Below are 405,788 nucleotides of genomic sequence, written 5' to 3'. Positions count from 1 at the left end.
CGACCCCGATCCAGCCCAGAGGCTCGCAGATCAGGAAAAGGACCACAGTCACAGCCGCGAAGATCGCAACGAATTTGCGCCCCTCGCGGTGCATCGGCTTGATAAAGGTAGAAAGCATGGAGACGGACATGATGGCCCTTTCTTGTGTTTTTCCGACAGCTAGGAAAATCCGGGCGAATTTGCAAACCGTATCATGCAACCTATCACACGGGGGCCGGATCGCCCAGTCTCCGATCCGGCGAACGAGCAGAGCCCTGAACGGCCAAGAACAGCGCCACCGCGTCGTTGCGCGCCCTACACCGCTTTCGGTCGCGGCGACGGGGCATCCGGAGGCACAGTTACAGACACAGGGCGCGCATATCCGTTTCCTGCTGCGGAGATGTATCGGCACGACGCTGCGCCTGCACGATCAGGCCTTCGATAGGTGCCCCCCGATCCATCCGCAACCAGTCGGTGGTGATCGCCGCCTCGAAACCTGCCAGATCCAGCAACTCCGCCAGATGATGGCGCGAATGTGCGTAGCGGCGCGACGGGCGCAGAATATAGGCCTCGGGGCCGTCATGCAGCTCAACCGTAAAGGCAAACCGCCCGCCCGGACGAATCGCGGCCGACACCCAGCCGATAATCTGTTCCAGCGCCCCGATATAGGCAAAGACATCGGCGGCGGTGATCAGATCCCAGCGGCTCTCTTCGGGCATAAGGGCGGACAGGTCGCGCTTTTCGAGCGCGTGGTAACAGGCCTTGGCCCCGGCCTCGCGCAGCATTTCGGAGGAAATATCCCAGCCTTCGAGCCAGCCGCTTTTCGCAGCCAGTTCACGCCCCATCAGCCCTGTGCCACATCCCAGATCCAGCACCCGCTCGTACTGGCCTTGCAGGTCGCGGGCCAAAAGGGCGGGCGCGCGATAGTCGAGCTTGCTCAGCAGCGACTCCTCGAAGCCGGAGGCATATTGATCGAACAATGCCTCGACAAAGGCTGTCGGCATGGCATCGGAAAGCGAACGCGGATGCAGCAGATCCAGCCTGAGGCTTGCCCCAAGACGGTCTTCCGGATCCAGCTCCAGCACCCTCTCGAAAGCGGCCTCGGCCAGATCAAGGCCCGCATCGGCGCGGATTTCCCCCAGACGGAACCAGCCTGCAGCCCAGCGGGGCGCCCGTTCCAGCGCCTGCTGGTAAAGCTCTGCGGCGGCGGCCGGATCGGACGGCAGGTAGGATTCGGCATAATCTGCGCGGCGATCGGCCAGAAGATCGCCCGACGTCATTACAAGCGGTATCATGTCGGAAAAATCGCTCTATAGACGGAGTCACAGCTCCGCAATCGCGCTTTATGCCAGCCAGGATATAAGTCAATATGGTTCGGCAAGCCACAGATCATATCCGCGCGAGAGCGGTTATTTGCGCCGCACCAGATAGGCCAGAACCCCGTCGCGCTCTTCCGCCGAGATCATCTCGTGACCGGTCTGTGCGCAGAAATGCGGCACATCGACCCAAGAGGCACGATCGGTCGCCTCCAACAGCGCCACCGCCCCCGAAGGCAACCCTTCAAGCACCTTGCGCAAGCGCAGAACCGGCAAGGGGCACAACAAGCCCTTGGCATCTATCCATGTGGTATCGTCTTTCATGGGCGGCACAATGCGCAAGCTTGGCCCCCTTGTCCACTCGGAAGAGAACAGGCGAGGACAAAACATCATCCGCGCCGCATACCGCGCGAAAACGGGAAGTGACCCGCGCCGATTTCTATAGTATGGCCAAACCATGTTAGATGCACAGCTTGTCCTCGATGCCGCCTTCCTCCCTGCCCTGCTGATTGCGGTGCTCGCCGGAATATTGTCTTTCCTCAGCCCCTGCGTATTGCCGATCGTCCCCCCCTATCTGGCCTTCATGGGCGGGGTCTCGGTGTCGGACATGCAGGGCGGCACCTCGAAAGCACGTGGCAAGGTGGTGCTGGCGGCGGTCTTCTTCGTGCTCGGGCTGTCTACTGTGTTCTTGCTGATGGGGATTTCCGCCTCGGCGCTCGGACGCGCGCTTGGCCCCTATCAGGACTGGCTCACAAAAGCGGCTGCGGTGATCATCATGATCTTCGGCGCCCATTTCATCGGTATCTTCCGGATCGGCTTCATGGACCGCGAGGCGCGCTTCAATACCGGCGATACCGGCGGATCGGCTTTGGGGGCCTATGTGCTGGGGCTGGCCTTCGCCTTCGGCTGGACCCCCTGCCTCGGCCCGATCCTCGGAGCCATCCTCAGCGTTGCCGCCTCGGGCAATGATATCGGGCGCGGCGTCGGACTTCTGGCAGCCTATGCCATAGGCCTTGGCATTCCCTTCCTGCTGGTGGCCGCCTTTTTCCCGAGCCTGCAAGGCGTCATGCGCTGGATGAAGCGCCACATGGGCCGGATCGAAAAAATCTCGGGCCTGTTGCTATGGACGGTCGGGCTGATGATGCTGACCGGACAGTTCACCGATTTCAGCTACTGGCTTCTGGACACTTTCCCCGGCCTCGCGGCGATCGGCTGAAAGAACAAGGCGCGGCCCTCCGCGCATTTTTTGATGGCCCAGCCCTTTTCTGCGCCACGGATTCTGCCCAAGACCACCAAAAGCCTTGGAATTCATGGGGTATTTAAATACCTAAATTGCAAACCATTGTAATGCATGCATTTTATCAAGATAAAGAGGCTTGATTTTGATTTGAAGATCGTGGAAAAGCCCCCAATCTGAATTCACAACCCGTCAAGGGACGATCTTATGAACACCTATACCGCAAAACCGGCGGAGATCGAAAAGAAGTGGATCCTGATCGACGCTGAAGGCGTCGTTCTGGGCCGTCTTGCTTCGATCGTCGCAATGCGTCTGCGTGGCAAGCACAAAGCCACCTTCACGCCGCACATGGACATGGGCGACAATGTCATCATCATCAACGCCGACAAGGTGCAGATGACTGGCAAGAAGCGCGATGACAAAACCTACTACTGGCACACGAACCACCCGGGCGGGATCAAATCGCGCACCGCGCGTCAGATCCTCGAGGGCAACCACCCCGAGCGCGTCGTGATCAAAGCCGTAGAGCGTATGATCTCGCGTAACCGTCTGGGCCGCGCCCAGATGTCGAACCTGCGCGTCTATGCCGGTGCCGAGCACCCGCATGAAGCACAGTCGCCCGAAGTTCTCGACGTCAAGTCGCTGAACAAAAAGAACACCCGGAGCTAATCATGGCTGAAGAACTCAAATCCCTCGACGATCTGAAGTCGGCCGTATCGGGCGTTGAAGCTGCTGGCGAAACCACCGTTTCGATCAACCGCGAGCCCGTCCGTGACGCACAAGGCCGCTCCTACGCGACCGGCAAGCGTAAAGACGCAGTTGCCCGCGTGTGGGTCAAGCCGGGCACCGGCAAGATCACCGTGAACGGCAAAGAGATGAAGGCTTACTTCGCTCGCCCCGTTCTGCAGCTGATCGTGAACCAGCCCTTCGGTGTTGCTGGCGTTGAAGGCGAATTCGACGTTTACGCGACCGTTGTTGGCGGTGGTCTGTCGGGCCAAGCAGGTGCCGTGAAGCACGGTATCTCGAAAGCTCTGCAAGTCTACGAACCGGCACTGCGTCCGGCTCTGAAAGCTGCCGGCTTCCTGACCCGCGACTCGCGTGTTGTTGAACGTAAGAAATTCGGTAAGCGCAAAGCACGCCGTTCGTTCCAGTTCTCGAAGCGCTAATCTTCGCGAATATCCAATTCCGGAAAGGGCCTGCCATCGTGCGGGCCCTTTTCTATTGCGACACTCCCACCGCGAGAAACTGCCCGATTTATCGCCTTTAGCGGCATTGCCGATACTTTCTCACAACCGGGTAAGCCCTTGTTAACCATTCGTTGACGAAAAACAGATTGTGTTTTCCACAAGGCACCGTCTATTGTTGTTTTTATGTTGGTGTTCTGTCACGTCACGTGATCCCACCCACGGATTTCGCTGAATTCCGGCCGGTAAGGTCCGCGCGTCACTCGCGCGACCCCGTCCAGGATCAACCGATTGGCCGCAAGGCCGCACGCCACGCCGGGCAACCCCCTCAGGGAAGAACGGCATCAGTTTGGGCGCGGACCACAAGTCCTACCCCGCCTTTAGGATGAAACGCGATGACGCGACCGGATGGACCAAGGAAGATGTCGGGCAGGCTCTACGCCGCCGCCTTCCCTCTGGCGACGTGCGCTCTCGCCACAGAAACAGACCACAAAGCACAGTCGCCTGGCCTTGCCACGGCGCGCCGTTCTTTGCGGGAAAGCAGGATAAATGGCAAAGAAAATGCTCATCGATGCCACACACGCGGAAGAAACCCGCGTGGTGGTTGTGGACGGGAATAAAGTCGAAGAGTTCGATTTTGAGACGATAAACAAGCGCCAGCTTGCCGGAAATATCTATCTGGCAAAAGTGACGCGGGTCGAGCCTTCGCTACAGGCCGCCTTTGTGGATTACGGTGGAAACCGTCACGGGTTCTTGGCTTTCGCCGAGATCCACCCTGATTATTACCAGATCCCCACGGCAGATCGCGAAGCGCTTCTGGCGGAAGAGCGCGCCCTTGCGCAATCCGACGAGGACGAAGAAGAAAAACCGGCGCGCACGCGTCGTCGTCGCCGTTCGTCGCGCAGCGATGCTGCTGAAACGCAGCCTGCACAGGCCGAGGCGACCGCAGCAGACGAGACCCTGCGTTCGGAAGATATTCCCGGCATGGGCGTGGCCGATCCGTCAGAGGACAACCTCCATATCGAGGATCACGACACCCCCCAATCCGACGACGCCCCCCATGATGCGGCCGACGAGCAGGAAGACGACCACGGCTCGGAAAGCGATCATGACGATGACGACATCGAATCCGTCGCCGAAGAGGATGTGAGCGAAGAGATCCGCCGCCCGCGCAAGCCCCGCGCGCGCCGCTTCAAGATCCAAGAGGTCATCAAAGTCCGCCAGATCATGCTGGTGCAGGTGGTGAAGGAAGAGCGCGGCAACAAGGGGGCGGCACTGACCACCTATCTGTCGCTTGCTGGCCGCTACTGCGTGCTGATGCCCAATACCGCCCGCGGTGGTGGCATCTCGCGCAAGATCACCAATGCCGCCGACCGCAAGAAGCTGAAGGATATCGCCTCGGAACTCTCCGTTCCGCAGGGCGCGGGTCTGATCATCCGCACGGCAGGCTCGCAACGCACCAAGACCGAGATCCGCCGCGATTACGAATATCTTATCCGTATGTGGCAGCAGATCCGCGAACTGACCATGAAGTCGGTCGCCCCCGCCCCCATCTATGAGGAAGGCGATCTGATCAAACGCTCGATCCGCGACCTCTACTCGAAGGATATCGACGAGGTGCTGGTTGAAGGCGAGCGCGGCTATCGTGCGGCCAAAGACTTCATGCGGATGATCATGCCGTCCCATGCAAAGAACGTGCAGCATTATGCCGAGGCGCTGCCGCTTTTCGCGCGCTATCAGGTCGAGGGCTATCTGGCCTCGATGTTCAACCCCGTGGTGCAGCTGAAATCCGGAGGCTATCTGGTGATCGGCGTGACCGAGGCACTGGTGGCAATCGACGTGAACTCGGGCCGTGCGACCAAAGAGGGCTCCATCGAGGAGACCGCGCTGAAAACCAACCTCGAGGCCGCCGACGAGGTGGCCCGTCAGGTACGCCTGCGCGACCTTGCTGGCCTCATCGTCATCGACTTCATCGATATGGACGAGCGCAAGAACAACACCGCCGTTGAGAAACGGATGAAGGACAAGCTCAAGACCGACCGTGCCCGCATTCAGGTCGGCCGCATCTCGGGCTTCGGTCTGATGGAAATGTCGCGCCAGCGTCTGCGTCCGGGGATGATCGAATCCACTACGCAGCCCTGCCCGCATTGCCACGGCACCGGCCTCATCCGCTCGGATGACAGCATGGCGCTGCAGGTCCTGCGTGCGATCGAGGAAGAAGCCACCCGCAAGCGCGCCCGCGAGGTTCTGGTGCGCGTGCCTGTTGCCGTGGCCAACTTCCTGATCAACCAGAAGCGCGAACATATCGCCCTGATCGAGTCGCGCTACGGGCTTTCTGTCCGTATCGAGGCCGATCCGACGCTGGTCTCGCCCGATTACGTGATCGAGAAATTCAAAACCGCAACCCGTGTGGTGCCCGAAGCGGTGTCGAATGTGGTTCATGCCAGTGCAGAGTTCATGAGCGAGCTTGAAGAGCTGGATGCGGCTTTGGATGCGGAGATCGTCGAGGAAGACGAAGACGAGGCGCCCGAGGCTGCCACGGAAACGTCGACCGATGAAGGCCCGAAGAAGAAGAAGCGCCGCCGTCGTCGCCGTCGGAAATCGGGTGCGGATCAGCTCAATGATGAGGCTGAGACCGAATCTGACGAAGAGGACAGCGCCCCTGCGGCTGAGGCAGAGCCGGACGTCGCCGCAGAAGACGCCGAAGGCGAGGCCACGGCACCGGAAGCTGCAGAAGAGGCCCCCAAGCCCAAACGCAGCCGGTCGCGGTCGCGCCGCAAGCCCAAAGCCGAGGCTGAGGCTGAGGCTGAGGCTGAGGCTGAGACCAACGCCGAAGCGGGTGACAATGCGGCAGACACCACTGCCGAAGCAGAAACTGCGCCCGAGGCCACCGCGGAAGCAGAAGATACGCCCAAGCCCAAGCGCAGCCGGTCCCGCGCGCGTCGTTCGAAAAAGGACGAGACGCTCGCTGTCGAGGCTGAGGTTGAGGCTGTTGCAGCTCCGGCTTCCGGGACTGTTGCAGACACGGCCCCCGCCGCGGAGGCGGTAGCCTCTGTTCCGGAAGCCGATGCAGGTCTGGCAGAAATCGCCTCCCCTGCGGCACCGGTTGCCGAAGCCCCCGCCGCAGAGGCAGCGGTTGCAGAGGCAGCGGTTGGCGAGGTCATCACGGCACAGGCACCGGTCGCAGAACGCGCGAAGGAAAGCACAGCCGAACCCGAAGCCGCGCAGGCGGAAGCGGATAACGCGCCCAAACGCCGGGGCTGGTGGAACGTCGGCAACTAAGCCCCCAAAGGCTGCCAAAGGGCCTGAAGCATCCCTGCTTCAGGCCCTTTTTCTATGGCAGTCAGTGCGCCATGCCGGCCAGCAACGGTCCAGAATGCGGGGCTGCGACAGCCCCCTCGGCGGCATTGCAGACCGCCGTCGCAAAAACCTATTTGACGGCCCCGAGCCCGCGATCCTCTGCCGCCCCATCAAGCATATGCGTCATCTCTTCCACGCGCTCGAACCGTCCTTCGGGATCGCGCGTTGCAAACAGATAGACCTCCTGCACCACCTGATGCCCGTCGCGCTTGGTGGCGGAGACGATATGGCGGTCGGCATAGTTCAGGCCATCACTCACCTCGTCCAGAACCTCGATTTCCGCCGAGGCGACAAGCTCGCGAAGCTTCTGGACATGGAGACGGAATCCCTCCCGATCGTCCCAGACCCCATTGGTGCGCTGGCGATAGTTAGGGCTGAAATGACGGTCCAGCACTGCGTCAAGCGGCAGGTCCTGACGGTTCAGAAGATCGTCCAAAGCCGTTTTGATATCTGTCATTTTTCCTCGCACGGTAAACCCCTTCAGAGATTTGCGGGCAAACCGCCCCCCGTCAAGATGGGGAGGCGGAGGCGGAAAAACAATGCCGCAGGGCACGGCACAGATTGGCCGCCCCGCCAAAGGCCTGCGCTCAGAGATAATCCTGACGGGCCAGACCGTATTTGGCCATTTTCTCGTTCAGGGTCCGGCGCGGCAGACAGAGTTCTTCCATCACGCTGGCAATCGAGCCTTTATGGCGGCGCATGGTATTGTCGATCAGCATCTTCTCGAAATTCTCGACATATTCCTTGAGCGGCTTGCCCTCGGTGGTGATCGCCGGAATAGTGCTGTCATTGTCATCCGTCATCAACAGCGAGGCAATCGAACCCGAGCCGCGACGCGCCTGCAAAACGGCCCGCTCGGCAACATTGATCAACTGGCGCACATTGCCCGGCCAAGGGGCCTGGAGCAGCTGTGCGGCCTCTTGCGCGGTCAATTCGGGGGTGTCACAGCCATATTCATCCGCAAACTGCTCGGCCATCCGCGCGAAGATCGTCAGCACATCCTCGCCACGGTTGCGCAGGGGCGGCAGGGTGATTTTCAGGGCCGCCAGCCGGAAATAGAGATCGGGGCGCAGCACATCTTCCAGCGTCGTTCCCTCACCATGCTGGTTGCAAATCGCCACGATCCGCGTCTCCGCAGGCACGCCCTGCTCGGAGATGAAGGTCAGCAGACGGGCCTGCAAGGATTGCGAGAGCGCCTCGATATCCTCAAGGCAGAGCGTGCCGCCCCGCGCTTTCTCCACCAGCGGCAGACCGCTTTCGACAGGGCCGAACAGCTTGGTCGCCAGATCCTCCTCGGAATAGGCCGCGCAAGAAACGGTCACCATCGCCTTGCCCGCCCGCGAGCCCGTCGCATGCAGAGCATGGGCCACCAGCGTCTTGCCGGTGCCGGTCTCGCCATCGATCAGCACATGGCCATCGGCCTGACTGAGGTCGAGAATATCCTCGCGCAACCGCTCCATCGGTTCGGACGTGCCGATCAACTTGCCCATCATCTGTTCGCCATTGGCCAGATCCTTGCGGATCGCACGGTTTTCCAATGTCTGACGGCGGGCTTGGGTCGCGCGTTTGGCCAGTTCGTTCATCCGGTCGGGGTCGAAGGGCTTTTCAAGGAAATCCATCGCCCCCAGACGCATCGCTTCCACCGCCATCGGCACATCGCCATGACCGGTGATCATGATAACCGGCAAGCCACTATCAATGCCCATCAGCCGTTTGAGAAATTCCATCCCGTCCATGCCGGGCATGCGGATATCGGAAATCACGACACCGGGCCAATCGGCACCGATCTCTTTCAGCGCCGCCTCGGCACAATCGTAAGTTTCCGTGTCAAAGCCCGACAGGGCAAGCCATTGGCTGACGGATTGACGCATGTCTTCTTCATCATCGACAATTGCAATCTTCATCATTCGCGACATTTCGTTCTCCGTGGCGCGTTACGTCAAGCACGCTCTTCATCTGTTTTTGTTTCGTCCGACAGCAAGGGCAGACGCAGTTCGAACACCGCCCCGCCTGCTTCGGCATTTCGGGCCGTCAACCGGCCCCCGAGGTCACTGGCGATCGAGGAAGAAATCGCCAAACCCAATCCGGTTCCCTCTCCGGGCTTTTTTGTTGTCCAGAAGGGTTCGAATAGTTTTTCAAGATCCGCGATGCCCGGCCCGTTATCACGCACCGAAAGCACCGCCTGCGCCCCGTCCGAGAGCAGGATGTCGATCTGCGGCTCGGTCGTGGCTTTGGTGGCATCAAGCGCATTGCGCAAAAGGTTGATAATCACCTGTTCCAGCCGGATGCGATCGGCCATCACCATGACCGGATTACGCGGCAGGCTCCGCACGATCTGCACCGTGCGCGATTTCAACTGCGGCTCCATCATCGACAGCGCCGAAGACACCGCATCGCGCAGGTCCACAGGCTCGAAAGCGGTGCCCCCCTTACGCGCATAGGATTTCAGCTGGCGGGTGATCGCGCCCATCCGGTCGATCAGATCGTCGATCCGCTGGAAGCTCGTCAGGGCCTCGTCGCCGCGCTTGCGTTGCAGCAACAGACGCGCACCAGCCAGATAGGTCTTCATCGCGGCCAGAGGCTGGTTCAATTCATGGCTGACCGAGGCCGACATCTCGCCCAAAGCCGCCAGTTTCGAACTTTGCGCCAGCGTCTGCTCGGCCACGGCCAGCTCTTTCTGGGCCTTCTCGCGCTCGGCAATCTCACGGGTCAGGCGGGTGTTCAAGGCGCGCAGCTCTTTTGATTCCTGCCGCAATGCCACCGATTGCATCCGCGCCCTGCGCGACAGCCAGTAGAAGGCCAGCGCAAGAAAAATCGCAAAGCCCATGATCTCCAGTGCCAAGACGGCATTCACCCGCTCGCGCACGGAATCATAGGAGGTGAAGGCGGTCATCTTCCAGCCACGGAAAGGAATGCGGGTTTCGGTCTGCATCACACCGGCACCGCCGAGATAGGCATCGGGCGGCTCGTTGGCCAGATCGGCCGTCGCCTGAAGGGCCCGCTGGATCGCGGTCGGCGCATCCCGTGCGGCCAGCGCCTCGGCCATTGTCAGCCCGCGCCAGCGCGGCTCGGTGGTCAGGATGATCTTGCCTTCGCTATTGGTCACCGCCACGGCATCGGAAATCCCCGCCCAGGCCCGTTCGAATTTCGCCAGATCGGCCTCGACCACGATCACCCCCAAGGGGGTGCCGCCACTACTGAGCAGCCGTGAATAGTTGAACTCTGTGCCCGGCCCTTCCATCGCATCGGTGGTGAAGACCGTATCGCGCGACCGCTGGGCCTCCACGAAAAACGGCGCGGAGGCATAGCTGGTGCCGATCAGGTTGCGATTGGTCGCCGCGACCACGCGGCCCGACAGGTCCAGCAAACGGATCGACGCTGCGGACACATCATCGCGGGCCGAAATAAGCGCGGCCGATGTCTCGGAGAAATCACCGCTGGACAGAGATCGCGTCAGGGCCGGATCGCGGGCCAGCAGGAGCGGCACGATCGACATCCGCTGCAATTCCGAAATCAGGTTGCCCGTGTACAGCGCCAGACGCAATTCCGTGCGCACACGGGTGGTTTCGGTAAATCGCTGGGTCAGCCACGCATTGGTAAACCACATCGCGCCAGCGGCAAGGCACAGGATGCCAAAAACCGCCAGACGCACAAGAATGCGCCCGCGTCGGGTCCGATCGCGGGGCACAGTCTTTGTCTCGATGGTCAAGGTATGCGACATGCGCCAAATCTAGGCGAAGGCCTCAGGCGCAACAAGTCTCAAAGCTTCAGGCCGAGACAAGCCCGTCCAGCAAGGAGCGGAAAAGCGCCGCCCCGTCCGTACCGCCATGATTTGCATCCACCGCGCGCTCGGGGTGGGGCATCATGCCCAGAACCCGACGGTTTTCCGACAGGACACCGGCGATATCATCCACCGAACCATTGGGGTTGTCGCCATAGCGGAAGGCCACACGGTCCTCGCCCTGCAGCGCCTTCAACCCTTCGGCATCAATCTGGTAATTGCCATCGTGGTGGGCAATCGGGATCAGGATCTCCTGGCCTTTGGAATAGCCTGCGGTGAACACGCTGTCTTGGGTGGCAACGGTCAGCGGCACCGGCTTCGAGATATATTTCAGCCCGCCATTGCGCATCAGCGCCCCCGGCAGAAGGCGCATCTCGGTCAGCACCTGAAAGCCGTTGCAGACCCCGATCACGTAACCGCCCTTATGCGCGAATTCGACCAGCGCGCGCCCGATGGGCGACTGGGCCGCAATCGCGCCACAGCGCAGGTAATCGCCATAGGAGAAGCCGCCGGGCACGCCCACGACATCCACCCCTGCCGGCAATTCGGTTTCTTTGTGCCAAACACGAACAACCTCGGCTCCGGCTTTCTCGAAACCGACGATCAGATCGCGGTCACAATTCGATCCGGGAAAGGTGATGACGGCTGCCTTCATGGCGACGCTCCTGTCTTACAGCTGCGCTAGAGTTGCAAAGGGGGGACGCGCCGCGCCCTCCCCGACTGTCTTCTCAGACGATTTCGACCGTGTATTTCTCGATCACGGTATTGGCCAGAAGCTTCTCGCACATGGACTGCACTTCGGCTTCTGCGGCAGCCTTGTCGGCGGCCTTCAGGTCAAGCTCGATCACTTTGCCTTGGCGCACGCCTTCCACGCCGGCAAAACCAAGCGCACCAAGCGCGTGGCGAACGGCCTCACCCTGCGGGTCCAGAACCCCATCCTTCAGCATCACGTGAACGCGGGCTTTCATCGGTGTCATCCTCTGCAAGTCTTAGGGCAGCGTGCTGCCTTTGGTCATCGGAGACCGGCATGCCGGTCCCCATTCAGTCTGTGTCGGTCCCACCAATCAGATGCAGACCGCGGTGTGGTCAATTAATCAGCGTGGGCTTGGAGCCATTGCCCTGCTCGGGCAGCACGCCCAGACGACGGGCGACTTCGCTATAGGCATCGGTCAGGCTGCCCAGATCGCGGCGGAACACATCCTTATCAAGATGCGCGCCGGTTTTGACATCCCACAGGCGGCAGCTGTCGGGGCTGATCTCGTCGGCCACGATCAGACGCATGAAATCGCCTTCCCAGATACGACCGATCTCGATCTTGAAGTCGATCAGCTTGATGCCGACCCCAAAGAAGATGCCCGACAGGAAGTCATTCACCCGCAGCGCCAGCGCCACGATATCGTCGAGATCCTGCTGATTGGCCCAGCCGAACGCCACGATATATTCTTCCGGCACCAGCGGGTCGCCAAGCGCGTCGTTCTTGTAGCTATATTCCACGATCGGGCGCGGCAGCGGCGTGCCTTCTTCCAGACCCAGACGCTTGGCAATCGAACCGGCGGCAAAATTGCGCACGATCACTTCCAGCGGCACAACCTCGACCTGACGGATCAGTTGCTCGCGCATATTGAGGCGGCGGATGAAGTGGTTCGGGATGCCGACATTGGTCAGACCGTTCATGAAGAACTCCGACAGGCGGTTGTTCAGAACCCCTTTCCCGTCGATCACGTCCTTCTTCTGAGCGTTAAAGGCCGTCGCATCATCCTTGAAATACTGGACCAGTGTTCCCGGTTCCGGGCCTTCGAACAGGATCTTCGCTTTGCCTTCGTAAATCTTTTTGCGCCGGGGTGCCATGTGCTCTCCACTCGGATAATGACCCGGACGCGCCCCATGCGCGCCAATCGGACATGCGGGCAAACCTATGCCCTTTCTCGCCCCTATAGGCCAAGCCCTCTTTCGCCGCAAGCCTGCAACGCAAACCAAAGGTTCCGCACTTGGCATTTCCGGCGCTTTGTGACGCGCGACGCGCAAAAACAGCACAACCCGTAGCAGTGTGTTATGAACGTTAAGCTCGTGTAAGGGCCTTCGCCCTAGTCTCGCTCTCGCGAAACGGAGGACGAGTGATGCGTCATTACGGAAAAATTGCCGGACAACAGGCATCAGAAGCAAAAGCATGGCTGGACAGGACCGTTTTGGATGCCCGAAGCCATGACATCGCGCTGCCCGCCCCTGATCTCTCCGATCCGTCCTATGCCGAACGCCATCCGGAGGCGATGATCATGGCCGAAACCGCACGTCTTCTAGAGGCGGATGGCCCCGCCGAGGCATTGGCGGATCCGGCAGAGATTCCGGCCAAGACGCAGTCTCTGGCATGGGGCAAAGCGGTGCGGCGGCAACTGGCCGCGATTGTGATGCTGGCGGCTTTTGCATGGGTTCTGCGCGACCGTGTAACCGGGCTCGATTATACGGCGATTCTCTCCTCGCTCACGCAGGTCTCCGCCTTGCAATGGATGGGCGCGATGCTTGCGACATGTCTCTCCTTTGCGGCACTGGCCAATTATGACGCGCTGATCCACAAGATCATGGAGACCGGCCAGCACGACCAGCAGGCCAGACGCGCAGGCTGGGTATCGATCGCGATCTCGCAGACCGTGGGCTTCGGTCTGATTTCCGGCGCACTTGTGCGCTGGCGGATGCTGCCCGGCTTCTCGATGATCGAAGCCTCTAAGATGACGGCCATGGTCGCTGCGACCTTTCTGGCAGGCTGGGCGGTCGTCACGGCGATCGTGGTCATCATCACGCCCGTGCAGCTGCCGGGCCTGCCCGTTTTTGCCCTACAGGGTTTTGCCCTTCTGGGGCTGTTTCTGGGTGGCGGTGTGGCCGCACTTGCGCTGTGGAACCCTGTCGTCAAGATCGGAAAATGGCAGCCGCGCCTGCCCAGCCTGCCGATCATGGGGCGGATTCTGTGGCTGACCGTCCTCGACACCGCTTTTGCCGCGCTTGCGCTCTGGGTTTTATTGCCCGCTGAAACCGTGCACCCGCTGGTGGCGCTATATCCGGCCTTTCTGCTGGCATTGGGTGCGGGCTTCATTTCCGGCACGCCGGGCGGGGTCGGGCCGTTCGAGGTGACGCTTCTGATGCTGCTGCCCGGAGCCGAGCAGGCCCCGCTTCTGGCCGCTATCGTGGCGTGGCGCGTTGTGTATTACGGTGCGCCCGCAGCCTTGGCCCTCGGCATGCTGGCACTTGGCGCGCCGGTAAGGCATCTGCCGCCGCGCGGGCGCCTGGTGCCTGCCGCCCGTGAATTCACCCCCCGCATCGCCGCTCTGGCAGCGCAAAGCCCCCATGCCGAATTCGGCATTCTCCGTCAGGGCGAACATTTCGTTCTGCTGGGCGAGAACATGCGCTCGGGCTGGATGATCGGCCAGACACAGCAGGCCTTGGTGGGGCTGCGCGATCCGGTCGGGACGCACTCCCTGCCGGAAATGTTGCGCAGCCTCAGGATCGAGGCCCGCGATCAGGGACGATTGGCCTGCCTTTACAAGATCAATGCGCGCACGGCACTAGAGGCCCGCAGGGCGGGCTGGGCGGTGACGCCTGTCGCGCAGGAATGCTGGCTGCGTCCAGACCGGTTTTCCCTTGATGGTCCCGCCCTATCGGGCCTGAGGCGCAAGTTGCGCAAAGCCAAAAAAGCGGGGGTGGAATGCCTTCACTGTATTGACGAGATGCCGCTCGCGCAGATGACGGAGGTCGCGGCAGAATGGGCCCTCGCCCGCGGCGGCGAAAGGGGCTTTTCCATGGGGCGCTTTGACGCCGGATATGTCAGCGGCCATGAGGTCATTCTGGCCTGGCATGCAGGGCGATTGGTGGGGTTTGCCAGTTTCCATAGCAACAGCCACGAATGGGCTCTGGACCTGATGCGCACAACCGATGACGCGCCGGATGGCACCATGCACCAACTGATCGTCACAGCGATAGAGGCGGCACGGGCGGAAAACTGCCCGCGCCTGTCTCTCGCCGCGCTCCCTCCCCGCCCGGATCAGATCGAAGGACCTGCGGCGATGATCTGGCGGCGCGCGGAAAAAGGACGGGGAGCCGTCGGGTTGCGCCAGTTCAAAATGGGGTTTGCCCCCCAGTTGAGCACACTTTATATTGCCGCCCCCTCGCGATCGGCCCTTGCCCTTGCGGCGGCCGATATCGCGCGGATCATCCGCAAGCCACCGCCCCTGCCGCAGACATCTATCCACAGGGAGTGAATTGAACTCGGCGCCCTTGCGTGGCAAGTGGAGCACGCAGCGCGGGTCCCTGATGGCCTCCGGCTGCCCTGCGCATCTGACGGACGAGTGGTACCATGACCAAGCGATTACAGCAGCTCCTTGCAGAGAACGATACTCTGCTCGCGGATGCTGCAACCGGCACGACCCTGTTCAATATGGGGCTGCCCGCCGGCCATCCCGCCGAGCTATGGTCTGTGGAACATCCGGAGCATGTCACGGCCCTTCATCAGGAGGCGCTGGAAAATGGCGCGCAGATCCTGTGCACCAACAGCTATGGCGGCAATCGCTGCCAGCTTGAACGTTTCGGACGTGGCGCACAGGCCCCGCTGCTGGCCACCGCAGCGGCCCGACTGGCGCGCAAGATTGCCGATCAGGCCCCCGACCCTGTGATCGTGGCAGGGTCCATCGGACCGACGGGCGAGATTTTTGCCCCGATGGGGACGATGACCCGCCAACGCGCCGTCGAGATCTATACGGAGCAGGCGCGCGCCTTGCGCGAAGGTGGGGTCGATCTGCTATGGTTTGAAACGCTTTCCTCCCTCGAGGAGGTCCATGTTGCAGAAATCGTCGCACGCGACTGCGCGATGGAATGGTGCATCAGCATGAATTTCGACACTGCCGGACGTAGCATGATGGGGGTCAGCCCCACCGAGTTCACCCGCAAGCTGGACAAGCTGGCATATAAACCCGTGGCCGCCGGAGCGAATTGCGGCATGGGGGCATCGGATCTTTTGCGCAGCATTCTGGAAATGGCCGCCAGCGGAACGGATATCCCGCTGATTGCGAAGTCGAATGCCGGCGTCCCCCATTTCCATCATGGGGAGCTGCACTATACCGGCACGCCAGAGTTAATGGCCGAATATGCCTTGATGGCGCGGGATTGCGGCGCACGGATCATCGGCGGTTGCTGCGGCACTCAGGGCGCACATCTGGCAGCCATGCGCGACGCCCTTGCCCGCACGCCGAAATCCTCACGTCCAACGCTGGATCAGATCGCGCAGGCTCTGGGCCGGTTTTCGAACGGCGCATAACGGCGCCGCGATCTGCGGACCTGAGGCTGACCGCTTCCGGCAGAGGCCCGCAGCATACGGCTCCCCAAGCCCCCCAGAGCCCAAACTCACCGTCAGGCCGATTCTGTCACACTTTTGAAACGCCGCCGGACTGCACAAGCACTAGGCGTTTCACGGGCCAAATCACTGCATATTGCAATTTTGTGATATTTTTAGATCTTATCATGGCGCGACCCATCTTTTCCTTAACCTTTTGCCGTCCCATATTGGAAAGGTAAGGAGAAACCGATGCCGTTACCAACCTTCCTCTTGCTCATCCTGGCCGTGCTTGTCGCAGCCGGAGCAACCTTGTGGTTCGCCATTTCGGCAGGGATCCCCGCCCCCGCCGTCGCATTGGTTTTGCTGGGCTGCGTCGGAGTGGCGCGGCTGATGGAGCGGATCGAGTAATCCGCTCCTCCCCCCTTTGATCACAGGGCAACGCCCTGACGACCTGCGAGATCGGTCACGAACTGCCATGCCACGCGCCCCGAACGTGACCCGCGTGTGGCCTGCCACTCGATTGCTTCCGCCCAAAGCGCCTCATCCGAAATCGTAAGACCGTAACGGTCGCAATAGGCGCGGATCATCTTGAGATAATCGTCCTGCGAACAGGGATGGAAGCCCAGCCACAGACCGAACCGGTCGGACAGGGACACTTTCTCTTCCACCGCCTCGCCCGGATTGATCGCGGTAGAGCGCTCGTTCTCGATCATATCGCGCGGCATCAGATGGCGGCGGTTCGAGGTTGCGTAAAGAATGACATTTGACGGGCGCCCTTCGATCCCGCCATCCAGAATGGCCTTCAGAGATTTGTAATGCCGGTCATCGTGATCGAAGGACAGATCATCACAAAACAGGATGAAGCGGATTTCGGGAGCCGCGCGCAGATGCGCCAGCAGACGCCCGACAGAAGGCAGATCGTCGCGCGACAGCTCCACCAGTTTAAGCGGCAAGCCCTGTTTGACGGCCTGCGCATGGGCCGCCTTCACCAGAGACGACTTGCCCATACCGCGCGAACCCCAAAGCAGGGCGTTATTGGCCGCCGCCCCGCGCGCGAATTGCAACGTGTTCGTCAGCAGGATATCGCGGGACCGGTCGATGCCCTGCAGCAGATCGAAATCCACCCCATTGACCTCGGCCACCGGATCCAGCCGGTCAGGAGACGTGCGCCACGCGAAAGCGGTCGCGGCGGCAAAGTCGGGGGCAGGCATCGGCGCAGGCGACATGCGTTCAAGCGCCTCCGCGATGCGGGTCAGGGCGTCTTGCCCGCCTTGCGGAGTCACGCTTGACAGATAGTCCAGAATGCGCCCCTCCTCGGCATCTTGCAGCGGGCGCTGGCCATCAAGAAACTGGACCAGAATATCCTCGCGCAGCCCCGTCGCCGTGCCCAGATCCTGATTGGTCAGGTTACGGCGCGCCAATTCGTATTTCAGGTCATTGCGGTGCATGGGATCGTCCTTCGAAAATGAACCCCGGACATGGCAAGCATCTCCGGGGCGATAAATCTGTCAGTGCAAAGTTCAGGAGGATTTGTTCTCGGGGTCCTCGTCGTCCTCGTCATCCTCTTCGACCCATGTCCCCTCCGCCCGCATCCGCGCTTCGCGGTTACGCTCGATCCGGCGCACAAGGAAGATCGACACCTCGTAAAGACCGTAGACGACCGTGAACAGGATCACCTGCGAAATGACATCAGGCGGGGTCGCGATAGCTGCCACGATCAGGATGGCCACAACCGCATATTTGCGCACGCTGCCCAGACCAGCCGCAGAGACCAGCCCCGCCTTGCCCATCAGGGACAGCAAAACCGGCAACTGGAAACAGATCCCGAAGGCCATCACGAATTTCACGGTCAGCGACAGGTATTCCTGCACCGAGCCCTGAAAACCGATAGCGGCCATATCATTGGCCGCGGCCCCGTCGGGAGTAAATCCGCCCTGCTGGAAGCCGAGAAAGAAATTGAACGCAAGCGGCAGGATCACGTAATAGGCAAAAGCCGCGCCGGCAAAGAACATGATCGGCGAGGCGATCAGGAACGGCAGAAACGCGTTTTTCTCAGAGCGATAGAGCCCCGGTGCCACGAAACGCCACATCTGGTAGGCGATAATCGGGAAAGACAGGGCAAACCCGCCCATGAACGAGATCGTCACCGCGACGAAGAAGCCTTCCTGCAGCTTGATCAGATAGAGCCCGCAATGCTGGCCGCGATCCGCCAGAGCATGGCAGATCGGATGGGTCAGGAAGTTGAAGATCGGGTTCCAGACGGCATAGCAGGCCACCATCGCCACAACGAAAGCGGCCAGCGAATACAGGATACGCGTGCGCAATTCGGCAAGGTGTTCGATCAGCGGCGCTGCGCTGTCTTCAATATCGTTCTCGGCGCTCATGGCGTCTCTTTTCTTTCCGCGCCCCGATCCTGCGCCGCAACCGGCGCATCGGTGGCCGGTACCTCGGCAGGGTGGCTCGGCGCTGCGATCTCGGGCTCGTCCGCAAGCTCGGACGGGTCGATTTGCGCCGCCAGATTGGGATCAGGCTCGGCCACGGGGGCCGTGGCCTGCTCTGCCGCTTGCGGGCTGGTGGCCGCTTTGGGCAGGCCGGGCTGCCATTTCTCGAACTTCTCGGTCGCGCGTTCCAGCGCATCCAAGCCCAGAGCCTTCTTGGACGTCAGCCCTTTCAGCTCTTTGGAGGTTTCGGCAAGACCGGCCTGATCTGCCGCATCCTCCATCGCCCGCGAGAACTCGCGGGCCATCGCCTTGGCCTTCCCTGTCAGACGCCCGAGGGTCCGGAACATGACAGGAAGATCCTTCGGCCCGACGACGATCAAGGCGACCACGCCGATAACCAGAAGTTCGCTCCAACCGATATCAAACATTCAGGGCCTCCAGCCGCTGTCTCGCAGCTCAGACCTTGTCTTTCTTGTCCTCGGGGGTCACATCACGCGCCTCGGTGCGTGAGGGGTCGTTGCTGGCATCCTCGATCTCGTTCGAGCTGTCCTTCACCCCTTTTTTGAAGGCCGTAATGCCCTTGCCGACTTCGCCCATCAAAGACGAGATCTTGCCGCGTCCAAACAGGACAAGAACCACAACAGCGATCAGAAGAAGGCCCGGAAGGCCGATATTGTTCAGCATAGTCTACTCCACACGCAGGGCCAGCCACCACAGGTCGGGGACAGGCCAATCGGACACCACGTTTATGGCCTCCGGTTCCTCAATCAAAGCCCCAATCGTTCCCGTTGACGTGAATTTTAAGCAACATGTGGAAATTCGCACGATTTATAAGCAGTGCCCGTGACATATCTTTGCCGGCATGCTACCGGCAAGGCAGTCTTCATGCCATAATTCTGGCATCCATCTTTTCCGGGGGTCTTATGGCTGTCGCCGACTATCTTACCGCTTTTGTCACGCTGTTTGTGGTTATTGACCCTATCGGCCTTGCACCGGTCTTTATGGCCCTTACCAGCGGCGTGCCCACCCAGAAGCGGCGCGGGATCGGTTTTCGCGCCGTGGCCATCGGGGCGGTGCTGCTGACGCTGTTCGGGCTGTTCGGGCAGAATATCCTTGACGGGATCGGCATCTCGATGCCCGCCTTCCGCATTGCGGGTGGGGTACTGCTGTTCCTGACCGCGCTCGACATGCTCTTCGAGCGGCGCACCAAGCGGCGGCAGGATCAGGGCGAGGAACATGCGCAAGACCCCGATCACGACGATCCGTCGGTCTTCCCGCTGGCAACCCCGCTGATTGCCGGACCGGGGGCGATGGCCTCGATGATCCTGCTGACAGGGCAAGGCGATGGCACAGCGCTGCATACGATCGCCATTCTGGGCGTCATGCTGGCGGTGCTGCTGTGCGTGATGGCCTCTTTCGCCATTGCCGCCCCTGTCGAGCGCCTGCTGGGGCGCACCGGCGTGATGGTGGTGACACGGCTGCTGGGGATGCTGCTGGCCGCGCTTGCGATCCAGTTCATGCTGGACGGGCTGCACAAAGCTGGCCTCAGCGGCATTCTCTAAGCGATTACAGGCACAAGCCCCCGACCAAAAGACCGGCGCCAGACTGAAGAAGGCACTGGCATTTCCGCCCTGTGCCCGCCATATATATCCGATGACCGGAGATGATATTGGCCAGCTTGTCTATCTTGTTCTGCTGCTGACAGTGGTTGGCGGCTATGTCATGTTCGATTTCAGGCACAATCTCTCGCGCAGGCTGCAGCAGCTTGCGATCTGGGCGCTGATCTTTCTGGGCGTCCTCGCCGCTGTCGGGCTGTGGGCCGACATCCGCAGCACCGTCCTGCCCAGCCAGAAAGTCGTCGCCGAAAACCGCATCGAGGTCCCCAAAGCGCCGGACGGGCATTTCTACCTGACCGCGAAGGTCAATGGCAAACCGATCCGCTTTATCGTCGATACCGGCGCCACGACCATCGCCCTCAGCCGCGAGGATGCCCGAAAGGCGGGCATCAACACCAGCGATATGGCCTTTATCGGGCGGGCGAGCACGGCCAATGGCATGATTCGCACCGCCCCCGTCCGGCTTGCCACAATGGATCTGGGCCCGATCCACGACACCAACGTCCCCGCAAGTATCAACGCCGCCGAGATGGACGGCTCGCTGCTGGGGATGACCTATCTCAGCAAATTCGCCCGTATCGAACTGAGTGCGGACAAACTTATTCTTGAGCGCTGAACTAAGGATTTGCGATCAAACGAATTTGACGTTAATTTGCATCGTATTATCTAATTAAAAAGTTTCTGGTAACGAACGCAGTATGCGATTGCGTTTATGATACCTATGAAAGAAGGATCGCGCCTTATGGTCTCGGTTTTAGATACAGAAAAAGTAGAGAATGGCGCCAAACTGTCCCCCGAGGAAATGACCGGAAGGGCACAAGAGGCAGCAGGGCTGCTGAAAGCCCTGTCCCATGAGGGACGGCTGATGATCCTGTGCCACCTGACCGAGGGCGAACGCTCGGTGAGCGATCTGGAAAACCTGCTGGGCGCGCGTCAGGCTGCGGTAAGCCAGCAACTGGCGCGACTGCGTCAGGATGGCCTTGTCGAAACCCGTCGGGACGGGAAAACCATCTTTTATTCGATCCGTGACGAACGTGTGAAACGCCTTCTGACCACGATGTACGAGCTCTTCTGCGCCTGAAGTTGCGCCCTACGCGCCACGTTTGTGCAATTCGCTGTTTTGCCGACCTTTCCCCGAGACTCAAATCGGGATAAAGCCAGAGGCGCAATCACAGCGAGTTAGAGGACCGTCATGCACGACATTCGCGCGATCCGTGAAAATCCCGAAACCTTCGATGCTGCTCTGGCACGCCGCGGGCTGGAGCCGATGTCGGCGCAGATCCTCTCGATCGACGAGGCCCGCCGCAAGGCCATCCAGACCGCCGAGGAAGCCAAGGCCGAACAGAATGCCGCCTCCAAGCAGGTCGGCGCAGCCAAGGCCGCAGGCAATGACGCCGAATTCGAGCGTCTGCGCGCGCTGGTTGCGGACAAGAAAGCCGAAGTGGCGGCCATGCAGACCGAGGCTGGCGCCAAGGATGCGGAGCTGCGCGATCTGCTGATGACCATCCCCAATATCGTGCTCGACGAGGTGCCGCAGGGCGCGGACGAGGACGACAATGTGGAAATCCGCAAATGGGGCGACGTTCCGAGCTATGGCTTTGCGCCGAAAGAACATTACGAGCTGTCCGGCGTGGGCGCGAATATGGATTTCGAAGTGGCGGCCAAGCTGTCCGGCTCGCGCTTTGTGGCGCTGCGTGGCGGTGTGGCCCGTGTCCACCGTGCATTGGCGCAATACATGCTGGATCTGCATGTCGATACGCATGGGCTGGTCGAGAATATCACGCCCGTTCTGGTGCGTGACGAAGCGATGCTGGGCACCGGCCAGCTGCCGAAATTCTCGGAAGACAGCTATCAGACGACCAATGGCTGGTGGCTGATCCCCACCGCCGAGGTGACGCTTACCAATTTCGCCAGCGGCGAAGTCTGGGACGAAGCCACCCTGCCCCGCCGCTATGTCGCCCATACCAACTGCTTCCGTTCGGAGGCAGGCTCTGCGGGTAAGGACACCTCGGGCATGCTGCGCCAGCACCAGTTCGAGAAGGTCGAGATGGTCACCATATGCCATCCCGAAAAAGCCATCGAAGAGCATGAGCGCATGGTGACCTGCGCCGAAGCCGTGCTGGAAGGTCTGGGCCTGCCCTATCGCCGGATCATCCTATGCACCGGCGATATCGGCTTTGGCGCGCAGAAAACCTATGATCTCGAAGTCTGGCTACCGGGGCAGAACACCTATCGCGAGATCTCTTCCGTCTCCACCTGTGGCCAGTTTCAGGCCCGCCGCATGAACGGGCGCTTCAAGCCCGCCGATGGTGGCAAGCCCGAATTCCTTGCCACGCTGAACGGTTCGGGTCTGGCCGTGGGGCGCTGCCTGATCGCCGTTCTGGAAAACGGCCAGCAGGAAGATGGCTCGGTGGTTCTGCCCGAGGCTCTGCACCCCTATCTGGGCGGCAAGACCAAACTGGTAGAGGGCGCCCTCGTCTGAGGCATTCCGCCAAGGCTGCCTTTTAAGGATGGCCGCTATAGGACGCTCCTATGACCTGTGTCATGGGAGCGTTTTTCATTATATATTAAGGTTACGCCACCCGATGGAACGGAGAACCGATCATGACCCGTCTTCTGCAAGATCCGGAACACCTCGCCCGCGAGATCTGTGACATGGATGACGTCTCGATTGCGGCCTATGTCTCGCAGCTCTGCTACGAGCGCAAGCTGACCAAGATCGTGCATGCCCTCAACGAGGCCGAAAGCGCGCCCTCCGGCACAGCCAAGGCGGCGCTGGATCATCTGGGATTTATTTGATCCCGAAGGGAACTTTCGGAACTCTGGCGCGTTCCTGCTGGAAACAACTGCAGGACAGTCCGCAATGTTCCGCCAAACCTTCCGCATGAAAGCCATTCTGCTTTTCGTCGCGACACTGGCTTTCGTTCTCTCGCCGCTCTGGTCTCCCTCGTTCAAAGGGTATGATCCCAGCATGTTCCCCAACCCCGTGGACAAACCCGCCGTGCAACCGGCGGGATGGGCATTCTCGATATGGTCGCTGATCTATCTGTGGCTGGTGATCCACGCGGCGTGGGGACTGTTCAAACGCGCCGAGGTCTCCGGCTGGGACCAACCGCGCTGGCCGCTTTTTCTGTCGCTGGCCCTTGGCGCAAGCTGGCTTGTGGTTGCCACATCGCAGCCTTGGCTTGCCACGCTGCAAATCTGGATCATGTGGGCAGCCGCTGTCTGGGCAATGGCGCGCGCGCCTCGCACGCTTGAGCCCGCGCTGCTGTCCTGGCCGATCTCGCTTTACGCAGGCTGGCTGACCGCTGCCTCTGCCGTAGGGACGGGCGTGGTGCTGATCGGCTATAATATCGGCTCCGAAACGGTGGTCACCCTTCTGATGCTGTCACTGGTGGCGGCGATCAGCCTGACACTGATTTTATGGCTGCGCCCGCCACGTGGTTATGCCCTTGGCGTGATCTGGGCCTTGATCGGGGTGATCGCGGCAAACTGGGGCCATGACGTTATCATGCTGCCAGCCTGCATCTACGCGCTGGCCCTGCTGGTCCTGACCTTCTGGCAGCCGCGCAGCCCGCGACATGGCTATTCCCATTAACCGCCCTATCGGCGAGAGGTCAAAAAGAAACCCCGGCACACAGGCCGGGGTTTTTGTTAGTCGTCTTTGCTTTTGTCTTTGGTCTTGCGACGTTCGGCAGCAGCGGATTTGAACGCGGCCTGTTTCTTGGCATCCACGTGTTTTTTAAGACGCGAAGGGATGGATTTCTTCTTGTCCTTATAGGGGTTGGCCTTGCCCTGATCGCGGAAATAGATCCGGATCGGCGTGCCCCCCATATCAAAGCTCTCACGCAGCCCGTTCACCAGATAGCGGCCATAGGCTTCGGGGATCTTGTCGGTATGGGTGGCCTTCACCACAAATCCTGGCGGGCGCGTCTTGGCCTGCGTCATATAGCGCAGCTTGATCCGGCGGCCACCGGGGGCGGGCGGCGGGTGCGCCTCGGTCATGGCCGAGAGCCAGTTGTTCAGTTTCGCGGTGGTCACACGGCGGTTCCAGACCTCATGCGCCTTCAGGATCGCGGCATGGAGGCGGTCAAGCCCCTTGCCGGTTTTCGCCGAAACGGTCACCAGCGGCGCGCCTTTGAGCTGCGGCAGAAGGCGCTCGAAGGCCTCACGCAATTCCAGAAGCTTCGCGGGCTTATCGTCTTCGAGGTCCCATTTATTGGCCGCCACAACCACGGCACGGCCCTCGGTTTCCGCGAAATCGGCAATCCGTAGATCCTGCGTTTCAAACGGGATATTCACATCCAAGAGAACCACCACGACCTCGGCAAAGCGCACGGCGCGCAGACCATCGGCCACGGAAAGCTTTTCCAGCTTTTCGTTCACGCGGGCCTTCTTGCGCATACCGGCAGTGTCCCAGATGCGCATGGGCGTGCCCATATAGTCGGTCTTCACCGAGATCGCATCGCGGGTGATGCCTGCCTCGGGGCCGGTCAGCAGGCGGTCCTCATTGAGGATCTTGTTGATCAGCGTCGACTTCCCCGCATTCGGACGACCGATCACCGCAAGCTGCAGCGGTTTGGCCGCCGAGGGCGGGATATAGGCGGGGATGTCATCTTCGGACAGCTCATCCTCGATCACCACATCGGTCTCGGGGATGGCGGCCACATTCTTGGCGGCGAAGTCATCGGCCAGCGGGCGCAGCACATGGTAAAGGTCATCCATGCCCTCGCCATGTTCGGCCGAAATCCGCAGCGGCTCGCCCAGACCGAGGCTCCAGGCCTCCAGGGCGCCTGCCTCACCGGCATTGCCTTCGGCCTTATTGGCGGCCAGAATCACATTGGCATTCTTGCGGCGCAGGATATCGGCGAAAATCTCGTCGGCAGGGGTCACACCGACACGGGCATCCACCACGAAGAGACAGATATCGGCCTCTTCCACCGCGCGCTCGGTCAGGCGGCGCATACGGCCCTGAAGGCTGTCATCCTCGGCCAGCTCCAGACCGGCGCTATCGATCACGATAAAGCGCAGATCGCCAAGGCGCGCGTCGCCCTCGCGCAGGTCGCGGGTCACACCGGGCGTGTCATCGACAAGCGCCAGACGCTTGCCGACCAGACGGTTGAACAGGGTCGACTTGCCGACATTAGGGCGACCAACGATCGCGAGGGTAAAGCTCATAAGGCCCTCCTTGGGCGGCGCAGCCCCGTACGGGATGCGCGGATTCGAACGCGTCTCCTACACGGGACGCGGGCGCGGGTCAAATACTGTTAAAAGAAAACCGGGCAAAAGCCCGGCTTCCTTCGATCAAACCCCTCAGCGATAGGCCAGAAGCTTGCCATCGCGCGAAACGACATAAAGCGTGCCGCCTGCCACCACAGGGGCCGAAGCCGCACCGCCGGGCAGATCGACCGCTGCCAGAAGCTTGCCCGAGGCCGGATCGAACACCCGCAGACGGTTGTCGGACGAGGCGACAAACAGCTTGTTGCCGGCCAGAACCGGCCCGTAATGCGCATAGATCGCCTGTTGTTTCTTCGGCTTTTCCTTGACGTAATAGGGCATATCCACGGCATAGATCTCGGCACCAGTGGCGGCATCAAGACGGGTCAGCTTGGCTTCATCCGAAATCAGGAAGACCGAACCGCCCGCCACGACCAGCGGCGAGGTCGCCCCTGTTTTGGCCACCCATTTCTGCTTGCCCGATGCCAGATCGAAGGCGGCAGACCGGCCTGCCGAGGTGCCTGCATAGACGACATCGCCCACGATGACGGGATCGCCCGTCAGATCAACGATGCTCCCGAAGGCACGGCCCAGACGGCGGCCCGGAACGCGGGCCTGCCACATGTCGAAACCGCCTTTGGGCAGCGTGGCCATCAGATCCCCCGAGGGGAAGGGGAAGACAGCCGTATTGCCCCCCACCGCAGGGGCCGAGACCCCCGTCATGGCCGAGGGCGAGGCCCCGCCTTGCATCTGCCATTCCACTTTGCCATCTGCCGGACGGATCGCCCATGCCGAACCGTCACGCGCAACGACATAGACCAGACCATCCGCCACGGTCGGCGCGCCACCGATCGAGACGCCGAAATCCTGACGCCAGCGCACATTGCCGGACGCTGTATCCACCGCCACCAGCTCGCCATAGCCCGTGGTCACAAACAGCGTATTGCCCGAAGCGGCCAGACCACCGCCCGAAGCCGAGCCGGGGGTTTCATTGGCCGGCACCAGATTGGCGCGCCACAATGTCTGCCCCGAGGTCGAGGTGGCGGTGACATCGGTATGGCTGTCGAGCGTAAAGATCCGCCCTCCCGACACGACCGGATCCGAAGTAATGCGGTATTTGCGGGCATCCCCCTGCCCGATCCCTGCCTGCCAGACCAGCGTCGTCCCCTGCCCGATGGCCGCATTCGGCGCGTGGTGGGTCGGGCCGCCGGCACGTTGGGGCCAGTCGGCATTGGCGGTCACAGCGGGCAGGCTGAGCGCCGTCGAGGTGACAGGAGCCACCTCGGTTGCGGTATCGGAGAGCACATCGCGCGGATCAAGCCGATCGCCCTGAAGGACAACTTCCTTTTCGCAGGCGGAAACCGCCAGCATCATGCCAAGGGCCGCCATTTTGTGAACAAGCTTCACCGCGCTACTCCTGCCGTCAATGTTACTTCGGAAATACGCGGGCAGCCTGCCCGCGCAAGGGCTCAGCCCTGTTTCATCTCGCCACCAAGGGCCACAATAAGCTGCGTCAGGCGTTGCTGCACCCCCGAGGTCAGATCAGCCTCCTGCAGCATGGATTGCGCCTGGCTGATGGCCTCATCTGTTTTGCCATCTGCCACCAGCACCAGAATCTGCTGTTCCTGTGCCAGTTCGGAATAGGGCGCTCCGGGCTTGGCCAGATCGGCCAGCATGGCATCGCGTTCGGACGCTGGCATCTGCGCCCCTTGCGCAAGGATCAGTTTCAGACGCGCCAGATCGTGCAAGCTGGGCGGCAGGGCCTGATTATCGGCGGCGGCCTGAAAATGGGTCACGGCCTGATCGGTCTTGCCGTCCTCCAATGCGGTGGCCCCTGCCACCAGATCCAGCACACCGGCCCGCGCCCCTTCGGCCGGAACACCTTTCAGCGCCGCCAGCGGATCTTCGGCTTTCATCGCCGCCATCACCCCGTCGCCAAAGCTTTGCGCCGCAGCATCACGCTGCTGGGTCTGGTATTCGTTCCATGCCGCCCCGCCCACAATGGCAAGCACCGCCAGAACGCCCACCCATCCCCAGCGTTTGAACACGCGGTAAAGACGGTCGCGACGCACCTCTTCGGTGACTTCGTCGATGAAACTGTCGGTCTCGCTCACGGGCCGCACTCCTTCGTCTTGCCAGCGGGTCGCAGAAGAATCCCGCCTGTCGGGCGAAGCTTGCCCGACCTGTTCCGGCCTTTCTTATACGCAAGCCTCCCCATCCGGCAAGGGCAGGCGGGCACAGGGCTAGCTTTGAGCCCCGTCTTCACGTTCAATTTCTGCCGATTGGCGCGCCCACATACGGGCATAGCGCCCGCCCTTGGCCAAAAGCGCCTCGTGGCGCCCCCGTTCGACGATCTCGCCCGCCTCCATCACGACAATCTGATCCGCATCGACAATGGTCGAGAGGCGGTGCGCGATGGTGATCACCGTGCGCCCCTGCCCCGCCTCGGCCAGCGAGGCCTGAATATCGCGCTCGGTCTGGGTATCCAGCGCCGAAGTCGCCTCGTCCAGCAGCAGGATTGGCGGGTTTTTCAGAATGGTGCGGGCAATCCCCACGCGCTGCTTCTCGCCGCCCGAAAGCTTCAGCCCGCGCTCGCCCACCTGCGTGTCATAGCCCTCGGGAAGGCTTTCGATGAAGTCGTGGATACGGGCGGCTTTCGCGGCGGCGATCACCTCGTCGCGCGTGGCCTGCGGGCGGGCATAGGCGATATTATAGCCCACACTGTCGTTAAACAGCACCGTATCCTGCGGCACGACACCGATCGCCGCATGCAGCGAGGATTGCGTCACATCGCGCAGATCCTGCCCGTCAATCTCGACCCCGCCCCCCGTCACATCATAAAAACGGAACATCAACCGGCCGATGGTCGATTTCCCCGACCCCGAGGGCCCGACCAAAGCCACCGTCTGGCCCGGCGCCACATCAAGGCTGATGCCCTTCAGGATCGGGCGTTCGGGCATATAGTGGAACCGCACATCGCGGAAGGTCACATGCCCGCCCGTCACCTGCAAGGGCGTCGCATCGGGTTTATCCTGCACCTCGGGGCGCTGCTCCAGCAGGTCATGCATCTCGCCCATATCGGTCAGACCCTGCCGGATATTACGATAGACCGAGCCAAGGAAATTCAGCGGCGTGGTGATCTGGATCATATAGGCCTGCACCATGACAAAATCGCCCACGCTCAGCGCCCCGCGCATGGTCTCCATTGCCGCCATCACCATCACCGCACACAGTCCGGACGAGATGATCAGCGCCTGCCCTGCATTCAGAAAGGCCAGCGAGCGATCGGTGCGGATCGCGGCCTTCGCATAATCCGCCATAGAGGCATCGTATCGCGACATCTCCCACGCATCGGCATTGAAATATTTGACCGTCTCGTAATTGAGCAAACTGTCGATCGCCTTCTGGTTGGCCTCCTGATCGGCCTTGTTCATCCGCTGGCGCACCCGCACCCGCCATTCGGTCACTTTCAGCGTGAAGACCACATAGGCCATGATCGTCACCAGCAGCACCAGCGCATAGCGCCAGTCGAAAGCGACGGCGAAAATCACCAGCACGAAGAGCATCTCGATGACCATCGGCAGAATGTTGAACAGCAGGAATGACAGGAAGACCTCGCTGGCCTTCACCCCCCGTTCGATAATCCGCGTGATCGCGCCGGTCTTGCGCCCGATGTGGTATCGCAGCGACAACATATGCATATGCCGGAAAGTCTTGAGCGCGATATCCTTGGTCGCGCGCATCTGCACCGGCGCGAAAATCGCATTGCGCAATTCGCTCACGCCCGAAGACAGAAACCGTGCCACCCCATATGCCACGGTCAGCGCGACCGCCCCGAGCGGCAGCAGAAGCGCCGGATCGCGGGCATCGCCCGACAGCGTGTCGACGGCGAGCTTGTAAAGATAGGGCGTCAGCAGCGTGATGACCTTGGCCGTCACCAGCAGCAGCATCGCCCACACCACCCTGCGCCGAACCCAAGCGGCCTCGGCAGGCCACAGATAGGGCAGGATAAAGCGGATCAGCGTCCAGCCGCGCTTGCGGTCGGCCTTGGCGACATCGGAGGGCAAAGAGGTATCGGGCGGCATATCTGGCATCTTTCGGCTGGGCTGCCCGCCGCAACCTAATCAAACAGGACGTCTCTGCCAACCCGCGGTTATTGCGGCAGATTGAAGACCTGTCCGGGATAGATCAGATCGGGATTGCGGATCTGGTCGCGATTGGCCTCGAATACGCGGACATAGAGAAACCCGTCGCCATAGGCCGCATGCGCAATGGCCCAAAGCGTATTGCCCGGCTGCACGGTCAGGATCTTGGCCTCTGTCGCAGCGCCATTGCTTTCGGCCACCGCATCGGCAAGGACCTGCGGCGTCTCGCGCAGGAAGGGCGTTTCGGCCCGCGACACCACCTGACCATCCGCCGCCACCGCATCGACCCGCAGCTGGTAGGTGCCCGGCGCGATCTCGGGCAGATCAAGCTGCCACCCCGCCTCGTTGCGGCGCGCAGGCGCGGATAGGGCCACCTGACGGTTGTCCAGATAGACCACCAGCCGAGCGCCATCGGCCAAGCCCCGTCCGGCAATCACCACATCGCCTTTCGCGTCATAGGAAAGGGTGTCTATCGCCAGACGGTCCAGCGCCGGCCCGAGCACACGCGCGCCCTGCGCATCGGTGATGATCGGACGCGGGGCAGCGGCGGGCGGGGTATCGGGCGCGGTGGCCGCATCCGCCACCGCTTCCGAGGCGACCGGCACCGCCAGAAGCGGCGCGATCTGCAATGTCTCGGGGCTTTCGACAGCCGCCTGCCCTGCCCGCGCCACCCGCAAACGGACAGATTGCGGCACATCCGACGGCGTGACCTCGAACTGTGTGGCGAAACTGCCGGCGGCATCGGCCACCACTTCGGCCATAACGGCGCCATCCACCAGCACCGTCACATGCGCGTCGGGCGCGGCACGACCGGCCAGCGTCACGGCCCCGTCAGGCGTGACATGCAGATTGTCGAAGCGCCCGCGGTCGGGATCGACCTCTGGCGCGGGCGCTTGTGCGACAGAAAGACCGGCCCCGGCCCGCCCGGTGGCCGTTACAGCACTAGGGGCCGTCGCATCAGGGACCGTCGCAGACACGGGCGGCGCGGCATCCGGTGCCGTGTCTGGCGCGGGCGACGGATCGGGCAGATGGCGCATCCACCAAAGCCCCGCCCCCCCGACAAGGGCTGCCATTACGACCCCGAGGATCAGGTGTTTTCGTGATACCGTGCTCATTGCGTGCGAACTCCTTGGGACCCGCACCCCGCGCTCTTCCCTTGCGGGAGCCTAGCGGCGGGCGTATGACCATACAACAAGTTTATGCAAGGCAGGCCCCTGCAAACCCGCTGATATTCCGAGCAAAAAAGAAAGAGATTCCCATGACCCAGCCCCGCCCCTCCGTCTGCGTCTTCTGCGGTTCCCGTCTTGGTGCGCAACCAAGCTACGAACAGGCCGCGACCGAGACGGGCCGGATGCTGGCGCATCGTGGCTGGCGGCTGGTTTATGGCGCAGGCGATGTGGGGCTGATGGGGGCGGTTGCCCGCGCCACACAACAGGCACAGGGAGAGACCTTCGGCGTTATCCCCGAACACCTGTTCTCGCGCGAGGTCGGCAAGCGTGACCTGACCAGCTATATCGTCACCGAAACCATGCATGAGCGCAAAAAGGTGATGTTCATGAATTCGGATGCCATCGTCTTGCTACCGGGCGGGGCCGGTTCGCTTGACGAGATTTTCGAAGTTCTCACATGGCGTCAGATCGGCCTGCACAAAAAACCGATTTTCATCCTGAATACCGATGGATACTGGGAGCCTCTGCGCCGCCTGATCGAGCAGGTGATCATCGAGGGCTTTGCCGATCCCAGCCTTGGCACTTTCCTGACATGGGCCGACACGGTGCCCGCGCTTGAAGCCGCACTGGACGCCGCCTTCACCGCCTGACCCCCTGCCTGCCAAATCACGCGGAGGGCTGGGCCTTCCGCGCAGCGCCCCGAAACCCCGACAGCGAATAAAGCGCCAAGGCCAGCCAGATCACCGGCAGGACCATCATCTGCACCGGTTGCAAGGGGTCGGCCAGCAGCAGCACCGCCACGGTCAGCTGTAGCGTCGGGTTGAGATATTGTATCAACCCCAGCGTCGCCAGACGCAGGCGTTGGGCCGCGTAGGAAAACAGCATCAGCGGCACCGCTGTCAGGCAGGCCGAGAGCACCAGAAACAGCGTCTCTGTCGTATCGCGCCCGAAATGTCCGGCATGGGCAGGGCCGAACCAGCCCAGTTCCAGCCCGATCAGATACACCGCCGATATCGGAGCCAGCACCAGAACCTCGACAGTCACCGTGACCAGCGGTTCGGTTTTCAGCTGTTTCTTGATCAACCCGTACATCCCGAACGTCACTGCCAGAATCAGCGGAATAACCGGCGCATGGCCCTGTGCGATGCCCATATAGATCACCGCCACAGCGACCAGCCCAATGGCCACCACCTGCAGGCTGCCCAGCTTTTCACGCAGGACGACCACCCCCAGCATGACCGAAAGCAGCGGCGAGATATAATAGCCGAAGCTCGCCTCCACCGGATGCCCGTTATGGATCGCCCAGACATAGGTGAACCAGTTCGCCGTTACGCAAAGCGACGCCAGAGTGATGATGCCAAGCGACTTCGGCCGCAGCGCCACACGCAGCGCCGGCAGCTTGCCCTTTAGTGCCAGAATGATCATGAACAGCACCGCCGACCAGAGCGTCCTGTGGGCAAGCACCTCGATCACCGGCACACGGCGCAAGACCGCAAAGAACAGCCCCGACAATCCCCAGATCGTGCAGCAACTGATGATTGCAACAACACCCTTGCCTGCTTCGGTCATATCATTCCCGCCCTGTCAGATCACCTGACCCAAAGCGGCCAGACAGGCGGTGTGCGCCTCGACCGGCAGAAAAGCAAGCCTCTGCCGATGCCAGTGCCCCCTGCCCCAATGCACAATGCCGCCCCCGAAGGTGCGGCATCGGCAGAGACGTCCCCGCAGAGCGACAAAACGTCGGAGATAGCGGCCCGAGGTGCCGAGGCACGCGCCTTATCCGCCACCGCGCCTTGGCACCAAACGCAAAGCCTAGGCGGCCAGATCGGCGCAGAGCCAGCGTTCGATCTGGTCGCGCGGCGCATTGGTATAGGTTTTCGGAATTTCCGCCACCAGCTTATCGGTGACCTCCTTATGCAGCGCAGGCCGAAGCACCCCCAGCACCTTCGGGCTGGCCGCGATCACGAGACGCTTATAGGCGCCCCTATGGGCCAGCTTATAAAGCTGTTCGGCCAGATCCTCGGCGAAACGGTCCTTGGCCAGCTGGTGCCAGTCGGTCTCGTCAAAGGCCGATTTCTGCCCCGGCCCGTTATCGGCCATCCGGCCCGGACGGTCGGTGCCCTGCGCGCGGTCGGGCGGGTTCTCCTGCATGGCGACATGGCGCACTGTCAGATTGGGGTCTTTCGCATCGGTGATATTTTCCAGAAATAGCGCCTTCTCGCCATCCGCGATCACCACCCATGTGCCGGTATCCAGTTTCTTGGTATCGAGCTTGGCCATAGCTGCCTCCTTCTTTCCGTGAACAGTGGAAAGAAAACGCCCGCCCCGCAGGCCCGTTCCGACACGGGCGTTCACAGCCCGGTGGGGTAAACAAAAAAGGCGCCCCTCGGGGCGCCTTTCGTCAGGGATCGTGCTCGGGTCACAGACGCGAGGCGACATTTTCCCAGTTGACCAGCTTGTCGAGGAAGTTCGACAGGTAGGCCGGACGCTTGTTGCGGAAATCGATGTAGTAGGAGTGTTCCCACACGTCGCAGCCCAGCAGAGCGGTCTGACCAAAGCACAGCGGGTTCACGCCGTTTTCGGTTTTGGTCACCTTCAGCGCGCCATCGGTGTCTTTCACCAGCCACGCCCAGCCCGAACCGAACTGGCCCGCGCCTGCTGCGGCGAAATCTTCCTTGAACTTATCGACCGAACCGAAGGACTCGGTGATCGCTTTTTCCAGCTCGGTCGGCATGGTTTTGCCCGCCGGACCCATCATTTCCCAGAACTGGGTGTGGTTCCAGTGCTGCGAGGCATTGTTGAAGATGCCGTTTTGCGCCACTGCCGAAGCATTATAGGTGCCTTTGATGATCTCTTCGACCGATTTGCCTTCCCATTCGGTGCCAGCAATCAGCTTGTTGCCGGTGGTGACATAGGCGTTGTGGTGAAGGTCGTGGTGATATTCCAGCGTTTCCTTCGACATGCCCAGATCGGCAAGTGCGTCATGTGCATAAGGAAGATCGGGAAGTTCGAAAGCCATGGGTAAACCCCTTCTTGACGGATAGTGAATGTCTTCGCGCTCAATAGAAGCCCGCTAACGGCCGAGGTCAAGGGCCTGTTCTGTGCCCGCAACAGAAAATATGGCATTTCCCTCAACTATTTCAGCACCTTGCCCCAAGACCCACAGCCCCTGACAAAGCTGGTGCAGGGCTGCACAGGTTCTGTCCTTATTTGAGGCATTGCGACAGCCGCCCGCCGGATCTACCTTTCCGTCAAACGGGTGGTTGACCCGTGAATTGGAGATGAAAATGTCTAAGAAAATTGCCATTCTTGTGGGATCGCTGCGCAAAGGGTCCTTCAACCGTATGATCGCACAGACGCTTGTAGACGAAGCCCCCGAGGGCTACGAATTCGCCTTTGTCGAACTGGGCGATCTGCCGCTTTACAACCCCGATCTCGACGAGGGCGACGTTCCCAGCCAGTGGACCCGCCTGCGCGCCGATATCAAATCCGCCGATGCCGTAATGTTTGTCACCCCCGAATATAACCGCTCGGTGCCCGCCTCGATCAAGAACGCGCTCGATATCGGGTCGCGCCCCTATGGCCAGAGTGTCTGGGCCGGCAAACCGGCGCTTGTCGTTTCGGGCTCGATGGGCGGTATTGCGGGCTTTGGGGCCAACCACCATCTGCGCCAGTCGCTTGTCTTCCTTGATATGCCGGTGGTGCAGCAACCCGAGGCCTATATCGGGGCCATCCACACCCTGTTCGACGAAAACGGCAAGATGTCCAATGAGGGCACCCGCGAATTCATGGGCAAGATCATGGCAGCCTTCGACGCATGGATCAAAAAGCTGGCCTAAGCGCCGGTTCGAGATCATAGCAGACAGGAAAAGGGCACCCGTTCGGGTGCCCTTGGGCTATCGGACGATCTAACGCTCCGGTTTCATCATCCGCACAAGCAGGCCGTCTTTCAGCACATATTGGTGGAAAATGCCCATTGCAGCATGAATTCCCGCAAGGATCAGCAAGGCATTGGCCAGCAACGCATGGATATCCCCCGCCGCATCAAGGCCCAAAAACCACACAGCCATTCCCAGCAAGGGCACGACAAACAACAGAAGATAGAGCAGGCGATGCCCCCAAAGCCCCGCCATCTTGAAAAGCCCCTCGCCCGGCACATCGGGTGCCCCGCGGGTCTTGCGCAAAACAGCGCGCAGCAGGGTCAGTACCAGCACCGCCACCCCGACCCAGACATGGATCTGCGGGTTCAGCGGCAGCGGGCCGGTTGTGCCCTCAAGATGCTGATGGGCCGCCTTCCCCATGCCTTCGCTATAGAAATAGTTGAACACGACCAGAATGGCGACAGACCAGTGCAATAAAATCTGTAATGACGAATATCCCGATTTCTCTGACATAGACGTTCTATCCTTAGGTTGAAGTGCGGGTAAAACCCGATTGAAAATGCTCTATTCCCGTTCGCTTACACCTACCTGACAACATGATAGCCCAAAGACAGAAAAACGCGCCGAAAATTTTCCGACGCGTTTTCGTGTCTTACAGGCGGGGCAGATTAGAACAGCTCGCCCCCCGGCCGGGCGCTGACCTCCAGCAAGCCCATCACATAGGTCGCATAAGAGCGGAAGCAGACCAGCGACAGCTGCTCGTCACCCGACCACCAGACCGCCGCCGCCGTCTGGGCGGTGCGGGTACGGCGGACCTCGTCGCGGGCCATCGTGCCGAAATCGATGGGCGAGATCTTCATCACCACCTCGGCGGCACGCGCCCCCGTCACGGTGAAGATCGAGCGCGCCTCAGACACGTTCGCCACAAGGAAATGCTCGCCCTTCAGCGAGGTCTCCATCGCATGGGCCACCGAGACAGCATCGGCGTAGGGCACAAGGATCAACAGCTCGTCGGGGCTCATCCACAGCACCGATTTCGCGCCTTTCGAGATCACCTTACGCGGCTCGGGCAGCGACAGCCCCAGCCATTCCAACGCATCGGCCAGTGCTTTCGAGGTGAAATCGGCGCGCAGGGTGATCATCCCCTGCAGGCCGCCTTCCGCCACGGTGCAGAAACCGGACACCGTCTTGCCATTCAGCGCACTTACAGCGGTCATTGCCTCAGACATCCTGCTTTGCTCCTTCTTTGTCGAAGAACACCGGATCAACGATCCGACATTTCACGAGACCGGTTTCATTCTGGAACTCGATCTCTTCGCCCATCCGTTCCGGCCCGCGATGGACAAGCGCCATCGCAATACCCTTCTTGAGCGTCGGGGAATAATAGGTCGAGGTCACGCGGCCTTGGGTATTGCGCTGGCCCATATCGTTATTGCCGGGCGCGGGCGCATAGACGCCATCGGGCAGAACCGAGCCATCCACCGTTTCCAGACCGACCAGACGCCAGCGGTCGGGGCTTGCCATGGCCTTGCGCGAATGGGCGCGCTTGCCAAGGAAGTCTTCCTTCTTCTTGGAGATCGCCCAATGCAGACCCAGATCCTGCGGGATCACGGTGCCATCGGTCTCGTCGCCGATCATGATGAAGCCCTTCTCGGCCCGCATCACATGCAGCGCCTCGGTGCCATAGGGCATCACGCCGAATTCCTGACCCGCTTCATAGAGCTTCTCCCAAAGCGCCAGACCCATATTGGCAGGGGCCGCGATCTCATAGGACAACTCGCCCGAGAAGGAGATCCGGAAGATGCGCACCGGAATACCGGCCAGCTCGCCCTCTTTCCATTCCATGAAGGGCAGCACTTCTTTGGACACATCCATACCGCCGAGTTTTTCCAGAAGCTTGCGCGCTTTGGGGCCAACCACGGCGATCTGGGCGTAATTCTCGGTGACATTGGCGGTATAGACCTTCCAGTCCCACCACTCGCATTGCAGCCAGTCTTCCATCCAGTCGTGGATATGCGCGACACCGCCCGAGGTGGTATGCACAAGGAAGGTGTCCTCAGACAGACGCGCAACCACACCGTCATCCATCAGGAAGCCGTTTTCATTGCACATCAGGCCATAGCGGCATTTGCCGACCTTCAGCGTGGACATCATATTGGTATAGAGCATATCGAGGAATTTCCCCGCATCCGGCCCTTTGACCAAGATCTTGCCCAGCGTCGAGGCATCCAGCATCCCCACATTCTCGCGGGTGTTCAGGATTTCACGATTGACCGACTGGCGGTGCGTCTCGCCCGCTTTGGCATAGGTATAGGGGCGGCGCCACTGGCCGACGGGTTCCCAATGGGCGCCCATCTTCTCGTGCCAGTCCTGAATGGGCGTGCGGCGCAGCGGCTGGAACAGATCGCCACGCGCCTCAGCCGTGACCACACCGAAAGAGATCGGCGTATAGGGCGGGCGGAAGGTTGTGGTGCCAGTGGCGGGGATCGCCTGACCCAGCGCATCCGACAGAACGGCGAGGCCGTTGATATTGGAGAGTTTCCCCTGATCGGTGGCCATGCCGAGCGTGGTATAGCGCTTGGTATGTTCGACCGACTCGTAACCCTCGCGCGCGGCCAGTTGCACGTCGGACACCTTCACATCATTCTGGAAATCGAGGAAGGATTTGAAGCGCAGCGCATTCGGTGCACCTGCCGGCATCTGCCAGACGGCCATCATCGGGTCTTCGGGTTCGCATTGCATATCGACGCCCGCCTCGGTGCCGATATCGGCCAGCGACAGCTTGCCATTGGCCGCCCCCACCGGAACACAGAGTGCTGCACCATCATGCGACAGCGGCGGCGCATCAAGGTTCGGCACGAACATCGCGTTCGCCTCGTCCCAGTTCAGCTTGCCACCGACATGCGACCACAGGTGCACGACCGGAGACCAGCCGCCCGACATGGCGACACAGTCACAGGCGATGGTCTCGACGACCCCGCCCTCGCCGTTCTGGGCGCAGATCTCGACGCCCGTCACGGATTTCGACCCCAGTACCTTGGTGATGCCACGGCCTTCCAGCACGCGCACGCCGCGCGCCTTCATCTCGGCGGCCAGCGCACCCGTGGCGGCGGGGCGGGCGTCGATGATCGCGGGCACGGTCAGGCCCGCATCCAGCAGCACTTTGGCGGTGCGATAGGCATCGTCGTTATTGGTGACAATCACGGTGCGGTCACCGGGGCTGACGGCCCAATTCACCACATAGTCGCGCACGGCCGAGGCCAGCATCACGCCCGGAACATCGTTGCAGGCAAAAGACAGCGGACGTTCAATCGCGCCGGTCGCGGTGACCACGGTCCCCACGCGCATCCGCCACAGACGGTGGCGCGGCTTGCCCGAACCGGGTTCGCTGTCACCTGCGGTGTCATAGCCCAGCACATAGCCGTGGTTATAGAGACCCGAAATCATGAAGCGCGTACGCAGGGTGACGTTGTCCATCGCCTCCAGCTTGGCGATCGAGGCATCGACCCAAGCCTGCGGCTCCATGCCCTCGATCAAGCCGCCATCCACAGGCGCACGACCACCCCAAGCGGCGGTCTGCTCGACCAGCCAGACGCGCTTGCCCTCGCCCGCCGCTTTCAGAGCGGCTGCGATACCGGCCACGCCGCCGCCTGCAACCAGCACGTCGCAATAGGCGTAGATCTGCTCGTAACGGTCGACATCAGCCTCTTTCGGCGCATCGCCCAGACCCGCTGCACGGCGGATGATGGGTTCGTAAAGATGCTTCCATGCGGCTTTCGGCCCCATGAAGGTCTTATAGTAGAAACCCGCAGGGAAGAACTTATAGAGCTTGTCGTTGATGATCCCGACGTCATTCTCAAGGCTCGGCCAGTGGTTCTGGGTCTTCACCTCGGCCTGATCGAACAGCAGGGTCGTGGTGGTGCGCTGGTCGGGTTCGAACCGCGCATTGCGGCCAAGGCCCACAAGCGCGTTGGGCTCTTCCGCGCCCGAGCCAACAAGGCCGCGCGGGCGGTGATATTTGAACGACCGACCCAGCAGCGTCTGGCCATTGCCAAGGATTGCCGAAGCCAGCGTATCGCCCGCAAAGCCACGCATCGGACGGCCGTTGAAGGTGAAGGTCAGGGATTTCGCGCGGTCGATCAGGCGACCGCCTTTGGACAGACGGGTGCTCATTTGCTGTAACCTTCGAAGTCGGGGCGTTTGGCGCGGATGGCGTCGATCACATCTTGCGGCGGCTCTTTGGTCTGGGCCGAATAGGTGGCGAAGACCTCCAAGGTCACAGTGCAGCGCGCGGCCAGAAACCACTTGCCGCAGCCTGCGGAATGGCGCCAGCGCTCGAAATGCACGCCCTTGGGGTTTTTACGCGTGAAGAGGTAAGTCTCGAACTCGGCATCGCTGGACCCCGGCCCGAAGCGGGTCAGATGCGCCTCGCCGCCATAATGCAGTTCGGTTTCTTCGGCTTGGATGCCACAGCAGGGGCATTGAAGGATCAGCATAGGCGCGCTCCCTGAAGACGGGGGCGCGCTTGGGGGCTGCGCCCGTTAGTTGTTATTGTCACCCGGCAGATCGATCTGGATCTCGGGCTCATCCTTTTGCGGGACATCGCCGCCCGACCAGATATACCAGCCAAGACCCGCGACGATGACGATGAGCGCCCCGATGAGGAAGCTCTTGGTGTTGCCGCTACCGTTACCTTCGGACATGTGTCGTATTCCTTCTGAAGCATGTTCAGAGGCGTAACAGAGCCGTGAGCGGAAAGGTTCCGCCCGAATATGTGTTTTTCTGCCGTGGCGGGCAGATGCCCCGCCCTGACCGAAACCGCGCCCATCAGTGTGCCACCCCTGCGGCCACGGATTCATCGACGAACCGGCCTTCGGTGAAACGGTCAAGGCCGAAGCCCTTGGCCAACGGCCCCGGCTCGCCCTTGGCGATCAGCTCGGCCATCGCCCAACCCGACCCCGGAATGGCCTTGAAACCACCGGTGCCCCAGCCGCAGTTGACGAAGATATTCTTGACCGGCGTTTTCGACAGGATCGGTGAGTGGTCGCCCGTGATATCCACGATCCCGCCCCATTGGCGCAGCATCTTCAGGCGCGAGATGATCGGATAGGTCTCGACGAGCGAACGCACGGTTTCCTCGATCGTGTACCACGACCCGCGCTGGGAATAGTTGTTGGGGTGGTCGATACCGCCGCCCAGCACCAGTTCGCCCTTATCGGACTGGCTGATATAGCAGTGCACGAGGTTCGCCATCACGACAACATCGATACAGGGCTTGACGGGTTCGGACACCCAAGCCTGAAGCGCCACCGATTCCAGCGGCAGACGGAAGCCCGCCATATTGGCCACGGTGCCCGCATGCCCTGCGGTGACAATCGACAGCTTCTCGCAATCAATCGCGCCCTTGGTGGTGTCGATGCCACGCACCTCGCCGTTCTCGGTGCGGATGCCGGTGACTTCGCATTTCTGGATGATGTCCATGCCCATATTGGAACATGCGCGGGCCAGACCCCATGCCACCGCATCGTGACGCGCGGTGCCGCCGCGTTCTTGGTACAGCGCGCCCAGCACCGGATAGCGCGGCCCGTCGATATTGAGAATCGGCACGAGGCTCTTGACCTCTTCGCGGCCGATCCATTTGGTCTCGATGCCCTGTAGCTGGTTGGCATAGACGGTGCGCTTGTAGCCGCGCATCTCATGCTCGGATTGCGCCAGCATCAGAAGGCCGCGGGGAGAGAACATGATGTTATAGTTCAGGTCCTGGCTCAGGCCTTCGTAAAGCTGGAGCGCCTTATCGAAAATCCCTGCCGAAGGGTCCTGCAGGTAGTTTGAACGGATGATCGTGGTGTTACGGCCCGTATTGCCGCCGCCGAGCCAGCCTTTCTCGATGATCGCGACATCCTTGATGCCATGAACCTTGCCCAAGTAATAGGCGGTCGCCAGACCATGCCCGCCCGCGCCGATCACGATGACCTTGTATTTGCCCTTGGGCTCTGGGCTGCGCCAGGCTTTTTCCCATCCGGCGTGATAACGCATCGCCTCGCGCGCAACGGCAAAGATGGAATATTTCCGCATGCCCCGGCTCTCCTGTCCTGAAATCGTTCAACACGGGTCACCGCCCGCCTTCCCCTTTTTGATGGACCCGCAGGCCCGAGGAAAGCCTCCCAGTCGCGGCATTTTTCGTCTAAATGCGACACGCGTTTAAAATGACGCGTTTTCAGGGGGCATCTGTGCCATTCGCCGCGCGACTAGGACGTTATTGGGGGTCACTTTCGCGCCAAATTCAGGATAAAGCTTCCGTAGAGCACCGGTTTTGCCTAAGGGAAGACGGGCAAGGGGAAGTATAGATGCTGTTCTGGATTCTAATCGCCGTCATTTTGGTGCTTGTCGCGCTGATCTTTCTGCTCCCGCTGTGGCGTCAGCGCGACGAAGCGGATGAAAGCGACACCACCGAGCGCCATGATATGCAGGTCTATCGGGACCAGTTGGCCGAGGTCGACCGCGATCTGGCCCGCGGCATCCTTTCTCCTGACGAGGCCGAACGGGCGCGGATCGAAATCTCGCGCAAGCTGCTAGAGGCCGACCGTGCCGCACGGGCCGCATCAGCCCCGCCCCGCGCGCCCAAAGCGGCGCGACTGGCGATCAGCGTGGTGATTCTGGCCTGCCTTGGCGGCGCGGCGGGGCTGTATCTGGATCTGGGCGCGGATGGCTATGCGGACCAGCCGATCAATGCGCGGCTGGCCTTGGCGGATCAAAGCTATCTGGGCCGCCCGCATCAGGATCAGGCAGAGGCCGATTTCGCCAAAAAATACCGCAAGCCTCAGGTCGATGCGCAATTTTCCGCATTGATGGACAGGCTCCGCGATGCCGTGGCAGCCCGTCCCAATGATCCGGCAGGGCTGCGGCTTCTGGCGCGCAACGAAATCAATGTCGGCAATCTGCATGCCGGAGTGGCGGCACAGGAAAAACTGATTGCGGTTCTGGGGGACAAGGCGACCGCAGAGGATGCGGCCAGTCTGGGCGAATACCGGGTGATCGCGGCTGGCGGTCTGGTCACGCCCGAAGCCGAAGCCGCCTTTGGCAAGGCCGTAACGCTTGACAAATCCAACGGGCGCGCACGCTATTACATCGGCCTGATGATGGCCCAGAATGGCCGTCCCGACCGGACCTTCCGCATCTGGGATGCCCTTTTGCGCGACAGCACACGGCAGGATGACTGGGTGCAGCCGGTGCTGGACAATATGCCGACTGTTGCATGGCTTGCAGGTCAGCCCGATTACCAACCTCCGGAACTGGGCACGCTCGGTCCGAGCCTTGCGGACCTGATCGCAGCCGAGAAGCTGCCACAGGACCAGCGCGCCACCGCCCTGTCCGACAAGGTGAACGCCCTGCAGACCCAACTGGCCAATCGCGGCGGCAGCGCGGAAGACTGGGCCACGCTTCTGGCTGGCCTGCGGCTTCTGGACCAGTCCGAACAGGTGACGGCCATCCTCTCGGAGGCGCGCGGCGTCTTTGCCAAGGCCCCCGAGGCCCTGACCCTGCTGGATCAGGCCGCCGAGGGCAAATGGCCCTTTGATGTGGCGGCTGCGGGCCAGACGGGCCCCAGCGCGGAAGACGTCAGGAATGCACAGGATATGACGCCGGAAGACCGGCAGAAGATGATTCAGGGCATGGTCGACGGGCTGGTGGAACGGCTTGAGACCGAAGGCGGAGACGCGTCCGAATGGGACCGTGGCTTGCGGGCCCTGATGACCCTGAACCAGACCGACCGCGCGGCAGATCTTTACGCCAAGGCGCAGACCGCGCTGGCCGATGATCCCGCCGCACTTGCCCATATCACCGCTACCGCAAAACAGATCGGGCTTGCGCAATGATTTTTGAAGACATCACCGAATTTGCCGCCGCCCTGCCTCGTATGGGCTCGATCCTCGGGCTGGATCTGGGCACCAAAACCATCGGGGTGGCGGGGTCGGATATGCTGCGCTCGGTGGCCAGCCCGATCCTGACCATCAAGCGCACCAAATTCACCGCCGATGCCGAGGCTCTTTTCCGGATTGTGGCCGAACGCGAGACCTGCGCGATCATCCTCGGCCTGCCGATGAACATGGATGGTTCGGAGGGGCCGCGCGCCCAATCGACCCGCGCCTTTGCCCGCAATATCGCGCGGATGCAGAACCTCCCCATCGGCTTCTGGGACGAACGCCTGTCCACCGTCGCTGCAGAACGCGCCATGCTGGAGGCCGACCTGTCGCGCGCCAAACGCGCCGAGCGGATCGACAATGTGGCCGCGAGCTTCATTCTGCAGGGGGCGCTGGACCGTCTGGCCAATCTGACCCGCAGCACCTGATGGCCCGCATCAAAAGCCCCTGCCGCAATATCTGCACCTTCGATCCGGCCAGCCAGACCTGCCTCGACTGTCTGCGCTCACTCGACGAGATCGCGCGCTGGGGAACGATGTCGCATATGGAACGGCAGAAGATCCTCAAGGACCTGCCACGGCGGCGCAAGGCCGCGCCCCCCACCCCCGACGCCGCCGAGGCATAGACGCCTGCGGGCAACCGGACCTCAGGTGACCGGAAACACAAAGCAACGGTCGCGCCGGATCATCAGCCACATCGGCGTGCCCGCTTTCGGCAGGAACACATTGGGCACCGTCGCCTTCAATACCGAACCGTCATATTCCATCCGGAATTCCACAAGGCTCTCGCGCCCCATGAAGCGGGCGCGTTCGACAAGGGCGCGTGCGGCGGTGCCATCTTGCGGCGTTGGCAAAGGCCCCTGCCCTGCACGGTCGAAATCGATTTTCAGATGCTGCGGGCGGATCACGATATCCACCTCGGAGCCATCCGCGCGTCCCGGCGCCAGAAATTCCCCGAAGGGCGTGCGGGTCAGCGCGCCTTCGACACGTGCACGGATCACATTGATATCCGAGAAGAAACTGGCCGCCGCGCGATCCACAGGCGCGTTATACAGATTATAGGGCGCGCCCCCCTGAACAATACGCCCACCGCGCATCAGCAGGATCTCGTCGGCCATCCGCATGGCCTCTTGGGGTTCGTGTGTCACCAGCAGAACGGCGGTACCTTCCTCTTTCAGAAGCGCCAGCGTCTCGTCGCGGATATCGTCGCGCAGACGCTCATCCAGCCCCGAAAAAGGCTCGTCCATCAACAGGATACGCGGGCGCGGCGCCAATGCGCGGGCCAGAGCCACGCGCTGCTGTTCGCCGCCCGACAACTGGTGGGGAAAATCGTCGATATGATGGGCCAGATGCACACGGTCCAGCAATTCCTCGACCCGCTGGCGCTTGACCCGTGACGGCCCCGAAAGACCGAAGGCGACATTCTCTGCCACAGAAAGATGCGGGAAAAGCGCGAAATCCTGAAACATGAGGCCAATCGCGCGGCGCTCTGGCGGCACGCGGAACACGGTGTCGCAGATCAGGGTGCCATCCACCAGAATCCGGCCACGATCCTGCATCTCGACGCCCGCGATCATCCGCAATGTCGTGGACTTCCCGCAGCCGGACGGGCCAAGCAGACAGGTCACCTGCCCCGCGCGGATACTGAAGGACACATCCTCCACCGCCATACGCCCCTCGAAGCTGCGAAACAGCCCCTGAACTTCTAGGCGCGGCGGGATCTGGGCGGTGGGGCTCATGGCGGTCCTGTTCTCGGCGGGGCGGATGGAAAACGACTGCGCCGTCCTTAGAGAAAAACAGGCGTTTTGCCAATCATCACCTGCGGCGAAAAGGGCGCAATACGCGCCCCTTCCGTCTTGGGGATTACACCGAGATATTCGCGGCCCCACCATCCAGCATGATATTCTGCCCGACGATGAACCCCGCATGCTGCGAACACAGGAAGGCGCACATGGCCCCGAATTCGGTCGTTGTGCCATAGCGGCCCGCCGGAATGGTCTTGGCACGGCGGGCTTTGGCTTCCTCCATGCTGATGCCTTCCGCCTTGACCACATTGCTGTCCAAAGACACGGCGCGATCTGTCGCATGGATGCCGGGCAACATGTTGTTGATGGTCACACCGCTGCCTGCAACCTGCCGCGACGTGCCCGCCACAAAGCCCGTCAGCCCCGAACGGGCCGAGTTCGACAGGCCAAGCTGGGCAATCGGCGCACGGACGGATTGCGAGGTGATATTGACGACACGCCCCCAGCCGCGTTCCATCATCGCGGGCAGCACCGCCTGCATCATCGCAATCGGCGCCAGCATATTGGCATCAAGCGCCTTGATGAAATCATCGCGATTCCAGTCAGACCACAGCCCCGGAGGCGGCCCGCCCGCATTATTGACAAGAATGTCGATCCCCTCGCCTGCCGCCGCCATCACCTTGGCGCGGCCTTCCTCGGTGGTGATATCTGCGGCCACCGGCGTGACGCTGACACCGTAGGTCTTGGCGATCTCCTGTGCGGCCGCGTCCAGAACATCCGCCGAGCGCGCATTGAGGATCAGATCGACCCCTGCCTCGGCCAGTGCCTCGGCGCAGCCACGCCCCAGACCTTTAGATCCGGCACAAACAATGGCCCGTTTTCCGCGAATACCCAAATCCATGCGACCCTCCTAAATTTCAATCATCCCAACAGCTATCACTCTGCTCTTGGGTCGCAAGCCTAAGATTGACACAGTCATGCCTTTCTTAAGCCATCGTCAGGAAATATAGGTTAATACCAGATATTCACGCCACGATAGTCCTGTCCTCATGAGCCTAGCAACCTTGCAAACCACGCAGACTGTCCATGTTTTCGATGCCAACCTGTTCTGGGTCACCGCCGGTGCCAATCAGGGCGACGGGTTGGATCTGGCCGCCTTCTGCGTGCCCGGCGATGTCTATCAACTCGATCGCGACGCCCGCCCGCTGCGGCTGATGTTCGAGGTCGACGGGGACAGTCAGCGCATCGCGGAAGGGTCGGATATCGGGCAGAGCGGCCAACCGATCGAGGTGGTCTCGCGCCATGTGCTGATGGCCCCCGAAGGCGATAGCGTGGATATGCTGTTGCTGCGCAATAGTGCGGATGACACGCTGTTTGTGCTGCCGATGTCCCCGATCGCCGCGCGGGTCGATTATACCTTGCTCGAAGCGCATGAAGACCCCGGATCGGCACGACTGACCGACCTGATCTGCGTGGCCTTTACCACCGGCACCATGATCACCATTGCAGGCGGTGCGCAGCGTCCTATCGAAACCCTGCAACCGGGCGACCGTATCCTGACCCGCGATAACGGCCCGCAGCCGCTGCGCCTGATCACGAAATCCACCATGCGCGCCTTCGGCAGCTTCGCGCCGGTGGTGATTTCCAGTGGCACATTGGGCAATGAGGGCGACCTTGTGGTCAGCCCGCATCACCGGCTGTTCCTGTATCGGCGCGGCCCCGCCCGCATCGGCCATACGGCAGAGTTGCTGGTGCAGGCCAAGCATCTGGTTGATGACGAACATGTCTGGCGCCGCGAGGGCGGATATGTCGATTATTACGCGCTGATTTTCGACCGTCACGAAATCATCTATGCCGAGGGCATCCCCATCGAAAGCCTGATGGTGACGGAGGCAAGCCTGTCGCAAATGCCCGAACAGCTGACCGCCGAAATCCGTGCCCGCATGCCGGATCTGGCACATAAGCCGCATTTCGGCACCGAGGCAGGCCGCGAGATGCTGGAGCGTATCGGGCGCGACACGCTGTTCAGCAAGCGCCGCTGAGAGACGGGATCAATGGCGCCGGAGCGCCTTGATCAGCTGTGGCTTTGTCATGCCGGACCGCCCGTCGATCCCAATCTCCTGCGCATGACGATAGAGCGCGTGCTTGGTCCATTCCTCGTAACGGGGGGCCTTGCCGCCCTTTTCGGAGGGATGCAGATGGGGATTGGCATGGGCATTGGAAATGCGCGCCGCCTTCTCCTTCGACATCCCCTTGCTACGCAGGGTGTCGTAAAGGTCCGCGTCTTTCAAAGCGGGATTGTTCTGGCTGGCGGTTTTCCCGGGGGTCCGCCGATGCGGGGTTCGGTGACCAGACTGGGCCATGATGATGTCCTCCATTTGCGGCAAAACATCATGACCCGCCCTCCGGTTCCGTCTTAGCGTTCGCCGATCACCGCCAGATAGTAATCGCTCTGCACCCCGTTTTCGGTTGCGGTCATCGTGTCAGGCGAAGCCGCCAGACCGATGCCATCGTAATCATCCCCGACAAAGGTCCCCGTCGCCTGACCGTCCACCACCACGGTCTTGCCACCTCCCGTCACATTGCCCGAGACATCCGCGTCAATCTGCGCCGTTCCGGCCAGATCCGTGATGGTGCCGTTGGTGATATCCAGACGACCGCTGGCAGAAGACAGCTTGGTGGCACCATCCGCCGCCTCGGCATATCCGAACTGCTCGACATGTCCGCTCAGACTGTCATCACCGAAATCCGCCGTCAGCGTCGCTTTGCCGATGAACCCGTTTTCTTCCGCGTCATTCACCAGAACACCATAGCCGTTATAGGTCGCGCGGCCCGAGCTCGGCAGATTGTCGTAATCGGTCAGACCTTCGGTCTGCTCGAGCGCATCGAGGCGCTCAGCGGCCGCCGCTGCATTCAGCGCCATTGCCTGAGTGCCCGACGCGCCGGATCCGCCACCGCTGCCGCCACCGCAGCCGGCCACAAGACCAATCATACAAATCAATGCAAAACCATTCTTCACAGCAGAATCTCCAATAACGATCACGGGCACGTTACTGAAAATATGCAAGAGGTCAAAGACCTTTCGAACTCTGCGCTGCGAGGCGTTCCGGCAGGAGGGGACACGCTTCATAATTGCCATGTCGCACGGGCCATTGTATGAGGCGATCCATGAGCAACCGTCCCGAACTCCCGCCTGAAATCGCCCGCCGCCGGACCTTCGCGATCATTTCGCACCCCGACGCTGGCAAGACCACACTCACCGAAAAGTTCCTGCTTTTCGGCGGCGCCATCCAGATGGCCGGACAGGTCCGCGCCAAGGGCGAGGCACGCCGGACGCGCTCGGACTTCATGCAGATGGAAAAAGACCGCGGGATCTCGGTCTCGGCATCGGCAATGTCCTTCGATTACAAGACCTTCCGCTATAATCTGGTCGACACGCCCGGCCACTCGGATTTCTCGGAAGACACCTACCGGACGCTGACAGCGGTGGATGCGGCGATCATGGTGATCGACGGGGCGAAGGGTGTGGAAAGCCAGACCCAGAAGCTCTTCGAGGTCTGCCGGTTGCGCGACCTGCCCATTCTGACCTTCTGTAACAAGATGGACCGCGAATCCCGCGATGTCTTCGAGATCATCGACGAGATTCAGGAAAACCTTGCCATCGACGTCTCACCGGCTTCGTGGCCCATTGGCATCGGGCGCGATTTCCTTGGCGCCTATGACATGCTCAACGACCGGCTGGAACTGATGGACCGTGCCGACCGCAACAAGGTGGCGGAATCGATCAAGCTGGAGGGGCTCGATGACCCCAAACTTGAAGAGCATATTCCCGAAGACCTGCTGGCCAAGCTGCGCGAAGAGGTCGAGATGGCCCGCGAGCTTCTGCCCGCCTTCGACCGTCAGTCCTTCCTCGAGGGCCATATGACCCCCATCTGGTTCGGCTCGGCGATCAACAGCTTTGGGGTGAAGGAGCTGATGGACGGGATCGGCAATTACGGCCCCGAGCCGCAGCCCGCCAATGCCGCCGAACGCCAGATCGCGCCCGACGAAAAGAAAGTGCAGGGCTTTGTTTTCAAGGTGCAGGCCAATATGGACCCCAAGCACCGCGACCGCGTGGCCTTCGTGCGCCTGATTTCGGGCCATTTCGAACGCGGTATGAAGCTGATGCATGTGCGCTCGAAAAAGCCGATGGCGATCTCCAGCCCCGTGCTGTTCCTTGCCGCCGACCGGGAGCTGGCGGACGAGGCATGGGGCGGCGATATCATCGGTATCCCGAACCACGGCCAGTTGCGCATTGGGGATGCGCTGACCGAAGGCGAGATGCTGCATATCACCGGCATCCCGTCCTTCGCGCCGGAACTGCTGCAGGCGGTCCGCGCCACCGACCCGATGAAGGGCAAGCACCTTGAAAAGGCGCTGATGCAATTCGCCGAGGAAGGGGCTGCGAAAGTCTTCAAGCCGATGATCGGCTCGGGCTTTATCGTGGGCGTTGTGGGCGCGCTGCAATTCGAGGTTCTGGCCAGCCGAATCGAACTGGAATACGGCATTCCGGTGCGATTCGAGCCATCGCAATTCACTTCGGCCCGCTGGGTTCTGGGCAATGGCGACGCGAAAGAAAAGCTGATCAATGCCAACAAGCAACATATGGCGACCGATAATGACGGCGATCCCGTCTTCCTGACGCGCTTGCAATGGGACATCGACCGCGTGGTGCGCGACTATCCCGAGGTTACACTCTCGGCCACCAAGGAACTGATGCAGTGACCGGCCCGACCGTCCTGCCGCCGGACCTTCTGAGCCGGTTTCAGGACGATCCGGACTGCCCCGCAGGCCCCGTGACACTCGACGATCTGGCGGCGCACTGGCTGCGCGCGCCGCTGGATGGCCCCGTGACATGGGCGCAGGCCTGCGCCTATGTCATCACCGAAGTGCCTGATTGGGCATGGGAATTCATCACCTGCGCTTTGCCTCGCCTGTCCAGCCCGATGGAGGCGGTTCTCTTGGCCGCGGGCCCCGTGGAAGATCTCGTCAACAGCTCCGGTCTGATCATGATCGACCGGATCGAGGCCTTGGCCGAGAGCTCTGCACGGTTCCGATTCGTGCTGACCGGCATCGAATTCCCCCAGACCACCGACCCCGCATTGACCCCTGTTTACGAGCGGATCGCGCAGGCACGCGCAACGGCCATGCGGCGCGGCATTACAACCGGCGGCCCCCTTCCCCCATCAGACAACTCTGCTTAAAGTAAGCATAGTTATCAAAAAAATTTACAATTAGGGCTTGTAAAGTTAACTCTTTTCACGTCATGTTGACCGAGGGTAACCGCTCGCGGCCACTCCCTTCTGACATTTCGACTCCCCTTTTTGACGGAACCCACAAATGTTTAATATCAAAAACAAAATCGCGGCAGCGGCAGTTATGCTCACCGTCGCTGCAGGTTCGGCTTCTGCGACCACGCTCACCGTGGACGGGGGCTGGACGAGCTTCGAATTCGGCGAGACCGGCTCGAGCTTTAGTGATAGCTACGACTTCACCCTGAGCAGCTCTTCCTGGCTGCTGGTGACTGACGCTTACCAACCTGGGGATGTGTTCACGGTCACCCTGAACAATCTCTTCTCCATGATCACCAGCTCTGTCGATACCGAAGGTGCGTGGGAAGGCGATTACGACACCGCATGGCTGTCGGAAGACTTCTCCTCGCTGGGCGTCCTGCTGAACGCAGGCAGCTATTCGGTGACCGGTCTGGCATCGCTCTCGCCCTACGGGACCGGTGCGGGTGCTATCGGCCTGTTCAGCCAGCTTCCGGCAGATTTCGATGTTCCGGCAGTTCCGCTTCCGGCAACCGGCCTGCTGCTGGCCGGCGCCTTCGCGGGTGCCGCAGCCCTGCGCCGTCGCAAAAAAGCCTGATAGGCCAATCGGAAACGCCCGCCAGTATCCGGCGGGCGTTTTCATTTTCTCAAGGCCTCTCTCAAGGCCTCTTGCCCTGCGAAGAGCACGTGCAGCTTAGTTGACCGTCAGATCCAGCGAGATCTCGCAATCCAGAAGTTTCGAGATCGGACAATTCGCCTTTGCCGTTTCCGCCGCCTTGCGGATCGTCTCGGCCTCGCCGGATGCCGTCACCGTGCAACTGAGCGCGGAAGAGGTCACGCTAAAGCCGTCCCCGTCTTTCTCCATCGAGATTTTTGCCGTCGTATCAATGACCGCATCGGTAATGCCGGCCCCCGTCAACTGCCCCGACAAAGCCATCGAGAAACAGGCCGCATGGGCCGCGCCGATCAGCTCTTCGGGATTGGTGCCGGGCTTGTCTTCGAAGCGGGTATTGAAGCCATAGGGCTGGCCGTCCAGCGCCTTCGACTGGGTCGAGACGGTGCCCTTCCCCTCTTTGATGCTGCCGTCCCAATGGGCAGAGCCGCGTTTGACGATCATAGCTTTCTCCTTGCGTTATCCGGTATCGGTTTCCCGACCAACGCGGCGCTGCGCAAGCTGTTCCGAACTTTCCAACTAAAGGATCAGGATGGCGCGGAAATCATTGACATTGGTCAATGTCGGACCGGGCACCACCTGCTGCCCCAAACGCGCGAAGAAACCGTGACTGTCATGCTGCTCCAGCGCCTTGGAGGCGGACAGACCCAGACGATGCGCCAGCCCCGCAGTTTCCGGCCCGATCCATGCGCCTGCAACCTCGTCCGAGCCATCCACCCCATCCGTATCGCAAGCCAGCGCCCAGATGCGCGGTGCCCCCGCGAAGGTCTGGCAGGCGGCCAGCACATATTCCGCATTCGGCCCTCCTTTGGCCGCCGCCGCCGCCCCACGCTGCGTCACGGTGCATTCGCCCCCCGATAGCAGCAACAGAGGGCGCGAGCGCGCCTCTTTGGCCGCGATCTCCAAGGCAAGGCGCGCATGCGCAGCCGCCAGCTCACGGGCCTCTCCTTCCAGCGCCTCGCCCAGAATGCGTACCTCCATCCCCTGCTGGCGTGCCAGATCGGCGGCGGCCTCTAGCGATTGTGCGGGGGCGGCAATCACCTCGGTCCGCGCCCGCGACAGACGGGGATCTTGCGGCGGCACGACCCCCGTCGTCCCGTGCAGGACCGCAAGCACCGAGGCCGGAAGCTCCAGCCCGAACCGCTGCGCAATGGACAGCGCCTCTTCGGCACGGGTGGCATCGCCCACGGTCGGGCCAGAGGCGATAAAGGCCGGATCATCGCCGGGCACATCCGAAATCAGCAAAGCCCGAAGCTGCGCCGGATAGGCCGCCGCCGCCAGTTGCCCGCCCTTGACCGCGCTCAGATGTTTGCGCAGCACATTCATCCGGTCAATGCTCGCCCCCGATGCCAGCAACATGGCATTGACCGCCTGTTTCTCGGCCAAGGTGATGTCTCCTGCAGGCGCACACAAAAGCGCCGAGCCACCACCGGAGATCAGCGCGATCACCGTGTCCTGCGCCCCCAGCCCCGCAAGCAGCTCCAGCATCCGGCGCGTGGCCGTGACCCCCGCCTGATCGGGTACGGGATGGGCGGCCTCGACGATCTCGATCCCTTTGGTCGGGCGCCCGTAGCCATAGCGGGTGATCACCAGCCCCTCACATGGCCCCCAGACCGATTCTACCGCCTCCGCCATACGGGCAGAGGCTTTTCCCGCCCCGACAACCACCACCCGCCCCTCGGGCTTCGGGCCCAAGGCGCGCGGAATACAGATCATCGGATCGGCGGCCGCCACCGCCGTCTTGAAAAGGCGGACCAGAAAGGCGGCAGGATCGGGCAGAATAGGCTCTCGGGACAAGGGGGACCTCCGGTCTGGACTGGGGGCCGCAGACAGCCCCCAAGCAAGCACTTATTTCACAACAGTTATACGGCTATCGGTGTAAGGCGTAACAGGTGTTCGCGCGGTCATATACTCGGCCAGCACATCCGCCAGATCGGGCCCGTAATCATAGGCATTCTCGGCACCGGTCTGGAACATGGCATAGCCGTCGCCGCCCGCCCGCAGATAGTTGTTGGTGACCACGCCATAGCGCGCCTGCGGATCAAGCGGGACCCATGCCCCGTTCTGCGAGACCATCACATCGGAAATCCGCGCACCAACTGCTGCGCCGGGGGTCACCCGATAGGTCAGCCCCGCAACCTGCGCAAACCGGCCCGCCCCCTCTTCCATCTGGCTGGCCCCGTTTTCCAGTGCCGCAAGAATCACCGCCCCCTGTGTCTCGAAGGTCGAGAGCGTATTCTGGAACGGCAGGACCGTCAGCACATCGCCCATCGTCACATCCCCTGCAGGCAACGAGGCCCGCAGCCCGCCCCCGTTGGTCAGGGCAATATCGACGCCCTGATCCCTGACCCGCGCCAGCATGGCATCGGCCAGCAGGTCGCCCATCGGACACTCCTCGAAACGACAGATCTCGCGCGCGCCATCGATCGCTCCGTGCGCCTGCGCCACCACCTTGTTACGGATCTCGTCAAGGGGTTTGGCAAGCTCGGCAATACGGGCTTTGGCCGCCCCGTCTTCGGGCACCGAAGCATCCAGCAAAATCGGCTGCCCCTTGGCGGACAGCACAGTGCCCGCATCGTCAAAGGTCACCTCCAGATCACCCAGATATTTGCTATAGGCGAAGGCCTGCACGATCGCGGTCTTGCCGATCATCGTGGGATACGGCCCCTTGGCCCCCGCCATATTGCCCAATAGCGTATGGCTATGCCCCCCCACGATCACATCCACATCCGGCACGGCTTGCGCGATCTTCCGGTCGACCTCATAGCCCGAATGCGACAGCACGATGATCTTGTTGACGCCGCTGGCCTGCAATTTGGCCAGTTCGGCCTTCACGACCGGCACCGGATCAAGGAAGGTGATCGTCGGACCGGGGCTCGACAGTTCGGCATTGTCTTGCGGCGTCAGGCCGATAATGCCGATCTTCTCCCCTCCGACCTCCAGCACCGTCGAGCGCCTGACCACCCCAGACAGCTCCGGCGACCGCGTTAGGTCGGCATTGGCCATCAGCACCGGAAAATCGAGCCTGTCGATAAAGGCGCGCAATGTCTCGGGCCCGTCATCGAATTCGTGATTGCCCACCGTCATCGCCTGATACCCCAACAGGGTCATGAACTCAGCCGCCGCCCGCCCTTTGTAATAGGTGTAAAACAGCGAGCCCTGAAACTGGTCACCGGCATCCAGCAGGATCGAATGCGCCGCCTTGGCGCGGGCCTGCCGGACCGCCGTGACCAGCCGCGCCGAGCCACCAAAACACTGCCCCTCGGCATCCTCCTCGGCAGAGCAGGTCGCGTCATATTTGTTGATCGGTTCGAAGCGCGCATGGAAATCATTGGTATGCAGCACATTCAGCGTAAACTCGGCACGCGCCATATCCGCCGCAAAAAGCCCCGCCACCAGCGCAAGCCCTGCCAAGGGGGCGTTTGAAATTCGGGTTGTCATGAAATTCCTCCGCTCAGATGCGTCCCAGTGATCCAGAATTTGACCAGTCTGTCAAAACTCTGTGTGACAGCCCCTGCCCGCAAGACGGATTCTTTCGGTTTTTCCGAAAGAGATTGATTATTTCCGCGTCATTGGGCATGTGAACGCCATGCTGATTTACAAGATCTTTCGCCCCGCCGAATGGCAAGCGCTTCAGGCGCAGGGCACCACATCGGGCGCGCCGGTCGATCTGGCCGACGGGTTTATCCATTTTTCCACGGCAGAGCAGATGCGCGAAACCGCGGCAAAGCACTTCGCCGGTGCCGGTGATCTGGTGCTGGCCAGCGTCGACGCCGATGCGTTGGGTGCGGCGCTCAGATGGGAGATCTCGCGCGGCGGGGCGCTCTTCCCGCATCTCTACCGCGCGCTGGCTCTGCACGAGGTCCACGCCACCCATCCGCTTCCCCAAGGCCCCGAGGGCCATATCTTTCCGGAGACCCTGTGATGCCCCTGATCGAGTCCCTTGGCCTGCGCGCCCTGCATTACTTCAATCCGGAACGCGCGCATGGTCTGTCGATCCGCGCTCTGGCTGCTGGTCTGGTGCCGATGAAAGGCGTCTGGACAAGCCCGCGCATCGCCACCGAAATCGCCGGTCTTGCCCTGCCCAATCCGGTCGGACTGGCGGCAGGGTTCGACAAGAATGCCGAAGCGGTCGCCCCGCTGATGCGGGCGGGGTTCGGCTTTCTGGAAGTCGGGGCCGCCACGCCGCGCGCCCAGCCCGGAAACCCCAAACCACGCCTGTTCCGCCTGACCGAGGACCGTGCCGTCATCAACCGCTTCGGCTTCAATAACGAAGGCATGGAACCCATAGCCCACCGCCTTGCGGGACGGCCTGCCGGCATTCCGGTGGGGCTTAATCTGGGGGCCAATAAGGACAGCGTGGATCGCGCGGCGGATTTTGCCAAGGTGCTGGCCCATGCCGGACCGTGGCTTGATTTTGCCACCGTCAATGTCTCGTCGCCCAATACGGAAAAGCTGCGCGACCTACAGGGCCCCGAGGCATTGGGCGCGCTTCTGGCGGATGTGATCCGCACCCGTAACACATTGGCCCGCCCGATCCCGATCTTCCTCAAGATCGCGCCCGATCTGACCGATGACGAAATTATCGACATCGCGCAGGTGGCCCGCCACAGCGGTATCGACGCGATCATCGCCACCAACACAACCCTGTCGCGCGACGGGCTGCACAGTGCCCATGCCGCGGAAAAAGGCGGCATGTCCGGCGCGCCGCTTTTCGAGAAATCGACACGGGTTCTGGCCAAACTCTCCCGCGCGACCGAAGGCCAGCTGCCATTGATCGGCGTGGGCGGCATTTCCTCCGGTGCGCAGGCCTATCAGAAGATTCTCGCAGGGGCCTCGGCGGTGCAGCTCTATTCGGCGCTCGTCTATCACGGGTTGTCGCTGGCCGACCGCATCGCCCATGAACTGGACGCGCTTCTTGCGGAAAACGGCTATGCCCATATTTCCGATGCCGTTGGCAAAGGGCGCGATCAATGGCTTTGATCTTGTGGCACAATCCGCGCTGCTCGAAATCACGTGAAACATTGGCCCTGTTACAGGCGCGGGGGATCACCCCCGAGCTGCGGCTCTATCTGAACGACCCGCCCAGTCGGGCGGAACTAGAGGCGCTTGTGGACAAGCTCGACCAGCCCGCCCGCGCCCTGATCCGCTGGAAAGAGGCCAAGGACAGCCTCGATGCAACAGCCAGCGCCGAGGAAATCCTCGACCATCTGGCCCGGAATCCGAAGCTGATCGAGCGACCGATCCTGATCCATGACACCGCCGCCCGTATCGGGCGCCCGCCCGAACAGGTGCTGGAGATCCTCTGACGCACCGGTTGCCCTGACAGCCCTTTCAGACCTGCGGGCACCCATTGTTCGACCCGATCGAATGAAACGTCCAATACGTTCAGTTGGACTTACAAAGGCCCTGCCGCCATCTTCGGGACACCGGATCAAAAAGGTGTCCCATGATAGCTCCCGCCCCCCGAACGCATATTCCCGCCCTTCTGCGCCGCCGCGTTTTGACCCTTCGCACGGCGCTCCCCGGCCTTGCGCTTTGTGCCGCCCTTGCGGCACTGGCCTTTGCCGCCCATCACCTTGCGGGGATTTCGGCGCTCTCGCCGCTTATTCTGGCCATCCTGCTGGGCATGGCGTTGAATACCATGCACCCTCTGCCGCCCTGTTTCGCCCCGGGGATCGCCTTCAGCCTGCGCTATGTCCTGCGGGGCGGCATCGTACTTTTGGGCCTGCAACTGACATTCGGGCAGGTGCTCTCGGTCGGAGTGAGCGGTCTGGCCCTCATCCTCGTGACCCTGCTGGCCACCTTCGCCTTCACCCGCTGGCTGGGGCGGCGCATGGGGCTTCCGGCGGGGCTGACCGATCTGATCGCGGCAGGCAGCTCCATCTGCGGGGCCTCCGCCGTGATCGCCGCCAATACCGTGACGCGCGCCCGTGACGAGGATGTCGCCTATGCAATTGCCTGTGTGACGATCTTCGGTTCGGCCTCGATGGCGCTGATGCCGCTGGCGGCACCGCTGCTGTCGCTGGGGCCAAAAGCCTATGGCCTCTGGACGGGGGCCTCTATCCACGAAGTCGCGCAGGTGGTGGCTGCCGCGTTCCAGCAAGGAGATCAGGCGGGACATTTCGGCACCATCGCCAAACTCACCCGCGTGATGATGCTGGCCCCGATGGTGCTGCTTCTGGGCCTGTCCTCCCGCAACCGCCCGAAAAAGGGCGAAAGCCTTGGTCGTGCGCCCCTGCCATGGTTTGTCTTCGGCTTCATCGCGATGGTCGGGCTTGCATCGACAGGGCTGGTGCCCGCCCCTATGCGCGATACCAGCACGACCCTGACCCAGATCCTGCTGACTGTGGCTCTGGCGGCTATGGGCCTGTCCACCGACCTGCGCAAGCTTGTCGCGGCGGGCCTCCGCCCCGCTATTCTGGGGGCGGCGGCTTGGGTCTTCATCTCCGGCCTCAGCCTGCTATTGGTATGTCTGACGCAGTAACTCCGCGCAAAGGCGGCCCTGATGACCCTAGACCAGCTTCGTATCTTTCTGGCGGTGGCCGAGCGCGAACATGTCACCCGTGCCGCCGAAGCCCTGCATCTGACGCCCAGTGCGACAAGCGCCGCGATCTCGGCGCTCGAACAGCGCCACGGTGTCCGGCTGTTCGACCGGATCGGACGCCGGATCGTCCTGAGCGATGCGGGGCGCAGCTTCCGCACCGAGGCGCGCAAGCTGCTGGCGCAGGCCGAGCAGGCGGAACGGATGCTGGAAGATCTCGCCGGTCTGACCCGCGGACATTTGCGCATCGCGGCCAGTCAGACTGTCGCCAATTACTGGCTGCCCCCTGTTCTGGCGCTCTACCGGCAAAGCTATCCCGGCATCGAGTTGCAGCTGCGGATCGGCAATTCCGAAGAGGCCGCGCAAAAGGTGCATGAGCTGGAGGCCGATCTGGCGGTGATCGAAGACCACTGCCATGATGACCTTCTGGAGGTCCACCCGCTGGCCAGCGACCATATGAAACTGGTGCGCGCGGCCGGACTGGCCAGCCTGCCATTCGATCCAGCGACACAAAGCTGGGTGCTGCGCGAACCGGGGTCGGGAACCCGCGCGATCTTCGACCACTGGCTTGCCGCACAGGGACTGGCCGCAGGCGACCTGCCCCCTGTGCTGGAACTGCCCTCCAACGAAGCCGTGCGCGCGGCGGTCGAGGCCGGTGCAGGAGCTAGCATCCTTTCCGAACTGGTGGTCGCCCATTCGCTTGAAAGCGGACGGCTGAGCGTGCTGGAGGCGACCCTGCCGCAGCGCCCCTTCTCGCTGCTGCGCCACCGCGAACGTCCCTTTACCCGTGCCGAAGCCGCATTTCTGGCGCTTGCCAAAGCCGCAGGGGGCTAAAAATCCGCTTACTCGACATAAAAACTCGAGTTTTTCAGCATCTTCCTGCCCATTCACGGGATCTTCTGTTGCGCTTTGCCACAATCCCCGCACTTATCTGGAATTAGCACGATATCCGGAGCATTTGATGACAGATTCTCACCCCTCCCGCCGTCAGGTCCTTGCCTCCGCCCTCGGAACCGGCGCCTTCTTCCTGCTGCCGCAAATGGCGCGCGCCCAAGCCGACGAGATCGCGCATGGCATGCCTTTGGGTCAAGCGGAGCCGTTCTCGTTCGATATGCTGCGCGACATGGCACGCACGCTGGCCAACGGCCCCTATAATGCGATGAAAGTCGCCGATCCCGAGATCATCCAGCAGATCGATTACGACGCCCACGGCGCGATCAAATTCCGCAAGGATCACGCGCTTTGGGGCAATGGCGACGACTACCCCGTGCATTTCTTCTTTCCGGGCCGGTATTTCCCCGATCCGGTGCATATCTACGCCGTGAATGGCGGGATGGCGCGCGAGGTGCCGTTCTCGAAAAACTATTTCGATATTCCCGCCGACAGCCCCGCCCAGAACCTGCATGGGACCGAAGGCTTTGCAGGGTTTTCGGTGCAGGACCGCAAACATAATGCCGACTGGATGGCCTTTCTGGGGGCGTCTTACTGGCGGACTGCGGGCTATTCGGGCCAGTTCGGGCTGTCGGTACGCGGGCTGGCGCTGGATACGGCTGTGGCCGAAGGGCCGGAGGAATTTCCGCGCTTCACCCGCTTCTGGCTGGAAGAACCCGAAGATGGCAGCTTTGTCACCTATGCGCTTCTGGAAAGCCCGCGCGCGACCGGTGCCTATAAGATCGTTTCGCGTCTGGGCGGCGGCGTGGTGCAGGATGTCTCGGCAGATATCTTCCTGCGCGGCGATGTGAACCGGCTTGGCATCGCGCCGCTGACCTCGATGTACTGGTTTGGCAAGCATGACCGGCAGGTATCCCCCGACTGGCGCCCCGAGGTCCATGACAGCGACGGGCTGGAGATCCATACCGGCACCGGCGAAAAGATCTGGCGTCCGCTGAACAATCCGCCACGGGTGATGGCGAACAGCTTCCACTCGCCCAATGTCAAAGGCTTTGGCCTTGCGCAGCGCGAGCGTGACTTCAAGCAATATCAAGATGATGGCGTTTTCTATGAAAAACGCGCCACCGCCTGGATCGAGCCGAAAGAGGGCTGGGGCGAAGGGGCTGTGACCCTGATCGAGATCCCCACCGATGACGAAACGATGGACAATATCGTGGCCTTCTGGACCCCCTCCGACCCGTCGGCGACAGGCTCGGAATTCAGCGTGAACTATCGGCTGAGCTGGGTGAAGGATGTGCCGGTGCCGCGCCAGAAAGCGCAGTTTACCGCGATCCGTATCGGCACGGGCGGCATTCCGGGGCAGGACCGTCCGGCCAACACCGTGAAGATCGTTTGCGATCTCGACAGCACCGGCCTTCAGGGGCTGAGCCGTGCGGACGGGCTGGAGCCGGTTGTTACCGCCTCGGTGGGCACGACCTCTCTTACAAGCGCCTTCCCCGTTGTCGGGGCCGATTACTGGCGCGCGATCTTCGATCTGGATTTTTCGGCCGTGGCCACGGACAATAACGATCCGATCGATATTCGCATGTATCTGGACCATAAAGGCGATGCGATGAGCGAAACGCTGATCTTGCAGCTTTTCCCCTCGCAGCTGCGCGAGCTACTGGCCAGCCACGGCTAAGCACCGGACACCAAGGGAGGCCATTGGCCTCCCTTTTTTCGCTTTCCCATGCGCCAAAGCTGCCCGCTGGTTCTTTCCCTTGCGGGCTTGACCCGGAGCCGAGCGCAGAGCCTAGGCGCTTAGCCCGAGACAAACCGTCACCTTCGTCGGGCCCTGCGCGTCGGATAGATCGAAATCCGCCTGAAACGCGCGCGGGATATACTTTTGCCAGATGGGCTACCATCGCGCGATCAGGCTTTGGGGCTACGCCACGCGGCAGCCGATGGTCACCCGATAGGGGACGAGGTCCCCCGCTATAGTCGTGGTAGGCGCTATAAAGCGCGGCAACCTTCACAGGGTCTGCGTTCTGGACAATCTCCGAAAGGCCGATGACCTCGAAGGCCTCTGATGTCTGGACAGTCATATATTTGAAATTCTTGGGTGAAATACCGCAAGGAACACGACCGGTCAGGATTGGCAAGGAGAATTACGTCTCGTAAAGCTCTAGCGGCAGGCCATCGGGGTCTTGGAAAAAGGTGAAACGGGCGTTGGTCAGCGCATCCACGCGGATCGGCTCGACCTCCACCCCATGATACGCAAGCCTTGCGCACCACGCATCGATATCGCCCACCGCGAAGGCCAGATGCCGCAGCCCCTGCGCCTCGGGACGGGTCGGGCGCGTGGGGGCATTCGGGAAGGTGAAGAGTTCGATCTGCACCCCTCCCGCCATCTCCAGATCCAGTTTCCAGCTGTCGCGCGCCGCGCGATAGGTTTCCGCGATCACCTTCAGCCCGAGCACCTCTGTGTAAAAGTGCCTGGAGCTTTGGTAATCCGAAGCGATGATCGCCACATGATGCGGGCGCAGCGCCTGTGTCATGCCGCCTCTTTCTTGGCAAACATCCCGAGGACCGGCGAGATCACGAATGTCACGACAGGAATCAGCACGAAGCCGAACAGTACCCCGAAGATTCCGTCACAGAAGGCGGTAACCGCCCAGCCAAGCGCGGGCTTCCACGCCTCGCCCACCTTCGCCACGACCGCTTCGGACTGATGGTGGATCCAGTCATAGGGCGCCCCGAAGCCGAGTTCGGCCAGACCATGCAGGATGATATTGCCCCCCACCCAGATCATCGCAGCCGTGCCCACGATCATCAGGATCTTCATGAAAAGCGGCATGAAATGCACGATCGCGCGGCCAGAGGCGCGTGTGGCCGCAAGCCTGGCATTTTCCGCCAGCCACAGCCCCACATCATCGGCCTTCACGATAATCGCGACACCCCCATAGACCACCGCCGTGATCCCGATACCGACAATCGCCAGCGTCAGGGCCTCGATCCATAGCGCATCCCCTTCCGGCAAGGCGGAAAGCGCGATGGTCATGATCTCTGCCGAGAGGATGAAATCGGTTTTTACCGCACCTCTGACCTTTTTCTCCTCAAGCAGGGCCGCGTTCTCTTTGGCCTTGGGGGCCGCGTCTTCTGCCGGATGGGCGGCGGCGGGGTGCAGCACATGCCACACTTTCTCGGCCCCTTCGAAACACAGATAGGCCCCGCCCAGCATCAGAAGCGGCGTAATGGCCCAAGGCGCGAAGCTGGACAGCAGCAGCGCCAATGGCAGCAGGAAGACCAGCTTGTTGCGGATCGACCCCAGCGCGATCTTGCCCACAATGGGCAATTCACGGGCGGCGGCAAAACCATGCACATATTTGGGCGTGACCGCCGCATCATCAATCACCGCCCCCGCCGCTTTGGCCCCGGCCTTGGCTGCCTGCCCTGCCACATCATCGACCGAAGCCGCCGCGATCTTGGCGATTCCCGCCACATCATCCAAAAGCGCCAGAAGGCCGCTCATACCAATCTCCGTTCACAATTTTCGCATGTTTGCGCACGCGCGTGCGGGATATGCGTCCTGCAGGCTACTTGCTCCGTCTTGCAGGCGCAACGCACCATCCCCCGATTGCGGTTCCCCAAATGGCCGCTTGCCCTTGCAGCGCCCCGCGATATGCTCCACAACTCGGTCAGACACGCCCTGCGTCCGATTTCGATGACGGCTGCGGCGACCAAGAGAAAGGTGCCCGAAATGCTCGATATGAATGCAAAACCCACCGAAGAGATCGATGTCCGCGAGGTCTTCGGCATTGACAGTGATATGAAGGTCAAGGGATTTGCCGAGCGCACCGAACGCGTGCCGGAAATCGACCCGACCTACAAGTTCGACCGCGACACCACGCTGGCGATTCTGGCGGGGTTTGCCTATAACCGCCGGGTGATGATCCAGGGCTATCACGGCACCGGCAAATCCACCCATATCGAACAGATCGCCGCGCGCCTGAACTGGCCCTGTGTGCGGGTGAACCTCGACAGCCATGTCAGCCGGATCGACCTGATCGGGAAGGATGCGATCAAGCTGGTGGATGGCAAGCAGGTCACCGTCTTCCATGAAGGCATCCTGCCGTGGTCGCTGCGCAACCCCACCGCGATCATCTTCGACGAATATGACGCAGGCCGCGCCGATGTGATGTTCGTGATCCAGCGTGTGCTGGAAGCCGAGGGCAAGCTGACCCTTCTGGACCAGAACGAGGTGATCACCCCGAACCCCTATTTCCGCCTGTTTGCGACCGCGAACACCGTGGGTCTGGGCGATACCACCGGCCTCTATCACGGCACCCAGCAGATCAACCAGGGCCAGATGGACCGCTGGTCGCTGGTGGCCACGCTGAACTATCTCAGCCATGATGCCGAAGCCGCCATCGTGCTGGCGAAGAACCCCAACTACAATAACGAGGCAGGTCGCAAGGTCATCAGCCAGATGGTGCATGTGGCCGACCTGACGCGCACGGCCTTCATGAACGGCGATCTGTCCACCGTCATGAGCCCGCGGACCGTCATCGCATGGGCGCAGAATGCACGCATCTTCAACGATGTGGGCTATGCCTTCCGCCTGACCTTCCTCAACAAATGTGACGAGCTTGAACGTCAGACCGTGGCCGAGTTCTACCAGCGCCTGTTTGACGAGGAACTGCCCGAAAGCGCGGCCTCCATCGCGATGTGATCACGCGAGCCAGTCGAATAAAGTGAAGGCCGGGATGCGTTCCCGGCCTTTTCTTTACGATTTGGAAAGCAAAAACGGCGAGGCTGTGCCTATGATGCTAAGCCCCTCTCGCCTTGCCCTTCTTTTCTGCACAACCGGCCTTCTGATGGCCTGCGAGCCAAACTATTCGGCGCGCGATGCCTTGCTGGAATGCCGCACGCTCTATGCCGAGGCAAACCGGTTGACGGATGCCAATCTGGCCTCCGAAGCCCTGATGGGCTATCGTGGGCCGCATGTGCCCTCAATGACGGCCATATTGGTGCCGCAAAAGGCGCAGAAGCCACGCAAGGTCGAGGATTGCGATGACATCCTCATCCTTGACCGGCGCCTGCCGGAGTAAGGCCGCCGACCGAAGTAGGGCCGCCCCCCACAAAAACGGGCCCCCGAAAAACCGGAGGCCCCTTCCGGCCTACACAATAAAAGCGACAGACCTGCCGCCGCAAATTATGGCTCTGGAAAGCGCGCGAAGCTTACGCCTTGAGCGCGGGCTTTGTCAGATTGCCCCAGAACTCCATATCGCCCAGCAGCTCGTCCAGCGTGGGATCGATATGTTCGGGGAAGGCTTTCGGGTCGCGCTCGGTCATATTGGCAAAAAAATCCGCGCCCGCGATATGCACCGCCCCGCGCACCGGCACCATGCCGAAATTGATGGCGATCACCCGCAGGTGCTCGGCGGCGCGCATCGCCCCCGAGGGACCATAGCCCACAATCCCCAGCGGTTTGCGACGCCAGCCGGTATAAGCGTAATCGAACGCATTTTTCAGCACACCGGGGATCGAGTGGTTATATTCCGGCGTCACCACGATAAACCCGTCATAGCTTTTCAGCAGATCATTCCATTTGCCCTTGGCCCCTTCGGAGGGTTCGGCATAGGCGGGCGCCATCGCCTCTTCGAAATGCGGCAGGACATGATCGCGCAGATCGATCACATCGAATTTGAAAGCCGAACGGTTGGCGGTTTTGTCCATGAACCATTCCGTCACCACATCGGCAAAGCGGCCTTCGCGCGTGGTGCCGATGATAACGCCAATTTTAAGCGGTTCTGTCATGGGGGTCTCCTTCGCTTCTGCACAGGGCAACCGGTCTGCTGCCCGTTTGGCCTCAAGGTACAGTGCAGAAATGTGGCGACAACCCCCAGTTTGGTGCAAAGCTGCACGAAGCGTCTGCACAGCCCGCCTTGGCCCGTCTGGCGGGACAGCCGAACACGCGGATCCCCTCTTGCGAAGGCACGGGCGTGGTGCTTTATCTTGGGCATGAGCAAGCCCATCGATAACCCCGCCGATCCGTTTAAAAAAGCCCTCGCCGAGGCGACCAAAACTATGGCCGACCGGCCGGAGTTGACGGTCAGCTATACGGTCGATCCGTCCGGCTCGACAGGCGATACGATGCGCCTGCCGCAGGTCTCACGGCGGATGACGCGCGACGAGGTTCTGCTGGCGCGCGGCACCGCCGACCAGCTGGCGCTGCGTCTGCGCCACCATGATGCGGGCACCCACGGGCGGTATCGTCCCGCAGGCGATATGGCCGCCGCGCTTTATGAAGAAATGGAATATGCCCGTTGCGAGGCTCTGGGCGCGCGCGACATGCCGGGCACGCTGTCGAATATCGATGTGAAGATCGCCCATGAGGCCGCACGCAAGGGCTATGCCCAGATCCGCAATCAGGCCGAGGCCCCCCTGCCGGTGGCGGCGGGCTATATGATCCGCGAAATGGCCACGGGCCGCAAACTGCCCGAAGGGGCAGAGCATGTGCTCGACCTGTGGCGCCCGTTCATGGAACAGCAGGGCATCAATCTCGAGCGTCTGCAGGATGTGCTCTCCGACCAGACGGCATTCGCCAAATTCTCGCGGCAGTTGATCTCCGATCTGGGCTATGGCGACCAGCTGGGCGATGACCCCGATGACGAGATGGGCGATGACGGGGAGGATGCCGAAGAGGCCGCCCCAGAGAATGATCGCGGCGAGATGGAAGAGCAGGAGCAGCAGGAGCAGGAAGAGGCCGATGCCTCTCCCGAGCGCGCGCAGGAACAGACGCAGGACCAGCAGCAGGCCGCCACCTCGACCGAGGAACTGGCTGACCCTGCCGATGGCGACGAGGTCGAGATGCCCGACCCCGAGGCCGCGATGGAGCCGCCTCCGCCGCCTGCCGCCTCGGATGCGGACCCCAATTACACCGTCTTCCGCACGGAATTCGACGAAGAGATCATGGCCGAAGAACTGGCCGAAGTGGCTGAACTCGAACGCCTGCGCGCCTATCTTGACCAGCAGCTTGAACCGCTGAAGGGCGCCGTGTCGCGGCTGGCCAACAAGCTGCAGCGCCGGCTGCAGGCGCAGCAGAACCGCTCGTGGGAATTCGACCGCGAGGAAGGCATGCTGGATGCGGGCCGCTTAGCGCGGGTTGTGGCCAACCCCACCACGCCACTGTCCTTCAAGATCGAACATGACACCGAATTCCGCGATACGGTGGTGACGCTGCTTCTGGACAACTCGGGGTCGATGCGCGGGCGTCCGATCTCGATTGCGGCGATCTGTGCCGATGTTCTGGCGCGCACGCTGGAGCGCTGCAATGTGAAGGTCGAGATTCTGGGCTTTACCACCCGTGCGTGGAAGGGCGGCCAAAGCCGTGAGGAGTGGCTCAATGCGGGGCGTCCGCAGCAACCGGGCCGTCTGAACGACCTGCGCCATATCATCTACAAACGCGCCGATACGCCGTGGCGTCGTGCGCGGCCCAATCTGGGTCTGATGATGAAAGAGGGCCTGCTGAAGGAGAACATCGACGGCGAGGCGCTGGAATGGGCACACCGCCGGATCACCAAACGCTCGGAAGCGCGTAAGATCCTGATGGTGATTTCCGATGGCGCGCCTGTGGATGATTCCACTTTGTCGGTGAACCCCGCGAATTTCCTCGACAAGCACCTGCATGATGTGATCGCCATGATCGAGAAACGCCGTGCGGTCGAGTTGCTGGCCATCGGCATCGGCCATGATGTGACCAAATATTACAACCGCGCTGTGAAGATCTCGGATGCAGAGGAACTGGCGGGCGCCATGACCGAACAACTGGCGGGCCTCTTTGATGCCGACCCGCGCAAACGCGCCCGTGTGCTGGGAATGCGGAGAGCCGGCTGATGTTTCAGGATTTCTCGGTCAAGACGAACCCCGATACCGGCGAGCCCCGTCTGGCCGCCCTGCGCGAGGTTCTGGCCAAGCGCGGGCTGGCGGGCTTTATCGTGCCGCGCGCCGATATCCATCAGGGCGAATATGTGGCTGACCGCGATGCGCGGCTGGGCTGGCTGACGGGGTTTACCGGCTCGGCGGGCTTTTGCGTGGTGCTGCCGGAAGTGGCGGGGGTGTTCATCGACGGGCGCTACCGCGTGCAGGTGCGCTCCGAGGTGGATCTGGCAGCCTATACGCCGGTCAACTGGCCGCAGACGCAGGCGGGCCCCTGGATTGCCGAACATCTGACCGAGGGGCGGATCGGCTTTGACCCTTGGCTGCACACCCACAGCGAGATCGAGGCGATCCGAGCCGCGCTGGCCAAGACCGCTGTCACGCTGGTGCCCTGCGAGAACCCGATCGACGAGATCTGGACGGACCGCCCTGCCCCGCCGCTTGCCCCCGCCCGTCTGCATCCGCCGGAACTTGCGGGGGAAGAGTCGGCGTCGAAACGCGCCCGACTGGCGGCCGCTCTGGCCGGAGATAGTGCCGCCGTGCTGACCCAGCCGGATTCCATCTGCTGGCTTCTCAATATCCGTGGCGATGACATTGCCCGCAATCCGCTGGTGCAAAGCCTTGCCATTCTCCATGCCGATGGCTCGATCGATCTGTTCGCCGAGGGCGCTAAGTTTTCGCCCGACCTCTTGGCGGCTTTGGGGCCGGATGTGACCCTGTGCCCGCCCGATAGTTTTGGCGCAGGGCTTTGCGCGCTTTCGGGCTCGGTTCTGGTGGATCCGGCAAGCGCACCCTATGCGGTGGGTCCGATCCTGTCGGAGGCAGGTGCCACGCCACATTATGCGCCCGACCCCTGCGTGCTGCCCAAAGCGCGCAAGAATGCCGCCGAAGTGGAGGGCATGAAAGCGGCCCATCACCGCGATGCCTGCGCGATGGCCGAGTTTCTGGCTTGGCTGGATGCCGAGGCCCCGAAGGGCGAGCTGACCGAGATTTCGGTAGTGACCGCGCTTGAGGACTTTCGCCGCGCGACCAATGCGCTGACCGAGATCAGCTTTGACACGATCTGCGGCGCGGGCCCTGACGGGGCGATTGTCCATTACCGCGTCACCGAAAAGACCGACCGTCCCGTAAATGCGGGCGAATTGCTTTTGGTGGATTCGGGCGGGCAATATGTGGATGGCACCACCGATATCACCCGCACCATCGCGATTGGCCCCGTGCCCGAAGAGGCCCGCGCGCCCTATACCCGCGTGCTACAGGGGATGATCGCGCTGTCGATGGCGCAATGGCCCAAGGGCGTGGCTGGCAGCCATCTGGACGCGCTGGCGCGGATGCCGCTATGGCGGGCCGGTCAGGATTACGACCACGGCACGGGGCATGGCGTGGGGGCGGCGCTTTGTGTCCATGAGGGGCCGGTGCGGATTTCGCGCGCCTCGACCCTGCCGATTGAAGAAGGCATGATCCTGTCGAACGAGCCGGGCTACTACCGTGACGGCGCCTTCGGTATCCGCATCGAGAATCTGGTGCTGGCGGTTGCGGCGGACAAAGGCCCCGAGGCCGATCCCCAGCGCGAGATGCTGCATTTCGAGACGCTGACATGGGTGCCCATCGACACCCGTCCGGTGCTGGTTGAACTGCTCAGCCAAGCCGAACGCGACTGGCTGAACCATTACCACGCGACCTGTCTGGCCGAGATCGGGCCGCATGTCTCTGCCCCCACGGCTGAGTGGATGGAACAGGCCTGCGCGCCAATCTAGCCTGACACAGCGCGGCCCAAGGGCCGCGTTTTTCATGCCGCATGGGGTTAGAAACTCTGGAAACTCGAAAGCCCGAAAAACTCCAAGACCCCAAAAGCAAAAAGCCCCGCTAGGGGCTTTGCTCTCCATCCGGAGAATGGTGCGGTCGAGAAGACTCGAACTTCCACGGGAGTTACCCCACAGCGACCTCAACGCTGCGCGTCTACCAATTCCGCCACGACCGCACTGTCTCTGGCTTGGTGAGGGCTATCTAGCGGCTGTCTGCGAGCTTGAAAAGAGGAAAAATGCGTTTGCCGGATTTTTTCTTTGATCCCTGCGCGATGGGCCTTTTGCGCAAGGCGTTCTGCCCTTGCATCCAAGGCCCGAAAGCGCGACATCAGGGGAAATATCGGAGGATGCCATGGTCGAATGGATTCACGCAGATCAGCCCGTTCCTTATGAAGAGGCCCTTGCCTTCATGGAAGCGCGGGTCGCCGCGATTCATGCCGGTGAGGCAGAGGAAGCGATCTGGCTTCTTGAGCACCCGCCCCTTTATACGGCAGGCACATCCGCGCAGCGGAAAGATCTGGTGGACCCCGACCGCTTTCCGGTTTTCGAGGCAGGACGTGGCGGGCAATATACCTATCACGGGCCGGGCCAACGCATCGCCTATGTCATGCTGGACCTTAACAAACGCGGGCGCGACGTGCGCGGCTTTGTCAAGAAGCTGGAAGACTGGGTGATCTCGGCGCTGGCGGATTTCAACGTCAAGGGCGAGATTCGCGAAGGCCGGGTCGGCGTCTGGGTCGAGCGCCCCGACCGCCCGCGCGGCATCGACGGCGCGCTGGCCGAGGACAAGATCGCCGCCATCGGGGTCAAGCTGCGCAAATGGGTCAGCTTTCACGGCATCTCGATCAATGTCGAACCCGATCTGGAGCATTTCACCGGAATCGTGCCCTGCGGGATCAAGGATCACGGGGTGACCAGCCTTGTCGATCTGGGGCTGCCGGTGGAAATGGGCGATCTGGACGCCGCGCTCATGGCCCATTTCAACGAGATTTTCGACGAAAGTCCTGTGGAGCAGGACTAAAATCCCGTAACAGCCTTTTTACAGGCATGATACAGTCGCCCCAAGCGCATTTGGGCCTGCGGGAGGCAGGTCCGGATCGGTTCGGGAAAGAACCACCTGTTCGAACGAGGAAATAGCGATGAAGATTAGCCTGTTTGCCACACTCACCGCAGTCACCCTTGCCGCCCCTGCTTTCGCGCAGGATGCCGCCAAAGGCGAAAAAGAGTTCCGTGCCTGCAAAGCCTGCCACGCCATCGTGGCCCCCGACGGCACAGCCATCGTCAAGGGGGGCAAGGTCGGCCCCAACCTCTATGGCGTGATCGGACGTCAGGTGGGCAGCCTTGAAGGGTTCAAATACAAGGATTCGATCAAGGCCGTCGGCGCGACCGGCGCTGTCTGGACCAAGGAAGAGCTCGAAGCCTATATCACCGACCCCAATGCCTGGCTCGAAGAGAAAACCGGCGACAAGGCCGCGCGTTCGGGCATGACCTTCAAAGCCAAGAAAGGTCAGGGCGATATTGCCGCCTATCTGGAATCCGTGGCCAAATAAGCCCGCCACAGAGATGTCAGCCGATGAACATGCCCGCCAGCCTTTGGCGGGCATTTCCTTTGGCAGGGATTGATTGTATGCGGGGCGCGATCCGGCCCCGCACGGCCCAGAGGAGAGACGCCATGCCCCGACCCGATGCCAGCAGCCTGCCCGCGACAGATGGCCAGAAGGGCACGCAGACCGGCGGATCAAGCGACCACAAGACGATCGGTCTGCTCTATCTGGTGACTGCGGCTCTTGTCGGGCTGATTTCGGTGGTGGTGACCGTTTATATGCGGCTCGAGCTAATGGAACCGGGCGTGCAATATCTGTGCGCCGAGGGCGCGCGGCTCTGGCCGACGCAGGCCCCCTGTTCCGCCAATAGCGCGCTTTGGGATGTGCTGACCGCCTCGCATGGGGTGCTGATGATGTTCTTTGTCGCCATCCCGGGCCTTTTTGCCGGTTTCGGCTCCTATCTCTTGCCGCTGCATCTGCGCGCACCCGAACTGGCGTTTCCGCGCCTGAACCGCAGCGCCTACCAGCTATATGTTCTGGCCTGCATCATGGGCATCGGCGCGCTGTTTTCGGCCCATACCGTGCCGGTGGCCATTGCGGCGCTGTTCGTGATGGGGATCTCGACGATCCTGACCGCGATCAACATGATTACCAGCTTTCTCAATATGCGCGGCCCCGGCGTGACGCTGCATGACGCATCGCCTTTTGCATGGTCGATCCTTGTGACAGCCGCCCTCGTGCTGTGCACGCTGCCCGTGCTGGCCGGAGCGATAACCATGATGCTCGACCCGAGCTACCGGCATGCGATCCACGAGGATGACCCCGAATTCTACCGGCAGATCCTGTGGTTTTTCAGCCATCCCGAGATCTACATCATCATTCTACCGGGCTTCGGGATTATCTCGCAGATCATCTCCACCTTCTCGGGGCGCCCGCTTTACGCCCAGAAAGTCACGATTTATGCGATGCTGGCTATCGGCCTGCTCGGTTTTGCCACATGGGCGCATTACATGTTCACCCGTGGGCTGATGGCAGGCGAGGATAGCGGCTTCACACTGGCCGCCACCATTGTCGGCCTGCCAACACTGGTCATCCTGTTTTCATGGATCATGACACTGGCGCAGGCGCGCCCACATTGGCGGACCCCGCTTCTCTGGGCGCTTGGCTTCATCTTCCTCTTTGTCATGGGCGGACTGAGCGGGCTGCTGATCAGCGGTGCTCCGGTCGATATCAACCATGCGGGCACCTATTTCGTGGTCGCGCATTCGCATTATGTCATGAGCCTCGGGGCGATTTTCGCCCTTTTCGGCGGCCTCTATTTCTGGATCGGAAAAATGTCGGGCCGCAACTATCCGGAATGGGCCGGACAACTGCATTTCTGGCTGATGTTTCTGGGAACGAACCTGACATTCTTCCCGCAGCAAATCCTGGGCCAAGAGGGCATGCCCCGCCGCATTCTGGATTATCCGGACCAGTTCGCCCTGCTCAACCAGCTCTCGTCGATCGGGGCGTTCCTGTCGTTCTTTTCCTTCTTGCTGTTCCTGGGCATCATCCTGTGGACGGTTCTGGCAGGGCGGCGCGTCCCTGCTGCCATGCAGGAGGGCGTGCAGGAGGGCATGACCGCTGAATGGACGCTCCCCTCTCCGCCGCCGCCGCATAACTTCGAACGGCCGGTTTAAGAGCTGCTCCGGTTCGGCCCGACCGGCAGACATCTATATTGGCGTTCCACTTCCAATGCCGCCGAACGTGCCCAGCGGTCTGATGTGCCGTTCACGGTTGCCTCCAATGTCGCCGCATCCGATACGCCAGAATCCAGAACCGAAACCAGTGTTTTGGCGAATGTCGGCCCGTAAGAAGCCATCTTGTGCTCATAGGCCAGATGCGCCTTCTGCCCGCGCGATCTTGTATCGGCCTCGGTTGCGCCGCGCGCACAGGCATAGGTGAACGCACCGCCCGACTGGCTGGCAAAAGACAGGAACTCGCGCTCCGGCATTGCCTGTTTGACCTGCCCGAGCGACGTGTTACAGCCCGAAACGATCAGCCCTGCCAGACAGAGAATTCCGGTTTTCAGATGTCCAAAGCCGGTCATAGCACCCCATATCTTGTGATAAACAAAGACATGGATGTGGGCAGCGCGCGCGCCGAAGGCAAATCACGGCTTCGAAAGTCACCTTTCGCTTTGTGGATTTCCGCCCATTACGACGCTCTAGATATCGGACATCCCCCGCACCGAGACGGATTGCGCCATCTCTTCCAGCTCGCCCAATGTCAGTTGGTCATACATATCGCGTGAAATACCGCGCAGGTCATGAACCTGACGCTGACCACGCCGTGCCGCCAAGGCAGCCGATGCCGCGCGCGCATGCGAAACAGAGAGCTTTTCCATTCTTCACCCCTTTCGGATTCCGATTAAAGAATGCCAATGAAAGGATTAAAGATGCGTTCCCGCTCAACCGCAAGGATAGGCCATTTCTTGCCGGACACAGGTCGCCAGCGCATAAAAAATGGCGGCCAGGCCGCCATCTTTCGCTATGCCCTGTCACGTCTCAGATCGAAAGGCGATCTTTGACACGCGGACCGACAGAGGCGAAATCCATCTGGCCGGTATATTTTTCTTTCAGAACCGCCATCACACGGCCCATGTCGCGGATCGACTGCGCATCAATCGCGGCAATCGCGGCATCGATCGCCGCCTTGACCTCGTCATCGGTCAACTGGCGCGGCAGGAACGTTTCCAATATCTTGATCTCGGACAGTTCCTGCTCGGCCAGTTCCAGCCGCCCGCCCTCTTCATAGGCCCGCGCGCTTTCATGGCGTTGCTTCACCATCTTGCCGAGAATCTGCATGACATCGCTGTCGTTGATCTCATGTTCTTCATTGCTGCCCCGCATCGCAATTTCACGATCCTTGATGGCCGCATTCACCAGACGGAGCGTCGAAAGCCGCCCCTGATCCTTCTCGCGCATGGCCTCTTTCAAGGCTGCGTTGATTTTTGCGCGCATATCCACGGTGAAACCCCTCGTTAATGGAAGAGCATAGGATACTCCGTCTCCGGCCAAGGCACAACATCACTAAACCTCTGTATTTGTTGGAAATAATGTTTTCAATATCGGGCCTTGACCATTGCCGCCTACCCTCGTAGGTTCCGGCAGATTTTGCCCCGGGGAGTCGCGCCATGCCTGCAAGCCACCAGTCATCCGAAAAACCCACCGCGCTGATCGCGCTGGCGGACGGACAATTGTTCTACGGGAAAGGCTTCGGTGCCACCGGCGAGACCGTCGCGGAACTGGTGTTCAACACCGCCATGACCGGTTATCAAGAAATCATGACCGACCCTTCTTACGCCGGTCAGGTCGTCACCTTCACCTTCCCGCATGTCGGCAATGTGGGGGTGAACCCCGAAGATGACGAAACCCAAGATCCGGTTGCTGCCGGTATGGTCGTCAAATGGGACCCCACCGAGCCGTCAAGCTGGCGCGCCACCTCGAACCTTGTCGAATGGCTCGAAAAGCGCAACCGCATCGGCGTGGGCGGCATCGATACCCGCCGCCTGACCCGTGCGATTCGCCAGCTGGGCGCCCCGAATGTGGCGATTGCCCATAACCCGAACGGTGAATTCGACATTGAAGCGCTGATCAAAAAGGCCCGCGAGTGGTCCGGTCTGGTCGGTCTGGATCTGGCCAAGGATGTGACTTGTGCACAATCCTATCGCTGGAACGAAATGCGTTGGGCATGGCCCGACGGCTACAAGCCGCGCAGCGAAGAAGGCAAGAAAGTGGTTGCCATCGATTTCGGCGCCAAGCGCAATATCCTGCGCTGCCTCGCCTCGGCCGGGGCCGATGTAACGGTGCTTCCGGCGACGGCGACGGCAGAAGACGTTCTGGCGCTCAACCCCGATGGTGTCTTCCTGTCGAACGGACCGGGCGACCCTGCGGCGACCGGCAAATATGCCGTGCCGATGATTCAGGAAATCCTGAAAAAGGATCTGCCGGTATTCGGAATTTGCCTTGGTCACCAGATGCTTGCACTTGCTTTGGGTGCCAAGACCATCAAGATGAACCACGGCCATCACGGCGCGAACCACCCCGTGAAAGACCTGACCACCAACAAGGTCGAGATCACCTCGATGAACCACGGTTTCGCTGTGGACAGCCAGACGCTGCCTGCCGGCGTGAAGGAAACCCATGTGTCGCTGTTCGACGGGTCGAATTGCGGGATTGCAATGGAAGACCGTCCGGTCTTCTCCGTGCAATACCACCCCGAAGCCAGCCCGGGTCCGATGGACAGCTACTATCTGTTCGACCGCTTCATCGCCGCGATGAAATAATTCCCACAGAGTTATCCACAGCTTCTGGGGCGCCTTCTGGAAACAGAAAGCGCCCTTTTTATTTGTAGTTAACGATTGATTCAACTTTTGGGCGAAATCTTGTCACCAGTTTTAGCCTGGGGGCGAAATCATGGAGACGACCTTGCACGGCCAGAAGGCCGTCACTTCGGACAACCTGTCCGATCTCAGACTGTTGCGACCGGCCCAGAAGCGCCGCGTACCGCCGCCAAGGCGGGCACGGGTGGGCCGCGCGCCGCTGGGGCAGATCCTTGTCGATCTGGGCTATCTCAGCCCGGGCGACCTGCTGAAAGCCGTCTCGCTACGGGGGCGCGAGGATGCACGGCTTGGCGATATCCTGATCGCGCATGGCTGGATCACGGAGACCCAGCTGATGCACGCGCTTGCCCAGCAATGGGGCGCCAGCCCGATTGATCTGACGCGCGACTCACCAGATCCGCGCCTGATTGACGCGCTCGGGGCGGAATTCTGCTGCACCAAAGTCATCGCTCCGATACGGCGCGTCGGCGGGGTGACGCTTTTGGCCTGCGCCCATCCCGACCTCTTTGCCAGCATCCAGAAAGATCTGCCCAAGGAATACGGCCCCTATCGCATGGCCATCGCGACCGAACGCGCCATTACCGACAGTCTTCTGGCCCGCCGCAAGACACAGATGATTCGTCGGGCGGAATCCCGCGTTGCCTCCGAGATGAGCTGCCGCGAGCGCGATGAACGACGTGCGGCAACCTGGCTGTTCGGCGTGTTGTTTGCGGGCGCATTGGGGCTGACATTGATGCCTCTGGCTGTCTTCGCGCTGCTCTCGGGCTGGGCCATCCTGACCTTGGTTCTGACTTCCGCCCTGAAGCTCTGGGCAGGCATCACGCAGGCACGGAGCGCGCGCTACATGCCCCAGACCACGCCAGCTCCTGCCGCCCGCCTCCCAGTGATTTCCATCATGGTCCCGATGTTCCGCGAGCCCGATATTGCCGCGCGACTGGTGGCGCGCATGTCGCGGCTGCATTATCCGCGCGAGCTGCTCGATATGCTGCTTGTCGTCGAGGAAGACGATCATGTGACCCGCGATGCACTGGCCAAGGCCGATCTGCCGCGCTGGATGCGGGTTCTGCCCGTGCCCGACGGGCCCATCCGCACAAAACCCCGTGCGCTCAATTATGCGCTGAATTTCTGCCGTGGCAGCATCATCGGTGTCTATGATGCCGAAGATGCGCCCCATCCCGACCAGCTGCACATGATTGCGCGCCGCTTTGCCAAAGCGCCGCCGGAAGTCGTCTGCCTGCAGGGCATTCTCGATTATTACAACCCGCGCACGAACTGGCTGTCACGCTGTTTTACCATCGAATATGCGACATGGTTCCGCATGGTCCTGCCCGGTATTGCCAAGCTTGGCTTTGTGGTCCCCTTGGGCGGCACAACCCTGTTTTTCCGGCGCAAGGTGCTGGAAGAGCTTGGCTGCTGGGATGCGCATAATGTGACCGAGGATGCCGATCTCGGGGTGCGTCTGGCCCGCAAGGGATATCGCACCGAACTGGTGCCGACCGTCACGCAGGAAGAAGCGAATTGCCGCATGGTGCCGTGGGTCAAACAACGTTCGCGCTGGCTGAAGGGCTATGCGATCACCTGGGCCGTGCATATGCGCTCGCCCCGCAAGCTGATGGAAGATCTCGGGCCACGCAGGTTCTGGGCGTTTCAGGTGATGTTCTTCGGCTCGCTTTCGCAATACGTGCTGGCCCCGCTGCTATGGAGCTTCTGGCTGATGGTCTTCGGCTTGCCCCATCCCGTCCAGAGTCTGCTTTCGGACACCCAGATCACCCTGCTTGTGGCCGTTTTCGTCACCGCAGAGCTTCTCAATATCTGTCTTGCGGCGTGGGCGGTCCGCGGCGAAAGCCACCGGTTTCTGATCCCTTGGGTGCCTAGCATGCATCTGTATTTTCCGCTGGGAGCGATTGCAGGATGGAAAGCGATCTATGAACTGGTCCAGAAGCCCTTCTACTGGGACAAGACCACGCATGGGATCTTCGACCTGCACATCACCCTGCCCGCCAGCCAGACGGAACAGGTGCCGATTGCCGCCCCACCACGGCCCCAACGGGCGCCCTGGATCAGTTGATCACTGCGGCTGCCCGCCATGAGCACGCGCATCGCTTTTGAGGCGGGTCACGAAGGCCTCCGAGATATGTGCGCGCAACGCGGCCCCTGCCTCGTCCTCGTCACCTGCCGCAATCGCATCGACAATCCGCTGGTGTTCGGCAAGCGCGATCTCGCCACGGCCCTCCGCCGCAAGCGAGGTCGTCGCCAGCAGCGCCATCGACCGATGCACAAGATCCAGCTGTTGCACCAGATAGCGATTATGCGAGGCCAGATGGATCTGCCGGTGGAACCGCTTATTGGCGCGGCTGAGCGCGATCGGATCTCCGAGTTTCTGATGGTCTTCCTCGATCATCGCCTGCATCACGCGCACTTCCTCGGGGGCCGCATGCCGCGCCGCCAGCCGTGCCGCCAGCGCCTCGAGTTCGGCGCGCACGGTATAGAGTTCCGCCAACTGGTTATGGTCGAGCGACGCGACAATCAGCGAGCGTCCGTCACGCGCCAGCATGGATTGCGTCTCGAGGCGTTGCAGCGCCTCACGCACCGGCGTGCGCGACACCCCCAGCCTCTCGGCCAGTTCGGATTCAACAAGACGGTCACCGGGTTTATAGGTTCCGGCATCAATCGCTTCGAGGATCAGCGTATAGGCGTCTTTTTGCATGGTCCCTCTCGCCTGTCAGGCTCGCATTTTGCATCGGACGACCCTAGGAGCCAGCGCCGGATATGACAAGCGGAAGAAGTGCGACATTTACACCATTCCCCCGAACGCGCTATGGACCATAGTATGAGTACCCCGAACCGCCCCCCGCTTTCCGGCTTCGACCATGTGTCGGACTGGGTCTTCGACCTTGATAATACGCTCTATCCGCCCGAGGTGGCGCTGTTTTCACAGATCGAGGTGAAGATGGCAGATTACGTGATGCGCGAGCTGAAGGTGGATGCGACCCGCGCCCATCATCTGCGCAGCCACTACTGGAAGCTCTATGGCACGACTTTGGCGGGGCTGATGCATGAACATCAGATCGACCCGCTGCCCTTCCTGCATGAGGTGCATGATATCTCTTTCGATGCGCTGACGCCCGACCCCATGCTGGCGCAGGGGATCCGCGCGCTGCCGGGGCGCAAGATCGTCTACACCAATGGCTCCGCCCCCTACGCCGAACAGGTGCTGGCGGCGCGGGGGCTGTCGGGGCTGTTTGACGGGATCTACGGCATCGAACATGCCGATTTCCACCCAAAGCCGCGGGCCGAAGCCTTTGACATGGTCTTCCGCAAGGCAGGCATCCGCCCGCAGGAGGGCGCGATGTTCGAAGATGACGCCCGCAATCTGGAGGTGCCGCATAAATTGGGGATGCAGACCGTGCATGTCGCGCCTCTGGCGCTTGAGGCAGATCATATCGGCCATCATACCAATGACCTAAGCGGCTTTCTGGCGCAGCTGATCAAGGCCGGATGATCTGGCCTTCGCCGCCAGTCGCGCTATGATAGGGTCAAGACACAGCAAGGAAAGACCGCCGCCATGAGCATAGATCCGATCCAGACCGATATCCTGATCTCGGGCGGTGGCGTGGCGGGGCTGACGGCAGCGGCAGCCTTCGGCACGGCCGGTTTCAAGGTGATCTGCGTAGACCCTATGCCCCCCGTCACCGATGCGCAGGCCGAAGGGGCCGATATGCGCACCACGGCCTTCCTGCAGCCCTCGGTGAAGATCCTTGAGGCGGCGGGGCTGTGGCAACGGCTGGCGCCTTATGCGGCGGCCCTGCAGATCATGCGGATCGTCGATGCGGGCGGCGAAAAGCCCGTAGCGCGGCTGACCCGTGATTTCGATGCCTCCGATATTTCGGATCAGCCCTTCGGCTGGAACCTCCCCAACTGGCTGTTGCGGCGCGAGATGGTCGCCCGTCTGGCCGAGCTGCCCAATGTTGATTTCCGCGCGGGCGTGGCCACCACGGGGCTGGTGACGCGGCGGGCCGAGGCGCGGGTGACGCTGTCGGATGGCGCGCTTGTTCAGGCCAAGCTGGTGATCGGCGCCGACGGGCGCGACAGTTTCATCCGTCAGGCGGCGGGCATCGGGGCCAAGCTGCATCACTACGGCCAGAAGGCGCTGGCCTTTGCTGTCACCCATCCGGTCCCGCATGAGAATGTCTCGACCGAGGTCCACCGCACGGGCGGGCCTTTCACCCTCGTCCCCCTGCCCGACCGCGATGGGGCGCATTGTTCCGCTATCGTCTGGATGGAGCGCGGCGCCGAGGCCGACCGTCTGGCCGCGCTGGACAAGGAGGCCTTTGAAGCCGCCATGCTGGAACGCTCGACCGGCATCCTCGGGCCGCTGACGCTGGCCACCCGCCGCGCGGTCTGGCCGATGCGGGTACAGCATGCACAGGCTTTGAACGGCGAGCGGGTCGCGCTTATTGCCGAGGCCGCCCATGTGATCCCGCCGATTGGCGCGCAGGGGCTGAACATGAGCCTTGCCGATATCGGTTGCCTGCTGGAGCTTTCGCGCAAACATGCCGAGGATCTGGGATCGGCGCAGATGCTGACCGCCTATCACCGCGCCCGCTGGCCCGAGGTCCGTGCGCGGATTGCGGGGATCGATATGCTCAACCGTGTCTCGATGATCGCCCCGCGCCCGCTGCGCGATCTGCGGGCCGGCGCTTTGGGGGCGATCTACGGGCTGAAACCCGTGCGCCAGCTGATGATGCGCGCAGGTCTGGGGATGAAGTGATCAGGCAGGCTCGCGCAGAGCCAGCCCGCCTTCCTCTTCCAGAAAAGCCACGATCTCGGGCACGCCTTTGCCCGCTTTCAGCTGCGCCAGCACATAGGGCCGCGTGCCGCGCGCCTTGGCCGTATCGCTTTGCAGAAGGTCGGTATCCACTCCGACATAAGGCGCAAGATCGGTCTTATTGACCACCAGCAGATCCGAGCGCGTCACCCCCGGCCCCCGCTTGCGCGGGATGTCCTGCCCTGCCGCAGTATCGATGACATAGATCGTCAGATCGGCCAGCTCGGGGCTGAAGGTTGCCGCCAGATTATCGCCGCCCGATTCGATCAGCACCAGATCAAGGTCGGGGAAGGCCTTGTTCAGATCGGCAATCGCCGCCAGATTGATCGAGGCATCCTCGCGGATTGCGGTATGCGGGCAGCCACCGGTCTCGACACCCCGGATGCGGTCGGCAGGCAGCACCTGCGCCCGCATCAGAGCCTCGGCGTCCTCGCGGGTGTAGATGTCATTGGTCACCACCGCCATCGAGCACCGCCCCGCCAAAGCGCGGCACAGCTGTTCGGTCAGGGTCGTCTTGCCTACGCCAACGGGGCCGCCGATACCGACGCGCAAAGGTCCGTTTGCCATTTCTGTCTCCTTCTTGCGGGGCCGCTTGCCCCTATGTCTTGAAGATGCGCACATCCAGAGTTTCATGCAGCATCGCTCCCAGATCGGCACGAAAGGCCGCCGCTGCCAGGTCATCCAAACCCGCGTGGCTGGCTTTCGCGGCGATCTGCGAGATATCGGGATGCAGCCCCGCCAGCACCCTTTGCCCCTGCGCCTGCCCCAAAGGCACAAAGCGCACTGCACAGGACACAAGGTTTGACGCAAAGCTATGCAAAAACAGGGCGATAATCTCTTCGCGCGGCAGATCCATACCCCGCGCGGCCTGCGCCACCGCTACCGGCAGCGCGACCTCGGCGGGCTCATCCGTGCCATTCATCTGTGCCTGCGCTTTGGCGAAGGCCGTGCCCTGCTCGAGCGTTTCGCGCAGGCGCTCGGCACTGGCGGAAAGCGCACGGGCATGGGCATCCAGATCCTCCAGCGCATGGCCCTGAAGCCCGAGGCCAAGAAGAACCGCATCATTCCACCCTGCCCCGTGATGCAGGATATCGCGCAGCCATTGCGACAGCCCTGCCTCATCCGAGACCTCGCCCGTAGCTATCGCCTGTTCCAACCCGTGGCTATAGGCGAAGGCTCCGGTCGGGAAGGCCGGAGACATCCATTGCACCAAAGACAGAAGCGCCGCTGCCATCTGTTTACCCGTGCGAATGGTGGTGATGGTGGTGATGCCCATGATCATGGCTGTGCCCGTGATCATGCCCTTGGTCATGATCACGGTGGGCATGGGTGTGATCGGGCCCGTGGTCATGGCCCATCGTGCGGCCCATGCCATAGGCACCGCTCTCGGGGGCGAAGGGCGCATCCGCATGGGTGACGGTTGCGCCAAGTTGCTTGAGCATCGCCTCAAGCACATGGTCCTGACGGATCACCAGCCTGTCGGCCTCGATCTGGCAGGGCGTATGGCGGTTGCCGATATGCCATGCCAGCCGCGCCAGATCTCCGGTGATCACCAGCACGGGCTCTTCGGCACAGGTGACCTCGACCCGACGCCCATCGGACAGCACAAACGCCTCGCCGCCGCGCAGATTGGTGACCTCGGGCAGATCCACAAGGAAGCTTTCCCCCGACAGCATGGTCAACCGTTTGCGCCGCAGAAAGCGCCCTTCGTAATCCAGCGCGACCGCGCCATCGGCGGAATGCCACTGTCCAGCGGATTCAACTGCAGATGATACGATTTTTTCGCTCATAATGGCCTCATTGTTAGATATGTCTTTAACATTCTTGCGGAATATTCGCCCCGAGGATGCATAGGAGAAGAGGCATATGTCAGGTCTTACCCCCGCCGATGAACTTGCGCAGATCCGTTCGGAGATCATGCGGCTGCGCCAGCGAGAGGCAGAGTTGCGCGAAGCATGGCTGACCGAAGCCGAGATGCCGCGCATCGGCCAATGGCATAAGGTCGAGCTTGTCACCAGCCGCGAGCGAATTTTCGACCCGCGTCTTCTGCCCGACGACATCCGTAAGAACCCGTCCTATTCGCGCGAAAAGATCACCCGCACCATCCGCCTGCGCCGCAAGACACAGGCCGACGTGCTGGCGCATCTGCCCGAGATCGCCAAGATCGATGGCCCGCCGCCGCGCAAAACGCTGTTCCGCCGGATCAGAGCCAGTTGAGGGCCTGCGCCACATCCTCTCAGAACAGGAAGTAGCGCTGCGCAAGCGGCAGTTCGGTGGCGGGTTCACAGGTCAATAGCTCGCCATTCGCGCGCACCTCATAGGTTTCGGGATGCACCTCGATCTTGGGGCGCGCGGCGTTATGGATCATATCCGCCTTGCCGATGCCGCGCGTGCCTTTCACCGCCAGCACCTGTTTTTGCAGCCCCAGCTTGGCCGCGACCCCATCGGCCTCGGCCGCCTGAGAAACAAAGGTCACAGCCGAAGCCCCCAGCGCCCCGCCATAGGCGCCAAACATATTGCGGGTATAGAAGGGCTGCGCGGGGATCGAGCCATTCGGATCGCCCATCTGCGCCGAGATAATCATGCCCCCCATCAGCACCATCTCGGGCTTAGCGCCAAAGAAGGCAGGGTTCCAGAGTACCAGATCGGCGCGCTTACCCACCTCGACCGAGCCGATATGCTGCGAGATCCCGTGACAGATCGCCGGATTGATCGTGTATTTCGCAATGAAGCGTTTGACGCGGGCGTTGTCATTCTCGCCGGTTTCCTCGGCCAGACGGCCACGCTGTTTCTTCATCTTGTCGGCGGTCTGCCAGCAGCGGATGATGACCTCGCCCACGCGGCCCATCGCCTGACTGTCGGACGAGATGATCGACATAGCGCCCATGTCATGCAGGATGTCTTCGGCGGCGATGGTTTCCTTGCGGATGCGGCTTTCGGCAAAGGCCACATCCTCGGGCACCTTATTGTCAAGGTGGTGGCAGACCATCAGCATATCGAGATGCTCCTCCACCGTATTGCCGGTATAGGGGCGCGTCGGATTGGTGGAGGACGGGATCACGTTTTCCTCGCCCACCACACGCAGGATATCGGGCGCATGCCCGCCGCCCGCCCCCTCGGTATGGAAGGCGTGGATCGTGCGGCCATTGATCGCGGCCAAGGTGTTCTCGACAAAGCCCGATTCATTGAGCGTATCGGTATGGATCATCACCTGCACATCCATGTCCTCCGCCACCGAGAGGCAGCAGTCGATGGCGGCGGGCGTGGTACCCCAATCCTCATGCAGCTTCATAGCGCAGGCACCGGCATTGACCATTTCGACCAGCGCCTCGGGGCGCGAGGCATTGCCCTTGCCCGAAAGCGCGAGGTTCATCGGGAAGGCGTCAAAAGACTGCAGCATCCGCGAGACATGCCACGGACCGGGCGTGCAGGTGGTGGCCAGCGTGCCATGCGCGGGGCCGGTGCCGCCGCCCAGCATGGTGGTGATGCCCGAAGCCAGCGCATCTTCGATCTGCTGCGGGCAGATGAAATGGATATGCGCATCCATCCCGCCTGCAGTCAGGATCTTGCCCTCGCCCGCGATCACCTCGGTGCCCGGCCCGATGATGATATCCACATTCGGCTGGGTATCGGGGTTGCCCGCCTTGCCAATCGCATGGATCCGCCCGTCGCGCAAAGCCACATCGGCCTTATAGATGCCCGAATGATCGACGATCAGCGCATTGGTGATCACCGTATCGACCGCCCCGCCTGCACGGGTAATCTGGCTCTGGCCCATACCGTCGCGGATCACCTTACCACCACCGAATTTGACCTCTTCGCCATAGGTGGTCAGGTCACGTTCGACCTCGATGATCAGATCGGTATCGGCCAGACGCAGACGGTCGCCGGTGGTCGGGCCGAACATATCGGCATAGGTGGCGCGGGAAATCTTGGCGGGCATCTAAGCCTCCACTCACTGGTTTTCGTAGAGGCGGCGCAGATCCTCGCTGCGCCGCTGTGTTAGCTCGGTCTTGCACATAGCCACGACCATGGGCTCTAGGGAGCCACCCTCGAATTCGAGCCCCTGCGCCTTGCAGGCGGCATCACGATAGGCGATCCATGCCCGCTGTGCCTGCAAGAGCGCATCGGCCTGAGCTGCGCCCCGCGCCTTGGCACGGTCGCGGGTCGCAGCATATTCCGCGTTCAGAGCGGCATCGGCTTGCGCGAAATCAAGCGCCGCGCAGCCCGTCATATCGGCCTGCGTCTGCGGGTCCGCGCAGTCTTGCGCCCAGAGGGGTGCGCCCCACAAAAGCGCCACAACCACAGCCGCCCTCATTTTCGCCCCGGAACGGCAGGGCCGCGTTTGCCCAGCCGCTTGACATTGGCGCGAGTGCGCCGCGCCACAGGCCGCAGCGCCGCCCGCGCAACTGTTTCCGGCGGCTTGCCCGAGACCGCCGCCTGCGAGGCTTTAGTCCAGCTTTCCACAGCGGCCTTCTGTTTTTCCGCGACCATCCGCGTCATCTCAGAGGGCGCCATCGACCAGAAACCGGCCATTCCGGCGACACGCATGGCAATCACCATCTGCGCCTCGCCCATCATACGGGCATATTCAAACCATAAACGATAGGCCGTCACTGGCGACATGATATGCTCCCTCGGGGTTACAGCTTCCCCATGACCTTCTGGTTGAAGCCCCAGACCTCGCGGGTGCCGCGATAGGGCACAAGCGTGACCTCGCGCGACTGGCCCGGCTCGAAGCGCACGGCGGTGCCTGCGGCGATATCCAGACGATAGCCCCGCGCGGCCTCGCGGTCGAACTGCAGACCGGGATTGGTCTCGGCAAAATGGTAGTGGCTCCCGACCTGAATAGGCCGGTCTCCGGTATTGGCAACCAGAAGGGTGATCGGGGTCAGCCCTTCGTTCAGCGTGATCTCGCCTGCAGCGGGGAAGATTTCACCGGGGATCATGCGCTTACCCCGCAAAGGCCAAAGCAAGACCCGCCGCCGCCGTGGCAACGCCCATACCGCGCAGGGCGAAACGGTGAATCACACGGCCAAAGACCATGCCCGCGACATGCAGACCGGCAGTCGCCAGCGTGAAACCTGCGAAATAGGCCGCCATCCCATGGGCCGGACCTTCCGCCCCATGCGCCCAGCCATGCGCCATGCCGAAAAGCGCCACCATCGGCACCAAAGCCGCCACCGGCAGGCGCGCCGACAGCGCCACCACCGCGCCCAGCACGATGATCGAGGCAAGGATCAGCGGCTCGACCGAGAAGAACGGTACGCCATGTGCGCCCATCGCCGCACCGACCAACATTGCGCCCACAAAGCCCGCAGGCACCGCCCAAAGCGCGCGGCCACCCAGTTGCACGGCCATCAGGCCAACAGCCACCATCGCCAGAATATGGTCCGCGCCAGACAGCGGATGCGCCATACCGGCCATGACAGAGCCTGCCTCATGGCCCGGATGCGCCATAGCAACGCTGGGCAGCAAAGCGGCGGCAGCAATGGTTTTCTTGAGATGTTTCATGGGATGTCCTTGGTATCAGCGAATGGGGGGTATCAACGAATGGGGTGGTGGACGGTCACGAGTTTCGTGCCATCGGGGAAAGTGGCCTCGACCTGAATGGAATGGATCATCTCGGGGATGCCCTCCATACATTGTTCGCGGGTGATCACCTCGGCGCCGGTCTCCATCAGCTCGGCCACCGACCGGCCCGCCCGCGCGCCCTCGACCACGAAATCGGAGATGATCGCAATCGCCTCGGGGTGGTTGAGCTTCACACCGCGCTCCAGCCGCCCGCGCGCCACCATGGCGGCAAGGCTGACCATCAGCTTTTCCTTTTCCCTCGGGGTCAGGTTCATCTTATCCCTCTTCTTCAGATCTGCCAGACACGCGGCGCGGGCCTATTGCCCCGCAGGACCGCCATCGCCCGCAATAATTGTTTCCGAAGCGGCCAACCGTCCTTGGCGATGCACCGCATAATAACCTTACCGTCAAAGCCCGAAGCTGCCGCCTCGACCCCCTCTTCGTCAAGCACATCGCGCAGGCGGCCAAGCGCGTCCTCCGCCCCCTGACAGCACATCACCACGGTGGCAAAGGCACGGGCATCGCTCAGGATCGCGCCCCTTGGGCCCAGTTCGCGCGAGCCCATGGCGAAGGGTTCGATCATCACGGGCCGCCCCGCGCGGCGGATCTCGCGGCGGTCGCGCAGCGCGAGCGTTTCCACCGTCTCGCCCATCGCATGCCGCCCCAGCACCACGGCCTCCAGCATCAGACAGCCCGCATCAGGGGCCAGATCGATCACCGTGTGACGGTCGATATTGGACCGATCAAACAGGATTGTCTCCTGCGGCAGCCAGTCCAGCCAAGCGCCCGCGCCTACCTGATGCGCCACCCGCACAAGTGCCGCGCCCTGATCGGCGCGATAGGCGCGCTCGGCGGCCTGCGTGGTCGCCACGACCCGCCCGCCCTCGATCTCCAGCGCATAGGACAGCGTATCGCCCGAGGTCAGCCCGCCCGAGGTGTTCAGAAACACCACCTCCGGCACATCACCCACCCGCGGCAGTTGCGCCTTGGCCGAGCCACGCTGACGCAACCCTTTCAGCCGCCCCGCATGAAAGCGCACGGCAGCCTCGCCATGACTGCGCTGCATCTGCGGCAGGCCCTTCTGGTCAAACATACGCTCTCCTCTTTCCGCATAGATCCCCGCAAATATCGCGAAGGTCCATGCTGCCCCGAAGCCAAGGGCCTGATTTCACCTAGCATTACCAAGGATAGCCCAAAAAGTAACCAAAAGGCGTATATTTGACCATCACCCAAGCGGCCCAAGCCGCCGCTCTTCCGACAGCATCACATTCGCCTCGACATGCCCCACCGCCGGCAGGGTCATGATCCGCCGACGCAGGACGCGCTCGAAATCGGGGATGTCGCGGGCGGTCACCTGAAGGCGGTAGTCGAACTGCCCCAGAACGTGCTGGATCACTTGCACCTCGGGGATCGCCCCTGCCGCGCGCTCGAAATCCTCAAGGCTGACGCGGCCGCGGGTCGCCAGCTTGATCCCCAGAAAGACCGTCACCCCAAAGCCCACCGCCGCGCGGTCGATCACCACCCGCGTCCCCGCCAGCACGCCCGCCTCCTGCAACCGCTTCACCCGCCGCCACGCCGAGGGCTGCGACATCCCCAGCCGCCGCCCCAAAGCACCGGCATTCAACGTGCCATCCTCGGCCAAAGCCCGCAGGATCTGGCGATCCGTATCATCCAGCGCGATCATAGCGGCAGCTCCGTACTGTCCTTCACCTTGGAAATCAGCATCAGGGCGTCTGTCTCTTGAATATGCGGTAATGACAGGATCTGGCTGCGGTAGATCTGCTGGTAATGCGCCATATCGCGGGCAATCACATTCAACCGCACATCGGTCTGGCCCAGAAAAGTCTGGATCTCGATCACCTCGGGCACCTGCCGCGCCGCCTCCAGAAACTGGTCGAAGGACCGCGGGTTGGTCTTATCCAACGTGAAGCGTAAAGACACCTCCACCTCCCAGCCCAAAGCGCGCCAGTTGATAATCGCCTGCCGCCCCTGCAGCACCCCTTCGGCCTGCATCTTCTCGATCCGGCGCCAGCAGGTGGCCGTGGTCAGCCCCGCCCGCTCGGCCAGATCGGCATTGCTTTGCGAGGGATCGGCCATCAGATGGCGCAAAATCCTCCGGTCCACATCATCAATTTGCATGACTATTACACCATATGCATTATTTCCGAATTGGAATTTCATTATTATACATAATTCATGCAAAACGTCATGGGAATTCCGACCACAGCCTGTAAACTGCGCACCAAACGCAAGTGGAGGAAAGAACATGCGTGTATTCTATGATCGCGACTGCGATGTGAACCTGATCAAGGACCTCAAGGTTGCCATCCTCGGCTATGGCAGCCAAGGCCATGCCCACGCGCTGAACCTGCGCGATTCGGGCGCGAAAAACCTTGCCATCGCGCTGCGCGAAGGTTCGCCCTCGGCCAAGAAAGCCGAAGCCGAAGGCCTGAAAGTCATGGGCATCGCCGAAGCCGCCGCTTGGGCAGATGTCATCATGTTCGCCATGCCCGACGAGCTGCAGGCCGAAACCTACAAGAAATACGTCCATGACAACCTGCGCGAAGGTGCGGCAATCGCATTCGCACACGGCCTGAACGTGCATTTCGGCCTGATCGAGCCGAAAGCCGGCGTCGACGTCATCATGATGGCCCCCAAAGGCCCGGGCCACACCGTGCGTGGCGAATATGTCAAAGGCGGCGGCGTGCCCTGCCTCTTCGCCGTTGAAACCGACGCATCGGGCCGCGCGCAGGATATCGCGCTCTCCTATTGCTCGGCCATCGGTGGCGGCCGCTCGGGCATCATCGAGACCAACTTCCGTCAGGAATGCGAAACCGACCTCTTCGGCGAACAGGCCGTTCTGTGCGGTGGCGTGGTCGAACTGATCCGTTGCGGCTTCGAAACCCTCGTCGAAGCGGGCTACGAGCCGGAAATGGCCTATTTCGAGTGCCTGCACGAAATGAAACTGATCGTGGACCTGATCTATGAAGGCGGCATCGCCACCATGGATTACTCGATCTCGAACACCGCAGAATACGGCCAATACGTGTCCGGCCCGCGCGTTCTTCCCTACGAGGAAACCAAAGCCCGCATGAAAGCCGTCCTGTCGGACATCCAGACCGGCAAATTCGTCCGCGACTTCATGCTGGAAAACTCCGTCGGCCAACCGACGCTCAAAGCCTCGCGCCGTGCCAATGACGAGCACGAGATCGAGCGCGTCGGCGCGAAACTGCGCGAAATGATGCCCTGGATCGGCAAAGGCAAACTGGTCGACAAATCGCGCAACTAAGCGCCCGACCAGATCCAAGGAAAGGCACCCTTCGGGGTGCCTTTTTCATGACCGCCTCCAGCTGCCCCAAATATCCCGGGGTGAATTGGGGCAAAGCCCCAAGAGGGGCAGCGCCCCTGCCTGCCATCTCCTGCAAGCAAGCGCTTGCCCAGACCTGCCTCCCCGCCTATAAGGCCCTCATGACATTGCGTGACCACATCCTGCGAATTACCGGCCCGGCGCTCTGACGCGTCAGGGTAGCCGGGTGATGTGTACCGAATGACGGGCAGGCAAGCCGCCGCCCGACCGATCCCCTTCCAAGGATGTTCCCCCTATGTGTGCCGACACAACCGACAAATCCGTCGATTACCACGATACCGTCTTCCTGCCCGAAACCGACTTTCCGATGCGCGCAGGGCTGCCCATGCGCGAGCCCGAATGGCTCGACCGCTGGGCGAAAATCGGCATCTATGACCGCCTGCGCGACAAGGCCAAAGCGGGCAGCCGCACACCTTTCACGCTGCATGACGGCCCTCCCTATGCCAATGGCCACCTGCATATCGGTCACGCGCTGAACAAGGTCATCAAGGATATCATCACCCGTTCGCATCAGATGATGGGCCATGACGCCCGTTACGTGCCCGGCTGGGATTGCCACGGCCTGCCGATCGAATGGAAGATCGAGGAACAATACCGCAAGGCGGGCAAGGACAAGGACGAGGTGCCTGTCATCGATTTCCGTCAGGAATGCCGCAAATTCGCCGAAGGCTGGGTGAATATCCAGCGCGAGGAATTCAAGCGCCTCGGCGTCTATGGCAACTGGGACGACCCCTACCTGACCATGAACTTCCACGCCGAGCGCGTCATCGCGGAAGAGTTCATGACCTTCCTGATGAATGGCACGCTCTATCAGGGCTCGAAACCCGTGATGTGGTCGCCGGTCGAGAAAACCGCTCTGGCCGAGGCCGAGGTCGAATATCACGACCACACCAGCCATATGATCTGGGTCCGCTTCAAGCCCAAGGCCGATGTGCTGGAAGGTGCTTCGGTCGTGATCTGGACCACCACGCCCTGGACCATCCCGCAAAACCGCGCGGTGGCCTATGGTCCGTCGATGTCCTACGGGCTTTACCGCGTGGATATCCCCGCCGACAAATCGACCGCTGAGGCGGGCGAGTTGATCGTGCTGGCCGACAAGCTGGCCGATGACGTGATGAACTCCGCCAAGGTCGAGGGCTATTCGCGCATCCGCGATGTGGCGACGTCGGAATTTGAAGGCGTTGTTCTGAACCACCCCTATGCGGGTGTCGAAGGCGCCAATGGCGAATGGGATTATGATGTTCCCATGCTGCCGGGCGATCATGTGACCGATGATGCCGGTACGGGCTTTGTCCATACCGCGCCCTCGCACGGCGATGACGACTATCAGCTGGGCCTGAAATTTGGCCTCAAGATGACCTATAACATCGAGGCCGATGGGTCCTATCGCGCCGATCTGCCGATCTTTGCAGGCATGAAGATCGTGGCCGATGATGGCAAGGACGGCCCCGCCAATGTGGAAAACATCAAGCAACTGGCCTATGCCGGTGCGCTTCTGGCCAAAGGCAAACTGAAGCACAGCTATCCGCATAGCTGGCGTTCCAAAGCGCCGCTGATCTATCGCAATACGCCGCAATGGTTTGCCGCGATCGATGTGAAGATGGACGATGGCATGGGCACCTATGGCGATACCATCCGCGAGCGCGCGCTGAAATCCATCGAAGAGCTCGTGGCCTTCACCCCCGAGCGCGGCAAGAACCGCCTGCATTCGATGATCGAGACGCGCCCCGACTGGGTTCTGTCGCGCCAGCGCGCATGGGGCGTGCCGCTGACCTGCTTCACCAAGCGGGGCGCGAAACCCGATGCCGAGGATTTCCTGCTGCGCAATGCCGAAGTGAATGCCCGCATCACCGCAGCCTTCGAGGAAAAAGGCGCGGATGTCTGGTATGAGGAGGGCTTCAAGGCCCGCGTTCTGGACGGCATCGTGAACCCCGACGACTATAATCAGGTCTTCGACGTGCTCGACGTGTGGTTCGATAGCGGGTCCACCCATGCTTTCGTGCTGCGTGACCGCGCGGACGGCACTAAGGATGGCATCGCCGATGTCTATCTGGAAGGCACCGACCAGCACCGCGGCTGGTTCCATTCCTCGCTCCTGCAGGCTTCGGCCACCAAGGGCCGTGCGCCTTATCGCAATGTGGTGACCCACGGCTTCACGCTGGATGAGAAGGGCATGAAAATGTCCAAATCCATCGGCAATACCGTGGCCCCGCAAGAGGTGATCTCGGAATATGGCGCGGACATCCTGCGTCTGTGGGTGGCACAATCGGACTACACCGCAGACCAGCGGATCGGCCCGAAGATCCTGAAAGGCGTGGCCGATAGCTACCGCCGCTTGCGCAACACGCTGCGCTATATGCTGGGCGCACTGAAGGATTTCGACGAGAGCGAGCGTCTGGATGTCTCGGAAATGCCCGAACTCGAGCGCTTCATCCTACACCGTCTGGCGGAGCTGGACGCGGAAATCCAGGCCGATTACCGCGCCTTCAACTTCCAGTCCGTGTTCCAGAAGCTCTTCACCTTCTGCACGATCGAGCTCTCGGCCTTCCATTTCGACATCCGCAAGGATGCGCTTTACTGTGATCCGGCAGATAGCATCCGCCGCCGTGCCGCGCGTACGGTGATGGATATCCTGTTCCACCGCCTGACCACATGGCTGGCGCCGATCCTGCCCTTCACGATGGAAGACGTCTGGCTGTCGCGCTTTGATGGTGCCGAGGCCTCGGTCCACTTGGAGGACTTCCCCGAAACGCCCAATGCTTGGCATGACGAGGCTCTGGCCAAGAAGTGGGAAGCGATCCGCCGCGCCCGCCGTGCGGTAACGGCGGCTCTGGAAGTGCAGCGCCGCGACAAGGTGATCGGCGCCTCGCTAGAAGCCGCGCCGGTGGTTCATGTGGAAGATGCCGACCTGCTGGAGGTGCTGAAAACGGTGCCCTTCGAGGATCTCTGCATCACCTCCGCCCTGACGCTGACCGCCGATCCGGCCCCCGCCGAAGCCTTCCGCCTGCCCGATGTGACGGGCGTCGCTGTGGTCTTCGAGATGGCCGATGGCGAGAAATGCGAGCGCTGCTGGCGCATCCTGCCGGATGTCGGCACGCATAAGCACCCCCACACCTGCCAACGCTGCAACGATGCGCTCGGCTAACAACAAAGGGCGCCCCTCGGGGCGCCCTATTTCTTTGAGACGATTTCACAACAATGCTTAAACAGAAAAAGATCCGGTCGCTACCTGGGGCACTTTTTTCCATGACATTCGCACTGGTCGGCAGCGGTCTGTTCATCGCGACACCTTTCTTAACCTACGACAAAACGATTTATGCCTTATCGGCCCAAAACGCGTTTCGTAACCCTCCCCCAGTGGAAATGAACTTCGAGGACCTTTTCAACAGGCGAAACTCGCGCTTTACGGAATTCCGAACAGTTGGCGTTGTGTCGCTCAATGGGCAAATCGTGGATTCTCATGACCAAAAGGGAAGCTCGACCAAATTCATTCTGCCTTTATTGCGCTCCGCACGACCACACGATTATAATCGGGTTATCGCCATTTTGGCGTTTGATGACGAGGCACAATTCAAACACTGGGCGAGGTTTGACAACAGCTTCAAAAAAACCGATCATAAGGACGTCTATACATTTTTCCTCCAAGGAATTCAGATAGACGAGATGGCGTTGATTAAAGAAGCGCAGGCAACCTATCAGGCCGCCGGATATACGATCGATGAGCCGATAATCGAAGTCATCCCTTATATGGGTAGCCGCCATGACGTATTGGAGCGATATTCACAGCTCCCTTATAGCGATTACTTCAGGCTACTTATCTATGTAATCGGCAGCCTCACTCTCAGCGCGTTCTTTTTCAAAAAAGGCTTTGTTTCTTCGCTAGCCCCGCCAGAACCGCGGCAGAAACAGCACAAGCACCGAAAGTAGCTCGAGCCGCCCAAGGAACATCCCGAAGGACATCAGCCATTTCGCGGTTTCGGGGAAGTTGACGATCGACCCATTGGCCGAGACCTCCGGCCCCCAGCAGGGGCCGACATTGGCAATGGCAGTCCATGCCGCCGTGATCGCGGTGCGGGTTTCCAGCCCCGTCAGCGCCAAGGCCACGATCAGCAGGCCGAAGCTGAGAATGAAAAACGAGAAAAACGCCATGACCGAGTTCACCACATCTTCGGCCACCGGGTGCCCGTCATAGCGGATCAGCGTCACGCGGTGCGGGCTGTAGAGGCGGCGGACCTGCGCCTTGATCGACTCGATCAGGATCAGGTAGCGGAACACCTTGACCGAACAGCCCGTCGAGGCCGTGCAGCCCCCGATCAGCCCCACCACGATCAGGATCACGAAGGCCATATGCCCCCAAGCCGTGACATCCACCGAGGAATATCCGGTGCCGGTAAAGGTGGAGACCACGTTGAAGATGGTCTCGCGCAGGGTCGGCCAGAACGGATCCTCGCTCCGCATCATGCGATAGAAGACGATGGCAACGATCGCATAAAGATGCCAGCGCAGGAAAGCGCGCACCTGCGGATCGCGCCAGAGCGGCAGGGCATCCCCCTGCACAAGCTGGACGAAGCGGATAAAGGGCATGGCCGCCAGCAGCATGAAGACCGAGGCCACATATTCCGGGGCCCCCAGATAGGCGCCGAAGCTTTTGTCCTCGCTGGAAAAACCGCCGGTGGAGATGGTGGTCAGCGCATGCAGGATCGCGTCATAGAGGTTCATCCCCGACATCATGAAAGCCGCACAGCACAGGATCGAAAGCCCGAGATAGATACGGATCAGGGCGCGCGAGATCTCGCGGGCACGGGGCAGCACCTTTCCAAGCGTATCGAACCCTTCGGACCGGAAAAACTGCATCCCGCCCACTTTCATCACCGGCAGGAAGATCATGGCAACGATGATGATCCCCAGCCCCCCCAGCCATTGCAGGATGGCCCGCCAGAGATTGGCCGAATGCGGCAAGGCATCAAGCTTGGGGATCACGGTGGTGCCGGTGGTTGTCATGCCCGACATCGCCTCGAAATAGGCATCGGTGAACGACAGATGCGGCGCCCCGATGATAAAGGGCAGCGCCCCCATCGCAGGCAGGGCCAGCCAGACGCCGCTGGTCAGCACGAAACTCTGGCGCAGGGTCAGCACCGCGCCCAGACTGTCATGCGCCGCCATTGCCAGAAGTCCGCCGCTTGCCACGCAGATAAACGCGCTTTCGGCAAAGGCATACCAGTTGGGGTCCCCGCGATACAGGTCCAGTGCCGCCGGAATCAGCATGAAAATGCCCAGCGCGGTTATCAGAAGACCAATGATATAGCCCACCGGGCGGAAATCCGTCATGGGCCCTGCTTTGCCCGAAGCGGGGCATCTGTCAATAGCCTGCCGGATCGGTGTGCCGCGGCAGGTCGCGAACGCTGCAAAAATCGACGTCGCGGGGCCGTTCTGGCAAAATGCGAAGTTTTGGTAAAAAAAACTTTCCGGTTTTGCATATTTTCAAAGCATGAAGACTTGCGCTGCACTGCGGCATCGCTAGGCTTCGGCCTGGACGAGTAGGAGGAGAATGGCTCGATGTTCGAAAAGATCCTTGTTGCCAACCGAGGCGAGATTGCCATCCGCGTGATGCGCGCCGCCAATGAACTGGGTAAGAAGACCGTTGCGGTCTATGCCGAAGAAGACAAGCTGGGCCTGCACCGGTTCAAGGCCGACGAAGCCTATCAGATCGGCAAGGGGCTCAGCCCCGTCGGCGCCTATCTGGCGATTGACGAGATCATCCGCGTGGCCAAGCTCTCGGGTGCGGATGCGATCCATCCCGGTTACGGTCTGCTGTCGGAGAACCCCGATTTCGTGGAAGCCTGTGCCAAGAACGGCATCACCTTCATCGGCCCCAAGGCCGAAACGATGCGGGCTTTGGGCGACAAGGCCTCGGCGCGGCGTGTGGCGATCAAGGCCGATGTGCCGGTGATCCCCGCGACCGAAGTGCTGGGCGATGATTTCGACGCGATCAAGGCAGAGGCTGCCGAGATCGGCTATCCGCTGATGCTGAAGGCCTCTTGGGGTGGTGGCGGGCGCGGCATGCGTCCGATCAACGGCCCCGAGGAGCTGGTGGAGAAGGTCCGCGAAGGCCGCCGCGAGGCCGAGGCCGCCTTTGGTAATGGCGAGGGCTATCTGGAGAAGATGATCCTGCGTGCCCGCCACGTCGAGGTGCAGCTTCTGGGCGATACGCATGGCCATCTCTATCATCTTTACGAACGCGACTGCACCGTACAGCGCCGCAACCAGAAAGTCGTCGAGCGCGCCCCTGCCCCCTATCTTTCGCCAGAGCAGCGCGAAGAGGTCTGTGCACTGGCGCTGAAAATCGGTCAGGCTGTGGGCTATCAGAACGCAGGCACCGTTGAATTCCTGATGGATATGGACACCGAGAAGTTCTACTTCATCGAGGTCAATCCGCGCGTGCAGGTGGAACATACCGTCACCGAAGAGGTGACCGGCATCGACATCGTGCAAAGCCAGATCCGCATCGCGGAAGGCGCCACTCTGGCCGAAGCGACCGGTGTCGCCAGTCAGGCGGATGTGCACCTTCTGGGCCATGCGATGCAATGCCGCGTGACCACCGAAGATCCGCAGAACAACTTCATCCCCGATTATGGCCGCATTCAGGCCTATCGCTCGGCCACCGGCAACGGCATCCGTCTGGATGGCGGCACCGCCTATGCGGGCGGCGTGATCACCCGCTATTATGACAGCCTTCTGGTCAAGGTCACAGCCCGTGCGCCGACGCCGGAACAGGCGATCTCGCGCATGGACCGTGCGCTACGCGAATTCCGCGTGCGCGGGGTGTCGACCAATATCGATTTCGTCATCAACCTGCTCAAGCATCCGACCTTCCTGGATATGAGCTATACGACGAAATTCATCGATACCACGCCGGATCTATTCGACTTCAAGACCCGCGCGGACCGCGGCACGAAGATTCTGAACTACATCGCCGATATCACCGTGAACGGGCATCCGGAAACGACAGGTCGTGCCAAGCCTGCGGCCGATGCCAAACCGCCTGTCCTGCCCGATCTCGGCGGCACGGTGAAACCCGGCACGCGCAACCTGCTGGAAGAAAAAGGCCCGCAGGCCGTAGCTGACTGGATGAAGGCGCAGACGAAGCTGCTGCTGACCGACACCACCATGCGCGACGGCCACCAGTCGCTGCTGGCGACGCGGATGCGGTCGATCGATATGATCAAGGCCGCACCGGTCTATGCGGCCAATCTGGGCGATCTCTTCTCGGTCGAGTGCTGGGGCGGTGCGACCTTCGATGTGGCTTACCGCTTCTTGCAGGAATGCCCGTGGCAGCGCTTGCGCGACATCAGGGCTGCCATGCCCAATGTAATGACGCAGATGCTGCTGCGCGCCTCGAATGGTGTGGGCTATACCAACTACCCCGATAATGTGGTGCAGTTCTTCGTGAAACAGGCCGCGACCTCGGGCGTGGATGTGTTCCGCGTCTTCGATAGCCTCAACTGGGTCGAGAATATGCGCGTCGCGATGGATGCTGTGATCGAGGCGAATAAGGTCTGCGAAGGCACGATCTGCTATACCGGCGATCTTCTGGATCCGGCGCGGTCGAAATACGACCTGAAATACTATGTCGGCATGGCGAAAGAGCTTGAGGCCGCAGGCGCCCATGTTCTGGGGCTGAAGGATATGGCGGGGCTTCTGAAACCCACGCAGGCCGGAATGCTGGTGCGCGCCTTGAAGGAAGAGGTCGGCCTGCCGATCCATTTCCACACGCATGACACCTCGGGCGTGGCGGGGGCGACCATTCTGGCAGCCGCCGAAGCCGGTGTGGATGCGGTCGATGCGGCGATGGATGCGTTCTCGGGCGGTACCTCGCAACCCTGCCTTGGCTCGATCGTCGAGGCTCTGCGCCATACCCCGCGCGACACGGGGCTGGATATCGGAACCATCCGCCGCATGTCGAACTATTGGGAGGCCGTGCGCGGCCAGTATGCGGCCTTTGAATCGGGCATGCAGGCCCCTGCATCGGAGGTCTATCTGCATGAGATGCCCGGCGGGCAGTTCACCAACCTCAAGGCTCAGGCCCGCTCGCTTGGGCTGGAAGAGCGTTGGCACGAGGTGGCGCAGGCCTATGCCGATGCCAACCAGATCTTCGGCGATATCGTCAAAGTGACCCCTTCATCCAAGGTTGTGGGCGATATGGCGCTGATGATGGTGGCACAGGGGCTGACCAAGACCGATGTGCTCGACCCCAAACGCGAGATGTCCTTCCCCGATTCGGTGGTGGATATGCTGCGCGGCAATCTGGGCCAACCGCCCGGAGGCTGGCCGGAAGCGATCTCGAAGAAGGTGCTGAAAGACGAGCGCCCCTCGACCGAACGTCCCGGCCTGCACCTGCCTGCCGTTGATCTGGAAGAGACCCGTGCGAAACTTTCGGCGGAACTGGACGGGGCCGAGATCGATAACGAGGATCTCGCCGCCTATCTCATGTATCCGAAGGTCTTCACCGATTATGCCCGCCGCCACGAGACCTATGGTCCGGTGCGTGCGCTGCCCACGCCGGTGTTTTTCTACGGGATGGAACCTGCCGACGAGATTGCGGTGGAAATCGACCCCGGCAAGACGATGGAAATCCGCTACCAGACGGCCAGCGAGACCGACGAGAAGGGCGATGTGAAGGTCTTCTTCGAACTCAACGGCCAGCCGCGCGCCGTGCGCGTGCCCAATCGCAGCGTCAAGGCCGCAACGAAAGCGGCCCCCAAAGCGGATGCGGGCAACCCCAACCATATCGGTGCGCCGATGCCGGGGGTCGTGGCCTCGATCGCGGTCTCTGTCGGACAGACGGTCAGCCAAGGCGACCTGCTTCTGACCATCGAAGCGATGAAAATGGAGACGGGCCTCTCGGCGGATCGCGACGCGGTGGTGAAAGCGATCCACGTCACCCCCGGCGCGCAGATCGATGCGAAAGATCTTCTGATCGAGCTGGAATAACAAAAAAGGCGCCCACCAGATCCGGTGGGCGCCTTTTTCAGAAGCAGAAGGCTCAGAGCTTATCGAAGAAGCGGTTGACCTCGTGCTTGGCCTCGTCTTTCGTCTTGCCATATTTCTGCTGGATCAGGCCTTCCAGCTTTTCGCGATTGCCATTGGCTTCGGCGATTTCGTCATCAGTCAGCTTGCCCCATTGCGCCTTGACCGAGCCGGTGAGTTCTTTCCATTTGCCTTCGATCATATCGGTATTCATCGCATTTCCTCCATGCAAAGCGCGTCAAGCGCGGTTCATGGTGCTAACCCACAAGTTGCGCTTGGGTTCCGTCGCCGGTTTCACACCGGCTTTCCCAAATCCACTATTTTCCGAAACTCATCGGCAGGGATGACTCTGACCGCCCGCTGAACGGCCCCGCCCATTTTCGGACGACCATCAGGTCCCGCAAGCGCAGATTCCAGCGGCTTCCCTCCCAGCAAACGTGGCACTGGTCGGGAAAACATGCGCAAACTGTTCGCTTTAATATGCGCAATAAACCGATCCGCTTTTTCGGGATGTGAAACAATATCCCATATCTCCCCCAGCGCGAAATAACCTCTTTGGCCGGCAGATAACGGCTCGTAGTAAATAAAACCCTGCCCGACACCTTGCTTCATTGTTTTTAGATAAGTTTTTGGAAAGTCGTAGATTTCCTCAATCCGATCATCATACACAGAATTCGGTTTATGCAACAAAATCAAATTGGCCATTATCGGCTGCTCCCTTTCTTCAGACATAAGGCGAAACCAGCCAACCAATCCTACCTATCGTTTGCGTGCTCTGCGCAGCTTACAGTGCTCGGCTACGGAGTGAATGGGAAAGATTTTTTGCAATTCCGGATTTTTCCCCTTGCAGGTCCGCGCGCCATCCCTTAAATCGCCCCTCACCGAAACGGTGCGGGCGTAGCTCAGGGGTAGAGCATAACCTTGCCAAGGTTAGGGTCGGGCGTTCGAATCGCCTCGCCCGCTCCAATTCGGTAAAACCCAGCCTCGAAAGAGGTTTTGTCGTGAAGTGCGGGCGTAGCTCAGGGGTAGAGCATAACCTTGCCAAGGTTAGGGTCGGGCGTTCGAATCGCCTCGCCCGCTCCACGACAACACATGCTCGGTGCGGGCGTAGCTCAGGGGTAGAGCATAACCTTGCCAAGGTTAGGGTCGGGCGTTCGAATCGCCTCGCCCGCTCCAATCAAAAGGCCTCCCTCGCGGGAGGCTTTTTGTTTTTCCCCATATCGCCATCTTCACCCCAGATCCGGAATTGCACTTTGACACTGCCGACACCGCGATGTAATGATCGTTTCACATAATGGAATGATCATTACAGGACACCCCATGCCCGTTTTTCACCGCTATCTGCCACAGCCCACATTCAAAGCCATAGCCCTCTCCGGCCTCGGCGGCTTTGCAGCCATTGCCGCATTGGCTCTGGGCAGCAATGAAACCAGCCTTTTGCTGCTGATGGCCCCGTTCGGGGCAAGCTGCGTGCTACTTTTCGCCGCGCCATCGGCCCCGCTCTCGCAGCCGATGAACGTGATCGGCGGCCATCTCGTCGCCAGCCTGACCGGCCTGTGCCTGCGGCTGGCGCTGCCCGAAAGCTGGTGGGCGCTGGCGCTTGCAGTCGGGCTGGCCATCGCGCTTATGGTCGCCTTGCGGGTCACCCACCCGCCCGCAGGGGCCGACCCGCTGATCGTCTTTGCCACCGATCCGGGCTTCATGTTCCTGCTCACGCCAGTGTTGCTGGGGGCGGTCAGCCTTGTGGGGATTGCGATCGTCTTCCACAAACTGCAGGGCGTCGCCTACCCCACCCCCCTCCCGCAACGGAAGAGCTGAGCGATGCCCGACAAGCCAGACCTCATCCGCCAGCTTGCCGAACTGTTCCGGACCTATGGCTACGAGGGGGCCAGCATCGGCATCATTGTAGACAAGACCGGCGCGGGGCGCAGCTCGCTGTACCATTTCTTCCCTGGCGGCAAAGCGGATATGGCCCGTGCGGTTCTGGCCGATATCGACCAGTGGTTCGAGGCACATATCTTTACCCCGCTGCGGCATGACCCGCCGGAGACTGCGATTGCGCATATGTTCCATGCGGTGACGCGCTATTTCCATGACGGCCAGAGGATCTGCCTTGTGGGGGCTTTCGCGCTGGACCAGACCCGCGACCAGTTCGCCGCCCAAGTGCGGGGCTATTTCCGCGACTGGCAGGCGGCCCTTGCGCAATGTCTGGAACGCGGCGGCCTCTCCCCCGAAACAGCGCAGGCGCGCGCCATACAGATGCTGGCGGCGATACAGGGCGGCATCGTTCTGGCCCGCGCCACGGGCGACAATGCCGCATTTACCGCCGCAATCGCGCCTTTTACGCCGTGATCGGCGGCGCTCCCCTTGGCAAGGCCTGATCCCCCGCCCTATAAGGCCCTCAAGACAACAAGGGATAGGCCCATGCGCAAGGCGACCATCACCCGCAAGACCCATGAGACCGCGATCGAGGTCACCCTCGATCTGGACGGCACCGGTGTCTATGACAACCAGACCGGCGTTGGCTTCTTTGACCATATGCTGGACCAGCTCTCGCGGCACTCGCTGATCGATATGACGATCCGCGCAGAGGGCGATTACCATATCGACGATCACCACACGGTCGAGGATGTGGGCATTGCGCTGGGTCAGGCGCTGACACAGGCTTTGGGCAACAAGAAGGGCATCAACCGCTACGGCCATTTCGCGCTGGCGATGGATGATACACAGGTGCGAGCGGCGCTGGATCTTTCGGCGCGGCCCTATCTGGTATGGAACCTGCCCTTCCCGACCGACAAGATCGGCATGTTCGACACCGAGCTGGTGCGCGAGTTCTTCCAAGGCTTCTCGACGCATGGCGGGATCACCCTGCATGTCGATCTGGTGCATGGGATCAACAGCCACCATATTGCCGAGGCCGCCTTCAAGTCGGTAGCCCGCGCCCTGCGTATGGCGGTCGAGACCGACCCGCGCATGGCGACATCGCTGCCCTCGACCAAAGGGGCGCTGTGATGACCCTGACAGCACTTGTCGATTACGACAGCGGCAACCTGCATTCGGCGCAGAAAGCCTTCGAGCGAATGGCCCGCGAGACCAATGCCGGCACGATCGTGGTGACCTCGGACCCAGATGTGGTGGCCAAGGCCGACCGTATCGTACTGCCGGGCGATGGGGCTTTCCCTTCCTGCCGCGCGGCACTGGAGAATTTTACGGGGCTATACGAGGCAATCTCTGAGGGGGTCAGCGCTGGCAAGCCCTTCATGGGGATCTGCATCGGCATGCAGATGCTGGCGACCCGCGGGCTGGAATTCACCGAGACCCAAGGCTTTGGCTGGATTCCGGGCGAGGTGGTGAAGATCACCCCTGCGGATAGCGCGCTGAAGGTGCCGCATATGGGCTGGAACGATCTGGTGATCGACCATGCGCATCCGGTCTTCGAAGGCGTCAAGACGGGCGATCACGCCTATTTCGTCCATAGCTACCATTTCCGCGTGGCGGATCCGGCGCACCGGCTGGCCCATGTGGATTACGCAGGCGATGTGACCGCCATTGTGGGGCGCGACAATATCATCGGCACCCAGTTCCACCCCGAGAAATCTCAGGCCACCGGCCTGCGCATTATCGCCAATTTCCTCGGCTGGAAGCCGTAAGTACCGGAGACGATCATGATCCTTTATCCCGCCATCGACCTTAAAGACGGCCAATGCGTGCGCCTTCTGCATGGTGACATGGACAAGGCCACCGTCTTTGGTGATGACCCTGCCGCTCAAGCCGCGAAATTCGAGGCCGCTGGCTGCGAATGGGTGCATCTGGTGGACCTCAACGGGGCCTTCGCGGGCGAGCCGGTGAATGCCGCCGCCGTCGAGGCGATTCTGGCGCGTATCAAGGTGCCTGCCCAGCTGGGCGGAGGTATCCGCGATATGGCCACGATCGAGCGCTGGCTGGATAAGGGGCTGAGCCGTGTGATCCTTGGCACTGTCGCAGTGGAAAACCCAGACCTCGTACGCGAGGCGGCGAAGGCGTTTCCGGGCAAGGTTGCCGTGGGGATTGATGCCCGCAATGGCCGCGTGGCGACCAAGGGCTGGGCGGAAGAGACCGATGTGATGGTCACCGATCTGGCAAAATCTTTCGAGGATGCTGGCGTGGCGGCGATCATCTACACCGATATCATGCGTGATGGTGCGATGGGCGGCCCGAATATCGAGGCGACCGAGGCTTTGGCGCGGGCGGTGTCGATTCCGGTGATTGCTTCGGGTGGGGTGTCGTCTCTGCCCGATCTGGTGGCTTTGCGCGATACCGGCGTGATTGCCGGGGCGATCTCGGGGCGGGCGATCTATGATGGTGCGCTGGATCTGGGCGCGGCGCTGACCGCGCTGAAGGGCTAAGGGGCTCTGCCCCCTCTTGGGCCTTTCGGCCCAATTCACCCCCGGGATATTTCGGGCAGCTGGAAGCCCGGGGAGCGCGAAAGGAGCGCGAGATATGCTGAAGACGCGGATTATTCCCTGTTTGGACGTGGCGGATGGCCGTGTCGTGAAGGGTGTCAATTTCGTCAATCTGGTGGATGCGGGCGACCCTGTGGAGGCGGCCAAGGCCTATGATGCGGCGGGCGCGGACGAGCTGTGTTTTCTGGACATCCATGCGACCCATGAGAATCGTGGCACCATGTATGATCTGGTGCGCCGCACCGCCGAGCAGTGCTTTATGCCTTTGACCGTGGGGGGCGGCGTGCGCAGCCATGAGGATGTGCGCAAGCTGCTTCTGGCGGGGGCGGATAAGGTGTCGTTCAATTCGGCGGCGGTGAATGACCCTGATGTGATTGCGGCTTCGGCCGATCGTTTCGGCAGCCAATGCATCGTCTGTGCGATTGATGCCAAAACCGTCGAGCCCGGGCGTTGGGAGATTTTCACTCATGGCGGGCGTAAATCGACCGGGATTGATGCGGTGGAATTTGCGCGCACTGTGGCGGCGAAGGGCGCGGGGGAGATTCTGCTGACCTCGATGGATCGCGACGGGACACGGGCCGGTTTCAACCTGCCCCTAACGAAGGCGATTTCCGATGCGGTGGATGTGCCGGTGATTGCCTCGGGCGGTGTGGGGAACTTGGACCATCTGGTGGAAGGTGTGACCAAGGGGGGGGCGAGCGCGGTTCTGGCCGCGTCGATCTTCCATTTTGGCGATTATACGATTGGCGAGGCCAAAGAGCATATGGCGCGCGCCGGAATTCCGATGAGGCTGTCATGAATACACTAGAGAAACTTTACGAGACGGTTGCCTCGCGCAAAGGGGCGGACCCTGAAACGTCGTGGACGGCGAAGCTGTTTGCGAAAGGCCCCGAGAAATGCGCCGAGAAATTCGGGGAAGAGGCCGTTGAGGCGATCATCGAGGCCGTGAAGGGGGATTGCGGGCGTCTGACCTCGGAGGCGGCGGATGTGCTTTACCACCTGATGGTGATGCTGGCCGCACGGGATGTCACGCTTGATCAGGTGATGGCCGAGCTGGAACGCCGTGAGGGCATCTCGGGGATTGCCGAAAAAGCCGCACGCCCGAAGTAACACCCGCCAAACGGCGCTGTGATTTGCCCGCGTAGGGAACCGGATTAAGATTGTTACATGTTTAAATCGCTTCTTGCGGCCCTGTCCGCGCCTGACCCTGATCCGCTGAATACCGAAGATTGCGAGCTTGCGCTGGCCGCACTTCTGGTGCGTCTTGCGCGGGCCGATGAAACCTATAGCGAGGCCGAACGCGAGCGTATCCATCGCGTTCTGATCGGGCGCGGCCTTGATGCAAAGGCCGCCCTCGAATTGCGCCACGCGGCCGAAGACCTGGAAGCACAGGCCCCCGATACCGTGCGCTTTACCCGTGCCTTGAAAGACAAGGTGCCCTATGGCGACCGCTCGGCCATTCTGGAGGCATTGTGGGAAGTGGCGCTGGCCGATGGCGCGCGCGATGCCGATGAGGATGCACTGATCCGGCTGACCTCGAAGCTGCTGGGCATCACCGATGTGGATTCCGCCCTTGCCCGCCAGAGGGTCGAGAAACGCCATGACACCGGCTCTGCACTGCAGCGACCTATTGATTAAAAAATAGGCACGAAATCAACTTAGCCGTAAAATTCAACTAAATACCGTATCCGGGATTGCCTCTTATATGCTCTTTGCTGCAATTTGGTGCAAAGAAGCCGACTTAGAGAAGGTTCCCCGTGACAGTTGACCCCCGCTCAGCCCCGACGGATGCTGTTATTGAAATCCGCAATCTTTATAAGAGCTACGGGCAGCTCGAGGTGCTTCGCGGCGTTTCGATCGAGGCGAAGCGCGGTGAGGTCGTCTCGCTGATCGGCTCGTCCGGTTCCGGAAAATCCACCCTTTTACGCTGCTGCAACCTGCTGGAAGACAGTCAGGGCGGCGAGATCCTGTTCAAGGGCGAAAAGGTTCAGTGGCGCGGCGCGGGAATGAGCCGCCGTCCGGCAGATCGCAAGCAGGTCACGCGGCTGCGCACAAATCTGTCCATGGTGTTCCAGCAATTCAATCTATGGTCGCATATGACCATTCTGCAAAATGTCATGGAAGCGCCGGTGACCGTGCTGGGACGTGACCCGAAAGAGGTCGAGCCGCTGGCGCGCAACTATCTGGCGAAGGTGGGGATCGGGGACAAATGCGATGCATGGCCTGCCCAGCTTTCGGGAGGCCAGCAACAGCGGGCGGCCATCGCGCGGGCGCTGTGTATGCAGCCCGAAGCCCTGCTTCTGGACGAGCCGACCTCGGCGCTTGATCCCGAATTGCAGCAGGAGGTGGTCAAGGTCATCAAGGATCTTGCCAAAGAGCACCGCACGATGATCCTCGTGACCCATGACATGCGATTGGCGCGGGATGTCTCGGACCATGTCGTGTTTCTGCATCAGGGGAAACTTCTGGAAGAAGGTCCGCCCGAAGAGGTCTTCGGTGCGCCGAAATCCGAGCGCCTGCAGCAATTCCTGTCAGCCACCGCACCGGCCTGACACACCGTTCTTCATCCATAAAGACCACAAAAACCTACAGGGGAATCCGATGAAAAAACTTCTTTTGGCCGCGAGTGCCCTGACGCTTTGTGCCAGCGCGGCGCTGGCGCAGGATGTCGTGCGTATGGGGACCGAGGGCGCCTACCCTCCCTATAACTACATCGACGATAACGGTCAGGTCGCGGGCTTTGAACGCGAGCTGGGCGACGAGCTTTGCGCCCGTGCCGAACTGACCTGCGAATGGGTCACCAATGATTGGGATTCGATCATCCCGAACCTTCTGTCGGGCAATTACGACACGATCATGGCGGGTATGAATATCACCGAAGAACGTGCCAAGACGATCGACTTCACCGAAAACTACACCCCGCCTGCGGCCTCGAAATATCTGGCCCTTGACGAGACGACCGATCTGAAAGGTGCGATGGTGGCGGCGCAGGTCAACACCTTGCAATCGGAATATGTGGCCTCGGCGGGCCAGACCCTGATGGAATTCGCCACGCTGGACGATTCGGTTGCGGCCGTGCGCAATGGCGAGGCAGATGCGGTCTTTGCCGATTATGACGCGCTGAAACCCTTCGCCGAGCAGGGCGATCTGCATTGGGTCGGCAAGGATGTGCAACTGGGCGATGGCGTCGGCATGGGCTTGCGCAAATCGGATACCGCGCTGAAAGCCAAATTCAATACCGCCATTGAGTCGATGAAGAAAGACGGCACCCTGAACGAACTCATCGTCAAGTATTTTGGCGACGACGCACAAACCTATTAAGGACAGGCGGGCGGGCTTGTCCCGCCCCTTATTCCCCAGATGTTCGAAAGCTGCACAGACCCTTCAGCCCTCTCCGGCCTCGGCTGGCTCTTATGCTATCTGACCACCGGCAAGCACCTGCTTTTCTATGCCTCCTTCGGCACGGTTCTGGCGCTTTTGGTGATCACTGCCCCTATCGCTCTGGCTTTCGGCTTCGGCGGGGCCTTGGCGGCGCGTTCGCGGCTGTGGCCCTTGCGGGTTTTCGGCAAAGCCTATACCGCGATGGTTCGCGGCATTCCCGACATCATCTTTTTCCTGTTCGTCCCGATCGCTTTGGATCAGGGGCTGGAATATCTGCGCCACATCACGCTCTGCCCCGACTGGACAGAGCCGGTGCGCCAGAACATGAACTTCCTCGTCTGCCCCGCTGCAAAACTTCCGCCCAATTCCGCCCCCCAGATCGTCCATGAAATCTACGGGTTCATTCTGGCAGTTGTGGCATTTTCGGTGGTTTTCGGTGCTTTTGCGGCCAATGTGTTGTTCGGAGCGATGAATGCCGTGCCGCGCGCGCAGCTTGAAACCGCCGAAGCCTACGGGCTGACACAGCGCCAGATCACCCGACGCATCCTGATCCCGCAGATGTGGGTCTATGCCATGCCGGGGCTGTCGAATTTGTGGATGATCCTGATCAAGGCCACGCCGCTGCTGTTCCTGCTGGGGGTCGAGGATATCGTCTACTGGGCCCGCGAGCTAGGGGCCACCAAATCCGGCATCTATGATTTCCCGCATCCCGACTGGCGGATCTGGTACTTCCTTGCCCTGCTGGTGTTCTATCTGCTGATGACCAAAGTCTCGGAATGGGTCTTCGACCGGATCAATACGCGGCTCTCGCGCGGGCAGGCCACTCTGGCCGGAGAAAAGATGCGAAAGGCTTCGATATGAGCGATAGCTGCTTCCAGATCATCCATGATTACGGTCTGCGCTCGATCGGGCTTGGCGAAAGAATGCTGCCGCGCACCGATTTAACACTCTGCCACGAATTCACCCTGATCGGCTCGGGGATGCTGTGGAATATCTATTTTGGTGTGCTGGCTCTGGCTCTGGGCTTTCTGTTCGCCACCGCGCTGGCCGTTGGCAAGACCGCCGAACAGGCATGGATCCGCAAACCGGCAGACTGGTTTGTCTTCCTGTTCCGTGGTTCGCCGCTGTTCATCCAGTTCTTTCTGGCCTACGAACTGCTGACCTCGCTGCCCAAAAGCGGCATCGACGTACTGGGGATCACCATCGAGACCTCGTGGATCACCCGTGCTTGGGCCGGAGCGACCTTGGTGCTGTTTCTCAACACCTCGGCCTATGCCGCCGAGATCTTCTATGGTGCGCTGCGCTCCATTCCCAAGGGAGATCTGGAAGCTGCGGATGCCTATGGGTTCTCGGGGTGGAAGAAATTCCGCAAGATCACATGGCCGACCATGCTGCGTCTGGCTTGGCCGTCCTATACGAACGAAGCGATCTTCCTGTTCCACTCGACGGCGCTGGTCTTCTTTTCCGGCTTCCCCGCCTTCCGGCAACAGGGCGATGCGCTTTATTATGCCAGCTATCTGGCCGACAAGACGTTCAACCCCTTTGTCGCCTACCCGATTGCCGCGTTCTATTTTATCTGCCTGACGCTGACCGTGATCACGATTTTCGGGCTCATCAATCGCCGCCTGAACCGCCATATGCCGGGCGCAGTCGCGAAATTGAAGATTCGGCCCATACTTTTGCGCTAAGGCTCGGAAAAAACCACAATATATAAAACACTGCCGAGCATTGCCCTTCGCGATGTTCGGCAGTTTGCAAAACAAGCCTGCTTAGGGAAAAAACTTAACCTATATTTGCTTAAATTCGCGCCAGTCACCGCCGCGTGATGATTAATATATATGCATCTTTGTAATAAAATTTGTGGCCTCGGCAGAAGTTTGCACGAATATTTCCCCGATACAGTGGATCGTTGTTTAATATATTTGTGTAACAAGACCGTGCATGTTAGCCAAAACCGGTTATCGGTCCTTTGGACCTACAACAGGGGAAAAATTAACATGTCGATCAAGACTCTTCTTCGCGCAACCAGCGCAGCCGCTTTCTGTGCGCTTGCCAGCTTCGCGCCCGCCCACGCAAAAGACACGTTCATTCTGGCGCATGCCATGAACACCGAACACGTGTTCCACTCGCTCTCCGAGGAATTCATTGCCGACTTGGGCGATGACATCAATGTCGACTATCATCCCGCCGGTGATCTGGGCGACTGGACCTCGCTGTTCGAGCAAACCATGCAAGGCGTCGTGCCGATGAGCCTGACCTGGGGCGCATCCGAGTTCGATCAGCGCCTCGACCTCAGCTGGCTCGGCTATGTTGTGGACAACTGGGACGACGCGAAGCGCGTCTATGGCCCCGGCTCGGATATGCTTTCGGTCTATAACGACATCCTGCACGATATGGGCCTGCATGCCATCGGCCTGATCCCGACCGATTTCGGGTCTGTGGTCATCCGCAAGGGCGTCAAGGCGCGTCCGGTCAACTTCCCTGCCGATGCGGCAGGCGTGAAGATCCGCGTCCCCGGTGTCGCAATCGCAGTGGACCGCTTCTCCAATCTCGGGTTCTCGGCCGTGCCGATCCCGCTGGCCGAAGTCTACACCGCATTGCAGCTGGGCACCGTTGATGCCCGCGCCTTCTCGACCGCTGTCGAGACCTACAACATGCGCGACGTTCTGGATGCCAACATCCTGACCAACGACTATTTCGAAACCGCCTTCTGGCTGGTGAACGAAGACTGGTGGGATGGCCTGCCCGAAGACGAGCGTAACGAAATTCAGGCGGCTGCCGATAAGGTCATCGACCATGCATGGGTCGAAGCCAAAGCGAAAAGCGACGAATATATCCAGAAATCGGCAGATGCCGGTGTCGAGATTGTTCACCTGAACGACGAACAGATGGCCGCTGCCAAGAAGATCGTTTACGATACCGAATGGCCGGAAATGGAAAAAGTGGTTGGCCCCGAGATCATGGGCAAACTGCGTAAAGCTGCGGGCATCGAGTAATCTCTGCCTGTGTCGTCCCGGCGTTGTCTGACAACGCCGGGTTTCTTTTTCCTGATCCTCCGAAGGCTTTCATGACCCGTTCATCCAAGCAGCATCCGCGCGAACCGGTCGGCGCGGATTCCTATATCTATGTCGCTGAAATCGACCCGACCGAGATCCCCGATCAACTGACAGCCATTCCCGAATGGCAGCCCACAGGCTTCTACAAAGCCGTCCTGTCGGCAGAGAAAGTTCTGGCGGGGATTATCTTTACCGCCTTATTCGTGTTCGGCCTCGCTCTGGCCGGGCTGATGTTCGCGCAGGTTCTTCTGCGCTATGTCTTCCATTCGCCCTTCGTCGGCATTGAAGAGATCGCCCTTCTTTTCGGGGTGTGGACCTATTTTCTGGGCATGGCCTATGTGACCCGCAACGGCGAGCATATCCACGGCGGCATCCTGACGCTGGTGGTCAAGAACCCGCGCGCCATCCAGCTTGTGCGCATCGTGATGACGGTGCTTTCGCTGATCGCTGCGGCGGTTTTCGCCTATTACGCCATCCGCTATGCCATGTTCGAAATCGACAAGAACCGCATGAGCTCCTACATGCGCTGGCCGCGCTGGCTGTGGTCGTCGTCACTGATTTTCGGTTTCGGCGGCATGGTTCTCTATCTGGCCCTGCAATTCGTTAACCAGATCTGCGTCTTCCGCAATCCTGTCCTGTTGGCGGCGAGCCAGTCGAAAGGGTCCGAGCAATGACCATCTTCTTCCTCTCTATGGCGCTTGTCGTCATCCTGCTGCTGGCGGAAATGCCGATTGCGCTGGCCTTCGGGACGGGCGCGCTGATCTTCGGGCTGGCAAGCGGCTCGGATGTATCCTTCCTGCTGCCTTACGCCTATCAGACCACCTCCAGCTTCGCCCTTCTGGCGCTGCCGCTCTTTGTTCTGGCAGGGACGCTGATGGCCGAAGGCGGAATCTCCGAACGGCTTCTGAACTTCGTGAACTCGCTTGTCGGGCGCGTCAAAGGCGGCCTCGGGGCCGTGACCGTGATCACCTGCGCCTTGTTTGGCGCGATCTCGGGGTCGTCTTCGGCAGCCATTGCCGCGATCGGCCAGATCATGATCCCGCGCATGGTGCGCGAAGGCTACCCCGCAGGACATGCGACAGCCCTTGTGGCATGTTCTTCGGTGCTGGCGCTGATGATCCCGCCCTCGATCCCGATGATCGTTTTCGCGATCACCGGCGGCCTGTCGGTCGGGGCAGCCTTCCTGTCGACCCTCGTGCCCGGCCTGCTTCTGGCACTGATCTATGTCGTGCTGAACTTCGTCTTCTTGCGGAATGTCGACACGATCAAGGTCGAAGAAAAGCTCGACTTCCAGCAATCGGTACAGAATATCGGCCGTTCGGGCCTCAAGGCGTTCTGGGCCTTGCTGATGCCGGTTCTGATCCTTGGCGTGATCTATTCGGGGATCGCCACGCCGACCGAAGCTGCCGCCATCGCGCTGGTCTACGCCATTCCGGTGGGCTTCTTCATCTATAAGGGGCTGACGGTGCGCAGCTTCGCCACCTCCTTCGTGCGCTCGGCCATCACCACCGGATCCATCATCTCGGTGCTGTTCTTCCTGTTCATGATGAGCCGCGCGATGATCTTGCAGCAGATCCCGAAAGAAGTGGCCGAGGCCATGCTGTCGCTGTCGGACAACAAGATCGTCATCTTGCTGCTGATCAACGTCGTGCTGCTGTTCATCGGGATGATCGTGGATGACATCTCGGGCTCGGTTCTGGCCGCAATCATCTTCCTGCCGGTCATCAACCATCTGGGCGTGCACCCGATCCACTTTGCCGCCATCGTCGGCACCAATCTGGGTCTGGGCAACGTCTCGCCGCCCTGTGCGCCGATGCTTTATATGGCGGGGGGTGTCTCGAAACTGACGCTTGATAAATATATCAAACCGACGATGAAATTCCTGATCTTCGGGCACCTGCCGATGACCATGATCGTCACCTTCTGCCCCGATCTGTCGCTTTGGCTGCCGCGCCTGTTGATGGGCATCCAGTAAAACTGTCGCCGGATCCGACAAATGAAAACGCCCGAGGAATTCCTCGGGCGTTTTTTTCATGCAGCAGACAGATCAGAAGGTTGGCGGCGTACAGGCGCTGATCACCACACAACGTTCCGAGCCGATATTGCGGAAACGATGCGGCTTGGTGCTGGCAAATTTATACCCGTCCCCGACCTGCAGCACCTCGACCTCGCCATCGACTTCCAAAAGCAGCTCTCCCTCGACCACGAAGCCCGCTTCCTCGCCCTCATGCGTATAGGGCTCGCCCGTATCGGCGCCGGGCTCATAGGTCTCGTAAAGCATCAGCAGGGAGCTGCCCTGACTATAGCCCAATCGCCGCAGCGTGGCCGCACTGGACAGCGGGTTGATCCCCGCCCCGTCCACCTGCTCGGGGGTGATTTTTTCCAACTCGTTGTGGCGGAACACGAACTTGTCCACCACCGCCGCATCGCTCTCGAAGAATTCCGACAATGTCAGATCCAGCGCCTCAAGAATTTTCTTGAGGGACGAGATCGACGGACTGGTCTTATTGCCCTCGATCAACGAGATCATCCCATTGGTAATGCCCGACTTTGTCGCCATTTCCCGCTGTGACATCTTGCGCGCCTTACGAACCGCGCGCAATCTCGCACCCACATCAAATTCCATCGCCTGTCCCGTTTGTCTTTTCACTTCCGGCACATTTTCATAGCAGTGCTTTTGAATTTTGACGAGAAAATCGCGCAATTTCACGCATTTGCAGTGATTTTATTCGGTCAGTGCAAAAATATTAAGCAGCCACTGCAAGATCTATTGGTTTTTACAGGCCAAGTCGCGGCATTTCGATCTTCGGACAGCGATCAGCCACCACGGTTTTGCCCGCCTGTCGTGCCAGAGCTTCGGCCTCCTCGTTGCCGACGCCGATCTGCATCCAGACCACCTGCAGATGCGGCAGATGGGCCAAGGCGTCGCGGGTGATGTCCGGCATGGCCTCCGACCGGCGGAAGATATCCACCATATCCACCTCGATCTCCGGCGGGATCGCGGCAAGATCGGCATATACGGTTTCGCCCAAGGCCGTCTGCCCCGCAAGGCCGGGATTGACGGGGATCACCCGATAGCCTTTGGCCTGTAGAAAACGGGCCACCATATGCGACGGCCTGTCAGGATGCGCGGAATAGCCGACCAGGGCGATGGTCTTGGTGGTTGCGAATATCTCGCGCAGCTTGGCATCAGAAACCATCATATCCTCCGGTAACGCTCTGCCCCAGAAAAAAGCGCCCAGACCATAAGGCCGGGCGCGAGTGCGGAACGAGGGACAGTGTTCGAAGCGCAGTGGTTCCGATACTGCGCCTCCTGTCATTCAAGTTAGAAAGCATCCGGGCAATTAAAAGGCCACAATCTTGAAATCGCGCGCATGTGAACGACGGAAGCGCATTTTTCCTCGAATGTGGCGCTTGGGTCACGCCTTGGTGGCGCCGCGATTCTGGGCCGCATAAAGCGCCACGGCGGCCGCGTTCGACACGTTGAGCGACCCGAAATCTGCCGCGAAGGGGATTTTCACCAGATGATCGCACAGCTCGCGCGTGCGCTCGCGCAGCCCCGGCCCTTCGGCGCCCATCACCAGAGCAATCGGCAGATCGGGCGATTTTGCCAGACCTTCGGCCAAAGTCATCTCGGCCTCGCCCGCCAGACCATAGACAACATAGCCGATCTTCTGCAGCTCTTCGATGGCATCGCCCAGATTCTTCACCCGCAGATAGGGCTGGCGCTCCAGCGCCCCCGAGGCGGTTTTCGCCAGAGCCCCTGTCTCGGGGGCCGAATGGCGATGCGGTGCCACCACGGCACGCGCCCCGAATACCTCGGCAGAGCGCAAGATCGCCCCCACATTATGCGGGTCGGTGACACGGTCCAGCAGGACCACCACCGGCGATGCCTGCCCCGGCTCGCACAAATCCGTCACCTTACCCCAATCAAGCGGCTTCACTTCCAAAGCCGCCCCCTGATGGACCGAATCCTCGGCAATGGGCACATCTTTCGCAAAGCGGCGCACATCGACGATTTCCGGCTCCATACCGGATTGCGCGATCGCCTCGGCCAGTTTGTCAGCCGCATTCTTCGACAGGACAAGGCGCAGACGGGTGCGATCAGGGTTTACAAGCGCATCCCGCACCGCATGCAGGCCGAACAACCAGACGGTTTCGGCTGCCGCTGCGCGTTTGGAGCGTTCTTTATCGATAACCCAAGCCGGCTTTTTCATCGGATTCCCCTTATATACTTGATCTTCTTCCTGCGCATTTGCGCGACGATTGGCAAGCCCGAGAAAGAGTTGCAAGAAAAATGAAAAAAGGCGCTTGACGCTCCCGATCACTGTCCGTAAAAGCCCCCTCACAGCGTCGGGTGACGTGCTGCAAGGTGCGGCAGCGGACTGTAACTCCGCCGGGGAGACCCATGCCTGGTTCGATTCCAGGGTCACCCACCACTACCCTCTAAGGGTTTGGTGAGACGCTGTAAGCTCCTGAAAATCCGCGAAATATTCGAAAGACATTCTGGCATTATCCGTGCTAGTCTGACTCGTATTATAAATATTCCATAATTCCGGAGCGCCTTTGCATGTCGATGCCAAAGACCCAGAAAGACTTCATCGTATTCTGCGTCGCGCAGCAGGGGCGGCTGGAACATGAGGCCGTGATTTTCGTGCGCTCGTTCCGGGCCTGCAATCCCGATTTCAAGGGGCGGCTCATCGTGGCCGAGCCGACAGGCGCGCGCTGGTCGCAGCCAACGGCCATCTCTGCCGAAACCCGCGCCCTGCTGGAGGCCGAAGGCGCCGAGATCATCAGCTTCGAGAACCGGCATTTCGGCGAGAGCTACCCCTATGGCAACAAGATCGAGGCCCTGCTGGCACTCCCCCCAGAGCCCTTCCTTTTTTTCGACACCGATACCGTCTTTACGGGGCCGCTCAGCGATCTGGCGATCGATTTCGACTATCCCACGGCCTCCATGCGCCGCGAAGGCACATGGCCCGAGCCTCCGCTTTACGGGCCGGGCTATCATGACATCTGGAAGTGCCTCTATGACCGCTTCGAGATCCCCTTCGAGCCGACACTCGACCTCGGACAGCCGGAAGAATACTGGGAGCGGTTCCTCTATTTCAATGCGGGCTGGTTTCTGGGGGCGGATGCGCAGGAATTCGGCACGCGCTTTCTGCGCTATGCCCTGTCGATCCGCGACAATACCCCTGACGAGCTGGCCTGCCAGTCGCTTGACCCGTGGCTGGACCAGATTGCCCTGCCGCTTGTGATCGCCTCCTTGGGAGGTGGCCGCCCCGGACCGGAACTGGCGGGCCTCGACAGCCTGACATCCTGCCATTACCGCACGCTGCCTCTGCTCTATGCCCGCGAAAGCGATGCCGCGATCGCGATGGTCGAAGAGGTCTGCACACCGAACAAGGTGAAAAAAATCCTGAAAGCCTATGAACCGATCAAGAAGCTCGTGCTGCAAGGCAAGGGCAAGAAGATCCGCGCGCTCTTCGACCAGAACGACCTGCCCCGCCGCGAAAAAGTGATCCGTAACGCGATCAAGCGCGAGGGCCTGTGGCTGCGCTAAATCCTAGCGGGAAAAGTGCCGCGCGCCCTGCCAGACTTGGCTGCTCCAACCGGCAGCGCCTCGCCGATATGGCGATCAATTTCTTCGTTGTCAGTGGTTCGCCGCTTTTCTTGAAGGCCGTTCTCGGCTACCAGTAACAAAACACCAAAACGGTGCTTACAGGCACCGATGAGACGCACCGAGCTAGACCATGAAACCTCAATTCGCCCTGAATTTCTCGGCAGAGAATGTCAGTCTCCTTGAACGCCATCAATATGGCTGGTCAGAGCATGGTCAGGTATCGATTGGTGACGCCGAAACGCTGGAAAGCGAGATGTCGAAGCTGCGCGCCAAAGCGGTCCAGCTGGGCGGCCAGGGCTTCACCACCAAGCTTGCGATTCCCGCGACGCAGATCCTCTATACGGCGGTGCATGCGCCCGGCCCCACCATTGCCGAGCGCCGCCGCCAGATCGAAGCCGCGCTGATCGACATGACGCCTTATCCGGTCAGCGATCTGGTATTTGACTGGTCCGGCCCCGGAAAGACCGTGCATGTGGCCGTGATCGCCCGCGACACGCTGCGCGAGGCGGAGGATTTTGCCGAAACCCACGGGATGCGCCCCGTGTCTTTCGTCGCGATCCCCAAGGGCGAGGAATTTGTTGGCGAGCCGTGGTTCGGCATGACAACATTCGCACCGGACTATCTGGCACAGGGCGAACATGTGCAGCCCGATACCGATGCGATGGTCATCTGCACCCCCGAAGACGGGGCGGCCGCCTTTGCCGCCGCAGCCGCGCGCGCGGCACAGAATGACCAGCTTATGGCCGAACAGGCGGCCCGCGAAGCCGAAGAAGCGGCCTATACCCCTGCGGATATCCCCCCCGCACAAGACCCAGAGCCGCAACCGCCAGAGCCGGAGTTGCCCGCGCCGGAGCTGCCCACGCCAGATCTGCCAGAGCCGGACCTGCCCGCGCCCGAGCTTCCTCCGGCAGAGGACCTGCCCGCACCGGACTATCCGCCACAGGAGCTGCCACAGCCCGCGCCACCACAGCCCGAGCTGCCGGTTCCTCCAGCCGAACCGGAGAGCCCTGCCCCATCCGAATTCACCACGCCCGCCGCGCCGCAATGGCAAGACGCCCCCGAAGACAGCCCTCCTCCACCGTCGCTGGCAGAGGAGCTGGCCGAATATGGTCAGGAGCCGGTAGACGAGCCTTGGCAGGACCGTCAGTGGGACGATAGCGATTTCGGCACCGAATCCGGCCCCTATGCCGAGGACGAGGACGAGGACGGTTTCGCGCAGACGCCCTCGATGTCCGCACCCGCCGCACCGCAAAACCAGTGGCATCATAACGGCTCGGACCGCATCTCGATTCCGGAAAGCGACCTTGACCGCCTGCGGGCGGAATTCGGTGTGGATCGTCCGGAAGAGCTGCCGGGCAGCGAAGCCCCACTTTCCGCGCATATGTCCGAAGGCACGGCGGCAGGTGCAGGCCCGACCCGCAAGCTCTCAGGGGCGCGCCGTGATATGCCGGTCTCGGGACAGGCCGCCGGACCCGCCCTTTATGCCGAACGCGAAACGGCAGAGCCCCGCCATAGTGCAGCCGATCTTGTGGCGCAGTCAGAGCATCGCGACAGCCGCGCCGCAGGGCGCAAGGACAAACCGGCCCGCAAAGAGGGCGCGCTGCGCAAGCCCGTGGCCGATCCGGCGTTCGACACGCCCGCAGTGTCGCGCCGACCTCTGGCCGAGGATTCCCCGCCCCTCTCGGGGGCACGCGACGGGCGCGACAGGATCTCGATCACCGCGCGTGTCGGCACCACGCCCCCCTCCGCCGAGGACGAAACCGACGCGCCGACGCGCGATCTGGGTGACACCATCGGCGGCAAGCCCCGCTATCTGGGCCTTATCCTGACGGGTGCGTTGATCCTTGTTCTGGCCATTATCGCCATGCTGATGGGCGGAGAAGACACGACCGACCCCGCGCAGACCGATGTCAGCGCCACCGAACAGCAGGCGCTATCACCGACGGCGCTTGCGCAAGCCGGCTCGGAACAAACCTCCACAGCCGAAAACACGCCGGCGCAAGGCGTTCCGGCGGTACAGCCCCAAACGGCCCCGACCGGCACGGGGCAAGAGGCTGCCGCTCAGGCCATGACGGGGCATGTCGACACGCTCAGCACGCCGCCCAAACGCGACCCCGAGCCAACAGCCCCCGCTGCGCCGCCGCCCTATAACCAGCTTGCCCGCGTGCAGGCAGATGGCACGGTCACGCCGACCCCCGAAGGGGTGCTGATGCCCGGAAAATTCATGCTGGTGGCCGGCAAGCCGGACCGCCTGCCGCGCGCCCGTCCGGAGGATGTCAAATTCGCCTATAGCGAGGCGACCGGCAAACCGATGCCCTATCAGGCACCGGCTCTCAAAGGCAAAACACCGAAAGCCCGTCCCGCTGCGGTCGAGAAAGCCGCGCAAGCGGCGCAGGACAAACCGGCTCCCGCTGCTGCGCCCGAAGCCACCGCGGCGCCGGTTGCGGACACCAAGACCGCCCCCACGCCCCCCACGACCCCCGATGCGAAACCGCTTGCCAAGCCCGAGCAGGTAAAGGAGCAGACAAAGCCTGAGGCCGAGGCCTCGCAAGACGCCAAAGCTGCCGAAGAGGCCCCTGTCGAACAGGCGCGCGCAGTGGTCAATGATCCGCGCCTGTCCAGCGCCTCGCCGCTCAGGGCGCGCCCTGCGGCTGTGGCCGATGCCGCCAAGGCCGAGGCCGACCGTCGCGCCGCCGAAGAAAAAGCCGCGCAGGACGCGCAAGCTGCGATGGCATCGGCCACCGATCAGGCGGTCACCGTCTCGCGCCGACCGATGGGACGCCCGCAGAATTTCTCGAATGCTGTGCAATCCGCTTTGGCCGCCGCTATGGCCAACCGGCCTGCCGAAGCCGCCCCTGCGCCGAAAGCGCCCGCAGCTCCCAAGGCCGCCCCTAAACCCGCCCCCGTGCAGACCGCGCGCTCGGCCCCGACTGCGCCTGAAGCGGATGACGAGCCCGAGGCGAAAGCCGCGCCCAACATGCCCACGGCCGCCTCTGTCGCCAAAGCGGCAACGGATGATAATGCGATTCGTCTCAATCAGGTGAACCTGATCGGCGTCTATGGCAGCCAGAGCAACCGCCGTGCCCTGTTGCGGATGCCCAACGGGCGGTTTGTGAAAGTGCAGATCGGGGATCGCTTCGATGGCGGTCAGGTCACAGCCATTAATGACAAGTCGCTGACCTACCAGAAAGGCTCGAAAGCGTACCGGATCAACCTGATCGACGGCTGATCCTTGCCCATCGCTTGGGCGTGAGCAGGTATTGCGACGCATTACACGGAAAATCCAGTTTTTCCGGACCGCTATCTGGACTAGCCTTGCGAAAACCCTGCGGGACTTGCGCGCCGCACGGTGACGGGCGGTGCGTGGCACCCTGAATTGAAAGACGTGATCGGACTATGGAAGCTTTTCTGCTTCAGGCAACGCTCTATTTGCTGGCAATGATCATCGCCGTGCCGCTGGCCACCCGTGCCAAGCTTGGATCGGTGCTTGGCTATCTGATCGCGGGGCTGATGATCGGCCCCGTTCTCGGGCTCACCGGCTCGGAAATGGATGACCTGCAGCACTTCGCCGAATTCGGTGTGGTGATGATGCTGTTCCTGATCGGACTGGAACTGGAACCGCGCGCTCTTTGGGCCATGCGGGACAAGCTGGTCGGCCTTGGCGGTTTACAGGTGGTGATCACGCTTGTCGTGGTCACGCTGTTCGCGATGATCTTGGGACAGCCGCTCTCGATTGCGCTCGCGCTGGGGATGATTTTCTCGCTCAGTTCGACGGCGATCGTCTTGCAAACCCTGAACGAGCGCAAGCTGATGCAGACGCAGGGCGGACGATCGACATTTGCGGTGCTGTTGACGCAGGATATCGCGGTCATCCCGATGCTGGCCATCCTGCCCCTGCTGGCACAACCGGGTGCACGGGCGCTTGCCAAGGCCGAGGCGCAAGCCCATAACCCCGTCTCCACCTTCATCGCCACCCTACCCGGCTGGGGTGTGACGCTGTTGACGCTGGCTGCCGTGGGTTTTGTCGTGCTGGCGGGGCATTATCTTGTCCGCCCGATTTTCCGCTTTGTGCAAAGCACCCGCCTGCCGGAAATGAACACGGCCACTGCGCTTCTGATCGTGGTCGGCATCGCAACGCTGATGAATATGGTGGGGCTTTCCCCCGCTTTGGGGACCTTCCTTGCGGGGGTGGTTCTGGCCGATAGCGAATTCCGCCACGAGCTGGAAGCCTCGATCGAGCCGTTCAAGGGCTTGCTGATGGGGCTGTTCTTCATCACTGTCGGGGCCGGAATCAACTTTGCCGTCTTCCTCAGCGCCCCGCTACAGATTACCGGCATGGTGGTCGGCATTGTCGCCATCAAGATCGCAGTGCTTTACGGGCTGGCCCACCTGTTCAAAATGCAGGGGCGCGACCACTCGCTTTTCACGCTGGGTCTGGCGCAAGCGGGGGAATTCGGCTTTGTGCTGGTGTCTTTCGCTGTCGGACAGCGGATTTTCCCCACGGCGCTGGCCGAAAAAGTGCTGCTGGTCATCGCGCTGTCGATGCTGATCACGCCGCTACTGTTCATCCTGCAGGGCGTCCTTGCCTCGCGCCAGCGCGAAGAGACCCCGAAGCCCGACGAGATCGACGAGCAGCAGCCCATCATCATTGCGGGGATCGGGCGGTTTGGTCAGGTGGTGAACCAGCTTGTCACCATGTCGGGCTTCCGGACCACCATGCTGGATAATGACCTGAAGATGATCCAGCTGATGCGCGCTTTCGGCTACAAAGGCTATTTCGGCGACCCGACCCGCCCCGAGCTTCTGGCTGCCGCAGGGATCATGAAAGCGCAGGTGCTGGTGGCCGCCCTTGATGACAAGGATGCCGTGACCCGTCTGGTGACCTATGCGCGCAAGCTGCGGCCAGATCTGCATATCGTCGCCCGTGCCCGCGACCGTGTCCATGTCTACGAACTTTACAAGGCCGGTGCCAATGACATCGTCCGCGAGATGTATGACAGCTCGCTGCGGGTGGGCCGCTACGTGCTGGAAAATGTGGGACTGTCCGAATATGAGGCGGCCGAGCTGGAACGGATCTTCTTCAAGATGGATCGCGCGATGGTCCGCGAGCTGGCCGAGGTCTGGAAACCCGGTGTGCCGATCGAGCAGAACCTTGAATATATCGCGCGCACCAAAGAGCTGAATGCGGGTCTGCAGGCCGCGATCGCGCAGCGCTTTGCCATGCGGGGCGATACCGCCCCCCCGCCGCAGGTCGATACCGACCGTCCGGCAAGTGTCGGCGAACTGGATCAATCATAGCGCGGCCCGCGTATCGGCTGTGCCTGTTCGCCGCGCCTCTTAGGCACGCGCCTTGCACAAAGCGGGAGACATGCGGCCATGAGGTTTTGCCCGAGGATGCGTCATCGCATGGGGCCGCCAAAACAGCCGGAGCCCGAAAACCGGCCTACCCAAAAATAAAAGCGGGCCCCGAAGGACCCGCCCTGTTCTCATGACCGGTCGCCCGATCAGGCCGCAGCGCGGCTGTCGAGCACCTCGTCGACTTTCTTCGCGGCACCGGCCTCGTCGGTGCCCGAAACGGCTGCGATTTCGCGGGTCAGGCGCTCGAGAGCCGCTTCGTAAAGCTGACGCTCGGAATAGGATTGCTCGCGCTGGTCATCGGCACGGTGCAGGTCGCGCACGACTTCGGCGATGGACAGCAGATCACCCGAGTTGATCTTCTGTTCGTATTCCTGCGCCCGACGCGACCACATGGCACGTTTCACCTTGGCCTTGCCCTTGAGAGTGTTGAGCGCACGCGCCACCTCATCTGCAGATGCCAGACCGCGCAGACCTGCTTCGGTCGCTTTTGCGGTGGGAACGCGAAGGGTCATCTTGTCTTTTTCGAAGGAGATGACAAAAAGTTCAAGCTTCAGGCCGGCAATCTCTTGTTCCTCAATCGACATGATCTTGCCGACACCATGAGCGGGATACACAACGTAATCGTCAGGGCGGAATTCCGATTTTTTGGTCTTGGTCATTCAGTCGCTTCCTTGCAGCCAATCCGTTTGGCCCTTACAAACAGAGCAAAAGACACCCTCGGCTGCCGAAGCGCCGTTGAGGTGCCGTAGGTCTGTGAGATCACTGATACGGTGAGCAGTCCGTAGCAGGTAGGTCCGGATCTATTGTGCCAAGACCATACCATAAAATTGGGCCTCAGGAAAGCACGGCGTCACAGCCGCACAGCTCAAGATTAATAAAACCTTTAGTTAACCGGCACTCTGCAACAGCCCCGCCAACAGAAAAATGCCAAAGACGCGACAAGGCATCTTTGGCATTTTCAGGAATTCCTGAACAACTCTAAAGAGTTATTGATCGCCCTCACCCGGCGCTTCGCTGAAATATTTCTCCAGCTTGCCGGTTTCACCGTCATATTTCTCGTGATCGGGCATCGGATCTTTTTTCTGCGTCAGAACCGGCCAGAGTTCCGAATACTTACGGTTCATCTCGACCCAGTCTTCCATCCCCGGTTCCGTATCGGGGCGAATCGCATCTGCGGGGCATTCAGGCTCGCAAACGCCGCAGTCGATGCATTCGTCGGGGTGGATCACCAGCGTGTTCTCGCCCTCGTAGAAACAATCCACCGGGCACACCTCGACGCAATCCGTGTATTTGCAGTTGATGCAGTTGTCGGTAACGACATAGGTCATGGCACGAATCCGGTCATAATTGGATGTTGAGGCTTCGTAGCCTCAAGACGCCCGTGATGCAAGACAGCCGCGCAGCATAAGACGGGCCTTGCGCAAAAGCGACACGGATCAGACGGGCTGTTCTACATCATCGGGGTCGGGCGAAACGCCTGTTTCGTCAAGGTCGCGATACAAAAGACGCGCCTCCGGTGCCGGTCCGCGCCGCTCGCCGCAGGCAAGCACTTCCAGCACCTTCACCCCGCCCTGCATGGAAAGGGTCAGAATATCGCCCGGGCCGATGGACCGCCCGGGCTTGGTGATTTTCTGGCCATTGATCCGCAGCTTTCCACCCGACACAAGACTGACGGCAAGCGTGCGGGTTTTTACAAACCGTGCCTGCCACAGCCATTTGTCGATGCGGATCTGCGGACCCCCGGCCATCGGACCTATTTCTTGTCCTTGAGCTGGGCGAGGATCGCGAAGGGGCTATCGGGATCCATGGGCTTTTCTTTCTTCGGCGGACGCGCCTCGAATTTCTGGCCACCCTTGGGGCCGCCTTTGCCCTTATTGCCCGGCTTGCCACCGCGACGCTGTTCGCCGTCATTGCGGCGATTGCCCTCGGGACGGCGCTTTCCACCCTGATTGCCACGGCCCTGACCTTCGCCCGCCTCGCGACGCGGACCACGGTTGCGCGCACGCGGCACCCATTTGAAGGTGTAGAAGACCTCCATCTCGGGGCCTTCGGCAGCGGCTGCCTCGGCCTCTTCGGCCACAACGCTCTGCTCTTCGGGGATCGGGTTCGAGGCTTCGCCTTCAGCCTTCGGCGCGGGGACCGCGACAGGCTTGGCTTTCTCGCGCTCGCCCTTCTCGGCCTCATAGCCCAGACCCTGCATCAGATCGGCGAATTGCTCGAGCGTCATGCCGGTGATCGACAGCATATCGGGGTTGGCTTCAAAGCCCCCACGGCTGTCCTGGCTGCGCAGTAGATCGGCCAGACGTTCCAGCATGTCGATGCGGATCGCGCGGCTGCCTGCGGGGCGATAGCCCGCGCGGATATAGGCGGTACGGTCGACCGTTTCGACGTTCGGGATGGTCACCAGACCCGGCGGCGGGCTTTCGGGGAAGTCATCGAGACCGTCGTAAAGCGAGGCCAGAACCAGACGCAGACGGGTCGGCGCGGGCTTCAGCAGTTGGGTCTGGAAGATGGTATATTGGCCGAAGCGCACACCATGCTTGCGCAGAAGGCCGCGCGATTCCTGATCCAGATCCTTGACCTCATTGGCCACATCCTCGCGCGGGACGATGCCCATGCCTTCCACCAGACGGAAGGCAAAACCGCGTGCCAGCCCCGTCACGCCCTCATCGCGCGACATCGCCAGAAGCGGCTCGAAGAGGGCTGCAACCTTACGGTCGATGAAATGCTGCAAGCGGCGCGTGACCTTCTCGGCCACATCCGCGCCCGCCTCGTCATCGACGAAAGCCTGCACGGAGGGTTTGAGCGGATCATCGCCCTTCACCAGCTTGCCGACAGCCGTCGTGCCCCACATCAGACCACCCTGTTCGGTGAAGTCCATCTCTGTGTCGGGGGCATTATAGAACCGATCCGCCCGCAGGCTGAATTCGGGCTTGAGCGCCTCATAGGCCGCACGGGCCAGCATTTTCGCCTCGTCGGGGCTGGACGTACCGTCCTGCTGGAAGCGGAATCCATCCAGACGGCCAGCGAATTCGCCTTCAACCGTCACTTCACCCTTGTCGTTCACCTCGGCCACGAGGGTCTCCTTCTGCTTGAGCCGCCGCAACAACACACTCGTGCGCCGGTCCACAAATCGTTGGGTCAGCGCGCTATGCAACGCATCTGACAATCTGTCTTCTACAGCGCGAGTCTCCTCACGCCAATGCATTTCGTCTTCTACCCAGCCTTTGCGCTGAGCGACATAGGTCCATGTGCGGATAAACGCCAATCGGCGCGAAATGGCATCAATATCGCCATGCACCCGATCAATCCTCTCGACCTGACGCGCCAGCCAATCGCTAGGCACACCTTTTCCGGTCTGCAAGAACTCGAAAATCCGCGCCAGCAGGGTGGCATGTTCCATTTCAGAAATCGAGCGGAAATCCGGAATGCGGCACACATCCCACAACAGCCGCACATCTTTTGGGCTGGAAAGGCGGTCGATCACCTCGGGCATCGCGGTCAGCGCCTTCAGCGCACGCAGGTCATCGGCCTCGCGGCCCCGCGTCAGACGCTCGTGCTGGGGCTGCTGTTCCAGCGAGGCGATCAGCCGCTCGGTCGTGCCGAACTCCAGCTTGGAGTTACGCCATTGCAAACGGTCCAGCGGCGCGAAACGGTGGTTTTCCACCGCCTCGACAACGCCCTCCTCAAAGGGCCGCGCCTCGCCGGTCACGCCAAAGGTGCCATCGGTCTTGTAGCGCCCTGCCCTTCCTGCGATCTGGCCGATCTCATAGGGAAACAGCGACCGCATCCGGCGGCCATCGAATTTCACCGTCGAGGAAAAGGCCACATGGTCGATATCAAGGTTCAACCCCATGCCGATCGCATCGGTCGCCACCAGATAATCGACATCGCCATTTTGATACATGGCAACCTGCGCGTTACGGGTCCGTGGGCTGAGCGCCCCCATCACCACGGCACAGCCCCCCTTCTGACGGCGCAGAAGTTCAGCGATGGCATAGACGTTATCCACCGAGAATCCGACGATGGCCGAACGCGGCGGCATCCTCGAGGTCTTTTTTGACCCCGAATAACTCAGGTTGGAAAACCTCTCGCGGCGGGTGAATTGCACCCGATCCACCAGCGCAGCAATGGCGCCCTTCATGGTCTCGGAGCCCAGAAGCAGCGTCTCGTGCAGACCGCGCGCATTCAGCAGACGGTCGGTAAAGACATGGCCGCGCTCGGGGTCGCCACAAAGCTGGATCTCGTCCAGGGCCAGAAAATCCACGCCCATATTATCGGGCATCGCCTCGGTGGTGCAGACCCAATATTGCGTGCGCTCGGGGACGATGCGTTCCTCCCCCGTCACCAAAGCCACCACCGACGGCCCGCGCATCGCCACGATCCGGTCATAGACCTCGCGCGCCAGAAGACGCAGCGGCAGGCCGATCATGCCCGTCCGATGCCCCAGCATCCGTTCGATGGCGTAATGCGTTTTGCCGGTATTGGTCGGCCCAAGGACCGCTGTCACTCGTCCAGACATGGTTCCTTTCGTGCCCGTGGCAGGCTAGAGCGCCTTGCCACCAAGCTCCTTTTCAAGCCGGTCAATCGCGTCTTTCACATCCTCCTGATGCGGATTCAAGCCGAAAGACGCCTGATAGGCTTTCAGCGCGCGCTTATTGTCTCCGGTTTCCTCGAGGATCGTTCCGATGCCTGCCAACGCCACCCAATGGCGCGGCTCCAGACGCAGGGTCTGCGCCAGATCCGCAATCGCGGGGCCATAAAGCCCTGCCGAATAATAGGCCTGCGCCCGCGCATTCCACCCCGCCGCAAAGTCGGGATCATGATCGACAAGCGCCGTCAGATGCTCGATGGCGGCCTCGCTATCGCCTGCATCCAGCGCATCCTCCCCACGCTTGAGCAAAAGATCCATCGCTGCAGACCCCGAACGCGACCATGCCCTTTCGATATCCGATTGCGCCCGCGCCCATGCCGCATTGTCGGGATCGGCCAGCTCGCTGAAGGCACTATCCACCCCCGAATCGGCATGCGTGGCCGCAGACTCCGCCCATGCCTTTGCTAAACACAGGCTCATACACAGACAAACGGCACATAGCCGCCGAAAAGAAACGAAAAATTTGTCTGTCCATTGGATCGTGCTCATGGTGAAAGAGTACCTGAAACGAGTTCGAAATCGAGCCCCCTGATATCACTTTTCGGAGCACCCCATGAGCAAAGTTATCGCCGCCGCCGTCGAAGCCCTCGAAAAACGCCTGCCCGAAGGGTTTCCGCAGGTCGCGAAATTCGTGATCCATGATGAAGGCGCCATCATCGCGGACCCGCAAGGCGTGCGCGCAGGCGACGCCGAAACCCCCGCCGATGTCACGCTCAGTGCCTCGCGCGAGACCTTCGAGGGCATGCTGGGGGGCACCGTCAATCCGATGAGCGCCTATATGACCGGCAAGCTGAAACTGGACGGCCCGATGGGGCTGGCCATGCAGTTGGGGCAGGCGCTGGCCAAATGACCCCCGCCCCCTTTTATGCCGACATGGCGCGCGGACCCGATGGCGGTCAGGCGTTCTGGCTGCGCACGGCAGACGGGGTGCGCATCCGCATGGGTATCTGGCCCGCACCGCCCAGCGCCCGTGGCACCGTATTCCTTCTGCCGGGCCGCACCGAATATATCGAGAAATACGGCCCTGCCGCCGCCGATTTTGCCGCCCGCGGCTTTGCCACGCTGGCAATAGACTGGCGTGGGCAGGGGCTGGCCGACCGTGCGTTGGAAGACCGGATGAAAGGGCATGTCAGCCATTTCGACGCCTTCCAGAGCGACCTTGACGAAGTGATCGAGAACGCAGCCCTGCTCGGCTTGCCGCGCCCCTGGTTTGTGGTCGGCCATTCGATGGGCGGTGCCATCGCGCTGCGCCGGATCATGGATGGCAGCCCTTTTGCGGCCTGTGCCTTTTCCGCCCCGATGTTCGGCCTCAAACTGCCCCCGCCCCTGCATCTAATCCGCAAACCGCTTGCCAAGCTGATCCGGCAGATGCGCCTTACCGGCCTTTTCCCGCCCGGCATGGGGCCGGAATGCTATGTGCTCAAGACCCGTTTCGAGGATAACCTGCTGACCAAAGACCGCGAGATGTGGGCGTTTCTTGTCGATCACGTCACCCGCGTGCCCAAGCTGGCTCTTGGCGGGCCGACATTGGGCTGGGCCGCCGAGAGCGTACTGGAATGCGACCGTCTGGCGATGCGCCCTGCCCCCGATATGCATTGCTACTGCTCGGTGGGCACGGACGAGCGCATCATCGATGTCGCGGCGGTCGATTACCGCATGCGCGGCTGGCGCCGCGGCGTTCTGGACTGGATCGACGGGGCAGAGCACGAGGTCATGATGGACAGCGCCGCACGACGCAAACAGTTTTTTGACGGGTGCGTCGCCGCTTTCGAAAAGGCGCTCTGACCCTCAGATCTGGATCTCGGAGAACCCGTCGCGCAGCACATCCGACCATGCCTGCGACATCGCCATGAATTGCGGGTCCTGCGCCTCGATCCGCGTGGTCTCGCCCAGACATAGCGCACCTTTGCGGATAACAGCCAGATCCAGCGGCATCCCCACAGACAGATTGGACCGCAGGGTGGAATCCATCGACAGCAGCACGGCCTTTTTGGCATCGTCAAGCGAGGTCGACATGCGCACGACGCGGTCAAGGATCGGCTTGCCATATTTATGCTCGCCGATCTGTAGGAAGGGCGTGTCTTCGGTGGCCTCGATGAAATTGCCTTCGGGATAGACAAGGAACATCCGCATCGCACCATCCTGACGCTGCCCCGCCACAATCATCGAGGCCGAGGTCGAGACTTGCGACATCTCCATTTTGGCATTGATCGAACTGCGCACCCGCGCCAGCGTCGCACCGATGATCTCGGCCACTTTCAGCATCGTGGGAGCCAGCATGATCGACTGGTCCGCTGTCGCTTCGGGATCATCGATCGCCTCGCGCAACTGCGCGATGGTGGTCTGCGTGACCGACAGCGACCCCGCCGTCATCACGGTGATCACCCGCTCCCCCGGACGTTCGAAGGTGAACATCTTCTTGTAGGTCGAGATATTATCCAGTCCGGCATTGGTCCGCGTATCGGACAATAGCACCATTCCGGCATCCAGCAGCAGTCCGACACAATAGGTCATGATGATCCCCGGGCGATTCGTCAGCACTCATTACAGCGCCGATTTATTGCTGCACGCTTTCCAGAGCAACGGAAACATTCATGCGCTCTTCGCCAAGCCCCTGTGCAATGCCGCGAATGGGCGCGGCATCCTGCGCATCAAGGCCCGACCCGATACGGATATAGCGCGCATCGGGACAGCACCGGTTTGCCGGATCGAACCCGACCCAACCGTAATTGCGCACATGAAGCTCGGCCCAGGCGTGGCTGGCTTCCTCGCGCGCGGTGTCTCCCTCGCCAAAAAGATAGCCGGTGACATAGCGGGCGGGAATCCCCATCGAACGTGCCATAGTGATCAGCACATGGGCCTGATCCTGACAGACGCCCTTCTTATGGGCCAGCGCCTCGGCTGCGGTGGTGCGGGTCTCGGTTGCTCCGGCCTGATATTCCACCTCCTCGGCGGTCAGCACACAGAGCCGATGCGCCTGCTCCAACGGATCTTCCTCCCCTTTCACACCGCGCAGGGCGAGGCTCGACAAGGTGCCATCATCATGGGTCAGCGTGGTCTCGCGCAGATAGGCCAGAGGGTTGATCGTTTCGCGATGGCCGCGCAGGATACCGGCGGTATCATTCGTTTCGACCCGCCCGCGCACCGAAATGCGCAGCTGTTCCATCGGCCCGCGCACCGACCAGCCCTCGATGCGGTCGCCCGCGCCGTCGCGGAACGCACCGCCCAATATGCCGCCCTGCACCGAGACATCCCAGTCAATCACCCGCTGCCCGTCATGGCGCGAGGCAAAAAGCCTGAGCGATTGCACCGAGCTGCGCATCGGCGCGTCATAGTCGTATACCGTCACATGTTCGACCGTCAGTATCATCGCGCCTCGCCCGAAAGATAGGTTTCGAACACGGTCGAGGTCAGGCCCGAGACCTCCCCGATGAACCGCGTCAGAAATTCATGCAGCCCCTCGTCGAACACCTCCTCGACGGTGGCCTTCTGCAACTCGCCCAGAAGCGCGCGCGCCCGCATCTGCGGCAGGCCGGATTTGCGGTAATCGCGGGCAAGGCATTCCAGATGATAGGTGACTTTCTCGGTCGCCGTGATCAACGACCGCGGGCTTTGCGGATTGAGAATCAGGAAATGCGCGATTTTACGGGCCGAAAGCTCGCCCCCATAGGCAAAGTGGAAGGCCCGATGCGATTGCAGCGTGCGCAGCAGCGTATGCCACTGATAGCTGTCCAGCTCGGACCCCACAAAATCCAGCGAGGGCAGCAGCACATAATATTTCACATCCAGCAGCCGCGCCGTATTATCGGCCCGTTCCAGCGCGAAGCCGATATTGAGGAAATGATAGCCGTCATTATGCAAAAGCGTGGAATCTATGGCGCCACGCACCATCGTCGCCTGCCGCGAGACCCATTCGGTCAGATCGGTCAGCTCCAGTTCGGAACGCGGACGGCGTTCAAGCTGGCGCAGCTCCTGAAAGGCCATGTTCAGCACATCCCAGAGCTGGCCGGAGATCGCGGTTCTGACGATACGCGCGTTTTCCCGCGCCCGCTCGATGCAGGAAATCACCGAAGACGGGTTGTCGCGGTCAAAGAACAGATAGCTTTCGATATTGCGCTGCACGGGGTCGCCATATTTGGCATCGAAGCCCTTGGCCGTGCCCGACGCCTGCAACAGGCTTTCCCATTCGCTGCGATAGCCATCCCCATGCGCCTGCGGAATCATGGTGATGCGCGCGCCGACCTCAAGCAGCCGCGCCATAGTCTCGGCGCGTTCGATATAGCGCGCGATCCAGAACAGGTTTTCAGCGGTACGACTTAGCATGCCACCTCTCCTCTCGAAACGGGTGGCATTTCCAGTATAGCTGTCTCTCGGCATGGCCTTTCCCCCCTCATTCCGCCAGAACCCAAGTATCTTTAACGCCCCCGCCCTGCGAGGAATTCACCACCAGGGATCCTTCGGTCAACGCAACCCGCGTCAGACCGCCGGGCACAAGTTCGATTTTCTCGCCCACCAGACAATAGGGCCGCAGATCCACATGGCGCGGGGCCACCCCCTCGTTGACGAAGGTCGGCGTGGTCGACAGCGCCAGCGTCGGCTGGGCGATGTAATTATCGGGATCATCCTCGATCTTGCGGCGGAAGGCCTCGATCTGCTCTTTGGTCGATTTGGGGCCGACCAGCATGCCATAGCCCCCCGAGCCATGCACTTCCTTCACCACCAGCTCCGGCAGGTTCGCCAGCACATATTTCAGATCATCGGGCTTGGCGCATTGCCAAGTAGGCACGTTCTGCAAGATCGGCTCTTCGCCCAGATAGAAGCGGATCATCTCGGGGACAAAGGTATAGACGGCCTTGTCATCGGCCACACCCGCACCGGGCGCAGAACAGATACTGACCCCGCCCGAGCGGTAGCAATCCATCAGCCCCGGCACGCCCAGCATGGAATCGGGGCGGAAACACAGCGGGTCGAGGAAGGCGTCATCGATCCGGCGGTAGATCACATCGACCTTCTTCGGGCCTTCCGTCGTGCGCATCCAGACAAAGCCGCCCTCGCAGAAGAGATCCGGCCCTTCCACCAGTTCGACCCCCATCAGATCGGCAAGGAAGCTATGTTCATAATAGGCCGAGTTGAAATGGCCCGGCGTCAGGATCGCAATCGTCGGGTCCTTGTCGCATTTGGCTGGCGCGACCGAGGCCAGCGTCCGGCGTAGCGCCTCGGCATAGCCATCCACCGGCTCGATCCGGTTTTCATGGAACAGCTTGGGGAACATCCGCATCATGATCTCGCGGTTCTCCAGCATATAGCTGACACCGGAGGGCGTGCGGCAGTTATCCTCCAGCACGAAGAAATCCTCCGGCCCCGTGCGCACCAGATCGATGCCCACGATATGGCTGTAGATGCCCATCGCAGGCACAAACCCCATTACAGCCCGCTCGAACGCCTCGTTCTGGTAGACCAGCTTTGCAGGGATCTTGCCGGCCTGCACGATCTCCGCCTTGGTATAGACATCCTTTAGGAAGGCATTCAGCGCCCGCGCCCGCTGCTTGATCCCCGCTTCCAGCTTGCGCCATTCCTTCTGGGTGAACACGCGGGGGAACATGTCAAAGGGGATCAGCCTGTCAGGGTCCCCCCCTTCGCCATAAACGGCAAAGGTAATGCCGATACGACGGAACAGCTGCTCGGCCTCTGCCTGTTTCATCTGGCGCAATTCGGCGGGCATGGCATTGGTCCAGCCCTCCAGCCGCGCATAGGGCTCCCGCACCCGGCCACCATCATACATCTCGTTGAAATGCTGGGTCATTGTGCCTCGACTCCTTCGCCACTTAAGGAAAGCCTAGGCAAGGCATTTCGCGAACGGAAGCTGACCCGCGCCCTGCATGGTATCGAACCCGCAAAAAACGTATGAAATTTAGTCGCAGGATTATTTTTTAGGCAAAATATCCCTACAAATGGGCGCATCCTTTGCTGAACCCGCATCTTCTTCTCCCCGAGCCCGCCCGATGACCGGACGCTTTTTTTGATCATTATGACGATAATAATTTGTCCGGTTTTGCCGAATGGCAAGAATTCCCTGACAAAAATCGCTCGGGCTTGGCAAATTGGTCAAACCCCGCAAAAAACCGGCAGGGCGCGGCCCTGCAAAACCGCCGCCCCCTTCCCCTCGCCCGCCATGCATCCTATCTCTTGGGAGATACGGCAAAGAGGATATGATGACGCTTCATCTCAAAACCCCCGTCATGGATGCAAACGCAACCGCAGGCACCGGCAAGTTCGGCGCCCTGCCCGAATGGGACCTGAGCGACCTCTATCCGGCGCCCGACAGCCCCGAATATGCCGCCGATATGGCCAAGGTCGAAAAGGATTGTGCAAGCTTTGCCGCCGATTACGAAGGCAAGCTGGCCACGCTTTCGGGCGCGGAAATGGCCGAATGCATCCGCCGCTATGAGGAAATCGAGACCACGGCGGGCCGCATCATGTCCTACGTCGGTCTGCGCTATTACCAGAACACCGTCGACCCCGAGCGCGCCAAGATGATGTCGGATGCGCAAGACAAGATTACCGCTTTCACGACGCCTCTGGTATTCTTCAGCCTCGAATTCAACCGCATCGAGGATGACACCTATAAGGCGCAATTCGCCGATGCGGCGGCTGCCCGTTACAAGCCGGTCTTTGACCGCATGCGCGCGATGAAGCCCTATCAGCTATCGGATGAGCTGGAAAAATTCCTGCACGACCAGTCGGTTGTGGGGTCTGCTGCCTGGAACCGCCTGTTTGACGAAACCACCGCCGCGCTGGAGTTCACCGTCAATGGCGAGGTGCTGAACCTCGAATCCACCACCACCCTTCTGGCCGATCACGACCGCGCCACCCGCGAGGCCGCCGCCCGCGAGTTGGCCCGCGTCTTCGGTGCCAATATCAAGCTCTTTGCCCGTGTGCATAACACGCTGGCCAAAGAGAAAGAGATCGAGGACCGCTGGCGCAAGATGCCCTCGGCGCAGGCCGCGCGCCACCTGTCGAACCATGTCGAACCCGAGGTCGTCGAGGCGCTGCGCAATGCGGTTGTGGCGGCCTATCCAAAGCTTTCGCACCGCTATTACAAGCTGAAGGCCAAATGGATGGGCCTTGAAACGCTGCAGGTCTGGGACCGCAATGCGCCGCTGCCGATTGAAGCGCCGCGCGATGTGCAATGGTCCGAGGCGCGCGCGATTGTCGATGAGGCCTATGCCTCCTTCGATCCCCGCATGGCCGAGATCGCCAAGCCCTTCTTCGACCGTGGCTGGATCGATGCGGGGGTGAAACCGGGCAAGGCTCCGGGCGCCTTTGCGCATCCGACGGTGACCACGGTCCACCCCTATGTGATGCTGAATTACCTTGGCAAACCGCGTGATGTGATGACGCTGGCGCATGAGCTGGGTCATGGCGTGCACCAATGTCTGGCCGCAGGTCAGGGCGAGATGCTGGCCTCGACCCCGCTGACCTTGGCCGAGACGGCGTCGGTCTTCGGCGAGATGCTGACCTTCCGCAAGATGCTGGAAAAGGCCAAAACCCCTGCCGAGCGCAAGGTGCTTCTGGCGGGCAAGGTCGAGGATATGATCAACACGGTCGTGCGCCAGATCGCCTTCTATGACTTCGAGTGCAAGCTGCATGCAGCCCGCCGCGAGGGCGAGCTGACGCCGGATCAGATCAACGCGCTATGGATGTCGGTGCAGGGCGAATCCCTTGGTCCGGCGTTCGAATTCATGGACGGCTATGAGACCTTCTGGACCTACATCCCGCATTTCGTCCATTCGCCCTTCTACGTCTATGCCTATGCCTTCGGTGACGGGCTGGTGAATGCGCTTTACGCCACCTATGAGGGCGGGCTTGAGGGCTTCCAGGAGAAATATTTCGACATGCTCAAAGCGGGCGGCTCGAAACACCACAAAGAGCTCCTGGCCCCCTTCGGCCTTGACGCCTCGGACCCCGCCTTCTGGGACAAGGGCCTGTCGATGATCGCGGGCTTCATCGACGAACTCGAAGCGATGGAAGACTGAGCCTGACACAAAAGCCGCCCTTCGGGGCGGCTTTATCACTTCCGAAGCAGCGAGCGGGCGTCTCACAACCGGATGGTTGAGATGAGCCGCCCGTAATCGGCCTCTTTGGCATGGGTGGTGCGGCGGTAGGAATAGAAGAATTCCGGCTCGGCATAGGTGCAGCGGCCAATCCATTCGGCCTGCCCCACCCCTGCCGCGCGCAAGCGGTGCAGCCCGAAAGACGGCAGATCGAACATCGGGCGGCCATTGGGGCCACCGGCAAAAAAACGGCTATAGGCAGGATCTTCCATCAGGAAGGTCTCCATGAAATCCTCGCCCACCTCATAGGCTGCCTGAGAGATGCACGGCCCGATCACCGCACGGATATTGGCCCGCGCCGCCCCCAGACCTTCCATCGCGTCCAAAGTGGCCTCCAGCACGCCGTTCAACGCGCCCTTCCAGCCTGCATGGGCCGCGCCGATCACCCCTGCCTCGGGGTCGGCAAACAGCACCGGCTGGCAATCCGCGGTCAGGACCGACAGCACCAAGCCGGGCGTTCTGGTCACAAGCGCATCGGCTTCGGGCGCAGGGGCCGCAGCGTCCTCGACCACCGCTGCCACCGCCGAATGGACCTGACGCATCCCCGCAAGACGGGCGGGGGTCGCCTCCATCGCCTCGGCCACGCGCGCACGGTTGACCTCAACCGCCGAGGACAGATCGCTCGACGCCCCGCCGCAGTTCAAGCCCTGAAAGATCCCCGAAGACGCGCCGCCCTTTCGCGTGAAGAAACCGTGCCGGATCGGGCGCAACATCGGGGAAGTCAGGAGTTCAAGCGTGGTGGCCATCGTATCTGTCATCTTCTTCAGCTTCTATTGGATCGGAAACCGGCCCATACTCGGCAGAGGGGCCAACACGTAAAGAGCACAGGATCACCCCGACGGAGAAAGCCCCGGCGGCAATGGGGCGCCCTCGGGATAAAGCGCGAGGGCTTTGAATAGCTGACCCATTTCTTCGGGATGGGTCAAGCGGCGATGTGCGGCAATATGCGCCTCAAGCGCCGCGCCGCTCAACTTTTTGGCGAGCGCCTGCGCCCGCGCGGTGATGCCCAGCCGCTCCAGAAACAGCCCTTGCGGCGTCATCGCGCTCGCAGCCACACCTGCGGCACGCGCAGCGCAAGCAAGCGCCTCGAAATCCACATGGGCCGTCAGATCCGCCTCGCCGGGCGTGGCAAAAGGATCAACCGGCACATGCGCGCGCAGCGCCTGAAATGTATCGCCAAGGCTGCGCCAGTCCCCGTAATCGACAAAGAGCGCCATCCCGCCCCGCACCAGACGCTGCGCGACCGCCTCGACGACCGTGGCCGCTTGCGGGCAGATCTCGACGACATCTCCGGGGGCGGTTGCGGCAAAGCGCGGCTCGAGCCTCGCAAGCCGCGTGGCAGGCGAACGCCCTGCCCTGAGCTGGCCACCCTCGGCCCCCACCTGCGTTTCCGCCCAGCCGGTCTCGGTACGGGTGAACTGCCGGATGGGCAGCGCATCGATAAATTCATTGGCCACAAAAAACAGCGGCCTGTCCTGTGGAAGGGCGTCCACAGCATCGGCCCATGTCACCTCGTAACCTGCAAGGGTTTCAGCCTGTATTCCGCGCAGCGTGGCCGAGGCCTCCACCAGATGGATCCGCGCGGCATCGGCCATGTTCGGCACGCGGGCCACGACCCGCAGGATATCGGCCATTAAAGTGCCACGGCCCGGACCGGCTTCGGCAAGCAGGAAAGGTGCAGGGCAGCCCTGATCCATCCATGACTGGGCAAGACACAGCCCCACCATCTCGCCGAAAAGCTGGCTGATTTCGGGGGCGGTGATAAAATCCCCCGTCTGCCCGAACGGGTCGCGGGTGGCATAATATCCGGCCTCGGGGTCCAGCAGACAAAGCGCCATATAGCGGTCCAGCCGCATCGGGCCTTCGCTGCGGATTGCCGCAAGCAGACGGGAGGTCAGATCGCCGGTCACGCCGCCGTCCCGACCTTGGGCCGACGCAGGGCGCGCAGCACAAGCACGATACCGATGGCGATCATCGGCAGCGACAGAAGCTGGCCCATCGACAGGCCATATTGGCCGAATTGCACCACATAGCCCATCGGGTCGGTCGGCGTGACAAATTGCGGGTCGGCCTGACGGAAGAGTTCGACAAAGGCGCGCGAACAGCCATAACCGATCAGGAAGATCCCGCATGCGCCCCCCGGACGGCGCAAAAGCCCGCGCGAGACAAGTATCCACAGCAGGATGCCCAGCACGATCCCTTCCAGCCCGCCCTCATAGAGTTGCGACGGATGACGGGCGCACATACCGTCCACCTGCCCCGCAAGACCGAGGCAGGTCTGCGCCGCCTCGCCCGGAAAGATCACGCCCCAAGGCATATCGGTCGGATGGCCCCAAAGCTCGGGCTTGATGAAATTGGCAATGCGCCCCAGCAACAGCCCGATAGGCGCCACAAGCGCTGCGGCATCCCCGATGGACCAGACCGCAAGCCCATGCCGGCGGCAATACAGCCAGACCGCCACCACGACCCCCAGAAAACCACCATGAAAGGCCATACCGCCCTTCCAGACCATGAAGATCTCGAGCGGATGCGCGAGATACCAGCCGAAGTCGTAAAACAGCACAAAGCCCAGCCGACCGCCCAGAATGACGCCGACAATCACCCATGTCAGCAGATCCTCGACCTGCTTGGCAGGCATGGGTGCCTGCCCGCCCCAAAGGCGCGGGGCTTTCATCAGCGCCACAATGATCTGCCAGCCCGCCAGAAGCCCTGCGATATAGGCCAAGGCATACCAGCGGATCGGCAGGTTCAGCCCCGGGATCACAAAGGCATTCGGATCGATTTGCGGAAAATCAATCGCCAGTGGCAGCATCGGCTGTCTCCTTCGAAGGGCCGTCTCTATCGGGCCGGAAAATCGTCTTTTATCGGGGCGGAGAAAGCCCGTCCGAAGGAAAGAAGTCAAGGCAGGAGACTGGTCCGAGCCGAGCGGACACGGGCTTGTCAGCACGGGGCACGCATCATCGGCTGTCGCTCGGGCCTTGTCAGCGCAGGGCGAAGGCCTCATATAGACGTTAACTGCAAGCCAAAGCCCGAGGATCGGAAGCCGCTATGACCGCGCCCAACAAACTCTTTGACGAAATGTCCAAGCTGATGACCAATGCGATGGGTGTGGCGCAAGGTGCCCGCACCGAAGCCGAGACCGCGATGAAATCGTGGATGGATCGCTGGCTGGCCGAGCGGGACTTTGTGACCCGCGAGGAGTTCGACGCCGTGAAAGCGATGGCCGCCAAAGCGCGCGAAGAGAACGAGGCACTGAAGGCGCGTCTGGAGGCGCTGGAAAGCAAGGCCTGAGCGGGCTTTCGTTTTTGCGTGTGTGAAAGGGGGCTGTCTGCCCCCTTCTTCCATTCGGGCAGGCCCGTATGGAATTCATCCCCCGAGGATATTTTGGGCAGCTGGAAAGCAGGCGCGGGCCTTGATCAGCAGGTCTTTGACGCCCGCGCTCATGGGAAGGCGGCCCGCTTCGATGTCCTCAAAGGGGATCATGCGCGCGTCAGACGCGTCATCTGCGGCCTGTGGTTGCGGGGCATCGGCATGGCAGGCAATGGCCACGAGGTAGTAATGCCAGAGCGTCCCGCCCGCCGCATCCCTGGTCAGGAAGTCGCCAGAGTCGATGGTTGCGCCTGCGGTGGCCCGAACGCCGGTTTCCTCGGCCAGTTCGCGCAGGGCGGCTTGGGCCACGGTCTCGCCCCATTCGACCTTGCCGCCCGGAAAGCCCCAAAGCCCCGCATCCGGCGGATTCTTGCGTTTGACGAGAAGCGCATGGGTGTCGCTCAGGCAGACGGCCAGCACGCCGAGACGGGGCTGCGTCATGGCGCAAGCTTCGTGCGGGCGGTCAGGCGGCCATCGGGCGAAAACAGCAGCACCTGATTGTCGGTGGTGACGATAATGATCCGGTCGGCTTGTTGGGTGAGCGACAGTGCTTGCAGCCCGTCGGGCAGGGAAATCGCCTCTGGCAGGGTCAGCTTATTGCCGCTTGGCTGATTGAAGCGGATGACAAGCAGTGTCACGATGGTTAGAAGGCCCGCAATCATGGTGACGGCCAGAGCGGTCACCAGCCATTTGAGAAAGCGCAGCTCTGGCACGGGCGCGTCGGGATCGGAGATCGGATCGGACATGGAACAGCGTATCCTTCGCATCGAAATCGGGGAAGAGCCCCCTGCCGACCGCCTTGATAAGGCCTTGAGCGCGCTTGTGCCAGACGAAGAAAACCTGTCGCGGTCGCGGCTGGCGAAGCTGATTGCCGATGGGGCGGTCAGCCGCGAGGGCGTGGCCGTGACCGAGCAGAAGACCAAGGTGGCGGCGGGCGAGGTCTATGAAATCCTTGTGGAAGCCTCGCGCGAGGTGGAGACGGTGGCGCAGCAGATCGCGCTGGACATCCTGTGGGAAGATGACGACCTGATCGTGATCAACAAGCCTGCGGGTATGGTGGTGCACCCCGCCCCCGGCACACCCGACGGGACTTTGGTCAATGCGCTGCTGCATCACTTCGGCGGCAATCTGTCGGGCATCGGCGGCGAGAAGCGTCCGGGCATCGTGCACCGGATCGACAAGGAGACCTCGGGGCTGCTGGTCGTGGCAAAATCGGATGCGGCACATCACGGGCTGGCCAAGCAGTTCGAGAAACACACGGTACACCGTCACTATATGGCGGTGTGTCATGGGGTGCCTTCGGCGGCCGATCCGCGTCTGCGCGGCACCAAGGGGGTGAATTTCGAACAGGGCGGCGTGCTGAAGATCACCTCGCAGCTGGCGCGCCATAAGACCGACCGCCAGAAACAGGCGGTGTGCTTTGACGGCGGGCGTCATGCGGTGACGCGGGCGCGCACCGTGGAAGACCTGCAAGGAGTGGCGGCGCTGATCGACTGCTGGCTGGAAACGGGACGCACCCATCAGATCCGCGTGCATATGGCCCATGCCGGTCACGGGCTGATCGGCGATCCGGTCTATGGCGGGCGGCGCAAGCTGCCGAAATCGCTGGGCGAGGCGGCCATCGAGGCAGCGGCGCATTTCCCCCGTCAGGCGCTTCATGCGGCGACTTTGGGCTTTGTGCATCCGGTGACGGGCGAAGAACTGGAATTTTCCTCGCCCCTGCCTGCGGATATGGAAGAGCTGCTGGCGGCCTTGCGCGGAAATGTTTCAATCTGAACTGATTGGTTCACTTAACTGTCAACCGATGCGTCTTTTGCTTGCAAGCAGGAGACGCATGCTCTTTTCTGTGTCCAAGCCAAAGGGTCAATCTCGGACCTCTCGCCGCCCTTATGCGTTAAGGGGTTTGAAACGACATCTTGTAATGAAAGGCCCGTCTTCCCATATCGGGCCGCCACACACCAAAAGAAAGGGGTTCACATGTCGAGTTACACCAACCTTCCAGCCCCAAGTCCCGAACAGGGGCTGAACCGCTATCTTCAGGAAATCCGCAAGTTCCCGCTGCTGGAGCCGGAAGAGGAATATATGCTGGCCAAACGCTGGGTGGACCATCAGGACGCGAAATCCGCGCATAAGATGGTGACATCGCACCTGCGTCTGGCCGCCAAGATCGCCATGGGCTATCGCGGCTATGGTCTGCCGCAGGCCGAGGTGATCTCGGAGGCGAATGTCGGGCTGATGCAGGCCGTGAAACGCTTTGATCCCGAGAAAGGCTTCCGCCTTGCGACCTATGCGATGTGGTGGATCCGTGCGGCCATTCAGGAATATATCCTGCGGTCATGGTCGCTGGTGAAGCTGGGCACGACCTCGGCGCAGAAGAAGTTGTTTTTCAACCTGCGCAAGGCGAAATCGCGGATTGGTGCCTATGAGGATGGCGATATGCGGCCCGAGAATGTGGCCCAGATCGCGCATGACCTGAATGTGACCGAGGATGAGGTCATCTCGATGAACCGGCGTCTGTCGGGGTCGGATGCGTCCCTGAATGCGCAGGTGGGCGCGTCCGAGGACGGGGCCGCGCAATGGCAGGACTGGCTGGAAGACGAGGATGCCGATCAGGCCGAGGCCTATGCGGAATCCGACGAGCTGAATATGCGCCGCGAGATGCTGCTGGCCGCGATGGACACGCTCAATGATCGCGAGAAAGACATTCTGATGGAGCGCCGCCTGCGCGATGACCCCGTCACGCTTGAGGATCTTTCGTCGAAATATGATGTCTCGCGCGAACGTATCCGCCAGATCGAGGTGCGCGCTTTCGAGAAGCTGCAAAAGCGCATGCGCGAACTGGCGGCCGAAAAAGGGATAGAGGTGCCGGCCTGATCCGGCCCCGCCCATCAAAAACCGCGGCAGGGGAAACCCGCCGCGGTTTTTTGTTGCGCCTTTTTAAAGGGTCAGAGGTTTCAGCACCTCCGGCTCGATCACATCCACACCCGGCAGGCCTTTGACCATCTCTTCCGCCGATTGCTCCAGCAGCGGGAAGGTCTTGTAGTGGCAGGGGATCACCGTCTTGAAGTCGAAATACTTCTTGGCCGCCCAAGTGGCCGCTTTCATATCCATCGTGAAATGGCCACCGGCACAGAGAATGCCGATATCGGGAGCGTGATATTCGCCCATCCACGCCATATCGGCCATAATATCGGTATCGCCCGAGAAATAGATGCAATGGCCTTCACCCTTGATCATATAGCCCGATTCGGTGCCGGTATAGACGGGACCGTTCGGGCCATCATAGCTTGAGGAATGGGTGGCATTGACCATCGTCACCTTGGCACCCGCCAGATCAACCGTGCCGCCCTTGTTGAAGCCCAGCGTCTCGATCCCCTCGGCCTCGGCCCAGAAGCCTGCGATATCGGCGATGCAGACCACCGGAATGCCCAGCTCGCGCGCGATCGCCACCGTATCGGCGGAATGATCGCCATGACCGTGGCTGAGAAGGATATGCGTCGCCCCCGAGATCGCCTCGGCACGGTGGCCCTCGGGGAAGACCGGATTGCCCGACAGCCACGGGTCGATCAGCAGCACCGCGTCTTCGATTTCAAGCCGGAAACCGGAATGGCCAAGCCAGGTGAGTTTCATGAATAACGCTCCCGTCATTTTATAAAATCCGAAATTCCCTCCTGACTGTAGGTGTCTTGCCCGAAAAGGGAAGTCCCATGCCCGCTTCACCTTGAAAGCACGGGGGCTTGCGGCTAAACCCGAACCCAAATCCAGCGGAGAAACATATGTCCATCGACATCGACACCGCCCGCAAGGTGGCGCATCTGGCCCGCATCAAAGTGGCCGAAGACAATCTGCCCGAGCTGGCCTCGGATCTTTCCAATATGCTCAACCTCATGGAGCAGCTGACCGAAGTTGACGTCGAGGGCGTAGAGCCTATGACCTCGGTCAGCCCGCAGCGCCTCAAGCGCCGCGTCGACGAGGTGACCGATGGCAATTATCAGGACAAGATCCTCAAGAACGCCCCCGATGCCCGCGAGGGCTTCTTTGCCGTGCCGAAGGTGGTGGAATGACCCTAAATACGCTGAAAATCTCCGAAGCCCGTGACGCGCTGCGCAAGGGCGAGACGACGTCGGTCGAGCTGACCGAAAGCTGCCTGAAGGCGATTGAGGGCGCGGATGCGCTCAACGCTTGGTGCGCCAAGACCCCCGAGATGGCGCTGGACATGGCGAAAGCGGCGGATGCCCGCATCAAGGCAGGCGATGCGCCCGCGATGTGCGGCATCCCGCTGGGGATCAAGGATCTTTTCGCCGTGAAGGGCGTGCCCACGCAGGCAGGGTCGAACATCCTCAAGGGCTTCAAGCCCGAATATGAATCCACCGTCACCCAGAACCTCTGGGATGCGGGCGCGGTCATGCTGGGCAAGCTCTCGATGGATGAATTCGCGATGGGTTCGTCGAATGAGACCGCCTGCTACGGCCCCGCGATCAACCCGTGGAAGGTCGATGACAAAGCCCGCACGCCGGGCGGGTCTTCGGGCGGTTCGGCGGCGGCTGTTGCAGCCGACCTCTGTCTGGCGGCGACCGGCACCGATACCGGCGGCTCGATCCGTCAGCCTGCGGCCTTCACCGGCATCACCGGCATCAAGCCGACCTATGGGCGTTGCTCGCGCTGGGGTGTGGTGGCCTATGCCTCCTCGCTCGATCAGGCTGGCCCGATGACCAAGGACGTGCGCGATGCGGCGATCATGCTGCAGGCGATGTGCTCGCATGACCCGAAGGATTCGACCTCGACCGAGATCGCGGTGCCGGATTTCGAAGCGGCGCTGACCGGCGATATCCGTGGCAAGAAAATCGGCATCCCGAAGGAATACCGCCTCGACGGCATGCCCGAAGAGATCGCGGCCCTTTGGGACAACGGCATGGCGATGATGCGCGATGCAGGCGCCGAGATCGTGGATATCTCGCTGCCCCATACCAAATACGCCCTGCCCGCCTATTACGTGATCGCCCCTGCCGAGGCGTCGTCCAACCTCGCCCGCTATGACGGGGTGCGCTACGGCCACCGCGCGACTTTGGGTAAGGGCGATGGCATCGACGATATGTATGCCAAGACCCGCGCCGAAGGCTTCGGCCCCGAGGTGCAGCGCCGCATCATGATCGGCACCTATGTGCTGTCAGCGGGCTTCTATGACGCCTATTACAACCGCGCCCGTAAGGTCCGCGCCCTGATCAAACGCGACTTCGAGCAGGCATTTGCTGCTGGCATCGACGCCATTCTTGCCCCCGCGACGCCCTCTTCGGCCTTCGCCCTTGGCGAGATGAAGGATGCCGATCCGGTCAAGATGTATCTCAATGACGTGTTCACGGTCACCCTGAACCTTGCGGGCCTGCCCGGTGTCGCGGTACCCGTTGGCCTTGACAAACAAGGGCTTCCGCTGGGGCTGCAACTGATCGGGCGTCCGTGGGAAGAAGGCGAACTGCTGAACCACGCCCTTGTGCTTGAACGTGCGGCAGGCTTCAATGCCAAGCCGAACCAATGGTGGTAATGGAGTAAACACATGCGCGCGCCAGTTCTCGGACTTTCCCTGACCCTTTCGGTGCTGGCGCTGGCCGCCTGCCAACCCAGCGTGCCGAATTCGGCCGCTGGCGTCGGTGCGCCCGCAATCGCGGGCAACGAAAGCTATCGCGATTACATGGCGCAGCGCGAGGCGCAACTTCAGGGCGGCACAGCCGCCACCACCACTCCCGTCACCGGCGGGCAGCCGATGTCGGCGATGGGCGATGCGGCGACCCCCGCCAGCAACGATCCCAATGCGCAGCTCGGGGCCGATACGCTTGCGGCGCTGAATGCGACAGCGGCGCAATCCAGCCCGCAGGAAGTCACCGATTACGCACCGGCCTCCTCGCCCTATTCCAGCACGGCCACAGCGGCAGAGCGGGCCGAGGACACGTTCCAGACGCCAGCACCGGCCCAGAAGACCTCGGGCGACACCTATAGCGCGGGCTCTGGTGCCAGCGGCCCCAATCTGGCCGCCTATGCGCTTTCGGTCAGCAACCAGCCGGGGCAAGCGACCTATCCGCGTGGCGGGATCAAATTCACCTCGACCACCAAAGCCTGTGCGAAATATGTCTCGCCCGACCAGGCCCAGATCGCCTTTCTGGCCAATGGCGGCCCCGAGAAAGATCCGGGCAATCTTGACCCCGATGGCGACGGTTTCGCCTGTGGTTGGGACCCCCGCCCCTTCCAGAACGCTCGCAACTGATGGCGGCGGCTTTCCCCTCGCCCAATCACGGGGAACGGCGCAATGGGGCAGAGCCTGACCATGTGGTTCTGCATTTCACCGCGATGCAGGACATGGCCTCGGCCCGCGACCGCCTGTGCGATCCGGCAGCCGAGGTTTCGGCGCATTGGCTGATCGGCAATGACGGCACGGCGGTGCAACTGGTCGATGAGGCGCGCCGCGCATGGCATGCCGGTGTCGGGCAGTGGGGCGCATGTAACGACCTGAATTCACATTCCATCGGGATCGAGCTTGATAACCCGGGCGACAGGCCGTTTTCCAACCGGCAGATGGAGACGCTGGAAACGCTATTGCGGCGGATCCTCGACGATTGGCGGATCGCCCCGCAGAATGTGATCGCCCATTCCGACATGGCCCCGGCGCGTAAATTCGACCCCGGTCCGCGCTTCGACTGGGCGCGGCTTGCACGTCAGGGACTGGCTGTCCTGCCGCAGGCCCCGCTGCTGCCACGGGCACCGGACAAGGCGCAGTTTCTGATCCTCGCGCAGCTTTTCGGCTATACCTCGCCGGATCACGAGCATGTTCTGTCGGCCTTCCGGCTACGGTTCCGTCCCTTGCACACAGGCCCACTTGACCCGACCGACATGGCGCTGATCGCGGCACTTGCCCGTGATTACGGGCAAGACGGCGACCAATGGCGGGCATGTTAAGGGCCGCAGAAGCGGCCCTTTTTCGTTAGTCGCGCTGCGCTTCGAGGATCTGCAGGATCTCTTTCGCAGCCGTCGGGATATTGGTGCCCGGACCAAAAATAGCCTTCACACCGGCCTTTTTCAGGAAGTCATAATCCTGATGCGGGATCACGCCGCCGCAGATCACGATGATATCCTCTGCCCCTTTGGCTTTCAGCGCCTCGATCAACTGCGGCGCAAGGGTCTTGTGCCCTGCCGCCTGCGACGAGATGCCCACCACATGGACATCGTTATCCACCGCATCCTGCGCCGCCTCGTCCGGCGTCTGGAACAGCGGCCCCACATCGACATCGAAACCGATATCGGCAAAGGCGGTCGCGATCACCTTGGCACCACGGTCATGGCCGTCCTGCCCCATCTTGACCACCAGCATACGCGGGCGACGGCCTTCCGCTTCGGCAAAGGCCTCGACATCGCGCTGGATCTGGGCAAAGCCCTCATCGCCCTCATAGGCCGAGCCATAGACCCCTGCCAAAGTCTTCACCTCGGCGCGGTGACGCCCGAATTCCTTCTCCATCGCCATCGAGATCTCCCCTACTGAGGCCCGCGCGCGCGCCGCTTCAACGGCAGCTTCCAGCAGGTTTCCGCCCTCTTTCGCGCGGCGGCCCAATTCGGCCAGCGCAGCCTGACAGGCGTCCTCATCACGCTCGGCCCGCATTTTCTCAAGCCGTGCGATTTGCGACAGGCGCACCTTGACGTTGTCGATATCGAGAATGTCGATCGGCTCTTCCTCGGCGAGGCGGTATTTATTGACCCCGACAATCACGTCTTCCCCACGGTCGATCAGCGCCTGACGACGGGCGGCGGTTTCCTCGATCCGCAGCTTGGGCATGCCGGAGGCCACGGCCTTGGTCATGCCGCCCATTTCCTCGACCTCTTCGATCAGCTTCCACGCTTCCTCGATCAGGTTCGCGGTCAGGCTTTCGACATAATAGCTGCCCGCCAGCGGGTCGACGACATTGGTGATGCCGGTTTCTTCCTGCAAGATCAGCTGGGTATTACGTGCAATCCGTGCCGAGAAATCGGTGGGCAGGGCAATCGCCTCGTCCAGCGCGTTGGTGTGCAGCGACTGCGTGCCGCCCAAAGCCGCCGCCATCGCCTCATAGGCGGTGCGGATGACGTTGTTATAGGGGTCCTGCTCTTGCAGAGAAACGCCCGAGGTCTGGCAATGGGTGCGCAGCATGCTGGATTTGGGGTTCTTCGGCTCGAATTCGGCCATGATCCGCGACCAGAGCGTGCGGGCGGCGCGCAGTTTGGCGGCCTCCATGAAGAAATTCATGCCGATAGCGAAGAAGAACGACAGACGTCCGGCGAATTTATCCACATCCATACCGGCGGCAATCGCGGTGCGCACATATTCGCGCCCGTCCGCCAGCGTGTAGGCCAGCTCCTGCACGAGGTTCGCGCCCGCTTCCTGCATGTGATAGCCGGAGATCGAGATCGAGTTGAATTTCGGCATCTCGTTGGCGGTATATTCGATGATATCCGCGATGATCCGCATCGAGGGTTCGGGCGGATAGATATAGGTGTTCCGCACCATGAATTCTTTGAGAATATCGTTCTGGATGGTGCCCGACAGCACGGCGCGGTCATGGCCCTGCTCTTCCCCCACCACGATGAAATTCGCCAGAATCGGGATCACCGCGCCATTCATGGTCATCGAGACGGAGACCTTATCCAGCGGGATGCCGTCAAAGAGGATCTTCATATCCTCGACCGAATCGATGGCCACGCCCGCCTTACCGACATCGCCCACAACGCGGGGGTGGTCGCTGTCATAGCCACGGTGGGTCGCAAGATCGAAGGCCACCGAAATCCCCTGCTGACCCGCAGCCAGAGCGCGACGGTAAAACGCGTTCGATTCCTCGGCTGTCGAGAAACCCGCATATTGGCGGATCGTCCACGGACGGCCCGCATACATGGTCGCCTTCGGACCACGGGTATAGGGCGCGATCCCCGGCATGGAGCCAAGATGGTCCAGCCCTGCCGTGTCTTCCGCCGTGTAAAGCGGCTTGACCTTGATCCCTTCCAATGTCTCCCAGGTCAGGCTGTCTAACGGCTTGCCACGCAGTTCTTTCGTGGCAAGCTCAGCCCATGCCGCTTGCTTGTCGGCCTCGGTGTTGCTGGTCATCGACCCATCCTTCCTCCGTGAGAGGGATGGCCGAATATCCTCCCGGCGCAGCCCCTCCCGTTTCCATGATTGCCAGATCCCGGTGCCCTTGGCGCAGCCGTTCCAGCTCGTTTTGATAGCGCGCAGTCATCTGACCACGTTGAGCAACGCTAAAAGGCATATAACCGCGACCAAGCTGCCCCTGCACGGCAGCGGCGGCGTTGAAACGCGCAACCGGCACCGTCTGGCCCGGATACAGCGCCGCGCGCGGTGCCAGACGCCGCAGCAGAACCTCGTGCCGACCGGCCATAGCCTCGTGGGTCCAGACATGCGGACGCTTCCCGAAGGCCTGTTCGACGGCCTCGATCACACAAGGCCAGCCACGACCGCTTTGCGCCAGCATCCGCAACCGCTGCGGGTTGACCATTTCGCCGCCCCGCGCCCGTTCAACCGCCAGCATCGATGCCCACCACGCATCATAGCGCCGGATACCCATCGCCACGCCCGTCAGATGCGGCCCCAGCACCATTGCGACCCGTTCCAACCTGCCCCGCGCGTCAGGGTAGAGAATTCCGTGCTGAAGACAATGTGGAATAGAACCGATCAGATTTTCTTCGCTGATAATCAGGGTGTGGAAGCCCTGATCTTCCAACAGATCGATTTCCATCCGGATACGTGTCGCAGAGCGTCGTGCCGAAAGGATATCCTGCGCCGAAACCAGATCGGCGCGTTTGATCAGCCCCGCAAACAACCCCGCACGCGTGCGCTCCGGCCCCCAGAAAGCGATGCCCTGACGCGACAATATCTCGGAATTCGCCAGCATCCAGTTCTGAAACGATGTCGTGGCGGTGCGGTGCACCCCCAAATGTAGTATAACGTCCAAGAGAAAGCTCTTTCCGGAAAGCGCGTCTGGCATGATGCCATGACTCCACGCGAGGACCTGCCTCAACGTCGAATATGCGCCGCGATCTCTGGAAAACTGCTTAACAGGAGGAATTGAATTGTATTTTACCCAAAACTCGGGGCGCGCAGGGGCGCGCGAACAAACTGTTCCATCAAAAGCAACAATCCTCTCCCCCATCGGAGCCGCATTTTTATTTGCGATATCGGTCGGTTGCTGGGCCTCGGCAGGGCATACACAACCGCAGGGCGACCCCCCTGTTCCAGCGACTGAACCCGCCGAAGGCTTCGCGCCTTTGCCCGCAGATACAGCGAATTTGAATGATTTCGTCTGGAAAAAACGCCCGATCGTGGTTTTTGCCGAAAGCCCGGCCGATCCGTCCTTCGCGGACCAGATGGCCGCACTGGAAGAACGCTGGCCCGAACTGGCCGCCCGCGACGTGGTGGTGATCGCCGATACCGACCCCGCCACGCCAAGCGCCATCCGCCGCAAGCTGCGCCCATCGGGATTTTCGCTGGTGATCATTGCCAAGGACGGCACGGTGGCGCTGCGCAAACCGCTGCCCTGGAGCGGGCGTGAAATCATCCGCTCGATCGACAAGATGCCGCTGCGCCGCGAGGAACTCCGTCGCGGCGCAACCGTGCAGGGCAAAGCGCCCCGCACATTTGCCAAGTTATGATCGGCGCGGCCCGTCATGGGGTCATTCGAACTCCATGATGATGTCGTCCACCTTGAGCGACGCCCCGGCCTCGGCATTGATGGATTTCACAACGCCGCGACGCTCTGCCCGCAGGATGTTCTCCATCTTCATCGCCTCGACAGTGGCCAGCGCCTGCCCTTCCTGCACCTCGTCGCCTTCGGCCACGTTGATTTTCACCACCAGACCCGGCATCGGGCAGAGCAGGAATTTCGAGGTATCCGGCGGCAGCTTCTCGGGCATCAGCAGATGCAGCTCGTGTTGGCGCGGTGTTTGCACCAGCACTTTCAGATCCGCACCACGCAGGCGGATGCGATAGCCCATCGAGATCTTGCCGACCTTCAGCACCAGCGGCGCACCATCGATCAGCAGTTCCGCAAGCTGGTCGCCCGGTGTCCAGTCCGAGCTGACGCGATGCATCGTGCCATCGGAGAAGCTGACATCCGCGCCCGCCTTATCCGCCGAGATTTTCACCGGATAGGTCGTGCCCTGCAGGCTCACAACCCAGTCATCGCCCACCAGCCGCTCGTGATTGCCCAGCGTGCCGGAAATGCGCGTGCGCCGGATTTCGGCCACCCGCTCCATTGCCGCTACAGCCGCTGCCACACGCTTGAGCATCTCCGGCCCGAGCTCCACACCGTGGAACCCTTCGGGATATTCCTCGGCGATGAAAGCCGTTGTGATATTGCCCGAGGTAAAGCGCGCATGATCCATCACAGCCGCACAGAACGGCAGGTTATGGCCAATACCCTCGACCTCGAAACGGTCAAGCGCCACGCGCATTTCCTCGATGGCCGCGTCGCGGGTCTCTCCCCATGTGCAGAGCTTGGCGATCATCGGGTCATAGAACATGGAGATCTCGCCGCCCTCATAGACGCCGGTATCGTTGCGCACCACACCGCCGGAGGCGGTCGGGCCTTCGACCGGCGGACGATAGCGGGTCAGACGACCGATCGAGGGCAGGAAGTTGCGATAGGGGTCTTCGGCATAAAGACGGCTTTCCATCGCCCAGCCGTTGATCTTCACATCGTCCTGGGTGATCGACAGCGGCTCGCCATTGGCGATACGGATCATCTGCTCGACCAGATCGATGCCGGTGATCATCTCGGTCACGGGATGCTCCACCTGAAGACGGGTGTTCATCTCGAGGAAGTAGAAGTTCTTGTTGCCATCGACAATAAACTCCACCGTGCCAGCGCTGGTATAGCCCACCGCCTTGGCCAGAGCGACCGCCTGATCGCCCATCGCCTTACGGGTGGCCGCATCAAGGAAGGGCGAGGGGGCCTCTTCGATCACCTTCTGGTTCCGGCGCTGGATCGAGCATTCACGCTCGTTCAGCCAGACGCCGTTGCCATGGGCGTCACACAGAACCTGAATTTCGATATGGCGCGGCTGCGTCACGAATTTCTCGATGAAGATGCGGTCATCCCCGAAGGAATTGGCCGCCTCGTTTTTCGACGACTGGAAACCCTCGCGCGCCTCGGTGGCGTTCCATGCAATCCGCATGCCTTTGCCGCCGCCGCCCGCAGAGGCCTTGATCATCACCGGATAGCCGATCTCTTCCGAGATCTTGACCGCCTCATCCGCATCCTCGATCAGCCCCATATAGCCGGGCACGGTGTTCACACCGGCCTCTTGGGCGATCTTTTTCGAGGTGATCTTGTCCCCCATCGCCTCGATGGCTTTGACGGGCGGGCCGATAAAGGCCACACCTGCCGCCTCCAGCGCCTCTGCAAATTTCGCGTTTTCCGACAGGAACCCATAGCCCGGATGCACCGCTTCGGCACCGGTTTTGGCAATCGCCTCCATGATCTTGTCGATCACGATATAGGATTGGTTGGCAGGCGGCGGCCCGATATGCACCGTCTCATCGGCCATCTGCACATGCAGCGCCTGCGCATCGGCATCGGAATAGACGGCCACCGTCTGGATACCCATCTCGCGTGCGGTCTTCATGACGCGGCACGCGATTTCCCCACGGTTGGCAATCAGGATCTTCTTGAACATCGGCTTTCCTCCACTTCCGGTGGAAGCAAGCCCGCGGGCCAGAAGGCTCTAGCCGCGGCTTGCCCTCCCCCCCAATATGTTCATGTTAACGTCCGGAAAAGAAAACGCCACCAAGGCAGAGCGCCCCGATGACGTTTCAATCGGCATACCTTCGGGCAGGCAAAAAGCGCCTGCCTTGCAGATCTTAGTAGCTACGCGAGCAGACACCTGCATCGTCGCACAGCGCGCCTGCGCCTGCGCCAATCGCAGCACCTGCAAGAACGTTGTTGTCGGTTGCGTCGGCAACCAGCGCGCCTGCGCCCGCGCCAACCAATGCGCGACCGCCATCGGTGCTGAGGAAGTTACCATTGCCAGAGTTCTGGCAGCCAGCAAGGGCCGTCGCACCGAGAATCGCGATGAGAAGTGCGGATTTACGCATGAGATTTCTACTCCGTGAGTATTAGTGTTCCTTTGTGAACCTAATACAGCCAGCGGGGAAGAAAAGCGGATTCTTGCACAAGAACGCACGTAACGCATTGCCTCGGCAAGCGTTTGCCGATCCTGCCCGTCCGCAACTGCGGAAGGCGTGAACATGGCGGGGATCATATCCCCGGAAAGATCCGGCCCGGTAAAGGCACTGCGCATAGCGACAGCCCGGAGCCGGCAAGTTCCAACAGGGAGTTCCCTCGCGGGAGAGATGCCGGAGCACCCGAAGGCGGGCCGACAGAAATCAACCTGCGCGCGAAACGCGCGGCTTGCAACCCAATTCGCGGGGAAAACAGCAAAGCCTTGCCGATTTCTGTCAAGCCGCATCCGCATCAGTCCCAGTCGTCCTCGTCTTCTTGGTCCCAATCGAACGCGTCGGGATCGGCAAATACCTCGGGGAACGACGCCTCGGCACGGCGACGGTCGATTTTCAGAAGGGCGTCGTAGGATTCGGGATCGAACGGGTCTTCGGCGGCAACCACCTCACGCCCGAACAGCCAGCTCAGGCGACCGGCGTCCAGATTGCCCCGCTCAAAGGGCTCTTCGCCGAAATGGGTCCACAAAGCGGCCAGAAAGCCTTCATCCGCGCGGCGATCACCGGCGGCACGGTCCTTGAACCGTTCGCGGCGGATGATCTTGGTCGCGCCTTTCTTATTGGCGCGGCGGATGGTGAATTGGAAATCGGTGCTGGGCAAACGCCCGGGAAAACCGCGGTGTTTTAGCATGTGGCGCCTTTCTTCTCCGGAGCAATCCTCTCCGGTTTCGTGTTCGCAGCAGGGCAAGAGCGGGCTCGTGCCATGCTATGGGTCAGTGCCGGACGCAAATGCGCGGGCCTGTTCCTCATAAACACTATTGAAGGCGCTGTCCGTCCCCGTTTTCCGGCAAATGCCGAAAGCACCGGAAAAGGGGGGCAGGCAGGGGAAGGCCCCTGCCCGCCTGCAAGGTCAGAGCTTGCTGTGGTAGACCGGCTCCGTGGTGACGGGCTCTTGCATAACGGGCTGCGGCTCCGGCTTGGGGGCGCAGGCTGCCATGAAACCGACAAGACCGAGAGCGAGAATGAGTTTGGTCGACATGTTCTTCTCCTTTTCACGCCGAGGGAACGCATCCGCAACGGAGTGACGATGGCTGGGAAGGAGGCCGTGATATCAGACAGATAATCCTGTGCGATCAGCAGCCCCGAGCCGAAGCGGCCCGCGCAAAGCGTAGCAGATTCTATGCGCTTGCCCAGAGGCATCACAATCGCATCATCACTTTCCCGCCGATCAAGCATCAGAACATTTCTTCCACACAGTGAGGAGGCGAAATCGCATAGCCCGCGAAGAGCTGCGTTGCCTCGGGATCGCTATCACCAAAGGCAACAGGACGATCAGAAAGGGAGATGACGATCTGTTGGGGCTGGGGCCCGACAGACGACAGATGCGGCAGCGCAAACTGTTCGCAAAGCGCCTGCATATCCGTCAGAGCGACATCGGGATCTTCCCGCGCCAGATCCGGCGCGAGAAAGAAATGGCGAAGGGTCAGACCATCGGGGCCGCTGGCATCAGTCTGGCTTTGCAGCCATTCCACATGCGCCCCCGAAGGCACGGCGACAACCACGCCACGCGTGGCCCCGCCATCGGCCAGCGCGACAGGCCCGACACACAGCATCCCAAGACATACTGCAACAAGCCCGCCGCACCGGAACCGCATCATGCCCTCTTACAACGGAATATTGTCGTGTTTCTTCATGGGCATGCTGCGTTTTTTGGAACGTAGCGACGCGAAGGCACGGGCCACACGGCGGCGAGTAGACCGCGGCTGGATAACCTCGTCGATGAAGCCTTTCTCGGCGGCAACGAACGGATTGGCGAAACGGTCTTCGTAGTTCTTGACGCGATCGGCAATCTTCTCGGGCTCGCCCAGTTCCGAACGGTAAAGGATCTCGACCGCCCCTTTCGCTCCCATAACGGCAATCTCTGCCGTCGGCCAGGCGTAGTTGAAATCGCCCTTGAGGTGTTTCGAGCTCATCACGTCATAAGCCCCGCCATAGGCCTTACGGGTGATCACCGTCACCTTCGGCACGGTCGCTTCCCCATAAGCGAAGAGCAGCTTCGCGCCATGTTTGATCACGCCGTTATATTCCTGCGAGGTGCCCGGCAGGAAGCCCGGAACATCGACAAAGGTCAGGATCGGAATTTCGAAACAGTCACAGAAACGCACGAAACGCGCCGCCTTGCGCGAACTGTCGATGTCCAGACAGCCCGCCAGCACCATCGGCTGGTTCGCCACCACGCCCACGGTCTGACCTTCCAGACGGATGAAGCCGGTAATGATATTGCCCGCGTAATCCTTCTGGATCTCGTAGAAATCCCCCTCATCCGCGACCTTCAGGATCAGTTCCTTCATGTCATAGGGCATATTGGGGTTGGCAGGGATCAATGTGTCAAGGCTGTCTTCCACCCGCGCCACATCATCGAAGAAGGGCCGCACGGGCGCTTTCTCGCGGTTCGACAGCGGCAGGAAATCAACCAGACGGCGGACTTCGTAAAGCGCCTCGACATCATTCTCGAACGCCCCATCGGCCACCGAGGATTTCTTGGTATGGGTCAGCGCGCCGCCCAGTTCTTCGGCGGTCACCACCTCGTTGGTCACCGTCTTCACCACATCGGGGCCGGTCACGAACATATAAGAGCTGTCCTTCACCATGAAGATGAAGTCGGTCATGGCGGGGCTATAGACCGCGCCACCCGCACAGGGGCCCATGATCACGGAAATCTGCGGGATCACACCCGAGGCTTCGATATTGCGCTGGAACACATCGGCATAGCCCGCAAGCGAGGCGACCCCTTCCTGAATCCGCGCCCCGCCCGAGTCATTGAGCCCGATCACCGGCGCGCCATTCTGCATCGCCATATCCATGATCTTGCAGATCTTCTCGGCATGGGTTTCCGACAGCGAGCCGCCAAAAACGGTAAAGTCCTGGCTGAAAACATAGACCATACGGCCATTGATCGTGCCCCAGCCGGTGACAACGCCATCGCCATAAGGCTTGTCCGACTGCATGTCGAAATCCACACAGCGGTGGGTTTTGAACATGTCGAATTCTTCGAAGGACCCTTCGTCGAGCAAGAGTTCGATCCGCTCCCGCGCGGTCAGCTTGCCCTTTTTGTGCTGTGCTGCAATCCGCCGCTCTCCTCCGCCCATACGGGCCTGTGCGCGACGATCTTCAAGCTCTTGCAGGATATCTCTCATGTGGCTCCCCTCATCCTCGTGGTCACCTTATGCAGCCCCATCACGAGTTGGAAGCAAAAATCAGAAAATTTGCAAAATCTTGGCAAAAGGCATGTTGCGAATTGCAAACAATCTCATTTGACAACTTAAAACAACAAAAATCCTTGCAAACCACAGCCCCCTTGCCCGCGAAAACGCGTAGATGGTCCGTCGCCAGATCGGGCAAGACAATCCGCCCACGACCAAAGACTTAGCTCTGACGTCACGTCTCTTACTGCAAAGTTTCAATCCAGCGGCGAGTCGCCCCTTGGGGCACCGGCGAAATCTGGTTGCCGCGCTTGAAGGCCTCGCGCTCAAGCGGGATCGCATAGGTCTTCAGCACCAGCGTCTGGGTCAGATAGGCGCGGGTAAACGCCTCCCGCCCGCCCAGACGTTCATATTGGCCCACATGCACCAGCTCATGGGCCAGAACCCAAGGCGCTTCCTTGCGCAGGGCAATCCCGTAGCCAAAGGTAATCGCGAAGGCCCCCTGCGGATGATAGACCTTGGCAAAGGCTTTATCCTCGGGCGGGCGGAACGCCTGCGGCCATGCCAGAACGCGCACCTTTTCAGGATGCGCCACACCGGCACGGCGGGCAAAGCCCATTTCAACGGGGGTCAGCGGGCGCCCCGCAGCCAGAATATGCGCCTCGATCGGGTCCAGTTCACGCATCGCCACCGGCAACAACTGCGCCACCTCGGCCTGCACCTGCGCCGAAGGGTGTGCCACCGCGGCCAGATCCCCTTCGGTCAGCGCAGCCGGTGCACATCCTGCAAGCCCGAACAGCGCAGCAAAACCAAGTGTCTGCAACAAAACCACAATACGCATAAGGCCTCCGACAAAGCTTCTCTCAAATAAGGTCAAAAATGCCGCAAAGGCAATTGACCAAATACAGTTTGCATATGTATCAGCGGGGTTTGCAAAGGAGAGTAGATCATGGCGACTCCAAAACTCTATGCGGGTATCAAGCTGCGGGAGACGCGCACAAGGCTCGGCCTGACGCAAAAGCTCTTTGCCGACCGGCTTGGCGTGTCGCTGCCTTATCTCAACCAGATGGAAAACAACCATCGCCCCGTGTCGGCGCAGGTGGTGCTGGCACTGGCCACGGAATTCGGACTGGATGTGACCGAGCTTTCGGCAGGCGATGCCGAACGGCTGGTCTCGGACATGCGCGAGGCGCTGGCCGATCCGATCTTCTCCGATGCCGCCACGCCGCTGGCCGATATCCGGCTGGCAGCCTCCAATGCCCCTGCCCTTGCGCGCTCCTTCCTCGAACTGCACAGCGCCTATCGCCGGACCCATGAACGGCTGGCCTCGCTGAATGCCGCGCTTGGTCATGATGCCAACACCACCGTGCAGAGCCCTTGGGAAGAGGTGCGCGATTTCTTCCATTACTGTGACAATTACATTGATGCGGTAGACCGCGCAGCCGAACATTTCGCCTGCCCCGATGGACCGCGCGTCGATGCCATTCCACGGGCGATTTCGGCGCTGGAGGCGCGCGGGATCACCGTGCAATTTGCCGATATCACCAGCGTGCGCGAGAAAGACGGGCGGGTGATCACCATCGCCACCCATGCGAAGAAATCCACGCAGGCTTTCCAGCTGATGCATCAGGTCGCGCTGATCACCCAGAACGAACTGCTCGAGGCAACGCTGGATCTGGCCCGCTTCCAGTCCAGCACCGCCCGCGCCATCGCCAAGATCGGTCTGGCCAACTATTTCGCGGGGGCCGCCGTGATGCCCTACAAGCAGTTTCTGGATGCGGCACAGGATAACCGCCATGATCTGGAGATACTGGCAGAGCTGTTCGGCGCCTCGATCGAGCAGGTCGCCCACCGGCTATCAACGCTGCAACGCCCCGGCGCCAAGGGGCTGCCCTTCTTCTTCATGCGGATCGATCAGGCGGGCACCATCACCAAACGCCACTCGGCCACGCGGCTGCAATTCGCCCGTTTCGGCGGCTCCTGCCCGCTATGGATCGCGCATCAGGCCTTTGAAACCCCCACCCGCTTCCTGCGCCAGCTGGCCGAGACCCCCGACGGGGCGCGCTATCTTTGCGTGGCCAAGGATGTTTCGAAACAGGGGGGCAGCTTCCATGCGCCGGTGCGCCGTTATGCGCTCTGTCTGGGCTGCGAGGTCAGCCATGCCAAGGATCTTGTCTACGCCGATGATATGGAGCTGGGCAACCCCCGCGCCTACGAGCCCATCGGCATCTCCTGCCGCATCTGCGAGCGCCGTAACTGCCACCAGAGATCGGTGCCGCCGCTGGAGCGCAAACTGACCGTCGACCTCGACCGTCGCGGCCTGCTGCCCTATGACATCGCCTGACCGGCCATGCGAAAGCCTCCGGCAGGACGCCGGAGGCCAACAAACCTCGCACTGACTAAAAACCGAACCCCTGATACGGTCCAAGAAACCTCAGGCGGCATTGACCTCTTCGGCCAGCGCCCGCGCGATCTGGTCTTTCAACTGGGCCCGTTTCTTACGCAGATCCACCTCGGCCAGAGCCTCCATCGGCTGCAACCCTTCCATCGCGCGCAGGACCTGCTCGTTGACCTCTTCATAATCGTCCATGAGACGCGCGGCATGGGGGTCGCTTGCCTTCAGCTCCCGCAGCTGCACCCGATAGGCAGGAAACTCGACACTCAGGGTATGAAGATGTTCAGACATGTGCGACCTCCGTTCTGTTGGTATCTGCCCCGATACTAACAGCCCCGAACATGCACCGCTTTGATAAGGATCAAAGCGGACCTATTTCGCCCGCACCCATCCGGCGGAACGCGCCTCTGCCTCCGTGCAGAACCAGCGCTCCCCCTTTGCGGTATCGATCTTGGTCGCGGCATAGGACGCCATGCCCGGCACATGGTACAAATGGCCGTTTTTCGAAATATTTCCCTTGATCTTACAACGGCCTTGCGGGTCGTTCACATGGGCACGGTAATGCGCGGGTGTTTCCACCTGCCCCACCCAGATCCCGCGCTTGGCAATCATCGCGGATTTTTCCTGACTGACATAGGCCGTGGAATATTGCCGATAGGCAAGCGCATAGCCCTGCGCCACCATCTGCGCCCCCAGATCCACACCATGCGCCTCGCATCGGGCAATCAGACGGCCATAGCGGTCGGCCTGCGTTCCGGTGCAGGCCACCCGCCCTGTGGCCAGCTTGCGCATCTGGGCCGTCGCGTCCTGCCCACACGGCCAGCTTTGGCCGTTGTCACGCAGACAGGTCTGCTTGCTTTCAGGCGCGTCGATTCCATAAATCCGGATCTTGCGGCCTGCGACGTCCAGCGTGTCGCCATCCACCACCCGTGCCTTGCCATACAGGGTCTCGGCATGCACGGGCGCAGTCACCCCCAGCACAAGACACGCCAAAATAAGAACAGACCATAAACGAAACATGCCCCACATATCGCGGGGCATGGCTGATTTGTCCAGAGATATGGTGGTTACCGCCGCTCATTACCGGCGAATTAACGCTGAGACGTTTCCCAGTCAGGGTGGAACCACGGCGCGACATTCTCGGCAGGCAGACGGCGGCCAAGGATATGATCGGCAATCTTCTCGCCCACCATGATCGAGGGCCCGTTGAGGTTCCCATTGGTCACCCGCGGGAAGATCGAGCTATCGGCCACGCGCAGCCCCTCGACCCCGATCACGCGGCCATCGGGGTCAACCACCGCATGGATGTCATCGGCACGCCCCATCCGCGCGGTGCCACAGGGATGATAGGCGCTTTCCGCATGTTCGCGCACGAAATAATCCAGCGCCGCATCCGAAGTCACATCCGAACCGGGCTGGATCTCGCGCGCCACATGACGCGCCATCGAGGGCTGCTCGAAGATCTCGCGCGTCAGACGCAGGGTCTTGCGCCAATCCACCCAGTCCTGATCCTCGGTCATATAGTTGAACAGGATCTTCGGCTTGTCCTTGGCATCACCCGAGCGCAGCGAGACCCGCCCGCGCGAGGCTGCCCGCATCGGACCCACATGAACCTGGAACCCATGCCCCTCGGCCGAAGCCTTGCCATCATAGCGCACGGCCAGCGGCAGGAAATGGTACTGGATATCGGGGTAACGCACCCCCTTATCCGAACGGATAAAGCCGCAGGCCTCGAACTGGTTCGACGCGCCCAGACCGGTTTTGGTGAACAGCCACTGCGCCCCCACCCAAGCCTTCCCCCAAAGATTCCAGTATTTATAAAGCGTGATCGGCTCTTTCGCGGCATATTGGAAATAGACCTCAAGGTGGTCTTGCAGGTTGCCACCCACTCCGGGCCGATCCGCCAGAACCTCGATCCCATGCGCGCGCAGATGATCGGCAGGCCCCACGCCCGACAACATCAGGATCTTCGGCGTATTGATGGAACTTGCCGCAACAATCACCTCGGCCCGCGCCGCAATCACCTGCTTCTGCCCCGCCTTCTCGACCTCGACGCCAATCGCGCGCTTGCCCTCAAAGACAACCCGCAGCGCCAAAGCCTTCACCACGGCCAGACGGTCCCCGAAGGCCTTCTGACCGGGGCGCAGATAGGCATTGGCCACAGACCAGCGACGCCCCTTGTAAATGGTGGCCTCCATCGGGCCAAAGCCCTCCTGACGCTCGCCATTGTAATCGGCGGTATAGCCATAGCCCGCCTCTTGGCCAGCCTGCACAAAAGCGTCAAACAGCGGGTTCTTGCGCGGGCCACGGCTGACATGCAAAGGCCCCGACTGGCCGCGCCAATCCGCATCCGCGCCATCCTGCGCCCCGTGCCATGTCTCCTGTCGCTTGAAATAGGGCAGCACATCGGCATAGTTCCAGCCTTCCGCGCCCTGCTCGGCCCAATGCTCGTAATCGCCCGCATGGCCGCGCACATAGACCATCCCGTTGATCGAAGACGACCCCCCGATCACCTTGCCCCGCGGCGTCGCCAAAACACGCCCGCCCAGACCCGGCTCGGGCTCCGATTGGAAGCCCCAATCGTAAATCCCCATATTCATCGGATAGGACAGCGCCCCGGGCATCTGGATGAAGGGACCGGCATCCGACCCCCCATGCTCGATAATCACCACGCGCTTACCGGCCTCGGCCAGACGGTAGGCCAGCGCCGTACCACCCGATCCGGCGCCAATCACAACATAATCAGCTTCCACGCCCATTTTCCATTTGCTCCAAATATCCTCGGGGGGTGAAGGCGCCCTGGCGCCTGAGGGGGGCAGACAGCCCCCCTTGCCCGTGTGTCACCAAGGGCTGTCGACAGGGTTCAACCCGACATAGACACCTTTGACCTGCGTATAGGCCTCGATCGCATGACGCGAATTCTCGCGCCCGAAGCCCGAAGCCTTCACCGGACCGAAGGGCATCTCCACCGGCGTCAGGTTATAGGCGTTGATCCAGGTGGTGCCCGCCTCAAGCCCCGCCACCACACGATGGGCCCGCGCCAGATCACGGGTAAACACACCCGCCGCCAGACCGAATTGCGTGTCATTGGCGCGCGCCAAAACCTCTTCCTCGGTCTCGAAGTCTAGAACCGACATCACGGGGCCGAAGATCTCCTCGCGGGCGATGGTCATATCGTCCTTCACATCGGCAAAGACGGTCGGCTCGACGAATTGCCCGTCCAGAGCATTCCCGCCACAAACCAGACGCGCACCCTCGGCCTTGGCTTTCTCCAGATAGCCCGCCACCTGATCATATTGGCGCTTGGTGATCAGCGGTCCGAAATCGGTCGCCATATCCATCGGGTCGCCCATGCGGATCTTGGCCGTACGCTCGGCCAGCTCTGCCAGAAACTGCTCCTTGATCGACTTATGCACAAAGACGCGGGTCCCGTTCGAACAGATCTGCCCCGAGGAATAGAAATTCCCCAGCATCGCCGCCCCAACGGCATCCTTGATCGAGGCATCCTCGAAAACGATCAGCGGCGATTTCCCGCCCAGCTCCATCGTCACATGCTTCATATGCGGAGCCGCCGCCTCATAAACCTTGGCCCCCGTCGGCACCGACCCCGTCAGCGACACTTTGGCAATCCGCGGATCGGTGGCAAGCTGCGCGCCCACCGCGCCATAACCCTGCACGACGTTATAGACACCTGCGGGAACACCGGCTTCGATGAAGATCTCGGCCAGCTTCAGCGCACCAAGCGGCGTCACCTCGGAGGGTTTGAACACCATCGCATTACCGGTCGACAGCGCGGGCGCGGCCTTCCAGCAGGCGATCTGGCTGGGGTAGTTCCACGCGCCAATGCCGCCGCAAACGCCCAGAGGCTCACGCAGCGTATAGGCGAAATCCCCGCCCAACGGCATTGTCTCGCCGGTCAGCGTCGCCGCCAGACCCGCGAAATATTCCAGCGAATCCGCCCCCGACGGCCAATCCGCCACCAGCGTTTCCTGCAAGGGCTTGCCGGTATCCAGCGTCTCAAGGGCTGCCAGCTCGTCATTGCGTTCGCGGATGATCGCCACGGCACGGTTGAGGATGCGCCCACGCTCGGCAGGTGCCAGTGCCGCCCATTCCTTCTGTGCCCGCACCGCCGAGGAAATCGCCTTTTCCATCACCGCAGGCGTGGCCGCATGCAATTTCGCGATGGTCTCACCGGTATAGGCATAGGTGACCTCGATCATCTCGCCTGCGGTGTCTTCGATATAGTCGCCATCAACGAAATGGCTTGCTTTGGGTTGTGCCTTCACCGGTGGCCCTCCAACTCTCTATCCAGATATTCCATGATAATTCCGACCGCCCGCTTGGGGTCGGCAGGGCCATCAACCAGAGCGGCGCGGATATAGACGCCATCGATCAGCGCCCCCAGCCCCTCGGCCACAGCCAGCGCATGCGCCCCCACCAAGGGACGGAGCGCAAAAAGAAGATTCGACCGCAGCCGCCGCTGGTAAATCGACAACAGCCGCCGCGCATTCGCGTTTTTCTGAGCCAGAACGTAGAAATTCAGCCATGCCGAGATCGTCGCCTGCTGGAAACTGGCCTCGGCGAAGTTCCCACGCACGATGGCGCGCAGTCGCTCTTCGGGATCGGTCTTGCCGCGCAGCGCCCCGCGCACCTCCTGCCCGTAGGTCGCCAGAATATGCTGCATCGCCGCCAGAAAGATCTGGTCTTTTGACCCGAAGTAGTGATGCGCCAAAGCTGAGGACATGCCCGCCCGCTTGGCGATCTGCGCTACCGTCACCTCAAGCGAACGGGCCTCGCCGACACAGGCGATGGTCGCGTCGATTAACGCTGCTTTTCTAATCGGTTCGGCGCCAACTCTGGGCATTTGCTTTATTCCTGACTCAGAAATGACTTGCATTCCTTGGCTACAAGATAGTTTATTGACTCGTCAATCAAGAAAAAACATGGCAAAATTCTGGAGTACTGTATGACCTATCGTTCCTTTCTTCTCGCGGCTGCTGCCTCGATGACCCTTGCGGTTTCGGCACAGGCGAAAGGATGCAACGACGTGGTATTTTCCGATGTTGGCTGGACCGACATCACCGCGACAACCGCTGTAACGACGAAACTTCTCGAAATACTGGGCTACAAGACCGAAACGCGTGTTCTGTCCGTGCCCGTCACCTATTCTGCCCTTGCAAGTGGCGATGTTGATGTTTTCTTGGGCAACTGGATGCCCACGATGCAGGCCGATATCGCCCCCTATATCAAGGCTGGCACTGTGGACACGGTCCGCACGAATCTGACCGGTGCCAAATATACCCTGGCCACCAACGCCGCCGGAGCCGCCCTCGGAATCAAGGATTTCGCGGACATCGCCAAACATGCCAAAGAGCTGCGCCACCAGATCTATGGTATCGAGCCGGGCAATGACGGAAACAGGCTTATTGAAGACATGATTGACGCAAACGCGTTCAATCTTGCCGATTTTGACGTAGTCGAAAGCTCGGAACAAGGGATGCTGGCACAGGTTGGCCGTGCGGTCGACCGCGAGAAACCGATTGTCTTTCTGGGCTGGGCACCACATCCGATGAACACCAATTACGACCTGACCTACCTCTCCGGAGGGGATGACTGGTTCGGTCCGGATTTTGGCGGGGCCGAAGTGCGCACCAACACGACCGCAGGCTATGTCGATGCCTGCCCCAATGTTGGCAAGCTGCTGGAAAATCTCGAATTCTCGCTTGAGGCTGAAAACGAATTGATGGGGGCGATCCTGGATGATGGTCAAGACCCCGACAAGGCTGCCCAAGCTTGGCTGAAGGCGCATATTGCGGCCGTCTCTCCTTGGCTCGAAGGGGTAACCACCCGCGACGGCCAGAACGCATATGCGGCCTTTCAGGCGGCAATGAAGTGATAACAGAGAGCGGTAGAACCTCTGCCGCTCCGCCTCGCTCCGGATACCGGAGCGGGAACACAGGGAATGACGGAGTAAACGCATTATGGAATGGTTCCACAGGATCATAGCCTATTTTGTCGATGACGACGGAAAGATCCGCATAGGCGATGGTGCCGAGGCAACGGTCGACTGGCTGAAGACCCATGCCGCCGGTTTCTTCGACTGGCTGTCGATGGTTATGGAAACCCTGATTGACGCGGTATTGTGGCTGCTGCAGACCCCGCCACCGCTGGTATTGATCCTAATTTTTGTCGCCCTGACATGGGGCCTCCAGCGCAGCTGGAAGAAATGCCTGATTGTGGCGCTAGGGATGCTGTTCATCCTCAATCAGGATTATTGGGAAGACACCACCGAGACGCTGTCGCTTATTCTTGTAAGCTGTATCGTCTGTATGGGGATCGGGGTGCCGCTGGGGATTCTGGCCGCGCGCAAACGCTGGATCTATTCCGGTATGGAGCCGGTGCTGGACCTGATGCAGACGCTGCCGACCTTTGTCTATCTGATCCCCGCCGTGATCTTCTTCGGCCTCGGCATGGTTCCGGGCCTGATTGCCACGGTGATCTTCGCATTGCCCGCCTCGATCCGGCTGACCTATCTGGGGATCTCCTCGACCCCCACCGCGCTGACCGAAGCCGCCGAGGCTTTTGGGGCGACCTCTTTCCAGAAGCTGTGGAAGGTCGAGCTGCCCGCTGCCTTCCCGCAGATCATGGTTGGCCTGAACCAGACCATCATGCTGTCGCTGTCGATGGTGGTGATCGCGACCCTCGTGGGCGCAGGGGGCCTTGGCACGCCGGTGATGAACGGGCTCAACCGTATGAAACCCGATCTGGGCTTTGAATCGGGCTTTGTCATTGTGGCGCTGGCGACCGTGCTGCGCCTGATGCTCGAAGTGCGCAAGGAGAATTAAGATGGCCAAAACCGCAATCGAATTCGCCAATGTCTCCATCGTCTTCGGCGACGAGCCCCTTTCGGCCCTGCCCCATATGGATGCGGGCAAGACCCGTGCCGAGGTCAAGGAGGCCACCGGTCAGGTGCTGGGCGTTCATAACTGCTCGCTCAAGGTGGCCGAGGGCGAAATCCTTGTGCTGATGGGGCTTTCGGGCTCGGGCAAATCGACGCTCTTGCGCGCGGTCAACGCGCTCAACCCCGTCTGCCGTGGCTCGGTGCTGGTGAACACGCCCAAGGGCCGTGTCGATGTCAGCCATGCCAAAGGGGCAGAGCTGCTGAATGTGCGCCGCCACCAGATCGCGATGGTCTTCCAGCAATTCGGCCTGTTGCCGTGGCGCTCGGTGCGCGAGAATGTGGGGCTTGGTCTGGAACTGGGGGGCATGTCCAAAGCCGCACGCCGCGCCAAGGTCGAAGAGCAGCTTGAACTGGTAGGCCTTGCGCAATGGGCCGATGTGCGCGTGGGCGAGCTGTCGGGCGGCATGCAGCAGCGCGTGGGTCTGGCCCGCGCCTTTGCCACCGACGCGCCGATCCTGCTGATGGACGAGCCCTTCTCGGCGCTGGACCCGCTGATCCGCGCCAAGCTGCAGGACGAACTGCTAGAGCTGCAGGCCAAACTGAAGCGCACGATCATCTTCGTCAGCCACGATCTGGACGAGGCCTTCAAGCTGGGCAACCGCATCGCGCTGATGGAAGGCGGACGGATCGTTCAGGTGGGCACTGCCCGCGAGATCATCGCCAATCCGATCGACGAATATGTGCAGGACTTTGTCGCGCATATGAACCCGATGGGCGTGCTGACCGCTGAAGATCTGGCCGAAGATCCCGCCGACGCACCTCCTGCAAACGGGGCGGCAGGCGTTGCCGCAGCGCCGGTCCTGAATGCCCATACGCCGGTCAAGGAGGTCATGCATCTTTTGCGCACTCATCCGATGGTGGCGCTTGAGGATGGCCGCAAGATTACCCGTGAAGGTGTGATCGGCAAGCTGATCGACCCGCAGGGCTCGGCTGCCTGACCTGCCAGCCCTGCCAGAGGCCCCCAAAAACAGCTCCCGAAACGCGCGCCCTTGCGGCGCGCGTTGTCATATCTGCTTGGTGGCCCCGCTCAGGGGGGTGACACGGCGGCGCAATCGGGCCTCGCGCCAAGCCATATAGCTGACCGAAAGCACGATGATCCCGCCGCCCAAAAGGACATAGGGATCAATCGCCTCGCCAAAAACAAACCAGCCCGCAAGCGCCGCCCAGACAAGCTGTAGGAACACGACAGGCTGCGTCGCACTGACAGGTGCCGCCGCAAAGGCCCGCGTCATCGCATAATGGGCCGAGGTCGCCAGCACGGCAACCAGCCCCAGAAGCCCCACCTGCGTTCCTGATACCGGCTGCCATTGCGCCATCGCCAGCGGCGCCAGACAAAGCGCGACCACCAGCGTCAGCATCCCCACAATCTCGGTGGGCGCCGCCAGCCCCGTCAGCCGCTTGGCCAGAAGATAGGAGCCGCCAAACATCACCGCCGCCGCCAGTTGCGACCAGTGGCCGGGGGTGATCTCGCGCAGGCCCGGACGCAGGATGATCAGCGCCCCCAGAAGCGCCACGACAATCGCCATGATCCGCCGCCATGCCAGCCCCTCGCCCAGCAAAAGCGCCCCACCCAAAGTGACCACAATGGGATTGAGATAGCCGATGGCCGTCACATCCGCGATCGGAATGCGCGCCATCGCATAGAACCACAGCACCACCCCCGCCGCATTGAACGCCCCTCTCAGCCCGAAGAGCGCCCAGATTTTCGGGGCATAGCCACGCCGCCCGATCCGCACCAGCACCGGTGCCATGAACAAGATCCCCCAGGCGTAGCGGATGAACGATGCCTGTGCCGCAGGCAGGCCGGTTCCGAGATGGTGCACGATGACATTGACCAGTGCAAAGCACAGCGTCATTGCCAGCATCCACAGGATGGCACGCAAGGGCGCATGGCCCGATGCCGGCGCAAAGGCGGGGCCACAGGCCTGGCGGGCGGAGGGAGACGTCTTTTCCATGACCGGATCATTGGCAGGCCCCGTGCGGAAGGCAAGCACTCAGATGTATGCTTACATTTCCATCAGGGCCAAACGCCCTGCTACCGATAGCAGTAGACAGCCCACGCCAAAATCCAGAACCTGCCACGCGCGGGGATTGGCAAAAAGCGGCGCAATCAGCCGCGCCCCATAGGCCAGCGCGAAGAAAAACGCGAAAGAGGCCATCCCCGCCCCCAGCCCGAATTCCAGCCCCTGCGCCGGAAACTGCGCCGAGACCGCCCCCAGTAGCAGCACCGTATCAATCCAGACATGCGGATTGGCCCATGTCAGCACCACCATCACGGCCAGCACTTTACGCAAAGGCTCGGAGGTCGCGGTCGCAGGGTCCAGATGCGCCCCGCCCCGCCATGCCGCCCGAAAGGCGCGCAAAGCGTAATAGGTCAGAAACACCACCCCCAGCCAGCGCAGCATCTCCCCGAGCCATGGCACAGAGCCCGTCAGCGCGCCAAAGCCCGACACCCCCAGCGCAATCAGCACCGCATCCGAGACCGCACAGAAAAGCGCGACCGCAAAGACATGCTCGCGCCGCAGACCTTGGCGCAGAACATAGGCATTCTGCGCGCCAATCGCCACAATCAGACCAAGCCCGATCCGGAACCCTGCAAAAGCTGCCTCCATCTGCCTTCCTTTCGTTTTGCGCCCTATCGCATGGGGCGGGCTTCAGTCATACTGAAATGGACTAACCCAGATTAAGGCAGGCTAATGCTGGACTATCCCGCGCTACAGGCTCTGGCCGCTGTGATCGAGAGTGGAAGCTTTGAGGCAGCCGCCCATGCGCTGCGGGTCACGCCCTCGGCGGTGTCGCAGCGGATCAAGACGCTGGAAGACCGGATGGGCGCGGTTCTGGTGGTGCGCGGCCAGCCCTGTTCCGGCACCGCGCAGGGGCTGCGGCTGGCGCAGCATCTGGCACAGGTGCAACTGCTGGAACATAGCCTGAGGGCGCAAGGCGAGGCGCGGCTGCGGGTGGCGATCAATGCTGACAGTCTGGCGACTTGGGCGCTTCCGGCGCTGGCAGAGCTTGAGGCGCTGTTTGATCTGGTGATCGAGGATGAGACCCAATCCGAGGGCTGGCTGAAACGCGGCGAGGTCATGGGCGCGGTCACCACCAATGCCCAAGCCGTGGCGGGCTGTGACATCGTGGCTTTGGGCCGGATGCGCTACATCCCCTGCGCGACGCCCGATTTTATCGCTCGCCATTTCCCGCAAGGCGTCACGGCGCAGGCGCTGGCCGAGGCGCCCGCGCTGGTGTTTTCTCCCAAAGACGGGCTGCAGGCCGCTTGGGCGCGGCAGCACTATGGAGTGACCCGCCCGCTGAAGCGCCATCAGATAGGCGCGACCCATGACTTCCTGCGCGCGGGGCTTTTGGGAATGGGATGGGCGCTGCACCCCGAGATGCTGGCGCGGGACCATCTGGCCTCTGGCGGGCTGGTCGCGCTGGATGAAACTCAGGCCGAGGTGCCGCTGTACTGGCAATTCCTGCGCAACCTCAAAGAGCCGCTGGCGCCCTTGTCGCGCGCCTTACAGCAGGCGGCCAAAGCGCAGATGGTTTCGCTGGCCTAAGGCGCCTGCCCGCGTTAGGGAACGCCCATGAAGAAGGAGCCCGGGCAAAAGGAGAACGCCATGAGCTGGCAGATCACAGGTGGGCAGATCCTGCACGAGACCCTGAGCGACGGCACGCTGACGCTGGCCTCGGGCGTGATCGGCACGGGCACGGCGCGTCACCAGCTGGATGCGCGGGGCTTCTGGATCCTGCCGGGGATTGTGGATCTGCATGGCGATGCGTTTGAACGTCACTTGGCGCCGCGCCGTGGGATGGTCTCGGATCTGGGGGCCAATCTGGGCTTTGTCGAGGGCGAACTGGCGGCCTGTGGCATCACCACCGCTTGGCTGGCGCAATTCTGGTCATGGGAGGGCGGCATGCGCGGCCCCGAGTTTGCCACGCGACTGGCCCATGCGCTGAAGGCGACCGATCTGCGGCTGGATATGCGGATGCAGCTGCGGCTGGAAACCCATATGATCGATGATCTTAAGGCGGTAGTGGATCTGGCCAAAGAGACGGGACTGGACTATCTGCTGTTCAACGACCACCTGCCGCATAAGGCGCTTGAATCTGGCAAGAAACCGCCTCGACTGAACGGATCGGCGCTGAAGGCGGGGCGCTCGCCCGAGGCCCATCACGCGATGATGCAGGCGCTGAAGGCCCGTGATGCAGAGGTCGAGGGCTTTGTGCGCGCGGTGATGCAGGCCCTGCCCGATCTGCGTTTCGGCTCGCATGATGATGACGCGGGACTGCGGGCTCTTTGGGCTGCGCGTGGCGTGGGGATTGCGGAATTTCCGGTCTCGCGCGAGGCGGCCGTGGCGGCCCGCGCACAGGGCCATGCGGTGATCATGGGCGCGCCCAATGTGCTGCGAGGGGGGTCGCATAATCGCGGCTCGGTCTCGGCAGGCGATCTAGTGGCGGAAGGTCTGGTGGATGCTCTGGCCTCGGATTACCACTATCCGGCGATGATCGGCGCGGTCTTTGCGCTGGTGGATCGCGGGATCTGCGATCTAGCGCAGGCGTGGCGGCTGGTATCAGACGGGCCGGCGCAGGTCATGGGGCTGACGGATCGTGGAAGCCTTGAGGCAGGCAAACGCGGGGATCTGGTGATCCTCTGCCCCGAGCGGCGTCGCGTCATGGGCTGTTTCGCCGCTGGACGCCCGGTGTTTCTATCGGGCGAGCTGGCCGAGCGGCTGGGGTAAGAGGGGCGGGGAAAGCCCCCGCCCTACCCTTCAGGCTTTCAGATTCGGGATAATCTGTTTCTTGCGCGACATGATGCCGGGCAGAACGACCGTATCGCCCGAAACCGAGCAGTCGAAAGAGGCTTCGGCGATCTGCTTCACGGTGTCATTGGGCACCAAAAGCGTGGCCTCTTCGTTCAGAATGTCGATGATGAACAAAAGCACCTCATCGGCGCCATCTTCCTTGGCTACGGCGGGCATTGCGCCCATCAGCGCGTCCTTACGGTCCAGAAGAAGCTGCGGCGCGGTGGTTTCCAGAACCGAGACGCGCAGGCCCGTCGAACCCACGGTATATTCCTTGGAATCCATGCGCAGAAGTTCGGCATCCGAGAACTCCGAGACATCGGATTTCGCCTCGAACATCTTGGTCGCCAGATCATTGATCTCGATGCCCAGATCCGCGGCCAGCTTCTCGCAGACGGCTTTGTCGTGATCGGTGGTGGTGGGCGAGCGGAATTCCAGCGTATCCGACAGGATGCAGGCCAGCATCGCACCCTTGATCCCCGCAGGTGCCTTGGCCAGATCATCGCCGATCAGGTCATGCATGATGGTCGCGGTACAGGCCAGCGGACGGATGGTGATATCGATCGGGCCTTTGGTTTCCAGACCGCCGACCAGCTTGTGGTGGTCGATGATCGCGGTGATATCGGCAGCATTGATGCCCTCGGGCAGCTCGGCGGGGTTATTGGTGTCAACGATGACAACCTTCTCGCCCGCCTCTACGCCCGAAATGATCTCGGGCTTATCCAGACCGAAATGCTCAAGCACGAAGGCCGCTTCGGTATTGGGTTCGCCCAAGAGGCAGGGCTTGGCGTCGATGCCTTTGATCTCGTTGAGATACCACGCCCAGATGATGGGCGAGCCGGTCGAGTCGGTGTCGGGAGATTTATGGCCAAAAACCTTGGTGGTCATCGGATTCCTCGGATTTGAATGACTTTGGGCAATGTCTTAGACGCTGGATTAACACTTGTCACCTAGCAGCGATGGCTTATGGCACCTATCGGCAGGCGGCGCTAGAAGCCCAGCTTCCGCATTTGCGGCGAAACCTTCCAGCCATCGCGCTCCAGAAGTGCCAGCACCCCGTCCTCGCCCACCATATGCAGCGCACCGGCAGCAACCATGATCGGGCCTTTCGCAGCCGCCTCTTCGATCTCGGGCACCCATGTCCGATTGCGCCCGGCAATCAAAAGCGAATGGGTCAGCGCCAGTTGCCGCTCGACCTCTGCCGGTGGATCACCGCGCTCCAAGGCCTGCTGGCGTTCGAATTCCCAGATCAGCTGCACTTCGCCGCGCGCGTAAAGATCGGCCATCGTGGCCATCGTGGCATCACCATCCTCGGTGGCCGCCAAAGTCGATTGCAACATGGCAATGGCGTCTTCTTGCGACAGCCCGTCCATCACCCGAAACAGCGTATCATAAGGCTCAAGCGCCACAATCGGCACGTGCTGTCTGGTCGCTTCGGCGATCAGCCGCTTGTCCACCCCGCCTTGGCCCGCCTGCAATGCCTCGATCATACAGCGTGGCATCGCCAGTGTGATCATGACGAATGCCGGTTGCATCTTGGCCAGAAGTGGCCCCGGAATGCCGCGGTCTTTCCCCGCCTTGCGCAGGGCCTGCCAATCGGCTTCCGGCAGGATATCGGGCAGGGTCTTGTCTGTCATGAACATCAGATCGGTCCGCTCGGCCATAGCCTTCTGCAAGGCCGCCTCTTCGTCAGGCCCCGCCTCGACATAAAGCGCCTTCACCCGCCCGAATTCGGCCTGCACCTCCTGCAACAAGGCGATGTGACGCGAATCCGGCACGTGATTGGTGCCGATCAGCAAAATGGACTGCCGCCCCTTGGTGGCGCGCCACACAAGCCCCTGACCATGCGTCACGGCATGCGCCCGTTCCAGCATCGTGGCACGGACTTCACGGGGCAGCGCGTCAAAAAGATTTACGCCAGAACAGGCCGCATGTGACGCGACCGGCCCGAAGAGACTGCCCAGAAGCATGGCCGAGCGCAGGATTTTACGTAGCATCTTCAAACTCTTCCCCAGTTGCGACACCAGTGTATCGCAGCGCGCGGCCAATACCAGCCCGAAGATCGGCCATCCGGCCAGACAAGAGCCAACGCTCGGTTTTAAAGATTGACGCAAAAAATTCCGCGACGGGGTGTTGACATGTTCGGGGGGCAATGCCTAACTCCGGCATCGTTAGCACTCACCAACAGCGAGTGCTAAAAGCAACAACACAGATTTTGGGAGTGACCCAGATGGCATTCAAACCGCTTCATGACCGTGTTCTGGTCAAGCGCGTCGAGAGCGAAGAAAAGACCAAAGGCGGCCTGATCATCCCCGACAGCGCAAAAGAGAAGCCGGCAGAAGGCGAAATCGTTTCCGTGGGCGAAGGCGCACGTAAGGATTCGGGCGAGCTGATCGCACCCTCCGTCAAAGCAGGCGATCGCGTCCTGTTCGGCAAATGGTCGGGCACCGAGATCACGCTGGAAGGCGTTGAGTACCTGATCATGAAAGAATCCGACATCATGGGCATCATCGCGTAAGTCCAAGGACTTACCTGAACCCTGATTTCAAGAAATTCCAGTCAAGGAGCCAAAGAATATGGCAGCCAAGGACGTAAAATTCGGCACCGACGCACGCAATCGCATGCTCAAGGGTGTCAACATCCTCGCAGACGCAGTCAAAGTGACGCTGGGCCCGAAAGGCCGTAACGTCGTTCTCGACAAATCCTTCGGCGCACCGCGCATCACCAAAGACGGTGTTTCGGTCGCAAAAGAGATCGAACTCGAAGACAAGTTCGAGAACATGGGCGCGCAAATGGTGAAGGAAGTCGCTTCCCGCACCAATGACGAAGCAGGCGACGGCACCACCACCGCGACCGTTCTCGCACAAGCCATCGTTCGCGAAGGCATGAAAGCTGTCGCAGCGGGCATGAACCCGATGGACCTCAAGCGCGGCATCGACCAAGCGACCTCCAAGGTTGTCGAAGCAATCAAAGCCGCGTCGCGTCCGGTTGCGGATTCCGACGAGGTTGCACAGGTTGGCACCATCTCGGCCAATAACGAAGCCACCATCGGCCGCTTCATTGCAGACGCAATGCAGAAAGTCGGCAATGACGGCGTGATCACCGTCGAAGAAAACAAAGGTATGGAGACCGAGGTCGAAGTCGTCGAAGGTATGCAATTCGACCGCGGCTACCTGTCCCCCTACTTCGCGACCAATGGCGACAAAATGGTTGCCGAGCTGGAAGACTGCCTCATCCTGCTTCACGAGAAAAAACTCTCGTCGCTGCAGCCGATGGTCCCGCTGCTGGAGCAAGTCATCCAGTCGCAAAAACCGCTTCTCATCATCGCAGAAGACGTCGAAGGCGAAGCACTGGCGACCCTCGTGGTCAACAAGCTGCGCGGCGGCCTGAAAATTGCGGCTGTCAAAGCTCCGGGCTTCGGTGATCGCCGTAAGGCCATGCTGCAGGACATCGCGATCCTGACCGGCGGTCAGGTGATCTCGGAAGATCTGGGCATGAAGCTGGAAAGCGTCGGCATGGACATGCTGGGCACCGCGAAAAAAGTCACGATCACCAAAGACAACACCACCATCGTGGACGGTGCTGGCGACAAGGCGGAGATCGAGGCACGCGTTGGCCAGATCCGCACGCAAATCGAGGAAACCACCTCGGATTACGACCGCGAGAAGCTGCAAGAGCGTGTTGCGAAACTCGCAGGCGGTGTGGCAGTGATCCGCGTTGGCGGCCTGACCGAAGTCGAAGTGAAAGAGCGCAAAGACCGCGTTGATGACGCACTGAACGCAACCCGCGCCGCTGTCCAAGAGGGCATCGTTGTGGGGGGTGGTGTTGCTCTGATCCAAGGCGCGAAATCGCTTGAAGGCGTGACCGGCGCGAATGCCGATGTCGATGCGGGTATCGCAATCGTCCGTCGCGCACTGGAAGCTCCGCTGCGTCAGATCGCTGAGAACGCAGGTGTTGACGGCGCGGTTGTCGCTGGCAAGATCCGTGAATCGAGCGACCTCAAGTTCGGCTTCAACGCACAGACCGAAGAATATGGCGACATGTTCTCCTTCGGCGTTATCGATCCGGCAAAGGTCACCCGCACCGCGCTGGAAGACGCAGCCTCGATCGCAGGCCTGCTGATCACCACCGAAGCAATGGTTGCCGACAAGCCCGCAAAAGAAGGCGCAGGCGCGCCGGATATGGGCGGCATGGGCGGCATGGGTGGCATGGGCGGCATGATGTAATCATCCGCTTTCCATCCTTGGAAACGAAAAGGGTGCCTTCGGGCACCCTTTTTGCATTCATGCGATGCGGCGGGCCGCTTTTCCCCGAGGATGGGCGGCGCGCGCAATGAAGAGGCGAACAGACGTGGAACATTTCGCCCGAAACAGGCCTTTGTGCAACGTCTTCACAAATTCAGATAATTCGAAACGAAAATTCACAATCAGCGGTTGCTCGCCCATCATTCCTCTATTACGAATCGGTTAATAGGGAATTGTTTACCTTATAGAGTAACTGGTGGGCTCCGATGCAGGGTCTGATATGAATGCTGATTTCACCTCGGTATTGAACCGATCGAAACATCAAACGATCCGCGAAGCCGTCGTGGACACGCTCAAAGAGTCGTTGAGCGCGTTACGCGACTATCTTGGCATGGAAACCATCTTCGTGTCGGAAATTGAGGACGGGCGCTTGTGGTTTCTGACCGTTGATGAGGCCACCCCGTTTCTGAAGCCGCTGATCCCCGGTAATGGCCTGCCCCTCAACGACACGCTTTGCTATTGGGTCTGCAACGACATCCTGCCGCATATCATCCAGTCCCGCGATCCGATCATGGAGACCGTGCGCCATCTTCGCGACGACGAGAACTTCGATATCGGGATCCATGTCTCTTTTCCGATCCACATCCACCCGGGTCTGCCCTTCGGCACCATCTGCTGTTTCTCAAGAAAGGAACGCCCGCCGCTGACCGATGTAGAGCTGAGAATGTTCCGCACGATGGCCGAAATGATTTCCGCCAATCTGCGCTTGCATGCGAAGATCTCCGGACTTGACGAGCCGCTCTGCGAGGATCTGGCGCAAACCCTCCGCAAGCCTGCAATCAGCCCTGTCTTCCAGCCCATCAAACGGTTCGAGGACGGGCATATCATCGGCTATGAGGGGCTGTCGCGTTTTCAGGAAATGCCACAGCACAGCCCGCAAGACATGTTCGCTTTGGCGCAGAATTACGGCATGGGACCAAAGCTGGAGCTGAACGCCGCAAACTGCATCCTTGACGAGGCCGAGCGTCTGAACCTCACCAGCCTGATCAGCATCAACCATTCGCCGGACAGCCTTCTGGCCCCGTCACTGCAAAGCCGCTTCGAAGCCTATCTGGAAGGAAATGCCCAGCGTGCACTTGCTGTGGAGATTTCGGAACAAGCGGTCATTCAGGATTTCGCACGGCTTGGGCGGCGGTTGGATGCCTTACGGGCGCTCGGCGTCAAGATCGCGCTTGATGATGTCGGACAAGGCAATGCAGGGCTGGCCCATATCCTTGCGCTGAAACCCGATCTGATCAAGCTCGATCGTGTGATCGTCGCCGAGCTGGCCAATCGAAAGGAAAACCGCGCGATGGTCAGTGCGCTATTGCAGTTTTCGAAAGAGACCGGTTGCGAGCTGATTGCGGAAGGGATCGAGACCGAAGACGAGAAAGCGATCCTGATGGATCTTGGTGTGAAATACGGTCAGGGCTTCTATCTGGGACGCCCGGCCCCACTGCCCCGCCAGCATTAAGCACGACGCCTCAATAAACATCCCAGTCGTCATCATGACGCACAGGACCGATGGCAAGCCAGTCGGCGCGCACCCGTGCCACCTTGCTATCCCCCCATGTCCGGAACACGATCACAAAGCCTTCGGTGGTGATCATATCCGCCGAGATATCCATACGCGGATTATGCTGCTGATCGATATCCCACATCGAAAGCGTGACCTGAACTTTGGGAGGCATCGCATAGGCCTCGTCAAAATTCACCACGCGGCGCAATTCGCGCGGGCCGGTGCCCGTCCACATTTTGCCGCCATCCTGATAGTCCGAAAAAAGCACCAAGGTCCCTTGGCCGATGCCAACCTGTTGTGCGTCAATTTTCAGCATCAAGCCGCTCCATCCGTCTTTCAACCCGACCATATACCGATAAAGTAAAAAAAAGCCCCACAAATTTGTGGGGCTCTTTCTGTGATGTGTCCGGAATTAACCGAGCATATGTGCCCCGAGGGCTTCCATGTCGGCAAGCATCTTCGCGGTCATCTCGGCAACCGAAGGAGTTGCCTCCGCATGTGCCTTGCGCGCTTCGTCAACGAGTTGCGCGGCAATCTCTGCCGTGAACTCTGCCGCAGGAAGGGCACGCTCGGCCAGAACGGCAATACCGTCTTGCGAGATCTCGGCAAAGCCGCCAGTGACGGCATAGCTTTCTTCCCCCGCTTCAGACACGATCGTCAGCTTGCCGGGGCGCAGCGAGGTAATGACGGGCGCGTGGCCCGGCATGACCGTCATGTCGCCTTCGGCACCCGGAACGAGAACCTGCGTGGCTTGAACGGAAGCGAGCTTCCGTTCGGGGGCCACGAGATCGGCTTGCATCGTATTGGCCATGAGCCGCCTCCTTACGCGTTCGCCGCGAGTTTCTCGGCTTTGGCTTTCACTTCTTCGATGCCGCCAACCATGTAGAAGGCTGCTTCCGGCAGGTGGTCATATTCGCCAGCGACAACGGCCTTGAAGGACGAAATCGTGTCTTCCAGCGGAACCTGAACACCGTCCGAGCCGGTGAAGACTTTTGCCACGTCGAACGGCTGCGAGAGGAAGCGCTGGATCTTACGTGCGCGTTGCACGGTGATCTTATCTTCTTCCGACAGTTCGTCCATACCGAGGATCGCGATGATATCTTGCAGCGATTTGTAGCGTTGCAGGATGTTTTGCACGTCGCGCGCCACTTTATAGTGCTCTTCGCCGAGGATCTGCGGATCCATCATGCGCGAGGAGCTGTCGAGCGGGTCAACGGCGGGGTAGATCCCCAGTTCCGAGATCGCGCGCGACAGAACGGTGGTTGCGTCGAGGTGGGCGAAGGTGGTTGCCGGCGCGGGGTCGGTCAAGTCGTCCGCAGGAACGTAGACGGCCTGGATCGAGGTGATCGAGCCCTTCTTCGTCGAGGTGATGCGTTCCTGCATCGCGCCCATATCGGTGGCCAGCGTCGGCTGGTAGCCCACGGCCGAAGGGATACGACCCAGAAGGGCCGACACTTCCGAACCGGCTTGGGTGAAGCGGAAGATGTTGTCCACGAAGAACAGAACGTCCGAACCCGAGCTGTCGCGGAATTGCTCTGCGATGGTCAGACCGGTCAGGGCGATGCGCGAACGTGCCCCCGGAGGCTCGTTCATCTGGCCGTAGACCAGTGCCACTTTCGATTCCGACAGGTTATCGGGAACGATAACGCCGGATTCGATCATTTCGTGATAGAGGTCGTTCCCTTCACGGGTCCGCTCGCCAACACCTGCGAACACCGAGAAGCCCGAGTGCACTTTTGCGATGTTGTTGATCAGTTCCATGATCAGAACGGTTTTACCCACGCCTGCACCACCGAACAGACCGATCTTACCACCCTTTGCGTAGGGCGCGAGAAGGTCGATCACCTTGATGCCGGTCACAAGAACGGCGCTCTCGGTCGATTGCTCGGAGAATTCCGGAGCGGGCTGGTGGATCGCGCGGACTTCGTCTTTCGCGACTTCGCCTTTTTCATCAACCGGCTCGCCGATGACGTTCAGGATACGGCCGAGGGTCGGCGCGCCAACCGGCACCGAGATCGGTGCGCCGGTATCGGTCACGCCCGCGCCGCGGACCAGACCTTCGGTCGAGTCCATCGCGATGGTGCGAACGGTGCCCTGACCGAGGTGCTGTGCAACCTCCAGAACGAGGCGGTTGCCGTTGTTGGTGGTCTCGAGCGCATTGAGGATTTCGGGCAGGCCGTCTTCGAACTGAACGTCCACGACGGCGCCGATGACCTGCGTCACTTTGCCATGCTTTGCCATTGGTGTGTTTTCTCCGGTTCGGTCAGAGCGCCTCAGCGCCCGAAATAATTTCCGTAAGCTCGGTGGTGATTGCGGCCTGGCGGGAACGGTTGAATTCCACGGTCAGGTCGTCGATCATATCGCCGGCGTTGCGCGTTGCGTTGTCCATTGCGGACATCCGTGCGCCTTGCTCCGATGCAGCATTTTCCAGAAGCGCCGTGAAGATCTGCGTTGCCACACCACGCGGCAGCAGGTCATGCAGGATCGCTTCTTCGCTGGGCTCGTAGTCATAGACTGCCGAAGCGCCAGTTGCATCTTCCGGTGCGTCGAAGGTTGCGGGGATGATCTGATGCGCCGTCGGGATCTGGGCGATCACCGACTGGAAGCGCGAATAGAAGATCGTCGCAACATCGAACTCGCCTGCGTCAAAGCGGGCAAGCACGTTCTTCGCAATGGATTGCGCGTCGACATAACGCAGGTTCTTCACCCCCGACAGATCGACGTGATCGATGAACAGATCACCAAGCTCGCGGCGCATCGAATCGCGGCCTTTCTTGCCGACGGTGATGATTTTCACCGTCTTGCCTTCGGCCTTGAGCTTATGCGCTGCTTGCTTTGCCTTCTTGGCGATATTGACGTTGAAGCCGCCACACAGGCCGCGTTCCGCCGTCATCACCACCAGAAGATGCACCTGCTGCGAACCCGTCCCGGCCAGAAGCCGGGGCGCGCTATCAGAGCCGCCCACCGAGGCGGCCAGCGATGACATCACAGCGTTCATGCGCTCGGCGAAGGGCCGTGCGCTTTCGGCTGCTTCCTGGGCGCGGCGCAATTTTGCTGCCGCGACCATTTGCATCGCCTTCGTGATCTTACGAGTGTTCTTGACACTCGCGATCCGGTTTTTGAGGTCCTTAAGGCTGGGCATATCCCTATCCTTCCGGGCCGCTTACGCGAACGTCTTTGCGTATGCTTCGATGGCTGCTTTCAGCTTGTCAGCTGCTTCGCCCTTGATCTTGGGATCGTCGTTGGTGATCCAGTCAAGCACGTCTTTCTTGGACGAACGCAGGAAGGTCACCAGACCGGCTTCCCAGCGGGTCACATCCTTCACGTCGACCTTGTCGAGGAACCCGTGGGTCCCTGCGAAGATCACAGCAACGATCTCGGCATTGGTCAGCGGCGAATATTGCGGCTGTTTCATCAGCTCGGTCAGACGCGCACCACGGTTCAGAAGCTTCTGGGTCGCAGCGTCGAGGTCGGAACCGAACTGGGCGAAGGCGGCCATCTCGCGGTATTGCGCGAGTTCCAGCTTCACGGCACCAGCCACCGATTTCATCGAGTTGGTCTGAGCGGACGACCCCACACGCGACACCGACAGACCGGTGTTCACAGCAGGGCGGATGCCTTGGTAGAACAGGTCGGTTTCAAGGAAGATCTGGCCGTCGGTGATCGAGATCACGTTGGTCGGGATGTAGGCACCCACGTCACCCGCTTGGGTTTCGATCACCGGCAGAGCGGTCAGCGAACCAAGACCGAACTCTTCGTTCATCTTGGCCGAACGCTCCAGCAGGCGCGAGTGAAGATAGAACACGTCGCCCGGGAAGGCTTCACGCCCCGGCGGACGACGCAGCAGCAGCGACATCTGACGGTAGGCCACAGCCTGCTTGGTGAGGTCATCATAGATGATCAGCGCGTGCTTGCCGTTGTCGCGGTAGTATTCGGCCATTGCGGTTGCCGCATAGGGAGCCAGATACTGCATCGGCGCGGGGTCCGAAGCGGTTGCCGCGATCACGGTGGTGTAAGCCATCGCGCCCGCTTCTTCGAGCTTTTTCACCAGCTGGGCAACAGTCGAACGCTTCTGACCGATAGCCACATAGAAGCAGTGCAGCGCGTTTGCCGGATCTGCGTCATTGTAGACTTTCTGGTTCAGGATGGTGTCGAGCGCGATTGCGGTCTTACCGGTCTGACGGTCGCCGATGATAAGTTCACGCTGGCCACGGCCGATCGGGATCATCGCGTCAACGGATTTGATACCGGTTGCCATCGGCTCGTGAACCGATTTACGCGGGATGATGCCCGGCGCTTTGACATCGGCCACACGGCGCTCGGTCGCCTCGATCGGGCCTTTGCCGTCGAGCGGGTTGCCGAGGGCGTCCACAACGCGACCCAGAAGCGCGTCACCTGCAGGCACGTCAACGATGGCGTTGGTGCGCTTGACGGTGTCACCTTCCTTGATGTCACGGTCGGAGCCGAAGATAACGATACCGACATTGTCGGTTTCGAGGTTGAGCGCCATGCCACGGATGCCGCCCGGGAATTCGACCATCTCACCGGCTTGGACGTTGTCCAGACCATAAACGCGGGCAATGCCGTCGCCTACGGAAAGAACACGGCCGACTTCGGCGACCTGGGCATCCTGCCCGAAATTCTTGATCTGCTCCTTGAGGATCGCAGAGATCTCAGATGCCTGGATACCCATTATCCAACCTCTTTCATGCTATTCTGGAGGGAAGCGAGCTGCGAGCGGATCGAGGTATCGACCATGCGCGAGCCCAGCTTGACGATCATGCCACCGATGAGGGTCTCATCGACTGCAATGTTCAGCTTAACGGTTTTACCCGTCTTTGCCGCAAGGGCGTCGGCCAGTTTGGCTTGCTGCTCTTGGGACAGTTCGGTTGCAGAGGTCACATCTGCGGTGACCTCGCCTTTTGCTTCCGCGATCATCGCGCTCAGAGCGCGCAGCAATGCGGGCAGAATGAACAGGCGGCGCTTTTGTGCCATAAGACCCAGCGTGTGGATCATCGTCGCGCTCAGCCCCATCGACTTACCGATGGCCTCGATCGCGGCGTCCTGCTGGTCACGCGTATAGATCGGGCTGTTGATCAGGTCTTGCAGATCGGCGCTCTCAGCAAGCGCGGCCTCCAAGGCATCGACCTCAGCCTTCAGCGTATCAAGCTGACCGGAGTCTTTGGAAATCTCAAAAACCGCCGTTGCATAACGGTCGGCAATGCCTGCGGAAATTGAAGCTGGTTCGGACACGGCCACCCTTCCGATGTTAATCCTCCACCCGTAGCCCCCCGCCCCTAAACGGACCGGAAGGCAACAACCGGAGATCTCCTCAGGGCGCGCCCACGCTCGCCCTCGTTTCGGTAGCAGGATGTAACAGAGCCGCCCCCCACCCGCAACCTTCTTGCGCACTAAGCCGTGAACATAGCCGACAGATTTCGCCTGTTTTTTTGGCTGAGGGCGCTACCATTAACAAGTTCGGCCAAGTCAAGACGCCTATTCGTCATATTTTAATACCAAATACACAAATAGCGGGCCGAATCTGCGTCAATTTGCCCCAGCCCCTAGTGATCCGTCAGACGATGATGTGTAACATTGCCGCCGCGCCCGTGGTTGATCCGCCATGACGGCTCTGTCGCGGGCTTGGCTGCGCCTTCCAGAATGGAGAGCGGCCGCCGCACCCTTGCGCCCAAGCCCGGCTTGCGTGGCTGGGTGACCTGTTTGGACACCTCCAGCATCACGACCCCCGCCGCGAGCAGGCCGGAAATCTTCTGCCCGACCCCTTCCCACATCTGCGCCGAACGCAGCCAGAATCGCCGGTGCGATGGCGGGATATAAAGCGCCGCAGTGTGGCGTTCAGGGACAAACCCGTTGCGCCGCGCCAGATTATCAAGTTGCGACAAGGTATAGGGTTTTCCGAACCCGAACGGCGTTGTCTCGCGCGGGGCCCAAAGCCCCGCACGGTTGGGCACAATCAGCAGCGCCCGCCCTCCGGGCCCCATGACACGCCAGCATTCCTCCAACAGGTCATTGGCATTGTCGGACTGCTCGATGGCATGCATGACCACGAGACGGTCCACCAGACCGGTCTCCAGCGGCCATTGCAGTTCTTCGGTCAGCACCGAGACATTCGGCTCGCCTGCGGGCCACGGCATCACCCCCTGCGGCGCAGGCATCAGCGAAATCACCCGCCGCGCATTCTCCAGATAGGGACGCAGAAGCGGAGCGGTAAAGCCGAAGCCCGCAACCGTGCGCCCGGTAGCCCCTGCCCCGTCGGCAGGCCAGATCGCCAGCACCTGATCGCGCAGCGCCCGTTGTGCCACCCGTCCCAACTGGGTCCGGTAATAGAAATTTCGCAGATCAAGCACATCTACATGCATTGCAGCTTTTGTCCTATTCGGCTTAGCCTGCCCTAAACATAGTGAAGGTTCTCGAAAACGCCATGACCATCGAACTGTCGATCATCCCCTGCCGTAGCGACAATTACGCCTATATCGTCAAAGACGCGCCAACCGGTGCCGTGACGCTGGTCGATGCGCCCGAGGCCGCGCCGATCCTCGAAGCTCTCAAGGTTGCGGGGGTAAAACTGGATGGAATCCTGTTGACCCACCACCATGAGGATCACATCGCGGGCGTGGCTGAAATTCGCGCCCGCACCGGTGCCAAGGTCATCGGAGCGGCCGCCGATGCCCATCGCCTGCCGCCGCTGGATGTGGCGCTTGAACCGGGCAACCAGATCCAGATCGGATCGGACGCGGTGCAGGTGCTGGATGTGCCGGGCCATACCGTCGGGCATCTGGCCTATTATTTTCCGCAATCCGGCATGGTATTCACCGGAGACAGCCTGATGAGCTGGGGCTGCGGACGCCTGTTCGAAGGCTCGCCCGAGCAGATGCTGGCCAGCCTGCGCCGCCTCGCGGCCCTGCCCGATGGCATCATCGTCTGTTCGGGGCATGAATATACCGAAGCCAATGGACGCTTCGCCCTGCATCTCGAACCCGACAACCCCGCGCTGAAGTCCCGCATGCGCGAGACCCTGACCCGCCGCAATCGGGGCGAGCCAAGCGTGCCCTCGACCCTTGCGCTGGAAAAAGCCACCAACCCGTTCCTGCGCGCCGATGATCCGGATCTGAAGGCCGCCCTCGGACTTCCGTCAACGGCCTCCGCACTTGATGTCTTTACCAAGGCGCGGCAGGCCAAAGACCAGTTCTAAGCTTTTGCGGCGCCTTCGGGGGCCGCATCGGTATCGGTCTCGCGCGCGGCCTGCGCCTTGGCGCGCCGCAGACGCAACGCATCCGCAATGAAAAACCGTGCCAAGGTACCATAAAGCGGTTCGGGCGACACAAAGCGCGCGGTCCCGTAGCCGATCATCGACGCTGCCATGACCGGCACGATATTGCTATGGCTGCCCGTCATTTCGACGATAATCACGAAAGCCGTCATCGGGGATTGCACAACCCCCGCAAAATACCCCGCCATCCCGAGGATGGATGCAAGTCCGACATTTGTCCCCATAATCAAGGCAATAGAAGACCCAAGCCCGGCACCGACCGCGAGAGACGGTGCAAAAAGACCGCCCGGAATCCCCGAAACGGTGGCCGCGACGGTGGCAATCAGCTTGGCAAAGAAGAACGTCAGCGGCAGGGCTTCGCCCTCGATCGAGGCCCGCGCCTCGCCATAGCCAGTCCCGAAGGTCGAGCCCGCATAAACATAGCCGATCACCGCCGTGATAATCCCGCAGATCAACGCCTGCAGAAGCGAGCGGCGAAAGGCGTTGCCATTGGCTTTCCAGCGACGGATACGCCGCGTGATATTGATCACCAGACGCGAGAAGAGCGCGCCGAACAACCCGCCGGTCACGCCACAAACGAGCACCAGACCGAGATCGCGCGGCAATTCGCCAATCGAGTCAGAAATCCCGAAATAGGTATAGTTTCCCAGCAGACTGAGGGAGGCGATACCGGCGATGATCACCGCCGACAACACCACACCATTCGTACGCGACTGGTAGCTGCGGCTCATCTCTTCGATCGCGAACACGATGCCCGCCAGCGGCGTGTTGAACGCAGCCGCGATCCCGGCGGCCGACCCCGCCAAAATCAGACCGCGTGAATGGGCCATCCCGCCCAGACTGGCCGATTGCAACATGATGGCCGAACCGATCTGCACCGTTGGCCCCTCACGGCCAATGGACCCGCCCGAGAAGAGCCCCAGAATGGTCAATAGAATCTTCCCGAACACCATCTTCAACGACAAGAGCTTCGCGCGCTCTCCCGGTTCGGTAAGGGTCTGGGCGGCGATCGCCTGCGGAATGCCCGACCCGGACGTGCCCGGAAAAAGGGTCAGGGCCAGATAGGCACATAACAGAAACCCAAGCGGGGTGATGATCAGGGGCAACCAGTTCCGGCCCGCATCGACCGTAAGCCCGCGAAACAGCTCTTGGGCGTAATCGGCAGCGGTCGCAAAACCCACCGAAATCACACCAATCGCGATAGCCCCGAGCCAGAAAATCAAGCGCGATTTCCACAATCTGCGCGAGGACACCATAGCCCGTGACCGCCGCAACATTGCATTTCGAGAAATTTTATATCTGCGCATATTTTAAACCTTTGGGCTCCCCCGCCTCCCTAGTGCCGCAGCCTCTCCGGTTTCAAGTCTCAATCTCTTCGAAAAGCCGGTACGAATTGTCGCAATCAAGCTTATTTTTAGCTGACTTCCGGAAAAAGGAGAAACTCCGCCGGTTTTGCCGTTCCGTCAGAAAATCCGAATCTCGCAACCGCACGGCCCCGATCTTGCATCTGCCTATTTTTTTAGCACAACTTGTCGTAATTTTGTCGCAAATTTTCGACAGCGGATTGAAATCGCTGGCGCAAAAGGCCAGTTTGCAAGGCAAGCCACGTGAAAGATCTTTCTGGTTACCTTCTGTTTACTTTTCCAGCGGAGCCTGAAACTTAACTGGAATTTGCACCAAAGGTCTTGAACAGCGCGAATTTCCACCGAAGTTTAATACTATGAGGCCAGGTTGGTGATCGGGTCGCTTTGATACCGCCGCCAACATAGGAAAGGAGCACCACATGCCTTCGTTCTCGACCACTTTGGAACAAGCAATTCATGGTGCGCTGGCACTGGCCAACGCGCGCCGGCACGAACTGGCGACGCTTGAGCACCTGCTGCTGGCGCTGATCGACGAGCCCGACGCAAATCGCGTCATGCGGGCCTGCTCGGTCGATCTGGATGAACTTCGTCAAACCCTAACCGACTTCATCGATGATGACCTCTCGACCCTGATTACCGAGGTTGAAGGCTCCGAAGCGGTGCCCACGGCTGCTTTCCAGCGCGTGATCCAACGCGCGGCCATTCATGTGCAATCTTCGGGTCGCTCCGAGGTGACGGGGGCCAATGTGCTGGTCGCGATCTTCGCAGAGCGGGAATCCAATGCGGCCTTCTTCCTGCAAGAGCAGGAAATGACCCGCTATGATGCGGTGAACTTTATCGCGCATGGTGTCGCGAAAGATCCGGAATTCGGCGAAAACCGGTCTGTCACCGGTGCCGAGGAGGAAGAGACCAACAAGGCCGACACCACCAACCATCAGTCCGAGCGCGAGGGCAAGGAGTCGGCGCTGGCCAAATATTGCGTCGATCTCAACAAGAAATCCAAGAAAGGCGATATCGACCCGCTGATCGGGCGCCATGAAGAGGTGGAACGCTGCGTGCAGGTACTATGCCGCCGTCGCAAGAACAACCCGCTTCTGGTGGGCGATCCGGGCGTGGGGAAAACCGCAATCGCGGAAGGTCTTGCGCTGAAAATCACCCGTGGCGAGACGCCCGAGATCCTGAAAGGCTCGACGATCTATTCGCTCGACATGGGCGCGCTTCTGGCGGGCACCCGTTACCGTGGTGACTTCGAGGAACGTCTGAAAGCGGTTGTGAAAGAGCTTGAAGACCATCCCGATGCGATCCTGTTTATCGACGAGATCCACACCGTGATCGGTGCGGGGGCCACTTCGGGCGGCGCGATGGATGCCTCGAACCTGCTGAAACCGGCGCTGGCTGGCGGAAAGCTGCGCTGCATGGGGTCGACCACCTATAAGGAATTCCGTCAACATTTCGAGAAAGACCGCGCCCTGTCGCGGCGCTTCCAGAAGATCGATGTGAACGAGCCCTCGACCGCAGATGCCGTGAAAATCCTCATGGGTCTCAAGCCCTATTTCGAGGAGCATCACGACATCCGCTTCACCAATGATGCGATCAAGACTGCGGTAGAGCTGTCGGCGCGCTATATCCACGACCGTAAGCTGCCCGATAAGGCGATCGATGTGATCGACGAGGCAGGTGCCGCCCAGCATCTGCTACCCGACAGCAAGCGTCGCAAGACGATCACACCGAAAGAAATCGAGAATGTCGTGGCCAAGATTGCCCGCATCCCCCCGAAAAACGTCTCGAAAGACGATGCCGAGGTGCTGCGCGATCTGGAGAAAACGCTGAAACGCGTGGTCTTCGGTCAGGACAAGGCCATCGAAGTGCTGGCCGCCTCGATCAAGCTGGCCCGTGCCGGTCTGCGCGAGCCCGAGAAGCCCATCGGCAACTACCTCTTTGCCGGTCCGACCGGTGTGGGTAAGACCGAAGTGGCCAAACAGCTTGCCAGCTCGCTTGGCGTCGAGATGCTGCGGTTCGACATGTCGGAATACATGGAGAAACATGCGGTCTCGCGCCTGATCGGCGCCCCTCCGGGCTATGTCGGCTTTGATCAGGGTGGCCTTCTGACCGATGGCGTCGACCAGCATCCGCATTGCGTGTTGCTGCTGGACGAGATCGAGAAAGCGCATCCCGATGTCTACAACATCCTGCTACAGGTGATGGATAACGGCAAACTGACCGACCATAACGGTCGTCAGGTCGATTTCCGCAACGTGATCCTGATCATGACCTCGAATGCGGGTGCTTCGGATATGGCAAAAGCCGCAATCGGTTTCGGTCGGGATCGCCGCGAGGGCGAAGACACGGCCGCGATCGAACGGACCTTCACACCAGAATTCCGCAACCGTCTGGATGCGGTGGTCAGCTTCGCCCCGCTACCGCGCGAGACCATTATCCAAGTGGTCGATAAATTCGTGCTGCAGCTTGAAGCCCAGCTGATCGATCGCAACGTTCATATCGAGCTGACACCGGAAGCTGCAAACTGGCTGGCCGAGAAAGGTTATGACGAGCGGATGGGGGCCCGTCCCTTGGGCCGCGTGATCCAAGAGCATATCAAGAAGCCGCTTGCCGAAGAGCTGCTATTCGGCAAGCTGACCAAAGGCGGTCTGGCCAAGGTCTCGGTGAAGGACGACGAAATCGTTATCGAGGTCGAAGAGCCTGGCAAACCGCGGATCACCGGCTCGAAACCACCGCTGCTGACAGCCGATTGATGCGGCCTTTTCTTCTTCTACTTGTTTCGGCCCTGCCTTGCGGGGCCGAAACTTTATCCGAGCCGCGATTTACCTTTCCGGTCGACTGCACCTTGGGAAAAACCTGCTATATCCAGAACTATGTCGATCACGATCCCGGCCCCGGGGTCACCGATAGCGCCTGCGGGAATCTGACATATGATGGCCATGACGGCACCGATATCGCAGTCCCTACCCGCGCAGATATGCGCAAGACTATCGCAGTCTACGCGGCGCTTGATGGAACAGTGCGCGCCACCCGTGATGGAGAACCCGATTCCGCCTTTGCTGACGGTGCCTCGGTCAAAGATAAAGAATGCGGCAACGGGGTTATCATTGATCATGCCTCAGGCTGGCAAACCCAATATTGCCATCTGAAAAACGGCTCTATTCTGGTCCAGCCGGGGCAGAAAGTGACCACCGGCACCACATTGGGAGAAATCGGACAATCCGGGCTGGCGGCCTTCCCTCATGTGCATTTCGAAATCCGGCATAACGGGCAATCGCTTGACCCGTTCACCGCAGGCGACAGCGCCTGCACCCTTGCCGCCGATCACGCCCAGCTTTGGACGACGCCCATTGCCTATGACGGGGGCGGCGTGCTTCTGGCAGGGCTCACCAGTGAAATCCCCGATTATGATGCCATCAAACAGGGCCGTTTGCCCGCATTGCCGCAAGAGGGCGCGGGCCGTCTGATCCTGTGGATTTACGGCTTTGGCGGACAGCCCGAAGCTGATCTACATGCAACCCTTTCTGGGGGCGGCCAGAACCTGAGCCAGAACATCGCCTTTGAAAAGCCGCAGGCGCTTTATCTACGCTACATCGGGCGCAATGTAAAAACCGGCCTGAAACCGGGCACCTACACTTTTACCGTCACGGACACCACGGGGCATATCACCGCCGGAGAGGTGACCGTGCCCTAGCGTTCGGTCAGCTTCAATTCGATCCGGCGGTTGGCGGCACGCGCCTCTGGACTATCGCCTTTGGCAACCGGACGATATTGCCCGAAACCTGTCGCCGCCAGACGGTTGGGCGGGAATTTCAGACTGTCGATCATATAGCGCACGACAGAAAGCGCGCGCGCCTGACTGAGCTCCCAGTTGTCGCGATATTGCCCCGTCCCCGAAAGCGGCACGTCATCGGTATGGCCATCAACACGAATGATCCAGTCAAGCTGCGGCGGGATCTCGGCAGATAACTCGTCCAGCAAGCGGGTCACCTGCGCGATTTGCGCCTTACCCTCATCAGACAGGGTGGCAGACCCCTGCGGGAACAGCACTTCGGAGGAGAAGACGAAGCGGTCGCCGACCACTTTTACCCCCTCGCGCCCTTGCAGAATTTTCGACAGGCGGCCGAAAAACTCCGAACGGTAGCTTGCCAGATCCTGCGCCTCGGCTTCCGCCTTCTTGCGCGCCGCTTCTTCCAGAGAGGCACGACGTTTCTGCTCGGCGGCAAGCTGCGCAAGCGCCGAGTTGAGTTGCGTGCCAAGCGATTCGATCTGGCTTTTGGAAGCCGCGGATCGCGTCTGGCTATCATCCAGAACGGCCTGTAATTGCCCCAGCTGGCCACGTAGGGCCGCAATCTGCTGGTTCAGCAATTCGACCTTGCGGGCAGCATCTTGCGAGATATCTTTCTGCTCGGCCAGCGCCTTTTCGGCCACCGCCTGCAACGCCGCCTGCCGTTCGGCCTCGGTCAGTTGACTGTCCAGCCTGCCCTGCAGGTCATCGCGCGCGGCCTGCGCGGCTGCCAGTTTGGTCAGCGTGTCTTCGGCCTGACGGCGGGCCTCCTCCAGTGCGAGGGTCATCGTGGAAATCTCTTCCCCCGACACCTGCAGCTTGGTGCGAAGGTCATCGATCGTCGCTTGCGAGACGCGCAGCTTCTGGTCAGACGCCTGCATCTGCGCCTTTTGCGCTGCCAGAAGATGCGCCACCTGTGCTTCAAAAGCGGTGATTTTCGTATCTGCTGCGGCCAAATCGGACTGGCGATCCCGAAGCTGGCCCGTGAGATTGGCGATCAGGGTCGCCTGCCGCTGCGCCTCGGTTTCGGCATCGGTCAGCTTGGTTTCCAGCGACCCCACCTTCTGACGCGACAGCGACAGCGCCTGCGCCAGCCCGTCCACCGTGTCATTCAACGAGGCCAGTTCATTTTCCTGCGTATTCACCTGCTGGCGCAGCACCGATTGCACCACCATGAAGATCGACAGCACAAAGATGACCACCAACAGAAGCGCGGTCATCGCATCCACGAAACCGGGCCAGATATTGGTGGAAAACCGCTGCCGTCCGCGCCGCGCCAGTGCCATCTCAGCTCTCCCGCGGGCGGGCGAGAATGGCGCGCGTCATCGCGGCGAAATCATTGCGCAGCTCGGCCATGCTTTCCTGACGGCCCGCCGACATCTCTTCGAGGATACGCGCCATCTGCCCATCCATCGACCGCAGGCGCATCCGCATCTCGGCATCATTTTCCGCCGAGAGATCAGAGGCATAATAGGCCGCCATTGTCTCGAGCGCCACCACCAGCCGCTCTTGGCCGTCGGCCATGCGCTGAAGGCTTTCGGCCTGCGCACTGCGCGCGGCGATCTCGCTATCAAGGCGGTCGGACAGCCCCTCCATCACATGCGCAAGCTGACCCAGACGCACATCCACCTGACGGCGCGAGCCCTCACTCTCGGCAAAGAGCCCGTTCAGCTGGTTCATCTGTTCAGCCATATGGTCAAGGATCTCGATCACCGCCGATTCCTCGCCATCACCGCCGGCAAAGCTGAGCCGGCTGATCGAGCTGATCCATTCCTCAAGCTCGCGGTAGAACCGGTTCTGGCCATGCGTCACGAACAGTTCCAGCAATCCGACGATCAGCGACCCCGCAAGCCCCAGAAGCGAGGAGGAAAACGCCGTGCCCATCCCCCCCAGCTGTCCCTCAAGGCCGGTCATCAGGTTGTCAAAGACGCTCAGCCCCGACTGCCCCTCTTGAGGAGCCAGCGCGCGGATGGTGTCAACCACCGCAGGCACCGTTGTGGCCAGCCCGTAGAAGGTGCCCAGAAGCCCCAGAAAGATCAGCAAGCCCGTGATATAACGGGTAATATCGCGGCCTTCATCAATCCGCTCGGCCACCGATTCCAGAATCGAGCGCCCCGCAGAGGTGGCAATATCGGCGCGTTGGCGCGTCCCCAGAAGGGCCGCCAGCGGTGCCAGCATCACGGGCGCCCGCACATCGGGCCGGCCCGGACGGTCCGCCGCAAAGCTTTCCAGCCAGCTAACCGCCTTGATCAACTGCACCACCTGCCAGAAACAGGCCAGCACCCCCAGCACGAAAGTCACCACAATCACGCCGTTCAGCCAAGGGTTGGACAGGAAAATCGGGAAAATCCGCGCATAGGCGAAAACTGCACCGGTGGCGACCAGCCCCAGCACCACCAGCATCATAAAGATCTGCCGCACGGGCTGGGAGAATTGCGGTTCAAGCTTCAGCTTCGACATGGATGGCCTAGATTATCTGTTTCCGGCTCGACCCTAATCGTCACAGGCGGTTTCTCCAAGGGCTATCCGCGCGCCTCCTCGGCAAGATGGCGCACCCGTGCCGCGAGCCAGTCCAGATCGGGATCCGCGATACCCAGCCTGCCCAGATGCTGGGCAGTATTATAGAGATATTCGCAATTCGGCCCCATCTTGCCGCAGGAGCGGGCGATAATCTGCGCCTGATCCTCTAGCGGGTGGTGACAATACTGGGTGTTCGCCGGATCGATGACATAGGTCACCGCCTCAACCACGCGCCCGTCCGCCAGCGCCACCGGAAGGAGACGTTCCTCATAAGCATCCGAGACCAGCTCGCGGGCGCGCAGATAGGACAGCACCTGCGCCTCTTCCCCCGCTTTGGCCCGCAGTGCCACCCCCGCGCAAACCGCGTTTTCCTGCGCGTCGAGCGCCAGCACCAAGCCCGGGTTCCGCATAGTGCCGCGATAGTGAATGGACGTCATGCAGAAAGAGCGATGCCACCCTTTCAAACGACCAAGTGCCTGTTCTTCCGGTACAAATCCCGGATTCCAGATCAGCGAACCATAGCCGAAAACCCATAACGTCTTGTTCATGTCTCTGGTCCTTTTCTCTTGTGCCGAATAGATAAGATATCAAGAGGCGTGAAGAGGTATATAATGCGAAAATTAGTGGGTCTCATCATCATATTGGGTGTCATTTTCGGCACTTATTGGGTGCTGATGTCACGCGCGATCGAAAGCCGTGCGAAAACGTTGATCGCCAGCGCCGAAGCCGGCGGCTGGGGGTCGGCACAGGCAGTGGCTGTCAGTGGCTTTCCTACGAAATTCACTGCCAATTTCGAATCTCCCGAGCTGACCCAGCCCGATGGCGGCTTTAACTGGGCTGCCGAATATGCCCAGCTTAATGCCGGTGTATTCAGCCCGACCTCGATCACCATGACCCTGCCCGAGGAAGCCGATCTGGGTTGGGCGGGGCATCAGTTCACGCTGTCAAACATCTCCAACCAGCTTCATGTCGATCTGGGGCTGAGCAGTTCGCTACCGCTGAACGCGGCCAAGCTTGTGCTCGACCAGCCCGAGATCAGCGGTGAAAAGATCGATTTTGGCGCGAACCAGATCAGCGTAACGCTGAACGAAGCCAAAAGCGGTGCGGCCTCTATCGTGGACCCGTCAGATGCGCAATCCACACTGACCCCTGCCCATGCCTATCAGGTCACAGCCAATATGGACGAGGTGCAGATCCCGCTGGATGCGCTGCGCAAGCTTCTGCCCGACGGCGCGGCAACCGACACGCCGCTGGCGGACAAAATCGACCAGATCCATCTGAATGCCGCCATCGGCACGGCCACGCCGCTGGACAATAGCAGCCTTGCCCGCATGCCCGCGCTGCAAACGCTGCGGATTGATAATTTCACGCTGGATTGGGACGCCAAGCTGGTCAGCGCGCAAGGGGCCCTGACCATCACCGAAACCGGCCAGCCCGAAGGCGAGATCCTGCTGAGCACGCCGGATTGGGAAGCTTGGCTGGAGGTGGCTGTCGATGCGGGGCTGATCGCGCGGAACCGCGTGGATATGGTCAAGCTTCTGGCGGGGCAGATGGTCGACAAATCCGGCCTGCTGACATTGCCGCTGACCTTCCGCGCTGGCCAGATGAAGCTCGGGCCGCTGCCGCTGGGCAAAGCTCCGGTGATCCAGATCCCTGAATCGGCGGAAGGGTAAACACAAAAAACGGGCCCCGCGCGGGGCCCGTTACGGTTGCGGCCTCTACTCGCCCGCCTGCTTGGGCACCCGCCCGAAATCGGGGGCATCGGTATCCTGCCCCGCATCAATGATCCCGCGCCGGATCGCACGGGTGCGGGTGAAATAGTCGTGCAGCATCTCGCCGTCGCCAGTGCGGATCGCACGTTGCAGCACGAACAACTCCTCGGCAAAGCGCCCCAGAATATCCAGCGTGGCCTCTTTGTTGGTCAGGAAGACATCGCGCCACATCGTCGGGTCCGACGCTGCGATACGGGTGAAATCCCGAAAACCCGAGGCGGAGTATTTGATGATCTCCTGATGGCTGACGCGGCGCACATGATCGGCCACGCCCACCATCGTATAGGCAATCAGATGCGGGCAATGCGAGGTCACCGCCAGAGTGATATCGTGATGGGACGCATCCATCGTGTCGACATTCGCCTCCAGCCCCTCGAGATAGGCGCGCAGCTTGGCCAGTGCCTGCGGGTCGGTCGTCTCGGAGGGGGTCAGCAGCCACCAGCGGTTGACAAACAGCGTGGCAAAGCCCGAGCGCGGCCCCGATTGCTCGGTCCCTGCCAGCGGGTGGCCGGGGATGAAATGCACGCCCTGCGGCACATGGGGCGCGACAGCCTCCACCACGGCCTGTTTCACCGAGCCCGTATCGCTGAGAATGGCCCCCTGTTTGAGATGCGGCGCGATCTCGGCGGCGACCGCCCCCATCACGCCCACTGGCACGCAAAGCATGACCAGATCGGCATCACGCACGACATCGGACAGGCTGTCACAGACAGTATCGACCAGCCCGATCTCGGCGGCGATACGACGCACTTCGGGGTCGCGATCATAGCCCGCCACCTCGCCCGCAAGCCCTTTCCATTTTGTCGCATGAGCAAGGGACGAGGCAATCAGCCCCATCCCGATCAGCGCCACTTTCCCGAAGATCATGCCAGATCACCGGCCATGAACTGCGCTTTGAACTGACCGATCAAATGGGCCACACGACGGCAGGACGGCTCGTCCCCCACGGTAATACGCAGGCAATGCGGCAGGTTATAGCCCGCCACACGGCGCACGATAATGCCCTCGGATTTAAGATACTCGTCACAGGCTTCCGCCTCGGCGGTCGAGGTAAAGCGCGCCAGAATGAAATTGGCGGTGGAGGTATCGGAGGGCACACCCTTCTCGGCCAGCGCCTCGGCCAGCCAGGCCCGCAGGCGGGTGTTGTCATTGCGGCAGCGTTCCAGCCAGTCCTGATCGCGCACGGCAGCCTCGGCGGTCTCAAGCTGCGCGGTGGACATATTGAACGGCCCGCGCACGCGGTTGAGCACATCGATGATGGCTTTGGGACCATAGCCCCAGCCCACGCGCAACCCGCCCAAGCCGTAGATCTTGGAGAAGGTGCGCGTCATCACGACATTCTCCAGACGGGTGGCGATATCGGCGCCGCCATCATAACCCTCGACATATTCCGAATAGGCGGCGTCGATCACCAAGATCGCCTGCGGCGGCAGACCACGGGCCAGACGTTCCAGCTCGGCGGGCGCGATCATCGTGCCGGTCGGGTTATTGGGGTTGGCGATGAACACCAGCTTGGTGTTCTCGTTGCAGGCGGCCAGAATCGCATCCACATCGGTGGTGCGGTCGCGCTCTTTCACCTCGACCGGCGTACCACCGGCCGCCATCGTCGAGATGCGATACATCAGGAAGCCGTGCTCGGTGAAGACCACCTCGGACCCCGCGCCCACATAGGCCTGACAGAGCATGTGGATGATCTCGTCCGAACCGACACCGATAATGATCTTCTCGGCATCCAGTTTATAGACATCACCGATGGCCCCGCGCAGGCCTGCATGATCGGTCGAAGGGTAGCGATGCATCGAATGCGCACAGCGCGCAAAGGCTTCTTTCGCCTTGTCGGACGGCCCGAACGGGTTCTCGTTCGAGCTGAGCTTCACCGCATCCGTGCGGCCTGCCACTTTGGACGCGCCGCCTTCATAAAGCGCGATATCCATAATTCCGGGTTGCGGTTGAATTTGGTCATTCATGATGCATCTACCCTCATCTTGCGCCGCCTCTTTATCTGCGAGGCGGGAGTTTTTCCAGCAATCTTTGGTCGCTGCAAAGATTTGCCGCAGAGGGCGTGGGAGATGCCCCACATATTTAGAAAAAACTTACGCAAATTTTAAAATCTTACCCGTTTATGGACCGCTCTCCGGACAGATTTACGCCTCATTTAGATTTCACAACTTAAGCGTTACATAGTCCAAAGGAATGTTCTCAATGTCCCAAATACCTGCATATGCGGCCCCTCCTCTGGCATTTGCCACGACCTTCCTATGTGCCTTGGGATTACCTGCGACTGTCCGCGCGGACAGCCTGCAGGATGTGTTCATGTCCCTACCGAAGGCCAAGCGCATTGCCGTCAAACAGACATTGTCGCGCTATCAGCTTTTCGTCGGTCGCGTCGATGAAAACTGGAGCCCCGGAACCGAGCGCGCCTTGCGACGCGGGGCCGAAGAGGTGGCCAAACGCTCGCAACTGATGTACCGCCCGCGCCTTGTTTCCCAACGCGAAGCGCAGGTCTATATCGCCAAACTCGAATCCGGCGAATTCGGGGATTACTTCCAGAAGGAATCCGACGCCCAGCTCTGGTCCTTCCTGAACGTCTTCAAGGGCGGATGAGCCGGCAGAATGACAGAATGTCATGCCCCTCCACAGCGTTACACGACAAGACTGACCAAAACGTAAAAAGCCGCAGCACCAAGCTGCGGCTTTTTGTATTTTGCGGAGTTCGGCAAAGAACCGGTGGGGCCCGAAGGCCCGCCACCTTAGTTCTTTGCGTAGAATTCGACGACCAGATTCGGTTCCATGACGACCGGATAGGGCACGTCGGACAGGGTCGGGGTACGGGTGAAGGTCACGGCCAGCTTCGAACCGTCGACTTCCAGATAGTCCGGAATATCGCGCTCTGCCGAGGCTTGTGCTTCGATGACCAGCGCCATTTGCTTGGACTTCTCACGCACCTGGATCACGTCACCCTCTTTCACGCGGTAGGAGGGGATGTTCACGCGCTTGCCGTTCACCAGAACGTGGCCGTGGTTGACGAACTGGCGTGCTGCGAAGACGGTCGGGACCAGCTTGGCGCGGTACACAACGGCGTCGAGGCGGCGCTCGAGCAGACCGATCAGGTTTTCACCGGTATCGCCCTTGACGCGCTCTGCTTCACCGTAGATGCGGCGGAATTGCTTTTCGGTCAGGTCGCCGTAGTAGCCTTTCAGCTTCTGCTTGGCGCGCAGCTGGATACCGAAATCCGACAGTTTTGCCTTGCGGCGCTGACCGTGCTGACCCGGGCCATATTCACGACGGTTGACCGGGGACTTTGCGCGGCCCCAGATGTTTTCGCCCATGCGGCGGTCGATTTTGTACTTGGCAGACGTGCGTTTGGTCACGGCTGATCTCCTTCATCAAAGTTTCGAAGGGCGTTGTCCTCCTCCGGCCTTGCGACCGGCGACAGGTTTTCTCTTGCGAGATCCACCAACACCAAAGAAAAACCGGCAGCCTGCGCCACCGATCCGCGCGCTTATACAGGGACCATCCCTGCTGTCAACGCCTAAGACCGCAGGCCGCTCAGAAACGGATATCCACGCGCAGATCTCCCACCACCTGCCCCTCTGGCTGGGTGGTGAATTCTTTCGACAGCCATGTTGCCCCATAGCTGATATGCCCCCAGCCCCATCCGTGGCTGATAAAGGCCCGCAAACGATAGCGCGTCTCTTCCGCCGCAATAGTCTCGCCGGGAAACAGGTCGCTATGGCCGACATGGCTCACATCCGCCCCGAGGCCGAAACGCGTGGCCCGCGCATATGTGTCGCCCAGCCCCAGATAGAGCCGCCCCAGCACATCATCGCGTAACCACAGCTCTCCATGCCCCGCATTGAAAACCAGATCGGCGCCTGCGGTCAGAAGATCCTCGTCGCCGCTTTTGCCCGCAACAAAGGGAATCAGTTGCGTCCGCTCGGACAGCTCCACCGGATAGCGCAATTCGGCCACCACCATCGGCCAGACCTTATTGCCAAGCTGCTGGTCCTGCGCGGCCTGCGGATCGGGCTGGTCCAGAATGTCATGCAGCGCATCCTGCACCTTGCCCGGCAAACGGTCCGGCCCGATCCCCACCACGCCAAAGCCCACCATAGCCTGCCAGCCCGCCTGCTCGAAATAGCTGCGCGCGCTCAATTCCGTGCGGCTGACATAACGGCGGTCATCGGCGGCCGGATGCTCGAGCGACTGGGGCGCGATGACCGACCCGCCCAACCGGAATTCCCAAAGCGAGAAAGGCGCCACAGGTGCCCGCCCTGTCCAGTCCGCCCCCGCAAGAACGGACAGGCTCAGACCGCCGGTCTGCCAGCGGTCATGACCGTCACCGATCAGGTCATTATAATGGAACCGCGACCAGCCCAGATAATGGATCCCCTGCGCGGGCAGCGTCTCGACCACAGCGGCGGTCTCCGCCCGAAGCGGTGCCGCAGCCCCCAGCATCAGCGCCAATGCCCCGATCACCCCATAGCTCTGCCTGTGCATCCTACGCTCCCTCAGCGGTCTTTCTGCGACCCTGCCACAGCCGCAATGCGCCGCAAACGCCTTGTGCACTGCCAGCCGCTCATCCCTGCGCGGCGTTGCAAGCAGATCACGCGCGCGCTGCGGCAAGTGGCCCCAAGACCACAATCACGCGCAAACGCCTTGCTCCCATCCGCAGTTGGTGATTGATGGATCCTGTTCCGACAGCCAAAGGCGAATCCACCACCGGCCTAATCCCCGCGTGATGCCGGATACCCGATGGCGAGTAACGGACACTCAGCCCCGCCGCTGCCACGGGGGGCCTTTGGGTGCCACCCTTAGCTGCTCGCGGGGGTGGCACCTCTCCTCGCGAAACTTTCTTTCGCGGAGTCCCTGCAGAACGAGGCATTACAAAAGCGGATGGCTGTTTTGCCTGTTCTTCCGTTGCCGGTTGCGCTAAAGCTGCGCTCCGAAAGCAGGGGCGCATGCGCCCTCGAAGCCATTGCCCAAAGAAAGGGAGCAGCCAATGCCCTATTATCGTTCCCGCAGATCGACCCATGGCCGCAATATGGCGGGCGCGCGCGGATTGTGGCGCGCAACCGGCATGACCGATAGCGACTTCGGCAAGCCGATCATTGCGGTCGTCAACTCCTTCACGCAATTCGTCCCCGGCCACGTCCACCTGAAGGATCTGGGTCAGATGGTGGCCCGCGAGATCGAGAAAGCCGGTGGCGTGGCAAAGGAATTCAACACCATTGCGGTCGATGACGGGATCGCGATGGGCCATGACGGCATGCTCTATTCGCTCCCTTCGCGCGAGATCATCGCGGATTCGGTGGAATATATGGTCAATGCCCATTGCGCCGATGCGATGGTCTGTATCTCCAACTGCGACAAGATCACCCCCGGTATGCTGATGGCCGCAATGCGCCTGAACATCCCCGTGGTCTTCGTCTCGGGCGGTCCGATGGAAGCGGGTAAGGTCACCATCAATGACCTCGAAAAGGCCGTCGACCTTGTCGATGCGATGGTCGTGGCGGCGGATGACAAATATACCGATGAACAGGTTGACGAGTTCGAAAAGAACGCCTGCCCCACCTGTGGCTCCTGCTCGGGCATGTTCACCGCCAACTCGATGAACTGTCTGGCCGAGGCGCTGGGTCTGGCGCTGCCGGGCAATGGCTCGATGCTGGCCACCCATGCCGACCGTAAGGAGCTGTTCCTTGAGGCCGGTCGCAAAATCGTCGAGATCACCAAGGCGCATTACGAAGACGAGAAGCCCGGCTTGCTGCCGCGCGACATCGCGACCTTCGAGGCGTTCGAAAATGCCATGTCGCTCGATATCGCGATGGGCGGCTCTACCAATACCGTGCTGCACCTGCTGGCGATCGCACATGAGGGCAAGGTCGATTTCACGATGGATGATATCGACCGTCTCTCGCGCAAGGTGCCGGTGCTGTGCAAGGTCGCGCCCGCCAAGCCCGACGTGCATATGGAAGACGTGCACCGCGCAGGCGGCATCATGGGCATTCTGGGCGAAATGAACCGCGCGGGTCTGATCCATGCCGATTGCCGCACCGTGCATTCGGAAAGCATGGCAGAGGCGCTGGCCAAATGGGATATCGTCACCTCGAATTCCGATACGGTCGACGCGTTCTACCGTGCCGCCCCGGGCGGCGTCCGCACGACCCAGGCCTTCAGCCAGTCGAACCGCTATAAGGAGCTCGACCGGGATCGCGAAAACGGCGTGATCCGCTCGGGCGAGCATGCCTTCTCCAAGGATGGCGGCCTCGCCGTGCTCTTCGGCAATATCGCCCTGAATGGCTGTATCGTGAAAACCGCAGGGGTGGATGATTCCATCCTGAAATTCTCCGGTCCGGCCCGTGTGTTCGAAAGCCAGGACGACTCGGTCTCGGCCATCCTCACCGGCAAGGTCAAAGAGGGCGAAGTGGTGATCATCCGCTTCGAGGGGCCGCGTGGCGGACCGGGCATGCAGGAAATGCTCTACCCCACCTCCTACCTCAAATCCAAAGGTCTGGGCGCGAAATGTGCGCTGCTGACCGACGGGCGCTTCTCGGGGGGCACTTCGGGCCTGTCCATCGGCCACGTCTCGCCGGAAGCCGAAGAAGGCGGCACGATCGGTCTGGTGCAGGATGGCGACCTGATCGAGATCGACATCCCCAACCGCACCATCAACCTCGCCGTGGCCGAAAGCGAACTGGCCGCCCGCCGCGAGGCAATGGGGCCGCTGCCATGGAAACCCAAAGCGCCGCGCAAACGGGCGGTCTCCACCGCGCTCAAAGCCTATGCAATGCTCGCCTCCTCGGCGGCCAAAGGCGGCGTGCGTATTCTTCCGGAAGACCAGTAACCACAGGCGCCCGCAGGAGGATCGGCCAAAGGGCCGATCCGACATATCGCGCAAAACCCGCCCCTCGGGCGGGTTTTTCCGTTTAGCAGAACGGCCGCATCCTATTCGGCGGGGCTATGCAGTTCTGCATGGTCGCCCTCCCCCGCTGGCTGGTCCACCCTGTGCTCGGGCAGGATCAGGGACAGCAGGATGGCGCTCAGCCCCGACAGGGTGATCGGCGTGGCCACAACCTGTTTCAACAAGACCGGAAGATGCTGCGTCGCCTCCGGCACCAATGTCACCCCGAGCCCCAACCCAAAGCTGACAGCCATGATATAGACCTGACGCTGATCCATCGGCTGGCTCGCCAGAATACGGATACCCGCCACCGCAATCGTGCCAAACAGCACAAGCGTCGCCCCGCCAAGAACCGGCTTCGGGATCAGCGTGAACACCGCCCCCAGAATGGGAAAGAACCCGAGGATCACCAGAATAGCGGCGGCATAAAGCCCGACATACCGCGAGGCCACGCCCGTCATCTGGATCACCCCGTTATTCTGGCTGAAGGTCGTATTGGGGAACGTATTGAAAATCGCCGCCAAACCGGAATTCACCCCATCGCCCAGCACCCCGCCCTTGATGCGTTTCAGATACAGCGGCCCCGCGACAGGTTGCCCCGAAATCACCGAACTTGCCGTCAGATCGCCCGAGGTTTCGATCGCCGTCACCAGATAGAGAAAGGCCACCGGAACGAACAAACCGAAATCGAAATCCAGCCCGTAGCGGAAGGGAATCGGCAGGGCAAAAACCGGTGCTTTCGCCAAAGGCGCCAAGCTGACCATTCCCAGCCCCGCTGCAACAAGCGTCCCCACGACGAGCCCGATCATGATCGCGCCAATCCGCAACATCGGCTTGCCAGTGAAGGTGCAGATCAAGACCACCGCCGTCACAATCGCCCCCAACAGAAGGTTGACCGGTTGCCCCAGATCCTCGCCCGCCATCGCCCCGCCCGCAAAGTCGGTAAAACCAACCTTCACGAGGCTCAGCCCGATAATGGTAATGACGATGCCGGTGACCGTGGGGTTAATAATCCGCTTCAGCCGGTCCATGAATTGCGACAGCACGATTTCGACCAGACAGCCGACAAGGCACAGGCCGAAAATCATCGCCAGAATATCCTCGGGCGTGCCACCACGGGCCTTCACACTCATCCCTGCAGCAAGGATCGCCCCGAGAAAGGCAAAAGACGTACCCTGCAGGCTCAGAAGCCCTGATCCAACCGGCCCGATCCGTCGGCATTGGATAAAGGTCGCGACCCCCGAGACGAAAATCGCCATCGAGATCAGGTAGGGCACCTGCTCCCCCAACCCCAGAACGCCACCAATCACCAAAGTCGGCGAGACAATCCCGACAATCGCCGCAAGGATGTGCTGGAAGGCGGCCAGAGCTGCGCGCGCCGGTGGAGGACGGTCCTCGAGCTTGTAGATCAGGGAGACATGGTCGGCCATCTTGCGCTCCTTTCGAGGGATAGTTTCCCCGATTGGGCGCCGCAGACCGGTCAAAGGGAAGCAAAGCCGCCACAACCCTTACGCGCATCGCGAAAAGACCCGAAAACTTGCAAATAAAATAGGCGGACCGCTCGGGCCCGCCCAAAAACAGATCGCCTCGGAAAGGTTCAGGCGAGGCGGCGTTCGATCGCCATACCGGCAAACATCGCGACCACAAAGACCAGCCCGCCCCAGCCGCCATAGCTGAGCGAGGCCATCGCGGGTCCCGGACAGAAGCCGCCCAGCCCCCAGCCCACACCAAACAACAGCGCCCCCAGCACAAGCTTGCCATCCAGTCTGGTCGAGGGTTTGCCCGGGTAGGCCTCGCCCATTGGCGAGGTCTTGCGTTTCGCGGCAACCCGCCATGCCACGACCATCGGCAGAACAGCCCCGCCCAGCACAAATATCAATGTCGGATCCCATGCGCCAAACACATCCAGAAAGCCGCGCACTTTCTGGGTGTCGGTCATGCCCGAGACCATAAGCCCCAATCCGAAGATCACCCCCGACAGCAACGAGACAAGAACACGCATCAGATCACTCCCAGAAGATGACGCGCCACAGCCACGGCAATCATGCCGAAGCCGACATAGACGCAGGTTGCAACAATCGAACGCAGCGAAAACCGCGACATACCGCAGACGCCATGTCCCGAGGTACAACCATTTCCAAGCCTCGCCCCGAACCCGACCAGAAGTCCGGCCACAATCAACACAAGAAAGTTGCCGCTCGCATGTGTCTCCGGCGCGCCCCAGACAAGCCCCACAAGCGCAGGCGCTCCAACAAGCCCCAAAGCGAAGGCAACCCGTTCTTTGAAGACCTGCCCGCCCGGCTGCATCAATCCGGCAAGGATACCGCTCGCCCCCATAATCCGCGCATTGACCAAGAGCATGACCACGGCGGCACCGCCAATCATCAAGCCCCCCAATAGCCCCCAGATCCAGTCCAATGGCACGCTCATCCCGGCCTCCATATCGCCAAGCAAAACTTCAAGACGATATGTAGCACAACACATTCTATTTTCAATATACGAATGCGCTTGAAAACACCGTTGAGCTTTCTGAGCTATGCCCCATCCCTTGGACAGGATCTGGCGTAAATTACGCTATTCGTTGTACCTGCTGATCGGGTTGGTTGATATCATTTCTCTGCCAACAGACCAGCACCGGAGGCTGGCCGCCCAGGGCTGAATGCGGGCGCTGGTGGTTATAGAAGCTCATCCAATTCCGGATAGCCGCCTTTATCTCCGACCCAGCGCACGCTGGTCGCTCGATTTCGTCCACGACCAGTTCGCGGGCGGCCAGCGCTTCCGGGTGCTCAACGTGGTCGACGATGTCACCCGTGAATGTCTCGCGGCAATCCCGGATACGTCGATCTCGGGGCGCCGTGTCGCGCGTGAACTCACGGCCCTGATCGGGCGTCGTGGAAAGCCCGGCATGGTTGTCAGCGACAACGGAACCAAACTGACCAGCAACGCCATTCTGCGATGGTGTTCCGAACACAAGGTCGAATGGCACTACATCGCGCCGGGCAAGCCCATGCAGAACGGTTTCGTCGAAAGTTTCAACGGCCGGATGCGTGACGAACTGCTCGACGAGACCATGTTCTGCAATCTGGCTCATGCCCGTGTTGTGATCGCAACTTGGGTCACAGACTACAACACCGAGCGTCCCCATTAGGCCCCAGATTACCAGACCCCGACTGACTACGCGCGGGCCCTGACCACCGCAATCGCCCGCCCCGCTGCTCCAGAGGAAAGCCCCATGGCCGGTCAGTCGGGCCACAGCTGAAGACAAATCATATAGAAATGACTCTAGATCCACAATTTCTGGAAAATCGTTTAGAACCAATGAGCGTTGGTAATTTCATAGAGGCCTCGGAAGATCGAATGACCTTATGAGGCCTCTTAAATCGTTCAAAGAACCGCTACCCTTTATGGTCTTTGTCGCATCGAGATTTCTTGAAGCTGGATTACTCGAACACGGCCGTCAAAAAACAGGCAATATTGATCAAATCTTTTTTCTTCATCGCCCCCCCCCGAGTAGAGCCGCCTCACCCTCGAAAGAAAAAAGCAGCCGAATTGGCTGCTTTTAAATCACCCCTTGGCCCAATTTTTGTAAAGCTGGGCGAGTTCATCGACCTGCTGCTCAACGCTTCTCAGAACAGGCTTAACTTGAGGGGAATGTCGGTAGCGCTCCGGATCCTCGTCAATCTTCTGAAGCGCGCCACGCACGCCTGCAGCGGTCTGGACTTCGACCACAAATCCATTTTCACCCTCAATAACATCAGAGCCAATCGCACCCTGATCAGAAGCAACAACCCAAGCTCCTGCAGCCAATGCTTCCCGAGTGACCAAACCGTAGCTTTCTGGCCAAGTAGATGGCGCCATCAGCACGTCGATTTGCGCGTACAGCTTTTCAACCTCATCCTGCGCAAACTTGCCGCGTCGAATAACCGGAGTGTTGCCCCAAGTCTCTTGAATCTCGATGTCAGGCGACAATGCGTGATCGATCACGAGCAGCTCGAGATTATCAAAATCCGTCGTCAAAAGCGTATTCCGCACATGGTGATAGCCTTTGTGCCGGCTAGCTCCACCAATATGGGCCAAGCGCACTCGGCCATTCTTGGACGGTACTTTCACAACGTTCGGCAGGTTCGAGACACCATTCTCGACAACATGAAGTTTTTCAACTCCCGCGCCAGCAACGACACGACCGAACGCCTCGGAAACGGGCAAGATAGCCGCAGCGCCAAGAAGTGCGCGGCGCAAGCCCTGAGCACGTTCAGGAAGCTCTGACACGTCTTTCTTGTAATCGTAAAAACTGGCGTTGCCGGCGTTATCCAGCACAAACTGGTTTTTCGAGATCCACCAGGCATCATGCATTGTGATCACGTAAGGAATCTGTCGCAAACGAGCCGCATGAACAATGGACGTCGTCAATCGCTGGATACAATGGAAATGAACGAGATCCGGTTGGACCTTATCCAAGATTTCTTCGAACGCCGCGCCCATTTGCTCGTCGGTGATCGGATGATCAACATTGGGGATATCCGGCGTCGCGATCGCCCACACCCGCACACCGTCGCGCGCGTACCGCTGCACCTCATATCCCTTGCGTCCGCCCTCATAGGTGCAGATCACATCGATCTCGAACTCATCGCCATATTTCTCGCGCAGCACCCGAACATTGTCATGCACGACACGGGTCGCCCCACCAATAGCCTGCGGTGGATAGAAAACGTTCACGATAGCAATGCGCTTTTTCCGCATAGATGACGGTCGGACAGCCTCAAAGATGCTGCGCAGATTTTCCCCCATTGCCGGGAGAGAATACTCCTTCAGAACCGCCTCACGCGCAGCGGCACCGACGGAGGCGCGAAGGGCCTTATCACCTATCAAGCGATCCAGAGCTTTCGAGAAATCTTCGGTCGTTTCACAGAGGAAGCCCGTTTCACCATTAACGATTTTTTCTTCATGCGTCCGGGTCGCGCTGACGACGGACGGAGTGCCAAACATAGCAGCTTCCATCCACTTGATCTCGCTCTTTGCATCCGTCAGCAATGAGGGCGAGAGAATGGAGAGATTGATGTCAGCTTGCGCGACAAGGCCACAATACTCCTCAAAATCCCATACAGGCTTCAGCATCTTCACGTTATGCTTTTTCAAATCCAAGTGATGGAACTTGTCGAAATATCCGATCAAGTGGATCTCGATTTTACGCCCATATTTTCGCGCCATTTCCGCAAGCGCTGGCTCGAGAATTTCGTGGAAATCCTCTTTATGCGCTTTTGTGCCAGAACCATAGAACAGGACAATCGGACCATCGGCCTTTTTCGAAGCCATTTCATGGTCGGCAATCGCGAGCATATGCAATCGACCTAAAGCATTTTGATGCTCAAAGACTTGACCGCTGCGTACCTTCTTAGCCATCAATTCGCGCAGCGTGGCTGTGGACGCGATGCCATATTCACATAGCTCCATTGCGCGCTCGAACAGGGGCACGCCACATGCCATAGCGTCATATTCGCGCCGGGTAATCTGGTTCGCGTAACTTTCGAAACTCGGGGGGAAATGTGCGGTATCGAATACGATATCGTCGATTTCATAAAAAGTCGCCAAGCCTGCTTGGCCGGCCTGAACGATCGCATCCATGATCTGAGGGAAAGCAGGAACTCTGAAGAAAATCACCGCCTGGAACCGGTCCAAGGCACCAAGAAAATCATTCAAGTCATTGGAAGGCGAGAACACCTGAACTTCAAAGCCCGCCTCACGCAGCTGCTCAGCCTTTTGATCAACGCGGTAGAGCTTGCATTGATAGAGATCCTCGTTGCCAACCAACGCAACACTACGGATAGGCTCGGACCGCGACGCATAATTATGCTCGGGATTTGGGCGATAGCTTTGAACAAGATGACGCAGATCAGCTCGTGCTTTGTCCAAGCCGAAAACCTCTGCTCGGTCCGCGATCGTGTCCCAGAGTTTCCAGAAGCCATCTGTCGCAAGCGCTTTATGACGATCACGCATGACGATGTCATGCTCGATCTGAAGCGCGCTCTTTTGGAGAACTTCTGCGGCCTCATCAAATTTACCCTGCTCAATAAGCAGTTCCGTGAGATTGAGTGAATTCCAGCCGTTTTCTCGCACGATCGGAACTTTGCGTCGATGCTCGCGTGAAGAAGGCCCCTGATCCGTTCGCTGCAATAGGTCAGCCATCGCCATGTTGGCCTTGACGTGATTGGGGTTTTCCTCAAGCACCAAACTATACAGCCAACGCCCAGCGAGTGGGTCCCCGGCAATGACTTTGCGATCGCCAAGATTTCGCACGAAACTCTGGCTCAGACGACTCGAAAGGTCCATCCACTCAACGCCCGGCTTAGGATGATCCCGCAGATGTTCGAGAACCTTCCGTCGTGTCGAATCTCTGTCTAGCCCCTCACTACCCATGACAAAACGGTCAAGCTGCGAAAGAACTGTCATAGGGATGAATGACCCGAAGATCAACTTACCGAAACGCGCGAGGTTGGGCGCATCATCATGCATGATTCCGAAGCTTAACCAATACCGATAAAGGGATTGGCTTTCGGTGAAACCTTTGGAAATTTCGCTCAGAGAATGGTATGATTCTGCGTAGAACGCAGGGTCGAAGACAAGGTCAGGGCTAACCGGCAGAAGGTCTTTCCAGCCCGTTTCGCAAAATTCCTCAATAGCCTTAGAACGAGAGAGCGGAGCCGTGAGAAAGCTTCGTTTTTTGCTCACACTACAGCTGTAATCTTCTTCAAATAGGTTCGCGAGAATAGGTGCAAAACCGTTGATTACGAACAGCTCAGCCTCATTCATGGCATAGAAACCTTGTCCCTTCTTCTTCCGCAATACCCTAAGAGCCTGCGGACCGTTCAGATCTTCGGAGATATCCACGCCATAAATTTCACGGACGAGTTCAGGGCTCCAGACCTCAGGAAACCCATTTTCCCCACGCTCTAAACCGAACTCCAGAAAGTGAAGTGCGATCGCATTTTGATCGAAGGTAAACTTCAAAAGCTCACGGTTTTCGACTGCGTAGCTCGGGAAATTGAAACCAGCATGAAGCCAGTCACTACGGGGATGAGACTTTAAAAGACCCGAAAAATCTGTACGCCGCGACGTTTTCAGACCAAACAAGGCTCGGCACTGCTCCCCTACCTCAGCCGTAGTTTTGTGCACGTCCTCACCTAGCATGCGGCTTTTATTATGACTCAGTCCAGAACCCTCATCAAAAACCCGACGGCACTCTTCCATGCCGTAAGATATAAAATGCTGCAGTGCGGACGAGTGGCGCTCGACTGAGTCGCGAAGCACTTCCGCAACATCTCGGTTGAATCTAAGATACTGCTCCGCATCAAAGCCCGGTAGATTGATTACAGTCTCGCTTTTCCTGCCTGCCCCCTCGCGCCCCAAAAGTTTACGAAGCGTAGAACTCATAGCTTTCATTTATAACACCTCATCAAACCGTACTTTCGCGAGCTCAAATTACTCAACAATTTTGAACCAACACACAGCGATGCGCTCCATTACCAATTTATAACTCAGCAAGCTGCTGCATACCGCACCCCTGCCGCCTTAATGGACCTACTATCCATACAGGATCGAAATGCTTGTCAGCCATATAGCACACAACTCAATTTCGGGGCACTCCGCTCTCTAATTTTTTCACAACACATTTCAAGACTTAACCTGAATGAATTATATTTTATTCGATACAACTTTGAGTTCTTACAATGTACGCTACCAAAACAACAAACCCACCACATCGAAGTCCCTAGACATCGGTCTCGGCTTGCTACCTTAAAAGTAGTTTATCGCTTGTTCCTGGACGTGTTTTCTTCCCTAGCCACTGATCAGCCAAGGAGCCAATATCTAAAACTATTCCGCCATTCTTTTTAATTGTAACGCCATACAGCTTTCCAAGTATACCGCCGGCAATCAAAACCACCTCTCCGGTGAAATCTTCCAGAGATAACTTTCTCTGCAACTCTGAGTAAAAATCTGGGAAATGAGGCTCGAAACCAACGTCATGCCCAAGGTGGCTTTTGGAACCAACCTCTCCGGGGATCAAGATGGTTCTAACCTCATCTAACCGGAATACATCCTTCAACAAATTGCCAAGATCTCCATGACAGGTAATAATGGTCATTTTGTTAATTTTACTGAATATTCTCCGATATGAACCTTTCAAATGCAAATCTCTGGCGATAGTAGCGGAAGCTAAATTACGCCGTTTCGACATTTCAGCGCCCCTATTTGCACTATACAGGCGATAAATATTAACAATCGAAGGGATGCCTGAAAGGCTTCCGAGCTTAAATGCGTTGCAAAGCCACGCTTGCCCCGGGATAGCCGCGACATTGGCAAGTCTCGCGGCATCACTAATCCTACCCGCCTCTTCTTTAAAACCATTTTTTTCCCAAGGAAAGTCATGTCCAAACCACATAGCCATGCGATTTGATCGCATGTAATGATATAGATGATGGTAATGCATTTCGTCCGCTTCATCCATCTCGACAAAAGCTCCTTCCCCGTCTCCCAATCTCATAAGGAGAAACGGTTCTTTCTTTTCAATCGATTGAATAATTTGGCGCTCAACGTCCACCACATCGGCCCAAGTGTTTTGCTTTTGGATGTCTTCCAAAAGCTGTCTTGCAGCCTCGAGCGAATAACGTGAAATAAACTCTCCAAATTCTGCGATCTCGGAAAGCTTAGCCGAAGCAACTTCTGACTGATAATAATTTGCTCCTAAAAGCGCCGCGTTGTGTAGGCCACCACAATGCAACATATGGAAATGATTTATTAAATTATCGCTCGCTCTATTTGCATCTTCACATATAACTGCACCAGCATAGCACTCGGAAGCATCCAAATGGCGACCCTGCAGACGATTTATCAGTGCTAATTCGGCATAAACGACTTCATTCTGCAGCGGCCTCTTTCGAATGTGGCTTGCAAGTATCTTCTCAGCCAACGGAATGTATCCATTCTGACGAAGAAAAATTGCCTTTTTAGCCAACTCTAGAGGATGAATATTTGCTTCGACTTCGTTTAACAAAATCTCAGTAATATCTTCCAATCTTTCGGGCGAAAGCTGCAGTTGAAGATCTGCCAGACTGATCAGTGGGTCTCCAAAACGCTTCAATTTTAGCCCCCCCTCACACGCTCAAGCTATCTTTGTACGCTTCGTAATCCTGCGCAAAAAGATGCCTAAGAGGCTCAAAGGCGACCCTGCACTCACCCTTAAGAGTTTTATCCATTTTACCAACCATAGCATTTTCTATGATGAGGTCTTTTCCGTAGATTGTTTCCAACTTGCTCTTTACTTCTTGAATGTCGTTTATTGTGTAAACTCGATCCATCGAAGCAACTGCGCCCTTCAGATAGCCATGCATTTCATCCGTATGGTGCCTAAAATCCATAAACATCTGGCGATATTCATCGTAATTTTTTGCGACAATGCGGGGACCCGGAACTGTTGGGAGTCCGTTGTACAGGTCCCGCCCAGCGGCCTCTTTTTTTAGAGACCCTTGCCGGACATTAGTCATGTAATAAGAAACTATACGATCTATCGGATCACGAACGATACAGAACTTAAAATAGTTACTGTAGCGTGATTGCAGTTCTACTGTTTCAATGATTCGATACATCTCCGGATGACGAAAATGTACCAGTTCACCATAGTTTTTGGAATAAATCCCTTGTGTGAAGTAGTTCTTTACCGTTGAAGAACCACACTTCGGCATCGGTATATATAGCGTTTTACGCTCATCATCAACAATAGCAGAAACAGCCTGCACATCTGACAAGATCAAATTAGAAACATGCAATTTTTTTCGCTGGAAGAATATACCATTCGCGATTTGCCTTGCTGTATGAAAGTTACCAGCGACATAGTGACACTGAATTAACATTTCAGCCAAAGAGGGATCTGAGCCAATTTCTAAAGCAGTATCCAACTGCTGAATAGCGGCTTCTATATCTTCGTGCTGAAATCGTAGTTTGCTGATGGCTTCGGCCAACGACAACCTACCTTTCAGGTAGCTATGGCTAATGCCCTTAATAAGCCCATTCATAACCAGCTCTATCCTTTAGAAATGATCACCATTTCTACCCTTCGTAAAAAACTTTGGGGGTTAATGGAAGGAATAATAGCATTAACCAGTTACAGAGGGGATAGGTGACCCTGCTTCATGTCCGCCTCCGCCCCGAACGTGAATAGCGCAGGGAGCCAACCGACTCTTCTTTTCCTTCCCCCTCACGCGGCGTTACGCACCTAGATCACACCGTCACAGGCGTATCCCGAGAGCCCCCCCCCCCCGCACGAGCTCCAGCGGGCCCGTCGCGTCCGTCGCAAACTACGCCAAGACAAAGCTTGCAGCGGTCAGTGAGAAGTCAATCTCAATGCCTAGGTTTTCGCTACTGAACTCGTCTAGAACGTTCAGTAGCCGAAACTGACAACTGTCGCCGAACCTAACCTTTTAGATAGGTTTCCAAGATATACCGAACCATGCATATAGGCAGCCGACATAACGAGTGACTTGGTTCGTATATATCGAGTTTCAGGGGAGCCAACCGGCTCCCCTTTTCCTTTCCCCTCACGCGGCGTTGCGCACCCAGAGCACACCGTCATAGGCGTAGCCCGACAGGAGCGTCTGCACGAGCTCCAGCCGGCCAGTCTCGTCCGTCGTGAACTGCGCCGAGACGATCGAGGTCGGGTCCGCCGTGCCGCTATGCTCGACACTGGTGCCGTCCGATCCCGTCCAGAGCGCATTGGTCACGCTGGTCGATTTGCGCGAGGCCGTGAAGTCGATATCGAGCACCGTGTTCGGGGCCGCATACAGCTCGATCTTCACCGCCTGCGCGGTGTTCCACGAACAGGACCGGCGCGTGAACTCGATGTAATCCAGAGTGCCCTGCCACTCGGCGTTCCCGTCCGCACGGCCCGTCGAGTTATAAAGCACCGCCGCCCCGGTATAGGTGCCCTTCGCCGTCAGGCCCCCATAGCTGCCGTCGTAGTTCAGCACCTTGTCGGCAGGCCCGTCAAAATAGGCCCCCGTTTCGGTGAAGCTCAGCCGGTGACAGCCATGCACGATCTGCGGCGAGATCAGCACGAAGGCGTTGATCGCGGGCGCGGTGACCTCTGGGGCGAAATCCGCCCAGCCGAAGCGGACCGCCTTCCGGCTGCCCCTGACCAGCGGCGCCAGACGTTCGGCAAACCAGCCGCGCAGCCGCTCCTGCCCGTCCGCGTCCGGATGCACGATGTCATCGGTCTCGAAGAAATGCGCCCGATGCGCATAGACCCAATCGTTGAAGCAGGTCACGGCGGTCATGTCATCGTAATACCCGTCGAACAACGTGCTCTTGGCCGCCAGCAGCTTCGCCTTGAGCCAGCTGTTGTAATTGGCCGCGGTCGAGACCGCATCGGCCTTGGTGGTGACATAGGGCGTGCGCCAGCTGATATCGGACCAGAGCACCTGCCCCGGGCGCGTGGCGATGACCGCGAGCATGGCATCGACCTCGGCCTCGAAACCCGCCTGATCCTGAGCATTGGTCGCGTTATTGCCGCCCGCATGCAGGCAGAACAGCGTGTCATCGCCGGGATAGGCGTCCAGTGCCTCCTGCAGAAGCGGCATGACTTGGGCCACCGTATAGCCGCCCACCGCGCGGCAGCGGACCTCGACCCCCGGCGCGCCATTGGCCGCCAGCTTGGCCTCCATATCGGCCCAGTTACCGCCAGACGGGTCCTCGGCAAGGCTGGCCCCGCCGAAGGTGCGGTTCATGATCGAGGCCCCGACAAAGACGAGCCGCTTGAAGCGCTTGCGCCCCGCCGGACGCCCGCCCAACGCCCGCAGCGGGCGCGACACCGGCCCCGCCCCGAGCGCGTTCACCGCCCGCAGCTGCAGCAGATGGCTGCCGGTGCCAAGCGCCAGCGTGTAGCTGCCGCCCGCCACATCGGGCAGCGCGGTCCAGCTGATCCCCTGATCGAGGCTGTATTCCAGCGCGGTCAACGGGCTGCCGCCATCATAGGGCGCGACCAGATCGAGCGTCACCTCGCCCTCGCCCGCCCCCGGCGCAAGCCGTGCCTCGCGCACCGGCTGCGGCAACAGCACCCCCGCATGCGAGACGCTGGCCGCCCCGCCCATCAGCCCCCAGGCCCAAAGCGTATCGGCCCCCGCGATGCCGGGAAACAGCGTGGCGATCTCCACATCGCGCAGCGCCCCTGCCGGAAGCCGCTGCGCCCCCGCAAGGCTGCGCGGTGCCTCATCGCCCACACCGGCCAGCAGGTAGATGTCGAAGCCGCCCGAGTTCTGCACCCGTGCCGCCTGCGCATCGGCCCGCATCAGCGCGACAAATTCGCCCGCAGGCAGCGGGAAGGTATAGCTGACCATAACGGTCCTCCTGTTCTGAAACGGATAGAGCCGGCGCGCGATCCGCCCGCGCGCCGGCAGAAGGTCATGCGGCCAGCGCCGCGATCTTGGCCTCGGCCAGATCCTGCAGCACCTGCGCCGAAGGCCCGAGCCTGCTGATCGCGTCGGGCACCGAGGTCTTGGCGTAATCGACGGCGGCCTGTGTCAGAGTGGCGGTGCTGGCGCCATAGCCAATCCGCGCCAGCGCAAGCTGCGCGCCGGTCATCAACGCCGAATGCAGCGCCTCGCGGTGGCGGGCCTCGATCTCGATACCGAAGCGGCGTTTGACCTCGGCGGCGATCCAGCCGACCAGAGCGGTGACCGCCAGCGCCAGCAGTTGCAGAAGATAGGGGGCCAGTGCGGCCATGAGGGCGTCAAGCATGGGAGATCCTTTCAGAGCTTGAGAAGATGGGAATGGAGCGCGCCGCGCGTGGCGGGGCCTGCGAGGCCGTCGACCGTCAGACCGGCCAGCCGCTGGAAGGCGCGCACGTCGTTCGGGCCCTGCCCCAGCAGCACCAGCCCCGCGCGGGTATAGAGGGCCAGCCGGTCGGCATAGCCGTTCAGCCCGCCATTGATGCGGCGGGTGATCATCTCGATATCGCCTTTATCGGCATAGGCATTGAGGCTGTGCCCCGCCCCCGCCTGCCAGAACCAGACCGCCGACAGCCCGAGCCACGGATCGCCCATGACCGCATCGGGCACCGCCTCGAAATCCGGCCCCTCGGCCCAGGCAGTGAAGCGGGCATAATTCGCCCGCCCCGTGATCTGGATCGGCCCGCGCCCGCGAAAGCGGTAGCCATCGCCCGCCTGCAGATTGCCCAGATCGCGCCGCCCCTCATAGCGGCGCTGCGCGCGGGTCGGCCCCCAGGCTTCGGCGGCATAGCGGAAGCGCGCGCTTTCATGCGCGATCTGCGCGACAAACTGTGCCAGCCGGTGCGGCGGGGCCATATCCCGCGCGCGGGGATCGGCCAGACCGGCCACCACCGACCGCATAAGCGGGGTTTCCCGACGGCCCGCGATGGCCGCCAGATGTGCTGTGCTCAGCATGTGGTTTCTCCATGAAAAAACCCCGCCGGAGGGGCGGGGTGTGGGGGTTAGGGTTCGGGCGTCAAAAAGAATTAATAAATATTACTTTTTGGATTGACCCGAATATCTGATATTCTAGATGAACTGACCGAATTTAGTTGCGTTTCAAATATCGACCTCCCGCATGCATACATATCAAACTGACAAAGTTCGGCGCCATATCGGTGAAGCTCTCGTGGCTTTCGGCTTGGCGGTGGTAGCATTCAACCTCTTGGGATGGAGCTTCGATCTTCAGCCCCTCGTCCGGTTTCCGGATGCGGCAATGGTGCCCAGCACGGCATTCAGCCTTGCCTTGCTGTTTATCGGCAGCGCGGCAGTTTTCGCCCTGCCTCCCAAAAACAACACCGCAAGAATTTGCAGTCTTACGGCTGCGGTCATCGCAATGGTCAATATCGGGTTGCGGCTGACCGCAGATCTGGATCTGGATTACCTTACCCCCAACCGGACAGCGGGCGACCGGATGTCCGGAGGCACGATCCTGTGCATCATGGTCAGCGCGGCAACGATCTTGGCGCTCTCCTCCGAAAAGCTGCGGAATTTCGAATTCCACCTCTCCGGCGCGATTGCCGGCCTTCAACTGATCATCGCTGTCTTCTTTCTGTGCCGTTTCGTTCCGGGCACACCGCAGGCCCCTCTCATCTTCGAGGCCATGTCACTCTACACGGCAGTTTGTTTTCTGGTCCTGTTCATCATCCTCTTCGTGGCAGCCGTCATTCTGCCGCTCCTACAGCCGGAAGACATCGAGGCGTAAAGGCCCGCCAAACGGCGCTCCTGCATGCCCACCTGTCGCAATGTTACGGGGCGTCAAAATTCGCGCGACGCGGGTATTTCCCTTGAACGGATAGATGGTCGCGGCCTAGGCTGGACAGATCAACACGCATTGTTTTGATACCCTCAAAAAGGATACTTGGGCGCGGGTGGCAGCATAGTCCCGCGCCTCTTTCTTTTAGCCCCTCACGAACAGGCCCCGCCATCTTCCGCGGATTTCCGGCGTCGGGGTGTGTCAGTTCCAGAACTTTGATCGTGTGGGCCATAGGAAGGCCCTATCGCCATTCCGCCCGTGGCAGGCGTGGCGCACATCGGCGTAGCTCTCGGCCAGCTGGGCCTCGGTCAGGCCGACCACCAGCGCCTCGAACTCCATGCGCCCGACCGCGCGGATCTGCGGCTTGTCATCGAACCGCGCGGGCACCCGCACCGCCTGACCGTGGCGATCGCCCAGCCACCAGACAAGGCCGAGGAAATCGCAGCCCGAGCGGTACCGCTCGGCCCAGCCCCTGATCCGCACCCCCTCTTCGGTCTGCGTGACCTGCGTGATGTGCAACGGCCCCGAGACCGGCCAGATCTGGCTTTCCACCCAGGGCGGCACCGTCACGAAGACCAAATAGCCCACAACCAGCCGGAACCAGATCTCGCGCTCCCGCAGAAGCTGCCGCCATAGCGCCTCGAACATCACTTCTTCCCCGTGAACTTATGGCTCTGCGCGTCGATCATAGCGATCACGACCTTGGCCACCGACATACCGCCCACCCCCGCCAGAAACCCCGCCGTGGTGGCGTCTCCGGCATCGGGCCACATGCCGACGCCCGCCAGCCAGTTCGCGATGACCGGCCCCAGATAGCGGGCGAAAATCGCCCCCGTGATCACGGCGGTGACCCCGTCGAGGAGGATCCGCAGAAAGCTGATCGGGCTCTTGCCCTTGATCTCCATGATCCAGCGCACCGCGCCGCCGACCCCGCCCGACACATAGATCTGACCCGCCGCGCCGGTCGCCCATGTGATGATCAATGACAGGTAGAGCCAGATATTTTCCCAGAGGCTGGGGTCTTTTTCGGGCATTGTTTCGTCTTTCCGGTTGGCCGCGCATATCGGGATGCGCAGGTTTCCTCATAAAAAAGCCCGCCTCGGAGGGCGGGTCAGAGTGTGTCTTCAGGGGCGGGATCTTCGGGCGGGGCCTCGGGCGGCTCGGGCAAGGGCACCGGCCCGCTGGCCACCGTCACCGGTACGGGAAACCGCTGCGCCTCGGAGGCGCTGTCCCCGATCGGCAGGAGGAGGGTGACGGTCCAGTCATCGCCATCGTGGACGGCGCTCTGGATGTAGCCGGCAAGCCCCGTTTCCTCGTCATATTTTAGCGCTGTGAGATCGAAGTCCGTACCGTTGATGGTCAGCGTATCACCATCCACAATTAGCGTTCGGAGTTCGTAATCGGTGCCCGGTCGACGGACCACGGGTGAGAAGATGATTTGCATGTTCTGTTCCTTACTTCCAGCGACCTACAGCGCGCGTGTGTACATATTTCTCAATCGAGCCAGATAACGAGGTCGCGCTCCACGGCCGGAAAGGCACCATGGATGTCGTCGCAGAACCGAAGGCCACGCCTGTAATAGATGCCGCCGCTGTCTCTGCATCACCACTAACAGTTGGGATCGCCGAAAACGACGCGGGAAAAGTCCAGTTAGAAGAACTTCCCTGCATGAACAGGGCCCCATCGGTAGTTGTCCATGTATACCCGCCATGTGAAGAGCGCCGCCAGCAGATCTGCGTCCCATCAGGGAATCTGACATACTCTCCGTTTGAGTTTGAGCCGCGCTTCGGAAACATAAAGCTCCAAACGGACCAAGCTGAGGAGATATACGTTCGATAATATATCTGACCGACTTCAGAGTATGGATAAGCCGGATAACAAACCTGAACTTTCTCGCCACTCGACCCTTCAAAGGTTTGCACCATGCCGACATTTACATCATCCGGGCGTTCGGTGTGCACACCGTAGAAAGAGACAGATGCACCTGAAGGTGCGCTATTGAGGCTAGTGATCCCAATCGATCCCATCGCCACCGTGGGACCTAAAACGCCGGCATCACCGGCTTTCAACAGGCGCCCAACGGTATTATCGAACTTGCTCTGCGTGACCGCCGTACCGCTTGCCAGACCACTGGCCACCTTCAGCGCGCCGGACTGGCTCAGAAGGGACCGCCCGTCCGCGCTCAGATCCGCCATCGCCATTGCGCCCGCACCGGTGAAATAGGGCAGCTTGTTGGCGGCGCCGGTCAGATGGGCGAAGGCTGCGATATTCTCGGAGGGCACATCGCCGATCATGGTCTCGATCCAGTCGCCCATGTCCTGCATGTACTGGCCCATCACCGGAAACCAGCCCAGAAACCCTTGCGCATCGGCGGCGAAGGTCGGGCTGCCAAGGATCGGCGGGTCATTGGGCGCGGGGGTGAGGGTGGGTTTAGCCATCAGGCGACTCCTGTCAGGGAAAGGGTTGCAATCGTGTGCCCGCCGCCCGAAAGCGCGGGGAAGAAGTCATCGGCCACGCCATAGACGGCGAGGGCGAAGGGCGTCATGTCATCGCCCGGGTAGAAATAGGCCGGCGCCCCGCGTGCCTGTTCGAGCGCGCGCTGGATGCGGCGGTTGGCGGTGGCCTCGAACGAGAGCTGCCATTCGGCCTTGCGGGCGGTGGCGCGTTTGACGATCGAGATATTGCCGAAATCATCCACCTCGCGGCGCGAGTAATCGGTGAAGCCCGATTTGGACCCTTCCAGCACCTCGCCCAGCAATTCGCCCCGCCCCATCACGATCTCGGAGACCGAGGCCGTGCCGCCGGGATTGGCGATGGTGATCTCGAGCGTGAAGCCCGACAGCGCGCCCAGATCGGCAAAGATCTGTTCGGGGTCGAAGCTGTCCTCATAGGTGAAGAAATCCAGCCAGCTCTGGATCGCGCCCGTGTCCAGCAGATTGGCGGTGCGGTCATAGACCACACTGCCGCCACTGTCGCGGATCACCAGCTGCAGCGACACCGCCACCAGCCCGATAAAGGCCACCGCATCGACCCGCGCCGGCAGGCCGATGCGATAGGTGATCGCCTCGGGCCAGCTGGTGACCAGCCCGAGCGTCGCGTCAAAGGCCCGCCAGCGATTGGTCGAGCCAGTCGCCACCCAATATTGCGCCGACAGATCCGCCCCCTCGGGGGCAAAGCCGGAGTTCTCGTCCGCCAGACTTTCGTAGATCTGGTGACGGGCGGCCAGAATGACCCGCTCGCCCGTCTGATAGACCGCAGCGGCGTCCCATTCGGGATGGTCTTCCTCGGTCACATTCGTGGCCTGCATCGCCCCCGCGCCTATCGCCACGGGGATGATCATCAGAGCTTGGGTCATTGCGCCTCGGCCTCCCGCCGTTCTTCAAGGGTGCGGATCTTGCGCAGATCGCTATTGCCATTGAGCTGCAGCTGGCGGTTCTCCTGCCGCAGGCTCTTCAGCTCGGCGATCACCTCGCGCAGAAGCCCGTCCTGCGCGCCCTCCCCGCCCGAAAGCATCCTGCGGGTCTGGTCCGCCGTCCAGATCCGGCTGGCACCGGTGGCCTCCAGCTCGGGGCCGTTCTCGCCCACCAGCCGCAGCCCGCCGCCATGCAGCCCGCCGCGCGCGAATTGCGGGATCTCGATATCGACCCCCATCGCCTGCAGCTCCTGCGCCGCCGCCACCAGCGCCTCCTGCAGCCCCGATTGCTTGAGCTGTTCGGCGGCGGCATCGGCATTGAGCGTCTGCGCATAGGCCAGCGCTTTCTCATAGGCCGAGCGGTTGAGCGCATTGACCGCCGTCAGATAGGCCTCGCTGCCATCGGAACGGCTGAGACCGGCCAGCGAGGGGTCGCTGGCGCTGGCCTTGAAGGTCTTTCCCGCCACCACATAGCTTTGCAGCCCCGTGCTGACATAGGAGCCCAGCTTCATCAGCTGCGTCACCGCGCTGTAGACCGGCAGCGCCACCGCCTGCGCGGGCGAGAACGCGGCCAGCTCTTCGGCCAGCGCCGCATAGCTGGCCTGCGCCTGCGCCAGCTTCACCTCCTGCGCCTGGGCCTGGGCGAAGGCGGTCTGCGCCTGCACCGCGACCCGCAGCGCGTTGAGATGGTTGCGCAGCTGCACCATCGTCTCGCGCGCGGCCTGCAGCGGCACCTCGACCGTGCTGCCCAGAAGGCTGGCAAAGGCCGCGCCCGGATCGAAGCTGAAGCTGCCGCCCAGCCGGATCGTGGCCGAGGCCCCGCCCGAAAGCGCCGCAACCAGCGTCTTTTGCGCCGCACTCAGCCCCGACTGGTCGACCGCCACCGCCACCGTGCGGGTCATCGCGCGGTCGGTGGCCAGAAGGGCCGCGCGCAGATCGGCCTCGAGCCCCTGCGCCAGATAGACCCGCACCCCGCGCGCCAGCGTCGAATTGCCCGCCAGCGCCAGCGCCATCTCCTGCGCATCGAGGCTGTTGACCGCCCAGAGCCGCACCTGTTTCTGCAGGCTCGAAGTGGTCGCCAGTGCCAGCGCGGTCAGATCCGCGCCCAGATCGTTCTGCGCCAGATAGGTGACCGTCTTCACATGTTCCGAGGCCCCCGTCAGCGCCAGCCATTTCTGCTCGGCGCTCAGATCCGAGCGGGTGATGAAATCCACATAGCGGCTCACCCCCGTGGCACTATCGGCCAGCATCGCCTTGAGATAGGCGGGGATCTGCGCGTCCTCGACCACATCGATGGCCAGATCGATCTGCTTGCGCAGCCCCGCATAATTGAGCGCGGCAGCGGCGGTGATCGCCTCGTCCAGCGCGCCCAGCTGCGTCTCGAGCACCCCGATCTGCGCATCGCTCAGCGCATTGCCCGCCGCCAGATAATCGCGGGCCTCGGTCAGCAGATCGACCTGGCTCTGGCTCAGGCTGGCCATCGCCTCGGCGCGTGCGCCCTCGATCTGCGCGATGCCCTGCGTCTGGCCCAGATCGGCGGCCACCCGCGCCTGTGCCCGCGCCAGATCGAGCGCCGTGCCCGCCTGATCGCCCATCCGGTCGAGATAGGTCTGCGCCACCTGCGTCAGGCCGGTGACCGCGTCCAGATCCCCCGCCTGCGCGGCGGCCAGCGTCATCTGGTAGCGCCCCTGCGCATAGGACAGCGCCGCCCCGGGCGAGGTCATCGCCGAGGAGGTGCCACGCATCTCGGCGATAAAGGCCGCGATTGTATCGGCGGCCTTATACCAGTTGGTGGCGGCCTGCGCCGAGGCCTGCTGGGCGGCGGTATAGGCCGAGATCGAGCTGTCGAGCGAGGTCGAGACCGTGCCCGACAGCGCCTCGATCTGCGCGGTGAAACTGGCGACCTGCGGCAGGATCTCGTCGAACACCCCCGCCATGCCGACCAGCGCCGCCCAGAGGCTGCGCCCGCCCGCCGTGCCAAGATCCAGCGCCTCGACCAGCGCGCGGTATTGCGCGCGCGAGGCGGGCATGCTCAGCCCCAGTTCCGCCAGCGCCTCGGTGGTCTGGCGCGTGGTGGTGGCCAGCCGTTCGCTCTCGGAATAGACGGCCTGATAATAGCTGCTGACCGCCGTGCCGAACGCCTCGTCGCCGCCCAGAAGCTGGGTGAGCTGGCTGGCCATATCGGCCCCCACCAGCCCCGTGGCGCGGAACGTATTGCCCAGAGTGTCCATCGCCGCATTGACCGTGGCCAGCGCCGAGGCCAGACGGGTGATCGTGGCCATCGCGCCCTCGCCTTCCGCCTGGAACGCCGCCAGCCCCTCGATCTGGCCGGCATAGGCATCGCCCAGACCGGTCAGCTTCTCTTCGAGCACCTCGAGCGCCTCGTCTTTCGACAGGCCCTTGGTCGAGAACTTCAGCGCATAGGTGAAGCCGTCAAAGGCCTCGGCCCCGATCTCGAGACTGTCCGCCGCCGCCACGATCGAGGCCTGCACGTCATAGACCGCGCGGGTGACCGGATCGGCCAGATCGGCAGAGGCCGCGCTATATTTGGTCTTCGTGGACTTGGACAGCCCCCAGAATCTGGATTTCTCGATCAGCTGGTAGGTCTGCACGGTGACATCGCTGCCCGAGATCAGCGCGCGGATGCCGGTATCGAGCACCTTGGTCTTGCCGATCAGCCCCGAGATCAGCAGGCTGACAGCGGCAACCGGCAGGGCAATCGCCCCGACGGCTGCGGCAAAGCCCGACAGGCTGGAGGTGGCCCCGCCCAGCACCGAGCTGAGATAGGTGCCCGCCGCCCCGAAGCCGCCGCCTGCGCCGGTGAGGCTGGTCCAGAGCCCCGCCGCCCCCGAAAGCGCAGACGACCCCAGACCGCCGACCGTGCCCGCAAGCCCCAGCCCGTTGGCCGAGGCCGCCCCGCCCGCAGCCGCCGCCGCACCAGAGCCCGCCGCCGCCGTTCCGGCCACGCCGGTGAGCGAGCCGGTCAGCCCCATCGCCACCACGATGCGGTTCTTGGCCGCCGTGGCGATCATCTGTTTGAGCCAGGTTTTGAACATATCCCCGATATCTCCCAATGTGCCGCGGAAGCCCGCAAACAGCCCGTCGACCAGCGTGTCGGTCAGCTCGCCCGCCAGCGGCAGGCTATCGGCCAGCCCGGCATTGAGCTGCGCCATTGCCTTGTGCACCTCTTGCGGGGTCAGCAGGCCCTTCGTGGCCAGCGTGTTCAGCTCGGCCAGCTCGCGGCGGTATTTGTTGAGCGGATCGATCAGATCGCGCCAGCGTTCGGCCTCTTTCGCCTGCGCCTTCTCGAGCCGCTCGGCGGCCTTCGCGCCTGCCGTGCCCGCCTTGGTCGCGGCCTTCTGCGCCTTGGTCAGCTGGTCGAGCGTGGCCAGATCCTTCTCCATCGTGTCGATCTTCTGGTTCTGGCTCAGAAGCTGCGCATCGGCCAAAGCCAGATCCACCCCTTCTGCCACCGCCTTGTCGCGCAGCGCCTGCGCCTCGAGACGCAGCCCCGCAACCCGCGTGGCATTCGCCACGTTCTGCTTGTTGCGCGTGGCTTCGATCTGCACGTCGAGCATGGCGATCTGGTTGTCGAGATTGGCCGAGAACCCCGAAGCCGCCGCCATCGCCGAGGCCAGACGCTGGGCGGCATCGGCGGCGCTATCGAGGCTCACGGGCAGCCCCGCCGCCAGCTTGTCGGACAGCTCGAAGAGGTTGCGCATCTGGAACGCCTCGACCGTCGTCTGGGCCGCCGCCAGCCGTGCCTCGCGCAGGCCCTCGGGGATCTTGCCCGTCTCGTCCACGGTCAGACCCAGAAGGCGGTAGAGTTCCTGCGTGGCCGCCGCGACCTCCTGCGGGCTTTTGGCTTTGGCCATCTCGTCCATCGCGGTTTTGACCTTGCGCGCCTGATCGATCGTCAGGCCGTATTTCCGGTTCAGCTCATCGACCGCCGCACCGGCCTGATCGTAGAGCATGAAGGACGTGCCGGTCTGCGTGATGGCATCATCATAGTCCTGCAAGCTCCCGATCACGCCTTTCAGGCTGTTCTGGATGGCCTTGGTTTTTTCTCCGATCTGGTCGAACCCCTCGATCTTCTTGGCATCGAGGATGGCGATGTTCATCTCGCGCGCGGCCTCGGCATTGTCTCCGAACTCCTTGCGCAGCGCGGCCAAGGGGGTAGTCGCGGTCTCAAGCGCCGAACGCAGATCCCCGAGCGAGCTTTCCAGATCGCTGGTCGCGGTATCGAGGTCTTTGGCCTTCTTGCCGAAATCGGTCAGCAGGGGCAGCACGACCGCCCCCACGGCCACGATCGTGCCGAGCGCCGAGCCCACCATCGCGAGCTTGCCCGAGAACCCCAGCGCGCCCAGAAGCTGCGGCGCCTGCATCGCGAAGGCGCGCATCGCATCGGTGCCGCCCGCGATCTGCACGAAGAAGTCCTGCACCTGGAACGAGGCGTTCGAGAAGGCCGAGGACATCCGCCCCGAAATCCCGCCCGCCTTCTGCATCACGCCATTGGTGGCCGAAAGCTGCTGGCCCAGAAGCTTCAGCGTATTGGCCCGCGCGCGGTCATCGATGACCCCCGCCGCCTGCGCCGCATTGAGCACCTCGACCGCCTGCTTGTAGCGCTGCGAGCTGGCATAGAGCGGGTCGACCGAGGCGCGCAGGCTCTCATAGGCGCGCGCCGCACTAGCCGCGCTGCGGGCCTGTTCGGCCTGCGCCGCCTCCCCCGCCCGCACCGCCTGCGCCGCGCGATCGGCGGCGGTCGCCACGCCCAGATATTTGGCCGCCGCCTGTTCAAGCACCTGATTGGCCGCGCGCTGGCTGGCCACGCCGCTTTCGACAAAGCCCGCCACCTGACGCTGGATATCGGCATAGCGCTGGCTGGCCGCAAAGGCCGGATCGATCGAGGCGCGCAGCTGGTCGAAGGACCGCGCCGCCTTTCCCTCGACCGAGGCACGCACCCCCGCCCAGGCCTGATTGATATTGCCCGCCATCTTCTGCGCCTCGGCACTCGCCGCCCGCGCTCCGGACTGGAACTGGCTCAGGTCCAGCCCCAGCTTCGCCTGCATCGCTCCCGCTTGGCCCATCGCCATAACGCACCTCATTCGCATAGAAAAAGGGGCAGACCGTAAGATCCGCCCCTGGGGGATTTTGTAATTCCGTAGTGAAGCCGACGCCTAGGACACCGCTCGAACACCTCAGCGGTAAACGGACATCACATATTGAGAACGAAAGATCTGGCCCTTGAAATCAATGCGGGGTCAGCAGAGCTATCTTCCAAACTCTGTATTACCCTATTCCTGTCCAGCGGCTTGAACCTGTCTCTCTCCCGAACATAATCGAGATCCTTGTCATCGTATCGAATAAGCTTTGCCGCTGCGAGGTCTTCAGGCGATGGGGCTATCGCCGTTACGCGTCGGCCATCAACATCAACATGCATTCTTATGCAGCGATGCATCCAGTCTTCTGGAAGCACCGCAGTATTGCGGTCAACACCATCGATATAAAAGCCGTGAGTGTCGTGGAAATGGGAGCCCCACCCGAAAAGTGCAGAAATCTCTTCGGAAGCCTCTATCGGGTTCTCCGCTTCCCATTCTTCGGCATTTCCCGGGTAGGCATCTATTTCGCCAGATGTACGAAGCAAAACGGGTGCGGAGGGCCATTCCAAGATGACCGACTGGCTACCAATTATGAAAACAGCATCAGATTTGAAGTGCCGCGCAATCGCGCGGACAGCCCGTTCCATATCTTCCGATGTTCGGACGCTGGTCATACACCAGCAACGCCGCGTTTCGCGAGCACCATGATACGTCTACGCACCTGCGGGTCTTTAAGTGTGACCGGTACAGATAATGGAGAACTCAGACGGAGCCGATTCATTGTAGGAGACCGCGATGTGATAGCCCGACGGACCTCATTCGGCGGCCTATCCAGGATAGCCATCCACTCCTTATTCGAAGACAGAGACCCCTCGCCAATCGAAAGAGATTGTTTTGCGTTCTCAATGATATCTGGATTGGACGCGAGTACTCGAGCGATAACGCGATGCATTATCAACTTCGCCCGATCATTGATATACTCTCTATTCACATGAGCATTCATGTTTCCGCACCCAGCCGAGTCACCCGCAAAATATAGACTTTGATGCGTAACCCGACAATTTTTTTCTCGTTCATAGTTCCACGAACCATTTACGAAACGATTTATCCATGCAGCTGTTCCGCCATCTTCTGCGCCTCGGCACTCGCCGCCCGCGCTCCGGACTGGAACTGGCTCAGGTCCAACCCCAGCTTCGCCTGCATCGCTCCCGCTTGGCCCATCGCCATAACGCACCTCATTCGCATAGAAAAAGGGGCAGGCCGCGAGGTCCGCCCCTTTTTACAAAACTTCTACTTTTCAGTTTGCAGCTACTTCACTTCACGAAAAACAAGCAAAGGAGTAATCCCCAGAGCACCTTTTGGGCGACCTGCAAACTGCCGCACAATCGGTACAAATGATTCATAAAGAATAGAGAGCATCTCTGCACCATCATTACTTTGCATCCGTGGGCCGGTATCAACGTCTTCTTCAATAGGTGCATCCAAGATACCGAGAACAGCCCATCTTCCTGGTATATTCACGCCATGCTTGAGGGCAATATCTGTGCCCTCCGTAGTCAGGCCGCCTCTATCAATGGACGCCCACGCCAATTCTTCATCGTCTGTTTTCAGGCGTAGTTGCACAGAATGCGGAAGGTTCGGCAATATCTCCGAAGCAAGCTCAGCGTGTAATTTGGCTTCTTCCTTTGCATCGTTCGCCAACTTTGCGAGAGCCTTACCTCCCGGAGTATTACGCTTCGCAGGGGGGATATCTGGGATAGGTGGAAAAGATTTTTTCAGCAATTTACTAACCGAGTTTAAATTCCAGATCTGACTAACCAGCTTTAAATCGTATATAGCCAAGGCTCCTTCAAGTAATACAATTTGGCCCACCTCAGCAGTTCTGATATCGCGGCGGATCAATCCACGCTCGTTCAGAATATCAAGCAGCTGACGTGCGTTGGACCAACTAGGATCGTAAGTTCTACTGACACCTTGTTCGTGAGAACGTATTATGTGCTCTTCGGTAGAATTTTTCACCTTTGCTAATGCGATGTTGGCACTTCCATCAAAAGAAGCTTTACTATCACGACCTTCCCTTGCAGACCGCACTTGAGAAAGCTGAGTCAAGTGACCGGACGGATCACATTGAGCTAGTAATGATGCGGTGCGTGTCACATCATAGTACATAAAGTCATAGACGGAACTTACGAGCTGATCTTCGAGCCCCGTTTCGGATATCTTCTTCTGTTTCATCTATACGCCGATCAATCTCTTCACTCTCTCTCAATATAGTCTCATGACGACGCTCAAGTGCCTTCTGGCACTCAGATTTCGAGCGCCAGAAAAACAATAGATCAATCATTTTAAAACCATGCTTTCTCATGTCGAATGCAGACCTTACACGAGACGCCAAAGTGTAGCGCACACTGTGAATAATAATATAGGATCTTTTACATATCCGAAAAAAGTTAATCCCACACCCCCACCGCCAGCGGATCCTCCCCCGCCTGCCTTGCCTCGAAATACCCCGCGCACATGTCGAACAGGAGTTCCGCCTCCCAGCCTTCGGTGATCCGCCCCGTGGCCTGCATGAAGGCGCTGATCTCGGGCCAGTCGGTGGCGCGCAGATCCAGCCCCGTGGAGCGCACCGGATCGAGGCGGATCATCGCCTCGACCAGATAGGCCCCCGCATCCAGATCGGGCAGGCCCAGAGGCCGCCCCATCCGGCGTGCAAAGGCCAGCCGGGTCTCCTTCCACGAGCGCGGCGTGGAATGGAGATGGCCCAGCTGGCGGGCATAGCGGATCAGCGCGCGTTTGCGTTTCCCAGATAGCTTTCGCGGGTGGAGGCGAAGGCCAGCACCTGCTCGACAAAGCTCTTCTCGCCCTCCTGCCCGTTGATCATCTGCAGGTTCAGGAACCAGCGCAGATCGTCCTCGGAGGTGGTCAGCGCCGCTTCGCCCCGCGCGATATTCTCGAAGCCGGTGACCAGCGGCACGGCGCTATCGACCATCTGGCCGTGCAGATCCTCGAGCGAGCGGACGTCTTCGTCCTTCTTGGGCTTGTCCTTCAGCTTGGCGCGCTGCAGCGCCCGCAGCGCCGCCTGCACGCTGCGGCTTTCGGTGCCGCGCACCAGCACGATGCAGGGCTTGGTGCGCCCGGCATCGGCAAAGAGCGGCTCGCCATTGGCGGGGTCTTTCAGATGCAGGCGGGCGGGGGTGTCCGCGGCAGAGCGGCTGTCGAATTTGGTAAAGTCCATGAGGTAAATCCCTGTGGTTCCGGTTCAGAAGAAACGGCCCGGAACGCGTGAACCACGCGCGCCCCGGGCCGTACAGCCACGCCAGTCTTCCAGCGTGGATCAGGGGTTAGGGCGCGACGCGCACCAGCGCCGAGTTGATGCGGAACTGGCCGGTCATGCCCTTGGCGGTGGAGGCCGTGCGCGAACGGTCGCGGACATTGGCGACCTTGGCGTGCAGATAGACCACCTCGCCATCGGGATCGGTGATCTTCACCGACACGTCGTCATTGCTGTTCGATTTGGCCTTCAGGATCTCCTGCCCCGCATCCGTGTTGCCGGTCACGAGGAAGGTAAAATCGCAGGTGCCGCCATCGAGCGCGCCGTTGACGTGGAGCGTGCGGCCCTTGAGCGTGGTCTCGGTGGTGTCTTCCGAGGTGTCGCCGATCTCCCCGAACTCGAGGATCTCGCCCACCTCGGCAAAGCCGGTCATCGCGCCGAAGCCCGCCGCATCCAGCGTGGCCGGTTTGCCTTCGGCCACTTCCACGGTGGCGCCGATATAGGTGCGTTGGGTCATCGCTTAGCCTTTCTTCTCGGGGGTGGTGGCGGCGGGTTTGACCTCCGCCGCAAGAGTGATCGCGCCGGAGCGGATCCGCCCGCCCAGCACATTGCGGTTGTCAATCAGATCGAGCACCGATTGCGCGATCTCGGTCTCTTTGCCCGCAGGCAGGATGTGACCGCTGGGCAGGGTCAGATCACTGGCCCCGGTATTCTTGACCTTCGGCATCGCGAAGCTCCTTTGCTATGAGGAAAGATCCCCGCGCCTTACCCGCGCAGGGGTTTGAGATAGTTGAGGGTAAAGCTGACCACGGCGGTGCCGATCACCGCCTCGCCCTCGCCATTGAGCGTGGTGGTGACCTCTTCGGGGGTCAGCGTCAGCCGCTCGGCCCCGAAGGCCCCCATCACCGCCGCCTCGATCGCCGCCGCATCGCGGTCGAGCTGATCCTCGATCTCCGCGCCGCCGAGGCGTTTGATCACCACCTGCAACAGCACCTCGCGCTCGAAGGCATTGAGCGTGCCCGGACGCTCCCGCTCGCGCGGGGTGGCGACCCCCATCACCGGCAGGTCACTGGCCGAGAAGTTGCCCGCCCAGGCCGAGACCAGCGTGACCCCCGCAAGATCGGGGGCGCTGGCAAGAGCGGCCTTGGCCCGCGCGCGATAGAGGGCGCGGCTCATGGCTGCACCTTGCGCAGCTCGCAGATGACAAAGGCATCCCCTGCGGGCGAGCCCGAGGGGCGGATCAGCTCGACGGTGTAAAGCGTCCCCGTCTGCGGATCGATCCGGTCGCCCCTGGCCAGCTCCGGCACCAGATCGCGGCCCACCCGCCAGCTGGGGGCGATGATGACGATCGGGTGGCCGTCCTGATCTTCCGCCTCGATCGGTTCGGTGCGGAAGATCGAGCGGATTTCGCGCGGGGCCCCGCCCTTGGGCGTATAGAGCACCGGCCCGCCCAGCACATCGGCCAGCACCCCCGCCATGCCCTCGAAGACCCCCGTCACCGGATCACGCCGTCCAGCAGCACCACACCGACGGCGGACGGATCGACCGTCGCCTCGAGCGCGACCCCCACCAGCGTATTGCCCGAGGCGGTGGTGGTCAGCACATCGCCCTCTGCCGCCAGATAGACCTTGGCCCCTGCCGTCCAGGCCTGCGCCTCCGTCTTGGGCAGCTCGAACACGCCACGGCGGACCAGCGTCACCGGATCGCCCAGAGCGGCATCGTGCTGCGCCACCCCCGTCACCGCGCCGATCTTCACCAGCTGGCCTGCGGTCACCGCAGCCTCTGCCGTCAGGGTGATATGCTCGCCCGGTGCTACATAGTTCTTCATCACAAGCTCCTGTCGCTTAACGTCAAAACGGCGACGGGCACCCGTCATGGATGCCCGTTCGCCCGATCATGGAAACCGGTCTATGCGACCCGCTTATTGGCCCGCATTCTTGTAGACGCCGCGATATTCCACCGCCGCCGCCCCGAAAATGTGGCGGGCATTCATCGTCACCACATCGGGGTTCATGCCATCGAGCGTCTCGACGGTGGGGGCCTCGTAACCTTCGAGATAGGCGTGCTGGATCGGGGGCATATCGCTGGAGACAAGATACCAGGCCGTATCCGAGCCGCCCGCCGCCGCGCCGAGATTGCCCACGGTCGAGGGGGTGAGCGAGTTCGAGAACGGGTTGGCATCGGCATTCTTGGCCGGCGTGATGGCGGCGGCGAACTGCATGGCGGGCAGCTCCAGCGCCGGCGGCACGATCAGCCGGTCGGGCTCGATCGACAGGAAGTCATCGCTATCTTTCGAGCCGAAGGCCCGCTGTTCCCACATCGCCTTGCGCGCGGCGGCCACCGAGGTGACCGAGATCGCCGCCGCCTGCGCCGCGAGGTTGCCGTGATCGGCATGGAACAGCGTCTTGCCGTCGGATTTGAGCTTGGCATTGGTGCGGAACAGCGTCCAGACCATCGACGCCTCCATCAGCCGCGCGGCGGTGGCGAACTCGGTCGGGATGCGCTGGAAGGCCCCCATATCGTCATTGATCACCGCCTCGAAGGTCAGGTTGATGGTGCGGCCCCGACGTTCGACCTTCAGACCTTCGGCCTCATCGACCAGACGGGCCTGTTTATATTCGCCGTTCTCGCCCACGGGCTTGAGCTGGAAATCCCCGCCGAAGCGCACCGCATGCAGCTCGCGGAAATCGGCCGCCGAGATCGGCGCGCCGGTCACCAGCTGCCAGCTGGCCGCGCGGCGGTTATAGGCCTCGATCAGGGTGCGCTTCATCACCTCGGTGGTGATATAGGCGAAATCGCTGACGCCCAATGCGCCGCCCGTCATGGTGGTGGCCATCATGCCGCGCTTGACCTGTGCGGCCTCGTCATAGCCGCGCGAGCTACCCGCGAGATCCATCGCCATGCGCTTGAGGCGCAGCCCGCGATAGTCCGCTGCCGGACCGTCGGTCTTCTTCATCAGCGCGCCGATCATCCCTTCCATGCGGGTGTCGGTCTCGTCGCGGGTGATCTGCGCCGGCGCATGGCTGCGGGTGGGGGCCTCTGCCGCCGCCATCTGCGCCATCAGCCGCAGACCGGCCTCTGCCACCTGCGTGCCGTCATCGACGAGCGCGTCGATATCGGCCTGCATCAACCGGCCCGAGGTCAGAAACGGCGCCGCCATCTCGCGGATGCCCTTCACGCGGGCGCGCTCGGTGGCGACCGGATCGGGGGCCGGTTGCGGCGCGGGTGCCGGTTGCGGCGGGGTCGCCATCACCGGTGCCGGTTGCGGCGCGGGCGGGACCGGCGCGGGCGTCGGGGAAGTGGTTTGTGCGGTGGGGGTGGTCATGGTTGCATCCTTTGCAATGGACAATCGGGGAAGACGGGACAGCAGGCGCTCATAGGTGGCGCCCGCACTCATGAAGGCCGCACGGGCCGCCTCCATCGTTGTAAATCGGGTCAGGCGCGCGGTGGGGCTCTCCTCGCCCGCAACCGCATCGGCAAAGCCCTGCGCCACGGCCTCTTCGGGGCCGTACCAGGTCTCTGCCTTCATGATCTCGCGCGTCTCTTCGGGGGTCTTGCCGGAGGCGCTGGCATAGACGGCGGCATAGGTATTGGCCGAGGCCCCGATCACATCGGCCTCGCGGCGCATATCGGCCTCGGTGCCGAAGACGCATCCCGACGGGTCATGGATCATCAGCTGCGAGCCTGCCGACATCAGGCGCGTGCGTCCGGCCATCAGCAGCAGCGAGGCGGCAGAGGCGGCCAGCCCCTCGACCACGATGGTCACGCCCCCCGGATGGGCGGCAAGGATCGCGCGGATCTGCTCGCCCGCCCAGACATGGCCGCCGCCCGAATTGACGCGCGCCGTCACCGGCCCCTCGCCCAGGATCTGCAGCGCCTCGCGGACCATACGCGGGGCGAAGAACACATCTTCCTCCCACATATACCCCACATAATCGTCCAGCAGCACCGTCCCGCTCAGGATCAGCTCGCCGCCCACAATCAGGTCAGTCGCCTTCATCATCACTCTCCTCTGTCTTTGCGGGTGGCTCGGCCCCTTTGGGCTGGACCGGCGCGAGGCCCGCCGCCCTGTCTTCGGCCTGATCCTGCGCCCGTTCGGCGCGGATCGTATCGGGATCGCGGCCCAGCTCGCGCTGGGTGCGCTGGCGCGAGTTCAGCCCCGCCTCGACCTCGTCGATCATGGCGGGGATCTCTTTGGTGGGGTCGACAAGGATCCGGCGCGGCGGGGTCCAGTCCAACGTGAAGGCAAGGCCCGTCTGGCCCGCCATTGCCAGCCCCTCGCGGAACCAGCGTTCCATGCCGCGACAGAACTGGCCGATCATCAGGTTGCGCTGCCACATGCGCACCAGCCGGTCCATCTCCATCCGGCCCATCCGCCCCGAGGAGAAGTTCACCCCCTTGAGGTCACCGGCCAGCGACTCGTAGCTGATCCCCAGCCCCATCGCGACCATGCCAAGGCCACGGCGCATGAACTCGTCATAGCCATCGACCTTCGGCGGATCGGTGAAGTTGGGCTTGGCCCCTGCGGGGAGGTTCACCACCGCGCCCGGGGCCAGCTCCTCCAGCCCCGCCCCCGCATTGGCGGGCCGCGTGGCCGCATCCTCCCATTCGATCACCACGGCCATCAGTGCCGCCATGCGCTGTTTGAGGATCTGCGCCTCCTGATAATCGCCCAGCTCGCCCAGCGTCATCATGACAGGTGCCAGCCACGGCACCCCGCGCAACTGGCCCGCGCGGTCAAAGCGCCGGATATGCAGGACATCGGACCAATGCACCCGCGTCGAGGACAGCGCCTTGCGGTTCCGCACGGCACCGGGATGCTCGTTATAGAGGTGATAGGCCTCGATCGCGCCGGTGGGGCCGTATTCGATGCCCTCCACCACAAGGTTCTGCCCGTGCGATTGCACCGTCTGGTCGAGGTAATCGGCCTCGATCAGCTCGACCTGATAGGGCAGGCGCAGATGCGGATCATGGCGCGGGTTGCGCATCCGCCTGCGCACCAGCACCTCGCCATCGCCAAAGACCGTCCCCATCACGATGCCCTGCATCTCGTAGAGGTCATATTCGCCGAGACTGTCGATATCGGGGGTCAGCAGATGCTGCAGGGCCTCGGCCACAAGGCCGCGCTCGCGGTCGCTTTGCGCACGGATTGAGGGGGTGATCCCCTCGCCCACCACATTGGCGACCACCACATCGCGCCCACGCGCCGCATAGGGGCGGTTGCGGATCATATCGCGCGAGAGATTACGCAGCCGCGCGCGATGGCCGAAGGCCGCCGCATCCGCCGCAGCCCCCGGCGCTTTCCAGCCATAGGTGCGCCGCCCGCGCGAGGCGGCGTCATAGTTCATCAGCTGCGCCGCCCCCGCACGGGCGCGCATGCGTTTGAGACCCGCTTCAGGACTGAAGAAGGTCACCACACGATCAATGGGGTTCATGGGTCAGAGGCCTCGCAAGGTCTTGGGGTAGCTCACGCTGAAGGCGCCGGGCCGCGCGCCGCGCAGCGCGTCCTTCATCAGCACCAATGTGGCGCGCATCTCGTCGAGCGAGCGGTATTCCACCCGCTCGCCATTGATCTGCACCACCCGCGCGCCGGTGGCGATCGCACGTTCCATGCGGGTGATGTCTGCCTCGGTCCAGGCCATGCTCTAGCGTCCTCGAAGATAGCGGATCCCCATCCGCGCAGGCGGCGGGGGCGCGGATGATGGGGAGGGCACGGGGGCCTCCCCCGCACCGGTGGCCGCGCCTGCGCCGGAAGCCGGATCCGCCGGTGGCGTCCGATCCGGCCCATAGGCCTGCGCGAAGGGATTGACGGCCCCCAGAAGCGCCCAGTCGGGCGGGGCGTCCCAGTTGATCCGGCTGATCCCCTTATGCTCGGCAACCGCCAGCGCCTGCACCGACAGATCGAGCGTCTCGTTACGTTTGACGCCGGTCTTCAGCTCGTAGCCTTTGGGGCCCTTGCGTTCGGCCAGCAGCTCGGCGCGGTGTTCCTCGTCCAGCCAGTCGGGCGTGTGCTGGGCCCCGGGGCCGCGTTCGAACCGCCCCAGCGCTGCCAGAACCGAATCCTTCAGCCGGTCGGTGGCCATGTTCAACAGCCTGATCGCCCGCGCCTTCTTGCCGTTCGAGCCGCGTTCGGGCGAGGCATACCAGACCCTGTCGCTATGCTTGAGACCGCCCCGCCCGATCGAGAGGAACCACAGATCCCCCTCGCCCGCACGCCGGCGCGCGCGCCAGAACCGTTCGGCATGATCGGACCATCCGGCAGGCCCGTTGAAATCCACCACCAGCGCGCAGGGCGCGAGCGCCCAGGGCTGACCCGCCACCGGATAGGTTCGCGCCGCCAGCCCGACCAGCACCCCCGCATCCTCGGCATAGCGACCGGGATCGAGCGCGCGGAACTGGCCATCCTCGTTTTTGGCCTTCGGGGCGTCCTCGGGCGGTTGCGCCAGCGCGAAGCGGTCGATGATCACCCGCTCGCCCTGCGCGCCCCAGGCCATGACCAGCGCCTCGAAACGGTTGCCCTGCACATCGACCGAGGTGGTGATGAAGCGCGTCCAGCCGGGGGCTGTGCGCTGATCGAGGCGCACGGCATGATCGGCCAGCATGGCCGTGGTCAGCTCGCCCTCGACCTGCCCCCCATGCGGCACATAGGACTCGCCGCGTTCGGTAAAGTAGACACGGCTGAGCTCGGTATAATCGCCGAACTGCTCGGCCTGTCGCAGCGCCAGCTCGTAAGAGGTCACGATGCCTTCCCAGCTGGCAAAGGCCGCCGCCGCCCCGTTGAGCGAATAGCTTGCCACATCGGTGGCCCGCAGATCGGGATCGTCGATGGTGACCAGCGCACGTTTGCCATCCTCCCCGACCGTGCCGCCCTCATGCAGCCAGCCGCCCCGCCCCCTGAGGATCTGGCGGTTCATCTCGTTCTTGTGGCGATGGCTGTAAAGCGCGCCGCAATGCGGGCAGCCCATCTCGGCGCGCGCGCCCGCCACGGCAGGCTCGAGTGTCGCGTCATAACGCAGGAGCTTGAAATGCGGCTCGAACAGCTGGCCACAGTCGCGGCATTGCCAGTAGAACCGCCCGCGCGTGCCCTCGTTATAGATCCGCACGATGCCCCCCGAGACGGGCGGCAGCTCATGCGGGTTCTGCGGTCCCGCCTTCCAGGTCTCGTCGGTGACCGGAAAGGCGGGCGTGCTTTCCAGAAGGACACAGCCGCGCGACATGAAGGTGCGGATCCGCTGGCGCGCCATCCCGTAGGGGCTGCCTTCGGGCGCGTCCTTCGGCCCCAGCACCTGCGGCATGTGGTCGTAATCGGTCAGCAGCACCAGCCGCTGCGAGCGCGAGGACAGCTGGCGTGCCACCGGATAGCCGATGGTCAGCCGCATCCCCTTGAAACGCTTGCGCGAGAAGGTGCTGTCATCACGCGCGCGGCCCAGCCGGTCGCGCACCGAACGCGAATTCTCGATCATCGGATCGAGCTTCTCCTCGACCCATGCATCCGCATCGGGCTTCGACATATGGATGATCTGCACCGGCGCGGGCGCGCACATCACCGAATGCACCGCCACCGTGATCAGCATCGTGGTCTTGGCCGATTGCGACGGACCCACGAAACAGACCGATTTGAACTTGCGCGACTGGGTGATATCGGCGGGCTCGACCATATAGGGCGCCACCGCGCGGTCGAAGCGCGACCAGTCCGTGCCGATCGGCACATGCATATAGGCTTCGGCGGCATCGGTGACCGAGATCCGCGAGGGCGGGTCCAGCAGCGGCAGCGCATCGGCCAGGAGCTCGCGCGGCTGGATCCATGCCGGAAGCGGCGGGATGCTCAGCACCGAGGCCCCGCGATCCATCATCTCGACCATATCTCAAAGCCCTATATCCTGCTGTTCGTAATCGGCAAGCTGCGTCACCTGCGCCGTGCCCATGATCGACAGCTCGATCATATTGCGCATCTTCATCACCACCTGATCGCAGCGCGCCTCGACCTTGGCGACCTCTTCGACCCCCAGCCCCAGATCGCGCTCGAGGTGGTCGGGCATGGTGCCCAGGGCCGTGGCCACCACCCCGATCAGATCTTCCAGCAGCTCCGAGACCTTGGCCGCCCGCACCAGCTCGCCGCGCTGCTCGGCCACGCGGTTGCGGTGATATTCGGCCTCCGACCATTCGCGCAGCTGCTTGGCGGTCAGCCCGCCCTCCTCTTCCTCCTGCTCCTCGTCGAGGTTGCGGAAGGCGAGCGACGCCTGCATGGCCAGCGCATCGCCGCGCGCCTTGCTCTCGCGCGACTGCTGTTCGCGGGCGCGCCGCCAGGCATAGCAATGCGACAGCTGGAACTCGTAGCTGACGCCGTTCTGGCCTGCCGTTTCCACCGGCATGCCCTGCCCCACCCATTTGGTCACCGTGTTCTCGGAGACATTGAAGGCCACCGCCAGCTGCGCGCGGTTCATCACGCCATCCGTCAGCCCCTCGGGCAGCGGAAAGCGCGCGACATCGAGCACGCTCCCGTCGGATAGCGTGACAAGGGTATCCATAAACTCTCTCCTGATTAGAGCGCGATCAACGAGGCACCCGCCCCGAAGGTCGCCAGCCGTCGGGCGGCCAGATCGCGCAACACCTGCTCAAGCATCGTGGCGCTCATGGCCCATCCCATCGAAAAGAATAACAACAACAACCCCAACCTCCCCTGCCGGAAGATCCCGAACAGGCGAAAGTCACGGGGTGCGAATTACCCGCATGCGGGCAGGCCCCCGGAAGGACCCGTGACCGATCCGGCGCGGATGGCGGGGCTCAGCCGAACCGCTTGGCGATCATCTTGGCCAGCGTCCGGCCCAGATGTGCGGGCAGCCGCGTCTCGTAGATCCGTTCGGCCTCGGCGAAGAACCCGAGGCGCTTCTGGTAGACCGGCACCTTGTCCGACAGGATCGCCACCCGCTCGGCAATGCCCGACGGCCCGCGCTTGTAGATGTCCTGCGTCAGCCCCGCCTTGGGCACGAAGTAGCGCGCCCGCTTGGGGCGGCGCTTGCGCGAGGCCGTGGTCTCGTTGGCGCTCCGGTCCCGCTGGGCATTCAGCGCCGAGAGCACCTGATTGCGCTCGCCCGTCGACCAGTTGCCATAGGCATCGAGCCGCGCGCCCTCGGCGGGGATCACCGACTGGATGATGCCCTCGAAGGCGAGGTTCTGCGCCAGCAGCTTCTCGAAGCCCGTCTGGCCGCGCGGCCCGCCCTCTTCCTGCACCTTCAGGTAATGGCGCTGGCCAATCACCGCCCGCTCTTCCACCGCCGCTTCCAGATCCGAGGCCCGCGCCTTCTTCACCCGAAAGGCGTTCTGCGTGAACCGCGTGGGCCGGTCGAAGACCACCGTCATCCGGTCCGCCACCTGCGCCCGCGCCTCCTCCACCGTATCATTGAGCGCCCAGGTCGAGGCGATCACCACATCCCGCGTGGCCAGCGTATCAAGCGCGGCGGTGAAGCCCGACACGTCGAGGATGGGCTGGGGCATGAGGGGCACCGATGTCTGGAAACAGAAACGCCCGCTCGGTCAGTTCTGACCTGCGGGCGCAATTCTAGATTATGGTGATATATGTGCCTTGGACGGAGTTAAGCGTCAATCCCCTTTTTACCGCATCCGCTCCAATACCTCTATCAGCGCCCTCCGAAGAGCAATGCGAAGGTTTCCATCATTACCCCACCCAAACTGCGCAAGCACCTGAGACAGCGTCATATCGCTCAGGCAAACGGCATCGACCAAGGCCCGATCCGTGATGGTGCGGGCCGCAACGCCGCGCGTCGAAGGGCGCACCCGACGCACCGCCATCGCCACGCCCACGCCGATCCGCTGGCGCATCCGCTCGATCGCGCGGCCTTCCGCCACATAATCGTCGATGAAGCTGTTGCCAGACCCACCTGCCCCCGCGCCCTGCAGCGTTTCGAGGCTGACACAGCGCACCCCGCCCGCCTCATGGCGTTCGACCAGATCACGGTAATAGCGCCCGACCAGCACATGGCCCTTGGTCAGCGGCATCGGCTTCTGGCGCTTGGCGGCATCGGCAGCCATCCGGTCGAACACATCCGCCACCCGCACCGCCTTGCGCCCCTGATAGCCTTCGGCCTTGGCCTCCCATCTCCCCTTGGCCGTGTCCAGCACCATCCGGTGCGGCGTGAACACCGCGCAACCGCCGCGCGCCGGGGCCGCGATGATCTCCGGCCCGCATTCGTCGGGCACAATCGCCGCACGGCGCATGGCGTCCAACCGGCCCGCCTCCTGCGCCAGCACCGCCGCCCCCGCAGCGCCCACATATACCACCCGCGTCATGCCTGATCTCCCGCCTCTGCCAACCGCGCGATAGTCTCGCATTTGCTTATTGCCGCCCGCCGCCGCTGGCGGAAGCCCAGATCATCATCACTGACCATCCGGTCCGCCGCGAGGTTCTCTTCGATCACCGTCAGACGGCGCAGGTTCGCGCGCGCCTGTTCGCGCAACTGGCTGGCCACAAAGGCATTCGGCCAGCGCCGGTTCTGTTTCAGCCAGAAGCGCAGCTCGGGGGCCCAGCCATCGCGCAGCGCCTCCTGCCCGATCCCGTTGGCAAAAACCGCGCGCAGAAGCGGGCTGCCATCATCGGAGGGCGGCTGGATCTCGGCGGCCCATTCGAGGATCTTCACCGCGATCGGGAACCGGTCCCCCGCCTTGCCGCCCGGATTGGCTGCTACCTGTTCGGCCAGCGCCGAAAGCGACAGCTCGCTCATATAGGCCAGCCGCTCGCGCAGCCCCGCCTGCATCTCCTCGAACCCCGCCTTGGTCAGGGTCGAGGGCTTGGCCAGCCCCTGCCGCAAAAGCGGCTCGATCAGCATCGCCTGCACACGCTTCTCGCCACTGGCCTGTTCTGCACTGTCCATGTCACCGCTCCTTTCTCAGCAATGGCCGCAGCCCGCCGCAAGCAAGAGGCTCAGGGCGGTGCGATCCGGTATTTCTCTTTTCTTTTCATCTCTTCTCTTTTCCTTTCGGCGGTTACAGAAACCGCGCAAAAAAAGGGAAGACAGGCGGATATTCACGGAAAATTCCGTGTCATTTCCGTTTTGATCTGTGATTTTCCGTAACCATTCCGGAATATTCTGTAACCGTAACAGAATATCACTGATTACACAGAAGCCTCGCATCACCCGTGAACCTCCATGAACTCGTTAAGAGCTTGGCGCACCAACGCCTCGCGCCGCTGCTTGCCGGTGTAGCGATCTTCCAGAAACTCGTTGAACCGGTCGAGGAACATCGGGTTATTCAGCAACTGCCCTGCCCCGATCCGATCCTTGATCATCGCCTCGAGATCCTTGAGCTGCTTTGCCACCTTCCGGTTCTCGGCATCCACAGCGTTGCGGCGCTTCGACTTTAGCGCCTCTTCGGCCACCTCGGTCACCACGTTATGGGCATAGCGCACCTCGCCATTATCGCAGCGCACCTTGTACCAGCCATGAAGCGGCGTGATATCGCGCTCGCAAAGCTGCTGCCAACGTTCAAGTGTGATCCCCAGAGCCTTGGCCAGCAGCCGCTCATTCGTGGGCAAAGTGCCGACCGGCGTTTCGTCATGCGCCTCACAGAAAAGCTGGAAGCCATACCAGCCCACATCAGGCTCGGCCAACTGGCGGAACTCGCTCTTGCGCCAGCGCTTGAGGTTCCACTGGATGAAGAAATGGCTATCGAGCCGTTCTTCGGCGGAAATCGGGTAGAGCGGCATGCTATTATCCCCCACCACCGTGAAACTGCGCTCAACCCCCATGACGGACCTCCTGTGCCTCGACCATGACCGGCACCCCATGCGAGGCCGCCCATTGCACATCCGCCCAGATCTGCGGGCAGGCCCGCCAGCCACGGCTGGCCGGAACCCACAAAGCCCCCGCCGCATTGCGGATCGGCGCGACCCAGCGGGCCCAGTGTTTCGGCTCGCGCAGGCTCAGATGCATATCGGCTTCCAGCATGGCCGCGCCCAGCACCACCGGCGAAACCGCCGCCACGCGGAAGCGCGCAAGCTCGGCAGCCGCCCGCGCCGCATCCAGCGCCACGGCCTCCGGCACCTGCCAGCAATCGATCCGCACCGGCGTGGTGACATAGACCATCCGCCCGCCCGAGCGCTGCGCCATCTCGACCGGCCCCACCCCGAAGACAATCGGGGCGGACCAATCCTGCGGCTTGGCGGCGCGGGCGAGATCGGCCCAAAGATCAAAGGGGGCGCTCATGCTTTCGCCGCCTTCGGCCCCACAGCGGCCTTCACCGCATCCACCCGTGCCGAGATCTTTGCATAGACCGTATCGAGCTTCTGACCATCGTCCTGAAGCTTTTTGAGGTCATTAAACAAAGCAGCCTCGCGCGCCGAAAGCGCATGCAGGTCTTTCCGCAAAGACTTCAGCTGTTTCTCGACCGCCGAAACGCGTGCAAAGAAGCTATCCTCGGTGCCCTTCCAGTCTTGGATCTCTTTCGTCAGATCGACCAACTCCTGGTTGCCGCCATCAGGGCCGAATAGATCCTCACGAATCTCCGACACCCACCCCGGCAAGATCCCGTTACGGATTTCTTCTGCCACGCGCTTGTCGGTATACCCGCCATCATACCGCCCAGCCTTGACGTCATACGCCGCGTGCAGCGCATCAATGATGTCGCGCTTCTGTTCACGCGAAGGCTGACGCATCTCTGCCTGTGCCATCTGATCTTCCTTGCTTGTATTAGCTGATGCGGCTCGCTGCCGCGCCGCGCAGGTCGGGCAAAGGTGCTTGCCTTTGCGGACCTGCCATCCTTGTCCCTGCATCTTTCTCAAGACCTGACCCGCGACCGGCCGGTCGCGGGTGTAGTCGCACGGAACGACCTCCGTTCTGCCGCACTGATCGCAGGTGACTGCCGCCTTGGGGGCGCCTCGCCCCTGCATCGACTTGATCGGCATTATTCATCCCCCACGAATTCGAGGATATTGCGCGCGATTAACCGCGCCTGTGGCACGCTCAGGAAGGCGAAGGCTTCTGGCCTTTCGTCCCCTTCGATCACCCGCACCATCAACCCGCGCTGAGACATCGACACTTCGACCTCTGCACCATTGGTATGATTGAAGACTTTGGCGGAAACCGTGGTCTGCACCTCCTGCGGACGGCGCGGCGGGGCGACTGTTCTCTCGACCATCACACATTCCCCTCGCGGGCCGAACGCCCGAAGGCCATAGCGGCGGTGATCGCGGTCACCGCCTCGGGGCCTTCCTTGTCGAGCTTGGTGAAATCGCCGGTGCGCACCGCATCGAGAAGAGCGGGGCCGATATCGCCCACCTCTTTCATCGTCCGCACCGCCAGCTCGTCAAACTGCGCCTTGACCGGATCGCCGGGCACCCGCGCCATCAGCATCGTGCGGATCGGAAACCGCCCCGCGATCTCTTCCAGCTGGAAGGCGAGGTTCCAGTCGAACCGGCCTTCGCCGCTGATGATCTTGCTCAGCGTCCCTTCCGACATCTGCCGCCCCGTGGTCTCGCGGATCGCGGCCACCACGGCAGGGCCTTTTCCGGCATGCTGCACAAGGCTGGCAAACATCGCCCGCAGCGCGGCGCTTTCGTAGCTTTCAATCATGGCGTTACCTCGGAAAACGCATTTCCTTGCCCGCGACACGCCAAAACGGCAAAGTTCGAGCATGGATTGGAAAAGTGAGATTTCAGCGGGGAGGCTCGCATCAGGCAGCCTCCCCATTTTTTGGAGAGACCCACGAACTTGCTTTAACTGCCTCGGCGGTCTCACGCTCAATCGCGAATGCCACTTCGAGGGACGGCACTTTCCGCCCACACACGATTTCGTTGAGGTAAGTGCGCGAGATACCCAGCAAGCGGGCGAAATCGCCCTGTCGGATATTCTTGTCATGAAGAAACTGTCGGAGATCACTCATAAAGCCGATGTCGCATATAGCGACAAATTGGTCAAGTAATCATGTCGCTATTATCGACACCACTTCCAAGCGAAACTGTGCTCTATGGGTGCATGAAGCTACGCATCCGAGAAATCCGTAAAAACAAGGGCCTGACCATTGAGCAACTAGCTGAAATGGCTGGCATTTCTCGATCATACCTCAATGAGCTAGAGCTGGGCGCAAAGACCATAAACGTCACACGACTCGGTCAAGTTGCTCGGGCTCTCGGCGTCGATGCGGAAGACCTGATCGTTCCAACCGCTCATCATACCGCCGTCCCCGGAAAGGTAGGCGCCGGTGCGCCTGTGCATCTGACCGATGACCACGCCAAGGGCGGCGGTCTTTACGAAGTCGTCACCCCGCCGCAGCTGGTTGGCAAACACGCCGTCGCGGTGGAGATTGAAGGCGACAGCATGGAGCCCGTCTATTCCGAGGGTGATCTGCTCTTCTACATCCGCGAGACCCACGAAGGCGTCCCGACCGAAGCAATCAACCGCAAGGTCATCGCCCAAACGGCAGACGGCAAGGTCTGGGTGAAGCTGTTAAAGCACGGAAGCACCGCAGGTAAATTCAACCTGCTGTCTATCAATCCCACCGGCGACAATATGCATGACGTTAAGCTGGTATGGGCAAGCCCCGTCCTGATGCATCTGCCTGCCGATCTTGTTACCCGCGCCAAATAAAAGGCCGGACACCCAAACAGGTATCCGGCGCACTCCCAAGATCAGCTCACCACAAACATCACTCAGGAGATCAGATTTGGCCCAATCTTACACAGAAATATCGGAAACATTCCCCTGCGAAGACCAAGACGGCAATCGATACCTAATGCATAAAATTCAAAGCTACACGGTTGAAAGCTATCTCGCAGGGGGCACCCGCACAATGCCAGGGAGCTTTGACTACAAAACCTCTGACGGGCAGTGGGCAAACTCTAACGACGATATCCATTTCAGCTTAAAATCAGGCATCAAGGTAAAAAGGGTGGATATTGACTAACGGGGCCACCAGCGGATCAGCCATTGATGATGTGTCGAATTGACAGGCGAAGCGTAGCGCACAAGCACGATGCCCTCATAGTAGATCTGTATATGCCGACTTGACCAGGGCAACTTGGTAAACCCTTGCTCTTTCATACTCGGGCCGCGCCAGCGCCGCCAGATATCCCTCAGTCGCCCCGCCCCGTGCGGGGCTTTTTCGTCTGCCATCACCCATCTCCTTTATCAAACACAGCCTGCCTTGCCGCTCACAATGACAGAGGCCGCATAAACGAGTAACTCATTTTGTCGCTGTATGCGACATTTTTTATTTGACGTTGCTGTCGCTATTTGCGACACAAGCTTTACGGCAGCGACATATGAGCCTGCCGCCCCCTCAAGATGGAGCCGCGCAATGCAGACGATGTCACGAACCACCAACTCACGGATGCCCCTCTGGGCCGCCGTCGGCATTGGCGCGGCTCTCCTTGCCCTGATGATCCACCTCGACCCCGTCGCGCAGATTTCCCACGCACATTGGCAGGTCGAGCACCCCGCTTTCTGAGATCGGTTGCCTGATTACTGCTCGCAACCCAACTGCCGGGCGGCGCGCTGCTCGCCGCCGCCCGGCCTTTTCTTCTTTCAGGATGATCCACATGCCCAAATACATCCCCGAGAACACGGTTATGGTCGGTCAGCCGATCCGCGTTTTCTGCAATGAGATCGAGGTAAAGACGCCGTTCGAAGCGGACACCGACGAGGGCTATGTCGTGCAGGCGCGGACCACCCTATGCGGTCAGGGCTACGTCTATTGGCACGAGGAGAAGAGCCGTTATCAGGTCGCAACTCAGCGTATTCACGGCACCGTGCGGGTCGAACTGATCGACCCTGAAAGCATGCATGACCTCACAGACCATGTCCACTAGCCCGCCCATGAACGCCATGCCGACCATCCCGATCACCGAGGACACGCCCGCTTTCCTCGCCAAAGCCGCCCATAGCATCAGCCGTGCAAAGGCTGGCAAGCCGCCGATGAAAGCGGATGCCGACTTCAAGGCCGCCGCCGAGAAGGCCTATCAGGTCACCGCCGACGAGCTGCGCCAGTTCATCGAACAGTTCGAAAGCCTTGCCGCCGAAAAGGCCGATATCGCCGAACAGCAGAAGGACGTGATGGCCGAGGCCAAAGCTCGCGGCTACGACACCAAGGTGATCCGGAAAATCATCGCCCTGCGCAAGCGCGACAAGAACGACGTGGCCGAGGAAGAGGCCATCATGGCGATCTACAAGGAAGCGCTCGGCATGGAATAGCGAGATTTGGCCCCATCCTCCCTGTTTCGGGGGCCAGATATGGGGCGGCGCAAATTCACCCCGCGCCGCCCCGAGACCCGAATTCGTCCGATCCCACTCGGATGATAGGCGGAAGCCGCGCGTAACCCGTACCCTGTTTGTGCATCGCAGCTTCCGCCGCCTTTTCACCAAGAACCAAGGAAGACCCATGTTTGGAAAACTGAAAGAACGCCTCTCGGGCGGCTCCAAAAAGCTGTCTGGAAAAACCGATCTGCTGGAAGGCATCTGCGCGATCAGCGCCCTTGTCGCCTGCGCCGATGGCGAGATCGAGGACTCGGAAGTGACCGGCGCACTGGATGCCCTGCAGAACCACTCCACCCTCTCCGAAGCCTTCAGTGCTACCCAGATCGAGCAGGCGCTTGATAAGCAGCTCAAGCGCGCCAACGGCTCGATGACCGGCAAGCTCGCCCTGAAGCGCGAGATCGAGGAGATGAAGTCCAAAAACGCCAGCGACGAACTTGAAATGGCGCTGATGGTCGGCATCGATATCGCAATGGCCGATGGCGAGCTGGAGCCGGAAGAAAAGATCGTGCTGACCGATCTGGCCAAGCGCCTCGGCTTCAACCTGTCCAATTACCTCTGATGGACTGGCTGAAATCCCACGCCATCAGCTGGACCACGTCCGCCGCACTGACCCTGACGCTGTTGCAGGCAATCACCCCGTCCATCCTCGACTGGATCCTGCGCGCGATGATCGTGGGTCTTGTCTGGCTGGCCGCGCGCCTGTCCCGCCTGCCCTGACCCTGCCAGCCCGCCTCTCGCGCGGGCTGCGCCCTTCACCCGAAGAGGTTGCCATGTTCACATCCCGCCGCAAGTCCAACGCTATCCGCGCCGCGAAGATCACCTATCTCGACCATCTGGCGAAAAACCGGCCCTTCTTCCTGATGGGCCTGCCGAGCCGTGCCGACCGGATCGGCGCGCTGCGCCTCGCCGCCCGCGCGCATAATCTGACGATGGACGATCTCTGCCCACATGTCGGGGCCTGCGCCCCCGGCAAGTGCAAGGGACACAAACCCTCGGGCACCGCCGCCCTGCCCGCCGGCCCCAAGCTTCTGCCACGCGCCTGATCTTCCGGTGCCCGCCCCTGTGCCGGGGCGGCATCCCGAAGAACAGGAATTCGCGCGGCGGTCGCGCGGATGATCTGCGGGGGCAATGCTGTCCGACGCGCCCCCGCAGGTCCAGTCATTCAGGAGGCCACATGCTGATCGCCATCATCACAGGCGCGGCGTTCACCGCCTGCCTCGCAATCCTCTTTTATCACGAATGGACTTTCAGATGACCACGATCACCCTGCTATCCCCCGCCGAGAGCCGTGTCCTGCCGCTGATCGCGCTGCCCTACAAAGAGGCCGCGCACCGCCTGAACCTCTCGGAGCCCTGCATCAAGATGCACATCCGCCAGATCGCCCGGAAGCTCGGCGCGCGCGACCGCTATGGCGCGATCGCACTGGCCACCCGCTTCGGCGTGGAGATCGAGATCCGCCGCCCCAAGCGGCCACCCCCCAGCGCGGGCCACAGGCCCCGCTCAGAACAGTAGAGATAAGGAGGCCGATATGCACCAAGCTGAACACTTCCTGCGCGCCCACCTGACGGGCAAAGCCACGGTCGCCTCAGTGGGCGTCCTTTACGGGCTTCTGATCGCTGCAGACGCCGCAACGAAGCAGATCGACTGGCCAAGCGTTCACGCCGCGATCCGGGCCAATCTCGGCGCTGACGACGAAGCAGCGTGGCGGCGAAAGTTAGATCGCATCAAGACGGCAGGCTGGGAGATGCACGCCGCTGTCACCGCTCGTCTCACGATGCCCCTGACAAGCGAATGAAGGAGAGAGATATGCCGAACCCGATCCCAGAGGACGTGCGTGCGGTCACGGCCCCAAACATCCTTACCGCCGAAGAGTGGATACGCCGGACCGAGGCCGCCAAAAACTTCCTCGTCCAGCGCCACGGCTACAAGGACGAAGACTTTTGCAAGGTATCCGACGACGGCGACGAGCCGTGCCTCGACGGATGGTCTAAATATCGCCCTGAGTGGGTCTCTCAATCAGGCTTTGTTGCGGATCAGGCTATCCCGCGCGGGCTGATCCTGCACTGGCCTCTTGGCCTCGATGTTACCGGCGAGCCTCACGATGCTCACGACCCGATCTATCTGCTGGAGGACGCCGAGCTTTGGGCAAGCATGACAGACGACGAAATTCGAGCGATGTGCGAAGACCCCGCCCCCACCACACAGGACACCACTCCCGCCGAAGCCAACGCCAAAGACGAACAGGCCGAGCGCCAGCGCGCCACCGGCCACCACGAGGACAGCGCACCCGCCAATCGGGTCGAAAGGAAGGAAGGGAACGATGGGTGAGCACGACCATAACTTCGGGCTGAAGCCGCAAAATGATGATCCGACCTTTTCGGTCATATCGGCCTATGGCTCCGACCTTTGGGTGGCCTCCACCCTGGGGCGCAAGATCGCGTGGTTCCGGACTAACCGCGAGAAGCTGGGCCGCGAGGGCTTCCCGAAACGAGACCCGCTGACCGGCCTCACCATCAAGGCCGATGTCATGGCATGGATTGAAAAACGCCGCCGCGTGAGCGACGGCACGGTGGCGCCGGCACAGGCCGAGGCGCAGAACCGTAAGAAGGAAAGAACGAATGCGTTTTAAGGATGCGCTCTGGGACGGGTCAGACCCGCTCTACGCCCCCTGCACTGCCAAATCGAAGGGCCGCGTCTACTGGCGGGCCACAAAGACCGCCCAGACGATGGGCTATGTTGTGGGGCCTGTCGCCCTGCCCGGACAGATCGGCGATAACCGCGACGAGGAACGCGCCAGCCGCGCGCGCGAGCTGACGCGCGACATGGTGCGCTGGATGGAGACCGCCGAGAACGAGAAGCGCCTCGAGCCCGGCACCTTCCACCACCTGATCGCCCGCTATCTGAACGACGAGATCTCGCCCGTGCAGGACGTCAAACAGAACACCCGCGAGCAATATCGCCACTATGGCAACTACTGGCGCGGCGCGATCGGTGACATGCTGGTAACGGATGCCGATTACGCCGCGATCAGGCGCTGGGAAAAGGCGATGAAGGAAAACGGGCGCAGCACCCATTTTATCGCCACCTCCTTCCGGCACCTGCGGATCTTCGTCAATTACGGGGTGCAGATCGAGTTCGAGGGCGCGGCCAAGCTATCCCTGATTCTCTCGAAGACGCGCTTCAAATCGCCCAAGCCCCGCACCATCGCCCCTACGGCGGAACAGATCGCCGCCGTGATCGAGAAGGCGGACGAGCTGGGCTATCGCGCCTTTGCCACCGGCTACATGATGCAGTGGTGGTTCGCCCTGCGCGCCGTTGATGTGCGCGGCCAGTATCTGCGCCCGACCGATGACGACCGGACGGGGATCATGCGCGGCGGGCGGCGCTGGCAGGACGGGCTGACATGGGACATGATCGATGCGGACCTGACGCAGATCCGGAAGACTCCCTCGAAAACCGAGCGCAGCGATAGCGAGGCCATGATCTTCGATCTGACCGCCGTGCCGGAGCTGCGCGCGCGCCTGGACGAGACGCCGGTCAATGATCGCGTCGGGCCGGTGATCATCGACAAGAACGGCATGCCTTACGATCGCCACCACTGGGCGCGGATGTTCCGGCTCGCGGCACGGGCGGCAGGCCTGCCAAAAGAGCTGAAGATGATGGATGCGCGTGCAGGCGCGATCAACGATGCCAAGCGCCACGGCGCCACGCCGATCCAGCTGCAGCATCAGGCGAACCACACCAATATGCGCACGACCGACCGCTATATCCGGGAGAAGAATGACTCGGTGGCCGAGGTCGTAAAACTGCGCCGTTCCACGTGAATCAGGCCCGATTACAACGTTACAACGGTTGGATACAACTCGTTACAACTCGGAACGGCGTTTCAGCTAAGTCATTGAAAAATGGTACCGCTTCCCTGGCTTGAACAGGGGACCTCTGGATCCACAATCCAGCGCTCTAACCAACTGAGCTAAAGCGGCACCGTGAGGCGGGATTTACCGATTGCTGCGGAGGATTGCAAGGGGGGTGTGACAGGTTTTTGGCATTTTCCTTGCCTCAGCCCATAATCACGTCTAGGCAACGCGCAACACCCCAATCGGAGACAGGATATGAGCATCAACAGCGAACATGAAACCGCCGCGAACCTGCAAATCGGTCCGACCGATCGCGGTATGGTGCGAATCTATCTGGAAGGGGACGGGCTCGATCTGCCGATGGATTTCGATCCTGACGAGGCCGAAGAGATCGCCGAAGAACTGCGCGCGGCAGCCGATGCGGCCCGCCAGATCCAAGCCGAAACCGGCAGCGGCAAATCGCCCAAGAAAAAGAAATAATCTCAGCGGGCGGCTTCGGGCAGAACCGGCAAGGACGGGTCACGAAAGCCTTGAAGCCGCGCGGCTGCCACCCGCGCGAAATCCAGCGTCAGCGCCTTGCGACGGGCGGGGGCCAGACGCGCCTCGGGGGCGTCGCGCAGCATTTCAGCCCCATAGCCATCGGCGATAAACAGCCCCGTATCCTCGGGCAGAAGCTCCAGAGGGAATGTAGCATCCACCGCCCAGAAATAGCGGTCGCACCAGTCCAGATAGCCCTGCCATTTACGGTCGGATGTAAAATCCGCACGGCTCGATTTGCATTCGACAATCCAGATCTCGCCCTTACGGGTCAGCCCCATCACATCGGCACGTAGGCGCGGGCGGAGCGGCATCTCCAGCACCGAGGCCAGCCCCAGATCGGCCAGCGCACGCGCCACACCACGGGCCAGCACCTGACCCGGCTGCATATCGGAAAGAGATCGGCTATCGGACATAGCCCGAAAATGAACGAAGGCAGAACATAAGTCCAGCCCCCTTCCCCTCACAAGTTACCCCCGCATGTCATCAAGGGGCTTGCGCAGAGCTGCACGCTTTCCTATCTGTGGATTCGGCGGTTACTGCTCTTCTCGTAACGGGAACGTCTTTCCAGTGGCCTATACCGATTCCGAGGGAGCTGGCTCTGTCAGGGTCTTGGCCTTGTTACCTGGCGCCCACCTGATTTTTCAGGTCCTCGGGAAATTCAACCTCCCAACGGTTGCTGCGGTTTCCGCCACCTCATGAAAAAGGCCCCGAGTTTCCTCGGGGCCTTTTCAATTCTGCAAACCGGTTACAGGTTTTCGGTCCGTTATAGGTTCTCGGTCTGGGGCATGCCCAGCACGTGATAGCCGCAATCGACCATAATCGTCTCGCCGGTGGTGCAGGCGCCGTAATCCGACGACAGCCAGACAGCCGTGCCGCCAATCGATTCCAGCGTCGCGTTCGACCGCAGCGGGCTATTGGCCTCCGTGTGGCGGAAGGTCTTGCGCGCGCCACCGATGGCCGCGCCTGCCAGCGTTTTCATCGGACCGGGCGAGATCGCGTTCACGCGGATGCCCTGCGGACCAAGGTCGTTGGCCAGATAGCGCACCGAGGATTCGAGTGCCGCCTTGGCCACGCCCATCACGTTATAGAAGGGCGTCACGCGGTTGGAACCGGCATAGGTCAGCGTGATAATCGAGCCGCCATTCGGCATCAGCTCTTCGGCACGGCGACCGATATCGATCAGGCTGAAGCAGCTGATCGACAGCGAGTTCTTGAAGTTCTCGCGGGTGGTATTGATGAAACGGCCCGCCAGCTCGTTCTTGTCGGAATAGGCAATCGCATGAACGATGAAATCGAGGCTGCCCCACTCGTCTTTCAGACGGGCAAAGGCCGCATCCATCGAGGCATCATCGGTCACATCCACATCCACAAGGAAGGACGAGCCCAGCGACTCTGCCAGCGGCTGCACGCGCTTGCCGAAGGCCTCGCCCTGATAGGAAAACGCCAGTTCTGCGCCTTCCTCGGCCAGCGCCTTGGCGATCCCCCATGCGATGGAGCGGTCATTGGCCACCCCCATGACAAGCCCGCGCTTGCCCTTCATCAACTCGGCCATTCAGGCGACCCCTTACTCTTGGTACTTGCTCATGACGAGCGATGCGTTGGTGCCGCCAAAGCCGAAGCTGTTGGACAGGACGGAATCATGCTCGACATTGTCGATCAGCCGGGTCGCGATCTCTTCGGGACGCAGCGCCGGATCAAGCTCGGTCACGTTGATCGAGGGCGCAATGAAGCCGCCCTGCAGCATCAGTAGCGAATAGATCGCCTCGTTGACGCCCGCAGCCCCCAGCGCGTGGCCGGTCATCGACTTGGTCGAGGAGATCGGCGCATGGTCTTCGCCCAGCACGCGGCGGACGGCTTCGACCTCGCGCACATCGCCCACGGGGGTCGAGGTGCCATGCGCGTTGATATAGGTAACCTTACGGCCTTCCGGCAGGGTTGCGGTGGCCAGACGCATCGCGCGCTCGCCGCCCTCACCCGAGGGCGCCACCATGTCATACCCATCCGAGGTCGCGCCATAGCCGGTGACTTCGGCATAGATCTTGGCACCACGGGCCTTGGCATGTTCCAGCTCTTCGAGAACCAGAATACCGCCGCCGCCGCCGATGACAAACCCGTCGCGGGTCGCGTCAAACGCACGGGCAGCCGTTTCCGGCGCGTCGTTATATTTCGACGACATCGCGCCCATCGCGTCAAACAGGCACGACAGCGTCCAGTCGACCTCCTCGCCGCCGCCTGCAAAGACGACATCCTGCTTGCCCATCTGGATCAGCTCGGCCGCGTTGCCGATGCAATGTGCCGAGGTCGAGCAGGCCGAGGTGATCGAGTAGTTCACACCCTTGATCTTGAAGGGCGTCGCGAGACAGGCCGAGACGGTCGAGGACATGGCCTTCGTCACCATGAAGGGGCCCATCCGCTTGGGGCTGCCCTTTTCAACGGTGATGCTATGCGCCTGGAACACGCTCGAGGTCGACGGACCACCCGAGCCTGCCACAAGCCCCGTGCGCTCGTTCGAGACCTGATCCTCCGACAGGCCCGAATCCGCGATCGCCTGCTGCATGGCGATATAGGCATAAGCCGCAGTCGGCCCCATGAAGCGCAGTTGGCGCTTGTCGATCAGCGCCTCGAAATCGACCTCCGGCACACCGGCGACCTGGCTACGGAAGCCACGGTCGGCATAGTCTTGCTGGAAGGTGATCCCCGATTTGCCCGCGCGCAGGCTGGCGGTGACTTCTTCGGCGGAGTTGCCGATCGGGCTGACGATGCCCAGACCGGTAATAACGACACGGCGCATAGCTGGCCTCCTCGTAATCTGTCTCGGATCAGCTCTCGGAGAGAGCGACCTTCATATCCTTGACCACATAGATCACCTCGCCATCGGCTTCGACGATCCCGTTGGCCACGCCCATGGTCAGGCGGCGTGTTTGCACGGCTTTGGTGAAATCGACCTTGTAGGTCAGCATCTTGCGTTCGGGGCGCACCATGCCGGTCAGCTTGACCTCACCCACACCCAGCGCATAGCCGCGCCCTTGCCAGCCGCGCCAGCCAAGGTTGAAGCCGGTCAGCTGCCACAGACCGTCAAGGCCCAGACAGCCCGGCATGATCGGGTTGCCGGGGAAGTGGCAATCAAAGAACCAAAGATCCGGCTTGATGTCGAACTCGGCCACAACATGACCCTTGCCGAATTCGCCGCCATCACCGGAAATCTCGGTGATACGGTCCATCATCAGCATGGGCGGTGCGGGCAATTGCGCATTGCCGGGGCCAAACAGCTCGCCGCGTGCGCATTTCAGTAGTTCGTCCCGGTCGAAGCTCGTCGGAAAGCCTGCCATGGAATATTCTTCCCCCCTTGGGTCCAGTTTCGTTCCCTCTAACACCCGTCTAGGCAAAGACGCAAGGCTGCTGACGCTTTGCGACCTGCGTCAAATGCAACTGGGGGTGCCAATTCCGCGCGACATATGCGACATTTTTATGAAGTTTGCACGCAGCCAGATTGAAACTTTCCCGCCCCAAGCGCATATTGGGGTAAGGAGAAACGGATTAAATGGCACCCAACGCACGCGACCGTGGCCAGCAATGGCTTGCCAAAGGGGGATTGCGCCCCACCCGCCAGCGCCTTTCGCTGGCGTCCTTGCTTGTGGGCGATGGCGAGGACCGCCATGTGACCGCCGAGTTGCTGCATACCTCGGCACTGGATGCCGGCGAGCGTGTCTCGCTTGCCACCGTCTACAATACCCTGCGCGCGTTCTGCGATGCGGGCCTCATGCATGAGGTCACGGTAGATGGCACGCGCAGCTATTTCGACACCCGCATGGATGACCACCCGCACTTCTTCTGGGAGGACGAGGCCCGCATTTCCGATGCGCCCAAAGAAGACATGCAGATCACCAAGCTCCCGACCCCGCCAGAGGGATACGAGATTGCCTCGGTCGATGTGGTGGTGCGGCTGCGCAAGCTGTAGCCACGCCCTTCAGCCTTTCACGAAGACCCGCCCCTGCAGATCGCTCTGCCCGCTGTCATGGACCTGCGGAATGGCCCCCTGCCGGACATGGATCAGAAAATCGCGCCCCAGCCTCAGCTTGTCCTCGACAGAAAACGCCGCCCATTGCGGTCCGTAGATGTCATGCAGATGGAACGGCCCCTGCGGATGGCCGGTCAACCGGTTGGTAAAATGATGCAACGTGTCCGTCAGTGTCATGGCGCAACATCTCCCTGTGAGATCCCTTCGACAACGACATAAATCCGTTACAGTTCCGCCTCTTTGATCTGGCGCATTTTGCCATGACGTCCGCATGAAGAAAGGCGCCCCCTGAAGAGCGCCTTTGCAAAGAAGCCGTGGCCCTTTCGGACCCGAAATGCCGGACCCTCAGTCCTTGGCGCGTTCCTGATAGGCCAGATCCTCGGTGTTGATCACGATGCGGGTGCCCACGCCGATATGCGGCGGCACCATCACACGGATACCACCGGTGCAGGTCGAGGGCTTGTAGGACGAGGACGCCGTCTGGCCTTTGACAACCGGCTCGGTCTCTTCGACTTCCACGGTGACCTTCTGCGGCAGTTCGATCGCGATCACGCCATCATTATAGGTTTTCAGCCAGCAGCGGATCCCGTCGCGCAGGAACACTTTCGCATCGCCGATCACGTCCTCGGACACGGCAACCTGCTCGTAGGTGGTGGGTTCCATGAAGTGATAGCCTTCGCCATCTTCATAGAGGAAGTCGAATTCACGCTCTTCGACATGCGCGCGCTCCACACCTTCGGTGGTTTTCCAGCGTTCGGAGACTTTGGTGCCATCCGAGATGCGGCGCATATTGACCTGGGTCACCGGAGTGCCCTTGCCGGGGTGGAAGCTTTCTGCCGTCAGAACGACATAGAGGTGGCTGTCGATTTCGACAACATTGCCCTTGCGCAGCTGCGAGGCGATGACTTTAACCATTGCATTTCCTTTGAACGAGATGCCCGCTTGGGCAAATGAGGCTCAGGCACTGCGTGAAGACTGGCGCCCGGATGCCCCGTCGCCTAAACCATCTGAAGACGGATTTCCAGTTCAAAGCCTGTTCGAAAGCGCAAGAGATGACCGAAACACCCTGGTGGCACCCCCATCGCCACGCCGACCGCCGCCCCCTTTTGCTGGCACGCAACAAAGTTCAGGCCGCGCTCCGGCAATGGTTTGCCGATCAGGACTTCCTCGAAACCGACCCCGCCTGCCTGCAAACCAGCCCCGGCAATGAGGCGCATCTGCATGCTTTCGCCACCGATCTCATCGGCCATGACGGGGTGGCGCATCGGATGTATCTGCACACCTCGCCCGAATTCACGATGAAAAAGATCCTTGCGGCGGGCGAGCCTCGGATCTTCGCCTTCGCCCATGTCTGGCGCAACCGCGAAAACGGCAACCGCCATAGCGCCGAATTCACCATGCTGGAATGGTATCGCGCCGATACCCCCTATGACCGGCTGATCGAGGATGCCCATGCGATGCTGGCCATTGCCGCACGCGCTTGCGGAGCGGATCACCTGCAATATCGCGGCATCACCTGCGACCCTTTCGCGCCGGTCGAACGGATCTCGGTGGCCGAAGCCTTCCAGCGCTATGCGGGCATCGACCTGCTGGCCAGCTGCCGCGCCGATGGCTCGACCGACCGCGCAGCATTGGCCACCGAATGCGCGCGGGTGGGTTTTGCCATTGCCGAAGATGACGGCTGGGCCGATATCCTGTCAAAGGTGCTGGTGGATCGGGTCGAGCCGCATCTGGGCCACGGGCGGATCACCGTGCTGGACCGCTATCCGACCGCCGAGGCCGCCCTCGCCCGCCCCTGCGCCGATGACCCGCGCGAGGCGGAACGCTTCGAACTTTACGCCTGCGGGGTGGAGCTGGCCAATGCCTTCGGAGAGCTCACCGACCCCGCCGAGCAACGCCGCCGTTTCGAGGCCGAGATGGACGAGAAAGAGCGCATCTATGGCGAGCGCTACCCGCTGGACGAGGATTTCCTTGCCGCGCTGGAACTGATGCCGGAGGCCTCCGGCATCGCGCTTGGCTTTGACCGTCTGGTGATGCTGGCCACGGGCGCGCCGCGCATCGACGACATCCTCTGGAGCCCTATCGCACAGCCCAGAAGCCCGCGATAAGATCATCGCAGACCTTGGGGCTGTAGTCGCTGGGCAGCCCCAGCAGATCGGGGGGGCGCTCATCGGTGGTGATGCGCGTTTCCGGCATATCCGGATCGCGGGACACATCGGCTTGGCCCGTCAGAAGATTGACATCGCAGTAGACCGATTCAGCGCTTAATCTGTCCGATTGCACGATAGTCACCCCCGCCACGATATACCGCCCCTCGCGGAAGGCCACATGCCATTGCAAACTGCTCCCGTTGCGCCCGCAGGTATCGCAGCCCGTCGCGATGGTAAAACGGCCCGGCTTTGTTGAGGTAACCGAGTCTAACATAGTGAGATTCGCCATAAGAGGGCCGATCACAACTGGCGGCTCGGCTGTGTCCTTCGAGATAACAAGCAGCCGATCAAGATCGCGCGTGGTGAGATCGGTGATCAGATCCTCTGTGCCATCGCCATCCGCGTCAAAGTGATACTCCTCAACGACCGGCCCCTCGACGATGGGCTGGGACAGGGCGGCTGAAGCGGCAAGGCAGAAGGATGCGGATAGAAAGAAGAACTTCATCAGAAACAGGGTCGAACCCCCTATTGAAAAGGCGACAAATGCCGATGCAGCCGTAGGACCTCGATCGGGACCACATCAAGCGTGCGCTGATGGGTCGCCTCCAGCACGATCTCGGGCGCGCAGCCCTCGTCATGCGCTTCCAGAAACCGCCCCGCGCACAGGCACCAGCGATCTCCGGGTTTGAGGCCCTCGAATCCGTATTCGGGACGCGGGGTCGAGAGGTCATTGCCGATATAGGCCGACCACGCGAGAAACTCTTTGGTCATGATCGCGCAAACCGTATGGGCGCCATGATCCTCGGCGCAGGTATTACAATGGCCATCGCGAAAGAACCCGGTCAGAGGCACCAGCGAACAAGGCTCCAACGGGCCACCCAAGACATTGACCGGCAGATCCTTATCCATCCTATCCCCCCGCATGGCATCCGGATCACGATAATCCGGCAACCGAAGCCTGCCCCCGAACGGGATATCCGTCAAGACAGGCGTGCCCTTAGGCGGACAGGCGGCGGGGCCTTTCCCCAAAAAGGGCAGCGCCCCACGCTGCCCTTTTTCTGAAACTCAGTAGATATACCGGATCTGGTCCATCCAGTAACGTTCCATACGTTTGAGGGTCCGGTTCATTTCGTCCATCTGTTCGAAATCGATCACGCCACGCGTGCCCATCCCGTCAGCATGGCGCTCGAACAGTTCGCGCACCGCATCATGCAGCTTGCGCCCCTTATCCGTCAGCTTGACCCGCACCGAGCGGCGGTCCACATCACAGCGCTGGTGGTGCATATAGCCGTTTTCCACCAGTTTTTTCAGGTTATAGCTGACATTCGAGCCCTGATAATAGCCACGGCTCTTCAATTCGCCTGCCGTGACCTCGTTATCGCCGACATTGAACAGCAAAAGGGCCTGAACCGGATTGATCTCGATGATCGCCAGACGTTCGAATTCGTCCTTGATCACATCCAGCAGCAATCTGTGCAGCCGTTCCACAAGGGCCAGCGTGTCCAGATACCCGGTCATGAGCCCCTGCTGCATGGCGCGGTCCGCGACCACGCCGCCCATCTGGCCCATAGGGGGTTCTATACTCATCTCATTCTCCGCATCATCTATGCCCCGAAAGACACCATGCGGGAAAATGCCAAAATTTCGGTTAAGCGAATTAAATCTATCGCAAATCTGACAATAATTTTCAGACAACATGGCGGAAGCAAGGCAATTTGCCCCTTCCGCCATAATTGAATCATGCAACCGAATGACGTTTTTTCGCAAAGGCCGCAATCACTTGCAGCAGTTGAAGATACTCCGGCGGGCAGGGTTTCGCCCCCGACACCCACAGATAGAGATCCTGATCATATTCTTCCAGCAGCGCGTCATAGAGGTCCAAGGTGGCCGGATCCATCTTTGCCAGCTCGCTATCGGCAAAGGGGCCAAGCACCATGTCCATCTCTTTCATCCCGCGCCGCCAGCTGCGCATCACCATCCGCTTCAGCCGCGCTTCCGGCGTTTCCTGAACCTGTCCGGTCATTGGCTCTCTCCCGCTTTGACCCTGCGCTCCAGCCGTTCCAGCCGCGCATCGAGGTCTTTGATCACCGCACGGGCCTCGCGTATCTCGCGCAAGATCTCCCGCTCTCGTTCTGCCTCATCTACCCCTTGCGGCGGCCCGTCAAGTCCAGCGCCCTCGCCATTGAGCAGCCACATCAGCGAAACATTCAACATACCCGCCACCATCTGCAACTTGTTGGCACGCGGGTCGGCCATATCCTCTTCCCATGACTGCAGCGTCTCCAGCCGCACGCCCAGCTTTGCGGCCAGTTCGGTCTGGCTCAGCCCTGCGGCCTCGCGCGCCCCCTCCAGCCTGTCGCCAAAGGTCGCGGCATCTTCGCCATACCAGTCATCCGCCATGGGGCCTCCTCTTGATCGCCATTTGACCCGAGCGTAAGACATGGCCACGCAAGTTACAAACCCATCCGAACGGAGCCCCTCATGGCCTTTCTCTCCGACAGCCTCGCCCGTGTGAAACCCTCGCCCACCGTGGCCATGACCGGCAAGGCGGCAGAGCTGAAGGCCGCAGGGCGCGACATCATCAGCCTTTCGGCGGGCGAGCCCGATTTCGACACGCCGCAGAACATCAAGGATGCAGGCGCCCGCGCCATCACTGAGGGCCGCACCAAATATACCACCGTTGACGGGATCGCCGAGCTGAAACAGGCGATCTGCGATAAATTCGCCCGCGAGAACGGGCTGAGCTATACGCAAGCGCAGATCAGCGTGTCCTCGGGCGGCAAGCAGGTGCTGTTCAACGCCTTCATGGCCACCCTGAACCCGGGCGACGAGGTCATCATCCCCACGCCCTATTGGGTCAGCTACCCCGATATGGTGCTGATCGGGGGCGGCACGCCGGTCTTCGTGCAGGGCAATCCCGAGATGGGCTACAAGATCACGCCCGAGGCTTTGGAAGCCGCGATCACGCCGCAAACCAAATGGTTCCTGTTCAACTCGCCCTCCAACCCCTCGGGGGCGGGCTATACGCGGGCAGAACTCAAGGCGCTGACCGATGTGCTGATGCGCCACCCCCATGTCTGGGTGATGACCGACGACATGTACGAACACCTCGTCTTTGACGGCTTCGAATTCTGCACCCCCGCCGAGGTGGAACCCGCGCTTTATGACCGCACGCTGACGGTGAACGGCGTGTCGAAAGCCTATGCGATGACCGGCTGGCGGATCGGTTATGCCGGTGGTCCGGTGGAGCTGATCACCGCGATGCGTAAGATGCAGTCGCAATCCACCTCGAACCCCTGCACCATCAGCCAATGGGCCGCTGTCGAGGCGCTGAACGGGCCGCAGGATTATATCCGTGACAGCCGCGAAGCCTTCCACCGCCGCCGCGATCTGGTGGTTGCGGGGCTCAACGCCTGCCCCGGCATCACCTGCCCCACGCCCGAAGGGGCCTTCTATGTCTACCCGTCCATCAAGGACTGCATCGGCAAAACTTCGGCCCAAGGCACCAAGATTACCGATGACGAGACCTTCTGCACGGCGCTTCTGGAAGAAACCGGCGTGGCCACGGTGTTCGGCGCAGCCTTCGGCCTCAGCCCCAACTTCCGCATCAGCTACGCCACCTCGGACACCGTGCTGACGGAGGCTTGCAACCGGATCAAACGCTTCTGCGAAGGCCTCAGGTAAGCCACATCGCGAAGGTCGCACTACCCTGCGGCCAGCCGATCACGACACGTCTGGAACAAAAAGAAAAGCCGCTCGGTCGAGCGGCTTTTCCCGTTTGACTCAGGCCGCTTTCACGCCCGATTTACGACGACGCAGCGCCGCAAAGCCACCCAGCGCGCCAAGCAGCAAAATGCCACCCGCCGGAAGCGGCACGGGGCTGACCTGCTCATCGCCACCACCGTGACCGCCGTGGCCACCATGACCACCCTGCCCGTCATGACCGAAATCGGCCGAGCAGCCACAATGCGGTTTGGTCGCCTCGGCATAATCAGGGGTATCCCCCCACTTATGGTCGTCTTGGTCTTTCCAGTCCTTGTCAGACCCGAACCAATCCCCATGCCCCTCGGATTTGAAGTCGCTGGAATAGCCATAATCCTTGCTATCCATGGACTTGGAGTCCGCTTGGTATGTCGATGCGAATACCGAGCTTCCCCACACGCAAATCGTCGCAACAGTTGCGATTTTCTTAATCATAAAAAAACATCCTTATAGGCTGTCAAAAGCGTGCCCCACCCACCACAGGTCGAGTCACGTAAGGTAAACATGTTTCTCCACCCGAGAATTGCAATGAGGATTTTCTTCAATCGGCGGAAGATCGCATAACATGCCGTTATCAAGCCGGAAGAGCCATATTTTATTGACCCCTCGCGCAAGCGGTCAGTTGATCCCCCACCGCAGTTGTCGTTAAGGATGGTGCATCAACAGTCTGGAAGCTGCCCCATGAGCCTCGATCTGCCCGAATATTACTTCCGAATCCGCGAGAATGGCGCGGCCGTATTTCGGGTAGACACCCAGAACCGCCAGCGCCGGATCGAGATGGATCAGATCGCCGTGGTCAATATCCGTAATGGAGACATCAAACCGCAGGGCGGGCGCGAGCTGACCGATGCGGATATGCGCCAGATCACCCAATGGATGGCCGATCGCAGTGCCCTGCTGGCGCAGCGCGACATCGACGACATCCACCGCGCCGTCGATTACCTGAACCTGACCACGCAATGGGTGCAGTCAAAAGCCACCGATGCACAGCTCGAGCATGTCACAGACGCGCTATTGCTGGCCATGCATGATCTGCGCAGCGTTCTTGTGCGCAAGAAGGCCGAGCGGCTGATGGGACAGCAGGCCGAGACCCGCGACGATTAGGCTATAGGGCGCCGCCCGCCGCCGCGCACGACCCAGAAGCGATACATCAGCAGCGACGAGGCCGTGGCAAGCCCTGCGGCCAGCCCCAGCCAGACCCCGTGCGATTGCAGCCCTACATGGAAGGCCAGCACATAGCCCGTGGGAATCCCGACCAGCCAATAGCTGGCCAGCGCGATCCACATCGGCACGCGCGTATCCTGCAGGCCGCGCAGCAACCCCATTGCCAGCACCTGCATGGCATCGAACAGCTGGAACAGGCCCGCCAGCGCCAGCAGGCCGCTTGCCAGCAGCAGGATCTGCGCGGAATCCCCGCCCGGCTTCAGGAACAGGCTGACAATCTTTTCCGGAATGCCCAGAAATGCGGTCACCGTGACCGCCACGATGACCAGTGACATGCAGATCACCGTGATGGCCCCGCGCCGCAGATGTTCGGGGGCACCGGCCCCATAGGCGCGCCCTGCCCGCACGGTCGCGGCATTGGCCAGCCCCATATGCAGCATGAAGGCCAGAACACTGGTTTCCATGACAATGCCATTGGCCGCCAGCTCGATTGTGCCAAGCCATCCCATCATCAGCGCGGCCATCTGGAACATGGACGCCTCGGCCAGAATGGTCAGCCCGATCGGAATCCCCATCCGCGCCACGGCCCCGAACGCAGACCAGTCAGGGCGCCAGAACCGCTGCCACAGCGCCACATGCGACAGCCCGCGCGCACGATGGGCATAGACCATCAGCACCAGCATCGACACCGTCTGCACCAGCACCGAGGAAAGCGCCGCGCCGCGCACGCCCATTTCGGGAAAGCCCATCTCGCCAAAGATCAGAAGCCAGTTGCAGACGATATTCAGCCCCACCGCAGAAAGCGTGACCCAAAGCACGATCTGTGTCCGCTCGAACGCCGAAAGATAGCTGCGCAGCACCGCCACCACCAGCATGGGCACGATGCCAAGCCCCGCGATGCGCAGGTAGTCCTGTGCCAGCCTCGCGGTTTCGGGGGCCTGCCCCAATGCCTGTAGCACCGCAGCGGAATGCCACATACAGGGAATCGAGACCAGCCCCGTCAGCACCGACAGCCACAGCGCCATACGGGTATCGCGCCGTGCCTGCGTTTCGTCATTGGCCCCCAGCGCCATCGAGACGCGCCCGATGATCGCATTGGCAAAGCCCGTGCCGAAGAGAAAGAAGAAGAACAGGTAATTCGTGCCCAGAACCACGGCGGCCAGTTCAGGCACCCCGTACCAGCCCATCATGATCGTATCGGTCACACCAAGCCCTGCTGCCGCAAGGTTCGACCCTACCAGCGGCAAGCCCAGCGTAAGAATGGCGCGCATATGGCCAAACGCCCCCATCGAGGTGTCGAGGGGTTTGTCGGTCTGGGTCATCACGGGGCTGGCCATTTCGCATTCCTGATCGAGTGGTCAATAATCAGCCCGTGCCACGCCCCCATGAACCCGTCAAGCCTTAGTAAGCATCGCTAGGATTGCGCGCGGCGTTACTTTTGCGTCATCGGGGCGCGCCGGGGAAGGCGGGCGCGGCCTGTAATCATCGGCGTCACAAGGTTCTCGCGCTTCCAGAAGCGATACCAGAAAATCGCCAGCACATGTATGATGACCAGCGCCAGCAGCAGATTGGCGAGGGTCTCGTGCAGATCAACCGCCCGCACGGCGTTCTCGTACCCCACCCAATCCGCAAAGGGGCCGACATTGATATAATCATCCGGATCGGACACCAGACCCGTGCCGACCTGCGCCGCCAAGAGCCCCAAGATCAGCACAACCGATAACGCGCCCACAGGATTATGCCCGCGCGTGTAGGACGGCTTGCGCGACACCAGCGTGCGACCATAGCGCGCAATCGCGCCGGGCCCTTTTACAAAGCTGGCAAACCGCGCCGTTTGCGGGCCGAAAAACCCCCAGAAGACGCGGGCCACGACCAGCGCGCCGATGCCGTAGCCCAGCCAGAAATGCAGGCTCATGTCAACGGGCCCCCATTTTCCAAGCCCCCATGCACCACAGACCAGCACCACCAGCGCCCAATGGAACGCGCGCACGAAAGGATCCCAGACCGGCACTGTCTCGAAGCGGCTGTCGGTGTCGGAGGGATCCGATTGAAATCGATGCGTCATGACAAATCCTTTTTCAAAACCCTGCCCGCCGAGTGTCGCGCAAGGTCGCTCTGATGTCATGCAGTAAATCGGTCAGGACGGGGCAGCGGTCAGGATGGACGCTGCATCACGAAATCGATCAGCGCGGCACGGCCCGAATGCCCCTCTCCCTCGCTCAGATCGGCATCGTAATCGGCCTGATGCAGGATTTTCCAGCGCGGAAACGCCTCGCGCAGCAGATCCAGATCATAAAGCTGTTCCACATTGCTCGGCCCGCCTGTGCCATAGCGCGGCTGACGACGGGCAAAGCCGTGGATCATCACCACCCCTCCCGGCGCGACCGCACGCCGCATACCGTCGAAAATATCCTCTCGGAAGGCCGGATCGGCAAACTGGATGAAACAGGCCAAAAGCGCGTCATATTCGGCCACGGGCCAATCCCAGCCGCGCAGATCCTGCGATAGCATGGTGATCGTCACCCCCCGCGACGCCGCCAGCCGCTGGGCTTTTTCACGCGCCGGAGCCGAAAGCTCGACCCCCGTCACCTCCAGGCCCTGCTCGGCCAGAAACACGGCATTGCGCCCTTCGCCCTCGGCCAGCGACAGCACGCGCATACCCGGTGTCAGCCGCCCTGCCTGACGGCGCACGAACTCTGCCGGAGCAGTTCCGAAAACATAGTCCGAATGGGCATAGCGTTGATCCCACATTCTCCTCCTCCTTTATATCTTTTGACTCAAAATGGCATTCGCATCCTATGTAACAAGATGACGTAGTCTCTTGCCCTCAAAGGGAAAACCCCTCAGGCACAAACCAGCCTGCCAATGGGCCGTTTTCCACCCATGACGCCCGTAAAACAGGCAGGCGGCAAACCGGCGGCCCCGATCCGGCCAACCGGACGTGAAACTTCCTGTGGACGGTTTCGGCAGGGCGCTTGCCGATTTTGCCCCAAATGATGTATGGCTCAAGGCCAACCCCACCAAAGAAAGCGAGCAGATGTCCGACGATCTTCTCTCCACCCAGTCCGAGTCCGAATATGACGCCTCCTCTATCGAGGTGCTGGAAGGGCTGGAACCTGTTCGCAAACGCCCCGGCATGTATATCGGCGGCACCGATGAGCGCGCGCTGCACCATATGCTGGCCGAGATCCTCGACAACTCGATGGACGAAGCCGTGGCAGGCCATGCCAGCCGCATCGAGGTCGAGCTGAACGCGGATTACTCGATCACCGTGCGCGACAATGGCCGCGGCATCCCGATCGACCCGCACCCGAAGTTTCCGGGTAAATCGGCGCTGGAGGTGATCCTGTGCACGCTGCATGCGGGCGGCAAATTCTCGGGCGATGCCTATGCAACCTCGGGCGGCCTTCACGGGGTGGGCGCGTCGGTGGTGAATGCGCTGTCGGATCTGATGGTGGTGCAGGTTGCCAAGAACAAGAAGCTCTACGAACAGCGCTTCTCGCGCGGCATCCCGCAGGGGCCGGTGGCGGAAATCGGTGCCGCCCCCAACCGTCGCGGCACTATGGTCACCTTCCATGCCGACGAGCAGATCTTCGGCCATCACCGCTTCAAACCCGCGCGGCTGATCAAGATGGTGCGCTCGAAGGCCTATCTGTTCTCGGGCGTTGAAATCCGCTGGAAATCCGCGATTGACGATGGCGAGACGCCCACCGAGGCCACCTTCCACTTCCCCGGCGGTCTGGCCGACTACCTGATGGAAACGCTGGGCAAGGCGATGACCTATGCCGACCGCCCCTTCTCGGGCAAGGTCGAGTTCCGCGAGAAATTCAACGTCCCCGGTTCGGTCGAATGGGCGATCAACTGGACCCCCTCGCGTGATGGCTACATCCAGTCCTATTGTAACACCGTTCCCACCCCCGAGGGCGGCACCCATGAAGCGGGCTTCTGGTCAGCGATCCTGAAAGGCATCCGCGCCTATGGCGAGCTGATCAATAACAAGAAGGCGTCGAACATCACCCGCGACGACCTGATCACGGGCGGCTGCGCGCTGGTCTCCTGCTTTATCCGCGAGCCGGAATTCGTGGGCCAGACCAAGGACCGTCTGGCCACCGTCGAGGCGCATCGTCTGGTCGAGGGCGCCGTCCGCGACCATTTCGACAACTGGCTGGCCTCGGATACGAAATCCGCCGGCGCAATCCTCGATTTCCTTGTGCTGCGCGCCGAAGAGCGTCTGCGCCGCCGTCAGGAAAAGGAAACCGCCCGTAAATCGGCCACCAAAAAGCTGCGCCTCCCGGGCAAGCTGACCGATTGCACCGCGAAAAACCGCGCCAATACCGAGCTGTTCATCGTCGAGGGCGACTCGGCAGGTGGCTCGGCCAAAGGCGCGCGCAAACGCGAAACGCAGGCTCTGCTGCCGCTGAAGGGTAAAATCCTGAACGTCCTCGGCGCGGCCTCGTCGAAACTGGGCACCAATGCCGAGATCAGCGATATCTGCGAGGCGTTGGGTGTGGGCCTTGGCACCAAGTTCAACGTCGAAGACCTGCGTTACGACAAGATCATCATCATGACCGATGCCGATGTCGATGGGGCGCATATCGCGTCGCTTCTGATGACCTTCTTCTTCACCCAGATGCGCCCGCTGATCGACCAAGGCCACCTCTACCTTGCCTGCCCGCCGCTCTACCGCCTGACCCAAGGCGCCAAGCGCATGTATGTGGCCTCCGACGCCGAGAAAGAGGAATGGTTAGCCAAGGGATTGGGCGGAAAGGGTAAAATCGACGTGCAGCGCTTCAAGGGTCTGGGCGAGATGGATGCCAAGGACCTGAAAGAAACCACGATGGACCCCGCCACCCGCAAACTGATCCGCGTCACCATCGACGACGATCTGGGCGGAGAGACGGCGGATTTGGTGGAACGCCTGATGGGCAAGAAACCCGAGCTCCGCTTCCAGTATATCACCGAGAACGCCCAGTTCGTTGAGGAGTTGGATGTGTGATTGGCATAATCTAGAAAAAGGTTCCATTAATTGAAAAAAACAAATTTTCTCATTTTCATTCCTGCGGCACTCACTTTCTTACTGGGCGTCGCCGCATCTATCTATATTTATGTCAACTGGACAATCTTTGAAAGCATGCAGCCAAATGCCGTTGGCGACACTCTCGCGGGCATTTGCGGCAGCTTAGCGTTGATTTGGCTTGTCTATGGCTATTCACAGCAAAACAATGCTCTAAAATTGCAGCAAATAGCCCTAAAACATAATATCAATGAACTAAATCAAACGAATAAGAGGTTAGAAGCGGCTATGCTGCCATCCTTTCATCTGATTTACATGGGCATTGATAATCGAGAAGTCGCATACCTTAACTCGTATAAACCTGCCCCGAAACAGCTCGATGTTTATCTATTAAAACTGCTCAACCTAGGGCATACAGCAATTAATGTTAGAATTTTTAGTGAGCATCCTCTGGAAAATGACAACAACCATACTGTTGCGCTTTTCAAACGTGAACATGAGGAGACATACCGCTTGGCCTTTAGACAGGAGGAGAGAACGGGAGATATGCGATTTTCAGTAACCTATACAGACGTTCGCTCAGAAGAGAATAAGGCGACGTTCACGCTTTCTCGCAGTGCTTCCGGGATAGCAATTCGCAGAGCAACTGACCCAACATCATGACCACCATCACCTCCCCCGACCTCACCGTGACCGTCTCCGATATGGGCGCCGAGATGCAGTCGCTTGCTTTCCGTGGGCAGGAATTCCTCTGGAATGGCGATGCCGAATGGTGGACGGGGCGCTCGCCGGTTCTGTTTCCCATCGTGGGCCGTGCGCCCGACGATAAAATCGAGATCCGTGGCGAGAGCTTTGATATGCCCCAGCACGGGATCGCCCGCCGCCTGCCCTTTACGGTGGTGGCGCAGGACGAGGCGCATGTGACCCATGAGCTGGTGCCCTCGGAGGCCACCGCAAGCTACCCCTATAACTTCCGGCTGCAACTGACCCATCGCGTGACCGGCCCGACGCTTGAGGTCGCCGCCACCGTCACCAATGAGGACAGCGTGCCGATGCCCTTCGGTCTGGGCTTTCATCCGGCCTTCCGCTGGCCGCTGCCCAATGCCACCGGCGCGCATAAGGTCGAGCTGGCCAATGGCGCCGAGCCCGCGATGAACCGCGTGGTCGATGGGTTGATCTCGCGCGAAACCGAGGCCTCGCCCTTCCATCAGGGCAGCCTGACGCTCAGCCATGATCTATTCGCCAAAAATGCCGCGATCTTCCCCGAAGGCACGGGCGAGGCGCTCCGGTATCAGGGAGAAACCGGCCCGAGCCTCGATTTCCGCTTTGCCAATCTGCCGAACCTCGCGCTTTGGCAGCCGCCCGGCGCGCCGTTCCTGTGCATCGAGCCGTGGCACGGGATGGCGGCATGGCATGGGGCGGGGGCAAAAATCGAGGACCGCCCCTATACGCTAAGCCTGGGCGCGGGCGAGACTGCCCGCTTTGCATGGTTCGTGACGATCCGCGAGTAAACTGGCAGATACGCCTTTAACAGATGCCCCTTTAGCAGATACGGGGCAGCTGTTCGCCCACCAGCATATCGACGATGCGGGTGCCGCCGAATGCGGTGCGCATCCGCACTTGGCCCGCGTGGTCTGCCACGGCCCGCCCGATGATCGCGGCACTTTTTCCTTCGGGCAGGGTTTGCATGGCGGCAAGCGCGGCCTCCGCTTGTTCTTCTGGCACAAAGAGCACCAGACGCCCCTCATTGGCAAGGTAGAGGGGGTCGAGCCCCAAGATCTCGCACATGCCGACGACCTCGGCGCGGAGCGGAAGGGCCTCTTCCTCGATGACGATGCCACAACCCGCCTCTTCGGCGATTTCATTCAGGGCGGAGGCCAGCCCGCCTCGGGTCAGGTCGCGGGCGGCGCGGGCTTGAGGTGCTGTAGTGAGAGCGGCCTCCATCAGGTGACCGAGGGCGGCGCAATCGCTCTCGATCGCCGAAGACAGCGCCAGATCGCCACGGGCCGCGAGGATGGTTGCGCCGTGGTCGCCCAGCACCCCGTTGACGATAGCCACATCGCCCGCGCGAACATGGGAGGCCGCCATATCGCGGGAGGCGGGGATCACGCCAATGCCAGAGGTGGTGATGAAGACACCATCGCAGGCGCCGCGTTCGACGACCTTGGTATCGCCTGTCACGATGCGCACGCCCGCAGCCTCGGCCTCGCGCGCCATGGTGGCCACGATGCGGCGCAGAAGGGCGAATTCGGTGCCTTCCTCAATGACGAAGGCGGCCGAGAGCCAGAGCGGTTTTGCCCCGCCCACGGCGAGGTCATTGACCGTACCGCAGATGGCGAGCTTGCCGATATCACCGCCCGGAAATTCCATGGGGGTGACGACGAAGCCATCGGTGGTGAAAGCAAGGCGCGCGCCCGGTTCGCGCAGGGCGTCGGTCATCAGGCGGGCCTGATCCTCCATGCCGGGGGGTGCGAAGGCGGAGGTGAAGATTTCCTCGATCAGGTCGCGCATTGCACGGCCACCGCCGCCATGCGCCAAGGTGACGCGTTCGCCTCGTAGTGCCATAAGTCTTGTCCTTTGAGGGGGGCTGCGGCCCAACGGGGCATCGAGCCCCGCTTGCGCCGCCGGAGGCCTTGCCTCCGATGCCGCCTATGATTTCGGTTATTCTGCCGCCGAACGGGCGCCGCCATATTGCCAATAGGCCGCGCAGGCGCCTTCCGAGCTGACCATCAGCGCGCCGAGGGCTGTTTCCGGTGTGCAGCCCTTGCCGAATTGCGGGCATTGGGTCGGTTTGATCCGGCCCGTCATGACCTGACCACAGGCGCAGCCCTCGACTTCCGGCACCTCTCGGCGGCCCACCGCATAGCCGATGCCGAATTTCTCTTCGGCGTCATAGGCGCGATAGGCAGGGCGGATCCGCAGACCCGAGGCGTCGATTTCGCCCAAGCCCCGCCATTCAAACGAGGGGCGCTTTTCATAAACATCCTCGATGGCGGCCAACGAGACCGGATTGCCATTTTCGGGCACCACGCGGCCATATTGGTTTTCCACGCGCGGTTGGCCTTTTTCGATCTGGGTCAGCACCATCAGCACCGATTGCAGAAGATCGGTGGGTTCAAAGCCTGCCACCACGATCGGCTTGCCATAGTCTTGCGCGATAAAATCATAGGGGTGGATGCCGATCACCATCGACACATGGCCCGGCCCGATAAAGCCGTCAAGCATCATATAGGGGTCATCCAGCAGCGCCTTGATGGGTTCGGGCACGGTGATATGGTTGCAGAAGACGGTGAAGTTTTTAAGCCCCTCACGCGCCGCCTGCTGGATCGCCAGCGCGGTGGACGGCGTGGTTGTCTCGAACCCCAGCCCGAAAAACACCACCTCGCGGTCGGGGTTGCGCCGCGCCAGTTCCAGCGCATCAAGGGGGCTATAGACCATGCGGATATCGGCCCCATCGGCCTTGGCCTGAATGAGCGACTTCGTCGACCCGGGCACCCGCATCGCATCGCCGAAGGTGGTGAAGATCACCTCGGGGCGCTCGGCCAGTTCGATACATTCATCGACCCGCGCACGCGGCAGCACGCAAACCGGACAGCCCGGACCATGAATGAACTCGATGCCCTCATGGATCAGCTTATCCAGCCCGTAGCGGAAGATCGAATGCGTATGCCCGCCGCAGATCTCCATGATATGCACAGGCTTTTCGCGGGTGGCACCTATCGCATCGGCCTTCTCGGCAATCGCCGTAAAAAGGGCGCGCGCCAGTTTCGGGTCGCGGAATTCAGAGGCAAATTTCAGCGCCATCTTACACCCGCCCTTCCAGCGCCGCATCGCCTGCGGCCATCTGTTCCAGCGCCTCCTGCGTCTCGCCCAGCTCATGCAGGGCGGCCAAAGTCTGCGCGGCCTCGTCCTCGTCGATCTTCGCCATAGCGAAGCCCACATGGATCAGCGCCCATTCCCCGATCAGCCCCTGCAAAGGCCCATCGGCAATACAGGCCACATTGACCGCGCGCCGCACCCCCGACACCTCGGCCAGCGCCATCATACGCGCCTCATCGGTGATCTCGACGATCTGTCCCGGAATGCCCAGACACATCAGTCTTCCTCCTCATCCATACGGGCTGACGGCCCCATTATTCCGTAACGGTCGAGCTTGGCCCGCAGACCCACACGGCTCAGGCCCAGCTCGGAGGCCGCACGGCTTTTGTTCCAGCGGTGGCGGGTCAGCGTCTCGCGCAGGATCCGCATCTCCATCAATTCGATCCGGTCTTTCAACTGCCCGCTGGCCTGTAGCGCGTCTTCTTCCGCCGCACGATCCGCCCCCTCATCCGAAGGCACAGCCTGCAGGATATGGCGCGAGATCAGCTCGGCCCCCAGCACGTTTTCCTGCGCAAAGATCAGCATACGCGTGACCTCGTTGGTCAGTTCGCGCAGATTCCCCGGCCAGTCGTAGTTTTCCAGAAATTCCAGCGCCGCCGCGTCAAAACCCATGACGGGCTTGGAATGGGTCGAGGCCGCCTCGGCCAGAAGATGCTGCGCCAGCATGGCCACATCGCCACGTCGCGCCCGCAACGGCAAAAGCCCGATCTCGCCTACTGACAGCGCATAGTAAAGATCGGTGCGGAACCCGCCCTCGGCCACACGCGAACGCAGATCCACACCCGCGCCACAGATCAGCCGCAGATTGGTGCCCACCGTTTCCTGCCCGCCCACCGGTGTAATGGACCCTTCGGACAGCACACGCAGCAAGGCCAGTTGCATCGCAGGCGAGGCTTCCTCGATCCCCGAAAGGTAGAGCGTGCCGCGATCCGCTTTCTGCATGAGCCCGATGCGGTTCACCCCGCCCGGCAAGACACCGCGCTTGGCCCCGAAAAGTTCCACCATGGTCAGATCTTCCGGCAGGCCCGCCAGATTGAATTCATAAAACGGCTTTTCCGACCGCAGGCTGCCATAATGCATCGCGCGGGCCAGTTGCGCCTTGCCAGTGCCCGCCTCGCCCGTCAGCAGAACCGGAATGTCGAAACTGGCATATTGGCGCGCAATCGCCACCGCATCATTCATCGCGGAATTGGGGCTGCGCAGGATGGTTTCAAAGCCCATCCCTTCGCGCAGGGCACGGCGACGCTTTTCCAGACGGCTTTCGGATGTGCTGGACAGAAAGCGCATCTCGAGCTGCATCCGCTCGTTGTCACGCGCAAGATGGAACAGCTTCACCGCATTGCGCACCGCCATCAAAAGCTGTTCGGGATGCCACGGTTTGGCAATGAACTGATGCACGCCCGCATCATTGATCGCCGCCACCATCGAATTGCTGTCGGTATAGCCGGTGATCATCATCCGCACGGTTTCGGGCCAACGCTCGCGCACCTCGGTCAGGAAATCCACCCCCGTCCGCCCCGGCATGCGCTGGTCACATAAAATCGCCTGAATCCATTCGTTTTCCAGCACGTCCAGCGCGACCGACGCATCCGGAGCGGTGAAAATCTCGAACTCGTCCTCAAGCGCAAGTTTCATCGCCGTCAGCGAATGCGGCTCGTCATCGACCAGCAGAATGGAGGGCAAAGGGGCGCGCGCCATCAGCGCGCCTTGCGGGCCAATCCCGCCTTCAGCCAGTCCAGCCATGCCGCCATTCCCTCGCCCGTGCGGGCCGAAACGCGCAGAATGATCAGGTCGGGGTTCACACGGCGCAGATTGGCCTCGTAGAGATCCAGATCGACATCACAATGGGGGGCCAGATCCACCTTATTCAGAAGCGCGATCTTGGCAGCTGTGAACATATCGGGGTATTTCAGAGGCTTGTCCTCACCCTCGGTGACCGAAAGAATGGCCACTTTGGCATCCTCGCCCAGATCAAAGGCCGCAGGACAGACCAGATTGCCGACATTCTCGATAAACAGAAGCGCGTTTTCGGCAAGCGCAAGCCGCCCCAGCGCGGTGTCGACCATCTTACCATCCAGATGGCAGCCTTTGCCGGTATTGACCTGAATCGCCTGCGCGCCAGTGGCGCGGATACGGTCGGCATCATTGGTGGTCTGCTGGTCGCCTTCGATCACCGCCAGAGGCTGGTCGCCCAACATCTCGATCGTGCGACACAAAAGCGTGGTTTTCCCCGAACCGGGCGACGAAACCAGATTTGTCGCAAAAATGCCATTCTGCGCCAGATATGCACGGTTTTTTGCGGCAAAATCATTGTTTTTGGACAATATGTCCGTCTCGATTTCAATCAGGCGCGCCTGCGAGAAGCCCGGCACCTCAACGCCCGCGGCACCATGTCCGCAATGGATATCAAGGCCGTCGCTGACCACCTGACGCGCAGCTTGCGGCTGCGCCATAGGTCTGGTGGGCACCCCTTTCGGCAGATCGAAAGGCAGTTGCCCCCTGGCCAGTTGCTGGCCCTGCTTTGCCAGATGCGCCTTGAATTCATCCTCGACCGAATGGCCCCTACAGCCGCACACCGTGCACATCACGCCACCTCCATATCTTTAATCCGCATCTCGTCGCCCCCCTGCGGCATCAACTTGCCGCCCCCGCAGCGCGGGCATGGGTCTAGACGATCCATAATCTCCACCTCTTCCATACAATCGTAGCACATCGCCCGACCGGGAAGATCAATGATTTCAAGTACCGCACCCTCGGCAGGGCTGCCACGCATAACCACGTCGAACGCAAATTCCAGTGCGTGCTTTTCCACACCGGCAAAGCGCCCGATCTCAAGGCGTAGCTTGGTGATCTGTGTCACCCCATTGGCACGGGCGGCGTCTTCCACCACGGAGCGGATTCCTTCGGCAATCGACATCTCATGCATGCGACACCCCCTCGATCTCGACCGCCACGCAAGGGTCCAGAATATCCACAACCAAAGCGGCAAGCCCAGCTTTCCGCCAAGGCAATGTGGCCAGCGACAGCTCGAGCGCACCGCCCGGAGCGAGCAGGTGATCGGTGGGCGTCACACGCTCCACCGCGCTCACCACGCCGCCCGAAAGCTGTCCGCGCAGCGCATAAACCCCGCGCGCGGCCTCGACCAGCGCGGTATTATCGGGGCGCAGCACCGGTGCCGCAGGGCGGGTCACGACCCGCGTCAGATCCACAAGCCGCCCCAGCGCCCGCCACAAAGGACCGCGCCCCCGCGTCTCTTCGGCCTGTTTCATTAGCGGATGGAACGCCACACGACCGGCGGGCGAATTTTCCTGCGCCATCTTCAGCATCGGGTCGAACAGATCGGCCACCCGCGCCTCGGCCTCATGCGGGGCAAATGCCGCATCGATCCCCGCCATCAGGGGCGACACCCCCTGCCCCGAGACAAGCCAAGCCGCCAGATCGGTAATTTCGCCACGGCCCCACAGATGGTGCAGCAATGCAGGCCCGCCCTGTGCCCACCCATCGGGCAGAGCTTGCGGCGCGTGCCCCAATGCCTTGGGCCAGAACAGAAAAAGCTTTGCAAGGTGGTCGCGCAGGATCTCGTGTCGGGTGTCTGACATATCGGCCGGCAGCCCCAAAGACAGCCGCACCGCCTGCGACTGCGCCGCCCCGCACAGATTGAACAGTCGCCCCATCATCTGGGCTGCGGCCTCGGGGTCGCGCCCCCGCATCATGGCCCCCACAGAGATGGGCGCAGGCAGACGCAAACGCGGGGCAATCATCTCGCCGCGTCGCTCCAGACCTATGCCCAAAACCTGTTTCATTCCGTCTCCTTCGCGGGCTCCGATGCAAGCCCCCCCGAGATCAACTGACGCCGCGATGGTGTGGCCAGTTCGGCGACGCCGTCTTCGGAGAGCTGCGCGAATTCCGCGCCGCCGGTCTCGGCTTCTGCCTCTTTCTCTGCCAGCTCGGCCTCGCGGGTCGCGCGGATCTCTGACTTGCGGTCCGTCTCCGCGCGGTTCTCTTCCTTGAACAACTCCGCCATGATGGCCTGTGCCACCTCGCGCGCCTGCATCTGGGTCTGGAATTCCTCCATCGGAGAGAACAGCGAACAGGCTTTATAGCCCCCCGTCAGGTCCCGCTTGTTATGGATGAACTCATAGCAGCCGGACGGAAATTCCACCATTTCTTTGGCCCCGGGAACCAGATCGGACCAATCCTCGCCTGCGCCCGGCAGAAGGATCAGGTTCATGAACCACGGGCTGAACAGCACCCCCAAAGCGCGTCCTTCATAGGGGAGGAACCCCACGGCCTCGACCGAAAGCGCCTTATTCGACAGCGGCACGTCGCGCATGGTCGAATTCCAGATCTCGCGAAAATCGGCTGTCAGATTTCGAACATGCTCGTCGATCCGGCGCTGCTCGATCATCAGCGGCGCGCCGGGATCCTCGCGGACCATGAACTGGGCTTTGGGCGCATCGCAATTCGGACATTTCCAGTCTTCTGGCAGCGCATTGAACGGCGTTCCGGGCAAGACCTGCCGGAAATCATCGCCGATTGCCGGATCATAGGTTGACCAGCAGATCTTGCATTCCATCAACGCCTGATCGGAAATCCGGTCATGCGCGCCCATATAACTGCCTTCAAACCCTGTCACTTGTGCAACATCCGCGCTCATCTGATCGCCTCCAGCACTTCGCGGATACGATCGGCGCTGTCTTCCAGATCTTCCGGTGCGGCAAGAGCCACTTCGGGCATATCGGTCACCTCGAACGTGTCCAGAATAAGCGTGTCCATCGAGTTGAAAAACTGCACACGCCAGACATGGCGCAAGGCCGTGGCGGTAATCCGGCAATTTCCGTAGCCCCGCGACAGAATGGTAACCGCCCCTTCGCCCAGCACCCGATCCAGCCAGAGCAGATCCTCTTCGGTATGCGGCAGCAGCGTCAGATTGACGACATGCGGCAGACCGCCCTTATAGCTTTCGGATTTGTCGTAAAGCTCGGCCACCAGAGCGGGCGCGTTGACCACGCCATTCGGGCGCTGTGCCTGCGGCCCCTGCCCTTCGCGGAACGGCTCGAACGCACGGGTCATCGACACCGACGGCACCGGCCCGATCTCGATCCGGTCCACACCCGATCCGGCCACAGACCAGACCCCCGCAAAGACACTTTCCTGCACCATCAGGGCGGGGATGCCACGGATTTTCATGGCCACTTCCCCCTGCCCCATCGTCTCGGCGATCAGCGCACGGTTGGCCGCATCCAGTCCCGACAGGTCAAAGCTGGCCATCCCCCCCTTGGCGCAGGCCTCGACGGCTGTGGCAATATCGGCCAGCGTCTTCAAGGCAGGGCTCATCGCGGAAGGATCATCGACCTCGGGCATATGCGCGGAATAGGTGCGCATACCCGAGGGCAGCTCCATATATTCCAGCTCCTCGCCGGTTTCCTGTGACCCGGGACCGAAGCCCATCGGCGGCAGATGGAAATTGTTCACCATGAGATCAGCCTTTCAGATCAAGGATATGCGAGGTGCGGGCAATATAGTCATCCCAGTCGCGGATTTTCTCGATAGCCCCCAGATAGACACCATCGCGATAGAACAAAAAGCCCGGCGTCTTCAGCGCGCGGGTCTGTTGGCGCAGCTCGGCCTCGATGGCATCATCGATCACCGCACAGTCGAACAGGTTCTGGAACGCCATACGCAATTCGGGCAGCACAACCGCCGCATCTGGCGTTTCCAGATTGCGCTTGGAATCCCCCGGCACAAAGAGGCAATGCACCCCCTCCTGCGCGGTAAAATCGGCCACCGCTTCCAGAGTGGCCAGACGGGGATAAGAGAACTCGTTACTCAAACGCTGCACCAGAGGATGGATTTCCCCCGAGGGCTTCGCGTCACTAGGCATTACAAAATCGTGCATTATCGGTCCTTCAGGCGGTTTTGCGGCCCTGCGCGGCAGCGGCAGCCAGATGCGGGGGAAGTTCGGGGCTGCGGGCTTCGAGATCGGCAAAAGCCGCGCCCAGATCGCCGCCCGCCATCAAGGCGCGCAACCCCTCGAGCGCTGCGGCGATCTTGGCGGCCTCATCGGCAGAGATCACTTCGCGCGCGGCCCCCAGAAACACCAGCAACCAGTCACCGGGCTGTGCTTCGGGGGTCAGCGACAGGTCGATCACCTGCGGCTGCCCTTCCTCGATCACGTCACCGCGGATGCCTTCGCGCGCGATCAACTGCAGCGGAATACCGACGCACATCAGGCGCGCACCTTGGCCGCCGAGGGAAAGAAGCGGTGATCGCCGATACGGCAGGCCTCGTCCTCATCGGGACGTCCGTTCTCATAGGCACCGCGCTGGATCGAGACATCGGCCAGATCCTCGCTATCGGTCCGGCCGGGCACGACCGCAATATCCCAGCGTTGCAATTCGCGAATGCATTCAGCGATAGCGGGCTGGATCTGGTCGGACACCACCTGCCGCAGACCGCCGCCGTAATCCTCGATCTCTTCGGGCTGACAGCCGATCAGGGTCAGATATGCGGGCGCGTAGCCCATCAGCTCGGCGGTCGCCAGCACATCCTGAAAACCGGTCTGGTGCAGACTCATCTTTTTCGCCCCCATAAAGGCGGGCACGTCCTTGTCGCGCAGGGTCACCATCATGCCGGGTTCCAGCCCGAAATCAACGGCATCAAACACGATCAGCGCATCACATTCCTCAAGGAACGGCAGCAGATACAGCCCCTGCGTTCCGCCATCCATCAAACGGACATTCGCCGGAACGGAATAGGTCTGGGCCATGGTTTCGACGCAGCGCACGCCAAATCCTTCATCCGCCCAGAGCACATTCCCGATGCCCAATACCAGAATATTCTGCGGGACCTTGGTTTTATCGGCTTGCATGGCGTGCTCCTTTCGCCTGCTGGCAAGAGGCCTTTCGCCTCCGGTCATAGAATGACCATAGACAAGCGATGATCAAAAACAGAGCACTTCATGAAAAAAAGTATTCTTATAGCATATGACTGAATTTAATAGATAATATAGAATATAATACAAAAAGGATGCATGAATAATGGAAGCCACCTATCCACTTAAAGCGACAGTAAGGACAGGTGGCTTCCATAGCATAAGAGGTCAATTCACCCGAAAAGAGTCACGCCTCCCAGTCGCGTTCTGTTTGCAGGGCCTCCATGTCACGGTTGCAGGTCAAAAGCGCGCCATGCAGGAAACTGCCGCGAATATGGGCTGCGAAATCTTTCTCGGCCAGATCGCCATCCACCCGCACGCCCTGCGACGGAACCCCATGCCCGACATAGCGCAACTGCGCATCGCCCTGCTTGGTCCAGAAGAACGGGATACGGTCGAAAGGCTGATCGGTCTGGCCCATGAGATAGGCGGCAAGATGCGCGCCCTGATCCGCCGCATGGGCCCAATGCTCGATCCGCAACCGCCCCGACCCATCACATGCCGGATAATTCGCGATGTCACCGATTGCGAAAATGGCCGGATCGGAGCTGCGGAACTGCGCATCCACCAGAACGCCGTTCTCCTTCTCGGCCAGATCCAGCCCTGCTTCTTTGGCAAGCGTCAGATCGGGGGCAACGCCGATGCCCAAAATCACCAGATCAGCCTCGAGCCGATGGCCGTTTTCCAGCGTCACCTGCGCCCCGTCGAAGCCGGTCAGCGTGGTGCCCAGATGAAACGCGACCCCGTCACTCTCATGCTGGCGCTGCACGAAGTGTCCGATTTCGCGCCCCAGCGTTTTTTCCATAGGTACCTGATCCCGGGTCACCACATGGATTTTACGCCCCTCTGCGGCCAGCGCCCCTGCCGCCTCCAACCCGATGAAAGACGAGCCAAGTACCACGACCGAGCGCGCCGTCTCCGCCCGCGCCATGATCGCGCGGGCATCCGACAGGGTGCGCAGCGTGAAGACCGCGCCATGATCCGCCCCCTCGAAATCCGGACGGACAGGCACCGCCCCCGTGGCCAGCACGAGACGGTCATATTCAAGGATCTGACCATCGGACAGATGCACCTGTCTGGCCTGCCTGTCGATCTTGCGGGCGCTGATCCCCCGGAACAGCACGGGTTGCGGATTGTGCGGATGGGCAAAAGGCAGCGCCGCCGCCTCGGGCGCCTTCATTCCTGACAGAACCTGCTTGGACACGAAGGTGCGATCATAAGGGGCCTCGGCATCCTCGGAGATCAGGGTCACCTTTGCCCCCTGCCCCGCCGTCACGAAGCGGTCGGCCAGAGCATGCCCTGCGGCGCCCGCCCCGATAATGACGATCTTCTCTTTCGGAGCCGCGCCCTGAGGCTCTGCGGCGTGCGCACGCTTTCCTGTCACCCGCAGGAGGCCATCAGTAATTTCGACCTGAAAGCAGCCAAGCGGCGTGATCGCCGGAGCACCTGTCGCCTCGCCGGTCCGAAGATCGAAACGGGCATGGTGGAACGGACAGCGGATTTCGCCCTCGGCAACAAGCCCCGTGCCCAGATCGGCCCCAAGATGGGTGCAACGGGCGGAGACGGCATAGGCCTGCTGCCCCTGACGCACCACCGTCACCTCCTGATTACCGAAACTCCCCGTAAGCGGCTGGTTCTCTTCAAGCGTGTCAAAACGGATGCCTGCCTTGAAATCGGGTTGGTCTTCCATGATGCTCCTCCTGAAATACGTTTCTCCCTCAACGCGAAGCGGCCGCCCACGTTCCCGCAGCGGCCCTCACAACAATGAAAGGCGCCGGAGCACCACCTCCAACGCCTTTCAACATAATGAAATTATTTATTTAAATTACTCTACCTCGTCATCCTTGAAGGTCCGGTGCCCCGAAATCATGGTCGAGACCATAGACTGGCGCGACATGATGTCTTCGCGGATCGCGACATAGATATGGATGATCATGAAAATGATGATCGCCCACATGCCAAGGTGATGCAGCGTGTGCAGACGCTGGCTGTTCTGCACAAGGCCAAGCACCCAGCCCATCAGCGTGTCAGGCAGCGACCCCTGACCAGCGCCTTCGGCATAAAGCGCCCAGCCGGTGACCAGCATGAAGGTCAGCCCGATGGTGATGAAGAAAAACATCGCAAGCTGCGCCAAGGGGTTATGGCCCACATATTTCTTCGGCTTGTTTTCAAGGAACAGATACCAGCGGATCTCGAACATGACCTCTTTCCAGAAATGCATGTTGAGGATCGGGACATAGAACATCTGTCTGGCATGGTGATTGCCCACCATTGCCCAGTAGAGCCGTCCGAAAAAGCCGACCGTCACGATCATGGCCGCCGCGAAATGCGCGAAACGGATATAGCCCATGACGAACTGGTTATAGGCCTCGTCGATCTGCATCGAAGGCAGCGGCGCGCCGATGAAATAGCCCGTGACGCAGAGAACGATGATGCAGGCCGCATTGGTCCAGTGCCACAGGCGCACCGGCGCCTCGTAGACATAGACCGAATTCTGCCGACGGATCGATTCAAGATCCGCCGCCGTCGCATCACCGGTCAGCCGTGCGCCGGGCATAATCTCCGACGCATCGACCGCAGGCTGGTGGATATGCTTGTCGGCCATGACTCAGTCCTCCTTGGACTTGCCAAAGACCTTCCGCACAGCTTCCAGCACCAGATAGACCGCCCCTACAGCAACCGCCGCCATCAGAAGATGCGCGATTTCATGCCCGAAGGGGCCGGGGGCCGTCGGGTGGCCCGGATGGGCCAGTGCCGGTGTCGCGGTCGCTGCAAATGCAGCCAGAATTGCCAGACGTTTCATAATGATCCCTCCCTTAGCGCACTTTGACCGTGGTCAGCTCTTGCCCGTCATTCGACATCACATGGGTCGAACAGGCGAGGCAGGGGTCGAAGGAATGCAGCGTGCGCAGCAATTCGACCGGCTCCTCGGGGCGTTCCATCGGGGTGTTCATCAGCGAAGCCTCGAACGCGCCGATATTCCCCTTGCTGTCACGGGGCGAACCGTTCCAGGTGGTGGGCACCACGCATTGATAGTTCTCGATGCGGCCATCCTTGATCTTGATCCAGTGGCCAAGCGCGCCGCGCGGGGCCTCGGTCATGCCCACACCCTTGGCCTCTTTCGGCCAGGTGCTCGGGTCCCATTTCTCGATATTGGCGGTCGACTGGTCGCCCGATTTGATGCGGTTGATCAGCTTGTCATAGAAATGCAGCTGCAAACGCGAGCAATATTCGGATTCCAGCGCCCGTGCCGCAGTCCGGCCCAGCGTCGAGAAGACCGCATCAAACGGCAGATCCATCTTGGACAGCAGGCCATCGACCTGCCCCTTGATGTCCTCATGCCCCTTGGCATAACCGATGATGTAGCGCGCAAGCGGCCCCACCTCCATCGCATGGCCCTTCCAGCGCGGAGCCTTGATCCAGCTGTATTTGGCGCCCTCATCCAGCTCTTCGATATTGGTCTTGGTGCCTTTGGCATTGGGACCGAGTTCGAATTTCGGATTGGTCTCGCCATCCCAAGGATGCAGACCCTTGCCCGGCTCGCCATATTCATACCACGAGTGGTCAACGAATTCCTGCACCTGCTCGGGATCGCGCGGATCGACATCCAGCACTTCGTTCAGATTGCCGTTGATGATCGCGCCGCGCGGCAGATGCAGCTGCTCGGGCGAGAAATCATTCGGATGCTCGGGAATATCGCCATAGGCCAGACAGGATTGCGACGACAGGCCGCCCCCGTAGAGCCAGCTCTTGTAGAACCCGCCAATCGCGATCACATCGGGGATGTAGACATTGCGGTTGAATTCCAGCCCCTTGTCGATGATCGATTTCACAAGGTTGAGGCGTTCCATGTTGATCGCCCCCACCGAGCCCACGCCATCGATATTGATCGGGCACGGCACGCCGCCAACCAGCCAGTTGGGATGCGGGTTCTTGCCACCGAAGATGGTGTGCAGCTTCACCACCTCTTTCTGAAGATCCAGCGCCTCTAGATAGTGGGTGGTCGCCATCAGATCCGCCTCGGGCGGCAGTTTATAGGCGGGATTGTCCCAATAGCCGTTCTTGAACAGCCCAAGCTGTCCGCTTTCGACAAATTTCTTCAGCCGGTTCTGCACGTCACGGAAATAGCCGGGAGATGACAACGGATGGCTGGGAGACACCATCTGCTGCAGCTCCGACGTCGCCTTCGGATCGGCCTTGAGCGCATTGACGGGGTTGACCCAATCCAGCGCATGCAGGTGATAGAAATGCACGATATGGTCGTGGATCTGCAATGCCAGCTGCATCAGGTTGCGGATGGAGTTGGCGTTATCGGGGATCTGGATCCCCAGCGCATCTTCCACCGCGCGGCAGGAGGTCAGCGCATGGGTGCCGGTGCAGACACCACAGATGCGCTCGGTGAAGGCCCATGCATCCCGCGGGTCACGCCCCTTCAGGATCACTTCCAGACCGCGCCACATGGTGCCGGTCGAGACAGCGTTCCGGATGACGCCATTCTCGTCCACGTTCACTTCGCAGCGCATATGGCCTTCGATACGGGTGACGGGGTCCACAACAATCCGTTTGCCCGAATTGTCCATGGCATAGCCGTTGGGAGTATTGAGAACGCTCATGCTCAGACTTCCTCGTTTTTCTTCTGGGCGCGCTTGAGCGCGGAGACGGCGGCATGCACGGCCACGCTGGCACCGACAACGCCTGCGGCCACACCACCGACCTTATCGGCATTGGCCTCGATCCCGAATTGCTTGATATTGGTCAGCCGGTCATAGAAAGACCCCTGATCCCAGAACCCGTCTTCCGAACAGCCGATACAGCCGTGGCCCGACTGGATCGGGAAGCTCACGCCATCATTCCAGCGCACGGTGGAACAGGCGTTATAGGTCGTCGGGCCCTTACAGCCCATCTTGTAGAGGCAATAGCCTTTGCGGGCGTTCTCGTCGTCCCAATGTTCGACGAACTGCCCTGCGTCAAAATGCGGCCGGCGATAGCACTTGTCATGGATACGCTGCGAATAAAACATCGCCGGCCGCCCCTGACGATCCAGCTCGGGGAGCCGGTCGAAAGTAAGCATATAGGTGATAACACCGGTCATGACCTCGGCGATGGGCGGGCAGCCCGGAACCTTGATAATCGGCTTGTCGGTGATGACCTTGTGCACGGGGGTCGCACGGGTCGGGTTGGGGGCGGCGGCCTGCACACAGCCATAGGAGGCACAGGCCCCCCAGCTGATGATCGCCTTGGCATGCTGGGCGGCATGTTTGAGCTGCTCGGTGAAGGGCTTGCCGCCGATGATGCAATACATCCCGTCTTCATTCAGCGGCGGGTTCCCCTCGACCGCGAGGATGTAGTTGCCTTTGTATTTCTCGATCGTGTCCTGCAGGGCGGCTTCGGCGGCATGACCTGCGGCCGCCATCAGCGTGTCGTCATAATCGAGCGAGATCATCGACAGCACGACATCCTTGGCCAGCGGGTGCGCCGAGCGGATGAAGCTCTCCGAACAGCAGGTGCATTCCAGCCCGTGCACCCAGATCACCGGCGTCCGCGGTTTGGTTTCCATCGCATGGGCGATCTTGGGCACGAAAGACGGCCCCAGCCCCAAAGCCGCTGCGGTGAGCGAGCAGTATTTCATGAAACTGCGCCGGGTGATCCCCTGACGGCGCATAACGTCGTAGAATGTCTCGATCGAGGACAAGACCTTCCCTCCCTGGTGCCTGGCTGCGGGATGGGGCCAAAGCCCGCACCGCGCGTGGTATGCCATTGGATGCCACAGGCGGACGGGCCAAGGCCCGCGGAAAATGACAAAATGTCACAGGTCCGTTTTATGATTTATTTTCATACAGTTGGTCAAAAATATCCATATAGGACGCAGGATTGATCGGTCACTTGGCTACCAACTCCCCGCCTATCTGGCAGCTTGGCTTTCACCCATTGCCCGCGCCATGCCAATCACCGCCTGCCCCAAGGCCAATCCGCCGTCATTGGCCGGAACCTTATGATGCAGCAAAACCGGCACGCCCGCCAAGGCGGCCACAAGCTCGTCCTGCAACACGGTGTTTTGCAAACAGCCCCCCGACAGCGCGACCGCCTGCGCCCGTCCCGCGCGCACCAGATCGCCGGCCCGCTGCGCGAAGGCCTGCGCCAATCCGCGATGGAACCGGAGCGCCATGATCTCGGGCGGCACGGCACGGGCGCGGTCTTGGGCCCATGCCTGCCAGAGAGGGCGCGTATCTATCTCTTCGCCCGCCCCGAACGGATAGCCGTCGCAGGCCCCTCCGTCCTGCAGCGCCTTGCGCGCCAAAGCCTCCAGCCCCATCGCGGCCTCGCCTTCAAAGCTCTGCGAGCCCGCAAATCCCAAAGCGGCCGCGAACGCATCGAACAGCCGTCCGGCAGACGAGCAGGACGGCGCATTCAGCCCTTTCGCCATCGCCTGCCGCAACAGGGCCAAAGGCTGCCCCGACAGCAGCAGATCCGTCAGCGCGCCCAGCCCCGCATGGTCCAGCTGGGCCAGAAGATTGCGCCAAGGGTCGCGGCTGGCCCGATCCCCACCGGGCAGCGGCACCTGCGACAGATGTGCCACCCGCTGACAGGTGGCATACTCGCCCAGCAAAAGCTCGCCGCCCCAGATATGGCCATCCTCGCCCAGCCCCAACCCGTCAAGCACGATCCCCGCCACAGGCCCCGCCAGCCGCGCCCAGCCGTTTTCCGCCAGACAGGCCGCCAGATGCGCATGATGATGCTGCACGCGGACCAGCCCCGCCCCCTCCGCCTGCGCCCGCGCCTCGCCATACCGTGTCGCACGAAACTCCGGATGCAGATCGACCGCCACCAGATCGGGGGAATGCTCGAACAAGGCGCGATAATCCCGATCCGCCGCTTCGAACGCCGCGATATTGAGGGCATTGTCCAGATCTCCCAGATGGTGCCCCAAAAGCGCCTGCCCCTCGCGCACCAGACAGATCGCGCCTTTCATCTGCCCGCCATAGGCAATCACCTGCGGCCCCTCTCGGAACCCTTCGGGCAGATCCAGCACATCGGGCACCCGCCCGCGCGCCCGACGCAGCACCATCCGCCCCTGCGGGGTCATCCGCTCGACAGAATCATCCAGACGGCGCGCAATGGCACGGTCATGCAGCACAAAACCATCCACAATCCCGCCCAGCTTGGCCAAAGCCTCTTCATTGCCAATCACCTGCGGCTCTCCCGAAGGATTGCCCGAGGTCATCACCAAAGGACGACCGGTTGCCGCCACCAGCAGATGATGAAGCGGCGTATAGGGCAACATCCAGCCCAGACAGCCCTGCCCCGGCGCCAGTTCGCGGGCCGCCACACCCGTAGCCCTGGCCCGCAGGGACAACACCACAATCGGCGCGGCAGGATCGCGCAACAAGGCGCGCTCGGGGTCTCTCACATGACAGGCCGCCTCGATCATGGCCGGATCCCCCATCACGGCCAGAGGCTTGGCAGGCCGGTGCTTGCGGGCCCGCAACCGTGCAATCGCCTGCGGATTGCCCGCATCACACGCAATATGGAACCCGCCCAACCCCTTGATCGCCAGAATCTCGCCCGCGCGCAACCGCGCCGCCGCCGCCGCCAGCCAGTCTCCGGCTTCGGGCACACACCAGACCTTGGGGCCGCAGATAGGGCAGGCGATCGGCTGCGCATGGAAGCGCCGGTCGGCAGGGTCGCGATATTCCTCCGCGCAATCGGCACAAAGCGCGAAAGCTGCCATGGTCGTCTGCGCCCGATCATAGGGCAGCCCCGTCACAATCGAGAATCGCGGGCCACAATGGGTGCAATTGGTAAAAGCATAGCCCGCCCGACGCCCCGTTCCGGCCACCTCCGCCAGACAGTCCGGACAGCTGGCCGCATCGGGGGTCACCCGCGTCCGCACAGCCCCCGCCTCCGAAGCCAGAATAACGAACCCCTCGGCCAACGCACCCAGCCAGCGCGAAACCTCCACCTGATCGACCCGCGCCAGCACAGGAGCCTCGCCCCGCAACCGTGCAACCAGAGCCTCCACCGCCGCGCCACGCACACGGATCACCACCCCGCTCGCATCATTCAGAACATGCCCCGACAGCCCCAGCTCTTGTGCAAGACGCCAGACAAAGGGCCGGAACCCGACACCCTGAACCTGCCCCCGCACGCGAATCTCGACTGTTTCCATGTTCCAGCTGCCCTAAATATCCCGGGGTGAATTGGGGCCGCCAAGGCCCCAAGAGGGGCAGAGCCCCTTGCGATGCTCAATGCACGGTGCAGGCCATACAGGGGTCGAAACTGCGCACGATATGCTGCACCGAAACCGGCACCTCCTCGCCCTCCTGCACCGGCGCCCCGACCAGCGCCGCCTCCAGCGCACCGGGCACCCCCTGCACATCGCGCGGGCTGAAATTCCATGTCGTCGGCGCAATGATCTGATAGCTGGCAATGACACCACGTTCGATGCGCAGCCAATGCCCGAGCGCCCCACGCGCCGCCTCGACCAGACCGACGCCCACGCCCTCTCTCGGCATCTTGCCCTGCTGCATGAACTGCGCTGCAGGATCAATCGCCTCGGCCCAGCGCTCCATCAGCATCTGGGTCCGTGCAAGCTCCAGCAACCGCCCGCCGATCCGGCCCAGAACACCGGCCCCACGCATCGCATGGGCCAGCGGATGGCCACCCAGGACCTGCCGCGCCAAAGCGCCGGTTTCAAACACGCGCCCGTCCAGACGCGGGGCCTTGCACCAGCTATAGGCGCTCTCGCGCATCATCTCGTCGGGACGGGTCTCGCCATATGCGGGATGTCTGGCCTCGCCCAGCATCCACGCATGCGACGGATCTTCCACCAGCCCCCGCAAATCCAGCGGCCGCGCCTCCCCTTCCCAGATGCCGGCGGCAAAGCCATAAGCGGGCGCCCCCCCATCAGAATGCAGCGGATAGGCACCGAAGCTCAGATACCGGTCCCCCCCCTGCCCCAGCTGGGCCAGACCGAGCGTCTCGGCGATCTCGAAAAACAGTCCGGCATCGCCACTGCGCCACGCCAGAAGATCCCCAAGGCCCGCCAGCGCGACAAACTCTTCCAGCGGTGCCCCGAAGACCACTTCTTCCAGATAGCGCCGGAACCCGCGCAGAACCGAACGTATCCGCAGCCGCTCGCTTGGCCCCGGCGCCCGCGTCACTCCCCCCGGCTGGAGTGCCAGAGTATGCGGCCATTTCCCCGCCATCAGGCCCAGAATATGCATCAATTCCGCGCGGGCTGCGACGCAGGCACGCTGCGCCGAGCCCTCCATCGGGGTAAACCGCTGTAGCGCGCGGCCATGCCACGACCGTCCCGCATAGACCGGTCGTGTGAAATCGGGCATGAAGAACAGATTGAAATGCGTCAGATGGTCGGACACATTCTCGACCGCATGGATCAACGCGGCCATCATCGCACCTTGCGGCGTGGGGGAAAGCCCCATTGCCGCCCCCAAGGCCCGCGCTGCAGCCGCCGACTGGCTGATCGAACAGATCCCGCAGATACGCGGCGTGATGGTCAGCGCATCGCGCGGATCCTTGCCCACCAGCATGCGTTCGAACCCGCGATAAAGCGGCGCATTCACATGGGCCTGCGCGACTGCGCCCCCTGCAATCTCCAGCCGCACCTCCAGATCCCCTTCGACCCGATTGAACGGCCCGACCACCAGCTTTGTCATTTGCGCCCCTTCGTCTGCGCCGCACTCGCGGTTTTGCCCCGCAGGCTTGGCGGCACATCCACACGGTCGGCCACGGCATTCCGGGCCAGACGCTCGGGGGTGGCCGCCTTGGACAGCGATGCCAGCGCCATGAACCATGCTTTCGGCATATCGGTGGGCAGCCCCACCGGAATGCCCGCGATTTTCGGGGTCTCGGTAAAACTGTGACGCGGTTCCTCGAATTCGGGAGCGGTGCAGTTGATACAGGGGTAATTGCCGCGCGTGCACGACCCCGACCCGTTCCACGGGCGGATATTGCAATCCCCCATCGCCTGCGTCCCGATACAGCCCAGGTTTTCCATCATGCAGCCGATATCGGACAGTTTCACAGCCGAGGCCTTGTATTCGTAGAACTCATTTTTCGGACAGCCGTGATGCACAAGATGGCGGGTATAGAAAAGCGGTCGCGCCAGCGCATCCAGATCCTGGGCACCCAGCCGGTCTTCCGCCAGCAGCATCAGGGTCTCGCTGACCCAATCGGGATGGGTCGGACACCCCGCCACATTGATCACCGGCAAACCACCCGCCGCACGGAAACTGGCGGGAAAGATGCCGCCACTATGCGCGCCCTCATATTGCAGCCCGCACGCATCCGAGGGATTCTCGCCCGCAGAGGTTACCCCGCCAAAGGCGGCACAAGTGCCCACCGCCACCACATGGCGCGCCTTGGCGGCAAGGCTTCTGACCCAGTCCAGCATGGACCGGCCCGTGCCGCCCAGCATCTGGAACCGCCCCGTGCCGCGCGGGCCACGCGCGATTGCGCCCTCGACACATAACACATCAAGCGCGATCTCTCCGGCCTCGACCCGTGCCAGAAGGGCGCGGGCCTCGGCCCCTGTCTCGAGGCTCAGGGAAGGATGCCAGAGCAGGTTGATCCCCGCATCGGCCAGCCGGTCGAACAGGATCGGCCCTTCGGCGCATAACAGCGACATCGTACAACCGCCGCAGCCCGAGGATTGCAGCCAGAGAACATTCATTAAACCTTGGACCCCATCTGTTTAGTCTGTGGCAATTCCAGCAGGAAACAGGCCCCGCCCGCCGCATTGGCCCGATAGGATAGCCGCCCGCCATGATCGGTGGCAATGCGGTGGCTGATGGCCAGCCCCAGCCCCGTGCCCTGCCCCACTTCCTTGGTGGTGAAAAACGGATCGAAAATCGAGCGCGCCACTTCTTCGGAAATACCCGGCCCGTTATCGCAGATCACAAGGCGGGCCATACCGGCCTCTTCGGATGCCGTGATCGTCAGATGCGGCGCAGGCTCTGCCACCATTGCATCCAGCGCGTTCTGCACAAGATTCATGATGATCTGCTGGATATGGCCTGCGCGCCCCATCGCCTGCAGCACAGCCAGCCCGTCAAACACAATAGCGACCTCCCGATCCGACCCGCGCGCGACCCAATGTGCCGCAGTCCGCGCCACTGTCACCAGATCGAAAGCGACGCTCTCGCCGGAACCATCCGAGGACAGGCGACGCAGATCCTCGACAATATCCCGTACCCGCTCGGCCCCGTCCCTTGCACCGGCAATGGCTTCGCGCAGGTTGCGCACCTCGCGATCCAGCCGCAATTCCTCGCGCAGAGCCATCAGCTTTTCCCGCGAAGCACCGTCTTGCACCTCGTTGAAATAGGTTTCGAATTTGGTCGCATAGCGCTCCATAGCATGGGTATTGGCATAGACGAAGCTAATCGGATTGTTCAGCTCATGCGCGACACCGGCCAGAAGCCGCCCCAGCGAGGCCAGCTTTTCATTCTGCACCAGAAGGGATTGCGCGGATTTCAAGGCGTCATGGCTGGCCGCCAGTTCGGAATAGGCGCGCCGCAATTCCCCCACAGGCCGCCCTGTCAGCACATGCCCGCTCAGCCGCCCGCGTTCGTCAAAGCGCGCATTGATCGACATCTCCAGCAAGATCTCCCCCTCCGGCCCGCTCAGGCTAAGCTCGCAGGTCACAGTGGCGCGGCGGTCGGTGCATTCGGAAAGCGCCGCAATCAGGTGGTCGCGGCTGGAGGGGGCGACAATATCGAGGATATCCAGACCCGACAGATCCCCTGCCGAACAGCCGGTCATCTGCGCCACAGAGCTGGAGGTCTCTTCCACACGCCCCTGACGCGAGACAACGATCAATGCATCCGACACCGAAGACATGATCGAGTTCAGATAGGAGCGCATATCCTCAAGCGCATGATTCTGGTCTTCCAGCTGCGCCTGATAATCGACGAGATTCGCATAGGTCTTGTCCATCGCGGACAAAACATCGACCCAAGCGGCCTCCTCTACCGCCAGAGGCGGGGCAGCAGCAGGGCTGTCATAGGGCGTGTGATCGTGTTCCATGCTCATATATCAACCCTAATCGCTTGCGCCGGCTTTGTCTGCATTGCTTTGTGGCAGGATCTTGCAGAAATAATACCTGACTATAATAATCAGACTTTACAAGCCTGATTTTTTCACTCAGATTAAGCCCCACGATGCCAGTTGATCTCGACCAGCCGCTTGCCGAAAGGATGATGGATATGCGCCTACGCCCCGCCCACCGGCCTGCAAAACAGGCAAAATCGGGCTCGACCACACCGATTACACTCGCAGACCTTGTACAAGCCCTGTGCGACGGCTTCAGCCCGCGCACGAATGCAATCGACACCATGCTAGACAGAATTGAGAGAACCAGATGACCATTTCCCCTAGCTTCACCCAAGCCCTTCCCGCGCATGATGCAGAAGATCTGACCAATGGCGGCAATCAGGCCAATATCCTTCTCAACGGTCAGGTCTATACGCTGCGCATCACCCGCGCCGGCAAGCTGATCCTGACCAAGTGAAGCGTATTCCGCAGGGTCCAGATTTCATTTTTATCATTATCCCAAGGGAGCGCCTCACGAGCCGCTCCCTTTTTTGTGCCCCACAGGCCGGAGGCTTCGGAACAGGCCGCGCCCACCTGTGTCACACGCAGCCACCGCCCCCGCCTTCCAGTCCGGCCCAAAGCCATAGGACGCTAAATCCGGTTCGGGTATTCCGTCGCCGCGCATGACCCTTTAGACTGCCCGCATCGCCCGCCCCCCTGAATGGAAGCTTTCCCGTGACGACCAAACCCATGTTGCATCCCCGAAACCAGCATCGGGAAGGGTATGATTTTGCGCGTCTGGTGGCGCAGACCCCCGAGCTTGAGGCCTTCACCCTGAAAAATCCTCTGGGCGGGACGACAATAGATTTCAAGGAAGCCGCGGCTGTCCGGATGCTGAACCGTGCGCTTCTGAAGACCCATTACGGCATCGGGTTCTGGGATATTCCGGCCCGCTATCTCTGCCCGCCGATTCCCGGACGGGTCGATTACATCCATTATCTGGCCGATCTTCTGGCAGAAAGTAACCACCGTGCCATTCCGCGCGGCCCGCAGATCAGGGCACTGGATATCGGCACCGGCGCGAATCTGGTCTATCCGCTGACAGGTCAAAGCGAATATGGCTGGAGCTTCACCGGCGTCGATATCGACCCCGATGCGATCCGGTCGGCGCAGGATATCTGCTGCGCCAACGCGCTTGACATCACGCTCAGATACCAGCCCCGGCGCGAGGATATCTTCAAAGGGGTGATCACGCCCGATGATCTGTTCCATGTCACCTTATGCAACCCGCCCTTCCATGCCTCGCCCGAACAGGCGCAAAAAGGCACCCGACGCAAATGGCGCAACCTTGGCAAGACGCCTTCCACGCAACTCAATTTCGGTGGACAGAATGCCGAGCTGTGGTGCCCCGGTGGCGAAATCGGCTTCATCGCGACCATGATCGAACAAAGCATGGATGTCGCCGAGCAATGTTTGTGGTTCAGCTGTCTGGTCTCGAAAAAAGACAATCTCGATCCGCTATACCGGCTGTTGAAACGGGCAAGGGTCGCCGAATACCGGACCGTTGACATGGCACAGGGGCAGAAAACCAGCCGTTTTCTTGCCTGGACCTACTACCCCGAAAGACAGCGCAGCCTGTAACGGAGCCCCACGCGCCCTGCGGCCCCCACCGATCCGGCCTGACCGGATGACGCTATGCACATATGACCCACGGCCCGGTTGAACACGGGACGAAACAGTCGCAACCGTTTGCAGATACAGGATGATGTCGGGGAGTTTGGAGCGGGCGGCGGGCTACTGGTACCGCCGCTTTTTCCTGCATTATCAATCAGCTCATGTCCACCAAGACGCGCAATACCACCCGAATAAAAACAATAGGTTGAAAAGCACCTGTCCCACGAATCATTGCCTAAACACCACCGACAGTTTGGGCGGTAAGCTGACCTTCGATGAGCGCCGCATGAATAACCGGGATACTGAGTTGCTGGACGTAAGAGCAATGCTCTGAGCTTGTAGGATAGCGGATTTTTTTGCCGCCCAGAACTAGGTAAACAGCACTCAAGGGGAGATCCCCCCGCTGCCACTCCTCCCGCTGCGCCTATGGAGCTCATAGCGGCAGCCCAAGTCCTGTCGACGCGTGAGGCATGCATTTTCAGTGTAAGAAGAAATGACATTTGTATCCAGTGTAGCAATCGCTATAATCGCTATAAAGAGGCGCAATGCGCTCGGACCAGAGAGGCAGGATGTGGCTATGGGCCATGTAAGCAGCAAATTCGCTTGGCTGACGCAGCCGGGAGGGCATGATCGCCCTGAATTTGACGTGGTGCTCTTCGAGGGTAAGTATTTTGTTGCCATGCCCTCCGTGGGCGCCTTGGTAGACAACTGGATACTGCTCGTCCCTAAGCGTCCTTTGGTCACCTTCTCTGAGCTCAACTTTAAAGAGCGCGAGGAGCTCTCAGAACTGCGTTTCAGGATTTGTGGACTGCTCCGGAAAAAACGTCCCTCTGAACAGATTGCCATCTTCGAGCATGGTGGCGCGATGGGTAGCGTGGTTTCATGCGGGGTTGACCAAGCGCATCTTCATATTGTTGGATGTGATTTCGACTTCGGTAGCGCGGTCCGTAATCGAGCTGCGATGGAGGGGCTCGATTGGACTTCGGCTCCGACGGTCGAGGATTTAACGACTAACCACGCTGGCGGGGCGGAATATCTTTATTACGACTTTGGCGGTGTTAGATCTCTGGCTAAGCCGAGAAAACCCGTATCTCAGTGGTTCAGGCAGGTTATCGCGCAACAACTGGGCGTGTCGGATTGGGACTACAAGTCATCTCCGAGACTTGAAAAAATCCAGATTATGGCAAGTTCGCTCGTTTGAGTTCTTCGGACGTGTGATTGGGCAACGGTGGCGGATTTAGATGAAAGACGAAAGGACTGCTCAAGCCACACCTAACGCTTCGGCAGATTGTGACCCCAAGAAGCCCCATTTAGATGATGGGCGCAAAATCGGAGATTGGAAAACTCGCTTTGAGTGGGGCGCTTGGATTCAAATCGTCCTTGAACTCGTGTTTTTAATTGCTCTGCTCGCCCTCGGAACGACTGCGCTGTTTGATGGAGTAAGGCCGCAACCCTCGGGCCTTTCTGAGGGCGTGTACAGGTTTCAGCTAGTCGGTATCGATATACGGCAGGAAACTGTTAAGTGGCCCCTACTTTGGGTTTGTGGAATGATTGGAGGGACAGTTTTTAGCTTGAAGTGGCTCTATCATTCTGTGGCAAAGGGAGCTTGGAGCAGAGATAGACTTCTATGGCGCGTAATTGTCCCTTTCAATTCTGGAACGGTAGCCTTCTTCACCGGCGCGTTGTTTGCATCCGGAGTGATTCCTTTTTTGAACGGCGTAGCCTTTGATAACAACCTCACCATTCTTGGATTTGGTTTTGTCTTTGGGTATTTTTCGGACAATATTCTTGCTTCGATGCAGAACCTAGCTCAAAGAGTATTTGGTACACTCCGTCAGGGGGAATAAGCATGGCGGGTGTTCTCGTTGAGCCTAAATGGACTTCAGGCCTATCCTACGAAGCCTTTTGTGAAGCCTCGTCTATAGTTGGAGCAAAGGCTGCAGGACTTTTTTTGATCCCTCCTGCATGGACCCCAGAGTTCATCATTGTACCTACCTCAGTTTACTCTGCTTGGCGTAATAGTTCAGAACTTCCTGCTGATTTAATTTCAGATATTCAGTTGTGGAGCCGCTCGCGTGATTTCGATCAGTTGATGATTAGATCGAGCTGTGACCGGGAAACTCTTGAAGATAGGGGAAAGTATATTTCTCTTTCTTGCGCCGCAACCGATGGTGCTGGAATAACCTCTGCGATTTTAGAAATATTCACACAGTGCGCAGCTCTGGATTCAGAGGCCAATATGGCGTTGATTGTGCAAAGAAAGATCGACGGGATAAGCCAAGGTCATCTATCGAATGAATCAAGGCTAAGTCCGACGCGCAACCAATGGAAATATGAAGTGGAGGACCCTTGGGAGCCTCAGCGCGGAATAAACAGCGTACGAAGCATTTCCCCTGACCCTACGGCGTCTATCAGCTTTTCTGCTTCTGTTCATCAAATTCTACGCTCGTTGGCAAAGTACTTTTCGGAGCGAGTATCCACTAGGTGCCACTTAGAATGGGTTGCTGATAAAGAGTTTTTCTATGCAGTGCAGCTTGATTTAGAGTGGAGACAGCAGGACTCCGGGGTCGACCCGGGTGACTTTGTATTTAGAGCCCCAAACGAATTGCCTCAGCCAGATGCGGCCTCTGAGCTAAAGTTGTATGAGATTGGGAAAAAGGTTCGCTGGGCGAAATTAAACAACCTTTCTGATTTTGATTTTTCGGCCGGGAAGGCATCTCCTCGCGTATATGAGTTGTCGAATGAGCAAGTTGAGAAAGCATCTCTCGATAAAAGTTACTTCGACGCTCTTATCGGCGAGGTCGCGCTCGTCACTGGCGGTGCGCTCGTCGTTCGGACGGATGTCGATCAGAAAGACTTCGCTAAATTCAATCTTCCGAGAACTGATACTGTCTCGCCGGAGAGTGCGATTCATTGGTGTTTGAACGCCAGAAAAGAGCTTATGGTCAGAGGAGCGGAAGCTCATAATATCGTTTTCTTGTTGCACGGGTTCATTCCCTCAAGGTCCTCCGCGTGGGCTTACGCTTCGCCTGAGAGCTCTGAGGTCACGATTGATGCTTTGTGGGGGCTTCCAGATGGCATTCAGGTTCTGGCGGTTGACACATATCAAGTGATACCCGCCCACGGAAGTATTGTTGAAACTAAATCAGCCTATAAGCCGATGTTTCTCGCGGAAGGAGATGATGGAACCTGGCGATATGAAAAAGTTCTCAGGTCAAAGGCTAGGTCCCGGGTTCTAAATAAAGCTGACGTGATGGAGATCGCCCGTCGCACCAAAGGTATTGCCGAGAACTTAGGTGTGCCCGCTCAAGTGATGTGGTTCTGTGAAATACCCTCTGAGTATGGTGTAGGTCGTAATCTTCCTTGGTTCAGGTCTAGGGAACTTCTTGAACAAGCCCCAAGAGTTGAAGATAAATATAAAGCTTTTAGAGTACGGCGTCTTGACGATTTTGATCTGATCCCCGAGGGGCCGGTCGCTTTACATGTTGCGCCAGATCCCGATCTAATTCGGGATGAGAGATTTCTTAAAAGATTAATTGAGGTCGCATTGGCGAGAGGCGTTCCAGTCAAGTTGGAAGGTTCGGTCCTCGGTCACTTCTACTACAAGCTGCAGGAGGCAAAGATCGCTGTCATCTTGCCGAATGCTGCAAAGTATCGGAGGGCGCGCCAGCAGCAAGCTTTCGGGAAAATAGTACGCGACAAAGTTCCCAATAACATCAGGAGGCGTGGTGAGGAGGTCGTCGAGGCTCGTCTGCAGGAAACCGACGCACTTCATGGCTTAGCTTCTAAAATGTTTGAGGAGATTGAGGAAGTCATTAAAGCTCAAGATCTAGCGGCACGCACTTTGGAACTAGCGGACGTCTACGAGGTTCTTAGGGGTTTTTGTAAACACGCCGGTGTAAGCATTGATGACGTCGTTGCTGAGGCAAATAAGAAGGCAGAGATTGCTGGTGGCTTTGAGCAGCTTAGGGTGCTTCTGGAAACGCGATTTCCACATACGAACCCAAAGGGCGATCCCGCTACGAACGTAACGCTTTCAATTCTCAGTGCTCCGCTTTTGAGGGGAGGGCGCCTAGATATCCCGTTTACAAGGCTGGCGGGAACGATGGAACGGCGACCGCTGGAGGTTGATGTAGAGGACAAGGGTGTAAGGCTAAAAATTTCGGTGAGTGGGGGGCAACTTGTCGTTCGCCTTGAAGATCATCCGTCCGAGTCTCGTGCGGTTGAAAGCATCCAAAAGAACCTCTTTGATGATTAAATACACGTTTGAAATACTTCGTACACGCCGATTTTTCGCGCTGTTTTTCTGTCTGTTCCTGCCGAAGTGATCCACTATAAGTATTAGTTTAAAGGTTCGGATAACGACTGCACCCTGCCTGATGCGGGTGTTTGGAGCCCGCAGGAAAAGACAGTCTCGCCCGCACGGGTGGCATTCAGTCTTCAAAAAATGCAGTATAAGCGATGAACGGTAGTTTTGGTTACGCTGCGGGTCAAATCGACGGGCGCATCGAACGGCCGCTTCGGGCCGAAACCTACCCCACGAATTAGCCAGCCCTTAACTTGCCCGCGCTAACAAGATGGGGTTCACATGTCCTAAGGCGTGCAGAGTGCGGGGAGCCAACCGGCTCCCCTTTTCTGTTGCATTAATCGAAATCCAGTGCCCACGATGTCTGATAGGCATAGTTCGACCCCGCGCTCGGCGTGATCTTCACATCCAGAACCCCGTCATCACCAATCTCGAAGGGGATATTGGCCAGCTCGTTCGATGTTGCGTTAGTCGCAGCATCCAGCACCCCGACCGTTGCACCGTTCACTACCACATCCCCACGCCGGTCGGTGCCAGTGGCCGCACGCGACGCGGCCAGCGTCAGCCGACCGGTCGCGCCAGTCGGCAAGCCCATATGCCGTGTCTGCACGAAAGCCTGCCGCGTGATGCTCTCCGCCGCAGAGGCATAGGTGTAATGCGTATTCATCGCCGCCCCTTGCAGCCGTGCGTCGGAGATAATCGCCGCATCGCCACCACCTTGGTTCGACGGGATAGACCCGCCGATGATATCCACCGCGAAATGCGGACAGACCGCCCCCGTCTGATCGGTGATATAGCTGCGGAACTTCGGGATGACATTGACCGCCCCGCCATAGGTGACCGCATCGACCGCCGCCGCTGCGGTATCATCACCCGCCGCACAGCGAAACACAAAGGACTTGCCCGCCACATCAGCCCTCGCGTCGTTGTCGTGCTGACGCTTGAGCTGGTACAGCAACCACTCGGGGAAGATATGCTCGACCGATGCCACCAGATGGGTTTTGTCGCCATAGGTCACAATCCAGCGCGACTCGTTCACCCATTCATACGCATCGATTTTGGCCACCCCATCCGAAGCGTAACGCGGCATTTCCTTTTCGATCCACGGGATAACATAGGCCTCGTTATAGGGCAGCGAGCCATTCACATCAGTGGCAGGGTCATTATACAGCACCGCCGGATCTGCCGTGTAGAACCGCTTCGTCACACTGGCCGCGGCAAACCCGCCAAAGCCAATCCGCTTCAGCCGGTCGGTGATGCCAGACAGGCCGGTGCGGATGAAATCCCCCTGCGTGTCATCCAGAGGCCGCATCGCCGTGATGTCATTGCCAGGGCGGTGCATCATGGCAAACGCCCGGCGCGCCGTGCTGGCATAATCCACAGCCACATCATCCAGCCGCGTCTGCGTCTGGGCCATCCGGTCCCCGCGCACGGCACGGTTATCGAGGACACCCCGATAGCCGAGGTTCCGGAACGCGGCCTGAATATACGCGGCCTGTTCGGTGCTATCGTCGCCATAATCCATCAGACTCGCCCCGATCAGCACAATGGCATCAGCCTTCAAAGGATCGAGGAAATGCCCCGGAATACTTGGGCGCGGGATGGGACGCGGATAGCCAAACGGCGGGCGCGGGCCGCCACGTGAGGGGAAACGTGCCATGATATTATGCTCCTATTCAGGGGTTTATTGGCGTGTGCGTCATTGCGCACGGTCATAGGTTTCAACGGCCACACGGCGGCGGCCATCGCAGGCGATCAGCTCGTCACCGAGGCGGGTGATGCTCACCGCGTCATCAGCCAGCGTCCCGCCTGTCGCCAGCAGGGACGCCGGAGACGCGCACGGAATACGAGCGGCAGCGGGCAGTTGGACTTGCGGGCGCGGCGGGTCATCGGCCACCACCGGCCCAGTGCTGCTGGATTGACTGCAGGCGGTCAGCAGGGATGCCAGCGCCAGACAGGCCAGCGTCGGTTTCGAGTTCATCGATCAGCCTCCTTTGGGCGGTGTCGCGTTCGCCCTGCGCGACCAGCAGGGCGCGTTCGGCCTCGGCCAGCGCGGCGTTGGCGGCGTTGGTGCGGGCGGTTGCGGCATCCCTCTGCGCGAGGGCTGCGGCCAGATCATCGGCTTGGGTTTCTGCGGCCTCGGCCCGTGCCGCCTCGATGCGGGCAGACATGCGCCAGCCCTGCACCGTCCCGCCGATCAGCAGGCCGGTCACGGCTACAGCGATCAGGCGATACACAGCGGGTATTCGCCCTTCTCGCGGCGGTTCACGAGGCCCGCCACCACGCGCTGCCCCGCGCGGTTCCACCACGTCATTGCCTTACAGCTGCCGAGAATGTCGCCCGCGTTCAACCGGCGCATGGCGGTCGATCCACCTGCCGACGCAATGCCAACGTTGATCGCGAAGCTGGTCCACGCCACCCCGCGCGATGTGGTGATCCGGGTGGCCAGCGTGTCACGGGTCATAAAACGTGCCGTTCCGCGCCAGTATTCCAACGCCTCGGCCCGCAGGATCTGTGCACACTCGGCCCGCGTCTTGCGCATTCCGGCCACCACCCCGCGCGTGGTGCCGCTGCAGATGGTCCAGACACCCACGATATCGCGATAGGCGACCAGTTCGACGCCCTCCCAGACCTCCAGAAACGGCACCGCCTGATCGAGGATCTGCACCTCCGAGGTCTGCGCCCCCGCCACCAAAGGCCGCGAAGATGCTGCCGCCCACGTCGTCTGCACCGCGAAGATGATGATCAGCGCGGCCACAGCCATCGGCTCGCCACCGGTCAGCTGCTTGATCAGAGCCTCCTGCAGCCGCATCCCCTCCTCGGGCTCGCTGGCCCGCACAAAGCGCGCGCCGATCAGCGGCATCAGGTCGGGCGTCGCATCACCACCACCGCGCCGGTTCGATCCGGTCAATGTCTCGATCTTCGCACTGGCCGAATAATCGCCCATGATCCGTGCGACCAGATCCATCAACACCGATTTACCGTTGGCACCCGATCCGTAGAAGAAGGCAAACTTCTGCTCGCCCGTGAGCGCCGTCATCGACAGCCCGAGCCAGCGCCGCAGGAAGTTGCGCATTTCGGGTATGGGCTGGATCCGCTCGATAAACTTGTCGAACTCCGGGCAAGTGGCCTCCGGATCATAGTCCACGGGCATGATCTTGCTCAGAAGCTGGGCGCGATCATGAACCATCGGAGAGACACTGGCATATTTGCGGGGCGTATCGCCCTCGGCCTCCTCTTCCTCAACCACGAATTTGAGCATGTAATTGTCGGTATTGATCATCAGCGGATCGGCATCGAGCTTCTCCAGATCAACCGTCCGCTCCACGCTCGCTTCGGTCAGCATATTCTTGATCGCGTTGGTATTTCCCGCATTTTTGGCATGGGTCAGCCGCCGTCCGATCGCGGTTTTGCTACTGTCCTTGACCTCTTCGGCCTTGGCCACCGCCTCTTCGGCCTCGCGCAGCCTGGCGATCTGGTCGTCGGTGCGGTCTTTCTTGGCGATGCTCAGGATCTCGTCGATAACGGGCTTGGCCTGCTCGCCCGCGTAGATCTTTTCCTGCTGGGCCTCGGTGAAGCCCATATATCGGGTCTCTTTGGCAATCAGGTCCGAGATCAGATGTGCACGGCGGCGCACACGGATATCGTCGGGGTCGAGCACCCATTGCTTGCCCGACCATTCGTGCCAGCCGACGCGAGGGATATTGAATACATCCTCCCCGAAATGGGTCAGGTAGCGTTTGCCGTTGCCTACATCATTCAACGGCAGGTCGGCACAGGCCTGCACGAACGCGGCAGAGGGGTCGTCCTCGTCATGGGGTGCGGGGCGATCGTCGAAATCATAACCGTGATTCTCATAATCGCCCGCCTCTGCCGCAACCGGCGTTGCCTGGGCAAATGGGTCATTCGTTTGCGTCATTTCCGCCCCACAAATTTTCCGTTGGGATCGACACGCGTCAGGAAGTTCCGGCGATCCGCATCGCTGAAGCTTTCCCAGTTGGTCATGAAGATCCGTTTCCGCGCGACCTCGGCAAAGGCCGTGCGCTCTATCTTGCGAAGCCCCGCCGCAACGAAGGCTTCCAGCTCCTGCGGGGTGGCGATATCGGCCCAGAAGTCCGCATCCGCCCGCAGGTTGCCCATGAAAAGATCCATGCTCGGCGTCCCTGCCCCGATATCTTCCAGCGCCGCGCACATGATCTGCGCAGCGTCTTCCGGCTCACAGGCGCGGATCGCGGCAATCAGAAAGTCGGCGGCGACCTTGCGCCGCTCCGCCTTCAGCATCGCGTCGATATCCAGCCGGTCCGGTTGCTTGCCCTGCCCGCCCATCGGATCACCGCGCCCCGCCCGTGGCATAGAAAGCCACCGGCACATTGCGCGAGATCGCATTCAGCACCGTGCACCTGATCCCGTCCGACCGCTGCCATCCAGGCAGATCAGGCACCAGCACCAGCCCGGACACGCGCGCCAGCATATCGGCACGTCCCTGCCAGAACCCATGATCCATCGGATCAATCTTGCGCCCCGAAATGGTCATGCCTGCATGGCAAATCTCTGCCCGATCCAGCGATGGGCACAGCGCCGTCACCCCCAGCCGCGCCAGAAGATGCACTTCCCGAGCCGCCAGAAGCGAGGCCTCTACCGAACGCGCATAATCCCATTTTCCCGCCTTGATCACCTCGCGACGATAAGGCGTTGCCAGCAGCACCAGCCCCGCCCCGCATTGCCCGACCTGATCACGCACAAGCCCCGTCTTGACCAAAGGCGCGCATGCAGCATCAGGGGCCATAATCGGACCCCAATCCAAGGTTTCGATAATCGACATGAGTGCCTCTCTTATTCGGCGGTTTTGGCGTGGCGCTGCGCCTTGGTGACCAGCAGCCGGGCGAGATCCCCGATCGAGCGGAAACCCGTTTTGAAATCAGGCGGCACAGGCGGTTGACGAAGGCCCGTCATGGGTGCACCTCCCCCTGAGACCGGATGAACGATTGCAGCGTCTCAAGAACCGCCATCGCCTCCGGCGTTTCCTTGGACAGCAACCCGTAATCACCGGTCGTGGCCGCATGGAACAAGGCGGGCGCGATATCGCCCAGCTCTTTCATCGTGCGCTCAGCCAACTCGGCAAACTTCGTGCGTTCGCACTCTCCCGACCGCCGCGCATCCAGCATCGCGGTAATCGGATATTCGCCCGCGATATCCTCGATCTGGAAGGCAAGGTTCCAGTCGAACCTGTTCTCGCCACTGACGATCTTCGTCAGCGTGGCGGGCGACATCTGGCGGCCCGTGGTCTCTTTGATCGCGGCCACAACCGCCGGACCTTTCCCCGCCTTTTGCACAAGGCTGGCGAACATCGAACGCAGCGCAGGGGTTTCATAGCTTTCCGTCATGCTCACACCTTGGAAAACGCATTTCCTTGCCCCAGCGCGCATTCGCGCACATCAATAGGGCATGGATTGGAAAAATCAGATTTCAGCGGGGAGGCTCGCATCACGCAGCCTCCCCTTTTTTTTCGGGAGGGTTTTGGGCGATGAACTCGCGAATACGATCCACCGTATCCATACGCGGAAAGCACTGCCCGGATTTCCACTTTTCCCACCGGCCCCAACTGGTGCCAGCGACTTTCTTAAGGAGCGCCTGCGGCAAGATACCGGCTTGGGCACAGTAGTTTTCGACATCGCGGATGAATTGTTCCATGCTTGGCAAGCTAGAGTATAATTACCCTATTCGACAAGGGCATATTTACGCCATTTCGAGAAATTCGACTTGGGGTATATTGTCCCTCATGGAAACAACCTTCAAAGAAGCCTTAGAAAGCGCTCTATCGGAGACCGGACGGTCCGCACGCAGCGTTGCCATTGAGGCAGGCGTTTCCTACGACCTGTTGAAAAACCTACTTCAAGGAAAATCGCAGAAAACTAACGCGGATGATGCACGCAAGATCGCCCGCGCTTTCGGGGTAACCCTCGACGACTTCTATGAGGGCCGCCTCGCTCCAAACCAACCCCATACCACCGCCGTTCCCGGCAAAGTCGGCGCCGGCGCACCAGTGCATTTAACCGATGACCATGCCGAGGGCGGCGGCCTGTACGAAGTCGTCACCCCGCCTCCGCTGGCCGGCAAACACGCCGTCGCGGTCGAGGTCGAAGGCGACAGTATGGAACCCGTCTATTCCGAGGGCGATCTGCTGTTCTACATTCGCGAGACCCATGAAGGCGTCCCCACCGAAGCCATCAACCGCAAGGTCATCGCCCAAACGGCAGACGGCAAAGTTTGGGTAAAACTTCTTAAGGTGGGCACAAAGCCTAGCACATACAGCCTACTTTCCATCAACCCCACCGGCGACAATATGCATGACGTGCAACTGAAGTGGGCCAGCCCCGTCCTGATGCACCTCCCCGCCGAATTTGTGACGCGGGCCAAATAAAACGCCGGACACCTGAACAGGCATCCGGCGTATCCCTAAGATCATTTCACCACAAACAACACTCAGGAGATTAGTTATGAAAATGAAGACAAACGAAGAGCAGGTATCCTTTCACGACAACACTGGCATCCTCTCGCTCAGCAACAGTGAAAATGCCAAGGAATTTGTGAACATTCGCATCCAGATGGAAGATGAGGAAGGGAAAAGCTCGGAGGCGCTTAAACAGATGATGCGCGACCGCGCAAAGCTTCTTCTGCAAGCTGCTCTAGACGCTCTTTGAGATCAGCCAGATCTGCGCAATCATTTGCCGCATCGTTTTCTAAAGATGACAGATGATTTCGAATAGATGTGATTTCACATTGTAGGCATGATTGCCGCGCTTCCAGCATAGCCACCCGCTCTTCCAGCCCCGCCCCCTGCGGGGCTTTTTCATTTCCATCAACCATTCTCAAATCCTTTCCCATCGCGTCCACAGCGTCAGGCCAAACACTCGCAACCGCATGACGCAATAACGGCAGCCGAACCCGTCTTTGACCTCACAAACCCAACCCATGCAGACCCCCTGCCTCAATGTATCGCGGGGCTCACCATGACAGAGGCCGACTCCGCGCGCAATAAATTTTAGGGTATTTATACTCTTTATCTTGACTAGGGTAATTTTACCCCATAACGTCCATCCCATCGGCAGCGACACATGAGCCTGCCGCCCCCTCAGGATGGAGCCGCGCAATGCAGACGATGTCACGAACCACCAACTCACGGATGCCCCTCTGGGCCGCCGTCGGCATTGGCGCGGCTCTCCTTGCCCTGATGATCCACCTCGACCCCGTCGCGCAGATTTCCCACGCACATTGGCAGGTCGAGCACCCCGCTTTCTGAGATCGGTCCGATGAAACTGCTCTGACCGCAACTGCCTGAGCGGCGCGACGACATCAGTCGCTCAGGCCTTTTATTCACCATCCGGCCCCATCCTCCCTGTTTCGGGGGCCAGATATGGGGCGGCGCAAATTCACCCCGCGCCGCCCCGAGACCCGAATTCGTCCGATCCCACTCGGATGATAGGCGGAAGCCGCGCGCAACCCGTGCCCTGTTTGTGCATCGCAGCTTCCGCCGCCCTTTCACCAAGAACCAAGGAAGACCCATGTTTGGAAAACTGAAAGAACGCCTCTCGGGCGGCTCCAAAAAGCTGTCCGGAAAAACCGATCTGCTGGAAGGCATCTGCGCGATCAGCGCCCTTGTCGCCTGCGCCGATGGCGAGATCGAGGACTCGGAAGTGACCGGCGCGCTGGAGGCGTTGCAGAACCACCCGACGCTGGCCGCAGCCTTCAGCGGGACGCAGATCGAACAGGCGCTTGATAAGCAGCTCAAGCGCGCCAACGGCTCGATGACCGGCAAACTCGCCCTGAAGCGCGAGATCGAGGAGATGAAGTCCAAAAACGCCAGCGACGAGCTTGAAATGGCGCTGATGGTCGGCATCGATATCGCGAGGGCCGATGGCGAGCTGGAGCCGGAAGAGAAGATTGTGCTGACCGATCTGGCCAAGCGCCTCGGCTTCAACCTGTCCAATTACCTCTGATGGACTGGCTGAAATCTCACGTCATCAGCTGGACCACGTCCGCTGCGCTGACCCTGACGCTGTTGCAGGCAATCACCCCGTCCATCCTCGACTGGATCCTGCGCGCGATGATCGTGGGTCTTGTCTGGCTGGCCGCGCGCCTGTCCCGCCTGCCCTGACCCTGCCAGCCCGCCTCTCGCGCGGGCTGCGCCCTTCACCCGAAGAGGTTGCCATGTTCACATCCCGCCGCAAGTCCAATGCCATCCGTGCCGCGAAGATCACCTATCTCGACCATCTGGCGAAAAACCAGCCGTTCTTCCTGATGGGCCTGCCGAGCCGTGCCGACCGGATCGGCGCGCTGCGCCTCGCCGCCCGCGCGCATAATCTGACGATGGACGATCTCTGCCCGCATGTCGGGGCCTGCACCCCTGGCAAGTGCAATGGGCACAAACCCTCGGGCACCGCTGCCCTGCCCGTCGGCCCCAAGCTTCTGCCAAGCGCCTGATCTTCCGGTGCCCGCCCCCGTGCCGGGGCGGCATCCCGAAGAACAGGAATTCGCGCGGCGGTCGCGCGGATGATCTGCGGGGGCAATGCTGTCCGATGCACCCCCGCAGATCCAGTCATTCAGGAGGCCACATGCTGATCGCCATCATCGCAGGCGCGGCGTTCACCGCCTGCCTCGCAATCCTCTTTTATCACGAATGGACTTTCAGATGACCACGATCACCCTGCTATCCCCCGCCGAGAGCCGTGTCCTGCCACTGATCGCGCTGCCCTACAAAGAGGCCGCGCACCGCCTGAACCTCTCGGAGCCCTGCATCAAGATGCACATCCGCCAGATCGCCCGGAAGCTCGGCGCGCGCGACCGCTGTGGCGCCATCGCACTGGCCACCCGCTTCGGCGTGGAGGTCGAGATCCGCCGCCCCAAGCGGCTAGCCCCCAGCGCGGGCCACCGGCCCCGCTCAGAACAGCAGAGATAAGGAGGCCGATATGACCCCAGATCAAGGAAAGGCTGCTAATGCACTTCTCGCCGTGCTGCGCAAAGTCCGCGATGCCCAGATGAGCCTCTACGTTTATGATGGCGCAGTCTACGTCTGCCCGTCTGAGGTGGATGTGCAGGCGAGCGACGACGCCATAGAGAAACTTGAAACCAGCGGCATCGAATGCACGCCCATCGGTCTCCATGCTGATGGCGGTGCTGGCGTCTGAACCGATGCCAGTGAAGACGGGATCAAAGCACTGCTCGCGGACATGTCCAACGTTAGCCGAGACCCGGTCAAACGCCGCGCGATCGACGTCATTCGCGCTCTGTCCGGCGAGATAGAGGCTTTGAGTAGCAAGCAAAAAACCGAAAAGGACAATTGAATGTACCTACTTCTAACAGTCGTTCTTTTGGGCGGAGCAACCGCCAGCGATAGCAAGATCGGGTTTTGGCGTTCGATGATCTGGCCGTGGTATCTGGGCAAAAAACTCGCGGACTGGGCGCTGAAAGACTGAGAAAAGACAGCGATAAACAAGGAGGTATCCATGAAAGCAGCACGACCGACCAAAACCGCCATCCAGCGCGCCATCTCTGCATGCCGAGAGGAAGGTATGGCCGCCGATGTGGTCGAGATCCTGCCAGATGGCACGATCCGCATCAGCCAAGCCGCAGCGCGCCCGGCGGCAACCCGGCAGCAAGACGACAATCGCAAACCTCTACAGTGGTGAAATGAAGATCAATCTGCCCGGTCTCCTGATCGAGAAACTACCCTCCGGAAACCTCCGATACCGCGTTCGCGTCGAAAAACAGGCGTCAAAACGGATCATCCTCACGGTCACCCCGGAACACCCCCAGTTTATGGAGGTCTATCTCGCCGCGCGCGTGGGCATCAAGATCGAGCCGGAAGCCACTGCCGAAGAACGCGCCATCCGTGGTTCTGTGGGGTGGCTAGCGGCAAAGCACATCGCCGCCTTGGAGCAAGACGTGAAGTCTGGCGCGGCCTCGCCGCTTACATTGAAGAAACGCAAGCAGGTGATGAAAGTCCTGACCGAGCGCTACGCAGATTATTCTCTCGCGATGCCGACCTCCAAGGTCATCGAGCTGCGCGACGAGTTCTCCGCGACACCGGCATGGGCTGACAGCATCGTCGAGGGCATCCGCTCGATGTATCGATGGGCGGCAGAACGCGAACTGTCTGACGTAAACCCCGCCGCTGGCATTCGACGGATCGATCGAGGCAAAGGGGGCGCGGTGCCGTGGACCGCCGATGACTTGCGCAAGTATCGCAACAAGTTCCCCGCTGGCACAACCCAGCACCTTGCGCTCACCCTCTTCATGTTCACCGCCTGTCGGATCGGCGATGCCATCCTTCTCGGCCGACAGCATGAAACAATGATCGAAGGCGTCAGGGCAATCAGCTGGAAGCCGAGAAAGAAAGGATCAGCACCGGTCACAATCCCGATGTTGCCGCCGCTTTACAAAGCAACCCGCGCCGTCGAGCACACGAGCAAGACTTACCTAGCCAACAGCAAAGGCGAGCCCTTCGCGACACCCGATTCCCTTGGCCAAATGTTCCGGCGCTGGTGCCGTGACGCCGGGCTGGAGAACCGCAGCGCGCACGGCATCCGCAAGGCCGCAGGCCATCTCTTGGCGCAGGAAGGATGCTCACAATACCAGATCATGACTATCCACGGCCACACGAGCGCGAAGACATCCGAGATCTACACCAAAGGCGTCGAGCGATGGAAAATGGCCCGCGATGCAATGGCCATGCTCGAGGAAATGGAGTGGTGAGAGTTCATTTCTCAATAAAAACACAAAACTTCGAATTCGTGGCAAGATCCTATGCGCAGTTTGGCGCAATAGCCCTATAGAAATAGAGAGCCTTCCCTCAATGCTCAAAATCAATCTAAAGCCAACGTAGGATTTTCTGTAAGTAGAATATTGTATAAATAAATACTATCCGTCTCAAAAATTGACGGCTTATGGCTTTGTATAAATACTGATCCTGCTTGCCCTTAAATACGGACACCACGAATGCTCACCGAAAGCGATGTAGAACAAAAGTTTATTTATCAGCTCCTTACCAAGAATTCTCCAGACGGGCTGAGCTTTTATCCCGACGATATTTCAACGAAACGAGACATTCGGAAAATTGTTATAGGGAAAGGTTCGAGTAGCAAATTATACTACCCAGATTACGTCATTGTAATTGACGGTCTGCCTTCGCTCATAATCGAAGCCAAAGAGCCTAATAATGACGCTATTGACGAGGCTTACCGTGAAGCTCGGCTTTACGCCAATGAACTAAATGCTCTGTACCCTAACCGAATTGCACCATGTAGCAAAGTCATCGCGACTAATGGCAAACAACTTCTGGCTGGATATTGCGACACGCAACAACCAGTGCTGGACTTGAAAATTGATAACTGGTCTGTCGCGAGCGCTGATTTTGTAAAGCTTTTGGAATTTGCTGAGCGAAGCGTTGTGCAAAGCGACGCGCAAAAAATACGCTCTGATCTCAAGGGAGCAACGCGTTTTGTAAAGCCTGTGTTTCAGCTGGGCGGTAAATCCGTGATTAATGAAACTGTTGGTGAAAACGATTTCGGTGCAAACGTTTCGTTTGAGTATAAAGCGCTATTCAATCCAGAGACCCTATCTGAAAAAGCAAGCATTGTAGAAAACGCGTATATCAGCTCGAAGCGAAGAGAGTCACATATCGCGCCTATCGATCGAGTATTACGCGCAACAATTCCACGCCATCAAAGAGATGCACGCATTCTCGATGATAGTGAACGTCCCCTAGAAATACTTGAAGCCTTCGGCGATCGAGACCATCATAGCAAGCTAAAGAACGAAATATGTCTCCTCGTAGGTGGCGTGGGAGCAGGAAAATCCACGTTTACCGAGTTCTTACGCCTAAAAGCATTGCCTCGGCCCATCGTCGAGTCCACTCAATGGCTAAATATCGACCTTAACAATGTACCGTTGTCTAAGGAACGTATCTATGGCTGGATTGTCGATCGCCTAATTGGCGAAATTCGTAAGTCACGGGCTGATATTGATTTCGATCATCTTGATTTTCTTCGAGAGATCTACGCCGAAGAGATAGCCGCCGCCTCCAAGGGCAGAGCCGCGCTTTTCCCAAAAGACTCAGAGCAGTTCCTATTAATAGTTTCTGAAGCCCTTAGGCAGGCGCAAGAGGATAAGATCGGAACCCTGCAAAAGATAATTGACCACGTTTTTGAAAAAAACGGCATTCTGCTCGTGGTAGTACTGGACAATTGTGACAAGCGGACTCGAGATGATCAGTTACTGATGTTCGAGGTTGCTGCGTGGATGAAAAACACGTTCCGTTGCCTTATTTTTCTGCCGCTTAGGGATACTACTTATGATCTCTACGCCGACCTGCCGCCGTTGGATACTGTCATTAAGGATTTAGTTTTCCGAATTGAACCACCACTTCTCGAACGAGTTCTCCAAAAAAGAATGGATTACTTAATGCGTTCAATAGGAGATAACGAAACTGACTTCAGGTTTACAACGACAAACGGAATGATGATCAGCTGCGCTCGCGATGAAGTCGCGAACTTCATGCGATGCATCATCACAACACTTTTCCAAGACAGAAATGTCAAATCTATTATTAAAGGCCTAGCTGGGAGAAATATTCGTCGCGGATTAGAGATTGTCCTGGATTTTTGCAAATCAGGTCACCTCACCAGTGATCAAATTACGACCATGCGCTTTACAAATGGCGAGTACAAATTACCCACGCACCTCGCCTATCGTGTCCTTTTGAAAGGAAACCGAAAATACTTCAGCGATGATCATTCAAGGTTAATAAACTTATTTCATTCCGTGGGACACGACGACTTACCGGACCCGTTTGTTCGATTGGATATCTTGCAATGGCTCAAAGCTCATTTCTCCACAGTCGGTCCAAATAATGTTAAAGGATATCACAAGGTAGAGACCCTAACACAGGCAATGCAAAGCATTGGACATGCTAGGGATAGAACGCTGAAAGAATTACAGTCCCTGGTTAAGAAAAAACTAGTAATGCCAGAAGGCTTAACAGACGACGCCGGATCTGATGATCTCGTGATCCTTACTGCGTCAGGCTTTACACACATAGAAATGCTAAGAAATATCAACTACCTTACGATGGTCTCGGAAGACACGTTCTTCAGAGACAGCTCTACCGCGAAAAAAATTGCCGATAATTTAGTCGGTGCAGGGGCTGTACGCAAAGATACCAAGGAAGCAGCGCTGGCCAACAGCTCCATCTTTGTTGACTACTTAGTAGCCTTCAGCCGTGATTATTTCTTGCGCAATCAGGCTTTGCAAGAAACTCCCACATGGTCACACCAAAGCAAACTTAATGAGCTACACGACTTTGTTCACTCAAAAGAAGAGAAAAACGAAGTCCTTTCTGAAATTAACAAACTCAACACTGTGTATGCACCAGGAACACTTCATAAGGGTCAGGTCGTTTCAATACAGAACTACGGGATCTTCATCGAAATAACCCCGGAACTATCGTGCCTAATACACCACTCTGAATTTGGCCGAAACAAAAATGAAGTTTTCGATCAAATTGAAGAAGGAGATGAAGTTACTGTGCAGATCATCAGATACCACTCTGAAAATCGCCGCCTCAATGGTTCATTAATCGATTTTTAATTTCCACTGAGTTAAAAAAACGCTATGCACAAAGTGCAGTAACAGGCGACACAAGCAAACTAATACCAAGCGGCAATTGTTGAACACACAACAATTGCCGCTTTTTAATTTTCAACTATCCAAAAACATATTTAAAACAAATGGATAAAACACTGGCGCCCAACCATTTTCTTAAAATTATTGGTACGCGATGCTTTCTTTGAACAAAGCAAAGGAAAATTAGCTCGAATCATCAGGATGTATCGCTACCATTTTGCCTGCTCAACTCGCGAAGGAAATGATGAGCCATCCTATCGTCGGCCAATTCCGCCTAATGGCCCCATTTGCACTCTTGGATGACACCATCGTAAATAATGACTGTAGCCGTCATTAGTAGCGCAACCAACTTCGCATGCTTGATCAACCTGACGCCGAAACTGCGCTAAACGCTTTAGAATAAAAGAAGGGCATTCCTCTGTGAAAAAATCCGCTGCTGACCATTCTAAAGTCTAAACATACTATAAAAAATACTGTCCCACGGCCCGTTTCAGCGTGGGACATATCAGGAGCAAAGCCCTGTAAAACAAACGGTATTTCAGGAGGATTGGAGCGGGCGGCGGGAATCGAACCCGCGTCATTAGCTTGGAAGGCTAAGGTCTTACCACTACACAACGCCCGCGTAGTGGGGGAGTGGATATAGAAGCGACAGCCGCGATGCAAGCCCCTTTCCGATCTGCGTCGGGGGAAGTTTTGTATCTCTCTCGCGGCCTCTTGCCAGAGCGCGATGAACTCATTAGCTGGCATGTTCCGCCGCTTTGAACAGTGGCGCGCACCTGCCTGAAAGAGACGCCCATGCCCTGCCTTGCCATCGACTTCGGAACCTCCAATAGCGCCCTTGCCGTCTTGGAGACTGACGGCATCCGCCGCCTGACCGTGGAAGACGGGCAGGACACCCTGCCCACGGCGGTGTTCTTTCCCGAAGACGGCAGCGAGATGCGGATCGGGCGCGCGGCAGGCGAGGCGCTGATCGAAGGCGATGCCGGACGCTATATGCGGGCGCTCAAAAGCGTTCTGGGCACGGAGCTTCTGCACGAGGAACGGCGCATTGGCCGCAAACGGCAAAGCCTTGCCCAGATCATCACGATTTTCCTGATCCGCCTGCGCGAGGAGGCAGAAGCCCAGACGGGGGTGCGTTTCACCGAGGTTCTCTCGGGCCGCCCCGTGGCCTTCCACGACGACCCCCAACGCCATGCCCGCGCCGAAGCCGATCTGCGCGCCTGCTATCTGGCGGCGGGTTTCGAGACGGTGCGGTTCCTGCCCGAGCCCGAAGCGGCCGCCTTGGCGGCAGGCCATTCCGAACGCGCCAGCGAGACCGGACTGATCATCGATATCGGCGGCGGCACCTCGGATTTCTCGGTCTACCGTCGCGAGGGAAAAGAGATCCGCATCCTCGCCAGCCACGGCATCCGGCTGGGCGGCACCGATTTCGACCATGCGCTTTCGCTGGCCCGCGCGATGCCCGAACTCGGTCTGGGCGGCACGTTGAAACGCGAGATGGGCGACGGCACCCTGCCCGTACCGCGCGGGATCTATGTCGATCTGTCGCGCTGGGAAAAGATCCCCTTTGTCTACACGCCGGAAACCCGTCGCCTCGTGGCCGATATGGCGCGCAACGCGCTGGACCCGCTGCGCATCGGGCGTCTGGCGCGGGTGGTGGACGAACAGCTTGGCCATGAACTGGCCTTTGCCGTTGAAAGCGGCAAGATCGCGGCAAATTCGAACGCCGCACAGGCCGCCATCCGAATGGGCATGATCGAGCCCAAGCTCGAGGTCCGCCTGACCCGTGGCATGCTCAACGCCGCGCTCAGCCAGCATCAGGAAGCACTGCGCAATGCGATCTACCAGACGCTGATGCAGGCACAACTGGCCCCGCAAATGCTGGATGCGGTGGTGCTGGTAGGCGGCTCCAGCCTGATGGCGCTTGTCGCCGAAGAGGCACAATCGATCTGCCCCAACGCCCAATTACGCAAGGCCGAAGCGTTCACTGCCGTGATCGACGGGCTGGCGCTGGCCACGGCCAACTTCACACCCTGACCATTTTTGCAGCATTGTGCCTTGCGCGCGCAATGCGTCTGCATAAGTGCACCGTTTTTCCCGAAGTTTGGCATTGGAAAAACACGCAAAAGATATACACCTTCCTTAAATAAGCTTGCTAATAGTTAGAGTGCTAACCCAGAGGAGCGCCATGACCCGCCTTGATGACCGTATGGTCTTGAACAGTATGGTTTTTTTAAACCGCCGCTTGCGTAAGGCCTTTGACGCCCGTGCCAGCGCGTTGGGTCTGACCTTTGCCCGCGCACAAGCATTGCTACAAATCGCCCGTAATGAGGGCAGCAGCCAGACCGAGCTTGCCGAGGCCCTGCGCATCGAAACCCCGACCCTGAACCGCACGCTGGACAGTCTGGAACAGACCGGTTTCATCGAACGGCGCGCTGTCGAGGGCGACCGGCGTGTGCGGCGCGTGTTCCTGACCGATCTGTCGAAAGATAAGGCCGCCGATATCCTGCAATACACGAATACGCTGCGGCACGACCTGTTCCACAACCTGTCCGACGAGGAATTCGCCCAGCTTTACGAGCTGGTGCAACGTCTGCACGTCAATCTGGACGATATGGCAAAAAATGTCTGAGACACCGCATCTACATATCCCGGGTGTGAACCCGAACCCGCGCGACCCCTCGCCCAAAGAGCAGCGCCCGCCGCCGCCCTTCGAGCCGAAGCCGCGCCTGCATGTTCTGGGATATGTGACGGCGTCCATCTGCGTGGCCATCGCCATGTCGCTCAGCCAGGGGTTCGTAACGGCCAATTCGCAACGCATTGCCGGTGACCTCGGAGCCAGCCAGACCGAGGCCCTATGGCTGACGGCGGCCTATATGATCCCCCGCGCCTCGCTGTCGCTGATGCTGGTCAAACTGCGCACCCAATACGGCCTGCGCAATTTCGCCATTCTATCGGTGGCCTGTTTTGCGCTGATCAACTTCGCGACCCTCTGGGTGGACGGGTTGCATAGCGCCATCGTGGTCGAATTCTTCGCAGGCTGCGCCTCGGCCCCGCTGGCCTCGGTTGCGGTGCTCTACATGCTGGAGATCATGCCCCTGCCCAAGAAAACCACCTTGGGCCTGCCACTGGTCATGACCTTCATTCTGGTCGGCACTCCGCTGGCCTATGCAATTTCGCCCAGCCTCTATCACCATTTCAACTTCCTCTCGCTCCGGCAGATGGAATTCGGACTTTCGCTGCTGATGATCGCGCTGATCTACATCCTGCCGCTGTCCCCCATGCCGCGCGCACCGGTTATTTCGGTGATGGATGTGCTGACCTTCGGGTTGCTGGCCATCGGCTTCGGGTCGATCGTGGTGCTGTTTTTCTGGGGCACCACCGTATGGTGGACCGATGCGACATGGCTGGGCGGCGTCGCCGCGCTGGCTGTCACCTGCCTCACCGCCTTCGTGGCGATAGAGCTCAAACGCGAGCGCCCGCTGATCGATCTGCGCTGGCTGGCCTCCTGGCCGATCCTGCGGCTTGCTGCGGCACTGTTTCTGATGCGGATGCTGCTGAGCGAACAGACCGTTGGCATTCCACGCCTTTTGAACACGCTGGGCTACAGCAATGACCAGGAGCAGCTTCTGTTCCTGATCGTGACCATCGCCACCATCTCGGGGGGGATCGTCTGCGCCCTGACCTTCAAGATGGAGCGCATGCCCGAAATGCACATGGCCGCGCTGGCGATGATGGCGGTCGGGCTGGCAATGGATACACGCGTGACAGCACAATACGGCCCGCAGCAGTTCTTCCTCAGTCAGGCCATGCTGGGCTTTGCCTCGACGATCTTCCTACCGACGGCTATGGCCAACGGGGTGATGAGCGCCTTCAAGCGCAGCCCGAACTACCTGCTCAGTTTCATTGCCGTCTTTCTGGCCAGCCAGAGCCTTGGCGCGGTGATCGGATCGGGGGTCTTCCGCTCGATGGTCCAGCTGCGCACCAATCTGCATACGCAACTGCTGAACGAGCAACTGAGGGATGGTGCCCCCATCGTCACCAGCACGATGACCCAGCTCAAGGCCCTTTACGCCACCACCTCGGCGGACCCCACCATCATCAAGGCCGAGGCCCTGACGGCCCTGTCCAACAGTGTCAGCGTGCAAGCCAGTGTGCTGGCCTATGCCGATGCGTTCCGCGCCCTCAATTATCTGGCTCTGGCCACGCTGGCCTGCCTGATCCTCCACTATCTCTGGACCAAACGCCAAGAGCGTCTCCAGACGCAAACCGCATGAGTCCCCAATGTCCGTAAAACGTTACCTTCCCTCGCTTATCGCTCTTGCTTTCGGACTGATCGGCCTGTCGATCATCCTCTATGCATGGCAGATCCCCCCCTTCCGCAGTTCTGTCGCACAGACGAATGATGCCTATATCCGCGGTCGCCTGACCTCGATCGCCCCGCAGCTTTCGGGCTTCATCACCGACGTTCCGGTGCAGGATTTCCAAGTGGTGAAAAAAGGCGATGTGCTGGCCAAGATCGATGACCGGCAATATGTGCAGGCCCTCAATCAGGCGCAGGCCAATCTGGATTCCGCCAAAGCCGCGCTGGCCAACAACACCCAAGACATCCGTTCGGCCGAGGCCACGATTGAATCCCGCAAGGCCTCGCAGGATTCCGCGCAGGCCTCGGTGGCCACCACCGAGCGCGAATGGCAGCGCGCCTCGCGCCTGAAAGACAAGAGCTACCTCTCGCAATCGGATGCCGATGACGCGCAGCTTGCCCTGCAACAGGCCAAAGCCTCGCTGGAAGAGGCCATTGCCGCCCGCCATGTTGCGGAAGAGGATCTGAAATCGGTCAAGATGGACACCCAGACCCTGCAAGCCAGCGTCGAAAGCGCACAAGCCGCCTTGGAACTGGCGCGGATCAACCTTGAACACACCACCATCACCGCCCCGATAGACGGTCGGCTGGGCCAGATCGGGGTGCGCGGCGGGCAATATGTGGCGGCAGGCACCACGTTGATGAGCCTCGTGGGCACGGATGTCTGGGTCATTGCCAACTTCAAGGAAACCAAGCTGCAGGGCATGGCGCTGGGGCAGCCGGTGCGTTTCACGGTCGATGCGCTTGGCGGCAAAGCCTTTACCGGCCATCTGGAAGGGTTCTCGCCCGCCACCGGATCGGAATTCTCGGTCCTTTCAAGCTCGAACGCCACCGGCAATTTCACCAAGATCGCCCAACGCGTGCCCGTGCGGATCACGATTGATGCGGGACAGGACGGGGCCGAAAAGCTGGTGCCCGGTCTGTCGGTGGTGGTCGATATCTCCCGCGAGTAAGACCGCCCGCCAAGCCGCGCCCTCACATGGCGGTGAGGGTTTGTGAGCTTTTTGCGGAACCCAACCTGCCCCCGTTTGTTGCCCTGTCTGGAGCGCCGCGTCCCGAGCGGCGCGCAGACACGCCAAAACAACAAGCGAAAACAAAGGGACAGGCCAGATATGGCAGATAATCTCCAGCAGGAACGCCTGCTGTTCTTTCCAAAGGTTCATAAACGCGTCTTTTCGGTCTCGGCGATTCTGATCGTCGGCTTCATCATCTATGGCGCGCTGTTTAACGATCAGGCAAATGCCCTTTTCGGCGGTTTGCAGACATGGTTCGCCACCAATCTCGGCTGGACGATCATTATCGAGATGAATCTCTTCGTCATCGCCGCGATCTATCTGGCGTTTGGCCGCTTCGGCGATATCCGGCTTGGACGGATGAATGAAAAACCTGCCTACGGGCTGTTCAGCTGGACCGCCATGCTGTTTTCGGCAGGCATCGGCATCGGGCTGATCTACTGGGGGGTTGCAGAGCCGCTTTACCACTATTTCGCACCGCCGGTCGGCACGCCCGAAACCGAAGAGGCCGCCAAACAGGCGATGGTCATCTCGTTCCTGCATTGGGGCATCCACGGCTGGGCGATTTATGCCGTGATCGGGCTTGCACTGGCCTATTTCCATTTCCGCAAGGGGCTGCCACTGACCATCCGCTCGGCACTCTATCCCATTCTGGGCGAGCGCATCTTCGGCAAATGGGGCGATGCGGTGGATATCCTTGCCGTTTTCGGCACCATGTTCGGCATCGTGACCTCGCTGGGCCTCGGGGCAATGCAGATCAATTCAGGTCTGGGCGATCTGTTCGGCTGGGAACAGTCGATCCTGACACAGGTCATCATCATCGCCCTGATCACGCTTGCGGCGACCATCTCAGTCGTGGCGGGGCTTGATGCGGGGATCAAACGGCTCTCGAACCTCAATATCGGCCTCTCGATGGTCTTCTTGCTGTTCATGCTGATCGTCGGCCCCACCATCTTCATCTTTGATCTCTATGTGCAGAGCTATGGCGATTACATCTCGCACTTCATCAGCTGGGCCACGTGGACCGAAGCCTATAATGAAAAAAGCACATGGCAGAACAGCTGGACGATCTTCTACTGGGCATGGTGGGTCAGCTGGTCGCCCTTCGTGGGGGTTTTCATCGCACGGATCTCGCGCGGGCGCACCATCCGCGAATTCGTGCTGGGGGTGATGCTGTTGCCGAGCTCGATCATGTTCTTCTGGTTCTGCGCCTTTGGCGGCACCGCGCTGAATATCTCGCTGGGCGGGGATAACACGCTGGTCGAGGCCACCAGACAGGCTTACGGGCAGGCCATGTTCGCCCTTCTGGACTATTTCCCGATGTCGAACCTCACCTCCGGTTTCGCGATGATCCTGATCGTGATGTGGTTCGTCACCTCCTCGGATTCGGGCTCCTTCGTGATCGACATGCTGACCGCAGGCGGCGACCCGAACCCGCCCAAGATCCAGCGGATCTTCTGGGCCGTGACCGAAGGCTGCGTGGCGGCGGTGCTCCTGATCGCGGGCGGGCTGAACGCGCTACAGGCGGCGGCCGTGGTCGCGGGCTTCCCCTTCGCGGTGGTGTGCTTCCTGATCCTGATCGGGCTTCTGAAGGCGCTGCGTTGGGACACGCTGATGATCTACCGCCACAACCAGATCTATCGCAATGACGACGAGGCCGACCATGCCATGCCGCCCGAACTGCCCGGCGATCTTTACGGCGCGGACCCGACCCCACCGCCCGAGATGGCACCGGCAAAAGACTGACCGACGCAGGGGGCAGGTCCGCAGACCTGCCCTTTGACCTTTCTGCGCTCGGCCATGCTTTATTCGGGCCACCTCTTACTCGGGCCGCCTCTTACTCGGGCCACCTCTTACTCGGGCCTGTCTGTGCACAAGGCGGGAGGGCTGGACTTCACAGGAAAGCTGGCTCACAAATCGGGGCAGATTTCTCTGGCAGATCCGGTCCGCACCGATCAGCTCTGCCGACAGCCGAAAGTGCCGCTATGACCTCCGATCCGCTGACCCTCGCCCGCGCCCGTGCCAAAGCGCCCGATTTCACTCAGGTCTTCACAGGCCCCGTGCCCGGGCCATCGGACGGGCCGCTGGACGGTCTGACCGTGGCAGTCAAGGACCTCTTTGATGTGCAGGGTTACCAGACGCGCGCGGGTTCCAAAGCCCGTGACACCCGCCCGCTGGCGACAAAAGATGCCCTTGCCGTCGCGCGGATGCGTGCGGCAGGCGCGGGGCTTGTCGGCCACACCAATATGACAGAATTCGCCTATTCCGGCCTCGGGCAGAACCCGCATTACGGCACCCCTTTGACACCGTTGATCGCGGGTGCGATTGCCGGAGGGTCGACCTCGGGCGGGGCGTCCGCTGTGGCGCGGGGCGTGGCCGATATCGCGCTTGGCACGGATACGGGCGGCTCGCTGCGCATTCCTGCGGCGTTTTGCGGGATTATCGGCTTCAAACCCACCGCTGACGATGTGCCCCGCGACGGTGCCGTAGCGCTGTCACATACACTGGATAGCGTTGGGGTGATGGCACGCGATGCGCTGACCCTCCATGCCGCGATGGAAGTGCTGCGCGATGCCCCCTATGATGAGGCCGAACTGCCGCAAGAACTGATCCTGCCGCGCAGCTTTGGCCGCGATGCGCTGGACCCGCAGGTGGCAGAGGCCTTCGAGGATGCGCGGGAGGTGCTGACGGAGGCGGGCTACCGCATCATCGAAATGGACCTACCGTTCCTCGACCTCTATCGCCAGCTCGAGATCTGGCATTTCTCGGCGGTCGAATCGCGGCTCCATCACGCAAGCGAATATGCCGAACTCCACGACCGTATTGATTCACGTGTCACAAAACGCATGGCGCGCGCCGATGAGGTCACCGCACCCGATTACGCCCGTAGCCTGCTCTTGCGCGAAACGATCGCCCGCAGCGCCAAGCGCGAGCTTCTGGGCCGCGCGATCGTGCTGCCGACCACGCCGATCCTGCCGCCGCAGCTTTCGGCGCTGGAGGACGAAGAGGCGTTCAACCGCCTCAACCAGCTGGCGCTGCGCAACACGTCGCTGGCCAATGTGATCGACGGTTGTGCGATATCCCTGCCGCTGCCCCATGCCGGCGTCGGGCTGATGCTGGTGGCGGCACGGCACGAGGATGCCAAGCTGATCCATGCCGCGCATGAGCTGGCTCCCTTGCTGGCCGCCTGCGCCGTGCCGGAGGAAGGCACGATAGATAAAAGCTATCAAAACTAGCAGAACAATCAATTTCATATAATCTGCGGAACGTGACAATGTGCGTCCAAGGGTTAAATCCCGAACCGGATCGTAAAGAACCGGCCTCCCAAACCAAAAGACGAGGACACGACAATGGCTCTCATCAATACCAAGATCAAACCGTTCGCCGCCAAAGCCTTCAAGCAAGGCAAATTCATCGACGTGACCGACGCCGATATCGCGGGCAAATGGGCAGTGTTCTTCTTCTACCCTGCCGATTTCACCTTCGTTTGCCCGACCGAACTGGGCGACGTGGCCGACCATTATGCCGAGCTGCAGAAAATGGGCGTGGAAGTGTTCTCGGTCTCGACCGACACCCACTTCACCCATAAAGCATGGCACGAATCCTCCGATACCATCGTGAAGATCCAATATGCGATGATCGGCGACCCGACCGGCGCGATCACCCGCAATTTCGAAGTGATGCGCGAAGATGAAGGTCTGGCAGATCGTGGCACCTTCATCGTGGACCCCGATGGTGTGATCCAGGCGATGGAAATCACCGCAGAAGGGATCGGCCGTGATGCCTCCGACCTCGTGCGCAAGATCAAGGCTGCACAATATGTGCGCGCGCATCCGGGCGAAGTCTGCCCCGCCAAATGGAAAGAAGGCGAGAAAACCCTCGCACCGTCGCTCGAACTCGTCGGCAAAATCTGATCCGTCAGGATCACAAACATCGCCTCTGCGCTCCTTGCGCAGAGGTTCCCCCGCCAAAGCTCGATGCCGATCGCTGCGCCGCAAGGACGCAGAGCGCACGTTTTGGTCCTCCCCCAGACATTCGGAGTTCTCCCATGCTCGACAGCACGCTCAAGACCCAACTTTCCGCCTATCTCGAACGGCTGGTGCGTCCGGTCGTTCTGACCGCCTCGACCAATGACACGGCCCGCTCTGCCGAAATGGTCGAGCTGCTGACCGAGATCGCGGAACTCAATGACAAAGTGTCGGTCGCCGTTGATGGCACCGATACCCGCAAGCCCTCCTTCAGCCTGACCTCGCCGGGGGTCGATATTTCGCTGACTTTCGCAGGCCTGCCGATGGGCCATGAATTCACCTCGCTGGTGCTGGCGCTTTTGCAGGTGGGGGGCTATCCGCCGAAAGTCGAACAGGAGCTGATCGACCAGATCAAAGAGATCGACGGCCAGTTCACCTTCGAAACCTATTTCTCGCAAAGCTGCCAGAACTGCCCCGATGTGGTGCAGGCGCTGAACCTGATGGCCGTGCTGAACCCCAATGTAAAACATGTGGCCATTGACGGTTCGGACTTTCAGGACGAGGTCAACGCCCGCGAGGTGATGAGCGTGCCGACCGTCTACCTGAACGGCGAGGTCTTCGGACAGGGCCGGATGGAACTGGGCGAGATCGTCGCGAAAATCGATACCGGATCGGCAGACAAGGCCGCCGCCAGGATCAATGCCAAGGATGCGTTCGACGTGCTCGTGGTCGGTGGTGGCCCCGCCGGTGCCGCTGCCGCCGTCTATGCCGCCCGCAAAGGTATCCGCACCGGTGTGGCCGCCCAGCGTTTCGGCGGTCAGGTGCTGGATACCATGTCCATCGAGAACCTGATTTCGGTGCCGCATACCGAAGGCCCGAAACTGGCCACGGCGCTGGAACAGCACGTCAAGGAATATGACGTGGACATCATGAACCTGCAAACCGCAACCGGTCTTGCCCGCAAGGGGGATCTGGTTGAGGTCACGCTGGAAAGCGGCGCCGTTCTGAAGTCCAAATCGGTGATCCTCTCGACCGGTGCCCGCTGGCGTCAGATGAATGTGCCCGGCGAGAACGAATACAAGAACAAGGGCGTGGCCTATTGCCCCCATTGTGACGGCCCGCTGTTCAAGGGCAAGCGCACGGCAGTGATCGGCGGCGGCAATTCGGGCGTCGAGGCGGCAATCGACCTTGCGGGCATCGTGGCGCATGTGACGCTGATCGAGTTCGACACCAAGCTGCGTGCCGATCAGGTGCTGCAGGACAAACTGCGCAGCCTGCCGAACGTCACGATCATCATGAACGCCCTGACCACCGAAGTCACCGGTGACGGCACCAAAGTGAACGGTCTGGCCTATCGCGACCGCACCACCGGCGAAGACCACCATGTCGCGCTCGAAGGCATCTTCGTGCAGATCGGCCTGCTGCCGAATACCGACTTCCTCAAAGGCACCGTCGATCTGAGCCCGCGTGGCGAGATTATCATCGATGCGCATGGCGCAACCTCGATGGATGGCGTCTTTGCTGCCGGTGACTGCACCACCACGCCCTATAAGCAGATCGTCATCGCGATGGGGCTCGGGGCAACGGCGGCCTTGGGCGCCTTCGACCACCTGATCCGCACGTCTGTTCCGGCAGAAACCGCCGCGAAAAAAGAAGAGGTCGCCGCGTAATCGTGCACCACTCACGGTAAAGGCCGCGGTTCTGCCCGTCAGGACCGCGGTTTTTTATGCGCCTTGTTCTGGCCTCTTTACTTGCGCCGGTAAATGTCACAGGTCTTTGCCCATGACATTGCGCGAACTCCAATATCTGGTCGAACTGGCCCGCCTGCGGAATTTCCGTCGTGCGGCAGAGATGTGCAATGTCAGCCAGCCCACTCTCTCGACCCAGCTGCGCAAGCTCGAAGAAAGCCTTGGCGTCCAGTTGATCGAGCGGAGCAAACGGCAGGTGTTGCTGACCCCGGTGGGCGAGGAAATCGTGGCCCGTGCGCAGAAGATGCTGGACGAGGCCCGCGATATCCGCGCCATCGCCGAACGCAACCGCGCCCCCGATACGGGCCGCCTGCGGCTTGGGGCATTCCCGACGCTTGGCCCCTATCTTCTTCCGGCCCTGCTGCCCGAAATCGCGCGCAAATTCCCCAAGCTGCAGTTGCAGCTCTTTGAAGAGAAAAGCGAAACGCTTCTGGGGCTATTGCGCAGTGGTGATCTGGATGCCGCCCTTCTGGCACTGCCGATCGAGGATCCGACCCTCCAGACCCAGCCACTTTTCGAGGAACCCTTCCTGCTGGCTGTGCCGCAAGGCCATCGGCTGGCGCATAGCGGGCCGCTATATCTCGCCGATCTGGGGGCCGAGGAAATGATGCTGCTGGAAGATGGCCACTGCCTGCGCGATCAGGCGGTCAGCCTGTGCAACCGCTGGGGCCTTGACGAGATCGAGGGCTTCCGCGCCACCAGCCTCGAGACCCTGCGCCAGATGGTAGCAGCGGGCATGGGAATTACACTGCTACCCAAGCTCGCCACTGAAGGCCCGATGGCGGCCAGCGCCGTCATGAGCCTGATCCCCCTCGCCGACACCCCCGAACCGGGACGGCAGATCGGTATGATCTGGCGGCGCAGCTCCTATATGGTACCGCTTCTCCGCCAGATCGCGAAGATCACCGCACAGGTCGCCAAGACACGGCTTGGCCAGCAAAGCAAAAGCACCACATAAACAGCGATATCAAACGCCGTGCAAAGCTGACCTCTCAAGACCGTTTTGCCGGAACCTTCCGAAAGGCCAGCGCCGCGCACGATCGCCCTCTGCGCCCGACAGACGGCCGCGATCAATGCCTCTGTGCAAACCGCCTTGGCGCTCGCCAAACGCAGCAGCGCAACGATTCAGGCTGTAGCGCGACACGGACTTTTTCAGTCTGGGACACGGATAATTGCAGCAAACGATTTTCTTTAACGTAGGTGTTCATGCCCGCTTTAATGGCCGGTGGACGACGTGGAATTCTTTTGTTCCCTTAGTTCTATCGGCCCCTATGATTTGCCGATTTTCTATAAGTAAATTGACGGCCACGCTTTCGACGGTGAAATTACAAATGTTGATCTTCGGCATGGAAAATTAGTGATGCGTCTCCTAAGGGCAGTGATCGCTGCGGCACTTTTGGTAACACACAGTGCAAGCTTGCAAGCACAAGAGGCCGTTGAACGGCCGATCGATGGCACAATGCGTTCGGAAGAACTTCCCCCGCACGTTCCGATCTTAGTGTTGGAGGATCGTGAAGCTAAAGCTCGTGAAGAACGAGCTGAAGAACGAGCCGAGCAGAACCTAATACTTGCCACTTATTCACTATGGGTCGCTGTCGGCGGGAGTTTTCTCTCCTTGATAGGGACCTTACTGGTGGTGCGCACATATATACTGACAAACAGAACATTCAAATGGACACGGCGAACAGGGATGGATCAACTTCGTGCCTATGTAGGCATTGAGGAACCCGCCATGGACACAGGGGGAGCGCTATCGTTTCAAGTCAAGAATTATGGCAGCACTCCGGCGTCATTAGTCACAGTCGAAACCTCCGTGTTCCCAGGCAGCTACGACGACGTCGCCGGCTTCTCTTGGGTCAATCACAGTTTCTCCATCTTAAACCCAACTGCTAGTCGTCAGGGCAATTGCCATCATTCATGTAAAATGGCGTCCGATGAGACACTTCGTATAGATTTTCGAACAAGTTGGATCGATGTCTTTGGCAGAAAAACAGTTCGTTATTCGCGATATTTTCGGCCTAAATCGGAAGCTCGTAAGTTGTATATCAAGCCCAGTGGGGAGCAAGAAGCCCATCAAGATCCCGGGAACAAGGCGAATGGGCAGCTCACAAAGCTGCAAGGTATAGGCGTGGCCATACCCTGATTTCACACAACAATGCCGTCTTGTGACAGCGCGATCTGGATGCGCCCATACATCAGAACCAGCTCGTCATCGGTCATCCAGCGCGATGCGGCCATAGCTGCAGCGATCTCGACGGGCGTAGAGCTTGCCGACGATGGGTAGTTTGAGCCGATACGCAGGTTTTTCGTGGTTGCAATTATCGCACCGGTTGGTGTCTCGCTGTCGATAGCCATTGTGGCGAGGTTGATGGCCTGCATCTGGCTTGCCGTTGCCCTCAACGCAACGACCTTCCACGCATTGAGCGATGAGATCGCAGCTGTTGCATTCACGCCGGAATAAACGCCCCCGTTCACCTGCGTGACGCTGCAGGTAATGCTGCCACTGCCATTCATATAAAGAGCATCCCCGCGATTAGGCAGATCAGACTCGCCAGCATAAGACCCCATCATCATCGGGCTTCCAGACGGCACGCTTGCCGCGAGGATATAGGTCCGCTCGACTTGACCGACGAGCGCGGTCTCTATGAAATTGGCTCCAGCCTTGAAGATGCCATACCCTGTGCCAGCCGCAGGTGACCCAACGACTTTCGCACCGGCCTTATTCCGGATCAGATTGCGCCCAAAGTTCCGAACCCCGCCAGAGAAGAAGTTCAGATACTCGATACCATCAGCGGAGATGGGAAGAACATAATCGCGCGATGCGGAGAAACGCGCGGTGGGCAGGATAATGCTACTGTTCATTGGGTGCCTCAGATATTTTGAAGGAAGGAGGCGTAGGCAATCGCCTTGTCGCCTTGGCCATAGAAGTTAGGGTGCGCGGGATCCGTCATGAATGCTGCGGGATCATTGCCAAAGCGCTCGGCCATATCGATCACCGGAAGCTGGAACTCTGCAGCCAGCCGGTGAATGACCTCACGAAATCCGGGCCACGCAGGGCCCTCACCCTGAGTCGGATCCTTTATCGAAGAGACAAGAACTACATCGCCAGAGTTCAGGCAGGCAGTGATGATCGAGCGCATCTGCGTCTCATATGTGCTGTAAGACACATTGCCCGCATCATTCACGCCAAGCTCGATGAAGTAGAGATCCGCATCATAGAACGGCAGCGCATAGATCGGGCTGAAGAATGAAGCCCCCCCTGCCCATGACGAAGATCGCGCCCCATTTCGTCCGCCATTGGCAACAAGAATGCGCGGTATCTCGCTATCGTAAAGCTGGACGCTCACAATCTGGACGGCGCCCGAAACTCGCGCGAAGAAAAGAGGATCCGAGGTCCGCGATACGCTGACGGTAATCCGCTGCAATGCACCTACCGTCGGCGTAAACTCTTGGCCCGCGATACTGATCACGCCCGCTGCTTCACAGGCCGTGATGACTTCGACAGTGTCATAGGCGTTGGAGGGGTTTATAACGACAGGATCAGTGGTGGTGGAGTTCATCCACATGGGCCCTAGGGCAAAGCTTCCGAATGCCCACCCTGCGCCGACACTCACGTCAGGCCAGTAGGTTTCATAGTCATCGCCATCGTCATACCCGTTACTACCGACAATAGCATCAGCGGTCGCTGTGACACCTGTCAGATATTTGGCCATGAGGTAGGAAGCGCTGTACTTGCGACGAGAGCCGGACACCCCGCTACCATTCGTTGCATACCCCCGCGCGGGCGCACCACGCTTTCAGCGCGTCGATGACCATGGCGATCTGGGCATGGTCGGTCATCGCGTCGATGTCGATCGGGGCCGCGCCCCAGGTCTTGGCGAAGCGCTTGCGGATGAAGGCATTGAGGCCCGCCGATCCCGCCACGCGGGTTTCGCCCGCCTCATGGAGGAGCCGCCAGAGTACATGGGCAAAGCGGATATCGCCGCGCTTGGCCATCGGGCGTTTTCCAGCGCGGACCCGGAAGCCCTTGCTCCGCAGCTCGGACAGAACGGCCGTCTTCTCGGCATCGGTCATATCCGAGAGCGAGGCCTTGCCCGTGACCCGCAGCTGCAGGTCACGCCGGCTATCCTCGTCGAGGCCAAGCTCGCGGCACCCCGCGAAGATGGAACGTTGCAGCTGATGGGTCATGGCTCAGGCCTTTGCCAGATCGATGGTGATGGCTTCCCACGCCGCCTCGGGCGTGGCGCGTTGGTAGCAGCGCACATAGGTTTTCGAGCCCACGACCCGCATGGCATCGCGGATCGCCGTCATGGCCCGCTGCCAGCGGTCATCCTTGATGTCGAGGCGCAGGAGCATGAAGATCTCGGTGCGGTTGATCTGGCCTTCCTTGTCGGTATTGAAGGCGCGGGTCACGATGGTGCGGATCTCGTCACGGGCATCTGCGGCCCATTCGTTCAGGCATTCGTCCATCAGATCCTTGGCGATCTGCAGCTGCGGCCCGAAATCGATCCGGTCGGCGACCGAGACCTGCACCTTCATCAGACCGTCAAAGGACATGAAAGTCTTGTTGCCCTTCGCACCGCCCTTGGTGACCTTATATTCCTGCTGGAGGAGAGCTTCGAAACCGCCCAGATCATCGAAGGTATGGGCCTTGAAGCGGGAAACTTGGGCAGACAGATCAGAGGCATAACCTGCAATCTTGCGCACGACCTCGTCCTCGAGGAGGTTCTCGGGCTTGATCAGCGAGACGGGCACGAGTGCGCCCTTGGTGTCAGCCATATATTCGGTGCCGTTGATCGTCTGACGGCCGGTCGGGATGGTGGAATGCTCAGTCATGGTCGATGTCCTTCAGGGGGGCGATGGGGGTGAATGCGGTCCAGTCTGTGCCGGAACAGGGATCAAGGAATTGCCATTCGGGTCTGGCGGGCGGCGGGTGATCGGTCAGCCGCCGGATCAGTTTGGCGGGCGTGAACACGGTGTCAGGCATGCGGGCCTCCATGGGGCAGAAGAGCGTCGATGCCGTGGCCGAAGATGACGGCTTCGAGGATCCGACTGGCCAGCTCGCTCTCGGTCAGGCCACGGGCGGCGCTATGGGCCCCGAGACCCTCCAAGAGCTTGCGGCTGACGGTGATCCGCTCGCGGCCCGGGCGCGGCTTGCGGGCGACCTTGTGGGGCACCGGCAGGCCCAGCTTGCCTGCGGCCACCATACGGCGGACATGGCGGTCGGTGATGCCGAACTTTTCCGCGGTACTTTGGCAAAAGGACATAATGTCCGTTTGCCAACCGCCGGTGTGCTGGTTGCCCCGAATGCCCCCATGTTTCGCTTCGGGATGCAGCTTCTCATAGACGCGCTGACGCTCGGCAAGGAAGACCGCCGTATCAAGCGGGTCCATCTCTGCACCGGCCAGATTGTCGTCGATCTCCATCAGGCGCGACCAATCGTCGGTGACATCCGTCCAGATCTTGGCCTCGATTTCCTCCCAGCCCAGACGCTTGGCGGCTTCGAGGCGGTGACCGCCTGCGATCAGCACCAGCGCGCCGCCCTTCTTCTGGCGGACATGGATCGGGTCTTTCATGACGGTCAGCTCCTCGATCGAGGCGATCAGACTGGCAACACCAGCCTCCGTCACGGGCCGCAGCCGGTTCGAGGTATCGACCTCGGCAACAGCGACCATAGTCTTTTGCATAAGGTGGGGTTTCGGCATGGTGTGGACCTTTCCGTACCGATCAGTTGAAAACGAGGGGCAGGAAAAGCGCCCCGAACAGGATGACGAAGAGGCACACAACCCCCACGACATCGGAAATCAGGCTGCCTTCAAAGCGCCCCCAGACCGCACGCGTCAGGGACAGGAACCCGCGCAGCCTGGAGGACATCGACGCGCCGGCAGGTTGCGCGTCGAATTGGAAACGGAGGCTCGCGCGCCCCACGAGCGGATCATAGTTCACGCTCCGACGGACGGGGGTTGCTTGGGCGAGCATGTAAGGGACGTGTTCGGTGCTGTTCACGACCTCCTCGATTTCATGGCTCATACGAGCCGGAAGGATCGGCATCCGAGGAAGCCTTTGCGCCTGTGCGCGAAGCTCTCTGCGCAAGATATCGGCTGCGAAATCATCTTGATCCGAACTCTCGGGATCATCCGTGGATCCAGCCTCGCTGTCAGGGTCTTCAAGCAGCCAGAGGCCTGCGTCTCGCAGCCAACATTGCAGACGTGAAGGGGCCGAAATGCCGGAAAGCCGTGCAACTTTCGGCTCAAGAAACTTTGCAAGCTCCGGGCCTGCCAGGACCACAGGATATAGCGCTGCTTCGACTGCCCGACTGATCAAAACGCCAGGGATGCAGATACGGCTGATCTGCCGGATGGGCATGTGCGTCATACGGTGACCTCCTCGTTGCTGATGGCTACTTTGCCAAGATTTGAATTCGCGCTCCGACGGCCGGGCGTTGCCGCCTTCTTGCCGTCGGAGCGGCCCTGATCCTTCGGAGGTCCACCGACCGAAGGGAGGGAGACACAGACCGCCATCACAGCACCTCAAGGGCGTGGAACAGGGCGATCCAGATAAGAATGGCTACAAGGCAGCCCAGAAGGATGATGCAGTCCGTCATCAGGCTGCGTCCTTTTTGCTGACGGGAAGGCGCGGGATATCCGCAGGCCAATCGAGATCCTCGGGCCAGTTATCGGAAAACCATTGCGCAACGTTATCAGCAGTTTGGACAGTACAGCCCTTGCCGGCTTCCAGACGTTTGAAGAATTGGCCGTCGCCTCGGGCGAGGTACGACACCCGCCAGTGGCTGATATTTTTATGGCGCGACAGTTGCGCGCAGAGTTCCATGAGTTGCTCGGTGATGTTTTTTGCCATGTAGATAAGATGCCGGATAATCTTATCCCATTCAAGATAAAAATATCGCTTTTAATCCAGACAAGATAAACTTATCTTGGCGCAATGTTGTGGAGCGAACTTAACAAAGAGGATTTCCTGCCGAGCCTCGTTAAGAGGCTCGAAGGATACCTGCACGATCGCAGCGAATCTGAGACCCAGTTCGCCAGGCGTATCGGCAGCAGTGATGCCCTTATGAAAAACTTGCGAAAAGGAAGCTTCCCTTCGCTTGAAAGGCTACATGCAATCCTTAACGCCCTTGGCGAGAGTCTAACCATTGGCGCTGATGCTATCGCGCCATCCGACAGCGATAATCTGGTAAATATCCCACTACACGCTGCAGAGCTGGCAGCAGGGAACGGGATAGTAAACGGTGAGGCATCCATTGTTGATTACCTCGCGTTTAAAAGAGAGTGGCTGCGCGGGATGGGGATCTCGCCGAATAATGCTGTACTGGCTCGCGTCAGAGGCAACAGCATGGCTCCGACCATCTCAGAGAAAGACCTAGTGTTGATAGACACGGGGCGGCGCGAGATCGGTCCGAGACCTAAAGACTACAGAACAGCGCGACCGCCCGTATTCGCCCTAATGGTTGGAGATGAAGCGCGTATTAAGCGCGTTAGCTACGTTGATAGAGGCTTGGTCGCCATTCTATCAGATAATCCAGAGTTCAGCCCGGAATTCAGAAGCTCCAGTGACCCTGACGATCTGCGGATCATCGGCCGTGTTTGTTGGTGGGGGCACTCGGAGCGCATCAGCTGACCCAATAAAAAAGAGCTGGGAGCGCATGCTCGACCAGCTCGGAAGTGACAGTTTTTAGACGGAGAGGAGTAAGAGATGAGCGAAAGTGGCACATCAGATGATACTAAAACTTCGAATGCGGAAATTAGTTCGACCATGCTGGTTGATGAAGAAGATTTCCTGCTCCAACGGCTAGTGGAATACACCGACTATGGATTGCAAATCCCTGTTGTTTTAACAATAGGAGGTGGCATCGTGTCTGGGGTAATTATTAATGTTAGTACCTATTACGACGCATTAGCAAATTCGCTTTCATCTGCGAAATCGGGGCCGAATAGTCATGAAGTAATTGCGCATTTAGCCGAAGAATGCCGAGGCATGGCCAAGATTTACATGGAAGAAACAGCTACCGAAGACGAAAGGGAGCGGCCGCGTGTCACGTATATACATCTAAGAGACGCGCGGCACTTTGCGCCGGATGGATCACGGCTGCCCAGTGAAGGTGCCAGTTTATGGCGGGGCAAGATTAGTTCTGTGGATGGTTTCTCGCTCGGCGGTTTTTCCCCCGTTTAAGGAGCCTCTCCGTGTTTGAAAAAATTACAGATTCTGCGCCCCCATCTTCACTCATCTTGGGTCAAATGAGTGCAATTCACGCAAAGGGAGATACCTCGATATGTTGACAGAGAAATATCTGGAAAAGGCGCTCAAAGAATTAGAGCGCGATTTAACTCATAAGATGATCGCAGAAATTGGAGCAGTTCAACGTGGCCTACTTTATAAAATGGCCGCGCATTGGGTAATACTTCAAGCAGCTCTAGAAGAACTTGATACGGAGCAACACCAGAGGATCGAAGAAAAGGCGAAGGCATATGATGGGCCCTCTGAGGTGAAGATCTATATCGATAACCTGCTGAGAGATACGAACAGGTCCTGAATTGGAAATTTGCGGCTATGTGCGACGCCAATCGCACATAGCTACCCGTAATTCACGATATAGCTGACGCAAGAAGGATCATATTGCCGATATATCGCTCGCGGTCTTCTGGTAGTTTCCAGCCCTTAGCACGGCTTTCTTTAAGCCAGATGATCGCCTCATCAAACGCACTCGGCGCAAAGAAAATTCGATGTTCGAGCTCGTATAGCTCTCTGATAGAGAGGTCTCCTGGCTTGGCAAAGAACTCCTCCCAGGATCGCCGTGCTGTCGCATCTAGCTGCGGCTTTAGGCGAACGTGGACAGTATCCTCCTGGACTTGGACTTCAATTTGTTCCTGCCGGTGGTTTACAACTGCCACAGGAAGCTTCTCGTGGGCGAGATCGGGGCAAATAAACAAGGCAATCTTGCGCCGCAAGCTGCCCACTGCGTTTACGAGACACTGCAAATACTTGTTCGCCATATTGGATTTTCCGACTGGTGTTGCATTTGGAGACAGGTGATCTCGGACGTGGCGGCATGGTCGGCCATTCTCTGCGCGCTTTTCTTCACACATCACGGGGCCTCGGCCTGTTCGGAGGCTTTTTCGGCCAATTTTTTCGGGTCGAACGGGTGCATCACCCGGATCTCGGCGACTTCACTGGCCGGAATGTAGATCAGGTTGATCCCCCAGGCCGCATGTTCTTCAGTGGGCAGAGGCAGAAGATCCCATTCGTCCTCGAAGTTGGCCTTGCGATGCGTTGCATACATCAGGATAGACCCGTCTTCGCCAAGGATTGCAGGACCTAGATCCATATTGCTGAACAGGTGCAGCTCTTCGCAAAGAAGGCAGGTGCCGCTTTTCGTCCGGACGTACAGCTGTGTGTAGTTTTCCTTGGGAGGGCGGGCCAAGTAGGTCTGCCATGCGGTCTCGTAACCATCAAATTCTTCCGGGTTGGCAAACGCGAGGCCAAACTCCTTCAGAGACCGCCTCTTTTTTTCGACCGATCTTTTATTATTCTCCAGCTGGAGCACAGCTCGCGCACGGTCACCCGTAAAGTTCACCGTGAACGGAGATGCAGGATTGACGGCCGACGCCGTGTTCGAGGGCTCAGCTTTCTTGACGGGAGATGCCGGACGCGGCGGCATGACCATCCAGTCACTGCCAGATTCGTCAGAGGCAGCATGCGCCTTTTGGCTCTGGTTCATGTACTTTTCGCGTTCTTCATGGCGGATGCGCTCTTCATGGGCGATCAGCGCCATCTTAGCCGCTTCAGGAATAAGCGCACGAATAGCTTCGGCACGGCCGCTGGCGGTAGGGATGCGATCACACGCCATAAGCTCCGACGCGGCGAGATAGGCCCCTGCAACGGTCACTGCCGGATCGGCTTCGCGCTTTACGCCGATCTGCGAAATCCAGTAAATAGCCGAATGCAGGACCCGCCAATCCGGGGCTTTTCCGGAACTTCTGGCTTTCTTCAATGCAGTGATCAGTCCTTCGATTTCAGCGTTAGTCACCTTAGTTATGGTCATCGCTGCTACCTTTCGTCTTTTCTTTCGGTTCTCCACTGACCGTGACGCGGGCGATCACCTGATAGCCAAGCGCTCGATCGATTGCCTCAATGGTCCGCTCAAGAGCGCGGCGGGCGCGCTCCAGCTCCTCGGGCTTGTAGGTCTTGGCATTTGCACGGGTGCCGCTCGCGACCAGAGCGGCGTCAAAGATTGGCATCAGATCACTCATGTGGCGCATCCTTCGATACCGACACGGTGACGGCATAGCGCACGTCATCCATCTCGAAATGCCAGCTTGCTTCAACGCCGGGCACAGCCATGTCCATGCGCTTACATCTATCGGCCATCTCGATGACCTTGATGCCGATGTTCTCGGCGTCTTCAGGGTCGATGTAACGATCGCCGTTAAGTTCGTGATCAGCCATTATGCGGTGACCTCCAAGGGCGATCTGGACACATTATCGAAGGAGTTTAGGGCGTCACGCACAGCTTCGGCGCTCGCCTTATCGGCGCAAACACAAATTGCGCCGGGACTGATGCCAGACAACCGCCCTTGCTTAGTTGTCGGACGAGCTACTTGCCAGCTATCGTCATCGTTTGCATATCCCGGCCATTCCGGGCGGATCTCAAACGGACCTTCGGCTTCGTACTCATCGGGTATGTTCGCCAGTACGGGGTGCTTCATGGTATCTCCAGTGGTATTTACTAGCCCATAAATACCAGCCCAAACGCCCCAGTTTCCCCCTGAACTGGTTGAAAATCATTTGCATGTTCGGAGGGTGAAGATCAGGGCCGAAAACTCGGAGAAAATCAATAAAAAAAGGGGCTTATCTCGAACATGCAACAGAATTTCGAACTCGCGGCCAGATTTGCATGTTCCCGACTGCGCGAGAGGCTACAAAACTTGCCGTCATTCGAGGTCTGAAAGGCCGTCATATGCCCGACGCAGATCGTCAGATAGCGCTCAGGTCAGCAGATCGACGAAAGATAGAGGATAGGCCCTGATCTGCGCCCATTGGCGCTAAATCCTTTAAAAATAAGGCTACAGGACAAGCTTACGGCGACTATCGGAAGCACTCGGCCAGATTTCCCTGCTATGTGCCACCCGATTTCGGTTGGTCGCCGTGGGGATCCTTATCCTGTAAAAGTTACAGCGCACGGCTACTGAAAAACTCTGTGTCGCACTCGCTCGTTAAACGGCCATTTTCGGTCTTACTGAAAGACACCCTGTCGCGTGGCCTCAATGGGGCCTCGACGGCATTAAACGCCTTATTTTACTGGCCCTTCCGGCTTCTTCCGGGGTGTTCTGGCCTCTTCCGGTATCACTGAAGATATCTGTGTCTCTCTACACAGGCCTATCAAGAAGCGATCGAGCGCAGGACCAGCACTGCCAGACTCCGATAAAGCATCAGGCCTTACAGAACGTAGCATCCAACAATTTCATGGTGAAAAAGTGGTGCCCGGAGGCGGATTCGAACCACCGACACGCGGATTTTCAAGCCGACGCCAAACCTTCAAAATCAATTAGTTACCAAGAAGAGACGCGTCAAACGCACGACGGAACATCAATAGCTTATCCGCCAAATGTCAAACTCAGCGATAAGAACAAAAACGAAGAAAAGAAAAATCCCGGAGCGCGGGCAGACGCTACCGGGATACAGAAAAACAGTTCTTTCGTTAGTGGAACATATCATAAACGCGCAAAAGCGGCAATGGTTTTGGGGCTCGCAATTGCCGAATGCCATCCCGCTGATGCCTGCAAAGTCATGGAGGCGGCACTTGCCGATCTTCGACAGGGCGCGCTCGGTCCTGCCCTCTTTGGCATCATGGACGAAGCCAAGTTCTGGGCGGGCTATGCGACCCGCGAAGAACTGAAGGCCTATGCCCTTGTCTCCTTCCGTGCGCTGAGTCGAGCCGATCAGCAAGCATTCCTCAAACATGTGCGGGGTGCATGATGGGCTACAGTTTCCGAGACATGGACGGCATGGCCGACCCGCGCGACATGCCTGAACCCGCCCCGAAGGCTCGCGCCCGCGCCCTGACTATCTGCAATGCGATGCAGCCCTTTTGCGCGATCCAGCCGGTTCTCACATCTCGATACATGGTAAAGGGCTGGCTCGACCGTGAGGCCCTTTCGGTGGTCTATGGCGAAAGTAACGTGGGCAAGACCTTCTTTGCGCTCGATATGGCCCTGCATGTGGCCGCCGGTGAGCCGTGGTATGGCGCCAAGGTCCAAGAGGGCCTTGTGGTCTATATCGCCGCCGAAGGCGGATCTGGCCTTGCCTCCCGTATCGAGGCATTCAAGCGCAAGAGGTCCGACCTTGCCAAGCGCATCGTGGAAGAGGGTAACTTTCAGCTCCTGTCCCTGACAATGGACTTCTGCGCCCCCGGTGATGGTGAAGCCTTGGTCGATGTGATCTCAAGCCTTCGGCCCCGTCTCATCGTCGTGGACACACTGGCCCGATCGATGGGCAACGGCGACGAGAACACCGCGCAGGATATGGGCCGGTTCGTGAAGAACATGGACTTCATAAGGGCAGAGACTGGCGCTCATGTCATGGTGATCCACCACAGCGGCAAAGACACCTCTAAGGGCGCGCGGGGCAGTGGGGCCTTGCGGGCTGCGGTCGATACCGAGATCGAGCTGACGCGCGACGAGATGATCATCACCGCCGAAGCCAAGAAGCAGCGGGACATGGCGACAGGGCAGACCTTTAGTTATATGCTAGAGCCGGTTTTCCTCGGGAAGGACGAAGACGGGGATGCCGTCACATCCTGCGTTGTGACGCCGTGTGACGCGCCGGTGAAGAGTCGGAAGCCCAAGCTCGCAGGCAAAAAGAAGATCGCTATGCAGGCGCTTCAGGACGCAATGTCTCAGCACGGCGAGGTGAAGCAGGGCGATATGTTCCCCGCCTCCCGCACATGCGTCTCGGTGGACCTCTGGCGCGATTACTGCCAGCGGCACAGTCTCAGCGACGGCGGCGCACCGAGCGCCTTTAGAACGGCGTTCATGCGGGCCAAGGACGGCCTACATGACAAGGAACTAATCCGGATCGTAGACAACTTCGTTTGGATCTGCGGCGAAGAAGACCGTCACAATGCGTCACATGTTACGCCCTGTGACGGACGTGACGGCGGTCAATCCAGCGTCACAAGCGTCACACACCCCTATAAGGGGTGTGACGTTGTGACGGTGACCCAACCCGTAACGCCATTTCCGACGGGATGATCTGGGCGCAGCGCGGCAAGACCGGCAATCAGGCACCGATGCCCATGCCTGAGCGACTGAAGGCCGTCCTGGACGCACAGCCACCCCACGATGCGATCACGATCCTAGCCACTTCGCGCGGCCGCCCTTGGACATATGACGGCTTTTCGACGGTGTGGCACCGCTACAAGGCAACCCAAGTTGCCGCCGAGACGCTGCCTGCGGACCTGACCCTTAAAGGCCTGCGGCACACTATGGCGACCATCCTGCGCGAAAGCGGCATGGACCTACGGTCGATTGCTGACCTCTTGGGCCAAAAGACCGAGAGCATGGCGAACTGGTATTCACGGGACGCGGAACTGGCCGAGCGCAACCGAGAAACGATGCAGGCCTACCAAGACGAGATCGAGCGCAGAACCAAAACTGTCAAACCCTTCCCAAAAACTGTCAAACCCCAATAAAGGAGCGGGCCTTGAAACAGGAAAAAACCAACAATTTCAGTGTGAAAAAGTGGTGCCCGGAGGCGGATTCGAACCACCGACACGCGGATTTTCAATCCGCTGCTCTACCAACTGAGCTATCCGGGCACTTTCGGCTTCGGGCGCTGCCCTCTGCTTCGGTAGGGCGGTATTTAGAGAAGCTCGGGGGTGGTGTCCAGAGGGAATTTGAAGTTTTTTCAAATTTCCTTCCAGCCCCCCTCAAAATTCCGAATTCTCCAGTATTTTCAGATCAGTGAGGTTTCTGATCGGGGGCCCATTCCTCCGGTGCGCGCTCTTCTTCCTCGGCAATATCGCCCGGAATCACATAGGACCCGTTAAGCCACTTCGCCAGATCCACATCGGCGCATCGTCTGGAGCAGAACGGCTGGTATTTGGCATCGGCTTTCTTGCCGCAGACGGGGCAGCTCATACTGCCCCCTTCCCGACCAGCGCCTCCAGCGAGACGCGATCGCGTTTGCGTTGCAGCTCGTAATTGCCCAAGGGCGTCCAGCCCGCAAGCGATGCCTCGGCCTCGCCCTTGAAGGCGGTCTTCATCTGCTGCTCCAGTGGCTGGCGGTCACGTTTGGGCATCGGCGCGAAATCGACAACGATCTGCCCACCCAAGCCCCGCAGACGCAGCTGACGCGGCAGCTCGCGCGCGGCGGCGATATTGGCCTTCAGGCTGGCCGCAGGCGAGGTGTCATTGCCGGTATTCACATCCACGGCGATCAGCGCGCGCGTCGGCTCGATCATCATATGCGCGCCCCCCGGCAACTCGACCCGCGCGCGCAAAAGCGCGTCGAGCTGCTCGAGCACCCCGTGCTCCTCGAAGGAGCCCTCGATCACCTCTTCGGGTTCCGGCTCGGCCCAGTCGCGCCATGCCTCCTCATGCGGGTCCGGCACATCAACCAGCAGCTCCGGCTCGCCCGAGAGATCCGCCATCACCGCCTCGGCCAGCTCGCGCATGGCGTTGATATCCTCGGCCAGCTCGCCCTCCTCGGCCAACGGCGCGGCAGAGCGCAGGATCAACCCCATATCCGAGCCGTCCATCACCACATCCGCCAGCGACTTCAGACCATCGCGGGTGTCCTCGTCGCGGATACGGCGCGAGATATTGATGCCGGGCGCACCGGGCGTCACGATGCAGTAGCGCGATTTGAACAGCACCCGCAGCGAGACCGGAACGGCCTTGCCCGCCTCGGTGCCGCCAGTGACCATGCAGATCACAGTCTGACCGGGCGCAAGGCCCTTGACCTCGCGCAGGAAGCCGCGCTGGCCTTCGGGCAGGTCCACGAAAACCCCGCCCTGCCCCTTCATCTGGCGGCCCACCTTGCCGCGCAGGATCGCACCCGGCGCAAGCGGCTGCACTTCGGAGGCATCAATCAGGAAATCTTCCAGTTGACCATCCACCATCAAAGCGGCGGCCTCGCGTTCTTTGTAGCTGCCCAGAACGATAGTACGCCCCTTCATACGGCCTCCTTGGCGGTCACGCCCGCCGATGTCAGTAGGGTTGCGGTCTCGGCGAGGGGAAGCCCCACGACGCCGGTGTAAGACCCTTGGATCCACGGAATGAAGGCCCCGCCCAAGCCTTGGATGGCATAGCCACCCGCCTTGCCCTGCCATTCGCCCGAGGCAAGATAGGCGTTCACATCCTCATTCGACAGCGGGCGGAATTTCACCACCGTATCGACCAGACGTTCACGGATACCAAAGGCCCCACGCACGGCCACAGCCGTCAGCACATGGTGACGACGGCCCGACAGCATAAAAAGGAATTCGGCGGCCTCGGCGGCATCTTCGGGTTTGCCCAAGATGCGGCGGCCACAGGTGACGGTGGTATCGGCACAAAGAATGACCTCATCGGCCGCAAGATCCAGCGCCATTGCTTTCTCGCGGGCCATCCGCGCGACATAATCGCGGGGGCCTTCATTCTTGCGGGGGGTCTCGTCGATATCGGGTGCCCGCACGGCGTCGGGCACCAGACCTAGCTGGTCCAGTAGCTCGCGTCGCCTCGGGCTCGCGGAGCCTAGGATCAGTTTCATGGGCTTACTTGAAGCGGTAGTTGATGCGACCTTTCGAAAGGTCGTAGGTGTTCATTTCGACTTGAACTTTGTCGCCGGCGAGAACGCGGATGCGGTTTTTGCGCATCTTCCCTGCCATATGTGCGATGATTTCATGGCCGTTCTCAAGCTCGACCCGAAACGTCGCATTTGGCAGGAGTTCCTTCACGACGCCGGGGAATTCGAGCATTTCTTCCTTGGCCATGGTCACTCCATAATTGCGTAAAGGCGCTTGAAACGCGCCATCGTGGCGCTTAAATGCGCCCGCCCGCTTTAAAATTCAAGCTTAATGTCAAGGCTGGGGAGCAGTTTCACGCACAATCGCGACCGTTTCGGCCTGATCGGCGCTTTCGGGCCAATGCTGAAACAGCAAAACCCCGCCATCATGGCGCGATTGCCGCACCTGATCCAGATCGACCTGCGCATGGACCCAGCCCGGAGAATCAAGCCCGCCTTCGGCCAGCACCCCCGTTTCCGGCCAGCCGGTATCGGGCGGGCCGAAGACCCCCGCAGCCCCGCGGTTCGTATCGACCGCAGGACACCAATCGACATCTCCCACGGTGGGCGATTGCACTGTGACACATTGGTTTTCCAGCGCCCGCGCCTGCGCCCCGATCCGCACCCGCGAGTAGCCCGCCACCGTATCGGTGCAGGACGGCACAAGAAGGATCTCGGCGCCCTTCTCGCACAGCGCCCGCGCCAGCAGCGGAAATTCGCTATCGTAGCAGATGGTGATGCCGATGCGCCCGAGGGCGGTGTCAAAGACCTGCAGCCCCTCGCCCGCGCCAATCTGCCAGTCCTCGCGTTCAAAGCGCGTCATCACCGCCTTGTCCTGATGGCCGATCAGACCGGCAGGCCCCACAAGGGTCGCGCGGTTGGTGCGGATATCGGCCCCTGTATGATTTTCGATTACCGGCCCCGAGGGCACAAGGATATGCACGCGATGCCGGAAGGCCAGATCGATAAACAGCGTCTCCATTTCAGGGCGATAACGCGCCACAACCTGCAGTGCGGCCTCCAAGTCGCGCGCAGCCTCGGCCCCGCCCAGTGACGCCAGCTCCATCGCGCCATATTCGGGAAAGACCAGAAGCTGGGCCTCCTCGGCCACGGCTGCTTCGACCCATTGCGTCACTTTGGCCTCATAGGCATCCCAACTGTCATGCCAGTCCAGCGGATAGGCAGCGGTAGCGATATGGAGTGTCATAGGGCACGCCCCCAGAATTGCAGATATTTCACCGTTTCAGCCGTCTCGCCCAGATCCGTCCAGCGGAAATCGGCGATCACCCCCTCCAGCGGCTGATAGCCCCGTTTATGCCAGAACTGATCCAGCGGGCGATAGGCCGCGGGCTTCAAAGGATGGTGACCCTCGCGGATTACCGCGCAGAAGACGCTGTGGCTGCGCCCGAGCGCCCGTGCATGTGTTTCACGGGCCTCAAAGAAGGCATGGCCCAAACCCTGCCCGCGATAGTCCGGCAGAAGAACCGATTCCGCACAATAGAACACATCCCCCAGCGCCAGACCGGTGCGGCCAAAGGGGGCCGCGAAATCTGAGGCATGGTCTTCCAGCGGCGTGCCGGTGGCCGCCCCCACAAGCCGCGCGCCGTCAAAAGCGCCAACCACGACCGCGCCATCGGAGGAACGGTAGCGTTCCAGATAGCGCCGCTCGTACTCCAGCGAGCCGTCATAGATATAGGGCCAGTCGCGGAACACGCGGATGCGCAGCGCCGCCACATCGTCCAAGGCGGCATCCAGCGCCGCCCCCGTAAGCACACGCACCTCCATCAGGAGACCTGCTTGATCCAGTCCGAGAGGTTGTAATAGGTGGTCACCCGCGCGATCTTGCCATCCTTGAGGTCAAAGAAGGTGCCCGCAGGCAGGCGGTAGTTCTGGCCCTTGGCGTCGGGCAGGCCTTCATCCGTCTTCAGATAGGTGCCGTTGACGATAAATTCCGCCGCAGCCCGCGTGCCCGCCTCATTGGCCATCACGCAGAGATCAGTCAGCGTCTCGCGGTAGCACTGCGTCATATGGGCATTGAATTCGCGGAAGGCCTCGGCCCCACGGCGGATATTGCCCTCATTCACATGATGTTCGAAATCATCCGCCAGAAGCGCCTCCATCGCAGCGGTATCTCCGGCGTTGAAAGCATCGTAATAGGTCTTCAGGGTCTCAAGAGCCTCAAGGCGTGACATGGTTCCATCCTGCTGGTTTTGTTATTCATTATGGGTGGGTGGCCCGAAGCGCGACACCATCCGGTCGCGGATCTGGTCGCGGGTCTGGCGATAGGCGGCCAGCTTGGCCTCGCGCCCCTCGCCGATGCCCGTGGGGTCCATGATCGGCCAATATTCGATATCCAGATGATAGAAGCGGGTCAGCTCCAGCGCCTGACGCTGGCTGGCGGGTGACAAGGCGACGATCAGATCGAAGGTCGAGATATCATCGCCCCATTCCTGCATATCCTCGAAGCTGCGCACGCGGTGGCGTTCCAGATCCACGCCCACCTCATGCATGACGGCAATCGTGAACCCGTCGATATCCAGTTCCGATTTGACGCCTGCCGATTGCACATACACGCCAGGGCCATAGAAGCGCTTCATCATCCCCTCGGCCATCGGAGAGCGCGTGGCATTGTAGTCACAACAAAACAGCACCGATTGCGGCAAGCCTGACATTATTTCACCGGCGATAGGACACAAACAAGGGTGAACAGCCGCCGGGCGGTATCAAGATCCAGCTCGGCCTTGCCTTCCAGACGTTCCTCAAGGATCCGCGCGCCCTCGTTATGGATGCCGCGCCGCGCCATATCGATCGCCTCGATCTGGCTGGGCGGCATGGTTTTCACAGCCTCGAAATAGCTTTCGCAGATCTGGAAGTAATCCTTGATCACCTGCCGGAAGGGGCCGAAAGACAGGTGGAACTCGGCCAGCGGATCATCGCTCTCGCTGCGGGTATCAAAGACCAGCCGCCCGTCGCGCACCGACAGCAGCAGGTTGAACGGCCCTTCCGGCGCGGCCAGATCGCCTTTCCCCGGCAGGGTGAAGCTATTGTCTTCCAGAAGGTCGAAAATGGCCACACGACGTTCCTGCTCGATCTCCGCGCTCGGCGCGGGCAGACCGGAATCATCGACTTCCAACTTGGCAATATGGGCCATTACTCTTCTCTCCCTGTGGCCGACGACACGGCTTTAGGAAAGGCTAGACCGAGTAATGGCCACGCGCAACCGCGTCCCGCGACAGAGGCGGGCGCGATTGCGACGATCAGGTTATTTATTCAGCGCATCCAGACGCGCGCGGACCGAAAGACCATGCGCTTCAAGGCTTTCGGATTTCGCCAGCACCTCGGCCCCCGGCCCGATCTGACGCAGCGCCTCGGGCGTCATCATCGACAGCGTGGTGCGTTTAACGAAATCGAACACCGACAGCCCCGAAGAGAAACGCGCCGAACGTGCCGTCGGCAGAACATGGTTCGGCCCGCCGATGTAATCGCCAATCGCCTCGGGCGTCCAGGCACCCATGAAGATCGCGCCCGCATGGGTGATCTCTTGCGCCAGAGCCTCGGGGTCAGCCACGCAAAGCTCAAGGTGCTCGGGCGCCACGCGGTTCGACAGCTCTGCCGCCTCGGCCAGATCGCGGGTGAGGATCACCGCGCCAAAGTCACGCCAGCTTGCCCCCGCGATTTCGCGGCGTTCCAGCGTCTCAAGGCGTTTTTCCACGGCCTCGACGACCTTATTGGCAAAGCCCTCATCAGGGGTGATCAGGATCGATTGCGCCGAGGCGTCATGTTCGGCCTGAGACAGCAGGTCCAAAGCGATCCAGTCGGCGTCATTCTGCCCATCGGCAATCACCAGAATTTCGGACGGCCCCGCGATCATATCGATGCCCACCTTGCCAAAGACCCGACGCTTGGCCGCCGCCACAAAGGCATTGCCCGGACCGGTGATCTTATCCACAGGGCGGATGGTCTCCGTGCCATAGGCCAGTGCCGCCACCGCCTGCGCACCACCGATACGGTAGATCTCGTCCACACCGGCAATCCGGGCTGCCAGCAGAACAAGCGGGTTCACCTTGCCGTCGGGCGTGGGGCAGACCACCACCAGACGACCGACACCGGCCACTTTGGCAGGGATCGCATTCATCAACACCGAGGACGGGTAGCTCGCCAGACCGCCCGGAACATAAAGCCCCGCCGCCGAAACAGGCGTGAAGCGCCAGCCCAGTTTCGCGCCGCTTTCCTCTTCCCACATCGCGTTGGGCGGCATCTGGCGGGCGTGATAGATGCGGATACGCTCGGCGGCCAGTTCCAGCGCCTCGCGTTCTGCCTGTGGCACGCGGGCGATCTCGGCCTCTATCTCGGCGTCCGAGAAGCGCATGGTCTCGGGCGTCAGCTCCAGCCGGTCGAATTTCGCAGTCAGCTCCAGCACGGCGACATCGCCCCGCGCCCGCACATCCGCGATGATCTGGCCGACGGCCGCATCCACATCGGGGCTATCCTCGCGCTTCATGCCCAAAAGCGCGGTGAAACGGGTCTCGAAATCGGCAGCAAGCGTGGTCAGGAAATGCGGCATGGGAGTCTCCTTGAGGTCGCCACGGAAATAGTCCAGCAGGCAGGCATGGGCAAGCATTACTGCGTAGACCCTACTGTTCGGACACTACTGCGCGGATAGGCGCCCCGCCATAAGCGCCGACAGCCCCACCATCACCGTGGCCACCCCCAGCATCAGGGGCAGCCCTCCCAGCTGATAGCTCAGCCCCGAGGCCAGCGTCCCCAGAAGGCGCCCGCCCGCATTGGCCATATAGTAAAACCCCACATCCATTGTGACGCGCTCGGATTTGGTGAAGGCGAGGATCAGATAGGAATGCAGCGAGGAATTCACCGCAAAGACCGCGCCAAAGACCAGCAGCCCGATGACCAGCGCCACGGTCAGCCCCTGCCCGCCCAAGCCCAGCGCGGCAATGGTCAGACCCGCGGGGATCACACAGAGCCCCCAAGCCCAAAGCTTCGCATCCGCCACCAGCGCCTCTGGGGCGCGGGTCTTGGCGCGCAGGATCTTTGGGGCAAAGCCCTGCACCAGCCCGTAAAGGATGATCCACCCCGCCATGAAGCTGCCGATCAGGAAGAAGGCCGCGCGGTCACCCGCCTCGGTGCCGTCCGACAGGATTGCGGTGAAATAGATCGGGATGCCCACCACAAACCACACATCCCGCGCACCAAACAGAAACACCCGCGCCGCCGACAGCCGGTTCACATTGGCCGACTTCGAGAAGACCTCGGAGAATTTCGCGCCCTTGCGCCCCTGCGGCAGTCCCTTCGGCATGGCGATCACGAGGGCCATCAGGATCACCGCCAGCACCAGCGCCATGGCAAGGATCGACCCCGTAAAGCCCACCAGCGCCAGAAGCCCCGCGCCCAGCAGAAAGCCAAAGCCCTTCACCGCGTTCTTCGACCCCGTCAGCACCGCAACCCAAGCAAACAGCCCGCCCTGTGCAGAAGGGGCCAAGAGCTTCACCGCCGATTTCGACGACATCTTCGCCAGATCCTTGGCCACGCCCGAGGCGCCCTGCACCGCCATCACATAGAAAACCGAGGCCGTCACCCCCCATGCAGGGTCCAGCCCCGCCAGCGCCAGAAGCGCCACCACCTGCAGCCCCAGCCCCGCATAAAGCGTAGAGGCCAGCCCGAAGCGCGCCGCAATCCAGCCCGCGCAAAGATTGGTGACCATGCCCGCCACCTCATAGAGGAGGAACAGATAGGCCAGCTGCACAGGCGAAAACCCGAGGCTGTGGAAATGCAACAGCACCAGCATCCTCAGCGCGCCATCGCTGAGCATAAATGCCCAATAGGCCGCCGTGACCGCGATATAGGCGGAAAGCCCCTCGGGCTTCTGCCCACCGGAGGTCACAGCGACTGCCCGACCATCAAAGCCACATCCACCAGACGATGGGCATAGCCATATTCGTTATCATACCACGCATAGATCTTTACCTGCGTGCCATTGATGACCATCGTCGAGGGCGCATCAATGATCGACGAACGCACATCATTGACGTAATCGGCCGACACCAGAGGCCGCGTTTCATAGCCCAGAATGCCCTTCAACACCCCTTCCGAGGCCGCCTTGAACAAGGCGTTGACCTCTTCGGCAGAGGTCGCGCGTTCGACCTCGAAGACGCAATCTGTCAGTGACCCGTTCAGCAGGGGCACCCGCACCGCATGACCGTTCAGACGGCCCTTCAGCTCGGGGTAGATCAGCGTGATCGCCGTGGCCGAGCCGGTTGTCGTGGGGATCAGCGAATTCAGCGCCGAGCGCGCGCGCCGCAGGTCCTTGGCGGGGCGGTCCACGAGGGTCTGGGTGTTGGTGACATTATGCAGCGTGGTGATCGAGCCATGTTTGATGCCCAGCCCCTCATGGATCACCTTCACCACCGGAGCCAGACAGTTGGTCGTGCAGCTGGCTGCCGTCACGATGTGATGGCGGGCGGGGTCATAGCTGTCGTTATTCACGCCATAAACGATATTCGCCGTCGGCCCGTCCTTCACCGGCGCCGAAACCACCACCTTCTTCACTCCCGCTGCGAAATAGGGCGCCAGATCGGCCTCGGTCTTGAATTTGCCGGTGCAGTCGATCACCACATCCACACCCTCCAGCGGCAGATCGGCCAGCGCAGGGGTGCCCACGAAAGGCAGGCGCACCCCGTCGATGCTGACCGATGTCGCATCATGCGCAAACAGCGAATCCCAGCGCCCGTGCACGCTATCGAATTCCAGCAGGTGGGCGTGAAGCTCGGGCGTACCAATCGCGTCATTGATCCATGCAATCTCGGCCCCCGCATCCAGAAGCGGGCGCAGCGCCAGCTTTCCCATCCGGCCCAGACCATTCAGCGCATAGCGTACCATTCTAATGTCCCTCCCTTCGGGCAATATCGTCCACGGCGCGCTGCACGGCGAGGCGATCCAGACTTTCGAGAGGCAGCGCGATAAACGCCTCGATCCGGCGGCGCAAAGCTCCGTAAGCCTCGCGGAAGGCCAAGGCCGCCTCGGCGGGGCTGCGTGCCTGCGCGGCCCGCGCCACCGGATCAGGCACGCCCCAATGGCCGCTGACAGGCCGTCCGGGCAAGGCCGGGCAATCCTCGTTGGCGGCCAGATCACAGACCGTAAACACAAAATCGAAAGGCGGCTCATCGGCCAAGGAGCCGAGATCCTTGGAAAACAGCCCGCCCACATCATGGCATTGCTGCTGCAACAGCGTCACCGTCTGCGGGTTGATCGTACTTCCGGGATGGGTGCCCGCAGAATGCACCTCGAAACGATCTGCCCCCAGCTCGCGCAACAGGGCTTCGGCAAAGATCGAGCGCGCGGAATTGCCGGTGCAGACAAACAGCACCCGATACCGGCGCGCAGGCTTGCGGGGGGCCAAAGACAGACAGTCCGACACCCGCCCGCGACAGCAGTCATCCAGCAGAAATCCGAAAGTGGTCTGCACGACCTCCATCTCGATGCGGTAAAGAAGCGACGTCCCCACCCGCTCTTTCGCCAAAAGCCCCGTCTGCATCAGCGCGGCAAGATAGGCCGAAAGCGTGCTGGGCCGCAGCCCGAGGATCTGCCCGATCTCGCCTGCGGGCAACTGATCGGGATAGCGGCGCGTCAGAAGCCGGAACACCGCAAGCCGCTGCGGGTGGCCCAAAACGGCCAGAATTTCTGCAATCTCTTTTTCCATATTTCGTGGATATGCGAAATATGGACCTGCAACCAGTGAAACTTTTGTAACGACGCAGGAAGACGGCCCGGACGCTCCTACTGTGGCGGGAAAGGATCTTTGATCGTCCTCCAGAAGAGCCGCGCAATGGTCAAGGCCAGCGCGAGCGCGATATAATGCCGTTCACGCAGTCAGATGCCGCCCGTCAGATGCACAGCCAACGTGACATCCCCCGCAGATCCCCGACCGCCGAACAGCCCTTACATGCTATCGTCACGGTGCTGCGGCACCTTCCCCGAGACAGCCTTGTAAGGCTTGGTCACATCGCGCAAATCCACGGCCAATGCCTCGACAGAAACCGCAATCGCGCCATCCCCTGCCAAGGTCAGCACCAGCTCGCCCGCGCCATCCTCCGCAGGGGTCCAGACCAGATCGAGGATCGAGAGCACCAGATCTTTCTCGGCCCGGTCCACCCCTTGCGAACGCACGGCCAGCACTTCGGACACCACCAGAAGCGATTGCACCCGCTCATAGGCGCGCCCTTCGGCTTCGGCGGCGGCACGATCTTCCCAGCGGAAACGATTGACCAGCAGCGCCAGTTGGCGACGGGCGCGATCATAGCGGATCTCGGTCACCGGCAAGACACAATCCTGCACCAGCGCGGAAATCACCGGCAGGTCTTCAGCCGTCTCCGCCCGCAAAGCCAAGGCGCGTTCCGCCCCGTCCTCGAATCTTGCATCCGCCATAGTCGCCTCCGTCCATTGATCTGCTGCCGCAAAGATAGACGGGCAGGTCTGCCCATCCAGAAAGTCTGTCCAGAAAGTCCGGCCAAAAAGTCCGGCCAGAAGGTCTATCCCCTTCCGGATCGGTGCCTATTCGGACACGCGCTCGATATCGGCACCGACGGCCTTCAGCTTGCGCACCAGACGTTCATAGCCACGGTCAAGGTGATAGACACGGTTGACGATGGTCTCGCCCTCGGCGGCAAGACCCGCCAAAATCAGCGACACCGAGGCCCGCAGGTCGGTCGCCATCACCGGCGCCCCCTTCAGCTTCTTGACGCCATGCACGGTGGCATGCCCGCCATGCACCTCGATATTGGCCCCCATCCGCACCAGTTCGGGCGCATGCATGAAGCGGTTCTCGAAGATCTTCTCTTCCAGAACCGAAGTCCCTTCGGCGGTACACAAAAGTGCCATCATCTGCGCCTGCAGGTCGGTCGGGAAGCCCGGATAGGGTTCGGTGACCACATCCACCGCATTCACCACATCCCCGCGACGCTTGACCTTGATCCCGTCTCTGGTCTCTTCGACATGAATGCCCGCCGCATTGAGCTTCTCGCAGAAGGATTCGACCAGCGCGATCTTGCCGCCCAGACATTCAACCTCGCCGCCACAGATCGCAGGGGCCAGCATATAGGTGCCCAGCTCGATCCGGTCGGCCACAACGGGATGGGTCGCGCCATGCAGACGGTCCACACCCTGAATTTCGATGGTCGACGTGCCATCGCCCGAAATCTGCGCGCCCATCGCCCGCAGGCAATCCGCCAGATCGACGATCTCGGGTTCGCGCGCGGCATTCTTCAACACCGAGGTGCCTTTGGCCAGCGCCGCCGCCATCAGGAAGTTCTCGGTGGCCCCCACAGAGGCAAAGCGCATCTCGTGCACCGCCCCTTTCAGGCGGCCACCGGCAACCTTGGCATGCAGATAGCCTTCCTTCAGCTCGATCTCGGCGCCCAAAGCGGTGAGCGCATCAATATGGATATCCATCGGGCGCGCGCCGATCGCACAGCCACCGGGCAGCGAGACGACCGCATGGCCCAGACGCGCCAGCAGCGGCCCCAGCACGAGGTTCGAGGCCCGCATCTTGCGCACGATGTCATAATCGGCGACCGGATTGATCTCGCCATGACAGGCCGAGGCCAGCACCTTGCCCTCCTGCAACTGGGTGACCTCGGCCCCGAGGCTGGCCAGAAGATCGGTCATGGTGCGGATGTCAGACAGACGCGGCGCATTGGTCAGCGTCAGCGGTTCCTCCGACAGAAGCGTGGCCGGCATCAGCGCCAGACAGGCGTTTTTCGCGCCCGCGATTGGGATCTGCCCCGAAAGCGGCCCGTTGCCGCGCACGATAATGCGGTCCATCAGCTGTCCTTTTCGTTCTGCTCGTGTGGCGGCGTGCCGTGAGAGGCTGCACCATCCCTATCTGTTTCTATCTGCTCGGCCTTACGACCGCGTGCCTGCGCCTTACGGCGGGAAAGATTCGCACGCAAGGCCGCGCGCAAACGATCTTCTCGCGCCGATTTGGGGTCTTTCGACCCGTTCTTGGGGTTCTTCGGATCCTGTGCCATGCGCCTTCTGTAGCGTCAGGAGAAAAATCTGTCGAGAGATGTCATTTTTTCTCTTGCACCCGTCGGCGACCTCCTCTAAATCCCCGCTCACGGTCGAAGGGCGGCACTGAAAAGCACCGCCACCGACACAGGATGCTGCCGTAGCTCAGGGGTAGAGCACTCCCTTGGTAAGGGAGAGGTCGAGAGTTCAAATCTCTCCGGCAGCACCACTTAAATCACCGAAAATATATAACAACCTCTCGCTCAAGCTAGGTTCCTTATGTTTAAGATGGATCTTGAGGCCAGACGTTAGCACGCGACGCTTTCGGCAAAGCGCCTGCCTGTCCGGCAATAAAAAGGGCGCGCGGGAATTCAGCGGCTGCGTTTATCCGCCGCCATACCGGCCGGGGTACCCGCAGCCGCGTTAGCCATCGCAGGCGCAACCTACGCCTTTATGACACTGCTTGCTGCGGCTGATGCAGCTATTTCCACAGGCTTTCCCCTTATGGCAGGTCTTGCAGCAGCCCGCATAGACTGCCGCCCTCGGGCCGTCGAGCGCGTGCAGGCGCTCCAGAAAGCTTTGCGCCGGAGAGGAAAGCGCGGGAACCGCCGCCTCCTGCGCCCGACCCGCACCGGACAGGGCTGCCATCACCCCGATCGCCATCACAAAAATCTTCAACAAAACCACAAACCCATCAGTCAGACGCTCAATAGCGGCCCCTTACTGATCTCTCTTGCCGCGAAAGAGAAGCTTGCCCTACGCATTTTATCCACTTTCTCCGGTGGATCGCTTCGCATTTCGCCGCTTTTTTACACATGGGCCCACCCCACACGCTCAAAATGCTCTCGCAAGACGGGTAACGCAGCATTTTGCAGCGCGAAACTGAAAGAAATCCCACGAATCGCCGGTTTTCTGGCAAGAAGGTCTTGTCGCTTGGCAACGGTGCCGCGACACGGAATTTCTCCCCGATGATCGGGGAATGAGCAAAGCCGCTCGATGTATTGGACCTAACAGGGCCCGATCATCGGCGGCTTTTTTGTTTTTCGACTTTGCTGCATGGCAGCCCGCAAAGGACGTGACATGAAGAAACTTCTCCTTGGCCTCGCAGCCAGCACGCTTCTGGCCAGCCCGACCTTCGCCGAGATGCTGGATCTCGAGAAGGACCAGCTGACCTTCGGCTTCATCAAGCTGACCGATATGGCGCCGCTGGCCGTGGCCTATGAAAAAGGCTATTTCGACGATGAGGGCCTGTTTGTGACCCTTGAGGCGCAGGCCAACTGGAAAGTGCTGCTGGATGGCGTGATCTCGGGCACGCTGGATGGCGCGCATATGCTGGCAGGCCAGCCGCTGGCGGCGACCATCGGCTATGGCACCAAAGCGCATATCGTCACCCCCTTCTCGATGGACCTCAATGGCAACGGCATCACCGTTTCGAACGAGGCCTGGGAAGAGATGAAGGCCAATCTGGAAACCGATGCGGATGGCAAGATCAAGCACCCGATCTCGGCCGAAGCGCTGAAGCCGGTGGTCGACCGCTTAAAATCCGAAGGTAAGCCCTTCAATATGGGCATGGTTTTCCCCGTCTCGACCCATAACTACGAGCTGCGCTACTGGCTGGCGGCGGGTGGTCTGAACCCCGGTTACTATTCGCCCGAAGATGTGAAGGGCCAGATTGATGCGGATGTCTTCCTGTCGGTGACCCCTCCGCCGCAAATGCCCGCAACCCTCGAGGCAGGCACCATCATGGGCTATTGCGTGGGCGAGCCGTGGAACCAGCAGGCCGTGTTCAAAGGCATCGGCGTGCCGGTGGTGACCGATTACGAGATCTGGAAGAACAACCCCGAGAAAGTCTTCGGCCTGACCGCAGACTTCATCGACCAGAACCCCAATACCACGCTGGCCATCACCAAAGCGCTGATCCGCGCCGCCATCTGGCTGGATGAGAACGACAACGCCAACCGTCCCGAGGCGGTGGAGATCCTGTCGCGCCCCGAATATGTCGGCGCCGATGCGGAAGTGATCGCCAATTCGATGACCGGCACCTTCGAGTATGAAAAAGGCGACAAGCGCGACGTGCCGGATTTCAACACCTTCTTCCGTCACAACGCGACCTACCCCTTCTATTCGGATGCGGTGTGGTATCTGACGCAGATGCGCCGCTGGGGCCAGATCCCCGAAGCCAAGCCCGACAGCTGGTATGACGAAGTGGCGAAATCGGTCTATAAGCCCGAGATCTACCTCAAAGCCGCGCGGATGCTGGTCGAGGAAGGCAAGGCGAACGAGGCCGACTTCCCGTGGGATAGCGATGGCTACAAAGCCCCGACCCCCGCAGCCGATGTGATCGACGGGATCGGCTATGACGGCAAACACCCCAACGCCTATATCGACAGCCTGCCCATCGGCCTGAAAGACGCGCAGACCGTCGAAGGCGCGGAAGTCAAAGGCTAAGCGCACCGTCCGGCGGCCCGCCCGCCGGACCTCCCCCCATTCCTCCGGCATCCAGACGCCATATCGCCCCAAAGGATCCGATCATGACCGCCATCGACCCGCAATCGCTTGAGACAAATGATAGCAAGGCCCGCGAAGAACGCCGCGCCCGCGCGTTCACCCGCATCAACCGTGCCGATGGCTGGTTCAAAGTGCTGGGTCTGGCATGGATCACCCCGATCCTGAAGATCATGGCGGGCGACAATCCCCGCACCCAAGGGCGCGAAATCTGGAAGCTTCTGGGTGTGCCGGTTCTGGCCATCGTGGCCTTCCTTGTGGCGTGGGGCACGCTTGCGCCCAAGGTGCAGACCTCGCTTGGCGCGATCCCCGGCCCCGTCGCCGTCTGGGATGAGGCCGTATCGCTGAATAACGATGCCCTCGCCAAGGCGGCCAAAGAGCACCAGCACAACGAGCGCGTTGCCGCCCGCAACGAGAAGCTGATCGCCGCCGGCAAGGCCGATCAAGTCAAGGATATCCCCTATACCGGCGCGCCGTCCTATTATGACCAGATCTGGACCTCGATCAAAACCGTCTTCTTCGGCTTCCTGATCGGGTCGGTCATCGCCATTCCGCTTGGCATCTTTGCGGGCCTCTCGCCCTATGCCAATGCCGCGATCAACCCGCTGGTGCAGATCTTCAAACCCGTCTCGCCGCTGGCATGGCTGCCGATTGTGACCATGGTTGTCTCGGCGCTTTATGCCACCAATGACGGGCTGTTTGCCAAATCCTTCCTTGTGTCGGCCATCACCGTGACACTGTGTTCGCTCTGGCCCACCCTCATCAACACCGCGCTTGGTGTGGCCTCGATCGACAAAGACCTGATCTCGGTTTCCAAGGTGCTGAAAATGAACACCTATACCAAGATCACCAAACTGGTTCTGCCCTCGGCCCTGCCGCTGATCTTCACCGGCCTGCGTCTGTCGCTTGGTGTGGGCTGGATGGTGCTGATCGCCGCCGAGATGCTGGCCCAGAACCCCGGTCTTGGCAAATTCGTCTGGGACGAGTTCCAGAACGGCTCCTCGCAATCGCTGGCGCGCATCATCGTGGCCGTGCTGACCATCGGCATCATCGGCTTCCTGCTTGACCGTGTGATGTTCGCCCTGCAGTCGCTCTTCACCTTCTCGAACAACCGGTGATCTCTATGGGTATCATTGACTTCAAGAACGTCTCGAAAAGCCACGGCGATGGCACCAATGCCACCCATGTCCTGCGCAACATCAACCTCGAGGTAGAAGAGGGCGAGTTCCTCGTGCTCTTGGGCTTCTCCGGCACCGGCAAGACGACGCTGATCAACCTGATGGCGGGGCTGGATACGCCCTCGCGCGGCGAGGTCACCTTCCGCGGCCAGAAGATCCAAGGCCCCGGCCCAGAGCGTGGCGTGATCTTCCAGAACTACTCGCTGATGCCGTGGCTGACGGTGGATGGCAATGTGATGCTGGCGGTGGATGCGGTTTTCCCCCAGCTGTCGAAGGCCGAGAAACAGGCCAAGGTGGATCACTTCATCAAGATGGTGGGGCTTGCCCATGCCAAGACCCGCCGCCCTGCGGAGCTGTCGGGCGGGATGCGCCAGCGGGTGAATGTGGCCCGTGCGCTGGCGATGAACCCCGAGGTGCTGCTGCTGGACGAGCCGCTTTCGGCGCTGGATGCGCTGACCCGCGCCAATCTGGCCGATGAGATCGAAGCGATCTGGGATGCCGACAAGAAGACCTGCGTGCTGATCACCAATGACGTGGATGAGGCGATCCTGCTGGCTGACCGTATCATCGCGCTCAACCCCGATGGCACCTTGGGTCAGGAATTCCGCGTGGCGATCCCCCGCCCGCGTGACCGCTCGGCCATGAACCATGACGCGGGCTTCCATGCCCTGCGCGGTGAGGTGACGAAATACCTGATGGATGCGGGCATCGAGGCCGCCGCCGAAGGGTCGCGTACGCTGCCCAATGTCACGCCGCTTCATGCCCTGCCCAAAGCCTATGAGGAAGCGGGCCGCAGCCTGAATGACGAGAAATACCTGCAATTCTCGCAGCTTCACAAAATCTACCCCACGCCGAAAGGCCCGCTGACCGTTGTGGAAGACTTCAACCTTGATGTGCAGAAGGGCGAGTTCATCAGCCTGATCGGCCATTCGGGTTGCGGCAAATCCACCGTGCTGACGATGTGCGCGGGTCTGAACGGCATCTCGAAAGGGGCGATCAAGCTGGATGGTATCCACGTCGAGGGCGCCGACCCCGAGCGTGCCGTGGTGTTCCAGTCACCCAACCTCTTCCCGTGGCTGACCGCCAAGGAAAACGTGGCGATTGGAGTCGACAAGGTCTACCCCAATGCCAGCCGCGCCGAGCGTCAGGATGTGGTGGAATATTACCTTGAGCGCGTGGGCCTTGCCGATGCGATGGATAAATCCGCCTCCGACATGTCGAACGGCATGAAGCAGCGTGTGGGGATTGCCCGCGCCTTCGCTCTGTCGCCGAAACTTCTGCTGCTGGATGAACCCTTTGGCATGCTTGACAGCCTCACCCGCTGGGAGCTGCAAGAGGTTCTTATGGAGGTCTGGTCGCGCACCAAGGTCACCGCGATCTGCGTGACCCATGATGTGGACGAGGCGATCCTTCTGGCCGACCGTGTGGTGATGATGACCAATGGCCCGCAGGCAACCATCGGCAAGATCACCGATGTGAAACTGCCGCGCCCGCGCACCCGTAAGGCGCTGCTCGACCACCCCGATTACTATAACTACCGTCAGGAAGTGCTCGATTTCCTTGAGGAATACGAGCATGGCGCAAAACCCAAGCGCGCCGCAAAGATCGCGGCGGAGTAAAGGCCATGAAGACGCGTCTGGTCATCATCGGTGCGGGAATGGCCTCGGGGCGGATGCTGGAGCATCTGGTGAAAACCGCCCCCGATGCCTTCGAGATCACCCTGTTCAACGCGGAAAACCGCGGGAACTACAATCGGCTGATGCTGTCGCCCGTTCTGGCGGGCGAGAAAACCTACGAAGAGATCGTGACCCATGATGCCGAATGGTACGCCCGTCACGGCATCACAACCCGCTTTGGCGAGCGTGTCACCATGATTGACCGCGCGTCGAAGACTGTCATAGGCGAGCATGGCCCAGTGCCCTATGACAGGCTGGTGATCGCGACGGGGTCCAACCCCTTCGTGATCCCCATGCCCGGCCATGATCTGCCCGGCGTTATTTCGTGGCGCGACTGGGATGATACGCAGGTGATGATCGGCCAGCAGCAAGGCACCCGCGCTGTGGTGCTGGGCGGCGGCGTCTTGGGTCTTGAGGCCGCGGCTGGCATGGCCGCACGCGGTATGGATGTGACCGTGGTCCATCTGGAGAGCCACCTGATGAACCGCCAGCTTGACGCTGAGGCAGGCGCGATGCTGGCGCGCACCTTGGAAGCGCGCGGGCTGAAGATCCGTTGCAGCACGGCGTCAGACGCGATTGTCGCGGGCCCCGATGGCCATGTGGCGGGGCTGCGTTTGAAAGATGGCTCGACCCTGCCCTGCGACCTGCTGGTGATGGCGGTGGGCATCCGCCCCTCGACCACGCTGGCGCAAGCGGCGGGGCTTGCGGTCGGGCGCGGCATCACGGTGGACGACCACCTGCGCACCTCCGATCCGTCGATCTTCGCGCTTGGCGAATGTGTCGAGCTGAACGGGGCGCTGTTCGGGCTGGTTGCGCCCCTTTACGATCAGGCCGAGGTGCTGGCCGCCAATCTGACCGGAGCGGACCAGAGCTATATCCCGAAAGAGACCTCGACCAAGCTGAAGGTCACCGGCTGCGATCTGTTCTCGGCGGGCTGTTTTGCCGAAGGGCCGGACCGCGAGGAAATCCTGCTGAGCGCGCCGGAAGATGGCATCTACAAGCGCCTTGTCATCGCAGACCAGAAGCTGGTGGGCGCGGTGATCTATGGCGACACCCAACACGGCGGTTTCTATTACGGGCTGATCCGTGATGGCGCCGATATTTCCGATCTGCGCGAGGCGCTGATTTTCGGGCCTGCCTCGGCCAATGCCGCAGCCCAGCCAAGCCGGTGCTCTCTCGCCGGTTAAGCCCCCTTGGAGAAGGATCAAGGTCATGAAAGACACCAATCTGGCCCTGAATGACGCCCCTTGGACCCGCTCGACCTGCGCCTATTGTGGCGTGGGCTGCGGGGTGCTTTTGCGCAATACCGCCCATGGGCTAGAGGTGAAGGGCGACCCTGATCACCCCGCCAATAAGGGGCGGCTGTGTTCCAAGGGCTCCGCCTTGGGTGAAACCGTGGGGCTTGAGGGCCGCCTGCTTGCGCCCGAGATCCATGGCCGCCCTGCCGATTGGGATCAGGCGCTGGATCTGGTGGCGCAGCGGTTCAAAGAGACCATTGCCGAACATGGGCCGGATTCAGTGGCCTTCTATGTCTCGGGGCAGCTTTTGACCGAGGATTATTACCTCGTCAACAAGCTGGCGAAGGGCTTTATCGGCACCGCCAATATCGACACGAATTCAAGGCTTTGCATGGCCTCGACCGTCGCAGGGCATAAACGGGCCTTCGGTACCGATACCGTGCCCGGCACCTATGAGGACTTGGAAGAGGCCGATCTCATCGTGCTGACGGGGTCGAACCTCGCATGGTGCCATCCGGTGCTCTACCAGCGCATCATGGCCGCCAAAGCCGCACGCCCCGAGATGAAGATCATCGTGATCGACCCGCGCCGCACGGCAAGCTGCGATCAGGCGGAGCTGCATCTCGCGCTGAAACCCGGCACGGATGTGGCGCTGTTCAACTCGCTTCTGGCCGAGATCGCGCGGCGCAATGCCGTGGACCCTGCCTTTGCGCATAATATTGCGGGGCTGGAAGAGGCCTTCGGCAATGCCGAGATGGATGATCCTGCTGTCACCGGCCTCAGTTCGGAAGATATCGCGCACTTCCATGATCTGTGGATCGGCACGCAGAAGGTGGTCACCATCTTCAGCCAAGGCGTGAACCAATCGTCTTCGGGCGCCGATAAGGTGAATGCGATCCTCAACTGCCATCTGGCGACGGGGCGCATCGGCCTGCCCGGCTGTGGGCCGTTTTCCGTCACCGGTCAGCCCAATGCCATGGGCGGGCGCGAGGTAGGGGGGCTCGCCAATATGCTTGCCTGCCATCTGGATCTGGAGAATGCCGACCACCGCTCTGCCGTGCGCAGCTTCTGGGATGCGCCCGAGATGCCCGTGGCACCGGGTCTGAAGGCTGTGGATATGTTCCGCGCCATCGGCGAGGGCAAGATCAAGGCGGTCTGGATCATCCACACCAATCCGGTCGTCTCAATGCCCGATGCCGACCGCGTGGCCGAGGCGCTGAAGGGCTGTGACTTTGTGGTGGTGTCGGATGTGACCCGCGCCACCGATACCGCGCGTCTGGCGCATGTGCTGCTGCCCGCCGCTGGCTGGGGCGAGAAAAACGGCACGGTCACCAATTCCGACCGTACGATCTCGCGGCAGCGCCCTGCCCTGCCGATCCCCGGAGAGGCGCGCGAAGACTGGCGCCAGATTGCCGAGGTAGGCCGCCACATGGGCTGGCCCCGCGCCTTTGATTACGAACATCCCGCCGAGATCTTCCGCGAATATGCCGCTCTGTCGCATGTGGCCGCCCGCTTTGGCCGCGATTTCGATATTTCCGGCTTCGAGAGCCTGTCGCTGAGTGATTATGACGCGCTGGTCCCCACCCGCTGGCCGGTCAATGAAACCCGTCAGGGCGGTCGTTTCTTTGCCGATGGCAAGTTCTTCACCCCCGATGGCCGCGCCCGAGCGTTGGCGGTGACCTATCGCCCGCCGGTGGCGAAAACCGAGAAACGCTATCCCCTGCGGCTGAACACGGGCCGTATCCGCGACCAGTGGCATACGATGACGCGCACCGGCAAAACCGCGCGGCTCTCGGCGCATCTGGGCGAGCCCTTCGTCGAGATCCACCCCGAGGATGCGGCAGCCAAGGGTATCAAAGCCGCCGATCTGGTGCGGCTGACCTCGCCCACAGGCCAAGGCATCTTCCGTGCGCTGATCACCGAGGCCACTCGTAAGGGCGATGTCTTTGCGCCGATCCATTGGACGGGCGAGACCGCGCCCTCGGCCCGTGTGGATGCGCTGGTGGCTCCGGTCGTTGACCCCGTCTCGGGCCAGCCCGAAAGCAAGGCCGCCGTTGTGCGGGCGGATCGTTTCGAAGCCGATTGGTACGGGTTTGCCATTTCGGCCAAACCGATGCAGGCCGATTGCGACTATCAGGCCTATGCGCCGACGCAGGCGGGTTTCCGCGCCGAACTGGCCGGATCGCGCCGCCCTGCGGATTGGGAGGCATGGGCCCGTGCACTCTTTGACCTGCCCGACGGCCCCGTGCAGATCCTGCGCGACGAGGCGCGCGGCATGATCCGTATGGCTTTCCACCACGATGGCAAGCTGCAGGCGGCGCTGTTTGTCTCGCGCGAGCCGGTGGCCGTGATGCGCGACTATCTGACCACCCTGCCCGGCCAAGCCGCCCCTCAGGCGCTTTCGGGACGCGCTCCCGAAGACCGCCCCGATCCGGGGCCGATCATCTGCGCCTGTTTCAACGTCGGCATGAACACCATCCTCAGTGCCATCACCTCGCAGAACCTGATGAGCGTCGATGCGATAGGGGCGGCGCTGCAGGCAGGCACCAACTGCGGGTCCTGCCGGTCCGAGTTGGCGGGGCTGCTGGCACGAACTGAGGTGCCAAAGCTGAAGGCCTGAACGACCAGATTTTCACCTCTTGGGCGGCCCGCCGAAAGTCGCATCACGCCCGAGACAGGCAGCGCTTGCGTGGCCCGCGAAACTGGCCCAGATTGCGGTTATGAAAGACGAACTCTCCATCCTGCTGGTCGAATCCGACCGTGATCGCGCGATGCAAATCGTGGATCTTCTGTCGCAAGACCAAAGCGTAAAAATTGCCGTTATCTCCGAATCTGCGGGGCTGGCGCGTCATATTGCCGAGCGCAATCCCGATGTGGTGCTGATCAATCTGGCCAGCCCCTCGCGCGATATTCTCGAAGACCTTGCGGCAACCTCCGGCCCGCTGGAACGTCCGGTGGCGATTTTCGTCGATAAATCCGATGACAGCCTGACACGGGCGGCGATCGAGGCGGGCGTTTCCGCCTATGTCGTGGACGGGCTGCAGGCCCATCGGGTGCGCCCCGTGCTGGATGCGGCGATCACGCGGTTCAATATGTTCAACCGTATGCGGCGCGAATTGGAAACCACCAAGCGCGCGCTGGAAGAGCGCAAGCTGATCGACCGCGCCAAGGGGATCCTGATGAAGGCCCGCGGCCTGTCCGAAGACGAGGCCTATGCCCTTCTGCGCAAGACGGCGATGGACCGGGGCCGCAAGGTCTCCGAGGTCGCCGAGGCTCTAGTGACGACGGCAGGGCTTTTGGCATGACTTTGACACTCAAGGCAGGTTTTCTACCGCTAACCGATGCCGCCCCGCTGATTGTTGCCCGCGAGATGGGCTTTGCCGCCGAGGAAGATCTGGAACTCGATCTGGTCAAACTGCCCTCTTGGTCGGTGATGCGCGATTACCTGATGCTGGGGATGATCGATGCGGCCCATCTTCTGTCGCCGGTGCCGGTCGCCAAGGCGCTGGGGCTGTCGGGCCCGGAGGGCCGGATCGATGCGATTGCGGCGATGAATACGGGCGGCAATGTGATCGGCGTCAGTTCCGCGATTGCCGAAGAGATGCGCGCCGCTGGGCACCGTTTCGATTTTGCCGATGCGCGGGCAGCGGGCGAGGCTCTGCTGGCGCTGGGGCGGCCTTTGCGGGTGGGCGTGCCCTTCCCCTTCTCGATGCATGCCGAGCTGCTGTATTACTGGCTTGAACGCTGCGGGCTAAGCGATCCGGCGATGCTGGCGGTCAATACGGTGCCGCCGCCGCTGATGGCCGATGCGTTGGCCGCGGGCGAGATTGACGCCTTCTGCGTGGGCGAGCCTTGGGGGTCGCTTTCGGTCGAAAATGGCGTAGGAACGCTTTTGCTGCCCACAAGCGCGATTAGGCGTTCGGCAATCGAAAAGGTGCTGGCGGTGCGCGGCGGCTGGGCCGATGACAATAGCGATCTGGCGGGGCGGCTGTTGCGGGCCCTTTGGCGGGCGGGCACTTGGCTGGACCGTCCACTCAAACGCGCCACCGCCGCCGAGATCATGTCCCGCCCCGAATATCTGGACCTGCCCGTCAATCTGATCGAGCGCGGTCTGAATGGTAGTTTCGTAATTTCTGAAATGGGTGAAGTCCGGCAAGACCCGCATTTCCTGACCTTTCAGGAAGGCGCTGTGGGCTTTCCGTGGCGGTCTCAGGCAGGCTGGATCGCCATGCGCATTGCCAAACGTCTGGGGCTGGAAGAGGCAAGCGCCATCAAGACCGGCAAAAGCTGCTTCCGCACCGATATCTACCGCAAGCATCTGCGTGACCTTGGTGCGGATCTTCCCGGAGCTTCAGAAAAGCTTGAAGGTGCGATCTCGCAGCCCACGGCGGTGCCTTCGGAACGCGGTCGCGTGATCCTGTCTCCCGATCACTTCTTTGACGGGCAAGTCTTTGATCCCGAAAGTTAAAAAAGGGTCCAGAGGATGCTCTGGACCCAGTCTGGGGTAATATCGGCGGAGCTTACCAGCAATTATATTGCAGGTATTTGCCCGACATCTCGACCTTCACACGGTCGCCTTTTTCATGCGGCACCTTCTCGACCTTCATGTCGAAATCGATGGCCGACATGATGCCATCACCGAATTTCTCGTGGATCAGCGCCTTGAGCGTCGGACCATAGACGCCAACGATCTCGTAAAAGCGGTAGATGCAGGGGTCGGTCGGTACGGTCTGATCCCAGATCTTGGTCGGGCTTTCGGTCAGCGCCTCCAGCGCCTCTTCGGGCAGATCCAAGAGGTCGATGATCGCGCGGGCCTTGGCTTCGGGGAAAGCATTCATTCCCATCGCTGCCGAATGGGTCCAGACGGGCGACATAGCGATCCCTTCGGCAATGCCTTCCCACGTCAGGGACTTGCGCTTTTTCGCCTGCAGGATCAGGGCGGTGGCGTCTTCTTTGGTCAGGCTTTCGGTCAGAAGGTCTTTCATGGTCGTTCTCCCTGATTGGCCGTCACGTGACAGCAAGATAAAGGCAAAGCACTGCCAGAACGGCACAGAGGCTTTGCCAGAGTAAAACCGGATTACGCTCGACCAGCGGGCGGTGGTGGCCTGATTGCCACTCCGGGCTGGGGCGTGTCATATCGGCCAGAAACTCCGACAGCGCATCATAGCGGCGGCTGGGATCGGGATGGCAGGCCCGTTTCAGTGCCTGATCCATCCAGTCGGGCACGCCGCTTAGGTCATCGCGGGCCGAGGCATAGCGAAGGGCTGCCTGATCCTTGCGCGAGCGGATGCGCGCCACCTTGGCGCCATAGGGCAGACGGCCCGTCAGCATCTCATAGGTGATCACCGCCAGCGCATATTGATCCGACCGCCAGCTGACCTGATCGCCCGACAGATATTCCGGCGCGGTATATTGGTAAGTCCCCGCCTGAGCGCCAAATCCACCCGCGGTCGTGCGTTCAACGCCCGTCACCGCAACCGAGCCAAGGTCGATGATCTTCACCGTACCCTGACGGTCGATCATGATATTTTCGGGGCGCAGGTCCTGATGGATCATATTGCGCCTATGCAGCGCACGCAGACCCTGAATGATCTGGCCCAATATGGCACGCACCTGCGGCAGTTCGGGCTGCGGATGATCGGTCATCCATTGACGCAGGCTCTGGCCCTCGATCCATTCCGACACGGCAAACAGATGCCTGCGCGGCCCCGCCTCGGGCACCCGCAGCACATGATCCGAGCGGACCCTGCGCGCGGCCCATTCCTCGGCCAGAAAGCCCGCGCGGAAGGTTGGATCCTCGGCCATCTCGGCAGAGGGGATCTTTAGCGCGACGCGCAGACCATCGGGGGCTTCGGCCATATAGATATGGCTTCGGGCGGTCGACTGGATCTGGCGGATGATGCGAAACCCGTCCAGCATCTCGCCCGCGCGCGGCAGCGCAGGAAGGATAAGATCCTGCGGCAAGGGCGCATCGGACGCGGGCAGCTGATCCAGCCGCAAGATCTGAACGCTAAGGTTATCGGCACTACCCGCCAGAAGCGCCTGATCCACCAGCATCTGCGCGGTCTCCTGTGGGTCGGGCAGCAGAAAGGCCATGCTCAGCGCCTCGGACGACAGATGCTCATGCAGACCATCGGTCGAAAGCATCAGGATATCGCCCTCTTCGAGGGGCAGGCTGCGATAGGTTATCTCGGGCTGGGGGCCGATCCCCAAAGCGGCATCCAGCGTGGTGCCCGTGCGGTGATCTTCAGTCAGCGCCTGCAAGTGCCCCCCGCGCCACAGGCTGATCCGGCTATCCCCGAGATGCAGGCAATGGGCGGTCTGATCCTTGACCACAAGCGCCGCCAAGGTCGCCACATGGCCCTTCTCGATATCGGTCAGCGCCTCATTCGCGGCCCAAAGCGCTGCATTGATCGCAGAGACCACCCCCATGGCAGAGGTCTTCACCGGCCATGAGGCAGGCGTGGCGTAGTAATCGTTGAGAAAGGAGGTCACCGCGAATTCCGCCGCCTCCGCTCCGAATTCCGAGGTGGAAATCCCGTCGGCCAGCACAAGGCTGATCCCATGGCCCGCGCTATCGGTCAGCATCGCCCCCGAGCGGTCCTGATTTTCGGGCTTTACCCCCGCAACCGACAGCTGACCAAGAGAGACCCGAAGGCTATTGCGCATTGGCTTCATGGAAATTTCCTTCGGGCTTCAATAATAAGGCCCCGCCAATGGCAGGGCCTTCCTCCGAGAGTGGATTACTCTGCGGCCACGCCGCTTGCGTCGTTATTGCGCGAGATCTGCGCGTTACGCTTGGGGGATTCCTTGAAGTGGGTCATGTAGATCATGCCGCCCACAAAGGTCAGACCGCCAACGAGGTTACCCAGAACAACGGGAATTTCGTTGAACAGCAGGTAGTCGGACCAAGTGAACTGGCCACCCAGCATGATGCCCGAGGGGAACAGGAACATGTTGACGATCGAGTGCTCGAAGCCGAGGTAGAAGAAGACGAGGATCGGCATCCACATTGCCATGATCTTACCCGAAACCGAGTTCGACATCATCGCCGCAACCACACCGGTCGAGACCATCCAGTTACACATCACAGCGCGGATGAAGACGGTCAGCATGCCCGAAGCACCTGCTGCGGCATAGCCCAGCGTGCGGGCCTCACCGATCTTACCAATCTTCTGGCCCACGGCATTGGGTTCGGTCGAGAAGCCCATGGTGAAGATGATCGCCATGAATACGGCCACGGTCATCGCGCCACCGAAGTTGCCCAGAGCCACCAGACCCCAGTTGCGGAACACACCGCCCCAGGTACAGCCCGGACGTTTGGCAACGACGGCCAGCGGCGCAAGGGTGAACACGCCGGTCAGCAAGTCAAAGCCCAGCAGGTAAAGCATACAAAAGCCCACGGGGAACAGCAGCGAAGCAACAAGGAAGTTGCCCGTCTGCACCGCGATGGTGACCGCAAAAGCCGCCGCAAGCGCCAGAATGGCCCCCGCCATATAGGCACGGATCAGCGTGTCTTTGGTGGACATGAAGATCTTGCCTTCACCGGCATCGACCATCTTGGCCGCGAATTCCTTTGGTTGGATATACGACATGAGTTTAGGTCCCTATTGGTTGATTTTTATAGGTCTTATCTTCGGTCACACACCAAGATAGACGGTGTCGCCGTCCAGCTTGACGGGGAAAGTGGTGGTCTGGCCCTCATCGGCGCCCTGAGCGGCACCGGTTTCAAGCGAGATCACCCAGTTGCAGATCGGGCATGTGACAAGGCCGTCATGCACGATCCCTTGGCTCAACGGCCCGTTATCATTCGGGCAGCGGTCTTCCAGCGCGTAAAGCCTGTCGTCGCTGGTACGAAAGACGGCAATGCTGGTATCGCCCTTGATGACGCAGCGTGCGCCAAGGCGGGGGATTGCGGAAAGGGGGCCGATTGCCACCCAATGCAGGCTGGTTGCGGTGGCGTTCATTCTGCGGCCTCCAGTTTGATTTCTGCCATCGGTTCGATTTCGGCCGCACCATTACCGGCGACGAATTCGGCCCACGGGTCGATCTGAGCGAATTTCTGGGAATAGACGAAGCGGTCGTAATAGGCGCGACGCTGTTCGGGGTCGGTGGTCAGCACTTCTTGGATATGGTCATAGCCAAGACGGTTGGCCCATTTGTAGATGCGTTCAAGGTAGAAGCCCGTCTCGCGGTACCATTGGGTCAGCGCACCGGTATATTCGATGACCTCGTCCTCGGTCGCGACATTCACCAGCTTCGTGGTGCCTTGAATATGCAGACCCGCCGCGCCGCCATAGACGATCTCATAGCCGCTATCGACGCAGATCACCCCGATATCCTTGCAGGTGGCCTCTGCGCAGTTGCGCGGGCAGCCCGTCACCGCCAGTTTCAGCTTGGCCGGAGACCATGCCCCCCAAAGGAACTTTTCAAGCTTGATCCCCAGCCCCGTGCTGTCTTGCGTGCCAAAGCGGCACCATTCCTTGCCAACACAGGTCTTCACCGTGCGCAGACCCTTTGCATAGGCCGCACCCGAGACCATGCCCGCCTTGTTCAGATCGGCCCAGACGGGGATCAGGTCTTCTTTCTTCACGCCCAAGAGGTCGATCCGCTGGCCACCCGTCACCTTCACGGTGGGGATGTTGTATTTATCGGCGACATCGGCAATCGCGCGCAGCTCGTCCGGCGTGGTCATGCCGCCAAACATCCGCGGGACCACCGAATAGGTGCCGTCCTTCTGGATATTGGCATGCAGACGCTCGTTGACGAAGCGCGAGCGCTGGTCGTCCTCATATTCGCCCGGCCATTCCGACAGCAGGTAGTAGTTGATCGCCGGACGGCATTTCGCGCAGCCCTCCGAGGTCTTCCATTCCAGCGTCTGATAGACGGCCTGAATGGATTTCAGACCGGCCTTCTTGATGGTCGCGCGGACGATCTCATGGCCGTGCTCGGTACAGCCGCAGACGGGTTCCACCGCCTTCTGCACGAACCCGTCCCCCAGAACGGATTTCATCACACAGGCCACGAGGTTCGAGCAGCTCCCGCAGGAGGCCGAGGCCTTGGTATGGGCGCGCACATCCGCCAGCGTCGTCAGGCCCTGTTCATTGATGGCCTTAACGATGGTGCCCTTGGAGATCCCGTTACAGCCGCAGATCTCGGCATCATCGGACATGGCCGCCGCAGCCTCGACCGGATCGAAATTGCCGCCGCCCTGATGGGCCTGACCGAAGATGATGGTCTGGCGCATGTCCTCGATGCAGGTGCCCGCCTTGAGCATCTCGTTATACCAGCCGCCATCGGCCACATCGCCGTAAAGCACCGCGCCGACGATCTTATTGTCCTGCACGATCAGGCGCTTATACGACCCGCGCGAGGCGTCGCGCAGCACGATCTCCTCATAGCCTTCACCGAACTGGCCAACCGAATACAGGTCGCAGCCCGTCACCTTCAGCTTGGTGGGCGTATCGACATGTTTGAAACCCGCAATCGGCGCGCCAGCCAGATCAGCGGCGGCGATCTTCGCCATATCGTAAAGCGGCGCGACAAGCCCGTAGACCATACCGCCCACTTCGACACATTCGCCCACCGAATAGATCGAGGCATCCGAGGTGCGCATCTGACCGTCGGTGACGATGCCGCGATTGACCTCAAGCCCCGCCTCTTTCGCCAAACCGGTATTGGGGCGGATACCTACGGCCATCACCACCAGATCGGCGTCCAGAATGGTGCCATCTTCCAGCTCGACCCCTTCCACGCGGTCGGTGCCAAGGATCTGCTTGGTGTTCGATTTGCAACGCACCTCGATCCCGCGCGCCTCAAGCGCCTGCTGCAGCAGATGACCGGCTGCGGGGTCCAGCTGACGCTCCATCAGCGAGGGCATCAGGTGCAGAACGGTCACCTCCATGCCACGGTTCTTCAGACCAGCGGCTGCCTCAAGCCCAAGTAGACCACCGCCAATCACCACCGCACGGCCACCACGGGCCGCCGCCGCGATCATATTCTGCGTGTCGTCAAGGTCGCGATACGCCAGCACGCCGTCCAGCTTATGGCCCGGAACGGGGATGATGAAAGGGTTGGAGCCGGTGGCAATGACCAGCTTGTCATAATGCACAACGCGGTCTTTGGCCGAGGTCACGGTCTTCGCGTCACGGTCGATGCCGATGATCCGCTCGCCCATATGCAGCGTCACGCCATGGGAGGCATACCAGTCCTCGGAATGGATGATGATGTCTTCATAGGTCTTGTCGCCCGCCAGAACCGGCGACAGCATGATACGGTCATAATTGACGCGCGGCTCGGCGTTGAAGATGGTCACGTCGTAAAGATCCGGCGCGGTCTCGAACAGATGCTCCAGCATCCGGCCCGGAGCCATACCATTTCCAACGATTACGAGTTTCTGCTTGGTCATAACGAACCCCTAATGGCATGCGACACGATGGTCGCGGCGAGTGAGTTCGGGAGTGAAGCTGCATGAACGGGCAGGCATCATCCCGCATTCTGAAGAAGATCAGTGCGAAATGCAGCGCCATTGCCGCAGGCCCCTAGGGGCATTTTCGGAAGATACCGCGCCTTTGCGGCAGCTGGCCTTTCAGCAGGCCTTGAACAGATATTTACGAAATCATCCCGATTCCGCCAAAAGATTTCTCGTTGCTCGCTGGATGAAAGCCAAAAAACAAGGAGATGCCCGCTTTGAATGCATAAATTTGATGTATCTTCGGCGGATAAGATTACTTTCTTGGCAGAATAAAAAAGCCGGACCATTGGTCCGGCGTATTTTCAGATGGAACAGGGTTTATCCGGCGATGGCTTTGCGGGCGGCTTTTCTGGAAAGCGCGGCTTTGGCCTGTTTCGGATAGCGGATCAAGATCACCGCCGGACTTTGCAGGCCCTGCGCTGCGATGTCTTCCGACAACCGCCCCAGCGTCATATGGCCTTGGCGCTCATGGGCGGTGCTCACCGACCCAACGACATCCACCGCGCACTCGGGCGGTACGCCCGCTTTCAGCAGATCCCGCTGGATTTCGGCAGCGCGTTCGACCGCCATATAAAAGGCCATCGACGTGCCGGGCCGTGCGAAACGGGTCCTGTCCGAAGGCGCATCCCCCGGACGGCAGGTGCCGGTGGTCAGCACGAATGTATCCGTCTCGCCGCGTTCCGTAAGCGGTCGGGTCAGGCTGGCGGCAGCCGCCGAAGCGGCTGTAATACCGGGTATGATCTCGACGGGAATATCTGCGGCGCGGGCCGCATCGATCTCTTCGCTGGCCCGGCCGAAAATCGACGGATCACCGGATTTCAGTCGCACGACACGCCGCCCCTTGCGGGCTTCTTCAACGATCAACCGGTCGATCTTGTCCTGCGGCCACGTACAGGCCCCCACGGCTTTGCCGACATAAACGGTTTCGACGCCCTGCGGAATGATATCAAGCACCTCGTCAGAGATCAGCCGGTCATAAAGCACGATATCGGCCTGACGGATACGGTCGATGGCGCGCATGGTCAGCAGATCCACCGCCCCCGGCCCGGCCCCGACCAAAGCGATATGCCCCGTCTTGCCACGGGCCTTGCGGCGCTGCGCCAGAAGCCGCTGCGGGCTTTTGGCCCCTGCATCGATATTGACCAACCCAAGCCCGATGCCGAACCACCGAACGCGATCACGCAGGGCCAACGGAATGCTCATCATAGTCACGGTCCCTCAAAAAGAAAAAAGCCGACCGATCGCGATGCCTTGGCACCCGATCAGGCAGCTTTGCCCGGATTTTACTGGAGATCAGCGCGACGCCATTGCCGCTTTCCTTCCCTTACGAAAGACACAGCCCTGCCGCAACGATCTTGCGGCAGGGCGCGTGGCAAACAGGTTTGCGGTGCTCGTTTTGCCTGCAAAATAGGCGATCAGTCCCGATTTTTCAGCTCTTGCCGAAGCACGACGCCCCAGCCCACCAGACTGAGAAGCGCCATCGCGAACCATGTAATGGCATAGCTGAGATGGGAATTGCGGAATTTCACCACCGTCTGCCCGCCGCGCGGGAAGCCTTCGGGATCGGTCAGATCCTGATCGATGAAATAGGGGGCGGCATTTTCCAGCCCCTTGGTCTGGGTGATCGATGCAATATCGCGACGATACCAGACACCATCCTGCGGGCGATCCTTCTGGCTGAAGAGCCAGCCGTGATCCTCGCTCAGCCGCAAAAGGCCGGTGATATGCTGCACGCCCTCGGGGGCCACACGGCTTGCGGGGGATTTCTTTTCCTCGGGCACGACGCCGCGGTTGATCATGACGATCGTGCCGTCATCGCGCTTGAGTGGCGTCAGCACCCAATATCCCGGTCCGAACATGGAGGGGGTATAGATCTGCACTTCCTGATCATTCAGGAAGGTGCCGGTGACCGCGACATGGCTATATTCATCCCCTTCGCGGGTCAATCCGGCCCAAGCGTTCGGTCCGGGGGCGGGCACGGGCGCGGCGGCCACGCGGCTATCCACCCGCGCGATCAGATCAAGCTTCCAATGCAGACGATGCACCTGCCAGATCCCCAATGACATGAAAACTGCCACAAACCCTGCGGCGAGGATGGTCGCAATACTCAAACGGACCCAGCGAATATTCCTGCTCATGGTGGTCATCCTCAAATGGAAGCGAGCTGCAGATAGCAAAACGGGGCCAGTTTCCCGGCCCCGTCTTTTGGGAGATGCGCCTCGGATCAGCCTTGCTGGTTCTGGAGGTTCATCATTTCCAGCATCTGTTCCTGGCTGGGCATCGGCATCATGTTTTCGTTCATGTTGTGCATGACCCAGAGCGAGCCTGCCAGAACGATACACAAGATGATGATCGCCAGAACGCTGGCTGCCAGCGTCCAGCCCTCTTCAACCGAGCGGTTGACATGGAGGAAGTAGACGAGGTGCACGATGATCTGCACCGCGCCCAGACCCATGATGATCCCGATGATCGTGGTCCGCGACATCTCGACGTCGGCCATCACCAGATAGAAGGGGATGATCGACAGGATGACCGCCAGAACGAAGCCGATCATCAGCTGCCCCATGGTGCCATGCGAATGCGAGCTATGTTCAGCCATTAGACGAGCCTCACGAGATAGACAAAGGAGAAGACGCCGATCCAGATCAGGTCGAGGAAGTGCCAGAACATCGACAGGGTCGACAGACGGCGCATATTCGCCTCGATCAGGCCGTGCTTACGAAGCTGGAAGACCAGAGTGATCAGCCAGATCGACCCGAAGGTCACGTGCAGACCGTGGGTCCCGACCAGCAGGAAGAACGCCGACAGGAAAGCGGAACGGTCCGGCCCTGCACCGATATGGATCAGGTGGTGGAATTCGTAAAGTTCGATGGCAAGGAAGCCTGCACCGAACAGAACGGTGATGATCAGCCACATGATCGTGCTGCCCAGCTTATGGGCAGTCGCGTTCAGCATGGCCACGCCGAAGGTGATCGACGAGATCAGCAGCAGCGCGGTTTCCCACGCCACCAGACCCGGCTCGAACAGATCTTTCGGGCCCGGACCACCGGCATAGTTGCCACCAAGAACGGCATAGGTCGCGAACAGCGTGCCGAAAATGATGCAGTCCGACATCAGGTAGATCCAGAAGCCGATCGGCGTCGGGCTCACATGATGATGGTCCTGATGATGGTCCGGACCTTCCGGCCCCTCGATGGGGCCGGTGATGGGGGTATCAAGCATCGTCATGCGATATTTCCCTTTGCTTCGGTTTCCGCGATTTCTTCTACGGGGATGTAGTAATCACGGTTGTAGTTGAAGGTGTGGTAGATCGTGTAGCCAACGAGGCCGACGAAGCTGAGAACAGCCAGCCACCACATGTACCAGATCATTGCGAAGCCGAAGATGAAGGCCAGCACCGAGATCACAAACCCTGCGGGCGTGTAATGCGGCATGTGGATCGGCTGGTAGTCGGTCGACCACTTGAAGCCTTCCTGCTTCATGCGCCAGAACTCGTCGATGCCGTGGACATGGATGTCCTGCGGGAAGTTGTACTTCGCGGGCGGGGACGAGGTTGCCCAGTCAAGGGTGCGGGCATTCCACGGGTCCGAACCGCATGCCAGTTCTTTGCGCTTGTAGATCGAGTAGGCGAAGTTCGCGAAGGTGAACAGGATGCCTGCCAGAATGAACAGCGCGCCGATGGCTGCGATCACGAAATATGGCTGCCACGAGGGATCCGAATATTCGTTGATCCGGCGGGTCACACCAATGAGGCCAAGCGCGTAAAGCGGCATGAACGCAAGGTAGAAGCCCACGAACCAGCACCAGAAGGAGGCTTTGCCCAGACCGTCATGCAGCTTGAAGCCGAAGGCTTTCGGCCACCAGTAGTAGACGGCTGCATAGATCGCCCAGACAACGCCACCGATGATCACGTTATGGAAGTGCGCGATCAGGAACAGCGAGTTATGGAGCTGGAAGTCAACCGGCGGAATTGCCAGCATAACGCCGGTCATACCACCGATGGTGAAGGTCACGATGCCGCCGATCACCCAGTACATCGGGGTCTCGAACCGCACGCGGCCTTTGTACATGGTGAAAATCCAGTTGAAGATCTTCACACCGGTCGGCACGGCGATAACCATCGTCGTGATCCCGAAGAAGGTGTTCACGGCTGCGCCCGAACCCATCGTGAAGAAGTGGTGCAGCCACACGATGAAGGACAGAACCATGATGCAGCAGGTTGCCCAGACCATGGTCTTGTAACCGAAGAGCGGCTTGCCGGAGAAGGTCGAAACCACTTCCGAGAAGATACCGAAGCAGGGCAGGATCAGGATGTAGACTTCCGGGTGACCCCAGATCCAGATCAGGTTGATATACATCATCGCGTTCCCACCAAGGTCGTTGGTGAAGAAATGCGTGCCAAGATAGCGGTCAAGCGTCAGCATAACGAGGGTCGCGGTCAGGACCGGGAAGGCCGCCACGATCAGAACGTTGGTGCACAGCGCGGTCCAGGTGAAGACCGGCATGCGGAACAGCGACATGCCCGGCGCACGCATCTTGAAGATGGTGGCGCACATGTTCACACCCGAAAGCGTTGTCCCGATACCCGCGATGTTCAGCGCCCAGAGATAGTAATCCATCCCCGGCCCGGTCGAATAGGCAGCGCCCGACAGCGGCGGGAAAGCCAGCCAGCCGACGCGTGCGAATTCACCGATGAACAGCGAGATATTGACCAGAAGCGCACCGGCCACCGTCATCCAGAACGAGAAGTTGTTCAGGAAGGGGAAGGCCACGTCGCGCGCACCGATCTGCACGGGCATGACGAAGTTCATCACACCGGTGATGAAGGCCATAGCCACGAAGAAGATCATGATCACGCCGTGTGCGGTGAAGACCTGATCGTAGTGGTGCGGCGGAAGGTAGCCCTCTGCCCCGCCCGCAGCCATTGCCTGCTGCGCACGCATCATCAGCGCATCGGCAAAGCCGCGCACGAACATGATGAACCCGAGCACCATATACATGATGCCGATCTTTTTGTGGTCGATGGTGGTGACCCAGTCGGTCCACAGCGGCTTCCATGCCTTGAAATAGGTCATGAGCGCCAAGAAGATAATCCCGGCCACGGCCACACCCGCGAAGGTCGCGATGAGGATCGGCTCGTGATAGGGGATCGACGAAAGACTTAGCCGCCCGAAAATCGGCGAAATCGTCTCATGCGTCGTTTGAGCGACTTCAGTTGACATTAGTTTTGTACTCCTGGTTCGGGAGGCAGAGGCCATCGGCGCTAAGTGCGACCTGAGCCATCAGCTTGCGCGCGTCCAAAGCAGACATATGCTCTTCGGACGTGTCGGCCGGAAGGCTGATCAGGTTACCATGACCGTCGATCGAACGCTCCATGTCATATTCGAACAGCTGCTTCGGCAGACCGATCTGACCATGCTCGCCTTCGGAAGATTTATCGTCCTCTTCGGCTTTCGGCATCATGTCGCGATGCATGTCGAGCATCATCATCTCGTTCATGCAAACTTTGTTCTCTTCGACACAAAGCCCGACAATGCGATTGAAGAGATTGTCTTCGACCGAATTGTAATAGCTGATCGGGGCGGCGATCGAGGGCTGCTCAAGCTGCAAGTAAGATGCGCGGGTCAGAGGCTGACCTTGTGCTTTTGCTTTTTCGACCCAAGCATCGAAATCGGCGTCGGTCACGGAATGCGTGGTGAACGTCATTTTCGAGAAACCGGGGCCCGAATAATGGGCAGAACGCGACTGGAAGTCACCGGTGGTATCGGCGATGAAGTGCAGTTGCGTCTCCATACCGGCCATCGAGTAAACCATCCCCGTCAGCGCCGGAACCCAGAACGTGTTCATCACGGTCGAGCCGGACAGCTTCATGTTGATCGGGCGCCCTTCCGGGATCACCAGTTCATTGACAGAAGCCACACCTTGTTCGGGATAGATAAAGAGCCATTTCCAGTCGAGCGATACCGCTTCGACTTCCACCGGCGCACCCATGTTTTCGGTGTGGTCCAGCGGACGATAGGGGTCCAGACGATAGGTATAGATCGCCAGGAAGACGCCAAGGATAGCGACGATAATGATGGGCGCACCCCATACGATCACCTCGAGCTTGGTCGAGTGTGCCCATTCGGGTTCGTAATCGGAGGTGTCATCACGGTCATGACGGTATTTCCACGGGAAATAGACGGTCATGACGATCACGGGAACGATGATCAGCAGCATCAAAACTGTCGAGATGAGCAGCAGATTTCGTTCTTGCACAGCGACCCAGCCGCTCGGTGCGAGAACTTCGTACTGACATCCCGCCAGAGACGCTGCCGCCAACAGCATCAGGGGGAGTTTGAAGTGTTTCAACAATGCGTGCCTCTTGCAGCTTTGCAGCTTCGGGCATGCAATGCAGCACCCTCGCCGCAATTGGTAGTAAAAGTCGTGACCACATGCCATGAGCATGTCGCCAAGACAAGACTATTGCCCGCATTATGCATCACGGCGCCATTTCGCGATGCGACATTCCGACGCGCTGCATTAGGGCATGCTTTGGACTAGCCGATTCTCTTTTTCGAAAACCGGCGGCGCGAATCATGTATCACAAAAGTGTAACGAAGCGTGAATTTTGCTAAGCAAGCGAATGTAAAATATAACAATTTTGAAAAATCACCCTGTTTTTGTTCATAAAATTTTTCTTGATCGCAACGATATCTCCACCTCTCCTAGATGTGGGTTGACAGAATTGATCTGGCGCAAATCAAGCCGATTATCTGCCCCTACCCCGCGCCGGAGATACGGTTTTCAACTCACAGTTTTTTGATAAAATTGCATATCCGATATGCACTGAACTCATAGCAATTCCCGCTCTACGTCCGAGATTTGCGCAAATCAGCCCGTGACGGCTTCCCGTCTCACTCAACAGTGAAAATTTGCACAGACCATTCTGCATCGGGGCGGCTTGACGAAACCTCAATCTCGATCTTTTTTATCAAGAAATAACAGGCCGCGCTCCGCTGACCCCATATGCACATCATACGCACCGGCCTTCCGTCTTTAGTAAGGATTATAATGACCGACCTCGATAGCTTGCCCCGCATTGAACGCCAGCGCCACGAACTTGTCCGCCGGACCCTCACCGTCTCGGAAGCCCGCGCCCTGACCCCGCATATGATCCGCATCGTGCTGACCGGCCCCGAGCTGGAGGGGTTCACCTCGACCGCGCCGGATGACCATTTCAAACTGATGATCCCCGATGCGAATGGCGAGAAAGCGATGCGCGATTATACCCCGCGCCATTTCGACCCCGAAACCCTGTCGCTGACCGTCGATTTCGCCCTGCATGAAGCGGGACCGGCCACGCTTTGGGCGAAATCCGCCAAAGTCGGTGATACCGTGATGATGGGCGGGCCGCGCGGCTCGCAAAACATCACCGGCCCGATCCAGCGCTGGGTTCTTATCGGGGACGAAACCGCCCTGCCCGCCATCGCGCGGCGCCTCTTCGAGATGGAGGCCGGAACGCCGGTGACCACGCTGGTCGGCGTGCCGGAAGCCGCAGACGAACAGGACATGCCGACCAAGGCAAACCACCTGCCGCTCTGGGTCCATCGCACCGATGCCACCGACCCCGCGCCGCTTCTGGAACAGCTCAAGCAGATTCCGCTGGGCGAAGGCACATTTGTCTGGATCGCCGCCGAGGCGTCCGTGGCCCGCGCGCTGCGCGACCACCTGCAACAAAACGGCCATCCCCTGCCCTGGATGAAGGCCGCAGGCTATTGGGTGGCCGGACAGGCCGATGCCAGCGACAAATCGCTTTAAAGCTTCAGCTTTACATCAGGTTCATATTGAAGGATTCCAGAGAACGCGTTTACCGCTTTTCTGGAGTCCATCATGCGCAGCTTTTTCTTTCGTTACGCCACGCCCCTGATCACCGGGCTATTTCTGGTATCCCTCGTTTCCGGCGTTGCCCTGTTTTTCCATTGGCAGATGGGCTGGTTCCACAGCATGCACGAATGGCTGTCGATGGTGCTGATCGTGCCCTTCGTCCTGCATCTGTGGCGCAACTGGCGCCCATTGATGAATTACATGAAGAAGGCCCCTATGGCGCTGGCGCTGGCCGCGTCTTTGGTGGCCGCTCTGGCCTTTGCCATTCCGGCCACTTCGGGGACCGGCACCGCCAAAGGTGGCCGTCCGCCGCAATTCGCGCTGGCACAGAAGCTTCTGGAGGCGCCGCTATCGGAAGTGGCACCGGTGCTTGACACCACCCCTGAAGACATTCTGGCCCGTCTGACGTCGGCAGGCTACCAAGGCACCGCAGACCAGTCCGCCACCCAGATCGCCGAAGCGTCGGGCACCAGCGCCGACACTGTCGCGCGCCTGCTGATGCCATAAGCCCCTTGATGCCCCCGCCCTGTGCTTTGGGCAGGGGCCGCCTCCCTCGCCGCGAAGGACATGCCCCATGCGTATTCTGCTGATCGAAGACGACAAGAGCCTTGGCAGCGCCGTAAGCGACCAGATCCGCGCCGACGGCCATTCCCTCGACTGGGCGCAAACGCTTGAAGAAGCGCGTGATCTTACGAGGATTTCGCGCTTCGACCTGCTCTTGCTGGACCTGATGCTGCCGGACGGGCGGGGCATCACCTTCCTCAAGGACCAACGCAATGCCGGCAATAGCGTGCCGGTGATCATTCTGACCGCGCTCGATCAGGTCAGCGACAGGATTGCCGGACTGAATGCCGGTGCCGATGACTATCTGGTCAAGCCGTTCGATCTGGACGAACTGTCCGCGCGTATCGGCTCTGTGGCGCGACGTTATAGCGGCAATCCGAATCCGATGATCGAGCTTGCCGATCTGAGCATCGATCTGCCCGCGAAATCGGTGAGCCGTAACGGGCAGCCTGTCACGCTGACCGGTCGCGAATGGGCGCTGTTCGAAGCTTTTCTTGGCCGCCCCGGCCAGCTTCTGTCCAAGGCCCAGCTTGAAGAGGCGCTTTACAGCTTTGATGACGAGATCGGCTCGAACACGATCGAGGTCCATGTCAGCCATCTGCGCAAAAAGCTGGGGCGTGACCGTATCCAGACCGAACGCGGTCTGGGCTACCGGCTGGTAACGCAATGACCCTGCCGCATTCTCTGGGGCTGCGCATTGCCCTGCTGATCGGTGCGGGCATCACCGTGCTCTGGCTGGTCGCGGCCATCGTCACGGCGGGGCTGATGAGCCACGAGATGAACAGCGTCTTTGACCGCGAACTCAGCGCGACGGCGCAGCGTATCCTGCCTTTCGCGCTGCGCGAACAGCGCCTGCGCGCCCGCAATGACGGCACCGAGACCGACGAGCCCTCCCGTCAGAAAGGCACCCGAGACGAGGCCCTGACACCCCCCAATGGCCGTCTCTGGCCACCGCCACCGCCCGAGAGCCGTGCCATTGCGCGGCTGGATGAACGCCCCGATACGGTCGAATTTGTCGTGCGCAATCAGGCGGGCGAGGTGCTTTTGCAAACTGATGGCAGCAAGACGATCACGCTGCCCGCCCGCATTGGTGCGGGATATGTCACGGTGCCCGGCTACCGGCTTTACACCGATATCTCGCGGCGGGCGGGGCTGTCGATCACCGTGGCCGAGCCATTGGACCATCGGCAGTCGGTGCGGCGCAATATGATCGTTCTGCTGTCCCTGCCGCTGCTGATCGCCTTGCCCTTCGGCCTCTCCGGCATTTTTCTGGCGGTGCGGCGCGCGCTTAATCCGGTGCGCAGTCTGGAGCGCGCTCTGGCCAGACGCGGCCCGCAAAATCTGGACCCACTGGCCAGCGATGGCATGGTCACCGAATTGCGCCCGATTGCGGCGGGCATCAACGGATTGATCAACCGGCTCAGATCGGCCTTCGAGTCAGAGCGCAGCTTTGCCTCGAACGCGGCGCATGAAATGCGCACCCCTGTGGCCGGAGCGATCGCGCAGGCCCAGAGATTACGTGCCGAAAGCAAGGATCCTGTGGCGATCGCCCGCGCCCTCGAGATCGAGAGCGGGTTGAAGCGGCTCTCGCGCCTGTCCGAGAAGCTGATGCAGATGGCACGGGCCGAAGGCGCAAGGCTGCGGGTGGAGGAGAAAACCGATCTGCGCATGATTCTGGATATCCTTCTGGACGACATGCGTCGCGCCGATCCGCAATTTGCCGCAGCGATTACGGTAGAGCGTCCCGCCACGCCGGTGATGAGCGACCTTGACCCCGATGCCTTTGCCATTCTGGCCCGCAATCTTATTGAAAATGCACACAAACATGGTCAGGGCGAGATCGGTATCGCGCTGCAGCCGGATGGCCGTTTCTCGGTGCAGAATGATTGTGCGCCCCTGCCCGCCGACCAGCTTGCCCGCATGTCGGACCGTTTCGCACGCGGCGACGGAGCAGGCGACGGCACAGGGCTGGGCCTTGCGATCGCCCATGTCATCGCCGAGCGCGCAGGGGCCGATTTGTCACTTTACAGCCCCATACCTGATCAAAAACGCGGTTTTATGGCCGTTTTTTCCGGTTAGATCACCCGTTATGAGCATTTTAGCCAATTAGCTAAACATTTTTTAGGGTCCGCCCCTTACCCAAGGAAATCAAGCCGACGGGAATCATCCCCTTGGTCTGTTTTGCTTGAAAGGTGTGTCATGACGTTCGGTGCAATGCTTTTCTACGGCGCAGATTCTGCGCCCTGCCCATATATGCCCCGCCCATATACGTCCCGTCCGTGCACGGCCCGCCCCCGCTCGGGCACAGCGGCGCGCGGCCTGCCACCCGACGCAGATCAACGGCAAAACACGCGCAGAGCGACGACAGGCAATGCGCGCCCCGATGGTGTTCCCTTCGCACAGACCGCCGTCCAGAACTAAGAGGCCAAGGACCATATGAAACCCTTCTCCAATATCCGACGCTTTCTGGGGGGCATTGGCCCCCGTCTGGCCTTTAGCCAACTGGTTCTTGTAGGCATTCTGGGAAGTGCCATCGGTATGGCCTGGATGAACTTCCAGCACTTCTCGCTCAGCATGGACAGGCTCAGCGAAAATCGCGTGCCGGATCTGCGCAATACAAACGATATCATGGTGGCCACCAACCGGTTGCCCGAAATCATCACCGCCTTGCTTCTGGCCGACACACCCGCTGACATAGAGCAGGTGCTGAGCACGTCGGACCAGCAATTCAAGGCCTTCATTGCCCTGACCCAACAGCTGTCGCAAGACGATGCCGCCCTGCTGGGCCGGCAGGTGGCCGCCTTCCAAGACAATATCGACACCCTGTCGACCGCCCGCGAGAATGCAGCGCAGGCACATGCCACCATGCGCGACAAACTTGCCAAGCTGGAACTGCTGGTATCGCAACTCGAACTGATGGGCACCCCGCAAGCCCGTGCCGATGCCCAGGCGCTCCTGCGCCAGATTGTGAGCATTTCCTTCGAAGGCGAACTGATCGGATTGGACCGTCATAAAGCGGCGATTGAAGGGCAGACGAAGCTGCTGATCTTCAGCCTCGGGCGCGGTTATGAGGATGATGTCGCCACCCTGAACACGATAATCGACCCTGACACCGGGGTGATCGCCCAACGCGGTCTGGAACTCTCGGCGCTGCAAGAGGCCTCGGATGCGGCGACTGCGGCACTCAAGACGGTTTCCCAACTCAGCGAAACGGCCGAAACCGTCAGCGATAGGGCTTTGGACGAGGTGAGCGAAAGCGCGAACACTCTCAATAGCGCGACGGATCGTGCCACGCGGATGATGGAAATGGCCACCCTTGCCGCGATCGTCGTGCTGGTGCTGACCATCGGCTTCTTGCAGTTTGTGCTGGTTCGCCCGCTGCGGGATCTGACCTCGCGGACCCGCAAACTGGCTGAAGGTGACACCGATGCGCTAGAGGGGGCGAAGCGTCGCGCAGGCGAATTGGGCGCGATGCGCGAGGCGCTTGAAACCTTCCGTCAGAACATCGTGGCCAACCGCGCCCTGGAAGAGCAGCAACGCGAAGCTCGGGCACGAGAAGCTGCCGAACGTGAGGCCGAAGCCCAGCGCAAACTGGATGCCGAACGCGCCGAGATGGAGCGTCAGACCCGCGAGACGCAGGAACGGATGGAGCGCGAACAAAGCGCCGCTGCCGAAAAACAGCGCCTTGCCGCACAGGCCGAGGCCGAGACTGCGGCCCGTAATGCGGAACAGGCGCATGTGGTCCGGACATTGGCAGAGGCTTTGGGCCGCCTGTCGCATGGCGACCTCACACGCCGCATCGACACCGCCTTCCCCGACAGCTATGAGGCGCTGCGCACCGATTACAATCGCACCATCGACTCTCTGAGCCATCTGGTCGGGTCGATCCAGACCAGCGTGAGCCACATCCTGAACAACTCGGCCGAGGTCAGTCAGGCATCCTCGGACCTGTCCCACCGCACCGAAAGCGCGGCGGCCACTCTGGAGGAAACCGCCGCCGCAGTCGAAGAACTGGCCGCCAACACCGCTTCAGCCGCCGAAAACAGCCGCCGCACGGAAAAGATCGTGGACAGTTCGAAATCCGAGACCCTTGCCTCGCGGGAGATCATGGCACAGGCCGTTGCCGCCATGAACTCGATTGCGGAAAGCTCGAACCGGATCACACGGATCATCGGGGTCATCGACGACATCGCCTTCCAGACCAACCTTCTTGCGCTGAATGCGGGGGTCGAGGCCGCAAGGGCGGGTGATGCCGGACGTGGCTTTGCCGTTGTCGCCTCGGAAGTACGGGCTCTGGCGCAGCGGTCCTCGGAAGCGGCCAGCGAAATTGGCGGGCTGATTTCGGAAAGCTCGCAAAGTGTCACGGTCGGGGTGGATCTGGTAGGCCAGACAGACACGGCCCTGCAACGCATCGCCGATTCCATTGCGGCAATCGCAACCAATGTCTCCAGTGTCGCGAATTCGGTGGAAGAGCAGTCGCATGCCGTGCGCGAGATCAATTCGGCCACCGCCCAGCTTGACCAGATGACGCAGCAGAATGCCGCCATGTTCGAGGAGACATCCGCCGCGAGTCTGGCTTTGTCCCAAGAAGCACAGACGCTGAACGAGGCCATCACCCAGTTCCGTGTAAGCACGGCGCAGGACACGCGGTCTCACGCGGCCTGAATGGCGATGAACTGGTGGGGCACGCCCCACCAGTCCCGTCAGGCGCGGCGGTGGGGTGCGTTCTGATCCTGCCGCCACGGGCAGTCTTTCGGCTCTTCCAGCTCGGTCTTGATCTGCGCCCATGTCAGCACAGTAAAAAACACCGAACCGCCCAGAACATTGCCGATAAGTGTGGGCAGGGTAAAACCCGACAACGCCTCCATGATGCCCATCTTGCCCGCCAGAATGACAATCGTCGCCTCGGTCGATCCCGCCACCACATGGGTAAACTCGGCGGTGGCGATGATCCAGGTCACCAACACGATCATCAGAAGCTTCGATTGACGCGCATTCGGCAGCATCCAGACCAAAGCGGCAATCAACCAGCCCGCACCGATGCCGCGCAACATGGTTTCCATCCACGGGAAATGGGTGGCCTCTTCGGAGAGGTCCAGCACCGCCTGCCAGAGTGCGGGGTCGTAGCCGCGCGTCAGATACATCACCGACCCGAACAGCATGGCCCCTATCAGGTTGAACAGAAACACAATCCCCCAAAGGCGCGCCAGGCGTTTGAACACATCGGCACAGGGTTCGTCCAGGGCCGGACAGACCGCCGTGATCGTATTCTCGGTAAACAGCTGCATCTGCCCCATGATCACGATCACAAAGCCGACCGTATAGCCGAAATTCTCGATCAGGGGACGCCAGTCCGTTTCCGGCAGATGCGCGCGCAGCAGGCCTTCGGTGAAGACCGAAAACCCGATCGCAATCCCAGCAATCAGTGCCGACATCACCAGGGCCGAGGCCGGACGCATCAGCTCCTCGATACCCGACCGCCGGATCGATTCAAATATCGCGGGCGGGCTCATCGCCCCTGTCTGCTCGATCGCGCGTAATTCGTGCTCGTCGAAAGAGCCTTCATGTTTCTTCTCCGCCTGCGTCTGCGCCTGATCTGCCGCCGCCTGTCCATCTTCCGCCACGTCCTGTTCCCCTTGAACCCGCTGCACTCACGCAGAATTTCACTCGGGTGAGGAACGTTAGCCGGTGCAAAATCGTTCCGGCTGTCGCGATGCGTGCTATAGATTGTCGCATACAGGCTTGTGTCATATCGCCCGTCGCGGCACAAAATCCAAAGCCTTGCGCGCAGGGAGATCGCATTATGAAGCCAGAAGATTACAGCCATTCGCCCATTTCTGCCGATTCCGGCACGCCCGCCTACAAGCGGCCCGCAGGCGGCTGGGGGTCTTTGGAAGGGGTCGCGCGGATCATGAAAAAAGAGCCGCCAACCCCTTTGGCGCTACAGATCCTTGCCAAGCTGAACAAGCAAGGCGGGGCCATGTGCTCGTCTTGCGCATGGGCAAAACCCGCCAATCCCGGCACATTCGAATTTTGTGAAAACGGGGCGAAAGCCACGCTATGGGAGCTGACCACCAAGAAAGTCGGTCCGGCATTCTTCGACCAGCATAAGGTGGCCGATCTGCGCAAATGGTCGGACCACGATCTGGAATATGCCGGACGCCTGACCCATCCGATGCGCTATGATGCCGCAAGCGACACCTATAAACCCGTCGCCTGGGATCAGGCCTTTGCCGAGATCGGGCAGGAACTCAAGGCCATCGCCCCCGACGAGGCGGTATTCTATTCCTCGGGGCATGCGGCGCTGGAGCCGTCCTATCTTTATGCGTTGATGGCGCGGATCTATGGCACCAACAACCTGCCGCAATCCTCGAACATGTGCCACGAGACGACCTCGGTCAATCTCAACACCTATCTCGGCGTGCCGGTGGGCACCTGCACCTTGGAAGATTTCGACCATTGCGATGCGCTGTTCTTCTTTGGCCAGAATACCGGCACAAATAGCCCACGGCTTCTGCATACGCTCAAGCTGGCGGTCGAGCGCGGCTGCAAAGTGGTCACGTTCAATCCGATCCGCGAGAAAGGGCTGCTGGAATTTACCGACCCGCAAAGCCCGAAACAGATGGTCATGGGCAAAGCGACCAAAATCTCGGACCATTATTATCAGGTGCGCCCGGGCGGTGATATCGCCGTATTGGCGGGCATGATCAAATATGTTCTGGCCTGCGAGGACGCCGCCCCCGGCACCGTGCTGGACCATGCCTTCCTTAAAGACCATACACAGGGCGTGGACGAGGCACTGGCCGAGATCCGCATGATGGACTGGGCCGAAATCGAGCGCCACTCGGGCCTGAGCCGCGCGATGATCGAGGAAGCGGCCCAGATCTATGTCAGCGCCAAACGGGTGATCGGTGTCTATGGCATGGGGCTGACCCAGCATGTGAATGGCTGGCTGAACCTTGGGATGCTAGTCAACCTACTGCTTTTGCGTGGGAATATGGGGCGCTTGGGGGCGGGGATCTCGCCTGTGCGGGGGCATTCGAATGTGCAGGGCCAGCGCACCGTAGGCATTGGCGAAAACCCCGCCCTCTTCCCGCTTGACCGACAGGAGGAGATGTTCGGCGTCACCCTGCCCCGCGAACGCGGCATGAATATCGTCAAGGCAGGCAAGGCGGTGATCGAGGGCCGTGTAAAGGCCACCATCGCGCTTGGCGGCAACCTCTTGCGCGCCATGCCCGATATCGAACGGCTGGAAGAGGCATGGGGCAGCCAGAACCTCACGGTCTCGATCGCGATCAAGCTCAACCGGTCGCATCTCAATCCGGGCAAGGTGTCCTATATCCTGCCCTGTCTGGGCCGCACCGACGAGGACCTGCAAAATGGCGTGCCGCAGGTGCAGACGGTCGAGGACACCATGAGCCATATCTTCGCCTCTCTGGGCCGCGCCAAACCGCCAAGCGACCAGCTGAAGTCAGAACTGGCGATCATCACCGGCATCGCCAAGGCCATCTTGCCTGAAAACCCCACCCTGAAATGGGATGACTGGACCGCAAATTACGACCATGTGCGCGATCTCATCGCCGCCACATGGCCCGCGCAATTCCACGATATGAATGCGCGGATGAGCCAGGCGGGCGGCTTCTATCGGGGGAATGCGGCACGGGAACGGCGCTGGAACAACGCCGCCGGAAAGGCGCTGTTCACCACGCCGACCACCTTGTCGGCATTGGGGCAAGAACCCGGAGAAACCGCGCGCGGTCAAAGCTATACGCTCAATACGATGCGCTCGAACGATCAGTTCAACACCACGATTTACGGCCATTCCGACCGGCTGCGGGGCCTGTCCGGCTCGCGTATGGTGGTATTGATCAATCGCGGCGAGATGGCACGCGCCAGCCTGACAGAGGGCCAGAAGGTCACGCTGGTCTGTGATATTGACGACGGGCGCGACCGCCGCGTGTCGGGGCTCAGCGTCACCGCATTCGATCTGCCTGATGGGTGCATCGCGGGCTATTACCCCGAGCTGAACCCGTTGATTCCGCTGGAACATCACGAGATCCGCTCCGGCACACCCGCCTATAAGGGCACCCCTGTGCGCATCATCCCCGAAGCGCCAGCCTCCTAAATATCGGGCGCTGGTCCAAGCGGATCAGGACGCGGTCGCGCGGCTTCAGCCCCCGCGCGACCTTGAACAGCCTAGACCGCCGTCATCATCCCTTGCGCAATCACCGGCCCTGTCGCCACGCCCGCAGGTGCGCCCCCCAAAGGCTCGTCGGTAATCGCGAAAGTGGCCCCTGCCAGCATCGGGCGCAGGTTTTCGGGCATCGGCATCTGCGCCTCGCGATTTTCAGGCATCAGCCCCAACGAGATCGGCGCCTGCCCGCGCGGGATCAGCCAAAGCTCCATCGAACGATCTGCCGCATGTCTGACGCCGTCCATCTGCACCAGACGGACATCTCCGGTGCCGGTATCATATTGCACCTGCACCAGAAGGCGGTCATCCGCCCCCATCAGCTCGGCCTGCATTCCGGCGGTAAAGCCATGCAGCGCCGGTGCCGTCAGAATGCGCAGGATATTGGGCACGAAGAAAGTCGCCGTAATCCCCAGCGCCACCACGCCACTGGCCAGCCAGCCCCAGAGCAGAACGGATTTCCGGCTGGTCCTGCCGCCGATCTGTCCCATCAGCCTGCGCTTGAGCGCGGCAGGGGGAGCCGCTTCGGGAAAGCTGTCGGACAGCGCGGAAAGCCGCGTCTCCCATGCGCGCAAGGCGGTGCGCAGCGCGGGATCATCTTGCGCGCGCTTGGCAAAGGCGGCCTGTTCCTCGGGGGAAAGCAGGCGCAGCGCCTGTTCGGCGGCCAGCAGATCGTCATCGGAATCGGGCGCGGCACTCATTGGCTCATGCAGTCCTTCAGCTTCATCAGGCTCCGGCGCAGCCATGTTCGCATCGTGTTCAGCGGCACGCCATGCCGCTCGGCCAGATCGGCATAGCTATCGCCGCGCAGATAGGCCCCGCGCACCGCATCGGCACGACCATCTTCCAGCCGCTCAAGGCAGGAGCCGATCCGTCGGGCCTCCGAATGTGCAACCAGCACCGCTTCGGGATCGGGGCGGCCATCGGAAAGATCGGGCATCTCGTCAAGGTCGGTGCGCCCCTTCTGGCGCTTGCGCAACCGGTCAATGGCCAGATTACGTGCCAGCGTGATCAGCCATGTCATCGGGCTATGCCCTGTGGCGCTATAACGGTCGGCCTTGCGCCAGATCCGCAGGAACACGTCCTGCAAAGCGTCTTCGGCCTCGGCGCGGTTGTCGAGGATGTTCAGGCAGACGCCGAACAGCTTGGCGCTTGTGGCATCATAAAGCGCCGAAAACGCCGCGCGGTCGCGCAGGACAATACGGGCAATCAGCCCCTCGATCTCTTCGGGCGTCGAGATCCTGCCCCCGACCGCTCCTGTGGTCTTGCGCGGGGCAGTCCCGCTGATCGTCTGCATGGACCTCATCCTCCCTGAGCGGTCGGGCCATTATCTAAGACCCTGCGCCCTTATGTCCATGAAAACCTTACAGGTCATCCAGCCCGATATCGACGCAGGGCGCGCTTTGGGTAATACGTCCGACCGAGATGAAATCGACGCCGGTTTCCGCCTTGGCGCGGATCGTGTCCAGCCGCACCCCGCCCGAACATTCCAGCGGCACGCGCCCGCCCACCAGCCTGACCGCCGCGCGCATCTCGTCATTGCTCATATTATCCAGCATGATGACATCGGCCCCCGCCGCCAGCGCCTCGTCAACCTGCTCCAGACGGTCGCATTCGACCTCGATCTTGGTCAGAACGGGTGCTGCCGCCTTGGCGCGTGCCACCGCCAAAGTGATCGATCCGGCCACCGCGATATGGTTGTCTTTCAACATGATGCCGCCATCAAGGCTGAGGCGGTGGTTGCGCCCGCCGCCACAGGTGACCGCATATTTCTCAAGCCCGCGCAGCCCCGGCGTGGTCTTGCGCGTATCCACCAGAAAGGCCCCCGTGCCCTTGATCTCGGCCACATAGGCGGCGGTCAGCGTGGCAATGCCGCACATCCGCTGCATCAGGTTCAGCGCGACACGCTCGCCCGTCAGGATCGCCTGCGCATTGCCCTGAATAATGGCGAAAGTGGTGCCCGCCTCGATCCGCTCGCCTTCCTCGGCCAAAGCCTCCAGCTTCAGCTTCGGATCCAGATGGCGGAACACCCGCGCGGCCATCGGCAGCCCTGCCAGCACCATATCCTCGCGCGCGTTAAAGGCGAACCGCCCCTGCGCGTCCTCCTCCACCATGATCTTCGCGGTCAGATCGAACTGGCCACAATCCTCATCGAGCCAGAGCGCGATCTGGGCGTCAAGCTTGCGCATATCGTAAAGCATCGGGGTCCTCCTCCGGTTTGCCGGTTTCTACCCTGTCATGCGCCCAAGCAAAAGAGGCCGAAAGGCCAAAGAAAAAGGGGGCGCTATCGCCCCCTCTTATGGATCATTCTGCCGCATAGGCCTCGGGCGGCGGGCAGATGCAGATCAGGTTGCGGTCGCCATGCACGTTGTCCACACGCCCCACCGGCGGCCAGTATTTATCCTCGCGGAACGACCCGGGCGGGAAGCAGCCCGCCTCGCGCGTATAGGCGCGGTCCCATTCGGCCACGAGGTCTTCAACCGTATGCGGGGCATGGCGCAGCGGGCTGTCTTCCGCCGAGATCTCGCCATTTTCCACCGCCCGCACTTCCTCGCGGATCGCCAGCAGCGCCGTGATGAAGCGGTCGATTTCCGCCTTGGTTTCTGACTCGGTCGGCTCCACCATCAGCGTGCCCGCCACGGGGAAGGACATGGTCGGCGCGTGGAAACCGTTATCCACCAGACGCTTGGCCAGATCATCCACCGTGACCCCCACATCGGCAAAGCCGCGTGTATCAAGGATGCACTCATGCGCCACACGGCCACGATTGCCCATGAACAGGATCGGGTAATCGCCTTTCAGGCGCGAGGCGATGTAATTGGCGTTCAGGATCGCCACACGGGTCGCCTGCGCCAGACCCTCGCCGCCCATCATCAGGCAATAGGCCCATGAGATCAGCAGGATAGAGGCCGAGCCATAGGGCGCCGCCGAGACCGTGCCCTCGCTGCCTTCTTCGGGGTGACCGGGCAGATAGGGTGCCAGATGTGCCTTCACGCCAATCGGCCCCATGCCCGGACCGCCGCCGCCATGCGGGATGGCGAAGGTTTTATGCAGGTTGAGGTGACTGACATCCGAGCCGACCTCACCCGGTTTCACCAGACCCACCATCGCGTTCATATTGGCCCCGTCCAGATAGACCTGACCGCCGTGCTTATGGGTGATCTCGCAGATCGTGCGGACGGTTTCCTCGAAGACGCCGTGGGTCGAGGGATAGGTGATCATGCAGGCCGCCAGATTGGCCCCTGCCTCCAGAGCCTTGGCCTCGAAATCCTCGATATCCACATCGCCATTGGGCGCGGATTTCACCACCACGACCTTCATACCCGCCATCTGCGCCGAGGCCGGATTGGTGCCATGCGCCGAGACGGGGATCAGGCAGATATTGCGGTGCTCTTCACCGCGTGCCTTGTGATAGGCGGCAATAGTCAGAAGCCCCGCATATTCACCCTGCGCACCCGAGTTCGGCTGCATGGAGAACGCGTCATAGCCGGTGATTTCGCACAGCTTTTCCGTCAGATCGGCAATCGCCTCGTGATAGCCCTCGGCCTGATTGCGCGGCGCAAAAGGATGCAGCGAGCCGAATTCCGGCCAGGTGATCGGCATCATCTCGGCGGCGGCATTGAGCTTCATCGTGCAGGACCCAAGCGGGATCATCGCACGATCCAGCGCCAGATCGCGGTCCGACAGGCGACGCATATAGCGCATCATCTCGGATTCGGCGCGGTTCATCTGGAAGACCGGATGGGTGAGGTAATCGCTTTCGCGCAGCAGCGCCTCGGGGAAGCCACGCTCGACCTCTGTGGGCGCGGGTTCGGTGATGCCGAAGGCGTCCAGCAGGCGGGTCAGCACACCCTCATCGGTGAGCTCATCGACCGAAATCCCCACGCGGTCGGTGCCGACCTTGCGCAGGTTCAGCCCACGGTGACGGGCGGCGGCCATAATGCCCTGCTGACCCACACCCACGCGCACGGTCAGCGTGTCAAAAAAGGCTGCGGGCTGCACATCGGCCCCTGCCGCCACCAGCGCATCGCGCAGGCGCACCGCATGGTAATGCACGCTCTCGGCTATCGCCTTCAGGCCCATCGGACCGTGGAAGACAGCATAGAAAGAGGCCATCACTGCCAGCAGAGCCTGCGCGGTACAGACATTCGAGGTGGCCTTCTCGCGGCGGATATGCTGCTCGCGCGTTTGAAGGGCAAGGCGGTAGGCCTTGTTGCCATTGGCGTCGATCGACACACCGACAATCCGCCCCGGCATCGACCGTTTGAATTCATCGCGGCAGGACATGAAGGCGGCATGCGGGCCACCATAGCCCATCGGCACGCCAAAGCGCTGCGCGGAACCCACGGCAATATCGGCCCCCATCGCGCCCGGCTCTTTCAGCACGCAGAGCGCCAGAAGATCGGTTGCGACCACGGCCACGGCCTTAGCCTCATGCAACGCCTCGCATTGGGCGGTGAAATCACGCACATGGCCCAGAGTGCCCGGATATTGGAAGATCGCGCCGAAGACCTGATCGGCCACCAGCTCTTCCGGCTCGCCCTTGAGGATCTCGATGCCCAATGGCTGCGCACGGGTCTCGATCACGGCAATCGTCTGCGGGTGGCAGTTGATATCCACAAAGAACGCCTTGGCCTTCGACTTGGCCGAACGCTGCGCCATGGCCATCGCCTCGGCCGCCGCAGTTGCCTCATCCAGCAAGGACGCATTGGCCACCGGCAGGCCGGTCAGGTCCGACACCATCGTCTGGTAGTTCAGCAGCGCCTCAAGACGGCCCTGCGCGATCTCGGGCTGATAGGGCGTATAGGCCGTATACCAAGCGGGGTTCTCAAGGATATTGCGCTGGATCGCGGGGGGGGTGACGGTGCCGTAATAGCCCTGCCCGATCAGCGAGGTCATCACGCGGTTCTTGCCCGCCACCTCGCGCATTTTCTCAAGCAGGCGGTATTCCGACAGGGGCGCCCAAGACAGCGCGTCCTTCTGGCGGATACCCGCAGGCACGGTCTCGTCGATCAGCTGGTCGAGCGTCTGCACGCCCACCACCTTCAGCATCTCGGCCATTTCCGAGGGGCTGGGGCCGATGTGGCGACGATTGGCGAAGTCATAGGTATTATAGGCGGAAGGGGTAAAGGGCATAGCGCAGCACCTGTTCCAATAGGGGAGACGTCCGGCCCGCAACATGCGGACCGATAGAGGCGGACCCGTGAAGAAAGGCCCGAGAAGGAACGGGCCCGAAAAGGGCCCGTCCGACCGGCCAATCAGCCGATGAAGTCTTTATATTCGTCTTCGTCCATGAAGGCCTCGAGCTGGTCCATGTCTTCCAGCTTCATCTTGAAGAACCATGCGCCTTCCAGCGGGTCTTCGTTGACCAGCGCGGGGTTATCGGCCAGCGCGTCATTGACCTCGACGACCTCGCCATCAACGGGAGCGCTGATGTCCGACGCCGCTTTGACCGACTCGATCACACAGATCTCGTCGCCTTTGGCCACTTGCGTGCCGGGCTCGGGCAGTTCGACAAAAACCACATCGCCAAGCTGCTCGGAGGCATGCTCGGTGATGCCGACAACAACCAGATCGCCCTCGACGCGGAGCCATTCATGCTCTTCGGTGAATTTCATCATGCGTTCCCCTGTATGATGATGCCTATGTGATGATGCTTGTGCCTAGGGCACGAAGGTAGGTTTAACGTTTGTAGGTTTGGGTTTGGAAGGGCATCGCCGCCACCTTGGCAGGCAGGCGCTTGCCGCGGACCTCGCCCCAGACGGTATCGCCTTCGGTCAGGGTGGAGGGCAGATAGGCCATCGCGATGGGCGCGCCGACCGAGGGGCCGAAACCGCCCGAGGTGATCGTGCCGATCTTGGCTCCGCCTTCGGGCGCGTCAAAGACCTCGACGCCTTCGCGCATGGGAGCGCGGCCTTCGGGGCGCAAGCCCATGCGGCGGCGGGAGGCACCTGTTTCCAGCTCGGCCAGAATGCGATCTGCCCCGGGGAAGCCGCCTTCACGGGCGCCCCCCTTGCGGCGGACCTTCTGGATGGCCCAAGCGATATTGCCTTCGACAGGCGTGGTATCGGGGTCAAGATCATGGCCGTAAAGGCACAGACCCGCCTCGAGGCGCAGGCTGTCGCGCGCGCCCAGACCGATAGGAGCAACCTCGTCCATCTCCAGCAGCGCCTGCGTGAAGGCCACGGCTACCGCAGAGGGCACCGAAATCTCGTAGCCATCCTCGCCGGTATAGCCCGAGCGCGAGATCCACAGCAGCTGCCCGTTCCATTCGGCCTCTGCCACATCCATGAAGCGCATCTCGGCCACGGAGGGCATCAGGCGGGCCAAAGCGGCCTCGGCCTTGGGGCCTTGCAGCGCGATCAAGGCGCGGTCGCGGACAACCGTGACCTCGGGCAGATGGGCCTGAAGATGGGCGATATCGGCCTCGGCACAGGCGGCATTGACCACCAGAAACAGATGGTCGGATTTACGTGCGATCATCAGATCGTCCAGAATGCCGCCCGCCGCATTGGTGAAGATGCCATAGCGCTGGCGGCCTTCCTTCAGCCCCGCGATATCGACAGGGATCAGGGCTTCCAGCGCGTCAATCGCCGACAAGGGCACGATCACCTGCCCCATATGCGAGACATCGAACAGACCGGCCTCGGCGCGGGTGTGAAGATGTTCCTTCATTACGCCCATAGGGTATTGCACGGGCATTTCCCAGCCAGCGAAAGGCACCATCTTGGCACCCAAAGACACATGCAGATCATACAGATCCGTGCGCAAGAGCTCCGTCATCGGGATCTCCTTATATAAAGCCGGATCCCCGGCATCGATGTGTTTCGTCGCAGGAAAGCCCTGCAACCGCTCGATGCCCCATCTGTCCCTGCCCGACCCCATACGGGTCTCAGGCGCCTGAGAATGTTATTCCTTCGGCGGGCGCAGTTTCCCACGCCTCTCTCCAGAGTCTTTAGCCGTTCGGTCCTTTTGCCTGAGAGTTTCCCGGGGCGGTTGCTCCTTCGGCACCGGCGTATTGGCCGGATTCTCCCGTAGCGGCTGTTGGCTGAGGGATGCCCGATCCTCTGCGACAGAGCAAGCGATTTTTACGCAAAACCGACGCTTGCGCGATAAATTGCGACTTTAGGCGACAGGTGCCGCCTGCGCCGGAAGCCCGTCCAGAAGGCTTAGCGCGCAGGGCAGATCCAGCTTTTCACGCAAGGCAGGCGCCATATCGGGGGCGGCATAAACGGTCATGCCCGCGGCCCGTCCGGCCTGCACGCCCGTCGGGCTGTCCTCGACCACCGCGCAGGTGGTCGGGTCCAGTTCAAGCAACCATGCCGCACGCAGGTAAGGCTCGGGGGCGGGTTTGCCTGCACGCACATCATTGCGGCTGACCAGCTTCATCCGCGGACGGCTCAGACCGAGCACATCCAGATTGGCCATCACCAGCCTGCGGTCGGAATTGGAGACCGGCATCTGGGCGATTCCGGCCGCCTCCAGCCCGGCCCAGATCTGCAGCGCCCTGGGAAAGGGGGCCACCTCGCCCAGCATCCCCATATAGATCGCATGGCGACGATGGGTCCAGTCGGCCAGATCCATCCGCAGACCGCAGTGATCGACCAGAAACGCGTGGCAGACCTCCTCGCTCAGCCCCAGAATGCGGTCATGCAGATCGTCGGGCAGGCTGAGCCCCAAACCTTTGATGGCCTGATGGAACGAACGCTCATGCACCGGCTCGCTATCGGCAAGTGTGCCATCGATATCCCAGAAGATGGCCTGATGGGGAAAGCTCATGGTCGGCTCCTGTGTGGTCTGCGCATCGGTCTCACGCACGGGTCGTGCCAGGGGGCGGCAGCGTCACCCGATCCGGCCGGATGACGCAGGGAACAGGGGCCTATTCGGCCACGCAATCCGCGAAATACTGGATCTGGCCGTCGGGGCCGGTCTCCTGCACCAGACCGTGGATATCGGTCTCGAAACCCGGGCATTCGCGGGCAAATTCACGGTTGAACTTGAGGTAATCCACGATGCGCTTGTTGAAGACCTCGCCGGGGATCAGCAGCGGAATTCCCGGCGGATAAGGCGTCACAAGCGAGGTGGTGATGCGGCCTTCCAGATCATCGATCGGCACCCGCTGCGTGGTGCGCCGCGCGATATGCGAGAACGCATCGGCTGGCGTCATCGAGGGCGTCAGATCCGACAGATAGATCTCGGTCGAGAGCTTCGCCACATCGTATTTTGCGTAAAGCTTATGGACATGATCGCACAGGTCGCGCAGCCCCATCCGTTCATAACGCGGCTGCTTGTGGCAGAACTCGGGCATCGCCCGCCAGAGCGGCTGGTTCTTGTCGAAATCATCCTTGAACTGCTGGAGCGCCGTCAGAAGCGTGTTCCAGCGGCCCTTGGTGATGCCGATGGTGAATAGGATAAAGAAGGAATAAAGGCCCGTTTTCTCGACCACCACGCCATGTTCGGCCAGATATTTGGTCACGATAGAGGCCGGAATCCCCCAGTCGTCAAAGCGCCCGTCAAGGTTCAGACCCGGCGTCACGATGGTCGCCTTGATCGGGTCCAGCATGTTGAAACCGGGCGCCATATCGCCAAAGCCGTGCCAGCTGTCGCCACCGCCGGTTTCCACACCCTCGGCATCGGTTTTCTTCAGGACCCAGTCGCGGGCCTGCCCCATACCATCGGAATTATGGTCGAAATCTTCCGGCCCCCAGACCTTGAACCACCAGTCCGCGGCATATTCCTCATCGACCTTGGCCATCGCACGGCGGAAGTTGAGGCTCTCGACGATGCTCTCTTCCACCAGCGCGGTGCCGCCCGGCGGCTCCATCATCGCCGCCGCCACATCGCAGGACGCGATGATCGAATATTGCGGCGAGGTCGAGGTATGCATCAGATAGGCCTCGTTGAAGAGGCTCCGGTCCAGCTTGATCTCCTCGCTATCCTGCACCAGCACATGGCTTGCCTGAGAAATTCCCGCCAAGAGCTTATGCACCGATTGCGTCGCATAGGTGACCGATTTCTTGGTGCGCCCGCGCTTGCGGCCCATCGCATGGAAGCGGCCATAGAACGGGTGGAAGGCCGCATGCGGCAGCCATGCCTCGTCAAAATGCAGGTTCTCGATATGGCCGTCGAGCATCTCCTTGATGTCTTCGGTATTGTAGAGCACGCCATCATAGGTCGATTGCGTCAGGGTCAGGATGCGAGGCGTGGCCTCTTCCTTGTCCTTGCCGGCCAGCAGAGGGTTGGCGGCAATTTTCGCGCGGATCGACTCCATCGTGAATTCGGATTTCGGGATCGGGCCGATGATGCCGAAATGGTTGCGCGTGGGCTTCAGGAAAACCGGAATAGCCCCCGTCATGATGATCGAATGCAGGATCGATTTGTGGCAGTTGCGGTCCACCACCACCACATCGCCCGGTGCCACCGTGTGGTGCCAGACGATCTTGTTGGAGGTCGAGGTGCCATTGGTCACGAAGAAACAATGGTCCGAATTGAAGATCCGCGCGGCATTGCGCTCGGAGGCGCCAATCGCGCCGTTATGGTCCAGAAGCTGGCCCAATTCTTCCACCGCATTGCAGACATCGGCGCGCAGCATGTTCTCGCCATAGAACTGGTGATACATCTGGCCGATGGGCGATTTCAGGAAGGCCACGCCGCCTGAATGCCCCGGACAATGCCATGAATAGGACCCGTCCTCGGCATAATCCAGAAGCGCCTTGAAGAAGGGCGGCTGGATGCTTTCCAAATAGGATTTCGCCTCGCGCACGATATGGCGGGCGACAAATTCCGGCGTATCCTCGAACATATGGATAAAGCCGTGCAGCTCGCGCAGGATGTCATTGGGCAGATGGCGCGAGGTCTTGGTCTCGCCATAGACATAGATCGGCACATCGGGATTTTTCCAACGCACCTCCTCGATGAAATTGCGCAGGTTCATCACCGCAGGGTCCAGATCGGGACCGGGGGTGAATTCCTCGTCGTCAATCGACAGCACAAAAGCCGAGGCGCGCGATTGTTGCTGGGCGAATTGCGACAGATCACCATAGCTCGTGGCGCCCAGCACCTCGAACCCTTCGGTTTCAATGGCTTCGGCCAAGGCGCGAATGCCGAGGCCTGACGAATTCTCCGAACGGAAATCCTCGTCGATGATGACAATGGGGAAACGGAACTTCATCACACTCTCCTTGAGGGATGGCGTCTGCAAAGGGCCAGAAGGGTCATCCGCTGACCCTGCTGGCAAAACGAGCGGTTGCCTGTTTGTCACTGCTCATAAGACGAGCGTCAAGCCATCACTCAGGATAACCCGACCATAGCAGATCACGAAGCCGAGGATCACGAAACATCCAAACTTGGCAAGACGCTATTTGCAGGAAACGCGGCCAAAGCCCGATTTCCGACAAAATATCCACAGCTTTGCACCGCAAGCCCCGTGGCGTTCGCACCGCCCGACCGCCCCCGAAGGGCGCGCGGGGACAGGCCACCTGACAGAGGCCCGCCCCAAGACGCGCTTATAGCCGCGCGCCACTTTGGGGTTCGAAGAAGGTCACCTTGTCCAGATCGAATTCCAGATCCAGCAACTCGCCCGCATGGGCCAGCGTTTCGGCGTGCAGACGCGCGGTGATCATGCGCCCCCCCATCTGGGTGGTCACATAGGTATCGGCCCCCGCAGGTTCGACCATATCCACACGGATCTGCGCGCGCTGGACGGAACTGCCCGCGCGATAGCCCGCCTCGGCAAGGTCTTCGGGGCGCACGCCCATCAGCACCTCGGCAGGCAGATCGCTGCGCGGCACATTCAGCACAATCGGGTCCATGCCGTCGCGATCGATCCGAACCTGCGCCCCAGCGCCTGCGGCTTGGGTTTTCACGGGGATCAGGTTCATCGGCGGGCTGCCCATGAAATCGGCGACAAAGGTATTGGCGGGATGGTTGTAGATCTCGGCAGGGGTGCCGATCTGCTGGATCACGCCGCCCTTCATCACCACGATCTTGGTGGCCAGCGTCATCGCCTCGATCTGGTCATGGGTCACATAGACCATCGACGCCCCAAGCCGGTGATGCAGCTTCTTGATTTCCGACCGCATTTCGACCCGCAGCTTGGCGTCAAGGTTCGACAGCGGCTCGTCGAACAGGAACAGCGCCGGATCGCGCACCAGCGCCCGACCCATCGCAACCCGCTGGCGCTGACCACCCGAAAGCTGCCCCGGACGGCGCTTCAGAAGCGCCTCGATCTGCAACTGTTTCGCCACTTCGGCCAGTTTGCGGTCCTGTTCGTCCTGCGGCACACCGCGCACCTTCATGCCGAAGGTGATATTCTTGGCCACCGACATGGTGGGGTAAAGTGCATAGCTTTGGAACACCATCGCGATGTCACGGTCTTTCGGGCTGACATGGGTCATATCGCGCCCGTCAATCTCGACCGTGCCGCCCGAGATCTCCTCGAGCCCCGCGATACAGTTCAATAGGGTCGACTTGCCGCAGCCCGACGGCCCGACCAGCACAAGGAAATCGCCCTTCTCGATAGAGACGTTGATATCCTTCAGGATTTCGGTCGCGCCGTAGCTTTTACGCAGATGTTTGATGTCAAGGATAGGAGCCATGAGATCAGCCTTTCACGGAACCGGCGGTCAGCCCGCGGATGAAATATTTGCCGGCGACGATATAGACGAGGAGCGTCGGCAGGCCCGCGATGATCGCAGCCGCCATATCCACGTTATATTCCTTCACGCCGGTGGTGGAGTTGACGATATTGTTGAGCGCCACGGTGATCGGCTGGCTGCCCGCCGAGCTGAAGGACACCCCGAACAGGAAGTCATTCCAGATCTGGGTGAACTGCCAGATGATCGTCACCACGCAGATCGGCAGCGAGAGCGGCAGGAAGATCGACCAGAAGATACGGAAGAAGCCCGCCCCGTCGATCTTTGCGGCCCTCACCAGCTCATGCGGGATGGTGACGTAATAGTTGCGGAAAAACAGCGTGGTAAAGCCCAGACCATAGATCGTATGCACGAAGATCAGCCCCGGAATGGTGCCGGCCATGCCGAAGATCCCCAGCATCCGCGCCATCGGCAGCAGCACCACCTGAAACGGGATGAAGCAGCCAAACAGCAGGAAGGCGAAGAAGAGGTTTGTCCCCTTGAAGCGCCATTGGGCAAAGACATAGCCGTTCATCGCGCCAATGATGGTCGAGATCAGCACGCCGGGCACCGAGATCAGGATGGAGTTCCAGAAAAAGGGCTTCAGCCCCTCGCATTGGATGCCCGTGCAGGCACCCGACCAAGCTTTGGACCATGCGTCAAAGGTGATCTCGCGCGGCAGGGCCACCAAGGATCCGGTGCGGATTTCCTCGAGGCTTTTGAGCGAGGTGGTCAGCATCACGAACAGCGGCAGCAGATAATAGAGCGCAAAGACGCAGAGCATCGCATAAAGGCCCCAGCGCAGGAGACGGCGCCCCAGAAGCGAGCCCTGAGAGCGGGTGACAGGAATATCAGTCATGTTTCGCCCTCAATTCCGAATAGAGATAGGGAACCACGATGGCAAAAACGACGCCCATCATGATCATGGCGCTTGAAGCCGCCTGCCCCAGATCGCCACGCGAAAACGCCATCGCATACATATAGGTGGCCGGAAGATCGGTCGCATAGCCCGGCCCGCCGCCGGTCAGCGCGATGACCAGATCGAAGCTCTTGATCGCCAGATGCGCCAGCACGATGAAGGCCGACAGGAAGATCGGCGCCATCGAGGGGATGATGATCGCGGTATAGACGCGCCATGTCGGGATGCCATCCACTTGGGCGGCCTTGATGATCTCGCCATCGACCGAGCGCAGACCGGCCAGAAACAGCGCCATCACAAAGCCCGAGGCCTGCCAGATCGCGGCCAGCACGATGGTATAAAGCGCCATCTTGGGGTTGATCAGCCAGTCGAACTTGAAATTCGGGAAGCCCCAGCCCTGCACCATCGCCTGAATGCCCAGACCGGGGTTCAGGATCCATTTCCATGCGGTGCCGGTGACAATCATCGACAGCGCCATCGGGTAAAGGTAGATCGTGCGCAACGCGCCTTCGATGCGGATCTTCTGGTCAAGGAAAATCGCCAGAAGCAGCCCCAGCACCATCGAGATCACGATGAACAGCGCGCCGAAGACGAAGAGATTGTTCAGCGCCGTATCCCAGCGCGGGTTGGAAAACAGCCTGTCATACTGGATCAGCCCGTCGATGTCATAGCGCGGCATCAGCTTCGAGCGGGTAAACGACACCCACGCGGTCCACGCGATAAAACCATAGACGAACAGCAGCACCGCAAAGAAGGTCGGCGCAAGCACGATCTTTGGGACATGGCGGGAAAGCCAGTCGGTCATAGGAATGTCCTGAAAGTTGGAGGGCCGCCCGACGCGATGCATCGGACGGCAAAGGTGTAATCGGCAGATTACATCGAGTTGGCGACAGCATCCGCCAGCATTTTCACGGCATCATCCGACGACATGTCCGAGTTGAAATGCGCGGTGACCACATCCATGATCGCGCCCGATTGCGCACCATGCAGCGCCATACCATGCGCCATCGACGGCAGAAGCGAGCCCGCCGCACCATCGGCCTTCATATCGGCGGCGGATTTCTTGGCGCAATCGTCGAACTTGTCCAGAGACACGTCGGTCCGCACCGGAATCGAACCCTTATTGAGGTTGAAGGTTTCCTGGAAGGAGGGGCCGACGATCAGCTCGGCCAGCAGCTTCTGGCCATCCTGCTTGTCTTTGCCATCCACCTTGAACATCGCGAAGCTGTCGACGTTATAAAGGAAACCCGCATCCCCCGGGGTCGGCGCACAGACGAAATCCACGCCCGGCTCTTTGCCTGCGGCAAGGAACTCGCCCTTCGCCCAGTCGCCCATGATCTGGAACGCCGCCTCGCCATTCATGACCATCGCGGTGGCAAGGTTCCAGTCGCGACCCGAGAAGTTGTCATCGACATAGCCGCGCAGTTTGCGCATCTCGTCAAAGACCGATTTCATCGTGTCCGAAGTCAGCGCATCGGGGTCCAGATCAACGAGCGCCTTCTGGTAGAAATCGGGGCCGCCAATGCCAAGCACGACGGTTTCGAAGATGGTCGCATCCTGCCATGCCTGACCGCCATGCGCCAAAGGCGTGATCCCTGCAGCCTTCAGCTTGTCGGCAGCGGCGTTGAACTCCTCCCAAGTGGTGGGCATCTCGATGCCATTGGCCTCGAGGATCGACTTATTGGCCCAGACCCAGTTCACGCGGTGCACATTGACCGGCGCGGCACACCAGTGGCCGTCGCATTTCATATGCTCGGCGATCTGTGCGGGCAGCACATCATCCCAATGCTGCGCCTCGGCCACATCCGAGATATCGGCCAGCACGCCCTCGTCATACCATTCCTGAATCGCGGGGCCCTTGAGTTGCACGGCGGTCGGCGCATTGCCCGACAGCACACGCGCCCGCAGCGCGCTCATCGCGGCATCGCCACCGCCACCGGCGACCGGCATATCGGTCCAGACACCGCCACGGTCGCTGAATTGCTTTTGCAGCACGGCCACGGCCTTGGCCTCGCCGCCCGATGTCCACCAGTGCAGGACTTCCGCCTGCGGCTCGGCCATGGCGACAGTCGCGGTCAGGGTTGCCGCCGACAGGGCTGCAAATGCAGTCATATGTTTCATTCGAAATCCTCCCAAATACCTGCGCCACTCCCCAGCGCATGGTCCCCGACAGTATAGCGCCACCTCAAGCTTTTCTCGCAATGGTGTTACCGCCGGACTTCTGCGCTGCGGCGTGGGTTTCTTGCCCGCTTTGTTACATCTTGTTACCAAAGGAAGCATATCTGGTGGCCAAGACCGCCAGATATGGGCGATTTGCACCGTCATGCCGGTTTGGCCAGGACAGACACCCGGCCATGCGGCGACAGGGCAGGCGACAGGGGGGAGGAGAACCGATGGCGATACCGCATCTGCTGGTTGTCGATGACGATGCCGATATGCGACAGATGATGGTGACATTCCTGCAACGCAATGGCTTTGCCGCCCATCCTGCCGCGAACGAGGCCGAAATCCGCGCCCATATGGACGGGCATCGGGTGGATCTGATCCTGCTGGATGTGATGCTGGCCGACGAGAATGGCGTGGAAATCTGCGCCCGCCTGCGGGCCGAGCAGGACCTGCCGATCATTCTGGTCTCGGCGCTCTCTGCCGATCACCAGCGCATGGCGGGCTATGAAGTGGGGGCCGATGACTATATCGCCAAGCCCTTCAACCCCGATCTGCTGATCGCGCGGGTGAAGGCGGTGCTGCGGCGGATACGGCGCACGCCCTCGCTCAGCTACCGCCGGTCCACCGGCATCTGGCATTTCGACGGCTGGCGCTATGACGGGCGGCGCGACGAGGTCCATGCCCCTGACGGCTATCAGGTGATCCTGTCCACCCGCGAGACGGCGCTGCTGAAGACGCTTCTGGCCAATCCGCGCATCCCGCTTTCGCGCGAGGAGATTGCCGCCGCCCTCACCGATCAGGCCGAGGCCGATCCGACAGGGCGGGCCATTGATGTGCTGGTGGGGCGGCTACGTTCGAAGATCGAGCGCAATCCGAAAGCACCTGTCCTGTTGCGGACCGAACGCGGGATCGGCTACGTGCTGGCCTGCGATGTCACCCACGAGGCCGAATGACGCCCCTGTCCCATCCCAGCCTGAAGGCAATGGCGGTTTTCTGGGTGCTGGCGGCATTCGCGGCAGGGGCGCTGGCGACCGGATTGTGGATCAGCAGCCAGCGGGCATGGCAGGCACATCTGGACCGGGCCGAGCTGACCGGAGAGCTGCTGTTTGCCGCAACCGAAAGCGGAGCACCGATGCCCAAGGCCCTGCAGGCCCATCCGCTTTCCGCAACCGAGGCCGCCCATGCCGAGGCCGGTCAGTTCCTTTTGCTGCCCGAAGCCCCCCGCCCCGCCCGCATCACCCATATCCCCGTGACGGGCCTGCACCCCAGCGGCACCAATGCGCCGCAGGCTCTGGTCAGGGTGCTCTCGCCCAGCCTCACCTATCCCGTGGCACGGTTCAATAGCGGCCCCGATGTCACCGCGCAGGAGATGTTCGGGCAGATCACCCGCCTGCTCTCTACCTATTGCGGCACACCACTGGTGGTGATGCGCAACTCGCAAGGACAATGGTTCCGGCTGTCAGGCGCGGACCTGTGGAGCTGCCACGCCACCCCGCCCGATCTGCGGCTGCAGGCTGTCATTCTGGGCGGATTCGCTCTGCTCGCGCTGCTGATCGCCTCGGCCCGTGTGGCACAGCGTTTCCGCGATTTCGGCACCCGGCTCGGCCAGCGCCAGATGCAGGGCGGCCCCGATATATACGAGGATGAGGGCCCCGCCGAGCTTGCGACCATAGTCGCCGCCGTCAACCAGCATCTGACCACCGAAAAACAGCGCTTGGCCAAAAGGTTGATGGTGCTCTCGGGGGTCAGCCACGATCTGGGATCGCCAGCAACACGGCTGCGCCTGCGGGCCGCCTTGATCGAGGATGACGCCCTGCGCGAGAAGCTGACCGCCGATATCGAGCGGATGAGCGAGATGATCGATGGCGTCTTGGCCTATACACGCTCGGAACTTGATGTCGAAACCCCGCGGCAACTGAGCCTTGGCGCGCTGGTCGAGGCCCTGGTGGATAATTACCACGATTCCGGCCAGCCGGTCGAGATGCAGCCCGTGGCCGATATCGAAAGCACCGGCGGCCAGAGCCTGTTTTCCAGCCGCACGGGGCATGGCCATCTGGGCGCGCGCCAGATCCTTGTCACGGCCCGCCCGATGGCGCTGCAACGCGCGATTTCCAATCTGGTGGATAACGCGCTGAAATACGGTCGCCGCGCGACATTGCGGCTGGAGGCCAGCTCGCGCGAGGCGATGATCGTGATCGAGGACGAAGGCGGCACGGCCCAGCCCGAGCTGATCGCCGCCCTGGTGGCCCCTTTCGAGCGCGGCGGACAGGAGGCGCAGGTTTCGGGGCATGGTCTGGGGCTGACCATTGCCGCAACCGTCGCCGAAAGCCATAACGGCCATCTGCGCTTTGCGCAGGGCGCGCAGGGGCTTCGGGTCACGCTGACCATCGCGCGCAGCCTCTAGCGCGGTTGTCGGCCCAGCCTGTAGCGCCTATATGGGCCTTACCAGAGACGGTCAGATTGATTGCCCATGCCCCAACATCTTATCAAACTTTGCGTCGGTGCCGAAAAGGTCGAGGATCTTGCCACTTGGCAGGAGGCCCGTTTCGGCACATCGCCCGCCGAACATGTCACCCGCATGTGGCCCAAACGCGCCGAAGAGGTGCTGGATGGCGGCTCGCTTTACTGGGTCTTCAAAGGCGCGGTGCTGGCGCGGCAGAAAATCATCGGGCTGGAAGAGCGCATGGGCGAAGACGGGATCGCGCGCTGTGCCATCGTGCTGGACCGCAAGATCATCCGCACCGAGGCCCTGCCCCGCCGCCCGTTTCAGGGCTGGCGCTATCTGAGCCCCGAGGATGCACCGAAAGACCTGCCCGCAGGCCGGACCCGCGAAGAGCCGCTACCGCGCGAGTTGCTGAGTGCGCTTTCGGAACTGGGGCTGCGCTGAACCGGCTGTCAATCTGCATATTGCCAGCTTGGCAAACTCCCGCTAGCGTTCGATAAAACGCAGGAGAGAAGATGCCGAAAGCCTTTGGTGCGCCGCTTGGCGATTGGACTGCCCCGCCACCTCCGGGACCGGAGCGGATCGAAGGCCGTTACATGCATCTGGAACGCCTGTCATCCGTGCATACCCACGCGCTCTATCAGGCACTGGCGGATAATCATGATGCCTTGTGGGATTATATGGTTGTCGGGCCCTTCCATGCCGAAACCGCCTTCATCCGCTGGATCAACGAACAGATCGCCGCGAAAGATCCGCTGTTCTATGCCGTCATCGACCCTGTGACAGGGCAGGCAGCCGGTTTGCAAAGCTATCTCCGTATCGCGCCCGAAATCGGCACGATCGAACTGGGTTCCATTGTGCTGGGCGCGCAGCTTCAGCGCAGCCGCGCCGCCAGCGAAGGTTTCATCCGGATGATCGAATGGGCTTTCGAGGCAGGCTATCGCCGGTTCGAATGGAAATGCGATGCCTGCAACCTGCCCTCCCGGCGGGCTGCTGAACGGCTGGGCCTGAGCTATGAGGGAACCTTCCGGCAGGCGCTCCATTACAAGGGACGCAATCGCGACACGGCATGGTTTGCAGCCACCGACAAGGACTGGCCTGCCTTGCGCGAAGCGTATTACGCCTGGCTCGATCCGTCGAATTTCGATGCAAGTGGCACGCAGATCGAACGGCTTTCCGATCTGACGCGACTTGTGCGGGTATCGTCTGATCCGGCACTGGCGGACCACCGCGGATAGCCTTGCGTCAGAACGCGCTGCCCGCCGCAAGACGGTCCTGTACCATCCCCGACAGGCGCGTGATATCGGCATCCGACGGCCCGCCCTCGCGTCCTAGTGCCACGGCGGCATCCTCAAGAGCATCATCACGCGCCGAGCGCGCCACACCCGAAAGGAATTGCGCGACATAGCCCAGAGAGGCCGGATCCTGCGCCCCCGAAAGGACTTCGGCCATATGGTTCAGATCGTCGCGCAAAGCGATGGGATCGGGGCTGATCGTGGCATCATTCAGCAGGATCGGCATCTTCGGGCGCTCGCTGGGCGGCAGGACAGACAGCACGGCCTGCTGGAACAGGGCAAGGCTTTCAACCGGCTTGGGCAGGAAACCATCGGCCCCCGCGCTAAAGGCCTTCGCCTCCATACCGGTATCGCCAGACGTGCCCAACACCACCGGCAGAGCCTGATCGGCATTCTTGATCTCGCGGATCAGCTCGTCCCCGCAGCCATCAGGCAGCCCGAGATCGACGATCACCACCGACGGGCGGTAGGTGCGCAAGTGACGATGCGCCGAACGCAGGCAATCCGCACGACGGATACGCGCCCCCGACCGTAGACACAGTAGCCGCATCGCCTCGGAGGCATAGCGGCTATCTTCCACGACCAGAATCGTCAGGCCCAGAAGCGGGCGGGCGGCATTTACGGGGCGCTGGCCGATAAGGCCGGCAAGGTCATCACTCATCTCGGTCTCCACAGTCAGGTGAATCGGCGTATATAGAGAGTTAAGCCGAGATAGAGTGAATAGACGGTTAACGCATACCTGCTTCCTGCATTTTTGGTCGTGATTGACCTCGGGGCCAAAGGGGTGCAACGTCCCGCGCAGGAGAAAGCGCCAGATTTCCCGGCGCATAGGAGGAAAAATGATTGGTCGTCTTAACCATGTTGCAATCGCTGTTCCGGACCTCAAGGCAGCGGCGGCGCAATATGAGAACACGCTCGGGGCCAAGGTCGGCGCACCGCAGGACGAGCCCGATCACGGCGTGACCGTGGTCTTCATCGAGTTGCCCAATACGAAAATCGAACTGCTCTACCCGCTGGGCGCGAACAGCCCGATCAACGGCTTTCTGGAAAAGAACCCTTCGGGCGGCATTCACCATATGTGCTTCGAAGTCGATGACATTCTGGCGGCGCGGGACAAGCTGCAAGCCGAGGGTGCGCGTGTTCTGGGCACCGGCGAGCCGAAAATCGGAGCGCATGGCAAGCCTGTTTTGTTCTTGCATCCCAAGGACTTCAACGGCTGCCTGATCGAGCTGGAACAGGTCTGACCCATGAGCGAGGAGATCGCTGCTTTATTTGCCAACGGGGCCGAGGTGGCGCTGCGCGTGACCCCCAAAGCCTCGCGCAATGCGATCCTCCTCGCCGAGGACGGGCTGCGGGCCTATGTGACCACCGTGCCCGAAGACGGCAAGGCCAATGCCGCCGTCACCAAGCTTCTGGCCAAGACGCTGGGCGTGGCGAAATCGCGCCTTACGCTGCTGCGTGGCCAGACCAGCCGCCAGAAAGTGTTCCGCCTCGATTGAGGGAACCTTTTCCCACGCCCGTCGTTTTCCTTTCAAATCACAGGAGGAAACGACATGGACCTCATTCGCATCATCGTGGCGATCATCCTGCCGCCTTTGGGTGTGTTCCTGCAAGTGGGACTGGGTAAACAGTTCTGGATCAATATCTTGCTGACCATTCTGGGCTACATTCCCGGCATCGTCCATGCGGTCTGGGTGATCGCGCGCACTCCCAGCCACGCCTGAGACCCCGCAAGACGACAGGATCAACGATTGTGAAAAAGGGCCCCAAGGGGCCCTTTTCTGATGTCGTGATAGAGGGCGGGATTACGCCGGAGCTCAGTCCTGCGGGATCACGCGCAGGTTCAACTCGCGCAGCTGCTCGTTCATCGGCTCCGAGGGGGCCCCCATCATCAGATCTTCGGCGCGCTGGTTCATCGGGAACATGATGACTTCGCGAATGTTCTGCTCTTCGGCCAGCAGCATCACGATCCGGTCGATCCCTGCCGCGCAACCACCGTGGGGCGGAGCGCCATATTTGAACGCTTTGACCATACCGCCGAAACGCTTCTCGACCTCGGAATGCGGATAGCCCGCGATCTCGAAGGCCTTATACATGATCGCCAGATCGTGGTTCCGGATCGCGCCCGAGATCAGCTCGTAGCCGTTGCAGGCAAGGTCATACTGATAGCCCAGCACATCCAGCGGGTCGCCATCCAGCGCTTCCAACCCGCCCTGCGGCATCGAGAAGGGGTTGTGGCTGAAGTCGATCTTGCCCTCGTCGTCTTTCTCATACATCGGGAAATCGACGATCCATGCGAATTTGAAGCAGTCCTTCTCGGTCAGGCCCAGCTCTTCACCAATGACATTGCGCGCACGGCCCGCCACGCCCTCGAAGCTTTCGGGCTTGCCGCCAAGGAAGAAGGCCGCATCACCCTCGCCCAGACCCAGCTGGCTGCGGATCGCCTCGGTACGCTCGGGGCCGATGTTCTTGGCCAGCGGACCTGCGGCTTCCATCGAGCCATCTTCGGCTTTACGCCAGAAGATATAGCCCATGCCCGGCAGACCCTGCTCTTGCGCGAATTTATTCATCCGGTCGCAGAACTTGCGCGAGCCGCCTTTGGGCGCGGGGATCGCGCGGATCTCGGTGCCTTCCTGTTCCAGCAGCTTGGCGAAGATCGCAAAACCGGAGCCAGCGAAATGCTCGGAAACCACCTGCATCTCGATCGGGTTGCGCAGGTCGGGCTTATCCGAGCCGTATTTCAGCAGCGATTCCTTATAGGGGATCAGCGGCCATTCGCTATCGACGCGCTTGCCTTTGCCGAATTCCTCGAAGACGCCCTGAATAACGGGCTGCACGGCGGCAAACACGTCTTCTTGGTTGACGAAGGACATCTCGACATCGAGCTGGTAGAAGTCGGTGGGCGAACGGTCGGCGCGCGGGTCCTCGTCACGGAAGCAGGGCGCGATCTGGAAGTAACGGTCGAAGCCCGCGACCATGATCAGCTGTTTGAACTGCTGCGGCGCCTGCGGCAGCGCGTAGAATTTGCCCGGATGCAGACGCGAGGGCACAAGGAAGTCACGCGCGCCTTCGGGGCTGGAGGCGGTGATGATCGGCGTCTGGAATTCGTTGAACTTCGCATCCCACATGCGGTTGCGCAGGCTGCGCACCACGTTGGAACGCAGCATCATGTTGTTATGCAGGTTCTCGCGGCGCAGGTCGAGGAAGCGATAGGTCAGGCGCGTCTCTTCGGGATAGTCCTGTTCGCCAAAGACCGGCAGCGGCAGCTCGGCGGCCTCGCCCAGCACTTCGATATCGCGGACATAGACCTCGATCTCGCCGGTCGGGATCTTGGGGTTCACAAGCGAGGCATCGCGCAGCTTCACCGACCCGTCGATGCGGATCACCCATTCCGAGCGCACTTTTTCCAGCGCCTTGAAGGCGGGGCTGTCGCCATCGCACAGCACTTGCGTCATGCCGTAATGGTCGCGCAGGTCGATGAACAGCACGCCACCGTGGTCTCGCACCCGATGCACCCAGCCCGACAGGCGGACGGTTTCACCGGCATTGGCCGCGCTCAGATCGGCGCAGGTATGGGAACGATAGGCGTGCATGTGACTTCCCTCAGTGTTTAGGCTCGCGAAATCGGCCCATGAAACATGGGCGTTCGGCTCTGCGCCGATACACATTCTGGGGGCAGGAAAGTCAAGGCCGGAAGAGATTTCAAAGCCTGCCTGCGGTGCTTTCTGTGCACGGCAGGCCCATGCAGCGCGGCGGACAGGCGCTGTTACATGCCTATTTAGCGGGCAAGGAGGCAAAACACATGCATCCTGTGCCAGACCGCCCGCCCTGTCCGGCAGGGATTCACACGGCCACTTCTCGATTCCTCTCTTGACGGCGCGAACACTTGCAACAGGGCCGACGCCGCGCCCCCGTGCAAGCGCTCCACCCTGCAAGACAGCACGCCTGGGCCGGTTTTACCAAGGCCCGGTGGTTCCGACAGTGACGAAGGAGAGAGATGATGCCTTGGGACCATCTTATGGACCGCATTCTCCGCCACATGATGCAGCGTGGCGTTCTGGACATTACCTATTGCGACGGCACGGCACGCCCGTAAAGATCACCATAAAAGGCCCCGAACTGTCGCGCCGCATCGTGCTCAACCCCGATCTTGGCGTGGTCGTGGACGCGCCTCCGACCCGTGATGACTTCTACAATCCGCCGCTCAAGCCGATGCGCGCCGTGCCCCCCCTTGCACGGCGGCAGCCATACAGAACACCCAAGCTGCACGGGCTGAAATCCGCAAGGCACAGCCCGAAGGCGCAGAATAATCGGGCCGACCGATCCAACCTTCAGATCAAACCCTGCACCCTGCCGGTTTCCGGAACGGGGCTTTTGCGGATTCCCCTTGCAAGAGGGCAGATCAGGACTTGCGCCGAGGCGCAGGCTGACTATAACCCCCACCAATTTGCGTGAGGCCATCTAGGCCCGCGCCCTTTGTTATGCGCCGAATCGAAGGAACCGCACCATGCCGAAGAGAACTGACATCAAGTCCATCCTCATTATCGGTGCAGGGCCTATCATTATCGGGCAAGCCTGCGAATTCGACTATTCGGGCGCTCAGGCCTGTAAGGCTCTGCGCGAAGAGGGTTACCGCGTCATTCTGGTGAACTCGAACCCCGCCACGATCATGACCGACCCCCATATGGCCGATGCCACCTATATCGAGCCGATCACCCCCGAGGTCGTCGCCAAGATCGTCGAGAAGGAACGCCCCGATGCGATCCTGCCGACCATGGGCGGCCAGACCGGCCTGAACACCGCGCTGGCCTTGGCCGATATGGGCGTGCTGGAGAAATTCAACGTCGAGCTGATCGGCGCCAACCGCGAAGCCATCGAGATGGCCGAAGACCGCAAGCTGTTCCGTGAGGCAATGGACCGCCTCGGCATCGAGAACCCCAAGGCAACCATCGTCACCGCGCCGAAGAAAGCCGATGGCAAATTCGACGTGAACGCAGGCGTGCAACAGGCGCTGACCGAGCTGGATCACATCGGCCTTCCGGCGATTATCCGCCCCGCCTTCACTATGGGTGGCACCGGCGGCGGTGTGGCCTATAACCGCGACGATTACGAGCGCATCTGCCGCTCGGGTCTGGATGCCTCGCCCGTGGCGCAGATCCTTGTCGATGAAAGCCTGCTGGGCTGGAAAGAATTCGAGATGGAAGTGGTCCGCGACAAGGCGGATAACGCGATCATCGTCTGCGCCATCGAGAATATCGACCCGATGGGCGTGCATACCGGCGACTCGATCACCATTGCCCCTGCCCTGACGCTGACCGATAAAGAATACCAGCTGATGCGCACCCATTCGATCAACGTGCTGCGCGAGATCGGCGTGGAAACCGGTGGTTCCAACGTGCAATGGGCGGTCAACCCCGCCGATGGCCGTATGGTCGTGATCGAGATGAACCCCCGCGTGTCGCGCTCCTCGGCGCTGGCGTCCAAGGCCACCGGCTTCCCGATCGCGAAAGTCGCAGCGAAACTGGCCGTGGGCTATACGCTTGACGAGCTGGACAATGACATCACCAAGGTCACGCCGGCGTCGTTCGAGCCGACCATCGACTATGTCGTCACCAAGATCCCGCGTTTCGCCTTTGAAAAATTCCCGGGCTCCGAGCCGTCGCTGACCACCGCGATGAAATCCGTGGGCGAGGCGATGGCCATCGGCCGTACCTTCCACGAGTCGCTGCAAAAGGCGCTGGCCTCGCTGGAAACCGGTCTGTCGGGCTTTGACGAGATTGAAATCGCAGGCGCGCCTGACAAGGCCGCTGTGGTCAAGGAAATCTCCAAACAGACCCCCGACCGCCTGCGTCTGATCGCGCAAGCCATGCGCCACGGGCTGACCAATGACGAAATCATCGCCGCGACCTCCTTCGACCCATGGTTCCTTGACCGTATCCGCGAGATCATCGACGCCGAGGCCGATATCCGCAAGAACGGCCTGCCGATGGACGAGAAAGGTCTGCGCAAGATCAAGATGATGGGCTTCACCGATGCCCGCCTTGCGCAACTGACCGGTCGCACCGAAGGTCAGGTCCGCCGCGCGCGCCGCAACCTTGGCGTTGTGGCCTCGTTCAAGCGTATCGACACCTGCGCCGCCGAATTCGAAGCACAGACCCCCTATATGTATTCCACCTATGAAGCCCCCGCGATGGGCGATGTGGAATGCGAGGCGCGCCCCTCGGACCGCAAGAAAGTGGTCATTCTGGGTGGCGGTCCGAACCGGATCGGTCAGGGCATCGAGTTCGATTATTGCTGCTGCCATGCATGTTTCGCGCTGTCGGATGCGGGCTACGAGACCATCATGGTCAACTGCAACCCCGAGACCGTCTCGACCGATTATGACACCTCGGACCGTCTCTATTTCGAGCCGCTGACGCTGGAACATGTGCTGGAAATCCTGCGCGTGGAGCAGGATAAAGGCACGCTACACGGCGTGATCGTGCAGTTCGGTGGCCAGACGCCGCTGAAACTGGCAAATGCGCTGGAAGCGGAAGGTATTCCGATCCTTGGCACCACGCCCGATGCGATCGACCTTGCCGAAGACCGCGAGCGTTTCCAGGCGCTGCTCAATGATCTGGGCCTGAAGCAGCCGGTCAACGGCATCGCGCATTCCGAAGCCGAAGCCTATGAGATCGCGGGCCGTGTTGGCTATCCGCTGGTGATCCGCCCGTCCTATGTTCTGGGTGGCCGCGCGATGGAGATCGTGCGCGATCTGGATCAGCTCAAGCGCTATATCAACACCGCTGTTGTGGTGTCGGGCGACAGCCCCGTACTGCTCGACAGCTACCTGACCGGCGCCATCGAGATCGACGTGGACGCGCTGTCGGATGGCGAGACCGTCCATGTGGCGGGCATCATGCAGCATATCGAGGAAGCGGGCGTCCACTCGGGCGACTCGGCCTGCTCGCTGCCGCCCTACTCGCTGTCGAAAGAGATGATCGCCGAGCTGAAAGAGCAGACGGTGAAACTGGCGCTGGGTCTCAACGTCAAGGGTCTGATGAACGTGCAATTCGCGATCAAGGACGGCGTGATCTATGTGCTCGAGGTCAACCCGCGTGCCTCGCGTACCGTGCCCTTCGTGGCCAAGGCGACCGACTCGGCGATTGCGTCGATTGCCGCGCGCCTGATGGCGGGCGAGCCGATGTCGGCCTTCCCCGAGCGCGCGCCCTATCCGGCGGATGCGGGCCCCGAAGACGACCTGCCCTTCGCAGACGAGATGACGCTGGCCGACCCGATCACCCCTTGGTATTCGGTAAAAGAAGCCGTGCTGCCCTTCGCCCGCTTCCCGGGTGTGGACACGCTGCTTGGTCCGGAAATGCGCTCGACCGGCGAGGTCATGGGCTGGGACCGCAACTTCCCGCGCGCCTTCCTGAAAGCGCAGATGGGCGCAGGCACCCAACTGCCGACCGAGGGCCGTGTGTTCATGTCGATCAAGGATGCCGACAAGTCGGAAGATCTGGCCTCGGCTGCGAAAGACCTGATTTCGATGGGCTTTGCGATCACCGCCACCCGCGGCACCGCCAAATGGCTGGCCGAGAAAGGCGTCGAAGCAGAGCTGATCAACAAGGTCTATGAAGGCCGCCCGAATATCGTGGACCGTATGAAAGACAGCCAGATCGCGCTCGTGTTCAACACGACCGAGGGCACGCAGTCGATCTCTGATTCACGTGAAATCCGCTCGGTCGCGCTTTATGACCATATCCCCTACTTCACCACGGCCGCCGGTTCCATCGCAGCCGTCGCCGCGATGAAGAGCCGCGCCGAAGGGGATGTGATCGTGCGTTCGCTGCAAGCCTAAGCAGCCCTGCATCCAGAAACGGGCGGCACTCCGGTGCCGCCTTTTTTATGACCTACTGCCTGTTCAACGCTTCACGATGTCCGGCCAAGGAGGGCGCGAAAACGGCCTTGGTACACGCTGCGACCTCTTCCCCGAGCCCCTGCCCGAGCGCCGCGAAATCCGCCGTCTCCGCCTCGGCCAGACGCGCCTTCCACGGGTTGGCCACGTGGTCGAAATAGGGGCGCATTTCGGTGTCGGAATGGTCCTGCGCCAATTCGGCCAGCAACAGATACCGCCCGTTATCGACCCGCGCCAATTCGCGCGCGGGGCTGCCGTAAAATCCGCTGATCACCCCCGGAAGGCGCATGGCCTCGATCTGTTCAAGCCATGCCCCATAGGCCGACAGCGCCTCCAGACAGGTGGCGATCTGCTGGGCGCGCGGCTCAGCCCGCGACGGCCCGCCCAAGGCAAGCCCCGCCATCAGCATCAAGGCGCCATATCGTAAAAACATCTCTCCCTCCCGTCGTTTCGTGCCTCTCTCCCTGCCCGTCAGCATGCGCCGAAATGATGGACAAAAAATTGATAAACTCGGGTTTGTTTCCAAAATCAAAAAAGTGGGTTTGATCTGCATCAATGCGGCCCGTTGGACTTCGGCCTCATATTCACACCATTAAATATGAGGACCATTATGAGCTATTCAGACAAGATCTCCTCCATGCGCGGCGAGTTGCGGACAATGGCGCAGGCCATTCCGGACACAATGAAGGGGTTCCGCACCCTATCGGAGAATGTCGAGACAGGCGGCGTGCTTGATAAAAAGCAAAAAGAGATGCTCGCCTTGGGAATGGCGCTGGTACAAAGATGCGAGCCCTGCATCCTGTTCCATGTGGAAGCGTTCCGCAAAGCCGGTGGCACGCGCGAGGAACTGGGCGACGTGCTGGGCATGGCCATCCAGATGAGCGGCGGCCCGGGGGTCATGTATGCGGGCCACGCGCTGGCCGCATGGGACGAACTCGCAGGATAACGCGCATTCCGGATATATCATTGTCATTCCCCTTCACGGGGGGATGACATTTCCACAAAAATACGAGATTTTGGCCCCATCCCTTATGGAGATGGTCATGACCTCGATCCGAAAGCTGGTGGCCACGCTTGGCCTCGCTCTTTCTCTTGCAAGCTGTGGCAGCGGCCCGATGGTGGGCAAACTTGTCAACCCGAGCCCGCTCAACCCCGCCGATTACACAGCGCCCGGCATTCCGTTACAATTCGGCGACCGTTCCCCCCATCCGTGGGACGATCTCGCGCCTGCCAGCTATTCGGTCCACGGGATTGATGCGGCGCGCTATCAGGGGCTGGTCGACTGGCGGCGTGCCCGCAGCTCGGGCATCCGGTTCGCATGGCTCAAGGCCACCGAGGGCGGCGATTATATCGATCCGGGTTACGGGCTGAACGCCAAATCCGCCCGCTCGGCAGGCGTGGCCGTCGGGGCCTATCACTTCTATTATTTCTGCCGCACCCCGCAAGAGCAGGCGCGCTGGTATATCAGCCGCGTCAAACGGGTTTCGGGCGATCTGCCCCCCGTTCTGGATATCGAGTGGAACCATCAGTCGAAGACCTGCCGCCGCTTCCCCAATCCCGAAACCGTGCGTGCCGAAATGCGCACGTTCCTCGATATCGTGACCGCCCATTACGGCACCCGTCCGGTGATCTATACCACGGTCGATTTCTGGCATGACAATGATCTGGAGCAGCTGGGCAATTATGATTTCTGGCTGCGCTCGGTCGCCGATCACCCGCGTGACCGCTATCCGGGCGTGCGCTGGACCTTCTGGCAATATACCGGCACCGGCATTGTGCCGGGCATCGGCGGCACGGTGGACCTGAACGCATTCGCAGGGTCTCCCACCGGCTGGGCCAACTGGTACACCGCCCGCCAGCAACCCTGATGTGAAAGGCCGCCCCGAGGGGCGGCCTTTTCCTTAGCCGTTCACGCGGATACGCACGTTTTCAGGGTCATGCGGGCTGTCGACGGTGACTTCCGCCGGATAGTCCTGCCCCAAGATACGCACGCTTAGCTTGGTACCCGGCTCGGCCAGATCGGGGCGCACATAGCCCATGCCGATCTGCTTGCCGAAGGCCACCGAATAGCCGCCCGAGGTCAGACGCCCGACTTTCTCGCCATCCAGCTTGATCGCTTCACGGCCCCAGGTATCGGCATCCTCCGGCCCGTCGATCAGCAGGGTGACGCACATCGCGCGGATCCCCTTGTCCAGCATCGCCTGCTTGCCGGTGAAGTCTTTCTCCAGATCGACAAAGCGGTTCAGACCGGCTTCAAGCGGAGTGGCATCGCGGCCCAGCTCGTTGCCGAAGGCGCGGTAGGATTTCTCCTGACGCAGCCAGTTCTGGGCGCGCGCACCGACCAGCTTCATGCCGTGCTTCGCACCAGCCTCGTTGAGCGCCTTCCACAGGTAGCGCGAGAATTCGATGGGGAAGTGCAATTCCCAACCCAATTCGCCGGTATAGGCCACGCGGACCGCCCGCACGGGGCACATGCCCAGCTCGATATTGCGCATCGACAGCCACGGGAAGCGCTTGTTCGACAGCACGGTTTCAGGCTCGGCATCCACGACAAGCTCGTTGAGGATCGCACGGGCATTGGGTCCTGCCAGCGCGAAGACACCCCATTGCGTGGTGATGTCGTGGATGTCGAGGTAATCACCGCCCGCTGCGCGGAAATCCTCGGCCGATTTCTTGAGGTAGTCGGCGTCGTAATCCGTCCATGCACCGGCGGAGATCAGGTAATATTCCTCCTCGGCCAGACGCACGATGGTATATTCGGTGCGGGTCGTGCCTGCGGGGGTCAGCGCATAGGTCAGGTTGATGCGGCCCACTTTCGGCAGCTTGTTGCAAGTGAACATATCAAGGAAGGCCGTCGCACCGGGGCCACGCACCAGATGTTTGGTGAAGGCGGAGGCGTCGATCAGACCAGCCGTATTGCGGATCGCCTCGGCTTCTTCCTTGGCATATTGCCACCATGCCCCACGGCGGAAAGACCGCGACTCATGGTCGAAATTCGAGGGCGCATCTTTCGGACCGTAGTAGTTGGGACGTTCCCAACCGTTGACCTGACCCATCTGCGCGCCTTCCGCGATCTGGGCGTCATAATTGGGCGTGGTGCGCAGCGGGCGCGCGGCTTCGCGCTCTTCATCGGGGTGGTGTAGGATGAAGACGTGCTCATAGCATTCCTCGTTCTTCTTCACCGCCCATTCATTGGTCATCCACTGGCCATAACGTTTGGGATCGAGCGAGGCCATGTCGATCTCGGCTTCGCCTTCCACCATCATCTGCGCCAGATAATAGCCGGTGCCGCCAGCGGCGGTGATCCCGAAGCTGAAGCCCTCGGCCAACCACATATTGCGCAGACCCGGCGCCGGACCCACCAGCGGGTTGCCATCGGGGGTATAGCAGATCGGGCCGTTGAAATCGTCTTTCAGGCCAGCGGTCTCGGTGGTCGGGATCCGGTGGATCATCGACATATATTCTTCCTCGATCCGCTCCAGATCCAGCGGGAAGAGATCGGCGCGGAAGGTATCGGGCACGCCATGGCGGAAGCAGGCCGGTGCGCCACGCTCATAGGGGCCAAGGATCCAGCCGCCGCGCTCTTCACGCACATACCACTTGCTGTCGGAATCGCGCAGAACGGGGTGCTCGGGGTTGCCTGCCTCGCGGTAGGCCAGCAGCGCCGGATCGGGCTCGGTCACGATGAACTGGTGCTCCACCGGAATTGCGGGGATCTTGATGCCCAGAAGCTGCGCGGTGCGTTGTGCGTGGTTGCCGGTGGCAGTGACGACATGCTCGGCATGGATATCGACCATCTCGCCCGAGCCCACAAGGTTGCCGCCCTTATCGACCATCTTCTCAAGCGTCACGATCCATTCCGAACCGGTCCACTTATAGGCATTGACCTGCAGCTTGCGCACGATCTCGACGCCGCGCTGGCGCGCACCCTTGGCCATGGCCTGCGTCACATCGGCGGGGTTGATATAGCCGTCCTGCGGGTGGAAGAGCGCGCCGATCAGATCATCGGTGTTCAAAAGCGGCCAGCGGTCCTTCATCTCCTTGGGGGTCAGGAACTCGTGATAGACGCCCGCAGTCTCGGCGATCGAGCTATAGAGCAGATATTCGTCCATCCGCTCCTGCGTCTGCGCCATACGCAGGTTACCGCAGATCGAGAAGCCCGCATTCAGACCGGTCTCGGCCTCAAGCGTCTTGTAGAAATCCACCGAGTATTTGTGGATATGGGTCGTCGCATAGCCCATGTTGAACAGCGGCAAGAGGCCCGCCGCGTGCCAGGTGGAGCCTGCGGTCAGCTCGTCGCGCTCGACAAGCATCACATCCTTCCAGCCCGCCTTGGCAAGGTGGTAGGCGATCGAACAGCCGACGGCGCCGCCACCGACGACCAAAGCTTTGACATGGGTTTTCATGGGGGCATCTCCTGTTGGCCTTTCACCCATTTCTGGCAGAAGCCCAAATCTACGGAGCGCCGCGCCCGACCTTTGGCGGCAAAAAACGACACGGCGCCCTGTCGCGGGCGGCGATATATGGCACGGATCGCGTTTACCAATGGTTCATGAATCTGTCGCGCGGAAGGTAGGGAGAGGTTATATCAAACTTATCACAATTCGTTAGTAGCCTCTTAACCATTGAGCCCCCAATGTCCCTGTCGAGCTATCTCTCCGGACTGCTGAGTTATTTCTTCAAGCTCTGGCTCAGCCAGCAGAACAGCCCCTCCGCGCAGCAAGCGGGCACAGCCCAACCAAGCGGTGCGGTTTCCGCATCGTCTCAGGCGGCAGCGACACAGGGCATGACCAGCGCGGGCACGATGGCGCCGCAAAGCGCCGCACCGACGGAAACGACCCAGATCGGGCTTGTCGTCGAATCCGCCCTGCGCGGCGAGACCGCCATCCCGCCGCAAGACAGCGCGACATATCCCAAAAGCGCCCCTGCCCTGCCCACGCCCCCCTCTGCCACCGCCCAGCCGCAGCCCCCCGGTGCGGACATCCTGCCCGCGACGGGGCTCGGCCTTGGCCTGAGCCGCAGCATCGCGGAGAATGCCATTACCGTGCCGCTGGATGCCGACCTTCAGGATCAGGCCAGCGCGGTCTTTGCCCAGATGGGCTATGGCACCGGAAACGAAAGCCGCGCCCGTGCCTACGCGCAGGCCCGCATTGTGGCCACACGGCAGGAAAACCTTATCGAACGGCTGCGCCAGACCGCCGAAAGCTTCCTGCCTGCCGCACAAAGCCACACCGCGTCCAACCGCCTCAGCCAGACGCAGGCCGCCAAGCTTTACGAAGCGCTCAGCCCGATCTTTGCCGATGCGTTCTCGTCAATGGCGCGTGGCGGGACGCAAGTCTTCGATGCGCAGGGGTTGGTGTCCAGCCAGTTGCGCATGCAGCTTTAGAACCCCATCGGCGGGTTCCCTCTCAAGCCCCCAATATCACTGAATTTTTTGTGACCCATCCCGATGGACCCGAAAAGGGGAGGTCGGGGTTTCCCTCTTCACACAGCGAGGCGAACCTGTTCCGGCCTCCGAGAATGAAGAGGGAGAAGACATATGAAAAAGCTTCTTGCAACCACCGCAATCACCGTTATGGCCGCCCTGCCGGTCATGGCACAATCCAACGCGACCGCAGGCACCGATATGGCCCCCAAGGCCAGTGCGGGCAAGGCCAGTGCGGGGGCCAGCACCGAGACTGCGGGTAAAACATTCTTTGCCTCGGTGCCGGATGCCGTCATGGCGTCGGATTTCATCGGCAAGCGTGTCTACGCGACAGCCGAAAAGACCACCGATATCACCGCACAGAGCGATATGGATGATATTGGCGAGGTCAGCGATGTCGTGATCGGCATGCGGGGCGATGTCGAGGCTGTGCTGATTGATGTGGGCGGCTTCCTCGGCATTGGCGAGAAAACCGTGGCGGTCAATCTGGATGCCCTGCAGATTGTGCCCAATGGCGATAATGCCGACGAATACCGTCTGGTCATGCAAGGCGACAAGGGCGCGCTTGAGACGGCTCCGGCCTATGATCCCGCGATGGACAGGATGGACCATGCCGCCGCCACGACCGGCAGCAGCATGAAAGCTGCGGGCAATGATGTCGCGGATGCCGCACATTCGGCCGCCGGTTGGACAAAGGATAAGGCCGCCGCTGCCGGTGCCGCCGTTTCGGGCGCAGCAAGCGAGGCGGCCGACTGGACCAAGGATAAGACCGCCCAGGCCGGCTCTGCGATGGAAAAGGCAGGCGATGACATGTCGCAGGCCGCCGATCATACCAAAGCGGATATGAAATCCGCAGCGGATACGCCGGCCAATCCCGATGGCACCCCGATCACCGACTGGACGCAGATAACGGCGCAGGATCTGAACGGGCAGCCGGTTTACGGCCCCAATGACGAAACCATCGGCAAGGTCAGCGATGTGGTGACCGATGCGGGTCAGGGCGTGACCAAGGTCATCGTCAATGTCGGCGGCTTCCTCGGTCTGGGCGCGAAATCCGTTGCGCTGACGCCGGACCAGATGGAAGTCACCAAGGGCGAGAAAGGCCTGTCGATCCACGTGGCCGCCACGCAGGACGAGCTGGAGCAGATGCCCGAATATACCGGCTGACCCCACCCGCCTCTCACGACAAAACGAAGGCCCGGAGACAGCTCCGGGCCTTTCCCATATGCGCCTTGAGGGCGCGTATCTTGGGCCGGACCGGCTTAGGCCTCAGGGCTGCGTGACAGCAGGCGCATAATCCCAGACGGACAACCGCACCGGCGCACCATCCGCCTCCTGTGCCCAGCGGGCCACAGAGGGCAGCACGAAACGTTGTTGCGATACCAGTCGTGCCTGACAGGCCACACCATCGGCGGGAAGTGCGGCACGGCTTGGCACCGTATCCCCAAGATCACGTTCGACCGTCACCAGACGCAGCGGATGGTGCGGGCAGGTCTGCAGGGCATCATCGCGCACCCGTTGATCGCGCAGACCGACCATCCCCAGCAGCCAGCTATCTCCCGTGATCACTTCCGCCTGCGCGCGATCGGCCATCGCGCCGACCCGCGCGGCCAGCTCGGGGGCATCGGCATTCAGCCGCGACGGCATCAAGCCGCGCGTCACGCCCAGACCGGCCAGCACCACCAGCCCAAGCGCCAGCGCAGTCCAGCCCATTGCCCGCCCCGCCACCTCGGGCGCCCTGCGATAGGCCCAAAGCGCGACCGCTATCGTGAAGCAGATCGACAGGGGCAGAAGCCAGCGCGGGCTGAGACGGGTGATCCCGATCCCCAGCGCCGCCCCCAGAATAAGCAGCGCCGCCAGCCCCCACAGACCGAACAGCGCCCGAATGACCATATCCAGTCGGGCGTTCTGCAGCCCCTTTGGCCTGCGGCGCAGGAAAATGGCCATCGCAGCCCAGAACAACAGGCACAGGATCACCGCACCCAGCTCGCCCCCCAACACCGCCAGAACCGCAGACTCGTCGCCACGATAGAACTTGCCACCCGAGGCCGTCGCAGCGGCCGGATGGCTGACCATCCACCAAAGCGGCAGCCCCTCGATACAGGCGGCGATGCCTGCCGCCAGTGCCAGCCGCCCGATACGCAAAGGCCGGAACCCCGCCCGCGCGGGCCGCAAGGCCAACAGCACCAGAATGGCAGGTACGATCATCAGATAGATATTGGCCTTTGAAAGACAGGCCAGCCCGAAGACCACGCCCAGCACGCCGTAATCGCGCCAGCGCCCACGGTCGAGCACGGCGGCATAGGCCCAGATAAGCGCGGTGGTTGCAGCGATCACCGCAACCGAATGTGTCAGGCTGCGTTGCGCCTCCCACATCAGATCGGGCAGAAGCGCAAGTGACAGCCCCGCCACGGCGCCTGCCGCCCGATCACCGGTCAGCCGCCGGAGCCCCGCCACCGCCAGACAGGCCGCCAGTGCCAGCAAGGCGAATTTGGCTGCCGCAATCGAGGCGACCGACAGGCCGAACAGGTCGAAGACAAGGCTCTGATACCAGTTATAGACCGGAAACTGCGGCCCGTAGCCAAGCGCCAGATCCTGCGCGCGCAGCACCATCTCGGCCTCGTCCAGTTCCAGCCCCGGCCCGCAAAAGAGCCGCACCAGAAAACCAAGTGTAAAATACAGAACGAGCGCGAGATAAACTGCGCGCTCGTTTTGAAGAAATCGGGTCATGAAGGCTCACAGCATTGAGGGCAGAACCTGATCCGGCGGGCGGTGCCCGTCGGCAAAGGTCTTGATGTTGATCAACACCTTTTCCCCCATCTCGACGCGGCCTTCAATCGTCGAAGACCCCATATGCGGCAGAAGCACGACATTGGGCAGCTCACGCAGGCGTGGGTTGATCTCGGAGCGCCCTTCGAAGACATCAAGACCGGCACCGGCAATCTCGCCCGCGCGCAACATCCGCGTCAGGGCGTTTTCGTCGATCACCTCGCCGCGCGAGGTATTCACCACCACCGCCGAGGGCTTCAACAGCTTGAGACGGCGCGCATTCAGCAGATGGAAGGTCGAAGGCGTATGCGGACAGTTGACCGAGATCACATCGACGCGGCTGACCATCTGGTCGAGGCTTTCCCAATAGGTCGCCTCCAGCGCCCCCTCGATCTCGGGACGCAGACGGCGGCGGTTATGATAATGGATCTGCATGCCGAAGGCACGCGCCCGCCGCGCCACCGCCTGCCCGATCCGGCCCATGCCCAGAATGCCCAGACGCTTGCCGCCGATTCGACCGCCCAGATAGGCGGTGGGCGACCAGCCCTCCCAGCGGCCCGACTGCATCACCGCAAGACCTTCGGGGATCCGCCGCGTGACCGCCAGAATCAGCGCCATCGTCATATCCGCCGTATCGTCGGTCACCACACCGGGCGTATTGGACACCAGAATACCGCGCTGACGGGCGGTGGCGACATCGATATGATCCACCCCTGCCCCGAAATTCGCGATCAGTTTCAAGGTGTCGCCCGCCTGCGCCAGCATATTGGCGTCGATCTTGTCGGTCAGGGTCGGCACCAGAACATCGGCACGCTTCATCGCGGCCACAAGTTCGTCGCGCGTCATCGGCGCATCCGTATCGCGCAGCTCGACATCAAACAGTTCTTTCATCCGGGTCTCGACAACCTCGGGCAACCGTCGCGTGACAACAACACTCAGTCGTTGGATCGGCATGGTCTGCTCTCCCCCTCTTCCAACTCTCCGTCCTTACAGGCAAACTGCGCCTCAAGGGTCAAAGATACAAGACCCGCCGAGGCAGAAAATGGCAAAAACAGCTATATCATCGCAATTATGTTGCGCGATGATCTCATTAACCTATGGGTAGCAAGCACATGATTACGAAA

General features: G+C 60.8%; 419 protein-coding genes, 9 tRNA genes, 1 other RNA gene, 1 pseudogene and 1 riboswitch (1 of these 431 cut by a window edge). Of the genes and pseudogenes, 174 read left to right on the top strand and 256 right to left on the bottom strand.

The annotated features are described in order from the left end of the window. From AC2ISB_RS03785 to AC2ISB_RS03775, 3 genes are all read right to left on the bottom strand, one after another. Positions 1–130, bottom strand: partial view of a phosphatidylserine decarboxylase gene (locus AC2ISB_RS03785; protein WP_339106979.1) — the beginning only. The gene continues 569 nt to the left of window position 1, outside the view; the window shows 130 of its 699 coding nt (coding positions 1–130); its start codon is at positions 128–130; its stop codon lies beyond the left edge, outside the window. 208 nt (positions 131–338) lie between these two features. Next, the gene (locus tag AC2ISB_RS03780; RefSeq protein ID WP_486576181.1) at positions 339–1,274 is read right to left on the bottom strand and encodes a class I SAM-dependent DNA methyltransferase; all 936 of its coding nucleotides are present in this window, start codon (positions 1,272–1,274) and stop codon (positions 339–341) included. A 114-nt stretch (positions 1,275–1,388) separates the two neighbouring features. Further along, complete coding sequence (locus tag AC2ISB_RS03775) at positions 1,389–1,619, bottom strand: sulfurtransferase TusA family protein (protein ID WP_406720540.1); 231 nt, start codon at positions 1,617–1,619, stop codon at positions 1,389–1,391. A gap of 133 nt (positions 1,620–1,752) precedes the next feature. Here AC2ISB_RS03775 and AC2ISB_RS03770 point away from each other — a divergent pair, with 133 nt between their 5' ends. The 4 genes from AC2ISB_RS03770 to AC2ISB_RS03755 all read left to right on the top strand — a co-directional run bounded on the left by AC2ISB_RS03770 (position 1,753) and on the right by AC2ISB_RS03755 (position 6,998). Beyond that, entirely contained in the window at positions 1,753–2,511 is a 759-nt protein-coding gene (locus AC2ISB_RS03770) for a cytochrome c biogenesis CcdA family protein (RefSeq protein ID WP_339106976.1), read from the top strand. Positions 2,512–2,739: 228 nt separating this feature from the next. Continuing rightward, a complete protein-coding gene (gene rplM / locus AC2ISB_RS03765; protein ID WP_339106975.1) occupies positions 2,740–3,201 on the top strand; it encodes a 50S ribosomal protein L13 in 462 nt (153 codons plus the stop codon). Between the two features lie 2 nt (positions 3,202–3,203). After that, positions 3,204–3,698 (top strand): 30S ribosomal protein S9, encoded by a 495-nt coding sequence (gene rpsI / locus AC2ISB_RS03760; protein WP_339106974.1) that lies wholly within the window; start codon positions 3,204–3,206, stop codon positions 3,696–3,698. 567 nt (positions 3,699–4,265) lie between these two features. Then, positions 4,266–6,998: an Rne/Rng family ribonuclease gene (locus AC2ISB_RS03755; RefSeq protein WP_486576178.1), complete on the top strand. Its 2,733-nt coding sequence runs from the start codon at positions 4,266–4,268 to the stop codon at positions 6,996–6,998. A gap of 148 nt (positions 6,999–7,146) precedes the next feature. Here the strand turns inward: AC2ISB_RS03755 and AC2ISB_RS03750 are convergent, their stop codons facing one another. From AC2ISB_RS03750 to purC, 6 genes are all read right to left on the bottom strand, one after another. Continuing rightward, positions 7,147–7,533 carry a hypothetical protein gene (locus AC2ISB_RS03750; RefSeq protein ID WP_339106972.1) on the bottom strand — a complete coding sequence of 129 codons (387 nt, stop codon included), beginning with the start codon at positions 7,531–7,533 and terminating at the stop codon, positions 7,147–7,149. Positions 7,534–7,663: 130 nt separating this feature from the next. Next, positions 7,664–8,992 (bottom strand): sigma-54-dependent transcriptional regulator, encoded by a 1,329-nt coding sequence (locus AC2ISB_RS03745; RefSeq protein WP_339106971.1) that lies wholly within the window; start codon positions 8,990–8,992, stop codon positions 7,664–7,666. Positions 8,993–9,015: 23 nt separating this feature from the next. Beyond that, complete coding sequence (locus tag AC2ISB_RS03740; protein WP_339109493.1) at positions 9,016–10,683, bottom strand: ATP-binding protein; 1,668 nt, start codon at positions 10,681–10,683, stop codon at positions 9,016–9,018. A 160-nt stretch (positions 10,684–10,843) separates the two neighbouring features. Then, positions 10,844–11,512: a phosphoribosylformylglycinamidine synthase subunit PurQ gene (purQ, locus tag AC2ISB_RS03735; protein ID WP_339106970.1), complete on the bottom strand. Its 669-nt coding sequence runs from the start codon at positions 11,510–11,512 to the stop codon at positions 10,844–10,846. A gap of 73 nt (positions 11,513–11,585) precedes the next feature. After that, a complete protein-coding gene (gene purS / locus AC2ISB_RS03730) occupies positions 11,586–11,825 on the bottom strand; it encodes a phosphoribosylformylglycinamidine synthase subunit PurS (protein ID WP_339106969.1) in 240 nt (79 codons plus the stop codon). Positions 11,826–11,943: 118 nt separating this feature from the next. After that, positions 11,944–12,705, bottom strand: coding sequence for a phosphoribosylaminoimidazolesuccinocarboxamide synthase (purC, locus tag AC2ISB_RS03725; protein WP_339106968.1), 762 nt, complete (start codon positions 12,703–12,705; stop codon positions 11,944–11,946). Between the two features lie 269 nt (positions 12,706–12,974). On the opposite strand from purC, the gene AC2ISB_RS03720 reads away from it, so the two are divergent. The 3 genes from AC2ISB_RS03720 to AC2ISB_RS03710 all read left to right on the top strand — a co-directional run bounded on the left by AC2ISB_RS03720 (position 12,975) and on the right by AC2ISB_RS03710 (position 16,582). Further along, complete coding sequence (locus AC2ISB_RS03720; protein WP_486576175.1) at positions 12,975–15,104, top strand: phosphatidylglycerol lysyltransferase domain-containing protein; 2,130 nt, start codon at positions 12,975–12,977, stop codon at positions 15,102–15,104. A gap of 95 nt (positions 15,105–15,199) precedes the next feature. Beyond that, positions 15,200–16,156: a betaine--homocysteine S-methyltransferase gene (gene bmt / locus AC2ISB_RS03715; RefSeq protein ID WP_339106966.1), complete on the top strand. Its 957-nt coding sequence runs from the start codon at positions 15,200–15,202 to the stop codon at positions 16,154–16,156. A 267-nt stretch (positions 16,157–16,423) separates the two neighbouring features. Further along, the gene (locus AC2ISB_RS03710; protein WP_339106965.1) at positions 16,424–16,582 is read left to right on the top strand and encodes a hypothetical protein; all 159 of its coding nucleotides are present in this window, start codon (positions 16,424–16,426) and stop codon (positions 16,580–16,582) included. Positions 16,583–16,602: 20 nt separating this feature from the next. Here AC2ISB_RS03710 and AC2ISB_RS03705 read toward each other — a convergent pair whose 3' ends face one another. The 4 genes from AC2ISB_RS03705 to tatA form a co-directional block, all read right to left on the bottom strand. Further along, positions 16,603–17,400, bottom strand: a complete 798-nt coding sequence (locus AC2ISB_RS03705; RefSeq protein ID WP_339109492.1) for an ATP-binding protein — start codon at positions 17,398–17,400, stop codon at positions 16,603–16,605. A gap of 294 nt (positions 17,401–17,694) precedes the next feature. Continuing rightward, entirely contained in the window at positions 17,695–18,558 is an 864-nt protein-coding gene (gene tatC / locus AC2ISB_RS03700; RefSeq protein ID WP_486576173.1) for a twin-arginine translocase subunit TatC, read from the bottom strand. Further along, positions 18,555–19,043: a Sec-independent protein translocase protein TatB gene (tatB, locus tag AC2ISB_RS03695; RefSeq protein ID WP_406720535.1), complete on the bottom strand. Its 489-nt coding sequence runs from the start codon at positions 19,041–19,043 to the stop codon at positions 18,555–18,557. The genes tatC and tatB overlap by 4 nt, the downstream gene beginning before the upstream one ends. Positions 19,044–19,071: 28 nt before the next feature. Next, complete coding sequence (tatA, locus tag AC2ISB_RS03690) at positions 19,072–19,299, bottom strand: twin-arginine translocase TatA/TatE family subunit (protein ID WP_339106962.1); 228 nt, start codon at positions 19,297–19,299, stop codon at positions 19,072–19,074. Between the two features lie 239 nt (positions 19,300–19,538). Between tatA and AC2ISB_RS03685 the strand changes: the two genes are divergently transcribed. The 6 genes from AC2ISB_RS03685 (at position 19,539) to AC2ISB_RS03660 (ending at position 23,829) form a co-directional block, all read left to right on the top strand. Next, complete coding sequence (locus AC2ISB_RS03685; protein ID WP_339106961.1) at positions 19,539–20,177, top strand: MarC family protein; 639 nt, start codon at positions 19,539–19,541, stop codon at positions 20,175–20,177. Positions 20,178–20,268: 91 nt separating this feature from the next. Next, positions 20,269–20,847 carry a retropepsin-like aspartic protease family protein gene (locus tag AC2ISB_RS03680; RefSeq protein ID WP_486576170.1) on the top strand — a complete coding sequence of 193 codons (579 nt, stop codon included), beginning with the start codon at positions 20,269–20,271 and terminating at the stop codon, positions 20,845–20,847. A gap of 126 nt (positions 20,848–20,973) precedes the next feature. Further along, a complete protein-coding gene (locus AC2ISB_RS03675; RefSeq protein ID WP_339106959.1) occupies positions 20,974–21,312 on the top strand; it encodes a metalloregulator ArsR/SmtB family transcription factor in 339 nt (112 codons plus the stop codon). A 111-nt stretch (positions 21,313–21,423) separates the two neighbouring features. After that, complete coding sequence (serS, locus tag AC2ISB_RS03670; RefSeq protein WP_406720533.1) at positions 21,424–22,713, top strand: serine--tRNA ligase; 1,290 nt, start codon at positions 21,424–21,426, stop codon at positions 22,711–22,713. A 122-nt stretch (positions 22,714–22,835) separates the two neighbouring features. Further along, positions 22,836–23,030 carry a hypothetical protein gene (locus AC2ISB_RS03665; RefSeq protein ID WP_406736827.1) on the top strand — a complete coding sequence of 65 codons (195 nt, stop codon included), beginning with the start codon at positions 22,836–22,838 and terminating at the stop codon, positions 23,028–23,030. A 64-nt stretch (positions 23,031–23,094) separates the two neighbouring features. Then, entirely contained in the window at positions 23,095–23,829 is a 735-nt protein-coding gene (locus AC2ISB_RS03660) for a hypothetical protein (protein ID WP_406720531.1), read from the top strand. A gap of 56 nt (positions 23,830–23,885) precedes the next feature. On the opposite strand, the gene der is transcribed toward AC2ISB_RS03660, so the two are convergent. The 5 genes from der to AC2ISB_RS03635 form a co-directional block, all read right to left on the bottom strand. After that, the gene (gene der, locus AC2ISB_RS03655; protein ID WP_486576167.1) at positions 23,886–25,409 is read right to left on the bottom strand and encodes a ribosome biogenesis GTPase Der; all 1,524 of its coding nucleotides are present in this window, start codon (positions 25,407–25,409) and stop codon (positions 23,886–23,888) included. A 135-nt stretch (positions 25,410–25,544) separates the two neighbouring features. Next, the gene (locus AC2ISB_RS03650) at positions 25,545–26,855 is read right to left on the bottom strand and encodes an outer membrane protein assembly factor BamB family protein (RefSeq protein WP_406720529.1); all 1,311 of its coding nucleotides are present in this window, start codon (positions 26,853–26,855) and stop codon (positions 25,545–25,547) included. Between the two features lie 62 nt (positions 26,856–26,917). Beyond that, entirely contained in the window at positions 26,918–27,562 is a 645-nt protein-coding gene (locus AC2ISB_RS03645) for a tetratricopeptide repeat protein (RefSeq protein WP_486576165.1), read from the bottom strand. 129 nt (positions 27,563–27,691) lie between these two features. Then, entirely contained in the window at positions 27,692–29,533 is a 1,842-nt protein-coding gene (locus AC2ISB_RS03640; RefSeq protein WP_486576163.1) for an ABCB family ABC transporter ATP-binding protein/permease, read from the bottom strand. 68 nt (positions 29,534–29,601) lie between these two features. Next, complete coding sequence (locus AC2ISB_RS03635) at positions 29,602–30,708, bottom strand: LysM peptidoglycan-binding domain-containing protein (protein ID WP_486576161.1); 1,107 nt, start codon at positions 30,706–30,708, stop codon at positions 29,602–29,604. Positions 30,709–30,851: 143 nt separating this feature from the next. Between AC2ISB_RS03635 and AC2ISB_RS03630 the strand changes: the two genes are divergently transcribed. Further along, a complete protein-coding gene (locus AC2ISB_RS03630; protein WP_339106950.1) occupies positions 30,852–31,412 on the top strand; it encodes an LOG family protein in 561 nt (186 codons plus the stop codon). A 16-nt stretch (positions 31,413–31,428) separates the two neighbouring features. Here AC2ISB_RS03630 and rarD read toward each other — a convergent pair whose 3' ends face one another. The 3 genes from rarD to AC2ISB_RS03615 all read right to left on the bottom strand — a co-directional run bounded on the left by rarD (position 31,429) and on the right by AC2ISB_RS03615 (position 33,781). Next, entirely contained in the window at positions 31,429–32,331 is a 903-nt protein-coding gene (gene rarD / locus AC2ISB_RS03625; RefSeq protein ID WP_406720526.1) for an EamA family transporter RarD, read from the bottom strand. 243 nt (positions 32,332–32,574) lie between these two features. Then, positions 32,575–33,042, bottom strand: a complete 468-nt coding sequence (locus AC2ISB_RS03620) for a host attachment family protein (protein ID WP_339106948.1) — start codon at positions 33,040–33,042, stop codon at positions 32,575–32,577. Between the two features lie 139 nt (positions 33,043–33,181). Beyond that, complete coding sequence (locus AC2ISB_RS03615) at positions 33,182–33,781, bottom strand: superoxide dismutase (protein ID WP_339106947.1); 600 nt, start codon at positions 33,779–33,781, stop codon at positions 33,182–33,184. 268 nt (positions 33,782–34,049) lie between these two features. On the opposite strand from AC2ISB_RS03615, the gene AC2ISB_RS03610 reads away from it, so the two are divergent. Beyond that, complete coding sequence (locus AC2ISB_RS03610) at positions 34,050–34,601, top strand: NADPH-dependent FMN reductase (RefSeq protein ID WP_339106946.1); 552 nt, start codon at positions 34,050–34,052, stop codon at positions 34,599–34,601. 69 nt (positions 34,602–34,670) lie between these two features. On the opposite strand, the gene AC2ISB_RS03605 is transcribed toward AC2ISB_RS03610, so the two are convergent. From AC2ISB_RS03605 to AC2ISB_RS03580, 6 genes are all read right to left on the bottom strand, one after another. Then, positions 34,671–35,156: a cytochrome b gene (locus AC2ISB_RS03605; RefSeq protein ID WP_339106945.1), complete on the bottom strand. Its 486-nt coding sequence runs from the start codon at positions 35,154–35,156 to the stop codon at positions 34,671–34,673. A 155-nt stretch (positions 35,157–35,311) separates the two neighbouring features. After that, positions 35,312–35,872, bottom strand: coding sequence for a sarcosine oxidase subunit gamma (locus AC2ISB_RS03600; RefSeq protein ID WP_486576156.1), 561 nt, complete (start codon positions 35,870–35,872; stop codon positions 35,312–35,314). Then, positions 35,865–38,816, bottom strand: coding sequence for a sarcosine oxidase subunit alpha family protein (locus AC2ISB_RS03595; protein ID WP_486576155.1), 2,952 nt, complete (start codon positions 38,814–38,816; stop codon positions 35,865–35,867). Before AC2ISB_RS03595 ends, AC2ISB_RS03600 begins: the two co-directional genes overlap by 8 nt. Next, positions 38,813–39,139 carry a sarcosine oxidase subunit delta gene (locus tag AC2ISB_RS03590; protein WP_486576153.1) on the bottom strand — a complete coding sequence of 109 codons (327 nt, stop codon included), beginning with the start codon at positions 39,137–39,139 and terminating at the stop codon, positions 38,813–38,815. Before AC2ISB_RS03590 ends, AC2ISB_RS03595 begins: the two co-directional genes overlap by 4 nt. A gap of 45 nt (positions 39,140–39,184) precedes the next feature. Then, positions 39,185–39,346, bottom strand: coding sequence for a Sak single strand annealing protein (locus AC2ISB_RS03585; protein ID WP_339106941.1), 162 nt, complete (start codon positions 39,344–39,346; stop codon positions 39,185–39,187). A gap of 124 nt (positions 39,347–39,470) precedes the next feature. After that, positions 39,471–40,718 carry a sarcosine oxidase subunit beta family protein gene (locus AC2ISB_RS03580; protein ID WP_486576151.1) on the bottom strand — a complete coding sequence of 416 codons (1,248 nt, stop codon included), beginning with the start codon at positions 40,716–40,718 and terminating at the stop codon, positions 39,471–39,473. 272 nt (positions 40,719–40,990) lie between these two features. On the opposite strand from AC2ISB_RS03580, the gene ccmI reads away from it, so the two are divergent. From ccmI to AC2ISB_RS03565, 3 genes are read left to right on the top strand one after another with little or no spacing between them, the layout of a single operon-like run. Then, a complete protein-coding gene (gene ccmI, locus AC2ISB_RS03575) occupies positions 40,991–42,517 on the top strand; it encodes a c-type cytochrome biogenesis protein CcmI (protein ID WP_339109440.1) in 1,527 nt (508 codons plus the stop codon). After that, positions 42,514–42,990, top strand: coding sequence for a Holliday junction resolvase RuvX (ruvX, locus tag AC2ISB_RS03570; protein ID WP_486576148.1), 477 nt, complete (start codon positions 42,514–42,516; stop codon positions 42,988–42,990). The genes ccmI and ruvX overlap by 4 nt, the downstream gene beginning before the upstream one ends. Then, positions 42,990–43,187 (top strand): DUF1289 domain-containing protein, encoded by a 198-nt coding sequence (locus tag AC2ISB_RS03565; protein ID WP_406736837.1) that lies wholly within the window; start codon positions 42,990–42,992, stop codon positions 43,185–43,187. The genes ruvX and AC2ISB_RS03565 overlap by 1 nt, the downstream gene beginning before the upstream one ends. Before the next feature lie 21 nt (positions 43,188–43,208). Here AC2ISB_RS03565 and AC2ISB_RS03560 read toward each other — a convergent pair whose 3' ends face one another. Then, positions 43,209–44,300: an ABC transporter ATP-binding protein gene (locus tag AC2ISB_RS03560; RefSeq protein ID WP_406720521.1), complete on the bottom strand. Its 1,092-nt coding sequence runs from the start codon at positions 44,298–44,300 to the stop codon at positions 43,209–43,211. 124 nt (positions 44,301–44,424) lie between these two features. Further along, complete coding sequence (locus AC2ISB_RS03555) at positions 44,425–45,207, bottom strand: SDR family oxidoreductase (protein WP_339109436.1); 783 nt, start codon at positions 45,205–45,207, stop codon at positions 44,425–44,427. A 148-nt stretch (positions 45,208–45,355) separates the two neighbouring features. On the opposite strand from AC2ISB_RS03555, the gene AC2ISB_RS03550 reads away from it, so the two are divergent. Further along, positions 45,356–46,348, top strand: coding sequence for a Hint domain-containing protein (locus tag AC2ISB_RS03550; RefSeq protein ID WP_339109435.1), 993 nt, complete (start codon positions 45,356–45,358; stop codon positions 46,346–46,348). Between the two features lie 9 nt (positions 46,349–46,357). On the opposite strand, the gene AC2ISB_RS03545 is transcribed toward AC2ISB_RS03550, so the two are convergent. Together AC2ISB_RS03545 and AC2ISB_RS03540 are read right to left on the bottom strand one after the other, a co-directional pair. Continuing rightward, positions 46,358–46,669: a DUF7218 family protein gene (locus AC2ISB_RS03545; protein WP_406720520.1), complete on the bottom strand. Its 312-nt coding sequence runs from the start codon at positions 46,667–46,669 to the stop codon at positions 46,358–46,360. Positions 46,670–46,722: 53 nt separating this feature from the next. Next, positions 46,723–47,298 (bottom strand): HupA family protein, encoded by a 576-nt coding sequence (locus tag AC2ISB_RS03540; RefSeq protein ID WP_486576145.1) that lies wholly within the window; start codon positions 47,296–47,298, stop codon positions 46,723–46,725. A gap of 176 nt (positions 47,299–47,474) precedes the next feature. On the opposite strand from AC2ISB_RS03540, the gene AC2ISB_RS03535 reads away from it, so the two are divergent. From AC2ISB_RS03535 to AC2ISB_RS03525, 3 genes are all read left to right on the top strand, one after another. Then, positions 47,475–49,070 carry a peptide chain release factor 3 gene (locus tag AC2ISB_RS03535; protein ID WP_339109432.1) on the top strand — a complete coding sequence of 532 codons (1,596 nt, stop codon included), beginning with the start codon at positions 47,475–47,477 and terminating at the stop codon, positions 49,068–49,070. Then, positions 49,067–49,549, top strand: a complete 483-nt coding sequence (locus tag AC2ISB_RS03530; RefSeq protein ID WP_339109431.1) for a DUF6869 domain-containing protein — start codon at positions 49,067–49,069, stop codon at positions 49,547–49,549. The genes AC2ISB_RS03535 and AC2ISB_RS03530 overlap by 4 nt, the downstream gene beginning before the upstream one ends. Before the next feature lie 136 nt (positions 49,550–49,685). After that, on the top strand, positions 49,686–50,213 hold the full coding sequence (locus AC2ISB_RS03525) for a VPLPA-CTERM sorting domain-containing protein (protein WP_339109430.1): 528 nt from the start codon (positions 49,686–49,688) through the stop codon (positions 50,211–50,213). Between the two features lie 96 nt (positions 50,214–50,309). Here the strand turns inward: AC2ISB_RS03525 and AC2ISB_RS03520 are convergent, their stop codons facing one another. From AC2ISB_RS03520 to AC2ISB_RS03510, 3 genes are all read right to left on the bottom strand, one after another. Then, complete coding sequence (locus AC2ISB_RS03520) at positions 50,310–50,732, bottom strand: OsmC family protein (protein ID WP_406720518.1); 423 nt, start codon at positions 50,730–50,732, stop codon at positions 50,310–50,312. Between the two features lie 75 nt (positions 50,733–50,807). Continuing rightward, on the bottom strand, positions 50,808–52,085 hold the full coding sequence (locus AC2ISB_RS03515) for a glycerate kinase type-2 family protein (RefSeq protein ID WP_486576141.1): 1,278 nt from the start codon (positions 52,083–52,085) through the stop codon (positions 50,808–50,810). Between the two features lie 51 nt (positions 52,086–52,136). Further along, positions 52,137–53,729, bottom strand: a complete 1,593-nt coding sequence (locus AC2ISB_RS03510) for a bifunctional metallophosphatase/5'-nucleotidase (RefSeq protein ID WP_486576140.1) — start codon at positions 53,727–53,729, stop codon at positions 52,137–52,139. A 148-nt stretch (positions 53,730–53,877) separates the two neighbouring features. On the opposite strand from AC2ISB_RS03510, the gene AC2ISB_RS03505 reads away from it, so the two are divergent. The 6 genes from AC2ISB_RS03505 to AC2ISB_RS03480 all read left to right on the top strand — a co-directional run bounded on the left by AC2ISB_RS03505 (position 53,878) and on the right by AC2ISB_RS03480 (position 59,404). Next, on the top strand, positions 53,878–54,213 hold the full coding sequence (locus tag AC2ISB_RS03505) for a DUF952 domain-containing protein (RefSeq protein ID WP_486576138.1): 336 nt from the start codon (positions 53,878–53,880) through the stop codon (positions 54,211–54,213). Continuing rightward, positions 54,213–55,271, top strand: coding sequence for a quinone-dependent dihydroorotate dehydrogenase (locus AC2ISB_RS03500; protein ID WP_339109425.1), 1,059 nt, complete (start codon positions 54,213–54,215; stop codon positions 55,269–55,271). Before AC2ISB_RS03505 ends, AC2ISB_RS03500 begins: the two co-directional genes overlap by 1 nt. Further along, complete coding sequence (gene arsC / locus AC2ISB_RS03495; protein WP_486576136.1) at positions 55,262–55,597, top strand: arsenate reductase (glutaredoxin); 336 nt, start codon at positions 55,262–55,264, stop codon at positions 55,595–55,597. Before AC2ISB_RS03500 ends, arsC begins: the two co-directional genes overlap by 10 nt. Before the next feature lie 140 nt (positions 55,598–55,737). Further along, positions 55,738–56,775, top strand: coding sequence for a YeiH family protein (locus tag AC2ISB_RS03490; RefSeq protein ID WP_406720514.1), 1,038 nt, complete (start codon positions 55,738–55,740; stop codon positions 56,773–56,775). 21 nt (positions 56,776–56,796) lie between these two features. Beyond that, the gene (locus tag AC2ISB_RS03485) at positions 56,797–57,666 is read left to right on the top strand and encodes a LysR substrate-binding domain-containing protein (RefSeq protein ID WP_486576134.1); all 870 of its coding nucleotides are present in this window, start codon (positions 56,797–56,799) and stop codon (positions 57,664–57,666) included. Between the two features lie 127 nt (positions 57,667–57,793). After that, entirely contained in the window at positions 57,794–59,404 is a 1,611-nt protein-coding gene (locus AC2ISB_RS03480; RefSeq protein ID WP_339109421.1) for an OpgD/OpgG family glucan biosynthesis protein, read from the top strand. A gap of 466 nt (positions 59,405–59,870) precedes the next feature. Here the strand turns inward: AC2ISB_RS03480 and gloA2 are convergent, their stop codons facing one another. Both gloA2 and AC2ISB_RS03470 read right to left on the bottom strand, forming a co-directional pair. Beyond that, positions 59,871–60,260: an SMU1112c/YaeR family gloxylase I-like metalloprotein gene (gene gloA2, locus AC2ISB_RS03475; protein WP_486576131.1), complete on the bottom strand. Its 390-nt coding sequence runs from the start codon at positions 60,258–60,260 to the stop codon at positions 59,871–59,873. Then, positions 60,257–61,234 (bottom strand): DUF808 domain-containing protein, encoded by a 978-nt coding sequence (locus AC2ISB_RS03470; protein WP_486576130.1) that lies wholly within the window; start codon positions 61,232–61,234, stop codon positions 60,257–60,259. The genes gloA2 and AC2ISB_RS03470 overlap by 4 nt, the downstream gene beginning before the upstream one ends. A 228-nt stretch (positions 61,235–61,462) precedes the next feature. On the opposite strand from AC2ISB_RS03470, the gene cobS reads away from it, so the two are divergent. Together cobS and AC2ISB_RS03460 are read left to right on the top strand one after the other, a co-directional pair. Further along, positions 61,463–62,434 carry a cobaltochelatase subunit CobS gene (gene cobS / locus AC2ISB_RS03465; protein ID WP_339109417.1) on the top strand — a complete coding sequence of 324 codons (972 nt, stop codon included), beginning with the start codon at positions 61,463–61,465 and terminating at the stop codon, positions 62,432–62,434. 91 nt (positions 62,435–62,525) lie between these two features. Continuing rightward, the gene (locus AC2ISB_RS03460; protein WP_486576128.1) at positions 62,526–62,813 is read left to right on the top strand and encodes a hypothetical protein; all 288 of its coding nucleotides are present in this window, start codon (positions 62,526–62,528) and stop codon (positions 62,811–62,813) included. A 130-nt stretch (positions 62,814–62,943) separates the two neighbouring features. On the opposite strand, the gene AC2ISB_RS03455 is transcribed toward AC2ISB_RS03460, so the two are convergent. After that, complete coding sequence (locus AC2ISB_RS03455; RefSeq protein WP_486576126.1) at positions 62,944–63,522, bottom strand: NADPH-dependent FMN reductase; 579 nt, start codon at positions 63,520–63,522, stop codon at positions 62,944–62,946. A 204-nt stretch (positions 63,523–63,726) separates the two neighbouring features. Here AC2ISB_RS03455 and cobT point away from each other — a divergent pair, with 204 nt between their 5' ends. Both cobT and AC2ISB_RS03445 read left to right on the top strand, forming a co-directional pair. After that, complete coding sequence (cobT, locus tag AC2ISB_RS03450; protein WP_339109414.1) at positions 63,727–65,601, top strand: cobaltochelatase subunit CobT; 1,875 nt, start codon at positions 63,727–63,729, stop codon at positions 65,599–65,601. Next, positions 65,601–67,400: an aminopeptidase P family protein gene (locus AC2ISB_RS03445; protein WP_486576123.1), complete on the top strand. Its 1,800-nt coding sequence runs from the start codon at positions 65,601–65,603 to the stop codon at positions 67,398–67,400. Before cobT ends, AC2ISB_RS03445 begins: the two co-directional genes overlap by 1 nt. A gap of 137 nt (positions 67,401–67,537) precedes the next feature. Here the strand turns inward: AC2ISB_RS03445 and AC2ISB_RS03440 are convergent. Beyond that, a tRNA-Leu gene (locus tag AC2ISB_RS03440) sits at positions 67,538–67,624 on the bottom strand. Between the two features lie 176 nt (positions 67,625–67,800). On the opposite strand from AC2ISB_RS03440, the gene lipB reads away from it, so the two are divergent. The 3 genes from lipB (at position 67,801) to AC2ISB_RS03425 (ending at position 70,671) form a co-directional block, all read left to right on the top strand. Next, a complete protein-coding gene (gene lipB / locus AC2ISB_RS03435; protein ID WP_339109412.1) occupies positions 67,801–68,469 on the top strand; it encodes a lipoyl(octanoyl) transferase LipB in 669 nt (222 codons plus the stop codon). 118 nt (positions 68,470–68,587) lie between these two features. After that, the gene (locus AC2ISB_RS03430; protein WP_339109411.1) at positions 68,588–68,998 is read left to right on the top strand and encodes a c-type cytochrome; all 411 of its coding nucleotides are present in this window, start codon (positions 68,588–68,590) and stop codon (positions 68,996–68,998) included. Between the two features lie 122 nt (positions 68,999–69,120). Continuing rightward, on the top strand, positions 69,121–70,671 hold the full coding sequence (locus tag AC2ISB_RS03425) for a cbb3-type cytochrome c oxidase subunit I (RefSeq protein WP_486576121.1): 1,551 nt from the start codon (positions 69,121–69,123) through the stop codon (positions 70,669–70,671). Here the strand turns inward: AC2ISB_RS03425 and AC2ISB_RS03420 are convergent. From AC2ISB_RS03420 to AC2ISB_RS03410, 3 genes are all read right to left on the bottom strand, one after another. Further along, entirely contained in the window at positions 70,668–71,081 is a 414-nt protein-coding gene (locus AC2ISB_RS03420; RefSeq protein ID WP_406720505.1) for a hypothetical protein, read from the bottom strand. The genes AC2ISB_RS03425 and AC2ISB_RS03420 overlap by 4 nt on opposite strands. Before the next feature lie 117 nt (positions 71,082–71,198). Continuing rightward, positions 71,199–71,378, bottom strand: coding sequence for a DUF3008 family protein (locus tag AC2ISB_RS03415; RefSeq protein ID WP_339109408.1), 180 nt, complete (start codon positions 71,376–71,378; stop codon positions 71,199–71,201). A 160-nt stretch (positions 71,379–71,538) separates the two neighbouring features. Next, positions 71,539–72,000, bottom strand: coding sequence for a GatB/YqeY domain-containing protein (locus AC2ISB_RS03410; RefSeq protein WP_339109407.1), 462 nt, complete (start codon positions 71,998–72,000; stop codon positions 71,539–71,541). Between the two features lie 167 nt (positions 72,001–72,167). Between AC2ISB_RS03410 and carA the strand changes: the two genes are divergently transcribed. Next, a complete protein-coding gene (gene carA, locus AC2ISB_RS03405) occupies positions 72,168–73,319 on the top strand; it encodes a glutamine-hydrolyzing carbamoyl-phosphate synthase small subunit (protein WP_339109406.1) in 1,152 nt (383 codons plus the stop codon). 130 nt (positions 73,320–73,449) lie between these two features. Then, a complete protein-coding gene (locus AC2ISB_RS03400; protein WP_486576118.1) occupies positions 73,450–75,444 on the top strand; it encodes a glycosyltransferase family 2 protein in 1,995 nt (664 codons plus the stop codon). On the opposite strand, the gene AC2ISB_RS03395 is transcribed toward AC2ISB_RS03400, so the two are convergent. Further along, a complete protein-coding gene (locus AC2ISB_RS03395; protein WP_339109404.1) occupies positions 75,445–76,083 on the bottom strand; it encodes a GntR family transcriptional regulator in 639 nt (212 codons plus the stop codon). It lies immediately after the preceding gene. A 123-nt stretch (positions 76,084–76,206) separates the two neighbouring features. Between AC2ISB_RS03395 and AC2ISB_RS03390 the strand changes: the two genes are divergently transcribed. Beyond that, a complete protein-coding gene (locus AC2ISB_RS03390; protein ID WP_486576115.1) occupies positions 76,207–76,878 on the top strand; it encodes a pyrimidine 5'-nucleotidase in 672 nt (223 codons plus the stop codon). A gap of 63 nt (positions 76,879–76,941) precedes the next feature. Next, positions 76,942–78,147, top strand: coding sequence for a UbiH/UbiF family hydroxylase (locus tag AC2ISB_RS03385; protein WP_486576113.1), 1,206 nt, complete (start codon positions 76,942–76,944; stop codon positions 78,145–78,147). Here the strand turns inward: AC2ISB_RS03385 and ureG are convergent, their stop codons facing one another. From ureG to AC2ISB_RS03370, 3 genes are read right to left on the bottom strand one after another with little or no spacing between them, the layout of a single operon-like run. Then, complete coding sequence (gene ureG, locus AC2ISB_RS03380) at positions 78,148–78,771, bottom strand: urease accessory protein UreG (protein WP_339109402.1); 624 nt, start codon at positions 78,769–78,771, stop codon at positions 78,148–78,150. It lies immediately after the preceding gene. A 31-nt stretch (positions 78,772–78,802) separates the two neighbouring features. After that, positions 78,803–79,438 (bottom strand): urease accessory protein UreF, encoded by a 636-nt coding sequence (locus AC2ISB_RS03375; protein ID WP_486576748.1) that lies wholly within the window; start codon positions 79,436–79,438, stop codon positions 78,803–78,805. A gap of 4 nt (positions 79,439–79,442) precedes the next feature. After that, on the bottom strand, positions 79,443–79,994 hold the full coding sequence (locus AC2ISB_RS03370; RefSeq protein ID WP_486576111.1) for an urease accessory protein UreE: 552 nt from the start codon (positions 79,992–79,994) through the stop codon (positions 79,443–79,445). Between the two features lie 76 nt (positions 79,995–80,070). On the opposite strand from AC2ISB_RS03370, the gene AC2ISB_RS03365 reads away from it, so the two are divergent. Next, positions 80,071–80,421 (top strand): hypothetical protein, encoded by a 351-nt coding sequence (locus tag AC2ISB_RS03365; protein ID WP_339109400.1) that lies wholly within the window; start codon positions 80,071–80,073, stop codon positions 80,419–80,421. Between the two features lie 19 nt (positions 80,422–80,440). Here the strand turns inward: AC2ISB_RS03365 and ureC are convergent, their stop codons facing one another. The 9 genes from ureC to AC2ISB_RS03320 form a co-directional block, all read right to left on the bottom strand. Beyond that, entirely contained in the window at positions 80,441–82,147 is a 1,707-nt protein-coding gene (gene ureC, locus AC2ISB_RS03360) for an urease subunit alpha (RefSeq protein WP_486576109.1), read from the bottom strand. 12 nt (positions 82,148–82,159) lie between these two features. Further along, a complete protein-coding gene (locus tag AC2ISB_RS03355; RefSeq protein WP_406720498.1) occupies positions 82,160–82,522 on the bottom strand; it encodes a lysozyme inhibitor LprI family protein in 363 nt (120 codons plus the stop codon). Continuing rightward, positions 82,519–82,830, bottom strand: a complete 312-nt coding sequence (locus tag AC2ISB_RS03350; RefSeq protein WP_486576107.1) for an antifreeze protein — start codon at positions 82,828–82,830, stop codon at positions 82,519–82,521. Before AC2ISB_RS03350 ends, AC2ISB_RS03355 begins: the two co-directional genes overlap by 4 nt. Before the next feature lie 17 nt (positions 82,831–82,847). Next, positions 82,848–83,153: an urease subunit beta gene (locus tag AC2ISB_RS03345; protein ID WP_406736871.1), complete on the bottom strand. Its 306-nt coding sequence runs from the start codon at positions 83,151–83,153 to the stop codon at positions 82,848–82,850. A 4-nt stretch (positions 83,154–83,157) separates the two neighbouring features. Beyond that, on the bottom strand, positions 83,158–83,718 hold the full coding sequence (locus tag AC2ISB_RS03340) for a HupE/UreJ family protein (protein WP_486576105.1): 561 nt from the start codon (positions 83,716–83,718) through the stop codon (positions 83,158–83,160). A 32-nt stretch (positions 83,719–83,750) separates the two neighbouring features. Beyond that, positions 83,751–84,053: an urease subunit gamma gene (locus tag AC2ISB_RS03335; protein ID WP_339109394.1), complete on the bottom strand. Its 303-nt coding sequence runs from the start codon at positions 84,051–84,053 to the stop codon at positions 83,751–83,753. 14 nt (positions 84,054–84,067) lie between these two features. Further along, entirely contained in the window at positions 84,068–84,871 is an 804-nt protein-coding gene (locus AC2ISB_RS03330) for an urease accessory protein UreD (protein WP_486576103.1), read from the bottom strand. A gap of 132 nt (positions 84,872–85,003) precedes the next feature. Further along, positions 85,004–85,462 carry an Lrp/AsnC family transcriptional regulator gene (locus AC2ISB_RS03325; protein WP_339109393.1) on the bottom strand — a complete coding sequence of 153 codons (459 nt, stop codon included), beginning with the start codon at positions 85,460–85,462 and terminating at the stop codon, positions 85,004–85,006. Then, a complete protein-coding gene (locus AC2ISB_RS03320; RefSeq protein ID WP_339109392.1) occupies positions 85,459–85,917 on the bottom strand; it encodes an Lrp/AsnC family transcriptional regulator in 459 nt (152 codons plus the stop codon). The genes AC2ISB_RS03325 and AC2ISB_RS03320 overlap by 4 nt, the downstream gene beginning before the upstream one ends. A 127-nt stretch (positions 85,918–86,044) precedes the next feature. Between AC2ISB_RS03320 and ilvC the strand changes: the two genes are divergently transcribed. The 3 genes from ilvC (at position 86,045) to AC2ISB_RS03305 (ending at position 91,072) form a co-directional block, all read left to right on the top strand. Further along, positions 86,045–87,067: a ketol-acid reductoisomerase gene (gene ilvC / locus AC2ISB_RS03315; protein WP_339109391.1), complete on the top strand. Its 1,023-nt coding sequence runs from the start codon at positions 86,045–86,047 to the stop codon at positions 87,065–87,067. A 313-nt stretch (positions 87,068–87,380) separates the two neighbouring features. Further along, positions 87,381–90,290 carry an isoleucine--tRNA ligase gene (gene ileS / locus AC2ISB_RS03310; RefSeq protein WP_486576100.1) on the top strand — a complete coding sequence of 970 codons (2,910 nt, stop codon included), beginning with the start codon at positions 87,381–87,383 and terminating at the stop codon, positions 90,288–90,290. 101 nt (positions 90,291–90,391) lie between these two features. Beyond that, positions 90,392–91,072, top strand: coding sequence for a hypothetical protein (locus AC2ISB_RS03305; RefSeq protein WP_486576098.1), 681 nt, complete (start codon positions 90,392–90,394; stop codon positions 91,070–91,072). Here AC2ISB_RS03305 and AC2ISB_RS03300 read toward each other — a convergent pair. Next, complete coding sequence (locus AC2ISB_RS03300; RefSeq protein ID WP_339109388.1) at positions 91,025–92,473, bottom strand: TrkH family potassium uptake protein; 1,449 nt, start codon at positions 92,471–92,473, stop codon at positions 91,025–91,027. The two genes, AC2ISB_RS03305 and AC2ISB_RS03300, sit on opposite strands and share 48 nt — an antisense overlap. Before the next feature lie 228 nt (positions 92,474–92,701). Between AC2ISB_RS03300 and AC2ISB_RS03295 the strand changes: the two genes are divergently transcribed. After that, positions 92,702–96,136 (top strand): pyruvate carboxylase, encoded by a 3,435-nt coding sequence (locus AC2ISB_RS03295; RefSeq protein WP_406736875.1) that lies wholly within the window; start codon positions 92,702–92,704, stop codon positions 96,134–96,136. A 52-nt stretch (positions 96,137–96,188) separates the two neighbouring features. Here AC2ISB_RS03295 and AC2ISB_RS03290 read toward each other — a convergent pair whose 3' ends face one another. Further along, positions 96,189–96,386: a CsbD family protein gene (locus tag AC2ISB_RS03290; protein WP_339109386.1), complete on the bottom strand. Its 198-nt coding sequence runs from the start codon at positions 96,384–96,386 to the stop codon at positions 96,189–96,191. A gap of 80 nt (positions 96,387–96,466) precedes the next feature. Beyond that, on the bottom strand, positions 96,467–96,877 hold the full coding sequence (locus tag AC2ISB_RS03285) for a hypothetical protein (protein ID WP_486576095.1): 411 nt from the start codon (positions 96,875–96,877) through the stop codon (positions 96,467–96,469). Between the two features lie 186 nt (positions 96,878–97,063). Here AC2ISB_RS03285 and AC2ISB_RS03280 point away from each other — a divergent pair. From AC2ISB_RS03280 to AC2ISB_RS03195, 18 genes are all read left to right on the top strand, one after another. After that, a tRNA-Gly gene (locus AC2ISB_RS03280) sits at positions 97,064–97,138 on the top strand. Positions 97,139–97,180: 42 nt separating this feature from the next. Next, positions 97,181–97,255 (top strand) — tRNA-Gly (locus AC2ISB_RS03275). Positions 97,256–97,273: 18 nt separating this feature from the next. After that, positions 97,274–97,348: transfer RNA gene (locus AC2ISB_RS03270), tRNA-Gly, on the top strand. A gap of 144 nt (positions 97,349–97,492) precedes the next feature. Beyond that, positions 97,493–97,990, top strand: a complete 498-nt coding sequence (locus AC2ISB_RS03265) for an HPP family protein (RefSeq protein WP_339109384.1) — start codon at positions 97,493–97,495, stop codon at positions 97,988–97,990. Positions 97,991–97,993: 3 nt separating this feature from the next. After that, positions 97,994–98,524, top strand: coding sequence for a TetR/AcrR family transcriptional regulator (locus tag AC2ISB_RS03260; RefSeq protein WP_406720490.1), 531 nt, complete (start codon positions 97,994–97,996; stop codon positions 98,522–98,524). A 72-nt stretch (positions 98,525–98,596) separates the two neighbouring features. After that, positions 98,597–99,184 carry an imidazoleglycerol-phosphate dehydratase HisB gene (gene hisB / locus AC2ISB_RS03255; protein ID WP_486576092.1) on the top strand — a complete coding sequence of 196 codons (588 nt, stop codon included), beginning with the start codon at positions 98,597–98,599 and terminating at the stop codon, positions 99,182–99,184. Continuing rightward, positions 99,184–99,822, top strand: coding sequence for an imidazole glycerol phosphate synthase subunit HisH (gene hisH / locus AC2ISB_RS03250; RefSeq protein WP_486576090.1), 639 nt, complete (start codon positions 99,184–99,186; stop codon positions 99,820–99,822). Before hisB ends, hisH begins: the two co-directional genes overlap by 1 nt. Before the next feature lie 15 nt (positions 99,823–99,837). Beyond that, positions 99,838–100,557, top strand: a complete 720-nt coding sequence (gene hisA, locus AC2ISB_RS03245; RefSeq protein ID WP_339109380.1) for a 1-(5-phosphoribosyl)-5-[(5-phosphoribosylamino)methylideneamino]imidazole-4-carboxamide isomerase — start codon at positions 99,838–99,840, stop codon at positions 100,555–100,557. 94 nt (positions 100,558–100,651) lie between these two features. Further along, on the top strand, positions 100,652–101,413 hold the full coding sequence (gene hisF, locus AC2ISB_RS03240) for an imidazole glycerol phosphate synthase subunit HisF (RefSeq protein WP_339109379.1): 762 nt from the start codon (positions 100,652–100,654) through the stop codon (positions 101,411–101,413). Beyond that, the gene (locus AC2ISB_RS03235) at positions 101,410–101,724 is read left to right on the top strand and encodes a phosphoribosyl-ATP diphosphatase (protein ID WP_339109378.1); all 315 of its coding nucleotides are present in this window, start codon (positions 101,410–101,412) and stop codon (positions 101,722–101,724) included. Before hisF ends, AC2ISB_RS03235 begins: the two co-directional genes overlap by 4 nt. A gap of 57 nt (positions 101,725–101,781) precedes the next feature. Beyond that, positions 101,782–102,252: a tellurite resistance TerB family protein gene (locus AC2ISB_RS03230; protein WP_486576087.1), complete on the top strand. Its 471-nt coding sequence runs from the start codon at positions 101,782–101,784 to the stop codon at positions 102,250–102,252. Between the two features lie 119 nt (positions 102,253–102,371). After that, entirely contained in the window at positions 102,372–103,166 is a 795-nt protein-coding gene (locus AC2ISB_RS03225) for an ABC transporter ATP-binding protein (RefSeq protein WP_339109376.1), read from the top strand. Positions 103,167–103,215: 49 nt separating this feature from the next. Beyond that, positions 103,216–103,935 carry a transporter substrate-binding domain-containing protein gene (locus tag AC2ISB_RS03220; protein ID WP_339109375.1) on the top strand — a complete coding sequence of 240 codons (720 nt, stop codon included), beginning with the start codon at positions 103,216–103,218 and terminating at the stop codon, positions 103,933–103,935. A gap of 39 nt (positions 103,936–103,974) precedes the next feature. Beyond that, complete coding sequence (locus AC2ISB_RS03215; RefSeq protein WP_339109374.1) at positions 103,975–104,856, top strand: ABC transporter permease; 882 nt, start codon at positions 103,975–103,977, stop codon at positions 104,854–104,856. Then, on the top strand, positions 104,853–105,683 hold the full coding sequence (locus tag AC2ISB_RS03210) for an ABC transporter permease (RefSeq protein WP_339109373.1): 831 nt from the start codon (positions 104,853–104,855) through the stop codon (positions 105,681–105,683). Before AC2ISB_RS03215 ends, AC2ISB_RS03210 begins: the two co-directional genes overlap by 4 nt. Positions 105,684–105,992: 309 nt before the next feature. Beyond that, positions 105,993–106,991 (top strand): TRAP transporter substrate-binding protein DctP, encoded by a 999-nt coding sequence (dctP, locus tag AC2ISB_RS03205; protein WP_339109372.1) that lies wholly within the window; start codon positions 105,993–105,995, stop codon positions 106,989–106,991. Positions 106,992–107,062: 71 nt separating this feature from the next. Beyond that, positions 107,063–107,725, top strand: coding sequence for a TRAP transporter small permease (locus tag AC2ISB_RS03200; RefSeq protein WP_339109371.1), 663 nt, complete (start codon positions 107,063–107,065; stop codon positions 107,723–107,725). After that, entirely contained in the window at positions 107,722–109,026 is a 1,305-nt protein-coding gene (locus tag AC2ISB_RS03195; RefSeq protein WP_339109370.1) for a TRAP transporter large permease, read from the top strand. Before AC2ISB_RS03200 ends, AC2ISB_RS03195 begins: the two co-directional genes overlap by 4 nt. 72 nt (positions 109,027–109,098) lie before the next feature. On the opposite strand, the gene AC2ISB_RS03190 is transcribed toward AC2ISB_RS03195, so the two are convergent. The 3 genes from AC2ISB_RS03190 to rlmB form a co-directional block, all read right to left on the bottom strand. Further along, positions 109,099–109,677: a cupin domain-containing protein gene (locus tag AC2ISB_RS03190; RefSeq protein WP_339109369.1), complete on the bottom strand. Its 579-nt coding sequence runs from the start codon at positions 109,675–109,677 to the stop codon at positions 109,099–109,101. 151 nt (positions 109,678–109,828) lie between these two features. After that, positions 109,829–110,254 (bottom strand): CoA-binding protein, encoded by a 426-nt coding sequence (locus AC2ISB_RS03185; protein WP_339109368.1) that lies wholly within the window; start codon positions 110,252–110,254, stop codon positions 109,829–109,831. A 216-nt stretch (positions 110,255–110,470) separates the two neighbouring features. Further along, a complete protein-coding gene (rlmB, locus tag AC2ISB_RS03180; RefSeq protein WP_486576082.1) occupies positions 110,471–111,268 on the bottom strand; it encodes a 23S rRNA (guanosine(2251)-2'-O)-methyltransferase RlmB in 798 nt (265 codons plus the stop codon). 138 nt (positions 111,269–111,406) lie between these two features. On the opposite strand from rlmB, the gene AC2ISB_RS03175 reads away from it, so the two are divergent. The 4 genes from AC2ISB_RS03175 to AC2ISB_RS03160 all read left to right on the top strand — a co-directional run bounded on the left by AC2ISB_RS03175 (position 111,407) and on the right by AC2ISB_RS03160 (position 117,972). Next, a tRNA-Tyr gene (locus tag AC2ISB_RS03175) sits at positions 111,407–111,490 on the top strand. 131 nt (positions 111,491–111,621) lie between these two features. Then, the gene (locus tag AC2ISB_RS03170) at positions 111,622–112,614 is read left to right on the top strand and encodes a hypothetical protein (protein ID WP_339109366.1); all 993 of its coding nucleotides are present in this window, start codon (positions 111,622–111,624) and stop codon (positions 112,612–112,614) included. Between the two features lie 190 nt (positions 112,615–112,804). After that, positions 112,805–115,903, top strand: a complete 3,099-nt coding sequence (locus tag AC2ISB_RS03165) for a hypothetical protein (RefSeq protein ID WP_486576080.1) — start codon at positions 112,805–112,807, stop codon at positions 115,901–115,903. Positions 115,904–116,070: 167 nt separating this feature from the next. Then, positions 116,071–117,972, top strand: coding sequence for a cation:proton antiporter domain-containing protein (locus AC2ISB_RS03160; RefSeq protein ID WP_339109364.1), 1,902 nt, complete (start codon positions 116,071–116,073; stop codon positions 117,970–117,972). A 206-nt stretch (positions 117,973–118,178) separates the two neighbouring features. Here AC2ISB_RS03160 and AC2ISB_RS03155 read toward each other — a convergent pair whose 3' ends face one another. From AC2ISB_RS03155 to AC2ISB_RS03135, 5 genes are all read right to left on the bottom strand, one after another. Beyond that, entirely contained in the window at positions 118,179–118,691 is a 513-nt protein-coding gene (locus AC2ISB_RS03155) for a CarD family transcriptional regulator (protein WP_339109363.1), read from the bottom strand. Between the two features lie 327 nt (positions 118,692–119,018). Continuing rightward, on the bottom strand, positions 119,019–119,360 hold the full coding sequence (gene fdxA, locus AC2ISB_RS03150; protein WP_339109362.1) for a ferredoxin FdxA: 342 nt from the start codon (positions 119,358–119,360) through the stop codon (positions 119,019–119,021). Between the two features lie 108 nt (positions 119,361–119,468). After that, the gene (locus AC2ISB_RS03145) at positions 119,469–119,780 is read right to left on the bottom strand and encodes an RNA-binding S4 domain-containing protein (RefSeq protein WP_339109361.1); all 312 of its coding nucleotides are present in this window, start codon (positions 119,778–119,780) and stop codon (positions 119,469–119,471) included. A 5-nt stretch (positions 119,781–119,785) separates the two neighbouring features. Beyond that, positions 119,786–122,554 carry a helicase-related protein gene (locus AC2ISB_RS03140; protein WP_486576077.1) on the bottom strand — a complete coding sequence of 923 codons (2,769 nt, stop codon included), beginning with the start codon at positions 122,552–122,554 and terminating at the stop codon, positions 119,786–119,788. A gap of 24 nt (positions 122,555–122,578) precedes the next feature. Further along, positions 122,579–123,106, bottom strand: a complete 528-nt coding sequence (locus tag AC2ISB_RS03135) for a tetratricopeptide repeat protein (protein ID WP_486576076.1) — start codon at positions 123,104–123,106, stop codon at positions 122,579–122,581. A gap of 133 nt (positions 123,107–123,239) precedes the next feature. Between AC2ISB_RS03135 and AC2ISB_RS03130 the strand changes: the two genes are divergently transcribed. Both AC2ISB_RS03130 and AC2ISB_RS03125 read left to right on the top strand, forming a co-directional pair. Continuing rightward, entirely contained in the window at positions 123,240–123,536 is a 297-nt protein-coding gene (locus tag AC2ISB_RS03130; protein ID WP_339109358.1) for an SCP2 sterol-binding domain-containing protein, read from the top strand. Next, positions 123,533–124,471 (top strand): alpha/beta fold hydrolase, encoded by a 939-nt coding sequence (locus tag AC2ISB_RS03125; protein WP_406720481.1) that lies wholly within the window; start codon positions 123,533–123,535, stop codon positions 124,469–124,471. Before AC2ISB_RS03130 ends, AC2ISB_RS03125 begins: the two co-directional genes overlap by 4 nt. Before the next feature lie 3 nt (positions 124,472–124,474). Here AC2ISB_RS03125 and AC2ISB_RS03120 read toward each other — a convergent pair whose 3' ends face one another. The 4 genes from AC2ISB_RS03120 to AC2ISB_RS03105 all read right to left on the bottom strand — a co-directional run bounded on the left by AC2ISB_RS03120 (position 124,475) and on the right by AC2ISB_RS03105 (position 128,489). Next, on the bottom strand, positions 124,475–125,200 hold the full coding sequence (locus tag AC2ISB_RS03120) for a proteasome-type protease (RefSeq protein ID WP_339109356.1): 726 nt from the start codon (positions 125,198–125,200) through the stop codon (positions 124,475–124,477). Between the two features lie 43 nt (positions 125,201–125,243). Then, on the bottom strand, positions 125,244–126,056 hold the full coding sequence (locus AC2ISB_RS03115; protein ID WP_406720480.1) for a transglutaminase family protein: 813 nt from the start codon (positions 126,054–126,056) through the stop codon (positions 125,244–125,246). Then, on the bottom strand, positions 126,053–127,009 hold the full coding sequence (locus AC2ISB_RS03110; RefSeq protein ID WP_339109354.1) for an alpha-E domain-containing protein: 957 nt from the start codon (positions 127,007–127,009) through the stop codon (positions 126,053–126,055). The genes AC2ISB_RS03115 and AC2ISB_RS03110 overlap by 4 nt, the downstream gene beginning before the upstream one ends. A gap of 67 nt (positions 127,010–127,076) precedes the next feature. Beyond that, positions 127,077–128,489, bottom strand: a complete 1,413-nt coding sequence (locus tag AC2ISB_RS03105; RefSeq protein WP_339109353.1) for a circularly permuted type 2 ATP-grasp protein — start codon at positions 128,487–128,489, stop codon at positions 127,077–127,079. A gap of 409 nt (positions 128,490–128,898) precedes the next feature. On the opposite strand from AC2ISB_RS03105, the gene AC2ISB_RS03100 reads away from it, so the two are divergent. Beyond that, positions 128,899–130,722 (top strand): M3 family oligoendopeptidase, encoded by a 1,824-nt coding sequence (locus AC2ISB_RS03100; protein ID WP_486576746.1) that lies wholly within the window; start codon positions 128,899–128,901, stop codon positions 130,720–130,722. A 62-nt stretch (positions 130,723–130,784) separates the two neighbouring features. On the opposite strand, the gene pgeF is transcribed toward AC2ISB_RS03100, so the two are convergent. The 3 genes from pgeF to lgt all read right to left on the bottom strand — a co-directional run bounded on the left by pgeF (position 130,785) and on the right by lgt (position 133,612). Further along, positions 130,785–131,558 (bottom strand): peptidoglycan editing factor PgeF, encoded by a 774-nt coding sequence (pgeF, locus tag AC2ISB_RS03095; protein ID WP_339109352.1) that lies wholly within the window; start codon positions 131,556–131,558, stop codon positions 130,785–130,787. A gap of 72 nt (positions 131,559–131,630) precedes the next feature. Beyond that, positions 131,631–132,656: a class I SAM-dependent methyltransferase gene (locus AC2ISB_RS03090; RefSeq protein WP_486576745.1), complete on the bottom strand. Its 1,026-nt coding sequence runs from the start codon at positions 132,654–132,656 to the stop codon at positions 131,631–131,633. Positions 132,657–132,706: 50 nt separating this feature from the next. Continuing rightward, positions 132,707–133,612, bottom strand: coding sequence for a prolipoprotein diacylglyceryl transferase (lgt, locus tag AC2ISB_RS03085; RefSeq protein WP_406720478.1), 906 nt, complete (start codon positions 133,610–133,612; stop codon positions 132,707–132,709). Positions 133,613–133,848: 236 nt separating this feature from the next. Between lgt and AC2ISB_RS03080 the strand changes: the two genes are divergently transcribed. Continuing rightward, positions 133,849–134,091, top strand: coding sequence for an accessory factor UbiK family protein (locus AC2ISB_RS03080; RefSeq protein ID WP_339109350.1), 243 nt, complete (start codon positions 133,849–133,851; stop codon positions 134,089–134,091). A gap of 75 nt (positions 134,092–134,166) precedes the next feature. Here AC2ISB_RS03080 and AC2ISB_RS03075 read toward each other — a convergent pair whose 3' ends face one another. Together AC2ISB_RS03075 and AC2ISB_RS03070 are read right to left on the bottom strand one after the other, a co-directional pair. After that, on the bottom strand, positions 134,167–134,610 hold the full coding sequence (locus AC2ISB_RS03075) for an NUDIX hydrolase (RefSeq protein WP_406736887.1): 444 nt from the start codon (positions 134,608–134,610) through the stop codon (positions 134,167–134,169). Then, on the bottom strand, positions 134,607–134,915 hold the full coding sequence (locus tag AC2ISB_RS03070) for a DUF6476 family protein (protein ID WP_339109348.1): 309 nt from the start codon (positions 134,913–134,915) through the stop codon (positions 134,607–134,609). Before AC2ISB_RS03070 ends, AC2ISB_RS03075 begins: the two co-directional genes overlap by 4 nt. Here AC2ISB_RS03070 and AC2ISB_RS03065 point away from each other — a divergent pair. Then, entirely contained in the window at positions 134,914–135,945 is a 1,032-nt protein-coding gene (locus tag AC2ISB_RS03065) for an RluA family pseudouridine synthase (RefSeq protein ID WP_406720476.1), read from the top strand. The genes AC2ISB_RS03070 and AC2ISB_RS03065 overlap by 2 nt on opposite strands. A 201-nt stretch (positions 135,946–136,146) precedes the next feature. Continuing rightward, complete coding sequence (gene rpoH, locus AC2ISB_RS03060; protein ID WP_339109346.1) at positions 136,147–137,043, top strand: RNA polymerase sigma factor RpoH; 897 nt, start codon at positions 136,147–136,149, stop codon at positions 137,041–137,043. 63 nt (positions 137,044–137,106) lie between these two features. On the opposite strand, the gene AC2ISB_RS03055 is transcribed toward rpoH, so the two are convergent. Beyond that, positions 137,107–137,799, bottom strand: a complete 693-nt coding sequence (locus AC2ISB_RS03055) for a metal-dependent hydrolase (RefSeq protein ID WP_339109345.1) — start codon at positions 137,797–137,799, stop codon at positions 137,107–137,109. Positions 137,800–137,945: 146 nt separating this feature from the next. Here AC2ISB_RS03055 and gatC point away from each other — a divergent pair, with 146 nt between their 5' ends. From gatC to AC2ISB_RS03035, 4 genes are read left to right on the top strand one after another with little or no spacing between them, the layout of a single operon-like run. After that, a complete protein-coding gene (gatC, locus tag AC2ISB_RS03050) occupies positions 137,946–138,233 on the top strand; it encodes an Asp-tRNA(Asn)/Glu-tRNA(Gln) amidotransferase subunit GatC (protein WP_339113188.1) in 288 nt (95 codons plus the stop codon). After that, positions 138,230–139,708, top strand: a complete 1,479-nt coding sequence (gene gatA / locus AC2ISB_RS03045; protein WP_339109343.1) for an Asp-tRNA(Asn)/Glu-tRNA(Gln) amidotransferase subunit GatA — start codon at positions 138,230–138,232, stop codon at positions 139,706–139,708. The genes gatC and gatA overlap by 4 nt, the downstream gene beginning before the upstream one ends. 12 nt (positions 139,709–139,720) lie before the next feature. After that, complete coding sequence (locus AC2ISB_RS03040) at positions 139,721–140,425, top strand: hypothetical protein (protein ID WP_486576068.1); 705 nt, start codon at positions 139,721–139,723, stop codon at positions 140,423–140,425. Beyond that, positions 140,425–141,114 (top strand): N-acetylmuramoyl-L-alanine amidase, encoded by a 690-nt coding sequence (locus tag AC2ISB_RS03035; protein ID WP_339109341.1) that lies wholly within the window; start codon positions 140,425–140,427, stop codon positions 141,112–141,114. Before AC2ISB_RS03040 ends, AC2ISB_RS03035 begins: the two co-directional genes overlap by 1 nt. A 25-nt stretch (positions 141,115–141,139) precedes the next feature. On the opposite strand, the gene scpA is transcribed toward AC2ISB_RS03035, so the two are convergent. Both scpA and AC2ISB_RS03025 read right to left on the bottom strand, forming a co-directional pair. After that, on the bottom strand, positions 141,140–143,284 hold the full coding sequence (scpA, locus tag AC2ISB_RS03030) for a methylmalonyl-CoA mutase (RefSeq protein ID WP_339109340.1): 2,145 nt from the start codon (positions 143,282–143,284) through the stop codon (positions 141,140–141,142). After that, positions 143,241–144,146: a hypothetical protein gene (locus tag AC2ISB_RS03025; RefSeq protein ID WP_339109339.1), complete on the bottom strand. Its 906-nt coding sequence runs from the start codon at positions 144,144–144,146 to the stop codon at positions 143,241–143,243. Before AC2ISB_RS03025 ends, scpA begins: the two co-directional genes overlap by 44 nt. A gap of 313 nt (positions 144,147–144,459) precedes the next feature. Between AC2ISB_RS03025 and AC2ISB_RS03020 the strand changes: the two genes are divergently transcribed. Next, positions 144,460–144,843, top strand: coding sequence for a DUF4174 domain-containing protein (locus AC2ISB_RS03020; RefSeq protein WP_486576065.1), 384 nt, complete (start codon positions 144,460–144,462; stop codon positions 144,841–144,843). Positions 144,844–144,864: 21 nt separating this feature from the next. Here the strand turns inward: AC2ISB_RS03020 and AC2ISB_RS03015 are convergent, their stop codons facing one another. The 7 genes from AC2ISB_RS03015 to AC2ISB_RS02985 form a co-directional block, all read right to left on the bottom strand. Continuing rightward, on the bottom strand, positions 144,865–146,868 hold the full coding sequence (locus tag AC2ISB_RS03015) for an acetyl-CoA carboxylase biotin carboxylase subunit (protein ID WP_339109337.1): 2,004 nt from the start codon (positions 146,866–146,868) through the stop codon (positions 144,865–144,867). Positions 146,869–147,052: 184 nt separating this feature from the next. Next, positions 147,053–147,286 (bottom strand): hypothetical protein, encoded by a 234-nt coding sequence (locus AC2ISB_RS03010; protein ID WP_339109336.1) that lies wholly within the window; start codon positions 147,284–147,286, stop codon positions 147,053–147,055. 379 nt (positions 147,287–147,665) lie between these two features. After that, positions 147,666–148,058, bottom strand: coding sequence for a hypothetical protein (locus tag AC2ISB_RS03005; RefSeq protein WP_339109335.1), 393 nt, complete (start codon positions 148,056–148,058; stop codon positions 147,666–147,668). Between the two features lie 219 nt (positions 148,059–148,277). Next, entirely contained in the window at positions 148,278–148,406 is a 129-nt protein-coding gene (locus tag AC2ISB_RS03000) for a hypothetical protein (protein ID WP_339109334.1), read from the bottom strand. A 196-nt stretch (positions 148,407–148,602) separates the two neighbouring features. Beyond that, on the bottom strand, positions 148,603–149,025 hold the full coding sequence (locus AC2ISB_RS02995) for a DUF6497 family protein (RefSeq protein WP_339109333.1): 423 nt from the start codon (positions 149,023–149,025) through the stop codon (positions 148,603–148,605). Positions 149,026–149,031: 6 nt separating this feature from the next. Beyond that, positions 149,032–150,564 carry an acyl-CoA carboxylase subunit beta gene (locus tag AC2ISB_RS02990; protein WP_339109332.1) on the bottom strand — a complete coding sequence of 511 codons (1,533 nt, stop codon included), beginning with the start codon at positions 150,562–150,564 and terminating at the stop codon, positions 149,032–149,034. 250 nt (positions 150,565–150,814) lie between these two features. Beyond that, positions 150,815–151,411 carry a hypothetical protein gene (locus tag AC2ISB_RS02985; protein WP_406736893.1) on the bottom strand — a complete coding sequence of 199 codons (597 nt, stop codon included), beginning with the start codon at positions 151,409–151,411 and terminating at the stop codon, positions 150,815–150,817. A gap of 108 nt (positions 151,412–151,519) precedes the next feature. Here AC2ISB_RS02985 and AC2ISB_RS02980 point away from each other — a divergent pair, with 108 nt between their 5' ends. Continuing rightward, entirely contained in the window at positions 151,520–152,914 is a 1,395-nt protein-coding gene (locus tag AC2ISB_RS02980) for a helix-turn-helix domain-containing protein (RefSeq protein ID WP_339109330.1), read from the top strand. A 90-nt stretch (positions 152,915–153,004) separates the two neighbouring features. On the opposite strand, the gene AC2ISB_RS02975 is transcribed toward AC2ISB_RS02980, so the two are convergent. The 5 genes from AC2ISB_RS02975 to betI all read right to left on the bottom strand — a co-directional run bounded on the left by AC2ISB_RS02975 (position 153,005) and on the right by betI (position 157,829). Continuing rightward, positions 153,005–153,256 carry an HP1242/YdcH family protein gene (locus AC2ISB_RS02975; protein WP_486576062.1) on the bottom strand — a complete coding sequence of 84 codons (252 nt, stop codon included), beginning with the start codon at positions 153,254–153,256 and terminating at the stop codon, positions 153,005–153,007. An 81-nt stretch (positions 153,257–153,337) separates the two neighbouring features. Continuing rightward, positions 153,338–153,946, bottom strand: a complete 609-nt coding sequence (locus tag AC2ISB_RS02970) for a thermonuclease family protein (RefSeq protein ID WP_486576060.1) — start codon at positions 153,944–153,946, stop codon at positions 153,338–153,340. 110 nt (positions 153,947–154,056) lie between these two features. Further along, positions 154,057–155,718: a choline dehydrogenase gene (gene betA / locus AC2ISB_RS02965; RefSeq protein WP_486576058.1), complete on the bottom strand. Its 1,662-nt coding sequence runs from the start codon at positions 155,716–155,718 to the stop codon at positions 154,057–154,059. 87 nt (positions 155,719–155,805) lie between these two features. After that, positions 155,806–157,251, bottom strand: coding sequence for a betaine-aldehyde dehydrogenase (betB, locus tag AC2ISB_RS02960; RefSeq protein ID WP_486576056.1), 1,446 nt, complete (start codon positions 157,249–157,251; stop codon positions 155,806–155,808). Beyond that, positions 157,248–157,829 carry a transcriptional regulator BetI gene (betI, locus tag AC2ISB_RS02955; RefSeq protein ID WP_339109325.1) on the bottom strand — a complete coding sequence of 194 codons (582 nt, stop codon included), beginning with the start codon at positions 157,827–157,829 and terminating at the stop codon, positions 157,248–157,250. Before betI ends, betB begins: the two co-directional genes overlap by 4 nt. A 102-nt stretch (positions 157,830–157,931) precedes the next feature. Between betI and choX the strand changes: the two genes are divergently transcribed. From choX to choV, 3 genes are all read left to right on the top strand, one after another. Further along, on the top strand, positions 157,932–158,861 hold the full coding sequence (gene choX / locus AC2ISB_RS02950; protein ID WP_406720466.1) for a choline ABC transporter substrate-binding protein: 930 nt from the start codon (positions 157,932–157,934) through the stop codon (positions 158,859–158,861). Positions 158,862–158,946: 85 nt separating this feature from the next. Beyond that, complete coding sequence (choW, locus tag AC2ISB_RS02945; RefSeq protein ID WP_406720465.1) at positions 158,947–159,810, top strand: choline ABC transporter permease subunit; 864 nt, start codon at positions 158,947–158,949, stop codon at positions 159,808–159,810. Position 159,811: 1 nt separating this feature from the next. After that, complete coding sequence (gene choV / locus AC2ISB_RS02940) at positions 159,812–160,864, top strand: choline ABC transporter ATP-binding protein (RefSeq protein WP_406720464.1); 1,053 nt, start codon at positions 159,812–159,814, stop codon at positions 160,862–160,864. Between the two features lie 66 nt (positions 160,865–160,930). On the opposite strand, the gene AC2ISB_RS02935 is transcribed toward choV, so the two are convergent. Next, complete coding sequence (locus AC2ISB_RS02935; RefSeq protein ID WP_406720463.1) at positions 160,931–161,881, bottom strand: DMT family transporter; 951 nt, start codon at positions 161,879–161,881, stop codon at positions 160,931–160,933. 51 nt (positions 161,882–161,932) lie between these two features. Further along, on the bottom strand, positions 161,933–162,538 hold the full coding sequence (locus AC2ISB_RS02930) for a LysE/ArgO family amino acid transporter (RefSeq protein WP_486576054.1): 606 nt from the start codon (positions 162,536–162,538) through the stop codon (positions 161,933–161,935). 84 nt (positions 162,539–162,622) lie between these two features. Here AC2ISB_RS02930 and AC2ISB_RS02925 point away from each other — a divergent pair, with 84 nt between their 5' ends. Continuing rightward, complete coding sequence (locus tag AC2ISB_RS02925; RefSeq protein WP_486576052.1) at positions 162,623–163,480, top strand: LysR family transcriptional regulator ArgP; 858 nt, start codon at positions 162,623–162,625, stop codon at positions 163,478–163,480. A gap of 60 nt (positions 163,481–163,540) precedes the next feature. Then, the gene (locus AC2ISB_RS02920; protein ID WP_486576050.1) at positions 163,541–164,662 is read left to right on the top strand and encodes an alpha-D-ribose 1-methylphosphonate 5-triphosphate diphosphatase; all 1,122 of its coding nucleotides are present in this window, start codon (positions 163,541–163,543) and stop codon (positions 164,660–164,662) included. Positions 164,663–164,692: 30 nt separating this feature from the next. On the opposite strand, the gene AC2ISB_RS02915 is transcribed toward AC2ISB_RS02920, so the two are convergent. Together AC2ISB_RS02915 and AC2ISB_RS02910 are read right to left on the bottom strand one after the other, a co-directional pair. Beyond that, positions 164,693–165,613 (bottom strand): manganese-dependent inorganic pyrophosphatase, encoded by a 921-nt coding sequence (locus AC2ISB_RS02915; RefSeq protein WP_486576049.1) that lies wholly within the window; start codon positions 165,611–165,613, stop codon positions 164,693–164,695. Between the two features lie 101 nt (positions 165,614–165,714). Continuing rightward, on the bottom strand, positions 165,715–166,722 hold the full coding sequence (locus AC2ISB_RS02910) for a TraB/GumN family protein (RefSeq protein ID WP_486576047.1): 1,008 nt from the start codon (positions 166,720–166,722) through the stop codon (positions 165,715–165,717). A gap of 233 nt (positions 166,723–166,955) precedes the next feature. Here AC2ISB_RS02910 and groES point away from each other — a divergent pair, with 233 nt between their 5' ends. From groES to AC2ISB_RS02895, 3 genes are all read left to right on the top strand, one after another. Next, positions 166,956–167,243 (top strand): co-chaperone GroES, encoded by a 288-nt coding sequence (groES, locus tag AC2ISB_RS02905; protein WP_339109315.1) that lies wholly within the window; start codon positions 166,956–166,958, stop codon positions 167,241–167,243. A 58-nt stretch (positions 167,244–167,301) separates the two neighbouring features. Then, positions 167,302–168,951, top strand: coding sequence for a chaperonin GroEL (gene groL, locus AC2ISB_RS02900; RefSeq protein WP_339109314.1), 1,650 nt, complete (start codon positions 167,302–167,304; stop codon positions 168,949–168,951). A 298-nt stretch (positions 168,952–169,249) separates the two neighbouring features. After that, complete coding sequence (locus AC2ISB_RS02895; RefSeq protein WP_406720457.1) at positions 169,250–170,482, top strand: sensor domain-containing phosphodiesterase; 1,233 nt, start codon at positions 169,250–169,252, stop codon at positions 170,480–170,482. Positions 170,483–170,492: 10 nt separating this feature from the next. Here AC2ISB_RS02895 and AC2ISB_RS02890 read toward each other — a convergent pair whose 3' ends face one another. From AC2ISB_RS02890 to AC2ISB_RS02860, 7 genes are all read right to left on the bottom strand, one after another. Further along, a complete protein-coding gene (locus tag AC2ISB_RS02890) occupies positions 170,493–170,843 on the bottom strand; it encodes an H-type lectin domain-containing protein (RefSeq protein WP_339109312.1) in 351 nt (116 codons plus the stop codon). A gap of 96 nt (positions 170,844–170,939) precedes the next feature. After that, positions 170,940–171,338 (bottom strand): F0F1 ATP synthase subunit epsilon, encoded by a 399-nt coding sequence (locus AC2ISB_RS02885; RefSeq protein ID WP_339109311.1) that lies wholly within the window; start codon positions 171,336–171,338, stop codon positions 170,940–170,942. An 11-nt stretch (positions 171,339–171,349) separates the two neighbouring features. Beyond that, positions 171,350–172,768: a F0F1 ATP synthase subunit beta gene (atpD, locus tag AC2ISB_RS02880; protein WP_339109310.1), complete on the bottom strand. Its 1,419-nt coding sequence runs from the start codon at positions 172,766–172,768 to the stop codon at positions 171,350–171,352. Between the two features lie 22 nt (positions 172,769–172,790). Beyond that, a complete protein-coding gene (locus AC2ISB_RS02875; RefSeq protein WP_339109309.1) occupies positions 172,791–173,669 on the bottom strand; it encodes a F0F1 ATP synthase subunit gamma in 879 nt (292 codons plus the stop codon). Between the two features lie 21 nt (positions 173,670–173,690). Further along, positions 173,691–175,220 carry a F0F1 ATP synthase subunit alpha gene (gene atpA, locus AC2ISB_RS02870; RefSeq protein ID WP_486576042.1) on the bottom strand — a complete coding sequence of 510 codons (1,530 nt, stop codon included), beginning with the start codon at positions 175,218–175,220 and terminating at the stop codon, positions 173,691–173,693. Continuing rightward, positions 175,220–175,780, bottom strand: a complete 561-nt coding sequence (locus tag AC2ISB_RS02865) for a F0F1 ATP synthase subunit delta (RefSeq protein WP_339109307.1) — start codon at positions 175,778–175,780, stop codon at positions 175,220–175,222. The genes atpA and AC2ISB_RS02865 overlap by 1 nt, the downstream gene beginning before the upstream one ends. A gap of 311 nt (positions 175,781–176,091) precedes the next feature. Beyond that, on the bottom strand, positions 176,092–176,907 hold the full coding sequence (locus AC2ISB_RS02860) for a class I SAM-dependent methyltransferase (RefSeq protein WP_339109306.1): 816 nt from the start codon (positions 176,905–176,907) through the stop codon (positions 176,092–176,094). Between the two features lie 62 nt (positions 176,908–176,969). On the opposite strand from AC2ISB_RS02860, the gene gloB reads away from it, so the two are divergent. Continuing rightward, positions 176,970–177,740 (top strand): hydroxyacylglutathione hydrolase, encoded by a 771-nt coding sequence (gloB, locus tag AC2ISB_RS02855; RefSeq protein ID WP_339109305.1) that lies wholly within the window; start codon positions 176,970–176,972, stop codon positions 177,738–177,740. On the opposite strand, the gene AC2ISB_RS02850 is transcribed toward gloB, so the two are convergent. Beyond that, on the bottom strand, positions 177,737–179,041 hold the full coding sequence (locus AC2ISB_RS02850; protein WP_406720454.1) for a chloride channel protein: 1,305 nt from the start codon (positions 179,039–179,041) through the stop codon (positions 177,737–177,739). The genes gloB and AC2ISB_RS02850 overlap by 4 nt on opposite strands. A gap of 38 nt (positions 179,042–179,079) precedes the next feature. On the opposite strand from AC2ISB_RS02850, the gene AC2ISB_RS02845 reads away from it, so the two are divergent. From AC2ISB_RS02845 to AC2ISB_RS02835, 3 genes are all read left to right on the top strand, one after another. Next, positions 179,080–179,475 (top strand): hypothetical protein, encoded by a 396-nt coding sequence (locus AC2ISB_RS02845; RefSeq protein ID WP_486576039.1) that lies wholly within the window; start codon positions 179,080–179,082, stop codon positions 179,473–179,475. 126 nt (positions 179,476–179,601) lie between these two features. Beyond that, positions 179,602–181,935 carry an ATP-dependent Clp protease ATP-binding subunit ClpA gene (gene clpA, locus AC2ISB_RS02840; RefSeq protein ID WP_339109302.1) on the top strand — a complete coding sequence of 778 codons (2,334 nt, stop codon included), beginning with the start codon at positions 179,602–179,604 and terminating at the stop codon, positions 181,933–181,935. Continuing rightward, entirely contained in the window at positions 181,935–182,876 is a 942-nt protein-coding gene (locus tag AC2ISB_RS02835) for a M23 family metallopeptidase (RefSeq protein ID WP_486576037.1), read from the top strand. The genes clpA and AC2ISB_RS02835 overlap by 1 nt, the downstream gene beginning before the upstream one ends. Here AC2ISB_RS02835 and AC2ISB_RS02830 read toward each other — a convergent pair. The 3 genes from AC2ISB_RS02830 to AC2ISB_RS02820 all read right to left on the bottom strand — a co-directional run bounded on the left by AC2ISB_RS02830 (position 182,873) and on the right by AC2ISB_RS02820 (position 186,037). Then, entirely contained in the window at positions 182,873–184,255 is a 1,383-nt protein-coding gene (locus AC2ISB_RS02830) for a peptidoglycan -binding protein (protein ID WP_339109300.1), read from the bottom strand. The genes AC2ISB_RS02835 and AC2ISB_RS02830 overlap by 4 nt on opposite strands. A 1-nt stretch (position 184,256) precedes the next feature. Next, positions 184,257–185,429 (bottom strand): biopolymer transporter ExbB, encoded by a 1,173-nt coding sequence (locus AC2ISB_RS02825; protein ID WP_486576034.1) that lies wholly within the window; start codon positions 185,427–185,429, stop codon positions 184,257–184,259. Between the two features lie 62 nt (positions 185,430–185,491). Beyond that, a complete protein-coding gene (locus AC2ISB_RS02820; RefSeq protein ID WP_339109298.1) occupies positions 185,492–186,037 on the bottom strand; it encodes a gamma-glutamylcyclotransferase in 546 nt (181 codons plus the stop codon). Positions 186,038–186,163: 126 nt separating this feature from the next. On the opposite strand from AC2ISB_RS02820, the gene AC2ISB_RS02815 reads away from it, so the two are divergent. Continuing rightward, positions 186,164–187,162: a DUF2125 domain-containing protein gene (locus tag AC2ISB_RS02815; protein ID WP_486576032.1), complete on the top strand. Its 999-nt coding sequence runs from the start codon at positions 186,164–186,166 to the stop codon at positions 187,160–187,162. Between the two features lie 45 nt (positions 187,163–187,207). Here the strand turns inward: AC2ISB_RS02815 and AC2ISB_RS02810 are convergent, their stop codons facing one another. Then, positions 187,208–188,128, bottom strand: coding sequence for a prephenate/arogenate dehydrogenase family protein (locus AC2ISB_RS02810; protein ID WP_486576030.1), 921 nt, complete (start codon positions 188,126–188,128; stop codon positions 187,208–187,210). Continuing rightward, positions 188,125–189,228 (bottom strand): histidinol-phosphate transaminase, encoded by a 1,104-nt coding sequence (gene hisC / locus AC2ISB_RS02805; protein WP_486576028.1) that lies wholly within the window; start codon positions 189,226–189,228, stop codon positions 188,125–188,127. The genes AC2ISB_RS02810 and hisC overlap by 4 nt, the downstream gene beginning before the upstream one ends. Positions 189,229–189,574: 346 nt before the next feature. On the opposite strand from hisC, the gene AC2ISB_RS02800 reads away from it, so the two are divergent. Beyond that, on the top strand, positions 189,575–189,865 hold the full coding sequence (locus tag AC2ISB_RS02800; protein ID WP_339109294.1) for a hypothetical protein: 291 nt from the start codon (positions 189,575–189,577) through the stop codon (positions 189,863–189,865). A gap of 146 nt (positions 189,866–190,011) precedes the next feature. Here AC2ISB_RS02800 and rpsD read toward each other — a convergent pair whose 3' ends face one another. Both rpsD and AC2ISB_RS02790 read right to left on the bottom strand, forming a co-directional pair. Beyond that, positions 190,012–190,632 (bottom strand): 30S ribosomal protein S4, encoded by a 621-nt coding sequence (gene rpsD / locus AC2ISB_RS02795; RefSeq protein ID WP_486576026.1) that lies wholly within the window; start codon positions 190,630–190,632, stop codon positions 190,012–190,014. A 178-nt stretch (positions 190,633–190,810) separates the two neighbouring features. Further along, a complete protein-coding gene (locus AC2ISB_RS02790; RefSeq protein WP_406720448.1) occupies positions 190,811–191,761 on the bottom strand; it encodes a lipid A-modifier LpxR family protein in 951 nt (316 codons plus the stop codon). A gap of 502 nt (positions 191,762–192,263) precedes the next feature. On the opposite strand from AC2ISB_RS02790, the gene ilvD reads away from it, so the two are divergent. Continuing rightward, on the top strand, positions 192,264–194,105 hold the full coding sequence (gene ilvD, locus AC2ISB_RS02785; RefSeq protein ID WP_486576023.1) for a dihydroxy-acid dehydratase: 1,842 nt from the start codon (positions 192,264–192,266) through the stop codon (positions 194,103–194,105). A 101-nt stretch (positions 194,106–194,206) separates the two neighbouring features. Here ilvD and AC2ISB_RS02780 read toward each other — a convergent pair whose 3' ends face one another. From AC2ISB_RS02780 to AC2ISB_RS02765, 4 genes are all read right to left on the bottom strand, one after another. Next, entirely contained in the window at positions 194,207–195,592 is a 1,386-nt protein-coding gene (locus tag AC2ISB_RS02780) for a nucleobase:cation symporter-2 family protein (RefSeq protein WP_339109290.1), read from the bottom strand. Between the two features lie 167 nt (positions 195,593–195,759). After that, the gene (locus tag AC2ISB_RS02775) at positions 195,760–196,164 is read right to left on the bottom strand and encodes a DUF6691 family protein (RefSeq protein ID WP_406720446.1); all 405 of its coding nucleotides are present in this window, start codon (positions 196,162–196,164) and stop codon (positions 195,760–195,762) included. Further along, positions 196,164–196,592 (bottom strand): YeeE/YedE family protein, encoded by a 429-nt coding sequence (locus tag AC2ISB_RS02770; protein ID WP_339109288.1) that lies wholly within the window; start codon positions 196,590–196,592, stop codon positions 196,164–196,166. The genes AC2ISB_RS02775 and AC2ISB_RS02770 overlap by 1 nt, the downstream gene beginning before the upstream one ends. A 139-nt stretch (positions 196,593–196,731) precedes the next feature. Then, the gene (locus AC2ISB_RS02765) at positions 196,732–196,851 is read right to left on the bottom strand and encodes a hypothetical protein (protein WP_486576020.1); all 120 of its coding nucleotides are present in this window, start codon (positions 196,849–196,851) and stop codon (positions 196,732–196,734) included. Positions 196,852–196,881: 30 nt separating this feature from the next. On the opposite strand from AC2ISB_RS02765, the pseudogene AC2ISB_RS02760 reads away from it, so the two are divergent. Next, positions 196,882–197,421: pseudogene (locus AC2ISB_RS02760) on the top strand (integrase core domain-containing protein); the annotation flags it as partial. A 305-nt stretch (positions 197,422–197,726) separates the two neighbouring features. Here the strand turns inward: AC2ISB_RS02760 and AC2ISB_RS02755 are convergent. The 6 genes from AC2ISB_RS02755 to AC2ISB_RS02730 all read right to left on the bottom strand — a co-directional run bounded on the left by AC2ISB_RS02755 (position 197,727) and on the right by AC2ISB_RS02730 (position 207,610). Beyond that, on the bottom strand, positions 197,727–201,599 hold the full coding sequence (locus AC2ISB_RS02755) for a glycosyltransferase (protein WP_486576018.1): 3,873 nt from the start codon (positions 201,597–201,599) through the stop codon (positions 197,727–197,729). 349 nt (positions 201,600–201,948) lie between these two features. After that, entirely contained in the window at positions 201,949–203,298 is a 1,350-nt protein-coding gene (locus tag AC2ISB_RS02750) for a hypothetical protein (RefSeq protein ID WP_486576016.1), read from the bottom strand. A gap of 13 nt (positions 203,299–203,311) precedes the next feature. Continuing rightward, a complete protein-coding gene (locus tag AC2ISB_RS02745; protein WP_486576014.1) occupies positions 203,312–204,229 on the bottom strand; it encodes a sulfotransferase family 2 domain-containing protein in 918 nt (305 codons plus the stop codon). Positions 204,230–204,751: 522 nt separating this feature from the next. Further along, on the bottom strand, positions 204,752–206,545 hold the full coding sequence (locus AC2ISB_RS02740) for an SGNH/GDSL hydrolase family protein (RefSeq protein ID WP_486576012.1): 1,794 nt from the start codon (positions 206,543–206,545) through the stop codon (positions 204,752–204,754). Between the two features lie 64 nt (positions 206,546–206,609). Then, a complete protein-coding gene (locus AC2ISB_RS02735) occupies positions 206,610–206,945 on the bottom strand; it encodes a hypothetical protein (RefSeq protein ID WP_486576010.1) in 336 nt (111 codons plus the stop codon). An 11-nt stretch (positions 206,946–206,956) separates the two neighbouring features. After that, positions 206,957–207,610 carry a glycoside hydrolase family 19 protein gene (locus AC2ISB_RS02730; RefSeq protein ID WP_486576008.1) on the bottom strand — a complete coding sequence of 218 codons (654 nt, stop codon included), beginning with the start codon at positions 207,608–207,610 and terminating at the stop codon, positions 206,957–206,959. Between the two features lie 301 nt (positions 207,611–207,911). Between AC2ISB_RS02730 and AC2ISB_RS02725 the strand changes: the two genes are divergently transcribed. After that, complete coding sequence (locus AC2ISB_RS02725) at positions 207,912–208,400, top strand: hypothetical protein (RefSeq protein ID WP_486576006.1); 489 nt, start codon at positions 207,912–207,914, stop codon at positions 208,398–208,400. 252 nt (positions 208,401–208,652) lie between these two features. Here AC2ISB_RS02725 and AC2ISB_RS02720 read toward each other — a convergent pair whose 3' ends face one another. The 30 genes from AC2ISB_RS02720 to AC2ISB_RS02575 form a co-directional block, all read right to left on the bottom strand. Further along, positions 208,653–209,099 carry a hypothetical protein gene (locus AC2ISB_RS02720; protein WP_486576004.1) on the bottom strand — a complete coding sequence of 149 codons (447 nt, stop codon included), beginning with the start codon at positions 209,097–209,099 and terminating at the stop codon, positions 208,653–208,655. Further along, positions 209,099–209,485: a hypothetical protein gene (locus AC2ISB_RS02715; RefSeq protein WP_339109275.1), complete on the bottom strand. Its 387-nt coding sequence runs from the start codon at positions 209,483–209,485 to the stop codon at positions 209,099–209,101. The genes AC2ISB_RS02720 and AC2ISB_RS02715 overlap by 1 nt, the downstream gene beginning before the upstream one ends. A gap of 77 nt (positions 209,486–209,562) precedes the next feature. Beyond that, complete coding sequence (locus AC2ISB_RS02710; protein WP_486576002.1) at positions 209,563–209,895, bottom strand: hypothetical protein; 333 nt, start codon at positions 209,893–209,895, stop codon at positions 209,563–209,565. A 10-nt stretch (positions 209,896–209,905) separates the two neighbouring features. Beyond that, positions 209,906–210,889: a hypothetical protein gene (locus AC2ISB_RS02705; protein WP_486576000.1), complete on the bottom strand. Its 984-nt coding sequence runs from the start codon at positions 210,887–210,889 to the stop codon at positions 209,906–209,908. Further along, on the bottom strand, positions 210,889–211,806 hold the full coding sequence (locus AC2ISB_RS02700) for a hypothetical protein (protein WP_486575998.1): 918 nt from the start codon (positions 211,804–211,806) through the stop codon (positions 210,889–210,891). The genes AC2ISB_RS02705 and AC2ISB_RS02700 overlap by 1 nt, the downstream gene beginning before the upstream one ends. Further along, positions 211,803–216,956 carry a hypothetical protein gene (locus AC2ISB_RS02695; RefSeq protein WP_486575996.1) on the bottom strand — a complete coding sequence of 1,718 codons (5,154 nt, stop codon included), beginning with the start codon at positions 216,954–216,956 and terminating at the stop codon, positions 211,803–211,805. Before AC2ISB_RS02695 ends, AC2ISB_RS02700 begins: the two co-directional genes overlap by 4 nt. 122 nt (positions 216,957–217,078) lie before the next feature. Next, positions 217,079–217,636 carry a DUF6036 family nucleotidyltransferase gene (locus AC2ISB_RS02690; RefSeq protein ID WP_486575994.1) on the bottom strand — a complete coding sequence of 186 codons (558 nt, stop codon included), beginning with the start codon at positions 217,634–217,636 and terminating at the stop codon, positions 217,079–217,081. 430 nt (positions 217,637–218,066) lie between these two features. Then, on the bottom strand, positions 218,067–218,189 hold the full coding sequence (locus tag AC2ISB_RS02685) for a hypothetical protein (protein ID WP_486575992.1): 123 nt from the start codon (positions 218,187–218,189) through the stop codon (positions 218,067–218,069). Between the two features lie 81 nt (positions 218,190–218,270). Then, complete coding sequence (locus tag AC2ISB_RS02680) at positions 218,271–219,197, bottom strand: hypothetical protein (RefSeq protein WP_486575991.1); 927 nt, start codon at positions 219,195–219,197, stop codon at positions 218,271–218,273. A gap of 215 nt (positions 219,198–219,412) precedes the next feature. Beyond that, entirely contained in the window at positions 219,413–219,667 is a 255-nt protein-coding gene (locus tag AC2ISB_RS02675) for a hypothetical protein (protein WP_486575989.1), read from the bottom strand. 80 nt (positions 219,668–219,747) lie between these two features. Continuing rightward, the gene (locus AC2ISB_RS02670; protein WP_486575987.1) at positions 219,748–220,200 is read right to left on the bottom strand and encodes a hypothetical protein; all 453 of its coding nucleotides are present in this window, start codon (positions 220,198–220,200) and stop codon (positions 219,748–219,750) included. 106 nt (positions 220,201–220,306) lie between these two features. Beyond that, positions 220,307–220,753, bottom strand: coding sequence for a hypothetical protein (locus AC2ISB_RS02665; protein ID WP_339109267.1), 447 nt, complete (start codon positions 220,751–220,753; stop codon positions 220,307–220,309). 3 nt (positions 220,754–220,756) lie between these two features. Next, positions 220,757–220,963 (bottom strand): hypothetical protein, encoded by a 207-nt coding sequence (locus AC2ISB_RS02660; RefSeq protein WP_486575985.1) that lies wholly within the window; start codon positions 220,961–220,963, stop codon positions 220,757–220,759. A 38-nt stretch (positions 220,964–221,001) separates the two neighbouring features. Beyond that, positions 221,002–221,412, bottom strand: coding sequence for a hypothetical protein (locus AC2ISB_RS02655; protein WP_486575983.1), 411 nt, complete (start codon positions 221,410–221,412; stop codon positions 221,002–221,004). Further along, complete coding sequence (locus tag AC2ISB_RS02650; protein WP_406720717.1) at positions 221,409–221,735, bottom strand: head-tail joining protein; 327 nt, start codon at positions 221,733–221,735, stop codon at positions 221,409–221,411. Before AC2ISB_RS02650 ends, AC2ISB_RS02655 begins: the two co-directional genes overlap by 4 nt. Then, a complete protein-coding gene (locus tag AC2ISB_RS02645; RefSeq protein ID WP_339109263.1) occupies positions 221,732–222,064 on the bottom strand; it encodes a DUF2190 family protein in 333 nt (110 codons plus the stop codon). Before AC2ISB_RS02645 ends, AC2ISB_RS02650 begins: the two co-directional genes overlap by 4 nt. Positions 222,065–222,157: 93 nt before the next feature. Continuing rightward, complete coding sequence (locus AC2ISB_RS02640; protein ID WP_486575981.1) at positions 222,158–224,239, bottom strand: head maturation protease, ClpP-related; 2,082 nt, start codon at positions 224,237–224,239, stop codon at positions 222,158–222,160. Further along, positions 224,223–225,671 (bottom strand): phage portal protein, encoded by a 1,449-nt coding sequence (locus tag AC2ISB_RS02635; protein WP_486575979.1) that lies wholly within the window; start codon positions 225,669–225,671, stop codon positions 224,223–224,225. Before AC2ISB_RS02635 ends, AC2ISB_RS02640 begins: the two co-directional genes overlap by 17 nt. A gap of 3 nt (positions 225,672–225,674) precedes the next feature. Beyond that, positions 225,675–225,878, bottom strand: coding sequence for a phage head-tail joining protein (locus AC2ISB_RS02630; RefSeq protein WP_339109260.1), 204 nt, complete (start codon positions 225,876–225,878; stop codon positions 225,675–225,677). A gap of 3 nt (positions 225,879–225,881) precedes the next feature. Continuing rightward, positions 225,882–228,098, bottom strand: a complete 2,217-nt coding sequence (locus AC2ISB_RS02625) for a terminase gpA endonuclease subunit (protein WP_486575977.1) — start codon at positions 228,096–228,098, stop codon at positions 225,882–225,884. Between the two features lie 3 nt (positions 228,099–228,101). Beyond that, positions 228,102–228,764: a hypothetical protein gene (locus AC2ISB_RS02620; RefSeq protein ID WP_486575976.1), complete on the bottom strand. Its 663-nt coding sequence runs from the start codon at positions 228,762–228,764 to the stop codon at positions 228,102–228,104. 256 nt (positions 228,765–229,020) lie between these two features. Beyond that, entirely contained in the window at positions 229,021–229,731 is a 711-nt protein-coding gene (locus AC2ISB_RS02615) for a hypothetical protein (RefSeq protein WP_486575974.1), read from the bottom strand. Positions 229,732–229,848: 117 nt separating this feature from the next. Continuing rightward, complete coding sequence (locus AC2ISB_RS02610; RefSeq protein ID WP_486575973.1) at positions 229,849–230,544, bottom strand: hypothetical protein; 696 nt, start codon at positions 230,542–230,544, stop codon at positions 229,849–229,851. Next, positions 230,541–231,125 (bottom strand): hypothetical protein, encoded by a 585-nt coding sequence (locus AC2ISB_RS02605; RefSeq protein ID WP_486575971.1) that lies wholly within the window; start codon positions 231,123–231,125, stop codon positions 230,541–230,543. The genes AC2ISB_RS02610 and AC2ISB_RS02605 overlap by 4 nt, the downstream gene beginning before the upstream one ends. Before the next feature lie 260 nt (positions 231,126–231,385). Continuing rightward, entirely contained in the window at positions 231,386–232,000 is a 615-nt protein-coding gene (locus AC2ISB_RS02600; RefSeq protein ID WP_486575969.1) for a hypothetical protein, read from the bottom strand. Beyond that, the gene (locus AC2ISB_RS02595; protein ID WP_486575967.1) at positions 231,990–232,457 is read right to left on the bottom strand and encodes a DUF1937 family protein; all 468 of its coding nucleotides are present in this window, start codon (positions 232,455–232,457) and stop codon (positions 231,990–231,992) included. The genes AC2ISB_RS02600 and AC2ISB_RS02595 overlap by 11 nt, the downstream gene beginning before the upstream one ends. Then, positions 232,454–233,155 carry a hypothetical protein gene (locus AC2ISB_RS02590; RefSeq protein WP_486575965.1) on the bottom strand — a complete coding sequence of 234 codons (702 nt, stop codon included), beginning with the start codon at positions 233,153–233,155 and terminating at the stop codon, positions 232,454–232,456. Before AC2ISB_RS02590 ends, AC2ISB_RS02595 begins: the two co-directional genes overlap by 4 nt. Beyond that, a complete protein-coding gene (locus AC2ISB_RS02585) occupies positions 233,155–233,388 on the bottom strand; it encodes a hypothetical protein (protein WP_486575963.1) in 234 nt (77 codons plus the stop codon). Before AC2ISB_RS02585 ends, AC2ISB_RS02590 begins: the two co-directional genes overlap by 1 nt. Beyond that, the gene (locus tag AC2ISB_RS02580) at positions 233,388–233,822 is read right to left on the bottom strand and encodes a hypothetical protein (protein ID WP_486575961.1); all 435 of its coding nucleotides are present in this window, start codon (positions 233,820–233,822) and stop codon (positions 233,388–233,390) included. Before AC2ISB_RS02580 ends, AC2ISB_RS02585 begins: the two co-directional genes overlap by 1 nt. A 100-nt stretch (positions 233,823–233,922) precedes the next feature. Continuing rightward, complete coding sequence (locus tag AC2ISB_RS02575; RefSeq protein ID WP_486575959.1) at positions 233,923–234,132, bottom strand: helix-turn-helix domain-containing protein; 210 nt, start codon at positions 234,130–234,132, stop codon at positions 233,923–233,925. Positions 234,133–234,224: 92 nt separating this feature from the next. Between AC2ISB_RS02575 and AC2ISB_RS02570 the strand changes: the two genes are divergently transcribed. Further along, complete coding sequence (locus AC2ISB_RS02570; RefSeq protein WP_486575957.1) at positions 234,225–234,836, top strand: XRE family transcriptional regulator; 612 nt, start codon at positions 234,225–234,227, stop codon at positions 234,834–234,836. Between the two features lie 736 nt (positions 234,837–235,572). On the opposite strand, the gene AC2ISB_RS02565 is transcribed toward AC2ISB_RS02570, so the two are convergent. Continuing rightward, positions 235,573–235,788 (bottom strand): hypothetical protein, encoded by a 216-nt coding sequence (locus AC2ISB_RS02565; protein WP_486575956.1) that lies wholly within the window; start codon positions 235,786–235,788, stop codon positions 235,573–235,575. Between AC2ISB_RS02565 and AC2ISB_RS02560 the strand changes: the two genes are divergently transcribed. From AC2ISB_RS02560 to AC2ISB_RS02515, 10 genes are all read left to right on the top strand, one after another. Then, positions 235,787–236,056: a hypothetical protein gene (locus AC2ISB_RS02560; protein WP_486575954.1), complete on the top strand. Its 270-nt coding sequence runs from the start codon at positions 235,787–235,789 to the stop codon at positions 236,054–236,056. The two genes, AC2ISB_RS02565 and AC2ISB_RS02560, sit on opposite strands and share 2 nt — an antisense overlap. A 106-nt stretch (positions 236,057–236,162) precedes the next feature. Further along, on the top strand, positions 236,163–236,438 hold the full coding sequence (locus tag AC2ISB_RS02555) for a DUF2312 domain-containing protein (RefSeq protein ID WP_486576743.1): 276 nt from the start codon (positions 236,163–236,165) through the stop codon (positions 236,436–236,438). A gap of 187 nt (positions 236,439–236,625) precedes the next feature. Continuing rightward, a complete protein-coding gene (locus AC2ISB_RS02550) occupies positions 236,626–237,060 on the top strand; it encodes a tellurite resistance TerB family protein (RefSeq protein ID WP_486575952.1) in 435 nt (144 codons plus the stop codon). Continuing rightward, positions 237,060–237,218 carry a hypothetical protein gene (locus AC2ISB_RS02545; protein WP_486575950.1) on the top strand — a complete coding sequence of 53 codons (159 nt, stop codon included), beginning with the start codon at positions 237,060–237,062 and terminating at the stop codon, positions 237,216–237,218. Before AC2ISB_RS02550 ends, AC2ISB_RS02545 begins: the two co-directional genes overlap by 1 nt. Before the next feature lie 53 nt (positions 237,219–237,271). Further along, positions 237,272–237,544, top strand: a complete 273-nt coding sequence (locus tag AC2ISB_RS02540; RefSeq protein ID WP_486575948.1) for a hypothetical protein — start codon at positions 237,272–237,274, stop codon at positions 237,542–237,544. A gap of 208 nt (positions 237,545–237,752) precedes the next feature. After that, positions 237,753–238,013, top strand: coding sequence for a response regulator transcription factor (locus AC2ISB_RS02535; protein ID WP_486575946.1), 261 nt, complete (start codon positions 237,753–237,755; stop codon positions 238,011–238,013). A 16-nt stretch (positions 238,014–238,029) separates the two neighbouring features. Then, positions 238,030–238,296: a hypothetical protein gene (locus AC2ISB_RS02530; RefSeq protein ID WP_486575944.1), complete on the top strand. Its 267-nt coding sequence runs from the start codon at positions 238,030–238,032 to the stop codon at positions 238,294–238,296. An 11-nt stretch (positions 238,297–238,307) separates the two neighbouring features. Further along, positions 238,308–238,829, top strand: coding sequence for a hypothetical protein (locus AC2ISB_RS02525; RefSeq protein ID WP_486575942.1), 522 nt, complete (start codon positions 238,308–238,310; stop codon positions 238,827–238,829). Next, entirely contained in the window at positions 238,822–239,130 is a 309-nt protein-coding gene (locus AC2ISB_RS02520; RefSeq protein WP_339109234.1) for a hypothetical protein, read from the top strand. The genes AC2ISB_RS02525 and AC2ISB_RS02520 overlap by 8 nt, the downstream gene beginning before the upstream one ends. After that, a complete protein-coding gene (locus AC2ISB_RS02515) occupies positions 239,120–240,325 on the top strand; it encodes a tyrosine-type recombinase/integrase (RefSeq protein WP_406720401.1) in 1,206 nt (401 codons plus the stop codon). Before AC2ISB_RS02520 ends, AC2ISB_RS02515 begins: the two co-directional genes overlap by 11 nt. 82 nt (positions 240,326–240,407) lie before the next feature. On the opposite strand, the gene AC2ISB_RS02510 is transcribed toward AC2ISB_RS02515, so the two are convergent. Further along, a tRNA-His gene (locus AC2ISB_RS02510) sits at positions 240,408–240,484 on the bottom strand. A gap of 129 nt (positions 240,485–240,613) precedes the next feature. Here AC2ISB_RS02510 and AC2ISB_RS02505 point away from each other — a divergent pair. Then, positions 240,614–240,838 (top strand): DUF6324 family protein, encoded by a 225-nt coding sequence (locus AC2ISB_RS02505; RefSeq protein ID WP_339109232.1) that lies wholly within the window; start codon positions 240,614–240,616, stop codon positions 240,836–240,838. Between the two features lie 2 nt (positions 240,839–240,840). Here AC2ISB_RS02505 and AC2ISB_RS02500 read toward each other — a convergent pair whose 3' ends face one another. Next, positions 240,841–241,311 carry an MmcB family DNA repair protein gene (locus AC2ISB_RS02500; RefSeq protein ID WP_339109231.1) on the bottom strand — a complete coding sequence of 157 codons (471 nt, stop codon included), beginning with the start codon at positions 241,309–241,311 and terminating at the stop codon, positions 240,841–240,843. Positions 241,312–241,428: 117 nt separating this feature from the next. Between AC2ISB_RS02500 and ssrS the strand changes: the two genes are divergently transcribed. Next, a non-coding RNA gene (ssrS, locus tag AC2ISB_RS02495) (6S RNA) lies at positions 241,429–241,587 on the top strand. Positions 241,588–241,661: 74 nt separating this feature from the next. Here the strand turns inward: ssrS and AC2ISB_RS02490 are convergent. Genes AC2ISB_RS02490 through fabA form a run of 3 tightly spaced genes read right to left on the bottom strand, consistent with a single transcriptional unit; the run spans position 241,662 to position 244,227 of the window. After that, a complete protein-coding gene (locus AC2ISB_RS02490) occupies positions 241,662–242,450 on the bottom strand; it encodes an enoyl-ACP reductase FabI (protein WP_339109230.1) in 789 nt (262 codons plus the stop codon). Between the two features lie 12 nt (positions 242,451–242,462). Beyond that, positions 242,463–243,689 (bottom strand): beta-ketoacyl-ACP synthase I, encoded by a 1,227-nt coding sequence (fabB, locus tag AC2ISB_RS02485; protein ID WP_486575939.1) that lies wholly within the window; start codon positions 243,687–243,689, stop codon positions 242,463–242,465. A gap of 28 nt (positions 243,690–243,717) precedes the next feature. Next, entirely contained in the window at positions 243,718–244,227 is a 510-nt protein-coding gene (gene fabA / locus AC2ISB_RS02480; RefSeq protein ID WP_339109228.1) for a bifunctional 3-hydroxydecanoyl-ACP dehydratase/trans-2-decenoyl-ACP isomerase, read from the bottom strand. 212 nt (positions 244,228–244,439) lie between these two features. Between fabA and irrA the strand changes: the two genes are divergently transcribed. Continuing rightward, on the top strand, positions 244,440–244,856 hold the full coding sequence (gene irrA, locus AC2ISB_RS02475) for an iron response transcriptional regulator IrrA (RefSeq protein ID WP_339109227.1): 417 nt from the start codon (positions 244,440–244,442) through the stop codon (positions 244,854–244,856). A 9-nt stretch (positions 244,857–244,865) separates the two neighbouring features. Here irrA and AC2ISB_RS02470 read toward each other — a convergent pair whose 3' ends face one another. After that, positions 244,866–245,093, bottom strand: a complete 228-nt coding sequence (locus AC2ISB_RS02470; RefSeq protein ID WP_339109226.1) for a DUF1413 domain-containing protein — start codon at positions 245,091–245,093, stop codon at positions 244,866–244,868. Positions 245,094–245,261: 168 nt separating this feature from the next. Beyond that, complete coding sequence (gene efp, locus AC2ISB_RS02465) at positions 245,262–245,831, bottom strand: elongation factor P (protein ID WP_339109225.1); 570 nt, start codon at positions 245,829–245,831, stop codon at positions 245,262–245,264. Between the two features lie 137 nt (positions 245,832–245,968). Here efp and epmA point away from each other — a divergent pair, with 137 nt between their 5' ends. Continuing rightward, positions 245,969–247,024, top strand: a complete 1,056-nt coding sequence (gene epmA, locus AC2ISB_RS02460) for an EF-P lysine aminoacylase EpmA (protein WP_486576741.1) — start codon at positions 245,969–245,971, stop codon at positions 247,022–247,024. On the opposite strand, the gene AC2ISB_RS02455 is transcribed toward epmA, so the two are convergent. The 5 genes from AC2ISB_RS02455 to AC2ISB_RS02435 all read right to left on the bottom strand — a co-directional run bounded on the left by AC2ISB_RS02455 (position 246,996) and on the right by AC2ISB_RS02435 (position 249,466). Further along, positions 246,996–247,571: a hypothetical protein gene (locus AC2ISB_RS02455; RefSeq protein ID WP_486575935.1), complete on the bottom strand. Its 576-nt coding sequence runs from the start codon at positions 247,569–247,571 to the stop codon at positions 246,996–246,998. The genes epmA and AC2ISB_RS02455 overlap by 29 nt on opposite strands. Positions 247,572–247,591: 20 nt before the next feature. Continuing rightward, a complete protein-coding gene (locus AC2ISB_RS02450) occupies positions 247,592–247,975 on the bottom strand; it encodes a DUF2237 family protein (RefSeq protein ID WP_339109223.1) in 384 nt (127 codons plus the stop codon). Between the two features lie 156 nt (positions 247,976–248,131). Next, on the bottom strand, positions 248,132–248,653 hold the full coding sequence (locus AC2ISB_RS02445) for a MarR family winged helix-turn-helix transcriptional regulator (RefSeq protein WP_406720398.1): 522 nt from the start codon (positions 248,651–248,653) through the stop codon (positions 248,132–248,134). 151 nt (positions 248,654–248,804) lie between these two features. Continuing rightward, positions 248,805–249,089: an FAD assembly factor SdhE gene (locus AC2ISB_RS02440; RefSeq protein WP_339109222.1), complete on the bottom strand. Its 285-nt coding sequence runs from the start codon at positions 249,087–249,089 to the stop codon at positions 248,805–248,807. After that, a complete protein-coding gene (locus tag AC2ISB_RS02435; RefSeq protein WP_339109221.1) occupies positions 249,086–249,466 on the bottom strand; it encodes a helix-turn-helix domain-containing protein in 381 nt (126 codons plus the stop codon). Before AC2ISB_RS02435 ends, AC2ISB_RS02440 begins: the two co-directional genes overlap by 4 nt. Before the next feature lie 81 nt (positions 249,467–249,547). On the opposite strand from AC2ISB_RS02435, the gene AC2ISB_RS02430 reads away from it, so the two are divergent. Then, positions 249,548–250,750, top strand: a complete 1,203-nt coding sequence (locus AC2ISB_RS02430; protein ID WP_406720396.1) for a pyridoxal phosphate-dependent aminotransferase — start codon at positions 249,548–249,550, stop codon at positions 250,748–250,750. A 99-nt stretch (positions 250,751–250,849) separates the two neighbouring features. On the opposite strand, the gene AC2ISB_RS02425 is transcribed toward AC2ISB_RS02430, so the two are convergent. After that, positions 250,850–251,176, bottom strand: a complete 327-nt coding sequence (locus AC2ISB_RS02425; RefSeq protein ID WP_339109219.1) for a VPLPA-CTERM sorting domain-containing protein — start codon at positions 251,174–251,176, stop codon at positions 250,850–250,852. 333 nt (positions 251,177–251,509) lie between these two features. Between AC2ISB_RS02425 and AC2ISB_RS02420 the strand changes: the two genes are divergently transcribed. Continuing rightward, positions 251,510–251,932 (top strand): hypothetical protein, encoded by a 423-nt coding sequence (locus tag AC2ISB_RS02420; RefSeq protein ID WP_339109218.1) that lies wholly within the window; start codon positions 251,510–251,512, stop codon positions 251,930–251,932. Here AC2ISB_RS02420 and AC2ISB_RS02415 read toward each other — a convergent pair. From AC2ISB_RS02415 to AC2ISB_RS02405, 3 genes are all read right to left on the bottom strand, one after another. After that, positions 251,929–253,281: an MATE family efflux transporter gene (locus tag AC2ISB_RS02415; RefSeq protein WP_486576739.1), complete on the bottom strand. Its 1,353-nt coding sequence runs from the start codon at positions 253,279–253,281 to the stop codon at positions 251,929–251,931. The genes AC2ISB_RS02420 and AC2ISB_RS02415 overlap by 4 nt on opposite strands. 143 nt (positions 253,282–253,424) lie before the next feature. Further along, the gene (locus tag AC2ISB_RS02410) at positions 253,425–254,057 is read right to left on the bottom strand and encodes a cytochrome b/b6 domain-containing protein (protein ID WP_339109217.1); all 633 of its coding nucleotides are present in this window, start codon (positions 254,055–254,057) and stop codon (positions 253,425–253,427) included. Between the two features lie 89 nt (positions 254,058–254,146). Further along, the gene (locus tag AC2ISB_RS02405) at positions 254,147–254,743 is read right to left on the bottom strand and encodes an SAM-dependent methyltransferase (protein ID WP_339109216.1); all 597 of its coding nucleotides are present in this window, start codon (positions 254,741–254,743) and stop codon (positions 254,147–254,149) included. A gap of 286 nt (positions 254,744–255,029) precedes the next feature. On the opposite strand from AC2ISB_RS02405, the gene parE reads away from it, so the two are divergent. Genes parE through AC2ISB_RS02390 form a run of 3 tightly spaced genes read left to right on the top strand, consistent with a single transcriptional unit; the run spans position 255,030 to position 258,517 of the window. After that, a complete protein-coding gene (gene parE / locus AC2ISB_RS02400) occupies positions 255,030–256,988 on the top strand; it encodes a DNA topoisomerase IV subunit B (protein ID WP_339109215.1) in 1,959 nt (652 codons plus the stop codon). 30 nt (positions 256,989–257,018) lie between these two features. Beyond that, on the top strand, positions 257,019–257,669 hold the full coding sequence (locus tag AC2ISB_RS02395) for a hypothetical protein (protein ID WP_486575930.1): 651 nt from the start codon (positions 257,019–257,021) through the stop codon (positions 257,667–257,669). Beyond that, positions 257,666–258,517: an aldose 1-epimerase family protein gene (locus tag AC2ISB_RS02390; RefSeq protein ID WP_486575928.1), complete on the top strand. Its 852-nt coding sequence runs from the start codon at positions 257,666–257,668 to the stop codon at positions 258,515–258,517. Before AC2ISB_RS02395 ends, AC2ISB_RS02390 begins: the two co-directional genes overlap by 4 nt. A 31-nt stretch (positions 258,518–258,548) precedes the next feature. On the opposite strand, the gene hypE is transcribed toward AC2ISB_RS02390, so the two are convergent. The 21 genes from hypE to AC2ISB_RS02285 all read right to left on the bottom strand — a co-directional run bounded on the left by hypE (position 258,549) and on the right by AC2ISB_RS02285 (position 279,864). After that, on the bottom strand, positions 258,549–259,571 hold the full coding sequence (hypE, locus tag AC2ISB_RS02385) for a hydrogenase expression/formation protein HypE (RefSeq protein ID WP_486575926.1): 1,023 nt from the start codon (positions 259,569–259,571) through the stop codon (positions 258,549–258,551). A 96-nt stretch (positions 259,572–259,667) separates the two neighbouring features. Then, a complete protein-coding gene (gene hypD / locus AC2ISB_RS02380) occupies positions 259,668–260,804 on the bottom strand; it encodes a hydrogenase formation protein HypD (protein WP_486576737.1) in 1,137 nt (378 codons plus the stop codon). Between the two features lie 7 nt (positions 260,805–260,811). Then, the gene (locus AC2ISB_RS02375; RefSeq protein WP_339109211.1) at positions 260,812–261,102 is read right to left on the bottom strand and encodes a HypC/HybG/HupF family hydrogenase formation chaperone; all 291 of its coding nucleotides are present in this window, start codon (positions 261,100–261,102) and stop codon (positions 260,812–260,814) included. Next, positions 261,102–262,628, bottom strand: coding sequence for a sigma-54-dependent transcriptional regulator (locus tag AC2ISB_RS02370; RefSeq protein ID WP_486575924.1), 1,527 nt, complete (start codon positions 262,626–262,628; stop codon positions 261,102–261,104). The genes AC2ISB_RS02375 and AC2ISB_RS02370 overlap by 1 nt, the downstream gene beginning before the upstream one ends. Then, a complete protein-coding gene (gene hypB / locus AC2ISB_RS02365) occupies positions 262,583–263,470 on the bottom strand; it encodes a hydrogenase nickel incorporation protein HypB (RefSeq protein WP_486575922.1) in 888 nt (295 codons plus the stop codon). Before hypB ends, AC2ISB_RS02370 begins: the two co-directional genes overlap by 46 nt. After that, a complete protein-coding gene (gene hypA, locus AC2ISB_RS02360) occupies positions 263,470–263,811 on the bottom strand; it encodes a hydrogenase maturation nickel metallochaperone HypA (RefSeq protein ID WP_339109210.1) in 342 nt (113 codons plus the stop codon). Before hypA ends, hypB begins: the two co-directional genes overlap by 1 nt. Next, complete coding sequence (locus AC2ISB_RS02355) at positions 263,804–264,688, bottom strand: hypothetical protein (RefSeq protein ID WP_406720389.1); 885 nt, start codon at positions 264,686–264,688, stop codon at positions 263,804–263,806. The genes hypA and AC2ISB_RS02355 overlap by 8 nt, the downstream gene beginning before the upstream one ends. Further along, positions 264,685–265,521: a [NiFe]-hydrogenase assembly chaperone HybE gene (locus tag AC2ISB_RS02350; RefSeq protein ID WP_486576735.1), complete on the bottom strand. Its 837-nt coding sequence runs from the start codon at positions 265,519–265,521 to the stop codon at positions 264,685–264,687. The genes AC2ISB_RS02355 and AC2ISB_RS02350 overlap by 4 nt, the downstream gene beginning before the upstream one ends. 17 nt (positions 265,522–265,538) lie before the next feature. Then, entirely contained in the window at positions 265,539–266,363 is an 825-nt protein-coding gene (locus AC2ISB_RS02345; RefSeq protein WP_486575919.1) for a hydrogenase expression/formation protein, read from the bottom strand. Between the two features lie 4 nt (positions 266,364–266,367). After that, a complete protein-coding gene (locus AC2ISB_RS02340) occupies positions 266,368–266,784 on the bottom strand; it encodes a thioredoxin domain-containing protein (protein ID WP_339109207.1) in 417 nt (138 codons plus the stop codon). 10 nt (positions 266,785–266,794) lie between these two features. Next, positions 266,795–267,115, bottom strand: coding sequence for a HypC/HybG/HupF family hydrogenase formation chaperone (locus AC2ISB_RS02335; protein ID WP_339109206.1), 321 nt, complete (start codon positions 267,113–267,115; stop codon positions 266,795–266,797). After that, on the bottom strand, positions 267,115–267,756 hold the full coding sequence (locus AC2ISB_RS02330) for a HyaD/HybD family hydrogenase maturation endopeptidase (protein WP_406720388.1): 642 nt from the start codon (positions 267,754–267,756) through the stop codon (positions 267,115–267,117). Before AC2ISB_RS02330 ends, AC2ISB_RS02335 begins: the two co-directional genes overlap by 1 nt. A gap of 250 nt (positions 267,757–268,006) precedes the next feature. Beyond that, positions 268,007–269,509, bottom strand: coding sequence for an FAD-dependent oxidoreductase (locus tag AC2ISB_RS02325; protein ID WP_486575917.1), 1,503 nt, complete (start codon positions 269,507–269,509; stop codon positions 268,007–268,009). 135 nt (positions 269,510–269,644) lie between these two features. Next, complete coding sequence (gene cybH, locus AC2ISB_RS02320; RefSeq protein ID WP_339109203.1) at positions 269,645–270,424, bottom strand: Ni/Fe-hydrogenase, b-type cytochrome subunit; 780 nt, start codon at positions 270,422–270,424, stop codon at positions 269,645–269,647. A 3-nt stretch (positions 270,425–270,427) separates the two neighbouring features. Continuing rightward, on the bottom strand, positions 270,428–270,622 hold the full coding sequence (locus AC2ISB_RS02315) for a hypothetical protein (RefSeq protein WP_339109202.1): 195 nt from the start codon (positions 270,620–270,622) through the stop codon (positions 270,428–270,430). 13 nt (positions 270,623–270,635) lie between these two features. Continuing rightward, positions 270,636–272,432, bottom strand: a complete 1,797-nt coding sequence (locus AC2ISB_RS02310) for a nickel-dependent hydrogenase large subunit (RefSeq protein WP_406720386.1) — start codon at positions 272,430–272,432, stop codon at positions 270,636–270,638. A 2-nt stretch (positions 272,433–272,434) separates the two neighbouring features. Further along, entirely contained in the window at positions 272,435–273,511 is a 1,077-nt protein-coding gene (locus tag AC2ISB_RS02305) for a hydrogenase small subunit (protein WP_339109200.1), read from the bottom strand. 210 nt (positions 273,512–273,721) lie between these two features. Beyond that, on the bottom strand, positions 273,722–275,986 hold the full coding sequence (hypF, locus tag AC2ISB_RS02300) for a carbamoyltransferase HypF (RefSeq protein ID WP_486575914.1): 2,265 nt from the start codon (positions 275,984–275,986) through the stop codon (positions 273,722–273,724). 76 nt (positions 275,987–276,062) lie between these two features. Further along, on the bottom strand, positions 276,063–277,496 hold the full coding sequence (locus tag AC2ISB_RS02295; RefSeq protein WP_486575912.1) for a nickel-dependent hydrogenase large subunit: 1,434 nt from the start codon (positions 277,494–277,496) through the stop codon (positions 276,063–276,065). After that, positions 277,493–278,512, bottom strand: a complete 1,020-nt coding sequence (locus tag AC2ISB_RS02290; protein WP_486575911.1) for an NADH-quinone oxidoreductase subunit B family protein — start codon at positions 278,510–278,512, stop codon at positions 277,493–277,495. Before AC2ISB_RS02290 ends, AC2ISB_RS02295 begins: the two co-directional genes overlap by 4 nt. Beyond that, complete coding sequence (locus tag AC2ISB_RS02285; protein ID WP_406721642.1) at positions 278,512–279,864, bottom strand: PAS domain-containing sensor histidine kinase; 1,353 nt, start codon at positions 279,862–279,864, stop codon at positions 278,512–278,514. Before AC2ISB_RS02285 ends, AC2ISB_RS02290 begins: the two co-directional genes overlap by 1 nt. 334 nt (positions 279,865–280,198) lie before the next feature. Between AC2ISB_RS02285 and hemP the strand changes: the two genes are divergently transcribed. The 5 genes from hemP to AC2ISB_RS02260 all read left to right on the top strand — a co-directional run bounded on the left by hemP (position 280,199) and on the right by AC2ISB_RS02260 (position 285,802). Next, positions 280,199–280,348, top strand: coding sequence for a hemin uptake protein HemP (gene hemP / locus AC2ISB_RS02280; protein WP_339109196.1), 150 nt, complete (start codon positions 280,199–280,201; stop codon positions 280,346–280,348). 257 nt (positions 280,349–280,605) lie between these two features. Then, positions 280,606–281,511, top strand: coding sequence for a 23S rRNA (adenine(1618)-N(6))-methyltransferase RlmF (gene rlmF / locus AC2ISB_RS02275; protein ID WP_486575908.1), 906 nt, complete (start codon positions 280,606–280,608; stop codon positions 281,509–281,511). A gap of 610 nt (positions 281,512–282,121) precedes the next feature. Then, complete coding sequence (locus tag AC2ISB_RS02270) at positions 282,122–282,745, top strand: HIT family protein (protein WP_486575906.1); 624 nt, start codon at positions 282,122–282,124, stop codon at positions 282,743–282,745. A 40-nt stretch (positions 282,746–282,785) separates the two neighbouring features. Beyond that, a complete protein-coding gene (locus AC2ISB_RS02265; protein WP_486575905.1) occupies positions 282,786–283,391 on the top strand; it encodes a hypothetical protein in 606 nt (201 codons plus the stop codon). 2 nt (positions 283,392–283,393) lie between these two features. Continuing rightward, positions 283,394–285,802, top strand: coding sequence for a nucleoside triphosphate pyrophosphohydrolase (locus AC2ISB_RS02260; protein ID WP_486575903.1), 2,409 nt, complete (start codon positions 283,394–283,396; stop codon positions 285,800–285,802). A 385-nt stretch (positions 285,803–286,187) separates the two neighbouring features. On the opposite strand, the gene AC2ISB_RS02255 is transcribed toward AC2ISB_RS02260, so the two are convergent. The 8 genes from AC2ISB_RS02255 to AC2ISB_RS02220 all read right to left on the bottom strand — a co-directional run bounded on the left by AC2ISB_RS02255 (position 286,188) and on the right by AC2ISB_RS02220 (position 291,541). Continuing rightward, a complete protein-coding gene (locus AC2ISB_RS02255) occupies positions 286,188–287,510 on the bottom strand; it encodes an SGNH/GDSL hydrolase family protein (protein WP_486575901.1) in 1,323 nt (440 codons plus the stop codon). Positions 287,511–287,549: 39 nt separating this feature from the next. Continuing rightward, positions 287,550–287,747, bottom strand: a complete 198-nt coding sequence (locus tag AC2ISB_RS02250; protein ID WP_486575899.1) for a hypothetical protein — start codon at positions 287,745–287,747, stop codon at positions 287,550–287,552. Continuing rightward, a complete protein-coding gene (locus AC2ISB_RS02245) occupies positions 287,737–288,087 on the bottom strand; it encodes a hypothetical protein (protein WP_486575897.1) in 351 nt (116 codons plus the stop codon). The genes AC2ISB_RS02250 and AC2ISB_RS02245 overlap by 11 nt, the downstream gene beginning before the upstream one ends. Next, on the bottom strand, positions 288,075–289,769 hold the full coding sequence (locus AC2ISB_RS02240) for a glycoside hydrolase family protein (protein WP_486575895.1): 1,695 nt from the start codon (positions 289,767–289,769) through the stop codon (positions 288,075–288,077). Before AC2ISB_RS02240 ends, AC2ISB_RS02245 begins: the two co-directional genes overlap by 13 nt. Beyond that, the gene (locus AC2ISB_RS02235; protein WP_486575893.1) at positions 289,766–290,203 is read right to left on the bottom strand and encodes a hypothetical protein; all 438 of its coding nucleotides are present in this window, start codon (positions 290,201–290,203) and stop codon (positions 289,766–289,768) included. The genes AC2ISB_RS02240 and AC2ISB_RS02235 overlap by 4 nt, the downstream gene beginning before the upstream one ends. Next, on the bottom strand, positions 290,181–290,672 hold the full coding sequence (locus AC2ISB_RS02230; RefSeq protein WP_486575892.1) for a DUF1937 family protein: 492 nt from the start codon (positions 290,670–290,672) through the stop codon (positions 290,181–290,183). Before AC2ISB_RS02230 ends, AC2ISB_RS02235 begins: the two co-directional genes overlap by 23 nt. A 127-nt stretch (positions 290,673–290,799) precedes the next feature. Further along, positions 290,800–291,234, bottom strand: a complete 435-nt coding sequence (locus tag AC2ISB_RS02225; protein ID WP_486575891.1) for a hypothetical protein — start codon at positions 291,232–291,234, stop codon at positions 290,800–290,802. A gap of 100 nt (positions 291,235–291,334) precedes the next feature. After that, the gene (locus AC2ISB_RS02220) at positions 291,335–291,541 is read right to left on the bottom strand and encodes a hypothetical protein (protein WP_486575889.1); all 207 of its coding nucleotides are present in this window, start codon (positions 291,539–291,541) and stop codon (positions 291,335–291,337) included. An 88-nt stretch (positions 291,542–291,629) separates the two neighbouring features. On the opposite strand from AC2ISB_RS02220, the gene AC2ISB_RS02215 reads away from it, so the two are divergent. Further along, a complete protein-coding gene (locus AC2ISB_RS02215) occupies positions 291,630–292,271 on the top strand; it encodes a LexA family transcriptional regulator (RefSeq protein WP_486575887.1) in 642 nt (213 codons plus the stop codon). 76 nt (positions 292,272–292,347) lie between these two features. Continuing rightward, complete coding sequence (locus tag AC2ISB_RS02210) at positions 292,348–292,551, top strand: hypothetical protein (protein ID WP_486575885.1); 204 nt, start codon at positions 292,348–292,350, stop codon at positions 292,549–292,551. Positions 292,552–293,027: 476 nt separating this feature from the next. Here AC2ISB_RS02210 and AC2ISB_RS02205 read toward each other — a convergent pair whose 3' ends face one another. Next, entirely contained in the window at positions 293,028–293,231 is a 204-nt protein-coding gene (locus AC2ISB_RS02205) for a hypothetical protein (protein WP_486575884.1), read from the bottom strand. A 181-nt stretch (positions 293,232–293,412) separates the two neighbouring features. Between AC2ISB_RS02205 and AC2ISB_RS02200 the strand changes: the two genes are divergently transcribed. The 9 genes from AC2ISB_RS02200 to AC2ISB_RS02160 all read left to right on the top strand — a co-directional run bounded on the left by AC2ISB_RS02200 (position 293,413) and on the right by AC2ISB_RS02160 (position 299,494). Continuing rightward, entirely contained in the window at positions 293,413–293,847 is a 435-nt protein-coding gene (locus tag AC2ISB_RS02200) for a tellurite resistance TerB family protein (protein ID WP_486575882.1), read from the top strand. After that, the gene (locus AC2ISB_RS02195; protein WP_339107127.1) at positions 293,847–294,005 is read left to right on the top strand and encodes a hypothetical protein; all 159 of its coding nucleotides are present in this window, start codon (positions 293,847–293,849) and stop codon (positions 294,003–294,005) included. The genes AC2ISB_RS02200 and AC2ISB_RS02195 overlap by 1 nt, the downstream gene beginning before the upstream one ends. A 53-nt stretch (positions 294,006–294,058) precedes the next feature. Continuing rightward, entirely contained in the window at positions 294,059–294,331 is a 273-nt protein-coding gene (locus AC2ISB_RS02190; protein ID WP_486575880.1) for a hypothetical protein, read from the top strand. A gap of 208 nt (positions 294,332–294,539) precedes the next feature. Next, positions 294,540–294,806 carry a response regulator transcription factor gene (locus AC2ISB_RS02185; RefSeq protein WP_486575879.1) on the top strand — a complete coding sequence of 89 codons (267 nt, stop codon included), beginning with the start codon at positions 294,540–294,542 and terminating at the stop codon, positions 294,804–294,806. Positions 294,807–294,816: 10 nt separating this feature from the next. Then, a complete protein-coding gene (locus AC2ISB_RS02180; RefSeq protein ID WP_486575877.1) occupies positions 294,817–295,035 on the top strand; it encodes a hypothetical protein in 219 nt (72 codons plus the stop codon). 156 nt (positions 295,036–295,191) lie between these two features. Next, complete coding sequence (locus tag AC2ISB_RS02175) at positions 295,192–295,323, top strand: hypothetical protein (RefSeq protein WP_486575875.1); 132 nt, start codon at positions 295,192–295,194, stop codon at positions 295,321–295,323. 30 nt (positions 295,324–295,353) lie between these two features. Then, entirely contained in the window at positions 295,354–295,536 is a 183-nt protein-coding gene (locus AC2ISB_RS02170) for a hypothetical protein (RefSeq protein WP_486575873.1), read from the top strand. A 1-nt stretch (position 295,537) separates the two neighbouring features. After that, entirely contained in the window at positions 295,538–296,602 is a 1,065-nt protein-coding gene (locus AC2ISB_RS02165) for a tyrosine-type recombinase/integrase (RefSeq protein ID WP_486575871.1), read from the top strand. A 243-nt stretch (positions 296,603–296,845) separates the two neighbouring features. Next, the gene (locus AC2ISB_RS02160; RefSeq protein WP_486575869.1) at positions 296,846–299,494 is read left to right on the top strand and encodes a type I restriction endonuclease; all 2,649 of its coding nucleotides are present in this window, start codon (positions 296,846–296,848) and stop codon (positions 299,492–299,494) included. A gap of 584 nt (positions 299,495–300,078) precedes the next feature. Here the strand turns inward: AC2ISB_RS02160 and AC2ISB_RS02155 are convergent. Next, a tRNA-Gly gene (locus AC2ISB_RS02155) sits at positions 300,079–300,152 on the bottom strand. A gap of 173 nt (positions 300,153–300,325) precedes the next feature. Here AC2ISB_RS02155 and AC2ISB_RS02150 point away from each other — a divergent pair. From AC2ISB_RS02150 to AC2ISB_RS02105, 10 genes are all read left to right on the top strand, one after another. After that, on the top strand, positions 300,326–301,567 hold the full coding sequence (locus AC2ISB_RS02150; protein WP_339109194.1) for an Hsp70 family protein: 1,242 nt from the start codon (positions 300,326–300,328) through the stop codon (positions 301,565–301,567). A gap of 151 nt (positions 301,568–301,718) precedes the next feature. Beyond that, positions 301,719–302,162, top strand: coding sequence for a MarR family winged helix-turn-helix transcriptional regulator (locus tag AC2ISB_RS02145; RefSeq protein ID WP_339109193.1), 444 nt, complete (start codon positions 301,719–301,721; stop codon positions 302,160–302,162). Continuing rightward, positions 302,155–303,807, top strand: a complete 1,653-nt coding sequence (locus tag AC2ISB_RS02140; RefSeq protein ID WP_339109192.1) for an efflux MFS transporter permease — start codon at positions 302,155–302,157, stop codon at positions 303,805–303,807. The genes AC2ISB_RS02145 and AC2ISB_RS02140 overlap by 8 nt, the downstream gene beginning before the upstream one ends. Before the next feature lie 7 nt (positions 303,808–303,814). After that, positions 303,815–304,846 (top strand): HlyD family secretion protein, encoded by a 1,032-nt coding sequence (locus AC2ISB_RS02135; RefSeq protein ID WP_339109191.1) that lies wholly within the window; start codon positions 303,815–303,817, stop codon positions 304,844–304,846. 159 nt (positions 304,847–305,005) lie between these two features. Beyond that, complete coding sequence (locus AC2ISB_RS02130; RefSeq protein ID WP_486575867.1) at positions 305,006–306,652, top strand: BCCT family transporter; 1,647 nt, start codon at positions 305,006–305,008, stop codon at positions 306,650–306,652. Positions 306,653–306,891: 239 nt separating this feature from the next. Beyond that, positions 306,892–308,142 carry an amidase family protein gene (locus AC2ISB_RS02125; RefSeq protein ID WP_406720361.1) on the top strand — a complete coding sequence of 417 codons (1,251 nt, stop codon included), beginning with the start codon at positions 306,892–306,894 and terminating at the stop codon, positions 308,140–308,142. Between the two features lie 114 nt (positions 308,143–308,256). Then, positions 308,257–308,820, top strand: a complete 564-nt coding sequence (gene ahpC / locus AC2ISB_RS02120; RefSeq protein WP_339109188.1) for an alkyl hydroperoxide reductase subunit C — start codon at positions 308,257–308,259, stop codon at positions 308,818–308,820. A gap of 134 nt (positions 308,821–308,954) precedes the next feature. Beyond that, the gene (gene ahpF, locus AC2ISB_RS02115) at positions 308,955–310,544 is read left to right on the top strand and encodes an alkyl hydroperoxide reductase subunit F (protein WP_339109187.1); all 1,590 of its coding nucleotides are present in this window, start codon (positions 308,955–308,957) and stop codon (positions 310,542–310,544) included. A gap of 112 nt (positions 310,545–310,656) precedes the next feature. Beyond that, positions 310,657–311,580 carry a LysR substrate-binding domain-containing protein gene (locus tag AC2ISB_RS02110; RefSeq protein WP_486575864.1) on the top strand — a complete coding sequence of 308 codons (924 nt, stop codon included), beginning with the start codon at positions 310,657–310,659 and terminating at the stop codon, positions 311,578–311,580. A 399-nt stretch (positions 311,581–311,979) separates the two neighbouring features. Continuing rightward, on the top strand, positions 311,980–312,765 hold the full coding sequence (locus tag AC2ISB_RS02105; protein ID WP_486575862.1) for a hypothetical protein: 786 nt from the start codon (positions 311,980–311,982) through the stop codon (positions 312,763–312,765). A gap of 2 nt (positions 312,766–312,767) precedes the next feature. Here the strand turns inward: AC2ISB_RS02105 and AC2ISB_RS02100 are convergent, their stop codons facing one another. From AC2ISB_RS02100 to AC2ISB_RS02065, 8 genes are all read right to left on the bottom strand, one after another. Further along, positions 312,768–313,484 (bottom strand): hypothetical protein, encoded by a 717-nt coding sequence (locus tag AC2ISB_RS02100; protein ID WP_486575860.1) that lies wholly within the window; start codon positions 313,482–313,484, stop codon positions 312,768–312,770. Between the two features lie 8 nt (positions 313,485–313,492). Continuing rightward, on the bottom strand, positions 313,493–314,335 hold the full coding sequence (locus AC2ISB_RS02095; RefSeq protein ID WP_486575858.1) for an SGNH/GDSL hydrolase family protein: 843 nt from the start codon (positions 314,333–314,335) through the stop codon (positions 313,493–313,495). 43 nt (positions 314,336–314,378) lie between these two features. Beyond that, positions 314,379–314,810 (bottom strand): phage protein GemA/Gp16 family protein, encoded by a 432-nt coding sequence (locus tag AC2ISB_RS02090; protein WP_486575856.1) that lies wholly within the window; start codon positions 314,808–314,810, stop codon positions 314,379–314,381. A gap of 3 nt (positions 314,811–314,813) precedes the next feature. Further along, complete coding sequence (locus tag AC2ISB_RS02085; protein WP_486575854.1) at positions 314,814–315,458, bottom strand: DUF3164 family protein; 645 nt, start codon at positions 315,456–315,458, stop codon at positions 314,814–314,816. Then, positions 315,451–315,609, bottom strand: a complete 159-nt coding sequence (locus AC2ISB_RS02080; protein WP_486575852.1) for a hypothetical protein — start codon at positions 315,607–315,609, stop codon at positions 315,451–315,453. The genes AC2ISB_RS02085 and AC2ISB_RS02080 overlap by 8 nt, the downstream gene beginning before the upstream one ends. After that, positions 315,602–316,327, bottom strand: coding sequence for a ParB/RepB/Spo0J family partition protein (locus AC2ISB_RS02075; RefSeq protein ID WP_486575851.1), 726 nt, complete (start codon positions 316,325–316,327; stop codon positions 315,602–315,604). The genes AC2ISB_RS02080 and AC2ISB_RS02075 overlap by 8 nt, the downstream gene beginning before the upstream one ends. Before the next feature lie 22 nt (positions 316,328–316,349). Beyond that, positions 316,350–316,997: a hypothetical protein gene (locus tag AC2ISB_RS02070; RefSeq protein WP_486575849.1), complete on the bottom strand. Its 648-nt coding sequence runs from the start codon at positions 316,995–316,997 to the stop codon at positions 316,350–316,352. Between the two features lie 228 nt (positions 316,998–317,225). Next, entirely contained in the window at positions 317,226–317,480 is a 255-nt protein-coding gene (locus AC2ISB_RS02065; RefSeq protein WP_486575847.1) for a hypothetical protein, read from the bottom strand. An 87-nt stretch (positions 317,481–317,567) separates the two neighbouring features. On the opposite strand from AC2ISB_RS02065, the gene AC2ISB_RS02060 reads away from it, so the two are divergent. The 3 genes from AC2ISB_RS02060 (at position 317,568) to AC2ISB_RS02050 (ending at position 319,173) form a co-directional block, all read left to right on the top strand. Then, positions 317,568–318,260 (top strand): LexA family transcriptional regulator, encoded by a 693-nt coding sequence (locus AC2ISB_RS02060; protein WP_486575845.1) that lies wholly within the window; start codon positions 317,568–317,570, stop codon positions 318,258–318,260. Between the two features lie 75 nt (positions 318,261–318,335). Next, complete coding sequence (gene gvpU, locus AC2ISB_RS02055; RefSeq protein ID WP_486575843.1) at positions 318,336–318,812, top strand: gas vesicle accessory protein GvpU; 477 nt, start codon at positions 318,336–318,338, stop codon at positions 318,810–318,812. Positions 318,813–318,912: 100 nt separating this feature from the next. Then, positions 318,913–319,173, top strand: a complete 261-nt coding sequence (locus tag AC2ISB_RS02050) for a hypothetical protein (protein WP_486575841.1) — start codon at positions 318,913–318,915, stop codon at positions 319,171–319,173. 52 nt (positions 319,174–319,225) lie between these two features. On the opposite strand, the gene AC2ISB_RS02045 is transcribed toward AC2ISB_RS02050, so the two are convergent. From AC2ISB_RS02045 to AC2ISB_RS02030, 4 genes are all read right to left on the bottom strand, one after another. After that, complete coding sequence (locus AC2ISB_RS02045; protein WP_486575840.1) at positions 319,226–319,633, bottom strand: hypothetical protein; 408 nt, start codon at positions 319,631–319,633, stop codon at positions 319,226–319,228. 92 nt (positions 319,634–319,725) lie between these two features. Continuing rightward, complete coding sequence (locus AC2ISB_RS02040; protein ID WP_486575838.1) at positions 319,726–320,682, bottom strand: hypothetical protein; 957 nt, start codon at positions 320,680–320,682, stop codon at positions 319,726–319,728. Further along, positions 320,669–320,890 carry a hypothetical protein gene (locus AC2ISB_RS02035; protein ID WP_486575837.1) on the bottom strand — a complete coding sequence of 74 codons (222 nt, stop codon included), beginning with the start codon at positions 320,888–320,890 and terminating at the stop codon, positions 320,669–320,671. Before AC2ISB_RS02035 ends, AC2ISB_RS02040 begins: the two co-directional genes overlap by 14 nt. After that, on the bottom strand, positions 320,883–321,086 hold the full coding sequence (locus tag AC2ISB_RS02030) for a hypothetical protein (RefSeq protein WP_486575835.1): 204 nt from the start codon (positions 321,084–321,086) through the stop codon (positions 320,883–320,885). Before AC2ISB_RS02030 ends, AC2ISB_RS02035 begins: the two co-directional genes overlap by 8 nt. A 1,017-nt stretch (positions 321,087–322,103) precedes the next feature. Between AC2ISB_RS02030 and AC2ISB_RS02025 the strand changes: the two genes are divergently transcribed. From AC2ISB_RS02025 to AC2ISB_RS02015, 3 genes are read left to right on the top strand one after another with little or no spacing between them, the layout of a single operon-like run. Beyond that, positions 322,104–322,616, top strand: coding sequence for a hypothetical protein (locus AC2ISB_RS02025; RefSeq protein WP_486575833.1), 513 nt, complete (start codon positions 322,104–322,106; stop codon positions 322,614–322,616). Positions 322,617–322,645: 29 nt separating this feature from the next. Then, positions 322,646–323,890: an AAA family ATPase gene (locus tag AC2ISB_RS02020; RefSeq protein WP_486575831.1), complete on the top strand. Its 1,245-nt coding sequence runs from the start codon at positions 322,646–322,648 to the stop codon at positions 323,888–323,890. Further along, positions 323,887–324,330 carry a tyrosine-type recombinase/integrase gene (locus AC2ISB_RS02015; protein WP_486575829.1) on the top strand — a complete coding sequence of 148 codons (444 nt, stop codon included), beginning with the start codon at positions 323,887–323,889 and terminating at the stop codon, positions 324,328–324,330. The genes AC2ISB_RS02020 and AC2ISB_RS02015 overlap by 4 nt, the downstream gene beginning before the upstream one ends. A gap of 50 nt (positions 324,331–324,380) precedes the next feature. On the opposite strand, the gene AC2ISB_RS02010 is transcribed toward AC2ISB_RS02015, so the two are convergent. From AC2ISB_RS02010 to AC2ISB_RS01930, 17 genes are all read right to left on the bottom strand, one after another. Continuing rightward, positions 324,381–324,456, bottom strand: a tRNA-Phe gene (locus tag AC2ISB_RS02010). Positions 324,457–324,598: 142 nt separating this feature from the next. Then, positions 324,599–324,778, bottom strand: coding sequence for a DNA gyrase inhibitor YacG (locus AC2ISB_RS02005; protein ID WP_486575827.1), 180 nt, complete (start codon positions 324,776–324,778; stop codon positions 324,599–324,601). Then, the gene (locus tag AC2ISB_RS02000; protein WP_486575825.1) at positions 324,775–325,818 is read right to left on the bottom strand and encodes a ribonuclease E/G; all 1,044 of its coding nucleotides are present in this window, start codon (positions 325,816–325,818) and stop codon (positions 324,775–324,777) included. The genes AC2ISB_RS02005 and AC2ISB_RS02000 overlap by 4 nt, the downstream gene beginning before the upstream one ends. Beyond that, entirely contained in the window at positions 325,815–326,390 is a 576-nt protein-coding gene (locus tag AC2ISB_RS01995; protein WP_486575823.1) for a Maf family protein, read from the bottom strand. Before AC2ISB_RS01995 ends, AC2ISB_RS02000 begins: the two co-directional genes overlap by 4 nt. 4 nt (positions 326,391–326,394) lie before the next feature. Beyond that, positions 326,395–326,613: a translation initiation factor IF-1 gene (gene infA, locus AC2ISB_RS01990; protein WP_036636451.1), complete on the bottom strand. Its 219-nt coding sequence runs from the start codon at positions 326,611–326,613 to the stop codon at positions 326,395–326,397. Between the two features lie 87 nt (positions 326,614–326,700). Next, positions 326,701–327,612, bottom strand: coding sequence for a carbon-nitrogen hydrolase family protein (locus AC2ISB_RS01985; protein ID WP_486575820.1), 912 nt, complete (start codon positions 327,610–327,612; stop codon positions 326,701–326,703). Further along, the gene (locus AC2ISB_RS01980; RefSeq protein WP_486575818.1) at positions 327,609–328,190 is read right to left on the bottom strand and encodes a GNAT family N-acetyltransferase; all 582 of its coding nucleotides are present in this window, start codon (positions 328,188–328,190) and stop codon (positions 327,609–327,611) included. The genes AC2ISB_RS01985 and AC2ISB_RS01980 overlap by 4 nt, the downstream gene beginning before the upstream one ends. Continuing rightward, a complete protein-coding gene (locus tag AC2ISB_RS01975) occupies positions 328,190–328,597 on the bottom strand; it encodes a ketosteroid isomerase-related protein (protein ID WP_339109180.1) in 408 nt (135 codons plus the stop codon). Before AC2ISB_RS01975 ends, AC2ISB_RS01980 begins: the two co-directional genes overlap by 1 nt. A gap of 21 nt (positions 328,598–328,618) precedes the next feature. After that, positions 328,619–329,077 (bottom strand): arsenate-mycothiol transferase ArsC, encoded by a 459-nt coding sequence (locus tag AC2ISB_RS01970; protein WP_339109179.1) that lies wholly within the window; start codon positions 329,075–329,077, stop codon positions 328,619–328,621. Then, positions 329,077–329,556 (bottom strand): UPF0262 family protein, encoded by a 480-nt coding sequence (locus AC2ISB_RS01965; RefSeq protein WP_339109178.1) that lies wholly within the window; start codon positions 329,554–329,556, stop codon positions 329,077–329,079. Before AC2ISB_RS01965 ends, AC2ISB_RS01970 begins: the two co-directional genes overlap by 1 nt. 111 nt (positions 329,557–329,667) lie before the next feature. Beyond that, entirely contained in the window at positions 329,668–330,969 is a 1,302-nt protein-coding gene (gene hisD / locus AC2ISB_RS01960) for a histidinol dehydrogenase (protein ID WP_486575815.1), read from the bottom strand. 84 nt (positions 330,970–331,053) lie between these two features. Continuing rightward, entirely contained in the window at positions 331,054–332,304 is a 1,251-nt protein-coding gene (gene arsJ, locus AC2ISB_RS01955) for an organoarsenical effux MFS transporter ArsJ (protein ID WP_486575813.1), read from the bottom strand. Continuing rightward, on the bottom strand, positions 332,301–333,299 hold the full coding sequence (locus tag AC2ISB_RS01950; RefSeq protein ID WP_406720351.1) for an ArsJ-associated glyceraldehyde-3-phosphate dehydrogenase: 999 nt from the start codon (positions 333,297–333,299) through the stop codon (positions 332,301–332,303). Before AC2ISB_RS01950 ends, arsJ begins: the two co-directional genes overlap by 4 nt. Position 333,300: 1 nt before the next feature. Continuing rightward, positions 333,301–334,119 carry an arsenate reductase/protein-tyrosine-phosphatase family protein gene (locus tag AC2ISB_RS01945; protein ID WP_406720350.1) on the bottom strand — a complete coding sequence of 273 codons (819 nt, stop codon included), beginning with the start codon at positions 334,117–334,119 and terminating at the stop codon, positions 333,301–333,303. 239 nt (positions 334,120–334,358) lie between these two features. After that, the gene (locus AC2ISB_RS01940; RefSeq protein ID WP_486575811.1) at positions 334,359–334,844 is read right to left on the bottom strand and encodes a DUF2948 family protein; all 486 of its coding nucleotides are present in this window, start codon (positions 334,842–334,844) and stop codon (positions 334,359–334,361) included. Between the two features lie 126 nt (positions 334,845–334,970). Beyond that, the gene (gene murA / locus AC2ISB_RS01935; RefSeq protein ID WP_486575809.1) at positions 334,971–336,239 is read right to left on the bottom strand and encodes a UDP-N-acetylglucosamine 1-carboxyvinyltransferase; all 1,269 of its coding nucleotides are present in this window, start codon (positions 336,237–336,239) and stop codon (positions 334,971–334,973) included. After that, positions 336,239–336,445 carry a hypothetical protein gene (locus AC2ISB_RS01930; protein WP_339109171.1) on the bottom strand — a complete coding sequence of 69 codons (207 nt, stop codon included), beginning with the start codon at positions 336,443–336,445 and terminating at the stop codon, positions 336,239–336,241. Before AC2ISB_RS01930 ends, murA begins: the two co-directional genes overlap by 1 nt. A 134-nt stretch (positions 336,446–336,579) precedes the next feature. On the opposite strand from AC2ISB_RS01930, the gene AC2ISB_RS01925 reads away from it, so the two are divergent. Next, positions 336,580–336,654 (top strand) — tRNA-Thr (locus AC2ISB_RS01925). 194 nt (positions 336,655–336,848) lie between these two features. On the opposite strand, the gene AC2ISB_RS01920 is transcribed toward AC2ISB_RS01925, so the two are convergent. After that, positions 336,849–337,106, bottom strand: a complete 258-nt coding sequence (locus AC2ISB_RS01920; RefSeq protein WP_486575807.1) for a hypothetical protein — start codon at positions 337,104–337,106, stop codon at positions 336,849–336,851. Between the two features lie 399 nt (positions 337,107–337,505). On the opposite strand from AC2ISB_RS01920, the gene AC2ISB_RS01915 reads away from it, so the two are divergent. The 7 genes from AC2ISB_RS01915 (at position 337,506) to AC2ISB_RS01885 (ending at position 347,490) form a co-directional block, all read left to right on the top strand. Further along, a complete protein-coding gene (locus tag AC2ISB_RS01915; RefSeq protein ID WP_486575805.1) occupies positions 337,506–338,873 on the top strand; it encodes a CmpA/NrtA family ABC transporter substrate-binding protein in 1,368 nt (455 codons plus the stop codon). An 83-nt stretch (positions 338,874–338,956) separates the two neighbouring features. Further along, entirely contained in the window at positions 338,957–340,048 is a 1,092-nt protein-coding gene (locus tag AC2ISB_RS01910) for an ABC transporter permease (RefSeq protein ID WP_339109161.1), read from the top strand. Positions 340,049–340,053: 5 nt separating this feature from the next. Continuing rightward, positions 340,054–341,727, top strand: a complete 1,674-nt coding sequence (locus tag AC2ISB_RS01905) for an ABC transporter ATP-binding protein (RefSeq protein ID WP_486575803.1) — start codon at positions 340,054–340,056, stop codon at positions 341,725–341,727. A gap of 5 nt (positions 341,728–341,732) precedes the next feature. Beyond that, on the top strand, positions 341,733–342,971 hold the full coding sequence (locus AC2ISB_RS01900; protein ID WP_486575801.1) for an NAD(P)/FAD-dependent oxidoreductase: 1,239 nt from the start codon (positions 341,733–341,735) through the stop codon (positions 342,969–342,971). Positions 342,972–342,996: 25 nt separating this feature from the next. Continuing rightward, positions 342,997–345,642: a molybdopterin-dependent oxidoreductase gene (locus AC2ISB_RS01895; RefSeq protein WP_486575799.1), complete on the top strand. Its 2,646-nt coding sequence runs from the start codon at positions 342,997–342,999 to the stop codon at positions 345,640–345,642. Between the two features lie 100 nt (positions 345,643–345,742). Then, positions 345,743–346,327 carry an ANTAR domain-containing response regulator gene (locus AC2ISB_RS01890; protein ID WP_339109157.1) on the top strand — a complete coding sequence of 195 codons (585 nt, stop codon included), beginning with the start codon at positions 345,743–345,745 and terminating at the stop codon, positions 346,325–346,327. Beyond that, positions 346,324–347,490 carry an ABC transporter substrate-binding protein gene (locus AC2ISB_RS01885; protein WP_486575797.1) on the top strand — a complete coding sequence of 389 codons (1,167 nt, stop codon included), beginning with the start codon at positions 346,324–346,326 and terminating at the stop codon, positions 347,488–347,490. Before AC2ISB_RS01890 ends, AC2ISB_RS01885 begins: the two co-directional genes overlap by 4 nt. 52 nt (positions 347,491–347,542) lie before the next feature. Here AC2ISB_RS01885 and cynS read toward each other — a convergent pair whose 3' ends face one another. The 5 genes from cynS to nirB form a co-directional block, all read right to left on the bottom strand. Beyond that, positions 347,543–348,007, bottom strand: a complete 465-nt coding sequence (cynS, locus tag AC2ISB_RS01880; protein ID WP_406720341.1) for a cyanase — start codon at positions 348,005–348,007, stop codon at positions 347,543–347,545. Between the two features lie 22 nt (positions 348,008–348,029). Then, positions 348,030–349,700 carry a bifunctional protein-serine/threonine kinase/phosphatase gene (locus AC2ISB_RS01875; RefSeq protein WP_486575795.1) on the bottom strand — a complete coding sequence of 557 codons (1,671 nt, stop codon included), beginning with the start codon at positions 349,698–349,700 and terminating at the stop codon, positions 348,030–348,032. A gap of 65 nt (positions 349,701–349,765) precedes the next feature. Further along, positions 349,766–350,617, bottom strand: a complete 852-nt coding sequence (locus AC2ISB_RS01870) for a formate/nitrite transporter family protein (RefSeq protein WP_486575793.1) — start codon at positions 350,615–350,617, stop codon at positions 349,766–349,768. Between the two features lie 45 nt (positions 350,618–350,662). Continuing rightward, positions 350,663–350,989, bottom strand: coding sequence for a nitrite reductase small subunit NirD (gene nirD / locus AC2ISB_RS01865; protein WP_486575791.1), 327 nt, complete (start codon positions 350,987–350,989; stop codon positions 350,663–350,665). Continuing rightward, complete coding sequence (gene nirB / locus AC2ISB_RS01860) at positions 350,986–353,430, bottom strand: nitrite reductase large subunit NirB (RefSeq protein WP_486575789.1); 2,445 nt, start codon at positions 353,428–353,430, stop codon at positions 350,986–350,988. Before nirB ends, nirD begins: the two co-directional genes overlap by 4 nt. A gap of 52 nt (positions 353,431–353,482) precedes the next feature. Between nirB and AC2ISB_RS01855 the strand changes: the two genes are divergently transcribed. Further along, on the top strand, positions 353,483–353,878 hold the full coding sequence (locus AC2ISB_RS01855; protein ID WP_486575787.1) for a hypothetical protein: 396 nt from the start codon (positions 353,483–353,485) through the stop codon (positions 353,876–353,878). Here AC2ISB_RS01855 and cobA read toward each other — a convergent pair. From cobA to cyoA, 6 genes are all read right to left on the bottom strand, one after another. Next, a complete protein-coding gene (cobA, locus tag AC2ISB_RS01850; protein WP_486575785.1) occupies positions 353,815–354,702 on the bottom strand; it encodes a uroporphyrinogen-III C-methyltransferase in 888 nt (295 codons plus the stop codon). The two genes, AC2ISB_RS01855 and cobA, sit on opposite strands and share 64 nt — an antisense overlap. Before the next feature lie 209 nt (positions 354,703–354,911). After that, positions 354,912–355,634 (bottom strand): SURF1 family protein, encoded by a 723-nt coding sequence (locus AC2ISB_RS01845; protein ID WP_486575783.1) that lies wholly within the window; start codon positions 355,632–355,634, stop codon positions 354,912–354,914. An 86-nt stretch (positions 355,635–355,720) separates the two neighbouring features. Then, entirely contained in the window at positions 355,721–356,095 is a 375-nt protein-coding gene (gene cyoD / locus AC2ISB_RS01840) for a cytochrome o ubiquinol oxidase subunit IV (protein WP_339109148.1), read from the bottom strand. Continuing rightward, positions 356,095–356,718, bottom strand: coding sequence for a cytochrome o ubiquinol oxidase subunit III (gene cyoC / locus AC2ISB_RS01835; protein WP_339109478.1), 624 nt, complete (start codon positions 356,716–356,718; stop codon positions 356,095–356,097). Before cyoC ends, cyoD begins: the two co-directional genes overlap by 1 nt. 2 nt (positions 356,719–356,720) lie before the next feature. Then, positions 356,721–358,718: a cytochrome o ubiquinol oxidase subunit I gene (cyoB, locus tag AC2ISB_RS01830; RefSeq protein WP_339109147.1), complete on the bottom strand. Its 1,998-nt coding sequence runs from the start codon at positions 358,716–358,718 to the stop codon at positions 356,721–356,723. Continuing rightward, complete coding sequence (gene cyoA, locus AC2ISB_RS01825; protein ID WP_339109477.1) at positions 358,708–359,823, bottom strand: ubiquinol oxidase subunit II; 1,116 nt, start codon at positions 359,821–359,823, stop codon at positions 358,708–358,710. The genes cyoB and cyoA overlap by 11 nt, the downstream gene beginning before the upstream one ends. Before the next feature lie 726 nt (positions 359,824–360,549). Here cyoA and AC2ISB_RS01820 point away from each other — a divergent pair. The 5 genes from AC2ISB_RS01820 to AC2ISB_RS01800 all read left to right on the top strand — a co-directional run bounded on the left by AC2ISB_RS01820 (position 360,550) and on the right by AC2ISB_RS01800 (position 366,591). After that, a complete protein-coding gene (locus AC2ISB_RS01820; RefSeq protein WP_339109146.1) occupies positions 360,550–361,296 on the top strand; it encodes a siderophore-interacting protein in 747 nt (248 codons plus the stop codon). A 72-nt stretch (positions 361,297–361,368) separates the two neighbouring features. Beyond that, positions 361,369–361,869, top strand: a complete 501-nt coding sequence (locus tag AC2ISB_RS01815; protein ID WP_339109145.1) for a DUF4405 domain-containing protein — start codon at positions 361,369–361,371, stop codon at positions 361,867–361,869. Positions 361,870–361,936: 67 nt separating this feature from the next. Beyond that, a complete protein-coding gene (locus AC2ISB_RS01810; RefSeq protein WP_486575781.1) occupies positions 361,937–362,596 on the top strand; it encodes a response regulator in 660 nt (219 codons plus the stop codon). Then, the gene (locus tag AC2ISB_RS01805; RefSeq protein ID WP_486575779.1) at positions 362,593–364,005 is read left to right on the top strand and encodes a sensor histidine kinase; all 1,413 of its coding nucleotides are present in this window, start codon (positions 362,593–362,595) and stop codon (positions 364,003–364,005) included. The genes AC2ISB_RS01810 and AC2ISB_RS01805 overlap by 4 nt, the downstream gene beginning before the upstream one ends. Before the next feature lie 357 nt (positions 364,006–364,362). Continuing rightward, positions 364,363–366,591, top strand: a complete 2,229-nt coding sequence (locus AC2ISB_RS01800; RefSeq protein WP_486575777.1) for a methyl-accepting chemotaxis protein — start codon at positions 364,363–364,365, stop codon at positions 366,589–366,591. A gap of 38 nt (positions 366,592–366,629) precedes the next feature. Here the strand turns inward: AC2ISB_RS01800 and AC2ISB_RS01795 are convergent, their stop codons facing one another. Next, on the bottom strand, positions 366,630–367,550 hold the full coding sequence (locus AC2ISB_RS01795; protein ID WP_486575775.1) for a formate/nitrite transporter family protein: 921 nt from the start codon (positions 367,548–367,550) through the stop codon (positions 366,630–366,632). Positions 367,551–367,729: 179 nt separating this feature from the next. Here AC2ISB_RS01795 and AC2ISB_RS01790 point away from each other — a divergent pair, with 179 nt between their 5' ends. Next, positions 367,730–370,051 carry an FdhF/YdeP family oxidoreductase gene (locus AC2ISB_RS01790; protein ID WP_339109140.1) on the top strand — a complete coding sequence of 774 codons (2,322 nt, stop codon included), beginning with the start codon at positions 367,730–367,732 and terminating at the stop codon, positions 370,049–370,051. Between the two features lie 71 nt (positions 370,052–370,122). Here AC2ISB_RS01790 and AC2ISB_RS01785 read toward each other — a convergent pair whose 3' ends face one another. The 12 genes from AC2ISB_RS01785 to AC2ISB_RS01730 all read right to left on the bottom strand — a co-directional run bounded on the left by AC2ISB_RS01785 (position 370,123) and on the right by AC2ISB_RS01730 (position 384,790). Beyond that, on the bottom strand, positions 370,123–370,818 hold the full coding sequence (locus AC2ISB_RS01785) for an anti-sigma factor (protein ID WP_406735587.1): 696 nt from the start codon (positions 370,816–370,818) through the stop codon (positions 370,123–370,125). Continuing rightward, a complete protein-coding gene (locus AC2ISB_RS01780; RefSeq protein ID WP_486575773.1) occupies positions 370,815–371,414 on the bottom strand; it encodes a sigma-70 family RNA polymerase sigma factor in 600 nt (199 codons plus the stop codon). The genes AC2ISB_RS01785 and AC2ISB_RS01780 overlap by 4 nt, the downstream gene beginning before the upstream one ends. A 67-nt stretch (positions 371,415–371,481) precedes the next feature. Next, entirely contained in the window at positions 371,482–372,318 is an 837-nt protein-coding gene (gene nadC, locus AC2ISB_RS01775; RefSeq protein ID WP_406720326.1) for a carboxylating nicotinate-nucleotide diphosphorylase, read from the bottom strand. 103 nt (positions 372,319–372,421) lie between these two features. After that, positions 372,422–375,253: an aminomethyl-transferring glycine dehydrogenase gene (gene gcvP / locus AC2ISB_RS01770; RefSeq protein ID WP_486575771.1), complete on the bottom strand. Its 2,832-nt coding sequence runs from the start codon at positions 375,251–375,253 to the stop codon at positions 372,422–372,424. 122 nt (positions 375,254–375,375) lie between these two features. Then, entirely contained in the window at positions 375,376–375,735 is a 360-nt protein-coding gene (gene gcvH / locus AC2ISB_RS01765; protein ID WP_486576732.1) for a glycine cleavage system protein GcvH, read from the bottom strand. 64 nt (positions 375,736–375,799) lie between these two features. Further along, positions 375,800–376,900 carry a glycine cleavage system aminomethyltransferase GcvT gene (gcvT, locus tag AC2ISB_RS01760; RefSeq protein ID WP_486575769.1) on the bottom strand — a complete coding sequence of 367 codons (1,101 nt, stop codon included), beginning with the start codon at positions 376,898–376,900 and terminating at the stop codon, positions 375,800–375,802. A 171-nt stretch (positions 376,901–377,071) separates the two neighbouring features. Beyond that, a riboswitch (glycine riboswitch) is annotated at positions 377,072–377,162 on the bottom strand. An 80-nt stretch (positions 377,163–377,242) separates the two neighbouring features. Continuing rightward, on the bottom strand, positions 377,243–377,896 hold the full coding sequence (locus tag AC2ISB_RS01755; RefSeq protein ID WP_339109134.1) for an HAD family hydrolase: 654 nt from the start codon (positions 377,894–377,896) through the stop codon (positions 377,243–377,245). A gap of 100 nt (positions 377,897–377,996) precedes the next feature. Continuing rightward, positions 377,997–380,288, bottom strand: coding sequence for an Orn/Lys/Arg family decarboxylase (locus AC2ISB_RS01750; protein ID WP_339109133.1), 2,292 nt, complete (start codon positions 380,286–380,288; stop codon positions 377,997–377,999). A gap of 334 nt (positions 380,289–380,622) precedes the next feature. After that, the gene (locus tag AC2ISB_RS01745) at positions 380,623–381,714 is read right to left on the bottom strand and encodes an ABC transporter ATP-binding protein (RefSeq protein ID WP_339109132.1); all 1,092 of its coding nucleotides are present in this window, start codon (positions 381,712–381,714) and stop codon (positions 380,623–380,625) included. 4 nt (positions 381,715–381,718) lie between these two features. Then, positions 381,719–382,609, bottom strand: coding sequence for a carbohydrate ABC transporter permease (locus tag AC2ISB_RS01740; protein ID WP_486575767.1), 891 nt, complete (start codon positions 382,607–382,609; stop codon positions 381,719–381,721). Continuing rightward, positions 382,602–383,474: a carbohydrate ABC transporter permease gene (locus AC2ISB_RS01735; RefSeq protein WP_339109130.1), complete on the bottom strand. Its 873-nt coding sequence runs from the start codon at positions 383,472–383,474 to the stop codon at positions 382,602–382,604. The genes AC2ISB_RS01740 and AC2ISB_RS01735 overlap by 8 nt, the downstream gene beginning before the upstream one ends. Before the next feature lie 68 nt (positions 383,475–383,542). Further along, the gene (locus AC2ISB_RS01730) at positions 383,543–384,790 is read right to left on the bottom strand and encodes an ABC transporter substrate-binding protein (RefSeq protein ID WP_339109129.1); all 1,248 of its coding nucleotides are present in this window, start codon (positions 384,788–384,790) and stop codon (positions 383,543–383,545) included. 272 nt (positions 384,791–385,062) lie between these two features. On the opposite strand from AC2ISB_RS01730, the gene AC2ISB_RS01725 reads away from it, so the two are divergent. From AC2ISB_RS01725 to AC2ISB_RS01710, 4 genes are all read left to right on the top strand, one after another. Continuing rightward, a complete protein-coding gene (locus tag AC2ISB_RS01725) occupies positions 385,063–385,788 on the top strand; it encodes a response regulator transcription factor (protein WP_339109128.1) in 726 nt (241 codons plus the stop codon). Beyond that, on the top strand, positions 385,785–387,239 hold the full coding sequence (locus AC2ISB_RS01720; protein ID WP_486575764.1) for a sensor histidine kinase: 1,455 nt from the start codon (positions 385,785–385,787) through the stop codon (positions 387,237–387,239). Before AC2ISB_RS01725 ends, AC2ISB_RS01720 begins: the two co-directional genes overlap by 4 nt. Positions 387,240–387,305: 66 nt before the next feature. Continuing rightward, the gene (locus tag AC2ISB_RS01715) at positions 387,306–387,722 is read left to right on the top strand and encodes a DUF1489 family protein (RefSeq protein ID WP_339109126.1); all 417 of its coding nucleotides are present in this window, start codon (positions 387,306–387,308) and stop codon (positions 387,720–387,722) included. Between the two features lie 71 nt (positions 387,723–387,793). Continuing rightward, entirely contained in the window at positions 387,794–388,516 is a 723-nt protein-coding gene (locus tag AC2ISB_RS01710) for a GNAT family N-acetyltransferase (protein ID WP_339109125.1), read from the top strand. 7 nt (positions 388,517–388,523) lie between these two features. Here AC2ISB_RS01710 and AC2ISB_RS01705 read toward each other — a convergent pair whose 3' ends face one another. Further along, a complete protein-coding gene (locus AC2ISB_RS01705) occupies positions 388,524–389,234 on the bottom strand; it encodes a response regulator transcription factor (RefSeq protein ID WP_339109124.1) in 711 nt (236 codons plus the stop codon). A 178-nt stretch (positions 389,235–389,412) separates the two neighbouring features. On the opposite strand from AC2ISB_RS01705, the gene mce reads away from it, so the two are divergent. From mce to AC2ISB_RS01690, 3 genes are read left to right on the top strand one after another with little or no spacing between them, the layout of a single operon-like run. After that, positions 389,413–389,817: a methylmalonyl-CoA epimerase gene (mce, locus tag AC2ISB_RS01700; RefSeq protein ID WP_339109123.1), complete on the top strand. Its 405-nt coding sequence runs from the start codon at positions 389,413–389,415 to the stop codon at positions 389,815–389,817. Positions 389,818–389,820: 3 nt separating this feature from the next. After that, positions 389,821–390,072 (top strand): DUF167 domain-containing protein, encoded by a 252-nt coding sequence (locus tag AC2ISB_RS01695; protein WP_339109122.1) that lies wholly within the window; start codon positions 389,821–389,823, stop codon positions 390,070–390,072. Positions 390,073–390,126: 54 nt separating this feature from the next. Next, positions 390,127–390,297, top strand: a complete 171-nt coding sequence (locus tag AC2ISB_RS01690) for a YqaE/Pmp3 family membrane protein (RefSeq protein ID WP_339109121.1) — start codon at positions 390,127–390,129, stop codon at positions 390,295–390,297. Positions 390,298–390,390: 93 nt separating this feature from the next. Here AC2ISB_RS01690 and aspS read toward each other — a convergent pair whose 3' ends face one another. Continuing rightward, positions 390,391–392,166 (bottom strand): aspartate--tRNA ligase, encoded by a 1,776-nt coding sequence (aspS, locus tag AC2ISB_RS01685; RefSeq protein ID WP_486575761.1) that lies wholly within the window; start codon positions 392,164–392,166, stop codon positions 390,391–390,393. A 914-nt stretch (positions 392,167–393,080) separates the two neighbouring features. On the opposite strand from aspS, the gene carB reads away from it, so the two are divergent. Next, positions 393,081–396,413, top strand: a complete 3,333-nt coding sequence (carB, locus tag AC2ISB_RS01680; RefSeq protein WP_486575759.1) for a carbamoyl-phosphate synthase large subunit — start codon at positions 393,081–393,083, stop codon at positions 396,411–396,413. A gap of 52 nt (positions 396,414–396,465) precedes the next feature. On the opposite strand, the gene AC2ISB_RS01675 is transcribed toward carB, so the two are convergent. Continuing rightward, entirely contained in the window at positions 396,466–396,903 is a 438-nt protein-coding gene (locus AC2ISB_RS01675; RefSeq protein ID WP_486575757.1) for a hypothetical protein, read from the bottom strand. Between the two features lie 177 nt (positions 396,904–397,080). On the opposite strand from AC2ISB_RS01675, the gene AC2ISB_RS01670 reads away from it, so the two are divergent. Beyond that, on the top strand, positions 397,081–397,416 hold the full coding sequence (locus tag AC2ISB_RS01670) for a carboxymuconolactone decarboxylase family protein (RefSeq protein WP_339109116.1): 336 nt from the start codon (positions 397,081–397,083) through the stop codon (positions 397,414–397,416). Positions 397,417–397,513: 97 nt separating this feature from the next. Next, entirely contained in the window at positions 397,514–398,338 is an 825-nt protein-coding gene (locus AC2ISB_RS01665; protein WP_486575755.1) for a glycoside hydrolase family 25 protein, read from the top strand. 33 nt (positions 398,339–398,371) lie between these two features. On the opposite strand, the gene AC2ISB_RS01660 is transcribed toward AC2ISB_RS01665, so the two are convergent. After that, a complete protein-coding gene (locus AC2ISB_RS01660; protein WP_486575753.1) occupies positions 398,372–400,876 on the bottom strand; it encodes a GcvT family protein in 2,505 nt (834 codons plus the stop codon). A gap of 230 nt (positions 400,877–401,106) precedes the next feature. On the opposite strand from AC2ISB_RS01660, the gene AC2ISB_RS01655 reads away from it, so the two are divergent. Continuing rightward, the gene (locus AC2ISB_RS01655) at positions 401,107–401,856 is read left to right on the top strand and encodes a hypothetical protein (RefSeq protein ID WP_486575751.1); all 750 of its coding nucleotides are present in this window, start codon (positions 401,107–401,109) and stop codon (positions 401,854–401,856) included. 153 nt (positions 401,857–402,009) lie between these two features. Then, the gene (locus tag AC2ISB_RS01650) at positions 402,010–403,062 is read left to right on the top strand and encodes a PRC-barrel domain-containing protein (RefSeq protein WP_486575749.1); all 1,053 of its coding nucleotides are present in this window, start codon (positions 402,010–402,012) and stop codon (positions 403,060–403,062) included. Positions 403,063–403,164: 102 nt separating this feature from the next. Here the strand turns inward: AC2ISB_RS01650 and AC2ISB_RS01645 are convergent, their stop codons facing one another. Continuing rightward, a complete protein-coding gene (locus AC2ISB_RS01645; protein WP_486575747.1) occupies positions 403,165–404,625 on the bottom strand; it encodes a glycosyltransferase family 39 protein in 1,461 nt (486 codons plus the stop codon). Between the two features lie 6 nt (positions 404,626–404,631). Continuing rightward, on the bottom strand, positions 404,632–405,618 hold the full coding sequence (locus tag AC2ISB_RS01640; RefSeq protein WP_406720312.1) for a 2-hydroxyacid dehydrogenase: 987 nt from the start codon (positions 405,616–405,618) through the stop codon (positions 404,632–404,634). Positions 405,619–405,788 lie beyond the last annotated feature (170 nt).

The sequence above is a fragment of the Thioclava sp. NS-SX20 genome (assembly GCF_057380695.1).
This window is presented reverse-complemented; position numbering and strand designations above follow the sequence as displayed.

Coding starts and splice junctions, on each gene's coding strand:
- AC2ISB_RS02910 (WP_486576047.1), bottom strand. CDS start 166,722: ATGCTACGTAAAATCCTGCGCTCGGCCATGCTTCTGGGCAGTCTCTTC.
- AC2ISB_RS01915 (WP_486575805.1), top strand. CDS start 337,506: ATGAAGAAACTTCTCCTTGGCCTCGCAGCCAGCACGCTTCTGGCCAGC.
- AC2ISB_RS01800 (WP_486575777.1), top strand. CDS start 364,363: ATGAAACCCTTCTCCAATATCCGACGCTTTCTGGGGGGCATTGGCCCC.
- AC2ISB_RS02450 (WP_339109223.1), bottom strand. CDS start 247,975: ATGGATAAGGATCTGCCGGTCAATGTCTTGGGTGGCCCGTTGGAGCCT.
- scpA (WP_339109340.1), bottom strand. CDS start 143,284: ATGACCAGCAACACCGAGGCCGACAAGCAAGCGGCATGGGCTGAGCTT.
- AC2ISB_RS01650 (WP_486575749.1), top strand. CDS start 402,010: ATGAAAAAGCTTCTTGCAACCACCGCAATCACCGTTATGGCCGCCCTG.
- AC2ISB_RS02500 (WP_339109231.1), bottom strand. CDS start 241,311: ATGTCCGATAGCCGATCTCTTTCCGATATGCAGCCGGGTCAGGTGCTG.
- choW (WP_406720465.1), top strand. CDS start 158,947: ATGGAATGGTTCCACAGGATCATAGCCTATTTTGTCGATGACGACGGA.
- AC2ISB_RS03200 (WP_339109371.1), top strand. CDS start 107,063: ATGACCCGTTCATCCAAGCAGCATCCGCGCGAACCGGTCGGCGCGGAT.
- AC2ISB_RS02930 (WP_486576054.1), bottom strand. CDS start 162,538: ATGGAGGCAGCTTTTGCAGGGTTCCGGATCGGGCTTGGTCTGATTGTG.
- cybH (WP_339109203.1), bottom strand. CDS start 270,424: ATGGCCGACAAGCATATCCACCAGCCTGCGGTCGATGCGTCGGAGATT.
- AC2ISB_RS01885 (WP_486575797.1), top strand. CDS start 346,324: ATGACTTTGACACTCAAGGCAGGTTTTCTACCGCTAACCGATGCCGCC.
- AC2ISB_RS02670 (WP_486575987.1), bottom strand. CDS start 220,200: ATGGACTTTACCAAATTCGACAGCCGCTCTGCCGCGGACACCCCCGCC.
- AC2ISB_RS03580 (WP_486576151.1), bottom strand. CDS start 40,718: ATGCGGAAATATTCCATCTTTGCCGTTGCGCGCGAGGCGATGCGTTAT.
- AC2ISB_RS02025 (WP_486575833.1), top strand. CDS start 322,104: ATGGTGAAAAAGTGGTGCCCGGAGGCGGATTCGAACCACCGACACGCG.
- AC2ISB_RS02225 (WP_486575891.1), bottom strand. CDS start 291,234: ATGACGGAAAGCTATGAAACCCCTGCGCTGCGTTCGATGTTCGCCAGC.
- AC2ISB_RS02980 (WP_339109330.1), top strand. CDS start 151,520: ATGGCGACTCCAAAACTCTATGCGGGTATCAAGCTGCGGGAGACGCGC.
- AC2ISB_RS02045 (WP_486575840.1), bottom strand. CDS start 319,633: ATGGCGAACAAGTATTTGCAGTGTCTCGTAAACGCAGTGGGCAGCTTG.
- AC2ISB_RS03705 (WP_339109492.1), bottom strand. CDS start 17,400: ATGTCGCCTGCGCCGATGCCTGCCCCCGACTTTGCCGCCGCGACCGCT.
- AC2ISB_RS01720 (WP_486575764.1), top strand. CDS start 385,785: ATGACGCCCCTGTCCCATCCCAGCCTGAAGGCAATGGCGGTTTTCTGG.
- AC2ISB_RS02985 (WP_406736893.1), bottom strand. CDS start 151,411: ATGCGTATTGTGGTTTTGTTGCAGACACTTGGTTTTGCTGCGCTGTTC.
- nirB (WP_486575789.1), bottom strand. CDS start 353,430: ATGACCAAGCAGAAACTCGTAATCGTTGGAAATGGTATGGCTCCGGGC.
- AC2ISB_RS02590 (WP_486575965.1), bottom strand. CDS start 233,155: ATGCCGATCAAGTCGATGCAGGGGCGAGGCGCCCCCAAGGCGGCAGTC.
- AC2ISB_RS02595 (WP_486575967.1), bottom strand. CDS start 232,457: ATGAGCGCCCCCTTTGATCTTTGGGCCGATCTCGCCCGCGCCGCCAAG.
- AC2ISB_RS02345 (WP_486575919.1), bottom strand. CDS start 266,363: ATGGTGAACAATTTCCATCTGCCGCCGATGGGCTTCGGTCCCGGGTCA.
- AC2ISB_RS02580 (WP_486575961.1), bottom strand. CDS start 233,822: ATGATTGAAAGCTACGAAAGCGCCGCGCTGCGGGCGATGTTTGCCAGC.
- AC2ISB_RS02075 (WP_486575851.1), bottom strand. CDS start 316,327: ATGCCGAAACCCCACCTTATGCAAAAGACTATGGTCGCTGTTGCCGAG.
- AC2ISB_RS02335 (WP_339109206.1), bottom strand. CDS start 267,115: ATGTGCGTCGGTATTCCGCTGCAGTTGATCGCGCGCGAAGGCATCCGC.
- AC2ISB_RS01645 (WP_486575747.1), bottom strand. CDS start 404,625: ATGACCCGATTTCTTCAAAACGAGCGCGCAGTTTATCTCGCGCTCGTT.
- cynS (WP_406720341.1), bottom strand. CDS start 348,007: ATGAAAGACCTTCTGACCGAAAGCCTGACCAAAGAAGACGCCACCGCC.
- atpD (WP_339109310.1), bottom strand. CDS start 172,768: ATGGCAAAGCATGGCAAAGTGACGCAGGTCATCGGCGCCGTCGTGGAC.
- AC2ISB_RS01945 (WP_406720350.1), bottom strand. CDS start 334,119: ATGGAAAAAGAGATTGCAGAAATTCTGGCCGTTTTGGGCCACCCGCAG.
- AC2ISB_RS02685 (WP_486575992.1), bottom strand. CDS start 218,189: ATGGCGATGGGCCAAGCGGGAGCGATGCAGGCGAAGCTGGGGTTGGAC.
- AC2ISB_RS02095 (WP_486575858.1), bottom strand. CDS start 314,335: ATGGCCAAATATCTGACAGGTGTCACAGCGACCGCTGATGCTATTGTC.
- AC2ISB_RS02920 (WP_486576050.1), top strand. CDS start 163,541: ATGAGCTGGCAGATCACAGGTGGGCAGATCCTGCACGAGACCCTGAGC.
- gcvT (WP_486575769.1), bottom strand. CDS start 376,900: ATGACGGAGCTCTTGCGCACGGATCTGTATGATCTGCATGTGTCTTTG.
- ahpC (WP_339109188.1), top strand. CDS start 308,257: ATGGCTCTCATCAATACCAAGATCAAACCGTTCGCCGCCAAAGCCTTC.
- nadC (WP_406720326.1), bottom strand. CDS start 372,318: ATGCTTTACGATATGCGCAAGCTTGACGCCCAGATCGCGCTCTGGCTC.
- AC2ISB_RS01640 (WP_406720312.1), bottom strand. CDS start 405,618: ATGCCGATCCAACGACTGAGTGTTGTTGTCACGCGACGGTTGCCCGAG.
- AC2ISB_RS02925 (WP_486576052.1), top strand. CDS start 162,623: ATGCTGGACTATCCCGCGCTACAGGCTCTGGCCGCTGTGATCGAGAGT.
- AC2ISB_RS02265 (WP_486575905.1), top strand. CDS start 282,786: ATGAAAGACGAAAGGACTGCTCAAGCCACACCTAACGCTTCGGCAGAT.
- AC2ISB_RS02490 (WP_339109230.1), bottom strand. CDS start 242,450: ATGGCCGAGTTGATGAAGGGCAAGCGCGGGCTTGTCATGGGGGTGGCC.
- AC2ISB_RS03300 (WP_339109388.1), bottom strand. CDS start 92,473: ATGACGGATTTCCGCCCGGTGGGCTATATCATTGGTCTTCTGATAACC.
- cobT (WP_339109414.1), top strand. CDS start 63,727: ATGAGCAAGCCCATCGATAACCCCGCCGATCCGTTTAAAAAAGCCCTC.
- cobA (WP_486575785.1), bottom strand. CDS start 354,702: ATGATGAGCATTCCGTTGGCCCTGCGTGATCGCGTTCGGTGGTTCGGC.
- AC2ISB_RS02150 (WP_339109194.1), top strand. CDS start 300,326: ATGCCCTGCCTTGCCATCGACTTCGGAACCTCCAATAGCGCCCTTGCC.
- serS (WP_406720533.1), top strand. CDS start 21,424: ATGCACGACATTCGCGCGATCCGTGAAAATCCCGAAACCTTCGATGCT.
- rpsI (WP_339106974.1), top strand. CDS start 3,204: ATGGCTGAAGAACTCAAATCCCTCGACGATCTGAAGTCGGCCGTATCG.
- AC2ISB_RS02775 (WP_406720446.1), bottom strand. CDS start 196,164: ATGCGTGTTCTTGTCTCGTTGCTGTCGGGGGTGATCTTCGGATTGGGG.
- AC2ISB_RS02325 (WP_486575917.1), bottom strand. CDS start 269,509: ATGGAAGACCAACCCGATTTCAAGGCAGGCATCCGTTTTGACACGCTT.
- AC2ISB_RS01965 (WP_339109178.1), bottom strand. CDS start 329,556: ATGGCCCATATTGCCAAGTTGGAAGTCGATGATTCCGGTCTGCCCGCG.
- AC2ISB_RS03125 (WP_406720481.1), top strand. CDS start 123,533: ATGACCCCCGCCCCCTTTTATGCCGACATGGCGCGCGGACCCGATGGC.
- AC2ISB_RS03550 (WP_339109435.1), top strand. CDS start 45,356: ATGAGCCTAGCAACCTTGCAAACCACGCAGACTGTCCATGTTTTCGAT.
- AC2ISB_RS02635 (WP_486575979.1), bottom strand. CDS start 225,671: ATGAACCCCATTGATCGTGTGGTGACCTTCTTCAGTCCTGAAGCGGGT.
- AC2ISB_RS02435 (WP_339109221.1), bottom strand. CDS start 249,466: ATGGCGGATGACTGGTATGGCGAAGATGCCGCGACCTTTGGCGACAGG.
- cobS (WP_339109417.1), top strand. CDS start 61,463: ATGCTCGATATGAATGCAAAACCCACCGAAGAGATCGATGTCCGCGAG.
- AC2ISB_RS02170 (WP_486575873.1), top strand. CDS start 295,354: ATGAAAGCAGCACGACCGACCAAAACCGCCATCCAGCGCGCCATCTCT.
- AC2ISB_RS02200 (WP_486575882.1), top strand. CDS start 293,413: ATGTTTGGAAAACTGAAAGAACGCCTCTCGGGCGGCTCCAAAAAGCTG.
- AC2ISB_RS03460 (WP_486576128.1), top strand. CDS start 62,526: ATGATGCTAAGCCCCTCTCGCCTTGCCCTTCTTTTCTGCACAACCGGC.
- AC2ISB_RS03000 (WP_339109334.1), bottom strand. CDS start 148,406: ATGTCGACCAAACTCATTCTCGCTCTCGGTCTTGTCGGTTTCATGGCA.
- AC2ISB_RS02210 (WP_486575885.1), top strand. CDS start 292,348: ATGAAAATGAAGACAAACGAAGAGCAGGTATCCTTTCACGACAACACT.
- AC2ISB_RS03110 (WP_339109354.1), bottom strand. CDS start 127,009: ATGCTAAGTCGTACCGCTGAAAACCTGTTCTGGATCGCGCGCTATATC.
- AC2ISB_RS02975 (WP_486576062.1), bottom strand. CDS start 153,256: ATGTCTGAACATCTTCATACCCTGAGTGTCGAGTTTCCTGCCTATCGG.
- hisH (WP_486576090.1), top strand. CDS start 99,184: ATGACCCTGACAGCACTTGTCGATTACGACAGCGGCAACCTGCATTCG.
- AC2ISB_RS01910 (WP_339109161.1), top strand. CDS start 338,957: ATGACCGCCATCGACCCGCAATCGCTTGAGACAAATGATAGCAAGGCC.
- AC2ISB_RS01975 (WP_339109180.1), bottom strand. CDS start 328,597: ATGTCACGCCTTGAGGCTCTTGAGACCCTGAAGACCTATTACGATGCT.
- AC2ISB_RS01785 (WP_406735587.1), bottom strand. CDS start 370,818: ATGAGTGCCGCGCCCGATTCCGATGACGATCTGCTGGCCGCCGAACAG.
- AC2ISB_RS02895 (WP_406720457.1), top strand. CDS start 169,250: ATGAATGCTGATTTCACCTCGGTATTGAACCGATCGAAACATCAAACG.
- AC2ISB_RS03285 (WP_486576095.1), bottom strand. CDS start 96,877: ATGGCCAATTTGATTTTGTTGCATAAACCGAATTCTGTGTATGATGAT.
- AC2ISB_RS02415 (WP_486576739.1), bottom strand. CDS start 253,281: ATGGGGGCGTTTGGCCATATGCGCGCCATTCTTACGCTGGGCTTGCCG.
- AC2ISB_RS03675 (WP_339106959.1), top strand. CDS start 20,974: ATGGTCTCGGTTTTAGATACAGAAAAAGTAGAGAATGGCGCCAAACTG.
- AC2ISB_RS02640 (WP_486575981.1), bottom strand. CDS start 224,239: ATGATGAAGGCGACTGACCTGATTGTGGGCGGCGAGCTGATCCTGAGC.
- AC2ISB_RS03615 (WP_339106947.1), bottom strand. CDS start 33,781: ATGGCTTTCGAACTTCCCGATCTTCCTTATGCACATGACGCACTTGCC.
- AC2ISB_RS03415 (WP_339109408.1), bottom strand. CDS start 71,378: ATGGAAAAGCTCTCTGTTTCGCATGCGCGCGCGGCATCGGCTGCCTTG.
- AC2ISB_RS03350 (WP_486576107.1), bottom strand. CDS start 82,830: ATGTCGCCAGTGACGGCCTATCGTTTATGGTTTGAATATGCCCGTATG.
- AC2ISB_RS02375 (WP_339109211.1), bottom strand. CDS start 261,102: ATGTGTCTGGGCATTCCGGGACAGATCGTCGAGATCACCGATGAGGCG.
- rlmB (WP_486576082.1), bottom strand. CDS start 111,268: ATGAAAAAGCCGGCTTGGGTTATCGATAAAGAACGCTCCAAACGCGCA.
- AC2ISB_RS03485 (WP_486576134.1), top strand. CDS start 56,797: ATGACCCTAGACCAGCTTCGTATCTTTCTGGCGGTGGCCGAGCGCGAA.
- AC2ISB_RS03395 (WP_339109404.1), bottom strand. CDS start 76,083: ATGCAAAAAGACGCCTATACGCTGATCCTCGAAGCGATTGATGCCGGA.
- AC2ISB_RS01985 (WP_486575820.1), bottom strand. CDS start 327,612: ATGACACTCCATATCGCTACCGCTGCCTATCCGCTGGACTGGCATGAC.
- ilvC (WP_339109391.1), top strand. CDS start 86,045: ATGCGTGTATTCTATGATCGCGACTGCGATGTGAACCTGATCAAGGAC.
- AC2ISB_RS02470 (WP_339109226.1), bottom strand. CDS start 245,093: ATGACACTGACGGACACGTTGCATCATTTTACCAACCGGTTGACCGGC.
- AC2ISB_RS02185 (WP_486575879.1), top strand. CDS start 294,540: ATGACCACGATCACCCTGCTATCCCCCGCCGAGAGCCGTGTCCTGCCA.
- AC2ISB_RS03510 (WP_486576140.1), bottom strand. CDS start 53,729: ATGACAACCCGAATTTCAAACGCCCCCTTGGCAGGGCTTGCGCTGGTG.
- AC2ISB_RS02780 (WP_339109290.1), bottom strand. CDS start 195,592: ATGGCCGACCATGTCTCCCTGATCTACAAGCTCGAGGACCGTCCTCCA.
- AC2ISB_RS03220 (WP_339109375.1), top strand. CDS start 103,216: ATGAAAAAACTTCTTTTGGCCGCGAGTGCCCTGACGCTTTGTGCCAGC.
- AC2ISB_RS02575 (WP_486575959.1), bottom strand. CDS start 234,132: ATGAGTGATCTCCGACAGTTTCTTCATGACAAGAATATCCGACAGGGC.
- ahpF (WP_339109187.1), top strand. CDS start 308,955: ATGCTCGACAGCACGCTCAAGACCCAACTTTCCGCCTATCTCGAACGG.
- AC2ISB_RS02535 (WP_486575946.1), top strand. CDS start 237,753: ATGACCACGATCACCCTGCTATCCCCCGCCGAGAGCCGTGTCCTGCCG.
- AC2ISB_RS01735 (WP_339109130.1), bottom strand. CDS start 383,474: ATGACCGACTGGCTTTCCCGCCATGTCCCAAAGATCGTGCTTGCGCCG.
- AC2ISB_RS01655 (WP_486575751.1), top strand. CDS start 401,107: ATGTCCCTGTCGAGCTATCTCTCCGGACTGCTGAGTTATTTCTTCAAG.
- AC2ISB_RS03780 (WP_486576181.1), bottom strand. CDS start 1,274: ATGATACCGCTTGTAATGACGTCGGGCGATCTTCTGGCCGATCGCCGC.
- gvpU (WP_486575843.1), top strand. CDS start 318,336: ATGAGCGAAAGTGGCACATCAGATGATACTAAAACTTCGAATGCGGAA.
- AC2ISB_RS03215 (WP_339109374.1), top strand. CDS start 103,975: ATGTTCGAAAGCTGCACAGACCCTTCAGCCCTCTCCGGCCTCGGCTGG.
- AC2ISB_RS02165 (WP_486575871.1), top strand. CDS start 295,538: ATGAAGATCAATCTGCCCGGTCTCCTGATCGAGAAACTACCCTCCGGA.
- hypF (WP_486575914.1), bottom strand. CDS start 275,986: ATGGAAACAGTCGAGATTCGCGTGCGGGGGCAGGTTCAGGGTGTCGGG.
- ilvD (WP_486576023.1), top strand. CDS start 192,264: ATGCCCTATTATCGTTCCCGCAGATCGACCCATGGCCGCAATATGGCG.
- ccmI (WP_339109440.1), top strand. CDS start 40,991: ATGCTGTTCTGGATTCTAATCGCCGTCATTTTGGTGCTTGTCGCGCTG.
- AC2ISB_RS02545 (WP_486575950.1), top strand. CDS start 237,060: ATGGACTGGCTGAAATCCCACGCCATCAGCTGGACCACGTCCGCCGCA.
- cyoC (WP_339109478.1), bottom strand. CDS start 356,718: ATGCTTGATACCCCCATCACCGGCCCCATCGAGGGGCCGGAAGGTCCG.
- epmA (WP_486576741.1), top strand. CDS start 245,969: ATGACCGAAACACCCTGGTGGCACCCCCATCGCCACGCCGACCGCCGC.
- AC2ISB_RS02725 (WP_486576006.1), top strand. CDS start 207,912: ATGGTGCCCAGCACGGCATTCAGCCTTGCCTTGCTGTTTATCGGCAGC.
- AC2ISB_RS02130 (WP_486575867.1), top strand. CDS start 305,006: ATGGCAGATAATCTCCAGCAGGAACGCCTGCTGTTCTTTCCAAAGGTT.
- AC2ISB_RS02315 (WP_339109202.1), bottom strand. CDS start 270,622: ATGAAACGTCTGGCAATTCTGGCTGCATTTGCAGCGACCGCGACACCG.
- AC2ISB_RS01810 (WP_486575781.1), top strand. CDS start 361,937: ATGCGTATTCTGCTGATCGAAGACGACAAGAGCCTTGGCAGCGCCGTA.
- AC2ISB_RS03190 (WP_339109369.1), bottom strand. CDS start 109,677: ATGGAATTTGATGTGGGTGCGAGATTGCGCGCGGTTCGTAAGGCGCGC.
- AC2ISB_RS03540 (WP_486576145.1), bottom strand. CDS start 47,298: ATGATTGGTCTTGTGGCCGGCTGCGGTGGCGGCAGCGGTGGCGGATCC.
- AC2ISB_RS01710 (WP_339109125.1), top strand. CDS start 387,794: ATGCCGAAAGCCTTTGGTGCGCCGCTTGGCGATTGGACTGCCCCGCCA.
- groES (WP_339109315.1), top strand. CDS start 166,956: ATGGCATTCAAACCGCTTCATGACCGTGTTCTGGTCAAGCGCGTCGAG.
- AC2ISB_RS03135 (WP_486576076.1), bottom strand. CDS start 123,106: ATGAGCCTGTGTTTAGCAAAGGCATGGGCGGAGTCTGCGGCCACGCAT.
- AC2ISB_RS03210 (WP_339109373.1), top strand. CDS start 104,853: ATGAGCGATAGCTGCTTCCAGATCATCCATGATTACGGTCTGCGCTCG.
- AC2ISB_RS02605 (WP_486575971.1), bottom strand. CDS start 231,125: ATGGACAGTGCAGAACAGGCCAGTGGCGAGAAGCGTGTGCAGGCGATG.
- AC2ISB_RS02410 (WP_339109217.1), bottom strand. CDS start 254,057: ATGACGCATCGATTTCAATCGGATCCCTCCGACACCGACAGCCGCTTC.
- AC2ISB_RS01750 (WP_339109133.1), bottom strand. CDS start 380,288: ATGAAGTTCCGTTTCCCCATTGTCATCATCGACGAGGATTTCCGTTCG.
- hisC (WP_486576028.1), bottom strand. CDS start 189,228: ATGAATGACCAAATTCAACCGCAACCCGGAATTATGGATATCGCGCTT.
- rarD (WP_406720526.1), bottom strand. CDS start 32,331: ATGACCGAAGCAGGCAAGGGTGTTGTTGCAATCATCAGTTGCTGCACG.
- AC2ISB_RS02515 (WP_406720401.1), top strand. CDS start 239,120: ATGCGTTTTAAGGATGCGCTCTGGGACGGGTCAGACCCGCTCTACGCC.
- AC2ISB_RS03745 (WP_339106971.1), bottom strand. CDS start 8,992: ATGTCGCGAATGATGAAGATTGCAATTGTCGATGATGAAGAAGACATG.
- AC2ISB_RS03605 (WP_339106945.1), bottom strand. CDS start 35,156: ATGTCAGAGAAATCGGGATATTCGTCATTACAGATTTTATTGCACTGG.
- AC2ISB_RS02370 (WP_486575924.1), bottom strand. CDS start 262,628: ATGGCTGGACTGGCTGAAGGCGGGATTGGCCCGCAAGGCGCGCTGATG.
- AC2ISB_RS02295 (WP_486575912.1), bottom strand. CDS start 277,496: ATGACAAAGCTGGTGGTCGGGCCGTTCAATCGGGTCGAAGGGGATCTG.
- AC2ISB_RS02100 (WP_486575860.1), bottom strand. CDS start 313,484: ATGAACAGTAGCATTATCCTGCCCACCGCGCGTTTCTCCGCATCGCGC.
- AC2ISB_RS03195 (WP_339109370.1), top strand. CDS start 107,722: ATGACCATCTTCTTCCTCTCTATGGCGCTTGTCGTCATCCTGCTGCTG.
- AC2ISB_RS01875 (WP_486575795.1), bottom strand. CDS start 349,700: ATGAAGCCAATGCGCAATAGCCTTCGGGTCTCTCTTGGTCAGCTGTCG.
- AC2ISB_RS02530 (WP_486575944.1), top strand. CDS start 238,030: ATGCACCAAGCTGAACACTTCCTGCGCGCCCACCTGACGGGCAAAGCC.
- efp (WP_339109225.1), bottom strand. CDS start 245,831: ATGGTTAAAGTCATCGCCTCGCAGCTGCGCAAGGGCAATGTTGTCGAA.
- AC2ISB_RS03750 (WP_339106972.1), bottom strand. CDS start 7,533: ATGACAGATATCAAAACGGCTTTGGACGATCTTCTGAACCGTCAGGAC.
- hisB (WP_486576092.1), top strand. CDS start 98,597: ATGCGCAAGGCGACCATCACCCGCAAGACCCATGAGACCGCGATCGAG.
- groL (WP_339109314.1), top strand. CDS start 167,302: ATGGCAGCCAAGGACGTAAAATTCGGCACCGACGCACGCAATCGCATG.
- cyoA (WP_339109477.1), bottom strand. CDS start 359,823: ATGCTGTTGGCGGCAGCGTCTCTGGCGGGATGTCAGTACGAAGTTCTC.
- AC2ISB_RS03740 (WP_339109493.1), bottom strand. CDS start 10,683: ATGTGGTTTACCAATGCGTGGCTGACCCAGCGATTTACCGAAACCACC.
- AC2ISB_RS02630 (WP_339109260.1), bottom strand. CDS start 225,878: ATGGCCTGGACCGAGGCAGACATCACCCGCATGGAACGTGCGATCGCC.
- AC2ISB_RS02680 (WP_486575991.1), bottom strand. CDS start 219,197: ATGAAACAGAAGAAGATATCCGAAACGGGGCTCGAAGATCAGCTCGTA.
- AC2ISB_RS03590 (WP_486576153.1), bottom strand. CDS start 39,139: ATGCTGATCCTTCAATGCCCCTGCTGTGGCATCCAAGCCGAAGAAACC.
- AC2ISB_RS02125 (WP_406720361.1), top strand. CDS start 306,892: ATGACCTCCGATCCGCTGACCCTCGCCCGCGCCCGTGCCAAAGCGCCC.
- AC2ISB_RS01845 (WP_486575783.1), bottom strand. CDS start 355,634: ATGAGCAGGAATATTCGCTGGGTCCGTTTGAGTATTGCGACCATCCTC.
- AC2ISB_RS03145 (WP_339109361.1), bottom strand. CDS start 119,780: ATGGCCGGGGGTCCGCAGATCCGCATCGACAAATGGCTGTGGCAGGCA.
- purC (WP_339106968.1), bottom strand. CDS start 12,705: ATGGCACCCCGGCGCAAAAAGATTTACGAAGGCAAAGCGAAGATCCTG.
- pgeF (WP_339109352.1), bottom strand. CDS start 131,558: ATGACAGATACGATGGCCACCACGCTTGAACTCCTGACTTCCCCGATG.
- AC2ISB_RS01870 (WP_486575793.1), bottom strand. CDS start 350,617: ATGTCGTATATCCAACCAAAGGAATTCGCGGCCAAGATGGTCGATGCC.
- AC2ISB_RS01660 (WP_486575753.1), bottom strand. CDS start 400,876: ATGAAAACCCATGTCAAAGCTTTGGTCGTCGGTGGCGGCGCCGTCGGC.
- AC2ISB_RS02565 (WP_486575956.1), bottom strand. CDS start 235,788: ATGTGGATCATCCTGAAAGAAGAAAAGGCCGGGCGGCGGCGAGCAGCG.
- AC2ISB_RS03230 (WP_486576087.1), top strand. CDS start 101,782: ATGTTTAAATCGCTTCTTGCGGCCCTGTCCGCGCCTGACCCTGATCCG.
- AC2ISB_RS03080 (WP_339109350.1), top strand. CDS start 133,849: ATGACCGCGCCCAACAAACTCTTTGACGAAATGTCCAAGCTGATGACC.
- dctP (WP_339109372.1), top strand. CDS start 105,993: ATGTCGATCAAGACTCTTCTTCGCGCAACCAGCGCAGCCGCTTTCTGT.
- AC2ISB_RS03755 (WP_486576178.1), top strand. CDS start 4,266: ATGGCAAAGAAAATGCTCATCGATGCCACACACGCGGAAGAAACCCGC.
- AC2ISB_RS01695 (WP_339109122.1), top strand. CDS start 389,821: ATGAGCGAGGAGATCGCTGCTTTATTTGCCAACGGGGCCGAGGTGGCG.
- AC2ISB_RS01740 (WP_486575767.1), bottom strand. CDS start 382,609: ATGACTGATATTCCTGTCACCCGCTCTCAGGGCTCGCTTCTGGGGCGC.
- AC2ISB_RS02005 (WP_486575827.1), bottom strand. CDS start 324,778: ATGAGCTGCCCCGTCTGCGGCAAGAAAGCCGATGCCAAATACCAGCCG.
- AC2ISB_RS02585 (WP_486575963.1), bottom strand. CDS start 233,388: ATGGTCGAGAGAACAGTCGCCCCGCCGCGCCGTCCGCAGGAGGTGCAG.
- AC2ISB_RS02625 (WP_486575977.1), bottom strand. CDS start 228,098: ATGGTCGAGATGATGGATCGCGGGGCCTCGGTGCTGAGCATCCCGCCG.
- AC2ISB_RS03430 (WP_339109411.1), top strand. CDS start 68,588: ATGAAGATTAGCCTGTTTGCCACACTCACCGCAGTCACCCTTGCCGCC.
- rplM (WP_339106975.1), top strand. CDS start 2,740: ATGAACACCTATACCGCAAAACCGGCGGAGATCGAAAAGAAGTGGATC.
- AC2ISB_RS03065 (WP_406720476.1), top strand. CDS start 134,914: ATGGAACAGCGTATCCTTCGCATCGAAATCGGGGAAGAGCCCCCTGCC.
- AC2ISB_RS02505 (WP_339109232.1), top strand. CDS start 240,614: ATGAGCATCAACAGCGAACATGAAACCGCCGCGAACCTGCAAATCGGT.
- AC2ISB_RS02540 (WP_486575948.1), top strand. CDS start 237,272: ATGTTCACATCCCGCCGCAAGTCCAACGCTATCCGCGCCGCGAAGATC.
- AC2ISB_RS02770 (WP_339109288.1), bottom strand. CDS start 196,592: ATGAGCGTGCCATTGGACTGGATCTGGGGGCTATTGGGGGGCTTGATG.
- carB (WP_486575759.1), top strand. CDS start 393,081: ATGCCGAAGAGAACTGACATCAAGTCCATCCTCATTATCGGTGCAGGG.
- AC2ISB_RS03370 (WP_486576111.1), bottom strand. CDS start 79,994: ATGAGCGAAAAAATCGTATCATCTGCAGTTGAATCCGCTGGACAGTGG.
- AC2ISB_RS03260 (WP_406720490.1), top strand. CDS start 97,994: ATGCCCGACAAGCCAGACCTCATCCGCCAGCTTGCCGAACTGTTCCGG.
- AC2ISB_RS01970 (WP_339109179.1), bottom strand. CDS start 329,077: ATGTCAGGCTTGCCGCAATCGGTGCTGTTTTGTTGTGACTACAATGCC.
- AC2ISB_RS02745 (WP_486576014.1), bottom strand. CDS start 204,229: ATGAATGGGCTTATTAAGGGCATTAGCCATAGCTACCTGAAAGGTAGG.
- AC2ISB_RS02430 (WP_406720396.1), top strand. CDS start 249,548: ATGGCCTTTCTCTCCGACAGCCTCGCCCGTGTGAAACCCTCGCCCACC.
- AC2ISB_RS01900 (WP_486575801.1), top strand. CDS start 341,733: ATGAAGACGCGTCTGGTCATCATCGGTGCGGGAATGGCCTCGGGGCGG.
- AC2ISB_RS02715 (WP_339109275.1), bottom strand. CDS start 209,485: ATGCCCGAAAAAGACCCCAGCCTCTGGGAAAATATCTGGCTCTACCTG.
- AC2ISB_RS01890 (WP_339109157.1), top strand. CDS start 345,743: ATGAAAGACGAACTCTCCATCCTGCTGGTCGAATCCGACCGTGATCGC.
- atpA (WP_486576042.1), bottom strand. CDS start 175,220: ATGGGTATCCAGGCATCTGAGATCTCTGCGATCCTCAAGGAGCAGATC.
- tatC (WP_486576173.1), bottom strand. CDS start 18,558: ATGAGCGCCGAGAACGATATTGAAGACAGCGCAGCGCCGCTGATCGAA.
- AC2ISB_RS01820 (WP_339109146.1), top strand. CDS start 360,550: ATGACCGACCTCGATAGCTTGCCCCGCATTGAACGCCAGCGCCACGAA.
- AC2ISB_RS03120 (WP_339109356.1), bottom strand. CDS start 125,200: ATGACCTATTGTGTCGGACTGCTGCTGGATGCCGGAATGGTGCTATTG.
- gloA2 (WP_486576131.1), bottom strand. CDS start 60,260: ATGACACAGGCGCTGCGCCCGCATCATGTGGCGATCATCGCTTCGGAT.
- AC2ISB_RS02825 (WP_486576034.1), bottom strand. CDS start 185,429: ATGTCGAAGCTGAAGCTTGAACCGCAATTCTCCCAGCCCGTGCGGCAG.
- AC2ISB_RS03185 (WP_339109368.1), bottom strand. CDS start 110,254: ATGATGGTTTCTGATGCCAAGCTGCGCGAGATATTCGCAACCACCAAG.
- AC2ISB_RS02525 (WP_486575942.1), top strand. CDS start 238,308: ATGCCGAACCCGATCCCAGAGGACGTGCGTGCGGTCACGGCCCCAAAC.
- AC2ISB_RS02020 (WP_486575831.1), top strand. CDS start 322,646: ATGGCCGACCCGCGCGACATGCCTGAACCCGCCCCGAAGGCTCGCGCC.
- AC2ISB_RS02220 (WP_486575889.1), bottom strand. CDS start 291,541: ATGGAACAATTCATCCGCGATGTCGAAAACTACTGTGCCCAAGCCGGT.
- AC2ISB_RS01780 (WP_486575773.1), bottom strand. CDS start 371,414: ATGCAGACGATCAGCGGGACTGCCCCGCGCAAGACCACAGGAGCGGTC.
- gcvP (WP_486575771.1), bottom strand. CDS start 375,253: ATGCCCTTTACCCCTTCCGCCTATAATACCTATGACTTCGCCAATCGT.
- AC2ISB_RS03015 (WP_339109337.1), bottom strand. CDS start 146,868: ATGTTCAAGAAGATCCTGATTGCCAACCGTGGGGAAATCGCGTGCCGC.
- AC2ISB_RS03355 (WP_406720498.1), bottom strand. CDS start 82,522: ATGAGGGCGGCTGTGGTTGTGGCGCTTTTGTGGGGCGCACCCCTCTGG.
- AC2ISB_RS02030 (WP_486575835.1), bottom strand. CDS start 321,086: ATGGCTGATCACGAACTTAACGGCGATCGTTACATCGACCCTGAAGAC.
- purS (WP_339106969.1), bottom strand. CDS start 11,825: ATGAAAGCCCGCGTTCACGTGATGCTGAAGGATGGGGTTCTGGACCCG.
- AC2ISB_RS02240 (WP_486575895.1), bottom strand. CDS start 289,769: ATGACGCAAACGAATGACCCATTTGCCCAGGCAACGCCGGTTGCGGCA.
- AC2ISB_RS02520 (WP_339109234.1), top strand. CDS start 238,822: ATGGGTGAGCACGACCATAACTTCGGGCTGAAGCCGCAAAATGATGAT.
- AC2ISB_RS02815 (WP_486576032.1), top strand. CDS start 186,164: ATGTCACGCGCGATCGAAAGCCGTGCGAAAACGTTGATCGCCAGCGCC.
- AC2ISB_RS02755 (WP_486576018.1), bottom strand. CDS start 201,599: ATGAAAGCTATGAGTTCTACGCTTCGTAAACTTTTGGGGCGCGAGGGG.
- AC2ISB_RS01665 (WP_486575755.1), top strand. CDS start 397,514: ATGACCTCGATCCGAAAGCTGGTGGCCACGCTTGGCCTCGCTCTTTCT.
- AC2ISB_RS03720 (WP_486576175.1), top strand. CDS start 12,975: ATGCGTCATTACGGAAAAATTGCCGGACAACAGGCATCAGAAGCAAAA.
- AC2ISB_RS03005 (WP_339109335.1), bottom strand. CDS start 148,058: ATGCTAAAACACCGCGGTTTTCCCGGGCGTTTGCCCAGCACCGATTTC.
- AC2ISB_RS02830 (WP_339109300.1), bottom strand. CDS start 184,255: ATGGCACTGGCGCGGCGCGGACGGCAGCGGTTTTCCACCAATATCTGG.
- infA (WP_036636451.1), bottom strand. CDS start 326,613: ATGGCCAAGGAAGAAATGCTCGAATTCCCCGGCGTCGTGAAGGAACTC.
- AC2ISB_RS02270 (WP_486575906.1), top strand. CDS start 282,122: ATGGGCCATGTAAGCAGCAAATTCGCTTGGCTGACGCAGCCGGGAGGG.
- aspS (WP_486575761.1), bottom strand. CDS start 392,166: ATGCACGCCTATCGTTCCCATACCTGCGCCGATCTGAGCGCGGCCAAT.
- AC2ISB_RS03490 (WP_406720514.1), top strand. CDS start 55,738: ATGATAGCTCCCGCCCCCCGAACGCATATTCCCGCCCTTCTGCGCCGC.
- AC2ISB_RS03325 (WP_339109393.1), bottom strand. CDS start 85,462: ATGATCGCGCTGGATGATACGGATCGCCAGATCCTGCGGGCTTTGGCC.
- hemP (WP_339109196.1), top strand. CDS start 280,199: ATGACCATTTCCCCTAGCTTCACCCAAGCCCTTCCCGCGCATGATGCA.
- tatB (WP_406720535.1), bottom strand. CDS start 19,043: ATGTTTGATATCGGTTGGAGCGAACTTCTGGTTATCGGCGTGGTCGCC.
- AC2ISB_RS02205 (WP_486575884.1), bottom strand. CDS start 293,231: ATGGTGAATAAAAGGCCTGAGCGACTGATGTCGTCGCGCCGCTCAGGC.
- AC2ISB_RS02390 (WP_486575928.1), top strand. CDS start 257,666: ATGACCACCATCACCTCCCCCGACCTCACCGTGACCGTCTCCGATATG.
- murA (WP_486575809.1), bottom strand. CDS start 336,239: ATGGACCGCATTATCGTGCGCGGCAACGGGCCGCTTTCGGGGCAGATC.
- AC2ISB_RS02260 (WP_486575903.1), top strand. CDS start 283,394: ATGGCGGGTGTTCTCGTTGAGCCTAAATGGACTTCAGGCCTATCCTAC.
- AC2ISB_RS03305 (WP_486576098.1), top strand. CDS start 90,392: ATGACATTCGCACTGGTCGGCAGCGGTCTGTTCATCGCGACACCTTTC.
- AC2ISB_RS03470 (WP_486576130.1), bottom strand. CDS start 61,234: ATGAGCGGCCTTCTGGCGCTTTTGGATGATGTGGCGGGAATCGCCAAG.
- AC2ISB_RS03375 (WP_486576748.1), bottom strand. CDS start 79,438: ATGGCAGCGGCGCTTCTGTCTTTGGTGCAATGGATGTCTCCGGCCTTC.
- AC2ISB_RS03770 (WP_339106976.1), top strand. CDS start 1,753: ATGTTAGATGCACAGCTTGTCCTCGATGCCGCCTTCCTCCCTGCCCTG.
- AC2ISB_RS02285 (WP_406721642.1), bottom strand. CDS start 279,864: ATGGAACACGATCACACGCCCTATGACAGCCCTGCTGCTGCCCCGCCT.
- AC2ISB_RS02040 (WP_486575838.1), bottom strand. CDS start 320,682: ATGACCATAACTAAGGTGACTAACGCTGAAATCGAAGGACTGATCACT.
- AC2ISB_RS02875 (WP_339109309.1), bottom strand. CDS start 173,669: ATGCCCAGCCTTAAGGACCTCAAAAACCGGATCGCGAGTGTCAAGAAC.
- AC2ISB_RS03090 (WP_486576745.1), bottom strand. CDS start 132,656: ATGCGGCTGGACCGCTATATGGCGCTTTGTCTGCTGGACCCCGAGGCC.
- AC2ISB_RS02615 (WP_486575974.1), bottom strand. CDS start 229,731: ATGCCCCAGCCCATCCTCGACGTGTCGGGCTTCACCGCCGCGCTTGAT.
- AC2ISB_RS03635 (WP_486576161.1), bottom strand. CDS start 30,708: ATGAGCACGGTATCACGAAAACACCTGATCCTCGGGGTCGTAATGGCA.
- AC2ISB_RS02935 (WP_406720463.1), bottom strand. CDS start 161,881: ATGGAAAAGACGTCTCCCTCCGCCCGCCAGGCCTGTGGCCCCGCCTTT.
- AC2ISB_RS02340 (WP_339109207.1), bottom strand. CDS start 266,784: ATGCACGATTTTGTAATGCCTAGTGACGCGAAGCCCTCGGGGGAAATC.
- AC2ISB_RS02070 (WP_486575849.1), bottom strand. CDS start 316,997: ATGACGCACATGCCCATCCGGCAGATCAGCCGTATCTGCATCCCTGGC.
- gcvH (WP_486576732.1), bottom strand. CDS start 375,735: ATGAAATTCACCGAAGAGCATGAATGGCTCCGCGTCGAGGGCGATCTG.
- AC2ISB_RS01815 (WP_339109145.1), top strand. CDS start 361,369: ATGCGCAGCTTTTTCTTTCGTTACGCCACGCCCCTGATCACCGGGCTA.
- AC2ISB_RS03265 (WP_339109384.1), top strand. CDS start 97,493: ATGCCCGTTTTTCACCGCTATCTGCCACAGCCCACATTCAAAGCCATA.
- AC2ISB_RS03155 (WP_339109363.1), bottom strand. CDS start 118,691: ATGACCAAGACCAAAAAATCGGAATTCCGCCCTGACGATTACGTTGTG.
- AC2ISB_RS03160 (WP_339109364.1), top strand. CDS start 116,071: ATGGAAGCTTTTCTGCTTCAGGCAACGCTCTATTTGCTGGCAATGATC.
- AC2ISB_RS03235 (WP_339109378.1), top strand. CDS start 101,410: ATGAATACACTAGAGAAACTTTACGAGACGGTTGCCTCGCGCAAAGGG.
- AC2ISB_RS01805 (WP_486575779.1), top strand. CDS start 362,593: ATGACCCTGCCGCATTCTCTGGGGCTGCGCATTGCCCTGCTGATCGGT.
- AC2ISB_RS01790 (WP_339109140.1), top strand. CDS start 367,730: ATGAAGCCAGAAGATTACAGCCATTCGCCCATTTCTGCCGATTCCGGC.
- AC2ISB_RS03345 (WP_406736871.1), bottom strand. CDS start 83,153: ATGATCCCCGGTGAAATCTTCCCCGCTGCAGGCGAGATCACGCTGAAC.
- AC2ISB_RS02140 (WP_339109192.1), top strand. CDS start 302,155: ATGTCTGAGACACCGCATCTACATATCCCGGGTGTGAACCCGAACCCG.
- AC2ISB_RS03295 (WP_406736875.1), top strand. CDS start 92,702: ATGTTCGAAAAGATCCTTGTTGCCAACCGAGGCGAGATTGCCATCCGC.
- AC2ISB_RS03775 (WP_406720540.1), bottom strand. CDS start 1,619: ATGAAAGACGATACCACATGGATAGATGCCAAGGGCTTGTTGTGCCCC.
- AC2ISB_RS02405 (WP_339109216.1), bottom strand. CDS start 254,743: ATGTGGGATCAACGCTATGCCCATTCGGACTATGTTTTCGGAACTGCT.
- AC2ISB_RS03585 (WP_339106941.1), bottom strand. CDS start 39,346: ATGTCCGAAGGTAACGGTAGCGGCAACACCAAGAGCTTCCTCATCGGG.
- AC2ISB_RS03680 (WP_486576170.1), top strand. CDS start 20,269: ATGACCGGAGATGATATTGGCCAGCTTGTCTATCTTGTTCTGCTGCTG.
- AC2ISB_RS02035 (WP_486575837.1), bottom strand. CDS start 320,890: ATGAGTGATCTGATGCCAATCTTTGACGCCGCTCTGGTCGCGAGCGGC.
- AC2ISB_RS02015 (WP_486575829.1), top strand. CDS start 323,887: ATGATCTGGGCGCAGCGCGGCAAGACCGGCAATCAGGCACCGATGCCC.
- AC2ISB_RS02425 (WP_339109219.1), bottom strand. CDS start 251,176: ATGGATAGCAAGGATTATGGCTATTCCAGCGACTTCAAATCCGAGGGG.
- AC2ISB_RS02600 (WP_486575969.1), bottom strand. CDS start 232,000: ATGGGGGTTGAGCGCAGTTTCACGGTGGTGGGGGATAATAGCATGCCG.
- AC2ISB_RS03390 (WP_486576115.1), top strand. CDS start 76,207: ATGAGTACCCCGAACCGCCCCCCGCTTTCCGGCTTCGACCATGTGTCG.
- fdxA (WP_339109362.1), bottom strand. CDS start 119,360: ATGACCTATGTCGTTACCGACAACTGCATCAACTGCAAATACACGGAT.
- AC2ISB_RS03075 (WP_406736887.1), bottom strand. CDS start 134,610: ATGACGCAGCCCCGTCTCGGCGTGCTGGCCGTCTGCCTGAGCGACACC.
- gloB (WP_339109305.1), top strand. CDS start 176,970: ATGACCATCGAACTGTCGATCATCCCCTGCCGTAGCGACAATTACGCC.
- mce (WP_339109123.1), top strand. CDS start 389,413: ATGATTGGTCGTCTTAACCATGTTGCAATCGCTGTTCCGGACCTCAAG.
- AC2ISB_RS01940 (WP_486575811.1), bottom strand. CDS start 334,844: ATGGCGGATGCAAGATTCGAGGACGGGGCGGAACGCGCCTTGGCTTTG.
- AC2ISB_RS03545 (WP_406720520.1), bottom strand. CDS start 46,669: ATGGCCCAGTCTGGTCACCGAACCCCGCATCGGCGGACCCCCGGGAAA.
- AC2ISB_RS02740 (WP_486576012.1), bottom strand. CDS start 206,545: ATGGTCAGCTATACCTTCCCGCTGCCTGCGGGCGAATTTGTCGCGCTG.
- AC2ISB_RS02215 (WP_486575887.1), top strand. CDS start 291,630: ATGGAAACAACCTTCAAAGAAGCCTTAGAAAGCGCTCTATCGGAGACC.
- ureC (WP_486576109.1), bottom strand. CDS start 82,147: ATGCCCGCCAAGATTTCCCGCGCCACCTATGCCGATATGTTCGGCCCG.
- AC2ISB_RS02695 (WP_486575996.1), bottom strand. CDS start 216,956: ATGGCGATGGGCCAAGCGGGAGCGATGCAGGCGAAGCTGGGGCTGGAC.
- AC2ISB_RS02160 (WP_486575869.1), top strand. CDS start 296,846: ATGCTCACCGAAAGCGATGTAGAACAAAAGTTTATTTATCAGCTCCTT.
- carA (WP_339109406.1), top strand. CDS start 72,168: ATGCCTGCAAGCCACCAGTCATCCGAAAAACCCACCGCGCTGATCGCG.
- AC2ISB_RS02835 (WP_486576037.1), top strand. CDS start 181,935: ATGCGGCCTTTTCTTCTTCTACTTGTTTCGGCCCTGCCTTGCGGGGCC.
- AC2ISB_RS01905 (WP_486575803.1), top strand. CDS start 340,054: ATGGGTATCATTGACTTCAAGAACGTCTCGAAAAGCCACGGCGATGGC.
- AC2ISB_RS02915 (WP_486576049.1), bottom strand. CDS start 165,613: ATGACCACCAAGGTTTTTGGCCATAAATCTCCCGACACCGACTCGACC.
- tatA (WP_339106962.1), bottom strand. CDS start 19,299: ATGCTGAACAATATCGGCCTTCCGGGCCTTCTTCTGATCGCTGTTGTG.
- AC2ISB_RS02660 (WP_486575985.1), bottom strand. CDS start 220,963: ATGCCGAAGGTCAAGAATACCGGGGCCAGTGATCTGACCCTGCCCAGC.
- AC2ISB_RS01675 (WP_486575757.1), bottom strand. CDS start 396,903: ATGTTTTTACGATATGGCGCCTTGATGCTGATGGCGGGGCTTGCCTTG.
- AC2ISB_RS02145 (WP_339109193.1), top strand. CDS start 301,719: ATGACCCGCCTTGATGACCGTATGGTCTTGAACAGTATGGTTTTTTTA.
- AC2ISB_RS02050 (WP_486575841.1), top strand. CDS start 318,913: ATGTTGACAGAGAAATATCTGGAAAAGGCGCTCAAAGAATTAGAGCGC.
- AC2ISB_RS01725 (WP_339109128.1), top strand. CDS start 385,063: ATGGCGATACCGCATCTGCTGGTTGTCGATGACGATGCCGATATGCGA.
- AC2ISB_RS03340 (WP_486576105.1), bottom strand. CDS start 83,718: ATGAAACATCTCAAGAAAACCATTGCTGCCGCCGCTTTGCTGCCCAGC.
- AC2ISB_RS02610 (WP_486575973.1), bottom strand. CDS start 230,544: ATGACGCGGGTGGTATATGTGGGCGCTGCGGGGGCGGCGGTGCTGGCG.
- AC2ISB_RS03035 (WP_339109341.1), top strand. CDS start 140,425: ATGGCGGCGGCTTTCCCCTCGCCCAATCACGGGGAACGGCGCAATGGG.
- AC2ISB_RS03425 (WP_486576121.1), top strand. CDS start 69,121: ATGCCCCGACCCGATGCCAGCAGCCTGCCCGCGACAGATGGCCAGAAG.
- AC2ISB_RS02665 (WP_339109267.1), bottom strand. CDS start 220,753: ATGACCCAACGCACCTATATCGGCGCCACCGTGGAAGTGGCCGAAGGC.
- AC2ISB_RS02810 (WP_486576030.1), bottom strand. CDS start 188,128: ATGATCTTCGGGAAAGTGGCGCTGATCGGGATGGGGCTGATTGCCTCG.
- lipB (WP_339109412.1), top strand. CDS start 67,801: ATGGTCGAATGGATTCACGCAGATCAGCCCGTTCCTTATGAAGAGGCC.
- arsC (WP_486576136.1), top strand. CDS start 55,262: ATGGCTTTGATCTTGTGGCACAATCCGCGCTGCTCGAAATCACGTGAA.
- AC2ISB_RS02800 (WP_339109294.1), top strand. CDS start 189,575: ATGTCCCTACCGAAGGCCAAGCGCATTGCCGTCAAACAGACATTGTCG.
- AC2ISB_RS01705 (WP_339109124.1), bottom strand. CDS start 389,234: ATGAGTGATGACCTTGCCGGCCTTATCGGCCAGCGCCCCGTAAATGCC.
- gatC (WP_339113188.1), top strand. CDS start 137,946: ATGTCCATCGACATCGACACCGCCCGCAAGGTGGCGCATCTGGCCCGC.
- hisA (WP_339109380.1), top strand. CDS start 99,838: ATGATCCTTTATCCCGCCATCGACCTTAAAGACGGCCAATGCGTGCGC.
- AC2ISB_RS03455 (WP_486576126.1), bottom strand. CDS start 63,522: ATGACAGAACCGCTTAAAATTGGCGTTATCATCGGCACCACGCGCGAA.
- ruvX (WP_486576148.1), top strand. CDS start 42,514: ATGATTTTTGAAGACATCACCGAATTTGCCGCCGCCCTGCCTCGTATG.
- AC2ISB_RS02195 (WP_339107127.1), top strand. CDS start 293,847: ATGGACTGGCTGAAATCTCACGTCATCAGCTGGACCACGTCCGCTGCG.
- AC2ISB_RS02710 (WP_486576002.1), bottom strand. CDS start 209,895: ATGCAAATCATCTTCTCACCCGTGGTCCGTCGACCGGGCACCGATTAC.
- AC2ISB_RS02080 (WP_486575852.1), bottom strand. CDS start 315,609: ATGCCTGACACCGTGTTCACGCCCGCCAAACTGATCCGGCGGCTGACC.
- AC2ISB_RS03600 (WP_486576156.1), bottom strand. CDS start 35,872: ATGTCTGAGGCAATGACCGCTGTAAGTGCGCTGAATGGCAAGACGGTG.
- AC2ISB_RS02890 (WP_339109312.1), bottom strand. CDS start 170,843: ATGCTGAAAATTGACGCACAACAGGTTGGCATCGGCCAAGGGACCTTG.
- AC2ISB_RS02790 (WP_406720448.1), bottom strand. CDS start 191,761: ATGCACAGGCAGAGCTATGGGGTGATCGGGGCATTGGCGCTGATGCTG.
- AC2ISB_RS03620 (WP_339106948.1), bottom strand. CDS start 33,042: ATGGCCAAGCTCGATACCAAGAAACTGGATACCGGCACATGGGTGGTG.
- AC2ISB_RS03320 (WP_339109392.1), bottom strand. CDS start 85,917: ATGCAAATTGATGATGTGGACCGGAGGATTTTGCGCCATCTGATGGCC.
- hypE (WP_486575926.1), bottom strand. CDS start 259,571: ATGGCACTACGAGGCGAACGCGTCACCTTGGCGCATGGCGGCGGTGGC.
- rpoH (WP_339109346.1), top strand. CDS start 136,147: ATGTCGAGTTACACCAACCTTCCAGCCCCAAGTCCCGAACAGGGGCTG.
- AC2ISB_RS03685 (WP_339106961.1), top strand. CDS start 19,539: ATGGCTGTCGCCGACTATCTTACCGCTTTTGTCACGCTGTTTGTGGTT.
- AC2ISB_RS03555 (WP_339109436.1), bottom strand. CDS start 45,207: ATGGATTTGGGTATTCGCGGAAAACGGGCCATTGTTTGTGCCGGATCT.
- AC2ISB_RS02720 (WP_486576004.1), bottom strand. CDS start 209,099: ATGTTCGAGGCGCTATGGCGGCAGCTTCTGCGGGAGCGCGAGATCTGG.
- choV (WP_406720464.1), top strand. CDS start 159,812: ATGGCCAAAACCGCAATCGAATTCGCCAATGTCTCCATCGTCTTCGGC.
- AC2ISB_RS03640 (WP_486576163.1), bottom strand. CDS start 29,533: ATGCCGCCCGATACCTCTTTGCCCTCCGATGTCGCCAAGGCCGACCGC.
- lgt (WP_406720478.1), bottom strand. CDS start 133,612: ATGCTGCCACTGGCGATTGATTTTCCGCAAATCGATCCGAATGCCTTT.
- AC2ISB_RS03105 (WP_339109353.1), bottom strand. CDS start 128,489: ATGACCCAGCATTTCAACGAGATGTATGATGGTGGCCGGGTGCGGGAG.
- AC2ISB_RS02645 (WP_339109263.1), bottom strand. CDS start 222,064: ATGAAGAACTATGTAGCACCGGGCGAGCATATCACCCTGACGGCAGAG.
- AC2ISB_RS03385 (WP_486576113.1), top strand. CDS start 76,942: ATGAGCATAGATCCGATCCAGACCGATATCCTGATCTCGGGCGGTGGC.
- AC2ISB_RS03335 (WP_339109394.1), bottom strand. CDS start 84,053: ATGAACCTGACCCCGAGGGAAAAGGAAAAGCTGATGGTCAGCCTTGCC.
- hisF (WP_339109379.1), top strand. CDS start 100,652: ATGCTGAAGACGCGGATTATTCCCTGTTTGGACGTGGCGGATGGCCGT.
- AC2ISB_RS03710 (WP_339106965.1), top strand. CDS start 16,424: ATGCCGTTACCAACCTTCCTCTTGCTCATCCTGGCCGTGCTTGTCGCA.
- AC2ISB_RS02110 (WP_486575864.1), top strand. CDS start 310,657: ATGACATTGCGCGAACTCCAATATCTGGTCGAACTGGCCCGCCTGCGG.
- AC2ISB_RS03130 (WP_339109358.1), top strand. CDS start 123,240: ATGAGCAAAGTTATCGCCGCCGCCGTCGAAGCCCTCGAAAAACGCCTG.
- AC2ISB_RS02445 (WP_406720398.1), bottom strand. CDS start 248,653: ATGAGTATAGAACCCCCTATGGGCCAGATGGGCGGCGTGGTCGCGGAC.
- AC2ISB_RS01755 (WP_339109134.1), bottom strand. CDS start 377,896: ATGAGCTTTCCCCATCAGGCCATCTTCTGGGATATCGATGGCACACTT.
- AC2ISB_RS03070 (WP_339109348.1), bottom strand. CDS start 134,915: ATGTCCGATCCGATCTCCGATCCCGACGCGCCCGTGCCAGAGCTGCGC.
- AC2ISB_RS03560 (WP_406720521.1), bottom strand. CDS start 44,300: ATGAGCCCCACCGCCCAGATCCCGCCGCGCCTAGAAGTTCAGGGGCTG.
- AC2ISB_RS03445 (WP_486576123.1), top strand. CDS start 65,601: ATGTTTCAGGATTTCTCGGTCAAGACGAACCCCGATACCGGCGAGCCC.
- AC2ISB_RS02135 (WP_339109191.1), top strand. CDS start 303,815: ATGTCCGTAAAACGTTACCTTCCCTCGCTTATCGCTCTTGCTTTCGGA.
- AC2ISB_RS01745 (WP_339109132.1), bottom strand. CDS start 381,714: ATGGCTCCTATCCTTGACATCAAACATCTGCGTAAAAGCTACGGCGCG.
- AC2ISB_RS02440 (WP_339109222.1), bottom strand. CDS start 249,089: ATGACCGGACAGGTTCAGGAAACGCCGGAAGCGCGGCTGAAGCGGATG.
- AC2ISB_RS02550 (WP_486575952.1), top strand. CDS start 236,626: ATGTTTGGAAAACTGAAAGAACGCCTCTCGGGCGGCTCCAAAAAGCTG.
- AC2ISB_RS02570 (WP_486575957.1), top strand. CDS start 234,225: ATGAAGCTACGCATCCGAGAAATCCGTAAAAACAAGGGCCTGACCATT.
- betI (WP_339109325.1), bottom strand. CDS start 157,829: ATGCCCAGAGTTGGCGCCGAACCGATTAGAAAAGCAGCGTTAATCGAC.
- hypB (WP_486575922.1), bottom strand. CDS start 263,470: ATGTGCACGGTGTGCGGCTGTAGGGGCCATTCGGTCGAGGATGAATTC.
- AC2ISB_RS02330 (WP_406720388.1), bottom strand. CDS start 267,756: ATGCAAGCCGATAAAACCAAGGTCCCGCAGAATATTCTGGTATTGGGC.
- AC2ISB_RS03140 (WP_486576077.1), bottom strand. CDS start 122,554: ATGTCTGGACGAGTGACAGCGGTCCTTGGGCCGACCAATACCGGCAAA.
- AC2ISB_RS02085 (WP_486575854.1), bottom strand. CDS start 315,458: ATGACTGAGCATTCCACCATCCCGACCGGCCGTCAGACGATCAACGGC.
- AC2ISB_RS02860 (WP_339109306.1), bottom strand. CDS start 176,907: ATGCATGTAGATGTGCTTGATCTGCGAAATTTCTATTACCGGACCCAG.
- AC2ISB_RS02990 (WP_339109332.1), bottom strand. CDS start 150,564: ATGAGAGATATCCTGCAAGAGCTTGAAGATCGTCGCGCACAGGCCCGT.
- AC2ISB_RS02690 (WP_486575994.1), bottom strand. CDS start 217,636: ATGACCAGCGTCCGAACATCGGAAGATATGGAACGGGCTGTCCGCGCG.
- fabA (WP_339109228.1), bottom strand. CDS start 244,227: ATGGCAGGCTTTCCGACGAGCTTCGACCGGGACGAACTACTGAAATGC.
- AC2ISB_RS03535 (WP_339109432.1), top strand. CDS start 47,475: ATGAGCAACCGTCCCGAACTCCCGCCTGAAATCGCCCGCCGCCGGACC.
- AC2ISB_RS03330 (WP_486576103.1), bottom strand. CDS start 84,871: ATGTTTGACCAGAAGGGCCTGCCGCAGATGCAGCGCAGTCATGGCGAG.
- AC2ISB_RS03040 (WP_486576068.1), top strand. CDS start 139,721: ATGCGCGCGCCAGTTCTCGGACTTTCCCTGACCCTTTCGGTGCTGGCG.
- AC2ISB_RS02000 (WP_486575825.1), bottom strand. CDS start 325,818: ATGAAGGGGCGTACTATCGTTCTGGGCAGCTACAAAGAACGCGAGGCC.
- AC2ISB_RS01995 (WP_486575823.1), bottom strand. CDS start 326,390: ATGAAACTGATCCTAGGCTCCGCGAGCCCGAGGCGACGCGAGCTACTG.
- AC2ISB_RS02455 (WP_486575935.1), bottom strand. CDS start 247,571: ATGAAGTTCTTCTTTCTATCCGCATCCTTCTGCCTTGCCGCTTCAGCC.
- AC2ISB_RS02705 (WP_486576000.1), bottom strand. CDS start 210,889: ATGGCTAAACCCACCCTCACCCCCGCGCCCAATGACCCGCCGATCCTT.
- AC2ISB_RS01980 (WP_486575818.1), bottom strand. CDS start 328,190: ATGGAGGTGCGTGTGCTTACGGGGGCGGCGCTGGATGCCGCCTTGGAC.
- AC2ISB_RS03660 (WP_406720531.1), top strand. CDS start 23,095: ATGTTCCGCCAAACCTTCCGCATGAAAGCCATTCTGCTTTTCGTCGCG.
- AC2ISB_RS03400 (WP_486576118.1), top strand. CDS start 73,450: ATGGAGACGACCTTGCACGGCCAGAAGGCCGTCACTTCGGACAACCTG.
- irrA (WP_339109227.1), top strand. CDS start 244,440: ATGGCACCCAACGCACGCGACCGTGGCCAGCAATGGCTTGCCAAAGGG.
- AC2ISB_RS03630 (WP_339106950.1), top strand. CDS start 30,852: ATGACCCAGCCCCGCCCCTCCGTCTGCGTCTTCTGCGGTTCCCGTCTT.
- AC2ISB_RS03115 (WP_406720480.1), bottom strand. CDS start 126,056: ATGATACTGACGGTCGAACATGTGACGGTATACGACTATGACGCGCCG.
- bmt (WP_339106966.1), top strand. CDS start 15,200: ATGACCAAGCGATTACAGCAGCTCCTTGCAGAGAACGATACTCTGCTC.
- cyoB (WP_339109147.1), bottom strand. CDS start 358,718: ATGTCAACTGAAGTCGCTCAAACGACGCATGAGACGATTTCGCCGATT.
- AC2ISB_RS02995 (WP_339109333.1), bottom strand. CDS start 149,025: ATGATGCGGTTCCGGTGCGGCGGGCTTGTTGCAGTATGTCTTGGGATG.
- AC2ISB_RS02820 (WP_339109298.1), bottom strand. CDS start 186,037: ATGAACAAGACGTTATGGGTTTTCGGCTATGGTTCGCTGATCTGGAAT.
- AC2ISB_RS03010 (WP_339109336.1), bottom strand. CDS start 147,286: ATGCGTAAATCCGCACTTCTCATCGCGATTCTCGGTGCGACGGCCCTT.
- AC2ISB_RS03665 (WP_406736827.1), top strand. CDS start 22,836: ATGACCCGTCTTCTGCAAGATCCGGAACACCTCGCCCGCGAGATCTGT.
- AC2ISB_RS02735 (WP_486576010.1), bottom strand. CDS start 206,945: ATGCTTGACGCCCTCATGGCCGCACTGGCCCCCTATCTTCTGCAACTG.
- AC2ISB_RS02765 (WP_486576020.1), bottom strand. CDS start 196,851: ATGAGCTTCTATAACCACCAGCGCCCGCATTCAGCCCTGGGCGGCCAG.
- choX (WP_406720466.1), top strand. CDS start 157,932: ATGACCTATCGTTCCTTTCTTCTCGCGGCTGCTGCCTCGATGACCCTT.
- AC2ISB_RS03365 (WP_339109400.1), top strand. CDS start 80,071: ATGTCAGGTCTTACCCCCGCCGATGAACTTGCGCAGATCCGTTCGGAG.
- AC2ISB_RS03505 (WP_486576138.1), top strand. CDS start 53,878: ATGCTGATTTACAAGATCTTTCGCCCCGCCGAATGGCAAGCGCTTCAG.
- AC2ISB_RS03565 (WP_406736837.1), top strand. CDS start 42,990: ATGGCCCGCATCAAAAGCCCCTGCCGCAATATCTGCACCTTCGATCCG.
- AC2ISB_RS03165 (WP_486576080.1), top strand. CDS start 112,805: ATGAAACCTCAATTCGCCCTGAATTTCTCGGCAGAGAATGTCAGTCTC.
- AC2ISB_RS01730 (WP_339109129.1), bottom strand. CDS start 384,790: ATGAAACATATGACTGCATTTGCAGCCCTGTCGGCGGCAACCCTGACC.
- der (WP_486576167.1), bottom strand. CDS start 25,409: ATGAGCTTTACCCTCGCGATCGTTGGTCGCCCTAATGTCGGCAAGTCG.
- AC2ISB_RS02290 (WP_486575911.1), bottom strand. CDS start 278,512: ATGAATGTTCTCTGGCTGCAATCCTCGGGCTGCGGCGGTTGTACGATG.
- AC2ISB_RS02190 (WP_486575880.1), top strand. CDS start 294,059: ATGTTCACATCCCGCCGCAAGTCCAATGCCATCCGTGCCGCGAAGATC.
- AC2ISB_RS01715 (WP_339109126.1), top strand. CDS start 387,306: ATGCCCCAACATCTTATCAAACTTTGCGTCGGTGCCGAAAAGGTCGAG.
- AC2ISB_RS02700 (WP_486575998.1), bottom strand. CDS start 211,806: ATGACCCAAGCTCTGATGATCATCCCCGTGGCGATAGGCGCGGGGGCG.
- AC2ISB_RS02675 (WP_486575989.1), bottom strand. CDS start 219,667: ATGGGGCGGCCTCTGGGCCTGCCCGATCTGGATGCGGGGGCCTATCTG.
- clpA (WP_339109302.1), top strand. CDS start 179,602: ATGCCTTCGTTCTCGACCACTTTGGAACAAGCAATTCATGGTGCGCTG.
- AC2ISB_RS03420 (WP_406720505.1), bottom strand. CDS start 71,081: ATGACCGGCTTTGGACATCTGAAAACCGGAATTCTCTGTCTGGCAGGG.
- AC2ISB_RS03525 (WP_339109430.1), top strand. CDS start 49,686: ATGTTTAATATCAAAAACAAAATCGCGGCAGCGGCAGTTATGCTCACC.
- AC2ISB_RS01950 (WP_406720351.1), bottom strand. CDS start 333,299: ATGGTACGCTATGCGCTGAATGGTCTGGGCCGGATGGGAAAGCTGGCG.
- AC2ISB_RS02065 (WP_486575847.1), bottom strand. CDS start 317,480: ATGGCAAAAAACATCACCGAGCAACTCATGGAACTCTGCGCGCAACTG.
- AC2ISB_RS02655 (WP_486575983.1), bottom strand. CDS start 221,412: ATGAGCCGCGCCCTCTATCGCGCGCGGGCCAAGGCCGCTCTTGCCAGC.
- AC2ISB_RS02560 (WP_486575954.1), top strand. CDS start 235,787: ATGCCCAAATACATCCCCGAGAACACGGTTATGGTCGGTCAGCCGATC.
- AC2ISB_RS03595 (WP_486576155.1), bottom strand. CDS start 38,816: ATGAGCACCCGTCTGTCCAAAGGCGGTCGCCTGATCGACCGCGCGAAA.
- AC2ISB_RS03055 (WP_339109345.1), bottom strand. CDS start 137,799: ATGAAACTCACCTGGCTTGGCCATTCCGGTTTCCGGCTTGAAATCGAA.
- AC2ISB_RS03520 (WP_406720518.1), bottom strand. CDS start 50,732: ATGATCGTCAAACGCGGCTCTGCCCATTGGGACGGCAGCATCAAAGAG.
- AC2ISB_RS01895 (WP_486575799.1), top strand. CDS start 342,997: ATGAAAGACACCAATCTGGCCCTGAATGACGCCCCTTGGACCCGCTCG.
- AC2ISB_RS02420 (WP_339109218.1), top strand. CDS start 251,510: ATGAGCCTCGATCTGCCCGAATATTACTTCCGAATCCGCGAGAATGGC.
- AC2ISB_RS02235 (WP_486575893.1), bottom strand. CDS start 290,203: ATGCCACGGGCGGGGCGCGGTGATCCGATGGGCGGGCAGGGCAAGCAA.
- AC2ISB_RS03610 (WP_339106946.1), top strand. CDS start 34,050: ATGTCTAAGAAAATTGCCATTCTTGTGGGATCGCTGCGCAAAGGGTCC.
- AC2ISB_RS03100 (WP_486576746.1), top strand. CDS start 128,899: ATGACGCTTCATCTCAAAACCCCCGTCATGGATGCAAACGCAACCGCA.
- AC2ISB_RS03480 (WP_339109421.1), top strand. CDS start 57,794: ATGACAGATTCTCACCCCTCCCGCCGTCAGGTCCTTGCCTCCGCCCTC.
- ileS (WP_486576100.1), top strand. CDS start 87,381: ATGTGTGCCGACACAACCGACAAATCCGTCGATTACCACGATACCGTC.
- fabB (WP_486575939.1), bottom strand. CDS start 243,689: ATGCGCCGTGTCGTTATTACCGGTCTGGGCATCGTCAGCCCGATCGGC.
- AC2ISB_RS02255 (WP_486575901.1), bottom strand. CDS start 287,510: ATGGCACGTTTCCCCTCACGTGGCGGCCCGCGCCCGCCGTTTGGCTAT.
- AC2ISB_RS01930 (WP_339109171.1), bottom strand. CDS start 336,445: ATGGCACAGGATCCGAAGAACCCCAAGAACGGGTCGAAAGACCCCAAA.
- AC2ISB_RS01690 (WP_339109121.1), top strand. CDS start 390,127: ATGGACCTCATTCGCATCATCGTGGCGATCATCCTGCCGCCTTTGGGT.
- AC2ISB_RS02620 (WP_486575976.1), bottom strand. CDS start 228,764: ATGGATACCCTTGTCACGCTATCCGACGGGAGCGTGCTCGATGTCGCG.
- gatA (WP_339109343.1), top strand. CDS start 138,230: ATGACCCTAAATACGCTGAAAATCTCCGAAGCCCGTGACGCGCTGCGC.
- AC2ISB_RS02310 (WP_406720386.1), bottom strand. CDS start 272,432: ATGAGCGTTCTCAATACTCCCAACGGCTATGCCATGGACAATTCGGGC.
- AC2ISB_RS02355 (WP_406720389.1), bottom strand. CDS start 264,688: ATGAAACAGGTTTTGGGCATAGGTCTGGAGCGACGCGGCGAGATGATT.
- parE (WP_339109215.1), top strand. CDS start 255,030: ATGTCCGACGATCTTCTCTCCACCCAGTCCGAGTCCGAATATGACGCC.
- AC2ISB_RS02175 (WP_486575875.1), top strand. CDS start 295,192: ATGTACCTACTTCTAACAGTCGTTCTTTTGGGCGGAGCAACCGCCAGC.
- AC2ISB_RS03500 (WP_339109425.1), top strand. CDS start 54,213: ATGCCCCTGATCGAGTCCCTTGGCCTGCGCGCCCTGCATTACTTCAAT.
- cyoD (WP_339109148.1), bottom strand. CDS start 356,095: ATGGCTGAACATAGCTCGCATTCGCATGGCACCATGGGGCAGCTGATG.
- hypA (WP_339109210.1), bottom strand. CDS start 263,811: ATGCATGAGATGTCGATTGCCGAAGGAATCCGCTCCGTGGTGGAAGAC.
- AC2ISB_RS02730 (WP_486576008.1), bottom strand. CDS start 207,610: ATGCTGAGCACAGCACATCTGGCGGCCATCGCGGGCCGTCGGGAAACC.
- AC2ISB_RS03170 (WP_339109366.1), top strand. CDS start 111,622: ATGTCGATGCCAAAGACCCAGAAAGACTTCATCGTATTCTGCGTCGCG.
- purQ (WP_339106970.1), bottom strand. CDS start 11,512: ATGAAGGCAGCCGTCATCACCTTTCCCGGATCGAATTGTGACCGCGAT.
- AC2ISB_RS01670 (WP_339109116.1), top strand. CDS start 397,081: ATGAGCTATTCAGACAAGATCTCCTCCATGCGCGGCGAGTTGCGGACA.
- AC2ISB_RS02885 (WP_339109311.1), bottom strand. CDS start 171,338: ATGGCCAATACGATGCAAGCCGATCTCGTGGCCCCCGAACGGAAGCTC.
- AC2ISB_RS02090 (WP_486575856.1), bottom strand. CDS start 314,810: ATGACCCATCAGCTGCAACGTTCCATCTTCGCGGGGTGCCGCGAGCTT.
- ureG (WP_339109402.1), bottom strand. CDS start 78,771: ATGGCAAACGGACCTTTGCGCGTCGGTATCGGCGGCCCCGTTGGCGTA.
- AC2ISB_RS02555 (WP_486576743.1), top strand. CDS start 236,163: ATGAAAGCGGATGCCGACTTCAAGGCCGCCGCCGAGAAGGCCTATCAG.
- hisD (WP_486575815.1), bottom strand. CDS start 330,969: ATGCCGCATTTCCTGACCACGCTTGCTGCCGATTTCGAGACCCGTTTC.
- AC2ISB_RS02230 (WP_486575892.1), bottom strand. CDS start 290,672: ATGTCGATTATCGAAACCTTGGATTGGGGTCCGATTATGGCCCCTGAT.
- nirD (WP_486575791.1), bottom strand. CDS start 350,989: ATGAACGCCACCGCAACCAGCCTGCATTGGGTGGCAATCGGCCCCCTT.
- AC2ISB_RS03290 (WP_339109386.1), bottom strand. CDS start 96,386: ATGAATACCGATATGATCGAAGGCAAATGGAAAGAACTCACCGGCTCG.
- AC2ISB_RS02180 (WP_486575877.1), top strand. CDS start 294,817: ATGACCCCAGATCAAGGAAAGGCTGCTAATGCACTTCTCGCCGTGCTG.